This is a genomic window from Psychrobacter sp. Ps6 (assembly GCF_022129235.1).
Classification (GTDB): domain Bacteria; phylum Pseudomonadota; class Gammaproteobacteria; order Pseudomonadales; family Moraxellaceae; genus Psychrobacter.
Window position 1 is genome coordinate 173,015 of the sequence record NZ_JADQAI010000001.1, and the last position, 461,373, is coordinate 634,387.

General features: G+C 44.0%; 376 protein-coding genes, 8 tRNA genes, 1 other RNA gene and 2 riboswitches (2 of these 387 only partly in view). Of the genes, 231 read left to right on the top strand and 154 right to left on the bottom strand.

Annotated elements, in window-relative coordinates:
- A protein-coding gene (gene pnp, locus I3255_RS00745; protein ID WP_238035966.1) for a polyribonucleotide nucleotidyltransferase crosses the window boundary here: on the top strand, positions 1-332 show its final stretch. Its footprint begins 1,771 nt before the window's first position; the window shows 332 of its 2,103 coding nt (coding positions 1,772-2,103); its start codon lies off the left edge, out of view; the stop codon is at positions 330-332.
- A gap of 114 nt (positions 333-446) precedes the next feature.
- On the opposite strand, the gene I3255_RS00750 is transcribed toward pnp, so the two are convergent.
- From I3255_RS00750 to I3255_RS00765, 4 genes are all read right to left on the bottom strand, one after another.
- Positions 447-1,010 (bottom strand): hypothetical protein, encoded by a 564-nt coding sequence (locus I3255_RS00750; RefSeq protein ID WP_238035967.1) that lies wholly within the window; start codon positions 1,008-1,010, stop codon positions 447-449.
- A 28-nt stretch (positions 1,011-1,038) separates the two neighbouring features.
- Positions 1,039-1,587, bottom strand: coding sequence for a hypothetical protein (locus I3255_RS00755; RefSeq protein ID WP_238035968.1), 549 nt, complete (start codon positions 1,585-1,587; stop codon positions 1,039-1,041).
- 142 nt (positions 1,588-1,729) lie between these two features.
- Entirely contained in the window at positions 1,730-1,987 is a 258-nt protein-coding gene (locus tag I3255_RS00760; protein WP_238035969.1) for a YheV family putative metal-binding protein, read from the bottom strand.
- A complete protein-coding gene (locus tag I3255_RS00765; protein ID WP_238035970.1) occupies positions 1,988-4,189 on the bottom strand; it encodes a M3 family metallopeptidase in 2,202 nt (733 codons plus the stop codon).
- Between the two features lie 552 nt (positions 4,190-4,741).
- Between I3255_RS00765 and I3255_RS00770 the strand changes: the two genes are divergently transcribed.
- The 11 genes from I3255_RS00770 to I3255_RS00820 all read left to right on the top strand — a co-directional run bounded on the left by I3255_RS00770 (position 4,742) and on the right by I3255_RS00820 (position 20,132).
- Positions 4,742-5,854: a hypothetical protein gene (locus I3255_RS00770; RefSeq protein WP_238035972.1), complete on the top strand. Its 1,113-nt coding sequence runs from the start codon at positions 4,742-4,744 to the stop codon at positions 5,852-5,854.
- 551 nt (positions 5,855-6,405) lie between these two features.
- Positions 6,406-6,522: riboswitch (guanidine-I (ykkC/yxkD leader) on the top strand.
- Between the two features lie 46 nt (positions 6,523-6,568).
- Positions 6,569-7,333 (top strand): urea amidolyase associated protein UAAP1, encoded by a 765-nt coding sequence (locus tag I3255_RS00775; RefSeq protein WP_238035974.1) that lies wholly within the window; start codon positions 6,569-6,571, stop codon positions 7,331-7,333.
- 155 nt (positions 7,334-7,488) lie between these two features.
- Positions 7,489-8,190: an urea amidolyase associated protein UAAP2 gene (locus I3255_RS00780; RefSeq protein WP_238035976.1), complete on the top strand. Its 702-nt coding sequence runs from the start codon at positions 7,489-7,491 to the stop codon at positions 8,188-8,190.
- A gap of 54 nt (positions 8,191-8,244) precedes the next feature.
- On the top strand, positions 8,245-11,886 hold the full coding sequence (gene uca, locus I3255_RS00785) for an urea carboxylase (protein ID WP_238035979.1): 3,642 nt from the start codon (positions 8,245-8,247) through the stop codon (positions 11,884-11,886).
- Positions 11,887-11,962: 76 nt separating this feature from the next.
- Positions 11,963-13,777 carry an allophanate hydrolase gene (atzF, locus tag I3255_RS00790; RefSeq protein WP_238035980.1) on the top strand — a complete coding sequence of 605 codons (1,815 nt, stop codon included), beginning with the start codon at positions 11,963-11,965 and terminating at the stop codon, positions 13,775-13,777.
- A gap of 137 nt (positions 13,778-13,914) precedes the next feature.
- A complete protein-coding gene (locus I3255_RS00795) occupies positions 13,915-14,940 on the top strand; it encodes an ABC transporter substrate-binding protein (protein ID WP_238035981.1) in 1,026 nt (341 codons plus the stop codon).
- Between the two features lie 61 nt (positions 14,941-15,001).
- On the top strand, positions 15,002-15,943 hold the full coding sequence (locus I3255_RS00800) for an ABC transporter permease (protein WP_238035982.1): 942 nt from the start codon (positions 15,002-15,004) through the stop codon (positions 15,941-15,943).
- Positions 15,944-16,918 (top strand): ABC transporter ATP-binding protein, encoded by a 975-nt coding sequence (locus I3255_RS00805; RefSeq protein WP_238035983.1) that lies wholly within the window; start codon positions 15,944-15,946, stop codon positions 16,916-16,918.
- Between the two features lie 222 nt (positions 16,919-17,140).
- On the top strand, positions 17,141-17,896 hold the full coding sequence (locus tag I3255_RS00810) for an endonuclease/exonuclease/phosphatase family protein (protein ID WP_238035984.1): 756 nt from the start codon (positions 17,141-17,143) through the stop codon (positions 17,894-17,896).
- 167 nt (positions 17,897-18,063) lie between these two features.
- Entirely contained in the window at positions 18,064-19,095 is a 1,032-nt protein-coding gene (locus I3255_RS00815) for an NADP-dependent oxidoreductase (RefSeq protein ID WP_238035985.1), read from the top strand.
- A gap of 167 nt (positions 19,096-19,262) precedes the next feature.
- Entirely contained in the window at positions 19,263-20,132 is an 870-nt protein-coding gene (locus I3255_RS00820; protein ID WP_238035986.1) for an EcsC family protein, read from the top strand.
- A gap of 32 nt (positions 20,133-20,164) precedes the next feature.
- Here I3255_RS00820 and I3255_RS00825 read toward each other — a convergent pair whose 3' ends face one another.
- The 3 genes from I3255_RS00825 to I3255_RS00835 are packed head-to-tail and all read right to left on the bottom strand — an operon-like array spanning position 20,165 to position 23,644.
- Positions 20,165-20,782 carry an alpha-ketoglutarate-dependent dioxygenase AlkB gene (locus tag I3255_RS00825; RefSeq protein ID WP_238035987.1) on the bottom strand — a complete coding sequence of 206 codons (618 nt, stop codon included), beginning with the start codon at positions 20,780-20,782 and terminating at the stop codon, positions 20,165-20,167.
- 20 nt (positions 20,783-20,802) lie between these two features.
- Complete coding sequence (locus tag I3255_RS00830; RefSeq protein WP_238035989.1) at positions 20,803-21,693, bottom strand: alpha/beta hydrolase; 891 nt, start codon at positions 21,691-21,693, stop codon at positions 20,803-20,805.
- A 37-nt stretch (positions 21,694-21,730) separates the two neighbouring features.
- Positions 21,731-23,644 (bottom strand): ABC transporter ATP-binding protein, encoded by a 1,914-nt coding sequence (locus I3255_RS00835; protein ID WP_238035991.1) that lies wholly within the window; start codon positions 23,642-23,644, stop codon positions 21,731-21,733.
- 358 nt (positions 23,645-24,002) lie between these two features.
- On the opposite strand from I3255_RS00835, the gene I3255_RS00840 reads away from it, so the two are divergent.
- The 3 genes from I3255_RS00840 (at position 24,003) to I3255_RS00850 (ending at position 26,966) form a co-directional block, all read left to right on the top strand.
- The gene (locus tag I3255_RS00840) at positions 24,003-24,851 is read left to right on the top strand and encodes an EamA/RhaT family transporter (RefSeq protein ID WP_238035993.1); all 849 of its coding nucleotides are present in this window, start codon (positions 24,003-24,005) and stop codon (positions 24,849-24,851) included.
- A 178-nt stretch (positions 24,852-25,029) separates the two neighbouring features.
- The gene (locus tag I3255_RS00845; RefSeq protein WP_238035995.1) at positions 25,030-25,920 is read left to right on the top strand and encodes a fructose bisphosphate aldolase; all 891 of its coding nucleotides are present in this window, start codon (positions 25,030-25,032) and stop codon (positions 25,918-25,920) included.
- A gap of 161 nt (positions 25,921-26,081) precedes the next feature.
- The gene (locus I3255_RS00850) at positions 26,082-26,966 is read left to right on the top strand and encodes a hypothetical protein (RefSeq protein ID WP_238035997.1); all 885 of its coding nucleotides are present in this window, start codon (positions 26,082-26,084) and stop codon (positions 26,964-26,966) included.
- A 102-nt stretch (positions 26,967-27,068) separates the two neighbouring features.
- Here I3255_RS00850 and thiC read toward each other — a convergent pair whose 3' ends face one another.
- Positions 27,069-29,180: a phosphomethylpyrimidine synthase ThiC gene (gene thiC / locus I3255_RS00855; protein WP_238035999.1), complete on the bottom strand. Its 2,112-nt coding sequence runs from the start codon at positions 29,178-29,180 to the stop codon at positions 27,069-27,071.
- A 246-nt stretch (positions 29,181-29,426) separates the two neighbouring features.
- A riboswitch (TPP riboswitch) is annotated at positions 29,427-29,582 on the bottom strand.
- Positions 29,583-29,874: 292 nt separating this feature from the next.
- Here thiC and pstS point away from each other — a divergent pair.
- The 5 genes from pstS (at position 29,875) to phoU (ending at position 35,107) form a co-directional block, all read left to right on the top strand.
- The gene (gene pstS, locus I3255_RS00860; protein ID WP_201601696.1) at positions 29,875-31,047 is read left to right on the top strand and encodes a phosphate ABC transporter substrate-binding protein PstS; all 1,173 of its coding nucleotides are present in this window, start codon (positions 29,875-29,877) and stop codon (positions 31,045-31,047) included.
- Between the two features lie 220 nt (positions 31,048-31,267).
- Positions 31,268-32,221, top strand: a complete 954-nt coding sequence (pstC, locus tag I3255_RS00865; RefSeq protein WP_201601698.1) for a phosphate ABC transporter permease subunit PstC — start codon at positions 31,268-31,270, stop codon at positions 32,219-32,221.
- Between the two features lie 91 nt (positions 32,222-32,312).
- Positions 32,313-33,188 carry a phosphate ABC transporter permease PstA gene (gene pstA / locus I3255_RS00870; RefSeq protein WP_238036504.1) on the top strand — a complete coding sequence of 292 codons (876 nt, stop codon included), beginning with the start codon at positions 32,313-32,315 and terminating at the stop codon, positions 33,186-33,188.
- Positions 33,189-33,427: 239 nt separating this feature from the next.
- On the top strand, positions 33,428-34,186 hold the full coding sequence (gene pstB, locus I3255_RS00875) for a phosphate ABC transporter ATP-binding protein PstB (RefSeq protein WP_228153131.1): 759 nt from the start codon (positions 33,428-33,430) through the stop codon (positions 34,184-34,186).
- Between the two features lie 138 nt (positions 34,187-34,324).
- Complete coding sequence (phoU, locus tag I3255_RS00880) at positions 34,325-35,107, top strand: phosphate signaling complex protein PhoU (protein ID WP_238036001.1); 783 nt, start codon at positions 34,325-34,327, stop codon at positions 35,105-35,107.
- Between the two features lie 90 nt (positions 35,108-35,197).
- Here the strand turns inward: phoU and I3255_RS00885 are convergent, their stop codons facing one another.
- Positions 35,198-35,488 carry an oxidative damage protection protein gene (locus I3255_RS00885; RefSeq protein WP_238036003.1) on the bottom strand — a complete coding sequence of 97 codons (291 nt, stop codon included), beginning with the start codon at positions 35,486-35,488 and terminating at the stop codon, positions 35,198-35,200.
- 292 nt (positions 35,489-35,780) lie between these two features.
- Positions 35,781-37,154 carry an argininosuccinate lyase gene (gene argH / locus I3255_RS00890; protein WP_238036506.1) on the bottom strand — a complete coding sequence of 458 codons (1,374 nt, stop codon included), beginning with the start codon at positions 37,152-37,154 and terminating at the stop codon, positions 35,781-35,783.
- A gap of 239 nt (positions 37,155-37,393) precedes the next feature.
- On the opposite strand from argH, the gene I3255_RS00895 reads away from it, so the two are divergent.
- The 6 genes from I3255_RS00895 (at position 37,394) to I3255_RS00920 (ending at position 43,355) form a co-directional block, all read left to right on the top strand.
- Positions 37,394-38,419 (top strand): sensor histidine kinase, encoded by a 1,026-nt coding sequence (locus tag I3255_RS00895; protein ID WP_238036006.1) that lies wholly within the window; start codon positions 37,394-37,396, stop codon positions 38,417-38,419.
- Between the two features lie 245 nt (positions 38,420-38,664).
- Positions 38,665-39,402 (top strand): LytTR family DNA-binding domain-containing protein, encoded by a 738-nt coding sequence (locus tag I3255_RS00900; RefSeq protein ID WP_238036009.1) that lies wholly within the window; start codon positions 38,665-38,667, stop codon positions 39,400-39,402.
- A gap of 204 nt (positions 39,403-39,606) precedes the next feature.
- On the top strand, positions 39,607-40,650 hold the full coding sequence (hemC, locus tag I3255_RS00905; RefSeq protein WP_238036011.1) for a hydroxymethylbilane synthase: 1,044 nt from the start codon (positions 39,607-39,609) through the stop codon (positions 40,648-40,650).
- A 155-nt stretch (positions 40,651-40,805) separates the two neighbouring features.
- Entirely contained in the window at positions 40,806-41,717 is a 912-nt protein-coding gene (locus I3255_RS00910; protein WP_238036013.1) for a uroporphyrinogen-III synthase, read from the top strand.
- 58 nt (positions 41,718-41,775) lie between these two features.
- Complete coding sequence (locus I3255_RS00915) at positions 41,776-42,813, top strand: hypothetical protein (RefSeq protein WP_238036015.1); 1,038 nt, start codon at positions 41,776-41,778, stop codon at positions 42,811-42,813.
- Positions 42,814-42,866: 53 nt separating this feature from the next.
- Complete coding sequence (locus I3255_RS00920; RefSeq protein WP_238036018.1) at positions 42,867-43,355, top strand: acyl-CoA thioesterase; 489 nt, start codon at positions 42,867-42,869, stop codon at positions 43,353-43,355.
- Between the two features lie 104 nt (positions 43,356-43,459).
- Here I3255_RS00920 and ribBA read toward each other — a convergent pair whose 3' ends face one another.
- Together ribBA and I3255_RS00930 are read right to left on the bottom strand one after the other, a co-directional pair.
- The gene (gene ribBA, locus I3255_RS00925; protein ID WP_201601721.1) at positions 43,460-44,572 is read right to left on the bottom strand and encodes a bifunctional 3,4-dihydroxy-2-butanone-4-phosphate synthase/GTP cyclohydrolase II; all 1,113 of its coding nucleotides are present in this window, start codon (positions 44,570-44,572) and stop codon (positions 43,460-43,462) included.
- 327 nt (positions 44,573-44,899) lie between these two features.
- Positions 44,900-46,189, bottom strand: a complete 1,290-nt coding sequence (locus I3255_RS00930; RefSeq protein ID WP_238036020.1) for a replication-associated recombination protein A — start codon at positions 46,187-46,189, stop codon at positions 44,900-44,902.
- Positions 46,190-46,618: 429 nt separating this feature from the next.
- Between I3255_RS00930 and I3255_RS00935 the strand changes: the two genes are divergently transcribed.
- Together I3255_RS00935 and I3255_RS00940 are read left to right on the top strand one after the other, a co-directional pair.
- A complete protein-coding gene (locus I3255_RS00935; RefSeq protein WP_238036022.1) occupies positions 46,619-47,152 on the top strand; it encodes a type IV secretion protein Rhs in 534 nt (177 codons plus the stop codon).
- Between the two features lie 151 nt (positions 47,153-47,303).
- Entirely contained in the window at positions 47,304-48,230 is a 927-nt protein-coding gene (locus tag I3255_RS00940; protein ID WP_238036024.1) for a hypothetical protein, read from the top strand.
- Between the two features lie 131 nt (positions 48,231-48,361).
- On the opposite strand, the gene gltA is transcribed toward I3255_RS00940, so the two are convergent.
- Entirely contained in the window at positions 48,362-49,642 is a 1,281-nt protein-coding gene (gene gltA / locus I3255_RS00945) for a citrate synthase (RefSeq protein ID WP_238036026.1), read from the bottom strand.
- 1,029 nt (positions 49,643-50,671) lie between these two features.
- On the opposite strand from gltA, the gene sdhC reads away from it, so the two are divergent.
- The 12 genes from sdhC (at position 50,672) to I3255_RS01005 (ending at position 68,151) form a co-directional block, all read left to right on the top strand.
- Positions 50,672-51,058 carry a succinate dehydrogenase, cytochrome b556 subunit gene (gene sdhC / locus I3255_RS00950; protein WP_075105828.1) on the top strand — a complete coding sequence of 129 codons (387 nt, stop codon included), beginning with the start codon at positions 50,672-50,674 and terminating at the stop codon, positions 51,056-51,058.
- A gap of 20 nt (positions 51,059-51,078) precedes the next feature.
- Positions 51,079-51,465, top strand: a complete 387-nt coding sequence (gene sdhD, locus I3255_RS00955) for a succinate dehydrogenase, hydrophobic membrane anchor protein (RefSeq protein ID WP_227511562.1) — start codon at positions 51,079-51,081, stop codon at positions 51,463-51,465.
- 356 nt (positions 51,466-51,821) lie between these two features.
- Positions 51,822-53,672, top strand: coding sequence for a succinate dehydrogenase flavoprotein subunit (sdhA, locus tag I3255_RS00960; protein ID WP_238036028.1), 1,851 nt, complete (start codon positions 51,822-51,824; stop codon positions 53,670-53,672).
- A 213-nt stretch (positions 53,673-53,885) separates the two neighbouring features.
- Entirely contained in the window at positions 53,886-54,596 is a 711-nt protein-coding gene (locus I3255_RS00965) for a succinate dehydrogenase iron-sulfur subunit (RefSeq protein ID WP_058023969.1), read from the top strand.
- 941 nt (positions 54,597-55,537) lie between these two features.
- Positions 55,538-58,423 (top strand): 2-oxoglutarate dehydrogenase E1 component, encoded by a 2,886-nt coding sequence (locus I3255_RS00970; protein ID WP_238036030.1) that lies wholly within the window; start codon positions 55,538-55,540, stop codon positions 58,421-58,423.
- Between the two features lie 155 nt (positions 58,424-58,578).
- Positions 58,579-59,811, top strand: coding sequence for a 2-oxoglutarate dehydrogenase complex dihydrolipoyllysine-residue succinyltransferase (odhB, locus tag I3255_RS00975; protein WP_238036032.1), 1,233 nt, complete (start codon positions 58,579-58,581; stop codon positions 59,809-59,811).
- A 254-nt stretch (positions 59,812-60,065) separates the two neighbouring features.
- Entirely contained in the window at positions 60,066-61,520 is a 1,455-nt protein-coding gene (gene lpdA, locus I3255_RS00980) for a dihydrolipoyl dehydrogenase (RefSeq protein ID WP_238036034.1), read from the top strand.
- A gap of 158 nt (positions 61,521-61,678) precedes the next feature.
- Positions 61,679-62,845 (top strand): ADP-forming succinate--CoA ligase subunit beta, encoded by a 1,167-nt coding sequence (sucC, locus tag I3255_RS00985; protein WP_238036036.1) that lies wholly within the window; start codon positions 61,679-61,681, stop codon positions 62,843-62,845.
- 98 nt (positions 62,846-62,943) lie between these two features.
- Complete coding sequence (gene sucD / locus I3255_RS00990; protein WP_201601740.1) at positions 62,944-63,819, top strand: succinate--CoA ligase subunit alpha; 876 nt, start codon at positions 62,944-62,946, stop codon at positions 63,817-63,819.
- Between the two features lie 336 nt (positions 63,820-64,155).
- Positions 64,156-65,028: a UTP--glucose-1-phosphate uridylyltransferase gene (locus tag I3255_RS00995; protein WP_238036038.1), complete on the top strand. Its 873-nt coding sequence runs from the start codon at positions 64,156-64,158 to the stop codon at positions 65,026-65,028.
- Between the two features lie 2 nt (positions 65,029-65,030).
- Positions 65,031-66,707: a glucose-6-phosphate isomerase gene (gene pgi / locus I3255_RS01000; protein ID WP_238036040.1), complete on the top strand. Its 1,677-nt coding sequence runs from the start codon at positions 65,031-65,033 to the stop codon at positions 66,705-66,707.
- Between the two features lie 37 nt (positions 66,708-66,744).
- Positions 66,745-68,151 carry a UDP-glucose/GDP-mannose dehydrogenase family protein gene (locus I3255_RS01005; protein WP_238036041.1) on the top strand — a complete coding sequence of 469 codons (1,407 nt, stop codon included), beginning with the start codon at positions 66,745-66,747 and terminating at the stop codon, positions 68,149-68,151.
- Positions 68,152-68,216: 65 nt separating this feature from the next.
- On the opposite strand, the gene I3255_RS01010 is transcribed toward I3255_RS01005, so the two are convergent.
- On the bottom strand, positions 68,217-69,704 hold the full coding sequence (locus I3255_RS01010; protein ID WP_238036042.1) for a phosphomannomutase CpsG: 1,488 nt from the start codon (positions 69,702-69,704) through the stop codon (positions 68,217-68,219).
- Between the two features lie 244 nt (positions 69,705-69,948).
- Here I3255_RS01010 and mazG point away from each other — a divergent pair, with 244 nt between their 5' ends.
- From mazG to yjgA, 8 genes are all read left to right on the top strand, one after another.
- Complete coding sequence (gene mazG, locus I3255_RS01015) at positions 69,949-70,815, top strand: nucleoside triphosphate pyrophosphohydrolase (RefSeq protein ID WP_238036043.1); 867 nt, start codon at positions 69,949-69,951, stop codon at positions 70,813-70,815.
- A gap of 76 nt (positions 70,816-70,891) precedes the next feature.
- Positions 70,892-71,191, top strand: a complete 300-nt coding sequence (locus tag I3255_RS01020; protein WP_238036044.1) for a helix-hairpin-helix domain-containing protein — start codon at positions 70,892-70,894, stop codon at positions 71,189-71,191.
- A 165-nt stretch (positions 71,192-71,356) separates the two neighbouring features.
- On the top strand, positions 71,357-73,543 hold the full coding sequence (pcnB, locus tag I3255_RS01025; RefSeq protein WP_238036045.1) for a polynucleotide adenylyltransferase PcnB: 2,187 nt from the start codon (positions 71,357-71,359) through the stop codon (positions 73,541-73,543).
- Position 73,544: 1 nt separating this feature from the next.
- Positions 73,545-74,066 carry a 2-amino-4-hydroxy-6-hydroxymethyldihydropteridine diphosphokinase gene (gene folK / locus I3255_RS01030; RefSeq protein WP_238036046.1) on the top strand — a complete coding sequence of 174 codons (522 nt, stop codon included), beginning with the start codon at positions 73,545-73,547 and terminating at the stop codon, positions 74,064-74,066.
- Positions 74,067-74,184: 118 nt separating this feature from the next.
- Positions 74,185-74,985 (top strand): 3-methyl-2-oxobutanoate hydroxymethyltransferase, encoded by an 801-nt coding sequence (gene panB / locus I3255_RS01035; RefSeq protein WP_238036047.1) that lies wholly within the window; start codon positions 74,185-74,187, stop codon positions 74,983-74,985.
- Positions 74,986-75,034: 49 nt separating this feature from the next.
- The gene (panC, locus tag I3255_RS01040) at positions 75,035-75,937 is read left to right on the top strand and encodes a pantoate--beta-alanine ligase (protein WP_238036048.1); all 903 of its coding nucleotides are present in this window, start codon (positions 75,035-75,037) and stop codon (positions 75,935-75,937) included.
- 56 nt (positions 75,938-75,993) lie between these two features.
- Positions 75,994-76,953, top strand: coding sequence for an RNase adapter RapZ (rapZ, locus tag I3255_RS01045; protein ID WP_238036508.1), 960 nt, complete (start codon positions 75,994-75,996; stop codon positions 76,951-76,953).
- A 49-nt stretch (positions 76,954-77,002) separates the two neighbouring features.
- Positions 77,003-77,515 carry a ribosome biogenesis factor YjgA gene (gene yjgA / locus I3255_RS01050; protein ID WP_201600874.1) on the top strand — a complete coding sequence of 171 codons (513 nt, stop codon included), beginning with the start codon at positions 77,003-77,005 and terminating at the stop codon, positions 77,513-77,515.
- A gap of 128 nt (positions 77,516-77,643) precedes the next feature.
- On the opposite strand, the gene I3255_RS01055 is transcribed toward yjgA, so the two are convergent.
- Positions 77,644-78,264 carry a thiol:disulfide interchange protein DsbA/DsbL gene (locus I3255_RS01055; RefSeq protein ID WP_238036049.1) on the bottom strand — a complete coding sequence of 207 codons (621 nt, stop codon included), beginning with the start codon at positions 78,262-78,264 and terminating at the stop codon, positions 77,644-77,646.
- Positions 78,265-78,790: 526 nt separating this feature from the next.
- On the opposite strand from I3255_RS01055, the gene ubiG reads away from it, so the two are divergent.
- From ubiG to I3255_RS01075, 4 genes are all read left to right on the top strand, one after another.
- On the top strand, positions 78,791-79,633 hold the full coding sequence (ubiG, locus tag I3255_RS01060) for a bifunctional 2-polyprenyl-6-hydroxyphenol methylase/3-demethylubiquinol 3-O-methyltransferase UbiG (protein WP_238036051.1): 843 nt from the start codon (positions 78,791-78,793) through the stop codon (positions 79,631-79,633).
- Between the two features lie 83 nt (positions 79,634-79,716).
- On the top strand, positions 79,717-80,427 hold the full coding sequence (locus I3255_RS01065; protein ID WP_238036053.1) for an HAD-IA family hydrolase: 711 nt from the start codon (positions 79,717-79,719) through the stop codon (positions 80,425-80,427).
- A gap of 98 nt (positions 80,428-80,525) precedes the next feature.
- Positions 80,526-81,362, top strand: coding sequence for a YciK family oxidoreductase (locus I3255_RS01070; protein WP_238036055.1), 837 nt, complete (start codon positions 80,526-80,528; stop codon positions 81,360-81,362).
- A gap of 150 nt (positions 81,363-81,512) precedes the next feature.
- Positions 81,513-81,779: a DksA/TraR family C4-type zinc finger protein gene (locus tag I3255_RS01075; RefSeq protein WP_238036057.1), complete on the top strand. Its 267-nt coding sequence runs from the start codon at positions 81,513-81,515 to the stop codon at positions 81,777-81,779.
- A gap of 69 nt (positions 81,780-81,848) precedes the next feature.
- On the opposite strand, the gene I3255_RS01080 is transcribed toward I3255_RS01075, so the two are convergent.
- Positions 81,849-83,072: a GTP-binding protein gene (locus I3255_RS01080; RefSeq protein ID WP_238036059.1), complete on the bottom strand. Its 1,224-nt coding sequence runs from the start codon at positions 83,070-83,072 to the stop codon at positions 81,849-81,851.
- A gap of 79 nt (positions 83,073-83,151) precedes the next feature.
- Positions 83,152-83,910 carry a two-component system response regulator OmpR gene (ompR, locus tag I3255_RS01085; RefSeq protein ID WP_058023990.1) on the bottom strand — a complete coding sequence of 253 codons (759 nt, stop codon included), beginning with the start codon at positions 83,908-83,910 and terminating at the stop codon, positions 83,152-83,154.
- A 376-nt stretch (positions 83,911-84,286) separates the two neighbouring features.
- Here ompR and I3255_RS01090 point away from each other — a divergent pair, with 376 nt between their 5' ends.
- Positions 84,287-86,830: a Tex family protein gene (locus I3255_RS01090; protein ID WP_238036061.1), complete on the top strand. Its 2,544-nt coding sequence runs from the start codon at positions 84,287-84,289 to the stop codon at positions 86,828-86,830.
- A gap of 115 nt (positions 86,831-86,945) precedes the next feature.
- Here I3255_RS01090 and I3255_RS01095 read toward each other — a convergent pair whose 3' ends face one another.
- Entirely contained in the window at positions 86,946-87,434 is a 489-nt protein-coding gene (locus tag I3255_RS01095) for a hypothetical protein (RefSeq protein WP_238036063.1), read from the bottom strand.
- Positions 87,435-88,186: 752 nt separating this feature from the next.
- Positions 88,187-89,473: a saccharopine dehydrogenase NADP-binding domain-containing protein gene (locus I3255_RS01100; RefSeq protein WP_238036064.1), complete on the bottom strand. Its 1,287-nt coding sequence runs from the start codon at positions 89,471-89,473 to the stop codon at positions 88,187-88,189.
- 413 nt (positions 89,474-89,886) lie between these two features.
- Here I3255_RS01100 and I3255_RS01105 point away from each other — a divergent pair, with 413 nt between their 5' ends.
- On the top strand, positions 89,887-90,042 hold the full coding sequence (locus I3255_RS01105; RefSeq protein WP_021814049.1) for a DUF1328 domain-containing protein: 156 nt from the start codon (positions 89,887-89,889) through the stop codon (positions 90,040-90,042).
- A gap of 108 nt (positions 90,043-90,150) precedes the next feature.
- Here I3255_RS01105 and I3255_RS01110 read toward each other — a convergent pair whose 3' ends face one another.
- The 4 genes from I3255_RS01110 to I3255_RS01125 all read right to left on the bottom strand — a co-directional run bounded on the left by I3255_RS01110 (position 90,151) and on the right by I3255_RS01125 (position 93,847).
- Positions 90,151-90,444: a 4a-hydroxytetrahydrobiopterin dehydratase gene (locus tag I3255_RS01110; RefSeq protein WP_102078853.1), complete on the bottom strand. Its 294-nt coding sequence runs from the start codon at positions 90,442-90,444 to the stop codon at positions 90,151-90,153.
- Positions 90,445-90,572: 128 nt separating this feature from the next.
- Positions 90,573-90,866 carry a GNAT family N-acetyltransferase gene (locus tag I3255_RS01115; RefSeq protein WP_238036066.1) on the bottom strand — a complete coding sequence of 98 codons (294 nt, stop codon included), beginning with the start codon at positions 90,864-90,866 and terminating at the stop codon, positions 90,573-90,575.
- Positions 90,867-91,121: 255 nt separating this feature from the next.
- Positions 91,122-92,477 (bottom strand): acyl-CoA desaturase, encoded by a 1,356-nt coding sequence (locus tag I3255_RS01120; protein ID WP_238036068.1) that lies wholly within the window; start codon positions 92,475-92,477, stop codon positions 91,122-91,124.
- A gap of 161 nt (positions 92,478-92,638) precedes the next feature.
- Positions 92,639-93,847, bottom strand: a complete 1,209-nt coding sequence (locus tag I3255_RS01125) for an iron-sulfur cluster-binding domain-containing protein (RefSeq protein ID WP_238036069.1) — start codon at positions 93,845-93,847, stop codon at positions 92,639-92,641.
- 434 nt (positions 93,848-94,281) lie between these two features.
- Here I3255_RS01125 and ettA point away from each other — a divergent pair, with 434 nt between their 5' ends.
- Positions 94,282-95,943, top strand: coding sequence for an energy-dependent translational throttle protein EttA (gene ettA, locus I3255_RS01130; protein WP_238036071.1), 1,662 nt, complete (start codon positions 94,282-94,284; stop codon positions 95,941-95,943).
- Positions 95,944-96,048: 105 nt separating this feature from the next.
- Here ettA and plsB read toward each other — a convergent pair whose 3' ends face one another.
- Positions 96,049-98,853: a glycerol-3-phosphate 1-O-acyltransferase PlsB gene (plsB, locus tag I3255_RS01135; RefSeq protein WP_238036073.1), complete on the bottom strand. Its 2,805-nt coding sequence runs from the start codon at positions 98,851-98,853 to the stop codon at positions 96,049-96,051.
- A 247-nt stretch (positions 98,854-99,100) separates the two neighbouring features.
- Here plsB and ybaK point away from each other — a divergent pair, with 247 nt between their 5' ends.
- The gene (gene ybaK, locus I3255_RS01140; RefSeq protein WP_238036075.1) at positions 99,101-99,589 is read left to right on the top strand and encodes a Cys-tRNA(Pro) deacylase; all 489 of its coding nucleotides are present in this window, start codon (positions 99,101-99,103) and stop codon (positions 99,587-99,589) included.
- A gap of 88 nt (positions 99,590-99,677) precedes the next feature.
- Positions 99,678-100,052 carry a 5-carboxymethyl-2-hydroxymuconate Delta-isomerase gene (locus tag I3255_RS01145; protein ID WP_238036077.1) on the top strand — a complete coding sequence of 125 codons (375 nt, stop codon included), beginning with the start codon at positions 99,678-99,680 and terminating at the stop codon, positions 100,050-100,052.
- A 92-nt stretch (positions 100,053-100,144) separates the two neighbouring features.
- Here the strand turns inward: I3255_RS01145 and I3255_RS01150 are convergent, their stop codons facing one another.
- Together I3255_RS01150 and I3255_RS01155 are read right to left on the bottom strand one after the other, a co-directional pair.
- Positions 100,145-100,621, bottom strand: coding sequence for a hypothetical protein (locus tag I3255_RS01150; protein ID WP_238036079.1), 477 nt, complete (start codon positions 100,619-100,621; stop codon positions 100,145-100,147).
- Positions 100,622-100,735: 114 nt separating this feature from the next.
- On the bottom strand, positions 100,736-102,556 hold the full coding sequence (locus tag I3255_RS01155; RefSeq protein ID WP_238036081.1) for an acyl-CoA dehydrogenase C-terminal domain-containing protein: 1,821 nt from the start codon (positions 102,554-102,556) through the stop codon (positions 100,736-100,738).
- 393 nt (positions 102,557-102,949) lie between these two features.
- On the opposite strand from I3255_RS01155, the gene I3255_RS01160 reads away from it, so the two are divergent.
- A complete protein-coding gene (locus tag I3255_RS01160) occupies positions 102,950-104,074 on the top strand; it encodes an FUSC family protein (RefSeq protein ID WP_238036083.1) in 1,125 nt (374 codons plus the stop codon).
- 36 nt (positions 104,075-104,110) lie between these two features.
- Here the strand turns inward: I3255_RS01160 and aroE are convergent, their stop codons facing one another.
- Positions 104,111-104,974 (bottom strand): shikimate dehydrogenase, encoded by an 864-nt coding sequence (gene aroE, locus I3255_RS01165; protein ID WP_238036085.1) that lies wholly within the window; start codon positions 104,972-104,974, stop codon positions 104,111-104,113.
- A 365-nt stretch (positions 104,975-105,339) separates the two neighbouring features.
- On the opposite strand from aroE, the gene I3255_RS01170 reads away from it, so the two are divergent.
- Together I3255_RS01170 and I3255_RS01175 are read left to right on the top strand one after the other, a co-directional pair.
- The gene (locus tag I3255_RS01170; protein WP_346268615.1) at positions 105,340-106,026 is read left to right on the top strand and encodes a hypothetical protein; all 687 of its coding nucleotides are present in this window, start codon (positions 105,340-105,342) and stop codon (positions 106,024-106,026) included.
- 12 nt (positions 106,027-106,038) lie between these two features.
- A complete protein-coding gene (locus I3255_RS01175) occupies positions 106,039-107,016 on the top strand; it encodes an aminotransferase class IV (protein ID WP_238036086.1) in 978 nt (325 codons plus the stop codon).
- On the opposite strand, the gene I3255_RS01180 is transcribed toward I3255_RS01175, so the two are convergent.
- A complete protein-coding gene (locus I3255_RS01180) occupies positions 107,013-107,843 on the bottom strand; it encodes a site-specific DNA-methyltransferase (RefSeq protein ID WP_238036087.1) in 831 nt (276 codons plus the stop codon). The two genes, I3255_RS01175 and I3255_RS01180, sit on opposite strands and share 4 nt — an antisense overlap.
- 2 nt (positions 107,844-107,845) lie before the next feature.
- Positions 107,846-108,094, bottom strand: coding sequence for a hypothetical protein (locus tag I3255_RS01185; protein ID WP_238036088.1), 249 nt, complete (start codon positions 108,092-108,094; stop codon positions 107,846-107,848).
- 94 nt (positions 108,095-108,188) lie between these two features.
- Between I3255_RS01185 and I3255_RS01190 the strand changes: the two genes are divergently transcribed.
- The 5 genes from I3255_RS01190 to tmk all read left to right on the top strand — a co-directional run bounded on the left by I3255_RS01190 (position 108,189) and on the right by tmk (position 112,720).
- On the top strand, positions 108,189-108,440 hold the full coding sequence (locus I3255_RS01190) for a helix-turn-helix transcriptional regulator (RefSeq protein ID WP_238036089.1): 252 nt from the start codon (positions 108,189-108,191) through the stop codon (positions 108,438-108,440).
- Positions 108,424-109,260, top strand: a complete 837-nt coding sequence (locus I3255_RS01195) for a DNA adenine methylase (protein WP_238036090.1) — start codon at positions 108,424-108,426, stop codon at positions 109,258-109,260. The genes I3255_RS01190 and I3255_RS01195 overlap by 17 nt, the downstream gene beginning before the upstream one ends.
- Positions 109,253-110,542 (top strand): hypothetical protein, encoded by a 1,290-nt coding sequence (locus I3255_RS01200; protein ID WP_238036091.1) that lies wholly within the window; start codon positions 109,253-109,255, stop codon positions 110,540-110,542. Before I3255_RS01195 ends, I3255_RS01200 begins: the two co-directional genes overlap by 8 nt.
- A gap of 79 nt (positions 110,543-110,621) precedes the next feature.
- The gene (gene mltG, locus I3255_RS01205; RefSeq protein ID WP_238036093.1) at positions 110,622-111,902 is read left to right on the top strand and encodes an endolytic transglycosylase MltG; all 1,281 of its coding nucleotides are present in this window, start codon (positions 110,622-110,624) and stop codon (positions 111,900-111,902) included.
- 86 nt (positions 111,903-111,988) lie between these two features.
- The gene (gene tmk / locus I3255_RS01210) at positions 111,989-112,720 is read left to right on the top strand and encodes a dTMP kinase (protein ID WP_238036095.1); all 732 of its coding nucleotides are present in this window, start codon (positions 111,989-111,991) and stop codon (positions 112,718-112,720) included.
- 155 nt (positions 112,721-112,875) lie between these two features.
- Here the strand turns inward: tmk and I3255_RS01215 are convergent, their stop codons facing one another.
- The gene (locus tag I3255_RS01215) at positions 112,876-115,179 is read right to left on the bottom strand and encodes a sodium:proton antiporter (protein ID WP_238036097.1); all 2,304 of its coding nucleotides are present in this window, start codon (positions 115,177-115,179) and stop codon (positions 112,876-112,878) included.
- A 931-nt stretch (positions 115,180-116,110) separates the two neighbouring features.
- Between I3255_RS01215 and I3255_RS01220 the strand changes: the two genes are divergently transcribed.
- The 4 genes from I3255_RS01220 (at position 116,111) to purC (ending at position 120,315) form a co-directional block, all read left to right on the top strand.
- Positions 116,111-117,475, top strand: a complete 1,365-nt coding sequence (locus I3255_RS01220) for a Do family serine endopeptidase (RefSeq protein ID WP_238036514.1) — start codon at positions 116,111-116,113, stop codon at positions 117,473-117,475.
- 658 nt (positions 117,476-118,133) lie between these two features.
- A complete protein-coding gene (gene dapA / locus I3255_RS01225) occupies positions 118,134-119,039 on the top strand; it encodes a 4-hydroxy-tetrahydrodipicolinate synthase (RefSeq protein WP_238036099.1) in 906 nt (301 codons plus the stop codon).
- A 125-nt stretch (positions 119,040-119,164) separates the two neighbouring features.
- Complete coding sequence (locus I3255_RS01230; protein WP_320157872.1) at positions 119,165-119,476, top strand: hypothetical protein; 312 nt, start codon at positions 119,165-119,167, stop codon at positions 119,474-119,476.
- A 125-nt stretch (positions 119,477-119,601) separates the two neighbouring features.
- Positions 119,602-120,315: a phosphoribosylaminoimidazolesuccinocarboxamide synthase gene (gene purC, locus I3255_RS01235; protein WP_238036101.1), complete on the top strand. Its 714-nt coding sequence runs from the start codon at positions 119,602-119,604 to the stop codon at positions 120,313-120,315.
- 198 nt (positions 120,316-120,513) lie between these two features.
- On the opposite strand, the gene I3255_RS01240 is transcribed toward purC, so the two are convergent.
- Entirely contained in the window at positions 120,514-120,960 is a 447-nt protein-coding gene (locus tag I3255_RS01240) for a MerR family transcriptional regulator (RefSeq protein ID WP_102076270.1), read from the bottom strand.
- A 149-nt stretch (positions 120,961-121,109) separates the two neighbouring features.
- The gene (locus tag I3255_RS01245) at positions 121,110-121,451 is read right to left on the bottom strand and encodes a hypothetical protein (protein WP_238036103.1); all 342 of its coding nucleotides are present in this window, start codon (positions 121,449-121,451) and stop codon (positions 121,110-121,112) included.
- A 326-nt stretch (positions 121,452-121,777) separates the two neighbouring features.
- Here I3255_RS01245 and I3255_RS01250 point away from each other — a divergent pair, with 326 nt between their 5' ends.
- Together I3255_RS01250 and I3255_RS01255 are read left to right on the top strand one after the other, a co-directional pair.
- Entirely contained in the window at positions 121,778-122,410 is a 633-nt protein-coding gene (locus I3255_RS01250; RefSeq protein WP_238036105.1) for a DNA-3-methyladenine glycosylase, read from the top strand.
- A gap of 37 nt (positions 122,411-122,447) precedes the next feature.
- On the top strand, positions 122,448-122,759 hold the full coding sequence (locus I3255_RS01255; RefSeq protein WP_238036107.1) for a YqfO family protein: 312 nt from the start codon (positions 122,448-122,450) through the stop codon (positions 122,757-122,759).
- Between the two features lie 142 nt (positions 122,760-122,901).
- Here the strand turns inward: I3255_RS01255 and I3255_RS01260 are convergent, their stop codons facing one another.
- From I3255_RS01260 to I3255_RS01275, 4 genes are all read right to left on the bottom strand, one after another.
- Complete coding sequence (locus I3255_RS01260; protein ID WP_238036109.1) at positions 122,902-123,282, bottom strand: hypothetical protein; 381 nt, start codon at positions 123,280-123,282, stop codon at positions 122,902-122,904.
- A gap of 102 nt (positions 123,283-123,384) precedes the next feature.
- Positions 123,385-124,053: a hypothetical protein gene (locus tag I3255_RS01265; protein ID WP_238036111.1), complete on the bottom strand. Its 669-nt coding sequence runs from the start codon at positions 124,051-124,053 to the stop codon at positions 123,385-123,387.
- 782 nt (positions 124,054-124,835) lie between these two features.
- Positions 124,836-125,039, bottom strand: coding sequence for a CsbD family protein (locus I3255_RS01270; protein ID WP_201600796.1), 204 nt, complete (start codon positions 125,037-125,039; stop codon positions 124,836-124,838).
- 405 nt (positions 125,040-125,444) lie between these two features.
- The gene (locus I3255_RS01275) at positions 125,445-125,612 is read right to left on the bottom strand and encodes a hypothetical protein (protein WP_238036113.1); all 168 of its coding nucleotides are present in this window, start codon (positions 125,610-125,612) and stop codon (positions 125,445-125,447) included.
- Between the two features lie 251 nt (positions 125,613-125,863).
- Here I3255_RS01275 and I3255_RS01280 point away from each other — a divergent pair, with 251 nt between their 5' ends.
- Both I3255_RS01280 and I3255_RS01285 read left to right on the top strand, forming a co-directional pair.
- On the top strand, positions 125,864-126,565 hold the full coding sequence (locus I3255_RS01280) for a TetR/AcrR family transcriptional regulator (RefSeq protein ID WP_238036116.1): 702 nt from the start codon (positions 125,864-125,866) through the stop codon (positions 126,563-126,565).
- A 49-nt stretch (positions 126,566-126,614) separates the two neighbouring features.
- Positions 126,615-128,813 carry a molybdopterin oxidoreductase family protein gene (locus I3255_RS01285; RefSeq protein WP_238036118.1) on the top strand — a complete coding sequence of 733 codons (2,199 nt, stop codon included), beginning with the start codon at positions 126,615-126,617 and terminating at the stop codon, positions 128,811-128,813.
- A gap of 94 nt (positions 128,814-128,907) precedes the next feature.
- Here the strand turns inward: I3255_RS01285 and I3255_RS01290 are convergent, their stop codons facing one another.
- Positions 128,908-130,233, bottom strand: coding sequence for a D-amino acid dehydrogenase (locus I3255_RS01290; RefSeq protein WP_238036119.1), 1,326 nt, complete (start codon positions 130,231-130,233; stop codon positions 128,908-128,910).
- 85 nt (positions 130,234-130,318) lie between these two features.
- Positions 130,319-131,071: a folate-binding Fe/S cluster repair protein gene (locus tag I3255_RS01295; RefSeq protein WP_238036121.1), complete on the bottom strand. Its 753-nt coding sequence runs from the start codon at positions 131,069-131,071 to the stop codon at positions 130,319-130,321.
- A gap of 321 nt (positions 131,072-131,392) precedes the next feature.
- Here I3255_RS01295 and I3255_RS01300 point away from each other — a divergent pair, with 321 nt between their 5' ends.
- Positions 131,393-131,746, top strand: a complete 354-nt coding sequence (locus tag I3255_RS01300) for a zinc ribbon domain-containing protein YjdM (protein ID WP_275950121.1) — start codon at positions 131,393-131,395, stop codon at positions 131,744-131,746.
- A gap of 106 nt (positions 131,747-131,852) precedes the next feature.
- Positions 131,853-133,154 (top strand): glutamate-1-semialdehyde 2,1-aminomutase, encoded by a 1,302-nt coding sequence (gene hemL / locus I3255_RS01305; RefSeq protein ID WP_238036123.1) that lies wholly within the window; start codon positions 131,853-131,855, stop codon positions 133,152-133,154.
- Between the two features lie 59 nt (positions 133,155-133,213).
- Here the strand turns inward: hemL and I3255_RS01310 are convergent, their stop codons facing one another.
- On the bottom strand, positions 133,214-133,564 hold the full coding sequence (locus I3255_RS01310; RefSeq protein ID WP_238036516.1) for a DUF962 domain-containing protein: 351 nt from the start codon (positions 133,562-133,564) through the stop codon (positions 133,214-133,216).
- Positions 133,565-134,018: 454 nt separating this feature from the next.
- Here I3255_RS01310 and ppx point away from each other — a divergent pair, with 454 nt between their 5' ends.
- From ppx to tilS, 3 genes are all read left to right on the top strand, one after another.
- Positions 134,019-135,581, top strand: coding sequence for an exopolyphosphatase (gene ppx / locus I3255_RS01315; protein WP_238036125.1), 1,563 nt, complete (start codon positions 134,019-134,021; stop codon positions 135,579-135,581).
- A gap of 165 nt (positions 135,582-135,746) precedes the next feature.
- Positions 135,747-136,550, top strand: a complete 804-nt coding sequence (locus I3255_RS01320) for an acetyl-CoA carboxylase carboxyltransferase subunit alpha (protein WP_238036127.1) — start codon at positions 135,747-135,749, stop codon at positions 136,548-136,550.
- Between the two features lie 123 nt (positions 136,551-136,673).
- Positions 136,674-138,236, top strand: coding sequence for a tRNA lysidine(34) synthetase TilS (gene tilS, locus I3255_RS01325; RefSeq protein ID WP_238036129.1), 1,563 nt, complete (start codon positions 136,674-136,676; stop codon positions 138,234-138,236).
- Positions 138,237-138,251: 15 nt separating this feature from the next.
- Here tilS and I3255_RS01330 read toward each other — a convergent pair whose 3' ends face one another.
- Positions 138,252-138,761, bottom strand: coding sequence for a GNAT family N-acetyltransferase (locus tag I3255_RS01330; RefSeq protein WP_238036131.1), 510 nt, complete (start codon positions 138,759-138,761; stop codon positions 138,252-138,254).
- 219 nt (positions 138,762-138,980) lie between these two features.
- On the opposite strand from I3255_RS01330, the gene proC reads away from it, so the two are divergent.
- Positions 138,981-139,814, top strand: a complete 834-nt coding sequence (proC, locus tag I3255_RS01335) for a pyrroline-5-carboxylate reductase (protein ID WP_238036133.1) — start codon at positions 138,981-138,983, stop codon at positions 139,812-139,814.
- 141 nt (positions 139,815-139,955) lie between these two features.
- Entirely contained in the window at positions 139,956-140,525 is a 570-nt protein-coding gene (locus tag I3255_RS01340) for a YggT family protein (RefSeq protein ID WP_238036135.1), read from the top strand.
- A 139-nt stretch (positions 140,526-140,664) separates the two neighbouring features.
- Here I3255_RS01340 and I3255_RS01345 read toward each other — a convergent pair whose 3' ends face one another.
- A complete protein-coding gene (locus I3255_RS01345; RefSeq protein ID WP_238036137.1) occupies positions 140,665-141,459 on the bottom strand; it encodes a hydroxymethylpyrimidine/phosphomethylpyrimidine kinase in 795 nt (264 codons plus the stop codon).
- Between the two features lie 350 nt (positions 141,460-141,809).
- Here I3255_RS01345 and I3255_RS01350 point away from each other — a divergent pair.
- The 3 genes from I3255_RS01350 (at position 141,810) to I3255_RS01360 (ending at position 143,075) form a co-directional block, all read left to right on the top strand.
- Positions 141,810-141,899, top strand: a tRNA-Ser gene (locus tag I3255_RS01350).
- A 183-nt stretch (positions 141,900-142,082) separates the two neighbouring features.
- Positions 142,083-142,159, top strand: a tRNA-Arg gene (locus tag I3255_RS01355).
- A gap of 253 nt (positions 142,160-142,412) precedes the next feature.
- Positions 142,413-143,075 (top strand): RDD family protein, encoded by a 663-nt coding sequence (locus tag I3255_RS01360; RefSeq protein ID WP_238036138.1) that lies wholly within the window; start codon positions 142,413-142,415, stop codon positions 143,073-143,075.
- 46 nt (positions 143,076-143,121) lie between these two features.
- Here the strand turns inward: I3255_RS01360 and I3255_RS01365 are convergent, their stop codons facing one another.
- The 11 genes from I3255_RS01365 to I3255_RS01415 form a co-directional block, all read right to left on the bottom strand.
- Positions 143,122-144,099 carry a calcium/sodium antiporter gene (locus I3255_RS01365; protein WP_238036139.1) on the bottom strand — a complete coding sequence of 326 codons (978 nt, stop codon included), beginning with the start codon at positions 144,097-144,099 and terminating at the stop codon, positions 143,122-143,124.
- A gap of 188 nt (positions 144,100-144,287) precedes the next feature.
- Complete coding sequence (panD, locus tag I3255_RS01370) at positions 144,288-144,668, bottom strand: aspartate 1-decarboxylase (RefSeq protein WP_010196068.1); 381 nt, start codon at positions 144,666-144,668, stop codon at positions 144,288-144,290.
- Between the two features lie 100 nt (positions 144,669-144,768).
- Positions 144,769-145,350, bottom strand: coding sequence for an aminoacyl-tRNA hydrolase (gene pth / locus I3255_RS01375; RefSeq protein WP_238036140.1), 582 nt, complete (start codon positions 145,348-145,350; stop codon positions 144,769-144,771).
- A gap of 177 nt (positions 145,351-145,527) precedes the next feature.
- Positions 145,528-146,217 carry a 50S ribosomal protein L25/general stress protein Ctc gene (locus tag I3255_RS01380; protein WP_238036141.1) on the bottom strand — a complete coding sequence of 230 codons (690 nt, stop codon included), beginning with the start codon at positions 146,215-146,217 and terminating at the stop codon, positions 145,528-145,530.
- A 407-nt stretch (positions 146,218-146,624) separates the two neighbouring features.
- Positions 146,625-147,572, bottom strand: coding sequence for a ribose-phosphate pyrophosphokinase (locus I3255_RS01385; RefSeq protein WP_057758042.1), 948 nt, complete (start codon positions 147,570-147,572; stop codon positions 146,625-146,627).
- Positions 147,573-147,682: 110 nt separating this feature from the next.
- A tRNA-Gln gene (locus I3255_RS01390) sits at positions 147,683-147,758 on the bottom strand.
- Between the two features lie 239 nt (positions 147,759-147,997).
- Positions 147,998-148,073 (bottom strand) — tRNA-Gln (locus I3255_RS01395).
- Between the two features lie 214 nt (positions 148,074-148,287).
- Positions 148,288-148,767: a hypothetical protein gene (locus I3255_RS01400; RefSeq protein ID WP_238036142.1), complete on the bottom strand. Its 480-nt coding sequence runs from the start codon at positions 148,765-148,767 to the stop codon at positions 148,288-148,290.
- A gap of 77 nt (positions 148,768-148,844) precedes the next feature.
- The gene (gene ispE, locus I3255_RS01405; RefSeq protein WP_238036143.1) at positions 148,845-149,807 is read right to left on the bottom strand and encodes a 4-(cytidine 5'-diphospho)-2-C-methyl-D-erythritol kinase; all 963 of its coding nucleotides are present in this window, start codon (positions 149,805-149,807) and stop codon (positions 148,845-148,847) included.
- Positions 149,808-149,897: 90 nt separating this feature from the next.
- Positions 149,898-150,527: a lipoprotein insertase outer membrane protein LolB gene (lolB, locus tag I3255_RS01410; RefSeq protein WP_238036145.1), complete on the bottom strand. Its 630-nt coding sequence runs from the start codon at positions 150,525-150,527 to the stop codon at positions 149,898-149,900.
- A gap of 178 nt (positions 150,528-150,705) precedes the next feature.
- Positions 150,706-152,643 carry a tetratricopeptide repeat protein gene (locus I3255_RS01415; protein ID WP_238036147.1) on the bottom strand — a complete coding sequence of 646 codons (1,938 nt, stop codon included), beginning with the start codon at positions 152,641-152,643 and terminating at the stop codon, positions 150,706-150,708.
- 551 nt (positions 152,644-153,194) lie between these two features.
- Here I3255_RS01415 and hemA point away from each other — a divergent pair.
- From hemA to I3255_RS01435, 4 genes are all read left to right on the top strand, one after another.
- The gene (gene hemA / locus I3255_RS01420) at positions 153,195-154,586 is read left to right on the top strand and encodes a glutamyl-tRNA reductase (protein WP_238036149.1); all 1,392 of its coding nucleotides are present in this window, start codon (positions 153,195-153,197) and stop codon (positions 154,584-154,586) included.
- A 502-nt stretch (positions 154,587-155,088) separates the two neighbouring features.
- Complete coding sequence (locus I3255_RS01425; protein WP_238036151.1) at positions 155,089-156,225, top strand: aminotransferase class V-fold PLP-dependent enzyme; 1,137 nt, start codon at positions 155,089-155,091, stop codon at positions 156,223-156,225.
- Positions 156,226-156,429: 204 nt separating this feature from the next.
- Entirely contained in the window at positions 156,430-156,867 is a 438-nt protein-coding gene (locus tag I3255_RS01430; protein WP_238036153.1) for a YeeE/YedE family protein, read from the top strand.
- 98 nt (positions 156,868-156,965) lie between these two features.
- A complete protein-coding gene (locus I3255_RS01435; RefSeq protein WP_238036155.1) occupies positions 156,966-157,385 on the top strand; it encodes a DUF6691 family protein in 420 nt (139 codons plus the stop codon).
- Positions 157,386-157,481: 96 nt separating this feature from the next.
- Here the strand turns inward: I3255_RS01435 and I3255_RS01440 are convergent, their stop codons facing one another.
- Positions 157,482-159,146, bottom strand: a complete 1,665-nt coding sequence (locus I3255_RS01440; RefSeq protein WP_238036157.1) for an AMP-binding protein — start codon at positions 159,144-159,146, stop codon at positions 157,482-157,484.
- A 396-nt stretch (positions 159,147-159,542) separates the two neighbouring features.
- Between I3255_RS01440 and I3255_RS01445 the strand changes: the two genes are divergently transcribed.
- Positions 159,543-161,678 (top strand): NADPH-dependent 2,4-dienoyl-CoA reductase, encoded by a 2,136-nt coding sequence (locus tag I3255_RS01445; RefSeq protein WP_238036160.1) that lies wholly within the window; start codon positions 159,543-159,545, stop codon positions 161,676-161,678.
- A 145-nt stretch (positions 161,679-161,823) separates the two neighbouring features.
- On the opposite strand, the gene I3255_RS01450 is transcribed toward I3255_RS01445, so the two are convergent.
- The 4 genes from I3255_RS01450 to I3255_RS01465 form a co-directional block, all read right to left on the bottom strand.
- Positions 161,824-162,591, bottom strand: coding sequence for a lysozyme inhibitor LprI family protein (locus I3255_RS01450; RefSeq protein WP_238036162.1), 768 nt, complete (start codon positions 162,589-162,591; stop codon positions 161,824-161,826).
- A 109-nt stretch (positions 162,592-162,700) separates the two neighbouring features.
- The gene (locus I3255_RS01455; RefSeq protein WP_238036164.1) at positions 162,701-163,117 is read right to left on the bottom strand and encodes a VOC family protein; all 417 of its coding nucleotides are present in this window, start codon (positions 163,115-163,117) and stop codon (positions 162,701-162,703) included.
- Positions 163,118-163,326: 209 nt separating this feature from the next.
- The gene (locus tag I3255_RS01460; protein WP_238036166.1) at positions 163,327-164,331 is read right to left on the bottom strand and encodes a lipoate--protein ligase; all 1,005 of its coding nucleotides are present in this window, start codon (positions 164,329-164,331) and stop codon (positions 163,327-163,329) included.
- A gap of 273 nt (positions 164,332-164,604) precedes the next feature.
- Positions 164,605-165,018 (bottom strand): hypothetical protein, encoded by a 414-nt coding sequence (locus I3255_RS01465; protein WP_238036167.1) that lies wholly within the window; start codon positions 165,016-165,018, stop codon positions 164,605-164,607.
- Positions 165,019-165,621: 603 nt separating this feature from the next.
- Between I3255_RS01465 and I3255_RS01470 the strand changes: the two genes are divergently transcribed.
- Together I3255_RS01470 and I3255_RS01475 are read left to right on the top strand one after the other, a co-directional pair.
- On the top strand, positions 165,622-166,551 hold the full coding sequence (locus I3255_RS01470; protein WP_238036168.1) for a DMT family transporter: 930 nt from the start codon (positions 165,622-165,624) through the stop codon (positions 166,549-166,551).
- Positions 166,552-166,763: 212 nt separating this feature from the next.
- Complete coding sequence (locus I3255_RS01475) at positions 166,764-167,870, top strand: alkene reductase (RefSeq protein ID WP_238036169.1); 1,107 nt, start codon at positions 166,764-166,766, stop codon at positions 167,868-167,870.
- A 99-nt stretch (positions 167,871-167,969) separates the two neighbouring features.
- On the opposite strand, the gene I3255_RS01480 is transcribed toward I3255_RS01475, so the two are convergent.
- The gene (locus I3255_RS01480; protein ID WP_238036170.1) at positions 167,970-168,986 is read right to left on the bottom strand and encodes a pirin family protein; all 1,017 of its coding nucleotides are present in this window, start codon (positions 168,984-168,986) and stop codon (positions 167,970-167,972) included.
- A 116-nt stretch (positions 168,987-169,102) separates the two neighbouring features.
- Positions 169,103-170,386, bottom strand: a complete 1,284-nt coding sequence (locus I3255_RS01485; RefSeq protein WP_238036171.1) for an NAD(P)/FAD-dependent oxidoreductase — start codon at positions 170,384-170,386, stop codon at positions 169,103-169,105.
- A gap of 437 nt (positions 170,387-170,823) precedes the next feature.
- Between I3255_RS01485 and acs the strand changes: the two genes are divergently transcribed.
- From acs to pgsA, 3 genes are all read left to right on the top strand, one after another.
- Entirely contained in the window at positions 170,824-172,785 is a 1,962-nt protein-coding gene (gene acs, locus I3255_RS01490; RefSeq protein ID WP_238036172.1) for an acetate--CoA ligase, read from the top strand.
- Between the two features lie 283 nt (positions 172,786-173,068).
- Entirely contained in the window at positions 173,069-174,226 is a 1,158-nt protein-coding gene (locus I3255_RS01495) for an NAD(P)-binding protein (protein ID WP_238036173.1), read from the top strand.
- A 629-nt stretch (positions 174,227-174,855) separates the two neighbouring features.
- Positions 174,856-175,536 carry a CDP-diacylglycerol--glycerol-3-phosphate 3-phosphatidyltransferase gene (gene pgsA / locus I3255_RS01500; protein WP_201601155.1) on the top strand — a complete coding sequence of 227 codons (681 nt, stop codon included), beginning with the start codon at positions 174,856-174,858 and terminating at the stop codon, positions 175,534-175,536.
- A gap of 109 nt (positions 175,537-175,645) precedes the next feature.
- Here pgsA and I3255_RS01505 read toward each other — a convergent pair whose 3' ends face one another.
- Both I3255_RS01505 and I3255_RS01510 read right to left on the bottom strand, forming a co-directional pair.
- Positions 175,646-176,140 (bottom strand): pyridoxamine 5'-phosphate oxidase family protein, encoded by a 495-nt coding sequence (locus tag I3255_RS01505; protein WP_238036175.1) that lies wholly within the window; start codon positions 176,138-176,140, stop codon positions 175,646-175,648.
- 344 nt (positions 176,141-176,484) lie between these two features.
- A complete protein-coding gene (locus I3255_RS01510; RefSeq protein WP_201601151.1) occupies positions 176,485-176,979 on the bottom strand; it encodes a pyridoxamine 5'-phosphate oxidase family protein in 495 nt (164 codons plus the stop codon).
- A gap of 443 nt (positions 176,980-177,422) precedes the next feature.
- Here I3255_RS01510 and purL point away from each other — a divergent pair, with 443 nt between their 5' ends.
- Positions 177,423-181,448, top strand: coding sequence for a phosphoribosylformylglycinamidine synthase (gene purL, locus I3255_RS01515; RefSeq protein ID WP_238036177.1), 4,026 nt, complete (start codon positions 177,423-177,425; stop codon positions 181,446-181,448).
- Between the two features lie 365 nt (positions 181,449-181,813).
- On the top strand, positions 181,814-185,734 hold the full coding sequence (locus I3255_RS01520) for an NACHT domain-containing protein (RefSeq protein ID WP_238036179.1): 3,921 nt from the start codon (positions 181,814-181,816) through the stop codon (positions 185,732-185,734).
- A gap of 193 nt (positions 185,735-185,927) precedes the next feature.
- Here I3255_RS01520 and tdh read toward each other — a convergent pair whose 3' ends face one another.
- The 9 genes from tdh to I3255_RS01565 form a co-directional block, all read right to left on the bottom strand.
- Positions 185,928-186,953 (bottom strand): L-threonine 3-dehydrogenase, encoded by a 1,026-nt coding sequence (tdh, locus tag I3255_RS01525; RefSeq protein ID WP_193012263.1) that lies wholly within the window; start codon positions 186,951-186,953, stop codon positions 185,928-185,930.
- Positions 186,954-187,016: 63 nt separating this feature from the next.
- Entirely contained in the window at positions 187,017-188,207 is a 1,191-nt protein-coding gene (gene kbl / locus I3255_RS01530; protein WP_238036181.1) for a glycine C-acetyltransferase, read from the bottom strand.
- A 78-nt stretch (positions 188,208-188,285) separates the two neighbouring features.
- Positions 188,286-189,032, bottom strand: a complete 747-nt coding sequence (locus tag I3255_RS01535; RefSeq protein WP_238036183.1) for a pyridoxine 5'-phosphate synthase — start codon at positions 189,030-189,032, stop codon at positions 188,286-188,288.
- Between the two features lie 63 nt (positions 189,033-189,095).
- Positions 189,096-189,980 (bottom strand): N-acetylmuramoyl-L-alanine amidase, encoded by an 885-nt coding sequence (locus I3255_RS01540; RefSeq protein WP_238036185.1) that lies wholly within the window; start codon positions 189,978-189,980, stop codon positions 189,096-189,098.
- Between the two features lie 93 nt (positions 189,981-190,073).
- Positions 190,074-190,811, bottom strand: a complete 738-nt coding sequence (locus tag I3255_RS01545) for an MOSC domain-containing protein (protein ID WP_238036187.1) — start codon at positions 190,809-190,811, stop codon at positions 190,074-190,076.
- Between the two features lie 211 nt (positions 190,812-191,022).
- On the bottom strand, positions 191,023-191,436 hold the full coding sequence (gene rsfS, locus I3255_RS01550) for a ribosome silencing factor (RefSeq protein ID WP_238036189.1): 414 nt from the start codon (positions 191,434-191,436) through the stop codon (positions 191,023-191,025).
- 131 nt (positions 191,437-191,567) lie between these two features.
- Entirely contained in the window at positions 191,568-192,509 is a 942-nt protein-coding gene (locus I3255_RS01555; RefSeq protein WP_238036191.1) for a nicotinate-nicotinamide nucleotide adenylyltransferase, read from the bottom strand.
- Between the two features lie 368 nt (positions 192,510-192,877).
- Entirely contained in the window at positions 192,878-195,025 is a 2,148-nt protein-coding gene (gene pta / locus I3255_RS01560; RefSeq protein ID WP_238036193.1) for a phosphate acetyltransferase, read from the bottom strand.
- A 134-nt stretch (positions 195,026-195,159) separates the two neighbouring features.
- Complete coding sequence (locus I3255_RS01565; RefSeq protein WP_238036195.1) at positions 195,160-196,392, bottom strand: acetate kinase; 1,233 nt, start codon at positions 196,390-196,392, stop codon at positions 195,160-195,162.
- Between the two features lie 722 nt (positions 196,393-197,114).
- Here I3255_RS01565 and I3255_RS01570 point away from each other — a divergent pair.
- From I3255_RS01570 to I3255_RS01585, 4 genes are all read left to right on the top strand, one after another.
- Positions 197,115-197,429 carry a lipoprotein gene (locus tag I3255_RS01570; RefSeq protein ID WP_238036196.1) on the top strand — a complete coding sequence of 105 codons (315 nt, stop codon included), beginning with the start codon at positions 197,115-197,117 and terminating at the stop codon, positions 197,427-197,429.
- Between the two features lie 46 nt (positions 197,430-197,475).
- Entirely contained in the window at positions 197,476-198,852 is a 1,377-nt protein-coding gene (gene lysA / locus I3255_RS01575) for a diaminopimelate decarboxylase (protein WP_238036199.1), read from the top strand.
- A 205-nt stretch (positions 198,853-199,057) separates the two neighbouring features.
- Positions 199,058-199,945 carry a diaminopimelate epimerase gene (dapF, locus tag I3255_RS01580; RefSeq protein ID WP_058025622.1) on the top strand — a complete coding sequence of 296 codons (888 nt, stop codon included), beginning with the start codon at positions 199,058-199,060 and terminating at the stop codon, positions 199,943-199,945.
- Positions 199,946-199,976: 31 nt separating this feature from the next.
- Positions 199,977-201,017 (top strand): tyrosine recombinase XerC, encoded by a 1,041-nt coding sequence (locus tag I3255_RS01585; RefSeq protein ID WP_238036200.1) that lies wholly within the window; start codon positions 199,977-199,979, stop codon positions 201,015-201,017.
- A gap of 42 nt (positions 201,018-201,059) precedes the next feature.
- Here I3255_RS01585 and I3255_RS01590 read toward each other — a convergent pair whose 3' ends face one another.
- The gene (locus I3255_RS01590) at positions 201,060-201,959 is read right to left on the bottom strand and encodes a nitrilase-related carbon-nitrogen hydrolase (RefSeq protein ID WP_238036202.1); all 900 of its coding nucleotides are present in this window, start codon (positions 201,957-201,959) and stop codon (positions 201,060-201,062) included.
- Positions 201,960-202,246: 287 nt separating this feature from the next.
- Here I3255_RS01590 and I3255_RS01595 point away from each other — a divergent pair, with 287 nt between their 5' ends.
- Positions 202,247-203,887: an RNA polymerase factor sigma-54 gene (locus I3255_RS01595; RefSeq protein WP_238036204.1), complete on the top strand. Its 1,641-nt coding sequence runs from the start codon at positions 202,247-202,249 to the stop codon at positions 203,885-203,887.
- 359 nt (positions 203,888-204,246) lie between these two features.
- The gene (gene raiA / locus I3255_RS01600) at positions 204,247-204,627 is read left to right on the top strand and encodes a ribosome-associated translation inhibitor RaiA (RefSeq protein ID WP_238036206.1); all 381 of its coding nucleotides are present in this window, start codon (positions 204,247-204,249) and stop codon (positions 204,625-204,627) included.
- Between the two features lie 228 nt (positions 204,628-204,855).
- Here raiA and thiS read toward each other — a convergent pair whose 3' ends face one another.
- From thiS to I3255_RS01620, 4 genes are all read right to left on the bottom strand, one after another.
- The gene (thiS, locus tag I3255_RS01605) at positions 204,856-205,056 is read right to left on the bottom strand and encodes a sulfur carrier protein ThiS (RefSeq protein WP_238036208.1); all 201 of its coding nucleotides are present in this window, start codon (positions 205,054-205,056) and stop codon (positions 204,856-204,858) included.
- 144 nt (positions 205,057-205,200) lie between these two features.
- On the bottom strand, positions 205,201-205,575 hold the full coding sequence (locus tag I3255_RS01610) for a DUF423 domain-containing protein (protein ID WP_238036211.1): 375 nt from the start codon (positions 205,573-205,575) through the stop codon (positions 205,201-205,203).
- Between the two features lie 24 nt (positions 205,576-205,599).
- Positions 205,600-206,463: an RNA polymerase sigma factor RpoH gene (gene rpoH, locus I3255_RS01615; protein WP_201601468.1), complete on the bottom strand. Its 864-nt coding sequence runs from the start codon at positions 206,461-206,463 to the stop codon at positions 205,600-205,602.
- A 241-nt stretch (positions 206,464-206,704) separates the two neighbouring features.
- Positions 206,705-207,172 (bottom strand): sulfurtransferase TusA family protein, encoded by a 468-nt coding sequence (locus I3255_RS01620; RefSeq protein ID WP_238036213.1) that lies wholly within the window; start codon positions 207,170-207,172, stop codon positions 206,705-206,707.
- Positions 207,173-207,491: 319 nt separating this feature from the next.
- On the opposite strand from I3255_RS01620, the gene I3255_RS01625 reads away from it, so the two are divergent.
- Positions 207,492-209,186, top strand: coding sequence for a M48 family metalloprotease (locus I3255_RS01625; protein WP_238036216.1), 1,695 nt, complete (start codon positions 207,492-207,494; stop codon positions 209,184-209,186).
- A 103-nt stretch (positions 209,187-209,289) separates the two neighbouring features.
- Here I3255_RS01625 and I3255_RS01630 read toward each other — a convergent pair whose 3' ends face one another.
- Together I3255_RS01630 and rpsU are read right to left on the bottom strand one after the other, a co-directional pair.
- Positions 209,290-209,739, bottom strand: coding sequence for a GatB/YqeY domain-containing protein (locus I3255_RS01630; protein WP_201601395.1), 450 nt, complete (start codon positions 209,737-209,739; stop codon positions 209,290-209,292).
- Positions 209,740-209,945: 206 nt separating this feature from the next.
- Positions 209,946-210,161 carry a 30S ribosomal protein S21 gene (rpsU, locus tag I3255_RS01635; protein ID WP_010195908.1) on the bottom strand — a complete coding sequence of 72 codons (216 nt, stop codon included), beginning with the start codon at positions 210,159-210,161 and terminating at the stop codon, positions 209,946-209,948.
- Between the two features lie 372 nt (positions 210,162-210,533).
- Between rpsU and I3255_RS01640 the strand changes: the two genes are divergently transcribed.
- From I3255_RS01640 to crcB, 4 genes are all read left to right on the top strand, one after another.
- Positions 210,534-210,914 carry a hypothetical protein gene (locus I3255_RS01640; protein WP_238036217.1) on the top strand — a complete coding sequence of 127 codons (381 nt, stop codon included), beginning with the start codon at positions 210,534-210,536 and terminating at the stop codon, positions 210,912-210,914.
- 89 nt (positions 210,915-211,003) lie between these two features.
- Positions 211,004-211,501 (top strand): c-type cytochrome, encoded by a 498-nt coding sequence (locus I3255_RS01645; protein ID WP_238036218.1) that lies wholly within the window; start codon positions 211,004-211,006, stop codon positions 211,499-211,501.
- Between the two features lie 220 nt (positions 211,502-211,721).
- Positions 211,722-212,759, top strand: coding sequence for a tRNA (adenosine(37)-N6)-threonylcarbamoyltransferase complex transferase subunit TsaD (gene tsaD / locus I3255_RS01650; RefSeq protein ID WP_238036219.1), 1,038 nt, complete (start codon positions 211,722-211,724; stop codon positions 212,757-212,759).
- Positions 212,760-212,803: 44 nt separating this feature from the next.
- Positions 212,804-213,175 carry a fluoride efflux transporter CrcB gene (gene crcB, locus I3255_RS01655; protein ID WP_238036220.1) on the top strand — a complete coding sequence of 124 codons (372 nt, stop codon included), beginning with the start codon at positions 212,804-212,806 and terminating at the stop codon, positions 213,173-213,175.
- Between the two features lie 173 nt (positions 213,176-213,348).
- Here crcB and I3255_RS01660 read toward each other — a convergent pair whose 3' ends face one another.
- On the bottom strand, positions 213,349-214,068 hold the full coding sequence (locus I3255_RS01660; RefSeq protein ID WP_238036221.1) for a tetratricopeptide repeat protein: 720 nt from the start codon (positions 214,066-214,068) through the stop codon (positions 213,349-213,351).
- 48 nt (positions 214,069-214,116) lie between these two features.
- Here I3255_RS01660 and I3255_RS01665 point away from each other — a divergent pair, with 48 nt between their 5' ends.
- On the top strand, positions 214,117-214,434 hold the full coding sequence (locus I3255_RS01665; protein WP_238036222.1) for a barstar family protein: 318 nt from the start codon (positions 214,117-214,119) through the stop codon (positions 214,432-214,434).
- 154 nt (positions 214,435-214,588) lie between these two features.
- On the opposite strand, the gene I3255_RS01670 is transcribed toward I3255_RS01665, so the two are convergent.
- From I3255_RS01670 to potA, 5 genes are all read right to left on the bottom strand, one after another.
- Positions 214,589-215,017, bottom strand: coding sequence for a hypothetical protein (locus I3255_RS01670; RefSeq protein ID WP_238036223.1), 429 nt, complete (start codon positions 215,015-215,017; stop codon positions 214,589-214,591).
- A gap of 259 nt (positions 215,018-215,276) precedes the next feature.
- A complete protein-coding gene (locus tag I3255_RS01675; protein WP_238036225.1) occupies positions 215,277-216,167 on the bottom strand; it encodes a LysR family transcriptional regulator in 891 nt (296 codons plus the stop codon).
- A gap of 104 nt (positions 216,168-216,271) precedes the next feature.
- A complete protein-coding gene (gene potC / locus I3255_RS01680) occupies positions 216,272-217,060 on the bottom strand; it encodes a spermidine/putrescine ABC transporter permease PotC (RefSeq protein WP_238036227.1) in 789 nt (262 codons plus the stop codon).
- Positions 217,060-217,938, bottom strand: a complete 879-nt coding sequence (potB, locus tag I3255_RS01685) for a spermidine/putrescine ABC transporter permease PotB (RefSeq protein ID WP_238036228.1) — start codon at positions 217,936-217,938, stop codon at positions 217,060-217,062. The genes potC and potB overlap by 1 nt, the downstream gene beginning before the upstream one ends.
- Positions 217,938-219,179, bottom strand: coding sequence for a spermidine/putrescine ABC transporter ATP-binding protein PotA (gene potA / locus I3255_RS01690; protein ID WP_238036229.1), 1,242 nt, complete (start codon positions 219,177-219,179; stop codon positions 217,938-217,940). Before potA ends, potB begins: the two co-directional genes overlap by 1 nt.
- A gap of 413 nt (positions 219,180-219,592) precedes the next feature.
- Between potA and I3255_RS01695 the strand changes: the two genes are divergently transcribed.
- From I3255_RS01695 to I3255_RS01705, 3 genes are all read left to right on the top strand, one after another.
- Positions 219,593-220,231, top strand: coding sequence for a carbonic anhydrase (locus I3255_RS01695; RefSeq protein ID WP_238036230.1), 639 nt, complete (start codon positions 219,593-219,595; stop codon positions 220,229-220,231).
- 154 nt (positions 220,232-220,385) lie between these two features.
- Positions 220,386-220,949 (top strand): lactoylglutathione lyase, encoded by a 564-nt coding sequence (gene gloA / locus I3255_RS01700; RefSeq protein WP_238036231.1) that lies wholly within the window; start codon positions 220,386-220,388, stop codon positions 220,947-220,949.
- 77 nt (positions 220,950-221,026) lie between these two features.
- Complete coding sequence (locus I3255_RS01705; protein WP_238036232.1) at positions 221,027-222,004, top strand: mechanosensitive ion channel domain-containing protein; 978 nt, start codon at positions 221,027-221,029, stop codon at positions 222,002-222,004.
- 126 nt (positions 222,005-222,130) lie between these two features.
- On the opposite strand, the gene I3255_RS01710 is transcribed toward I3255_RS01705, so the two are convergent.
- The 3 genes from I3255_RS01710 to ribA form a co-directional block, all read right to left on the bottom strand.
- Positions 222,131-222,604: a cytochrome c gene (locus tag I3255_RS01710; RefSeq protein WP_238036233.1), complete on the bottom strand. Its 474-nt coding sequence runs from the start codon at positions 222,602-222,604 to the stop codon at positions 222,131-222,133.
- 378 nt (positions 222,605-222,982) lie between these two features.
- Positions 222,983-223,942, bottom strand: coding sequence for an oxygen-dependent coproporphyrinogen oxidase (hemF, locus tag I3255_RS01715; RefSeq protein WP_238036519.1), 960 nt, complete (start codon positions 223,940-223,942; stop codon positions 222,983-222,985).
- 58 nt (positions 223,943-224,000) lie between these two features.
- Positions 224,001-224,708 (bottom strand): GTP cyclohydrolase II, encoded by a 708-nt coding sequence (gene ribA, locus I3255_RS01720; RefSeq protein ID WP_238036234.1) that lies wholly within the window; start codon positions 224,706-224,708, stop codon positions 224,001-224,003.
- 542 nt (positions 224,709-225,250) lie between these two features.
- Between ribA and dxs the strand changes: the two genes are divergently transcribed.
- Both dxs and I3255_RS01730 read left to right on the top strand, forming a co-directional pair.
- A complete protein-coding gene (gene dxs / locus I3255_RS01725; protein ID WP_238036235.1) occupies positions 225,251-227,296 on the top strand; it encodes a 1-deoxy-D-xylulose-5-phosphate synthase in 2,046 nt (681 codons plus the stop codon).
- Between the two features lie 353 nt (positions 227,297-227,649).
- Positions 227,650-228,477 (top strand): inositol monophosphatase family protein, encoded by an 828-nt coding sequence (locus I3255_RS01730; RefSeq protein WP_075105898.1) that lies wholly within the window; start codon positions 227,650-227,652, stop codon positions 228,475-228,477.
- Positions 228,478-228,534: 57 nt separating this feature from the next.
- Here I3255_RS01730 and I3255_RS01735 read toward each other — a convergent pair whose 3' ends face one another.
- Both I3255_RS01735 and I3255_RS01740 read right to left on the bottom strand, forming a co-directional pair.
- The gene (locus I3255_RS01735) at positions 228,535-229,962 is read right to left on the bottom strand and encodes a wax ester/triacylglycerol synthase family O-acyltransferase (RefSeq protein WP_238036236.1); all 1,428 of its coding nucleotides are present in this window, start codon (positions 229,960-229,962) and stop codon (positions 228,535-228,537) included.
- A gap of 121 nt (positions 229,963-230,083) precedes the next feature.
- Entirely contained in the window at positions 230,084-230,866 is a 783-nt protein-coding gene (locus I3255_RS01740; RefSeq protein ID WP_238036522.1) for a thiazole synthase, read from the bottom strand.
- A gap of 384 nt (positions 230,867-231,250) precedes the next feature.
- Between I3255_RS01740 and gspE the strand changes: the two genes are divergently transcribed.
- Positions 231,251-232,804, top strand: a complete 1,554-nt coding sequence (gene gspE / locus I3255_RS01745) for a type II secretion system ATPase GspE (protein ID WP_238036238.1) — start codon at positions 231,251-231,253, stop codon at positions 232,802-232,804.
- Positions 232,805-232,964: 160 nt separating this feature from the next.
- Here gspE and I3255_RS01750 read toward each other — a convergent pair whose 3' ends face one another.
- Positions 232,965-233,441: a RidA family protein gene (locus tag I3255_RS01750; protein ID WP_238036239.1), complete on the bottom strand. Its 477-nt coding sequence runs from the start codon at positions 233,439-233,441 to the stop codon at positions 232,965-232,967.
- Between the two features lie 87 nt (positions 233,442-233,528).
- Entirely contained in the window at positions 233,529-234,257 is a 729-nt protein-coding gene (locus tag I3255_RS01755; RefSeq protein ID WP_238036240.1) for a DUF4442 domain-containing protein, read from the bottom strand.
- A 310-nt stretch (positions 234,258-234,567) separates the two neighbouring features.
- Here I3255_RS01755 and I3255_RS01760 point away from each other — a divergent pair, with 310 nt between their 5' ends.
- The 22 genes from I3255_RS01760 (at position 234,568) to I3255_RS01870 (ending at position 258,502) form a co-directional block, all read left to right on the top strand.
- On the top strand, positions 234,568-236,031 hold the full coding sequence (locus tag I3255_RS01760) for an AAA family ATPase (protein WP_238036241.1): 1,464 nt from the start codon (positions 234,568-234,570) through the stop codon (positions 236,029-236,031).
- Positions 236,032-236,043: 12 nt separating this feature from the next.
- Positions 236,044-237,564, top strand: coding sequence for an McrC family protein (locus tag I3255_RS01765; protein WP_238036242.1), 1,521 nt, complete (start codon positions 236,044-236,046; stop codon positions 237,562-237,564).
- 233 nt (positions 237,565-237,797) lie between these two features.
- Positions 237,798-237,874: transfer RNA gene (locus I3255_RS01770), tRNA-Pro, on the top strand.
- Positions 237,875-237,982: 108 nt separating this feature from the next.
- A tRNA-Arg gene (locus I3255_RS01775) sits at positions 237,983-238,059 on the top strand.
- Positions 238,060-238,101: 42 nt separating this feature from the next.
- Positions 238,102-238,177, top strand: a tRNA-His gene (locus I3255_RS01780).
- A 435-nt stretch (positions 238,178-238,612) separates the two neighbouring features.
- Entirely contained in the window at positions 238,613-239,548 is a 936-nt protein-coding gene (locus I3255_RS01785) for an AraC family transcriptional regulator (RefSeq protein WP_058025656.1), read from the top strand.
- A 290-nt stretch (positions 239,549-239,838) separates the two neighbouring features.
- On the top strand, positions 239,839-240,894 hold the full coding sequence (locus I3255_RS01790) for a hypothetical protein (RefSeq protein ID WP_238036243.1): 1,056 nt from the start codon (positions 239,839-239,841) through the stop codon (positions 240,892-240,894).
- An 84-nt stretch (positions 240,895-240,978) separates the two neighbouring features.
- Positions 240,979-242,181, top strand: a complete 1,203-nt coding sequence (gspF, locus tag I3255_RS01795) for a type II secretion system inner membrane protein GspF (RefSeq protein WP_238036244.1) — start codon at positions 240,979-240,981, stop codon at positions 242,179-242,181.
- A gap of 545 nt (positions 242,182-242,726) precedes the next feature.
- The gene (gene gspG / locus I3255_RS01800) at positions 242,727-243,167 is read left to right on the top strand and encodes a type II secretion system major pseudopilin GspG (RefSeq protein ID WP_238036525.1); all 441 of its coding nucleotides are present in this window, start codon (positions 242,727-242,729) and stop codon (positions 243,165-243,167) included.
- A 241-nt stretch (positions 243,168-243,408) separates the two neighbouring features.
- A complete protein-coding gene (locus I3255_RS01805; RefSeq protein ID WP_238036246.1) occupies positions 243,409-243,975 on the top strand; it encodes a protein-disulfide reductase DsbD N-terminal domain-containing protein in 567 nt (188 codons plus the stop codon).
- 47 nt (positions 243,976-244,022) lie between these two features.
- Positions 244,023-246,197 (top strand): protein-disulfide reductase DsbD, encoded by a 2,175-nt coding sequence (gene dsbD, locus I3255_RS01810; RefSeq protein WP_238036248.1) that lies wholly within the window; start codon positions 244,023-244,025, stop codon positions 246,195-246,197.
- Positions 246,198-246,566: 369 nt separating this feature from the next.
- Complete coding sequence (locus tag I3255_RS01815) at positions 246,567-247,979, top strand: phospholipase A (RefSeq protein WP_238036250.1); 1,413 nt, start codon at positions 246,567-246,569, stop codon at positions 247,977-247,979.
- A 40-nt stretch (positions 247,980-248,019) separates the two neighbouring features.
- Complete coding sequence (locus I3255_RS01820) at positions 248,020-248,856, top strand: ComF family protein (RefSeq protein WP_238036252.1); 837 nt, start codon at positions 248,020-248,022, stop codon at positions 248,854-248,856.
- A 270-nt stretch (positions 248,857-249,126) separates the two neighbouring features.
- Entirely contained in the window at positions 249,127-249,624 is a 498-nt protein-coding gene (locus I3255_RS01825; protein ID WP_238036253.1) for a GspH/FimT family pseudopilin, read from the top strand.
- Positions 249,624-250,190 carry a type IV pilus modification protein PilV gene (gene pilV, locus I3255_RS01830; RefSeq protein ID WP_238036254.1) on the top strand — a complete coding sequence of 189 codons (567 nt, stop codon included), beginning with the start codon at positions 249,624-249,626 and terminating at the stop codon, positions 250,188-250,190. The genes I3255_RS01825 and pilV overlap by 1 nt, the downstream gene beginning before the upstream one ends.
- Entirely contained in the window at positions 250,190-251,173 is a 984-nt protein-coding gene (locus I3255_RS01835; RefSeq protein ID WP_238036255.1) for a prepilin-type N-terminal cleavage/methylation domain-containing protein, read from the top strand. Before pilV ends, I3255_RS01835 begins: the two co-directional genes overlap by 1 nt.
- A 21-nt stretch (positions 251,174-251,194) precedes the next feature.
- Entirely contained in the window at positions 251,195-252,070 is an 876-nt protein-coding gene (locus I3255_RS01840; RefSeq protein ID WP_238036256.1) for a pilus assembly protein PilX, read from the top strand.
- Between the two features lie 32 nt (positions 252,071-252,102).
- Entirely contained in the window at positions 252,103-256,047 is a 3,945-nt protein-coding gene (locus I3255_RS01845; RefSeq protein ID WP_238036257.1) for a pilus assembly protein PilY, read from the top strand.
- Positions 256,048-256,059: 12 nt separating this feature from the next.
- Positions 256,060-256,611, top strand: a complete 552-nt coding sequence (locus I3255_RS01850; protein ID WP_238036258.1) for a prepilin-type N-terminal cleavage/methylation domain-containing protein — start codon at positions 256,060-256,062, stop codon at positions 256,609-256,611.
- The gene (locus I3255_RS01855) at positions 256,611-257,060 is read left to right on the top strand and encodes a type IV pilin protein (protein WP_238036259.1); all 450 of its coding nucleotides are present in this window, start codon (positions 256,611-256,613) and stop codon (positions 257,058-257,060) included. Before I3255_RS01850 ends, I3255_RS01855 begins: the two co-directional genes overlap by 1 nt.
- 417 nt (positions 257,061-257,477) lie before the next feature.
- Complete coding sequence (locus I3255_RS01860) at positions 257,478-257,921, top strand: pilin (RefSeq protein ID WP_238036261.1); 444 nt, start codon at positions 257,478-257,480, stop codon at positions 257,919-257,921.
- Positions 257,922-258,037: 116 nt separating this feature from the next.
- Positions 258,038-258,502 carry a pilin gene (locus I3255_RS01870; protein ID WP_275950122.1) on the top strand — a complete coding sequence of 155 codons (465 nt, stop codon included), beginning with the start codon at positions 258,038-258,040 and terminating at the stop codon, positions 258,500-258,502.
- Between the two features lie 86 nt (positions 258,503-258,588).
- On the opposite strand, the gene fdxA is transcribed toward I3255_RS01870, so the two are convergent.
- A complete protein-coding gene (gene fdxA / locus I3255_RS01875; protein WP_057758216.1) occupies positions 258,589-258,912 on the bottom strand; it encodes a ferredoxin FdxA in 324 nt (107 codons plus the stop codon).
- 97 nt (positions 258,913-259,009) lie between these two features.
- A complete protein-coding gene (gene mutS / locus I3255_RS01880; protein ID WP_238036263.1) occupies positions 259,010-262,084 on the bottom strand; it encodes a DNA mismatch repair protein MutS in 3,075 nt (1,024 codons plus the stop codon).
- A gap of 459 nt (positions 262,085-262,543) precedes the next feature.
- Between mutS and secA the strand changes: the two genes are divergently transcribed.
- The gene (secA, locus tag I3255_RS01885; RefSeq protein ID WP_238036265.1) at positions 262,544-265,336 is read left to right on the top strand and encodes a preprotein translocase subunit SecA; all 2,793 of its coding nucleotides are present in this window, start codon (positions 262,544-262,546) and stop codon (positions 265,334-265,336) included.
- A gap of 232 nt (positions 265,337-265,568) precedes the next feature.
- On the top strand, positions 265,569-266,099 hold the full coding sequence (locus tag I3255_RS01890) for a hypothetical protein (protein WP_238036267.1): 531 nt from the start codon (positions 265,569-265,571) through the stop codon (positions 266,097-266,099).
- 102 nt (positions 266,100-266,201) lie between these two features.
- On the opposite strand, the gene I3255_RS01895 is transcribed toward I3255_RS01890, so the two are convergent.
- The 5 genes from I3255_RS01895 to I3255_RS01915 all read right to left on the bottom strand — a co-directional run bounded on the left by I3255_RS01895 (position 266,202) and on the right by I3255_RS01915 (position 272,194).
- Positions 266,202-266,768: a DUF2382 domain-containing protein gene (locus I3255_RS01895; protein WP_238036269.1), complete on the bottom strand. Its 567-nt coding sequence runs from the start codon at positions 266,766-266,768 to the stop codon at positions 266,202-266,204.
- A gap of 242 nt (positions 266,769-267,010) precedes the next feature.
- Positions 267,011-267,859, bottom strand: a complete 849-nt coding sequence (locus tag I3255_RS01900) for a DUF2382 domain-containing protein (protein ID WP_238036272.1) — start codon at positions 267,857-267,859, stop codon at positions 267,011-267,013.
- 411 nt (positions 267,860-268,270) lie between these two features.
- Positions 268,271-269,452, bottom strand: coding sequence for a thiolase family protein (locus tag I3255_RS01905; protein WP_238036274.1), 1,182 nt, complete (start codon positions 269,450-269,452; stop codon positions 268,271-268,273).
- Positions 269,453-269,595: 143 nt separating this feature from the next.
- Complete coding sequence (locus I3255_RS01910; RefSeq protein WP_238036276.1) at positions 269,596-270,954, bottom strand: homoserine dehydrogenase; 1,359 nt, start codon at positions 270,952-270,954, stop codon at positions 269,596-269,598.
- 385 nt (positions 270,955-271,339) lie between these two features.
- On the bottom strand, positions 271,340-272,194 hold the full coding sequence (locus tag I3255_RS01915) for a DsbC family protein (protein ID WP_238036278.1): 855 nt from the start codon (positions 272,192-272,194) through the stop codon (positions 271,340-271,342).
- Positions 272,195-272,598: 404 nt separating this feature from the next.
- On the opposite strand from I3255_RS01915, the gene I3255_RS01920 reads away from it, so the two are divergent.
- Positions 272,599-273,528: a DUF808 domain-containing protein gene (locus I3255_RS01920; RefSeq protein WP_238036281.1), complete on the top strand. Its 930-nt coding sequence runs from the start codon at positions 272,599-272,601 to the stop codon at positions 273,526-273,528.
- A 127-nt stretch (positions 273,529-273,655) separates the two neighbouring features.
- Here I3255_RS01920 and I3255_RS01925 read toward each other — a convergent pair whose 3' ends face one another.
- A complete protein-coding gene (locus tag I3255_RS01925; protein ID WP_238036282.1) occupies positions 273,656-277,843 on the bottom strand; it encodes an Rne/Rng family ribonuclease in 4,188 nt (1,395 codons plus the stop codon).
- Between the two features lie 1,203 nt (positions 277,844-279,046).
- Between I3255_RS01925 and I3255_RS01930 the strand changes: the two genes are divergently transcribed.
- Positions 279,047-280,057: an RluA family pseudouridine synthase gene (locus tag I3255_RS01930; RefSeq protein ID WP_238036284.1), complete on the top strand. Its 1,011-nt coding sequence runs from the start codon at positions 279,047-279,049 to the stop codon at positions 280,055-280,057.
- 140 nt (positions 280,058-280,197) lie between these two features.
- Positions 280,198-280,911, top strand: coding sequence for an HAD-IA family hydrolase (locus tag I3255_RS01935; protein ID WP_238036286.1), 714 nt, complete (start codon positions 280,198-280,200; stop codon positions 280,909-280,911).
- Between the two features lie 82 nt (positions 280,912-280,993).
- Here the strand turns inward: I3255_RS01935 and yihA are convergent, their stop codons facing one another.
- Positions 280,994-281,749: a ribosome biogenesis GTP-binding protein YihA/YsxC gene (gene yihA, locus I3255_RS01940; protein WP_238036288.1), complete on the bottom strand. Its 756-nt coding sequence runs from the start codon at positions 281,747-281,749 to the stop codon at positions 280,994-280,996.
- 391 nt (positions 281,750-282,140) lie between these two features.
- Between yihA and I3255_RS01945 the strand changes: the two genes are divergently transcribed.
- The 4 genes from I3255_RS01945 to I3255_RS01960 all read left to right on the top strand — a co-directional run bounded on the left by I3255_RS01945 (position 282,141) and on the right by I3255_RS01960 (position 285,257).
- On the top strand, positions 282,141-282,476 hold the full coding sequence (locus I3255_RS01945; RefSeq protein ID WP_238036289.1) for a c-type cytochrome: 336 nt from the start codon (positions 282,141-282,143) through the stop codon (positions 282,474-282,476).
- Between the two features lie 319 nt (positions 282,477-282,795).
- Positions 282,796-283,464: a c-type cytochrome gene (locus I3255_RS01950; RefSeq protein ID WP_075107765.1), complete on the top strand. Its 669-nt coding sequence runs from the start codon at positions 282,796-282,798 to the stop codon at positions 283,462-283,464.
- Positions 283,465-283,773: 309 nt separating this feature from the next.
- Positions 283,774-284,904, top strand: a complete 1,131-nt coding sequence (locus I3255_RS01955) for a hypothetical protein (RefSeq protein ID WP_238036290.1) — start codon at positions 283,774-283,776, stop codon at positions 284,902-284,904.
- Positions 284,892-285,257: an RnfH family protein gene (locus I3255_RS01960; RefSeq protein ID WP_238036291.1), complete on the top strand. Its 366-nt coding sequence runs from the start codon at positions 284,892-284,894 to the stop codon at positions 285,255-285,257. The genes I3255_RS01955 and I3255_RS01960 overlap by 13 nt, the downstream gene beginning before the upstream one ends.
- 50 nt (positions 285,258-285,307) lie before the next feature.
- Here I3255_RS01960 and bamE read toward each other — a convergent pair whose 3' ends face one another.
- A complete protein-coding gene (gene bamE / locus I3255_RS01965; protein WP_058024230.1) occupies positions 285,308-285,727 on the bottom strand; it encodes an outer membrane protein assembly factor BamE in 420 nt (139 codons plus the stop codon).
- A gap of 327 nt (positions 285,728-286,054) precedes the next feature.
- Here bamE and fur point away from each other — a divergent pair, with 327 nt between their 5' ends.
- A complete protein-coding gene (gene fur, locus I3255_RS01970; RefSeq protein ID WP_201598980.1) occupies positions 286,055-286,489 on the top strand; it encodes a ferric iron uptake transcriptional regulator in 435 nt (144 codons plus the stop codon).
- Between the two features lie 136 nt (positions 286,490-286,625).
- Here fur and I3255_RS01975 read toward each other — a convergent pair whose 3' ends face one another.
- Both I3255_RS01975 and I3255_RS01980 read right to left on the bottom strand, forming a co-directional pair.
- A complete protein-coding gene (locus I3255_RS01975; protein ID WP_238036292.1) occupies positions 286,626-287,747 on the bottom strand; it encodes a PilT/PilU family type 4a pilus ATPase in 1,122 nt (373 codons plus the stop codon).
- Positions 287,748-287,866: 119 nt separating this feature from the next.
- Positions 287,867-288,922 carry a type IV pilus twitching motility protein PilT gene (locus I3255_RS01980; RefSeq protein ID WP_058024233.1) on the bottom strand — a complete coding sequence of 352 codons (1,056 nt, stop codon included), beginning with the start codon at positions 288,920-288,922 and terminating at the stop codon, positions 287,867-287,869.
- Positions 288,923-289,292: 370 nt separating this feature from the next.
- Between I3255_RS01980 and I3255_RS01985 the strand changes: the two genes are divergently transcribed.
- Positions 289,293-290,021 (top strand): YggS family pyridoxal phosphate-dependent enzyme, encoded by a 729-nt coding sequence (locus I3255_RS01985; protein ID WP_238036293.1) that lies wholly within the window; start codon positions 289,293-289,295, stop codon positions 290,019-290,021.
- Positions 290,022-290,087: 66 nt separating this feature from the next.
- Here the strand turns inward: I3255_RS01985 and I3255_RS01990 are convergent, their stop codons facing one another.
- Positions 290,088-291,362 carry a hemolysin family protein gene (locus I3255_RS01990; protein ID WP_201598970.1) on the bottom strand — a complete coding sequence of 425 codons (1,275 nt, stop codon included), beginning with the start codon at positions 291,360-291,362 and terminating at the stop codon, positions 290,088-290,090.
- Positions 291,363-291,582: 220 nt separating this feature from the next.
- Positions 291,583-293,274, bottom strand: coding sequence for an NAD+ synthase (locus I3255_RS01995; protein ID WP_238036294.1), 1,692 nt, complete (start codon positions 293,272-293,274; stop codon positions 291,583-291,585).
- An 825-nt stretch (positions 293,275-294,099) separates the two neighbouring features.
- On the opposite strand from I3255_RS01995, the gene I3255_RS02000 reads away from it, so the two are divergent.
- The 3 genes from I3255_RS02000 to epmA all read left to right on the top strand — a co-directional run bounded on the left by I3255_RS02000 (position 294,100) and on the right by epmA (position 297,559).
- The gene (locus I3255_RS02000; protein ID WP_238036295.1) at positions 294,100-295,257 is read left to right on the top strand and encodes an AI-2E family transporter; all 1,158 of its coding nucleotides are present in this window, start codon (positions 294,100-294,102) and stop codon (positions 295,255-295,257) included.
- 80 nt (positions 295,258-295,337) lie between these two features.
- Positions 295,338-296,456: a 4-phosphoerythronate dehydrogenase gene (locus I3255_RS02005; protein ID WP_238036530.1), complete on the top strand. Its 1,119-nt coding sequence runs from the start codon at positions 295,338-295,340 to the stop codon at positions 296,454-296,456.
- A gap of 86 nt (positions 296,457-296,542) precedes the next feature.
- Positions 296,543-297,559, top strand: a complete 1,017-nt coding sequence (epmA, locus tag I3255_RS02010; protein WP_238036296.1) for an EF-P lysine aminoacylase EpmA — start codon at positions 296,543-296,545, stop codon at positions 297,557-297,559.
- Positions 297,560-297,720: 161 nt separating this feature from the next.
- Here the strand turns inward: epmA and I3255_RS02015 are convergent, their stop codons facing one another.
- The 6 genes from I3255_RS02015 to I3255_RS02040 all read right to left on the bottom strand — a co-directional run bounded on the left by I3255_RS02015 (position 297,721) and on the right by I3255_RS02040 (position 302,882).
- Entirely contained in the window at positions 297,721-298,362 is a 642-nt protein-coding gene (locus tag I3255_RS02015; protein ID WP_238036297.1) for an NAD(P)H-binding protein, read from the bottom strand.
- A 248-nt stretch (positions 298,363-298,610) separates the two neighbouring features.
- The gene (locus I3255_RS02020) at positions 298,611-299,060 is read right to left on the bottom strand and encodes a DUF188 domain-containing protein (RefSeq protein ID WP_238036299.1); all 450 of its coding nucleotides are present in this window, start codon (positions 299,058-299,060) and stop codon (positions 298,611-298,613) included.
- The gene (locus tag I3255_RS02025) at positions 299,060-300,376 is read right to left on the bottom strand and encodes a 5-(carboxyamino)imidazole ribonucleotide synthase (RefSeq protein WP_238036300.1); all 1,317 of its coding nucleotides are present in this window, start codon (positions 300,374-300,376) and stop codon (positions 299,060-299,062) included. The genes I3255_RS02020 and I3255_RS02025 overlap by 1 nt, the downstream gene beginning before the upstream one ends.
- A gap of 197 nt (positions 300,377-300,573) precedes the next feature.
- Positions 300,574-301,125 (bottom strand): 5-(carboxyamino)imidazole ribonucleotide mutase, encoded by a 552-nt coding sequence (gene purE, locus I3255_RS02030; RefSeq protein WP_238036306.1) that lies wholly within the window; start codon positions 301,123-301,125, stop codon positions 300,574-300,576.
- Positions 301,126-301,224: 99 nt separating this feature from the next.
- The gene (locus tag I3255_RS02035; protein WP_238036308.1) at positions 301,225-302,190 is read right to left on the bottom strand and encodes a metallophosphoesterase; all 966 of its coding nucleotides are present in this window, start codon (positions 302,188-302,190) and stop codon (positions 301,225-301,227) included.
- Between the two features lie 83 nt (positions 302,191-302,273).
- Positions 302,274-302,882: a rhomboid family intramembrane serine protease gene (locus I3255_RS02040; protein ID WP_238036310.1), complete on the bottom strand. Its 609-nt coding sequence runs from the start codon at positions 302,880-302,882 to the stop codon at positions 302,274-302,276.
- 395 nt (positions 302,883-303,277) lie between these two features.
- Between I3255_RS02040 and I3255_RS02045 the strand changes: the two genes are divergently transcribed.
- Together I3255_RS02045 and I3255_RS02050 are read left to right on the top strand one after the other, a co-directional pair.
- Positions 303,278-304,903, top strand: coding sequence for a hypothetical protein (locus I3255_RS02045; RefSeq protein WP_238036312.1), 1,626 nt, complete (start codon positions 303,278-303,280; stop codon positions 304,901-304,903).
- 469 nt (positions 304,904-305,372) lie between these two features.
- Positions 305,373-306,965 (top strand): OmpA family protein, encoded by a 1,593-nt coding sequence (locus I3255_RS02050; protein WP_238036314.1) that lies wholly within the window; start codon positions 305,373-305,375, stop codon positions 306,963-306,965.
- A 104-nt stretch (positions 306,966-307,069) separates the two neighbouring features.
- Here the strand turns inward: I3255_RS02050 and nagZ are convergent, their stop codons facing one another.
- Positions 307,070-308,155 carry a beta-N-acetylhexosaminidase gene (nagZ, locus tag I3255_RS02055; protein WP_238036316.1) on the bottom strand — a complete coding sequence of 362 codons (1,086 nt, stop codon included), beginning with the start codon at positions 308,153-308,155 and terminating at the stop codon, positions 307,070-307,072.
- A 540-nt stretch (positions 308,156-308,695) separates the two neighbouring features.
- On the opposite strand from nagZ, the gene I3255_RS02060 reads away from it, so the two are divergent.
- Positions 308,696-310,906: a carboxy terminal-processing peptidase gene (locus I3255_RS02060; protein WP_238036318.1), complete on the top strand. Its 2,211-nt coding sequence runs from the start codon at positions 308,696-308,698 to the stop codon at positions 310,904-310,906.
- A gap of 502 nt (positions 310,907-311,408) precedes the next feature.
- On the opposite strand, the gene I3255_RS02065 is transcribed toward I3255_RS02060, so the two are convergent.
- A complete protein-coding gene (locus tag I3255_RS02065) occupies positions 311,409-311,894 on the bottom strand; it encodes a peptidylprolyl isomerase (RefSeq protein WP_201598934.1) in 486 nt (161 codons plus the stop codon).
- Between the two features lie 323 nt (positions 311,895-312,217).
- Here I3255_RS02065 and I3255_RS02070 point away from each other — a divergent pair, with 323 nt between their 5' ends.
- Positions 312,218-314,224, top strand: a complete 2,007-nt coding sequence (locus tag I3255_RS02070) for a M61 family peptidase (protein ID WP_238036319.1) — start codon at positions 312,218-312,220, stop codon at positions 314,222-314,224.
- Between the two features lie 165 nt (positions 314,225-314,389).
- Here the strand turns inward: I3255_RS02070 and I3255_RS02075 are convergent, their stop codons facing one another.
- The gene (locus tag I3255_RS02075; RefSeq protein ID WP_238036320.1) at positions 314,390-315,241 is read right to left on the bottom strand and encodes a DUF305 domain-containing protein; all 852 of its coding nucleotides are present in this window, start codon (positions 315,239-315,241) and stop codon (positions 314,390-314,392) included.
- Between the two features lie 182 nt (positions 315,242-315,423).
- The gene (locus I3255_RS02080) at positions 315,424-316,038 is read right to left on the bottom strand and encodes a pseudouridine synthase (RefSeq protein ID WP_238036321.1); all 615 of its coding nucleotides are present in this window, start codon (positions 316,036-316,038) and stop codon (positions 315,424-315,426) included.
- 616 nt (positions 316,039-316,654) lie between these two features.
- On the opposite strand from I3255_RS02080, the gene icd reads away from it, so the two are divergent.
- Positions 316,655-317,914 (top strand): NADP-dependent isocitrate dehydrogenase, encoded by a 1,260-nt coding sequence (icd, locus tag I3255_RS02085; RefSeq protein ID WP_238036322.1) that lies wholly within the window; start codon positions 316,655-316,657, stop codon positions 317,912-317,914.
- Positions 317,915-318,173: 259 nt separating this feature from the next.
- On the opposite strand, the gene I3255_RS02090 is transcribed toward icd, so the two are convergent.
- On the bottom strand, positions 318,174-320,393 hold the full coding sequence (locus I3255_RS02090) for an NADP-dependent isocitrate dehydrogenase (RefSeq protein WP_238036323.1): 2,220 nt from the start codon (positions 320,391-320,393) through the stop codon (positions 318,174-318,176).
- A gap of 609 nt (positions 320,394-321,002) precedes the next feature.
- On the opposite strand from I3255_RS02090, the gene I3255_RS02095 reads away from it, so the two are divergent.
- The 6 genes from I3255_RS02095 (at position 321,003) to I3255_RS02120 (ending at position 327,171) form a co-directional block, all read left to right on the top strand.
- Positions 321,003-322,349, top strand: a complete 1,347-nt coding sequence (locus I3255_RS02095; protein ID WP_238036324.1) for a GNAT family N-acetyltransferase — start codon at positions 321,003-321,005, stop codon at positions 322,347-322,349.
- Positions 322,350-322,416: 67 nt separating this feature from the next.
- Positions 322,417-322,917: a chorismate lyase gene (locus tag I3255_RS02100; RefSeq protein WP_238036325.1), complete on the top strand. Its 501-nt coding sequence runs from the start codon at positions 322,417-322,419 to the stop codon at positions 322,915-322,917.
- Positions 322,918-323,102: 185 nt separating this feature from the next.
- Positions 323,103-323,357, top strand: coding sequence for a hypothetical protein (locus I3255_RS02105; RefSeq protein WP_238036326.1), 255 nt, complete (start codon positions 323,103-323,105; stop codon positions 323,355-323,357).
- Complete coding sequence (gene glyA, locus I3255_RS02110) at positions 323,350-324,606, top strand: serine hydroxymethyltransferase (RefSeq protein ID WP_238036329.1); 1,257 nt, start codon at positions 323,350-323,352, stop codon at positions 324,604-324,606. Before I3255_RS02105 ends, glyA begins: the two co-directional genes overlap by 8 nt.
- A gap of 101 nt (positions 324,607-324,707) precedes the next feature.
- On the top strand, positions 324,708-325,166 hold the full coding sequence (locus tag I3255_RS02115; RefSeq protein ID WP_238036331.1) for a hypothetical protein: 459 nt from the start codon (positions 324,708-324,710) through the stop codon (positions 325,164-325,166).
- A gap of 451 nt (positions 325,167-325,617) precedes the next feature.
- Complete coding sequence (locus I3255_RS02120; protein ID WP_238036333.1) at positions 325,618-327,171, top strand: alanine/glycine:cation symporter family protein; 1,554 nt, start codon at positions 325,618-325,620, stop codon at positions 327,169-327,171.
- A gap of 107 nt (positions 327,172-327,278) precedes the next feature.
- Here I3255_RS02120 and gltS read toward each other — a convergent pair whose 3' ends face one another.
- From gltS to I3255_RS02140, 4 genes are all read right to left on the bottom strand, one after another.
- The gene (gene gltS, locus I3255_RS02125; RefSeq protein ID WP_238036335.1) at positions 327,279-328,553 is read right to left on the bottom strand and encodes a sodium/glutamate symporter; all 1,275 of its coding nucleotides are present in this window, start codon (positions 328,551-328,553) and stop codon (positions 327,279-327,281) included.
- Positions 328,554-328,671: 118 nt separating this feature from the next.
- Positions 328,672-329,046 carry a barstar family protein gene (locus I3255_RS02130; protein ID WP_238036337.1) on the bottom strand — a complete coding sequence of 125 codons (375 nt, stop codon included), beginning with the start codon at positions 329,044-329,046 and terminating at the stop codon, positions 328,672-328,674.
- Between the two features lie 61 nt (positions 329,047-329,107).
- Positions 329,108-329,845: a ribonuclease domain-containing protein gene (locus I3255_RS02135; protein ID WP_238036340.1), complete on the bottom strand. Its 738-nt coding sequence runs from the start codon at positions 329,843-329,845 to the stop codon at positions 329,108-329,110.
- Positions 329,846-329,997: 152 nt separating this feature from the next.
- Positions 329,998-331,299 carry a glutamate-5-semialdehyde dehydrogenase gene (locus I3255_RS02140; protein ID WP_238036342.1) on the bottom strand — a complete coding sequence of 434 codons (1,302 nt, stop codon included), beginning with the start codon at positions 331,297-331,299 and terminating at the stop codon, positions 329,998-330,000.
- Positions 331,300-331,704: 405 nt separating this feature from the next.
- Here I3255_RS02140 and I3255_RS02145 point away from each other — a divergent pair, with 405 nt between their 5' ends.
- The 11 genes from I3255_RS02145 (at position 331,705) to I3255_RS02195 (ending at position 344,110) form a co-directional block, all read left to right on the top strand.
- The gene (locus tag I3255_RS02145) at positions 331,705-332,010 is read left to right on the top strand and encodes a hypothetical protein (protein ID WP_238036344.1); all 306 of its coding nucleotides are present in this window, start codon (positions 331,705-331,707) and stop codon (positions 332,008-332,010) included.
- 380 nt (positions 332,011-332,390) lie between these two features.
- Positions 332,391-333,188, top strand: a complete 798-nt coding sequence (locus I3255_RS02150) for an ATP-binding cassette domain-containing protein (RefSeq protein ID WP_201598892.1) — start codon at positions 332,391-332,393, stop codon at positions 333,186-333,188.
- Between the two features lie 327 nt (positions 333,189-333,515).
- On the top strand, positions 333,516-334,316 hold the full coding sequence (locus tag I3255_RS02155; protein ID WP_201598889.1) for a transporter substrate-binding domain-containing protein: 801 nt from the start codon (positions 333,516-333,518) through the stop codon (positions 334,314-334,316).
- A gap of 142 nt (positions 334,317-334,458) precedes the next feature.
- Positions 334,459-335,364: a transporter substrate-binding domain-containing protein gene (locus I3255_RS02160; protein WP_238036532.1), complete on the top strand. Its 906-nt coding sequence runs from the start codon at positions 334,459-334,461 to the stop codon at positions 335,362-335,364.
- Between the two features lie 66 nt (positions 335,365-335,430).
- Positions 335,431-336,387: an ABC transporter substrate-binding protein gene (locus I3255_RS02165; protein WP_238036346.1), complete on the top strand. Its 957-nt coding sequence runs from the start codon at positions 335,431-335,433 to the stop codon at positions 336,385-336,387.
- Between the two features lie 448 nt (positions 336,388-336,835).
- Entirely contained in the window at positions 336,836-337,570 is a 735-nt protein-coding gene (locus I3255_RS02170; RefSeq protein ID WP_201598887.1) for an ABC transporter permease subunit, read from the top strand.
- Positions 337,571-337,582: 12 nt separating this feature from the next.
- On the top strand, positions 337,583-338,308 hold the full coding sequence (locus tag I3255_RS02175; protein WP_201598886.1) for an ABC transporter permease: 726 nt from the start codon (positions 337,583-337,585) through the stop codon (positions 338,306-338,308).
- Positions 338,309-338,413: 105 nt separating this feature from the next.
- The gene (locus I3255_RS02180; protein WP_238036348.1) at positions 338,414-339,130 is read left to right on the top strand and encodes a fumarylacetoacetate hydrolase family protein; all 717 of its coding nucleotides are present in this window, start codon (positions 338,414-338,416) and stop codon (positions 339,128-339,130) included.
- Positions 339,131-339,413: 283 nt separating this feature from the next.
- Positions 339,414-341,639, top strand: coding sequence for a PhoX family phosphatase (locus I3255_RS02185; RefSeq protein ID WP_238036350.1), 2,226 nt, complete (start codon positions 339,414-339,416; stop codon positions 341,637-341,639).
- Positions 341,640-341,905: 266 nt separating this feature from the next.
- A complete protein-coding gene (locus I3255_RS02190) occupies positions 341,906-343,399 on the top strand; it encodes a GPI inositol-deacylase (RefSeq protein WP_238036356.1) in 1,494 nt (497 codons plus the stop codon).
- A gap of 48 nt (positions 343,400-343,447) precedes the next feature.
- Complete coding sequence (locus I3255_RS02195) at positions 343,448-344,110, top strand: hypothetical protein (RefSeq protein WP_238036358.1); 663 nt, start codon at positions 343,448-343,450, stop codon at positions 344,108-344,110.
- Positions 344,111-344,222: 112 nt separating this feature from the next.
- Here the strand turns inward: I3255_RS02195 and I3255_RS02200 are convergent, their stop codons facing one another.
- A complete protein-coding gene (locus I3255_RS02200) occupies positions 344,223-345,203 on the bottom strand; it encodes an Hsp33 family molecular chaperone HslO (RefSeq protein ID WP_238036360.1) in 981 nt (326 codons plus the stop codon).
- Positions 345,204-345,610: 407 nt separating this feature from the next.
- Here I3255_RS02200 and I3255_RS02205 point away from each other — a divergent pair, with 407 nt between their 5' ends.
- The 13 genes from I3255_RS02205 to I3255_RS02265 all read left to right on the top strand — a co-directional run bounded on the left by I3255_RS02205 (position 345,611) and on the right by I3255_RS02265 (position 361,297).
- Positions 345,611-346,597, top strand: a complete 987-nt coding sequence (locus I3255_RS02205; RefSeq protein ID WP_238036362.1) for a glutamate/aspartate ABC transporter substrate-binding protein — start codon at positions 345,611-345,613, stop codon at positions 346,595-346,597.
- 97 nt (positions 346,598-346,694) lie between these two features.
- Positions 346,695-347,441 (top strand): amino acid ABC transporter permease, encoded by a 747-nt coding sequence (locus tag I3255_RS02210; protein ID WP_238036364.1) that lies wholly within the window; start codon positions 346,695-346,697, stop codon positions 347,439-347,441.
- A complete protein-coding gene (locus tag I3255_RS02215) occupies positions 347,438-348,106 on the top strand; it encodes an ABC transporter permease subunit (protein ID WP_238036366.1) in 669 nt (222 codons plus the stop codon). The genes I3255_RS02210 and I3255_RS02215 overlap by 4 nt, the downstream gene beginning before the upstream one ends.
- Positions 348,107-348,280: 174 nt before the next feature.
- Positions 348,281-349,012 (top strand): amino acid ABC transporter ATP-binding protein, encoded by a 732-nt coding sequence (locus I3255_RS02220; RefSeq protein WP_238036534.1) that lies wholly within the window; start codon positions 348,281-348,283, stop codon positions 349,010-349,012.
- Between the two features lie 134 nt (positions 349,013-349,146).
- The gene (locus I3255_RS02225) at positions 349,147-349,722 is read left to right on the top strand and encodes a hypothetical protein (RefSeq protein ID WP_238036368.1); all 576 of its coding nucleotides are present in this window, start codon (positions 349,147-349,149) and stop codon (positions 349,720-349,722) included.
- A 419-nt stretch (positions 349,723-350,141) separates the two neighbouring features.
- Positions 350,142-350,741 carry a DJ-1/PfpI family protein gene (locus I3255_RS02230; protein WP_238036370.1) on the top strand — a complete coding sequence of 200 codons (600 nt, stop codon included), beginning with the start codon at positions 350,142-350,144 and terminating at the stop codon, positions 350,739-350,741.
- Between the two features lie 103 nt (positions 350,742-350,844).
- Entirely contained in the window at positions 350,845-352,101 is a 1,257-nt protein-coding gene (locus I3255_RS02235; RefSeq protein WP_238036372.1) for an FAD-dependent oxidoreductase, read from the top strand.
- A gap of 308 nt (positions 352,102-352,409) precedes the next feature.
- Positions 352,410-354,188: an AMP-binding protein gene (locus tag I3255_RS02240; protein WP_238036374.1), complete on the top strand. Its 1,779-nt coding sequence runs from the start codon at positions 352,410-352,412 to the stop codon at positions 354,186-354,188.
- Positions 354,189-354,317: 129 nt separating this feature from the next.
- The gene (locus I3255_RS02245; RefSeq protein WP_238036376.1) at positions 354,318-355,928 is read left to right on the top strand and encodes a carboxyl transferase domain-containing protein; all 1,611 of its coding nucleotides are present in this window, start codon (positions 354,318-354,320) and stop codon (positions 355,926-355,928) included.
- 172 nt (positions 355,929-356,100) lie between these two features.
- Complete coding sequence (locus tag I3255_RS02250) at positions 356,101-356,919, top strand: enoyl-CoA hydratase/isomerase family protein (protein ID WP_238036378.1); 819 nt, start codon at positions 356,101-356,103, stop codon at positions 356,917-356,919.
- Between the two features lie 77 nt (positions 356,920-356,996).
- A complete protein-coding gene (locus tag I3255_RS02255) occupies positions 356,997-359,117 on the top strand; it encodes an acetyl/propionyl/methylcrotonyl-CoA carboxylase subunit alpha (protein WP_238036379.1) in 2,121 nt (706 codons plus the stop codon).
- A gap of 14 nt (positions 359,118-359,131) precedes the next feature.
- Positions 359,132-360,067: a hydroxymethylglutaryl-CoA lyase gene (locus I3255_RS02260; RefSeq protein WP_238036381.1), complete on the top strand. Its 936-nt coding sequence runs from the start codon at positions 359,132-359,134 to the stop codon at positions 360,065-360,067.
- A gap of 42 nt (positions 360,068-360,109) precedes the next feature.
- Positions 360,110-361,297 carry an isovaleryl-CoA dehydrogenase gene (locus I3255_RS02265; protein ID WP_238036383.1) on the top strand — a complete coding sequence of 396 codons (1,188 nt, stop codon included), beginning with the start codon at positions 360,110-360,112 and terminating at the stop codon, positions 361,295-361,297.
- 135 nt (positions 361,298-361,432) lie between these two features.
- On the opposite strand, the gene I3255_RS02270 is transcribed toward I3255_RS02265, so the two are convergent.
- On the bottom strand, positions 361,433-362,161 hold the full coding sequence (locus I3255_RS02270) for a pantothenate kinase (protein WP_238036386.1): 729 nt from the start codon (positions 362,159-362,161) through the stop codon (positions 361,433-361,435).
- Between the two features lie 58 nt (positions 362,162-362,219).
- Positions 362,220-363,164 carry a biotin--[acetyl-CoA-carboxylase] ligase gene (locus I3255_RS02275; RefSeq protein ID WP_238036388.1) on the bottom strand — a complete coding sequence of 315 codons (945 nt, stop codon included), beginning with the start codon at positions 363,162-363,164 and terminating at the stop codon, positions 362,220-362,222.
- A gap of 166 nt (positions 363,165-363,330) precedes the next feature.
- Here I3255_RS02275 and I3255_RS02280 point away from each other — a divergent pair, with 166 nt between their 5' ends.
- From I3255_RS02280 to I3255_RS02305, 6 genes are all read left to right on the top strand, one after another.
- Positions 363,331-364,134: a sulfite exporter TauE/SafE family protein gene (locus tag I3255_RS02280; RefSeq protein ID WP_238036535.1), complete on the top strand. Its 804-nt coding sequence runs from the start codon at positions 363,331-363,333 to the stop codon at positions 364,132-364,134.
- A 50-nt stretch (positions 364,135-364,184) separates the two neighbouring features.
- The gene (locus tag I3255_RS02285; protein WP_238036390.1) at positions 364,185-365,126 is read left to right on the top strand and encodes a hypothetical protein; all 942 of its coding nucleotides are present in this window, start codon (positions 364,185-364,187) and stop codon (positions 365,124-365,126) included.
- A gap of 66 nt (positions 365,127-365,192) precedes the next feature.
- On the top strand, positions 365,193-369,128 hold the full coding sequence (locus I3255_RS02290; protein ID WP_238036392.1) for an AAA family ATPase: 3,936 nt from the start codon (positions 365,193-365,195) through the stop codon (positions 369,126-369,128).
- 215 nt (positions 369,129-369,343) lie between these two features.
- Positions 369,344-370,360, top strand: coding sequence for a cell division protein ZipA C-terminal FtsZ-binding domain-containing protein (locus I3255_RS02295; RefSeq protein WP_238036394.1), 1,017 nt, complete (start codon positions 369,344-369,346; stop codon positions 370,358-370,360).
- Positions 370,361-370,649: 289 nt separating this feature from the next.
- Positions 370,650-372,764, top strand: coding sequence for an NAD-dependent DNA ligase LigA (gene ligA, locus I3255_RS02300; protein ID WP_238036396.1), 2,115 nt, complete (start codon positions 370,650-370,652; stop codon positions 372,762-372,764).
- A gap of 3 nt (positions 372,765-372,767) precedes the next feature.
- Positions 372,768-375,245 (top strand): tetratricopeptide repeat protein, encoded by a 2,478-nt coding sequence (locus I3255_RS02305; RefSeq protein WP_238036398.1) that lies wholly within the window; start codon positions 372,768-372,770, stop codon positions 375,243-375,245.
- 109 nt (positions 375,246-375,354) lie between these two features.
- Here I3255_RS02305 and I3255_RS02310 read toward each other — a convergent pair whose 3' ends face one another.
- The 3 genes from I3255_RS02310 to I3255_RS02320 form a co-directional block, all read right to left on the bottom strand.
- Entirely contained in the window at positions 375,355-375,921 is a 567-nt protein-coding gene (locus I3255_RS02310; protein WP_238036400.1) for a hypothetical protein, read from the bottom strand.
- A 179-nt stretch (positions 375,922-376,100) separates the two neighbouring features.
- Positions 376,101-376,511: a hypothetical protein gene (locus tag I3255_RS02315; RefSeq protein WP_238036402.1), complete on the bottom strand. Its 411-nt coding sequence runs from the start codon at positions 376,509-376,511 to the stop codon at positions 376,101-376,103.
- 349 nt (positions 376,512-376,860) lie between these two features.
- Positions 376,861-379,335: a YgiQ family radical SAM protein gene (locus I3255_RS02320; protein ID WP_238036404.1), complete on the bottom strand. Its 2,475-nt coding sequence runs from the start codon at positions 379,333-379,335 to the stop codon at positions 376,861-376,863.
- Positions 379,336-379,786: 451 nt separating this feature from the next.
- Between I3255_RS02320 and I3255_RS02325 the strand changes: the two genes are divergently transcribed.
- Both I3255_RS02325 and I3255_RS02330 read left to right on the top strand, forming a co-directional pair.
- Positions 379,787-381,166, top strand: a complete 1,380-nt coding sequence (locus tag I3255_RS02325) for an ammonium transporter (protein ID WP_238036405.1) — start codon at positions 379,787-379,789, stop codon at positions 381,164-381,166.
- 10 nt (positions 381,167-381,176) lie between these two features.
- The gene (locus tag I3255_RS02330) at positions 381,177-381,809 is read left to right on the top strand and encodes a hypothetical protein (RefSeq protein WP_238036406.1); all 633 of its coding nucleotides are present in this window, start codon (positions 381,177-381,179) and stop codon (positions 381,807-381,809) included.
- Positions 381,810-381,900: 91 nt separating this feature from the next.
- On the opposite strand, the gene I3255_RS02335 is transcribed toward I3255_RS02330, so the two are convergent.
- Together I3255_RS02335 and I3255_RS02340 are read right to left on the bottom strand one after the other, a co-directional pair.
- Entirely contained in the window at positions 381,901-382,653 is a 753-nt protein-coding gene (locus I3255_RS02335; RefSeq protein WP_238036407.1) for a hypothetical protein, read from the bottom strand.
- Between the two features lie 141 nt (positions 382,654-382,794).
- The gene (locus I3255_RS02340) at positions 382,795-383,262 is read right to left on the bottom strand and encodes an Lrp/AsnC family transcriptional regulator (RefSeq protein ID WP_238036408.1); all 468 of its coding nucleotides are present in this window, start codon (positions 383,260-383,262) and stop codon (positions 382,795-382,797) included.
- A gap of 245 nt (positions 383,263-383,507) precedes the next feature.
- Here I3255_RS02340 and rarD point away from each other — a divergent pair, with 245 nt between their 5' ends.
- The gene (gene rarD / locus I3255_RS02345; protein WP_238036409.1) at positions 383,508-384,527 is read left to right on the top strand and encodes an EamA family transporter RarD; all 1,020 of its coding nucleotides are present in this window, start codon (positions 383,508-383,510) and stop codon (positions 384,525-384,527) included.
- Between the two features lie 136 nt (positions 384,528-384,663).
- On the opposite strand, the gene smpB is transcribed toward rarD, so the two are convergent.
- The gene (gene smpB, locus I3255_RS02350) at positions 384,664-385,140 is read right to left on the bottom strand and encodes an SsrA-binding protein SmpB (protein ID WP_057758370.1); all 477 of its coding nucleotides are present in this window, start codon (positions 385,138-385,140) and stop codon (positions 384,664-384,666) included.
- A gap of 252 nt (positions 385,141-385,392) precedes the next feature.
- On the opposite strand from smpB, the gene coaD reads away from it, so the two are divergent.
- The 12 genes from coaD (at position 385,393) to I3255_RS02410 (ending at position 395,766) form a co-directional block, all read left to right on the top strand.
- Positions 385,393-385,911, top strand: a complete 519-nt coding sequence (gene coaD / locus I3255_RS02355) for a pantetheine-phosphate adenylyltransferase (RefSeq protein WP_102078894.1) — start codon at positions 385,393-385,395, stop codon at positions 385,909-385,911.
- A gap of 95 nt (positions 385,912-386,006) precedes the next feature.
- Positions 386,007-386,255 carry a YfhL family 4Fe-4S dicluster ferredoxin gene (locus I3255_RS02360; protein WP_021814308.1) on the top strand — a complete coding sequence of 83 codons (249 nt, stop codon included), beginning with the start codon at positions 386,007-386,009 and terminating at the stop codon, positions 386,253-386,255.
- A gap of 58 nt (positions 386,256-386,313) precedes the next feature.
- Entirely contained in the window at positions 386,314-387,621 is a 1,308-nt protein-coding gene (gene bioA / locus I3255_RS02365; RefSeq protein ID WP_238036410.1) for an adenosylmethionine--8-amino-7-oxononanoate transaminase, read from the top strand.
- Complete coding sequence (gene bioD / locus I3255_RS02370) at positions 387,618-388,337, top strand: dethiobiotin synthase (RefSeq protein ID WP_238036411.1); 720 nt, start codon at positions 387,618-387,620, stop codon at positions 388,335-388,337. The genes bioA and bioD overlap by 4 nt, the downstream gene beginning before the upstream one ends.
- Before the next feature lie 94 nt (positions 388,338-388,431).
- An RNA gene (gene rnpB / locus I3255_RS02375) (RNase P RNA component class A) lies at positions 388,432-388,798 on the top strand.
- A gap of 121 nt (positions 388,799-388,919) precedes the next feature.
- A tRNA-Met gene (locus I3255_RS02380) sits at positions 388,920-388,996 on the top strand.
- Positions 388,997-389,402: 406 nt separating this feature from the next.
- Positions 389,403-391,202, top strand: coding sequence for a translation elongation factor 4 (gene lepA, locus I3255_RS02385; RefSeq protein ID WP_238036412.1), 1,800 nt, complete (start codon positions 389,403-389,405; stop codon positions 391,200-391,202).
- Positions 391,203-391,307: 105 nt separating this feature from the next.
- A complete protein-coding gene (gene lepB / locus I3255_RS02390) occupies positions 391,308-392,210 on the top strand; it encodes a signal peptidase I (protein ID WP_238036413.1) in 903 nt (300 codons plus the stop codon).
- A gap of 143 nt (positions 392,211-392,353) precedes the next feature.
- On the top strand, positions 392,354-392,746 hold the full coding sequence (locus tag I3255_RS02395; RefSeq protein WP_238036414.1) for a DUF4845 domain-containing protein: 393 nt from the start codon (positions 392,354-392,356) through the stop codon (positions 392,744-392,746).
- A 103-nt stretch (positions 392,747-392,849) separates the two neighbouring features.
- Entirely contained in the window at positions 392,850-393,647 is a 798-nt protein-coding gene (gene rnc, locus I3255_RS02400; RefSeq protein ID WP_201598824.1) for a ribonuclease III, read from the top strand.
- A gap of 248 nt (positions 393,648-393,895) precedes the next feature.
- Positions 393,896-394,927, top strand: a complete 1,032-nt coding sequence (gene era, locus I3255_RS02405) for a GTPase Era (RefSeq protein ID WP_238036537.1) — start codon at positions 393,896-393,898, stop codon at positions 394,925-394,927.
- A gap of 62 nt (positions 394,928-394,989) precedes the next feature.
- On the top strand, positions 394,990-395,766 hold the full coding sequence (locus tag I3255_RS02410; RefSeq protein WP_238036415.1) for a DNA repair protein RecO C-terminal domain-containing protein: 777 nt from the start codon (positions 394,990-394,992) through the stop codon (positions 395,764-395,766).
- 40 nt (positions 395,767-395,806) lie between these two features.
- Here the strand turns inward: I3255_RS02410 and I3255_RS14825 are convergent, their stop codons facing one another.
- Positions 395,807-396,529, bottom strand: coding sequence for a GspH/FimT family pseudopilin (locus I3255_RS14825; RefSeq protein WP_269117237.1), 723 nt, complete (start codon positions 396,527-396,529; stop codon positions 395,807-395,809).
- Positions 396,530-397,114: 585 nt separating this feature from the next.
- Here I3255_RS14825 and I3255_RS02425 point away from each other — a divergent pair.
- The 3 genes from I3255_RS02425 to mscL all read left to right on the top strand — a co-directional run bounded on the left by I3255_RS02425 (position 397,115) and on the right by mscL (position 401,214).
- Complete coding sequence (locus I3255_RS02425; protein ID WP_238036416.1) at positions 397,115-398,299, top strand: OmpA family protein; 1,185 nt, start codon at positions 397,115-397,117, stop codon at positions 398,297-398,299.
- A 348-nt stretch (positions 398,300-398,647) separates the two neighbouring features.
- A complete protein-coding gene (gene typA, locus I3255_RS02430) occupies positions 398,648-400,498 on the top strand; it encodes a translational GTPase TypA (RefSeq protein ID WP_238036417.1) in 1,851 nt (616 codons plus the stop codon).
- A 272-nt stretch (positions 400,499-400,770) separates the two neighbouring features.
- Entirely contained in the window at positions 400,771-401,214 is a 444-nt protein-coding gene (mscL, locus tag I3255_RS02435) for a large conductance mechanosensitive channel protein MscL (RefSeq protein ID WP_238036418.1), read from the top strand.
- A 113-nt stretch (positions 401,215-401,327) separates the two neighbouring features.
- Here mscL and I3255_RS02440 read toward each other — a convergent pair whose 3' ends face one another.
- The 6 genes from I3255_RS02440 to cysM all read right to left on the bottom strand — a co-directional run bounded on the left by I3255_RS02440 (position 401,328) and on the right by cysM (position 409,388).
- Positions 401,328-401,768 (bottom strand): hypothetical protein, encoded by a 441-nt coding sequence (locus I3255_RS02440; RefSeq protein WP_238036419.1) that lies wholly within the window; start codon positions 401,766-401,768, stop codon positions 401,328-401,330.
- A 288-nt stretch (positions 401,769-402,056) separates the two neighbouring features.
- On the bottom strand, positions 402,057-402,986 hold the full coding sequence (gene mutM / locus I3255_RS02445; protein ID WP_238036421.1) for a bifunctional DNA-formamidopyrimidine glycosylase/DNA-(apurinic or apyrimidinic site) lyase: 930 nt from the start codon (positions 402,984-402,986) through the stop codon (positions 402,057-402,059).
- 55 nt (positions 402,987-403,041) lie between these two features.
- Positions 403,042-405,579, bottom strand: a complete 2,538-nt coding sequence (locus I3255_RS02450; protein WP_238036423.1) for a bifunctional (p)ppGpp synthetase/guanosine-3',5'-bis(diphosphate) 3'-pyrophosphohydrolase — start codon at positions 405,577-405,579, stop codon at positions 403,042-403,044.
- Between the two features lie 381 nt (positions 405,580-405,960).
- The gene (gene rlmD / locus I3255_RS02455; protein WP_238036426.1) at positions 405,961-407,517 is read right to left on the bottom strand and encodes a 23S rRNA (uracil(1939)-C(5))-methyltransferase RlmD; all 1,557 of its coding nucleotides are present in this window, start codon (positions 407,515-407,517) and stop codon (positions 405,961-405,963) included.
- Positions 407,518-407,579: 62 nt separating this feature from the next.
- Entirely contained in the window at positions 407,580-408,404 is an 825-nt protein-coding gene (locus I3255_RS02460) for a 3'-5' exonuclease (protein WP_238036428.1), read from the bottom strand.
- A gap of 24 nt (positions 408,405-408,428) precedes the next feature.
- Positions 408,429-409,388 carry a cysteine synthase CysM gene (gene cysM / locus I3255_RS02465; RefSeq protein WP_238036542.1) on the bottom strand — a complete coding sequence of 320 codons (960 nt, stop codon included), beginning with the start codon at positions 409,386-409,388 and terminating at the stop codon, positions 408,429-408,431.
- 593 nt (positions 409,389-409,981) lie between these two features.
- Here cysM and I3255_RS02470 point away from each other — a divergent pair.
- From I3255_RS02470 to tsf, 11 genes are all read left to right on the top strand, one after another.
- The gene (locus I3255_RS02470) at positions 409,982-413,479 is read left to right on the top strand and encodes an ATP-binding protein (protein WP_238036430.1); all 3,498 of its coding nucleotides are present in this window, start codon (positions 409,982-409,984) and stop codon (positions 413,477-413,479) included.
- 209 nt (positions 413,480-413,688) lie between these two features.
- Positions 413,689-414,501 (top strand): crotonase/enoyl-CoA hydratase family protein, encoded by an 813-nt coding sequence (locus I3255_RS02475; protein WP_238036432.1) that lies wholly within the window; start codon positions 413,689-413,691, stop codon positions 414,499-414,501.
- A gap of 71 nt (positions 414,502-414,572) precedes the next feature.
- A complete protein-coding gene (locus I3255_RS02480; protein WP_238036434.1) occupies positions 414,573-415,376 on the top strand; it encodes a hypothetical protein in 804 nt (267 codons plus the stop codon).
- 310 nt (positions 415,377-415,686) lie between these two features.
- Entirely contained in the window at positions 415,687-416,946 is a 1,260-nt protein-coding gene (locus I3255_RS02485; protein ID WP_238036436.1) for a multidrug effflux MFS transporter, read from the top strand.
- Positions 416,947-417,299: 353 nt separating this feature from the next.
- Entirely contained in the window at positions 417,300-418,175 is an 876-nt protein-coding gene (locus I3255_RS02490; protein WP_238036438.1) for a transporter substrate-binding domain-containing protein, read from the top strand.
- 12 nt (positions 418,176-418,187) lie between these two features.
- On the top strand, positions 418,188-420,395 hold the full coding sequence (locus tag I3255_RS02495; protein WP_238036440.1) for an ATP-binding protein: 2,208 nt from the start codon (positions 418,188-418,190) through the stop codon (positions 420,393-420,395).
- A gap of 62 nt (positions 420,396-420,457) precedes the next feature.
- The gene (locus I3255_RS02500) at positions 420,458-420,820 is read left to right on the top strand and encodes a response regulator (protein WP_058025789.1); all 363 of its coding nucleotides are present in this window, start codon (positions 420,458-420,460) and stop codon (positions 420,818-420,820) included.
- 30 nt (positions 420,821-420,850) lie between these two features.
- Positions 420,851-421,300: a chemotaxis protein CheX gene (locus I3255_RS02505; protein WP_238036442.1), complete on the top strand. Its 450-nt coding sequence runs from the start codon at positions 420,851-420,853 to the stop codon at positions 421,298-421,300.
- Positions 421,301-421,338: 38 nt separating this feature from the next.
- Positions 421,339-421,788 (top strand): chemotaxis protein CheX, encoded by a 450-nt coding sequence (locus tag I3255_RS02510; protein ID WP_238036444.1) that lies wholly within the window; start codon positions 421,339-421,341, stop codon positions 421,786-421,788.
- A gap of 411 nt (positions 421,789-422,199) precedes the next feature.
- Positions 422,200-422,985 (top strand): 30S ribosomal protein S2, encoded by a 786-nt coding sequence (rpsB, locus tag I3255_RS02515; RefSeq protein ID WP_238036445.1) that lies wholly within the window; start codon positions 422,200-422,202, stop codon positions 422,983-422,985.
- Between the two features lie 362 nt (positions 422,986-423,347).
- Entirely contained in the window at positions 423,348-424,229 is an 882-nt protein-coding gene (gene tsf / locus I3255_RS02520; RefSeq protein ID WP_238036446.1) for a translation elongation factor Ts, read from the top strand.
- A gap of 184 nt (positions 424,230-424,413) precedes the next feature.
- Here the strand turns inward: tsf and I3255_RS02525 are convergent, their stop codons facing one another.
- The 4 genes from I3255_RS02525 to hflX form a co-directional block, all read right to left on the bottom strand.
- Positions 424,414-425,223 carry a lytic transglycosylase domain-containing protein gene (locus I3255_RS02525; protein WP_238036447.1) on the bottom strand — a complete coding sequence of 270 codons (810 nt, stop codon included), beginning with the start codon at positions 425,221-425,223 and terminating at the stop codon, positions 424,414-424,416.
- 505 nt (positions 425,224-425,728) lie between these two features.
- Positions 425,729-426,418 (bottom strand): LrgB family protein, encoded by a 690-nt coding sequence (locus I3255_RS02530; RefSeq protein WP_238036448.1) that lies wholly within the window; start codon positions 426,416-426,418, stop codon positions 425,729-425,731.
- Between the two features lie 16 nt (positions 426,419-426,434).
- A complete protein-coding gene (locus tag I3255_RS02535; protein WP_238036449.1) occupies positions 426,435-426,869 on the bottom strand; it encodes a CidA/LrgA family protein in 435 nt (144 codons plus the stop codon).
- 349 nt (positions 426,870-427,218) lie between these two features.
- Entirely contained in the window at positions 427,219-428,652 is a 1,434-nt protein-coding gene (hflX, locus tag I3255_RS02540; protein ID WP_201600443.1) for a ribosome rescue GTPase HflX, read from the bottom strand.
- Positions 428,653-428,958: 306 nt separating this feature from the next.
- Here hflX and I3255_RS02545 point away from each other — a divergent pair, with 306 nt between their 5' ends.
- The gene (locus I3255_RS02545) at positions 428,959-429,759 is read left to right on the top strand and encodes a lysophospholipid acyltransferase family protein (protein ID WP_201600441.1); all 801 of its coding nucleotides are present in this window, start codon (positions 428,959-428,961) and stop codon (positions 429,757-429,759) included.
- 131 nt (positions 429,760-429,890) lie between these two features.
- On the opposite strand, the gene I3255_RS02550 is transcribed toward I3255_RS02545, so the two are convergent.
- On the bottom strand, positions 429,891-430,931 hold the full coding sequence (locus tag I3255_RS02550) for an aldo/keto reductase (protein ID WP_238036450.1): 1,041 nt from the start codon (positions 430,929-430,931) through the stop codon (positions 429,891-429,893).
- 47 nt (positions 430,932-430,978) lie between these two features.
- A complete protein-coding gene (locus tag I3255_RS02555; RefSeq protein WP_238036451.1) occupies positions 430,979-431,476 on the bottom strand; it encodes a peptidylprolyl isomerase in 498 nt (165 codons plus the stop codon).
- A gap of 161 nt (positions 431,477-431,637) precedes the next feature.
- Between I3255_RS02555 and I3255_RS02560 the strand changes: the two genes are divergently transcribed.
- Genes I3255_RS02560 through I3255_RS02570 form a run of 3 tightly spaced genes read left to right on the top strand, consistent with a single transcriptional unit; the run spans position 431,638 to position 433,907 of the window.
- Complete coding sequence (locus I3255_RS02560) at positions 431,638-432,306, top strand: cold shock and DUF1294 domain-containing protein (RefSeq protein ID WP_238036452.1); 669 nt, start codon at positions 431,638-431,640, stop codon at positions 432,304-432,306.
- A gap of 20 nt (positions 432,307-432,326) precedes the next feature.
- Positions 432,327-433,124: a hypothetical protein gene (locus I3255_RS02565; protein ID WP_238036454.1), complete on the top strand. Its 798-nt coding sequence runs from the start codon at positions 432,327-432,329 to the stop codon at positions 433,122-433,124.
- 12 nt (positions 433,125-433,136) lie between these two features.
- Complete coding sequence (locus I3255_RS02570) at positions 433,137-433,907, top strand: Hint domain-containing protein (RefSeq protein WP_238036456.1); 771 nt, start codon at positions 433,137-433,139, stop codon at positions 433,905-433,907.
- A 157-nt stretch (positions 433,908-434,064) separates the two neighbouring features.
- Here the strand turns inward: I3255_RS02570 and lspA are convergent, their stop codons facing one another.
- The 4 genes from lspA to I3255_RS02590 all read right to left on the bottom strand — a co-directional run bounded on the left by lspA (position 434,065) and on the right by I3255_RS02590 (position 440,349).
- Entirely contained in the window at positions 434,065-434,721 is a 657-nt protein-coding gene (gene lspA / locus I3255_RS02575; protein WP_238036458.1) for a signal peptidase II, read from the bottom strand.
- Positions 434,714-437,575, bottom strand: coding sequence for an isoleucine--tRNA ligase (ileS, locus tag I3255_RS02580; RefSeq protein ID WP_238036461.1), 2,862 nt, complete (start codon positions 437,573-437,575; stop codon positions 434,714-434,716). Before ileS ends, lspA begins: the two co-directional genes overlap by 8 nt.
- A gap of 450 nt (positions 437,576-438,025) precedes the next feature.
- Positions 438,026-438,574 carry a protein disulfide oxidoreductase gene (locus I3255_RS02585; RefSeq protein WP_238036463.1) on the bottom strand — a complete coding sequence of 183 codons (549 nt, stop codon included), beginning with the start codon at positions 438,572-438,574 and terminating at the stop codon, positions 438,026-438,028.
- Between the two features lie 137 nt (positions 438,575-438,711).
- Positions 438,712-440,349 (bottom strand): carbon-nitrogen hydrolase family protein, encoded by a 1,638-nt coding sequence (locus tag I3255_RS02590; RefSeq protein WP_238036465.1) that lies wholly within the window; start codon positions 440,347-440,349, stop codon positions 438,712-438,714.
- A gap of 488 nt (positions 440,350-440,837) precedes the next feature.
- On the opposite strand from I3255_RS02590, the gene I3255_RS02595 reads away from it, so the two are divergent.
- Complete coding sequence (locus I3255_RS02595) at positions 440,838-441,467, top strand: BLUF domain-containing protein (protein ID WP_238036467.1); 630 nt, start codon at positions 440,838-440,840, stop codon at positions 441,465-441,467.
- Between the two features lie 116 nt (positions 441,468-441,583).
- On the opposite strand, the gene I3255_RS02600 is transcribed toward I3255_RS02595, so the two are convergent.
- Positions 441,584-443,026, bottom strand: a complete 1,443-nt coding sequence (locus tag I3255_RS02600; RefSeq protein WP_238036468.1) for an FAD-binding oxidoreductase — start codon at positions 443,024-443,026, stop codon at positions 441,584-441,586.
- Between the two features lie 335 nt (positions 443,027-443,361).
- Between I3255_RS02600 and serA the strand changes: the two genes are divergently transcribed.
- On the top strand, positions 443,362-444,588 hold the full coding sequence (gene serA, locus I3255_RS02605) for a phosphoglycerate dehydrogenase (protein WP_238036469.1): 1,227 nt from the start codon (positions 443,362-443,364) through the stop codon (positions 444,586-444,588).
- Positions 444,589-444,677: 89 nt separating this feature from the next.
- Here the strand turns inward: serA and I3255_RS02610 are convergent, their stop codons facing one another.
- From I3255_RS02610 to I3255_RS02625, 4 genes are all read right to left on the bottom strand, one after another.
- Positions 444,678-445,751 carry a rhodanese-related sulfurtransferase gene (locus tag I3255_RS02610; protein WP_238036470.1) on the bottom strand — a complete coding sequence of 358 codons (1,074 nt, stop codon included), beginning with the start codon at positions 445,749-445,751 and terminating at the stop codon, positions 444,678-444,680.
- A 269-nt stretch (positions 445,752-446,020) separates the two neighbouring features.
- Positions 446,021-446,602 carry a tetratricopeptide repeat protein gene (locus I3255_RS02615; RefSeq protein ID WP_238036471.1) on the bottom strand — a complete coding sequence of 194 codons (582 nt, stop codon included), beginning with the start codon at positions 446,600-446,602 and terminating at the stop codon, positions 446,021-446,023.
- Between the two features lie 402 nt (positions 446,603-447,004).
- Complete coding sequence (metW, locus tag I3255_RS02620; RefSeq protein ID WP_238036472.1) at positions 447,005-447,622, bottom strand: methionine biosynthesis protein MetW; 618 nt, start codon at positions 447,620-447,622, stop codon at positions 447,005-447,007.
- Positions 447,619-448,953, bottom strand: coding sequence for a homoserine O-acetyltransferase (locus I3255_RS02625; RefSeq protein ID WP_238036543.1), 1,335 nt, complete (start codon positions 448,951-448,953; stop codon positions 447,619-447,621). The genes metW and I3255_RS02625 overlap by 4 nt, the downstream gene beginning before the upstream one ends.
- 441 nt (positions 448,954-449,394) lie before the next feature.
- Between I3255_RS02625 and hemH the strand changes: the two genes are divergently transcribed.
- The gene (gene hemH / locus I3255_RS02630; RefSeq protein ID WP_238036473.1) at positions 449,395-450,414 is read left to right on the top strand and encodes a ferrochelatase; all 1,020 of its coding nucleotides are present in this window, start codon (positions 449,395-449,397) and stop codon (positions 450,412-450,414) included.
- Positions 450,415-450,529: 115 nt separating this feature from the next.
- Here the strand turns inward: hemH and I3255_RS02635 are convergent, their stop codons facing one another.
- The 4 genes from I3255_RS02635 to I3255_RS02650 all read right to left on the bottom strand — a co-directional run bounded on the left by I3255_RS02635 (position 450,530) and on the right by I3255_RS02650 (position 455,537).
- Positions 450,530-450,880, bottom strand: coding sequence for a hypothetical protein (locus I3255_RS02635; protein WP_238036475.1), 351 nt, complete (start codon positions 450,878-450,880; stop codon positions 450,530-450,532).
- Positions 450,881-451,145: 265 nt separating this feature from the next.
- Positions 451,146-451,682 (bottom strand): hypothetical protein, encoded by a 537-nt coding sequence (locus I3255_RS02640; protein WP_238036478.1) that lies wholly within the window; start codon positions 451,680-451,682, stop codon positions 451,146-451,148.
- Between the two features lie 255 nt (positions 451,683-451,937).
- Positions 451,938-454,826 carry a DNA polymerase I gene (gene polA, locus I3255_RS02645; protein ID WP_238036546.1) on the bottom strand — a complete coding sequence of 963 codons (2,889 nt, stop codon included), beginning with the start codon at positions 454,824-454,826 and terminating at the stop codon, positions 451,938-451,940.
- 297 nt (positions 454,827-455,123) lie between these two features.
- Positions 455,124-455,537: an Ohr family peroxiredoxin gene (locus tag I3255_RS02650; protein WP_238036480.1), complete on the bottom strand. Its 414-nt coding sequence runs from the start codon at positions 455,535-455,537 to the stop codon at positions 455,124-455,126.
- Positions 455,538-455,795: 258 nt separating this feature from the next.
- On the opposite strand from I3255_RS02650, the gene I3255_RS02655 reads away from it, so the two are divergent.
- The 5 genes from I3255_RS02655 to trpE form a co-directional block, all read left to right on the top strand.
- Complete coding sequence (locus I3255_RS02655; protein WP_238036482.1) at positions 455,796-456,698, top strand: hypothetical protein; 903 nt, start codon at positions 455,796-455,798, stop codon at positions 456,696-456,698.
- A 182-nt stretch (positions 456,699-456,880) separates the two neighbouring features.
- A complete protein-coding gene (locus I3255_RS02660; protein WP_201600390.1) occupies positions 456,881-458,476 on the top strand; it encodes a peptide chain release factor 3 in 1,596 nt (531 codons plus the stop codon).
- Positions 458,477-458,693: 217 nt separating this feature from the next.
- Complete coding sequence (locus tag I3255_RS02665; protein ID WP_238036484.1) at positions 458,694-459,548, top strand: DUF3298 and DUF4163 domain-containing protein; 855 nt, start codon at positions 458,694-458,696, stop codon at positions 459,546-459,548.
- A gap of 116 nt (positions 459,549-459,664) precedes the next feature.
- Positions 459,665-460,846 (top strand): FHA domain-containing protein, encoded by a 1,182-nt coding sequence (locus I3255_RS02670; protein WP_238036486.1) that lies wholly within the window; start codon positions 459,665-459,667, stop codon positions 460,844-460,846.
- A 237-nt stretch (positions 460,847-461,083) separates the two neighbouring features.
- Positions 461,084-461,373 carry the 5' end (the start) of an anthranilate synthase component I gene (trpE, locus tag I3255_RS02675; protein WP_238036488.1) on the top strand. It continues 1,207 nt past the right edge of the window, so only the first 290 of its 1,497 coding nucleotides appear in the window; the start codon lies at positions 461,084-461,086; the stop codon falls past the right edge of the window.

Consider the following 461,373-nt stretch of genomic DNA (forward strand, 5'->3'; position numbering starts at 1 on the left):
TTATCGATATCGATGACGCTGGTACGATTCGTATCTTTGGTGAAAACAAAGCAGCGACTAAGGCCGCTATCGGTAAAATCGAAGCAATAACTGCTGAAGTTGAAGTTGGTAAAACTTATGAAGGTACGGTTGCTCGTATCGTCGACTTTGGTGCATTTGTGAATGTTTTACCAAACACTGATGGCTTAGTACATATTTCACAAATCGCAGAAGAGCGCGTAGAAAATGTATCTGATTACCTAAAAGAAGGTCAGGTCGTTAAAGTGCTTGTACAAGACGTTGACAACCGTGGCCGTATCAAACTAACTATGAAAGGTGTTGAGCAGAACTAAGGCTCAGTATTCGATATAGTTTAAGTAATAAAAAACCGCCTTGGGATGCTCTTATGAGTGCCCAAGGCGGTTTTTTTATGGGCGCAAAAAAATGATGACTGGCTAGAGAGCCATTTATAAATCAATGCTTTTGGGCATATGTATATCGATACGAAGTTTTGGTAGGTCTTGTAAATACGTGGTCAATAATGGCAACGTATCAGTCTGCCAATCTAGAGGTAGCGAATTTATACTCTCATTTGTATTAGATATAGCATCGCGCGGATTGTCAGAGATAATCGGACGAGTGAGTAGTGCAACTCTACGTATGCCTTGGTAGCGTATGAGCGGTATTAATTGCTGCTGCAGGTCGATTAAAGCCGCGATGAGCCAACGCGACCGCGCAGGATGGTATGGGTGGTTTGATACAACAAGGTTGGCGATATAACTTGGCTGATTGCCGTTACTACTGACGCCAAGACCAGCTTGCTCACGTGTACGCTTATGCAGTAAGCAGCTGCCAACACTCAGACTGCCATCACGGCACGCGCTATGATAACGATGATAGTTATCAGGAAATAATGTTTTGGCTCGTGCAAGCACAGGGTCTAGAATGACACCAGCGTTATTGACAGGTAAAACAAGCAGCTGTGCATTACTATTTAAAATAGAGGTATGTGTGAGTTGCAGAATCGCCATTATAGACCTCTTTGTGAAAATCCTGCGTTTATTGTGTCTCTGTACTAGCAGGGCTATCCGCTTCTAATTGTGCTATCTGCTGTTCAAGTAGAGCGATTTGTTCGGCTTTCATATCGGTTAGCTGTTTATTCATTGCCAGTTGCTCCGCAGCCAACTTTTCTTGTTCAGCTAAGCGTTTACGTTCGTCCTCTAAACGATCAATTTCTTCTTTAGCTAAGCTATCCGTCTTTGGCAGAGGCGCATTTAAAATAGCTTTAGGATTTGGCGTTTCAACACGCCTATCGCCGTCTGCACGGTCGCTCTCATCAGTGACACTGCTGTCAGTGAGTACAGTGTCAGGCTCATCAGTTACGATGTCTGGACTCGAAGCCGCTTGAGCGGCCTCAGTTTGCTCATTCATCGTAGGTGACTGACTGATAGGTGAAACCACCTCTGGCTCGGGTTTTGCCCAAAGTAAGTAACCAATAGCAATGAGTATCACCGCAAAAATAAGTACTATCCAAACGCGTCGGCTTGCTTGCGCAGTTTTTGCTTTAGAAGACTTGGTCGATACAGGGCGCATTTTTTTACGGTTCATATTGTGATCAATTGATGGCAAGAATATAAGTAGACCTACTATAGCAAACTCAAAATAAAAAGCCTATCTATTGATAGATAGGCTTAAATCAGTATTAAATAGTGAGTTGCTTAGGTGGTAGTCTAGAGCCGATACTGGATAACTAGGGTTTGAACTTGACTGTACCACTGGTGCCTGTTGTCATGGCATCGCGAGCAAGCTGATCCTCAAGATGGTTTTTGGCGCTGATGGCATCAGGGTCAGGGCGATGTTCCGAATGTCCACACTTTGTGCATTCGATGTATTCATCTGGCGCAGGCGTGACAATATTTACTTGTACCACAGCGTCCATTTCTTGGCATTTTGGACAGCGTACCCCTGCTAAAAATCGACGCTTAGAACTAGAGGATTGATAACGCATTTAAATGACCTCGCGAGTCGTTTGAGTGTTTGCGGCATCGATACTTTTAACATCAGTGAAACCGTTATGGCGTAGCAAGGCGTCGATATTGGCACTACGGCCACGAAAGTTTTCGAAATTGGTTTTGGCTGGAAAACTGCCACCAACAGACAAGATCGACTCGCGAAAAGCTTTGCCCGTTGCTGGGTTAAAAATACCGTCTTCTTCAAACTTACTAAACGCGTCAGCTGATAGCAGCTCAGCCCATTTATACGAGTAATAACCTGCGGCATAGCCACCTGCGAATATATGACTGAAGCCATTGGCAAAGCGGTTATAATCAGGTGTTTGCATGATAGCGATATCGCTACGCACAGTATTCAGTGTCGTCAAGATACCTTCATAATCAAGTGCTGGTGTATGGGCGTGAATCAGCAGATCAAACAGCGCGAATTCGATCTGGCGCAGCGTTTGTAGGCCGCTTTGGAAGTTTTTGACAGCCAATAGCGCATCAAGTTTGTCTTTAGGCAATGGTTCGCCAGTGTCGACATGACTACTAATAAGGGCAATGCCTTCAGCATCCCAAGCCCAGTTTTCCATGAACTGACTGGGAAGCTCGACGGCATCCCATTCGACGCCATTGACACCCGCAACATCACCGACCGTCACTTGCGTTAGTAGATGATGCAGACCGTGACCGAACTCGTGGAACAAGGTCAACACTTCGTCATGGGTCAATAAGCTTGGCTTGCCATCAAGTGCGGGCGTAAAATTGCCAACCATAAAGCAAACAGGTAGCTGCTGATGGTTTTGTTCCTCATAGCTATAACGAGACTGAAAACCACTCATCCATGCACCGCCGCGCTTACCGCTGCGCGCAAATAAGTCAAAGTAAAACCCACCAATCAAGCGATCATCAGCGTCAAACAGTTGATAAAAGCGCACATCATCGTGCCAGCGTGATACGGAATGGCCATCTGTACCCTCATAGCTTTGCTCTTGTACTGTAATACCGTATAGACGTTCGACGATGGCAAACAAACCGCTAGTCACTTTTGGCAGTGGGAAGTAAGGACGAATCTCCTCTTGCGACAAGCTAAACTCGCTTTGTTTTACTTTTTCAGCGATATAGGCGCTATCCCAAGGTTGCAATTCATCAATGCCATAATCCTGCGCACATCTCTGTAACTGTGCTAAATCTTTCTGCGCGGCTGGGGTCGCTTGGGCCGCCAAGTCACGTAAAAATGTTTCTACTTCTAAGACACTATCTGCCATCTTAGTCGATAGGGATACTTCAGCATAATTATCAAAGCCTAATAACTTGGCCTTTTGCTCACGTAAAGTGAGAATTTGGCTCATGATGTCGGCATTGTTTAGTGACTCACCTTTAGCATTGGTATGCGTATCAAATTCAGAGGCGCGCGTGACATAAGCGTGATACAGCGTTTCTCGTAAGCTGCGGTCATCAGCATGGGTCATCACCGCTAGATATACAGGAATGTTCAAGCTTGCGACATAATAAGGCGTCGGGAGCGCATCTATATCGGTTTGACTCAGGGTACCATTAGCAAGCTCACGAATCTTGTACTGTTCACCTGCATCTGCCAACAATGCCAGACCGCTCTCCGTCAAGCCTTTTAACTGACTGTCTTTTAGAGGCAATGCAAATGCTTGGGTTGCATCCAAGATATGATCTGAGAAGGTCGCAGATAAAGTGGATAGCTCGCTTTGAATAGCAGCAAATTTCTCTTGCTCCGCCTTAGGTAACGCCACCCCTGATAACTCAAAGCTACGTAGTGCCAGCTTGATAGCCCGCGCACGTGCAGGCTCAAGTGCCGCAAAAAACTCGGTATCATCAACGATCGTTTGATAGCGGGTAAAAAGTGACTGATGTTGACCAACCCGTGTTCCGTAAGCCGATAACTTGGGCAGTAGTTCGTGGTGGACATGACGAATCTCATCGTTACTCATCACGCCATTAAGATGCGATAAGATACCCCAACTACGATCTAGCGCCAGATTGATATGATCAAACTGCATCACATCTGCCAGTGCTTGCTCAGCGCTTAATTTTGCAATGTCAGTGCTATTGTCAGTCACCGCCGTCAAGTTATCTAAAAAACTATTGGCATCGTCGATAGCATTGATGACTTGGGTTTGTAATGTATTTGGCGCAGCATTGGTAAAATCAACAAGGCGCAAATCTGAAGAAGGAAGAGTCATAAAGGTATCCGATATTAATGATTATTATTAAAAAAACATTGGGCGAACGTAGCTTTTAAATCGCGCTCGATATGAGCTAAATTTGCGACGTACTACGATTCGCGCTATTTAAAATTTATATTTAGTTATATAAAAGATGGGTTCATTTAGTCAAAATACAACCTGACTACTTATAAACTAAGAGTGAATGCTCAAACTAAAAGTGAATACTCAAAGGAGACGACAAATAATATAGTAAATTGAGATAGTAGAAACCTTTAACAATATAGATTGCTCTACTTACAAAGCGCTATCATTTGCTTGCAAATTCACTCTATAGCGAATGAGGGGTAGCTGTTAGCATCAATGTAAAGGAATTCAAAAATTGTACGCTGATCAGGTGTGCATATAAATAATGGACAAAAAATATTGATAAATTACAGCATGGTTTGTTGTTTACCAACAATGATCAGAGCTGCTATGAGTAAAAGATAAGGCAAGATGCCCTAACATGGTACTCATAAAAGAATGCATAAAATCGAAAGTAAATGATAATAAAACAAGGAGTAATATATGAAAGCGACGCTTAAAAGCTTACGTGAAACCAAAGCAAATCCAGCGGTAAGTATCTTTGTTAAGACTCACCGAGCACATCCAGCCAACGAGCAAGATCCTATCGCTCTGAAAAATCAGTTGAAAGTTGTCGAAGACCGCTTAAATAAAGAATATGATAAGAGTACAGCGACGACTATTTTAGATAATATTCATGCAAAGACCAAAGAATTAAATCATAACTATAATCTTGATACTTTAGCGATATTTGCTAGTACAGATGATGTGCAAATCATCCGCATGCCAATCGATACGACCGAGCGCGTTGTGATATCAAACAGCTTTGCTACCCGTGATTTGGTGCGTGATATGGCCAGTGCAGTACACTATTATACAGTAGTCCTAACCCGTGATAATTCTCGTTTGATTGAAGCCTCAAATGACCGTGTCATCAGAGAATTTGATAAAGATGATGACATACAGAACAACATGGAAAACATCCAGTTCCCTGTTGAAAATAATGGGCTGTATACTACAGGTGACGGAGGTTCAGATCGCTCATCGAATAATGAAAGCAGCCACTTAAAAGAATACTTCAACCAAGTCGATAAAAGCGTACAAGAGCTATGGGGTGAGCATAAAATGCCACTCGTGATCGTTGGGGACGCCAAAAATATCGGTTACTATAAAGAAGTCTGTGATCGTCCAGACAACATCATTGCTACCGTGTCAAATGTTACTAATTTAGAAGATGGAAGCGCTCAACATATCGTTGATAGTGTACAAGAAGCAGTAGAAGCATATCGTACATCATTACATCATGCTGCTTTGGGCGAAATCGATAAAGCCCGCGGTGCAAATATGCTGCAAACTGACCTACAGGAAGTATACCGTAGCGCATTCCAAGGCGCTGGCGAGACCCTTTATGTACGTCGTGGCTATATCCAATCTGCCAAAATTGATGAAAAAGCGCAAACTCTAAGCCTTGTAAGTGACGCTAGCGCAGAAGGCGTGACTGATGATGCGATCGGTGAAATCATCGAGCATGTCATCCATAATGGTGGTAAAGCTGTATTTATGCCACAAGATATTATGGGCGAAGATCAACCAATTGCGTTGGTTACTCGTTACTAATTCGGTCATATACTGATGAGTATCATTTGATTAAATGAATTTATAAATCGAGTCACTGATACCTTATAACTGACATCGTATAGATATAACAAAAAGCGCTGGTTCAATAGGAACCAGTGCTTTTTTAGTGTCTGTTATTCGTATGGTACAAAATAAAAGTGAGCTTACGTAAGTTTTGTAAGGTTCAGAATAGGGCATTGTTTATCACTATGGTGCACAATGTTTCAATATAGTGCGTACCTTATTTCTTCTATAAATTCATTTATGATTAATATATGGGGTTACTATATATCATGTCGACTCTCTATTTTGAGTACTGTATAAATATCACTAATGTTTATTACAGCCTATATATATCAGTCTATGAGCGAACCAATAGGAGAGATTGTCAAATAAGAAAATGCAGCTAATGCTATCAAATTTTGGATTAATAGCGCTTATTTTTTTGAAATATAATAAACAATTGGAGAGCTATCAATTTTGCTTGGCATAAGGCTTGCACTGTAGATAATACACGGTTAACTACCGTTTATTACTAATCTGAGAGCTAAAAAAATGCTGTCTAGGGTTCCGATACAGTAGAGGAAGTACATCTACCTACACTATATGACTGGTCCGAGAGATGGCGGTTCGAAAGAACTACACGGAGGGATAAAAGCCCGGGAGACTCTAAGTGACACTGATCACTTAAGCTCATAACTGTGGAGTTTTTTTATGTCATATCCTGCAACCACTACTTCCAATACGCTGTCTTCAGATCGCTTCATCACGCTGCTACCAGGTGGTCATCATTGGTGTGGCCGCATCAACAAAAACCATGTACTCACGCTTAAATCACTGGCAGCCAATACCAATGCCAGCCTATATGTGGTCAATGCTGATGAGAAGCTTGAGCGCTTCAATATGCCAGACAGCCTAAAAGCGCAGTACACGCTGTACCTATCAGAAGGTCATGTGCTGTATTCGGATATGGGCCGAGTGCTCGCCTCTATCATTAGCGATGATCATGGCTGGAACGATGCCATTTGTGGCCCTAGCAATGCCACTACCATCCGCACCAAGTATGGCAAAAAAACCTTTCAAGATGCTCGCAATGAGCGCTATCAAAACGGCCTCGATGGACTACTGACAGAGATGTCGAAGTTTGCACTGAACGAGAGTGATCTTACCGCAACGGTAAACTTCTTTTCTAAGGTTACCCCTGATCTACAAGGGCAGCTGTCTTATATCACAACTGACAATACTGACCAGTCCATTGCCTTACGCTTTGAGATGAACTGCTTAGTATTTATCTGTAATGCTCCACACCCCCTTGATCCCTCACACATTTACGATCCAGCTGATATTGAGCTTACCATCAGTCATGCAGCCCCTATTTTGCCAAAAGGCAAATCAGATGTCTGCCGCGACTCTTGTGAGCAAAACCAGCGTGGGTTTGAAAATAATGCCCGTTATTTTGGTGACTATGAGAATGCTTAATCAGCGTTATGTTTAGTAGCCGCGTACGCTGATTCAGTAATTATAAATTCCGAATTTTTGACTGACAAAACGCCTTTATATAGATCCATTTGATTTATATCTGGACCCATCACGTTTAAAAACAGTCATGCCAACTAAGATAAGAGAGCACGCTCATGACAATAAATAATGACATCAAGAACAAAAATGAATCTAAGCAAAGTCCGGTATCAATAGCTTTAGAGTCAACCGATCTCAAGCAGATCAAACAGCGCGAGGTTTGCGCGGCTGGAGAGGGCTGGATGGCAGAGGTCAAACAAGGCCAGACATTACGGATTATAGATACCGAAGGCAATCAGGCAGTTGATACGTTATTTATCAGTTGTGCGGATACGGCCGAGCGCTATAGCGCCACGGATACGTTGGCACAAAGCCAAAAGCTATTTTTGGAAAAAGGCAGCCAGCTGTTTACCAATAAAGGGCGCGTTATTGCAACCATTACCGATGATACTTGTGGTCGCCATGACACTTTGGGCGGTGCTTGTTCATGTGAGAGTAATACCGTGCGTTACGCGCATGACACTTATCCCATGCATAGCTGCCGCAACAACTTTATGCACACCATAGCAACGCACCCAATCGCACAAAAATATGATCTGACCCTACGTAATGTTGGACCCAATATCAATTTTTTTATGAATGTACCTATCACCCCAGATGGCAGTTTGGCATTCGATGATGGTATCTCAGCACCGGGCAAATATGTCGATATCACCGCACACATGGACATGATTGTCCTCATATCAAATTGTCCTCAGCTCAACAATCCCTGCAATGGCTATAACCCCACGCCCATTGAGCTTGTGATCTATGAGTAAATCGTTTGTAGAGTGAACGACCCTGTATACGAATAGAAAATTGAGGAAACTGTGATGTTTAATAAAGTATTGATTGCCAATCGCGGTGCTATCGCTTGCCGAATTATACGCACGCTAAAAGAGATGGGTGTTGGTTCAGTCGTTGTCTATACCGATGTGGATCGTGGCTCACTACATGTCAGTCAGGCGGATGAAGCCATCAATATCGGCTCTGGACCTGCCAGTGACAGCTATCTAAATATGGACAAAGTGTTACAAGCAGCGATCGATTCAGGTGCTGAAGCGATTCATCCCGGCTATGGATTTTTGTCAGAAAACGCGACCTTCTGTGACCGCTGCAGTGATGCTGGGATCGCTTTTATTGGGCCGACATCTGAGCAGCTACTGAGCTTTGGACTCAAGCATACGGCTCGTAAGCTGGCTATTGAGAGCCAAGTGCCCTTATTACCAGGTAGCGAGCTGCTACAAGATATAGACGAGGCATTACGTGAGGCTGAGCGTATTGGTTACCCTGTGATGCTAAAAAGTACGGCAGGCGGCGGTGGTATTGGCATGCGTCTGGTATGGAATGAGACTGAGCTAAAAGATGCTTATGACTCTGTGCACCATTTGGCGCAAAGCAACTTTAGTGATGCAGGTCTTTATCTTGAAAAGTTTGTAGAACACGCCCGTCATATCGAGGTGCAAGTATTCGGTGACGGGGCAGGTAATATCATCACTTTGGGTGAGCGTGATTGCTCTATCCAAAGGCGGAATCAAAAGGTCATTGAAGAGACGCCAGCGCCGCTATTATCCGATGCACAAAGACAAAACTTACAACGGGTGGCGACCCAGTTGATGCAGCAGGTCAACTACCGCTCTGCTGGTACCGTTGAGTTTGTGATGGATGTATCGACCCAAGCGTTTTACTTTTTGGAAGTGAATACCCGCTTACAAGTTGAGCATGGGGTTACCGAAGAGATTTATCAGGTAGATTTGGTGCGCTGGATGATTGATCTGGCAGCAGGCGAGTTTGTATCGCCAGAACTACCACTACAGGCGTCAGGACATTCGATTCAGGTACGACTATATGCTGAAGATCCTATCAAAAGCTTTCAGCCGAGCACGGGTATTTTGACGGATGCCTATTTTGATACAGCAGCGCGGGTTGAGACTTGGATAGAAACGGGTAGTGAGATATCAGCCTTTTACGACCCGATGCTTGCAAAAATTATCGTCACAGCGCCTGATCGCATGCAAGCACTGACGAAGATGAGTCAATGCTTATCAGTGTCACGCATGGCAGGTCTTGAAACCAATCTCGAGTATTTGCAGCAGATCGTAGCCTCAGAAACGTTTGGTGAAGGTACGCAAACGACTCAGTTTTTGAATAGCTTTGCTTGGCTTAGCCAAAAAATTGAAGTGATACAGTCAGGCGTACAGACGGCCGTACAAGATGTGCTCGGTCGGCAGGGCTATTGGGATGTGGGCGTACCACCATCAGGGGCGATAGATGGTTTGAGTCTCAACACGGCCAACCAGCTTTTGGACAATCCATTTAACACCGCAGGTCTTGAGTGTGTGGTCACCGGACCGACCCTACGATTTCATTGTAACAGTCAAATCGCGATCACAGGCGGTGAAATGGCATGTACGCTGGATGGTGAAGTACAGCAAATGTGGCAAACCATCACAGTGAATAAAGGACAAACGCTTGTTTGCGGCAATATCACCTCAGGCTGTCGCAGTTATATCGCTATCAAAGGAGGAATAGCGGTTCCTGAATATTTGGACAGTCAGGCGACCTTTAGCTTAGGTCAGTTTGGTGGACACGCTGGTCGTAATTTGCTCATCGGCGATATGTTACCGATTAAACAGTACGACATGGCTAATGATATCAACGTATTGCCTATTGCTCAGCGACCAAAGTTCGATGGGGTGTGGCAAATCGCCGTGATGTATGGACCACACGGCGCGCCGGATTTCTTTACCGATGCTGATGTGACGCAGTTCTTTGGACATGAATGGGAGGTGCATCACAACTCTAGCCGTACCGGTATCCGCCTGGTTGGACCTAAACCTGAATGGGCGCGTGAAGATGGCGGTGAAGCGGGGTTACATCCATCAAACATCCATGACAACGCCTATGCGGTTGGAGCGATTGACTTTACTGGTGATATGCCAATTATTTTGGGTCCTGATGGGCCAAGCCTCGGCGGGTTTGTTTGCTTGAGCGTCATCGTCGCCGGTGAGCGTTGGAAAATGGGCCAGCTAAAAGCGGGTGATCGAGTACAGTTCGTCCCTATTAACTACGAGCAAGCCGCAAAGCTCCATCAACGCTATGACGATATGCTGCGTGCTGATCACTGTGATTTGGTGGATTATGATTTACCCATCACGACAGATAAGACCACATTACAGACAGCTATATTGGACACATCCCCTATCAATGGTGAGCAGCCAGCAGTGGTCTATCGTCCTGCAGGTGACAGTTATCTGCTGGTTGAATATGGTGAGCAGGTGCTTGATTTGCAATTGCGTTTTCGCGTTCAGGCATTAATGGAATGGCTACAAGCGCAGCAGATTGATGCCATCATCGATTTGACCCCGGGCATTCGCTCATTGTTGGTACACTACCACTCATTAAAATTGTCACAAACCGACCTGCTAGCGATGCTTAAAGACGCAGAAAACGCGTTACCTGATATCAAGAACATGCAAGTACCTTCTAGAATCGTCCATCTCCCCATGGCATGGGCGGACTCACAGACCAAGCTGGCAACGGAGAAATACCAGCAACTGGTCTATCCTGACGCACCTTGGTGCCCTGACAATATCGAATTTATCAGACGTATCAATGGTTTGGCTTCTGCTCAAGCAGTCAAAGACATTGTCTATGACGCCAGCTATCTCGTCATGGGACTCGGCGATGTCTATCTCGGTGCGCCTGTTGCCACGCCACTCGATCCGAGACATCGCTTAGTCACGACCAAATACAATCCAGCCAGAACGTGGACACCAGAGAACGCCGTGGGCATCGGCGGTGCTTATATGTGTATCTATGGCATGGAAGGCCCAGGCGGTTATCAGTTCGTTGGTAGAACGCTACAAATCTGGAACCGTTATCGCTCGCATCCGAGTTTTCAAGCCGAAAAACCTTGGCTATTGCGATTTTTTGATCAAATTCGCTTTTATGAAGTCAGTGAAGAAAAGTTGCTATCGATGCGTACGGCATTCAAAGCAGGTGAGCTGGCGATTGAGGTTGAGGACAGCGTGCTCAATCTCGCTGAGTACTACGCGATGCTAAACGACAACAAAGACAGTATCCAGACATTTAAAGATCAGCAGCAGGCTAACTTTGATGCTGAACGACAACGCTGGAAGCAACAAGGGCTGGATCAGTATATTGGCGACAATATTGACACAGTGGAGGTGTTATCAGATATCACCGTGCCCGAAGGCGGCATAGTCGTCAACGCGCACATGATGGGTAGCGTCTGGAAAATCTCTTGTGCGGTAGGCGATGTCATCGATGAAGGCCAGACTCTGGCGATCATAGAAGCGATGAAAATTGAGATACCGATTGTCTCACCTGTTGCCATGCAGGTCGTGAGTATCGAGATTGAGATTGGCATGACGGTGAAACCCGAGCAGCCTTTATTTGTACTGGCACCCGTTGCTGTTAACGAAGCGCAGGTAACAGACATTGCGATCTAGCAGGTTTTTTAAGGATGCATCTGGTCGATAGTCAAAAAATACCGACAATCATATTTGAGAATAAGAGAGAACACTCATGCAAAAGAATTGGACGATTAACGATTGGCAAAGCGGCTATTGCAACGGTCACATTCAGCTCAGCGACTTGCTAGAGTACGTGGCAAGCATTGACAATGATGACAATGCTTGGATTGAAATTGCAACGCTTGAGCAACTTACCACACAGATTGAAAGTATCGCAGCGCAAAACGCCAAAGACTTACCGCTATACGGCATACCGTTTGCCGTGAAAGACAACATCGATGTGGCAGGATTTCATACCACGGCAGGCTCATCATCCCCTTTGTACATGGCTGAGAGCGACGCGTATGTGATTGCCAAGCTCAAAGCTGCAGGTGCAATCGTTATCGGTAAAACCAATCTTGACCAGTTCGCGACAGGATTGGTAGGTACACGCTCCCCTTATGGGGCAGTGAGCAATAGTTTTAATTCTGAATATATTAGTGGCGGCTCAAGTTCAGGCTCTGCAGTAAGTGTTGCCAATGGCAATGTGCCTTTCGCTCTAGGTACAGATACGGCAGGCTCTGGACGTGTGCCTGCTGGGCACAACAATATAGTGGGTTTGAAGCCAACCAAAGGCTGGTTCTCCAGTACGGGTCTCATTCCCGCTTGTCGCTTGCATGACGTTATCTCTATTTTCGCGCTTGGCGTTGATGATGCGTGGCAAGTGGCTCAGATAATGAAGGGTTACGATGCCAAGGATGATTATAGCCGTGTCCATCCTGCCACTACGCCAGCTGCCTTTAGTCTTGGCAAAATCGCCATCCCTGACACTTTAGAATTCTATGGCGATACCGAGTCAGAACAGGCTTTTGAGAGAGCCATCACGCAGCTACAGACGATGGGTTATAAGGTTACACCGATAGACTTTACGGTCTTTAATGAGTTAGCCGATGCACTCTATAACGACAGCTGGGTTAGTGAGCGCACCTTTGCAATCGAGCAGCTTGTGACGCGTGATGAGCTGCTACCCATTACTCGCCAAATCATTAGTCAAGCCGATGATTATAGCGCCGTCGATGCGATGAGCGCTGAGTATACGCGCGCCGCACTCAGCCGCCAAATTCAGCAAGTGATGTCTGAATTTGATGCCTTAATGGTACCCACCGCACCGACCATCTATACCATCGATGCCGTTAATGCTGACCCGTTAACCAAGAACAGCCATATGGGCGCTTACACCAATTTTGTGAATTTGGCTGACCTATCGGCACTTGCCTTACCGAATGTGATTGCTGATGACGGATTGCCGCGCGGTGTCACTTTTATTGCGCCCGCTTGGCACGATGAAGCCCTGGCCAATTTTGGTCATCAGTGGCAAGCCGCCCTCAATATACCGATAGGAACGTCTCAGCATCATTATAAATCTGACCCAGCTCAATCTGATAAACCGCAATCGCTCATTTCACTTACTACAACACTTGATAGTGATAATAGTGTGGATCTAGCAGTGGTTGGTGCGCATTTGAGCGGTATGCCGCTTAACTATCAGCTGACCGATCGCGGCGGTGTGTTGTCCGAACAAACTCAAACGGCAGCGACCTATCAGCTGTTTGCCTTAGCAGGAGCAACACCTGCCAAACCAGGACTCATGCGCCATAGCGACGGACGCGCCATTGAGGTAGAAGTCTGGCGTATTCCTAACGCAAGGTTTGGCGAAATCGTTAACGAGGTACCTGCGCCATTAGGAATCGGCAACGTTGAGCTGGCAGACGGTCGCTGGGTGAAAAGCTTTATTTGCGAACCATATGGCTTTGAAGGCAGTACAGATGTGACGGCATTTGGTGGCTGGAGGGCGTACATCGCCAAGCAGTTTGAACCTATTGCTTAGACCAGATAGTAGATGCACAAGTTTATGCATGATCTAAAACAGCAGCGCTCGCCATATCATTTTCCCTGATGGCATAGCAAACACTTATCAGCAGACACTCTCATAATGAGACGGTCTATATTCAAGGAGTAAGACTCATGAATCGACGCTTATTTACTTTTGCCGTTCTTTCAAGCTTTATGCTATTTGGTTGTGACAATACTGCCACCGTATCTGCACCTGAAGGCGAGGCGGCATCAGAAAAAGTCACTGCCGCAAACGACGATCCGATTTCTATCGGTTACAGTGATTGGCCTGGCTGGGTGGCTTGGCAGATTGCGATTGATAAAGGCTGGTTTGATGAAGCTGGTGTGAATGTTGAGTTTAAGTGGTTTGATTACTCGGCCTCGTTATCTGCTTTTGCCTCCAACCAATTAGACGCTATTTCTGTGACCAATGGCGACAACCTTGTCAACGCAGCGAGCGGTAGTGAAGGTATCATTATCTTGGTCAACGACTATTCGGCAGGTAATGATCAGATCATTGCAAAGCCCGGTATTACGAGCATAGCGGACCTAAAAGGTCAATCGATTGGGGTTGAAAAAGGCTTGGTTGATCATCTACTGCTCAATAGTGCGCTGACTGACAACGGCCTCACGGAAGCGGACGTGACACTGGTGAACGCCACCACTAACGAGCTGCCACAAGTCTTTACCAATGACAGTATTGATGCCGTTTCTATCTGGCAGCCCAACGCTAATCAAGCGCTAAAAAACGTACCGAGCGCAAAGGCTATCTATACCTCAGCGGACAAGCCGGGGCTTATTTATGACACTTTAGCGGTCAGTCCCGCCAGTTTATCTGCGCACAAAGCTGAATACGCCAAAATTATCCAAGTGTGGGGCAAAGTTGTTAACTATATCAATGATCCTGCTACCAGAGAAGATGCGATTGGTATTATGTCCAACAAGGTCAATGTTCCTGCTGAGCAATATAAAGACTTTTTGAATGGGACGAAGCTCATGAGTTTAGAAGACAATAAAAAGGTTTTTGAAAAGTCTGATGCGCTGAGCTCTATCTATGGCTCAAGCTATCACGTCAACCAGTTCAATATCGACAATCAGATTTATGATCAACAGCTAGATATTGATAAATTGATCTATCCCAACCTAATTACTCAGTAAGGTTAAGCGATATTTAATCTAGTAGTTACTGTGTCGTCATCATCATCTTAGAGGGCAACTCATGAGTCATATCAATAAACATCTCACCAAGAAAACCAAGCTTGGGCTCAATGTGCTCTCATTTTTGATTCCAATCTTATTATGGTGTGCGGTCAGCTACCTGCCTTTTATTTGGCATCCGCAAGTTGAAATTACCGAGGCAGGTGCGAGCACTTATCTGCAAGAAGGCAGCCGCATTGATAGGTCGGTATTCTATCAAGAAGCGCAGGACGCGATGGCATCTGATACGCCGCCGCCACAAGGTAAGCTAGTCAACCCAATCTATCTGCCAGCGCCTGACGAGGTGGCCACAGCAATGTTTACCGCCTTTGTCACGCCGCCTGCGCAAGCGGATGGTCCGTGGTTACATGAGAGCCTGTGGCAAAGTATACGTACCGTATTTATTGCTTTTCTTCTCTCATCAATCGTTGGTATCCCACTAGGGCTAGTGTGTGGGTTTTCTCAAAAGATCGCTCAGATTACTCAGCCCTTTGTCGAGTTTTTTCGCTACCTGCCAGCACCTGCATTTGGCCCTTTAGCGGTCGCCATACTGGGTATTTACGATGGTCCTAAAATTGCCATCATTGTGATTGGGACTTTGTTTCAGCAGATTTTAATTATTGCTAATACCACACGTACGATGGATCTTAGCTTGATTGAAGCGGGATATACCCTTGGTACTACCAAACTCAAAAGCTTTTTTTATGTGCTACTGCCTGCTGTACTGCCTGACGTCTATCGAGACTTGCGTGTGCTATTAGGCTGGGCATGGACATATCTGATTGTCGCCGAGCTGATAGGGACGACCTCAGGTATCACATGGTTCATCGTCCAACAAGCCCGTTATCAGCAGTTTGATAATGTCTATGCAGGTATTCTTCTCATCGGGTTTATCGGGTTGGGAACAGATATATTGTTATACCAGCTTGGTAAAAAACTCTTCAAATGGAAAGCGAGTATTTAAATGATGACTAATAATCTGACCGCTTCAGGCTTGGTAAACAGTGCTTCAAGAAGCAGTGCTTCGGTAGACAAGGCTCATGCTAGCTCCCACAATACAACTGATTATTTTAAAGCGCTCTATCAGCGAGATGTGGTGTTACAGGTAGATAAGCTAACACAATCATTCGACCAAGGCGGCAGCAAAAAAGTGATCCTAAAAGATGTCAGTTTGCAGATTCATGAGCGTGAGTTTGTTTGCGTGATTGGTCCATCAGGTTGTGGCAAGTCAACATTGGGACGCATTATTGCAGGCCTAGATGCTTATCCTAGCGGCAAGGTAATCGTTGATAAAGAAGTGGTCAAAGGGCCGAGCGCTAGCCGTGGTATGGTCTTTCAGGGTTATACCTTATTTCCTTGGAAAACCGTCAAACAAAACGTTATGTTTGGTCCCATTATGGAAGGCCGTAGCAAGTCAAACGCCGAGCGTAGCGCCCGTGAATGGTTGGATATTGTGGGTCTGAGTAAATACGAAAATCACTATCCGCATCAGCTGTCAGGAGGCATGAAGCAACGTGTCGCTATTGCACGAGCGCTCATCAATGAACCCAAAGTATTAGTTATGGATGAGCCTTTCGGTGCCCTCGATCCATATACTCGCCAAAAGATGCAAAAGCATCTGCTAGATCTTTGGCGCAATATCGACATTACTATTGTGTTTATCACGCATGATATGGACGAGGCAGTGCTGCTCTCAGATCGCATTGTGGTATTAAAAGCCAATCCAGGTGAGGTGCAAGACATTATCGAAGTACCACTTGCACGGCCGCGTGACCCTGATATCGTCACGGACAGCCGATTTTTGCAATTGAAAGCTCGTATCAACAATATCGTTCACAATCCGCAGCCACAGCCGGACTTCGATCCTGCTTTGGCTGAGATGCCAGATATCCCGCGTATGGTACCTTTGGATAAAAAAGATCAGCAGATCAATCATTAATATTAACGGCTAAAAAAATCATATAGTTACTAATTATCATCGTTGTCAGTGATACCGTGCTACGGTTATGTATCCTCGTATCCTCTTTATTGTGCATGACCGCGTCATACGATATCAGTCTCATTTAGCAAGACGATTACCGATTATATTTGATTAACTGCTGCTGATAAATACGACTGCTGTTATACTCAGTAGCGTATTCATTTGCTTATCGACCTTTTTATGACTACCACCTCTTTCGTATTAACCAGCTATAACATTCACAAAGGCATGTCACCCCTAAACCGTCAGGTGAAAATGCAAGGCATTGCTCAAGCGCTAGAAGCTGTGGGTGCAGATATATTGTGTCTACAAGAAGTGCAGGGACAAAACCTCAAACGCAACATGCAATATAATGAGTACCCTAATCAGTCTCAGCATGAATGGTTTGGTGAGTTTTTAGATCTAGAAAACAGCTATGGTAAAAACTCAGAATATGAGAATGGTCATCACGGCAATGCCGTATTAAGCAGATTCCCATTAGACCCAAAACACAATGTCAATATTACCGTCAATAGGCTTGAGCAGCGCGGCGTCCTACATTGTGAGGTGCAGCCTATCGGTTGGGATCGTCCTGTTGTGGTGCTATGTGCGCATCTGAATTTATTTGAGCGCGATCGTATCAAGCAATATCAGGCCATCAGCGATTATGTAAAAAATGAGATTGCACCTGATCAACCGCTCATCTTGGCAGGCGATTTTAACGATTGGAAAAAAATGTCTTGCGACAAACTGGCTACCGAGCTTGGTATGGTAGAAGCATTTAAACATTGCCATGGCAAACTGCTACCGACGTTTCCAGCAAAACTGCCAGTGCTCAGTTTAGATCGTATCTATCTGCGTAATTTGGTCGTCAAAGACGCATGGGTACATAGTGGGAAGCCGTGGTCATCACTGTCAGACCATTTGCCAATTAGTGCAGAACTGATGCTGCCTTAATACTTTGTGATGATTTGCTCGGATGCACTGCCTTGATAATCTATCGAGACTAAAACATTTTTTTAGCAAAAATACTATCGACTAAAATCGCTCCTTATGAAATAGTCATCTAACGTAAGATAAATAGTAACCATGCCCTAATAAACAAAATATAAGGATATTCTGCAATGGCAACGCCAGCTACTAATGACAACAATCAGCAACCTCAACTCCCCATCCCCAGTACCCAGCACGCTGCGCTGATACGTGAATTCGGTGAACCTGAAGTAATGATATATCAGGATGGTGTCGATATTCCTGAATTACAGGACGATCAGGTATTGGTAAAAGTCGCCTACGCCGGTATCAACCCTGTCGATTATAAGACCCGCCAAGGCAAAGGCTGGGGCGCAGAAAATATCCAAAAACAAAAATTCGACAACGACCAGCCAGCTATTTTAGGGTTTGATGTATCAGGTACAGTGGTTAGTAGTAATAGCGATGCGTTCGCTGTTGGAGATCGCGTCGCCGCCTTGACCTTTACTGGTGGCTGTTATGCGCAGTATGTGGCGGTAGACACCAAAATGCTTGCGAAAGTGCCAGAGAATGTCACATTAGAGCAAGCAGGGGCGCTGCCTTGTATTGGACAAACGGCGATACAATTTGTAGATTTTGCTGATATTCAAGCAGGTGAGCATGTGGTCATCAATGCACCAGCAGGCGGCGTCGGTCACTTACTGATACAGCTATTAATGGACAAAGTGAGCCGTGATGATATCAAGGTCACCGTTATTTGCTCACCAGAAAAATATGCCAAGCTCGGTGAGCTTATCGATACTGACAAGCTGGCAGGTTGGATTGATTATACCAAAGATGAAGCGTTTCCTGATTTGCAAGCCGACGTGCTGCTTGACTTAGTTGGCGATGAAGCCGGTGTTCGCGCGCTGAGTGTGCTTAAATCGGGCGCGCGCGTGAATGTGTTGCCAACCATTTGGGTCGATAAGCTCAAAGAAGCTGGCAAGGAGAAAAACCTAGAAGTATCCGGGTATAAAGCGCAGCGTAGTGGTGATGATATGGCGCGTGTTTTACAGCAAGTCGCTGATGGTCAATTAACCTTAAAAATCCAAAAAATATATCCACTCTCTGAGATTGTGGCCGCTCATCATGAATTACAGAAGGGCGATGCATTCGGAAAAATCGTCCTTGCTGCTTCTGAATAAGGGGCGCTGCTCACCTGTTTTTTAAAAATTATAGGATCCTTTACGTACTTCATAAAACTCTACAAGAATGGCGTCTTTGACAACATAACAGGCCTACTCTCTAGTGTTGTCTGCTGTAGGATGATGAGAGACACATTGATAAATGAAGTAATAACAAAGGATGTTATATGACTATGAATAAAGACATTGAGAATAAAAAAACAGACGAAAAAGTCACGGACCATGTCGCTTATGAAGCGCAAGTGCGTGAAGAAATAGAAGCATGGAAAAACCCTGATAAAGGTGTTTTGGATAAAGCTTTTGCGGTACTTAATACGCCTATTGTCGCGGCAGGTGATGCATTAATGGATGTGCCGCAATTTGGCGATGCCTTAAAAAAAGCAACTGAGCAAACCATCAGTACTTTGAGTAATGCTGCCAATTGGACATTGAACATTCAAGACGTTATCGAGAGCTATCAAGAGGAGCCTGATATTGAAGGCTCGTCAATCAAGACGCTTTCTGATATTAAACATCTACCAATTGCGGTTGTCGATAAACAAGTCAAACTTCTCAAAAGTAAATATGTCGCGCTCACCAGTGCGCAAGGTGTGACGACAGGAGTGGTTGGCTGGGTAGGTATTCCTGCTGATGTTGTTGGTCTTATCACTGCCAATCTACGTGCCATTGGAGAGTATGCGACTTACTATGGCTTTGACATGAACGACAAAGGCGAGCAGTTGTTTGCCATGTCTTTATTGGCGGTGGCTACTTCTGCCTCTGCTGAAGCGCGCAAAGCAGCGTTGGATGATACCCGTGCGATGATTAAAGATCCAGAAACGCAGGCATTTAATCAGATTAATGAAGAGGTCATGTCGCGGGTACTGCGTCAAACAGCAACCAAAGTGGCCACCAATATGGTCAAAACGAAAGCCGCGCAAATCATTCCTGCGGTGGGTGCAGTAGTGGCAGGCGGTGTTAATGCCAACTATACGGCCAATGTCTGCGAAGCGGCCTACCAATGCTACCGTGAACGTTTTTTAGATCGTCTTATATAGGTAATCGTTTACTCAACATGACCATGGCAGTTTTAGCGTGCAAGCATTTGCCGAAAGGTTAGGCTAATTCGTCCAGCATCGACAGTTTTTGTTTTAGTGATAGTATGTTTCCAAAAGGTTTGTGTATTACCGTGCATGACAATTAATTGACCAGACTCAAGATAAAGCGCGACTTTATCTTGGGTTTTTTTGTGCTTAAAGACAAACTTACGCGTGGCACCAAGGGATAAAGACGCAATGATTGGTTGATGACCGAGCTCTTTTTCATCATCGGCATGATAGCCCATACCATCAGTGCCAGTTGGATAGTAGTTGAGCAAGCAGGTGTTGAAGTGAGCCGTAATACCAATGTTTACTAACGCTTGCTCAATGCGATGTTTCACGTGGAACACTATATCTGACCACGGTATTGTCTGTCGCGTGTGCCCTGAATACTGGTAATCTGCCTCTGTATCTCCCATCCAGACAATTTGGCGAGTTGTCACATGAGTTTTACCAAATAACGTTACCATATCTGATTGCCAAGGCAACTCATTTAGCAATGTATTATACAGGACACTGGCATCGTCTATGACTATGCCTAAATCGTTTACATCACCATCATAGGGCAATACATTATCTGTGGGTGCAGGCGCAAAAAGGTCAGTCATAGATCAATAGTTATCTCTCATTATTTGCTGCGTTGATAATGCTCTTGAATGATCTGAGCACACAGTTTGGGCGCTTCCATCGGCAGCAGGTGACCATAGTCTAGCAAGGAGATGATGCTGTTATCAGGCACAAACTTTTGCCATTGCTGTCGTACCTTATCATTGATAAATAAAGTAGGCTTACCGGTAATCAGCGTATAAGGACAGCGCAGTTTTTTGAGCGCGGAATCGATATGAGGCGCGCCAAAATAGTTGGCCAGCTCTTGCTCTGGAGCAAACATTAAGGTGTAGCTTCCATTTGGATTTTTGCTTAAGCTCTGTTCGGCAAAGACCTGCAAATGCTCGTCACTGATGCGTCTATAAGCACGCTGCGCACGCAAGTTTTCATAATAAGCATCGACACTCGGCCACGTAGATTGCCTATTTACTGTGCTTTTGAAAGGCTCACGGCTCAGCAAGATAGAGCGCGGTAACAGATTATACAAAGTGGCTTGGTTTTTAGTGAATGTGACAGGCTCTATCAGATAAAGCCGCGAGAACAGCTCTGGACGTTTGGCTGCTGCCATGGCTGTGGCGGTTGCACCTTGTGAATGTCCGATACCGACGACAGGCTTATCTTGTGTTTTTTCTAAAAACTCAATAAGCAGGTCAGCATCTTGCTCACGCGTCAGACGACGGCTGTGCGGTTTGTCATACCAATAGCCGCGTAGGGCAAGTGAGCTGATATCAAACTCAGTTGCCAGCTCATTTAGCAATGGCGTATAGGTACCAACGGGGAAACTATTACCACCATAAAAATGCGCGGGTGTGCGGGGATAGTTATCTGACTGAACTGACTGATTGAGCTGGCCAAGATGATAGTAACGTGCTTTTTTACCATCAAGATTGATGCTGTTTGTAAATGCTTCCATAAAATAAACACTTCCTTGTGGTTTATTTTGATGGGTCTTAGTTATCTTCACCTAAGAAACCACCGCTTTGACGTTGCCATAATTTAGCATAGACACCATCGCGTGCGAGCAGCGCCTCGTGACTGCCTTGTTCAATGATGCGCCCTTTATCCATCACTACTAAGCGATCCAGTGCCGCAATGGTCGATAAACGATGGGCAATGGCAATCACGGTTTTGCCAGTCATCATGTCGTTTAAGCTTTCAGTAATGGCAAATTCGATTTCAGAGTCAAGGGCACTCGTGGCTTCATCAAGCAGCAAAATTGGTGCGTTTTTGAGCATCACACGAGAGATGGCGATACGCTGGCGTTGACCGCCTGAGAGTTTGACGCCGCGCTCACCGACTTGGGTATCAAGGTCAGTGTTGCCTTTGTCATCGCTTAAGTCTTTGATAAAGTCCCATGCTTGGGCTTGCTTAGTGGCTTCAATAATTTCAGCATCGGTGGCATCCGGACGACCATAAGCGATGTTTTCACGGATGGTGCGGTGCAACAGTGAGGTGTCTTGGGTTACCATACCAATTTGCTGACGCAGAGACTCTTGGGTGACCTCATCAATTGCCTGTCCGTCAATACATATTTTGCCACTATCGACATCAAAGAAGCGTAGTAGTAAATTCACCAAGGTTGATTTGCCAGCGCCTGAACGTCCGACCAGACCAATTTTTTCACCTGGCTTGATGTCCAAATGAAAGTCGTCTAACAGTTTGACGCGATTGGTTGCCAATGCGGTAGCTGCGGTTTTTGCCTCATCGACACGCGCCCCTTCATCATCAGCAACGCCAGCATCATCTTCATAGCCAAAATCGACATGATCAAAGACAATATGACCGTCGGTGACCGTTAATGTTTGCGCATTAGGCTTATCGACGATTTTTTGCGGTGCTGATAGAGTACGCATGCCGTCTTGTACCGTACCGATACTCTCAAACAAACTAGTAGTCTGCCACATGATCCAGTGTGTCAAACCATTTAAACGCAGCGCCATAGCAGTCGCTGCGGCAATCGCACCGACACCAACATCGCCTTGTTGCCACAAATACACACCAATAGCTGCAGTCGAGCCAATCAAAGTCACACTGATGGCATGGTTGACGACCTCAAGATAGCTGACCCAGCGCATCTGTGCGTGTACCGTACCCAAAAACTGATTCATCGCGTATTTGGCATAACCCAGTTCGCGCTGCGAGTGGCTAAACAGCTTAACGGTCATGATATTGGCATAAGCATCGGTGATGCGCCCGGTCATCAAGGCACGGGCATCCGCTTGCACAATGGCCGTACGTTTGAGCTTTGGAATAAAGTACCACATGGCAAGCCCAAACAGCACAAACCAAACCGCAAACGGAATGAGCAGCAAGCTGTCCAGATTAAATAAAATCACCCCAGTAGTGACAAAATATACCACCACATACATCATCATATCCGTGATGGTCATCACCGTATCACGCACCGCAAGTGCAGTTTGCATCACCTTTGCTGAGACACGTCCTGAAAACTCATCTTGATAAAACTGCATGGACTGTCCGAGCATGCGGCGGTGAAAACGCCAGCGCATTTGCATCGGAAACACGCCCTGAATGACCTGAAAATGCACTAATGAGGATAGAGCGATCCAAAAGGGACTGAGGATCAAGACGGCAAACATTAGCAGCAGCATATCGCTTTTTTCTGCCCATAACGTCTGCGGGGTATAAGCACCCAGCCAATCCACCAAGTTACCGATCCATGCAAACAGCATGGCTTCATAGACCCCGACGCCAGCGGAGAGGATCATAAATAAGAACAGCCAGCCGCGCAAACCATGCGTACAGGCCCACAAAAATCTCAATAACCCCTTACGAGGTAATGGCATAGGCGTTTCAGGAAAGGCGGGGAGACGGGATTCGAAAAAGCGAAATAGAGCGTTCATAGGCGGCAATAATACGTCAAACCAGAGCGGTTTTGAGTCGTTACTTATGTTAATAAAATAGCAGGGTATTTTAGCAAAACTTGGCAATCAGGCATGCAGTAAATTGTAATTTGCCAAATATGAAACTCATTAATGCAGCGTTGATAGGCATGATAACTGTAGAGATAATGACAAATAGATTGCTGTCAAAAATATATTTTGTTACCTTCTAGATCGCAACTTCTTTAGACATTCAAATATTATCTTTACAATAATATTTCTCCAAAAATCAGCTGGATAAAAAGCGACTTGCTTAGCACTATGCTGCCAATATGTGAGTAATAAACACCTGATATCGCAATCCAAAAGGTAGAAGCTAATGATGTATTTAACCATTGCGGTGTTGTGTAGCGTCGCCGTCTCAGTACTTTTGAAAATACTACGCCAAAAGAAAATGGATATTCGTCAGACCATCGTTGCGGGTTATCCGGTCGCTTTTTTGCTGACTTGGTTTTTATTGAAGCCTGATGTCGGCGCCATACATGCGCTTGATAATGCTTGGGGTATTATCATTGCGCTTGGGATACTGTTGCCTGCGATATTTATCATTCTGGGCCGTGCCATTGAATCAGTCGGCATGGTAGCAACGGATGCGTCTCAGCGCTTATCATTGATTATCCCTATCGTCGCCGCTTTTCTATTATTTGGTGAAGTGTTGACGGGTACTCGTATACTGGGGTTGGCATTAGGGTTTTTGGCATTAGGCGCATTGGTCTATCGACCAGAGCATCAAACCATGACCACACAAGCAAAGCAGACACCATTATGGTTGTTTGGTGTGTGGGCAGGCTACGGTATCATTGATATTTTGTTCAAACAGGTTGCCAAACAAGGTGCCGCTTTTCCGTTGACACTGTTTGTGAGCTTTGGTGTGGCAGGCACACTGCTTTTTATCTATCTACTTATCAGCCAGGTGCGCTGGCAAAAGGACGCACTCATAGCAGGTTTGCTACTGGGCGCGCTCAACATGGGTAATATTTATGCTTATGTCAGGGCTCATCAAATGCTGCACGATTCACCCAGTATTGTATTCACGGGAATGAACGTGGGTGTCATTGCAGTGGCGACATTGATCGGTGTGGGTGTGTTTAAAGAACGACTCAATCGCATCAATATATTGGGGTTGTTACTCGCAGTATGCTGTGTAGGCGTCTTATTTTTAGCGTGAGATATGTTGTCCAAAGAAGAATTCAGTAGAGTTTTTAGCAATGTTGTCACGTTTTCCATATAGGCATACTTACCATCCTATGATAAGGTCATCTACAAATAGCAGACCTTATCATAGGTCATAAAAAGCTTGGTTTATAATGTTTAATTTCACTCAATAAAAATAGGATGTACTTTTAATGGAATACGATAATCAGTTACAGCGCATAAAAGACGGTTCAGGATTTATCGCCGCGCTCGACCAAAGTGGCGGCAGCACGCCAAAAGCGCTAGAGAACTATGGCGTCAGTGGCAATGAGTATGATAATGATGAAGCCATGTTTGATTTGGTGCATGAGATGCGTGCCCGTATCATGACCTGCGACTGTTTTGACAATGAGCGCGTGCTTGGTGCGATCTTATTTGAAGATACTATGGAGCGCGACGTCAATGGTAAACCTGCCGCCAATTATTTGTGGGAAGACAAGCAAATCGTCCCATTTTTAAAAGTAGATAAAGGTTTGGCAGAGCAGATGAGCGGCGTACAAGTCATGAAGCCGATGCCTAATTTAGACCTGTTGCTAGATAAAGCAAAAAACTATCCGGTATTTGGTACCAAGATGCGCTCAGTCATTTATGAACCAAACGTCGATGGTATCGAGCTGGTTGTACAGCAGCAGTTTGATGTGGCAAAGCAAATCATCTCAAAAGGCTTGATGCCAATCGTCGAGCCAGAGGTCAATATTGACAGTGCCCAAAAGCATGAATGCGAAGTACTGTTAAAAGCCGATATTCTGCGTAACCTTGAGCGTTTGGGTGACGATCAGCAAGTGATGCTCAAGCTGACATTGCCTGAAGAAGCAGGATTTTATCAGGAACTGGTTGACCATCCAAAAGTGCTCAAAGTAGTGGCGCTATCAGGTGGTTACAGCCGTACTGATGCGTGCGCGAAGCTCAAGCAAAACCCTGGTATGATTGCTAGCTTCTCGCGTGCCTTTACCGAAGGGTTAAGTAAACAGCAAAGCGATGAAGAGTTTGCTGATACTATTAATACGTCGATTGAAGAGATTTATCAGGCGTCGAAGGTTTGAGGATATTTGACTAGCCTATCTATTTTTAAGATTCTACTCCATGAACCTAGCAAACAAATGTGTCTGCTAGGTTTTTTATTTTTGTTGCTATAATATTACAATTAGAATATATTCTCGAATTAAGTTTGTTTTAAATATTTTTAATATTGGGATATATACTCATGAATATACGTTACTCAAGTTTGCTCTTAGCTTCTATATTGGCATTGTCTGGTTGCGGTAGTGATAGCGATAGCAACGCAAGCGTCAACGAACCGACCACACCTGAACAACCCAATCCAGAACAGCCATTACCTGAAGAGACAGAGAATCAAGTATTTGGTTTTGCGTTTGATGGCACGACAGATTTAAGTAATTTATATGGCACAGATGCTGTGGTACAGCGGTTAGTGGTAGACACTAGTGGTGAATATTGGTTGATCAACAATAATACAATTGATGCCAATGGCGAACAGCTTGATCCATTACCTAGCAAATCAGTCATCGGTCTCACTCATGGTAAGTTTGGTGAAGAAATGGCAGATGGTTACTATCCATCACTCTCCACAGATTTTATAACTGACTTCACGGCTTTTAACAGTATGCGGAGTGTATTTAACTTAGGTGCAAAAACGGTTAATGATGATACTCTGAAACTGATGTACCAATATAGTAGTGGAAACTCTACAACTATCAATAGCAATGCGTCATTGATAAAAAATGATATACCAATGAAAGAGTCCATTGAGCAGCAAATTGGACAGTATACAGGCACATTAATTGGTGCATCTGATGGACGTTTTGGACTTGGTTTAGGTACGCTAACAATCAATGCTAATGGCACATTTAGTATCATTGATACGAGACAGTGTATGATTCAAGGCACTCTAGATAATAGTACGGACTCTAAGTTTACTGTTGTTAATGTGACTATCGATGCTAGTTCAGAAAGATGCCCACTAGAAAATGGTGAAGCAGAAGGCATACGATTGATCGATAAGGAAGGCGGCACTATTGTATTTACTACACCAAATGACAATAATGGCTATATTTTTAATTATGCATAATTGCCGATGATTTTTTCATAAATACAGAAACATGCTTCTATAAATATAAAAAAGCCCAAACCTAACTATCAGGTTCGGGCTTTTTTATTAAAGCTAAAAAGCTTATACCTCTTTATATAACTGACGTCCTTCCTTATTATATTTTTCCATCATCTCAGCCATGCCTCGACGGACTTCCTCAGCACTGGCTTCGCCTACTTGTCCGACCAGTTCTGTAACGACTTTTTTGATCAAGTGATCGGTATCGCTTAAGTCACCTGATTGCGGAGTCACTTTTTGATTGGCTGATCCTTTGTCCAAACCTGCTGCATACTCACGCACGTTTTGAGTGATTTTCATTGAGCAAAACTTCGGACCACACATGGAGCAGAAATGCGCCGACTTGTGTGCGTCTTTTGGCAACGTTTCATCGTGATATTCGCGTGCGGTATCAGGGTCGAGCGCCAGATTGAACTGATCATCCCAGCGGAATTCAAAGCGCGCTTTGGATAGCGCATTATCACGCGCCTGTGCACCAGGATGGCCTTTGGCAAGATCAGCAGCGTGAGCGGCAATTTTATAAGTGATGATGCCGTCTTTCACATCTTTTTTGTTTGGTAGACCCAAGTGTTCTTTTGGCGTGACATAGCACAGCATCGCAGTACCAAACCAGCCAATCATCGCTGCCCCAATGGCACTGGTAATATGATCATAACCCGGTGCGATGTCAGTCGTTAATGGCCCTAAAGTATAAAACGGCGCGTCAGCACACAGCTCAAGCTGCAAGTCCATATTTTCTTTGATGCGGTTCATCGCCACGTGTCCAGGGCCTTCGACCATAACCTGTACGTCATGCTCCCATGCGACTTTGGTCAATTCACCAAGCGTACGTAGCTCACCAAACTGCGCTTCATCATTGGCATCTTGCAAGCAGCCAGGACGTAGGCCGTCACCTAGACTGAACGCCACATCGTACTGCTTCATAATCTCACAAATGTCTTCAAAATGCGTGTACAAAAAACTCTCTTTGTGATGCGCCAGACACCACTGCGCCATGATAGAGCCGCCGCGTGAGACGATACCTGTTAAGCGGTTTGCGGTGAGCGGTACATAGCGAAGCAGGACGCCTGCGTGAATGGTGAAGTAATCCACACCTTGCTCTGCTTGCTCAATCAACGTATCACGGAATATCTCCCAGGTTAGATCTTCTGCGACGCCATCGACTTTTTCTAATGCTTGATAAATCGGTACGGTACCAATTGGCACAGGCGAGTTACGGATTAGCCATTCACGAGTTTCATGAATGTGATTGCCCGTCGATAAATCCATGATGGTATCCGCGCCCCAACGTGTTGCCCATGTCATTTTGGACACCTCTTCATCGATAGAAGAACCCAGCGCTGAGTTACCGATATTGGCATTGATTTTTACCAAAAAGTTGCGCCCGATAATCATCGGCTCAGACTCAGGGTGGTTGATATTATTGGGGATAATGGCGCGACCAGCCGCCACTTCATCACGAACAAACTCAGGGGTGATAATTTTGGGCGTATTGGCACCGAAGCTCTCACCCTCATGTTGACGCATATCGGTCAGTTCATGCTGTTTTTGCGTCTCACGTATGGCGATATATTCCATCTCAGGGGTGATGATGCCGCGACGCGCGTAGTACATCTGCGTGACGTTTTTCCCGGTTTTGGCACGGCGCGGTTTGTCAATATGAGCAAACCTGAGATTTGCAGTACTGATATCGCGAGCACGTGCTTGACCGTACGAGCTAGACAGACCGCTTAGTTGCTCGGTATCACCGCGCTCAGCGATCCAGTTTTCACGCAGTTTTGGTAGACCGCGGGTCAGATCAATCTCGACATTGGGATCGGTATAGACGCCTGAAGTATCGTAGACATAAAACGGCGGATTATGCTCACCGTCTTTATCTCCAGTGCCACCAACAGGCGTATCAGCCAAGCTGATTTCACGCATCGGTACTTGGATGTCAGGTCGTGAGCCTTCGATATAGACTTTGCGCGAGGCGGGTAGGATACGGTGTAAGTCGCGCGCATCTTCTTCGAAGCGCGCATCACTGGCAGCGCGGTGGGCAGGCGTTTTTAATGCGTCTGCTTTTTTATCGGCTTTGGTGTCTGATACAGGAAGAATGTTATCGGCTGGGTTGTGCGTTTGGGCTTGTGATGCCGCTGAGGCACTGTCGAAAGAGCTGCTGTTTGAAATAGTCATATGCTGTCCTAGCGTGTTGGTTTTTGAATAAAAGCAACACCGCCAGTAGCTGCGGGGACAAGCAGTCGTCATTCAGACAAATTTATATTATCAACACCTAACAGCTAGCAAAAAATTGCCGCGGCTAATGGTCATCAAATAGTGGACGCAGCTTTCTATCTTCTCTTGTTATCTACTTATGCGACATGCATAGTTAGACAATAGCGATGATAAAAAGGTATTTCTACGCGCCCTTTGTCATCAATAACAAAGTGCTTAAGACTTCCCTGCGTCGGTACTAACCGCATCAGGTTCGGCGGGTGATCTCTCAGCGAATGTAGATAGGCGGCTACTTTTATCAATGTTTAACTATAAACGTTTAATAAAGTAGGCCAATGCTACACCGCACCCCGAGTCTGTCAGTGTTGTAAATCCCTTTCATACTAACAAAATTCTGCGTTAACGGCTAATGATATTTGAATGAAAACATCAGACTTTGAGTTTGCTGTTCGGTCTGGTGATGAGTACAGACTCTTAGTAATAATTATCAAAATTACTTGATATTACTGAGACTTAGAGTGCTTATCTGAATATTATGTAAAGCGGATGAAAGATTATAGAGGTTGTCATTAAACTGTCATAAAGATTTGGCAAGATAGCACGCATATCACAAACAATGCTTTTTTATATCGTTGTTAAACTTCAGGAGTCCTACATGCGTTATTCGTTATTAGCAGTGGCCGTCAGTTGTACATTAATGCTTACGGCGTGCAACAAGTCAACAGAGACGACAGAACCAGCTGCTGATACTAGCAGTAGTGCCGCTACCACGGCTGAAACAACCACTCAGACTCAGGCAACGCCTTCTGCTGACACCGGTTTTAAATCTGCTGAAAATATCGCAATGAATATCACGGGTGCAGGTGCGTCATTCCCGCAGCCTATCTATGCCAAATGGTCTTATGACTATAACGCTGCCACAGGCGGCCAAGTCAACTATCAGTCGATTGGCTCATCTGGCGGTATCAAACAAATCCAATCAAAAACCGTCGATTTTGGTGCTTCTGATGCGCCATTGACGCCAGAAGAGCTTGAAGAGTCTGGTCTTATTCAGTTCCCAACCGTTATCGGCGGCGTTGTGCCAATCGTTAACATCGATGGCGTTGAGCCAGGTCAGTTGAAATTAGATGGCGAAACCTTAGCAAATATCTATTTGGGTAAAATCAATAACTGGAATGATCCTGCGATCAAAGCCATGAACCCAGATTTGACCTTGCCAGATGCCGCTATCACTACAGTATTCCGCTCAGACGGTTCAGGTACGACGTTTAACTTCACAGATTATCTAGCCAAAGTATCACCAGATTGGAAAGATACCGTTGGTGTTGATAAAACCGTTAAGTGGCCAACCTCTGCGACTGGTGCAGGTGGTAAAGGTAACGAAGGCGTTTCAAGCTACGTCAACCGTATGAAAAACTCTATCGGCTATGTTGAGTATGCGTACGCCAAGCAAAACAATATGTCACACACGGCATTGAAAAACGCAGCGGGTAACGTTGTTCAGCCATCTGCTGAGACCTTTGCAGCCGCTGGTGATATCGACTGGTCACAACAAGAAGGCTTTTATAAAGTCATCACCAACTCTGAGACGGATCAAGCATGGCCTATCGCTGCTGCTACTTTCATCTTAGTTCATAAGCAACCAGAGAATCCTCAGCAAGTGGCTGGTGTGTTGAACTTCTTTGACTGGGCTTATACCCAAGGTGATGATGATGCTATGGCATTAGATTATGTCCCATTCTCTGATACAGCAGTGGCCTTATTCAAAGAGAAATGGAACGAAGTAAAAGGTAGTGATGGTCAGCCAGTTTATAAGGCTGCTCAGTAATCTCCCGATGCTAGCCATTGTTTACTAATCTCTTTAATTCTCTCTTAAGCCACTATTCTCCGGTAGTGGTTTGAGAGGTTTTATCACAGCAAATTTGACCAAAAGACTAATCGCGATATTTCACGATAACCATTAGTAATGATACAAGTTGCGTTTGCTGTCATAAAACGAAATAAACATTCTGGTTTTTTGAATTCACCCATTCAATGCTGAGACACTTATGACAGACTTAAGGTCCCAACTGGCTAAACAAAAACGTTACGACGCTTTATTTGTCAACTCTACCAAAGCGTTTGCCATACTCGTCCTCCTATCTTTAGGGGGCATTTTGGTGTCTCTTATTGTTGGGGCATGGCCGAGCATTCAAGAGTTTGGTCTGGGGTTTTATACCAGTAATAATTGGGATACGGTCGCCAATGAGTATGGTGCACTAGCGCCTATTTATGGCACCTTAGTAACGTCATTTATCGCCATCGCTATCGCTGTACCAGTCAGTTTTGGTATCGCGATATTTTTGACCGAAATGTGCCCAAAGTTCCTCAAAAAACCACTTGGTATTGCCATTGAGCTATTGGCGGGTATTCCTTCTATCATTTATGGTATGTGGGGTCTGTTCGTATTTGCGCCTTTCTTTGGTGAGCACATTCAGCCATGGTTTATTGAGCATGTTGGCCCGCTACCTATCATCGGTAAGCTGTTTACAGGCGCGCCCATGGGATTAGGGATGTTCACCGCATCGTTGGTACTTGCCATCATGATTATTCCTTTTATCGCGGCCACCATGCGTGATGTCTTCTCTGTCGTGCCAGATCTACTCAAAGAATCTGCCTACGGTATGGGTGCGACGACATGGGAAGTGATGTTCAAGATTATTCTGCCTTATACCAAAGCGGGTGTCGTTGGTGGCGTAATCTTGGGTCTTGGTCGTGCATTGGGTGAGACCATGGCAGTGACCTTCTTAATCGGTAATGCGTTCAATATCAGCCCAAGCCTATTTACCTCTGGTGTGACCATCACCTCGGCATTGGCCAACGAGTTTGCCGAAGCGTCGAGCGAGCTGCATTTGGCATCTTTACTACATCTAGGCTTAATCTTGTTTGTCATCACCTTCATTGTGCTGTCTTTGGCCAAATTAATGCTCATGCGCATGGATCACAAAGCAGGTAATCGATAAGTCTGAGAAGGACTTATGAGACCTTGATAGATATTGATAAAAGATATGGGAAATAAATAGTATGCCTGCAAACAATGTGATGAATGCGCCAATGTCTACGAAGCCAAGCAGTGCTGGGCGTTATAACAAAAGCTTGTACAACAAGCGTCGCTGGACCAACAAGCTGGGTTTGGGCTTTGCCATGTCAGCGATGGTGTTTGGTCTATTCTGGTTGTCATGGATTTTGGTGACACTATTTGTTGAAGGTTTTCAAGGCATGATGGAGTTGCCAATCTTTACCGCTGATACACCGCCGCCTATGAGCCCGGGTGGTTTACGCAATGCGATCGTCGGTTCGGTAATGCTGGCATTCTCAGGATTATTTATTGGTGCGCCTATTGGCCTGATGACTGGTATTTATTTATCTGAGTTTTCTAAAGGCAGCATGCTTGGCAAAGTGACCCGTTTTTTGAACGATATCTTGTTATCAGCACCATCAATTGTCATTGGTCTGTTTATATATGCTTTAATGGTAAAAGGCGAAAGTTTCTCTGGTTGGGCAGGCGCATTGGCATTGGCATTGATTGTTATCCCAGTCGTCGTACGTACCACTGAAAACATGCTGAATCTGGTGCCTAATAGTTTGCGTGAAGCTGCTTATGCACTTGGTACACCCAAGTGGAAAATGGTCACGCAAGTGACGGTCAAAGCTGCCAAAGCGGGATTGACGACAGGGGTGTTATTGGCATTTGCTCGAATCACTGGTGAGACAGCACCGTTGCTATTTACGGCGCTCAACAATCAGTACTTCAGTACCGACATGGGTCAGCCGATTGCTAACTTACCCAATACCATTTATCAGTTTGCGATGAGTCCTTATGATAACTGGCATACATTGGCATGGGCGGCAGCGCTTCTGATTACAGCATCTGTCTTGGTATTGAATATTCTGGCAAGATTTATTGGCAATCGAGGTCAGGTCAAATAAAGACCGATATCGCTGCATAGATACCAAGCATTTACTTATACTTATATGAAATACACTAAGCTAGGTTGGATAATATTATGAATGATGTCGCAAGCAAGGTCCGCACAGAAACGACTGCTGATCGCTTTAATAATGCAACAGACAGTCTGTTAAATAGAACCATGTCCAAAAGCTCGCAATCACAGCAACCAAATACTGCTGAGTTCAATAAGCAAAGCATTCATGATATTCCCCAAAATATGCCTAAGGCAAAAATGGAAGTTCGCGATCTCAATTTTTATTATGATGATTTTCAGGCGTTAAAAAACATCAATATTGATATCGCAGAAAAGAAAGTGACCGCCTTTATCGGTCCGTCAGGTTGTGGTAAATCGACGCTGCTACGTACCTTTAACCGCATGTATGATCTGTATCCAGGAATGCGTGCAGAGGGCGCTATCAACCTTGATGGGCGCAATATTTTGGGCAAAGACATCGATGTCAACTTGCTACGCGCGCAGGTCGGTATGGTATTTCAAAAGCCAACCCCGTTTCCCATGTCGATCTATGACAATGTTGCCTTTGGTGTCAAACTCTATGAAAAGCTTAGCAAAGACGAGCTGGATCATCGCGTGGAGTGGGCACTAAAAAAATCGGCGCTATGGCCAGAAGTGAAAGACAAACTAAAAGCATCCGGCCTGTCACTATCAGGTGGTCAGCAGCAGCGTCTGTGTATCGCTCGTAGTGTCGCGACCAAGCCTGAAGTGTTGTTGCTCGATGAGCCAACCTCTGCGCTTGACCCTATCTCGACGGGCGCTATCGAAGATCTGATAGAAGATCTCAAAAACGACTATACCATCGCCATCGTTACCCATAACATGCAGCAGGCAGCTCGTGTGTCAGACTATACCGTCTATATGTATCTAGGCGATATGATCGAGATGGGGGAGACCGATCAGATATTCACCAAACCTACCCAAACTGCGACAGAAGACTATATCACTGGTCGCTATGGCTAAGACTGATTAATTAGTACTAAAGAGCTAATACTGAGTTTGGGTCAGACATAGTGTTTTTGATAGGGTACTGTCAGCCGAGTTGTTTCACTCAACCAGCATACCGCGCTACTAAAATATAGATTTCAGGGAATACCTCTTATGCAAAGTGATAAGCATATCTCCAAAAGTTTTGACCAAGATCTTGATGAAGCCATCCGCTTGTTTTTATATATGGGTGATAGTGCTGCCAACCAAGTGGCCAAAGCGATCCATGCACTTATTGATAGAGACGAGACACTGGCGCAAGAGGTCATCGAGATGGACTTTGATATCAACCGAATGGAGGTTGAGCTCGATGAACATATTTTATTGCTGGTTGCTAAGCGTCAACCTGCCGCAGGAGATTTGCGTTTAGTCATGTCGATCAGTAAAGGCGTGGTAGATTTGGAGCGTATTGGTGATGAAGCGGTAAAAATCGCAAAAATGGCAAACAGAATCGCGGCACAAGGCAAATCGTCTTATGGCTATGCTGAGGTACAGCACTTGAGTAATCAGGTAAGACTGATGCTTAATAACGCATTAGAGGCCTTTAGTCAATCGAATGCTGAGCAAGCGTTTGAGGTCATGCGCAATGACAGTGTGGTCAATAACGAATATCAGTCTGCCATTCGCGCGTTGATGACTTATATTATGGAAGACTCAAGACAAGTCTCAAAGGTCATCAATATCATGTGGATTTTGCGCTCGCTTGAACGCATCGGTGATCATGCACAAAACGTGGCCGAGCTAGTCATCAACTATATCAGTGGTCAAGATGTACGTCATTCAGACTACGCCATGGTCGAAAAAGCGGTACAAAAAGCCAATGATCGTTTGGCTGCTCGTCAGGTTAGTACGATGTCAGTCGCTGATTTTGAATCACTAGAGAGTAATGACGACTGATAGCTCAGTCAGCACAGTCTACTTATGATAAAAAACGCGCTATAATTAGCGCGTTTTTTGTGGTTATTACCAATACATAGTAAGACAAGATTAGCTTTCTGGTGTCCAGCCTTGGGCACGCTCATAGTCTTCATTATCCAAAAACTTATCACGCTGCTCGGTCAAGAATTTTTTGGCTTCAGGATCCATCATGCTCAAATGGTTCTCATTGATGAGCATGGTTTGATGCTCTAGCCACTCTTTCCATGCCTTTTCAGATACGGTTTCTTGCAGCTCTTGGCCTTTCTTGTTAGGGAAAGGCGGATGCGGCATTTTTGGCAGTTCTTGCTTATATTTGCGGCAAAACACGGTATTGGCTTGGGGGTTAAAAGTCTCAGTCATCAGGTGTTCCTTATTTATTCTATTAAGCGGTGAATTTGAGTAATGATATGAGCCTATGATAACGGTCTTGGTCAATTTAGCAAAGGGTATCTCGTGTCTCTTATTAAACAGACATCAATCTACAAGGCGTCATCCGTACATTCTACTTTTATCGTTGCTGGTTTCATATGATGCCGAATGAACCTGCGCGAAAAAGCGCGAATAGCGAATGGTTAATAAAATAAAAACACCCGCATCAATAGCGGGTGTCAGATATAGCGCGGTCAGTTAACTTATGCTTAAAACGATATGATCAAGCAAAGGCTTTTAAACGAGCGCGGCCATTGATTACGGCTTGCTTAACTTGATTTGGCGCAGTACCGCCCAGATGGTCACGAGCTGCTAGTGAGCCTTCTAGCGTGAGATAGTCAAAGACATCCTCACCGATGGCATCACTGAATTGCTGCAATTGTGCCAAGGATAAGTCACTTAGATCCACGCCTTCTTTAATGCCGAGTGCAACCGCATTACCCACGACTTCATGCGCATCACGGAACGCAACGCCTTGACGGACCAGATAATCTGCCAAGTCAGTGGCAGTGGCATAGCCTTTCATCGTTGCAGCACGCATACTTTCTTTGTTTGGGACAATGTTAGGGAGCATATCAGCAAAGGCAAGTAGAGAGCCTGTTAGCGTGTCAACACAGTCAAACAAAGGCTCTTTATCTTCTTGGTTGTCTTTGTTGTAGGCGAGTGGCTGGCTTTTCATCAGGCTGAGTAATGTCATCAGCTGACCAAAGACACGTGCCGCTTTACCGCGTACCAGCTCAGGCACGTCAGGGTTTTTCTTTTGTGGCATGATTGATGAGCCAGTACAGAAGCGATCTGGTATCTGCACAAAGTTGAACTGCGCTGACATCCACAGAATAATCTCTTCACTCATACGTGACATGTGCATCATCAGAATAGAAGCGGCTGAGGTGAACTCAATCGCAAAGTCACGATCTGAAACCGCATCTAGCGAGTTCTGACAGATACCTTCAAAACCCAATAGCTCAGCGGTGATGGTACGATCAATCGGGAATGTCGTGCCAGCGAGTGCGGCGCTACCAAGTGGCATCTGGTTGATACGGCGACGGGCGTCAACCAAGCGCTCGGTATCGCGATACAACATCTCAAACCACGCCATTACATGGTGACCAAAGCTGACAGGCTGGGCGGTTTGTAAATGCGTAAAACCAGGCATAATAGTATCGGTATGTTGATCAGCCAGATCAAGCAAGCCACTTTGTAAGCGCACGAGCAGTTCGATAATATTATCGGTTTCTTCACGCAACCACAAACGAATGTCAGTCGCGACCTGATCGTTACGGCTACGCCCTGTATGTAGTTTTTTGCCAACTGCGCCTATAATATCAGTGAGGCGTGATTCGACATTCATGTGCACGTCTTCGAGGGCGATTGACCAGTTAAACTCACCTGCTTCGATCTCGCGTAATACTTGATGAAGACCGTCGATAATGGTGGCTACTTCATCAGCAGTCAAGATATCGCATTCTTTGAGCATCGTTGCATGGGCAATCGACCCTTGAATATCGTGACGAGCAAAACGTTGGTCGAAGCCAACAGAGGCGGTAAAGGCAGCCACGAAGCTGTCAGTCGCTTCACTGAAGCGTCCGCCCCACATCTGCTGGCCCTGAGTGCTGGCAGGGCTATTTTGTGCATCTTTGTTTGTTACTGAGACATTCGTGCTAGAATCAGCAACAGATGAACTTTTACTTGATTCGGGATTACTAAGGTTTGAAGAATTGGCGTTCATATCGGTACAAGACAAGTCAAGAGAATAAGAACTCGAGTATAGCAAATGATGAGGTTGCCTTACTAGCTAAGCGCTTAGAGTTTTTTATTCCAAAACTCATGGAGATCATGAGGCCTTGGCAGTGGCTGACATATATTGCTTTTTGGTCACTGTTTCTCACGGTGATTGAGCGTCATGGTCTGTCAAGCTGGTCTGATTTTATTATCAAGTTTTTTTCTCGAGTGCTACAGAATGCACTGACTGTTATTCCATCGCTATATTTGGTCGATTATCTACGTCCTGTTTTTAAAAATGCCAGTATACCTAGTGTAAGTGTGCGTATCGTCATGCTGATGATGTTTGCCGCTACGGTTTCTATGACTTTAGTGGTTTTAATTTTGATCAATATGGGGTTGATGGAATATAATCGTCAAGCTTTTATGACCAATCTGTTTTTCAATACCGTACTGACGGGCGGTTTTACCATTGTGTTTTTATTGTACTTTTTGCGTAGCCACCGTGAGCTTAATGCGCTCAAGCTGTCGTTTGAATACAAGTTGACCGCACAAAATGACTTAATCAAAGCGCGAACCGCCCCTCATTTTTTCTTTAATACCATTAACACACTGGTCTCACTCATTGAGTCCAATCCATCAAAAGCCTCTGCTTTATTACAAAACGTTTCGGTCTTATATCGAGCCAGTTTTAGCGGTGAACGTGAGATTAGCTTTGAAGAAGAAGTGGCGCTGTGTGAGCACTATCTAGCGATCGAGTCTAGTCGTTTGGCAGACAAACTTGAGGTCCATTGGGATTTGCCTGATGAAAATGTTATGTATGACATGGTGATTACGGCGTTAACCTTACAAAGTGTGTTGGAGAAAATGCTACTCAATGTCGTTGAGATGACCACTGAAACCATTTATTTTAATATTAAAGTCACCTGGCAGCAGCACAGAGTGACTATTCAGATCGACGTGGAACTTCCCAAAAAGACCTTAATCATTAACCATGATTTGCGTCAGCATATGAATTTTTATATTCAAGCGGATCGATTACGCGCGTACTTTGGTCAAAGTGCTGATATTCAAAGCACGGTTACCGGTAACCACATCACTACCATTATTGACTATCCCTTACAAGACGTCAGTTTATAATCTTTCCTCTTTTACCATTTTTTATGATGTTCTCAGACACTATGTTCCTATTATAAGATGTTGTGGCATATTTATTGCATTATCTTTTACATCTACATGGTTATTGCAATTTTTATCTGGCAATTATTGACAATGAGTGGTTACTATAAAAAAATATGATGCAGAAAGTCTCATCATATTGAACTGACCAGTACATTCGTCATACCGTCGAAACATATTCAGTAGAGTTTGGGGTGGGAGTTTACATGCGTATTGTAGTTTGTGATGATGAGCCGTTAGCGCGTGAGCGTTTGGTCAGAATCGTACAGGAGTCGGGTCATGAGGTGGTTGCTCAAGCGACCACAGGGGCAGAAGCTATTATCGCCGTAAAAACTCAGCAGCCTGACATTATATTATTAGACATTCGTATGCCTGAGATGGATGGGGTGCGCTGTGCCCAAGAGTTGGACAAACTTGATCATCCACCAGCCATTATATTTGTCACCGCTTACGATCATTATGCGATAGCGGCACTAAAAGCCAATGCAATCGGTTATCTGTTGAAGCCGGCAAACAAAGACGAGCTATTAGAAGCACTGAACAAAGCAAAAAACCTAAACGCGGCGCAATTAAATGAAATTCGCAAGCTTGCAAACCCAACGGCGCGTCCGATACGCGAGCATATTGCTGCTCGTACTCACCGCGGTGTAGAGCTGATTAAACTTAAAGATATTTACTATTTTGCGGCAGATCAAAAATACGTCAAAGTACGTCACAAAGATGGCATTGTATTAATTGATGAAACTCTAAAAGAGCTAGAGCGAGAGTTTGACGATCGTTTGTTCCGTGTGCATCGCAACGCCATTATCAATCTGAATTTTTTAGATTTTTTAGAAACCCTAGACGCTGGACAATATCAGATACGTTTTAAAGGAATCGATGAGACGTTAGCCGTGAGTCGTCGTCATCTGCCAGCCTTACGTGACAAAATTCAAAGCATGTAATAGGATGTTTTCGGAGCGACATAATCATCCCATATCATCAAACCCTTATTTATGCTTAAATAGGGGTATTTTTTTGCGCCAGCTTTTACTATCTCTGATGTGAGTCGATCATTTTTTGTGGCAAGTTTTCCCAATCGCTTAGCACCAACTTAGCACTGACATTGTAGCATTGAGATTATAGTATCGAATTTATTGAGGCCCTTTATGAGCAATCCGCAGCAACCTGCTTTGACTACCTTAACCATCGCCACGCGTCAGAGTCCTTTGGCTCTATGGCAAGCGGAGCATATTCGTGATCGCTTATTGGCGCTCTATCCTGAGCTAACCATTGATTTACTAAAAATTGTCACTAAGGGTGACAAGATTTTGGACACACCTTTGGCCAAAATTGGCGGTAAGGGTTTATTTGTCAAAGAGCTTGAGCAAGCATTGTATGACAAGCAAGCAGACATTGCGGTACATTCGCTAAAAGACGTACCGATGCAGCTGCCCGAAGGTTTGACGTTAGGTGTCTACTGTAAGCGTGCTTCACCAACTGATGCTTTTGTCTCAAATACTTATAATAGTATTGATGAGTTGCCGCAAGGTGCAGTCGTTGGAACCTCAAGTTTGCGTCGACAATGTCAGATCAAAGCCTACCGCCCAGATCTGCAGATCAAAACCTTGCGCGGCAATGTTGGGACGCGTTTGAGCAAATTAGATGCTGGTGAGTACGATGCCATTATCTTGGCAACCAGTGGCTTGCAGCGTATCGAATTAGATGAGCGGATACGCGGACAGCTAGATATTGATGCCTGTTTGCCTGCCGTTGGTCAAGGTGCGTTAGCTATTGAATGCCGTGAAGGTGATGACGAGGTGTTAAAACTATTAGCGCCACTGAACGATGATAAAGCGCGTATTCGCCTTATCGCTGAGCGTGCGTTGAACCGTCACTTGGAGGGTGGCTGCCAAGTCCCGATTGCAGCCTACGCAGTGTTGCAGATGGCGGATGAAACCAGTGCGAATAACGATGACAATGGTGAAAACGGCAATAACGGCAATAACGATGACGGTAATGTATTGTGGTTACGTGGCCGAGTGGGTCAAGCGGATGGTAGTAAGCTGTTAAAAGCAGAAAAGCGAATGACATTGGTTGGTACGCAAGACGAGCAAGAGTCGCAGGCAAATCAGCTCGGTATTGATGTTGCCAATATATTACTTGCTGATGGTGCAGGGGCTATCTTGTCAGCGATTTATCATGCTGAGTAGCGTATTCGCTTTGTCATACTGAGTCATTGATCCACATATCCACTGTTTGATCGATGATTCAATCAATTCTACAAGCCTTTTGTCGTGGTACATCTATGTCATCAACGTCAACTAAAGCTAGGTCTACTCATACAAATCAATCCACTGATGGGTCAGTGCCAAAAATTGTCATCAATACACGACCGATAGCACGCGCTGCGCCATTGACGAATCATTTGCAAGCAGTAGGGTTCACGGTGGTTGAGATACCGATGTTGACGTTGCAACCGCGTCCAACGACTGACAATGACCTAGCACTGATGCGTGCGTGGCTAGCAGGTGAATATAAGGCTCTGGTCATCATAAGCCCAACGGCGGCCACTTCGGGGTTGAATGTTTGGCAGTCACTTGTGCATAGTGAGCATGACGATAGTGGTGATGCGCAACCGGACAATAAAGCAGCCAATATAGCTTCTGAAGTTTTGGTAGCCCCAAGTCAAATCATTGCAGTCGGTCAAGCAACCGCTGCGGCATTGACTCAAGCCAATATAGACGCGGCAAACTATCAAGTGCGACAGCCTGAAGTTGCCAATAATGAAGGTATGCTAGCAATGCCTGAGATAAATCGTTTGCAAGCGGGTGATAAGCTGCTGATATGGCGCGGACTGGGTGGACGACGCTTACTGGTCGATACCTTACAAGCACGCGGTGTACATATCGATAGTATTGCGTGGTATGAGCGCTCGATGCCTACCGAGGCAATGACTCAGTATCAGCAGTGGCAACAAGATTTTCATTCATACCATAAAATAGCGGATACCGCGAAAAAACCTATCGTCGTCGTGAGTAGTGGCGCTGCTTTTGAGCATTGGACGAGCATCGTCCAAGGTGTAAGAGAAAAAATGTCAGAACCAAAACGTAGTAATGACACAGTGAACGATGCGAGAGATAGTTTGCCACTCACACTAGCGGACTTTTCTTATGTCGTATTGGGTGAACGCTTAGCCAATATGGTTGCAGCGCAGCGCCTGAGCTATTGGCGTGTAGAAGATTTGGCGCCAGATACCATTCTTTCAGCCATCACTTAGTTTCATAATTTCTATTTGATTTAAATATGTTTATACCTACCCATCACGGTACTGTCTTATGCCAATGAATTCTGAGTCTTTATCTAAGGATCCTTCTGCTATACAGCAGCGCCGGCAAGCAAATATCTTGCTGCTGCGGATGCAGTGGTTGGTCATTTTGCTGCTTATCGCGGCATTACTCTGGCTCTATATTAGTCAGCAGCGTTTTCAGCACAGTGTCAATGAGCGGTTGCAGAGCAATGAGCAGGTTGTCAGTCGCCTAAACGAGATGGACGATCGTTTATTTGCCATGAGCCAGCAGACATTGCCAGAGCCTAGAGTCAAAGCCAGTAGCCAAGCGCAAAACCAGCTAGATTTACTACGTATTCAAATAAAAGCCGCTGATAGATTGCTAGCAGACAACAATGATAGTGCCGCGATCGAGTTGCTGCGAGGTTTGCATTGGCAATTGGCGCAAAGCAGCAATGAGATTGCACCTGCATTGACCGTCGTAATCAAGCAAAGTTTGCTCAAAGACATCGAACGACTACAAGCGCAAAGCTCACAACCTAGCCCATGGCAAATACAAAATCTTGCGATTCAAAACATTCAAGAGTTTTTGCATAGTCATGAGCGTCTCGGCAGCTACGAGGGTGCTGATATTCAGCGCCGAGAGCTGGTTGATGCAGCGACTGAGGGTGGTCAGAAGCGAGCAGTCGCGAACCCACCTGCTCAAACGTCAGCGCGTAACGACATGACATTGACGCGTAGACAATTGACGATTCACGAAGTCATCATGACATTGAATCTGGCAAGTCAAGCGAGCAATATGCGCGAGCAGGATCAACTCATCAATTATTTGACCCAAGCGCGCAAACAGCTAAAAGCCTTACTACCTAAATCATCGACTAGCAATGGCAAAAACTCCGCGCAAGTTGGCGCCATTGGAATAGCACCAGTAGACAAAAAATCAATTGGCGCAGAAAATAATTTAGAAACCATGAACTCGCCTAGTGACATACCAGAAGTCATTGCTTGGCTTGACCAACTGATTGCCAACGCTCCTAAGCCAACACCGTTATTAACCACACAGATTTTGGATAAGCCACAACCTTAATCGATACGGTTCGAAACAGCTATATATAGACAACATGAGACACAAGGTAAGTTATGACCAATATGAGTGAAAAATCAGATTTTATGTCTGAGGTAGCAATCGATCGACCTGAAGTGCTGGCGCATTATCCGGTGATTCATTATCAGCCGATTCATTGGGGCGAGATGGATGCCTTTAATCATTTAAATAACGTGGTATATTATCGTTATTCTGAGTCAGCGCGCATTGGTTATTTGCACGCGTTAGATATGTTCGATGGCAGTATGGTCACCGTCTTGGCACAGTCGAGCTGCCAGTATTTGCATCCAGTGACCTATCCTGATACTTTGTTATTGGGCGTTCGCTGCCAGCGTCTGGGCAATACCAGTATTGCGATGGAATATAGCTACTATAGTACAGCACAAAACAAAATCGTTGCGACTGCTGATGCCGTTGTAGTACGTCTCGATAGTGATGGGAAAGGTAAGTTACCATGGACGACAGAAGAACGCGCGCGCTTACTAGCATTAGAGGCAAAATTTGGTCATACCCCTGAATTTTAGATAAAGCTTTACCTAATCAATAGTTAAAAATAAAAAGGCACGCTAATGTTATATTAGCATGCCTTTTTTTATGACTGTGTCTTAGTCAATCTTTTAAACAGGTTTTAGTTGTCTTGCGGGGCGTGCACAAAATCTACAACATTTAGGTCGAAACCTGATAACGCATAAAACTTCATGGGTGATGACAATAGACGCATATCACGAACGCCTAAATGACGTAATATCTGTGCGCCGACTCCAATACTGCGATAAGGCTGCTGGGTGATGGTCGATTGCGATTCATTATTCGCGGCTTGCTCTAATGCATCCCCTAAATCGACGGGTTGATGATTACCAACCCAGACCAAGACACCGCGCTCTGAGGCACTGATCTCTTCTAATGCTGACTGTACGCTCCAGCCGCTACGACCTGTCATGTCATTTTTGGCAGCAAATAAATCACGTAATGGGTGGAAACCATGAACACGTACGGTACTGACACCTTCGCTCACATCACCTTTGACCAATGCTAAATGAGTTTCTTCAGCACCAAACTCACGGAAGCGATGCAAAGTAAAGGTGCCGTGCTCAGTTTCGAAAGGACGGGTTTCAACTTCTTCTACGGTTTGCTCATTGGCAATACGGTAGTTGATGAGGTCAGCAATCGTGCCCATTTTGATGTTATGTTCTTTGGCAAATATCTCGAGGTCATCACGGCGCGCCATGGTGCCATCAGCGTTGATAATCTCTACAATCACTGCGGCAGGCTCTAAACCCGCCAGTCTAGATAAATCGCAACCCGCTTCTGTATGACCTGCACGGTGAAGAACGCCGCCGTTTTGTGCCATGATAGGGAAAATATGCCCAGGCTGCACGATGTCTTCTGGCTTCGCTGCCGATGAAACCGCTGCCTGAATAGTACGAGCGCGATCAGCAGCAGAGATACCAGTGGTAACGCCTTCAGCGGCCTCAATCGACACCGTAAAGTTGGTGCTAAATTTTGCCTCATTGCGATCCGACATCAGCGGTAGCGCTAATTGCTGGCAACGCGCTTGTGATAGCGTCAAGCACACCAAGCCGCGCGCGTGGGTGATCATAAAGTTAATGTCTTCAGGACGAACATGCGTCGCTGCCATGATGATATCGCCTTCGTTTTCGCGGTCTTCATCATCCATCAAGATGACCATTTTTCCGGCACGAATGTCTTCGATAATCTCAGGAATCGTATTTAAACTCATAGTAAGTCTCAATATTTTATTATTAATAAATATGTGTGATTTGGAATATAAAGTGTTGTCTGCCTATTGTAGCAGTAGTTGGTATCACGCGCTGTTGCTGTTGAGCAAATCACATGACCATCACAGTAATCAAATATAGAAGTAGTTCATGACTTTTATATATCATTCTAAATACATTTTAACGGTTTTTACCCCAGCGTGCTGACACAAAGCTGAACTATCACGCTTAGTCTTTTAAAAATAGGGTTAAATATTATTAATGGCTCATACGTGTCATTTCTAAATATTTTTTGCAAAGTTGGGTGTTATCTTTGGTCATTACTGGTTTTAGTCATTACTGGCGGTTTGGTTTTTTAACCACTCCATAAACTGTTTGCTGTGCTGCTCGCGTTGATTATCTGCAAACTCGTAAAAACTCGTACCTGCTAAATTATCTGGTAAGTAGCTCTGAGGGTAGTAATGGTTAGGATAATCGTGCGGATAAGCATACCCTTGACCGTAGCCTTGATTGCGCATCAGTTTGGTCACGCCATTGCGCAGATGTAGTGGCACAGGGGAGGCGTCTTTTTCTGCCAACGCCATCGCTGCGTTGATCGCTTTATACGTGCTGTTACTTTTGGCACTGGTGGCAAGATAGACCACGACTTGCCCTAGGATAATACGTGCTTCTGGCATACCGATAGATTGCACACTGCGCAAGGCTGCATCAGCAAGGAGTAGGGCGTTTGGATTGGCATTGCCGATATCTTCACTGGCCGAAATCACCAATCTGCGAGCAATAAAATCGGCAGGCTCACCGCCAACGAGCATCCGCGCCATCCAATAAAGCGCTGCGTCAGGATCTGAGCCACGTACTGATTTGATCATGGCTGAGATGATATCGTAATGCTGCTCGCCATCTTTGTCATAACGTACCAATGCGGTCTGCGCTACTCGGCTGACCAATTCGTCATCGATGATTATTGGTGACTGTTTGGCATCAGCCGTTTGAATCGCCAGCTCTAATAAATTTAGCGCTTTTCTCGCATCACCGTGAGCCAGTTGGCTGATAGTATCTTGTGCTTGCAAGTCGATGGTGAGTTTTTTGAGTACATGGTCTTCCGAGAGCGCCCGCCGTAATACCGCGCTGATTTGCTCAGGCGTTAACGGCTCTAAACGATACACTTGGCAACGTGACAAGAGCGCGTTATTGACACTGAATGAGGGATTTTCTGTGGTGGCGCCAATCAGCGTAATATCACCAGATTCTACCGCGCCCAATAATGCATCCTGCTGCGCTTTATTAAAACGATGAATCTCATCGATAAACACCACAGGTGACTCAAATGCCAGTGAGTCTTTACTATCCAAGACTTCGCGCAACTGCTTGACCCCAGTATTCAATGCTGAGAGTGCGTGAAAAGGTCTATTAACCGCATCAGCCAATAACATCGCAATTGTCGTCTTACCGATACCTGCTTCGCCATGCAAAATAATAGACGGCAGATGCCCTTGCTCGACCAAACGCCGTAAAGGTGCGCCAGTGGCCAAAAGATGCTCTTGACCGATAATAGTAGCGAGAGAAGCAGGGCGCATACGCTGGGCAAGAGGGGTGTCGGCATGAAAGTTAGGCGGCATAAGTTTCTCTATTGAAAAATTAAAAAACGGTCCATTGGCTACAAGGGCGGACATTGAGAGATTTTATAGTCAAATCTAAATAACGACATACTAGTCTACAGTTATCATTTCTATTGAAGTGAAAAGCGTTTGTTTGCTTGGCATGATTCTCGCAGCAACTTCGCCATGATAATTTCGCCATGACAATGAGTATTAGACATCAGTAGTCAAAGTAGGCTAATTTATAAATAGGGTACTTGCTATAAATGACACACGCTAGGCTAACGCAAAAATATGTTAATGAAAGCTAACGAAGCGTATAGCTTATGTCCTCAGCACTTTAGTTTTAATGATTCATCCATATTAACGGTTCAATGATAATGATCAGAATGGTCGATCACATAACATTTATTATCACTGGCCTAGCAAATATAAGGTATTACATTGACAATGTCTGGACAATCTCTCAAGCGTTTGTTGAATCGATATTCACGCAGCAGCGCAAAAAAACAGCAGTCGCGTTATCTGACAGTTGGTGAGATCGCGTTGGCGCGCTTGGTATTCGGTGACAGTCTCAAATTAGATGAAGTACGACTAAAAACTACCTGGTGGGTTCTCAAAAACTATGCAGTAAGTCCAAATGGTAATATTTACTTTAATCCAGCCGATTGGATCGATGATTTTAGTGCGGCTTCGCTGGGCAAGCAGAGCTGGCTCATTCACGAGCTCACTCACGTGTGGCAGCTACAGCAAGGATTGAAAGTCGTACGCGGTGCCCTTATCGATCGGCGATATGACTATGTACTAGAGACAGGCAAGTCATTTTTTGAATATGGTATCGAGCAGCAGGCGCGCATGGTTCAAGATTATTTTGTTCGTCATCAGCGTGGACAAGATTGCCAAGATTTAGAGGCCTGTATACCATTTTTGACTATAAATACCCTTACTGACATAAAAAATACTAACCACGCTTCTAGCGCTTAGTTTTGCTCTGATATAGGGTGAGCTACCAATCGATATTATGCTTCTATCATGACTGATAGGTTAGCAAGGTCTCTGACGGTAATCAAATAGCGCCGGCCCGACACTATTTTAGCTTTTTATATTTTTGCTTTATTAAAGGATACGTACTCTCATGCTTCGACTTTTGCCAGTAAAGCCTAATATTGATACTTCTGCTAGCTCAGATCTGGCTGCAGTAGCGCTAACGGGCGTACTATTTCTAACCGGCTGTCAGCAGCAAGCTGACGCACCGCCTGTACCAGATGAGACCCAGACAACTGAAAAAACAAGCGAAGAAGACAGTCAACCAATGCAGCAAAGTGATTCTGCTGCGGCACGTATAGAGCAGTTTCAACCTATTTATGTTGCGCAAGCACAAGGACTACAGCGTCGATTACAAGCGGAGTATGAGTCACTGCAAGCGGCAGATGCTTCAGATAGCGAAGAGTCGCTATTACTCAACATGCCTACGAACGATGCCAATAAAAGTACTAATAGCAATAGTGATATCGCAAATGATACCGCGCCTACAGGTAGGGCCAATCCCGAACCATTACCAGCTGATAGTCCAGTAGAAGCTAATGCTACCAGTGAGGAAGGTTCGAATGCAGAGATGAATACAAGTACCGAAGTTGGTGAGCGTGATTTGACTGTGCTAAAGCGTATCAGCCTTGAGCCGCGTAAGCCTGTAATACTGACCGAAGAGCAGATCATCGAGCGATATCAGCAAACGATGGCAGCGTTATATCAGCCTGTGACTACGCCACTCAGCGCAGAGGATTCTGATACGCTGATCAATATAGCGACCTTAGTACCTCAGCTGTTTGAACATGCAGAGATTGCAGGAAGGGTCAGTGCAAAAAGCCCCGCGCTGGCTCGGTTGATTATTCAGCACCAAGTATGGGAGCAAATAGAAGCGCAGCAAGTAGTTGATATGCAGCAAATGAAGCAACAACAGCAGCAAGAATTTGAAACGCTCATGACCAAATTCAACGATACTATTAAAGGATATGACGAGCAGATTGCTAAATATGAGCAGACTTTGAAAGAGTTTCAATAACGGTTTAAATGATACTCATAGTAATGAGTTTGCCAATAATTGGATGAAATGTATTCAATAGCATCTATCCCATAGCAACAAAAAATCCCGCACGATGGCGGGATTTTTTATTATAAAGATACTATTTTTGCTTACTTACGGTCTTCAACTTTCACAAAGTCACGGCGCGTTTCACCAGTATATAACTGACGTGGGCGACCGATCTTGTATGGTGCGCTGTGCATCTCTAACAAATGGCTGATCCAACCTGAGGTACGAGCCAATGCAAAGATTACCGTAAACATTGATGTTGGAATACCGATGGCTTTTAGGATAATACCAGAGTAGAAATCAACGTTCGGATATAGGTTACGCTCAATGAAGAACGGGTCTTCTAAAGCAATTTTTTCGAGTGCCATTGCCAATTCAAGCTTAGGATCGTTGATACCAAGTGCTTCTAATACCTCATCACAAGTCTCTTTCATGACTTTTGCACGTGGATCGAAGTTTTTGTAGACACGGTGACCAAAGCCCATTAGCTTCACTTCACGGCTTTTCACTTTTTCCATGAATTCAGGCACGTTTTCAACCGTACCGATTTCATCAAGCATCTCTAGTACAGCTTCGTTTGCGCCGCCATGTGATGGACCCCAAAGGGCTGCAATACCAGCAGCGATACAGGCATAAGGGTTTGCACCGGTAGAACCTGCTAGGCGTACTGTTGACGTAGAGGCGTTTTGCTCATGATCAGCATGCAAAGTAAAGATTTTGTCCATTGCACGAGTGATGACGTCGTTTGTCTTATAGTCTACATCAGCAGGAGTCGCAAACATCATGTACAAGAAGTTCTCAGCGTAGCTAAAATCGTTACGCGGATACATGAACGGTTCGCCTTGTGAGTATTTATAACTCATCGCCGCAAGCGTAGGCATCTTAGCAATCAAACGAATAGCTGTAATTTCACGATGCTCTTCGTTACTGAGGTCTAGGTTGTCATGATAGAACGCTGATAGCGCACCAACGACACCAACCATAATAGCCATTGGATGCGCGTCACGGCGGAAACCTTCAAAGAATTTACGCAATTGATCATGAACAGCCGTATGTTCACGAATTTTTTCAAAAAAATCGGCTTTTTGCTCAGCGTTAGGTAGGTCGCCATTCAACAACGCATACGCCACTTCTAGGTATTCAGCATGGTTTGCTAACTCGTCGATAGGATAACCGCGATGCAATAATTCGCCTTTACCACCATTGATATAAGTAATTTTTGATTCAACAGGAGCAGTTACTTTGAAACCAGGGTCATAAGACCAAAATCCTGATTCTTGCAAAGCAGCAACATCGATAACTGGGCGCCCTAGAGTACCTTCAATAATAGGAAGTTCGTATTCTTCACCATTCACGGTTAGTTTGGCATTAGTATCAGCCATAAATTGCTCTCCATTGTTTTTGATTTGTTAGAATAAAATTACTGCAGACGTACACCTCACGTCATCATTGGTCAAACGGTAGAATGTGTTTAACTCGTTTAATACGCAAGGTATATTAGCAGCAATTACTTGTGATTTGAAAAAACTTTTATTGACCATGGGTCCAATTGGCACGGCCTAGCGGTGGCTGTTCGCTGTAATTTTTGTATCAAAATATGTCTGATTGGTTATTTTGCGCCAAACTTTCTGTTTATCAAAAATATTTACAACGTCAATATTGACGTTATATTTTTGGGTTTATCGCAAAAACACAGCAGAATTTTCGTAAAAAACGAGGCTAAAAACAGACAGGGCATGAGCAGTAGACAGGTTAAGTGCCGATCATAATTGTCAGAGGTAAGCGTTTTCCACATTTAGTATTGCATATATCTATTCGTTTGTTAATTAAGTGTGTGCCTTCATTACTTCAGGGATAAATTTGTAATTATTGCCCAGTCATTTTATAATTGTAGGAATTAACTGGCACTAGCTTTGTGCGAATTGATAAGTGGTCATGATATAGTGTTGTCTAGAGCTTACTTTATACATGCTTATTTACGATTGTCTGGTGTTTTGATAAACCAAACCGAATTCTGTGGTTTAAATGTTCTTGTTAACCGCTCTATTTTTAGATGCTCAGCACCAGTATTTAGTGCTCAGCACAAGGCTTATTTTGATAGAGAAGACATATTAACGTTGTCTGGCTATTCATACGACCAATAAAAATAGACTGGTTAGTCGATCTTACTCATGTTTATTTTCTTTGTTGTATAATAGATAGGTTGTTTTGTAGGCCTGTCAGCTCGACAAGCGACACTAAACAGCTTATCAATACCTTATATACATGATTCTTTCTTCATATTTAGCACAAACTAAAAGAAGTCAGCTAGCTCTTCCTTACTTTATTCGTCTCGTGTGTTGCTCGATGCTCAACTGACACCATTTTTGTCAAGCGTTGATAGCAGATACAGGAGTATAACCGCAAAAAGGATGCCCGCTGTGAAAAGCAACCGACCTATTGATCTGCCTCTAAGCCAAGTGATTAGCGTTAATCGCTCACCGATCGCAATCGCCTCTATTTTGCATCGTATCTCTGGCATTATTTTATTCTTATTAATTCCTGTAATGCTGTGGCTATTACAGAACTCATTGGCATCGCCTGAGAGTTTTGAGACCGTATTTGACAACGTACTTGTGCGCTTTTTAGCATGGATATTTGTTGCCGCCATCGCATATCACTTCGTGATGGGTATCAAACATTTATTTGCTGATATGGGCATGAACGAAGAGCTAAAATCTGGCCGTACCGCCTCTATGGTCAGTTTTGTCATTGCAGCGATTTTAGTTGTCGCGTCATTTATATGGGTGATGTTCTAATGATTAAAAATGATTCAGGAATCAAAAGTGCTACTGGTCTGACAGGTTCAGGCTCACGCGATTGGATTATTCAGCGTATTAGTGCTGTTGTTTTAGCCGTTTATAGTGTGGTGTTGCTGGGCTTCTTTTTGACCCATGGCGATGTCACGTATCTTGAGTGGTCATCCTTCATGACTAGCCTGCCAATGCGTTTGTTCAGCTTAGTTGCTGTACTGGCATTAGCTGGCCATGCTTGGGTGGGAATGTGGACAGTATTTACTGACTATATTACGACAGGCAAACTGGGCTCAAGCGCAGCAGGTTTACGTTTAGTGCTACAGTCATTGATGATTATCGCTATTTTAGTATTTCTATTTTGGGGCATCATGATTTTTTGGGGTAACGGCTTTAGTGTCGTTGCTGTTTAGTCATTGAGTGACCAGCTTTAATATTGACATAAGTATCTATATATAAAACGGATGCGCGCAGCTGGTATGTCAGCTGATAGAGCAGTTTAAAAGTGTCCGTTGATAGCCAAAAATAGTCATAGCATTGAACCAACAGCGCCCACTATTTAGATTGTCGCTGAATGAGTAACAAGGTTGAGCAGGTTTGGTTCAGTATAACGATAGATATGCAAATTAAGTGTTCAAAGACTGTTATATCATCTTCTTTAATAAGTGCATGTGACGGCCAAATAAAAGCCTTTAAACCTGCAATAAGAAGATTTTAAAACACGCTTTTCATTTACTTATAAGCATTAACAGGCATTAGGAAAACCGTAATGGCAACTAGACAAGACAATACCATTAGTAATATTAAGACCCTAAACTACGATGCAGTTATCGTTGGTGGCGGTGGTTCAGGTATGCGCGCTTCATTGCACTTAGCGGAAGCGGGTATGAAGGTTGCAGTCCTGACCAAAGTATTCCCAACACGTTCGCACACGGTTGCCGCTCAGGGTGGTATCGGTGCAAGTTTGGGCAACATGAGCAATGACAACTGGCACTTTCACTTTTATGATACCGTTAAAGGGTCAGATTGGTTAGGTGACCAAGACGCTATCGAGTATATGTGCCGTGAAGCGCCAAAGGTAGTCTATGAGCTTGAGCACATGGGCATGCCGTTTGACCGTAACGAAGACGGTACGATTTATCAGCGTCCATTCGGCGGTCATACGTCGAACTATGGCGAAAAAGCGGTACAACGTGCTTGTGCTGCTGCTGACCGTACAGGTCACGCACTACTGCACACGTTATATCAGAAAAACCTACAGCAAGGTACTGAGTTCTTCATCGAGTGGATTGCGCTTGACTTGATCAAAGACGAAGCGGGTAACATCAACGGTGTTATCGCCCTTGAGCAAGAGACAGGTACTGTTGCGGTATTCCAAGCACCAGTAACTGTCCTAGCAACAGGTGGTGCAGGTCGTATTTTTGCCGCTTCTACCAACGCTTATATCAATACTGGTGACGGTATTGGCATGGCAGTTCGCGCTGGTATCCCACTACAGGATATGGAGTTCTGGCAATTCCATCCAACGGGCGTTCATGGTGCAGGTGTACTACTAACTGAAGGTTGCCGTGGTGAAGGCGCTATCTTGCGTAACAAAGATGGCGAAGCTTTCATGGAGCGTTATGCGCCAACCGTGAAAGACTTGGCACCACGTGATCTAGTATCGCGTTCTATGGACCAAGAAATCAAAGAAGGTCGTGGTTGTGGCCCGAATGCCGACCATATCGTCATGGATATGACGCATTTGGGTGTTGACACTATCATGAAGCGTCTACCGTCAGTATTTGAGATCGGTAAAAACTTTGCCAACGTTGACATTACTAAAGAACCTATCCCAGTGATTCCAACCATTCACTACATGATGGGTGGTATTCCAACCACTATCCATGGTCAGGTAATCGTGCCGGATCTAGAAGCGGGTACTGATGAAGACGGTTTATATGCTAATGGTAACGTCGTTAAAGGCCTATATGCTATTGGTGAATGTGCGTGCGTGAGTGTGCATGGTGCCAACCGTTTGGGTACCAACTCACTACTTGATTTGGTCGTGTTTGGTCGTGCTGCTGGTAAGCACATCGTTGATGAGTTCCATCAAAACGATCATAACTACAAACCACTTGATCCGCATGTACTTGACATCACGGTTGGTCGTTTAAACAAATTGCAGCAATCAACATCAGGCTACAATGCACAAGACGTGGCTGATGAGATTCGCGCCACCATGCAGACACATGCCAGTGTATTCCGTACGCAAGCCATGATGGATGAAGGCGTTGAGAAAATTTTAGCGCTGGGTGAGAAAGTCGAACAAATTCATTTGGGTGATAAATCACAAGTCTTCAACACTGCTCGTATCGAAGCGTTCGAAGTGGCAAACCTATACGAAGTAGCAAAAGCAACGATGATATCAGCTGCTAGTCGCCACGAAAGCCGCGGCGCGCATAGTGTCTCTGATTATGATCGTCCAGAAGATGATGACTACGCACCAAACGGTCGTAATGACCACGATTGGATGAAGCATACTTTATGGTATTCTGAAGGCAACCGTATCATTTACAAACCAGTTCGCAAAGTGCCACTGACTGTTGATTATATCGAACCAAAAGTTCGCGTCTATTAATTTTAGACTATGCGCTCGATATAAACAGAAAGCTTAAACGTTTTATCCCTTATTAATTTATTAAAAAGGTGACCGCCAGCTACATGCTCATAGGAGTGCTACTAGGCTATTAATTGATATTCGATATTTGATTATCAGTAGTGATTGATAGCCAGCACTCACATGTTGCAATCTTTGTATGCCCGCCATCACCTACGTGTGGAGTTTAGCATTATGAGCCGAGGTACTCGCACCATCGAAATCTATCGCTACGATCCTGATGTGGACGCAGCCCCACGCATGCAAACTTATACGATTGAACTACTTGATTCAGATCGTATGTTGCTTGACGTGCTATTACGCCTAAAGAAAGAAGATGAAACAATCACTTTCCGCCGCTCTTGCCGCGAAGGTATTTGTGGTTCTGATGGCATGAACATCAACGGCAAAAATGGTCTAGCATGTCTAATCAACATGAACACGCTACCAGAAAAAGTAACCGTTCGTCCGTTACCTGGTTTGCCAGTGGTTCGTGACTTGGTTGTTGATATGAACCAATTCTACGAGCAATACGAAAAAGTACATCCGTACTTAATCAATGATCAGCCAGCACCGCCAACTGAGCGTTTGCAGTCTCCTGCTGAGCGTGAAAAACTAAATGGTCTGTATGAATGTATTCTGTGTGCATGCTGCTCAACGAGCTGCCCATCTTTTTGGTGGAACCCTGATAAGTTCTTAGGTCCATCAGCATTACTACATGCGTATCGCTTTGTTGCTGATAGCCGTGATGGTGACACGCAAGCACGTTTGGCGCGTCTAGACGATCCGTTTAGTCTATTCCGTTGCCGCGGTATTATGAACTGTGTGTCAGTTTGTCCGAAAGGCTTGAACCCAACCAAGGCGATCGGTCATTTACGTAATATGTTGATTGATCAAGCTGGTTAATGGTTTGTAATTGTTTTGATTATTATTGATGGCATAAAAAAACACCACCTATTCGTAGGTGGTGTTTTTGTTAGCCAAAATCACTGATTGTTGTAGTGTTAATTTTCTGATCACTATTGTTCGAAGTAGGCTTCTGTCTGCAGCAATGAATAACCTATACCAAATAGGTAGAACAAAAAGTCTAGTAGATTGGTGAACAACAGGACGTTAGTCTATCCGTAAGTCTGTATAGACGATACGTTGGTCATATGTAAGAAAACATATTATATAAACAGTCAATCTATACAATCAGATACAAGTAAAGTTTGGTATAATTGCATCCTGAACTTGATCAAACATTGCGAAGTTTGTTTTGGGTACATTAGAAGTAGCGTCTATACGGGCTATTGCATTAATACAATAAAACGTTATGTATACAATAACGATGCTTCTATAATTGATAATAGATATTCATTATGTAAATACTTAGTATTGAACAAACAAACTATATCGCAAAAAGTGCTCATGATATTCTATACAGCAATGTATGTTTATCTGAAACGATAAGATTTGTTAGCAAATAGCGGATATTTCAGCGATAATAGCCAGTTTATAGGCTAGCTGAAAGATTAACAATTTATCATTGATGAATTGGTTATGGCTAAAAGAAGTATATATAAATTAATGTTGTGAAACGAGCCAGATCAGAAAACTGAGTGTTCACAAATAAATTTATTTTTAACATAGGTGTTGCAATAAGACTTGTTATCACTATTTAGCATTACTTGCTCTTTTAGACAATGACAGCAATATTCTATAGTGACGGCAATACTTAGGGATAAAAGTGTTTTATCGGACCGTATTCAATGGGGTATGACGAATTGTCTGAACGCCTAGCATACAACGACTGACACCATAATAAGCACGATTCCATTCATTTATCTATCAAATAGACGATTATTATGAATAGTATAACCAAAGAAAAAGCGGACCAAGGACACACTGAACTGGCCGCCGATAATGCCAGCTATATAGAAGCTCTTTATGAGCAATACCTAACTGACCCTGATAGTGTTGACACAGATTGGCAAGCGTACTTCGAACAGTACAAATCGTCAAATGATGCTCAGCATAATGCTATTAAAGATCAATTTTTGTTACTTGCTCGCAATCAAACGGCGAACAAAACTAGTAACGAAAGTACTGGGACAAGTAGTAGCAATTCAGACCACTGTACTGATCCAAAGCAAATGGGTGTACAGCAACTCATCTCAGCATACCGTCGCCGTGGTCATCGCCGCGCCAAACTAGATCCTTTGAACTTACATCCACGTGCAGAAGTGGAAGATCTGACTCTCGCTTATCACAACCTATCAGAAGCCGACCTTGATACTGTATTCCCAACCAATGATTTAGTGATCGGTAAAGACGAAGCACCATTACGTGAAATTATCGAGATCATGGAACGTGTTTACTGCCGCCATATCGGTATTGAATATATGCATGTGACCACCAGCACTGAAAAACGCTGGATGGAAGAGTATGTAGAAAGCAATTTAGGCTATATCAAGTTCGATAAAGAAAAGCGTTTGTCTATCCTTGAGCGTTTAACAGCGGCCGAAGGTCTAGAAAAATATTTAGCGCGTAAATATACAGGCGTTAAGCGTTTTGGTCTAGAAGGTGGTGAGAGCTTTATACCTGCAGTCAATGAAATCATCCAACGTGCTGGTGGCTATGGCACAAAAGAGATGGTCATTGGTATGGCTCACCGTGGACGTCTAAACTTGTTGGTCAATATTTTGGGTAAAAACCCTGCAGACTTGTTTGATGAGTTTGATGGTAAAGTGCAGCCAGAAAAAGGCTCAGGCGACGTTAAATATCACAATGGTTTTTCATCTAACGTGATGACCCCAGGTGGTGAAGCGCATTTGGCTTTAGCCTTTAACCCGTCGCATCTTGAAATCGTTGCACCAGTATTGCAAGGTTCAGTACGTGCACGCCAAGTGCGCCGTAATGATCAGCCGTCATTGGACAACACTGGTGGCAACTCAGTATTACCGATCGTTGTCCATGGTGATGCGGCTTTTGCTGGTCAGGGTGTGGTTCAAGAAACCTTCCAAATGTCACAGACTCGTGCTTATACCACTGGTGGTACTGTACATATCGTTATCAACAACCAAGTTGGCTTTACCACTAGCCGTCAAGAAGATGTTCGTTCAACTGAATATTGTACTGATGTGGCAAAAATGGTACATGCACCAATCCTACACGTGAATGGTGATGATCCTGAGTCAGTCGTTTTCGCGGCCCAATTAGCCTTAGACTATCGTCATCAGTTTGATAAAGACATCATTATTGACTTATTCTGCTACCGTCGCAACGGTCACAACGAGGCAGATGAGCCTTCAGCCACTCAGCCATTGATGTATGCGGTTATTAAGAAACTACCAACGACACGTACCCTTTATGCACAAAAGCTCATCGCAGAAGGTATCTTAAATGCTGAAGAAGAAAAACAGTATGAAGATAATTATCGTGAATCTTTAGACCGTGGCGATTACGTTGTCAGCTCACTGGTCCAAGAGCCTAACGAGCAGTTATTTGTAGATTGGAAGCCTTATCTAGGTCATGACTTGGTTGACGATTGGGATACCAGTGTTGATATCGAAAAGCTTAAAGGTTATGGACGCCGTATGGCTGAGATGCCAGAAGGCTACAAGCTACAGCGTCAGGTTCAAAAGGTTGTTGAGCAGCGTTTAGCGATGCAAACAGGCGAAGAACCTCTTAACTGGGGTGCCGCTGAGACATTAGCCTATGCGTCATTAGTTGATAACGATGATGTCTTAGTACGTATTACTGGTGAAGATGTCGGCCGTGGTACATTCTCACATCGTCATACTGAAATCTACAACGTTAATGATGGCAGCATGTATGTGCCACTTGCTCATTTGAGCGAGAACCAAGCACGTTTCGCTACTTACAACTCGTTGTTGTCAGAAGAAGCGGTATTGGCCTTTGAATATGGTTATGCTACGACAGTACCGAACGCCTTGATCGTTTGGGAAGCTCAGTTTGGTGACTTCGTTAACGGTGCACAGGTCGTGATTGACCAGTTCATCTCAAGTGGCGAAACCAAATGGCAGCGCGTGTGCGGTCTAACCATGCTATTGCCACACGGCTTTGAAGGTCAAGGCCCTGAGCATTCATCAGCACGTCTTGAGCGTTTCTTACAGTTGTGTGCTGAAGACAACATGCAGGTGATTACGCCAACCACGCCAGCGCAGATTTTCCATGCCCTACGTCGTCAGGCCGTACGTCCAATTCGTAAGCCGTTGATCGTTATGTCACCGAAGAGCTTATTGCGTCATAAGCTAGCGACTTCTAATCTAGAAGAGCTTGCTAACGGTAAGTTTGAAACGGTATTGCCAGAGATGGACGATCACAACGCAGATAAAGTGACTCGTATGGTGCTATGTGGTGGTAAGGTTTATTACGATCTACTAGAACAGCGTCGTGCACTAGGTCTCGATCATGTTGCTATCGTTCGTATCGAGCAGCTATATCCGCTACCAGAGCAACGTTTGGTCGCTGAGATCGAAAAATACAGCAACCTAGCTGAGATTGTATGGACGCAAGAAGAGCCATTGAATCAAGGCGCTTGGTATTACTTAGCACCGCATATGTTCCGTATCGTTGTACCACATCCAACCAAAGCAAAAGTTATGGAGCCCGTGGCACGTCCTGCTAGTGCAGCACCTGCAACAGGATCACCAAAACTGCATGCACAGCAGCAACAAGCATTAATTGCTGGTGGTCTTGGTATCAGTGTTGATGAGTTATCTCAGTAACAGATTATCTAATCGAAAGACTATAGAAGATAAATGAATCAGGCGATGACAGTCAGTATCTTTTAGTACAATCTAAGTAGCATCACTAGAATGCTACTGACTGCCTATCACGACTTAATAATAAGTATGAATATCCAAATCTAAGGAGTATATCGATGGCTGACATCAAAGCCCCCGTTTTTCCAGAATCGGTTGCCGATGGCACAATCGTTGAATGGCATGTCACTGAAGGTCAACAAGTTAGCCGTGACGACCTATTAGCTGAAATCGAAACTGATAAAGTGGTACTAGAAGTTGTCGCACCTGATGATGGTGTATTGACTAAAATCGTTAAGCAAGTTGACGATACTGTATTATCTGACGAGTTGATTGCACAGTTTGAAGCCGGTGCAAGTGCAGGCGATGTAGCACCAGCTGCAGAGCAGTCAGCTGCTCCAGCACGAGAAGAGCAAGCGGCTGATGGTGGCGAGCCAGTACAAGTCACTGACAAAAAAGATGAAGCAGAACACAAAGATCAAAGCCCAGCAGTCCGTAAAGCGGCAAAAGAGTCTGGCGTTGATCCTAAAGAAGTTGAAGGTAGTGGCCGCGGTGGTCGTGTCACCAAAACTGATATGGCTAACCCAACATTGAAATCAGACAGCAGCATTAAGTCTGACAACGGTCGTCCTGTGGCCGAATCAATGGGTGAGCGTACGGAAAAACGCGTACCAATGACTCGTTTACGTAAGCGTGTTGCTGAGCGTCTATTATCAGCATCACAAGATACAGCGATGTTGACGACGTTTAACGAAGTGAACATGAAGCCATTGATGGACATGCGCGCTAAGTACAAAGAGAAATTCGAAAAGCGTCATGGTGTACGTTTAGGCTTTATGTCATTGTTCGTAAAAGCAGCAACTGAAGCACTGAAACGCTTTCCAGCAGTTAATGCGTCACTAGACGGTGATGACATTGTTTATCATGGTTTTTATGATATCGGTGTAGCCGTATCTTCAGACCGCGGTCTGGTTGTTCCAGTATTACGTGATACTGATCGCATGAGCATGGCTGATGTTGAAAGCACAATCCGTGAGTTTGGCAGTAAAGCACAGCAAGGTAAACTTGGTCTAGAAGATATGACTGGTGGTACTTTCACTATCTCTAACGGTGGTGTATTTGGTTCATTGATGTCAACACCTATCTTGAACCCACCCCAAACTGCTATCCTAGGTATGCATGCGATCAATGATCGCCCAATGGCAGTTGATGGTAAAGTTGAAATCCTACCAATGATGTACCTAGCGTTATCTTATGACCATCGTATGATCGATGGTAAAGAAGCGGTACAGTTCCTAGTAACTATCAAAGAGTTGGTCGAAGACCCTGCAATGCTACTACTAGACCTGTAAGCTTCTAAGCTTGTATTGGCAACCGCTAATACAAGCTTTTTAGCTTTGGTACAGACAATAGCTCTACCTGATAAGCAGCAATTGATTTGCTGCTAATTATATTAAAAAAGAATTTAATAATGGTGACTTGCTATTGACAAGTGAGTCTATCTCACTGACATGGTGTATTAACTATTCAGTGTGGATAACGCTGATCTATCAGCGAGACAAAAACCAGTTTAAATGACACATACAATTAAAAATAGGAACGTACTATGAAAGACAATTATGATTTAGTCGTCATCGGCGGCGGTCCTGGTGGTTACGAAGCAGCTATTCGTGCAGGCCAGCTCGGTATGAGTGTTGCTTGTATCGAAAAGCGCGTTTATAAAGGTGAGCCAGCACTTGGCGGTACTTGCTTAAACGTTGGTTGTATCCCATCAAAGGCCTTGCTTGACAGCTCACATCGTTATGAAGCAACTAAGCATGACCTTGATGAGCACGGTATCAGTACTGGCGATGTTGCCATTGATATTGAGCAAATGATTGCTCGTAAAGAAGGCATCGTTAAGCAGTTGACTGGCGGTGTTGCAGCCTTGTTAAAAGGCAACGGTGTTGACTGGCTACAAGGCTGGGGTACTTTAGTTGACGGCAAAGGCGCTGACAAAAAAGTCAAATTTACTGCTCTAGAAGACGAAAGCGAAACCACGATCACTGCTAAGAATGTTATTCTTGCGGCAGGTTCTGTGCCTATCGAAATCCCTGTTGCCAAAACTGACGGCGACCGTATTGTTGATTCAACTGGCGCGCTTGATTTCACCTCAGTTCCTAAGCGTCTAGGCGTTATCGGTGCTGGTGTTATCGGTCTTGAGCTTGGTTCAGTATGGCGTCGTCTAGGTGCAGAAGTAGTGGTATATGAAGCGCTTCCTAGTTTCCTAGCTGCTGCTGACAAAGACATCTCAAAAGAAGCTGGCAAAATGCTCAAAAAGCAAGGTCTTGATATCCGCGTTGATACCAAAGTAACCAATGCTGAAGTTCAAGGTGACCAAGTTGTCGTCACTAGCGAAAGCAATGGCGAATCGAGCGAGGAGAGCTTTGATAAGCTAATCGTTTGTGTTGGTCGCCGTGCTTATTCTGAAAAGCTACTTGGTGAGGAGAGCGGTATCACGTTAACTGAACGTGGCCTTATCGATGTCAATGACCAGTGCAAAACCAACCTTGATGGCGTGTATGCTATCGGTGATTTGGTCCGTGGTCCTATGCTTGCGCATAAAGCAATGGAAGAGGGCATGATGGCGGTTGAGCGTATTCATGGCGAAAAACCTCAAGTTAACTATGACACTATCATCAATGTCATTTATACTCACCCAGAAATCGCATGGGTAGGTTTGACTGAGCAAGAAGCTGAAGAAGCTGGCTATGAAGTTAAAACAGGTTCTTTCAACTTAGCTGCTAACGGTCGTGCATTAGCGCAAAGTGAAGCGCAAGGTTCTATCAAAGTCGTTGCCGATGCTAAGACAGATCGTCTATTAGGTATGCATGCTATCTCTGCTGGTGCTGGTGATATCGTTCATCAAGGTATGATCGCGATGGAGTTTGTCTCTAGTATCGAAGACTTGCAGTTGATGACGTTTGCGCATCCAACGATTTCAGAAGCAGTGCATGAAGCTGCGCTATCTGCAGATGGCCGTGCTATTCACGCTATCCAGCGCAAAAAGCGTAAGAAATAAGTAGTTGCTTGTTTAATTATTATCGATTTACAACCTGATTGGGGTATCGCTATTTTGGTGATGCCACAATCATGAGTGCGTCAGACGTATGATTCATATGTATATGTGCGCACTTGATTTCACTTTTTATTAATTGTAAAAAATAAAGGATACAATCAATGAATTTACATGAGTATCAAGCAAAAGAGCTATTAAAAAGCTACGGATTGCCAATTCAAGAAGGCATCATCGCTCATAATGGCGACGAAGCTGCTGCAGCTTTTGATAAAACCCCAACTGACATTGCGGTAATCAAGGCGCAGGTACATGCTGGCGGCCGTGGTAAAGCGGGCGGTGTAAAGCTGGTTAAAACTCGTGCAGAAGCCAAGCAAGTTGCTGAAGAGCTGATCGGTACTAACCTAGTAACGTTCCAAACTGACGCTGATGGTCAGCCAGTCAACTTCGTATTGGTTGCAGAAGATATGTATCCAGTACAAACTGAGCTATATCTTGGCGCAGTAGTTGATCGTGCGACTCGTCGTGTAACCTTCATGGCATCTACCGAAGGCGGCGTAGATATCGAAGAAGTAGCACACAACACACCAGAAAAAATCTTCAAAGTACACGTTGACCCTTTGGTTGGTCTAATGCCTTTCCAAGCGCGCGACGTTGCGTTCAAACTTGGTCTTGAAGGCAAGCAAATCAATCAATTTGTTAAATTGATGACTGGCGCCTATAAAGCATTTGTTGAAAATGACTTTGCACTCATGGAAATCAACCCATTAGCTGTCCGTGAAAATGGCGAAATCGTTTGTGTTGATGGTAAAATCGGCATCGATTCGAACGCTCTATATCGTCTGCCAAAAATCGCAGCGCTACAAGATAAAACTCAAGAAAATGAGCGTGAGCTTAAAGCGGCTGAGTTTGACCTAAACTATGTTGCTCTAGAAGGCAACATCGGTTGTATGGTTAACGGTGCTGGTCTTGCCATGGCGACCATGGACATCATCAAACTGTATGGCGGAAAGCCTGCTAACTTCTTGGACGTTGGCGGCGGCGCAACCAAAGATCGCGTTGTTGAAGCGTTCAAGATTATCCTTGAAGACAGCAGCGTTGAAGGCGTATTGATCAACATCTTCGGCGGCATCGTACGCTGTGACATGATTGCAGAAGCGATTATCGCTGCAGTAAAAGAAGTTGATGTGCAAGTTCCTGTGGTCGTGCGTTTAGAAGGTAACAACGCTGAGAAAGGCGCGCAGATCCTAGAAGAGTCAGGTCTAAAACTGATTTCAGCTCAAGGTCTTTCTGACGCTGCGCAAAAAATTGTCGACGCTGTTAAAGCGTAATAGCCAAAGCGTAATGACGGCAGTGGCATATTGAAAGGCTAATGACAGCCGACGCATGCTGCCATCATTACAAGACAACCGAATACAAGGAAAATATAATGAGTGTATTAATCGATAAAGATACCAAAGTATTGGTACAAGGTTTCACTGGTAAAAACGGTACGTTCCATTCAGAACAAGCCATCGAATACGGCACCAAAGTAGTTGGCGGCGTAACCCCAGGTAAAGGCGGTCAAACGCACCTAGGCCTACCAGTATTTAACACCATGGCGGAAGCCATGGAAGCGACTCAAGCTGACGCTTCTGTTATCTATGTACCAGCACCATTTGTACTAGATTCTATCGTTGAAGCCATCGATGCTGGCGTTAAATTGATCGTTGTGATCACTGAAGGCGTACCAACTATCGATATGCTAAAAGCAAAACGCTATCTTGAAGAAGCTGGCGATGTACGTTTGGTTGGTCCTAACTGCCCAGGTGTTATCACGCCAGGCGAATGCAAAATCGGCATCATGCCAGGCCACATCCATCAGCCAGGTAAAGTGGGCATCATCTCACGCTCTGGTACTTTGACTTATGAGGCCGTCGCTCAGACAACTAAGCTTGGTTTTGGTCAGTCAACGTGTATCGGTATCGGTGGTGATCCTATCCCTGGTATGAACCAGATTGACGCATTGAAATTGTTCGAAGCGGATCCACAGACTGAAGCGATCATCCTAATCGGTGAGATCGGTGGTACTGCTGAAGAAGAAGCTGCTGCTTACATCAAAGACCATGTAACTAAGCCAGTTGTTGGTTATATCGCTGGTGTTACTGCTCCAGAAGGCAAGCGTATGGGTCATGCTGGCGCTATTATCTCTGGTGGTCAAGGTACTGCTGAAGAGAAGTTCAAAGCGTTTGAAGATGCTGGTATCGCGTATACACGTGACCCATCTAAGCTTGGTGAGAAGCTAAAAGAAGTTACTGGTTGGTAAATCAGTGCATAGATTGAGTCGTTAATGACCAGTCTATCTTGATATCATATGAAGGCACTCCTACAATGGGGTGTCTTTTTTATGTCTGAAAATTTTATGAAAAGCAAAATATTAGCCATTACTCATAAAGATTGTATCAGTTTTCATAAACATGTTATTTTGAATGATATAGTTCGTAATTTTTGATTCAGGGTTCTTGAACTGATAAGTTTTGTATATATGCTGAGCCGTTTGATATTAACAAGGTACACATCCAAATCGCTATGATATCTACTAAGTATTTGCTAAGTTAACATTATTATACCCAACCTATTTTCTTGAAACAGTCTTCTTATTATGAAAAAAATCACTCACGCCGTTATTCCTGTCGCAGGCTTTGGTACACGTATGCTGCCATTGTCTAAGTCTGTACCAAAAGAGTTGTTACCGCTTGGCAATCGTCCTGCCATCCATTACGTGGTCGAAGAAGCCATTGCTGCGGGTATCAAGCACATCGTCTTGGTCGGTCATGCGCAAAAAAGTGCGATTGAAAACTACTTTGATATCAATGCTGAGCTAGATCATCAATTACGTCACAAAGGTAAAGATGAGCTGGCTGATAGCTTAAACTGGCTACCAGAGGATGTAACAGTATCAATGATACGTCAAGGCAAGGCACTAGGTTTAGGTCACGCGGTATTGGCGGCGCGCCCAATTATCGGTGAACATGACTTTGCCGTATTATTGCCTGATGTCGTGCTTGATCCGTTTACTACTGACATGGCTGTTGATAATTTGGCCTTTATGCTAGATGCCTTTGCTACAGATGGTCATTCACAGATATTGGTTGATAACGTAGCAGACGAAGACGTGCATAAGTATGGTATCGCTAAACTCAGTGAGAATAGTGATATGAATGACCAAGCAGATGTGAATGCTAGCTTTAGCGTTGCAGGTTTTGTAGAAAAACCCAGTCTAGTAGAAGCACCTTCAAACCTAGCTGTCGTAGGGCGTTATGTATTTAGCAATCAAATTTTTGATTACTTAGCCAATACGCAAGCCTCAGTCGGTGGTGAGATTCAACTGACTGATGCTATTGATGCACTTATTAACGAATATGGTGTAAATGTCACAACGATGCGTGGTGCTAGTTATGATGCCGGTGACATGCGTTCGTATATGCAAGCGTTTATCTATTTTGCCGAGCAGCAATTAGCAGATGATAAATAGCGATGGATAACATAAAGGACGATAAGGCATATAGCAGTGCTCGACATTCTAAATACTGGCAGCAACTGCAGACGCTTGCAAAGCACCCATGGTCGCTTGCACAGTTATTTGCGCAAGATGACAAGCGCGCTAAACATTTCAGTGTGCAGGCTGGTGCGCTGTATATGGACTTTAGTAAGCAGCGTATCGATCAGACAGTATTGTCTAACTTACTGAGTTTGGCCGATAGTTGTGAGCTGGATGCTCGTATTGACTCGTTACTACAAGGCGCGATGGTCAATAACAGTGAAGAACGTGCGGCCTTACATACAGCACTACGTCTGCCTGAGAATGCAGAGCTACAAGTTGGTGAGCAAAATGTGGTTGCCGATGTACATCATAGTTTGGCACAGGTAGCGAGATTATCCGAACGTGTCCGTAGTGGCATATGGCGAGGGTTCTCAGGTAAGGCCATTACGGATGTGGTTAATATTGGCGTTGGCGGCTCTGATCTTGGGCCTCTTATGGCAACTGCTGCGCTTGATGAATGGGCAGACACGGACATCGATGTGCACTTCGTCTCTAATATGGACGGCACTCAGCTTGATAATCTGTTAAAACACTTAAATCCTGAGACCACTTTATTTATCATCTCTTCTAAGTCTTTTGGTACGGTTGATACTTTATCAAATGCTAAAACTGCACTGTCATGGTTGCTTGCGACGGCGACGCTGCGTGCGGGTACTGAAGACAGTGTGTTGCGTCGGCACTTTATTGGAATATCAGCCAATAGTGAAAAGATGAGCGTTTGGGGGATACATCCTGAGCATCAATTAGAGCTTTGGGAGTGGGTTGGAGGCCGTTTTTCTTTGTGGTCAGCGATTGGGCTAGCCATTGCTATTCGTGTTGGTATGAATGGGTTTAGGGAGCTATTAAGTGGTGCTCACAGTATGGATGAGCATTTTGCACAGGCGGATTTTGCAGATAACTTACCAGTATTGCTAGGGCTGCTAGCTGTATGGAACAGTACGTTTTTAAAAGTGAATGCCCATACCGTATTGCCTTATGATGGACGGCTAGGCTATCTGCCTAGCTACTTGACCCAGCTTGAAATGGAAAGTAATGGCAAGTCAGTCACTCAGCACGGCGACCATATTGATTATGATACTTGCCCAATTCTATGGGGCGAGATTGGTTCAAACGCTCAGCATGCCTTTTATCAGTTACTACATCAAGGCACACAGCAAGTCTCCTGTGATTTTATTGCTTGTGTACGCCGTTATAGTGGCGAGGTACAAAACGCCTCGTTACAACAACAACATGAGTTATCTTTAGCAAACTGCCTAGCGCAAAGTCGAGTCTTGGCATTTGGCAATGGCGCTGTCACAGATGCCTCGAATAGTGATGAAAAAACGGCATCTAGTGCGGATAAATACAAATATTACCGTGGTAATCAACCATCAACTACCTTGCTTATTGATGAGCTAACGCCTCATAGTTTGGGTGCGCTGGTTGCGCTCTATGAGCATAAGGTTTACGTGATGGCCAGTATTTGGGATATCAATCCGTTTGATCAATGGGGGGTTGAGATGGGCAAGCAAATGGCAGAGTCTGTGCATGACGCTATGCAGCAAGAGACTCACAACCAATTTGACACATCTACCGACCAATTATTACAGCATATTAAAAAACTGTCTTAGTAATACTGATCAATCAATAATGTAAAAGGGTACACTCATGGGGACTGCTACAAACGATCAACGTATGCCTTATAGTGAATTTGCATCAAGCACATTGACCAGTTCCAATGTGTGTGTGCTGGTTGGCCATAGTATCGAAGCGATTACCAGTGCAGTAGTGCTGGCAAGTTTAGGTCAACGCGTTCATCTGTATGCAGATATGGATCTATTGGCTCAGCAGATACAGCGATACAGCTTTGAGCATCATCTGCAAGCGCTATGGCAAATGTATGTACAGCAGCAAGTCATTATGAGCCAAGCATTGCCAGATAGTGCAGAGACGTTAATACAATACTATGAAACGGCAAATCATGGTGATAGCCAAGTTGTCAGTCAGAGCATTCATAGTGATGATCAAAATAAAGTGGCGCTTTACTGGTTGTTTTTAGACAGTATTAAGCCAACATGGAACGACGACAGCTGGATTAGGGCATTTAATCATAGTCACCAACAGGTATTACCTGTGATTATGAGTGGTATTGAGCAATTAGGGGCTATCTCAGCGCTATCTGAGCGTTTAAAGCGCGCTTGGGTTTATTATGTCCCGTTCGTATTTTTACAAGATGGTGATGCTTATAACTCCATGTTGAACCCTGCATTATGGCTGCTGGGTGAAAAAACAGCAGATAGCAACCAACATTTAGAGATGTTACAGCCGTTAATGCAGCATGCTCGCGCCGCTCATCATGCCGATATCGCAACGATAGAGTTTGCGCGTAGTAGTATTATGGCGATGCTCGCGACCCGAGTAAGCTTTATGAATGAAATGTCACGCTTGGCGGATAGCCAGCAGGTGGATATCAGTCAGGTGAGTCGTATTATGGGATTGGATGAGCGCGTAGGCAGTAGCTATCTACAGGCAGGGTGGGGGTTTGGCGGTAATACACTACCTACCGAGCTGGCTAAGTTACAGCAGTCGAGTAAAATACACAGTTTAGACATGCCTCTTTTACAGTCTATCGTGCATATTAACGAAGACCAAAAAGAGCTGATATTTCGCAAATTTTGGCAGTATTTTGATGGTTTCATTGATAATAAAACTGTCATGATTTGGGGCGGCAGCTATAAAGCAGGCTCAGGCCGTACCGCAGGCTCAGCCATCCATCCGTTATTAGCATTGCTCTGGTCTTATAATATCCGTACACTGGTCTATAGTGATAAGGCACAAGGTGAGCTTGCTGCACTGTACGAACAACAACCTTTACTTGAGTTAACCAGCAGTCCTTATCAAAGAATCAATGATGCTCAGGCAGTTTTTTTGATCAGTTGGTCGCCACGAGATCGATTGGATATTGATAAAATCAATCAGCAAGCCATGCCAGTATTTGATGCGCAAAATACCTTTACTCGATCGCAAATTGATCGCTTAGTAGGCGACTATGTGGGCATTGGTCGATCTAAATAATGTTATTGAAGTTCTTCATTATTAAAAAAGCTCGCTAATCATGATTAGTGAGCTTTTTTGTGACTTTATGCTAGTACTGCCCCTTTTGCCGCTAACCATTGGTAAATTTCTTGAGTTTTATCAGACAATAGTATCTGATCGCCGCGACTTTCGATATTCAATCTAATCAGTGGTTCAGTATTCGAAGCACGCAAATTAAAGCGCCATTCGCCAAAATTCAGACTCAAGCCATCAAGTAGAGATTTAGTTGGATTGTCGATACTAAATTTTTCTTCAATGGCACTGATGATCGTTGGGGCATCATGAGTCGTGAGGCGAAAATTTAACTCGCCTGAGCTGGGATAAGACTGAATATAACCTGTGACCAATTCTGATAAGGTTTTACCCGTGATAGACAATAGCTCAATGGTTAATAGCCAAGGAATCATGCCGCTATCACAATAGAAAAAGTCACGGAAGTAATGATGGGCGGACATCTCGCCACCGTAGACCGCACCTGAATGACGCATGACTTGTTTAATAAATGAGTGCCCAGATTTACTAATGACAGCCTTACCATTATGTTCTTCTATCACTGCTTCCGTGTTATATATGACGCGTGGATCATAAACAATGGACTCGTTTGGATACTTATTCAGAAAAGCTTGAGCGAGCATACCGACGATGTAGCTACCATCAATAAACGATCCATTTTCATCAAACAAAAAGCAGCGATCAAAGTCACCATCAAAGGCAATACCAAGATCCGCTTTGTTTTCTAGCACGGCTTGCTGAGTCGCCAGTCTATTGGCTTCAATCATTGGATTGGGGATACCATTGGGGAAGCTACCATCAGGCGTATGATGCAATTTGATAATTTCAATGGGTGCGTCAGCTTGCGTCAGTCTATTGATTAACAAGTCAACGACTGGACCTGCGCTGCCATTACCAGAGTTAATAATGAGCTTAAGCGGCTTTAATTTATCAACATTAATAAAAGTCATAACATGATCGATATAAGCACTTTTATCAGTCAATAATTGCAACTGTCCTGATTGATTATTAGCGGTAAATTGTCCTGATTCTGCCAATGCCTGAATCTCCGCCAAACCATCATCCGCACTGATTGGTTTTGAATGCTCTTTGACCAGTTTTAAACCATTGTAGTTGATAGGGTTGTGGCTTGCCGTGACTTCTATACCGCCCAGTGCCTGATAATAACTGGTAGCAAAGTAAACCTCTTCCGTACCACTCATGCCCAAATCTATGACGTCGACGCCTGCATCAACGATGCCTTTGATAGCGGCTTGTTTTAATTGCTCACTAGAGTGGCGAATATCACTACCAATGACGATAGCTGGTTTTAGGTCTGCCATATCATTGTTTTGGATCTGATCAGATACCTGATAGCGCTGATATAAAATCTGAGCAAAAGCCCGACCAATACGGTAGGCGATGTCTTCATCGAGATTGACGCCAAGCTCACCGCGTATATCATAAGCTTTAAACGAGTTGATGGTGATAGCATTGAATTCCGTGGCGGGCTGATAACTGGTGGTCGCAGAAGTCGACATAATGATAAAATTCCTTGCGCATGAGCAATGATAAAATAAGAAAGTAGATAGCATAATTATAAGCCAATCAGGGTTCAATGATACATTAGCTGCTCAATGAGTTAGATACATGTCGATATGTATAACGCAGGTTTATGCTGATTGATTACTAAGCCTCGTACTACACTGACGTACGAGAATGATAAACTATACGCTATACCAAGCTAAACAATGGCATGATAAATAAGATATAAGAGTATTTCCTATGAGTATTTTAGACAATAAAGTAACCATACCTAAGCCCGTGCAAGGCACACCAGAGGCTAGCGGTGAGTTTGATGATTTATTAGCGTTGATGGCTCGTCTACGAGCAGATTGTCCGTGGGATAGGAAACAGACCAACCATAGCCTTATTCCTTATGCTATTGAGGAGGCCTACGAGCTGGGTGAAGCGGTGCAAAGCGATGATGATGATGATATCAAAGGCGAGCTGGGAGATGTCCTGTTACAAGTGGTCTTTCATTGTCAGATGTACGCTGAGCAAGGGCGCTTTGATATGAGTGATGTCATTACGACCTTACAAGAGAAGTTGGTTCGCCGTCACCCGCATGTATTTGAAGCCGAAACGCTCAAGGACGATGCGGCAGTAAAAATACGCTGGGATGAAATCAAAGCGGAAGAGCAGCAGGCACGCGAGGCACGTGGTAAGTCAAAACGTCGCTTAGATCAAGTGAAAGCGGGTAGTGCCTTAATGCAGGCACAAGATGTGCAAAAAAAAGCGTCAACGCTGGGTTTTGATTGGGACGGTATCGCTGGTGCCGTCGAAAAGCTAGACGAAGAGATTGCCGAGCTAAAGCATGAGCTAACAGATAAATCTATAGTCGAGATTAAAGACAATATCAGAGAGGTCGAAAAGGAATTAGGTGATTGCATGTTTGCGCTCGTCAATGTCGCACGCAAACTGAACCTTGATGCAGAAGCCGCTACCTTAACCTGCGTGCACAAGTTTAAATCACGTTTTGGTTATATTGAGGAGCAATTAGCATTAAGCGGTAAGCGTTTGGAGGACAGCGATATAACCGAAATGGATGCATTGTGGGAAGCGGCGAAACAACATGAACGCTCATCATAAAATTTCGTCTCGCAGCTATATTTTGCCTAGCAGCTACATAGCAATGACTATTTTCGGTCTTTTATGTGCTCTGCTGATGCTTAATAATGCCCACGCTGCTCCCTGTTTTGACAATCCTCAGCGTGCTTACGCTTATCTGTTGGCACAAGAAAATGTCAAAATACAGGCACGAGATGAAGCCACCGTAAATATCAATCGTGCCAGTGAAGGCGAGCTGGTATCGCTAAATGGTATTGGCAGTAGTAAAGCACAGGCGATTATTTTATATCGTGAAATGTTCGGTGAGTTCAAAACAGTAGATGAGTTAGCAAAGGTGAAAGGTATTGGTGCAAAAACGCTTGAGAAAAATCGAAGACGCTTGAGTGTGCAGGATTAATAGCGGTATTTTACATTAATCAATCCCAATATTGACAAAATAGCATGTAAGTAAATGTCATAACACACCCAGCACGTGCAAAATTTGTTAAACTAGCGGGTACATCCGCCTGATAAACGCTGTGTTATTCAGGGTGGTTAAAGAATACCGGCGAGGAGTAGATGCATGGCCGAGCGTGCCGCCAAGCAGTTAGAACTGAACAAATCTGAATTACCCAATTCCATTACTGAAGTGATTGCCACATTGACCCGAGCTGGGTTTGATGCGTATATCGTTGGTGGTGGTGTGCGCGATACCTTATTGGGTCTGCGCCCAAAAGACTTTGACGCCGTGACTGATGCCAAGCCGCACGAGATTAAAGACGTCTTTGGCAAGCGTTGCCGTATCATCGGTCGCCGCTTCCAATTGGCACATGTATATTCAGGTCGCGAGTTAATCGAAGTGGCTACTTTCCGTGGTCCACCAACGAGCAATGCCAATACCAATCAGGATGGTATGATCCTGCGCGACAATGTGTGGGGCGATATCAAGCAAGACTTTGCCCGTCGTGATTTTTCTATCAACGCGCTTTATTATCAGCCGCTCAAAGGCATCGTCCATGATTTCTGCGGTGCGCTTGATGATATTGATAACAGAATCATTCGTCTACTGGGTCATGCGCCAGTGCGTATTGAAGAAGATCCAGTAAGATTATTACGTGCCCTTCGATTTAAAGCCAAATTGGGCTTTGAGTTTGATGATGCGTTGTCCGATCAATTCCATGATGGTAATTGGGCGCTGCTTGAGCAGATATCGCCACATCGTCTCTATGATGAAACACAGAAGATGTTTACAGGTGGCTATCTAGTGCCATTGTTGCCATTATTGTTTGAGTCTGGCGCGATTGATAGCCTCATCATTTATCCACCAGCCGAGCCAAGCGCCTTAGTTAATCAAGTGGCGATCAATACTGACAAGCGTATTGCGGCAGGCAAAAGCATCAATCCAGCGTTCTTTTATGCGGCGCTATTGTGGGAGAACTATCTGCATCAATTGGCAAAAGCTAAAAAGCGCAATATGCCGTTTGCTGAAGCACAAATGCATGCTGCGGGTAAAGTCATTGACCGCCAACGTATCAAAACCGCTATTCCAAAATTTGCTGAGCAGTTTATCCGTGATATCTGGATATTGCAGCCAAAACTGGCCGCACCGCGTAGTAAGCAAATTGTCCAGATCTCTGAGCATCCGCGCTTTCGTGCAGGTTTTGACTTTTTATTATTGCGTGAGCAATGCGGGGATGCTGAGCATCCATTGTCAGAGTCGACGAATGACATGGGCGAGTGGTGGCAGACTTATCAGACAATGTCTGAGCGAGAGCAGCAGCAAGCGATTGAAGCGTTCGACGAAAATATTCGCCGCGGTGCCTACAAAAAAGGGCAACGTAGCCGTGGACGCAATCGTCAAAAATCAGAAGAAAATATCACTGATCATTCATCATCTAATCAGAGCAGTGCGAAACAAAGCAATGCTAATGATAGTACTGAGAAAGGTAGAAAGGATCAGACAATGGTAAACGATCCATCGAATATCCCAGCACGCCGTCGTCGCGCTGTCAGCCAAACTAAAGCTGGCCGCACTGACAGCGGAAGACAAAACGTGCAGCAACAAGTAGCGCAAGACAATAACGAGCTTGCTCAGCTACAGCAGCTGTCTCTTGCTAATAACAAACAATCGGCAAGTCAACAGGCAAAGCCTAAGCCGTTATTTGTTATAGAGCACGAGAACGTAGTGCCACCATTGCAGAAGCAACTGTCATCTGATGATACATCGAAGCGCAGCAAAGCACCTGTACGAAAGCCAGCATCAACTAATCAAAATGCACCAAAACAAGTGGCTAAAGCTGAGCGCGTAGATAGTAGCACTCAGCCGTCTAATACTAACCAGTCAGAAGCTCAAGCGTCAGCTAGTCAGGCTAGACCAGCTCGCTCGATCGCAAGATCGCCTGCATTAGTCAGTATGAATAACGAGCCGATTCCGCACAAGCGTCGCCGTCGTCAGCCCACTATTGATAGTGCAAATAGTGCCGAGTTACAAAGCAAGGGTGATAAAGAGCAATCAACAGCGAAGTATGCGAGAAAAGCACCTAAGTCAGTAGCGACATCAGCTAGTTCAGCTGATACTACAGAATCTGTAGAGCGTGAAGTGACAAAGAAAGCGGCTACATCAGCAAAGGCCAAGAAATCAGTCAAAGCAACCACAGCAAAGACTGAGCAAGCTGCTAGTAATCAGATACCTGCTGTTAAAGTGACCGATGATAAAGGCCCTGTGCCATCAAAACGCCGTCGCCGTCAGCCTAGTACTGAAAGTGCCTGATATGGATAACAGTACGAATGATAGTCACTGGGTTACCTGTTATGTGGGCCTAGGTAGTAATCTATCTAATGAGTTGGGCTCGCCTACAGACCATTTGCAGCAAGCGCTTGAAAGTATGAAAAACAGTGAGAAAATACGCGACATTAGCGTGTCTTCTTTTTATGCGTCAGCGCCGATGGGTCCACAAGACCAGCCAGACTTTATTAATGCGGTTGCTGGGTTTGAGACAGTAATGACGCCTTTTGAGCTGCTTAGTTTTTGTCAGCAGTTAGAGAGCATGGCCAAGCGGGTACGTTTGCGCCGTTGGGGTGAGCGTAGTCTAGATGTCGATATTTTACTATATGGTGATATGCAGATTGCCGAACCACAACTAACGGTTCCGCACGCTGGACTATGCGAGCGTAATTTTGTATTGATACCACTACGAGAATTAGCGCCACACTTGACGATATTAGACAAACCAATAGCTGACTACCTACAAAGTGATGATTGGACAGGCTTAAAATTATTATCAAGTGACTGATCTGCAGTGGCTTACCATAACTGATTGAGTATCAGATACTTTTTATGATAGCTCACTAACGCTAGCTAAAATGATAGACATTAATAACTAAAGGCATTGCAAGTTAATTGAGGGTCATATGACAACATTATCTACGTTAAATAAATTTAAAAAAGATGGTACTAAGTTTACTTGCTTGACGTGCTATGACTCAATGTTTGCACGGATGATGGATAAAGCTGAGATCGATACGATTTTGATTGGTGATAGCTTGGGTATGGTCGTGCAAGGCCACGACTCAACGCTGCCTGTGACCGTCAATGATATGGCATATCATACAGCCAATATCGCTCGTAGTAATAAACATGCTTTGATATTGGCCGACTTGCCGTTCATGAGTTATGTGACGTTGCCAGAAGCCATTGCTAACAGTCGCCAATTGATGCAAGCAGGCGCGCATGTGATTAAGGTCGAAGGCGGTAGTGAGCTCTGTGAATTGGTGTCAACTTTAGCGCAAGCAGGAACGCCCACTTGTGTACATCTTGGTTTGACGCCGCAATCGGTCAATGTCTTTGGCGGCTATAAGATTCAAGGCCGCGGTGACGAAGCGGCTGACAAATTGCTCGCTGATGCTAAGGCAGTGGTTGATGCTGGTGCAGCGCTGTTGGTGCTAGAGTGTGTACCGGCAGCACTTGCCAAAGCAGTGACAGACGCTGTCGCTGTACCAGTCATTGGCATCGGTGCCGGCGCAGATACTGATGGTCAGGTACTGGTGATGCATGACATGTTGGGTATGGTACATGGTCGTGTGCCACGTTTTGTACATGACTTTTTGACCGATGAGCGTAACAGTACACGCAGTATTGAAGGGGCTTTTGCGTTATATCAGCAGTCAGTACGCGAGGGCAGCTTTCCAACCGAACAGCATCAATTTAACTAAGGCTTGTTTAAGCTTTTACACATAAAATATGCAAATATAAGAAAACATCATGTCTCCTATCATTCATCGTCATATCTCGTCACTACGTGCAGCGCTTCAGCCTTATCGTGGTCAGCAAAGCGACAGGCAGGATAGTCTGCAGCGTATTGCGTTAGTACCAACAATGGGTAATCTGCATGAGGGTCACCTAGAGCTGGTAAAAATTGCTAAGCAGCATGCGGATATCGTCGTTGTTAGTATTTTTGTCAATCCTACTCAGTTCGGTGTGGGTGAAGATTTTGATAGTTATCCACGTACACTAGACGAAGATGTGGCTAAGCTTGCCACTATTGGTGCAGATTATGTCTTTGCGCCAAGCGTTGATGCGATGTACCCAGTATTGCCACCACCGACTACCGTATTGGCCGGCGCTATTAGTAACCAATTATGTGGACAATCACGCCCTGGTCATTTTGACGGCGTTGGTATCGTTGTCTCTAAGCTTTTCAATATTATGCAACCAGATGTGGCGATATTTGGCCAAAAAGACTATCAGCAGCTGGCTATTATTAAGCAGTTGGTGCGTGATTTGAGCTACCCAATTGAGATTGTTGGCGCCCCTATTATTCGTGCTGATGATGGACTAGCGCTCTCCTCGCGTAATCAATACTTAACCGAATCTGAGCGACAAGTTGCGCCTATACTGCATCGAGAGCTACAAGATTTGGCAGAGCAGTTGAAAGATGGTGGCATCAGCCAGCAAGCGTTTGAGTCATTACTAGCAGATAAGCGTACACGCATTAGTGAGGCAGGTTTCACGATTGATTATCTAGAAGTAAAAACGGAAGCGCTGGATTCTGTCGTAAGTGACTCTACAACCTTCAATATAGAAAATAAAAACATTGTTATTTTGGTTGCAGCATGGCTGGGACGCGCACGTCTATTGGATAACCAGTTAGTAGTGGTGGGGTAAACACTTTGGTACATAATGTATCGGATGCACTGAACTAGAATGGGTAGATCATGAATATGAATCAGGATCAAAGCGAGAATCAAGCTGCATCGACAACGCCAAAAATATCAGCGGACAAGCTCAGTATTCTAGTGGTATCAGGCCGTTCAGGATCAGGCAAAACATCAGTGTTAAATATCCTAGAAGATTTAGGATATTACTCTATTGATAATCTACCGTTGTCTTTATTGCCGAGCGCCGCCCACAAGCTGGTAAAAGAAAGCGGTATCCATCATATTGCCATAGGTGTTGATATACGGACGCCACGAGCTGATCTATCTAACTTTGCCGCCACCTATGCTTCTTTGAAAGAAACCTATGGGGCGCAGGCAGTACAAGTCCTATATGTGACGGCGCAAGAGAATACTCTGATAGCACGTTTCAATGCGACGCGCCGTGTTCACCCCTTGATGTCTCAAGATGTTGATAGTGACAACGCAAAGCATATTGCATTTAATCTGCCTGCCGCGATTAAGAAAGAAATTGAATTATTGGAGCCAATTTCTGGTCATGCCGATATCAAGATTGATACTACCAGTCTAAATATCCATCAGTTAAAAGACAGGTTACGCGAACATATTGGCATGGACAATCAGATTGTCATTAACCTGCTGTCATTTGGTTTTAAGCACGGTAGTCCCATTGATGCTGACTTTGTATTTGATGTCAGAATTTTGCCCAATCCACATTGGAAACCTGAGCTGCGTGCCTCAACAGGGCTCGATGCTGAAGTCAGCGCATTTTTCGCTGATTATCCCGAAGTGTTTGAAATGCTCAATGACATTGATAGGTTTTTGACACGTTGGCTACCAGAGTTTTTGCACAATAACCGTCATACAGTGACGGTTGCGATTGGCTGTACTGGCGGTAAGCATCGTTCAGTATTTATCACCGATCATTTGCAGCGTCGCCTCACTGATACAATGCCAGAAGGTGTAAAGGTACTGGCAAAACATCGCGAAAAAAGTCATTGGTAGTTATATTCAGCACTATTAATTTCATTACTTATTATTTTGGAAAGCTTTTATGATTGACTGGTCAGAACAAGATATGCGCGTCTCGCGCACAGAACTCAAAAAATCTCATGAGCGCTTGCAGCAACTGTCTATACCGCTCGCTGGCCTATCAAAAAAACAGCTAAAAACGTTGCCAGCCAGTGATTATTTTATGGCGGAGCTCATGGCATTGGCCGATATTACCAGCGCCAATGCTCGTAACCGTCAGACCAAACGCGTCGGCAAGCTCATCAGTGAAGAAAATCGCCACGAGTTGGTCAAGGCATTGTTTGATGCATTTTTTCCTAAAGAGCAAGTGTCTAAAATTGAAAGTTGGTATGATCGCTTAAATATCAATGATGAGGGCACGCTCAAGCAATTTGTAAAACAATACAAAGCTTCTGAGCACAATAGCATGTATCAATTACTACTATGGATTGAGTACGCCAAACATATGCAAGACGATGAGCTAATGGCAGAATCCAAAGCAGACTTGGCAAGCTATATTCGCGAAGTGGCGATCTTGTCGCAATTGAAAAAATAGATATACGATAGTAATATCAATTAGATTTTAGAACGTAAAAAAGCCAATCAATGAATGATTGGCTTTTTAGTCTGTCATATAGACATTATCGCACGTAAATGATGCTGTTCAAGCTAACGTGATTTAAGTTATTTCTTTTCAGCACGTACTTTATCGACTAGATATTCAACAACTTTAGGCACTTTAGCATCTTCACCAGTTACCACGTATTTGCCTTGTACGACCACAGCTGGTACGCCAGAAAGCTGATAACGTTTGGCGCCTTCTTGTGAACGACCAATTTTTGTGCCAACAGCAAATGAGTTATATAGACTGTTGAACTTCTTTTCATTCACGCCTTTTGATGCGTACCATTTGCTCAATGACGATTGATCAAACAGCTTTTTGCCATCTTTATGGATTGCGTCAAATAGTGCAGAATGGGTTTTGTCTTCGAACCCTAAGAGCTGAGCCGCATAAAAACCACGAGCGTTGGCTTCCCAAACAGGGTTAAGTGCCGCTGGCGTTTTGAAGAATACGACATCTTTGTCTTTAGTCTTTGCCCATTTTTCCATATGTGGATCAAGCACATTACAGTGCGGGCAGCCATACCAGAAAAACTCACGAACAATGATAGCATCACCGCTGATGGTCTCTGGGTTGTCTATTACGCGATAATCTTTTCCAGCGACATAGTTCGCAGCTTGTGCGCCCATTGAGGCAAGTCCAATGGCCATCGCCAGACCAGTCAGTGTAATGACACGTTTCATACTTTATCCTTGAGGTGTAGGGATTTAGAGTTCGTTAAAAGGTTAGGGTATTTATGGCATTTACAACATCGATATGTGAGATATACGATTTTCAGAGTGTCTGAACGATACAGCGTCAAGTATAATCGAACAATATTGAAGTATCGACTATGATAGCGTAAAACGTGCACACTTGTGAATCGGATTCTTAACCGACAGTTATAAAGTTGTTAGCTATTATTTAAGGCGTATTGCTTGTCATTTCTGATAGTTAGCTCTTTTAAGCTTACGGCTCATCGCTATGCTTACTTTATGCTAATTATAAAGCACGCGAATAAGTATGTCTAAAGCAGCTATTCTCTATTATTTGCCATAAAATTGCAGGTAAGAAGCAGGTAAAAAGCAGGTAAGAAATGGACGTTTGCTAAGCCCATTCACAATCAGTGACGATGTACCTACGACAAATATACGGCGCTCATGCTAATATTAAGCACATAACCGTGCACTGTATACGATAACAACTATAATGACAATCAAGGAAAATGCTATGAGCTCAGCTTTATCTTCTTCGCCATCTTTGAGCAATAAAATCAACGAAAATCTCGATAACACGGCGTCTGGCACTATAAACGTGGACCCCAGCGAAGTTGAAAAATTTAACAATTTGGCGAGCGAGTGGTGGAGCAATACAGGTGCATTTGCAACGTTACATGAGATCAATCCGCTACGTTTGAATTGGATAGAAGAGAACATCAAACGTGGCTATCAAAACGATACTCGCAGTAATGATGTGACTGATAAAACCGCTGAACAAGGGCTTACTGATAAAAAAGTGCTCGATGTAGGATGCGGTGGCGGAATATTGTCAGAGTCTATGGCACGTCGCGGTGCGGATGTGACAGGAATCGATTTGGGTACTGAAAACCTCAAGGCCGCTGCGCTGCACGCTGAGCAAAGCGGATTAGAAAGCACTTTACGCTATCAGCATATTCCAGTTGAAGAGCTAGCAAAAACGCATGCAGGTCAGTTCGATGTAGTGACCTGTATGGAGATGCTTGAGCACGTGCCTGATCCTAGCTCGATTGTACAGGCTTGTTATGAACTCTTAGCGCCTGGTGGCGTTTGTGTACTATCGACAATCAACCGAAATCCTAAGTCGTACTTGTTTGCTATTGTTGGTGCAGAGTACGTGCTGCGATTGCTCGACCGCGGCACCCATGATTATGCCAAGTTTATTACTCCAGCTGAGCTAGACAAAATGGCCATCAATACAGGGTTTGTACGCCAAGATATCATCGGTTTGCATTATAATCCGCTGACTAAGCGCTATTGGCTCGCCCAAAATGTTGATGTGAACTATATGATAGCTGTCCAAAAGCCATTGGTTTAACGCGGTAGATTTGACACTGTAGACGACTTTCTTTATCCATTGTAATTTTACTAAACACGTTATCAATTTCAAGAGCATTCACTATGACCCAATTTGTAAAAGCTGTTTTATTTGACCTTGATGGGACGTTAATCGATACTGCTGCAGATTTTGTGCGTATCATTGGTAAAATGAGTCTCGAAAACGATTGGCAGGCGCCGCCTGAGGCAGAAATCCGCGAGCAAGTCTCTGCCGGCGCTTCAGCCATGGTGCAATTAATGCTCAGGCATAACGACCAACTAGAAGTCAGTGAAGAGACATTGCTTGAGTTCCGCCAGCAGTTCTTAGATGACTATGAGGCAGATATCTGTGTCGACAGCTGCTTGTTTGAGGGGCTTGAAGCTGTGTTAGTTGATTTAGAGAGCAAAGGCGTACCTTGGGGTATCGTGACCAACAAGCCTCGCTATCTGGCAGAAAAACTACTAAATAAGATGCAATTAGACGAGCGCTGTGCCGTCTTGGTATGTCCTGATGATGTGTCACGCTCAAAACCAGATCCAGAGCCAATGTATATGGCGCTAGAGAAACTGGGTATCCCTCGCGGTGCTGCTGGCTGTGTGCTCTATGTAGGCGATCATATACGCGATATCGAAGCGGGCAATGTAGCTGGCATGTCTACAATTTTGGCAGCTTACGGTTATATTCCACCTGAAGATCAAAAAACGCTAAAGAAATGGGGCGCAGATCATATTACTGACACCCCTGAGCAATTGAGCAAATTGCTGCTTTCTTCTGGCAAATTTGAGTATTTATAGACTGAGTTCTGGGTAGTAAATGGTCAGTATGAATTATCTTGAGCTCATACTGATAAGCATATATTTTAATGATTCAACGATAAGTAGTGAGCAATAGCATGAGTGACAATATCAATCAGCCAGCTAATCAGACAAACAACCAAAAAAACGTTCAAAGTCTTACTCAACCTTTGACTCATGACGATATTCGCAACTTTGTGCCACCTACTCATTGTCTAGATGGAAAAACTATCTTAGTGACAGGTGCAGGGGATGGTATTGGCCGTGTTGCAGCATTGACCTATGCTCGCTATGGCGCTACCGTTTTGTTACTAGGTCGTACCAGCAGCAAGCTCGAGTACGTCTATGACGAGATTGAGAGCCTTGGTGGTAAACAGCCTGCTATGTTGCCGATGAATCTAGAAGGGGCGACCTATGCTGAAATGCAGCAGCTAGAAAGACTGATTGATAAAGAAGTTGGTCAGCTGGATGGTATCTTGCATAACGCTGGTGTGCTTGGGCAATTGACGCCACTTGAGATGTATGACGTTGATACATTCGCTCAAGTCATGAAGGTCAACTTTACAGCGACCTTTATGCTCACTCAAGCATTGCTACCACTGCTAAAAGATGCCGATCATGGCTCTATCGTTTTTACTTCTAGTACAGTTGGCACGCATCCTCGCGCATTTTGGGGTGCTTATGCGCTATCAAAACAAGCAGTAGAGGGTATGAGTGATATCTTTACTCAAGAAACCCAAAATACCACGAATCTGCGTTTTAACTGTGTTAATCCAGGTGGTACACGTACTAATATGCGCGCCCATGCTTATCCAGGTGAAAACCCGATGAGCTTAAAAACACCTGAAGATATTATGGCCGGTTACGTCTGTCTGATGAGTGATGCAAGTATTGGCGTGCGCGGGCAGGTTGTTGAGTTACAGCCTAAAGATTAGCAGCGATATTTTTGCTTTAGGTTGTCATGTTTTATTTATGATATTGCGACGATTGTTAGGTTGCAATCAGTCGTATCTAGCCCCATCTATTTGTTATTAAAGAAATTATATACAGAATAATGACTAATAAAAAACGAATAGGATAAAATTATGGCAGGTGGCTGGTCAAGAGATGGTGCTGAGCACGAACAAATGGATGCGACGGTCAACGATGCTTTGGAGCGAGCAAGACGATCATTGCCAACAGGTGTGAGTGCAGAGTTTTGTGACGAATGCGGTAACCCTATTCCAGAAGCGCGGCGACTGGCAGTGCCTGGTATTCAGCATTGCGTCAGTTGTCAGACGGAGCTTGAACAAGAGGCAAAAGCGGCTGAGCTATTCAACCGTCGCGGTAGTAAAGACAGTCAGTTGCGCTAAAAAGGAAGAAGAGAAAAGGGCGGGCATTGCTAGATAATATAGTAATGCCCGCCCTTTTTTTGTCTATGACTATACAACCATTGCCATCAGTTTGCGATCGCAATCCTCCCAATTTATAGAAGCTGCTGACGCCTTGGCATCATGCTCAGTTTCTGTAGCTGTATCGACCGCGACATCTAATTGCAAAATAATTTCTAATCGACTATCAGTCTGTGGGTCAATAGTTCTGGTGGTTAGACTACCAGGGTTAAAATTGATCTGCATCCAGCCATCAGAAGTATGCACCACGCCTTTGATGCGTTGCCAGTTTGGCAATGCTAACAACCAATCCTGTAAATCGTCAGCGTTTAGTATATAGTGTGCAGGTAGTCTCCATCCAGCCAATTGAAAATCCTGCTGCTCTTCATGATAGCGATAGGGCAGATCACTATTAGCACTAGCCTGAGCTTCTGTCTCATCGGTAGATGAACTCGATGATGGCGCAGCTGCTAAAGAATTGGCTTGAGACTGTAAACCAATCAGCGATTTTTGAGGGTGAGCGATACTGACTTTTCGTTGATTCGAAATGATAGAGCTGGGCTTCTTCAGCTGGTCGTTCAAAGTAGACGAGTATGCATCTGCTATAAGTTTATTTGCTACAAACTTATCTGATGAATGGACATCTGATGAGTCTATTGTCTCAGATGCTGTTAGTCCTGATGCTGTCCAAATGATTTTTACGTGTGAATTTAGCTTGGCTATCCACTCCACCATCGATTGTTTTTCGCTAGTATTTAGTTGGGCGTAGCGATTAATTATCAGCACATCGGCATCACGAACATGCGCCTGAAAACCCTCATGGTCACGATATTTAGTCTGTTGCCACTGCTCGCCATTCAGTACGGTTATCACCGCATTCATCTTTAGGGCAGTTTGCCAATGCGGCGCACTGAGTTGTAGTATCAGCTCGCGTGGATGTGCCAATCCTGTAGGCTCAATTAATAGTCGCTGCGGGTGATGGTCACTAAGCAGACGACTGATCGCAATTTGTAAGGGCAGTTGACTGGTACAGCAAATACAACCGCCACTGACTTCTCGAATGGCGATATTCTTTTGCTCAAGATCATTATCTTGAGAGCTTGCCAAGAGTGCACCATCAATACCGATACGGCCAAACTCATTGATTAAGAGAGCCCAGCGTTCGTTATTAGGTTTTGTGGCAAGTAGTTGATTGATGACGGTAGTTTTGCCAGCACCTAAAAACCCTGTCACTAACGTGCAGGGTATGTTTTGAAAAATAATAGGCTTTTTCACAAGTATGCTCATCATATCGGCACGTGTTTGTGAGTAACCAAACACGGCCTATATTAAAAGAAATGCCATCAGTCAAAAGTTACTCACTCTTGACGGTTTCTACCTCAGCTTCATCAGGAACGAACACATAGCCCACACCCCAAACCGTTTGAATATAACGGGCTTGTGAAGGGTTGTCTTCAATCAAGCGACGTAAGCGTGATACCTGTACATCGATAGAGCGCTCCATCGCACCCCACTCACGACCACGAGCAAGGTTCATCAACTTGTCACGTGTGAGCGGCTCACGTGGATGCTGAACTAAAGCTTTCAATACTGAAAATTCACCTGTCGTCAAAGTGACGACGTTGCCATCACGTTTGAGCGTGCGAGTCGATAGATCTAGTGTCCATGGACCAAATTCAACTACTTCTAATTGGTGACTTGGCGCCCCTGGAAGCTCACGGTTTTGGCGACGTAGTACAGCTTTGATACGCGCCAATAGCTCTTTTGGGTTAAATGGTTTAGGCAGGTAATCATCTGCACCCGCTTCCAACCCTGCGATACGGTCAGCATCGCCACCTTTAGCGGTCAGCATGATGATTGGAATATCCGCATTGTCTTCACGTAGGCGCTTGCAGATGCTGATACCGTCTTCGCCCGGTAGCATCAAATCTAACACAACCAAAGAGAAGAGCTCACGTTGCATGAGTTTGTCCATCTGACTGCCGTCATGGGCAGTACGAACGACGAAACCATCGTCTTCTAGGAAGCGCTGTAGCAAAGAGCGCAGGCGAGCGTCGTCATCGACAACTAAAATACGCTGAGTCAAAGTATCGGGGCTGTTGTTATCAGTCATACAGGCATCCTCTTATAAAAATTATTGTTAGCAGAAATGACGAGTAAAAAGCGATGAGTAAAACACGGCCATTAATTATCGTTATTTAATGATGGGTCAAAACAAGCACGTCATAAAATCAAAAACTATTGTTCAATATATCAGCACATCTCAATATTTGTGCTATTGATACTTTAGTGTATAAGATTGCATCGCGAATTGCATCACCCATGAGAATAAATGCTGTATGCGTTTGTTTAACAAGGCTACAGAACGTTTGATATAAAACGTTTTATGCCGCAAAACAGGCGATAATTAACGAAAAGATAAAAAGGATTTTTATTCATGCAGCTTTTGCTATAATGCAAAACTACATTTCTCAACGATTGATACGTATATGAGTAGCACTGATACCTTAACGTCATCTCAAACCTCGACAAATGCACAGGTTTTGGATGCAACCACACACGCGAATATTCACGACAAGCTTGCTCGCGCGCTTGGCATTAAGACTGCTCAAGTCAATGCGTTTGTGAAGCTTTATGATGAAGGCGCAACGGTTCCTTTCATTGCGCGTTACCGCAAAGAAAAGACGCAAAACCTTGATGACGCGCAGCTGCGTGCTTTAGAAAAATCTCTCAATTATGAGCGTGACATGGCCACACGTCGCATCAAAATCACTGAGCTACTGAGCACACAGGGCAATCTGACCGATGAGCTACAGACGCGTATCGATAACGCGACGTCTAAGCTTGAGCTTGAAGACATCTATCTGCCATATCGTCCGCGTCGTCGTTCACCGGCTGCCAAAGCACGTGCTGCTGGTCTTGACGCTGCCGCCCAAGCGGTCTTGATGCAAGAAGTTACCCCGACAGAGGCGCTGGCTGATTATCAAGTTCAATCAAGTATTACTGATGATAGTGGTAATGAGATCGACGTTGATTTTAGCGATATCGAAAAACAGCTCGCTGGTGTACAAGCCATTATCGTTGATGAGTGGACACAAGCATTGGGCTTGTTGGATAACTTACGCAATGGTTTTGCCAAAACTGCCAGTATCGTATCGAGCGTTGCGAGTGAAGAAAAGCGTGAAGTCGGCGAAAAGTTCAAAGACTATTTTGAGCATAGCGAAAGCCTTGCCCGTCTGCCTAACCACCGCCTATTAGCGATGTTACGTGGTCGTCAAGAAAATGTTTTGGGTCTAAAAATTGAAGGCGAGGACGCACCCTTTATCGAAAAAATCATCAGTCATTTCGACGTCGATGCCAAAGCGCCAGCAGCACGCCGTGAGTTTTTGGCAGAGGCAGCCAGCAGCTTATGGAAAGACAAATGGCGTCCGCATATCGAGCATCGCCTATTGACTGAAAAGCGTTTGGCCGCAGAAGCAGATGCGATCGATGTATTCGCTAGCAATCTACAGCATTTGCTAATGTCTGCACCTGCAGGTCCTAAAGTGATCTTAGGTGTCGATCCTGGTATCCGTCATGGCGTAAAAATGGCCATCGTCGATGCGCAAGGTCATGTCATGTCAGATAGTGAAGAAAAACCTGTTATTGCAACGGTTTATCCATTTGCACCTGACAACAAAATGACTGAAGCCAAAAAAGTCATCGATGAGCTATTAAGCACTTATAATGTTGATTTGGTAGCAATCGGTAATGGTACGGCAAGTCGCGAAACCGATGCGATGATCAAAGAGATTCTAGCCGCAAATGATGGTCTGAAAGCCAAAGCCGTTATCGTTAACGAGTCGGGCGCTTCTGTCTACTCTGCCAGTGAGCTTGCCAGTGATGAGCTTGCTAATCTAGATGTGTCTGTGCGCGGCGCGGTTTCTATCGCACGTCGCCTGCAAGATCCATTGTCAGAGCTCGTCAAAGTCGATCCAAAAGCCATTGGCGTCGGTCAATATCAGCACGATGTCAATCAAAACCAGCTCGCAGATAGCCTTGATAAAGTCACTCAAGACAGCGTAAACGCAGTTGGTGTTGATGTAAATACGGCGAGCCCAGCTATCTTGGCTCATATCGCTGGTCTTAACCGCAACGTAGCGCAGCAAATTGTTACTTATCGCCGCGAGCACGGTGCATTTGATAGCCGAGAAGCGCTCAAGAATGTCCCACGCTTAGGCGCTAAGACATTTGAGCAAGCAGCAGGTTTCTTGCGTATTCATAATGGTAGCAATCCATTAGATGCAACCGGCGTGCATCCAGAGAGTTATGCCTTGGTTGATAACTTACTCGCACAAGCGGGGAAGCCTTTATCAGAAGTCATCGGTAACGATGGTGTACTGAATGCTATCGATACGACTGCGCTGGCTGCTAACGATGATAATGTTAGCGTAAAAGCAATTATCGAAGAGCTTGCAAAACCTGCTCGTGATCCTCGTCCTGAGTTTAAAACGGCCAACTTCCGTGATGACGTCAATAGCATCAAAGATTTGAGCGAAGGTATGCAGCTTGAAGGGGTAGTCACTAACGTAACCGCGTTTGGCTGTTTCGTTGATGTGGGTGTCCATCAGGATGGTTTGGTCCATATCTCACAGATGGCCAATGACTTTGTCGCAGATCCTATGAACCGTGTCAAACCTGGCGATATCGTATCGGTTCGTGTTATTTCTATCGATGAAAAACGTGGTCGTATTGGATTTAGTATGAAGCCTGAGTCTGACAAACCTGTCCGTACGGCTGCTAAGTCTACTACAACCAGTACAGATGATAAAAAAGTAAGCCGTCCACGCAGTAATCAGACGAATAGTGATCGTCCAAATAATAGCCGTCCCGCTGCTGATAAGCGTTCGTCTAAGCCACGCGGTAAACGTCAGGATAATACGAATAGTAACCGTAGCAAACCAATCAAAAACGATAAAGCGGAAGCACCTAGCAAAATGGGTACATTTGGCGCCTTATTACAAGAAGCTGGCGTGACTAAAACTAAGAAATAGCCAAAATTTATAGCCGTGTTCAACAAAAAAGGCAGCCAATTGGCTGCCTTTTTATATGTCACTCATTGATAGTAGTAAGCTATTAATCATACTACTCAATCAAGCGCTGTCATTATTAACGAATGGTGAAACGACGGTTTTCGTTGAATTCAACTTGACCAGGCTGAGTGGCTAAAAGCTCACCACGACGGTCTTTTTTCTTTTCTTGTAAGGTAATCTCGACTGGTTTTTTACGCATGTCAGCAGGTGTCACTTGGCTACTTTGAACATCATTTGTCATCTGTGCGCGGCGCATCATAGCGGCACGTGTTTGAGCGTCAGACATTTCGTTCTCTGCTGTAACGGTCATGTCTTCGTCCATGTTACCTTCTTCAGAATCCATATCGTCATTCATCGTGTCCATGTTGTTATCATCAACAACACCCGGCTGGGTAGCGAGAAGCTCACCATCAGGGCCTTCTATTTCAGCTTGCAAGGTATTGTCCACAGGCATGGTACGCATATCTGCTGGCATAATGTCACTAGTGTTGACAGGTGCAGCTATTGCTGCCGCTGGTAAGACAAGTGTCGCGCCCAATACTAACGGTAAAATATTCTTTTTCATTATAAAACTCCAAATTTGATAAATTAACAATGTTTAAAAACGGCTGCCTCTGTTTTAATATAGCTAATTTTGAATGTGATTGGTTTAAAATATAGTCAATTAAAAACAGCCAGATTTTGGTTTGACCTTACTATAATTTATAAAAACAAAGTACCAGTTATATAGCTGATATTTCAGTAGTAAACTCATTAAGGTTCTAACAGCTTGGTATATTCTTGTGACGTTGTGAAACCAATAAGCCTACATATTATTTAACAATTGAAGTAAGCATTCGGATTTTTTATTCAACAATGATATATTTACCAGTATCTGTCTCAATAGTAGGCTGCTGAGAATCTATATCTGGCACACGAACTACTGGAAAATTTTGAATAATATCAATTCGATCAATAATATTTTTTAGAGAAATATTTTTATTGGATGATGCTTTTCGAAGTGAACTTTGATTAAAAACTTTAAATGAATATTCTCTATGATAACCAAACCGTAATGTGTTTTATCCTAGCGTACTGGTGAGAATATGGCTGTGACATTAAGCTAGGAATGTGTAGCATAATGTATTGAAAAATCGAAAAGCTGCAACATTGATTACCGAAAAAGTACGCTATTAGTATTCGCTAACATGACAGATGATTGATATAAAATTTGCGTATTAGAAAACCGCACCTTGTTATCAAGATACGGTCATAAAAATTATCAGTATTAATATATTGCTATTTAAGCATTTCACTATTTAATCATTGTGAGCTCGGTTAACCCTCAATAACCTCAAAGCTTAAGCCTGAATGTTCTTCTAAACGGGCTATGAGCTTATCACCCATCGCAGAGGCAGGCGTCCAGAATCCGCCGCCAACGTCTTCTTTACTGACATCTTGCGCTAGACATAATGCTGCCTGCGCGAGCATACGAGAAGTGCTGCCGTAACCAGGATCTTTATCGCCGGTAACTTTGACCGTGATGGTATCGTTTTTAGCTGTCTGACCGAAATGGCGAATATCAAAGTAGCCATTTTCCTGCTCATCCTTAGAAGGGCCTGTGCCTGCTTTAGGCAGAACATGCTTGGACAATAACTCACGGCTTGGTTTAATCATCATAGCAGTGGCAAATGCTAGTAGACCCGCGCTCATCGCATAGCTTGATAACTTACCTTTGACACCATCTTTCATCCACATAGCTTCGTCATATTTAAAATCGCGGCCGTATTCATAACTGAGTAGCTGGTTACTGCGATGGACAATACGTGTGTTGATACTCGCCATTACAAAAGGTGCCAACCAACGTTTATGGGTGCTGTCGTATTCTGGTTTGCTGACATTGTCTTGACGGATATTGGGCACATCTGTGTCATCGTTTAGCAGATAAGGGTTAGCCACTTGCTTACGGCGAGCTTTATCTTCACCAGCCTCTTCAAATATAGTAGCCATCGAAGCAATCGTACCACCAGATATGCCGCCTTTTGCCGCTTTTACTCGCATGTGAATCACATTACAAGCTTCTCCGAACTTCTCTTCTGCTCTGGTCTGCGTAAAGTACACGCCCAAATCTGATGGGATAGAATCAAAGCCGCAAGAGTTGACAATCCGTGCGCCGCTTTGCTTGGCAGTATCTTGATATTTGTCCATCATGTCTTTGATAAAGATCGCTTCACCAGTAAGATCGACGTAATCCGTACCATTTTCAGCGCAAGATTTGATAAGAGGCTCGCCATATTTGAGGTAAGGGCCGACGGTCGAGATGATGACTTGTGTCTGTTTGGTCATCTCATCAAGGCTTGCAGAGTCTTTACTATTGGCAATGATAATATCTACTTTGCTCTCAAGTTTCGACTGTAGCTCATTGAGTTTTTCTTCATCGCGCCCTGCAATTGCCCAAGTGACGTTAGAGCCATCTTTATCTTTAGCATTGGATAAAAAATTGGTTAAATAGTGAGCGGTTATTTGTCCGACAAAGCTTGTTGCGCCATATAAGATGACGGCATAAGGGCGATTGTCGCTACTATCTTGTTGCGTGGGTTTTGCGGTATCCGTCTCGGTACTCATAAGTATTGTCCTTAATAGATTGGATGATAATGTGATTTTAAACTATAAACCAAGTGGTCTAAATAAGTTAGAAGTTTATGGGGTCGCTATAGTTTTCATTGCCAAATCGCTTTTTTAGAAATTTTTGATGTTATTTATATGCAACTATAAGGTAATCAATAATTTAGCAAATAAGGTGCTCTTCATCCTAAATAATAGGTTTATAGAGACAAGAAAAAATAAAAGGTATTAACACTTGCTACAAACTTTACATAATCTACTGACATCATTACTAAAATGCACGTTCTTTAAAGAGAAATATTGCTAATCTATGTTTGTAAGCAGATATGACTGGTATTAAAAAAACAAAAAGTCAAATCAATACTATATAAAGTTTACTATCTGATTTTTAAAAATTATTTGAGGAGAATATTATGTTTCGTTGGGCTATTATTTTTGCAGTAATCGCACTGTTAGCAAGTTTATTAGGATTTGGCGGCGTCGCAGGATTGTCTGCTAATCTTGCATATATTTTCTTGGCAGTCGCTGTCATTTTATTTATTGTGGCATTTGTCAGTCGCAAAATGTAAACACAGCTTATTACTATAAAAAATCCAGTATAAAAAAAGACCCTCAATTGAGGGTCTTTTTATGTTCTACTAAAGCACTTCAGTTACTTATTTAACATAAGGATAAGGCTATAGACGTTTGGGCTGAACGATATGCTCCATGCGTTTTGCAAGGCGAATGTCCAAACTAGAGATACCACCCGTATCCTGATTGGTCAGGCGTACCTCGACTATATTGTATATATTACGCCATTCCGGGTGATGTTCGAGTGCTTCAGCATGAAATGCCGCTTGGTTCATAAAACTCATGGCTTCAATAAAGTCACTGAAGTGATAGGTCTTGACGATACTATTACCATCGCGCTGCCAACCAGCAAGCTCTTCTAACTGTAGATTGATTTGTTTGTCAGATAAACTACTCATATTAATAACCTTTATTGTTATATGGATTGGTTTATTAAAAGTTATATTGGGATCGGTCTCCTAATCTAAAATAGGTTGCTAAAATTATTATTGCACACAGTCTTTTATCGTTAAGGAGTAGCAGTAAGCTAGATAAGGTCTTGGTACTCAGGATGTTTGTTGATATATGAGGCGACAAATGAGCATTGCGGCACAACCTTTTTGTCATGTTCACGGGCATAATCTAGCGCATGCTTAACTAGTGCTGAACCGACACCTTGCCCGCCTAATTGTTGCGGGACGATCGTGTGGTCATAGACGAGCGTGTCATCACGGTCTTGATAGCTAATGTAGCCAGTTTGACCATCAATAGTCGTCTCAAAACGATTTGCTACTTGGCTATGAGCAATATCTAAGTTTGGTTTGGTCGTTTGGTTGCTCATTGAACAACTCCATTTATTATTATCGAATTTTTATAGTGAACTGAGGTTATTTAACAGGCGCTAAAACCATTATGCGTGCTAATAATTCTAGCCATATATTTATCAAACACTTGTTGTTATTTTAGTATGACGCATTACCGCTTAACAATCTAGATGCTTACCACAATAGTAGACATGACAGCGGCTGTGTACATAGTTTTAGCGTTAACCAGTCTGCGTAAGAATGAGGTATTTCTAAAATACCATTTTGGCACATTACCATGCATAGGATAAGGCTTGGCGGACAACTGGTGGTAAAAACCGACCAAGGCCACCTTTGACCGCTGGTTTAGTCTCATGCTCGATACTAGTATCTGACATCGACTCATTATATGCATACCATTCTTGTTCGCTAGGTTTGCTAAAGTGGTGGATACGTCCTATTACTTGTCGCAGCTGTGTGCTAAAACGTCCAGTGTTGTAGGTCAGATTGTATTTGTGGCAGATGGCTTTTACCTGCGGAGCAATACTGGCATAGTGGCTGGCTGGCATATCAGGAAAGATATGGTGCTCAATCTGATGCGATAAATTGCCAGTCAAAATGTGAAACCACTTATTCCCTTTGATATTGCTAGAACCCAAAATCTGACGCACGTACCAGTCGCCTTTGCTCTCATCAGCATCGAGATGGGTATAGATATGTGCTTGCTCAGTGAAATGACCACAGAAAATCACCGCCCACGTCCACAGATTACGAACCGTATTGGCCGTCATATTGCCACTCAGTGTGCTTAGGGCACTACGACGGCCTAGTGTCATTGCTACTATGGCGGGTAAGGCTATATAGTCTTTACCGACTTGGCGGCCAATTTTGGCAAAGAGTGCGCGAGACTTTTGCTGCATGATTTTATGCAAGTCAGGGGAGTCGGCGTATTCATCGACACTAATCTGAATATCATGAAAGGCAACCGCCCACTCAAACCCAAAGGCCAATACCGCTGTACTAAACATATTGTAGCGATCTTCTGGCGTCCAAGGCTGCTCATCGGTCACCCGAATTAAGTGATAGCCGACATCATGGTCACGCCCAACAATATTGGTAAACGTATGGTGTAAATAGTTATGCGAGTGTTGCCACAATGGCGCAGGGCAAACAATATCCCAATCAAACTTCTGACTGTTCAGATGCGGGTGCTGCATCCAGTCATACTGACCATGCATGACATTATGCCCAAGCTCCATATTGTTGAGTATTTTGCTAAAGCTAAGCATTGACGTACCCAATAGCCAAGTACCTATCTGCGAGCGGCGTGATGACAGGCGTCCTGCGGCGGCCAGTAAACCACGGGCGACAAGCTCACTATAGACCACAGTCGCATAAATCCGCTGAATGTATTTGGCGTCATCGCTACCTAATGAGTCCATTACACCTTTATATAGCGCATTTAATTCTACTGCCAAGACATCACTTTGTGCTTTTGTTAATGGTGCATGGGCCACTGTTGGATAGCGATTTTGCTGTGATGATAGGGTTGGCTGCTCGCTATCATTTTTTGCCAACGGTGCATCGGACACTGGCGTCAAGATAGGTACGGCAGAATGTGCTGTATCAATAGGTGGTAATAAGCGCATATATAAATCCTTAACCGAAACGGCACGAATAAACAGCACTGGGTTCGGTTTTATGAGTCATCTGAGTTTTAGCATACAATATGAGTTAACATCAGTCTATTTTTTAGTTTTAAGAGGTCGATAGTCAGGGGTTAGTGGTCGTATTTTTTATTTCAGCAGGGCTAGATGTCTAACACCACGTCTGTCATAGCGATATTGATGCACGTTTGGATAGACTCGTAACCATCACTACTTATCTTGCCAGTTTGGATGTTTTTGACTACGCCGCTCATTTTATTGCAGCGGCACAACTGGCAAATTCCTTGCCTACAACCATAGGCCAGACGTATACTTGCATTTTCGGCAGCAACGAGTAATGTCGTGTCGCTATCGAACTGCCGTTGCCGTGATCGTAAATACACCGTATGCGACTCTGTCTGTAGTGCATTATCTAATAACTGATTACCGTCGCCATCAAAATCAGTCAATGCATTACCGAAATTTTCTACGATAATGTTGTCACGTAGCTGGATGTTTTGTAGCACGCTAATCTCGTTTACTGCTTTATATAAGCCAGCTGATAATGCTTGTGAACCGCAGGCAAATATCTGCGTATCTGCCAGAGGTAGATTAAGTGATAACAGACCCTCTGCACTTAAGTATCGTTCGTCAGCCAAATAAGTCGTAGGGTTATCAGTATGGATGAAATGATAGCTGAAGGTTGGATGAATATCGCTCAGCTGTTGCCACTGATGCTGAAGCTGGGGAAGTTCTGTTCGATTATAATGTAGCAACGCCACCTGATGTCCGTTTGCAAGTGCTTGCGTAATAAGTCCTAGCATAGGCGTGATACCGCTACCGCCAGCGACAAATAATAAAGGGTTCAGTTTTTGATTATCTGGCCCTCTATGATCTAAACTTGTCTTTGCCTGTGCCAAAGTAAAATCACCCAGTGGCATACTGGTATCAACGATGCTAAATAGTGGCAGTTGCTTGGTGAGGTAATTAGACACCAATCCTTGCGGTTTGATCGCGATAGTAACCGCGTGACGTTTGCTTTTTGCGGTCTCAGTAATGACGGCATCATCTTGCCACCATAGTGGTTGATTCGCCAATCCTACGATTGAATAGCTGCGCTGATGATAAACTCCATCGATAAAAACACGTAAGTCAAGATATTGACCGCCTTTCCAATCATCTGTCCCTTTAAATATCTGCTGCCTAAACGCTTGATTGGTCTCAAATTGCAGTGCGATTAAATCATCACTCATCTCGTATCGAGCGAGAAGGCGTAGCTTGGGCGTCGTCAAAGACCAAAACGGATGTAAGCGCGATCCGATAAAATCGACAAATGCACGTTGAACTATTTCAGGGCGATAGCCGTTGGCCATATCATCAGTACCTGTATAAATATTATATAAAAAATATATGAGAAATAATGACTCAGCTTATAGCTAGTCTCATTGATAAGATATGAAACCATCCTTTTTTGCGCTGTTAAGCTACTCTAACATGCTAACGGTTATTGATTAAATTTGCGAAAGTTTTGATGCTGTTTTTTGTGGTTTTTATAAAACAGCAATGAATCAGAATGTTAAACTTGTTATTTCAACAAAATATTTGTGACCGCTTTTATCCAAAAACGGCAATGCTGTATGACAAAACTCGCAAAACAAGGGGTAAAACAACCTGTTAGCTTGCAGGGTATGCGCCACAATGCGATAATGAACGATAATTTGTAACCCTGATTTTGAGGTACGGCACGCTTGGCATCATCGCTGAGTGGCATTTGCTGTTCTCTTCTATGCAGTCTATCGGAGTGTTAATGGCTCAATATATTTACACGATGAACAACGTGTCAAAACTTGTTCCGCCTAAGCGTGAAATCTTAAAAAACATCAACCTATCGTTTTTCCCTGGTGCCAAAATTGGTGTCCTCGGTATCAACGGTTCGGGTAAATCAACCTTGCTACGCATCATGGCAGGCGTTGACACTGAATATAGCGGTGAAGCACGCGCGCAAGCCGGTACCAAAGTTGGCTATCTGCCGCAGGAACCACAACTTGATGACAGTAAAGACGTGCGTGGTAATGTCGAAGACGGCATGCGCGAAGCATTAGATGCGCTTGCTCGTCTAGATGCCATCTATGCTGAATACGCAGAGCCGGATGCTGATTTTGACAAACTTGCTGAAGAGCAGGGCAAAATGGAAGACATCATCCAGTCATGGGATGCGCATAACCTAAACAACCAGTTAGAAAAAGCTGCCGATGCTCTACGTCTGCCACCATGGGATGCGGATGTGAGCAAGCTGTCAGGTGGTGAGAAACGCCGTGTGGCACTATGCCGTCTACTATTGTCACGCCCTGATATGCTATTACTTGACGAACCGACCAACCATTTGGACGCCGAGTCTGTTGCATGGCTAGAGCAGTTCCTGCAGAACTACAGCGGTACTATCGTTGCTATTACCCATGATCGCTATTTCTTGGATAATGTCGCTCAGTGGATCTTGGAGCTTGACCGTGGCCATGGCTATCCGTACGAAGGCAACTATACTGAGTGGCTAGAGCAGAAAAACAATCGTCTAGAGCAGCAGAATAAGCAAGAAGAGTCATTTGCTAAAGCGTTGAAAAAAGAGCTTGAGTGGATTCGTAAAAATCAAAAAGGCCAACAAGCCAAATCGAAATCTCGTGTACAGCGTTTTGAAGAGCTGAACTCAACAGAGTTCCAAAAACGTAACGAGACCTCTGAGATTTATATTCCACCTGGTCCACGTTTGGGTAATAAGGTGATCGAAGTCAATGACATCTCCAAATCATTTGGCGATCGTTTATTGTATGAAAACCTAAGCTTTAACGTCCCAGCGGGCGCGATCGTTGGTATCATTGGTCCAAATGGTGCGGGTAAAACCACGCTATTTAACATGATTACTGAGCGTGATACCCCAGATACTGGTTCGGTTGATTTGGGTGAAAGTGTCAAGGTTGCCTATGTCGGTCAGGTGCGTGATCACTTAGATGATAATAAAACCGTGTGGGAAGAAGTCTCTGACGGCCTTGATATCATTACCGTTGGTGATTACACCACGCCAAGCCGTGCCTATATTGGCCGCTTCAACTTCAAAGGCTCAGATCAGCAGAAACACGTCGGTCAACTATCAGGTGGTGAGCGTAACCGTCTGCAATTAGCGAAGACGCTGAAGCAAGGCGCAAACGTATTGCTCCTCGATGAACCATCAAACGATTTGGATATCGAAACTTTGCGTGCGCTAGAGGATGCGATTCAAGTATTCCCAGGCACGGTCATGGTCGTCTCGCATGATCGCTGGTTCCTTGACCGTATTGCTACTCATATCTTGGCATTCGAAGAAGAAGGTCCAGTGTGGTTCGACGGTAACTACACTGAGTTTGAAGCGTATCGTAAAAAGACAATGGGTGATGACGCCAGTCCTAAGCGTGCTAAATATAAGAAAATTACGAACTAATACCGCTGTTTGGTATATTGGAACTGCATAAAAAAGACCGCTAATCATTAGCGGTCTTTTTTTGTTTGGCTTAATTGTTTGAAAGTTATGAGAAATGACTAACGATTAACGCTTACGCCCAAATTTACGCTGCTTTTTATTACTAATCTCAGTAATCGCATGAGTGATTTCTTCTTCGTTTAAACTTGCGACTTGCTGCAAGATTTGCATCATATCAGGCGTCAGCACATATTTGGCATGACTGGCGATGTCATTGATACGGTGGTCAAAGGTGAGTATACCCGTTTCCTCATCTTTTTGTAGATAGTCAAGACGAGTCAAAGCGCTGATAAAGCTCGTGAATAATGCGCGATCAAAGAAGTCAGGAATGTCATCGGCATACAGTACAGACAAGCGTTGTCCAAGCAGGTGGCACAGGTCAACGACTTCGCTTTCGGTCAGATTACCAGAGCCCTGCTGAGCGAGTAGGGCAAGCGTCATAAAATAACGCTCAAGGCTTTGTCCAACAGGCGTGGCCAATACTTGTAGCTGTTGATAGCACTTGCTATTAGACTCAGGAACACTAAGCGTGTCATCACCCAACTCAACGATCAACCCGTGAGACAGTAAGCTATCGACCTTTTTGTTGAGCGTCTCAGCCAAACCATGCGCTGGATAGTATAAGAACAGCTCACCTTGCAAGAACGGGTATAGCTGCTCAGCAATACTATCTAAGCGACTGCGTTTGATACGGCCATTACGTGCCACGAGCGCTGATAAGAAAGACAGTAAGATAAAGACGTGTAGAATGTTATTGCGGAAGTAGCTGAGCAATGCTGCCTGCTTGCCAGCGACCTGAATGATATCGCCTAAGATGTGCGGCGTACGCTCTATCAGTTTTAGCTTGATACCGTAATCAATGATTTCTTGCGGCGTCATATCCGTGATGACAGTATCATCTGCATAAGGAAGCTGCTGCGCTAGGCCTTGGTACAAAGCGATTTGCTCACGGCAACTGTTTTCATCCAGTGCCGCTTTCGGTGCAGACAGTAGTACCAATGATAGCAGCGACACAGGCGTTATCACCGCCGCTTTATTGATGTGCTGCATGACTTTTACACCGATGTTATCGACCATGGCACTGGCTTTTTCATCGAGTGGGGAGTCGGTGCGATCGGATGGCAAGCTGTTGGCTGGAACATCGAACTTTGTCATAAAATCGCTAAGATGCAGCGGTGTACCAAAACTTAGATGTACATTACCAAAAATACGCTCAATTTTACGACCAACCTTGAGTAGCCCGATCAAAGATTCTGACTCTTTTGGTTTGCCCTTTAACTCACCAATATAAGTGCCGCCTTCCATAATACGCTCATAACCGATATAGGTTGGAATGAACACCACAGGCTTATTGGTTTGGCGTAACTGGCTATGTACAGTCATCGCCAGCATACCCATTTTGGGCGGTAGCAGGCGACCTGAGCGTGAGCGACCACCTTCAATAAAGTATTCGATCGGCGTGTTGCGCGTGATAAGGGTGTGCATATATTCACGCAGTACGGCGGTATAAAGGGCATTGCCGCGGAAGCTACGACGAATATAAAAAGCGACAGCGCCGCGCAATAGCGGCCCCAATACAGGCACATCTAAATTATCGCCTGCCGCAATGTAAGGAATACTCAAGCCGCGCTTGTAGATGACATAAGACAGCAATAGATAATCGACATGACTGCGATGGCACGGTACATAAATCAACTCGTAATCAGTTGCCAGATCGCGTACACGCTCAAAATGATGGACTTCGACACCATCATACAATTGCGTCCATAACCACGTTAAAAACTTATAAAAACCACGAATAATCGAATGAGAATAGTCATTGACCATCTCGTTGGCATAGCCTCGCGCTTGACTACGAGCGTCGCGTACGCTAGTGCCTTTTTCCGCAGCTTCCAGCTCTATTGCGTGCTTAATCGCTGGCGAGTAGACCAATTTGTCAACCAAATTGCGTCTATCTGACAAATCAGGCCCCAGCATACTGGCGCGCTGCTTATCTAAATAAACCGTCAATTGCTGCTGTAACATCCGCACGAGTTCACGATTGCCATCAGCAGCCGCCACGAGCGTATAGTTGGGTGATGTTTCAGCATCAGGTTTGACATCACTATCCGTTGTTACTGATTCAGTATCTTGTGAGTCTAAAGCAGTTGAGTTTTTAGCACCTGAATTCTCAGAAACCAAATCTTTAGAAATTGAATCAAAAACGTTAGGGCCCGCGCTTTCACCTCTGAGACTGTCATTGATGATAGTACGTAAATCTTGGGGTGGGTGGAACTGTACAAAGGTATCGCGGCCCATCACGCCAATATTAAATAACTGCTTGCTGATACTTGGATCTTGCCAATTGTCAGCGGTTAACAGTTTAAATAAAGAGTCTTCTTTTTCAGGGGCGCGTCCCCACAGGATAGATACGGGTACTAGGCGCACCTTTAGCTCTGGATATTGCAATACCGCAGAGACTAAGCGAAAAAGGCGCGGAGACAACTGATTGTCTTTGGCATGTGGGTGATTTAAAAATATGATGGCTGCATTTTCTTTGATATTGTGAGCCGCGTCATTGACCCCAACCAATGCAGGCGGCAAGTTATGCTCTTGCGTCTGCAAATCGATCAAAATACTGTTGGAGCGAGAATAATCCTGTAGCACATAAAATCTAAGTACCTGATCGTCGCTATCAAAATCAGGCAATTCACCCAGTAGTTTTGGTTTGACAGCAACGTCGAGTAGCTGCCCCGATAGTTTACGATATAGCTGATTGATCGGAGCATTGGAATATGGCTTGGTGACGATTGGACCTGCGTCAGTTTCAGAAGTGCGGTCAGTGCTGACTGGCGCTTTAAAAATCCGTTTTTTTAGGAACTTCGGTATCATAATCAGTATCAAAAATAGTCAAATATGTTGCGCTTATGATGCCATAAAAGCCACCAAAGCGATATATAGTGTCTGTATATACTGCTAATATTAATACTATTGGGTTACTCACTAGTAAGCGAGCAATGATATAAAACGGTCAAGTATTTGAAAGTTACGATATTTGGCGTAATAATATATTGACGCCATGTTTATCTAATCCGTATGACGCCCATTCTTTAGTTCTATTTTATTAAGCCGAAATATTATGACACCAGCTATCGATCTTGCCAAAAAACGCGGTCTTGATTACCGCATACACGAATATACGCATGACAGTCATGCGGCCTCTTTTGGTTTAGAAGCCGCAGAAAAGCTTGGCGTGGCAGTAACGCAAGTGTTCAAAACTTTGGTGGTGTCGACCGATACTGGCGCCCTTGCGGTTGCGATATTGCCAGTAGATAAAACCCTCAATTTTAAAAAAATGGCCAAAGCCTTATCTGCCAATAAATTGCTGTCCTGCAAAAAAGTACAAATGGCAGATCCCAAGCAAGTAGAGCGTAGTACCGGCTATGTGTTGGGCGGCGTCAGTCCATTGGGGCAAAAAAAGCGCCTAAAAACAGTCATAGATAGTAGTGCGAAAGATCAGACAACGGTCTATGTCAGTGGCGGTCGTCGCGGTTTGGAGATTGAATTGCCACCAGCGCAATTAGCCAACACACTTGATGCGCATTTTAGTGCGATTACTGATGAATAATATGCATAAAGGTTTTACGGTGGCTAAAGATACCGCGTAAACTTACCAGCCAGACCATCCATTACTTTTTATATTTAAGGACATACACATGCCGCATTTAGCCATTCAAGCCACGCCCAACGTCAGTATCCCTCACGAAGAATCATTGCTAAAGTCGCTCAATAAAGCACTATGGGACAGTGGGCTGTTTAAACAACCTGCTGAAATCAAAACACGTATCCTACCTATTGAGACGTTTTTAGTAGGCGTGGAAGATGATGAACAAGCGAATGGCTTTATCTATGCCAATCTAAAATTGATGAGCGGCCGCGATATAGAGACTCAAAACCAGCTGGCTGAGCTACTGGTCGCTACCATCGAAGAAAAGATCGGAGACGAGCAATCAGGTCGCGCGGCACTGCAAATATGCGTAGAAGTCGAAGAGATTAGTGCGGTCTATCATAAGAAGATGCTAGGTAGTTAATGTTAAACGCTTTAACCTCTTCCAAAGCGACTTATTCTAGTTTGAATGTTATAGTTTGAAGGCTGTCGTTTGAAGGCGTTAGACGTATATGGTTAAACGGGCTTGCATAAGGACTCGCTGGCATATTTTGGTAGTATCATGACCTCAACTTTATAGCCAGCAGTTTTGCCATGAGTGGCCATCAGGTTACGTGCGATACGTAATCGATAATCGCCCGTGGTTGGCAGACAACCTTGATAAATGATACCGCCTTTGGTGCCATCTTGGGTACCATCCGGCATATGCAATACACCGACATTGGCAGTCTCGGGCGTGCCTGCAAGTGGCGAAATATTGATCACGGCATATTGTGAACTGCCCGCCTGAAAGTGATACCACCGCTCATTTTCATGGGCGTTTAACTTGCCAGTGACGACGCTAGTGATGGCGCCTTTGGCAAAATGCAGAGTACTATCGCTACTTTTGGCAGCTGCACTGCTCATGCCAATACTGACAAGCGTGGTACTAATCACCAATGCTCGCATATATCGAGCAGCTAAAGACGCGTTTTTATGGTTAGGTAAAATCATTATGTGCTCCTGAATTACAGATTGCTTTTGATAGTTTTTAATCATAATACGGTCAGTTAAACACAAAAAAGCGCCTAAATGATAGGCGCTTTTTCGTGGATTATGAATACAGTGTTAGTCTAGAAAAGCAAAGTTTTCAATGTCCATATCTGTCATGCTATTGCTTGGTGCGACCATGGCTTCAGCATGTCCCGAGGTACGTGGTAGCAGCTTGTCAAAGTAGAATTCAGCTGTTTGAATTTTCGCTTTGTAGAATTCTGGTGCTTCTGTGCCGCCATTTTCAAGCTTATCATAAGCGACCGCTGCCATACGTGCCCAGTGGTAGCCCATCATAACGTAACCTGAGTACATAAGGAAGTCATCTGATGCGGCTGAGATGATTTCACGGTCTTTACGAGCCATTAGCATCAAGCGCACTGTTAATGTGTTCCACTCAGCGCACAGTTTTGTGAGTGCCCAAACGAATTTACGCATGTCTTTATCAAGGGCATACTCGCCGCACCATTTCATGATACTTGAGGTGTAGTCACGAATGATTTTACCTTTAGATTGCAAGATAACTTTACGACCTAATAGATCCAATGCCTGTACCCCAGTCGTACCTTCGTACATGGTTGCGATACGAGCATCACGAGCGATCAGCTCCATACCCCATTCTTTGATATAGCCATGACCACCATAGATTTGCTGACCGTGTTTGGCCGCTTCAATACCTAATTCAGTCAAGAAACCTTTTAGGATTGGCGTGTAGAAACCTAGCTTGTCATCCCATTTTTCGAACTCTTCATCATCACCATTGACGATACCCTGTGCCATTTTGTCGGCATAGCGCGCTGAATGATAAATCATTGAACGTCCGCCTTCAGCAAAGGCTTTTTGCGTCAATAGCATACGGCGTACGTCAGCATGATGAATGATGGCATCAGCTACTTTTTCAGGATCTTTGGTGCCAGATAGCGTACGCATAGAGCGACGTTCTTTGGCATACGGTAGCGCGTTTTGGAAAGATAGCTCAGTGTGCGCTAGACCTTGGATACCAGTACCGATACGAGCAGTGTTCATAAAGGTGAACATCGCTTTTAGGCCTTTGTGCGGTTCGCCAATTAAGTAGCCAGTAGCACCATCAAAGTTCAATACACAGGTAGAAGAGGCGCTGATACCCATTTTGTGCTCGATTGAGCCGCAGACAACGGCATTGCGCTCGCCAGATTCGCCTTCAGCATTCGGCGTGAATTTCGGTACGATAAATAGCGAAATACCGCGTGTGCCTTCTGGAGCATTTGGTAGACGTGCTAGAACAATATGAATAATATTGTCTGTTAAATCATGCTCACCGCTTGAGATAAAGATTTTGGTACCACTGATTTTATAGGTACCGTCATCCTGCGGGATGGCTTTTGATTTTACTTGGCCCAAATCCGTACCACACTGTGGCTCGGTCAAACACATCGTACCTGCCCATGTGCCTTCGACCAACTTCGGTAGATACAGGGCTTTTTGCTCATCCGTACCATATTGTAGTAGCGTATTGATACAACCGGTTGATAGGCCAGAGTACATCGCCCACGGCCAGTTAGCAGTACCGATCATTTCAGCTTTGATCAGGTTGATTGACGTCGGTAAGTTCATCCCGCCGTATTCTTCAGGATACGAGATACCTTGCCAGCCGCCTTCTACAAACTGGTTGTAAGCTTCTTTAAAGCCTTTTGGCGTAGTGACTTCGCCATTTTCAAAATGACAGCCTTCTTCATCGCCTGATTGATAGATAGGAGCGAGGACGTTTTCAGAAAAGTCAGCCATGCCTTGTAGGATCATGTCAATCGTTTCAGGATCGGCATTCTCGCCATTATCTAGGCTTTTATAATGCGTTTGGTAATCAAATACATCATTAATCAAAAATTTGATGTCACGTAAAGGTGCTTTGTAAGTTAACATAATCGCTCTCTTTGGTTAGTTCACTATCATGGACTTACGACGCAGTATTTGAGTCAAAAGTCATGTCAGCGATGTGTCATTATTTTAATTGAGATAGATACTATATCTGTTGTTATGAGTGCTAGTAATAAACAGCGAGTCCATTGTGAAGGGCTTTATGACGTCCTTGTTGAGCGTCAGCTATTATCGCGTTGATATGATTATAAATCTTATAGGTCGATAAATATACAATTGATAACTATTATTCATGAATTTTATTTTAATTAATTAATTTTAGTTTTATGAAGTGGCTGATATATGTGCTGGATGTGCTCAAAAACCATCTGCTATAGATGATTGATGATAAGCAGAAAACCGAAGAGGAATAGACATAATAAATAAGGAAGGCCATCTATGAGCGACCCAAAATCTCACAAACAATCCTCTTGGTTGACCACATTCTTGATGCGCATTAAGTTGCTCATTGACGGCGAGCTTAGGCATTTACTGACAGTCAATCGTAGTCAAAGGCCATGGCATATGCCCATTGTTGCTGCAATTGCGATCAGCTTTCCAGTATTCGTGGGCGCTTACTTTGGTGACTTATCTGCTGGAATCAAAGCGTCGCTGGGGTCAATGATTATTTTAAACCTGCCATTGGTGGGCGGGTTACCTTATCGATTGGTAACCGTAATGGCTTGGGGGTTTGCCATGATACTCAGTTTTGCGCTGGGTTTGATGGCGCAGCAATTGCCTATACTCAGGCTGCCTGTTTTTATGCTTGTCGCGCTTAGCGTGGTGATGTTGGGTCGTTATTATAAGCAGCCACCACCAGCAGGGTTGTTTGTGTTGATGGCTGGTGCAATCGCGCTGTTTATTCCTGTCCCGTTAGATCGAGTACTCTCAGCGATAGGGCTTGTGCTATTGGGTAGCGGGTCTTCGATGTTGCTGGCGCTACTGTATACACTGTTTTTGCTCGCCACACGTCCTATTGCCCCTACGCCCAGTTATCATTATGAGCCAGATATGATCAGTGATAGCCTCATTGTCGTAGGTTTCATCAGTCTGGCATTGGTGATAGCAGTTTTGTTAGACATGCCTTATCCATATTGGGTCGCCATGAGCTGCTTTATCATTATTCAAGGCATCCAGCTACGAACCATGTGGATCAAGCAATTGCATCGTATATTGGGTACGTTGGTTGGTATGGTGGTTGCAAGTTGGATGCTGTCTTGGGGGCTATCGACTTGGGGTGTCGCCGTGGCTATATTATCAATGATGTTATTGATTGAGTCGCTTGTCGACCGGCATTATGGGCTGGCGGTGATTTTTATTACGCCATTGACGATATTTATCGCGGAGTATGGCAGCACGATGCCGGTGCCGCCAGTGGCAGGAGATGTGATCCATACGCGCATGATTGATACGGCACTTGGCTGTGTGATTGGTCTCAGTGGTGGTTTGGCCATCCACTCTACACGATTGCGTGTACCACTGCGGCGTTTGGAGCATTGGCTGCTGCTGCGCTTTAGTGAATAATAAGCAGCAGTTTAATGCTGCTAATTAAGAGTTCCATTAAGTATTTTGACTCAAGGCGGCTGTCGCTTTTGCGACGTCGATCGTATGATTAGTCCAGCGCTCAAAACTCAATGCGGCTTGTCCGATGAGCATGCCGTAGCCTTCAGACGTTTGGGCATCACGCGCCGCGAAATGCTGCAAAAAGGGTAGGTCGCGCCCATACATCATGTCATAAGCGTATTGACAGTGTAGATTATCATCCAGCGGCAGTGTGTCGCCTGATAAGCCGATGGAGGTGGCATTGATAATCATATCAAAGTCGCCGCTCAAGTCGTGAGTGGCACATACCTGAATCTGCTGCGCTGCAATGACTGAGCTGGCTGCACTCAGCTCGTCTACCAAATCTGCCGCTTTACTCACTGTGCGATTGGCAATAGTCAGTGAGCCAATACCTGCTTGAATCAGCGGTAGTATGACACCGCGTGCCGCGCCGCCTGCGCCAATAAGGGCAACGCGAGCACCTTCTAGTGGCCAATCTAAGCTTGTTATGTGATTGACGAGCCCTTGTCCGTCCGTATTATCGCCGTATATGGCCTCTTTTATCGACGCGCCTTGTTGTAATAGCGCCTCATTTATCATGAGGGTATTGACCGCGCCTGCTGTTTTGGCATGCTCTGATAAGCCGCCGCGCGCCGCACAGCAGTTATAAGCGACTTGCTTAAAAGGTACGGTCACGTTAGCACCCACACCACCACCATGAAAAAACGCCTCAATGACCGCCGTAAAACTGGCAGCATCGTCAGGACAGTACTGGCGCTGGTAGCGAATATCAATACCCGCCTGTAACGCAAATTGCTCATGAATTTCAGGGGATTTGCTGTGGGCAATCGGATTGCCAATAACGATGAAATGTTGGGTCATAAAGGGTCCATTGGCTAAAAGAGGCAAGACATCATTAAAAATGCATCGCTTATGGCCATTTATCATAAGCGATAAAATGAGGATTGACAAACCAATGGCTCACTTCATAAGCCTTGTATCGGGCAGAGTTTGATGAGTGATATCTTTAACAAATATGTACTCTCTGGGAGCGTTGTGCGTAACCTAAAAGGTAGTCAAGCGCTGAGCAGTTGGGTAAACTATCGATTGTATGTTAATTAGTATAATATGCTCTAATGACTGTTAGGTTATAACTTTTATTAAATACATTTTTTATTAAAAAACCCTTTGTTATCGGTGGCTTCTGGGCCAGCTCGTTAATATTATTGTAAGATCAATCTAAAAGTGTGAGTAAATTATCCATGTGGAATCATAACCTTCAGACTCTTCTAGTCGGTACGATAATGGCAGTTAGTGTGACGCTTGGTGGCTGTGATAGCACCAAAGAGGATGCTCAAAATCCAGAGACAAACGCTGAGAGTAGCGAGCAGACTGTGACGGATACCCCTGTACAGGATAGCGCTGTAGATAATCCTGATCTAGATGGCGCGACCGCCCAACAAGGTACACCAGTAAAATACGATGTCTCGGCATGGGGCGCTGACAAGGGCGAGCCGCTTAGCACCGATGAGTTAGATGGTATCAAGTCAGCATTTGGTAAAGTAATCAGTACGGATGAAAATAGCCTAGACTATGCCAGTAATCCTGCTACCAAATATCGCTTTATGAAGACGGACGCGCCTTATCTGGATATTATCGACTCCGAAAAATATCTTGAGCTTGGCTGGTATTATGCCAATCCGACCGATTCTGATAAAGAAAAAGCGTTGAGCCAAGACCATGCTAAAAAAGCCTACCAACTGTCGCGCCGACTAATGGGTGATGAGGGTGGCAAAATGGTTGCTGAGATGCTCAGTAACCAAATCATCAAAAACAGAGTCATTGGCGGACAAAAAGTAGAGCTGGCAAAATGTGAGTTTTATAGCTGTATGCTAGTCATCAATAAATCCGCTGCCCAAATAGACAATAGCTAAGCGATGATAGATATGAGGTCACTGCCTAACCGTTGGGTCTGCCTATATCCACAAGATGATACGGCAACCAGCGAAGCAGTGACACTGTCACCAGACAACCGCGGATTGGCCTATGCGGATGGGTTTTTTACGACCATGGGTGTGATGGGCGGACTCATCCTATGGGCAGACTATCATCATCAGCGGCTCATCTCCCATGCTGACGCCTTGCAGTTAGATATAGATTGCGAGGAACTACTGGCAGTATTAAAAATGTATGCCCAGCAGCTAGAGCAGGGTATGCTCAAGCTCGTAGTGACTCGCGCCGCACAAGACATTCGCGGTTATGGCTATGTACCAAGTGAATCAGGAAGCGCTTGTGAGATATGGCTAAAACCGACTGTTATGAGAGTCTCTACTGCTGTGCAACTGTCATTACCTGATGGCAATCTAGTACCCATGCAGCCGAATGCCTCGGCGATATGCTTATCTTCACAGATTGCCTGTCTGCCGCCGCCGCTGGCAGGACTCAAAAGCCTAAGCCGTCTAGATAATGTCCTTGCCAGTGGCGAGCTACAGCGTATAAAAGCTGAACCATTGGCGTCCAACGTTGCAAGGAGCCTCAGTGAAGGGTTGCTACGTGATATGAGTGGTCACTGGGTTGAAGGTACGATGAGCAATGTGTTCTATCAGTTAGCAGATGAGCCTTTATCCGCATCTGAAACGCACTCTAGTAGATACGAAGGTGCTGATAATAATCCTGAGAATTATCTAACAACAGGTCAATGGCACACTCCCTCTATGACACAATCGGGCGTAGCTGGTGTAATGCGGCAGGTGATTATTGATGCTCTGTCCATGACAGAGTACCCAGTGGTGATACGGTCGTTATCAGATGAGGACTTGCCTAGGCTGACGGGGTTATTCTTTTGCAATGCACTGCGCGGTATCATGCCTATGAGCAGTTTGACGCTGTTGTCAGGTGATATTGTGGATTTTGAATCCGTTTAGTTGTTATTTTCTTTATTTAATAAACGATAGAAATGTTGTTTGAAAAACTCTTTTCTCCCTTCAAGTTGTAGGTCTTCATAGCGTGCTTGGCTGAGTTGTAGATATTCAGTTTCCTGTTCAATACCAATAAAACGTCTTTCTAAGATATTACCTGCGATACCTGTTGTTGAAGATCCAGCGAAAGGGTCAAGTATCAAAGCATTTTTTTTAGTAGAGGCTAAAATCATCTGTGCCAATAATGCCAAAGGTTTTTGCGTAGGGTGCTTACCACAAGATTTTTCCCACTTAGCAATTGCTGGCAAGCGCCACACATCTTTCATTTGCTTATCGTTATTAAGTCGCTTCATCAAATCATAATCGAAGTAGTGCGGCACTTTAGGATGTTTTCTCGCCCAAATAATAAATTCTGTAGAATGAGTAAAAAACCGACAAGAAAAATTAGGCGGTGGATTGGTTTTTTCCCAAGTTATAACATTGAGTATTTTAAAACCAAGCTGCGGCAAAATACGACCCAGAGTAAAAATATTGTGATGTGTACCACTGACCCATAAGGTTGCATTATCTGCCATTTTCTCTCGTACAGCAAAAAGCCATTCATAGGTGAATACATAAGCATCATTGTCACTGACAAGCTTGTCCCAATGACCTTTATTAACTGACTGTATTTTGCCATTTTTGACTGTTAAACCATCATTAGATAAGAAGTATGGAGGGTCGGCAAAGACCATATCTACGTTGTTATCTAACTGAGGAATAACTGTTAAGCAGTTGCCTTTCAGTAAGTTAAAATCTAAATTATCACTGTTAAAAAACGAATGACTTTCCATGTCTATTCCAGCATATCGGCTAAGAAGTAAAGAAGTTCGGGTAAGTTAAACTCTCCCTTTGCGAAACCATACTGCCCGCAATCGTCTGGAATAACAACAGTTTGACCAATAAACCTCTTATCTTCGCTAATGATGCGAAGCATATTTACTAATTCATCTCTCACTACTACAGAGTCTTCAGTATCTAATAATTCATTAGGTGCCGTTGAGTTGAATTCAATATTAATAGTCATATTTTCGATACTTATCATAACTTACTTTCCTCTATGATACTTATTGTATGTAGACTTATTGTATACAAAATATAGCATGAGTCAAACAAAAAAACCAATATGCGTGCCTTATATGAAAGAAAAAGTTCTATGTGATTTCGGTGAAAGAATACGCCAGTTGCGTAAAAAAAATGACTTGAGCCAAGAGCAGCTAGCCGAAAAAACCGGTTTTCATCGCACATATATAGGTATGGTTGAACGTGGTGAGCGTAATCCTGCTTTAGTAAATATCAAAGTTTTTGCAGATAGTTTTGATATCAGCTTGTCGGTATTATTTAATGATAAATCATTTGAAAAAGAGGTTAAGAGTGGCAAAGAAAAATAAATTAGTCATGCCCTTCTTGAAGTGGGTAGGTGGAAAACGCCAACTTATAACTGAGATTGAGCCGTTGCTTCCTAGCCGTATATCTACTTACTACGAGCCATTTTTGGGTGGTGGCGCAATATTTCTACACATGCAACCAAAAAAAGCAGTGATCAATGATTACAACTCTGAATTAATCAATGTTTACGAAACGATTAGAGATGATGTAGATGCTCTTATTGAACACTTAGCTATTCATGAAAATAACTCCGAGTACTTTTATCGGATAAGAGCTCTAGATAGGCAGGAAGGTTTTGTTGAGTTAACTAAGATAGAGCGTGCATCTCGTGTTATTTACCTAAATAAGACCTGTTTCAATGGACTATATAGAGTCAATAGTTCAGGTGAGTTTAATACACCTTTTGGGCGTTATAAAAACCCTAATATAATCAACGAAACTGTTCTGCAAGCGGTAAGTAATTACTTACAGAATAATGATATTGTATTGCGTAATGGAGATTTTGAGGAAGCTGTTAAGGGAGCACGTAAAGGCTCCTTTGTTTATCTTGATCCACCGTATGATCCTGTCTCGAAAAGCTCAAACTTTACAGGATACGTTCAAGGTGGTTTTGGTGATGATGAACAAGTAAGGCTTAGAGATACTTGTATCAATCTAAATAAAAGGGGTGTTAATTTCCTTTTGTCTAACTCTGCTACTGCTTTTATGAAAGAATTATACAAAGACTTTGAGATAATTGAGGTAGGCGCTAGTAGGAGTATTAACTCTGTGGGGAGTAAAAGAGGTGAGGTTAAAGAGATATTGGTAAGAAATTATGAGTAAAGGTAAGAGTATACAAAACCTAAAATGGGAAGAGATATTCAAAGATTATCCAATTATCGTTGCTGTGAAAGATGAGGGTTATTTCCGCATCACGTCATCTCAAATAAATTGTTACCATGAAGCTAGACTGATGACTAAGTTCGACTTTCAAGATCAGCTACCTAAAATATTTAAAGATAATGGTTTAGCTATTCTCCCTATAACTAGAGGCAGCTATGTTATAGGTAAGTTTAATTTATTTGAAAAAATAGTAAATACCAAAAATATAAAGACAATTGGAGCTAAAAAACCTGATTATATTGAATCTATAGATATCGAAAATATAAGTAGTGAAACTACAGCGCTTCTGTGCGCAAATATATGTGAAATACTGACTTCTTTTTTTGAAGAAGAAAATATAACCCATGTAATAGGCGGTAGGATGGGCTCTGGAGACTTCGATTTTGAAATATCTAATTTGAAAATTGAGGTTTCAAAGTCGCAAATTGAGATAGATGGAGGGTTTGAATCTGAGACTTCAATTTATCTTGTCGAAGTTAAAAACCTGATACACGATGACTTCTTAATTAGACAAGTCTATTATCCATACAGGGTCTGGACTAAAAAACTTGAAGAAAGGAGTATAAATAAGAAAGTACGTAATATATTTCTAACTTATTCTGATGGTATTTTTCACTTAAGAGAATACGTATTTAAAAATATAAACAAGCCAGATTCAATAGAAATGATTAGAGAGGGTAAATATAGTATTGTGAAGGACTCATTGAGTTTAGAACGACTTCAGAACATTGTGAACGACGCAATATTTGTAAAAGAACCTTATGTTCCTTTTCCTCAGTCTAACGATATAGATAAGACAATAAACCTCTGTGAGCTTCTTTACTATAAAAATGCTGAAATGTCTAAAGAAGAAATAGCAGAAGAGTTCCGTTTTGTACCAAGACAGGCTGATTATTATGGTAATAGCGCTAAGTATTTTGGTTTAGTGAATTATAGTAATGATAAAAAATATAGTCTTACAAGTTTAGGAAAAAATATTTTAGGAAAGCCAATAGAGCAAAGACAGTTTGATTTAGTCAGTTTGATTATGAAATATAAACCATTCAACCTCGTTATGAAAAGCTATCTTGATAATGGTAGTTGCCCTTCGGTAGACGAGGTTAAGTTGCTAATAAAAGATTGTGATTTACACGGAGTAGGAAAAGATACGACTACTTTCGGTCGGAGATGCTCTACAGTTATTAGTTGGACTAATTGGATATTAGATAGAGTAGAGATATAAAAGGTAAAAAACTTAATCAGCATTGAAAATCGTACGGTTCAGTGCTAAATTCTAGCAAACATCTGCCTCGCGAGTTGCCATGAGCAAGCCCACACCCAATACACCACCTGAACGTCCCAATGAGTCGCCATCGAACGAGCAAGATGGCACAGTCGAGGAGCGTGTAGACACCACGCTACCGGACGCACAACCAGTGGTAGATAGGGTGGAAGACACGCCAGCAACCAATGTCTCGCTGATCAGTGGCAACAGCAAACCGCGTCAATATAAAGTCAACAACCCCTCGTTTTTTATGCAGCGCGGTTATCAGGTATTGCTGGTACTAGGGCTCATTGCTGCATTCTTCTTAGTTATGGTGTATCAGACCTTATTTGGTCGTATCGAGCAGCCGCAGCAAATGGTCACGATTGAGCAAGGTCAGACGTATTATGGCCTATTGCCGCAGTGGCAAAATCAGATTCCGCTGTTCTCGGCCAGCGTAGCCAAGCTATATATCAAGTCGCAAGTCGATGCGCCTTTGCATGCAGGTATCTATCAATTACCTGAGAACCCAACCATCGCTGAGGCACTGCAAATATTAGAGCAGGGCGCAAAAGCGGCCATGGTAAAGGTGCAAATTATCGAAGGCAAAACCTCAAAAGATTTGTATCAAGCGCTGCGTGATAATGACAATATCGAAAAAGAAGTGCTGACCGCAGACAGTGATAATGCCAGCATCGCACAAGCGTTAGATTTGGCTGGTATATTGCCAGACAGCGTGACCAACAGCAGTGATCCTATCGTCAATCATAATCTTGAAGGTTGGTTTGCGCCCGATACCTATTATTATGGTGAAGGGACGAGCGACAAAAAAGTGCTCACTGATCTATATAAACGCCAGCAAAAAGCGCTGACTGATGCGTGGGAAAATCGTGCGCCTGACCTACCTTATAATAGCCCTTACGAAGCATTAGTAATGGCATCTATCATCGAAAAAGAAACCAGCGTACCAGAAGAGCGTCCGCTAGTCTCTGCCGTGTTTAGAAATCGCCTGGTTAAAAACATGCGTATGCAGACCGATCCGACCATCATTTATGGTATGGGTAGCCGTTATGATGGTAATATCCGCCGCAAAGACATCGATGAAAAAACGTCTTATAATACTTATCAGATTGATGGCTTACCGCCAACGCCAATCGCGCTACCATCTGCCGCATCTATCGAAGCAACCTTACATCCTGCCGATAGCGACGCTCTTTACTTTGTGGCAACTGGTAATGGCGGACACAAATTCACCAATAGCTTGGCTGAGCATAATCAAGCGGTAAAAGACTATCTGAGCGTCATGCGTGAGAAAAAATCTCAAACACCGCCGCAATAAAGCACCTTCTTATCTCTTATAAAACTTATCGTTTATTGAGCGCTATAATCTAACGATAGCGCTCATCAATGACATAAGGTCATATCATGTCAGTACCTATACAGACCAACGCGCCATCCGCACAGGCGAGTACAGTATCGTCCACGCTACCGGAATCGAATGCTTCGCAAACGACGAACGCATCTACTGTAGGGCGGTTTATTAGCTTTGAAGGAACGGAAGGCGTCGGGAAAACCACGGCGATTGAGCAGCTCTGCTTGCAACTAGAGAAAAATGGTATTCAATACCTTCGTACTCGCGAGCCGGGTGGTAGTCCGTTTGCTGAGCGACTGCGCGATATATTGCTAGACCCTGCAACTGAAATTGAGGATGATACAGAGCTTTTATTATTGTTTGCGGCGCGCTGTGATCATATGCAGCAAGTCATTCTACCCGCACTACAACGCGGCACATGGGTAATCTGTGATCGGTTTACGGACTCTACTATTGCGTATCAGGGTTTTGGACGCGGACATGGCGATCAAGCGATGCTGACCAAAATTGACACGCTGATCGAGCAGTTTGTGACCCAATTACCTGAGCTGACTTTATGGCTTGATTTACCTGTAGCAGAGGGCATGGCACGTGCCAATAAACGCAGCGCAGCAGATCGCTTTGAGCAGCAAGCGATGGATTTCTTTACTTGGGTACATACCGGTTTTAGTCGGCTTGCAAGCTCGCATCCTGAGCGCATACAGCGTATCGATGCGTCAGGCAGTACTGATGAAGTGAGCGCGCGGATATGGCAGGCAGTCGTAGACAGATTTGATGTTAAATAATCATATTTGAGTGAGCATTTTTATCTTGTAAGTAGATTTAATAATCAAGCAGATGTGATAAAAGTAAAAAGCCCCAGCATGTCGCTGGGGCTTTTTATTGATGACAGTTTGTTATTTAACCGATTATGACGTTAGCGAGTAAATAACGACAGAGTTTATTTATCACTATTTTTGTCATTCAGCTCACTCTGCTCGGCTTCTTTCTCAGCCGCGCTAGAAGTGTCAGTGTCAGTTTTGGCAGTCGAATGAGTAGCATTGTCTTGACCAGAATCAGGCAAACGATTGGGATCAAGCGCTCCTTTTTTGTTTTTAGGCGCGTTACCATTACCGTTGGTATTACTATTACTAGACGTTTTGGTTTTCGAGGTCGAGGTCGAGTTTGCTGACATCACACCTTTATTTGCCGTATCAGTTGAGACAGCTTTTGGTGCCACAGCTTTATCATCCGTCGCTACTGGCGCGATATTAGATGACTTATCTACGCCACTACTCACGCTCGCGGTACTTTTATCAGCGTTTTTAGCAGTGTCAGTGGTTGTCTCTGGTTCTGCTTTTTGAGTGATGTCGCTGCTCAGCTCTTTTTCTTTACGTTTTTCAGGTGCTTTTGAGCTCGATTCAAAGTTAGCATCGGCGACCATCCGCGCTTGCTCTTGCTTGGGTGTCACATCTACTGGTTTTGGCTGTACTTCATCATCCACGACCAGTGAGATAAGCTTGCGATCACGCGGCACTGTACCGTCGAACTTATCAGTAATGACGTGCAGCTTGCCTTCTTTGTCTATGGTGTACAGCGGCACAAACTGCTTGTTATCCGCTTTATACTGCTCAAAGCTATAGCTGTCAGTGATGTTGGTGATTTTGATACGGGCTTTTTTGGACAGCATACTAGCAAGCTTGGTGTACGTCACATCTTTGCCAAATAGCCACTGTGAGTGAAAATTGGACTGCTTGTCGTCGCGCTCACTTCTGACTTTTTCATCACTGAACTTAAGACGGTATAGCTTACGTTCGCCAAATTCATGACGATAATGAATCTCAGACAAGGTATTCATCTCTTTGTCCATACTCATGGCAAACAAACGACCAATACCGATAAGGTCGAGATGGTGATCAGCATGATCCGAGATGGGGTTGCCAAAATAAGTACGCAGTCCGCTCATGCGTGCGCGCGCGATATTGGTATAGTTATTATGCGCGACGATGACGTCGAAGCCTTGCTCTTTAAGAGAGGTGGCGATGAGTAGCGCAATCGGGTTTGAGCCGACGATAAGAATACCATTGGTCTCAGGCTCACGTACGCCCAGCAAGTTGCCGACCACCTTTGCACCCAGACCCTGAATCATTACCGTACCAATGATGACCATAAATACCAATGGTACAAGCAGCTCGACACCTTGAATATCATACTCTTGCAAACGAATCGCAAACAAGGATGAGATAGCAGCAGCGACGATACCGCGAGGACCAATCCAGCTGATCATCAGCTTTTCATTGGTTTTTAGGTTGGAGCCGATAGAGGACGCCCATACCGATAATGGACGCGCCACAAACATAACGATGGCAAGTAGCACCAGACCTGCAAATCCTACGCTCAATAAACTTGCCAGCTCTACACGAGCGGCCAAAATAATAAATAGCACAGAGATCAGCAGAACGGTTAAAGACTCATTGAACTCCAAAATTGTCTCGCGTGGGAATTTTGGCCAGTTTGCCAGTGCCACACCTAGTACGGTCACGGTCAATAGTCCTGATTCATGCTCTAAGTGATTTGATACCGAAAACAAGACCAAGACGAATGCGAGGGTAAAAACATTGCGCAAAAACTCAGGAACCATATGACGACGCATGAGGAAGGCAAGCAACCAAGCGCCTGCCATACCAAGTGCGGTTGCCAATACGACAATCTTGGCAAATAGTAAGATACTACTGGCTTCGCCACCTGAGATGATATATTCATAGACCAATACGACGGCGATTGCGCCGATTGGATCAATGATAATACCTTCCCATTTTAGGATGTTGGATATCGTTTTATTGGGGCGCACGCTACGCAACAGCGGCATAATGACCGTCGGACCGGTCACGCAGACCAGCGCACCGAACAGGAGTGCAATCAATGGATCGACATCGAATAGCAAATAAGTCGACAGCGCCACGATAGCGATGGTGATGAGTACACCAACCGATACCAGCATTTGCACCACGGTACCGTGCTGTTTGATCTCATCGAATTCTAGGGTTAGCGAGCCCTCAAATAGGATAATCGCGACACCTAATGAGATAAAGGGAAACATCAATTCGCCCAGTACCAAATCAGGGTCAAATACGCCTAGTACTGGTCCGACGATAATACCAATCAATAATAAAAATAAAATGGACGGTTGCTTCAAATACCAAGCCAGCCATTGGGCGGCAATGCCAATCCCAACCACGCCGGATAGCAATAGGGCGGTATCCATAAATTAATCCTTTTGTAATCTTGTCATATTTTATATCTATCAAATAGCTGCCATAAGATAGTCGCTACCGTTCACTTCATAATAAGTTGCTATCATTACTTATCTTATCTGGGTCATAGCACTGATAGCCATCATGAATCACAACATGAGCTAGATATGATATATATACTATAAAGTAGCAAAGACAAAAGCAGTCCTAGACAAATAATGTGGGTCTAGAAATGCAAAAGATGGAAAATAAGGGTGATGATAGCCAGCTTGATAAACGAGTAGTCGATAGTATTTTTACTAATTGACTTTTGTTTGTTTTGTGATTTGTTTTGCTTTGCTTGCTATCATAACATGGTTTGATTCATATACATGTATATAGCGCCTGCCACGATATCAGCGCGCAGCCACAAAATTGTACAAAGTCAGTATGAAATAACCATGCCTTGGGTTATCCTGCATTATGGAAATAATGGCAAGATAACGTTTTGTTCATCATACAGTAGCTACGTTGGTCATGCACGCCGCCAAAACGACAATAATATGGCGTTAATCAGAGACCATATATTGGTGCTAAGGGTTTATGTTCGCTAAAGCCACCCATTCTAATTTTTACTAAATAAGTATAAAAACGGGGCTGATATGATCGTTACTATATCAGCCTAGCGATAAAACATATATGAAATCGATGCATAGTACGAATACCATCGTGTAATATGAGTATAACGATGTAAGCAAATATAAGAACGCTGACCAATAACGATTGAGGTTATGTGCGTCAGGCAAGACGTTATCGAGTACCACCATCATCTAATTACCAACAATAATAATGACCATTCATATGGGGGACAATATGCCTATCAATATGTTTAAATCACGAACCACTGTCGATATACGACTTTGGTTACAGCGTAGTGCGCTGGCACTCGCTGTGAGTACGGCGATGGTGGCGAGTATTAATGTCACCACAATGAGCAATGCCCATGCGGCTGTAACCACGGCTGACTTTTCTGGCCTAGTTCAACAAGTGACGCCCGCAGTGGCACGTGTCAACGTCACCAAGACAGTCAGTGAGGCTGAGCTTGCTAAGGCGCAAACGGCTGAAGTGTTGCGGCAGTTTTTTGGCGATCGGGTGCGCATTCCTGATCGAGCAGTCACGCCAGCGATAGAGCATGCTTATGGTACGGGCTTTTTTGTCACATCTGACGGCTACATGCTGACCAACCATCACGTCATTGAGGGCGCTGACAAAATCACCGTCACACTTAACGATAGAACCGAGCTTGATGCAACTTTGATTGGTAGTGACGAGCGCTCAGATGTGGCGGTGCTAAAAGTTGAAGGCACTCAGTTCCCCGCGCTACCGATTGGCGACTCAAACAGCTTAAAAGTAGGGGAGCCCGTACTAGCCATTGGTTCACCATTTGGTTTTGATTATTCGGCTTCCGCTGGCATCGTCAGTGCCAAATCACGCAGTTTCTCACGCGAAACCAGTGTGCCGTTCATTCAAACCGACGTGGCACTGAACCCTGGTAACTCAGGTGGCCCTCTATTTAATCAGCGCGGCGAAGTGATTGGTATCAACTCGCGTATCTTTAGTGGGACGGGCGGCTACATGGGACTATCGTTCTCTATCCCGATTGACGCTGCTATGGATATCTATGAGCAATTAAAGACCAGTGGTGAAGTCGCTCGCGCATATTTGGGTATCTATCCCCAAGATATCGACCGTAATCTGGCCGAAGCTTATAAATTGGATAAACCACAAGGCGCTTTGCTGACTCGCGTTTCTCCAGACTCGCCAGCACAAAAAGCAGGTCTAAAACCTGGTGACATTATCTTGCAGTACAACAATGTACAAATCATGCGAGCATCTGACTTATTGAATCTTCTCAATCGAGCAAAGCCAAGCGATCCATTTCGCGCACAGATTCAGCGCAATGGTAAGCAAATGATCATTAGCGGTAAGCTCGCTTATGCACCTAATGATGTTAGAGCCCAAAGTGGGGATCAGCAGAGCAATGATGTACAACTGGGCTTACGCTTGCGTGATTTAACCGAGGAGGAGCAAGTAGAAGTCGCTAAGGATAGAAAAACAGGCATATTAGTGACGACTGTTGATCCGACAGGACTTGCTGCTCGCTCAGGTATTTTGGCAGGTGATGTCATTACTAACTTTCACCAAAAACCCATTAAAAACGTAAAGGACTTCTCTGGTGCGATTTCTTCTTTACCAAAGAAAGGCGTTGTGACCATAGAGGTTATCCGTCAAGGTATCCCTGCTATTATTGGTCTGCGTATTGAGTAGATAAAACCATAAAAAAGTGATTTGGAGAGCAGCATACCGAAGAATACCGAAAAGTATAATTGTTCATCATAAATATCGCTCGCCATAATACGCAAACGGATATTGTAGTAGTCTGCGAATAATATATTTGAATATTCGTCAGCAGCGGTATTGGCACGCGAGGCCTGCCTTTTCGATTATATCGTCCCACCATCGATGTGTTGACGATTCGTTAACATTAATCAAAAGACTTATCAGTGCTGATTCATTACGCTAAACTAGCTATTGAGTTTAGCGTTTGTTTATTGATAAAGCTCTGAGCTTATATTTATGATTTTTGGTAATATAAAAGTCTCTTTTTGACCTCTGATTTATGATTGCAGCCTCAATTGATTGATAGCGGTCAAATCAAAATATGCTACACTAGCAGGCGTTTTTATTATTATATTTTATGGCGCAGCAGGTATTCGCGGTCACTGGCATAGATAATGCCAATACTCACTTGAATACGCAGTAATTTATAATGTAAACGTTATGATAATAAATAAAATTTCAGCATTAACATCAAGCAAGGGTTGGCCATTAGCGTTTATCAACGCATATAATTTTTTGGCACTTGCAAACGACCTATCATGTGACAGCTTTGATAAAAGCTAGGATAATACAGTAAGGCACGGTTATGAGCACAGCATACGACGAGATCAAAACCCGATTACAAGGCTCAATGGTAGCCTTGGTAACGCCCATGCATCCTGACGGTACAGTTGATTATAAACGTCTGGCTGACCTCATAGACTGGCAGATAGAGCAGGGCACACATTGCCTCGTTGCTGTTGGTACCACTGGTGAGTCGGCAACCCTATCAATGCAGGAGCATAGCGATGTCATTCGCTATTTTATCCAGCACGTTAAAGGTCGCGTGCCAGTCATCGCAGGTACTGGCGCGAACAACACCATGGAAGCGATTAAACTGACTCAAGACGCAGCAGATGCTGGTGCAGATTGTGCGTTGTTGGTTGCTCCTTATTATAATAAGCCGCCACAAGAAGGCTTGTTTCAGCATTATCAAGCCATTGCTAAAGCCGTCAATATTCCCCAGATGCTTTATAACGTACCGGGGCGCACGGTCGTTGATATTGCACAAGACACGGTTGAGCGTTTGTGTGATATCGATAATATCGTCGCTATCAAAGATGCGACAGGCTCTGTTGGTCGCGGTGAGCAATTGATTAAAGCCGTTGGTGATAGAATGGTCGTATTGTCTGGTGATGATGGCACAGCGCTTGATCTACTAAAAGTAGGCGGTAAAGGCAATATCTCAGTGACTGCCAACGTAGCGCCAAAAGCCATGAGCGAGACTTTCGCTGCTGGCTTGCGCGGTGATTTCGCAGCCGCTGACAAAATCCACGATGTGGTCAAGCATTTACATCGTGATTTATTTATCGAATCAAGCCCTATCCCAGCGAAATACGCCCTACATAAAATGGGTATTATCGATAAAGGTATTCGCTTACCACTCGTTTGGTTGGCAGAGCAGCATCATGCGACTATTGATGAAGCGTTGGTTCGAGCAAACATACTATAACTTGATTTTCAGCGATTTAAGACTTGTTGCTCGACGATTAATATTCAAGCGAGCAATGAGTCAACTTATCATGATGAGTCAATCGCCTAAATGAGCAATAACTGCTAACTCAGAGAGACAACATGATGACAGTATCATCAAAGACGACAAAACTACTTCCTGCAATGCTGACCTTAGTTTTGGGTAGTACGTTGGTATTGAGCGGCTGCCAAGCGACCAAGAGCTTGCTTGGAAAGCGCGACAATGGCAGCTTAGACTATCAACAAAGCAAAAAGCTTGCACCGATAGAACTACCAGCTGCTCAAGAAACAGCACCTTTCGTGCCTTTGTACCCAACGCCGAATGTGGGCGCGAACACGCTTAAACTACAGAATGAGTCAGGTAATCAGTATCAGCTGCCAAAGCCTCAGCGAGCTGTTAGTAGCCCTTCAAACTAATTTATTTCTTCATTTGTACCGCCGATTTTTATGATTATTGATTAAAATAATATCGATATTGTAATAAGAGTCAGCGGTCGCTGCGCGTTTTTACCACATAAGCTTGAACGAACAGGAACTCCATAATGCAAAAGCAACAACTGCTGTATAAAGGCAAAGCCAAATCTGTCTATGAAACAGAAGACAATGATCTTCTGATTTTACACTTCCGTGATGATACCTCAGCGCTTGATGGTAAGCGTATCGAACAATTGGCGCGTAAAGGCGTGGTGAATAACCGCTTTAATGCTTTTATCATGCAAAAATTGTCTGATGCTGGCATCGAGACGCATTTTGAAAAGCAATTGTCTGACGACGAAGTATTGGTCAAGCGTTTGGACATGATTCCTGTAGAGTGCGTGGTGCGTAACTTTGCCGCTGGTAGTTTGGTACGTCGTTTGGGCTTAGAAGAAGGGCAGGCATTGACGCCGCCAACGTATGAGCTTTTTTATAAAGACGATGCGCTAGGTGATCCGATGGTCAACGAGTCGCTCTCTGTTTCTCTTGGCTGGGCGACCAAAGAACAATTGGCTAAAATGGAAGAGCTGACCTATCAAGTCAACGATGTACTCAAAGCATTGTTTGATGCAGGTGATTTGATTTTAGTTGATTTTAAACTAGAGTTTGGCGTATTCCATGACCGTATCGTATTGGGTGATGAGTTCTCACCAGATGGCTGCCGTATCTGGGATAAGAGCACCAAGAAGAAACTAGATAAAGACCGTTTCCGTCAGTCATTAGGCGATGTGATTGAAGCTTATGAAGAAGTGGCTGACCGTATCGGTGTGCCATTAAAATAAGCGTTTAATACTTAGCATAAAATAAAAAACTGAGCCTTGTGCTCAGTTTTTTTATGTCATTATATAATGGTAGTACCCTAGTGAGGACTTGAATGCTAAGCTGCGGGCTAATGTTATCAACGTTTTAAATCGCTGAAATATTCACAGTGTACTTCATGGTGTACTTAACATACATATTCTATTCATGATCGGTGCGATTCAGGTTAAGCAGAGCTGCGCCGCTATTCGCTTTTCCCATTCAGATTTAGAAATGAAGCCGATATTGTCTGACTTTATTTCTTCTAGAATAATATAATAAGCACTAAGCCGGTTAATAGTATTGATGATCTCAGTTTTTTGACGTTTCGCTTCAGTAAGTTTTTTGGAAATAGTAATTAAATCTTTATCAATATTGAGAGTGCCATTGAAATGATCATTTAGGTGTCTTTTAAATTCATTAAGAGTAAAACCGATAGCTTGTGCGCCTTTAATCATTTTAATACGCTCAATACATTCAGGATGAAATTCAGTGTATAGGCGTGATCCCGCTTGGCGTTTTCGAGATTTCAGTAACCCCATCTCATCGTAATGACGAATAGTATCTTTGGTTGTGTTAGCTTGGGCTGCTAAAGCTCCTATTAATAAGAATGATGTATCAGATTCCATACCATATACCTTAAAAATATAATTTTTATCTAGTTTTAAATAATTATACCTAAATAGAACCAGTAAGAACTGATTTCTGACATCCAACGTCATAAACTCTGTTGTGGGAACATGATCGGTGCGCTATACAGGCACCGAACTGTTGGATACTAACGGCTATTCAATAAATTATTGTCAACACTTACTATCAAACTAGTTATATCACTTCTCAACTTTGTTAACACTTTGTTTGCTTCAACTCTTTCGTTAAAGTCTTTTCTCCAAATGAAGAAATCCGAAAAGCTACCATTACCGGAGTTCATAAGACTGTAGGTGTCTCCAACGCTTTTAATGGTTGCTTTAGCGTCTTCGTTATATTTTAACGAGTACTGTATTCTATTTATAATTACATTAATTCCTCTTATATAGTTGTGTTCATCCTCCTGAAGTAAAATTTCTCTCAATTTTAAAAAATAGTGATTTAGCTCAGTTAATTTATCTATATTATTCATTTTATTTGCCTATCGAATTTCCTGAAATAACGTTAGCTATACAATTTTTTATAGGGCATACCCCAAGGAAACCAGTTATCTCACCCTTCAAACCTATTAATAGACTACTTAAAACAGACCGCTATAATAGAACCACTTATAACAGACTATAATTCCTATCCATTTATCAACAGTATCACTCTTCAGCCATAGGCTTATCATTTAGCTCGTATAAAAAATCAAACATAGCGCTAACACTGTCTTTGATACCTTATCTTACTTTTATGCTAATTTGTCAGTACTTACTCATATCAATTAGACCATAAAAATAAGAAAAGGTTTCGCTAATGTCTACTGTCTCATCAACTGTTTTAGATCCTAGCTGGTTTACGCGTCCGACCTGTGTGGTCGCTGCCGATTTGGTGGGCAAAGTCTTATGTCGACAGCTAATCGACAGCGACGGATCAGAAAAAGTTTTGCGAATGCGTATCTCAGAGACCGAAGCCTATATTGGTCAAGATGACCCCGCTTGCCATTCACATGCAGGGTCACGAACGGCGCGCACAGAGATTATGTATGAGCAAGGCGGTGTGTTCTATGTCTATTTGACATACGGTGTGCATCATATGCTAAATTTGATTAGCGGCCCTCTAGAGTCACCTGAATCGGTATTGATTCGCGCTGGGTTTTTGACGGATGATAGCGACCGTCTGATTGATGAGCAACAACTCAGCCCAAATAAGCAGCTGACTCACCCCAAGCAATTTGCAGGTCCGGGTAAGCTGACCAAGCGCTTGCAGATAACTCGCGACTTATATGGCAAGCCTATCACGCCAGACTCAGGCGTTTGGGTCGAAGATGATGGTTGCCAGCCGCCCGTGTCAGTGCGTCCGCGTATCGGTATTGATTATGCCGGTGATGCCAAAGACTGGTTGCTACGCTATATATGGACCGATCATCCTTCTTTATCTAAGAACTAGTAGATTGAGATTTAAAACTATTTTGTGAGGTAAGTTCATGTATAAGTTGACGGTTTTTATTCCTGATGAGGCGTTAGAGCAAGTAAAGGCTGCATTGTTTGCTGCTGGTGCTGGGAGTATTGGCGATTACGAGCAGTGCTGTTGGCAAGTGCAAGGAACGGGACAGTTTATGCCGTTAGCAGGTAGCGCGCCGCATATCGGTAAGCAAGATAGTTTAGAAATGGTCGATGAGTGGCGAGTAGAGATGGTCGTCGATGACGCGTTTATTACTGCTGCTGTCATCGCGTTAAAAGAGGCGCACCCGTATGAAACGCCAGCGTATGATGTGATAAAAGTCTTGGATTTTTAGTTTTATATAGAAAAATATTAGCTTATTGAGTGTAAAAGTTCTCATAAAAAAACCAAATAAGCCACTTGATGACTTATTTGGTTGTAAATTTTCTGATGTTTCAACTGAGTATTAACAGTGAATATCAGACCCTAATAATCGATTAATCCTTTTTGATCTTAATGACATTGTAGCTTGGATAGCCCAGTTCGATTTTATAATCGTCGCGACCACGCTCAGCTTTGACCTTGATTTTACGGTCGCCCTCTTTATATTTAACATCTTTGACACGGTATCCCATGCTGCTAACTTTATTGGCAGCTCGACGCTCGATAGCAGCTGAGTAGACGTTTTTATCCGCTTTTTTATGCTTGTTTTTGTGCTTTTTATGCTCTTTGTTATCTTTGTAGACGTCTCCATAGATATCGTCATATACGTTATAGCCGCCAGGTGTGGTGACACAGCCAGTAGTTACCGCTAATAAAGTGGCGACAATACTGCCGGATATTACATTCTTTAGTGTTGAAAATGATAAAGCTTTCATAAAAATGTCCTCATAATACACTATCGTTGGATAAAGATAGTTTTCTAATATTTCAGTAAAGGGGCGTGTAGAACTGCTCTACTGACAGTAGTGTCAGCGTCATCAGTCTTTTTTAACGCTAATAACGTCTAGATTTGGGTAGCTGAGCAATATCTCATACTCCTGTGAACCGCGTCTGGCCTCAATGTCAAAGACACCACGCTTGTTTTTTTCTTCAAGCTCGATATCTTCGACACGGTAACCCATAGACCTTACTTTATTGATGGCACGGCGCTTGATCGCTGGGTAACGTGATTCTCTTTTAATGCTGTCCTCTATATCACCTTTTTTATAGCGCTTGTCATTCTTATATTTGCCATTATCTTTATGCTTATCTTTTTTATAACGGTCATTGTCTTTTTGATACTTGTTATCTTCCCAGTTGTTTGACCATGATCTTTTATTTGAGCTGATGAGTTTTAGAGAAGGGTAAGTGTATGTTAGCTCATAGAGCTGATTATTCTTTTTGGCAAAAGCTATCATTGCGCGATCGCCGCGATAACTGTCAGAGCGAATGTCTATAACTTGATAGCCTTTGCGGCGTAAGTCTTGGCGTAGCTGCTGGCTGACACGGTTGAAGCTATCGTTTTGCCGATTATTATCACCACGATATATGGGCTGGTTATCATAGCCTGGACCAACGACAGCACAACCGACAGTGGTACCCAATAGGGCAACGATAAGACCAGTAGATATGGCTGTCTTAAAGGAGAACGGTTTTAGAGTTTTCATGATGCAATATCCTATAAGGTTTCAGAGAGCTTGCGATAAGAATGCTCATATGAGTCAAAGGTAGGAGGATTCTAAAATATGTTGATACAGCCATATTCAGATAGATGTTAAAAGTCACCATTACTGAAAAGTCTATTTTTAGAAATGTTTTCTTACATTATCTATCATAGGATACGAAGCTTTATATTAAGTGTCATTTGCGTTAGTAAGTTGTAATTATTGAGGATAAATAAATCGTTGTAAGCATATGCTTACATGCAATGACGTTTACGCGACTTAACATGAGAGTGAGAGTTAGGCATTATGGTTACACGGCATTAGGGAATGTGACTCAAGGATTGAGTTGACCGCATTAAGGATAATGATTCAATTATTAGCATCAGGATGATAATAGTAGTTGAAGTAAGGACACATACCCATTGCTGATAGCAGCAGTTAAGATTAGATGCTGTATGCAGTAATAAGGGCAGGATGCCCAGTATCACAATCACTGAATATTTGTGCAAGGATGCATAGAAAGCAGTCGTGATAGGTAACATGGATAGTTAACAATAAAACCGCATAACAATTTATTGCTATGCGGTTTTATCGTGTCTGGACGATGTTAATTATTATTAGCTGATATTAGCTTTTCGTTGATGCCAGATATGAAATAAGAGTTATACAATACTGCTTCTTTAATTTACGATTTGCATAATATAAAAAACCGCATAAATTTCTATGCGGTTTTTATTTTATCTGCTTTGAAAAAGACACTATTTATATTTCTCAAAGAAAATTTATTAGTAATTGTTTTCGCGGCGCCAGTCATCTACTTCGCGCTCAGCATGGTCTTGAGCATGGCCATAACGCTCTTGTACACGGCCAACCAGCTTATCACGGCTGCCTTCAACTTGATCTAAATCATCATCGGTCAGCTCGCCCCATTTTTGTTTTACTGAGCCTTTTAGCTGTTTCCATTCGCCTTTTAGAGTATTCTCGTTCATAGTTATATTCCTTTTTCTTTAATTAATATATGTAATATAGTTTTTAATTACTTTTCATAGTAGCTCTTTTTACTAGTTCTACTAATTTATTAATTTTTTTATTTTAGTAGTTCACAAGTATTGTTGGCTGTTACCAATTATCTTGTGGTATTAAATATAGGACGTTTCAATTCAGCTGTCTGTATTTGCTATGTTTATAGTGTTACTTAATTATAGTGAGCGTGCATTATGTGTTACCTGCCAGCTCGCTGTAGTAGCAAAGCGTAAATTACGTCTGTCGTGCGTAATAAAAATGCTCAAATCAATAATTGTCATTAAGTAAGAATAAGATAAAAAAACCAATATTACGTAAAATATGTGGTCTAAGAATAAAAAGCAGAAACCTAAAAATGGGTCACTGCTTTTTTATTTTGCAACATGGAATAAGAGCCAGCTTGTATATAAGCGCATTAACGTAGAGCCAGGGATTTGACCAACATCAGCCATATTTTCTTCCACGGCGGCTTTGGCTAAGCGATTGGACAAGGTGATACCACAAGGCAATATAAACGGTGAAAAAACAGGTGATGTCATGATAGCAGCCTAAAATTATTGTTTTGTGAAGCGTGCGTTCTACTATGAATTTGGCTATAGACTTATCGTTTAAATGACTATAACCTTATAGTTGAAACATAGTTAGTAAAAATTATTGTGGGTTTAAAAATGACGAGTCTAAAAATAGTGATCGATATGTGCCTATCATCACACTTTTTTAGCACAATAGCACTTTAGGTAAATTACTGGCGTGTTGACATCATCATTTATCGAGTAGGGATACCTCTGTATTGAATGCATTAGTGCAAAATGAAGCCGTACCTATAGAATCAAAACGTGAGCTGGCAAAAGCCAAGACGCGGCGTGCCTTATTAAAAAGTGCGTTACGGCTCTATAGCCTAGAAGGCGCTCGCGGTATGAGCATGAATAAAGTGGCTAAAGGGGCTGGCATTGCGCAGCCCAGTTTTTATAATCATTTTGAAAGCTTGGATGCGTTACAGAACGAGCTCAGCGCTCAGTTAAAAGACAACTATCTATCGCCGATGCGGCTGGCATGGGTCAATATGCTCAAGGACTATGACGTACTGACTAAGGATGAGTTTAATCGGCAGTGTCAGCAATGTCTGATAATGATTTTTGATTCAGCGTTTCAGAATATTGCGCTGTTTCAGCATTTGCTCGAAGATCGTCCTCGATTCACTGCCGATATAGAGAACCAATCCTCACTCAATAATGGACTGGGTAATCTAGTCAGCGAAATACAAGAGGAATGGACAGAGATATTTATTCAAGGATTGCAGCTATCCAATCGTTCTTGTGAACGCAGCGCTGTCAATCTCTGTGTGGATATGGCAGCGGCGCAAGTACATGAGCTGATATTGGGCTGTCATCAGCAGCGCTACTCGAGGGAGCAAGCGATTGCCACCTTGAATGTCAGCTTTGACGCACTGTTCGCCAATTTTTTGCAAGGAAGCAACCATAGCGAGTCATGATAAACATCATGAAAGCTAGGATTTATAAAACACAAAAGGGAGTATGACTATGGCCACTACAGCGGCTAGCGCGACGGACAACGAACAAATCCACTTTAGAACCTGTACTTTATGCGAGGCCATGTGCGGCGTCGAGATCAAGCACGACGGCGAAAAAGTCTTATCGATTAAAGGGGATAAAAACGATCCTTTTTCTCAAGGCTACATTTGCCCAAAAGCCACGGCTTTGCAGGATTTGTACGAAGACCCTGATCGTTTGCGAGGACCTGTCGAAAGAACGGCGGATGGTTGGAAATCGATCAGTTGGCCAGAGGCGTTAGATAAAGTTGCTGCAGGTATCCAGTCCGTTCAGCAAAAATATGGTCAAAACGCATTTGGGGTGTATTTGGGTAACCCGAATGTCCATAACATGGGTGGTATGTTGACCATTAAACAGTTACTGACCAGCCTAAAGACGCGTAGTCGTTTTTCTGCGACCTCAATTGACCAACTGCCACACCATATCGTCAGCATGCATCTGTTCGGTCACATGCTGCGTATACCAGTCCCCGATGTGAATCGTACGCAGTATATGCTCATCATCGGTGGCAACCCGCTGGCGTCTAATGGCAGCATCATGACTGCGCCAAACATGCGTCAAAAACTAAAAGACATCAAAGCTCGCAATGGCAAAGTGGTGGTGATCGATCCAAGGCGTACCGAAACCGCAGACATTGCCAGCGAACACCACTTTATTCGCCCAGCGACAGACGTATTGTTGCTACTGGCCATGCTCAATGAAATCTACGCCCAAGGCTACGCCAAGGTAGATAGCCGAGTGGCAGAGTTAGCACCAGAGATTGATCGTATTGAATCATTTGCAGAAGGATTCACCCCTGAGTCAGTAGCAGATATTACAGGCATTACCGCCACTGAAATCAAACGTATCGTCAAAGAGTTTTGTGAAGCTGAAAGCTCGGTTTGTTATGGTCGTATGGGTATCTCAGTGCAAGAGTTTGGCTTGCTCAGCCAGTATCTCTCTATGGTCATCAATATCGTCACAGGACGCTTAGATGAAGTAGGCGGACTCATGTTCCCGAATCCTGCTGTCGATGTGGTCAATAGCTCGGGCCCAGGTTATTTGGGCAAACGTCACAGCCGCGTGAGTAATCTGCCTGATTTTAATGGCGAATATCCAGTGGTTGCGATGGCCGATGAGATGCTGGTAGAAGGAGAAGGTCAATTAAAGGGCTTTATGACTGTCGCGGGTAACCCTGTGCTCAGCACGCCAAATGGCGAAAAATTGAATGAGGCATTATCAGGATTGGAGTTTATGGTGTCGCTTGATTACTTTGTGACCGAGACCAGTCGCCATGCCAATATCATCCTGCCGCCTGTCTCGCCACTCGAGCGCGACCATTACGACATTACGTTTAATGGTTTTGCCGTACACAATGTTGCCAAATACTCGCCCGCCTTATTTAGCAAAACAGAGAATGAAAAGCATGACTGGGAAATTTATCTAGAGCTTGCCGATCGTTTGGATAAAGACGCGCCAGAAGCAATGCAAAAAGAACGTGCCGCGACCAAAGCCTTTGGACCGAAGTTCTTACTTGAGCAAGGTCTCAAATATGGACCTTATAAAGACGTCACATTAGACACGCTAATAGATAATCCGCATGGTATCGACCTAGGACCTTTGCATCGTATGTTGCCAGAGGCTATCAAGCATGCCAATAAGCAAATCAATCTTAATGTTGATTTTTATCAGGCAGATTTGGCACGGGTCAAAGAGATGATGCAGCAGTACGATGATCAAGAGATTTTGCTCATTGGTCGTCGCCATGTGCGTAGCAACAACTCATGGCTGCACAATAGCTATCGATTGGTCAAAGGTAAATCTCGTTGTACGTTGATGCTGCATCCACAAACGGCAGTGCAGCACGGTATTACAGACGGGCAAGATGTGAGAGTGACCTCTCGAGTAGGCAGTGTGGTCATTGCAGCAGAAGTGACCGATGAGCTGATGCCAGGCGTGGTCAGCATTCCGCATGGCTTTGGTCACGGACGTAAAGGGGTTAAGCAAAAGATTGCGCAAGCGCATGCCGGTGTGAGTGTTAATGACTTAACAGACGATACCTTAATTGATCAGTTAAGTGGTAATGCCGCCGTGAATGGTGTGCCTGTGCAGTTAGAGGCGTTGGGTGCTAACGCAGACGATGTGGCTAATGCGGTATTAGAAAATTCAGCAGACAGCGCAATGGCTTAAACTCAGTTTTTATGTCAAAGCAAAAAACGGTGCTTACCTAATATAAGCGCCGTTTTTTATGGGCATAACTTTGATATATTATTTCAATATTAGGTCAATCGCTTGCTCCTACAAAGTCAAAATCAACGTTGGGCGTTTCGCCTTGTATCAATAAGCTGATGGCTTTTGCAGAGCCGCAAGCATGCGTCCAGCCTAACGTACCATGTCCTGTATTGAGCCATAGGTTGTCAAAAGTGGCTGAAGTATTGTGGCTACCATGCTTGACTTGACCACAGTGTGCACGACCAATTAAAGGTACATTGGATGGGGTCATGGGCCGCAGTCCTGTCCAATATTGCACAGAATTTGCGATGATGCCCTTTGGAAATAATTGCTGCACGCGACGAGTAATGGCCTCACAGCGTGTGGTATTCAAATTTAAATTATAGCCATTAAATTCTGCGGTGCCAGCCACTCGCAACTTATCACCCAAACGTGAAGTCACCAGCTTAAACTCATCATCAATGAGGCTCACAAAAGGCGCTAAATGCGGCGCTCGTGGATTGACCGTATAGGTGGCTGAATAGCCCTTTGCTGGAAAGATAGGCACGCGAATATCCAACGGTTTTAACAGAGGGACGCTATAGCTGCCAAGCGCAACCACATGACTATCAGCGCTAAAGGTTTGCGCGTTTTCGCTTTTTGGCCGAATGGTAATGCTATGCACATGCGGACGCGCAGAGTGAGCGTCAGTATTAAGCGCTAAAATCTCAGTATCATATAAGAACTGTACACCCGCATCGATGCAGCGCTGTGCCAAGCGCTGCGTAAACAGATGCGCATTGCCAGACTCGTCGCGGCTGGTATAGGTTGCGCCTGTGAGTTTATGTGCAATGGGATAGAGTGCTGGTTCCAAGTTAACGGCATTATTGATACCAATCACATGGCGCTCACAACCAAGCGCCTGCATACGCTCAGTGGGTTCAATCGCCGCATCAAACTCCGCTTGGCTGGTATAAAAGTGCATGATACCGCGCGTTTGCTGCTCATAATTGATACCGATATCTGCGCGTAGTTGCTGTAAGGCGTCGCGAGAATACAACCCTAAGCGCACCATTTGCACCAGATTGGCATCGGCTCTATCAGCGCGGCACTCTTGCAAAAATTGCATGGCCCATTTGAGCTGATCCTTGTCCGCACGCAGGCGAAACAGTAGCGGCGCATCCTCTTTAAACAGCCACTTGAGCGCTTTCATTGGCGTCGCAGGATTGGCCCACGGCGTGGCATGAGAGACCGATATTTGACCACCATTGGCAAAGGACGTCTGCATCCCTGCTGCCGACTCACGCTCGATCACGGTCACATCATAGCCTGCTTGACGTAGATACCATGCGGTGGTCACGCCCACCACGCCTGCTCCGAGTACCGCAATATGTGTCATGGGATTCTCTATGCTCATGTTAATCATGATGGTAGCCGTATATTAGCTTGCCATCACCGTTGCTGTGCAGCTTTCTTGATTCGAATTATTTTGGGCGCGCAACATCCACCTGTAGCGCTGCTGGCAAGTCTAGTATGCTAAGCGTACTTTCTGCCAATTGTTCAGGACGTGCCACGACAAGTGCAGTAAAGCCATTGTCATTTTCTATCGCATTCACCACTTGGATTTTATCAAGTTTGTCGCCTGCTGCTGGCACCGCGCCGCTACCTTTTACATAATGTAAAAATGCTTTTGGTGCAGATTTAAAATAAATACGGGCGATGACTTCTTGGCCCAAATAGCAGCCCTTATCGTAGTCCATGCCGCCGCGTTGATGCAGGCGCAGCTCTTGTGGCTGAAACTCGCTTTGAGTCGCCGCGACAATCCAATAATTACCAGTCGCCAGGCTGCATTCCATCCACGCCTGAGTGTCGGTGGCGGTATTGTGATCGTCCTTATGACTAAAGGTTGGTTCGTCTGCTAACACGCAAGGATAAATCGCGATCGACTCACTGGTATCAAATTTAGAAAACGCGCCAAACTTTTTTAAATGAGCTTGTAAGGCTTCTGCACAATCGCTGCTGATGACCACATCATAGTGCTTCTCGGCTTGTTTCTTAATCCAAATACCAAATTCGATCCGACCTTTTAAGTTGCAGATTGCAGCGGCTTGATAGCTAAGCCCAAGCTTGGTGACATCGCAAGTCAATTGCCCTTGCAAGAATTTTTCGGCATCCTCGCCTTGAATGGTCAACTGTGAAAACTGCGGCAATGCAGCGCTGTTTGGAGACTGAGTCATTGTTATTATCCTTCTGCTGAATGCTTAATTATTAAAAATATATAGATGAAATCGAAGCGATAAGAATTATAGGTGCACTTTATATAGGCGCTGTTGTTACTGACAAAACCTGTCAGCAAAAATGTAAATAAGGTTAAGAAGAGTACCACAAAAATGGTGTCACAAAAACGTCATCCATAAGTGGGGCGCTTAAGTGTGGGTTAAGCACTAAATTGGGCGTAGTGCGGCATTTTCAACGGTACAAATTGGTTAAAAATGGCGAGTTACGGTACAATGTCCGCTCTACAATAAACCCAACGTCTGATGACTGCCGAGGATATGATGAGCTTACCAAATTGCCCGAAATGTGATGCTGAATATACGTATGAAGATGGTGCGTTACTGGTATGTCCGATGTGCGCTCACGAGTGGACAGCAGCTGAGACAAATGCGGCGCAAGCGGAAGAGCAAGATGCTGTCATTCGTGATGCCGTTGGCAACGAGCTACAGGATGGCGATGCCGTTACGGTCATTAAAGATTTAAAGGTTAAAGGCTCTTCACTTGTCATCAAAGTCGGTACAAAGGCAAAGAGTATTCGCCTATTGCCAGACGCAACCGATGGCCACGATATTGATTGTAAACTCGATGGCTATGGCCCAATGAAACTGAAATCTTCTGTCGTCAAAAAAGCGTAAATTGTAAAAATGTCTTGAAAGATTCGATAATAAACAAATATAAGACTGACGACATTTAGAAAACACAGAACTTACAGAATACAGAACCTATAAATAGAGAATAGCTATGAGTACTAAAAACGAACAGCTCTTTGCACAAGCCCGCAAGCATATCCCAGGCGGTGTGAATTCACCCGTCCGCGCCTTTGCAGGGGTCGGTGGTACGCCAATCTTTATGCACCGCGCCAATGGTAGCAAGATTTATGACACCGAAGACAATGCTTATATCGATTATGTTGGTTCTTGGGGCCCAATGATTTTGGGTCATGCCCATCCAAAAGTCATCGACGCGGTAAAAAAAGCGGCCGATGATGGCTTGAGCTTTGGGACACCAACGCCGTTTGAAACAACGGTTGCTGACAAGATTTGTCACATCGTCCCGAGCGTTGAGATGATTCGCATGACCAGCTCGGGAACGGAGGCGACCATGAGCGCGATTCGTTTGGCACGTGGTTATACTCAACGTGACAAAATCGTCAAGTTTGAAGGCTGCTATCATGGTCATTCAGACAGCCTACTTGTCAAAGCAGGCTCAGGTATGCTCGATATCGGTGAGCCAACGTCTAAAGGCGTACCCGCCGATTTTGCGAAGCACACGATCACGATTCCTTATAATGATCCGCAAGCGATCAAAGACTGCTTTGAAAAATGGGGTGATGAGATCGCTTGCGTGATCTTAGAGCCGATTGCTGGCAACATGAATATGGTCATTCCAGCGCAAGAGTTTCACGATACACTGCGTGCCCAGTGTACTGAGCATGGTGCAGTATTGATTTTTGATGAAGTGATGACGGGCTTCCGTGTCGGTCTTGGCGGTGCGCAAGCACATTTTGGTATCACGCCTGATTTGACCTGTTTTGGTAAGATTATCGGCGCAGGCCTGCCAGTTGGTGCGTTTGGTGGTAAAGAAGAAATCATGTCTTGTATCGCACCGCTTGGTGGCGTTTATCAAGCGGGTACGCTATCAGGTAACCCACTTGCGATGCGTGCTGGTATTGCGATGTTTGAAGACTTAACAGAAGAAGGTTTTTACGAAGACTTAGCTGCCAAAGTCGATCATCTGGTCGATGGTTTCCAAGCGGCGGCGGATAAGCATGGCATCAATCTGCGCACCAATAAATTGGGCGGCATGTTTGGTATGTTCTTTGTTAAAGACGCTGATACCAAAACCCCAAGTAACTTTGATGATGTGACAGAGTGCGATATGGACGTGTTCAATACGTTCTTCCACGGTATGTTAGATCGCGGTATCTACTTGGCGCCGTCTGCGTATGAAGCAGGCTTTATGTCAATCAAGCATAGTAATGAAGATATTGATGCATCGATTAGTGCTGCTGATGAAATATTTGCAGAGATGGCAAAGGGTTAATCCACTCTAAATCTCTAAAATCTTAGATATTTAAAAGATAAACCAGCATTCATAATAAATTATGATGCTGGTTTTTTTGTGCGTTTGTCATACCTGCGATCTTTTAGGCTTAAATTTCCACGCAGTACGTCGCTATACATCCGAAAATCACTGGCAAAACTTTTTAGCGGAAATTTAAACGAGGCAGGTTTGTTTTTTTCAAAGAAAAAATGTCCGACCCAAGCACAAGCATATCCGGCAGCGATACCTTTTGCGAGAGGCTTTGCCGAGCCAGTTTTGATAGATTTTGCCAATCCTAACAAACCAAAGCTGCTACCTGCGAAATGGAGACGGCGACACGCCATATTTTGATGCTCGTCTAAATAAAAATCATAAAACGCCTGTTTGGGTGACGCTTCAGTTTTTGCCATATCCGTTCTGGTGCTGTTATGGGTATTGGCGGTTTCGATCGTATTTTTTTCAGTTGTTTGATTCATGCGGTTAGCTTCCTTGCTGGTGGGTTCATCGACTATCCATCGTCGGCAGTTTTTAGGTAAATAATTGATGGGTTTCGATGTGATTTATACCGATATAAAAGCAGTAAATAACGGTTTTTTATCACAATATTACGAGCTTTCAATGTAGCAAACCGATATAGCTAACACAAGCGTTAGATGTAGGCTTGGTCATTAGCCTTTGATAGATTCGTTTTACACTTTTGCTATGATTTTGCGGCGCTTGCGCGTATTTGGTATAAATGCTTTAATGGAAAAATGGCCCAGATTTGTGTGGCGGCTGCTTTTTCTATACCTATGATTTTATATCTATGTCGTACCTGATTTTGTTAAACTACACACTCTCTCTAACACGGTGACAACTTGTCCTATGCCTATTGACTACCTTACGAATCCGCCAATTGGCGATGATGAAATGATGGCAGCCATCGATATTGGTTCCAACAGTTTCCATTTAGCTATTGCTCGTCTTGACCACGGGGAAGTGCGCAAAGTAGTCTCTATGTCTGAAAAGGTACAGCTCGCTGCTGGACTGGATGAGCATAAAATCTTGAGCGAGACAGCTGAACAGCGTGGTCTGGATTGTTTGAGTCGGTTTGTGGCGCGTTTGGATTCTGTACCGCCAGAGCGTATTCGTGTGGTTGCGACCAATGCTTTGCGCCAAGCCAAAAATGCCAATGATTTTATTTCTCGTGCCAATAAGATTTTGCCCAAGCCCATTGAGATTATCGCGGGCCGCGAAGAGGCGCGATTGATTTATTTGGGCGTCTCGCATACTAACGAGAGTAGTGATAAACGCTTGGTTATGGATATTGGCGGCGGTTCGACAGAGTTTATTATTGGTCAAAATTTCGATCCATTGTTGACTGAAAGTTTACAAATGGGCTGTGTTTCTTTTACCCAAAAATTCTTCGCGGACGGCCTGATTACTAAAGAAGCTTTTAATAGTGCGATTTCAGGTGCACGTAAAGAAGTCTTAGCGATTAACGGTCGTTATCAAAAGACGGGCTGGAGTAGCGTAGTTGGCTCAAGCGGTACAATCAAAGCAGTGCGCAATGTCCTAGTGTCAAAAGGTTGGGCTGATGAGCAAGAACGCATTACCTATAAAGGTGTCAAAAAATTAGAGAAATTGCTGATTAAGATTGGCAATATCGATGATATCGAGTTAGAAGGCGTCAAAGAACATCGTAAAGCTGTATTTCCTGCTGGTGTGGCAGTGCTGCGCGCGGTGATGAAGGTGTTGGGCGTTGAGACCATTACCTACTCAGATGGTGCGTTACGTGAAGGCGTTATGTACGATATGCTTGGTCGTTTTGCTAGTGAAGATGTGCGTGACCGCAGTGTATTAGCATTAATCAAGCGTTATTCAGGGGACAAAAAGCAAGCCAAGCAAGTGGTGAAAACCAGCCGTCATTTATTTGAACAAGTAAAAGATAAGCTTGCGCTGTCCAATGATGATTGCGACTTGCTCAGACGTGCTGCTTTCTTGCATGAGATAGGACTGGCAATCAGTCACAGTAGCTATCATAAGCACAGTGCGTATTTGCTGGAGTATTCTGATATTCCAGGGTTTTCGCAAGTCGATCAAAAACGCATGGCACAGTTGATGCTGAACCATCGCCGCAAGCTCAAAGCCGATATGCTAGAGCAGACTTGTCAGATTGGTGGTGATCAGTTGGTTTATCTCTGCTTATTGTTGCGCCTCGCCGTACTGGCACATCATAGCCGCAGTGATTATGCGCTACCAGAGCTAGAACTAAAGGTAGTCGCTGAAAACAGCTGGCAAATCACCTTAGCGGATAGCAGTGAGCATTATGCGTTCTTGCTCGCAGATTTGCGTACCGAGATTGACCAGTTTGCCAAATGGGGCGTACAGCTTAGCGTGATGGAGGCCGAGGCGTCTGAGGTGTTACCATTGTCAGTATCGAGTTAAAGATTAACGTAACAAAAGCAGTGCTGTCGATAATGTCATGCCATATAAGATGTGCTACTATAGCCTCTACTCAGTTTACAACTGTACTTTCATTATCTGAACACCGATAACGATATTATTCTTAAACATAAATACATTAAGTATAATGATTAAAGGGAAGCGTCTATGAGCACTGTCTGGGATAGTGTGCAGCTTGCACGACATGCCAAGCGTCCATTATTTATGGACTATGTTAATCAGCTTTTTACTGAATTTGATGAGTTGCACGGCGATCGTGCTTTTGCCGATGACAAAGCCATTTTGGGCGGTCTGGCACGGTTCAATGATCAACCTGTAATGGTCATCGGTCAGCATCGTGGTCGCAGTACTCGTGAGCGTATCGAGCATAATTTTGGTATGGCCAACCCTGAAGGCTATCGCAAAGTGATTCGCTTGGTCAAAATGGCTGAGCGTTTTAATATTCCTGTGATGACCTTTGTCGATACACAAGGTGCCTATCCTGGTGTTGGCGCAGAAGAGCGCGGTCAAGCGCAAGCGATTGCAGAGAGTATCGCGGTATTCTCTAGCCTAAAAGTGCCTATCATTGTCACTATTATCGGTGAAGGCGGTTCAGGTGGTGCATTGGCTATTGGCGTTGGTGACAAAGTCAACATGCTACAAAACAGTATCTATTCGGTCATCTCTCCTGAAGGCTGTGCTTCTATCTTGTGGAAAACGGCTGAAAAAGCACCAGACGCCAGTGAAGCATTGAAGTTAAACGCCATTAATCTATATCAAATGGGTTTGATCGATGCTGTTATTGATGAGGGTGAGGGCGCACATGTGCAGCCACAACCCGTTATGGAAGCTTTAAAATCACTGATCACTGAGCAGCTTGATGAAATCAAAGATTTGGGTGCTCAAGAGCGTTGTGAGCTCCGCTACGAAAAACTAAAGACGTTTAACTCAGAAGTGATGCTGCCTGCTTAATGATAAGCTTTTCATATTAGAGACTGAGTCTTAATGCTAAAATAAAACGTGTCATTCAATGGCGCGTTTTTTTATGTCCATTAGTTTGCTCATGAATTTATCTATCTAAAACTAAGGCTGATTATGACTAGCAGTGCTATCCTCACGCATCCTATTAGACCAATCAAAGATTTGCCGATTGATGAGACATTGGCAGATGCATTATTGGATAGTATGTCGGACTATAGTGAGCAGCTGCATGGTCGTCGCCTGTGGCTGGCTTGCAGTGGTGGGCGTGATTCATTGGCGCTTGCAGCGTTATGTGTGCAGCTCTATCGGCAAGGTAGCTTGCCCTGCTTACCGCAGCTGTTACATGTTGATCATGGTTTGCAAGCCGACAGTCAGCACTGGGCGACGCATGTCGCGAATTGGGCTAAGATTCAGCAGATACCTTGTCGCATCCTAAGAGCACAAGTGACAGGTCATGATGAGCAAGCCGCGCGTCAAGCCCGCTATAACGTCATGCGCGCGCATATCAATCAAGACGATGTATTGCTATTAGGGCATCACGCCGATGACCAAGCCGAAACAGTGCTGATGCGCTTGATCCAAGGAGCTGGTGTGAATGGTCTGTCAGGCATGCAGCCATGGCGAGTACAAACCCAGCATGGGCGACGCAATGTATTATGGCGGCCTTGGCTTACGGTGCGGCGCGCCACGATTAGTAATTATGCCAAGCGCTTAGCATTGCCTTATATTGATGATCCGACTAATGACAGCGGTGATAATGTCCGTAGCGGACTGCGCCGCGATATCATGCCAGTACTGGCAACTTATAACCCAAATGTCATCGATAATATTGCCCGTAGTGCGCAGCTATTAGGCGATGCACAAGCCACTGTCAATGCTCAAGCTGAGCAAGATATGCAGCAGACGGTCAATGAAAGCCTACAGTTGCCAGCTGCACAACGCGTGCTCAATATCGATACATTGCAATCATTACCTCTATATCGCCAGCGGCAACTACTGCATCATTGGTTGGGTCAAGACGAGCCATTACCGCCTGCTAAGCAGCTCGTCGATGACGTCTGCAACCTTACTCAGCGCAGCGACCATGATCACCAAACTGAGCTGTTTTGGCAAGGTCGCACGCACTCCTATACCGTTCGCCGCTATCGTCAGCAAATCTATCGTCAAAGCAGTGAATGGTTGTCTTGGTTAGATAGACCATTGATGGAGCAAGCGCAGACATTATCGTGTTTGGATTTGACAACAAATGACTCAGTAGACGGTGATTTTTTACTACTGACTGTTCGTCGTAGTGAAGACTATATCTGGCAGTTGCAAGTATATCCAGATGCGCTGGCAAGACTGATAGAAAGTCAGATAGGTGAGACAGCACTCAATGCAGTATTAAAGATAAAGCCATTAGATCGCAAGCAGCGTGTGCAGACAGCACTGGCGACACGTCCACAGGAAGGCAAAAAACTGTATCAAACCCTTGGTATTCCATTGTGGCTGCGAGAAAGCTTGATTGTGGTCAGCGTAGCGTTTCTAGATAAAGAAAACGCTAAAAATGAGATACCCATCCTATTATTATCGCCTTTTGATAGGTGGATATTGAAAAATGACTTCTCGATCAATACCAAAAGTCTAGGTAGTGATATCGATGATGTTTTTAAGAATGTTCTAAGACAAACGGATTAGATGAACTAAAATCATTTAGATAGTTAGAGGATCGGTATTTTTTATCATTTTAATATCTATTATTTTGGTGTTTTCATATATCTCCTCGTGACGCTCTGCACTCTGCTCAAAGCCATGTTTTTTATAAAAATTAATGGCGTTGATGTTGGTGTCTAAAACCCATAGATGAAAACGAGCTGCGGCATTAGCGGCTGTTATATCTTGCAATGAGGCTTTCATAAGCGCGCTGCCCATACCTTGATGTTGATAAGTAGGTAAAATATATAGCGTAGTGATTTCATAGCGCTCATCTTGAGAATGGTAACCGATGAAACCTGCAATGGTATTACCGTCTTGTGCTACCCAAACCTCTACTTCGGGTTGACGCAATATCTGTTCCCACATGGCTGTTTTTTTAGTCAGGTTATTTATCTCATTGATATAAGAGATGGGCAAAAGGTCTAAGTAAGTATCATGCCAACTATAGACATGTACTTTTGCAATATCTGAGAAGTCTTTTCGAGTGGCCTTACGAATAAAAAACATATTTGACACCTCAAAATATTTTATAAAAACTATTTCTCAATCTAACAGCTAAACCATGTCATAGTCGACGCCAGTTACGTGTTTCAACTAGGTTTACTACCGTTGTAGACGGCAGGAATTTATCAAACGATACTAGGAGCAGTATGATAAACTGAGTGTCGTTTTATATATCAGTATGTTACGTTGAATACTTTTAAATTTTGTGACTAGGAGACAAGTATGTCGGTATTAGATAATAAGAAAATCAGTTTTATTGGTGGCGGAAACATGGCGCAAGCGCTTATTAGCGGGCTTGTGGGCTGCGGCATCGAACCAAACCTCATCACGGTCGCCGATCCTAGCAGCGATATTCGTGAGCAACTAGCGGCTAAAGGTCTAAACACCGTTGACCCAATGGCGGATGCCAAATCTGCTGTGGTCGGTGCTGATATCGTGGTATTGGCAGTAAAACCACAAATGATGAAAGTGGTGGTTGGTGCTTTTGCTGATGCATTGGACAATCAGTTGGTCATCTCGGTTGCCGCAGGTTTGTCAACCGACCTATTGTCTAGCATGCTGGGTGGCTATAGTAATATCGTGCGCGCCATGCCAAACACGCCTTCGATGATTCAGATGGGTGCAACTGGCCTCTACGGTACAGATAATATCTCAGCCGAACAAAAAGCGTTGGCAACTGCGGTGATGGAAGCGTCAGGATTGGTCATGTGGGTCGATAACGAAGAACATATGCATGCTGTTACTGCCGTGTCAGGCTCAGCGCCAGCGTACATGTTTTACTTCATCGAATCGATGGTCGACAAAGGCATTGCGCTAGGACTAGATACCGAGCAGGCGTCGGCACTGGCACTGCAAACCATGATAGGTGCGGCAAAAATGGCGATGAATAGTGAAGATGCGCCTGCTGAATTGCGCCGCAAAGTGACGTCTCCAAACGGTACCACCCAAGCAGCCGTTGAATCTATGCAAGCCAACGAGATTGGTCGCCAAATCGGTGAAGCTATGCAAGCTTGTTATGATCGTAGCCAAGCGCTTAGTGAAGAGATGAGTAAATAGTTATTAGTTAGTAATTAATAAGTAACGACCCAAAAAGTAGGTCAGGCTAAACAGCTGACCTACATTGCATGATGATTCGCATCTGATAATGACAGTTGTCATCCTAAAATCTGTCAACAATGTCCCATTGAGTAGCCCTTCATGAACAACATATTATTTCAAGTTTTTGATCTGGTCACCACATTCGCTATGATGCTGGTGTTTATTCGTTTTATGCTGCAATTTGCAGGGATGGATGCGCGCAACCCGATGATTGCACCTGCCTATAAAGCGACCCATATCGTCGATGTGTTTGGGCGTATCTTCCCAACGGTCGGACAGGGACGTATTAGCATTGCGGCTATCGTTTTGATGTTTTTGATTCGTCTGATTGACATCTCTGGAAAAGCAGCATTGACGCATCAAGGGATTGCCCCTGTGCCGCTATTTTTCACTGGTACGATCAGCCTAGTGTTAGACTTTTTACGTATGTGTCGCTATTTGGTGATTGGGTCTATTATCGTCAGCTGGATCGTGGTGTTTACCCAATCACAGCATCCTATTATTGGTATTATTATGAGCTTAGCGGAGCCGATACTAGAGCCGTTTCGTCGTATTACGCCAAACTTAGGGATGCTTGATTTGTCACCGATGGTTGCCTTCTTTGTTTTTTATCTGCTTGAGATATTCATCGGTGGATTGGCTGCGAATTTCATGCCTATGTTGGGTTAAGCAATATTTTGCAGCAATAAATAAACCATGCATATTGTCAGATCTTTGACTAAAAAGGCGCACTATAAAATATAGAGCGCCTTTTTTATGTCTGCTATTGATGAACGTTAATACTTTATGTTGTTACTTTATAAAGACATTAAGAGTGGATAAAGCGATTGGGTATCAATTGCGCTTGAGTATCTTCAGGGTGCGGGTCGTCAGCCGCGCGCAATGTCTGAGTAATCCAACTATCTGCAGATTTTACCGCATCAATCAAATCATCTCCCATTGCCAAACGCCCAGCGATAAAGCTGGCAAGCGAACATCCTGAGCCGTGGAATTCACCATCTAGGCGCGGTAAGGTGCTCTTGTGTACCATCTGGCTCTCTATATATAAATACTGCTCGATATCACCGCTGTCAAAATCATGAGAGGTTTTTACCAACACCGCATGAACGCCCTGCGCGCATAGTTTTTTCGCACCACTATGTAAATCTTGCTCGCCGCTGAGCGCGCGCAATTCATGCGTATTGGGTGTGATCAAGGTGGCATAGGGTAGCAGCTGCCTAAACGCGCGCACCAGCGTCTTCTCATCGCCCAAGCTGCCACCGCTATTAGCGACTAATACAGGGTCCAATACAAACGGGGTATCAGTGCTTATTATTTGCTCAGCAAACAACTGGGTCAGCATGGCGATATTATCAGTGGTACCGAGCATACCTGATTTGATGGCTTTAACAGGCAGATCGTCAAGCACTGCAGTGGCTTGAGCTTTCACTAACGTTGCGTTACACGCTTCAAAGCCAAATACCTGCTGTGAGCTTTGGATCGTGACTGCCGTACAAGCAATGGCAGCATGCGCACCAGATTGACCGATGGCTTCAATATCCGCTTGTAATCCAGCGCCGCCTGAAGGATCCAATCCTGAAAAACACAGTACGACAGGTCGCATAATCACTCCTTTGAGGTATTTTATAATAAGTGATAAATACTATAGCCACCTACTACCAAAAAATCTATCTCAGTCTAGTACCTATAGATTAAGTATAAAATATCAGAAAAAATGAGACTGTTCTGAGTTATCAATTTAGCAGTGGCACTTTTCTGCAATATGGCGTAATTTTAAGTATTAAAAGGCGATAAAAGTATTTATATCGATAATTATGAGAAAAGCTGGATTAAATCGGTAGACAAGGCTTGCAATTCGTTTTGGCTTTGCTATAATACTCGCCCACGGCATAAGACGTATTGTTAGCATCAATACTATGTTTATAGATTTTTTATAGATGTCTTAAATCGTTAGGTGAAGTGGGTGAGTGGCTGAAACCAGTTCCCTGCTAAGGAACCATACGTGTAAGCGTATCGAGGGTTCGAATCCCTCCTTCACCGCCATTTATTCAGTTATTATTAGAGTAGTAACGCAGCATATTGCGTTAAACATTCTTAATAATTAAATCAAAAAATATTTTGTTTTTAATTAAAAAAGATGTTGACACAAGCGATATTATCTATATAATAGCCAACCTAATTTACTGAAATTGTTTTTAACAACTCGGTAAATGATTTGCAAAGTACGCGCTTGTAGCTCAGTTGGATAGAGCACTTGGCTACGAACTAAGGGGTCGGGAGTTCGAATCTCTCCAAGCGCACCATTTGCATAATCAACTAAATCAATCGCCTGTCTTATGACAATTGGCGATTTTTTTATGTCTGCAGTTTTTGTGTTTTAGCATTGTCTTTTGCTTAGTGACTTTAAGGATTTTGGTTTTGTGATTTTATATTGGCCACATCATAGCCATCCTATGTGATTAGGATGATTAGACAGTCATCTAGGATAATGTACGATAGACCAGTCATTTACGGTACAATAGCGTTACTATTCACTGCTTGCTATGAGCTCGTACCATGTCAAAAAGTTCCTCTAAACGCCCGTCAAAGTCTATTAGCAAATCAAAGCCGCAACCCAGCGCTTTTGCACAGCAAGATCCTAATGAAGAGCCCACTATTGCCAAGCCCATGGTTCGTGTCGTGGCCATTCTGTATGATGGCATGTTGATTCTGGCTTTACTGTTTTTGGTGGGTACGATATTGACCGTAGTTGGCACGCTGCTAACGATGGAGACGGGTACCGAGTCTTCACAGGCCCAGTCGCTACCACTTTGGTATCAAAATGCCATTATGACGCCGTCGTTTGTGCTGACACTGGTGGCATTTTATGGGATATTTTGGCGTCGTGGTGGTCAGACATTGGGGATGCAGACATGGCGGCTCAAAACTATCAATGATGCTGGGCAATGGCTCACGTGGGGGCAGTCGTTCAAGCGTATCTTGGCGGCTTGTTTGATGCCGTTACTCTTCGGCATTATCGGTAGTCTTATTGATGGGTCACGCGCCGCCCTATTAGCCAGCGCGTTTCTTGGATTGGTATTCAACTATGTTTTTTGTCTGTTTAACCCTCGCGGTCTCGCAGTACAGGATATGCTATCCAACACCATTACCCTAAAAATGCCAAAAGTAGCACATGAAGGGTTATGGCGTGGCTTTAGAAATCGTAAGAAAAAGTCTTAGGATTATACAATAGCCAGCAAGGCTCAAAACATACAAAAGTGAAAAATTATATACTAACGCTTTGAATCAGCCATGCAGTATAACCGACAAAGAAAAGCACCAACGAAGCGCCTGATGGGCGACCGAACTGGCGCTTCGTGGTAAAGGCAAACACACACAGCGCAACGAGTAATATCGTCAGTAGCCCCATTGCCATCACATCGCGCGATAAAATCACGGGATCAGCAGAAATAGGGGCAATGACCGTTGCTAGGCCTACGACCGCCAAGGTATTAAAAACATTCGAACCAATGATATTACCCAATGCCATATCGTGTTCGCCTTTACGCGCTGCTGACAAGCTTGATACCAGCTCAGGTAGTGATGTACCAACCGCCACAATCGTCAAGCCAATAATGAGCTCACTGAGACCCCATAGCGTTGCTAACTCAACGGCTCCCCAGACGATCGCCCGCGAGCTGATGACCAGCATCAGCATGCCAAGTAGTAAGCTACCAAGTCCACGCGCAATGCTTAGCTCTGTCTCATCTGGATCTGCGCCATCAGCAATATCATCTTCGTGCTCATGATAGCCTTCACGGATGCTTAGCACGATCTGTAGCCCCAATACGGCAAACAATAACACCAGTAATATGAGACCATCCGCTTGGCTCAACATGCCATCACGTAGCTGCCATGCGGCGATGGCGGTGATTAGCAGTAGTAGCGGCAGGTCACGCTTTACGATGCCTTTACGGATGATAATAGGGCTAATCAGTACGGTTGCGCCGAGTACCAAAGCAATATTAATAATATTAGAGCCATAAGCATTGCCCAAAGCCAGCTCAGGGCTACCTTCTAGCGCTGCCAACACTGACACCACCATTTCAGGCGCTGACGTGCCGATACCCAATATCAAAACACCGATTAAGAAACTCGGTACACTAAACTTTTTTGCCAGTGCTGTCGCCCCATCAATAAAGACATCGGCACTCCAAACCAAAATTGCTAACCCAATCAGTATTGCAATCACTGCCAACCACATCGGTATGTTTCCTTGTATCTGATGAGAAATATGAGTTTAATAGAGAAAAATCGCGTAAAAAAAGCCGAATCTTGATTTAGATTCAGCTTTCCCTTTAGCATCGAGATTTTTAGTAATAATAGCAGTTAATTCAAAGATGTAACTTTATGTTTATCTTAAATTTACCAAAACCTCACCATCCTGTCATATTAAGCAACCTGTACAGGAATGATATTTGCTGTGTCTTTAACGGTATTGTCTTCGTTGCAATAGACCAGTTTTGGCTGATACGTCGATGCTTCAACTTCATCAAAATGCGCGTAAGCACAAATAATGACGATATCGCCCAAATCTGCCATATGAGCCGCAGCACCATTCAATGAGATAATACCAGAGCCCGCCTCAGCACGGATAGCATAGGTGCGAAAGCGCTTGCCATTGGTCACATTATAGATATCGATAGATTCGTTTTCACGTAGACCAGCTAGGTCTAGTAGATCACCATCGATACCGCATGAGCCTTCATAGTGAAGCTCAGCATGGGTAACGCGAGCACGGTGTAATTTGCATTTAAGCATATTAAGTAGCATAGGTTGCTTCCTTAGCGTAACTGATATTAAATAACTAAATCAAAAGGTTAATGGGGACAAACCTGCCAAAATAAAAGGCTATCACCATAGAGGCAATATTTTATTCAGGTAATTTAAAGCCATTGATTTGTGAACGTGCTTTTTCGATATCACCATCTAGCAATAGTGGGAGCGCGTCAAAAGCCGCACTTAACGCGCTGTCAATGGCGATTTGCTCATCGGGAGACGCTTTTGAGAGCACATGTCCACTGACTTTAGATTTGTGACCAGGATGGCCGATACCCACACGCAGACGATGAAAGTCATTACCGATATGCGGCGTAATATCACGCAGGCCATTGTGACCACCGTGACCACCGTCGGTTTTGAGCTTAATGCTACCAGCTGGAATATCGAGCTCATCATGAGCAATCAATAACTCGTCGTTTTTGATGCCATAAAAATTTACCATAGGCACGACTGACTGACCAGATTTATTCATAAACGTCAGAGGCATAAGTAAACGCACATCAGAGCCATGAATGTGCCCACGTCCTGTTACCCCATGAAATTTTTTGTCAGGGGAGAGCGTAATGTTGAACTGCTGCGCCAAATGATGGACAAACCAAAATCCGGCATTATGACGCGTAAACATATACTGCTGACCAGGATTACCAAGACCGACAATAAGCTTTATGGCCATAAAAACACCCTGCTTAAATTTGATAAATAAGGATAAGGTTTGAAATATCGATAGATAGTATATTCTCAAACCTTACTTACAAAAACAGCAGGAGATTTCAAATCACCTGCTGTCTTCTTAACTAAACGAGTCTGTCACTACATAGCGCAATATGAGTCGCTACCTAGACATAGTATACTACTCGTCGTCTTTGCTTTCTTCAGCATCAGCGTCGTCGTTTTGCTCAGTTGCTGGTACTTCATCAGCATCAACGTCGTCAGCATCTTCGTCAACTTCTTCAACCGTTGGTGGCTGCATGTTAACGATAGTACGGTCATGGCCGTCTTCTAGCTCAAGCTCATGAATCACAACGCCTTCAGGAAGTTTGATGTCTGATAGACGGAACAAATCACCGATTTCCATACCAGATACATCTACTTCTAGATATTCAGGTAACTGTGATGGTAAGCAGATAACTTCGATATCAGATACTAGGGTAGATAGTACACCAGCAGCAGCTGTACCTGGCGCTTCTTCACGACCAACAAAATGCACAGGAACGTTCATGTGGATTTTTTGACCTTTTACAACGCGCTGGAAGTCAGCATGCATTGGGAAGCCTTTAGCAGGATGACGCTGCAAGTCTTTGATAACGGCTTGATGCTCGGTACCGTCAACATTGATGGTCAAGATGTGTGAGAAAAATGCTTCAAACTCAAGTGCTTTTACTAGCTCGTTGATTTTGATAGAGATCGCTGTTGGCTCTTCATTACCACCATAGATGATAGCAGGAACTAGGTTCTGCTTACGTAGGCGGCGGCTCGCACCTTTACCTTGGGTTTCAGCAGAACGATCAGTAGCGTTTAGTTCAAAATGATTATTGCTCATGGATATAATCCTATAAAAAGAATGATGAAGTGTCTGGTCATAAAAAAGTGGATTTGCGACCAATCCACTAATACGTGATGAGAGCTAATATCTATCGTTGCGTATAAATGACACAACTATCGATGTTAGCCATTTGCTTATAACAATGATTTTTATAGTAAAAATTACCACAATAGCCATTATTATTCAGCATGATCAGCACTTTTGATAATGCTGGCCTGATTGAATAAAACAAAAGGTCAGCACAGGCGCGCATTATACGGGATTTTGTAGTAATAATAAAGACCTACGCAAAGTACCTACATAAAAATAGCGCCAAGTACTGATACTTGACGCTATTCTTTTTATTACTAAATTTTTGTTGTCACCACAATGCTATTAAAATTTATAGCAATGACTGTCTCATATTAGGCATCAAACATCGCACTAATAGATTCTTCATTATTAATACGGCGTAAGCTCTCAGCAAGCATTGGCGCGATACTGACCTGACGGATTTTGCTACAGGCTTTTGCTTCAGCTGATAATGGAATCGTATCGGTCACAACGACTTCGTCTAACGCAGATTCGCTGATGTTTTTGAGTGCATTACCTGATAGGACAGGGTGAGTGATATAAGCTAAGACGCGGCGTGCGCCATTTTCTTTTAGTGCTTCGGCGGCTTTACATAATGTACCAGCCGTATCGACCATATCATCAACGATGACGCAGTCACGGTCACGCACATCACCGATGATGTGCATCACTTGTGACTCATTGGCACGGGCACGGCGCTTATCAATAATTGCCATGTCGGTATCGCCTAACTGCTTGGCCATTGCACGGGCACGAACCACGCCGCCAACATCAGGTGAAACCACCATGATATTGTCATAATCTTGTTTTTGTAGGTCGTTTAGGAGTACTGGCGTGCCGTAGATGTTATCTACAGGGATGTCAAAGAAACCCTGAATCTGATCTGAGTGCAAATCAACAGTCATTACGCGATCGATACTGACGATGTTTAACATGTCAGCGACCACTTTAGCCGAGATAGGTACACGAGCTGAACGCGGGCGACGATCCTGACGAGCATAACCAAAATACGGCATGACAGCCGTGATACGGCCAGCACTAGAGCGACGCAAGGCGTCCGCCATCATCATGATTTCCATCAAATTGTCGTTGGTCGGTGCACAAGTAGGCTGCATGATAAACACATCTTTACCACGTACGTGTTCTTTGATTTCCACGGCAATTTCGCCATCAGAAAAACGCGTGATGTCAGCTTTACCAAGAGGTATATGAAGGTGATCGGCTACGGTTTTTGCTAATTCTGGGTGGGCATTGCCCGTAAAAATCGCCAAATAAGGCATGACAGAAGTCCTATTGATTGACTCAAGCAGCGACCGCTAAGCAGTGACAAACTGCTCAAATTAAGAAAAGAGTGGTGAAAAAGATTGAAGACTACTATTACAGTAAAAAATGGCAGGGGTAGCTGGACTCGAACCAACGGATGTCAGGATCAAAACCTGATGCCTTACCAACTTGGCTATACCCCTGTAATGTCTAGGCTATGAACAACCGAAAGCTAATAGCGACTAATAGTCATTCTTAGAATGGTGTCACGACCTGTCAGTTATCTTATAAACGATTGAGCCGTCTAAAACATAACTTTTCCCTAGCGGTGTTCATTGCGAACTATACCGAAACTGGGATAACGTTGTCAATGACAATAGCATAAGAGGTCATTTATAAACCGCTTATACTCAGTGTATTTCTAACGCTTCGTACTAAAAAATGGCAGGGGTAGCTGGACTCGAACCAACGGATGTCAGGATCAAAACCTGATGCCTTACCAACTTGGCTATACCCCTATTGTGGCGACCTATTATAAGTAAATTTTCAGATTTTGCAAGTCATTTGCGGCTTTTTCTGGGATTTATTCTTAATTTATCAAGGACGGTATGATTTCGATAGGTATATGGTGAAAGTTGGTGATAAGGATTGATATCTTACCTGTATTCTCTTGTAGGGCTATATGAGTGATCTTGAGACTAGTGTGTCTGGCACGAGATTTCCAAAATAGTCTTATATGTTCCGAGGAGTAGCGTAAGGCTCCACTGTATGCAACAGCTTGAGCAATGTAGCTAAGAACTCACTTTTCTTTATTTTTGAGGTGATAGTATTATTACCATCAAAAAATTTCCCAAAAAATATCAGATATTCATCTTCTTGGTAAACGTAAAATAGAGATTTGTTAGTAGATAAGTCGTAGAACAAAAAGTTATCTCTCTCACTACTGCTATCGTAAACGCCAGTTTCAGTTTCATAAAAAATATCGTGTAGCTTGCTTAGTGGCGTATTGATCAAGCTTTTATTTAGGTGAAATTCGCCATTAGTAATCAGCTCTATTTCTTTTTTAATATTGTTAACAAGTGGAAACGCAGAATAATTATTATCTTGATAACTGATGTTTACTGAGTTCACAATAATATCCATCACTATGAATGGCTTTTCCATTTCATGTATTTTAAAAGCAATAGTTTTTATATTTCCGAGAGTGATCATATTTTGCTCTTAAATGCTTTAGGCTTGGTAGTATTTGCGGCGCTTACCTTTTCACCTATCTATAAAAACTTGCGCAGTTACAAACTCCCCACCACATACCCCGAACAAGGCGCACCTTCAACCCACTTCGCCAATAGCTTTCTATCAGTGGCAATACTTGCATCTAGCGGTAAAAATACTGCACTACCTGAGCCAGTCATGCGTGCGGTACTCATTGCCTGCGTCTCCAACCCTTGCAAATAATTCAAAGCCTCTGCAACAGCAGGAGCGAGGCTTGTCACTACTGGCGTAAAGACATTGTGATAAGGCGTATTCAAATTTTGAACATAATCATTGGATTGATTTTTAATCGTATCAATCGATAGAGGAGTGATATCTCGCTGTAGTTTGGGGTGGGCGAATAATTTGGCAGTATTAACATGCGCATCAGGCGTTAAGACTAAATACTGCTGGTCAGGTAAATTGATGGCAGTCAACGCTTCACCAATACCCATCGCAATGGCATCTTGCCCAAAGATAAAGATTGGCACGTCTGCGCCTACCTTTGCACCAATTTTTATCAGCTCATCACAAGTAAAGTTAAACTGCCAAAGCTCATTGAGCACCAGCATAGTCGTTGCGGCGTTGGATGAGCCACCGCCCAATCCTGCGCCCATTGGCAAATGCTTGTCTAAAGTGACAGTAACTTGTGCCAACTGCTCAGGCAAAGTATCTGACTGTATAGCAAAGGCTAGCAATGCGCGCGCCGCTTTAAAGATTAAGTTGTCTTCTATATTAGTAGTTATCGCCTCGGCACCAGCTAATACCAATAGCTGATGACAGAGGGTGTTGGCATCTGCTTTATTAGCAGCCGTTTGCATCACAGCATCATCCATGAGTGAAAAATGCAAATAATCACCCCAATCAAGCAGGCGAAACACCGTTTGCAAATTATGATAGCCGTCATCACGCTTGCCTGTAATATGCAAAAATAAATTAATTTTTGCAGGGGACAAACGCGTAATAGTAGAGTCAGATGCTTCGGCTATGTTTTTAATCATGTTTTTTCATCATAAGGTACAGTCATAAACGACTATGGTAATGAGCAATACTGGCTGATTTTTCAGTGGTGATACACTAGTAATGACGGACTAGTGATTAATCGTCATCACAACTTTATTGCCTTGTGGCTGCACCGCACTGATTTTACTCGGGAGTTTGTCATTCCCTTTATAAGTAAAGCTGGCACTCCAGTCGCCATTGACTGAGCTTACCAATCGGTTTTGAGCATCTAGCTGCGGGGCGCTATCTGAAGGCGCTGGGCGACCAGAGATCCAGTAAGGCATTTGCGAGATAGGCGCTTGCCAGCCAGTGGCTTTTTTGAGCAAGGTTTCAGGGTCATCAGCAGTCAACGTGCCCGTTTTTTCGCTGACTAGCGTCGCCGTTTGTCCATTATATTCAATGTTGGTCTTACCAATACCAAGTGCACCAATCAATTCAATAGCAAAGCGATCGTTTTCTTGTCCCCATGCATAAAACGCACTACCGCCTTGGGTACCTGAGGTGTCATTAGCAGGTGTTGTCACCCCAATTTTACCCGTGATGTTAAAGCTCTCTAGCTTTTTGGGCTGATCAGCGTTTTGACCTTGCATCGTGGTTGGTTGGTTGGTCGCATTAGCTGTTTTTAGTGACTGACAGCCAGAGGTGATCACCATCGTAGTCGCTATCGCAGTAAGCAAAGCCAGTTTGTTTGGTTTATAAGACATCGTTGATGCTGACATAATGTGCTCTCAAAATGGGAAAATAGACAGGTTAACAAAGATATTAGCTTAAGGGCTATTTGTTGCTCGGTTATGCACGGCTGTTAGCTTCTTATACGTCCCTTGTAATTGATAAGTGCTGTGTAACGTGTCAAGCCTAATGGCATCATGCCGCAACAGCTATTTTGAAAAACCAATATCAATATAGCTGTATGCTGTCATTGATATTGTGTTGTCCAAAGGAGAAGCGCTGTTGCAAGTCTGCGAGTAGTGCTTCGACTTTTTCGTTATTGCCGAGACCCTGATAAGCACGCAGTAATAGAGTGCCTGAGCGCAGGGTTGGGAGCACATCGTAAGGCGTTTGTAGATAGTCGATGACTTGCTTATAATTTTCTTTGGTCAATGCATTACCCGCCAGTACATTGAGAGCTTGCAGGTGAAGGTCATTATCATAGCGCGGGTCGTCATAGCGAATTTGGATAATTGCTGTGGCGAGTGCCAGACCTTGTTCGGAGCTACGCTCGTTGGCCAATAGCAACTGTGCATAACTGAGCTGATAGGATAAATTGGTAGGATCGAGCGCCTGCAAATGGTTAAGGAGCGTACGCTTGACAACATAGTCGCTTTTGTCATCTAACAGTTGGACACGGGCAAAGAGTAACATCTCATTATCAGGATATTTACGAGCGGCCCGCGTCAATAGACGTAAGGCTTCTTCTGATTCATTTTGCTGCCACAAAATATCGGCTTGCATCACAAAGGTGTCAGGGGCGAATACCGTAAAGTCTTTGCGTAGCTTTTCTAAAGTAGTAATGGCGGCGTCGACGTCGTCATTGAGCAATTCAAATGCGACTACTTTGCGACGTGCTTCTAATACTAAGTCTTCTTGCATCACGCCATTGAGATAGTATTTGGCTTTATCAAACTGCTGCTGACGCTCAGCACTGATACCGAGATAGTAATAAGCTTGGTCAAGGTAAGCGGGGTTTTTGGCAAGCATATTGAGTAGATCATCTGCGCTCGCATATTCTTCGATATCCAAGCTCACTAGTGCTGCTAGCAAGGTAATCTCAGCATCATCGTTAAAGCGGCTGTGGGCTTCGAGCAATAGTTTCCAAGCTTGGTCGCTTTGTTTTAAGTCTAATAAGTAGCGAATCTCGTACAGGTACAAACTTTTGCTATCAGGATTGCGCAAGCGTGCTTGGCTTATATAGTTGACCACGGTTTCTGCTGTAACGATTTTGCGCAAAATATCAGCCTTTAAGGTAATAAAAGGCACATAATCAGGCTGGCGCTCTAGCGCACGGTTAATATGCACGATAGCGATTTCGGGCTCATTGAATTGGTAAAGTAAACCGGCCTTTAATACGGATAGTGAGGCATTTTGCTCGCTATCTAGTGGCTGCAAAGCGGCGAGCAGCTCGCGTTTGTCATCGTCATTGTTGGGATAAATACCGATAAGGATTTCGCTCAAATCCGCACGCGGATCGTAACGCAAGATGCGGTTTAAGGTTTCGCCAGCTAAGATATAGTCGTGTGCCCGTAGTGCCAAATGCGCCACATAAAACCAAGCAGGTACATGATCAGGATTCTGGTCTTGCCATGATTTCGCAAATGCTAATGAATCCTCAACCCTTTCATTACGCAGTGATAGAGTCAGTGCCCTCTCAAAGACCGCTGTGGCATCTTCTTTAAAAGATTGTTGCTTATAGATTGTAATCGCACGTTGTTTGTCATCACGATCCGCAGCAAATTCTGCATCTAATAGAGCATATAAACTGGGTTCATTGAGTTCAGGCTGCCATAAGCTAGCTGGCGCTAGACCATCAATGTTTTTCACGCTATCTGTCATTTGGCTGTTTTTATGAACAGTCGTGCTGATAGAGGTGCTAGAAATAACGTTGTTATTTACCCCATTATCGCTAGTAATGACTGATGCTCGTGGCGTTTTTGTGGCCAACTCTGTATCAGCATGGCTGGCATGCGCAGGTACGGCAAGGCATAAACAGACGGCCAATGACAACGCTAGCTTATAACGCTGGCACAAACGATCAATAACGACCTGCAATAAAGCGCGGAGGCTAGATTGCTCGTTATAAAGAGGTTGTGATCTAGATAATGATCCAAAAAACATCATAGATAGCCGTGTTCGCCCATGGTTTACCTACATAGCTGAGGCAATTTTATTTTAATCATTTCAAATCAAATAGTGGTAACGAGTACCCATGACAAACATTATAAGAGCAGATGAACAGTATAAACAATAGCATCCGTGTTACTCATGTCTGAGCAATCATCATTCTATTGATACGCTATGACGGATACTTGTTTTAAGCATGAGTTATTTTGCTAGGACTTTTATACAAATAGCCATGCTCATCAGAATACTGTGGAAATATAACAAGTTAAGCGACGCTAAGCGAATGATTTATGGTTGTCTTAGCGACCATTTGCCAAAACACATCCATTGATTTTATCAATCATATCGGTAGTTGATTTGTTACATTTGCGACCAGATACAGAGATATAGCTATCATAGATGGGTGAGTGTTAATTAACGCCAGCAATAATGATATAATAAGCGGTTTTTAGGGTCTTCCTTTCAGCGCTGTCGTCAAAAACTGTCTTTTAAAAATAATGAGATAGCGTGGGTGAGCAGCTGAGCGGCATGTTTATGGTCTATCAATAATGAGATTAGTGGTCATTGGGGTCAATCACAAAACTGCACCAGTCGCTCTGCGAGAGCGCTTGGCGCTGGTGGGTGACGATGTGAATGTCGCGCTTGAGCAAATAGAGTCCTTCACGGATGGCAGTGTGATTGTCTCTACTTGCAACCGTACTGAGATTTATGCACTTGTGCCGCATACTTTGACCCCGCACCACTCACACGCATCAAGTTCGGCAGTCAATGAGCAGACAGACCACGCCATCTCTCATAATGATTTTAGTAGCAGTGCTCATGTCACATCAAGCATGATCAGCGCTCATATTCTCAAGATCAAGACGTGGCTCGCTGAATTCAAACAGCTCCCACTCGCAGATATCGATCCTTATCTCTATGTGCACCGCGACACGCACGCATTGACCCACTGGCTAAGAGTCGCAGCGGGGCTGGACTCTATGATATTGGGGGAGCCGCAAATACTCGGTCAAATCAAGCGCTCTGTACATTTGGCACAAGAGCAAAAAGTATTGAGCAATCAGCTCGGTTGGATCGTTGATCAAGTGTTTGCCGCTGCCAAACGAGTACGTAATGAGACGCAAGTGGGTGCACAAGCGGTATCTCTGAGCTTTGCGGCGGCCAAATTGGTCACGCAGATATTTGATGACTTGCCCAGTCGTACGTTATTGGTCGTCGCGGCAGGTGAGATGAATCGCTTGGTTGCCACCCATATCGCTGGTCTTGGCGTCGGTCGAGTGATTATTTGCAATCGTAATCCTGAGCGTGCTGAGGCATTGGCGGCTGAGTTACGTAGTCCCAATCGTCGTATAGACGTGAGACCCTTGCAAGAGTTGTCACAAGTATTGGCAGAAGCCGATATTGTCAGCAGCTGTAGTGGCAGTATGGATTTATTGATTGATAAAACCATGACCATGCAAGCGCTTAAGCGTCGCCGTTATCAGCCAATGCTGATGATAGATTTGGCCGTACCACGTGATATTGACTCAACCATCAGCCGCATTGATGATGTTTATCTGTATTCTGTTGATGATTTGCAGCATGTGATTGCCGGTAATATTGAGCAGCGTCGGCAAGCGGCGGTCGATGCGGAACTGCTAGTCAGTCAATTGGTCGTTGAAATAGATCGCCGCTTTCAAGTTCGTCAAGTGGGTAAAGACATCCAGCAGTACCGTACCTGTACTCAAAATCAAGTAGATAAGCTGCTGCATGAGTCCATTGCCAAGCTGCAACAAGACGACGTCAGTCCAGAAGACATTCTCATTGAGCTGTCACGGCGCCTGACCCAAACATTGACACATGCACCATCCAAACTCATGCGTAAAGCCGCCCGCGAAGGTGATAGCGATTTGCTAGATTTTGTGGTGTCTGGGCTACAGGATGCCCATCGCGGACGTTAATGTTCTCATAGCGTCGATCAACGAACACTTACCAATAAAACGCTAATCGCGCAAGCCGTATCAGTGCCTGAGCGTATCGTTGTCAACCTCTGGTATCAGTGCTACTATCAAATCTTATAGATGATTTGGGTCAAGACAGTTTGGCTTAAAATAGAGTGCTGAGACTCGCTCATGTTGTGACTATAATGTGACTAGAAATAGTTTCGCCCTATATTTATAGCCCTCATTAATGTTTATTAGAATCAGTGCGTTTACATATCATGAATCTTAAGCATTGATATCAAAACAACACATGACCTCATCATCAAAGACAATAGTAGTGCTCTAACCTGCTATCTCGTCAAACTTATATTATCTTCATCATTTTTCGCTATCAGTACTCGTTGATACCAATCATCTATGGTACTTAACGATATTAGTATCTATATTATTTCTTATCCCAATATTGCGGTACGAAGAATTAAGAGACAGTCATCATCTAATCATATACTAGGAGTGTTCAATGCCTGCATTACGTCAAGATATCGATCCAAACGGCTTATTAGAGTATTCAGTGGTTTACACCGATCGCGCGCTGAACCATATGTCAAAGGCCTTTCAGCAAGTAATGAACGACTTATCTAGTGATCTAAAATCTGTCTACAACGCGGATGCCGTGGTGATTGTGCCTGGCTCTGGTACTTATGGTATGGAAGCGGTCGCTCGCCAGTTGGCAAATGACGAAGATTGCCTGATCATTCGTAATGGTTGGTTCAGCTATCGTTGGACGCAAATTTTAGAAAAAGGCAAAATTGCCAAATCCTCAACCGTGCTCACAGCCAATCGTACCGAAGATAGCGAGTCACCAAAGCCGTTTGCACCAGTCGATATCGATACGGCGGTGGCTAAGATTAAAGAAGAGCAGCCAGCAGTGGTATTTGCGCCGCACGTCGAGACCTCATCAGGTATGATTTTGTCAGATGACTATATCAAAGCGTTGAGCGCGGCTGTGCATAGCGTCGGCGGCTTACTGGTTATCGACTGTATCGCATCAGGCTGTGTCTGGTTAGACATGAAAGACTTGGGTATCGATGTACTCATTAGCGCTCCGCAAAAAGGTTGGAGCAGTACACCAGGCGCTGGTCTGGTTATGCTAAGCGATGCGGCTGTCAAAAAAGTAGACAGCACCGAGTCTGATAGCTTCAGTATCGATCTAAAGCAATGGCTAAACATCATGCGCGCCTACGAAAATGGTGGTCATGCCTATCATGCGACGATGCCCACAGACAGCTTACGCCAGTTCCGTGATGCGGTTAATGAAGCCAAAGTCATTGGTTTTGATAAGCTATGTGAGGCGCAGTGGACGCTCGGCAAGCGTATTCGTGACGTACTAGAAGCTAAAGGTATCGAGAGCGTTGCGGCTGAAGGCTTTCAAGCGCCTGGTGTTGTTGTGTCTTATACCGATCGTGATGATATCCATAAAGGTAGCGCTTTTGCGGCAGCGGGTGTACAAATCGCTGCTGGCGTACCCTTAAAAGTAGGCGAGCCTGATAGCTTCAAGACCTTCCGTTTGGGTCTGTTTGGCTTAGATAAATTAACCGACATCGATGGTACAGTCACGCGTTTTGAGTCAGCACTGGACGAAGTATTAAGCCAGTAGTCGTGATTAAGAAACCTTTTAAAATGAGACCGCTACCTTTATAAGTCGTTCTGAAGACGCTTTTATCATCATAAAATACTGAGCCGTTATTATAATCATACGCGCTCAGTATTTTTTTACCTTTTCATTATGTTTTATAATATAATGTATTTATATAAATCGAAATTAAGCAAATACCTAATACACTTGAATGAGTAGTCCGTTATGAGTATACAAATAGACTGGCAGGCATTCACACCGATCTCCTTAGTCGGTGGTCTGATGCTAGGGGTGGCGACAGTTATCTTACTGCTCGGCATTGGGCGTATAGCCGGTATCAGTGGTATTTTTTCAAGCTTGCTAAAACCCAAGCGTGTAGAGATGTGGCAGGTACTGTTTATATTGGGTTTGGTCATATCGCCGGTGCTGTACGGGCTAGCAAGACCGCTACCTGATGTAGCGATTAGCAATTCTTTGCCGCTGTTGATTACCGCAGGGCTATTGGTGGGCTTTGGCACGCGTCTGGGCTCAGGCTGCACGAGCGGACATGGTATCTGCGGTAATGCACGCCTGTCTCCACGCTCACTGGCGGCAACCGTCACCTTTATGCTGTTTGGTATTGTGACCGTATATATCGGTCGTCATGTACTAGGGCTACTATAAATGCTCAATGGCAGATTGCCATGAGATTGCTAGTAGTAGCACTAAAGCGCGCACGATATATGATAGTTAATAAAAGATAATAATAGCGAGATACGACGATGCTAAAAAATATAATCGGATTGCTGGCAGGGTTACTGTTTGGATTTGGGTTACTTGTGTCAGGTATGACCGATCCTGTAAAAGTACAAGGGTTCTTAGATGTGTTTGGCGCATGGGATATCTCCCTTGCACTGGTGATGGGTGGTGGTTTGTTTGTTGCATTTTTTGGTGTGCTGTTGGCCAAACGTCAGGAGAATAGCTGGATTGGCACGCCCATTGACATGCCAAGCAAAACCGTCATCACCAAACAACTGATTATCGGTGCCATGTTGTTTGGTATCGGCTGGGGACTGGTGGGTATTTGCCCGGGGCCAGGTATCGTCTTACTTGGGACGGGTCAGTGGCAAGCGTACGTGTTTATCCCTGCGATGATCATAGGGATGCTGGTCTATCAGTGGTTTGAGCCAAAAATTGGCTAATTAAATAATTTGAGCATTAAAAAAGGTCAGCCACGTATATGTGATTGACCTTTTTTATAGATGTTAGTTGATGACATGACTTAATGTATTTTTAGATCACTTAACACTGGCAGTGACTTTGGGCGTTTCATGTGCCAATGATTTGGCCGCTTGGCGTAGCTCAAACTTTTGAACCTTACCCGTACTGGTTTTTGGAATTTCCGCAAAGACAATATATTTCGGTACTTTAAAACCTGCTAAGTGCTGACTACAGTGCGCCATTACCGTATCGCGTTGCAAGGTGCTGCCTTCATGAATCTCGATAAAGGCGACCGGCACCTCACCCCATTTATCATGTGGCGCGGCGACGACTGCACAGCTCTCAATCGCGGGGAGCTTGTATAAGACATTTTCGACCTCGATACTAGAGATGTTCTCACCGCCTGAGATGATAATGTCTTTAAGCCTGTCCATAATTTTGATGTAGCCGTCAGGGTATTTGACACCCAAATCCCCCGTGCGGAACCAGCCATCAGCGAATGCCTCTTCGGTGGCTTTGCGGCTTTTTAGATAGCCTTTCATCACCATGTTGCCACGTAGCGCCAGCTCACCCATGTCTTCCCCATCAGCGGCAACTGGCTCAGTCGTGCCTTGTTTAAATACCTCAAATCCTGCCATCAAGTGAGAAGTCATGCCTTGGCGTGATTTCTTTTGGGCGCGGCTAGCGACATCAAGATCATTCCATGCTTCTTGCTCTGCGCAGACCGTCACTGGTCCATAGACTTCGGTGAGACCGTAGACGTGAGAGATATCAAAGCCCATCGCTTCCATTGCTGCTAGCATGGTTTCAGAGGGTGGTGCCCCAGCGACCCAGCCTTTGACGGTATGCGTAATGGCTTCTTTATACTCGGGTTTGCCACCTGCAATCATATTGTGGACGACTGGCGCAGAACAGTAATGGGTCACTTGATGCTTTGCAATCAGTTGCAATATCAAATCAGCATCAATTTTACGCAAGCACACATTGACCCCAGCACGTTCGGCGATGCTCCACGGAAAACACCAGCCATTGCAGTGAAACAGCGGCAACGTCCACAGATACATTGGGTGCTTTGGCATGTCCCAATCTAAAATGTTCGACACTGCATTGAGCGTAGCACCGCGATGGTGATAAACGACGCCTTTGGGTTTGCCTGTTGTGCCAGAGGTATAATTCAGCGCAATCGCGTCCCACTCGTCTAATGGCATTTCCCAATTATCCAGACTGTCTGAGCTGGCGACTAATGCTTCATAGCTCATCTGCCCAAACGGCTCGACATCAATAGCATTATCGGTCGCGTGAATGACAATTAGGTTTGGAAAAGTCTCATCGATAATCTCGGCGTGGTCAGCAAACTCACTGTCTAAGATAAGAACCTTTGCTTCTGAATGCTGCAAACAAAAGGTAAGTGCATTGATATCGAGACGCGTGTTTAGGGTACAGAGTACGCCGCCTGACATGGGTACGCCAAAGGCACATTCGACCATTGCAGGTGTGTTTGGCAGCATGACGGCGACTGTATCATTTTTATCAATACCCAGTTTGCGTAAGCCATCCGCCAATTGACGGCAGCGCGTATAAGTTTGTTGCCACGTCTGAGTGAGGTTGTTGTGCGCAAGATCATCGTAAATGATCGCAGTCTTATCAGGATAAACGTGAGCGCTGCGGATGATAAAGTCAATAGGAGTAAGCGGTTGATAATTGGCGGCGTTTTTGCCGAGACCAGTATGAAAATCTGTCATGATGATAATCCTTTATCGTATTTTTATAACGCGTCAATAGGGTAACGCAGCATCGTAATTTAACACAGAAAGGGGTTAGAATAGTCGATGTTTATCGATTAATGTATTATTCTGTGAGGAGTAATTTATAAAATATCCGTCTCATCATAAACAGTCGTTTTAGAAGTTTAGAGCGGTTTAATGATACTCACCTAACCATACGCCACAAGTCAACGTTATAGCCAGCGCCTTTCATTATAATTATTCATATAGTGCTCACTCATCAGTCGTTTGTCTGCATAGCTGGCGATAATAGCGGTGTGTTACGATACCAGTAACGCTAAATCCTGTAGCACCACTATTTCTACAAAGCTATTTTTAAGAAGCCGTCTCAAAACCATTCATAAGGAAAATGATATGACCGCCAGCCGTTCTGCCAATACGATCGAAACTGCCAGCACTAACGAATATTATCCGCATTTATTTGAGCCATTGGACTTGGGTTTTACCACGCTAAAAAACCGCATGGTCATGGGCTCTATGCACACAGGACTCGAAGACCGTTTTTATAATTATGGCAAGCTAGCGGCGTATTTTGCAGAGCGTGCTCGTGGCGGAGTGGCAATGATGATCACAGGTGGTATCTCACCGAACCGCGAAGGGTGGTTGTTGCCTGCTGGCGGCACGATGAATACCAAAGCTGACGTCATCAATCACCAGCGCGTCACCCGTGCTGTGCATAAGCATGACAGCAAAATCATCATGCAGATATTGCACAGTGGTCGCTATGGCTATCATCCTTTTGCGGTATCCTCCAGCCCAATCAAATCGCCAATCTCGCCGTTTAAACCGCGTAAGATGAGCATCAAAAATATCGAGCAGACGGTCAAAGACTACGCTCGTTCAGCGCGTCTTGCCAAACAAGCAGGCTATGATGGTGTCGAGATCATGGGCTCTGAAGGCTACTTACTCAATCAATTCTTATCGCGTCATGTGAATAAGCGCAAAGACAGTTATGGTGGCGATATTCAAGGTCGCATGAAGTTTGCCGTTGATGTGGTTAAAGCCGTTCGTGAAGCTGTTGGTGAAGACTTTATTATCCTATTCCGCCTGTCAGTCATCGATTTGGTCAAAGACGGTAACGTCATGGATGAAGTCATCACTGTGGCAAAAGCGCTAGAAGCAGCGGGCGTGACCATCATGAATACGGGCATCGGCTGGCATGAAGCGCGTGTCCCGACTATCGTGACTAGCGTACCACGCGCGGCCTTCGTTGATTTCACCGCTGAGATCAAAAAACATATCAGCATCCCGATGATGGCGGCCAACCGTATCAACATGCCAGACACGGCAGAAGAAATCATCGCTGCGGGTCAAGCTGACATGATTCAAATGGCGCGTCCATTCTTGGCGGATGCACACTGGGTCAATAAAGCCAAAAACGGACAGACAGATCGCATCAACACCTGTATCGCTTGTAACCAAGCGTGCCTCGATCATACCTTTGAAAACAAACGCTCGACTTGTCTCGTCAATCCGCAAGCCTGTTATGAGACTGAACTGGTTTATAAGAAAACCAAAAAACCGAAAAAAGTCGCTGTCATCGGTGGCGGTGTCGCTGGTATGTCAGCCGCTCATGTCGCGGCCTTGCGCGGTCATGAAGTGACTTTGTTTGAAGCCAAAGACGTTTTGGGTGGACAGTTTAACTACGCCAAAGTTATTCCGGGCAAAGAAGAATTCTTTGAGACCGTTCGCTACTATATCAATGAGCTTGAGCATTTAGGCGTTGAGATCAAACTCAATACTTTTGTGGATAAAGACATGCTGGAAAAAGCCAAGTTCCATCATGTCATTGTCGCAACGGGCGTCGTACCTAGAAGCCTAGCAGGTAAGCTCGAAGGGGCTGACCTGCCACAAGTGATTAGCTATGCAGAGCTACTCTCTGGCGAAAAAGCTGTGGGCAACACCGTGGCTGTCATCGGTGCTGGCGGTATCGGCTTTGATGTCAGTGAATATCTGACCGCTAATCACGGTAAGTCGCTTGATGAGATCGGCCCTGAAGGTCTAAAAGATCCAGATTATCGCCCTGAACCTCAGTCCATCAGCGAGTGGCGCGAAGAGTGGGGTGTAACCAACGATACCGACTATCAAAGTGATGGCGGACTGGTCAGACCCAAAGCGATTAAGCCTATTCGCCAAGTCTACCTCATGCAGCGTAGCAAAGGTCGTCTAGGTAGTGGTTTGAACAAAACATCAGGCTGGGTGCATCGCGCGCATATCAAATCACACGGCGTCATCCAAGTCGCTGGCGTGCAGTACGACAAAATCACTAACGAAGGTATTTGGGTCACCAACTCACAAGGTCAAAGCCAGCTACTCCGTGTTGATAGCGTCGTTGTCTGTGCCGGTCAAGAGTCCGTGGTCGAGCTAATGCCAAATGTCGGCGATGCGCCAGATGCGCAATACCATCTCATCGGCGGTGCTAAGCTCGCAGCTGAGCTAGATGCCAAACGCGCAATCCGTGATGGAGCAGAGGTTGCAGCCCAGATCTAAACTTTTCAGTATGAGTGTTAAATAATGGACGGCGAGAGGATATCTTTTGCCGTCCTTTTTTATTTAGAATGAAAATTTGCCTTATTAAACTAGATATTCAGTTCAGCTTATGTTTATTCTGAAAGAATCAAGAGATTTTGTTCACTTACTCTCGTTCTAATACAATCCCGTCAAAATACCCTCGCATACCACAATGCAGTTCTCTATACTGGTTATCAATGTCTCTCAATAACAACTGAGTCCTACCTTTATAAAATGCCGGATATAAACGTAGCTCAACAGTTTTATTTGGCTGATCATCGTTGATGACCCAATGATTCTGTGACCATATGGCTTTACTCTCTCCCAAATCGCAGGTATGAGCATTGGTAAAAATCAAAGCGCCATCAATGATGGAAAGATAAGGCTTATTAGCGATACTATGAATCGATACCGTGTTTTTTGCCTCTCCCGTATCTTCCCAGCGCTGAGTACCTGAATTATATATTGAGATTTGAGTGGTTTGAGAAAACTTACCAAAGGCACTTTTACTCGGTGAATTAGAAGGACTTAACTCATCTGAAAAATTCCGAGCCACACCGTAATTGGTTTGCTCTTCGATATACTCTTTATACTCACGTATCAGACACTCTTCACTTTTACAGGTATTACGCTGAAAATTCAGCCATGTGCGTTGATTGGCAATGAGCCTATCTTTAAAAGCTTTGCTGTCTTCGTAGTTAGGAGCAGCGTCAAGATTGCTTTTATATTTTTTTGCCATAGCTTCATCAAGAGCAGATAACTTAGTATTCATACACACTGTTTTCTCTACCCACGTAGCAGCCTTATTGCAATCAAAACTTGCTGAATTTGCATAAGTGGAAAGTAGGCAAGTGCCTAAAATACCAATTGTAGTGATGCATAACTTTTTCATATTACCCTCATTTTTCAGAGCTTGATTGTATGTTAGGAAAGCTATAACTGTGATATACGTGTCATCATCACTTTCTGCAAAAAAAATCAGCCTAGTCAGCCTCACTCACCTACCAACTGCCAATATTTTCCATCGAAATCCAAGGCTCAATAGGTTCTAAGTCTTCACCATTTTGTAGCAGCTCAATTGAGATATTATTAGGGTCTTTCACAAAAGCCATATGGCCATCTCTAGGCGGTCTTAATATCTCGATCCCTGCCTGTATAAAGGTGTCGCACTGTGCGTATATGTTGTCGACTCTAAAGGCAAAGTGCCCAAAATTATCGCCATTGGTATATTCTCTTTCATCCCAGTTGTGCGTCACCTCAATCTCCGGCGCACCCTCATGCGTTGCTAAAAAATATAAGCTGAATCTGCCTGATTCAGAGTCTCTCTTTCTTAGCAGTTGTAAGCCCATAAGGTCACAATAGAAAAACAACGTTTCTTCTAGTTTGTTGGTTCTAATCATTGCATGTAAGTACTTCATAAAAATACCTTAATATTGATTATTCATAAAAAATCGAGTAATGGCAGGGTGCTTGTTATGCATCATTAATATACAAAATCTCAGATGGCGTATGTATGATATCAATACCATTAATTACATAAAGCGCATTTGTGTCAGTAACTTTTTATCAAGCAGTGCAAGCGACATACCCTGCAATACTTGCTAGATTAAATCTGACATCGCAAAATCTAACCCTCCATCTCACCAACTAACCATCCCTCAAAATCACTAACCTGCGCCGCCAACTCAGGTTGCACTTTTGCTAGTTCATCGAGCTTATCTCTAATCTCGCTTTTATTATATTTCACACCAATCAACGTCTCTTTAAGCAAATCAATCAGCTCAACATTTAACGTATCAGAGAAGATAACAACTTCTGTAATCACGGCTTGCTTGACATCCATATGCACATCCATCATGCCCCAGTCAAAGCGCGTCTCGATATGATGAGTAAACTCAGGCGTTTTACCAAAGCGCCAATCCCAGTCCGCCATCTGCTGATAGTAAGCGTTTAGCGTCGGCTGCTTGGCAAGGCTGGCTTCATCCAACTGCTCAACTGGCGCAGTCTCTCCGTAATATTCGCAAAACGCCTCGATAATCGCATCAGACAACGTTTCATGATTGATGGCATCATTGAACTCTACCAAGTTTGCCACGCGTGCGCGTACAGACTTGATACCTTTGGCTTTGAGCTTTAGCGGATGCGGATTGAGATAGTCGCCAAGCTTTTGCATGTTGGCATTGACCAGCAATGTTCCATGATGAAAGCTGCGATCGGTAGCATGTTTAAAGGCACTGCCTGATATTTTTCGGTCGCCCACTTGCATGTCATTACGACCAGATAAGGTGGCGTCTATACCGAGCTTTTTCAGTGCATTGATGATAATAGTAAAGTTGGCCGTTTGGTCGTACGCGTGCTTGGGGGACAAAAAGGTAAAATTGGTATTGCCCAAATCATGAAATACCGCGCCGCCACCACTCTGACGCCGCGCCAAAAACACATCGTCTGCTGCCATTTTATCGGTTTTGCACTCAACCCATGGGTTTTGTGAGCGACCAATGACCACGGTCTCAGAGTTGCGCCATAAGAACAGCGTATGCGAGTCAGGAGTGAGCGTATTAAATATCCAGTCCTCGGTGGCAAGGTTAAACCAAGGATTGGTCACGGCAGACTTTAAGATGCGTAGTTTCATGATAGATACTTCTTTCAGATAGTTTTTATAGAGTGAGCGTTATAAATAGGCACTGACATTCTTACCGATGCGGCGTTGGAATTCAATGAGTCTCTGGTAGGGACGGTGGCCTGAGCTTTGAGTAAGATAACGTGATTCGGCAAATTATTTGAATAAATCTTATATTAGAGCTAAGGCTGGTAAAGATAGCTTGTTAGGTTTTGGCAACGTTTACTAAAAAGCTGAGTAAAATACTCAGCTTTATGACCTCTAAAATTTCAGAAGCATTTCGCTTTATTCAGCACAAATCTCCCATTGCGATTTGGTGCTGAGATAGCACTGCATAACCGCTTTGCCAGACTGCGCATAGGCATCACTGACGATACGCTGATTGGTTGGCAGACGATATCTGATGATCGCGGGCTCATCATTGACGGTGGTTGTCCATCCAGTCACTTCATTACGGTCATTGTAGTTTGCACTGGTAGAGGTTGCCATTTTGCCAAATCCTGGCAGGTTATATGAGACCTGTCTAAAACTATAACTCATCGCTGCACCCTCAGCGCCCTCATACTGACAGTTTAGCTTTTTTTGCAGTTTATCTTGTTTATAAACATAGCAGGTGGTCGCATCTGAGAACTGACCAACCCCGCAAAAACCTGTTGTCGCAACGGACATACTGCCTATCAACAAAGCGATTTTCTTCATAATGATTCCTCAATAAATAGTAATGACTGCTCGTCCTGTTTGCCTGTTATTTCCTGACATAGTTCACATTGACTAGCATTATAAATACTAGATAATTAGTAAACAAATATCAACTAATATATTTTTAATGCAGATTGGGGTTTGTTAGATAAATTCTGCTCTAATATTGGTATTATTAATACTATCTTTCACAGTGGCTTGCTATAAGTAGCGTTTGATATCAAAACGAGTTTGATTTTTATATCTACTAACATAACAGATTACTCAAGGGTGACTTTAGAGTCTGCGAGTATATGCATAGAGAGTCGCTAAAATAAGCTAAAGTAGGAAAACTAAAGAATAAGAGCTTCTGACGGTATAGGGCTCAACGAAATGCTATGCTCGATTTATGTGTATATAGAGCAGCGAGAAACCTGAAAGCAGCTTTAAATAAATTAAAATAATAGAAAAAAATTTACCATTATTTTTATAAAAATTACTTACCAAACCATCAAAAATTTATCGTGATATATTTTGATAGCATGATAATTTCTACCATATATCAGACACTTATGACCGACACGAGTTGGCAAATGCAGTCTACGCGCTTAATAGGATTATCCGATGACCAACCGTGATCTCATCATCTTTGTGACCCTCTCTTTTATGTGGTCACTCTCTTTTGTGTTTTATCGGATCGGCGTGCCTGAGTTCGGTTCATTAGCATTTGCCAGTCTACGAGTGATATTTGCTGGATTGGTCATGCTCGTCTTTGTATTGTTAAAAAAGAAAAATAGAGTCGGTATCAAAGCGCATTGGAAAATGCTCACGCTGGTTGGTTTGTTCTCGGCAGCGCTGCCATTTGTGCTGTTTTCTTTTTCTGCGCAATCAGTGAACGCAGGCGTACTCGCTGTACTAAACGCTTCTGTACCGATGATGAGCGGCTTTATCGCTCGTGTGTTCTTTAAAGACAGACTGTCCAAAAAACAAGCGCTTGGTTTGGTGATTGGGGTAGTTGGGGTGATTATATTGATGAGCGAAAGCTTATTTGGTGGCGGCGAGCAGGGTAAAGGCTTGGTGGAGGGATTATTACCAATGGGCTATGCCTTGTTTGCTTGTGTGGGTTATGCGCTTGGCGCGAACATCACCAAAAACTACTTATACAACGTCTCACCTGTTGCTATTACAGCAGGGTCACTCATCATCGGTAGTATCATCATGTTGCCAGTGGCCTTTACTGAGTTTCCTTATGGCAAAGAGATCAGTATAAAAGCATGGGTATCGGTCATTTGTATCGGCGTGTTTTCAACCGCCATTGCGCTTATTTTTATGAATCAGTTGATCAAAAATATCGGGCCGACGCGCGCCACGAGTATTACGTTAGTCATCCCGATTTTTGCGATTATTTTGGGTTATTTATTGCTTGGCGAGGCGCTAAATATACAGGCCATCATCGGTTCAGTCGTGATATTGTTCGGCACATATCTATCATTAGAGCTGTCTATTAAGAAGATGCTAAAGCCAAAAAGCAAGATTCAGACGAACATTATTTAAGGCTTAGTAAACAGTCTTCGTAGTAACCAGACACAAAGATTTGTATAGGTGAATATTGGTGTATCTGTTTGTAAATATTGCTTGGAATAATAAGATCTATCCCCTATAAAGATAGGCGTTAAACGTAGATTTTCTAATAACATTATAAGTATTTCTAAACAGAGTTTGATGGTTTTTACTACCGCTCAATACAATAACGAACAGGATATATCATGGCACACGATAACTTATTTAAACCCGTTAAAATGGGTACCCAAACCCTAAAAAACCGCATCATCATGGCACCGCTAACGCGTCTGCGCTCAGTTGAGCCAGGTGACGTACCAACCGCATTGGCAAGTGAATACTATTCACAGCGCGCAGGGTCTGGTTTGGTCATTACTGAGGCGACACAAATCTCGTTTCAAGCAAAAGGTTACGCTGGTGCGCCTGGTGTGCACACTCAAGATCAGACCACTGCATGGAAAACGATTGTAGACAATGTCCATGCTAAAGGTGGCAAGATCGTCGTACAGTTATGGCATACCGGTCTTGTCTCGCATGAGAGCGTACAGCCTGAACGTCGCGCACCGATTTCAGCATCAGATGTCGATGTTGGTATCCGCACCTCACTACGTGATAGCGACAACCAAGCGATCCGTGTAGATGCCACGCCGCCACGTCCAGCCACGCTTGATGAAATCAAACAAGTCATTGCTGATTTTGCGCAAGCGACCAAAAATGCCAAAGAAGTCGGCTTTGATGGGGTAGAAATCCATGGTGCTCACGGCTATCTGTTACATCAGTTCTGGGTTGAGCAAACCAACCAGCGTGATGATGAGTACGGCGGTAGCCGCGAAAATCGTGCGCGTTTGACCTTAGATGTTATCGATGCGTGTGTGGATGCTTGGGATGCAGACCATGTCGGTATCCGTATCTCACCACTTGGTACATTCAACAATGTAGAAGCAGGCTATAACGAAGACGAAAACATTTGGATGATTGAGCAAATCAATAAACGTGGTCTAATGTATTTGCATCTGTCTGAGCCAGATTGGGCAGGTGGTACGCCTTATAGCGATGAGTTCCGTCAGCGTGTCCGTGATGCATTTGATCAGACCATCATCGCGGCGGGTGGATACGATGCCGATAAAGCAGAAAAAAATATCAAGGCAGGTTATATCGACGCGGTAGCCTTTGGCCGCGATTATATCGCTAACCCTGATTTGGCTGAACGTATTCAAAAAGGCGCACCGCTCAATGAGCAGCATCCAGAGTCTTTCTATGGTGGCAGCTCTGAAGGCTATACTGACTATCCGTTTATGGATCAGGCGCAATAGTTTATTTGTCGGTTTTGCTGACTAAATAGCTAAATTATGCTTCATAAAAGCCCTCTGACTATCAATAGTCAGAGGGCTTTTTTTACGCATTCATTTTGATTAATATCCAAAATTCCCCGTTTGGTAATCACGAAAAGTTTGTCGTAGCTCATCTTGGGTATTCATCACAAAAGGGCCATGTCCTGCGACTGGTTCGCCAATAGGCTCCCCACTTAGCAACAGTAGCTTGGCCAGAGCATGTTCATCGTTATCGGTAGAATAGGTCAGCTCAATAGTATCGGTAGCAGCACCAGATAAAGGTACAGGTTGAGAGTCTATAGATGGTTCAATCGGCGCTGCAAACTGAATCAGATTACCTGCACTGATAGATGTGCCATTGACAAGTACTTGGCCTTCTTGTACGAGGAGTAAGGTGTTGTGTGTGCAGGGTACTTGTAGCGTTGTCGTACCTGCGGTATGCAGCGCGATATCCCACATATTGACTGGTGTAAAGGTCACCGCACTACCTGTGACGCCGTGCCAGTCACCCGCAATAATGGCAACTTGACCGATAACCGTTTGTTTGTCAGTATTTTGAGCAAAAGCATCTTTAGCAACAGCGTCTTGAGAGTCGGCACCGCGATTGTCCATCAATTCTATGATAGGCATCTCACCACGTTTGATAAACTGGTATTTAGGATCAGTCAGCTTGTGCGCGCTAGGCAGATTGACCCACATTTGCACCATACTAAACACACCACCGCGCTGCCCGAAACTTTCTGAATGAAACTCTTCGTGTAGAATGCCGCGACCAGCGGTCATCCATTGTACATCGCCTTCCAAAATATCCCCGCGGCCACCGATCGAATCCGCATGGCTGATCTCACCTGAGTATGCGAGGGTGACGGTCTCAAAACCTTTATGAGGATGCTTGCCAATGCCATGTGGCTGTATCTGATAATCAGGATTTGGTGCAAACGTCGTCGGCTCACCATAATCAAATAATAAAAATGGATCGGTATGACTGTAATTAAAACCTGGTTGGTCATCGACATAATTGATCAATGTTTTCACAAAAAATCCGTCACCGACCCAATGTGGTGCTTTGTCACCATGAATCTGTTTGATTGGGCGCATCGAGTACCTCGCAATTCTATCTAGCATAAATAACAGTAAGTGAATATTATATAGCAATTCTATATTAAAATGAACTTATGTCGTGTTTATTTTATACTATCAAATGCGACTGCTTCTTAAACGACTTCGCCACTGACAAAACCACTGGCCCATGCCCACTGAAAATTATAGCCGCCAAGCCAGCCGGTCACATCAAGCACCTCACCGATGAAGTACAAGCCCTCTTGCAAATTACTCTGCATAGTTTTTGAAGATACCTCATCAGTTTTTATGCCGCCGCGTGTGACCTCAGCGGTACGATAACCTTCAGTACCAGACGGCTTGAGCTGCCAGCCGTTGAGGGTAGCGCCAAGCTCACTCAGTCGCTCATCTTTGATATTGGCAAGCTCGGTATCTTTGATATCGTCCCACAGCTGGGTTTGTAGTGCTGCCAGTAGTTTTTTGGGTAGTGCATTGTCTGTGTTTTCTGCCAATACAGTACGGATCAGTTGGCGTGGGTGTGACTTTTTGCGGGTGAGCAAAATATCGGTGACGTCCACATCGGGCAGTAGGTTAATGCTGATGGTCTCTCCGCTGTGCCAATAGTTCGAGAGCTGTAGCATGGCAGGGCCAGAGAGCCCGCGATGGGTAAACAGTACAGGCAGTTTAAAAGAGATACGCTCGTTACTGGCAATGACTGGCAGGCTGATACCTGCCAAATTACGAATCAGCTCACCCGTCTTATCAGTAAAGGTAAAGGGTACGAGACTGGCATCGGTTGCTATCAGTGTGTGCCCAAACTGTTGCGCTAGCTCATAGCCGATGCCGCTTGCGCCCATCGTTGGAATAGACAGACCGCCAGTTGCCACGACTAGCGACTCACAGCTATAGCGCGTCTGTGAAGATTGACTCTCGCTGGCGACCTCTTTTTTGCCAAGTTTTTTGCTGGTCATTAGCTCAAACCGTTTGGCTTTATCATGGTCGGTCGTCTGTACATGATTGATCTGGGTGTTGAGCTTGACTTGCACACCGACAGCCGTACATTCATCAAGAAGCATAGTGAGGATATCTTGGGCAGAATCATCACAAAATAGCTGGCCGTGTTCACGTTCATGGTAGGGAATCTGATGCGCCTCTACCATGCCGATAAACTCCCAGCTTGGATATCGACTCAGTGCCGACTTACAAAAGTGAGGATTGGCACCGATGAAATGCTCAGGCTCGACGAAGTAATTGGTAAAATTACAACGACCACCACCGGACATCAAAATCTTTTTGCCCGCTTTATTGGCGTGGTCGATGACCAAAACGCGGCGACCACGGCGACCTGCGGTGAGCGCACAATACAATCCTGAAGCGCCAGCGCCGACGATGATGACGTCATAGTGAGTAGAGGGTTGTGCATTGCGGTGATTAGTCATTGCGGTCTCGTAAAACAATAATTTTAAAAAGGTGATAACAAAACCAATCGTATGTGTTAATAATACAGATCGGCGGTGTTGTCTAAAGCAGTATCGGTAGGGTAGCTATTGTCCATATTTCATTTGCGGTTACAAGGATTAAATGTGATATCCGATGAGCTGTGATATGGCATCTGCATATCAAGAGCACTCTTGATTGCAATGTTGCAATAATCCTTACTAGTAATTCTTTAATAACCGCTGCTATCAATCACCAAGTATACAGATGTACAGCGAAATTGTTATGATTGGCTGTTGATGCCTTGCAACCGACACGCTTATTTGTCAAACTATCGCTGAGTGTCACGCATTATGGAAGATGACCCTTATTGCCTACATAGGTAGTCGTTATAGACGATTATCTGTATAGGTCATAATAATTAAAAAGGACCAATACTATGACCCAGAAATCATTTCCAATCTCAGCCGAGTTTATGGCTGCTGCCAATACCACCCCTGAAAAGTATCTCGAAGACTACAACCAATCTATCGAATCAACCGAAGCAAATGATGCGTTTTGGGCGAAGCGTGCTGAGCTGATCGATTGGATAAAAAAACCGACTAAAGTCAGCAATGTCAATTATGACTTAGACAATTTTAATATTAAATGGTTTGAAGATGGTGAGCTGAATATCTCCGTCAACTGTCTAGATCGCCATCTTGAAGACAATCCCTATAAGCCTGCCATTATCTGGGAAGGGGATCATCCTTCACTACACAAGATTATTTCTTTTAAAGAATTACATGAAGCCGTTTGTCGTCTGGGCAACTCGCTACGCAAGCTTGGCGTTGGCAAAGGCGATCGTGTCACGTTATATATGCCAATGATACCAGAAGCTATGGTGTCAATGCTGGCATGTGCGCGTATTGGCGCGGTGCATTCTGTGGTATTTGGTGGGTTTTCTGCCGAGAGTCTAGGCAACCGCTTGATAGACAGCCGCTCAAAAGTCGTTATCACGGCTGATGAAGGTTTACGTGGCGGCAAACATACCCCGCTCAAAGCCAATGTCGATCACGCGCTAGAGATGGATGGGACTGACAGTGTCGAAAAAGTCATCGTCGTTCACCGCACAGGCAATTCTATACCAATGAGTGGTCGCCGCGATGTCTGGTATCACAATCTCGTTGATGGGCAATCAGAGATCTGTGAGCCTGAAGTGATGAACGCCGAAGATCCATTATTCTTGCTATATACCTCTGGTTCAACGGGCAAACCTAAAGGCGTGGTGCATACCACAGGTGGTTATATCACTTATGCGTTGTCTACCTTCCGTGATGTCTTTGATGTCAAAGAAGGTGACGTTTATTGGTGTACAGCAGATGTTGGCTGGATTACCGGTCATACCTACTCAACGTATGCACCGCTCGCTAATGGTACGACGACGGTAATGTTCGAAGGTGTACCAGAGCACCCAACATGGGCACGTATCGGCCATATTATCGACAAGCATGACGTGACTATTTTATATACCGCCCCGACCGCCATTCGAGCGATGATGAAAGAGGGTGATGCCTTTGTACGCGAGTCGGATCGCTCAAGCTTACGCTTGCTTGGTTCGGTCGGTGAGCCGATCAATCCAGAAGCGTGGGACTGGTACTATCATGTCGTTGGTGATGGTAAGTGTCCTATTGTCGATACGTGGTGGCAGACCGAGACAGGCGGTATTTTGATGGCACCTATCCCAGGTACTGTCGATCTTAAGCCGGGCGCCGCGATGACGCCACTATATGGTATTAAACCTGAAGTCGTAAATGCCGAAGGCGCAATCATAGAAGGCGCTGCCGAAGGCAACTTGGTCATCAGTAGTGGTTGGCCTGGGCAAATGCGTACAATCTACAATGACCATCCGCGCTTTTTGAAAACCTATTTTAGCGATTATCCCGGTCATTATTTCACAGGTGATGGGGCGCAGCGTGATGAAGACGGACATTATTGGATCACAGGACGTGTGGATGACGTGCTAAACGTCTCAGGGCATCGCTTGGGCACGGCGGAGATTGAGAGCGCCTTGGTTGCTCATCCGGCTACTGCCGAGGCCGCGATTGTCGGTATGCCGCATGAGATTCGCGGCACTGGTATCTGTGCCTTTATCATTCTAAAATCTGGCGAAGAAAAAACAGACGATCTAAAAGCGGAGCTAAAACGTCATGTGCGTGCTGAGATTGGGCCGATTGCGACCTTAGATGCCATTTATATGGTGGAGGCTTTACCGAAAACTCGCTCAGGAAAAATCATGCGCCGTATCTTGCGTAAGCTGGCAGAAGGTCAGTATGTCGGACTGGGTGACTTATCCACGTTGGCCGATAGCTCAGTGATTAATGATCTGGTCGAACAGGTCAAAGCTGGTCGCGGAGAGTAGGTTGATGAATGGATATGCATTGTTACTGTTAAAGAAGTAATTTAAACCTAACCTTTAACACTTACCTACCATTAGTACCTGCCATCAAAGTAGAATAAAAGCCATGTTATCGTGAATAGCATGGCTTTTTTACGTAGACGATATTGATATTGCGTCGTTTTGACGGTTCAATATCAATGGTTAATTAACATTGCTACCTACTAGTTGCCCGCCATATAACAGATCGTCTTACCATTTATAGATGGTAGCGACTCATAAATACTCTATAAGGTTTACTGTCATTATGACTGATCATACTTTGCTCTCAACGGATGAATCCTCGCCAAAAATCGCTATCATTGGTGGCGGTCTGACAGGACTGCTAACCGCGACACTACTAGAGCGTGCCTCAAATCAGACACACGGACTATCCAATACCCCGCAAATCACTATCTTTGAAAAGTCACGTAGTGTCGGCCGGTTAGCGACGCGCTATCGCACCGACAGTGACACAGGTAAAAACTGGCAATGGGCATTTGGCGCACAGTTCTTTACGGCAAAGACCGCTGGTTTTCAGCAGTTTATTGCTCCTTGGTTAGATACTGGACTGCTACAGCCATGGTGTGCCAACGTGGTCGAGTTAACGCCAGCGAATGATCATGGTCAAGCGCCCGATATCCAAAGTAAAGAGCAATGGGATACCGTGCATGCGCGCTATATCAGCACACCGAAAATGACCAGTTGGGGACGTGAGTTAGCCGCCGGGCTCAAGCACACAAACATAATATTCAAAACGCGTGTGGCTCCGCTTGATGAGCATACCACTCACTCAAATGATAAAAAAACTGAGCTATTTGATGAAACAGGGGAGAGCCTCGGATGGTTTGATTGGGTCGTTTGTACTGCACCAAACGGTCAGGCAGTAGAGCTGATGGCAGACAGTGGGTTTAGTCAGCAAGATAACATCACCCAGCCGCAGATGCAGGCCTGCTATACGTTGATGCTAGGCTGGGACAATGCCAAAGACTTACTTGAGACATTAAATTCTCAAGCAGCAGCGCAGTGGGATGTTGCTTATTTGAATAGTGAGGTACTCGATAGAATATTTATTGAACATCATAAACCTGCTCATGATGAGCTATTACCAAGCATCACCATTCATGCACGCAATGACTGGTCACAAGTCCACGTCGATGATGATTTAGAGACAGTCAAAGCCGCATTATTAATGGCAGCGCAGCAAGCCTTAAACTGGAATAAAGATAGTGCTCCAAGCCAAACAGATTGTCATCGTTGGCGCTATGCGGCTACTATAATAGATACAGATACTAAAGAGCTAGGTATTTTGGTTGATGAAACCAGACAGTGGATTGTCAGTGGCGACTGGTGCGCACGCGGCAATATTGAAAGCTGCTATCAGGTGGCGCAGCAAACCGTTGAAGCGATCTATAAGACGAGATAACAGTACTGTGATGGTCTGTCAGCATCGCTGGTTTACAACTGAAATGTAAAGATACTTTTTATTATATATGAGAGGCTATGGTATCAGCAAAAAGGCAAAAAAAGGCCCACAGAGGAGGTGCTGTGGGCTGAGGAAAACGGGCTGTGCAGATTGGTCACAAGTTCCGTGGTCGTGATTTATTATAGTTATTGGCTTTCTATACACTTATTTATTAGGGCAATAATAACCAATACAATAGGCACATATATTTGCTTACATATTTAAGTGTACAAGTGTTTTGTGACAGTTGCTATCATAACCCGACTGACTGCTATTTGGCCGTTTTGGTTACAGTATATTACGTTATAAAAACACTAAACCGTATGATCAATGCATCAAGCTTTTATTTGGCTAGTAATCTATTTAAGTAGTAAGTAATACGCCATTAAATCAATAGTAACGTCTTAGCGTTTTTTACTATTAATCTCGATAAAAGCACTCAATGTTTTCAAGAAATTATATCGATATGAAAGGAGCTATCTGATATTGATACCTTTGGTGACTCAATCGCTGCAGAGATGGCATGACGGCTTGCCGGAAAAATGCTAAGCTATCTGCCATTATTATGTCTATATTAAACTGGGTTTGCCATGACTGAGAGCACGCATTTGCATACGCAGGAACCGTCAAGTTCGCAAAATACCAAAAGTATTTTTAACTTGCCCAATAATCTTACGATTGCTCGTATCTTGATGATTCCGTTGTTTGTTGCAATTGCTTACTGGCCGCCTGCCATGGGTATAGGCTTGCCTGCAATCTCAGACAATGTCATTGCGCGAGTGGGGATGAGTGAGTTTAGCGATAGCCTATTGCGCCATTTATTATTAACCAGTGTTTTTATCATTGCGGCGATTACCGATTGGCTTGATGGATACTTCGCGCGTAAATTAAATGTCATGTCAGCGTTTGGGCGTTTTTTGGATCCTGTCGCTGACAAATTAATGGTAGCCGTCGCACTGATCGTTCTTGTGCAGTGGCATCCCAATATTATCATGGCAATCGCTGCGATCGTCATCATCTCACGTGAGATCGCTGTATCCGCATTGCGCGAGTGGATGGCAGAGCTGGGTAAGAGCACTAGCGTCGCCGTGTCCTATGTCGGTAAGTTAAAAACGACGTTTCAGATGGTGGCTATTACGGTGCTCTTATTAAATTGGGAGTCGCTTGAGACGATCGGTTATGCGCTGATGGTCGCCGCTGTTATATTGACACTTTGGTCAATGATGATTTATCTCAAAGCCGCTTGGCCGTACCTAAAGCAAAGCGGCTAATAGTGAGACAAACAATTATAACCAGCATAAAAAAACGCCAGTGGCTCATGTGACTGGCGTTTTTTATTTGTCTACTTTTACTGTTCTTACTGTTTTAACGACTGAAGCATTACAGCTCTATCGAAAAATTCTCACCCAAGCTTTTTTCAATGGCAGTATCGGTGACAGCTGCTGCCGCCATTTTGACAGCGCTCGCGATGGCATTACCATTCGCCCAATATTCAGCACCATGTGGAGTAACTTTGATTAGCTGAACGCGTGGGTCCTCTTTGCCTTTTTCAAAATACGCATTGTACATAGGCGACCACAGCTCATTGAGTTTTTCTTCATCTTCGACCAGCTCGGCTGTACCAGTGATAGAGAGATACTTTTTGCCATCTTCACTGACGTAGGCCAAGTTCACTTCTGGGTTCTTTTCAATACTGCTCACGGTTTCGCAAGGGCTGTGACCAATAAACCAAATTTCTTTTGCGCCGATACTGGTTTCAGTAGTATTCATCGGGCAAGAGTGTAGATGGTTTTCATCATTACGAGTGGTCATCATGGTGTATTTGATGTCTTTTACCATTTCTTGGATGGTGTCCATTTGTTGTTGCTTGCTCATCATAGTTATCCTTTACTATTTAAAATTTGGAGTAAAAATTATTATTCGGTGAGTATGACCTGGAGTATTAATAAGGTGGTCAATGATTCCTATTAATAGTTATCAATATAGCGATATCACCCAATAGAACGATACAGCTGGTCTGTAATACCCTGTGAAAGTTTGTAATTATCTGCGTGATTTTATTCAGTAGATGATTTATCAATCAAAAAATACTGTCTAAAAATAGCCTTACCAAAAATAAGGCAAAAAAAACGCCAATAAACCGAGGTATCTTGACGTTTTGGGCGACTCATTAACTATAGGCTTATCTGAGCTAAATCGAGTTATATGTTGCTTTTAAACTATAGCGATACTTCAAATTGCTCGCCGATGTCTTCGGCTGTTTTGCCGTCTTGTAGGGCTGCTGCTGCCATTTTGAACATGTTGATGGTAGAGCTACCACCTAACCAGCACTCAACGCCATGCGGGACTACTTTGATTAGCTGTACGTTTGGATCTTCTTTACCATGCTCAAAAAACGCATTGTAGACTGGTGACCACAGTTCTTCTAATTTGTTTTGGTCTGTTGGTAACTCAGCATTGGCGCTGACAGAAACGTAGTCTTTTTCATCTTTAGAAGCATAAGACAGACCAATTTTTTGATTGTTCTGGATGTCTTTGACCACGTCTGATGTTTTGTCGCCGATAAACCAGATCTCTTTGCCACCGATACTCGCTTCGCTGGTTGTCATTGGCCAAGCATGTACGTCACCTTTACTGTTGACGGTGCTTAACATTGCAAATTTTACATCTTTGATAACGTCTTGGATTTTGTCGATTTGTTCTTGCTTATTCATAGAGGATTTCCTTTTCTTTATAGTGATTAGATGGTTAATTGTTTGTAGTAATCATTTTTATTAAAGGTAGATGTAATTCATCTCTGAAAAAACATCGCCTTAACAACTGGAACTAGAATACCGACTTATACCACTGCATTTATATAGGTGCCCAGTAATGCGATGTGAGTGTTTGTAAGGAGTATGAGGGTTAGGTAAAAATTGTGATATCAGGCATCAAAATAATGAGGCCTAAAATGAAGTCTAAGAAGTATCGAAGTAAAACTGTAGCAGATAATGAGTCAGTTAGACTCGGCATTTAGCACATATGTGATAGTGATAGAAGACAACTTATCGGCAATTTATCTCGGTTTAGACCTGCTTATTATAGGTCTTCTTGTTATAATACCCAGACCATTTACTTAGCATGGCAGAGATGCCTTGATCTTACGGATTATGCCTTTATGATGACCATCGCCGGACAACCGTTTCTTACCGATTTTCAGACGCAGCAACTCATCAGTCAGTTCCAGCAAAAAACCGAGCTAAATGTTAGTCAAATAAGTACTCAGCAAGTCTATGTACTCTCACGTGAATTGAGCGGTGATGAGCATAAAAAAGCGCTAGATTTACTGGCGGTTGATGCATCAACAACGCTAGATGCGCCGCAAGACAATCAAAGACAAGTCATCGTTGCGCCGCGCTTTGGTACCATCTCACCATGGGCAAGTAAAGCGACCGATATCTTTAATAACTGTGAAATTAAGATCAATCGTGTTGAGCGTGTCGTTGTTTATACGTTGACCCTCGATGAAAAAACAGACGGCGACACAGGCGAAAAACTACCCGTAGACGCTGAGCAGTTGTTGTTTGACCGTATGACTCAGAGCTTGGTTTATGATTTGAGCGATGTCAGTAAATTGTTTGACGATCAAGCGCCGGCTTCACTCAATCATATCGATGTCATCGGACAAGGTCAGGCAGCGCTAGAGTCTGCCAATACCGAGTTCGGCTTTGCGTTATCCAGCGAAGATATTGACTATCTAATGAACGCCTATGTCAATGAGTTGAAACGCAATCCAACTGACGTTGAGCTGATGATGTTTGCACAGGCTAACTCAGAGCATTGCCGTCATAAGATATTTAATGCTCAGTGGACCGTTGATGGCGAAGTACAGCCAAAATCATTGTTTCAAATGATCAAAAACACGTACCAGTCTAATCCACAAGGTATTTTATCAGCGTATAAAGACAACGCCGCTGTGATGGCGGGGTCTGATGGCATGCGTTTTTATCCTATCCCAACGGATGCGATGGATGCCAACGCAATCCATCCTTATGGATTCCATCAAGAAGACATCGATATCTTGATGAAAGTTGAGACGCACAATCACCCAACGGCAATTGCTCCGTATTCAGGTGCAGCAACGGGTTCTGGCGGTGAGATACGTGACGAAGGTGCAACAGGTCGCGGCGGTAAGCCAAAAGCGGGTCTAGCAGGTTTTCATGTGTCGCACTTGCATATCCCTGAGCTTAGCGAGAAATGGGAGCAGTCAGGTCAGCTGAGCACGCAAGCCTACGGTACGCCAGATCGTATGGCAACCAGCCTTGAGATTATGACCGAAGCGCCGTTAGGTAGTGCCAATTTTTCAAATGAGTTTGGTCGTCCAAACCTATGCGGTTACTTCCGTAGTTTTCAGCTAGATACCTCTGCGGCAAAAGACGGTAGCGAGATGCGCGGCTACCATAAGCCAATCATGCTGGCAGGGGGTTACGGCAATATCAAACGCAACTTGATTGAAAAAAATACGATTAAAAAAGGTGATTTGCTCATTGTTCTGGGTGGCCCTGCGATGCAAATCGGTCTGGGCGGCGGCGCGGCCTCATCGGTCGATAGTGGCGAGCTTGATGAAGGTTTGGATTTTGCTTCAGTCCAGCGCGATAATGCTGAGATGGAGCGTCGCTGCCAAGAAGTCATCGATCGCTGCTGGGCCCTCGCTGGTGATGATGTAGACGCCAGTAATAACAGTAAAGACGGCAACCCAATTGTCTCACTACATGACGTAGGCGCAGGTGGTCTGTCTAATGCGATGCCAGAATTGGTCAATGACCATGAAATGGGCGCGCATCTGAACTTGCGTAAGATTCCATCATTGGAAGCGGGCATGTCGCCAATGGCAATCTGGTCAAATGAAGCGCAAGAGCGTTATGTGCTCGCGATTCGCCCAGAGAGCAAAGATCAGTTCGATGCCATCTGTGCCCGTGAGCGCTGTCCATATGCCATCTTGGGCGAGGCGACGGATATCCGTCAGCTCATCGTTGATGATGAGCTATTGGACGAGCAACCAGTCGATATGCCAATGCAAGTACTGCTCGGCGGTACACCAAAGATGCAGCGCAGCTTTGAGCGTTCTGATAGCACGTTGCCAGCATTAGAACTTGGTGAAGTTAATTTAGCGGAGTCTATTACCGATGTATTACGTCACCCAACCGTCGCTAGCAAGTCATTCTTGATCAGCATTGGTGACCGCTCTATCACTGGTATGGTTGTGCGTGATCAGTATGTGGGTCGCTATCAAGTGCCTGTATCAGATTGCGCGGTGACGGCTTCAGGCTTAGTGGCGCTAGATGGTCAGCCAATGAGCGGTGAAGCAATGAGTGTCGGCGAGCGTACGCCTGTTGCGCTTATTAATCCTAAAGCCTCGGCACGTCTGGCAGTGGGTGAAGCGATTACTAATATCGCGGGCGCACGTATCGCTCAGTTGTCTGATATCACCATGTCGGCGAACTGGATGGCAGCGTGCGGTGATGATGCAGAAGATGCGGCCCTCTTCGATGCGGTACACGCCGTCGGCGAAGAGCTATGCCCAGCACTCGGTATCGCTATCCCAGTTGGTAAAGACTCGCTATCGATGCGTGCCAACTGGAGTGATGAAGATGCTGATAATCAAAACCAAGATAAATCAGTCGTCTCGCCAATGAGTTTGGTCGTGACGGCGTTTGCCCCTGTCGTTGATGTGGCAAAAACGCTAACCCCTGAGCTAATCAATGGCGACAGCGCGTTTTACCGCATTGACTTGTCTAAAGGTAAACTGCGTCTAGGTGGTTCAATCCTTGCGCAAACGCTCAGCCAATTGGGTAACGACTGCCCAGATTTAGCGCAGCCAAGCGATTTGATCGACTTCTTTAACTTTATCCAAGCGGGTAATGCGCAAGGCGTCATCAGCGCTTATCACGATATCGGTGATGGTGGTTTACTAGCGACCATCGCAGAGATGCAGTTCACTAGCCGTCAAGGTATCAAGCTGTCATTAGATGATGACAACTTACTCGGTCAGCTGTTCAGTGAAGAGCTAGGCGCGGTCATCCAAGTATTGCCAGAAAATGTCGCGGCGCTCATGCAGTTGGCAGAAGAGTTTAACGTCAGCGATATGCTCAGCCTCGTTGGTCAAAGTTCTGAAGAAGACAGCCTATTAATCCAAACGCCTTTGCACATGGGTGACGATACTCTACGCTTTAGCCGTACTGAATTGCAGCAAGCGTGGACGCAGGTCAGCTATCAAATCGCGCGTCGCCGTGATAACCCAGCGTGCGTACAGCAAGAGTATGACTTGATTAGCGACGCGAGCCATAAAGGTCTCATCGCTGCGCCAAACTTCGATCTCAATCAAAAAGTGGAAGCGCCTTATGTAAACAGCCGCGCTGATGCTAATAACAGCCAACCAAGAGTCGCCATCCTGCGCGAGCAAGGCGTCAATGGTCAGACAGAAATGGCAGCAGGCTTTACCCAAGCTGGCTTTGAAGCGGTCGATGTACACATGAGCGACTTGCTCAGTGGCCGTATCAATCTACGTGACTTCGACGGTCTGGTCGCTTGTGGTGGCTTTAGTTATGGTGACGTACTCGGCGCAGGCTCTGGCTGGGCGAACTCTATCTTGTTCCATGACGAGCTACGCATGCAGTTTGTGCGCTTCTTTGCCCGTCCTGATACCTTTAGCTTGGGTGTCTGTAACGGTTGTCAGATGATGGCACAGTTAAAAGACCTCATCCCAGGTGCAGAAAACTTCCCACGCTTCGTCGCGAACAAATCGGCGCGTTTTGAAGCGCGTACGGTCAACGTAAAAGTTGAGCGTACCAAGTCGATCCTGTTCAAAGGGATGCAAGACAGCATCTTGCCAATCGCCGTGGCGCATGGTGAAGGCTATGCCACGCTGAATAATACCGAAATCGACGGTATGGCAAACCACGGTCAGCTCGCCATGCGTTATGTCGATAGCCAAGGTCATCCAACCGAGACCTATCCGCTCAATCCAAACGGCTCGCTCGGCGGGGTCACGGGTCTATGTAGCACCGACGGTCGCGTCACTATCATGATGCCGCATCCTGAGCGTAATCTAAAAGCGTATAACCACAGCTGGAAACCAGAAGAATGGGATGAGGACGGCGCGTGGATGCGTATGTTCCGTAACGCTCGTGCTTGGTTTAGATAGGCTAAGTTGGTTTAAATTATTGTTCTAGACAGCTATTTTTTAAATGAGAAGGTGAGCGTAATGCTCACCTTTTTTGTGTTTGAGATTTGGGTTTTTAAAATAAAGGAGCTATTTCCCGCCTTCCGCTTGTATCTGCCAGTCTGGGCGCGGCGCTGGCTACGGTTTGGGTCGTCGCTTGCTTCGCGTCGCCACCCCAAAACCTAGCCATCGCAACTCGCCTAAACTAGCAGGATACCGCTACAGTCGGGGCTAGCGGTAACATCATGTTCTTGCTACTATCAACTGTAGTTTGAACTCAAAATAAAAAAATTCTTTCTTTCATATGAAAGTATAATATTTTAGTCTAAATTGTGATGATTATAAGAATGTCTAAACAGAAAAACACAGCTGGCGGTAGTGCCACTGAAAGAGGAATGGATTTTCAGGCACGCGTAAGTGCTATCGTACTTACTTGCCTGATTACTGAGAAAACTTTGAGTTGGATTGAAGATAATCCGACTATTATACCTATTAACTGCCAAGCAGAAACTGGCGGTTCTGGAGATGATATTGCCTTCACCAGTTCCAATGGGAAGTTCTTTGAAGTTCAAGTTAAAAGAGGGTTTAGAAAGGGCGATGACTTATGGGATGCTTTAATAAAACTTGCCAAAGCAATTGTTTCAAATGACATTAATTATGGGATTTTAGTCGTCTGCCCTGATTCATCTGGAACGATAAGGAAGGACTTAGCTCAAGATATTATTAGAATGGGCCAAAATAGATTTGACGGAATTAAAGATATATCAATTGAGTTTAAGAGCAAACTGGAAAATGAAGGACTTAATGTTTCGAGAGTCTGTTCTTCACTATATATACAAACCGTAAATGCTATCGAAGGAAATAATGACGCTGAATCTCTAGCAAAGAATATGTTAGGTAGTGTTTCAGATGATGGAGAAAAAGCATGGCAAGTGCTGGTCGAAAACTCTAGAAGAATAATAAAAATCAAAGGAAATTCAACGCTTCAAAGTTGTCACGAGCTTTTAAAAAATAAAGGGATAACTATACAGTCAGGGGAAAAAACGAGTATTCAGCTATTCAATAAAGCACACCAGTATAACAAAAATGCTTACGCTGAGATATCAATTCTTAGTGTACCAAAACCTATTGACTTACAAAGTATATGGATTCCTTTAGAGGCAGCTATTATTAGCGATGAAGAGAATGAAAGTTTAAACTTGGATCTAACTATCGAGAGGTATCAAAGCTGGTATAAAGAAAGGCGTAATAATGACACTATCATTGATTCCTTCACATTTGGAAGATTCATAAAAAAATGTGTTGTCATAGGTGGCGCTGGTATAGGAAAAACTACGTTATTTCGTAAACTAGCCCTAGATTATAGTGACGAAGGATATTTTGTTCTATTCGTTAAGTTGTCAAAACTAACGGACATGCTATCGGATAGTAGCAAGGGTTTCGAAGAATGCTTGATAGATTGTGCGTTCGATAGAAAGATACAACCTGACAATATCAGTTCCTTGCTACAAAATGCAGTGATATTGGCTGATGGTCTAGATGAATGTTTCCAACAGCAATCAGAAATAACTCAATACTTTTCAAAGCTCTCGAAAGACTATCCAGAATCACGGATTTTGATATCAACTCGTCCAATAGGATACAAGCTAGGTTTGATAAGCGATTGGCGACGCTATGAACTTAAACCCATTGATGATAAAGGATTTGAAAGTGCAGTAAAGCAACTAACTTCAGTTATTTCTCCAGAGATAAAGATAGACGAAGCTGTTTTAAAGCAGATAGAAGCCGTCAAAATCAGTCATCTAGTCAAGAGAAACCCGCTAATTTTGAGTCTGGTTGTTATTCTTGTAAAAAGAGGTATAGAGGCAAATACTAATTATGCTTCTTTGTATAGACAGCTATTCTCTTTAATAGAAACAGAAAGTCCAAAGCGAGAGGTTTCGGTAAATTTGCCAAGTAGACAATTACGAGAGTTTTTGTATTTGTTAGGATGGATAATATTAAGAGATGGTTATAAGCCGTTACAAGAGCTGGTTCGGATATGTCATGAAGAGTGGAAAGAAGAGTTGCCACTTCGAAAGTTTGAAGCATACAAAGTGATAGATGATTGTATTGCATACTGGGTAGCGAAAGGAATTATTGAAAAAGTTAATGACTTAACAGATGAAACTGTTTTGTTCATACACAAAACGTTAGGTGAGTATGCTGCTGCCGAACATTTGAAACTTCAAAATATTATTATCCAAGAGCAGTTTATTTTAGAGGCATTTTCAAACCCTCAATATAGTGAAACGCTAACATTCCTTAGTCATTTAGGTTTAAGCTCTAAGATTTTAGCATTATGGAATGATACATATTCTGCTGATAACAAACCCAAAAATATCAATATATATGATTTCATACTGCACGCAGGTATTGATTACAAATCAGATGAAATAGATAGCTTTATAAGTTTGTGTTGGGAAATAACAGAGGATTCTCTTTCTACAAACCGTTATACGAGCGGAGCAATTTTATGTCATATTGCGACACGTACATGGGATAAAATTGAATTTAGTGTTAAAAAAAGACTAGACTCTGTTGATAACTGGGTATCTTTTATAGCATTAAATTGTAATTTAATCGCTACAAAAGAGATAACTTCGAAAGATTTATACACTTGTATTGAAAAATTAGAAGAAATTTTTGAGCCTATTAGAGTAGAAAGGTTTATTAAGAACCGAAATCTTACAAAAATACAGATAAAAAACGATTTAATAAAATTACTAATAGAGAAAACATTACAAAATAATAATGAAGAATTTTTAGAAATTATTGAAACATATATTCAAAAAGAGAACAATGGTCTTAGTGTTGGGCTAATATCAGATATTATAAAGAAATACTCTAAATATGAAAGATCAATGCCTAACTATAGCTTTTTAGAATATAGTATTTTTTCTAAAACGATGAAAAGAGAAGTAGCCCCTATCAATCAGGCTTTTAATAGTGAAGATTTTAAAAAACATGAAAAAACTAAAAATATAAATTTCTTCAACGTTATCATTGGTATTGGGAATAGTATCGATACTATAGTTTTAGATTTTAAAAAAATGATAGAATTGAGTGCTTTGATTAATTTATCTAGCATAATGGAAATGTATGTACAGGATTTTAACGTATTTTATCCTAACGTTGTAGAAAATGATAGCAGGACATTCATTTTTTCATCATTAGCTAGACTTAATAACTTAGACTACGAGGTTGTGCTGAAGCAATCAAATTCAATAGTTAGTAAAATAGGAAAGTTATCAGGTGATGAAAGTTTTATGTATCCAATACATAAGCTACCTCGAGTAGATATTGAGTTCGAAATAGTAAATTCCTTAAATATAGAGTTATTAGTTTGTATTAAAAAACTGATTTTAACTAATGAAAGGTTTTTAATAGCAAATGCTTGTCGCCTATTCCTATCATATCCTGAATCAGAAAGCTTTGAAATATACTTAGGGCTTATAAAAGATGGAGAAGGTCTATCGCTTTTATATATAGGTGCTATGAGCGAACATTATCAGAGTCTGGAAAATATCGATAAGATTCAAAACTTATTTTTAGAGAAATTGTTGAACGATAATTTAGCAAGTGGTTGTGAGTACTTATACCAATATGTTATAGAACCGTATAACGAGAGCCATATTCAAGTAATAATAAAAGGTCTTAACTCAAGAAACCCCATTATTGCAACTGGAGCAACAGAACTACTTGATAAGATACCACTTAATCTTATAAGCTTAGATGAGGTGAAAGAGCTTTACTTGTTATGGAAAGATATAGAAGAGCCATACCCAGTCAAAGGAGGGACTGTTCCACATACTCCAAGAGAAAATTTAGCGAAAATATTGATTAAATATAATTATTATGATGAAATTTTCATACAACAGATGATGTTAGATATTAGACCCGATATTAAAAAACAAGCAATACAACCTTTCATTGATTATTGTAAAGACTCAAGTCAGTTAAGACACTGGCTCATAGGCAAGGTTAAAAGCAAAGAGATAAGTGCAGACTTGCTAAAAAAATGTATTACTGAAGGCAATTTTTTAAAGGATAGTCATCTTGTCTTAGAGCTATTAGATAATGAGAGTGCCGATATTCGAGAAAATGCTTTAGAGATTTTAAACACAAAATATATTACTGAATGTAAAATGAAAGCTCATGCAGAAAGGCTATTAAGTGATGAAATTATAGAAATCAGAGAATATGCTAAAAAAATCTTAGATACATAGCTATTAACTCGTAGAAAACGTGCGTTTTTATCTAACTACCCATTGCTTAAATGCTCTCTAAGCCTCAACAATCAACTCGTCAATATTATCACTTTTTAATACCCAAAAAAAACGGCACTGAAATCAGCGCCGTTTTATAAGTCGTGATAATGTAAAAGCTAGCCACGATTCCTCAAATGCTAAATTGCCAAAATTAATCCCAGCTTAAAATCACCTTACCGCATTGCCCACTTTCCATGATATCAAAGCCTTCTTGAAAGTCATCAATGTGCATGCGATGGGTAATGATTGGTGTCAAATCAATACCGCTAATCAGCATTTGCTCCATCTGATACCATGTCTCCCACATCTCGCGCCCATAGATACCTTTTAGGGTTAACGCCTTAAAGATAATCTTGCTCCAGTCCACCGTGGTGGTGTTAGGCAAAATGCCTAAGAGCGCAATTTTAGAGCCGTTATACATATTGCTAATCATCGAGTCAAAGGCCTGAGGCGAGCCTGACATCTCAAGCCCAATGTCAAAGCCGTGCATTTTTAACGTATCGATAGCGCCTTCGATGGTTTCACCCTTGGCTGGGTTGATGGTCATCGTCGCGCCCATCTTTTTGGCAAGCTCTAAGCGATAATCACTGATATCACTGACCACAATATTACGTGCCCCAGCAAATCGGCAAATCGCCGTTGCCATTGACCCAATCAGTCCTGCACCCGTAATCAGCACATCTTCACCCAGTACAGGGAATGAAAGGGCAGTGTGAGTGGCATTGCCAAAAGGGTCCATAATGGCTGCCATCTCATCGCTGATACGCTCATCGAGTTTGATGACATTGTCGGCAGGTATCACCAAATATTCGGCAAACGCGCCATCGCGGTCGACGCCCACACCGATGGTATTTTCGCACACATGCAGCTTACCGCGGCGGCAGTTGCGGCAATGCCCGCAAGCGATATGGCCTTCGCCTGTGACGCGGTCGCCCACTTCCAGATGCTTGACGCCATCGCCCATTTCACTAATGACACCGACGTATTCATGTCCGATAATCATCGGTGTCTTGATGGTGTTTTGTGACCATTCATCCCATTTATAAATGTGTAAATCTGTCCCACAAATGGCGGTTTTTTTAATTTTTATTTTAACGTCATTGATGCCAACGGTCGGTTCTGGCACGTCTTGCATCCAGATGCCTTTTTTGTCATGGGCTTTAACCAGTGCTTTCATACTTTTCTCTTATTTAACGGTGTTGCATTTTATTGGTGAATCTAGATAAATACTGAACAACGATTAATCAATCACTTTCATTTGTTTGGCGACTTTGATAAAGGCGGCGATACACTGGTCGAGCTGCTCGCGCGTATGGGCGGCAGAGAGCTGGACACGAATGCGAGCCTCGTCTTTAGGTACGACAGGGTAGAAGAAGCCAATCACATAAATACCCTCTTCAAGCAGTGCCTCTGCCATTTGTTGTGAAACATTAGCGTCATAAAGCATCACTGCACAGATTGCCGATTCGGTGGGCTTGATATCGAAGCCGGCATCTTGCATTTGCTTGACAAAATAGGCGGTATTTTCATGCAGTTTGTCTTGTAGGGTATTGTCCTCTGCTAGCATCTCAAACGCTTTTAACCCAGCGGCTGCGATCATGGGTGGAATGGAGTTTGAAAACAGATACGGGCGTGAGCGTTGACGCAGCATCTCGATCATTTCTTTTTTACCTGTGGTAAAGCCGCCAATTGCGCCACCAAATGCCTTGCCCAAAGTTCCCGTGATCAGCTCAATATCACCGCGCAGATCAAACAATTCAGTCACGCCGCCACCCGTGCGACCGACGACGCCTGCTGAATGACACTCATCAATCATGACCATGGCATCATATTTTTGTGCCAACGCATAAATCTCATCCATCGGCGCGACATTACCATCCATTGAAAACACGGCATCGGTGACAATTAAACGAAAACGCTGTGCTTGCGCCGCTTGCAGCTGAGTCTCTAAATCCTGCATATCTGCATTGGCATAGCGATAACGCGCGGCTTTACACAGGCGCACACCATCGATGATTGAGGCATGGTTTAACGAATCAGAAATAATGGCATCTTCGCTGGTCAGCAGTGGCTCAAAGACACCGCCATTGGCATCGAAACAGGCTGCATAAAGAATCGTATCTTCGGTATTAAAAAATTGAGAAATCGCGGCCTCTAATTGCTTATGCAAATCTTGCGTACCACAAATAAAACGTACCGATGACATGCCATAACCTGAGTCTTCAATGGCTTGGGTAGCCGCCTTTTTAATCTCAGGATGGTCAGACAATCCAAGGTAATTATTGGCACAGAAGTTAAGCATCTCACGGCCATCGGCGATCGTGATGAGCGCATCTTGCGGAGAGGTGATAACGCGCTCGTTTTTATACAGCCCTGCGTCGCGGATATCGCTGATTTCTTGTTGTAGATGTTTTTGAAAGGCCTGGTACATAATGGTTCCTTTTTTACTATTATTGGCGTTTGCTTAGGGTTTGTTGATAGGACCAAATTATTTGCTTATTGATGCGAGTTAAGCACAAATCGTCAAATACTGACGCACCACATTATCCATGCCTTGCTCTAGTGATTCAATCGTAAACGCATGACCGATAGACACCTCAGCGATATCACCAAGCGCGAGCAGATCGGCTAAATTTTCTAAATTCAAATCATGACCGGCATTGACGCGAATGCCGTTGTCACTGGCAAGGGTGATACAGTCGCTAAAGCGTTGCTTGACCTCATCAAAGTCAATATTGTCATCGCTCTTACTATTACTGTAAGCGCGCGCCCATTCTTCGGTATACATCTCTATCGTTTGCACATCGCTATCGATGACGGCTTTAATCTGCTCGATATCAGGATCGATAAATACCGCGCAGCGTGTACCAAACTCTTGCAACTCATGACTCAACGCCGACAGCATGTCTTTGTGTTTGATGATATCGAAACCATGATCGGAGGTTAGCTGGTCTTCGCTATCGGGCACAAGCGTACATTGATGCGGTTTGACTTCGCGAATCAAAGATAAAAACTGCTCGTTTGGGTTGCCCTCGATATTGAACTCAATCTCTGGATAGTCTGTCAAAAACTGACTGATATCATAGACATCTTGGTATCTGATATGACGCTCATCAGGTCGTGGATGCACAGTAAAGCCTTTGACACCCAAATCAATCAGCTTCTTCACAAAGTACAGTAGATTGGGATAGTCTGTGCCGCGAGAGTTTCTGATTAAGGCGAGTTTATTTAAATTGACACTAAATAGAGTGCTCATAATATGTCCTTTTTCATTGTTGTTATGGATGGATTATTGGTTATTAATGGCTAATACCTAATTTTAGTAGAAGTCATCCCGACTAGCATACTTCATATTGAGCGCCTGTAATATCGCATAGGTTTCGCTATCCATATTACCGGTTGGCTGCTGCGGTCTGAAATGCAATTGAAACGCATAGATGACATCGCGACTGGGCTTGTCCCATTCGTCGCTATTATTAATTTGATAGCCATATTTGCGAAAGGCTTGCTTGATTTCCTGCACGCTTGGCGCGACCAAGGTACGCCGATTCATAATTTCTTGCTTGTCTGCTTCATTATACCAAGCGCCGATACCATAATCGAAGTACAGTCGCTCCCATGGAAACTTGGCACCAGGGTCGATCTTGCGCGAGGGTGCCATATCTGCATGACCGATGATGTTTTTTGGTGAGATGTCATAGCGGGCGGCGATATCTTGTACCAGCTCCGCAACTTTTTTAATCTGCCATTCATCAAACGCCACATAATGATCATAAGGATGGTAGTCCATATTGCCATTCTTTAGCGCGTCTCGATATTCAGGCTTGATCCCTGCATTGACGATTTCGATACCGATAGAGGTATCATTGAGGATAGTTCGTCCTGAAAAGCCGCCATCGCCTGCATGCCATGCGCGCTCAGACTCTGGTACGAGGTTATAGATTTTATTATCGTCCTTGTCCAAGACCAAATAGTGCGCGCTCACATTGCCCGTGGTCAATGTTTTGATTGAGCGCTCATTGTCTGAGACCGTATAGTGTAGAACGATGGTTTTGATACGCTGGCTTTTGCCAGTCGATTGATAGGTGTCGCTGTCGACGCTGTAGCTTTTGGTTGTTGCCACTGGTGAGGTCGTGGTTACGCAGCCAATCAGAGGCAGAGTTACGCAACACGCAATAGCAAGAGCAGTAATAGATTTGGTCATGAAAGGCTCATATAAAAAGAAAAACAGGACACAGCAACTGGTGTAGACAGTCTATTTTAGCACCATACTATCGTTTGTATTGATGAGCGCGCGTTAGGTACGTTTGATTTTCTTAGCCAACACTTTCTTCCAACTCGCCTCCAAACACTCAATGGCTAGCCACGGCTCAATCACCTCAGCGTCAAACTTTTCTTTTGAATTGGACAATTGCCAGAGTTTCTCTAACGTGGCAAATGGATAGGGACGTTCGACTAAGTAGACCGGCAAGTCAGCGTTAATCATGCCATCACGCACCACTTTAAAGTACCAGCCTGAAATACCTTGCTTGCTGACCCACGCCGCAATATTCGGCACTTTGGTAAACTGACCAATTTGATCGTTGATTTTGTAGCACGGGCGGCGCGGTTGGACGATACGCAGTTGCACGCTATCTTCACCGTTTATATTATCGTCGCCATACTGATAAACGTCGCCAATACAGACGGTAGACTCATCCATCTCAGGCAAGCCATTAACGGTTTCAGTGGTAAGGTTTTCACCGAGCGTGCCGACACGTACTTTTAGGTCAAACTCGGTATTGATTTTTTCATAAGTGGCCGTTGGCAGTTGATGTAAGGCTTTGAGTGGGCCGCCATGATGTTTGCGGTCGGCTTGCTCGTCGGTGGTCAGTCCCATAAAGTTGACGGCGACGGGTGCTGTAATGGGCGCTTTATCGATGGCGCTCATTTCTTCACGAGTGAACGGCATGGCTTTGCCTGCGCGGACACATACTAAGTTTGCCACATGCAAGGGTAGGTTAATCTCAGAATGTGAGCGGTGAGTAGCAGACATGGGCAATCCTTAATGATACGTGAGAGCAGGACAAAATTTGCTTAGCAATAGTGATAGGGATGATAACAATCTATCCGACAATTATCCATTCTAATGGCTGTTTATCATGACAGATAGGTCTAAATATCGGCACAAAAAAAGACCAGAATAACGATTCTGGTCTTTTTGATCTCATGCTTTTAGTATGACAAGATTATTGTACTCAATAATCTTATTTGTTCTTGTTGCGACGACCAGCGGTTTTCTTTTCACGCGGTGTGGCGACCAGCTCAGCCAACTGATCCGGTGATGACCATAGGCCTTCTAAGTCATAGAACTCACGCGCTTGCGGGGTCATGATATGAACGACAACCGCGCCCAAATCAATTAGTGTCCAATCAGAGTCGATACCGCCTTCGCGGCCAAGTGGCATAAAGCCGGCTTGTTTGGCTTCAGCGCCGACGCTGTCCGCCATCGCGCGTACATGACGCTTTGAGGTACCATCAGCGATGACGATACGCTCGGTGACGTCAGTTAAGTCTTCTACATTCATTACAGTAATGTTCTTTGCTTTCATATCATCTAGCGCGCTTTGTACAAGGTTCAAGCACACGGTTAAGCGTTCTTCGGTCATGGTGTTGGTCATAAATTTTAATCTCTTCAATCGTAACTATTAAAAATAAAGGGGCAAAACGTCAATTTGTCTGATTCGACTGATCATATGTCGTCAGTCATGTATAGAGATAGGATAGGCAAAATGACATAGATAAGGCGATTTTAACGGAATTGAGCAGCAGAATATAGCTGATGGGCGATAATATAGTGATAAACGGCAGGATTGAGCCATTTAGCTAATGAATTGGGATGAGTATTGCTCATAATATCATTTATTGGTGCGATAGATGCGATTTGCCTCTCAGTGACGGGCATTTTATTTGTTTTATTGCCCAATATTTGTAGTTGCTCGCGTATTTGCGTGCTTGATACGGCAGTGATCGGTCGCGTATCTATATAAATGCGTCCTTTCATAGCGCTTTTCAAGTCAGTGCTATTTACGTCAAGGCTATTTATTTTTGAGCTGTCGGCTTCCATGGTATTTAATAAGCATCGAGTCATTGGGGTTAATAGCTCAATCGGTGAGTTGGTTACATGTGGTTGTAAAGGTAGCGGCAGTTGCGATTGCAAGGTCGCTAAATATTGCGAGGTCGCTATACTGTTTCCAAGTGATGTTGCATTGTCAGAAACTCCATCATTAATATGATCGCTATCCTCACGATTAAACACCCACAGATTGACATAGTCCGTCAGTTGTAACCCGTCCTTCCATTTATCCAAACTGCGTGCGCTGTCCATACCCATGATAAATATCAAACAGTCATTAGGGTATTGCTGCCTAAGTGTGCGTACACTATCAATCGTATAGACAGGCGGCGCTTGCCATATCTCAAGCTCATTGATTTGTATCGGTGTGTCTTGCGTCGCGAGTTGCAACATGGCCAAGCGATGAGCGGGATCTGTGCTTTGCGTTTTGAATGGCGAGCACGCATTGGGTAATAAAGATACATGTAAGGGACGGTTTTGCTGCGTTGCGATTGGTAATAAGTCCTGATAGACGTGTAGAGCCACTTCTAGGTGACCATTATGTATCGGATCAAATGAGCCGCCAAGATAGGCGCGGATGGCAGGGGCAGTTGTTTTTTTTTGAGGGTTATTGCTCATATTTGGCATAAATAAATGCGTAAAAAGAGATGAAGTATCTGTTGGTATCAATACACCTTACTCTTTTATCCGCTAACCTTTTTATATTAACTGAATCATAGCGCTATTGTAGAGTGCATGTGAGCATCTGTCATCACTATCTATCACCACCTATAGTCAGTGAAAATTAATACCGCTACATTATGCACTGTTAAATCAATTTTTTTGCTTGCTGGGCCTGCGCAAACAGAGGCTGCAAAAATTGATATTAGCAGTACTGTATCGTTTTTGAGATACTTTAACTATACCACCACAGCACCAATAAAAAACCGACCATCATGACGATAGTCGGCGATATAAAGGACTTTAATTAGCAAGTATGATAGCGATTAAATCAGATCGCTATACGCTTGGATGGCGGTTAGCGCGATGGTATAGACGATATCATCAACGAGCGCGCCACGTGACAAGTCATTGACTGGCTTATTTAATCCTTGCAGCATCGGTCCAACGCTGATGACATTGGCGCTACGCTGCACTGCTTTATATGTGGTGTTACCAGTATTGAGATCAGGGAAAATAAAGACGTTGGCTTGACCTGCGACAGGAGAGTCAGGCGCTTTTTGTTTACCCACACTCATGACCGATGCGGCATCATATTGTAGTGGGCCATCGACTTTGAGGTTCGGCGCACGCTCACGGACGATTTGGGTGGCACGAGCGACTTTTTCGACATCCGCGCCTGCGCCTGATGAGCCCGTAGAATAGCTGATCATCGCGACTTTTGGATCGATACCGAAGGCCGCAGCAGACTGTGCCGATTGGATGGCAATTTCAGCCAACTCTTCAGCATTCGGATCAGGATTAATCGCACAGTCACCATAGACAACCACTTGCTCAGGCAACAGCATAAAGAACACGGATGATACGAGCGAGTACTGCGGCGCGGTTTTGATTAATTGAAACGCTGGGCGTACGGTATTGGCAGTGGTATGAATCGCACCTGAGACCAGACCATCGACCTCATCTAGCTGCAGCATGATGGTGCCAAGATACACCGTATCTTTTAGATATTCAGCGGCGACGTCTGCACCAGTTTTACCTTTGCGGCGCTCCACGACAGCAGCGATATATTTGCTCATATCAAGCGTGTCGGGGTCGATGATTTCTAGACCTTCTGGCAACGTCAAATCGCGATTTTTGGCGACTTGCTCGACATCGCTACGCTTGGCGAGCAGTACGCAGTTGGCAATACCGCGGCTCTGACAGATACAGGCCGCTTCGACCGTACGTGGTTCAGAACCTTCTGGCAATACGATACGTTTTTTGGCGTGCTGTGATTTTTTAACCAACTGATGGCGAAACGCAGATGGGGACAAGCGCGGTTCATGATTACGGCTAAAGTATTCTTTAATCCAGCTCAAATCTAAATGAGCAGCGACATAACGCGCCACTTCTTCCGCACGCTCAGTGTCATCGCTTGGAATCTCAGAACTCATATGCATCAAGCTCTGCACCGTTTGATAGCTGTCGCTCTCGACGCTCATGACAGGGATGCCGGTTTTGAGCGCTGACTGCCAGAGCTCAGTGACTGTTTTGCTTGGGGTGATACCGCCAGTGAGTACCAGACCTGCCAGTGGAATTCCATTAATACAGGCCAACCCAGCAGCCAGCAATAAATCATCGCGGTCACCAGGCACCACCATTAATGTACCGCGCTTAAAGACTTCGTTGACGCGTGCTACTGAGCGCGCCGTCAGACTGATGCGATTGATGCGACGTGTTTTTGCTTCACCGACATTGAGCCAAGTAGCATCCAGCTCTGTGGCAATATCCCATGTGCGCGGCACTGATAACGAATCGCTAAAGGGTACGACACCGATGAGGCGAAACGCGTCAGTATTGAACGAAGGCGATAGGCGCTGCACTTCTTGCAAAAAGGTTGGATCTAAGCTAACAACCGCCTCACCCGGAGCGACTGGTTGATTCTCAAAGGTATTAGGTACGTCCTGTACACGCATTAATATCACGCCAAGCGTACGCGCATCCATGACACCGCCGAACTCGCGAGCATGCACATCCAATTTGTCTGCTAAATAGGCAGGCTTGCTGATATCAGCCGTACTGACAAATATAATCTTGGCATCCAAAGCATGGGCAAGCGCACGGTTGATTTGTGAGGCGTAAGAGGTCTCAGTAGTCGGTACCAGACCTTCACAGATGATGACGTCAGGACCATCATTGATCGTGTGATAATTGGCAATCACTTCTTCCATCAAAACATCAAGATTGCCATCGCCCAGCATCCGCTCGACGTACTGACGGCTGATCGATTTGGGCGGCTTTAGTCCAAAGGCATGCATGGTCAATGCGCTTGAGCTGTCCAAGCTGTGCTGTTTATCTAGTGTATCGTCTTGCAAAAATGGCTTCATAAAGCCTGCTTTAATACCGTTATAATCAAAGGCGCGAATCAGGCCAAGCGCGGCTGATGTTACACCGATACCGCGGCTAATGGGAACAAGTAAAATGGTCTGCATAGTGTATCCTACGGTTTATTTTATTATTAAGTTCAATTCACCCTTGGCAGAATGAGCAATATATTGAGTATTTACGTCATAGCTTTATAGCAAATATTAATTATATAGATATGGCGTATCAAACACTTTCACGCTTATATTAAATTCAATGCCTGACGAGTCTCTTGAGCAATACGGTATTCTTCGTCGGTTGGAACGACCCATAGCTCGATACTGCTGTCATCTGCGTGGAAGCTGCCTTCTTTACCACGAGCCAAACTGGCATTTTTGTCAGCATCTATTTTGATACCGAAATGACGCATCACTGTCAAAATTTTGGTACGTGTAATGTCGGAGTTCTCACCGATACCGCCAGTAAAGACAATACCAGTAAACTCTGGTAACGCACAGCTAAGACTGGCCAGATATTTACCAGCACGATAGCAGAACATCTCGATAGCGAGCTGTGCATCTTCGTGACCTTCACTGGCTGCTTGCTCGATGGTACGCAAGTCGTTAGACAGTCCTGAGATACCGAGTAGACCGCTATCATTATTAAGCATTTTGTCAGTCTCTTCTAAGCTCATATCGAGTTGGCGTTTTAGATGCATGTGCAGGCTTGGATCCACATCACCACTGCGCGTACCCATCATAAGGCCCTCAAGCGGAGTCAAACCCATACTGGTATCGAGACTTTTGCCATCATATACTGCCGCGATTGAACAACCATTACCCAAATGCGCGGTCAACCAACCATGTGGGCCTTTTGCCTCAGTGATTTGGCTGACACGCTCTGAGACATAGGCGTGAGACGTACCATGAAAACCATAGCGACGGATTTTATGCTCTTCGTATAGGTATTTTGGTAGCGCATAGCGAAAAGCAACCGGCGGCATGGTCTGGTGAAAAGCGGTGTCAAATACTACCACTTGTGGCATATCAGGGTAGATCGCCTGAACCGCTTCGATACCTAGGGCGTTTGCAGGGTTGTGTAGCGGAGCTAGTATTTTGAGACGCTTCACTTCTGCCAATGCATGCTCGTCAACGCGAACGGCTTTAGAATATTCGCGACCACCATGTACCACACGATGACCGACGGCGATGAAGTGGTACTGCTCTAGTAGCTCAAGAATTTTTTGTAGTGCCAGCTTATGGCGACCACCAGGGATAGAGATTTCAAGCTTTTCACCGTTTAAGGTCGTGTGTTTGATACGAGCCGTATCAAGACCTAAGTTTTCGGCAAGACCGGTGATACGAGTAGAGTTGTCATCGCTAATCAACGCGTATTTGATGGAGGACGAGCCGCAGTTTAAAACCAAAGTTGGGCTGGTCAGGGTTGATGTTTCAGAGTTCTTATCATCAAAAGTGGTCGTTAGGCTGGCGCTCATACTCTATCCTTAGATTGGTTTTTATAGGTGGGTTTTTATAGGTAGAAAATCATCATATCGTCAGATTACTATGATAAAAATGACACTGACATCGCATCGTGTTCATATTAATTCGATGATAGATTGATCGTGTTTAACACAAAATTAGCCATATCCATGCTGATCTATCAAACAAGTATATGATCGATCTTAGTCATACTGAGGCTAATGGTTGTATCTTATTACTATATAGCAGTATCGCCGAATCGCAGGCCTGCGCCTCATCATAGCCGTAAGGTCGCGGTATAATGTAACATATTTTTGTATCTATACCGCGATAACGGTAAGGTTTAAAATCAGTGTGTATCAAGCGTTCAAAATATTGGTACATCTGTTATAGCTAGTGGCTCCTAGGTACTTTAGTTATTGATTGTGGGCTGTTATAGAGCTGCCTTATGAATATCAAAAATTGTAAGAAATATTGTCCAAATACCTATCAGACATGTTTTTATGCACAAATTATCAAGCGATATCGTCAGTAAATTATGATGAAAGCATCAAACCGATCCCCACTATGAGCCAAATTTATTGGCCAATGCTGTTCAGTATGCGTACAGCTTTGTGTCATAATGCTATGATTAAAACTTTGATATTGGCTATGCTTTGGCTGCCTTTTTCGCTCTTTGCTTATTACGATTCTTCATCGCACTTACACCGCTACACGCTCACAGGTTATCCACTCTATGTCTACTATACTTCACTCATCAGAAACTGGGCATATCGCCTTATGGAGACTTGCCAGTCGCCGCGCCATTACTGCCTTAGTCATTGGCAGTGCGATGATGGTAGGGTTGTCAGGCTGCGGGCAAAAAGGCGCTTTGTACTTACCAGAGTCCAGTAGCCAAACGGTAGAGGGTAGTCCATCTGTACTAAATAGTACGAGCCATCCACAAGATGCCGCTTTTGCGGGTATTGATGATGATACCTATCAAAAAAATGACTATCTAGATGAACAGCAAATACTGCCTGAGCCGAGTACGGATCCTAACGATTATTAACTTTCATTCTTACCCTTGTTACCCTGATTATATTAGAGATGTTTATATGAGTCATTCTGAACTACCTGCTGACGTAACCGATTTTGCCGCTGGCGAGTCTGTCACTATTCAAACTGAGCAGGGTCTATATGTTGATCCTAAAGCGTTGAGCGCTCATCTGCCCGCGCTAAGCTATCGCGACGATGCACTATATATGGAGCAGGTCAGTGTTGATGCGTTGGCAAAACAATATGGTACGCCATGCTATGTCTACTCAAAGCAGGCGATACTAGATGTCTATAAAGCATATACCGATAGCTTCGCCAGTCTCAATCATCAGGTATGCTATGCGGTAAAAGCAAACTCGAATCTTGCAGTGCTTGGCGTGCTTGCTCAGGCAGGCGCTGGGTTTGATATCGTCTCTCGTGGTGAGCTGATGCGCGTATTGGCTGCAGGCGGCGAGGCAGCGCGCGTTGTCTTCTCAGGTGTTGGCAAAACATATAGTGATATCGAGTATGCACTGACCCAAGGTATCGGCTGCTTTAACGTCGAGTCCATCAGTGAGCTGACCTTGATCAATGAGGTGGCGACAGCACTTAATAAGCGTGCGCCAATCTCATTACGCGTCAATCCCGATGTCGATGCCAAGACGCATCCGTATATCTCAACGGGTCTTAAAGACAACAAGTTCGGTATTACTCATGAGAACGCACTGGCTGTCTATCAGCAAGCGGCGGATTTATCGCATATCGATATCGTTGGTATTGATTGTCATATTGGCTCGCAGCTGACTGAAGTCGCGCCATTTGTCGCCGCATTAGACAAAGTCATTGAGCTGATACATAGCCTACGCGATCATGGCATTGAGCTGCGTCATATTGATTTGGGTGGCGGTCTAGGCGTGCGTTATATTGATGAGACGCCTGTGTCTATCGATGAGTTTGCCGAGGCTTTACTACCAAAGCTTAGCGAGCTTGGTTTGACCGTATTCTTCGAGCCAGGTCGTAGTATCGTTGCCAATGCTGGTGTGCTATTGACGCAAGTCGATGTACTCAAGCCGACTGAGCATAAGAACTTTGCGATCGTCGATGCTGCGATGAACGACTTGATTCGTCCTGCTTTATATCAAGCTGAAATGGCCGTGATTCCAAGTACATTGCCGAGCGATGGCATTGATACAAATGGTACAAAGCCGTGGGACATCGTTGGCGCGATTTGTGAGACAGGGGATTTCTTGGCAAAAGACCGCTTACTATCACTATCTGAAGGCGATGTGCTGGCTATGACTGGCGCGGGTGCTTATGGCTTTACCATGAGTAGTAATTACAACTCGCGTCCGCGTGCCAGCGAAGTGATGGTAGCAGGTAATAACCATCAGCTCATCCGCAAACGCGAAACGGTTGAAGCATTGTATGCTGACGAAATACTGTGGCAAGATAAATAAAAGCGCCAACACTGAAACTGTTTTTGAATAATAAATAAAACCCACTGTGATGATAACGGTGGGTTTTTTATGGCAAACTCGAATGGTGTATATCGAGTTTGAAGTATAACGATAAGTTGGTATTTGATAGCGGTGATAATTATGATTGTATCTGACAGCGTGCTAATATAAGCCATACATAAAAATAGGATAGGACATCAAAGATATGCTAATAGAGTTTACTAAAATGCATGGGTTGGGTAATGATTTCATGGTCATTGATTTAGTGACCCAGCGCTTAGATTTGACCAAGGAATTGGTAGAGTTATTGGGAGATCGTCACCTAGGTATTGGCTTTGATCAATTACTTGTGGTCGAGCCACCGATGCGCCCCGATGTTGATTTTAGTTACCGTATTTTTAACACGGATGGCACCGAGGTGGAGCAATGCGGCAATGGTGCGCGCTGTTTCGCCCGTTTTGTCCAAGCGCGCAAGCTGTCATTTAAGCAGCGTCTACGGGTTGAGACGGCGAGTGGCATTATCTCTTTGACCACTGATCGGTTTGGTTGGGTAGAAGTCGACATGGGCAAGCCTAAGTTTGAGCCAAATGAGATACCCTTTAGCCCAAGAGCCACGACCAAAATCCAAAACACTTATCACCTCGACGTAAATGGCACGCCTGTGCAGCTATATGTTGCCAATATGGGCAACCCACATGCTGTTATCAAAGTCGATGACGTACTGGACGCCGAAGTTGAGACGTTGGGTAAAGCCATTGAATCTCATCCCGCATTTCCAGATCGCGTCAATGTGGGCTTTATGCAAGTGATGAACCAGCGTCATATTCGTCTACGTGTGTATGAGCGCGGCGTGGGCGAGACGCAAGCTTGCGGCACGGGCGCCTGTGCAGCAGTTGCAGTCGGTATAAGAGAGGGCTGGCTCGACGAAGGCGAAGAAGTGCGAGCGCAGCTCTATGGTGGCAGCATGATCATCAAGTGGCAGCCGGGCTATTCAGTTATGATGACAGGTCCGACTGCTTTTGTTTATGAAGGGGTCTTTAGTCCAGATGGTTTGATGGCGCAAGCAGGTATTAAGCCAAGTTCTGAAGGCTGATATCTGTCGTTAAACAAATGATATCAATAACATGGGTGCTTCTGATATGGTTATGTCCACTCATCAAGATGGTCAGACAATACAAACGGCATCTTGGCTATCAGCCGAGCTGGCAGCAAGTATAGAGTCAGATGCCGCACTGCGAGCATTATTAGCCCCTGTCCATCGTTGGCTCAATACGCTGTCTGTGCGCAACCATTCGCTGCATACGCTGACTGCTTATTTTTCTGGCTTAAACCAATTAGCATTGTTCTTGCGCGGTAAGCGTCTGACGTGGACGCGCTGTGATAAGCGCCAATTGGCTCAGCATATTAGTCAGCGCCTCGATGAAGACAAGCTTGCGCTTGCTAGCGTTCAGCAAGAGCTGTCAGCGATTCGGCATTTTTATGGTTGGCTCATAGAGGAGGATTTGGCGCGTATCAATCCAACGACTGGCTATCAGCTCAAGCGTAGCCCTAGACCATTACCTTCGATTGCTGATGTGGACTTATTGACGCAATTATTGGATCAACAAATCCCTGATACACCAGAGCAGGCGCGCTTGTGGTTGCGTGATAAAGCCATGTTTGAGCTGCTCTATAGTAGTGGTCTACGTGTTGGCGAGTTGGTCGCACTCGATATGGCTGATGTGGACTTGTCTGATTTTCGGGTGCGCGTTACTGGTAAGGGTAATAAAACACGCTTAGTACCATTAGGCGCAAAGGCAGCAGAGGCGATAACGCGCTATCTTCCGCATCGCAATCTATGGGTTGAGCAGATGGATAATGCCTTGTTCATTAGCGAAAAACTCGGCACCAGACTATCGACGCGAGCAGTACAGCAGCGTTTAAAAGTTGCTGCTACTCGCGCAGGTATTGCACAAAACATGTATCCACATCTACTGCGTCATTGCTTTGCCTCACACATGCTGTCAGGTAGTGGTGACTTGCGTGCTGTGCAGGAGATGTTAGGGCATAGCGATATCAGCACCACCCAGGTTTACACCCATGTTGATTTTGCCAAATTAACACAAGTTTATGATCGCGCCCATCCACGAGCCACCCATACTCAAAATGATGAAAACCCTACCTAATTAAGTAATCTACGGTTTAAGCAATCCACGTTATTTCCTAAACTACGCCAAACGATGACAATCAAAGATAGGTAGTTTCTGTCGACCTTGCACTTGAGCTTGCTTGTCTAATGACGCCATGACGACGGCGTATCCTTTATCTGTGTCAGATGTCGTAGACAGATTTAGCTCACTGCTATCATGGCTCGCAATAACGCTGCCGTCAAAAGCGGTAATGGCGGTATGTCCCCACGTCTGGCGAGTATTGCCGTCTTTATATGCATGATCGCCGCCCTGTGCTGCCCCAATCACCATACACTGACTGTCTAAAGCACGTGCCTGTAACAATAGCGACCAATGCGCTTGTCCAGTCAGATAAGTAAAAGCAGACGGTGCGCTTAATATATCAGCGCCTGCTTGACGTAAGCGCTGCGCTAGAGCAGGAAAGCGCAAATCAAAACAGACCATCATACCCAGCTGATAGACAGCGTCGCCGGACTCAAGAGGTACAACCACGGTCTGCGTGCCCGGCTCAAACGTCGCTGCTTCATTGTAGCTGCCTTGCTTGTCGGCCACGGTCGCGGTGAACAGATGAATCTTGTCGTATCGTGCCACTCGCGTCCCATCTGGTGCAAACAACTGACTAACTTGGCGTAGCCGACCATCAGGGACGACCATGCCATCAGGCCGATAAGGGCAAGGTAGTGAGCCTGCCAGTAGATAGACACCGTGGGTGCGAGCATATTCTGCCATCGTCGCTGATAGCGCGTCAAAACGCTCTGCAGTCGCAAACTGTTGGCCCATGCTACAGCAGTTTTCAGGTACGACAACGAGTTCAGCACCCTGCGATTTGGCATCAATGATCGCCGCTTTTATATTCGCTAAATTGCTATCGATATCTTGCTGGCTGTTCATTTGAATGGCAGCTGTGGTAAATTGAGAGATACTTACTTGGTCATGCATGACAATATTCTCCATAAATATTGAGAATTGATGGTCGCTCATTACGTTATTTTTATAATAAAATTTTGACGATCGTGAACAGGCCATTCATATTTATTGGTTGGCTATTGGGACAAAAGTGATAGGTTTATATAAGAAACATACCAATCGTATCTGGGTAGAATATAAATTATCGTAGCAAAATTGTCACAAAAAATGCTATCGTCATGTCCTGATCAGGTTATGTCACGGCCTCAATTGGCAAAATAAATATAATATCACCAAAACTGGAGTGTAATAAGCCGCCCATGAGTATGTCATTCGGATTGGCGAGCACGCTAAGCACCTCACAAAAACTGACACCGCAAATGCAGCAAGCCATTAAATTGCTGCAGCTCTCTAGTCTTGAGCTCGCACAAGAGGTTCAGGCCAAACTGGATAGTAATCCGCTGCTTGAACGTATCGAAGAGGATGATGACGAGTACGAGAATAACCGTGACGATAAAGTAGATGAGCTAAGCGAGTCATTAACACTTGATAGCTGGAACCAAAGCAGCAGTGACGCATCTAGCGTAGGATCTGATAACCATACAGACTATGGTGACGATAGCACTGACAGTTGGGAGAAACTGCAGCAATCTAGTATTGATGATGGGGCGATGGATAGTGACAGCAGTTTTGACACTGATAGCTTTGATACTAGCAGCTTTGATAAAGATAATTACGCTTCGACATCAACAGGTTCAGGCAATAATAGAGGCGATGAGGATTTTGATAGTTATCAGGGCGGTACTTCGTCGACTATTCAAGATCACGTACGCTGGCAGCTCAACTTTAAGCGCTTGTCAGAAGCAGACACCCTGATTGCAGAGTATTTGATGGACTCTATGGATGACATGGGATTCATACGAATTGATATCGATGAGTTGCTACAGAGCTTTGATACCATGGCCAACTTTTATCAGTGGGATGAACGCGTTGAGTACGACGAGGTCATGGCCGTATTGCGTATGATCCAATCTTGCGATCCGATTGGCGTTGGCGCACGTCATTTGAGTGAGTGTCTAGCGATTCAGTTGTCCAAGCTAGACGCCAATACTGCATATCTCAAAGAAGCAAAAGCGCTGCTAACGGCGGGCGAGCATTTAGTCAGTAACAATATCAAAGCGCTTACTGAACGGACAGGCCTTGCCCCTGAGAAAATCACCCCTGCGCTTACCTTACTGCGCACCTTAAATCCTTCACCCGGATTACTCTTTCAGATAAACCAGCCTGATTATGCCCAACAGCCCGACAGTTACGATATTCCAGATGTGTTAGTCACACCCATTAGAAGCCGTAAAGCCACTGCTGAGGCACTAGAAGACGGTTGGCATGTACGCCTCAACCCTGACACCTTGCCGAAGCTGCGGGTCAACCAAGAATATGCCAATTTAGTCAAACGCGGTGATGACAGCCCAGACAACCAATATCTACGCGAAAACCTCACCGATGCGCGCCTCTTTATCCGCAGTATCGAAGAGCGCAACCAAAACCTATTAAAAGTAGCAACCAGTATTGTGCGTTATCAGCAGGAGTTTTTGCAGCACGGTGCGACGGCCATGCAACCACTTATTCTAAAGGCAATCGCAGAAGAAGTGGATCTACACGAGTCCACCGTCTCACGTCTCACTACCAGTAAGACGATTTTGACACCGCAAGGACTATTTTCACTAAAGCACTTTTTTTCTTCACACGTCAGCAGTTCGGATGGCGATATCTCATCAACGGCCATTAGTGCCATGATTAAAAAGCTAATCGCTGATGAAGATCCCAAAAAACCGCTATCGGATAGCCGTATTCAAAAAGAATTATTGGCAGACGGTATCGATATTGCCAGAAGAACTGTTGCCAAATATCGTGAAGCTATGAATATAGGTTCATCCACTCAGCGCAAACAGAAGTATTAATCGTTTAAATACAATCATCTGCAACAATTTTGAGTAATCATTGATTTTACTGTGGCAAGATATAAAAAATAAAATTTTTTGATTATATAGAAACATGATAGAAACAACAGGTATTGTTACAATTAATTACAATTCAACGTCTTGCTACTATTTCTCTTTCATGACAAATTAGAGTCATACCAACAACGAAATCTAAGTGCCAATCTATAGTATTTACTTATAATGAATAAAGGAGACGATAAAAGGATACGTCGAAATGTTACTAGAGGCATTAGATAAATTATTGGTAAGGCAGGATGATAAGAGCAGGAATGCGACTTCATCTGTTGAATGTAAGTTACAAATACAAGGACAATAATATGAATGTTTCTATCAGTGGTCACCATATCAGTGTTACCAAAGCTATGGACACAGCAGTTCGTGAAAAGCTTGAAAAAGTAGAGCGACACTTTGATCAGATACAGAGTATTAAAGTGATATTATCGTTAGACAATAGTGGCGCAAATGATGGCGGTAAAAAAAGCCATAAAGCTGAAGCAATTATGCGCGTCTCAGGTCAAGAAATGTTTGTCCAAGCATTAGAAGATGATATGTATAAAGCCATTAACGAGATGGCAGACAAACTTGATAGACAAGTACGTAAGTACAAAACCCGTCAAGAGCGCAAAAAGACTCAGGGTGCTGGGCGTGATGAGCGCTATCAAGACACCACTCCTGCTGAGGTAGTACCAGCAGCTTAATGATACGTTTAAATAACGTTGATTAAGTGGGAAATCAGATCATCAGGAGCGTCTGAACAAGCTAAAAAATAAAAAATTTGATAAACAGCTATTTCATTCATTGATAATCTACAAAAGAAAAAAGACCTCGAACGTTTGATACGTTGAGGTCTTTTTTAGTACTTCTCTGATGATGTAGTTAAGACTTCATAATTAATAAAAACTAATGACAAACTGAAATATAAAAAGTTAGCCTCCGCCCACAGCCTGTACGACTTCTATATTCATACCTTCTACAATACGCAATTGAGCCAGCTCACTTTTTGGTATCAGGTCACCATCTACTTCGACGGCATAGCGTCCTTGACTGAGTCCAAGTTCATTGATGACTAATTGTACTGTCTGATGAGTGGTTTGTAAGTTTTTACCGTTAACACTAATGGTGCTCATATAAAATCCTCCTTAATAATTTGAAATTCCTTATATTAGCCGTCCTCTTGTATTAATCGCAATATAGGTGCTTTGAATCTTATGGGCGACTATTTTTATCTATACTAATATCAATCAATTTTCGGTAGGTATGAGTAGAATAGATTAATCTATTGAGCTCTCAAGTCGAAATGTAGAGAGAGCAAGCCACAACCAACCTGCAATCATAAGAACCCCACCAATAGGGGTAATCGCGCCGAACCAGCGCGATGCCCCAAGCGTCATAGCATACAGACTACCGGCAAATATGATAATACCGATTTGCAATAACCAAGCCGTAGTTTGAGTGGTATATTTTAAGCGTATCAGTAAGCCCACGACTAATAAACCCAGCGCATGTATGAACAAATACAGCGTCGCGGTATGCCACCATTCAAACTGTTGTGCGCTGACAATATTCTCTAAACCATGAGCACCAAATGCGCCCAAAGCGACAGCAATAGCCATATTAATTGCGGCAATACCGATCCAGTTTAGCATGGCAAAACTCGTATTTTTTTAGAGCTACTGAATGTCATCTGGCAAGATCACGCTATCAATGGTCATGGCATCACGAATTTTGTCCATCGCGTTTTTTTCGATCTGACGGACACGTTCAGCGGAGATAGAGTAAACCGCTGCCAGCTCGTGCAAAGTGGATTTTTGCTCAGAGAGCCAACGCTGCTCAACGATATCGCGTGAACGGTCGTCTAATGTCCCCATAGCAGCAATCAACGCTGACGAGTTGTTTTCTTCCCAATCTTCTTCTTCCAATTGCTCAGCAGGATCAATGCCATCTTCCAAAAACAGCTGCGGTGCATAGCGTCCATCATCATCGTCACTTGACTGTGCTTCAAATGAAGCATCATAAGAGGTCAGACGTGACTCCATCTCTAATACTTGCTTGCGCGTAACATTCAAGTCTTTGGCAATTGCGTCTGCTTCTTCTAACGTGAGCTGATTATTGGTTTTCTTTAAGCTACGTAAGTTAAAAAATAACTTGCGATGTGCTTTGGTGGTCGCAACTTTTACGATGCGCCAGTTACGGATGACAAATTCGTGAATTTCAGCTTTGATCCAATGTACGGCAAAAGACACCAAGCGCACACCTTTATTGGGATCAAAACGTTTGACTGCTTTCATCAATCCAAGATTACCTTCTTGGATTAAATCAGCTTGTGGCAGTCCATAACCTGAATAGCTACGTGCAATATGAATGACAAAACGCAGATGTGACATTACGAGCAGACGTGCTGCTTCGACATCGCCTTCATCATAATAGCGATGGGCGAGTTCTTGCTCTTGTACAGTAGTCAAGATAGGGATTTGATGAACAGTATTGATATACGCACCCAAATTTACCCCTGGCGCTGACAAATGGGTTGGCATTGCTGGCACCAAATCACGCGTACTGGTATTGCCTAACGTACTGGCGTCATAAGGTGGGCGCTGTGCAGCTGCCTTTAGTGCAGCATCGCGCGCATCGTTTTTTATAGGAGCTGTGCTGTCTTTTTTATTCGCATTCGCAGCATCAGAAGTAGTAGTAGCCATATTCTTGACCTTGGTTAAATAGTTAAGCAAATAGTCAGATAAAAATCTCTATAGTTGTAATTGTAAAGGACAGCAGCGTTTAGTTGCTATCAGTTTTGGTAATGATGAAGTGATATATTGTAGCGAAACGCTGCAATGATGTGCTATTGCCTGACAAATTAGTAACTTCGTTGACGATTAACGCTAAGTAGTCGCTCGTTTGTGTTTGCTGACTCTGACGACAAAACGCTGTGATATCAGCTTGTGAGTTGGGATCCGTCGCGACCACATATAATGATTCACCAGCGGCTACATCACGTAACGCAACTTTGGTTTTCAGCAGTGGCATTGGACATGCAAGCCCGCGACCATCGACAAAACGCTTGATATTTAGTAAAGGTTGCTTTTTATCTATTTTGGTCTCAGTGTCAACATCTGAGCCACCATTCTCTACTGGCAACAAGTCTAACAGATGATGGATCTCTTGCTGTTCTGGATCGGATAGGTTCGCTGATAAGTAAATAGAGTGTGATGCACGTTTAATTGGTAATTGGCTATCAGCGGACATAATACAAACCTTACAAGTATCAATATTTCGGTTTCTTTATCAAAAAGGCTCTAACAATTATTTTTGAATATCGTCAATATATTTACGGAAACCATGAGCTTACTATTATTGTGTTTAAACATTATACCAAATAGCCGATGTATAATTGCATTTGAATATAATCAACGTCATGTTCGGTTCATTAGAATCACACAGTCATGTTGCACAATCGTGACGGGTGGCTGAGTGATTGGTAGTTAAGCACATAGTAGAATTGACCTTGTATAAACAAGCTCGTATAGTCGAAAAGACGTCGTCAACAATCTGATAGGATAACAATTTGTACCACGCTAATAGACCGCCACGACTTACTAAAGCCACCAGCCATTCGTTAAATAAGCTAACGGAAAGCTCGCTATCTAAACTATTTGGGCAAACAGATAGCCGCAACTCTGTGGTTTTATCTTTCTCAAATAGTATCAAAATCGGACTGTCAGTGACACTGCTGGTAATCGCTACAAGTGCTCATAGCAAGGATGGTGATGATAGCCAAGCTATGCCATTTGCCAATCATTCATGGCAAACGGTAGAGTCACAATCGTTAGAGCTACCCAATTTGCGCGGGCAAGGACTGAGTTTTGCTGAGCAGTATCAAAATAAAATGTTGGGTGAGTGGTCATTACAGAATATTAATGGTCGGGTCAAAATGGAGCACGACCCTTGGGTGCAAGAAACGGTAAAAGACATGACGTGGCGATTGAATGCCCAAGCCCGTCAGCAAGCACCACTTGGCTTAGTTATCCTCGATAATCCTAGCATCAATGCTTTTGCCGCACCTGGCGGAGTCATCGGGATCAATACAGGGACGATATTGGCTGCCAAAAGTATGGATGAGCTGGCAAGCGTCATCGCCCATGAAGTCGCGCACATCAGTCAACGTCACTATGAGCACAGCGCAGACGAGCGCAAAAAAGCCTTACTAATGCAAGTAGGCGGTATGTTGGCTGCGATTGCCGCATCAGCAGTCGATGGTGATGCGGCGGCGGCTGTAATGGCGGGCAGCCAGACAGCTTCTATGAATAGTAGCATGGCTTTTAGCCGTAATAACGAGCGCGAGGCTGACCGAGTAGGGATGCAAATCATGACTCAGGCAGGCTATGACCCTCGGGCAATGCCACGGTTTTTTGCCACGATGAATCAACAAAGCCAGCTCAATCAGGTCCAAAATCGCTTTTTACCAAGCTTTGTGCGCTCGCATCCGCTCAGTGATGAGCGACTAAGTGAATCGCAGAGCCGTGCTGGGCAGTATCCTACCCTGTCATTGAGCCAGCAGCAGCGCCATCAAGCCTTGTTTGATTTGCTCTATTGGCGTGTACAAATTACTGGCAAACATACTTCTGAAGTGACGCTTACAACCGCTGCTAAAAATAGTTTGGGTGCCAAACTTGCCTTAGTGAGCTGGTATGGAGAACAGCAGCGCATCAAAGAGGCTAATGAGGTATTGGCTGAAATAAGTAAACTACCAAATACGCAGCGTCAAAGCCTAGAACCTTTACTATCGATTACTCATAGTCAGCTTTTAAGTGAACAAGGCAAATGGCAACAAGCTGCAGATATTTTAGAGAGTCAGCAGCGTCTGTATCCAGAGCGCCGTGACTTACGCCTATATTTGGCGGAAGCACTAACCAATAGCAATCAGCCATCAAGGGCACAAGCACTGCTAAAACCACTCACAGAGCAACAACCAAGCGATCGCTATGCATGGCAAAGTCTGCAGCTTGCTAATGAAAAGCTCGCTAAAACTGCAACGTCACCGCAACTGGCTAATATTGCAACGATCAACGCATTGCGTTATCGCAGTTATGATCAACTTTGGAATGGGCGCTATGAGAGTGCGTTGACATCACTGACACAGGCCAAGCAATTGACTGAAAACCTGCAAGCCACAGCACAAAGCAATAGTGCGCGCCCATTGCTAGCCAATATCAATGCAGAAATCAAAGCAATAAAAACCGCCAAAGACTTTGAGCCTTAGGCGGTTTTTAAATAATCAGTTTTTCGTACAACAACGGGTGCGCTTGACGACATCATTTTCAGTAATAGCAGCTCATATACCGTTTGCTACCTAAAATGAAAAATTAGCCTTGTAGCGCGTCTTTAACCATTTTAGAGATCAATGCAGGATCAGCACGACCAGCGGTCTTGTTTTTCAGTACACCCATCACGCTGCCCATATCACGCATAGAAGTGGCACCTTGCTCTGCGATTTCAGCGTTGACCAATGCCATAATTTCATCATGACTCATTTGCTGCGGCATAAACTCATTGATAATATCAATTTCAAACTGCTCTTTGGTCGCCAAATCATCACGGCCATTTTCAGTAAAAATAGTGAGCGACTCTTGACGTTGTTTGAGCTGCTTTTGTAGCACTTCTAATACTTGCGCGTCATCAAGCTCTGTTTGACGATCGATCTCAATTTGTTTGACCACTGACTGTACGTTGCGCAGTATTTTGACACGTTCAAGCTCACGAGCTTTCATTGAAACTTTGATGTTGTCTGATAACGTCTGTTTAAGTTGGCTCACTGCTATTATCCTTATTCGTTTATTAAATGCTATTTGTTAGGTACTATTTAATGAGTTTTTTTTGGGTAAAACCTGCTGAGAGCGGGCTTTTATAAAAAAATGCGTCAGCAGTAACAACGAAAATTGTAGCATAAAAAACGCCACTGATATCGATGGATAACAGTGGCGTTAGTGTAGCACTTGTACTTAACTAATCAGATCGTTGATTAGTACATACGAGTGGTACGAATAGTTTCGCGTTGTAACTTCTTCTTATAACGCTTTACGGCAGCAGCTTTTTTGCGCTTACGTACTTGCGTTGGTTTTTCATAAAACTCACGCTTACGTACGTCTGATAATACACCAGCTTTTTCACAAGCGCGCTTGAAACGACGGATAGCGATATCAACTGGTTCGTTTTCTTTAACCTTAACTGCAGGCATGAAGACTCCTCGATTAGGATGAGATATAAGGGCATTAGTTTGGCTGTGTATTAGTATTTAGCCGTAATATCTCAAGATTACTGGCATCAGCTCAAACTAGGACAATTCTCACGCATTAGCGTAAGGGCAGGTATTTTAATAAAAAATATCAACAAAGTCAATGATTTTAACGGTTTATTGTCTATTTATACTTTGTTTAAAAAGTATTCAGGCTGAGCTGTTAGGTTTTGGAACGAGTTAAAACAAAAAGTTTAGTGTCAATAAAAAGTCCCTACGGTCTATAACGGTTTAATGGGAGTTTATGCTATGATATTTCCCATATTGTAGTAAGCATATAAACCGTTTTGTGCGTATTTTATTGAGGATGTTGGAATGAAAAAAACAGTATTGAACACGGTGTTGAGCACGGCTTTTATCGTAGCTTTGGGTGCGGGCGTGAGTGCTTGTAGCGGCGGCGAAGAACATGAAGAAGTATTGGCGATCGATATGGTAGATGAAGCGGCTGAGCTGGCACGCGCAAACGCGCCTGAAGCAGAAGACATGGAGTTTCCGGAGACTTCTGCAACTGCAGTGGCAGACAATGCGACGGCAGCTGATGAAGCAGGTGCGACTGAATCTGAAGCGATGAGTGTTGAGCAAGAAATAACAGGCGATACCGAAGCGGATAGTGCTGATACCGCGGCTGCGCCTGCTGCCACTGAAAGCGCCGATATGGCAACACCTGCAGATGCTGCTGCAACACCTGCTGAATAAGCCTTTAATTAGACTTGTAATATAATATTTAGAGTCTATGAACTGCTATAAAAAACTTGGCCACAGACGTATCAAATAAAGGTAAGGTCATGATTGATATACAGCAGCACATAAAGAAACTGAGCTTATCTGTCATCAGTCTGAGTGTGTTATTAGTATTGAGCGCTTGTAGTGGTGATAATGCGACTACGGAAGCGTCTACCGCAGCCAACGAACCTGCTGCGACGAGTGTTGAAGAAACAGTTGCAACAGAATCTGAAGCTACGGTGCCTAAACCTATGGTTGAACCTGAGTCTACTGATATGGTGGTTGAAGAAGAAACTGCCACTGAGCCTGAAATGCTCGCTGCAGATACTGGTGCTAAACTTTACGAGTCAAACTGTAAAGTTTGCCATACAGCAGGTTTATTGAATGCACCGAAGTATGGTGACACAGCCGCTTGGGCGACTCGTTTGACCAAAGATAAAGAAACGCTATATATGCATTCCGCTAAGGGCTTTAATAAAATGCCAGCACAAGCGGTAGATGGTGTCAGTGAGGCACAAGTTAAAGCCGCTGTTGATTATATGCTCGCGTCAGTAAGCTGATACGGTATATATAGACGATATCAGTCATTGAAATTTGTTAAACTGACCGTCATTGTGACTGACAATGGCGGTTTTTTATGCACGTTTTTTATTACTGTCGATTTTAACAATATGACTGACTGTACAAAGCGGATTTGATTCGCTATTCAAAATTTTAAAGTGATGTACAATAAAAACGCGGCAAAAAATAGTCCGAAAACAAAAGCATAAAGGCAAAAGTATGAAGGTATTGGGTTTAGAGACGTCTTGTGATGAAACGGGGCTTGCGATCTTTGATAGCGAGCAGATCAATAGTGACAATCAAGGCTTGGTTGGGCAAGTACTGTACTCACAGATTGAGCTACATGCGCTCTATGGCGGCGTTGTACCTGAGCTTGCCAGCCGCGATCATATTCGTAAGCTTGTGCCCTTACTCAACGAGCTGCTTGAGCAGTGTGACATGAAGAAAAGCGAGATCGATGCGATTGCCTATACCAAAGGGCCAGGGCTGATCGGTGCATTGATGACAGGCGCATTATTTGGCCGCAGTCTGGCATATGGTTTGGATATTCCCGCCATTGGTATTCATCATATGGAAGGTCACTTGCTCGCGCCGCTTATGGGTGCCAATCCACCCGCCTTTCCATTTGTCTCGCTGTTAGTCTCTGGCGGTCACACGTTACTCATTGCCGCTCATGGTGTGGGGCAGTATGAAATATTGGGCGAGTCGATCGATGACGCGGCGGGCGAGTGCTTTGATAAAGCGGCTAAGATGCTGGGCTTGCCTTATCCCGGCGGCCCTAATATTGCCAAACTGGCAGAAGCTGGTAACCCTGATGCTTACGCACTGCCAAGACCGATGCTTCATCGAGGTTTGGACTTTTCATTTAGTGGTATGAAAACAGCGGTACATAACTTGATCAAAGACACTGAGGGTTCTGATAGCGATCCGCAAGTTCGCGCGGATATCGCCGCGAGCTTCCAGCATGCGGTGGTCGATACCTTAGTGAAAAAATGTGTCAAAGCACTCAAGCAAGCAGGTATGAGCCGTCTGGTCATTGCAGGCGGCGTCAGTGCCAATACGCATCTGCGCGAGATGCTAGAGGCAGAGCTGGCTAAGATCAATGCGACGGTCCACTATGCACCGCCCGCGCTGTGTACAGACAATGGTGCGATGATTGCTTATGCAGGGTTTGAGCGCTTGCAGGCAGGACAGTCTGATGACTTGGCCGTTAGCTGTATTCCGCGCTGGCCAATGACAGAGTTACCAGCCGTATAATTGAGCTTTTTGTCCAACAAACCTATTTGAACTAAGGACAGTCTATGCAGTGGCTTGCTATTGGTCTGGGAGCAGCATTTGGTGCTTGCCTGCGAGCGTGGCTCTCGCGTTTCAATGCTTTAAATAGTTGGGTACCACTTGGGACTCTGAGTGCTAACATACTGGGCGGGCTTCTAATTGGGCTTGCGCTGGTGTGGTTTGAGCGTATGGGAAGCAATCTATCTGATCATGTGCGTGTCTTTGTGATTACTGGCTTTTTGGGTGGGTTAACTACCTTTAGTACGTTCAGTGCAGAAGTATTTGGCTTTATTCATGATGGGCGGCTGCTGGCAGGCTTAGCGCTCATCGGCTTGCATGTTGGACTGACATTATTAGCAACTGCGCTTGGCTTTTATTTCTTTAAGGTCGTACTTTGAGATTTTATCGATGTCACCTGCTTAATTAGTGGTCTGATTTAAGTAGTTACCAAAATACAGTCTGTTTTAAATGGTCTATTAATAGGTTTGGAGGCTGAAATAACTGGTTCCATTGGGATACGCCCTTTTCACCGCAGTGATAAAATAAGTTTGTCAGTTTCAAATATTTAAACTCAATTATACTTTGTTAAGCGATCATAGTCAGTGCAACTAGACTCAATACCATTACTACAAGCTTTATTAAACCACTCTTTTGCCTTAGATAAATCTTTTCGAACGCCTCTACCCTCTTCATACATAATACCTAAGCTATTCTGAGCTAAAGAATTATCTTGTTTCTGGTTTGCTGATTTGAAGTACCACTCGAATGCTCTTTCATAATTTTGGCTGACTCCCACCCCATTCTCATACATATCTCCAATATTATTTTGTGCTCTAGAATACTCTTGATCGCTGGCTCTTAGATACCATTCAAGGGCTTTACTATAATCTTGTACTACGCCTCGTCCATGGTGATGCATTAGTCCAACTATAAATTGTGCTTCTACCATTCCCTGATCAGCCGCATTCTGATACCAATTTAGCGCCTTTGTATAATCTTGATTGACGCCTAAACCATCATAGTAAAGCTCAGCTAAGTTATATTGAGCAGAGGCTAACCCTTTTTCAGCAGCTCCCTGATATAATTTGAAAGCCTCATCATAGCTTTGCGGGACGCCCTGACCATACTCATATAATGAGCCGAGATTATTTTGAGCTTCTATGTTTTCCCATTCGACTGACGTTTTAGTAGTTATAGAGCTGCATGCCAAAATAGACATAGATGTACTTGCCATAAAAATAAGTAGGGTTAATTTGTAAATCCCTTTGTATACTAGATGCTCTATCTTCATGAGGTATCTCGGTTAGGTCAAACTATACTTAAAAAATGGTGATAATATATGGAAATGGTTATAGATTTTAAAGATGTTGATACAGTTGATAAAATGCATAAAGAATTGAAGCAAGCTTTTGGCTTTCCAGATTTTTATGGAGCAAATTTCAATGCTCTGATTGATTGTTTGGGTGATATACGTTATCCAGAATACGGCATGTCAGAGGTCACTATAGGAGAAAATGAAATATTGAGTCTAACGATTAAAAACTTTCCTTATAATGATGAGTTGATTATTAATAATTTTTTTTATGCTATTAAATGCGTAAACGATAAATCTATTCTCAATGAAGAAAGCCCTTCTATACATTTGATACTAATTTAGGTCAACTAATAAGTGACCTCTATTGTTAATCTCATAGAAACTAACTTAAAAGATTTTAATCGTACCTCTTGATTATGATGAACTACTCCAACGATTTCATAGTCATTAAGTTTATATCTAACAATAGCAGTTTGATATCTGTATAGCGCACCGATCACGAATTGATGATAGCTAAAGCTTTTTCACTTTCAGGTTCTAGTGCTAGCAGCTTAGCAGCATAATACTTTTTTTGATCTTCAGTCAGGACAATTTCAGGTGGTTCGCCTAAATCTATAATAGCATTCAGTATAGAAGTATCCTTTGAATCTAATTCATGAGCTTTGATAAAATAAAACAAGGCAGATAGTCTAGCGCCATCTACGTAATGTAGATAAACCATGCACAAGTCACCTAATTGACCATACCAAAAAGATGTATGTTTTTTCTTTGCAATCTCATCTAAAAGGGTTATCAGATAAACCCCATAATCATCAGCATTGTATATCATGAATGTTGTTAAACCATCTTGATCTTCATCTAATGCCGTAATGTAATCTAGAATTTTATTGTGTGGTAGAAAACGTGATAATTTATACTTTTCCATCTTAATTTCCAGTAATTCCATTACAAGCAATATCACTTATACTGAATAAAAATAATACTCTAAAATGATCTAAAAGCTCACCACATGTATACCATGAAGTACACTGTGAATATGCCAGCGAGTTGAAACGTTGATACCATTACCCTACAGTCAAACATTCAAGTCCTCACTAGGGAGCCATCATTTTCCCCAACGCCTATCATAACGTGATAAAGCGGACGGTATTCTATAACCAAGCAATGCAATGAACAGTGGAGTATTAAACTGGCTTCATAATCCCTTCCAGTAAATTGGCAAATCCCTGCATATAAGCAATATCTTGACTAGAAGTACGCGTCGCGGCGTATAGCTGACAATGTACGCCATCACCTAATGGTCGTGAGACGACCCACCCTTTTTTCTCATACTCAGCAACGACCCAGTCGGGCAGTGCTGCCACACCGCGTTCGCTCGCGACCAGCTGAATCAGCATCGCGGTCAGTTCTGTCGTACGAATACTCTCAAAGCTTACTTGTGCTGGTGTCATAAAATTGGCAATGATATCGAGGCGTTTTGCCTCTACGGGATAGGCAATCAATGTCTCATTAATCAAATCATTTGGTTCAATAAATTCCTGTGCTGCCAAATCATGTGTTGGCGACAACACCAAGCGACTCTCATACTCAAACAATGGCTGATAGCTGATACCGTCGAGCGGCAAATCACTGGTAGTAATGAGCAGATCAATATCACCTTCCATCAAGAGATGATGCGGCTCAGGCTCAAACCCTGTGGCAAAATCCAACTCAACATCTGACCATTCACGGCGATAGTAATTGAGTATCGGCATAAGCCAATCAAAACAACTATGGCACTCTGATGCCAGTCGCAATCGTCCTGCTTGACCGTGCGCTAAGCGTTTAAGATTGGATTTAGTACGGGTCACTTGCGGTAAGATACTGTCTGCCAATGCCAATACTGCTTTACCCGCAGGCGTGAAGCTGAGCGGACGAGTTCGACGATTGACTAAGCTGATGTCGTAATAGTTCTCAAGCTCTTTTAATTGGTGTGAAACGGCAGAGGCGGTGACGTGTAGCTCATCCGCCGCTGCTGCAAGTGAACCATGCGCCCGTAGCGCGGTTAATGTATTAAGATGACGAAGCTCAAGCATGGTATAACCTAACCGCTAAGGTGAGAAAAATTCATTATAGTCAATATGGAGCTGACTTTCACTCATAGCCTGCGATTAGTGATAAGTCAATAAGCAATCCACGTTTAGCGCTTGCGTAACAACAACTGTGAGATGATGACCAATACTAGCGAGGCAACTAGCAATAACGTACCTATCGCATTGACTTCAGGTTTGAGACCGACGCGCACCATAGAATAAATACGTAGCGGCAAAATCTCATAACTGGGCCCTGTGACAAAGGTCGATACCACCACATCATCTAGCGATAAAGTAAAAGCAAGCAACCAACCCGCCATGACCGCTGGCAAAATAACAGGAATCAGCACTGTGCGCACCATGGTTGATTCGTTAGCACCCAAATCACGCGCTGCTTCCATCAAGCGCTCATCCAAGCTGCTCAAACGCGCAAAGACAGTAATCACGACAAAGGGTAGGCAAAAGGTAATGTGTGCCAATAGCAATGAGACAAACCCTAGCTGCAAACCAATTAATAGGAACAGCGCCAATAACGAGATTGCGAGTACAATCTCAGGCGACATCATCAGCACAAATAGCAGACCATTTAGTAAGCCTTTGCCGCGAAAATTATAACGATGCAGTGCTAGCGCTGTAAGCGTCCCTATAAGAGTCGAAACAGTAGCCGCGACCAACCCCAAGACAATAGAATGCCAAAACGCATCGAGCATCGCTTGGTTGTTAAATAATGACTCGTACCATTTTAAGCTAAAGCCGCCCCAGTTGTAGCCGATTTTTGACTTGTTAAATGACATCACCACCAAAACAATAATGGGTAGATATAACAAAGTATAAATGAGACCGAGATAGCCTTTGGCAGCGATACTGCCAATCTTGAGCGTACGTGAATAAGACATTAGGCCACCTCGTTAAAGTCAGTCTTGCCAATGCGGCGACTACTGGCACGGTAAGCTAGTAATAGTACCGCCATTGACACTGTCAATAACACGCTAGCAGCAGCACCAAACGGCCAGTCACGTGCGTCTAGAAATTGGTTTTTGATGATGTTACCGACCAATAAATTGCGAGAGCCGCCCAAAATATCCGCCACATAAAACATACCCATCGCAGGCAGTAGCACGAGCAGTACTCCAGAGATAATCCCCGGCGTCGTTAACGGTAAGACCACATGCCAAAAGGTTTGTGTTTTCGATGCGCCCAAATCTTGTGAGGCCAATAGCATGTCATTGCGCAAATCGGTAAACACCGCATATAGGGGTAATACCATAAAGGGGAACAGCAAATAAGTTAGGCCAGCAATCACCGCGCCTTGCGTATATAAAATATCGATAGGAGCATCAATGGCACCGATTGCCAGCAGTGACTTATTAATCAAGCCATTATTCGCAAAGAGCAGCTTTAGCGCATAAGTACGCACCAAAGAGTTGGTCCAAAAGGGCAGGATCAACAGCAGCATGAGTAACGGTTGCCATCGCACTTTTACCTTGGACACGAGCCACGCAAAAGGATATCCCAGCAGTAGACAGATAACCGTAGTGATACCTGCCATCCATAATGAATGAACAAATACCTCAAAATACAACGGATCAACCATGCGCACATAGCTGTCAATACTGACAGGCAAGCTAATAAAGGCGCTGCTATCACGGGTTAAAAAACTGACAGCAATGACCAATATGTTTGGTAATAGCGCAAATATCAGTAGCCAACCCCAGATCAGCCAGAGCGTTGCCGTACGAAACGGACTTTTGCTGCCTAAGTGGTTGCGGGCCATCAGCTACCATCCTTTTGTGCGATCGCATTGTTTGTATCGTTAGTATCTTCTGGCAACACCCACTCCCAGCCATCGACCCATGAGACTTTGACGCCTTCGTTGAGTTTATAATCAAAGCTTGGGTCATCTTCATCAAAAAATTCAGAAGCCTTGATGATATGGCCATTCGCCAACTCGATAATCGAGTCTAACGTACTGCCTTTATAATTACTCTCGATGACCCGTCCCAACAGTCCACTATGCTCGTTATCTTTTGGATCATATATTCGTAAGTCTTCAGGACGAAGTAGTAAATTAACGATGTCGCCCACTTGAACATCATTGGCAAAATCGGGTCGGCGCAAGTTACGTAGCGTTGTTGGTCCTTCTTGCGCTTGAGCCTCACAAACTTCGACTTCGATGCGTCCATTAGTCACTTTGCCATCGCGATCGGGAAGGTCTGGATAGACACCCTTGACTTCAGCTCTGAACAGATTGGTCTCACCGATAAACTTAGCAGTAAACAAGTTGGCAGGGGTCTCGTAAATCTCGATAGGCGTACCGATTTGCTGGAATGTACCGTCTTTCATCACCGCGATACGATCTGACATCGACAGCGCTTCTTCTTGATCATGCGTGACAAAGACAAAGGTAATGCCTAGCTCACGTTGCAGACGCTTGAGTTCAGACTGCATTTGCAAGCGTAGCTTATGATCGAGCGCGGATAGTGGCTCATCGAGTAGTAATAGCTTGGGGCGATTGATCACCGCACGGGCGATCGCCACGCGCTGCTGCTGCCCACCAGATAAATCTTGCGGTTTGCGATTGGCTAAATGCTCCAACTGCACCATGGCTAGCATCTCGCTCACACGCGCTTGAATCTCGTCTTTCGGGACTTTTTTTAACTTTAATCCATAAGCGACATTTTGGGCGACGCTCATATGTGGAAACAACGCGTACTGCTGAAAGACGGTATTGACCGGACGTTTATCAGCGGATAAACCTGCCATCTGTACGCCATCTAGATAGATTGTCCCCGCATTGGGTTGCTCAAAACCTGCAATCAAGCGCAGCAATGTCGTTTTACCACAGCCTGAGGGTCCAAGCAGGGTCAAAAATTCGCCGTGCTTGATATCAAGGTTGATGTCTTTTAAAACCTCGGTTTGATCGTAGGTTTTTTTGATACCATTTAATTGCAGCAACGTCTTGTCATCCTGAGGTGACGCAGAGGTTTTGTGCGTGTTTGGCGATGGGTCGGTCATAATATCTATTCCTAAGCGTCCAATATGTCAGTACAGCCATTAAGGGAGATGGCTGTCATCAAAAGTATTGGTACGAGCGTAAGCACGATTTGATTACTGTCTGATAGCTGCCTGATTGCTGCGTATTATAACAAACCCGTGATATAAATCAGTGCAAGTTCGTTATAAGTTACGCGAGTCGTACCGTCATAGCAGCGCTAGATACAGCTATATTTTTACAGCTATAGGTTGGTGTATAACGACATTTAAACAAAATTTTTTACCGTTTTTTGGCCTCTATTCCTATACAATCACGGTATGGCTGACAAACATAATGAGTCTGCTAGGTTAGTACCTGCTCGCTGCTCGATGTCTGCATACATGTGTGAAAAGCCGTTTATAACTCTCATATTATTGATAATAAAGGATCTCTCATGCCTACTGATATACGTCCAACAACAGGTCAAGAAGCCCTTGAGCTTTTAAAAGAAGGTAACGCCCGTTACGTTGATAGCCTGACCAGTACTGATGAATATATGCAGCGTCGCCCAGAATTGGTCAAGGATCAAAATCCATTGGCTATTATTTTGGGCTGCTCGGACGCACGAGTACCCGTTGAGATTGTCTTTGATCAAGGCTTGGGGGATTTGTTTGTCATACGTGTGGCCGGCAATGTAGTGGCGCCATCACAGATTGGCTCGATTGAGTTTGCGGCCGAAGCCTTCGGTACACAGTTAGTGGTTGTCCTTGGACATTCAAAATGTGGTGCTGTCACAGCCTGCGTCGAGACCCTGATTAATCCTGAACAGAACTATTCACCTAATTTGCAATCGATCGTTGATCGCATTCGTCCAAGTGTCTATAACTTGCATGAGCTGGCAACAGCCAATGGCCAAGATGTCGATGCCGATGAGCTGGTTGATCGCTCTATCCGTGCCAACGTGCGTATGTCAGTGAGTCAGCTCAGACATGGATCGCGTGCACTAGAGGATTTGACTAACAGTGGTCAGCTACTCGTTGTCGGTGCTGAGTATGACCTAGAGACAGGTAAGGTAAAGTTCTTAGACGGCTAATATATCTGTAAATATGAACATACTTTGCTCATATTCTTACAAAACCCTATCAATTATTTTGCCATTTTTTATTATGATGAAAGAACCAAGCGAATTGCGACCATCGTGATTCGCTTATTTATAACTGCATTTTCTAAATTATATTGGGATAATTATGTCTACTCCATCTAATAATAATAACGCAACCATCGCACAGCCTGCTAGCAGCATCAGTGCAGATGGTGTGCAGTCGATTTCAGCACAAACAACAGGCTTTACTTTCAACCACACCATGCTACGCGTCAAAGATCCTGCCAAGTCATTGGCATTTTATACAGGCGTGTTGGGTATGACATTGCTTGCGGTCAAAAAATTCCCAGATATGGAATTTGATCTATATTTCTTGGCAAAGCTGACTGAGAGTGAGCGTGAGAACCTGCCTGCTGGTGATGATTTAGAAATCTTTGCATTTCGACAGCGCGGTATTTTGGAGCTGACCCATAATTACGGCACCGAGACAAAAGCGGACTTTAGCTATCATGATGGCAACCAAGAACCTCAAGGCTTTGGGCATATCTGCTTTAGCGTACCGAACTTGGATGAGGCCATTGCTTGGTTTGATAAGAACGATGTTGAGTTCAAAAAACGTCCAGAAGATGGCAGCATGAAAAACATTGCCTTTATCAAGGACGTTGATGGCTACTGGATTGAAATTGTACAAGCTGATTTGATGTCATAACTGGCGAAGAAGCAGTGAGATATTCATTTATTTATCCCCTTAAACGCGCGCTAAGACAGCAATAGGAGTACCCCTTTATGCCCACCCCCGACGTGAGTCGCATATCGAATACGTTAACCGATGGTGTAACCATCTATCAACAAGTGGTCTATACCACGCAAGACTTGGCAAGTGGCTTTATTGAGCGCATTCCATATTTTGTGGCGGCGCTTATTGTGTTGGGGATTTTTTGGCTATTGTCGATTATTTTCAAAAAAGTCGTGCATAAAACCTTGGGCGCGCGCGTGCGCCATCAAAACTTGGTGAAAGTGTTTCAACGGATAGGTGGGGCACTCATTCTGTTTATTGGCTTTATGATCGCCATGGTTGTTGCTATCCCTGGATTTACACCAGCCAAATTAATCGGCGCGCTAGGTATTGGTTCGGTTGCGATTGGTTTTGCTTTTAAAGATATTTTTCAAAACCTACTCTCTGGCATTTTATTGCTGATCTCAGAGCCGTTTCGTATTGGCGATCAAATCGTCTCAGGGGACTACGAAGGAACGGTAGAAGATATCAAAATCCGTGCAACGACCATCAAGACCTATGATGGCAGGCAAGTGGTTATTCCAAACTCGGAGCTGTATACCTCAGCATTGACAGTCAATACCGCTTATAAACAGCGCCGCTTGCAAGTGGCAGTGGGCATTGGTTATGAAGACGATATCGAAACAGCAAAAGCTGAGATTCTACAAGCTTTGGATAAAGTTGAAAGCGTATCGAAGAAAGCGACACCAAGCGTGATTGCTACAGGGTTTGGCGGCTCGTCCATAGATCTGATGGTACGCTGGTTTATTGAAGATGGCACACAAGCCAACAAGGTTACCTCAATTCATCAGGTGATTGTGGAAATTAAAAACGCCCTTGATGCGGCAGATATCAATATTCCATTCCCAATACGTACGATAGATCTAAGCGATCCTTCGGTAAAATCTATTGTTAAGCAAATAAATAAGCAGCAAAATGAGGACGTTAATGATGATGCTAATAATGCCAAAAAAATAGAGACAGAGTAATTTACTCAGAGCGTTATTTCAAAGAGCTGCCTTGAAGTGATATTTTTTAAGCAATAAAAAACCGCCATATCATTGAATATGGCGGTTTTTTTGTCTTTCTACAAACTACTAGGCTAGTATAAAGCGTTAGTCATTCTTTGCTCTAAATTCGGTATGGCACGATTTACAGCTTGCGCCCACTTCACCAAAGGCAGGCTGGACGTCTTCGACACTAGTAGCCGACTGTGCAGCAGCATTCAGCTCAGCAGTCACTTTTTGAAAGTTGTCCGCTTCAGCACTGAAACCGTCAGCATTTGACCAAACAGCTTCAGCGGCATTACCCATGGCTTCTTGGTTTTCAAAATGACTCCAAGGGCTTGAGGCGTCTTCTGCCAAGAATGCCGCTTGTTCTTTGAAAACCGCTGCATCAAAGGTATCTGGTGATTTGACCATATCACCCATGATGCCCATCGCATCGCCCCAGCTTTTCATACTGTCTTGGCGCGCTTTGATATCAGGGTCGTCGCCTGCACCGCTACACGCTGTCAAACCCAGCGCCGCTGTCATTAAGGTGATGCTAAAAAAAGACTTCAAAGATTTTTTGGTATAAACCTGTGCCATATGACTTACTCCTTTAAACTTGGCTAATCGCAGGCGCTACTATAAACGCGCACTTTGCCTCAAATATTATTATAAAAATACTGCCGAAAATTCTTTTACGTACAGTAGCCGCCAAAGAACTTCTCTTATTGTAGCGGTTATCTACAAAATGGTAATGAGATAGTTGTTATATCCTCGTAATCATTCAGGTGATTAAAAAGAGTTTATGGCGTTAATAACACGATTATTGTTCATTTTATTTAAATGTCATATCAGTAATGTCATATCAATGCAGTGACATTCAGTATCAGTCATCATATGAATGCAAAAAGGCCAGCTATCGTAGCTGACCTTTTAAATCATTTATCAAAAACTTGAACGACAAGTTATCTGCAAAATCTATAGTGCCAACCAATCGCGTGGTTTTAGATAATAGTCAGTTAGCTCAAATTCAGGTGTGCCCTCAGTCGGCTCAAAACGATAATGCCAGCTAGCAAGTGGCGGCATACTGACTAGGATAGACTCTATACGTCCGTTACTTTGTAAGCCGAACAGAGTCCCACGATCGTAGACCAGATTGTATTCAACATAGCGGCCACGGCGATAGAGCTGAAACTCACGCTGTGCTTCGGTATAAGGCATATTTTTACGCTGCTCAAAAATCGGCATGATACCGTCAAGGTAACCATTGCCAACGGCTTTCATAAAGTTAAAGCAAGTCTCAAAGTCCCAGCCGCGACTCTCTGTACTGACGTCGTCATAAAACAAACCGCCGATCCCACGCTGCTCGTCGCGATGACGCAGATGGAAATACTCATCGCACCACTGTTTAAAGTCAGCATAAATATTGTCTCCAAAAGGCGCGCACAGATCGTGACAGACTTGATGCCAGTGCACACAATCAGCAAGTACGGGATAGAATGGCGTCAGATCAAAGCCGCCGCCAAACCACCAAATAGGCGCTTCGCCTTCCGCTTCTGCGACAAATAAACGCACATTGGCATGGCTGGTCGGCACGTTTGGATTTTTGGGATGGACAACTAGCGACACGCCCATGGCCTGAGCTTTACGCCCAGCGATATTTGGGTGACGGGCCGTCGCTGAGGCAGGCAGGTTATGGACATGAATATGGCTAAACATGACGCCCGCTTTTTCGATGACCTCGCCATCTGCCAATACACATGACCGACCACCGCCGCCTTCAGGACGTTCCCAGTCATCGGGAACGAAGGTCGCGTGCTCATTGTTATTAGTGCTGCCATCGCGCTCTTGTGCTTCTAGCGATGCACAGATGCGTGCCTGTAAATCAACCAAAAATTCGCGCACGCGCATTATGTCATTATTGGTTGGCGTCGTCACTGACGCTACGGTTGACAAGTCTGTTTCGTTATTTGTATTTGTAATACTCATAAGATATCTATTTATTCAGGTGTATGGCGGTATTAAGATCTGTATCGAGAGAAGCGTCTATATCAAGATTGATATTTTTATCAAACAAGTGGCCCATACGATCGCGTTTGGTTGCTAGATATTCAGCGTTCATATCGTTCACACCAACGAGCATGGGCACACGTTCGACAACGTCAATCCCGTGCTCAGTCAGATAAGCAACTTTGTTTGGATTGTTGGTGATGAGCCTGACAGCATCGACACCGATATGGGCGAGCATCGGACCACACATATCATAGATACGCGCATCAGCAGGCAAGCCCAACATGAGATTGGCATCCAGCGTATCATGTCCCTGATCTTGTAGGGCATAAGCGCGAATCTTGTTAGTCAAACCGATACCACGACCTTCTTGACGCAAGTATAAAATAGCACCGCAACCGGACTCTTGGATGGCTTGCATAGCAGTATTGAGCTGCGGACCGCAGTCACACTTCAATGAGCTAAATGCATCGCCTGTTAGGCACTCAGAATGAATCCGAACCAGTGGGACTGGTCTTTGCGACAATGTGTCGTCTGAGCTAGGTACTGTCATTGTGCCTGTCGTTTGATCAACCACAGACAGACCGACGGTCAGCATGACATGCTCTTGGCCTTCATCGTTTTCAAAAATATGAATATCAAACTCGCCGTGACGAGTGGGTAATTTGGCACTAGTGATAAATTGATATGACATTACTGTCCTGCATAAGCCTAAAGTCGTGGCGGTGAAGGGTTTGTGATAATGCTATTAAACCCGCGATGAAATCCTAGCCTAAATGGTAAGGCCAAGATGATAGCAGTATAACCCTTTCATAAAGAACGCGTGCTTATTGTATTTATTATAAAAACACACAAAGTTCACAGACGACGCACGATGATTAAAGCGACAATTAAAAAAAAATGCTATTATGCCATACTATTTTGGTGGATACAGTGACAAGTCTTTATCCTTACATTACTATGTCGTCACTAACATCCGATATTGATGCAAAATAATAGGGCATAATGTTAAGCCTCATTGTTGAAGCATGCAGTCATGCAGTATTGAAACATAGTCTATTGTAGTAGTGTGCCCACGTTATACATAACAAAACTATAGAAATGCAAAAGTTGCATGAATAATTATATGGTCGATTACATCAATAATGATGTAGATATTATTGACGTCTCTCAGTTGTAGCTATTGCTATATTGAAGACACGTCTTGTCAGCAGATTGGTAGGTATCGTACGGTTTATGCAGCAGTCACTTCATTCCCCAAAGTCTCAGTCCTCATCTGCATCAGTATCTGATTCTGCCGCCCAGCTATCGAGCTTACAGCAGACATATACTGTGATTCCTCGCGTGCGTCCGCATACGCCATTGCTTGATGCCATTGACACACCTTCTGATATGAATACGCTTTCAACCACTCAGCTGATTACGCTGGCTGATGAACTGCGTCTTTTTTTGTTGTATTCAGCCGGTCAAAGCGGTGGACATTTTGGCGCCAATTTAGGTGTGATTGAGCTGACGATTGTATTGCATTATTTGCTAGATACACCGCAAGATCAGATTGTATGGGATGTGGGTCATCAGGCCTATGCGCATAAAGTCCTGACTGGTCGCCGTGAGCAGCTGGCAACGATCAGATCAAAAGATGGTTTGACTGCATTCCCAGAGCGTGCAGAATCTATCTACGATACATTTGGCGTTGGGCATTCATCAACCTCTATCTCAGCGGGTTTGGGCATGAGCTTGGCGCTACGCTATCAAGGCCGCGCACAAACCGTTGCCTGTATCATTGGTGATGGTGCGATGACTGGCGGCATGGCTTTTGAGGCCATGAATGATGCAGTCCAACAAGATGCCGATCTACTAGTCATTTTAAACGACAATGATATGTCGATTTCTTGTTCTATTGGTGGTTTTTCGCGACATTTAGCGATGCTTTGGGAGTCGGGCTACCAAGTCGATATCTCTGAGTCAGGCAAGCCTGTGCTCTGCCAGCGTCCTGATATGCAAGCATTTGATCGCCGTAAACGTCATACCGAGCAGCGTGCTGTACCGCAATTAGAAGATAATTTGTTTAAAGCGATTGGCTTTACCTATTTTGGTCCGTTTGATGGGCACAATATTCCTGAGCTTCTGCGTGTGTTGTCAATTGCCAAGCAAGTCAAAGGTCCGGTCTTAGTACATATCTATACCACCAAAGGCAAAGGCTTTGCACCAGCAGAACTAGATCCGGTCGGCTATCACGCGATTAGTAAGCTACCAGCAGAGATTCAGAATGAATCCATAGAGTCAACAAAGCAGAATACAAAACCTGCGCTAAAATACTCGCAAGTGTTCGGCAAGTTCTTATGTGATAAAGCGGCCGAAGACGATAAGTTGCTAGCGATCACACCTGCTATGGAAGAAGGCTCAGGGATGATTGACTTTGCTCGTCATTTTCCAACACGCTTTTTTGATGTGGCTATTGCTGAACAGCATGCGGTCACGCTGGCGGCCGGCATGGCGACGCAAGGTGTCAAACCTATTGTGGCGATTTACTCGACGTTCTTACAGCGTGGTTACGATCAGCTAATTCATGACGTGGCGCTACAGGATCTCGATGTCATGTTTGCCATTGATCGAGCGGGTCTCGTTGGTGAAGATGGTGCCACGCATGCAGGCGTGTTTGATTTTAGCTTTTTACGTTGTATCCCGAATATAGTGATTGCAGCGCCAAAAGATGAAAACGAATGCTACCATTTGCTCAATACCTGCTATGAGTATAAAGGGACAAGCGCCGTACGCTATCCGCGTGGCACCGGTACAGGTGCAGCTATCGAGCAGCCAGCACAGAATTACAAAGTCGGTGAAGCCGTTATTGAGTCAGTATTGGGCAGCAATGATGCGCCTTATAAGCTAGCAATATTGGCTTTTGGTACGATGGTGGCGACCGCTCAGCAAGCCGCCGAGAGCTTAACCAGTGTTGATTCTGAGCTAGAGTGTCAGGTACATGTGGTCAATATGCGCTGGGTGAAACCGCTAGATACCGTAATGCTTGAGAGCTTACTGGCGCAAGGCGTGACGCATATCGCAACTCTAGAAGAGCATATGATCATGGGCGGTGCAGGTAGTGCGGTCAATGAGTACTTGCTTAATGAGTCGGCTGCTTTTAAACGTCAGCGTCCAGCTATTGGCAACATAGGCATTGCTGATCGCTTTATCGCGCATGGCTCACAAGTAGAGCAGTGGGCTGATTGTGGTTTGGATGTCGAAGGCGTAATTAAACAGCTTAAGCAACTGCTGTCATAATTTTTATTTTTAGATTTATAATGTTATTTAAGAATTATTGCTCTAAAAACATATTAATTAAAACCGATATAAGCTCTTTGAGTGGAGCAAACGCCTGCTAGCCGTAGGCGCTGACTTTTTTACAACTTGCGCAGTTTGTATGACCACCAAAATACTGGCTTGGTCAGCGTGACGGTTTTTTCGTTTTTATCGAACAATTTTAGTATAATGCGGTTGTCGTTTATAAATTTTTATTTATAGAAGACACGTTTTTAATCGCATAGATGTGGTGTGATGCGGCGGCTGTTTGGCATGTTGTGGGCACAGAGTTGGTCTTATTTTTTATATTCATTCATCAAGCAAATAGGTTATTTATGGAACCCATGGTCGTCATCGCAGCGCGTACTGCTGAAAAAGTTGGTAAAGAGATTTTATATGCGCATCAAAACCGTCACAAAATCGAGTTAGATATCGAGTCTAAAGGGCTTGATGGTCTGGTTACCCGCATCGATCGCTTTAGCGAAGAGCTCACGATTGAGACGCTAAAAGCTAGCTATCCGAATCATTCGTTTTTGGGTGAAGAGTTTGGTATGCAAGAAGGTCGCGGCGAAGATGCCGACTGGTGCTGGATTATCGATCCGCTAGATGGCACTAAGAACTTTGTCCACGGCGTACCGCAGTTCTGCGTATCTATTGCTGTACAGCACAAAGGCGTGACTCAGCACGGCGTCATTTATGATCCAGTCCGTGATGAGATGTTCTCTGCTAGCCGTGGTAAAGGCGCACGTTTGAACCAGCGCCGTATCAATGTCAGCGAACGCAAAACCATCGATGGCGGGTTTTTTACCACAGGTCATCCGCTTGAGCGTAAGCGCAATGGTGAAGTGATCTCTTATGCCAAGCAGCACTTTGAGAGCTTACAAAAGATCTCTGAAGCTGGTGGTCAGGTACGTCGTCTGGGTTCAGCGGCGCTTGATTTGTGTTATGTTGCTGCTGGTCGCTTTGATGGCTATTTTGAGATGTCGATCAAGCCTTGGGATATCGCAGCAGGTGAGCTTATCGTCACCGAAGCACGCGGCGTTGTGGTCGATCATACTGGCGCGCACAACTCTATGACTTCAGGTTCTATATTTGCTTGTAACGTCAAACTGCTCAAGCCATTGATGCAAACCGTCGTACCAATCTGGGGCGATGTGATCTAATCACAAAATAAGCAGGCTTAAATGCCGAGCGACTTAAATATTAAAAAGCTGGTTCCGTTATGGAGCCAGCTTTTTTGTTTTCTTAACAGGCTTGTCTTCAACGGTAATACCTTTAAACGCCAACTCTTTACTGACAGTCTCTAGCAACTGTAGCTCTTCTTCTATCAGCATGAGCATGTCTTGGACACGTGGTAATGCTTTACTGCAAGCAGTGATGCCAAACTCAATTCTATCTAAATAACTGGCCAAAGTAATATTCATGGCTTGACCATTGAATACGATAGAAGCGGGATACAGTGATTGTAAACGTGCACCATTCCAATATAGCGGCTTCTCAGAACCAGGAACGTGAGAAATAATAAGGTTAAAGGCCTGCTTTTTTGGAAATACGCCAGTCGCCAAGTTGATACCTTGCCATGCATAGGCGATGACACTGTAATTAATGACTTGCGCTTGATTCATGCGGCGAAAGCGACGTTTGCCATTATTCATACTGCGATGGATAAGCTCTATCCTGCGTAATGGGTTGTCTAAATGTGTGCCCAAATTCGCCAGTACAAATGATAGCTGATTGCCCGATATACTATCATCAGTACGCAGTGACATCGGTACAAACGCAATCAACGGCTTGCTGGGTAGCGCATCCATCGAGATCAAATAACGACGAATAGCGCCAGCACAGACAGCTAATACCACGTCATTTCTACTGATTTTTAGTCTTTCGGCAATTTTATTAAAGCGTTGTATGTCGTAAGACTGCGCCGAGATACGACGTGATGCAGATATGCGCCTGTTCAAAATACTCATCGGCGCATCAAACGTACCGACATAGCCTTCATCACCATGATTTTTCAGATTGTCTATCAGTTCTGTAAATACCGGTTTGATGGTAGATATCTGCTCTTTCATGATGCGCCTGATAGATCTTTCGGCAGGCAAAATAGCATTCACTTGATTACGGTGACGCGCCATCAGTGACCATACTGGTAGCGAGACGGGTTCGGTAGGGGATTGTGATAAGGATTTTTTTACCAAACGCATGGCAGCGATACCATCAACGAGCGAGTGATGAATCTTAAAATACCAAGCAAAACGTTCAGGTCCACCTTCTACTTCCGGCTCAATCCCTTCTATGACGTGGCATTCCCAGAGAGGCATCGCACGATCTAACAGTCGCCCATGCTCTCTTGAAACATACATCAAAAGCTCACGGATACGTCCAGGACTTGGTAGTGCCACATGATGAAAATGATGCTCAACATCAAAATCTTTGTCTTTTTTCCAAAACACCAAATGCTCTAGCACCTGATTGAACGGAAAGCTCGGCGGTACATCGGATTCTTGCATTTGTTTTACCAGCTGATAGACAAAGTCGCTATCAGCGCCTTCGGGTAATTCAAATAAAAACAATCCGCCAACGTGCATTGGCTGTTTACGCGACTCAAGAAGTAAGAACAACTGGTCGACTGCTGTGAGAAGTCGCATAATAAATCCTTTTATGACGATAATGAATAAAAAATTATAGCTGACAGGTGGCTGATTAAATCAGATTTCTGTCTTATTATTTTATAATCGGTTTTTTGTTAGGGCTGACCCGAGCAAGCGCTTACTGGAAAAAATATCCTGTCTGCGGTGAGCTAGCAGTTGCCATCTTACGCATCGGCATACGACCAGCCAAAAATGCGGCGCGGCCTGCCCATACGGCATGCTTCATGGCATGTGCCATCATCACAGGGTTTTGCGCATTCGCGATCGCTGAGTTCATCAGAACGCCATCACAGCCAAGCTCCATGGCAATCGCAGCATCAGATGCTGTACCAACACCCGCGTCAACCAATACAGGCACTTTGGCGTTTTCGATGATGAGGCTGAGGGTATGGCGATTGAGTAAGCCAAGCCCAGAACCAATCAAGCTCCCAAGTGGCATGATGGCGACACAGCCCATGCTTTCTAGCTCTTGGGCAACGATAGGATCATCTGAGCTATAGACCATGACTTCAAAGCCATCATCAACCAGTACTTGAGCCGCTTTTAAGGTCTCAGTGATATTAGGATAAAGGGTTTTTTCATCACCCAATACTTCAAGCTTAACCAAATTGTGCCCGTCCAATAGCTCGCGAGCAAGCTTGCACGTACGAATGGCGGTTTCGGCATCGAAGCAGCCAGCCGTGTTCGGCAAAATCGTGTATTTGTCAGGAGAGATGACATCAAGCAAATTTGGCTCGTCGCTATTTTGTCCAATATTGGTACGGCGAATAGCGACGGTCACGATTTCTGCTGCCGAAGCGGCAATGGCTTCGCCAGTCTCGCTCATGTCTTTGTATTTGCCCGTACCGACCAGCAGGCGAGAGGAAAAGGTACGACTACCAACGGTAAAAGTATCTTGCAAAAGTGGTGTCGGGTGAGTAGCAGTGCTAACGTTCTCTGACATAACTAAAAATCCTAATAGCGAGCGGGCAAGGTGGACAGAAAAAATATAACGAGATTTCTAAGTAATATTAAAAAAGTGCAGTAGACAATAATAGCGCACTGTTAGCAAAATAAAAAATCGCATGATAAGTTGGCTATATATACCGTAAAAATAGGCGAGTGGCGATACGTAGAAAACGCCGACCACATAAAATAATACGCGTCTAAAACAAAATGTTATTATAACAAACTCATGCAATCTTACTTGCAATCTTTTTGGGCTTGGTCAGTCAAGCTCAGTGTATTTACAGTGCTTTGGTGTGATTGTCTATTTGACACTATCTCTATTTATTAGGTTGTCTTTATGATGCAGTTGCCGTACAGCTTTGCGAAACGCCATCAGATTTTGGCCATACTTGCCATTGACCCTGAGTTGCCACCAACTTTGGTATTGACGAAAGCCACGCCATTATCCGCAATCAATCAAGCGGTGCGGTTTTTACAGCAGCAAGGTAGTCGCGGCGTACCAACTTACGAAAGTGTCAGCTCGGATGATTTTGAAAAACGTATGAACGCGGCTTACGCTGGTAATACCGGAGAGTCGCAGCATATCGCTGCTGGTCTTGAGGATCATCCGGATCTTGATAGCTTAGCAGATAGCGTCCCTGAGACTGAAGACTTGATGGATCAGCAAGATGATGCGCCCATTATTCGTCTGATCAATGCGCTGTTGTCAGAAGCCATTCGCCTAAACGCCTCAGATATTCATATCGAAACTTTTGAAAAACGCTTGGTGGTTCGCTTTCGTGTCGATGGTGAGCTTAAAGAAATTATCACACCAAAACGCCAGCTCGCGCCATTATTAGTCTCGCGTATCAAAGTCATGGCCAAGCTGGATATCGCAGAAAAGCGTGTACCGCAAGATGGGCGTATTAGCTTACGACTGGCAGGGCGAGAAGTTGATGTACGTGTATCGACACTGCCGTCGAGCTTTGGCGAGCGCGTGGTGATGCGTCTACTAGACAAGCAAGCGGGACGTCTTAACATGACGTATTTGGGGCTATCTGATAATGACTATACCGAGCTGAAGCGCTTGATTCATCGTCCGCATGGGATTATTTTGGTCACAGGGCCGACGGGTTCGGGTAAGACCACCACGCTATATTCGGCACTGACTGATTTAAATGACCAAACGCGCAATATTTTGACCGCCGAAGATCCAATTGAGTTTCAGCTTGATGGTATCGGGCAGACACAGGTCAATAATAAGGTAGATATGACCTTTGCCAAAAGTTTGCGCGCGATGTTGCGTCAAGATCCAGATGTGGTGATGGTGGGTGAGATTCGCGATTTAGAGACGGCAGAGATCGCTGTACAGGCGTCTTTGACAGGGCATTTGGTCTTATCAACGCTGCATACCAACACCGCAATTGGCGCAGTCACTCGCTTACAAGATATGGGTGTTGAGCCATTTTTATTATCGTCGTCACTGATCGGCGTGGTAGCACAGCGCTTAGTGCGTACTTTATGCTCACATTGTCATGGCTGGCAGGCAGCGGATACCGAACAAGCCAAACTTTTTACCGAAATTGGTATTGAGAAAGTATTGGACAGCGATATCGAAAATGTCGCAAGTAATGCGATTCGTCTACCCAAGCCAGTTGGCTGCGATAAATGCAATCAGTCAGGGTTTAAAGGACGTACGGCGATATATGAAGTCGTACCAGTTGATGATACGCTGCGCCGCATGATTCATAGTAATACCGCTGAGTATGAGTTAGAAGCGTATGCTCGCCAGCAGACACCATCGATTCGTGCGGATGGTCTACGTAAAGTGATAGAAGGGCGGACGACATTAGAAGAGGTACTGCGAGTGACGAAAGAAAGTGCCCTAACGGATGATGCGATACTGGTATAAATGCTTAGCTATGAATGATGAGAAACAGTATTTGGAGAATAGTGTCTGGAGGACCGTATTTAAGGAGCAATGTCTGAAAAGTAGAAAAAGATAACTGAGCGAAATAGCCAGTTATCTGATCTTTTTTCTGCAATTAACAGGATAACGTTTTCAACTGCTATTACTTGGCAGCGATGCACTCAATCTCAACGCTCGCTCCTGCGGCCAACTCCGATACGCCAAACGCTGAGCGTGCAGGATAAGGTCTAGACAGTTCTGCCTTATAGACTTTGTTAAAATCATCAAAGTCATCCATATCAGTCAGCATAGCCATGCATTTGACGATATCAGATTTTCGGTAGCCGTATTTTAGTAGCGCGCTATGGATATTATCTAGTGTTTGTTTGGTTTCAGCGTCGATACCGCCTTTGACCAATTTGCCGTCTTTAATACCAATTTGTCCTGACATATATAATGTATTGCCAACACGTACGGCTTCTGAAAAAGGATAGTGGCCGCCATCACCCAAAAAAGTCGGGCTAGATTTAGTATTAGCGGCAGGAGCTGTCGCCGGACTGGCGTTAGCACCAACAGTCAAGCCTAATGAGCACATAGCAACCAGTGGTACGATAGATAAATAGGTGCTAAGTTTGGACATCCTTGTCTCCTTACTGAGTTGATTGATCATAAACATGCTAGATGCGCCACAAAATGCAGATAGCATATGTTATGTCGGTTTAATCGATTATTTGTTATTAATAGTCTCATTGTCTGCAGAGAGTGCGTCGTCTTGCTCGTTGTCTGCGGTAGTATCCGTATTATCTTCTGAGACATTTTCGCTTGCTTTGCCTTGGCGGCGCGCCTCTAGTTCAGATTTTGGAATCCAAGCCCAAGTCATCTCTACTACAATCGGGTCACGGTCACTATCAGATTCACGGTCATCAATGACGCAAGGGATAACCATTTCACCTTTTGGCGTATTTAAAATCTGCAAGCGCTGCTCATCAGATAGACTGGCTATGGCCGCAATTTGACCTTTTTTGATCGGACGATAAAAATTAACGGAATAGGATTTAATCAGCAGTACGCGATCAGAGGGCAAGTTTAACCCCAAAATGAAGCCTGTTGCCGTTTCAGCCAGTAAAGTGATGGCTACTGCATGGATTGAGCCAATATGATTCTGTACCCCTTTGACATTGTTTAGACTGACGATGACTTGATTGGGCTCAACCATTTCATAGTACACGCCTGTTGTCCCTACGTAGGGTACAACTTTGCCAAAGGCCTTTGAGAGAATGCTTGAGCGCGCACTGGCAGGTAGATATTTGGTCACAGATAACAGTTTGGTGAATTGATTGCTGATTGGTTTTAGCGTGCTGCTGGGTTTTTCGATGGATGATCTTGTGCTGTCAGAGACTTTGGCTGGTTTTTTATTGGTCAGCTTGACGGGCAGTTTTTTTAATAATCCTGACATACAAAATTCCTTAACGTAGATAAATCGAATGTTGTTTTGTGATAGTGGCAAACAGTAACTGTTAGTAAAGCCATTACAAACACTATGGTACATTAACCGCTGCTTTCCTACTATTATTAGCATGAACTGCTGCGCTTATAAAACAGCAGTCATCTATATTGTGTTGCTAGGATATAGTCTTAAATAATTAAAATAGCTCAATGGTGGTGCACGGATCTGCCTAGTAGACAATCTCTTGCGAGACCACCGCGCTATAATAGCGTGATGTTGGTACGTCTTATTTTATAAATTTTCAATACTGGATGATGCTATGTCTGATATGTCTACTCACGAGCCGACCAATATTATTTATACTGGCGTCGCGGGTACTGGCAAAACCTATCGATTGCTCCAAATCGCGAAGCAATATACCGATTATCTGCCTGAGACAAATAATGAAGCGTTACTTGGGCAGCTGTTGCAAAGCTTAAGCTGGCGTGAAGTACTGTGTTTGATATTCTTAGACTTACGGGCTGAACAACAGGATTTGGTCAAGGTGCGAGAGCTTGTTGACCATCCTTTTTTTATTACTAAAGCGGCACAAAACTCACGTGAGAAAAACCTAGAGAGCACTGCTTGGTTAGAGCTTCGCAGACATAGTCCTATAGATTCTAAAACCGTCAGTTTTGATAATCGTGCCAGCCAAGCGTACTTTGATAAAGATAACAGCGGCGCATGGTATTTACTGCCTGAGAGTATGGTATTGCTAACAGAGTTGTCACAGCAATTGGCGGAGTTTCAGCAGGCACAGTGTGATAACCAGTCCAATCAAAACCAAAATTCTGGTCAGCAGCGTTTTAGTATGGTTAGCTTTCATCAAGCTTATGGTTATGAAGAGTTTGTAGAGGGTATTCGTCCTGTTATGAGCGGCTCTATTCACGCAAACAACAGTCACTCGAGTAATACCCAGATGAGCTACGCCGTTCAAGATGGGGCCTTTTTAAAGCTATGTCAGCGTGCCGCGCGTGACCCTCAGCATCGTTACGCGATGTTGATTGATGAGATCAATCGTGCCAATGTGTCACGAGTCTTTGGCGAGCTGCTCAGTTTGATCGAGCCAGACAAGCGTGCTGGCAAACCAAATGCGATGATGGTTCATTTGGCGTATTCTGGGCGTGCGTTTAGTGTGCCTGCCAATGTTGATATCTATGCCACTATGAATACCCAAGATCACTCGCTTACGCCGCTTGATATGGCATTACGTCGACGTTTCCGCTTTATTGATTGTCCACCGCAGCCTGAATTATTACCGATAATTGGCGGTATGAGTGACGCGACTAATCGTGCACAAGCAGACACGGTAGATTTAAGCAAATTGCTAATAGGCTTAAACATGCGTATCACACAGACGCTAGGAGCCGAGGCGCAGTTGGGGCATGCTTTTTTATTTTCAGTCGATCATTTAGAGCAATTACAAATGGTGTTGGTCGAACAGATCATTCCGCAGTTGGCGCAAGCTGCGGGCGGTCAAGTGGCTATATTGCAGTATATTTTTAGAGATGAGCAGCAGCCGTTACGCACCCAGTTTATCCACGACAGCCAAACAATGATAAATAATGATTTGTATGATCCGATGAGTAAGAATCATGCAACGACGCAACATCAAATGTTTGCAGGGCAGGGCGCTTTTCTTGGTCAATCGATGAACGTAGGTGGCTATATGATGAATCCCGATCTTATTGCTAGGACTGGTGAGTTTGGCAAGCCCGCTATCTATCAGCGTTTGTACGAGTAAGGTGGCTGTTTAGTGAGAACTCATAATCAGTACTATGCGCAAGAAAACTATATTAAGGCAGATAGTTTTTATGCTCGTATACCTAACAGTAAGGCTCTTGTAGCAAATGTTGTCACGGTATTTGAACACCAACGCCTCACAGCGCACGATTTCCCGCATGTCTCTGACTTTCATTGGCTAATGGCGCAAGAGTTTGCCGTGTTTTCCATCAAGCGCAAGCAAGGACAGTGGCAGCTCAAGGTTGGGCATTATATAGGAATTATCCTCTTGCCTAGTGGTATGACACTTGAGCTATTGCCAAAACTGGATCAATCCACTCAATATAATAATATTGCTCAAACTCGCCACTGGGTACAAGGCATGTTATCCGACTTGACCCGTCTTGATGCGCGGCAAAATCGTAAGCTGCCTAACATGAAAAACCTAGGGCAATTTAGTGATCACTCAATGCCATTACCTGTAGAGGCTCCGCCGTTGTCAGAGTGGTTATTAGAGCAGTTTTTGCAGCGCTTGGTTCGTTATCAGCCAACCCAGCACTATCAGGCTCAGATCAATAACCAATCATCGCTACAAGGGCGCCTGCTCATCAAAGAGCAGCTACGACATAACAGCATGCAGCCGCATAAGTTTGTCTGTGAGCGTAGTGTGATGAGCCAAGATATGTTGGCCAATCGCTTGATCAAGAGCGCATTGGTATGGCTTATGCCATTACTGCCTAGATCTATATGTACACCGCTCTTACGGCCATGGCAGCCGTTATCTGGGCTAAACCAGCGTGAACGACAGCGGCTAGCGTCAATATATGCTCAAGCAAAGCAGCAGTTAAGCGTTCTGCCATTACAAAAACAGCAACTGCAAGCCGCGCAGCAGTTGGTAGACCTAGCTTATTGGCTGTTACAGCAGTCAAAGGCATCGACAGGTTATGGTATTGACCCCACTCGACCAAACTTATCTCAGCCAAGATTGTGTCTATTGATCGATATGAATCAGGCGTTTGAACAGTGGGCGAGTCAGCGTATCGCGTCGATGTTTCAGCAAGTGAGTAGCAATTATCGTCCTTTTTACCAAACCCAAAGTGTCTGGCTCAATGATAGTGAGGGTCAGGCATGCGTATCGATACGACCAGATTTGCTGATATACAAAACGGCTGATAATGATAATAACCAAAATCAGAGTGACACCGCGGTTAGTAAAGAGACGGTAAACGGTTGCTATAGCCATGTCATCGATATCAAATGGAAATATCTGCCTCATGCTGGTGCTATTACTGCCAGTGATGCCTATCAGTTGACCAGCTATGCACAGGCCTATCAAGCAGGGCAAGGCTGGATGGTATACCCTGTATTAAGAGACAAGAGAAGACCAGTTGCGCTTAAGCAGCAGATTTATCGTGACAATGGTGAGAATAAAAGTAATCTTAGCGATGGTACTAAAAGTAACCACTCAAACCATGCGGATTTATGGCTGATACCGTTCGATGTGCTGACAGGTATGGTCAACGGTGATTTGCCTGCGAATTTGAATGAAGTATAGTGATTCCATCAATCATAAGAATCATAATTAACGAAGGTTTTTGAAGCGACTATTTTTATAAAAATGCCTTTTTTGAAAGAATTTAGAGATTATTTCAAATTAATCGAAAATAGGTGTTGACACAATCGCCTTTACCCCTTAATATGTGCACCTCGATAGCGAGGAACATTAACAAGTTAGCGGCATTGCCAATAACGAGTTAATCAACAAACTATCGTGATAATAGAGAATTTCGGAGTGTGGCGCAGTTTGGTAGCGCATCTGGTTTGGGACCAGAGGGTCGTAGGTTCGAATCCTATCACTCCGACCATCTATTTTAAGAGCCTTACAGGCTTTTTTTTATGTATAATGATTTAGTTTCTGATATAGTAAAAGTTATATTATAAACTGAATGATAGGGTATAAAAGTCCTCTAAGAGCGCCTGTAGCTCAGCTGGATAGAGCATCTCCCTTCTAAGGAGGTGGCCGCAGGTTCGAATCCTGCCAGGCGCGCCATTTAGCCTGCAAATCTTGCCTATTCTTTTGGCAATAGTTATGGCGGTTGTAGCTCAGTTGGTAGAGCCCCGGGTTGTGATCTCGGTTGTCGTGGGTTCGAGTCCCATCAGTCGCCCCATTTTATTTTGCATTATCTGCATATAAATCCTATCTTTATACTAAATCTTATCTAATAAATAGCACTCGCCACTGTTGGCGTTTTTTTTGTGTCTGCTTGATTTCTATTTCCCTGTATTATCCTATAATATTAAACGGTTAAAGCTTTCTGAACTTTTAATTGTTTAGTGATTTACTGACTTCTTATTCATATCAATTTTGCGATAGGTTTTTCTTCAAAAACCTAAACTGACTGTGTCTGCTCTACTATTGGTTAGTACTGCTTATGAGTAAATAGACATCATGTTTTAAATCGGGCATTATGCTTAGGTCTTGATGCATCCTGCTGATGAAAACATCGTATTGGCTACACAGAAAAAACTTAAAGCATTTTGGATACACCCCCGCCTTTTTAAGATTTGTTGTTATTGACTCTGTATTATTGAGGAACTGATTGATGGACGCATTGAGCGTATTGCTACAGAATGTGCACTTATTTGAGACCAAGTATTATCGTTTGAATGGTGCTGGCAATTGGTCTTATTCTATGAGTAGAAAAGACACCATTTTATTTTACTTGGTGATGTCGGGTGGTTTTTGTATAGACGTTGGCAATGGCCTACGCGAAGCTCGCGCTGGTGATATGATTATGATCCCGAACGCGCATAAGCACGTGAGTTATGCACTCAATCATCATGGTGACGTGGCTGAACCCCTCGATGAGTTACTGACCAACTGTCAAGATCGCACGCTTGAGATCGATGGTAATGGCGATCCTAATTCCTCATTAATTTTGATTGAGTGTAAATACGACAAAGAGATGATTAGTCCTCTACTATCTGTGCTACCACCGATATTGCCTGAGCTCAATGATGCTGCTGATGGTCGGTTTGAGGTGATTGATGTGGAGATCAAGCTTTTGACCTTGGAATCTGAGCGCGAACGCATGGGCAAAACAGCTGTGATCAATCACTGGGCAAGCATCATGATGATTGAATGTTTGCGCGTTTATATTGAAAGCTTACCTGAGGCGACTGAGAATTGGCTAAAGGCCATGAAAGATCCATTTTTGACCAAGGCGCTTGCAGCGATGCATGAAGCGCCAAGTCAAAGCTGGACCATTCATAAGCTTGCAGAGGTAGCAGGTATGTCGCGCTCGAGCTTTGCCCAGCGCTTTAAAGATACGGTAGGGATGCCGCCCCTCACTTATTTGATTGATTACCGCTTGCGTTTGGCAGCACGCTATTTGCGCTTACAGCAAAATAGTATCAGCCGTATCAGTGATATGGTGGGCTATGCGTCAGACTCGACTTTTAGTCAGGCGTTCAAGCGCGTTTATGGTGTCTCACCAAAAGCGTACCGTCAACAGTATCAACAACAAAAGCTTGCGTAAGTTATTTTTTGACGTCCTCAGAGTTCATTTATTAAAAGCGTTAAGGCGATCAAGGTATCCTTAGCGCTTTTTTTGATTGATATAGATATAGTATTTGCATAGATAGAATACTTGGCAGTCAACTGGCGCTATTTTGGCTAGGCGAGGCTGACAATACGCTTGTGTTCAGGTACTATGGAATAATGAGTCGTCGAGATGTGAGCGCTTATATTTGATGCATAATATGTGACTGTATACCAGTGATATAAAAGGATCGAGACGATGTTTATTTTTGCTGCTGATGGTATGTTATGACTGAACCGACCGCAAAGCCAAGTACAGAAGCCAATAGTCACCAAGGTACTACTGCAACTGCTAAAAAAGAACAGAAATCTGATAAAGCTAATGCGCAAGATAACGTGCATACTGGCAAAACGGTGTCAGCTAATACGGCTGAGATGCCTGATAAAGCGACATTATTAACCCTATTTACTTTGTCAGATACCAAAGAGAGTATTGATGAAGTAGGCGCTAGCGAGCAGCTTAACACCGATACATCAACCACACAGCCTACCGCCAACGAGTCAAGCGTAGCCGCGCAGCGTGTGGCTCTTTATCATGCCCAGCATGAACGCACTCGACTGCTATATATGGCATCTGCCAATACGCGCCCCACGTATTTAGTACAAACCCTCAAATCACAATTTGCAGAATATCAGCAGTATTTGCTTGCTCAGCAGCTCGATAAGCGTGGTTTGATGGATACGGAAATGCTTGAACGACTCTGGCAGCAGCTGCACGTGGTCGATGATATTATTGCAGATATCGTCCATCATATGCCCGCTCAGCAGCCAGCAGGTTGGCAGCTTACCACGCAGGATGGGCGCAACCCGCTGTGCTTTGCTACTGTCGGCAAGCTAAAACATGGCAAGCCAATCCGCGATCAAGGCAGTCTCAACAGCTACGTGCTTGGTCATTTTGGTGTGAGCAGCTTTACCTATGATCGCGGTTATTATATCGGTCATGTGGTTGGGTATTTATTCAGCTGTTATTTCTGCGCGCACTTATCTATCAGTTATGGTGTGGCAGCGCTCGGTCAGCAAGTCGTTGCTGATTATGACTATGCTAGCCTTGAGACGCCGCACATGGTCAGGCTGTTACAAGGTCTGGATGGGTATTGTAAAAAACGTGTTTATCAGCTGGCAGTGATTTGTGCGCGCTTGAGTGTGTTTGCGAGTGATAAACGCATTGAGAGAATGCTGATTGCTGAGGTCAATGATTTTGATAAAAAATTACAGCAGCAGCATTTGGATGTCTTACTATTACAAGGCTTGATGCCTGACAGTAATGACTCAACGCCGCTTTGATAGATACTTTTTATAGACATTGTCCTTTTGGTTAAGCCATAAATCCAAACCACTACCTGTGACTTTTTTAGGATATCTGCCGCTATGCCCGCTTATCATTTTAAAGCGCTTGACGATCAAGGTAGTGTCCAAAAAGGCTTACTAGAAGGGGATTCTGCCCGGCAAGTTCGGCAGCAGTTGCGTGATAAGCAGTGGACACCAGTCGAAGTCAGTGCGGTCAATGACAGACAAAGTCAAAACAAAAGCCGCTATAAAAAACCATCTGCTTATGAGCTTGCATTACTCACACGCCAGTTATCTGTACTACTAGCGGCTGGTATCCCACTTGAAGAAACCTTGGCTGCTGTTGCTAAACAATCGCCAAAGACGCATATCAAATCTCTGATGCTGGCGGTACGCTCACATGTCCTCGAAGGCTTAAGCTTAGCGCGAGCATTACAACAAGCGGCGAGCTTCCCGCCCTTATACATCGCGACGATTGCCGCAGGCGAAAAATCTGGTCACTTGGATTTAATCCTTAATCAGCTAGCCGACTACACCGAAAACCGCTTTGCCCTCCAAAAGAAAATCCAAGGGGCGATGGTCTATCCGATTGTACTGATGGTCATGGCTATTGGCGTCATCATGGGGCTGATGAGTTTTGTGGTGCCCAAAATTGTCAAAGTCTTTGAGCAGTCTGAACAGGCCCTGCCATTAATTACTCAAGTCGTTCTGACGTTATCAAATATTATTACGCAGTGGTGGTGGCTAATGCTACTGGTATTGGCAGGTACTGCGTTTTTGTTTTATCGTTTTGCCCAAACGCAGGCTGGGAAATTGGCAATAGATAGTGTGGTGCTCAGGCTACCGATATTAGCCAGATTGTCTAAGGGATTGAATGCGGCGCGTTTTGCTAGCACGCTTGCGATCTTGGTGCGCTCAGGGGTGCCGTTGATTGAGGCACTACATATTGGTGCGGCAGTGACGACCAATTTGCACATCAAGCAAACGATTGTGACTGCTGCTGATAGGGTCACAGAAGGCTCAAGTTTGTCCAGCCAACTCGAAAAATCCACTTACTTTCCACCGATGATGGTACAAATGATCAAAAGCGGTGAGAATTCAGGCGAGCTTGAAAACATGCTCAGTCGTGCCGCCACAATGCAAGAAGCGGAGGCAACCAATTTTATTAGCACCTTACTATCATTACTTGAGCCTTTGATGCTGGTCTTGATGGGCGTGGTGGTGATGATTATCGTGATGGCAGTGATGCTACCAATCGTCAACATGAATGACTTGGCAGGCTAGTCAAGAGTTAACTAGCTGACAAACAGTCGATGTATTCTTCTCAAACTATTAACTGCCTATATTTTATCCTCTCTTAATTACCTATCTTGCTAAACCCTACGTTAGCTTTCTTAAGATTTGCTTACTGTTGTATATTGTTGACCAAGCAAAATTTTTGCTATGGTAAATATAAGCACCACGTTATAGTGAAAGCGGGTTAAAACGATAGTGATAAATATCGATGATTATTTGGTAACGGTTACTTGCTGCTGACGATTATGATTACTCAGTATTGACTGTAATGACAATCTGAGCACAGCGCTGGATAAAAATAAAACCATGGTTTATAGTGACAATGATTTAGGGTTTTATTGATAAGCCCCTAGATGCATGAGTGCTACTAGAACGCCACTTTTACTATTTACATAACTGTGATGACCAAAGCGATGACTATGACTGACACCCTTCAAGTAAATATTAGCCCAAAAAGTGCCAATACCAAAAATGACAATAATAATATTCAAGTCCATGGTGGCATTATAAATGACCATCAGAGAGTCCATTCAATGGCACATCGCAGCTTGATAGGTAAGTCTGGACAATCGGGATTTACGCTTATTGAGATTATGGTCGTTATCGTCATTTTGGCTATTCTTGCAGGCTTGGTCGTCCCAAAAGTAGTCGGACAAAGTGACAAAGCGCGTGTCAAAACTACTGAAACTGCGCTCGCTACTGTCTCCAACGCGTTAGATATGTATAAAGTCGACAATTCACGCTATCCGACGACAGCGCAAGGGTTAGAAGCGCTTACTACACCGCCTGCGGATGCAAAAAACTATCCTGAAGGTGGCTATATTAAAGGTGGCTATCCAACGGATGGTTGGGAAAATGAGATGCAATATGTTGCGCCAGGTAGTGAAGGGCGACCTTATGACTTGTTTTCCTTAGGTGCAGATGGACAGCAAGGTGGTGAAGGTCAGGATGCGGATCTTTATGCTCAGCTATAAGATTTAGCCTTGTCGGCATCTAGAAAGCCTATACCAATAAAATATCGTTAAATGCACTTGCTATCGTGCAATTAACGACCTATCAATATCAACCAATAACTTTTTATTGGTTGATATTTTTTATCGATACGTAAAATAAATACCATCTGATATGAACCTTGTATTGAGGGTCAATAGTTTTATCAGTAGGTGTATATCCGTACTGCCAGTCACTGGAAGCTAACATCAAAGGTAATAACTTATGTCAATAAAAATACCAACACTACAATCAGTCGCTATCAATAAACGCGCTACTAAGTTCTATGCGCTTGCGTTTACTGTTGCAACCACCTCATTGATGACAGCTTTATCCATGACATCAATTAGCGCACAGGCGGCAGGATTGAACGAATTATTTAATAGCAGTAGCGCATCCCAATCAAAATTTTTACCAGTGGATGAAGCTTTCCAAGTGACTAGCAGCACCAAAGCCACATCTAAGGGCACGCGTTTATCCATCACGTTTGATATCACGCCAGGACATTATGTCTATAAAGATCAGCTCGCGTTAAGCTTTCCAAAAGGGATAAGCGCAACGCCGTTTACCTTTAATCAGACACCAGTGTCCATTGATGATCCAACCTTTGGTAAAGTTCCAGTATTTACGCAAAGGAGTGTTGTTGCCACCACGATGCTGACGACCAATAATGGTAAAGGCGCAAAAAATGCCCCGATTATCATTGGTTGGCAAGGCTGTGCAAAAGCTGGGCTATGCTACCCACCCGAAAAGATCAAAACTAAGGTAAATATTGCTGCGACACGTAGATAAATATTGAGAAGTTTGATTCAAATATTGGTAATAACAGGTAGCTATTCATGCTCATGAAGACATCACAACAATCGCCATCATTGACTACAAATACACATGCAAAAAAATCGTATGTCTTAGCATGTGCGATTGCTAGCGGCTCGCTATTGACAGGATTGTTAGCGACGTCAACGACGGCGCAAGCGGCAGGATTGGGTGATCTATTTGGCAGCAGTCAAAATACAGCGCAATCGAAATTTTTGCCAGTAGATGAAGCCTTTCAGGTTAGTAGCAGTAGTGCCTCTACCAAGTCAGGTACGCGCCTGTCTATTAATTTTGATATCACACCTGAACATTATGTCTATAAGAATCAAATCAAATTAACGCTACCTGCGGGTGTGACGGCAGCACCTTTTACCTTTAACCAAAAGCCATATTCAATCGACGATCCGACATTTGGTAAAGTATTGGTGTTTGATCAAGCCAATATGGTCGCAACTACCACATTGACCAGTAACAACGGAAAAAGCATCGATGATGCAGCGATTGTCATTGGTTGGCAAGGTTGCGCCAAAGCGGGATTATGCTATCCCCCTGAAAAAATCAAAACCATGGTCAATATCGCAGTAGCATCGTCACAGAGCGCGACAAGTAATGCCAACACTGAGGCAGAAAGTGCGTCTATTAACGAGACGGCCGCGAGCGACAATCTGACTGATGCGACGATATCTGCTGGGGATACTGAGACGACATCCACAACAACTGGTGCCAGTAGCACCGCGGCGCAATCAGAACAAGCGCCGATGGATGATGAGGTTATTGATTATGATCTAATCGATGACAGTGCTTTGGAGTATGACTCTTTAGATGGTAGCACTGCAACGACTACGATTTCTGGAGCAAACGCTAATGTATCAAGTGACGCGACCAATAGCGAGAATGTAAATGCTAACAACCTTGTCGATGGTGATCCCTTTGGTTTAGCATCTCATCCTTGGCTCGCACTGGTCTTACTGTTTTTAGCAGGTCTAGGTTTGGCATTGACGCCGTGTGTCCTACCGATGCTGCCCATCGTTGCCAATATTGTGGCCCGCGAGCAAAACCCAACGGTCAAACGCGGCGTCATCTTAACCACCAGTTACGCGATTGGTGTGGCGACTGCCTATGGTATTTTGGGTGCTGTCATTGCGGTATTTGGCGAGTCATTAGGTATTATTGGCTGGTTACAAAATCCTATTATTTTGATTAGCTTTGCGATTGTTTTCGTCTTGTTAGCGCTATATATGCTGGATGCTTTTACCATACGTTTACCGCAAGCACTCAGCCGAAAAATGCAGGGACTTAGCCAAGCAGGTGATAGCAAGCTTGGTAGCACAGGTGGTAGTTTGATCGCTGGATTTTTATCTGCATTAGTCGTATCGCCTTGCGTCTCTGCGCCATTATTCGGTGCGCTATTAGCAGTCTCTACCATTGGTAGTCCACTCTTGGGTTTCGCCGCCTTATTTATGCTAGGTTTTGGTTTGTCAGCACCGCTTATTTTAATTGGTGCCACTCAGGGCAAAATCATGCCAAAAGCAGGAGAGTGGATGAACTGGGTCAAGCAGGGCTTTGCGCTGCTATTATTCGCGGTGGCATTGCTATTAGTTGAGCGTGTGTTTATATCGCCAGTGATGCTTATGGTCTGGGCATTATGGTTTATGGTGGTGGCGACATGGGCGTGGAGCTGGATCGGCAGAAGACGCATGTTAACCCAAGCCATGAGTCTAATCGCTGGTATCTGGGCTGCTTGTTTGATCGTGGGTGCAGCATTAGGGAATGATGATAGCTTGCATCCATTAGCCTCGCTAAGCGCTACGCCGACCATGGTTCAGTCAGCGACTGGTCAGCCGGTGGGTAACGATAGTGCAGCGACAGATAAAACGATCACCACGCTTGCTGAGCTAGATACGATTGTTGCGGCAAATCCTAATGTCCTTGTTGATTTGACAGCAGATTGGTGTGTTGAGTGCCGTATCATGGATAAAAACTTATTTCATAATCGCCCAGCACAGATGCAAGACTGGCAGTTGGTGAGACTTGATATCACGGATACTACGGAAGACTCCAAAGCCATTTTGTCACGCTACAAGCTGTTTGGCCCGCCCGCATTACTTTATTATCAAGGTGGTCAATTGGTTAACCAGCAAGTGGGCGAAATCGGTCGCGTGGAGTTTGAGCAAACCTTAACGACGCTAAACAACTGATGGCTCACAACCCGTACTTAATAACCTGAGTAAGTCTTTTGCTAAGGCTTAATAATGAAAAAAAGCCAGCGTATGCCAATAATGGTACGCTGGCTTTTTTAATGCTATTAAATTATTTTTATAATATCTTCTAAACGTTTGGTTTCACACATAATATGTCTCTTTAGCCAGATTTAATATATCGATAACGCTAGTATAGTGATTATATTTTCATTACAATAAAGTAACAATACTGAAGGGGTATATCAGTTTGTCATAACTGCTTCTGATGTTCTCATTTTTTCTAGTTTTTTAGCGGCGACGCTAACAGTTATATTAATTAACTCACATACTCTGCTGGCGATAATGCTGGTTAGATAAAGGACATTTATGTTTGCCCACATCACCACTCAGCGTCAATTACAACGTACTCATGTAATCAGTCGTAACGCCAGTAGTCGCACGATACATACTCATTTGAGTATTGCGGTTGCTATCGCGTTGAGTTGTACGGCGGTACAAGTACAAGCAGCTGACAATAGTCAAACTTATAACGAACTACCAGTACCAGAAGCGGCGTTTGAATATGAAACCGTTGAGATGCCTCAGGGCGTAACCACACAGAGCGATAAAGTAATCAGCAAAGAATTTATTGCTCAACAAGCGAAGCTGTTTTCTGAATGTACGCAAGTGCAGAGTAGTGCCGCTCGTTTGGCTTGTTTTGACAAGGTAGCTGAACAAGGCAAAACACCAAGCTATACCACGACCAAGCAGCCAGTTGATTTGGCAAAAACATTTAAGACGACTATTTCGGGTAACCCACAAGTCGTTTTTGTGGAAGAGAACTCGACCAATACTTTCAGTGATGAGAGCGCAACTGCTAATCAACAGTCTACTACCAATAGTTTGGATACGGTCGCAGACAGTCAGCAAGAAGCACAAGTTCTAGAAAGCGTGGGTGTCACTCAAGCAGATATTGAAAAGTATACACCACTCAGTTTGGCATATGATCTCGATCAAAACAGTGAGCGCGGTACTTGGACGGTAAGACCATACCGTCCGACTTATCTGCTCCCATTATTTTATACTTTTGATCCTAATTTAAGTCCAAGCACCCCTTCTCAAGAAATTGAACCTTTTGACTCTAATGACATACGTGAGACAGAGCTAAAATTCCAGTTATCTCTAAAGAGTAAAGTCGCAGAGGATCTATTCGATACCAGTGCGGATCTGTGGTTTGGTTATACCCAAGAGTCACATTGGCAGGTTTATAACGAAGACAATTCACGACCATTTCGTGCTACCGACTATCAACCTGAAATATTTTTGACCCAGCCTGTGACGGCAGACCTACCTTTCGGTGGACGTCTACGTATGTTAGGGGCGGGCGCTGTGCACCATTCTAATGGACAAGATGATCCGTTATCACGTTCGTGGAACCGTGCCTATTTGATGGCAGGGGCAGAGTGGGGCAAGTTGTCAGTCATACCGCGTCTATGGGCTCGAGTAAATGGTGATAGCAGTAGCGACGATGACAACCCAGATATCGAAGATTACATGGGTTATGGCGATATCAAGTTCTTATATGATTTGCCTGCCGAGCAAAGCATCAGCGGTACTTTGCGCTACAATCCAAGCACCAATAAAGGCGCTGCCCAAATCGACTATATCTATCCATTGTCAGAAAACGTCAATGGCATGGTGCAGCTATTCCAAGGTTATGGTGAGTCCATTGTCGATTATAATCATGAGAATACCTCTATTGGTTTCGGTATTGTACTGAATGATTGGAAAGGCCTCTAATATAAGCGAGTCTTACCATATTTATGATAATCAATAGTCTATGCACCGCTTAACGCCTTATCAAACTGGACTGTGGCTGGCAGAGTATTTAAATGTACGCTGCCAGCTATGCCGTATTTATCGAAGTACAGCACAATCTCAGCTATTGATGCAGCACTCACACGCTAATAGTAATGACGCATCGAGCGAAAATTCTGAATTTTCCCTTTCAAGCAATCAATCCTCGTTTGCTCATATTTATCATCAAATCAATCACCGCTTAAGTAGTGGGTTACTCTGCACTTATTGCCATAATAGTATCGCATGGCTACCACAGCCTTTTGATGTTGACATTGCTGCTGGTAGATCCTTATCTATCCAAGCATCTACCTATTATGAGTATCCAATCCGTCAAGCGATTCGGGCGTTTAAGCATCATGAAGACATGACAAAATTGCCATTGTTGTTACATGCATTACGTCAGCTACCACGGCCACATGGCTGTCATCGTAACAATAGTGTGATTGTTGCCATGCCAACGACCAATCAACGGCTAGTGAAACGAGGGTTCGATCCTGTCAGTATTTTATCATCACAACTGTCAAAGCATTGGCAAATACCTTTATGGCATGGTGTTGAGCGTATTGATGATACGGTCAGTCAGCAAGGGCTCACACGCGCTGAACGTCTAAGCAACCTAGACAATGCGTTTGCGCTAACTGAAAAACCTTTGGCAAAACGCTTACTATTGTTCGATGATGTGTCTACGACAGGCGCAAGCTTGCAAGCACTGGCACGTGCATTCATCTCATCTGAGCCAACAGCGATCATAAATGTCCAAAGCCCTGATAACTATGACATCTCTGCCTATGCCTTAGCTCATGGCAGCCAATCATAAATTTTTTTCCTATCTGTTTGAAATCATTAATATATTGCTAATATATCATTGTAACGCTATATTATTAGATACGTATATATCTACTGAACTATCAAATGTGCCTTATTTCTCATTTATATATAACATGAGCAGAATGTTGTGGAACAAAAATTGCATGTTATTAGTTAAGTTAACTATAAAATTATTAGCAAAACTAACACTAGATTTTAGTTATTTTAAAATAAAAACTGATAAGAGACAGACATTAGCAGTGCTAAATAGGGATTTGATGTGAACGCATCTATGAATAGTCTACCGACCTCGCTAAGAACAGCCAGTTTAGGGTTTACCTTGATTGAGCTGATGGTAACGATTGCTGTATTAGCCATTATTGTGAGTATTGCTGCACCAAATATTAGCACACAGCTGGCCAATCAGCGTGTTAAGTCGACGGCTGCTACCCTTGAAAATGCTTTAAAAGAAGCAAAAGTCGAAAGTGTTATTCGTCGTCAAGATATTCGAGTTGTATATAATAATACTGCCAAAACCATTGTCTTGCAGAACACTAGTGGCACTGTGTTGGAGACTTATAATGTTAATTCTACAAGCACAGTATCTATCAATCCCAATACAGTAACTGCGGTGACTTTTCAACCAAATAAAGTGACATCTAACGTTGGCAAAGTCACTTATACTATTTGTGATAGCAGCGCAGTAGTAACACCACGACAAATTGAAGTTAACACAGTAGCAAGCATTAGTAACAAGAAATTAGGAGGTACTTGCTAATGAAAGACATCAATAACCAGTATGGTGTGGGCTTAGTAGAGGTGCTAGTGGCACTGTTACTATTAGCAGTTGCAGTGCTTGGGTTTTCAGCTATGCAAATGACTGCTGTAAAAGCTACTGATGAAAGCCTCATGCGTACGCGAGCATTAACTATTATGAGAGGAGGCGCGGAAGCAATACGTGCGAACTCAGGTGGAATAAGCGCTTTCAAAATTGCTGTAAATGGCAGTACTGATTCTATAACGATAGATGGTGTCACAATCACAAAAGATAGTTGTGTAAAAAATACAGCTGGAGCACCTGCTGCCACAGATAGCTGTACTATTGAGCAGCTAGGGGCACGTGATGGCTTGTTGATGAAATCATATGCGGTGCAAAATGATATTAAGTTGGGCTTAGTGCCTAACGGCTGTCCTGGTACATCAGGTAATCAAGAACGCCAATGTTTTGTAGCTAGCTGGGGTGATACTACTGTAACTCTAAGCGATAGTGATGCGAATGCCTGTGCCAATGCAAATGGCACTTATAAAAATGGTGCAGAGTGCTTTATTATGGAGGCCTACTGATGCCAAACCTTAAAAGTTATGAGTATAGTAATTGCGATCAGTCTGGTTTTACCTTAATAGAGTTGATGATTTCATTAGTCATAGGTTTGATTATCTCAGCCGCTGTTATACAGATATACGTAATTAGTGTTAAGACGAGTAGTGTGCAATCTAGTGGTAGCGAGTTGCAAGACGCTAGCGTGTTTGGGCTACAGCAATTAGAAAAAAAAGTTCGCTTGGCTAATTTAGGAAACCCTATTAATAGAATAGATGGAACGACTGCAAAAGGTGGTATCGTCTTAACAGGTGCCAACCTTGGGGTTGCTACCACGCCTTACACCGATACTGGTTATTTGACAAGGCGCGCAGGTGATCCTACTAGCGGTACAAATGGATGGACAGGCGTTTCAAATACTACTGTTCCTAGTGATCAACTGACAATCCAATATACTAATATAACAGGTAGCCCGTTCAGTGATTGTGAGGGCTCGGCAGTTGAGGTAAATGATATCGCTATCGAGCGTTACTTTTTGCGACCTGCTACGAATGATAGCAGTAGTAGCGCTATTAAAAACCTAGTACTGGCGTGCGATGCTGGAAGGGTGGATTTTGCAGCAGGCAAGATTAGAACGATAAGTGGTACAGATCCGCGTAATTTTGGTCAAGCTGGTCAAGAGTTTATTACTAATGTGGATCAGTTCAAGATCTTGTTAGGTGCCCAGTATGATTCGGGTAGTAATGCAGGTCAAATCATGTATTTACCAAGCAGTGCCTATTTATCGATAACTACTAATAAACCAGCAATAACGGCAGTAAAAATAGGTTTAATCGTTCATGGTAGTACTCCTATATTAGGTAGTGATGATCAAACCTCTTTCATGTTGTTAGGTCAAAGTAATGTACTGAAGACAGACACTGCGCGCCAGAAGCAAGTACGTACGACTTATGAGACAACAACCTTCTTACGCAATGCTCGTGTAGTCAACGTAAAAACCAGCCTATAAACTCTGGTAAGGAGAGTAAGAATGACGATCCATCGCTATTCACCAAATTCAACTATAAAAGACGTCAAAATGACTCTTGGATATCGGAGTGCTGAGCGAGGCGCAACGTTGATAGTAGTACTACTATTTTTAGTGTTGATTATGCTAGCTGGTGCTATAGCGGTGAGACAGAGTAATACTGATCTTAAGATTGCTACAAGCGATCAGATCAACACAGTATTATTGCAGTCTTCAGACAGTGCCAATCAAAAGCTCGAAATGATGCTGAATGGTAGCTCAACATCCACTGAATATCTTGATGTAACGAGTGCGGCAGGCGTGTTTGGTCATTTCTTACTAAATCCTGAAAATTCGACTAATGAATTTATTTACTGCTTTAATCCGCGCACCAAAAAATATTTGGCATCTAATGCTACCGTCATGGTGAAAGGCACGACCGCCAATCCAACAGCTTATTGGAGTGGTTTGAATAATGGTATATGTGATTACAATAGCGCTGATGGCTATACCAGTGCTAGACAAACGGTGGTTACGCAAATGAGCGTGACTGTTGCACCTGTCGACCCAAATGCAGAAAGGTTTGGACATGTGGTTATCGGTAAAGAGATTGAGGATAGGACCAGTAAAAAATTTACGTTCGATATCAGATCTGCTTCAGCGTTACCGTCTTACAGCGAACCTAAAGCTAATGGTGATAATTGTTTTGCACAGACTAGTATTAAAGCCAATGTGATTGGTAGCAAGAAATCGTTAAGCGACTGTATGCTCGCCGCCAACACTCCAAGTAAAATGCTATATGAGCAAGCGGATGTCGAAAACATCTCTTCGTCTACGAAGTGTATCCCGTTTGGTAGAGGCACATTAAATGCAGAATGCGTCCTCAAAACTACGCCATAAATAGTTTACTTATTATACAAAGGATAGAGGTTATGAAACGACTAAATACTATATCGCCCATGAGTGGCAAAGTTGCGTTACCTTTGAAGCATCTAGTCGTTGCCATGGCTGCTATGGTCGCCCTACCAGTCGCACAAGCTGATGTCGCGGGTAAAAAAATTGGCGATTTAGAGATATACAAGGCGGCTGAAGGTGGTAAGACGACTATTACCATGATGTTAGACACGTCCGGTAGCATGAGTATTTATCAAGTCAGCTATGCTTGTGATCTGCCTGCAGGTACTAGTTACATTCGAGGTTCGGAAAATTCTTCAACTAATCCAAGTTATGCGAGAAATTATTGCGATACTAATAAGTATTTTTTTCGTCAGGATAGAGACTATACTAACGTATGGTATCGCTGTGGCGGCGAAGATGGTTCAGGGTCTAACGATTATAGTTTTAATGATTGTGGGACAAGAATAAATTACGTTCCAGCAATTAGTGGCTTTGAATATGTGACCTCTGGCTCTAATAATAGATATTTTTATAAAAGAGCAAGGACCTATGATCGCTTGACACGTCTCAAGGATGCCATTTTTACTTTGATGGACAATACTCAATTAGACCCCAAAAAAGTCGCTATTGGTATTGGTCAATTTTCTACACAAAGTAATAGTAACAATCAGTTTACAGGTGCTGATGGTCGAAGTGGCAAAATACTAGTGCCAGCAGCACTATTGGACGATACCCAACGTAGTCTTATTAAGAAAGAAGTCGCAGGTTTAGTAGGATCTAATGGTACTCCTACCGCCAATGCTTATGCAGAGGCAGGTGCTTATATGCTAGGTACTAATACGCGCTATGTGAATGGAAATGGTATTTATAGTGGTTTTAATGACTCCGTTAAGGACTCTAAAAGTAATGGCAACAATGGCAACTATATTAGCCCACTATCGTCACCTTCTTCTTGCGATGGACGAGGGATATATTTTTTAACCGATGGTAACCCAAATAGCTCACCTGATCCTGCAAGAATAATGCGCACAGTACTGAATAATAATAATTTCTCAATACCGTCAGACTCATTACCTGATGGTAGCGAAGGCAATAATGGTATGCCTGCAGTAGGAGCGTTTGCAAGAGCCTTACGCGATCCTACCATTAATCCATTAGGTACTGATAGAGAAATCTATACGGCAGTCGTTGGTTTCGGATCAAGTTTTGACGTCGACAGGGTAGCGGATGCGAGAAAAGATCCAACAGATCGAATTATTCGCAATCTTCCTTATACCAATCCAAAAACAGGTATCACTGCCAATCGAGATTTTTATAATTGCACAAAATTCACAGATATCGATGCAAGAAATGCCTGTAATTGGGGCGAAAAGACAACTGCAGCATTGCCAGGGGTTGGTGGATTTGGTGAGGGTGGTTTCTTTTCGGCGCAGTCTACTGAGGATATTGTTAATAGTATTACCACTTTCGTTAGCGATTTGAATCAAACTCTACCTTCTACGCCATCAGGGACTATTATTATCCCAGACGATCCGTATCGTGCCGATAGTCAGCTCGCTGTCGCCTACTATCCCACTATACAACCCAAAGTTGCTGAAAACTCAGTGATTTGGGAAGGTAACCTAAAGAAATATAGTTTAAACGAAGGCACGCTATATGGTAAGAGTAATACTAAGCTCTTCAAAAATATAGCAGGGGAGTTGAACCCAGCAGCACAGGATTTATGGTCAGATCAAAATTATGCTGGCGCCAATGATAAAGTAGAGTCGGGTGGATTTTACTCACAACTGAGCACACCAGCGACGGGTGTTGCCTCTGTTAGGACTTTATATGTAGAAGATTGGGAAAACAATGCTAGTAAAAAGCCAGTATTAAAAAAGGTGAGTGTCAATGCTGCAGGTAAAGTGTTGGTAAATAATGCTGCCTTAACAAATACATCTTTTGTGGATACAGCAACCTATAATGAAGCGACGTTGAGAAAACTACTAAACTTTTTAGGTTTTGCCAACCTTCCAGCGACAACGGTCAACGTGAAGGATATGACGTTGACGAGCGCCAATGCAACTCAGCCTATCAAGGTACTAGGAGCGACGATACACTCGACTCCTGCTTCAGTATCATACTCAGCAAACTTAGATGAAGATGGGAGAGTTAACACTACTCGTGATGATTATGTACTATTTGGTTCATCGGAAGGTGGTCTGCATTTGGTTAATGCTGACAATGCCAGTACTAGCGGGAATGGTGGTAAAGAGAAGTTTGTCATTATTCCAAGAGAGATGCTGATAGATCCTGAAAAATCAGCAGCATTAATCAAAGATGCGACCAAGACTAGTACTGGTTCACCTAATTTTGGTGTGGATGCCCCTTGGATGGTGAGTGCTGACTACAAGTATGACTTTACAAATAAAAGAGTTAATATTGATACCACTGATGGAAAAGGCATCTATGCTTATGGTGGTCTGCGTATGGGTGGTGAGGCATTATATGGCCTGAACCTTATTAATAACGAAAGTCCAAGTATGATGTTTGCGATTACGCCAGCGACTTCAGGTTTTAGTCGTATGGGTCAAATTTGGGAAAAGCCTACTAAAGCTAAGATAAAAATGAGCACAGCTGCTAGTGATAAAGGAACAGATGTTCTAGTATTCGGTGGTGGTTATGATATGTGTTATGAATATGAAGGCTTTCAGCTAGGAGTGACTAACTCAGAACTAAAAGAATGCTCAGGTAAAACTTCTGTCAAAGGTAACGCAGTATATATTATTAATGCCAAAACAGGTGCTTTGATCTGGTCAGCGTCTAGTGATTCAGGCGCAACGAAAACAGTAACCACTATGAAAAACAGTATCGTTGCTGGCGTGACTACGCTAGATCGTGACAATGATGGCTTTATGGATCATATCTATTTTGCAGATTTAGGTGGTCAAGTCTTCCGTGCTGACTTTACCAATGCAGGATTTGTAAAGCCTTCTACGACAGCCACAGCATCATCGCCTGAGACCTCTTTTACTAACACTCGAGTTACTCGAGTTCTTCAAAGTGCTTATACTGGCTCTGATACCAAGTACAATCATCGTTTCTATGAGCGCCCAGTCGTCAGTTTTTACCGAAACCCCGTTAGCAGCAGTTTATTTGCACTCGTAAATGTCATATCAGGTGATCGTAGCTCGCCTTTATCTAAGATACGTGATCTTAGTAAGTCTGATAGACTCTACGGCATAATGGATACCGATGTCACAAAGGCGGACAATATCTTTTACGCGAGCAACTTCACGACAGCAAGTAATACCAACGGTCAAAAAATAGCTGATTTGACAGCCAATAATTCAGCAAGTAGTAATTTAGTCGAGTTGCCTAGTGCCATCGGAACTTTAAGCGCTACGGGTTACACAGTAGCGCAAAAAAATACTGCTATCTCAGTGCTACAAGGCACAACAAAGAATGGCTGGTATATTCCGTTAACGAACTTTGACGGTTATGGTAATGTCAGATATACCAAAGGTGTCGGTAAGTCTGAAGTGATCGATAGCTTCTTATATACGACTGCCTATAATCCAGATATGAATTATGGAACGGTAGATTCTTGTTCTGCTAAGATTACTGGTGGCTCAGAAAGGCAGCTATATTGTTTGCCTTATGGTATTTGCACTGATGATGCATCTAAAAATGGCCTAGGCGGATTTGTCAGAGCAGGTAAAGGTATTCAAGAGCTTACTTTAGGGCCGCGAAGCTCGACACTGTCCAATCAGCGTTTGCTTATCGGAACCAGAACTCTGGCAGAACGTGCAAATGATCGAGTAAATTTCGGTTCTGATACGGATAAGGGCGTTTTTGATCTCATCTCAAAGCCTTATGGTTTGAGTCAGAACCAGAACCTGTCAGCTACTGATCTTCTTCCAGGAAGTGGTACTGCTCCTGACTTGATATTCAATGATCGATTTACTCTTCAGCCAAAAACATGGTATGAAGTAGACTGATGAGACAGCAATATGAAGAAAGAAGTGTTTAGGCAACAGACAGGCTTTACGCTAATTGAGCTAATGGTTGTGGTCTTTATCATCGCTATTCTGGCTGCGATAGCTATTCCGTCGTACAGACAGTATGTTGTTCGCAATTCAGAGCACCAAGCACAAGCACGTCTGCAGCAGCTTGAGATAGAACTTAATCGTTGGCGTGCTACTGCTTTGACTTACAAAGGATTTCAACCTAGAAAGACAGCCAGTGATGGTACAGTCAGTAACGGTTATGATGACGCACCTACTAATCAAACTATATATGTGCCAGCGGGTAGCAGTAATGGTAATTACAATTATAAGATTAGTCTAGTTGATGCTAGTACGAACGGTACTCTAGCGCCTGCCACTACTAGCTTTTCTACCGCGGGAAACTCATGGCGTATGCTTGCTGAGCCCAATTCTAGCCTTATAAGCTCTGACGCGCACCTCTTTATACTTAATAGTACGGGGTTACGGTGCCAGAGCAAAGATAGAACGGTAACGGTAACTTCTACTGACTGCGGTGTGGGAAAGGAGAGTTGGTAATGTCTACAATTACTAAAGTGTTTAAACAGCAACACGGCTTTACCCTGATTGAAATGATGATCGTCGTCGCCATTATTGGCGTACTCGCTGCTATCGCTTACCCAAGCTATCAACAGTATGTCATTAAGACAAAACGTACTGATATGATGAGTGAGATGCACAATATTGCTTCGGAAATCGAGAGTCGAAAATTAGCCCAAGGAAGTTATAGTGCCATCAGTACAGGTGTCATAACAGATTTTGCTACAGCATATCCAAGACAGGGAACTAAATTGTATGATGTCACTATCACAAATCCACTTGTCACTAAATGGACAATTACTGCTACGCCAAAGTCCAATACCCAAATGGCAGGAGATGGTGATTTGACTCTTAACTATCAAGGTATTAAATGTAGAGGTAATAGTACTAATAAAAAATGTGGCACAGATAAAGAATGGAGCGATTGATAGTAATAGCTTAAATTGCATATGCTGACAAAAAACGTCAGTTACATTTATCTCTCTCCTTTACAACTTACATGAACTGACAATTTTAAGCAATAAACTGGTAATAATATCAATTAATCCAATATTGTCTGCTATGTTACTCATCAAAAGTACCAAATAAGTATGTCTAATAGCTAGGATAAGTCATAAACTAAGTGTCATATGGTGACAAACATTAGTGGTAATACTAGTTCGAAGAAATGAACGAATATTTTAAGCAGTTATGAGAAGTTGGCATGCTACCTGCAACGATACTAGTAAGACAGTAGCTAGATGGAATATTTAATTTAAGCTGTCAATTATATATAATCAGTGGCGATGATAGCTAGGTCAAGTCCAGCCCTATATTGCCATTACCTTATCGTAAAAGGAGTTCTTATGAACGCTCAAAAAGGTTTTACCCTAATCGAACTAATGATCGTTGTCGCTATTATCGGTATCCTAGCTGCGATCGCTATTCCTGCTTATCAGAACTATATTGCAAGAGCGCAAGCTGCTGAAGCCTCTACGCTTATGGATGGTGCGAAGTCAGATATTAATTCTAACTTACAAAATAACTCTTGTACTAAAGTTTCAGGTACAGCTGATACAGTTACTGGCAAATACGGTGTTTTGACAGTGAGTGGTACACCACCTACAACCATCAACCCTGCACCAACGGCTACTACAGGTTGTACGCTTAGCTATCTATTTAATACAACTGGTGTATCTAGCCAAGTCGCTGGTAAACAGATTGATGCTACTGTAAATAATAACGGTACATTAACTAAAGCTGCGTCGACCACCTTAGATGCTGATATCTTACCTAAGTCTTTAACCTAATATCACTATCAAATGTGATAAAAAGCCAAGCAATCTGCTTGGCTTTTTGCTTTCAGTAATGAGAATATGACATTATATGGACAGCAATAAACCACTTCTTGCAGGTAGTATATCTCATGCCCTTGACAATAAAGCATTTACCAAAATCCCAATCTGCTTTCACCTTTATCGAGCTAATTATCGTCACTGCTATTGTAAGTGTTTTGGCTGCTATAGCCGTTCCTGTCTACCAAGAATATATTGTAAAGACTCAAACATCTGAAGCCTTTCGCTTAGCCTATGGTCTAAAAAATGGTATTGCTACGAACGTTCAAGAAGGTACTTGTTTTGCTGATCGCGCTACAATTGCATCAATGAAAGAAGGAGTAGATAAAATGAGCGGAAAGTATGGTAAGGCGATAGTTACTTCTGCCGTAAATGGTTTACCTCCTTGTGGCATAACGTATACGTTCAAAAGCAATGGTGTGTCTAGCAGGATAAAAGGGAAAACCATCGTAATGACAGTAAGTAAAGATGGCGTCTTATCCAAAGATGGCAAGACCGAAGTAGACGATAAGTATCTCCCGCAGGCCATTCAATAAAAAACCACCTGGCAGCCCTTTTTAATTAATGGCAATTAGGTGGTTTTTTATTGACTCAAGATATTGAAGTATTATTAAAAAGCTAATTATTTCTCTAAATATTGAATCTTACCTTCCACGCCATCCCATTTTTCAGCTTCTGGCATTTGACCTTTCATCTCGGTGATGTTTGGCCATTTTTGTGCCAGTTCTTCGTTTAGCTGAGTGAACATCTCTTGTCCTTTAGGCACTTCATCTTCCGAGAAGATCGCATTGGCCGGACATTCAGGCTCGCATAGTGCGCAATCGATACACTCATCAGGATCGATGACAAGGAAGTTTGGGCCTTCATAAAAGCAGTCCACAGGACAGACTTCTACACAGTCGGTGTATTTGCAAAGAATGCAGTTATCTGTAACGACAAAGGTCATAGTAATGTCTACCTGTTATTGATTTGGCTTTTGGCTAAATAGAATAGTCGAAAATAAAGCGTATTTTAGCGCTTTTACTACTATTTGACAATTCCCTTTAATGACTAATGATTTTCTTCAAATGATAGATTAAATCATGCGCTTGTTTTGGGGTCAGGCTATCAGGATCAATGGCGCTTAGTTCGTCTTCTATGCTAAATAACTGATTTTGCTTTATATTATTTACTATATTTGGTGATTGTATCGCGTAACTACTTTGTGGTTCTAGAACAACATCGTTGTTAGACTCCCGCTGTTTATCCGTTACTGACTTAGCTAATTCATTTTTATCATCAATAGTTTTTTCATTTCCTGCTTTTAGATTATCTGTTAAGTAACGTTTGGCGTCATTTAATACTTGAGTGGGGATCCCCGCCATCTTCGCGACATGCAATCCAAAGCTTGAACTTGCTGCGCCCTCACAGATCTGATGAAGGAGAAGTAACTGACCATCGATTTCACTGGCGGCGACATGGACGTTACGAATCTCGTCACTTGTCTGTCCCAATTGCGTCAGTTCAAAATAATGAGTGGCAAATAACGTCAGGCAGCCAATATCGACTAGACGGTTGACACAAGCGTGAGCGATTGCCAAACCATCAGTGGTGGCGGTACCGCGTCCGACCTCATCCATTAACACCAGTGATTTATTGGTTGCTTGGTTTAAAATATTGGCCGTCTCGATCATCTCAACCATGAAGGTAGATTTGCCACCAGCCAAATCATCCGCGGAGCCGATACGGGTAAATATCCGATCTATGTCACCAATATGTGCATGCTCGGCGGGTACAAAACTCCCGCAATGAGCAAGCAAAACAATCAGCGCTGTTTGACGCATATAGGTAGACTTACCGCCCATATTAGGGCCAGTGATGAGGAGTAATCTTTCAGGATGTCCTTCATCAGTATTGGCACTACCCAGCACGCAGTCGTTCGCGACAAAATGGTTTGTACTTGATGTAGCACCGTTCCAATTGTTCGCGTTCGCTTGTTTTAAGGCCGCTTCGACCACGACATGACGACCTTGGCGGATATCAATATGGGTCTGATTTTTGGCTATAGATTTATTTTGATTTTCTGAAACTCCTCCCATAATTGGGCGTTGCCAATGATAAGTGGTCGCAAGCTGTGCCCAATTGCTGAGGACATCGATTTGGGCAATGGCAGCACTCAGTTGTTGTAGCTCAGCCAAGTTCTCGTTTAGTTGGTTGAGCAACGCTTGGTACAGCGCTTTCTCGCGAGCCAATGCCAGAGACTGCGCGCTCAGATATTCCGTCTCGACTTCTTTTAGCTCATCAGTAATAAAGCGCTCGCTACTTTTGAGCGTTTGCCGACGGATAAAATGGGCAGGAGCATTTTTTGCTTGCATCTTCGGCAACTCAAAGTAAAAGCCACTGACTTTATTAAAGCCTACTTTTAGACTAGGGAGTTGGTTATCCTGACGCGCTCGCTCTACCATTTCGTCCAATGTCACTTGAATATTGTCATGGAGATGAGTGAGGCGGTCGAACTCGTTATCATAACCCGCTGCTAGCATTCCGCCATCACGGATATGTGCAGGTGGCTCAATGACAATAGCGCGCTCGATTAACTCAGCGACAGATTGAACGGCTGGCAGTTGAGCGGGCAATTGCTGCATCAACATTGGTAATAGGCCAGCGTCTTCATGGCTGATACCTGACGCTGTCAGCAGAGTGGTAAGCTGGGCGCTGCTAGCGATACCATCGGCAAGCTTGCGTAAATCACGAGGTTTGGCACTCATTAGCCCGATGCGACTGCTGATTCGCTCAATATCGCCAATGGTATTCAGCGTATCGCGTAAATTTGTAACCAGTGAGCTATTTTCTGAATTTTGATTTGAATTACCATCTGCATTCAATAGGGACGTTATCGCGTCTAGACGCATATCGATGCGCGAATGCTGACGCAGTGGACGCTTCATTTGCTGTACGAGAAGTCGCTTGCCCATTGGCGTTTGACAATGGTTAAGGACGGATATTAGGGAAGTACCACTACTACTGACTGGACTAAATAACTCAAGGTTTTGCTGGCTATTGGCATCGATAATCAAATAATCGTCACTGTATTCAACGATCAGCTGATTGACTTGTGGCACATGGCGCTGCTGAGTTTGCCGTGCATAATGAATAAGCGCAGCACAGCTAGTTTGTGCCAGCAGGTTATCTGCGATACCTAAACCATCAAGACGTTGTACTTCAAACTGCTGACAAAGCGTGTCGCTGGCGTGCGTACGGTGAAAGTCATTGGCAGCGACTTCTATAATAGGGCAGTCTAGATGTTGCCGTAACCACAGCATCCACTCTGCATCAGTGCCATCAATGCTATCGCTGAATGCTTCACTAATGATACATTCACTAGGCGCAAAACGAGCAAGTACCGTCAGCATTTGAGTTTGCAATCCATCTATATCGTTTTTATCTGCTATTAGCGTCTGGGTAGTCAATGTACCTGCAGCTAGATCCATTTGGCTAACGGCTGCTTGTAACGTCTGGCTATTATCTTGCGTTTTTAAATGAGCAATATCGATGGAGACGACAGTCGGTGTATGGTTTGGTGCAATGAGTGCATCATCAGTAATAGTACCGGCTGTCAGCGTTTTGACCACTTCACGGCGCATGATGCTACCGGCCGCCGATTTGCTTTTGTCTTTTTTTTGCTTGTCGCCCATCGTAGGGACGTTGGCCTTATTGTTAGCGCTGCCAGCATTGGTCGTTGTCGATTCGTCAATTTGTTCACAGACGACGACCGTTTGCCCAGCCGCGATTAGGCGAGCCATATAGCTATCGGCTGCATGAAAAGGAACGCCCGCCATCGCTATCGTGTTGCCCGCTTTATCCGTACCACGACGCGTTAGAGTGATGTCTAATATTTGCGCCGCCCGCTTAGCATCATCAAAGAACAGCTCATAAAAGTCACCCATCCGGTACAGCAGCAATGCTTGTGGATAGTTGGCTTTCATGGTTAGATATTGCACCATCATTGGCGTATGATCCGCTAGGTTATAGACGGTATCGCCGATGTTTAAACAGTCAGATGTATTTTGTTTTGATAAGGTACTATCTAATTGAGTAGAAATAGATGAATGATTTTGGACGGACGGCTTTACAGTCATGCAGAGTCTCTTATTGTGTCTCGATAGGTTTTTATTAAACAGTATTTGCGGCAGCTGGTTTCGGATTAGTGCCAGTTTTATAGATTGTTTTGGTACGATAGAGTTGATATAACAAATGTGCCTGGTAAGTACCGAAGAAGGACATAGCCACTAGATTTAGGCTAGATTATATCGATAGCGCCATATGACAGTTACCTCATAGCCATCACATACAAGTGCTAAAAAAGCTAAGAAATTTAATAAAGTAAGCGTCATTTTAACACGTCTAGCTCGGTTTTTGCCTTGGCAAATATCTACTCGCTGCCCTTGTATCCATCAGCGCCATAACCATATATAATGACGGCACACTTAATTGGGCGATACTAAATTAGGTAGTACTTAGTCGGGTAATGATAAGGCCACGAGCTAAGCTTTGGCTAATGCGCACTAATTATCGAATATTCCATAGGTCAAAAAATTATGTTATCAAAGATTGTAGGCAGTGTGGTTGGCACCAAAAATGACCGCGAACTAAAACGCATGCGTAAAGTGGTCAGCAAGATCAACGCACGAGAGGCTGAGATACAAGCCCTGTCTGATGAGCAACTACAACAAAAAACCGAAGAGTTCAAAGCACGTCATCAAAAAGGTGAAAGCTTGGATGCGTTATTACCAGAGGCGTTCGCCGTCTGCCGCGAGGCCTCATTGCGTGTCAATGGTATGCGTCACTATGATGTGCAGCTGATTGGTGGTATCACCTTGCACGAAGGCAAAATCGCTGAGATGAAAACCGGTGAAGGTAAAACCCTAATGGGAACCTTGGCGATGTATCTCAATGCCATCAGTGGTAAAGGCGTGCATTTGGTCACGGTCAACGACTATCTAGCTGCCCGTGATGCGGAGTTGAACCGTCCGTTGTTTGGCTTTTTAGGTATGACGGTTGGGGTTATTTACTCACAGCAGCCGCCATTAGAAAAAATTGCAGCGTATCAAGCAGATATCACTTATGGTACCAACAATGAGTACGGTTTTGACTATCTGCGTGACAACATGGTCTTTAGTTTAAAAGAGAAAAAACAGCGTCCGCTGAATTTCTGTATTATCGATGAAATTGACTCGATTCTGATTGATGAAGCTCGTACGCCATTGATTATCTCCGGTCAAGCCGAAGATTCATCACGCATGTACGCGCTGATTAATACGATTATTCCTGTGCTGATCCGTTCAAAAGACGAAGAGGCAAACAAGAATAACGAAGAAGAAGATTTCTGGATTGATGAAAAAAATCGCCAGATTGAGATTAGTGAAAAAGGTTACGAAAAAATTGAGCGCTTCTTAATCGAAGTGGGCGAGCTGGGTGAAAACGAAAGCTTATATAGTCCAAGCCGTTTGCCGTTATTGGCTCACGTTCAAGCAGCCATTCGTGCGCATCATGTGTTTGTCAAAAACGTTCACTATATCGTCGATGAAGGCGAAGTGGTCATCGTTGATGAAAACACGGGCCGTACCATGCCTGGTCGCCGCTGGTCTGAAGGGCTGCATCAAGCAGTAGAAGCCAAAGAAAACGTTGAAATCCAAGCAGAAAACCAAACGCTTGCGACCACGACATTTCAGAACTATTTCCGTCTGTATGACAAGCTCTCTGGTATGACGGGTACGGCTGATACTGAAGCGGCAGAATTTAAATCTACTTACGATCTAGATGTCATCGTTATTCCAACGCATGAGCCGATTGCTCGTATCGATATGGATGATCAGATTTTCTTAACCAAGTTAGGCAAATACAAAGGCATCATCCGAGAAATTAAAGAGATTCAAGCCAAAGGTGCGCCAGTATTGGTCGGTACGGCAACGATTGAAGCCAGTGAAGAGTTGTCTTATTTGCTCGATCAAGAAGGCGTTAAGCATAACGTCCTAAATGCCAAGCAGCATGAGCGTGAAGCTGAGATTATCGCACAGGCTGGTAGCCCAAAATCAGTGACGATCGCCACCAACATGGCGGGTCGTGGTACCGATATTATTCTTGGTGGTAACTGGCAGTCGTTTATCGAAGATATTGATGGCGTTAGTGCTGAGGAGATGCAGCGTCTAAAAGCCCAGTGGCAAGTCAAGCATGATCAAGTTGTTGCAGCTGGCGGTCTACATATCATTGGCTCTGAGCGTCATGAATCACGCCGTATCGATAACCAGTTACGTGGTCGTGCTGGTCGTCAGGGTGATCCTGGTATGTCACGCTTTTTCTTATCGCTCGAAGATGATTTGATGCGTATCTTCGCAGGTGATCGCGTGGTCAATATGATGCGTGCCATGGGTCTCAAAGAAGACGAAGCCATCGAGCATAAGATGGTCTCAAAATCGATCGAAAACGCGCAAGGTAAAGTAGAGAGCCGTGATTTTGATGCGCGTAAGAACCTATTGAAATACGATGACGTTGCCAATGAGCAGCGTAAGGTTATCTATGGTCAGCGTGATGATTTGCTTGCCGAAATGGACTTATTAGAAGCCATCGAAGTGATGCATCATGAAGTGTATAACGCCATGATCAACCAGTTCATTCCACCTGGTTCTATTGATGATCAATGGAACATTGACGGATTAGAAGATGAGCTTGAGGACGAGTTTAAAATCACGATGCCGATCAACGATTGGCTAGATGAAGACCGCCGACTGGATGAAGAAGGACTGCGTGCTAAAATTATTCAAACAGCTATAGACCGTTATCATAGCCGCCGTGAGCAAATGGGTGAGCAAGACGCCGCCCAGCTTGAGCGTCACTTTATGCTACAGAGTCTAGACAAGCACTGGAAAGAGCATTTGACACAGATGGATCAGCTGCGTAAAGGTATCCATCTACGCGGCTATGCGCAGAAAAACCCTGAGCAAGAATACAAGCGTGAATCGTTTGAGCTATTCCAAATGATGCTTGGGGCGATAAAGTCCGAAACGGTACAAGATTTATCACGTGTTCATATCCCAACCAAAGAAGAGCTGGAGGCGTTGGAAGCTCAGCAACGTGAGAATGCTGCGCATATGCAAATGCAGTTTGAACATGATGACGTAGATAATCTAGATAGCAACGTAAACAGTGCAGCCGCTCAGCCGCAGCCACAAAATCGCAGCCTTAATGGTACGGCAGCAGCTGGCGCTGCTATGGCAGCCAGTGGTAGCAATGCCAATGAGCCAAACCCGTACGCTGGTATGAATATCAGCCGTAATGCCCCTTGTCCTTGTGGTTCAGGGCTCAAGTACAAACAGTGCCACGGCAAAATCTAATTCCTACTGTCTTTTAATCATTAGCAACTATGATTAAAGTCTGTAGACTTTTAAATAGTAAGCCCTTATCTTAACCAGATAAGGGCTTTTTTATATCTTATAAAGGCTGCTTGTTCTATAATTTACCGTTCTATAGCAGATGAACACTTTGTATTGATCGCTTACAAATTCAGCATAGGCGTGAATTTATGGACACGCTATAGTGTGTAGCATATCTATTTGGGAGAGCGTTATGAGTTTAGAATTATTAAAAAAATTGCGTACCTCAGTCGCATTGACGGGGTTGCTCGCTGGTGCATTAACGATCAGTGCCTGTCAGCAACAATCAGAGCCAGAGTCAAGTATGGAAGATGGTGTCAATGCTGAAGAATCTGTACCAATGTCAGCTGAGCCTGCTGAACCAAGTGATGTCGTTGTAAATACTGAAGATGCCTCACTCAATGAAGTAGAGGGTGATACGGTCGCGTCGGTAAACAGCGGTGTGACGCAGGTATCATATCTGTGTTCACCTGAGCTAAAAGTTGAAGCAACTTATAAAGAAGAAGCTAACCAAGTCGTCGTCGCGACTGATATGGGTACAGTGACATTGAATCAGACCAATGAAGGCAGTAACCCAGAAGTGTTCGAAGTTGCCACAAGTATAGATGGCGGTCAAGGGTTTACTCAGTGGCGTGTGGCGCATGAAGAACGTGAAACTGGTGTCATGCGTACGGCGGGTGCGGATGAGTCAACCGTGAATACGTTTGAATGTAATAAAGTATAAAATTTTGACTGCTACGTATCACAGAAAAAGCAACGCTAGTTTGGCGTTGCTTTTTTTGTCAATAATTTATCTATGCTAATGCTTAAAGCACCAGTATCTCATCTATTTTGATTGAGTAGTATTAGTCTCGTGTGCCAAATACCCTTCTTCAGTCACATCTAACTCTTCATGCTTAAGCTCTACTGAGATACTATCGGTATGGATATGTGTGCTCTTATTGACCTCAATTTCTTGGACGGCATAGGTGTCTTTGGTAATGGTCGCTACTTGGCGCGATAGAACGATTTCAATCGGATCATTGCCAATCTCTATTTGTTTACCATTGACGGTCACCACGGCTTTACTATCAAGTGAGGGCTCAACATGACGCAATATGTCTTTTTCGTCGTAATGGCCAGACAGCAAATCTTGACTCTCTGCATCATGGTATTCAGTACGAATCGTGATGTACTCTTCTACTAATTCAATAGGGACGTCGATAGTTTTGGTACGGGCATGCTTAGTGACAGTCACTTTACCAACGTCTAAACGCTCCTTATTGATGACAGGACGCTCTTCTAATAGCTCTAAATGTCCAACGTTGACGATATTGGAGTTTTCATCATTTAATGTGTTTTTTTGGTTTTCCAAATCGTCTTGGTATAAGTTTTTTGTATGGTCAGTAGTCATTGTTATTTCCTTATAATTATAAAATGATAGATTGGGCAAAATGGAATGTTAATAAGTGATATTAAATTCATTACTATCATCAATCATTACTATAATGAATCATGTCCCCATATTATTGATATAAAAAAGACCAGAGACATGCTCTGGTCTTAATCTGCTAAAACAAAATGCTTAGCTACCTATTACTATCGCATCTCATGATGACATCACAATGTCATTAAAAAACGCAAAGTATCAGTGTATTACATACCACGAGCATGGCGTACGTCTTCAGCAGTGATGTCATCACGGGTTACTAAATTACCTTCACGGTTAACCACCTTACCAGTGTCATCAACATACAATCCTTCACGCTGAATAATTTCAACGAGAGTTTCGGTATAACGATCAGCAGGATTGCCAACATTGACTTCTTCAGACACATAAGTGTCTTTACCGACGCGAGCACGTTCTGCTTCTAGTTCAACTTCGACTCTTTGGTCCACGTCCCCGTCACCGATACGGCGATCTGTTGCACGATCTACACTCGTACGCTGAATATTGGCACGTTCTTCTGCTAGATCGACGTCAACATTGCGTCTTTCAGTGACCACATGCTTACCAGCCTGTACTAATCCAGCGACAATACGATCTTTATTTACTGCCAAGCGATCTTCTAAAAGCTCTAGTGTGTTTGGCGCATCATAAGAATGGTCTGCGATATCTACGCGCTCTTCAGCTGGAAGGGTGTCAGCAGCAAAAGCTTGACGGTCTCTTTCGTACTGTTCTTTGTAGCTATATTGATAGTCATGGTCATATACTTCCATGGCTTCTACCTGTGACTTAGTCAAACTATCAAAAAAGATGTCATCGCCTACAATACGAGCTAAGCCCGCTGGTACTAACACTTCTTTTGAGCTAAACCAACCACCTACATCAACGATTAAATAACGAATGCGACCAGTGGTATCTTCTACCAATGCACCTTCGATTTTACCGATTTTTTCTTCGTTGACGCCGTAGGCTTTTTTGTCTGTTGGATCGTAATAGTCATCACCGATTAGATCACGGTGAGTGGCCTGAATATCTTTTAAACGGATTAGCTGGCTCATTATTATCTTCCTTTTTATGAGTTAGTATTTTTTATAAATTAATAATTATTTTTAGATTCTTAAAAAGTTTACATCAATAGCTAAGTAAAAGGGGAGGTACCCAAATAGACTCTACATTAACTTGTAGATATCCTAACATTAGGATTTTGGATGAAATACATGAGCAAGGTAGCAAAGTGTGCGCTTGCGGTAATTGCATGTAATAGGCTGTAAGTGGCACAACGAAGTTAGGGGTACAAGTTAACGAGTCTTAACACAAAGACATGTTTGAAGTTAACGTTGAATCAATAGACACAAAAAAACCGCAAAGCAATGAGCAATGCGGTTTTGAACAAAAGATAAATACCAATAAATGCGTGAAGTCAAATGCTACGTGCTATCTGAGCAACGACACGCTAGTATTACTTTTACTTAAGGAAGCTCAATAGCAACGGCAACTGCTTCGCCGCCACCGATACAAAGTGTCGCAACGCCTTTTTTGCCGCCGGTACGCTTGAGAGAGTTGATGAGCGTCACTAGGATTCGCGCACCTGAACAGCCTACTGGATGACCAAGCGCACAAGCGCCACCTTCAACGTTTACTTTTGCGTGGTCGATGTTTAGCTCGTCCATAGCAGCCATAGTGACCATCGCGAAGGCTTCGTTAATTTCCCATAGATCTACATCAGCGACTGACCAGCCAGCATTTGCTAGTACTTTTTCGATGGCACCGATCGGAGCGATGGTAAATTCGCTTGGGTGACGAGAGTTCGAAGCAGTGGCAACGATGCGAGCTTGATAATCCAGACCTTCAGCCTTTGCTTGTGACTCTTTCATGACGACGACAGCAGCAGCACCGTCTGAGATTGAGCTGGCATTGGCTGCAGTGATTGTACCGTCTTTTGCAAATGCTGGGCGTAAGCTTGGGATACGATTAGCATTCGCTAGGCCTGGTTGCTCATCAGTATCGACCGTTTGCTCGCCTTTACGAGTTTCAAACGTCACAGGCTCAATTTCATCTTTGAAGTGATTGTCTTTGATAGCGGTTAGTGCACGATTGAGTGATTCGATGGCAAACTCATCCATCTTTTCACGTGTATAGCCTTTTTCATCCGCCATTTCTTGAGCGAACATACCCATGAGCTTACCAGTCTCAGCATCTTCTAGACCGTCTAAGAACATATGATCTTTGACTTCTTTGTGACCCATACGGTAGCCACCACGCGACCCTGGCATCAGATACGGTGCATTGGTCATTGACTCCATACCACCAGCCACAGCAACATTGAAGCTACCAGCTTTGATGCCATCATGTGCTTGCATGACAGCTTTTAGACCTGAGCCGCATAGCTTGTTAATGGTGACCGCGCCAGTCGCGTCAGACAATCCAGCTTTACGCATGGCTTGACGGGCAGGACCTTGACCCAAACCTGCAGTCAAGATACAACCCATGATTACTTCATCAATATTATCGACACTAACGCCTGAGCGTTCGACAGCGGCTTTGATTGCAGCAGCGCCCAAATCGCTAGCACTCATGTCTTTTAGTACGCCTTGGAAACCACCCATTGGTGTACGTGCGCCGCTTAAGATTACAATTGCATCATTTGACATCGTTATTATTCCTTATTTACGTATTTTAAATGAAAGTGCCTCATAGAGAGGCAAGGGCTGGTTCGCTGTTACCCTTTATCAATTAGCATTTGCCTAGCTCACTGATAAAGGGGGTGATAAGCGTGGCTTGCTAAAATTATGTTTTAAGCCAGCTCATCTAAGCGAATGCGTACTACTTTATCAGTAATAGTATCTAATTTTTCAATTTTTTCGATAGCGAGATTCATCTGACTCTCAACCACAGGTAGGGTTAAGATAATGACAGGTACTTGACCAACTTTATGTGCAGGTTTCTGTAGAATGGCATCGATATTGATACCTGCATCGCTTAGGATGCGAGTGATGTCCGCTAAAACACCTGGGCTATCATAAGCGTGTACACGTAAGTAGTAACCAGTAATCATCTGCTCAGCACGTAATATTGGTGTGTCTGAGAGTTGCTCAGGGATAAATGCTAAGTGCGGTACATGGTGCCCATGATTGTTTTTCTCGCTGCTGTTTTGCTCGTCGCCACTTTTGCTACCTAATACACGGACGAGATCCATGACGTCGGCCATCACTGCCGAAGCAGTAGCACCAGCACCAGCGCCATCACCGCAGTAGAGCGTTTGCCCAAGTGGATGTGAGTTGACCAGTACCGCGTTTTTTACGCCGTTGACATTGGCAAGCAACGCATCTTGTGGAATAAGCGTTGGATGTACACGTAACTCGACGCCAGCGTCCTCACTGTTGCCTTGACCATCACGGCGTACCGCAAATCCTAAATGTTTGATACGGTAGCCAAGCTCTTCAGCGTAATTGACGTCTTGTAGTGTGATACCAGTGATGCCTTCACAGTAGACTTTGTCAAACTGTAGCGGGATACCAAATGCAATAGAGGCGAGTAGGGCTAGTTTGTGCGCCGCATCAATGCCTTCCACATCAAAAGTTGGATCTGCTTCTGCATAACCCAGCTCTTGCGCCTCCTCTAGTACGTCGGCAAATGGGCGACCTTTGTCGCGCATTTCAGTCATGATAAAGTTGCCAGTACCGTTGATGATACCTGCGAGCCAATCAATTTTATTGGCAGCAAGGGCTTCGCGCATTACTTTGATGATTGGAATACCGCCTGCTACTGCTGCTTCATAAGCAACATGAACATTATTCTCTTCAGCGAATGCAAAAATCTCATTGCCGTGTTCAGCCAATAGCGCTTTATTTGCAGTCACGACATGCTTACCGTTTTTGATAGCCTGCATGATGACGTCTTTAGCTAAGGTCGTACCACCAATCACTTCGATAACGATATCGACATTGTCGCTTGCCGCAATTGCCATCAAGTCACTGTTTTGTGTGATGCTGGTATCAATATCATCACGCTGACGGCGCGTACCCACTTCGGTAATAATAATGTCGCGTCCGCTACGGCGTTTTAGCTCATCTAAATTGTCATTGATTAGGTTGATCACACCTGTTCCGACGGTGCCTAAACCAAGTATCGCTAGTTTGATGGAATTGCTCACAGTATCCTCAAGAGGTTAAATATAATGAAGCGGCATCACGCTGGGGCAATATCAAATGAGTCTGCGGCATGACACCGGCAGTCTATAGGCATTTTCTAGTGCTACTTTGCATACATACTTCATTATAGTTGAATAAAAAATGCTCAGATAAAAGGGTATTGCTAATTTTGCATCGCGCTTTATCGTATCATACCGACAAGCAGTTGTGACGTCTACACAATGTCGATAAGGTTATATAGGGTATAGATTATAGAATAACTATCGTGCTCATCTGTACTTGGCATACTAAGGTATTACTCAAGCGGTGCTGTCTTACATTTAAATCCATTCACATAAACTATAAATATTAGAATATATCAAAAATGTCACATTTTAGGACTAACTATCAGTTTGCACCGACAGCTTGCGCCAATTGTGCTGCAGGTAAGTAGCCACCTACTTGCTCACCTGCTTCAGTAAAGATGGCAGGGGTACCACGCACACCTAGTCTTGATCCTAAAGCCATATGCGCTTGCACAGGGGTAGCACAGCTAGGTGCTTGCACGTTGGCACCCATTTTTGCTTGATCCATCGCTGCGTTGCGATCCTGACTGCACCAAATCGCTTCCATTTTTGGCACAGACTCCTGACTGCGTGGCCATGCCAAGTAACGCACTTCGATACCGCGCGCATTGATGTCATCCATCTCTTCATGCAGTTTACGGCAGTAGCCACAGTCGGCATCAGTAAAGGCGTAGACGACCGCTTTGGTCTCACCTTTTGCTGGATAAATAATCATCTCTTTTTTATCGACTGCTTTTAATGCTTCTTGCGCGGTACTAGCCGCCAAAGCAGCACTGATATCCACTGGCGCAGCACCGCCAACGGCAACGATCTGTCCTTGAATAATATGCTTACCCGACTTATCAGTAAAGAAAGAGGGTAGCCCTTCAGCAGTCACCCAATAAATACCATTCATATCTGTTGGTACCGCTGAGACGATGGTTTCTTCGATACCAGAGGCCTTTAGGTTTGCTTGTAATGCGCTAACCACTGCAGAGTCGTTATCAGCTGACACTTTGGCTGGCGCATCCTTGGTCTGCGCCGCGTTGACAACACTGGTGTTACTGGTTGCATCCGCTGCATTGTTTGAGCAGCCAGCAGCAATACCTACTAACAAGGCACTCATCACAAAACGAGATAGGATAGTACGAGAGAAAAAATTATTCGTCGTGGTATTTTTGCTAATAGATGACGGCATATGGATTTCCTATAGGCATCGCGCCTAGACATGAGTTCGTTATATACAAAGCGTTGTGGACTACAATATATAGTAAAGTGTCTGAGTAGTATTTAAAGGGTTAATTTTACAGAAGTTTTTATAAATTATTGATAATAAAGATAAGCGGTAAAGTCGCTATATTACCATATTTATGGATAATGACAGCTCAAATGCATCGTCTAATAAATGCAAATAATCCCAACTTTTAAGAATAGCTGACAACACAAATTCAAAAAATAAGATACATTTGTACTATGTAATATATAGGCGTGCCCTTGTAATCTACTGCTAACAGCATTGTTTTTATAAGAATTTTAATAAAATACTTTGTTTTAATGATTTCAGCACGACTTACTTCAACAAATTTGCTTTAAGGAGCACACATGGCAGGTGCCAGTTTATTAACCTTACTTGATGATATCAGTGTGATATTGGATGACGTCTCCGTCATGACCAAACTCGCTGCCAAAAAAACCGCTGGCGTGTTAGGCGATGATTTGGCCTTGAATGCTGAACAAGTTACTGGTGTCAAAGCCAACCGCGAACTACCTGTTGTCTGGGCAGTAGCCAAGGGCTCACTGATCAATAAGCTCATTTTGGTACCAGCAGCGTTATTGATTAGTGCGATTTATCCACCGCTTGTCACGTTTCTATTAATGTGTGGCGGTCTGTTTCTAGTTTATGAAGGGGCAGAAAAAGTTATACATCGGTTTTGGCCACATGCATTGCCACATGATGAAGAACAAAATGCCCGTCGAAAAGCCAATGCGGATGAAACAGTAGATTTGGTTGCTTTTGAAAAAGAAAAAATCAAAGGCGCGATACGTACAGATTTTATTTTGTCAGCTGAGATTATCGTGATTGCGCTAGGCGCAACGGCAAGTGCTACTTTGCTAGAACGCAGTTTAGTGCTGTCTATTTTAGCGATTGGTATTACGTTTGGTATTTATGGTTTGGTCGCTGGTATTGTCAAAATAGATGATGTGGGCCTACATTTGATGGAGCAAGAAGGCACGTTCAAACAAAAAGTAGGTAAGGTGATGTTTGCGGCTGCGCCGAAGCTTATGAAGTTTTTATCCATCGCAGGGACATTGGCTATGTTCTTGGTGGGTGGTGGTATCTTGGTGCATGGTATTGGCTTTTTGCATCATGGCGTAGAAGATATCGCGCATCTCACTGGTATTTTTGAAGGGGTAACAACTACCGTATTAAATGGTGTTATTGGTTTTATTATCGGTGCGGCAGTTGTGGCATTGCTTACCATTATTGATAAAGTTCGCGGCAAAGATAATAAGGCTTCTTCTACTCATTAAACTGGCCTATATTGTTATCTGAATATCAAACTTTTTTCTAAATGAATAATTAAGCTTTGTCCTACCAAAATAAAAAGCCCCAAAGCTATTAGTAGCTTTGGGGCTTTTATATCTCTGCTTCTATATATTAGCTTTCGCTATCGGTATCATCAGACGCAAGCTTCTCAGCTTGGGTCGGTTTTTTATGATCCGTTTTAGGCTTGCGACTGCGTGCCTTTGGAACCTTTGGCGTCGTCAAATTAAACATGCCTGTCTGTGGCAGCAATTGCTCAGCCACATTCTCGATCATGTTTTTATAGCTGGCGATGGTGGTCTTAGACTTAGCTGTCTGACTGTCATCTTTAGCAGATTCTTCTACTTTAGATTCGGTCATTTGCTCAGACTCTTCTGCATCCGACTTTTCTACATCCGCCTGTGTTGCATCAGTTTCCGTCGTATTGACTCCTTGTGCCTCACTAGCTTGAGCTTCTGCACTATTAGCAGCTGATTGCGCTTGCTCGACTTCTAGCAGTTTTTCGCTATCAGAGCTGACATGGTCTGTCTGCGCTTGATTTGCCAGTGCTGTCGCTTCAACGTTATGTGCATCCACTTCGCTATTATTTTGTTTAGTGTTTACTAGCGATGCTTCATTGCTCGAAGTCTGCTCTGTAGGAACACTCAACACAGCTGGCTCTTGGTAGTCAGGATGCTGACCGCGTGGATCATTGCTGGCACGTTTGCCAATAGCGCGTGGTTCAACGGCGGTTTTGCCTTGAGCTGCTGCAAATTGACTGACTGCTTGAGTCATCGCTGCGAAGCGTGCCAAGTAATCTGCTGCTAATGGCTGGTAGCCATAGTTGCTAAAGTCAAAGCGCTGACTGGCCATATCGTTACTATGGCTGTCATCAACAGTGCTCTCGACATTGGCGCTATTATTGGCAGATTGCGCTTGCTCGTTATACAAGGCAATTGTCTCAATAAAGCAGCTGATAACGCCGTTTTCTGCTAAGCGAGTTTGCGCGTCTGGCAGCGTCGCACGAATAAACTCACCAACGGTGCCACGGATCACGGCTGTACTTACAGTAGTAGCTTCGACTTGAGGTGTTGTTTTCGTTGCTTTTGCTTGCTGAGCACGTACCACACGTGGGTCGTTGCTAGCTTGACCAAACTTCTCAGCAGTCACGTAACGTTCGCTAAACAGTGATTCATGTGTTAGCTCAAGTGCTGAGTTACTCATGCCTTTATCATTCGCACCACTGTCATCAGCTGGAACATTTTTAGCATCTTCAGCTTTACTGACATTAGCAGTGCTCTCAGCTTTCTGATGCTCGGGCTTGGCTTTGACATGCTCTGCTTCAACCGTTTTTGGACTCATTGACTGACTGTCTATGTCGGCAGCAGAGGCTGGTTGGCCGCTAGTAGAGGCTGGTTGCGCTTGTTCTGACTGATTTTTATCGTCAGTGCTCTGCTTACGGTCAGGTGCATTGTTTTGCACTTTAGCGTTAGTCGTCGCCTCTTGATTGTCGTGAGTCTGATTCTCAGATGTCTCTACCGTACCCTTCTTATTGTCACCTTTCTGCTCAGTATTTTTCTCACTGTTGCTAGGCTTATTGGCAGTTTGCTGAGTAGCGTGCTCTTTTGTGCTCTCACTCTTTGCCGTGCCATTTGTTGAGCGGTGTTTATCGCTAGATTGAGGCTTAGCAGGCGTGGACTTGCTATCATCTAAAGATAAGTGCACAACTTCTGACGCCTTTAGCTTAGTCGGTGCTTCATTGACTTGTAGCACGACTTCATTAGGGTCCTGACTACGACGTGTGCCAGATTGGTTTTTACCATTGGCGTCGTCATTATTTTTACCATTTTGCTGCTTGTTTTGCTTAACATCGTCAGCCGTTAGCGTCTCACCGCGCTCTAGCTTTCCGCGTGAGCCGCGTTGGCTATGCGATTTACGCTTAGCACGGACTTGCTCATCAGCTTTTTGGCCAGTTTCGTTGTCAGTTTCATTACGATCATTTGTTTTTTGGTTATTGTCTTGACGATTGCTGCTGTCTTGACGGTTATTACGATTGCGATCGTTCGCACGTCTGTTTTCCTGTTGGCGCTTATCTTGCTGTTGTTGGCCTTGCGTGTCAGACGACTTCACATCAGTGCTGTTGTCCGTGCTGCTATCGGCATTGTTAGTCGTCTCATCATTCGCCTCTTTTCTTTGACGCGGCTTTGAGTTTCTTGACTTACGTGGTTTGCGTCTTCTTCTATCTTCGTTGTTGCTGTCATCAGTATCGCTATCATTACGACGCGCCTGTTGACGATTAGCGTTGTTATCTGATGGTTGGCTGTCGTTTTTCTGATGATTGTTTTGTTGAGTTGGCTGCTCACTATTTGAAGCGGCACTATTCAATGCATTGCTATCCACTTGGCCAAATGAGCCTAAGCTTTGTGCGCCAGTATTTACCAAGGCCTCGATCGCTTCAGCAGCATCGTGACTACTGACACTAGGTGTGGTGGTGGCTTGCGGTGCTTGCGCAAACAGATTTGATAACCAAGCGACTGCTTTTGGTTGAGCAGTGGCTTCAATATTTTGAGTCTGCGCTACGACTGGTGCTGCAACGTTTTGAGGTTGACTGGCTTGTGGTGCGCGCGCTGGCGCAGCGTCATTAGCATTTTTGTGATTACGGCGATCATTGCTATGATTTACGGTATCGTTCTGTGTAGCTGCGCTCTGCTTGTTGTTATCATTTGATGGTTTACGAGGCTGGCGAGTAGGCTGCTGCTCAGGGCGCTCTTTTTCAGCCGTTTGCCAGTCGACATTGTAGCCAAGGTCACTGTGCTCTTGTTGCTGGGTATCAGTGATACGCTCGTAGCTCGATGGAGCAAAGCCATCGCGATTAAAGTGCAGCTTAAAGTTCGGTGATTCTAAATGCGCATGTGGCAAAATCGTGATACGCGTGCCACTGTCTTGCTCAAGATAAACCAAGCTATCGCGTTTCTCATTCAACAAGAACGCTGCGATATCCGTTGGAACTTCCGCTTGTACTTCACCTTGGCGTTCTTTGAGCGCAATTTGTTCAATTTGACGCATGATGGATAGCGACAATGAACGCAGATCGCGAATCATACCGTTACCATGGCAACGCGGGCAGATATAGCCTGTTGATTCTTCTAGAGACGGGCGTAGACGCTGACGGCTCATTTCCATCAGACCAAATTTAGAGATATCGCCAAACTGGACGCGAGCACGATCATATTTGGTCGCATCGATTAGACGCTTTTCTACTTCCTTTTGATGCTTATTGTCATTCATGTCAATGAAGTCAATAACGATCAAACCGCCCATATCACGTAGTCGAAGTTGACGAGCAATCTCATCAGCGGCTTCTAAGTTAGTGTGATAAGCGGTCTCAGCGACGTCTGAACCTTTAGTCGACTTAGCAGAGTTGATATCGATAGAGACCAGGGCTTCTGTTTGGTCGATGACGATTGAGCCACCTGATGGTAGGCGCACTTCGCGCTGATAGGCCGTTTCAATTTGTTTTTCGATATTAAAGCGCGAGAACATGGGCTCGTAATCGGTATATTTGCGTAGCTTTTCGGCTTGTTTTGGCATTACTGCATCAATAAAGCCTGCTGCTTCGATATAAGCGTTTTCGTTATCGATCCAAATCTCAGCAATATCATCACGCAAATAGTCACGGACAGCACGTGTAACGACGCCTGCTTCTTGATGGACGAGGCGTGGTGACGGGTATTTTTGGTTTTGTTCTTGGATGGCCTGCCAGATATTGAGCAAATGGTTAAGGTCATGCTGTAAGTCTTCTTGCGTCTTGCCAATACCCGCTGTACGAATGATAACGCTCATGCCTTTTGGCAAATCAAGATTGCTCAGCATACGTTTCATGTCTTCGCGCAGCTTACCTGAGATTTGACGTGAGATACCACCGCCACGAGGATTATTTGGCATGAGTACCAGATAGCGACCAGCTAAAGAGACATACGTCGATAGGGCAGCGCCTTTATTACCACGCTCTTCTTTTTCGACTTGGACGATTAGCTCGTCGCCTTCTTTAATCAGTTTTTTGATGTTTTCATCACGTGGGTTACCGCTTAGATATTCAGCAGAGATTTCACGAATCGGCAAAAAGCCTTGGCGCTGAGAGCCATATTCGACAAATACCGCTTCAAGCGATGGCTCAACACGGGTTACATGGCCTTTATAAATGTTAGATTTTTTTTGCTCGCGGGTACGATTTTCTAAGTCGAAATCGTATAGATGATTGCCTGTACATAAGGCGACACGAATCTCTTCGTTTTGAGTTGCGTTGATCAAAATGCGTTTCATATTTATATCCTATGAGTACGCATAACAACGATGAGACAGTCTTTAAAAGATAGTGGCAAGTGTGGCTAACATGACATTAGCATTTGTAGATATCAGTGAACAGTAGAACGTAAATCGTGGGATTCGTAAAGCACGTGGGCTTTTTCAATGGCTTCTTTTTTACCTGAAGTGATGAGCGGTGCTCACATTAATATAAATAATATAGGGTGTAAGGCTATGATACTTATATTCTATTATCAATAAACTTGGTACATATATGAATATGTCAGCGAATAAAAACTCTCTTAATGTCAGTACGTTCTATTGGTAGTGATGTTGGCGCACGTTGTAAGCGTGGGCGACGGTCAGTTACGGGTCTAAAAAATACTGATATTAAAAAGGCATATTGCGATAGCCATTCATCCTTCAAAGTCTAACAATAATATCGCGGTCATGATTGCTACTATATATCGTAGCGTCATCAGTCAGCGGTTATCTATTCAGGCAAAGCGATTGGTTACTCTTTATTTATCGTTCTTTATATATCGTCAATAATATCTTGGGTGTCTCAAGGTCAGGTATCACAGCTTTGGTTATCAGCGGGGCGTACTTGGCAAACAGAGTAATGGACCAGCTTGTCAGCATGGCATCGTATTTACCTCTTTATCGTCATCTGTTTGACCACCAATACTCAGGCAGCTATCGAGTTATTTTTCGATCCTAACGCTAAACGACCCATACTTGCTCAACTATGCTGTCATAAAGGACCATCAGATAAGTAATTATTAAATAATAAATAGTTATCAAAAAAAGTCGTTGTCATGCAGTTAGTGAGTCAATGTGGTGTTGTCATCCGTTAATAAATAGACTAATCGTCAAAGTTATTAACGCGATGGTATTTAGTGTCACTATTTGTTTTATGGTACCGAGTAAAATTCGATACAGTGTTTTAATTTATAGGGCTATGTTTGGTAACGAATACCTTTAAATGCTAACGCCTTTAAACGACTGGCCCTACAATCAGATGAAACGTTTCATAGCAGCAGGGTAAATAGCATAGACCTCTTTACTAGCAATCAGTAAGCACTGGAAAGCAATAAAACAGTAACCAGCTATCTGAAACAACAATGATTATTGCTGTCGCCTCTGCTTAATTGTCGCTCAACATGCTAAACTATAACAAATCTTTGTGTAAATACCTAACTAAAAATGACAAACTCAAAAATGACTGACGACGCTCCTACCCATGAAGCCCCTGCTATTTTCAATAGCAAAACACGCCCACAAAGCGCTGACGATGAGATTAGTAACTTCGGCAAGGTAAACTACCTTGAAGTGACGCGACATCAACATGACCAGCGTTTGGATAACTTTTTGCTGAACCGTTTAAAGGGTTTGCCAAAATCGCACATCTACAAGATGATTCGCTCAGATGAAGTGCGCGTCAACAATAAACGCTGCAAGGCACATGACAGAGTGCAGCGTGAAGACGTTGTACGTATCGCACCTGTGGAGTTGGCAACACGTGACAAACCTATCATCAGTACTGAGTTTGCCAAAAGCTTGCTGGCACGTGTGGTCTATGAAGATGAAGGTCTGCTAGTACTAAATAAGCCTTCTGGTATTGCGGTGCATGGCGGTAGTGGCTTGGACTTCGGCGTCATCGAAGCCATGCGTGAAGTGACGGGTAAAAAGTATCTAGAACTGATACATCGCATCGACAAAGATACGTCAGGTCTATTGATGATTTCCAAAAAACGCTCAACGCTTAAAGTATTGCAGCAGCATTTGGTAGACAAGACTATTCAAAAGCACTATCTATGTCTGGCGAAAGGACAGCCTGCGCTTAATGAGCAACGTATCAATGCGCCGTTGCTACGTTATACGCTTGCTAGTGGCGAGCGCCGTGTCAAAGTAGACGCACAAGACCTACAAGCGAAAGAAAGCCAAACCGATATCATCGTTCATGATCGTTTTATGATTAATGGTCAGCCAGTAAGCCTCATCGAAGCCAAGCCACTAACTGGCCGCACGCATCAAATCCGTGTGCATTTGGCTCACATCGGTCATGCTATCTTGGGTGATGATAAGTATAACGTGCATGATAAATCAGGCGTTCATCGTCTGTGTCTGCACGCGTGGCGCTTAGATATTCCGGGTTATGACGCTATTACCGCACCATTGCCAGACGACATGGCCGATTGGCTTCCAGAGACAACCAAATTGCCTGAATAAGTCTAAATATAATCATTTTGGTCTAAAAATTTAGACCTTTATAGAAACATGAAAACGTCACGATATCTTATTTTTATGAATAAGCCACCGTGACGTTTTCGTATCTGTTATTTACTATTGTTATTCGTTAAGGTGAATCCATGACTGCATCATTTACCACTGATACGCCAGAATTTACTCAACACTCTCAGCTCGCAGATGAGCATCGTCTATCTGATAAGACACTAGTCATTTTTGACTGGGACGGCACGCTAATGGATTCTATCGGCTTAATTGTGGATTCCATGCACGTGGCTGGAGAAGCACATGGATTTGAGACGACCGATAAAGCGGTAAAAGATATCATTGGTCTAAGCTTAATGAATGGTATCGAGATTTTATATCCTCATGCAAATGAGTCGCAGACGCTCGCCATTCAGCAGACTTATGCAGAGTACTATATTGCTAATAGCCACTGTACGCCGCTCTTTGAGCCGATAGAGGATATGTTGCAGACTCTACAGGAACAGGGCAAAAAGCTCGCTGTTGCAACTGGTAAAAAAAGAAAAGGGCTAGATCGTGTATTAGATGCCTCTGAGAGCCGCGATTATTTTGTCATGACACGCTGTGCTGATGAGTCAGGCTCAAAACCTGATCCGCAGATGTTGACTGATATCTTGAATTACACGCAGCAGCAAATATCTGATGCCGTGTTCATCGGTGACAGTATCTATGATATTCAAATGGCAACAGCATTGGGTATGACCAGTATCGCGGTCAACTATGGCACGGCAACAAGTACAGAGCTTGCCGCTCAGCAGCCGACATATCAGGTTGATACGCCGCAAGCATTGGCTAAGCTATTATGTGCTTAAATAAAAGCCTTTTTAGCTTATATAAAAAAGGGGTTAATCGTTAATATCGACAAACCCCTTTTTTTATTTGAGACTATAATTTCTATTTACTTTTTTCTTGACCGCTTTCTTTTTCAATGGCGTCTTCTAACTCATCGCCTTCTAATAATGCAAAAGAAGATTCAATGATTTTGTCATTATCCAGTTGATAGTCGTACCATCTACCCATGACACCAGCCAGTTCATCAAGACCTTCTTTTCTCAAGGCTGAAAATAACTGGATGGTACAGTTTAAGCCGAGTTTTTTGAGTCTTTTGCGGGTATTGAGTAGGGCGTTTTTAGACGCACCATACTTAAGCTTATCCGCTTTAGTCAGCAGGATGTGTACGGGTAGGTCACCATCTTTTGCCCAATGCAGCATCTGCTCATCAAAAAACTTGAGTGGGTGACGAATGTCCGTCATAAGCACTAGGCCGGCAAGGCTTGAGCGCGATACTAGATACTCTTCTAGCTCGACCTGCCATTCTTTTTTCATCTCAAGTGGTACAGCAGCATAGCCGTAACCTGGCAAATCAACCAGTCGTCTATCAGGGTTACCAATACTAAAAAAGTTAATCATTTGCGTGCGTCCAGGCGTCTTGGACGAGCGTGCAAGCTGGCGCTGATTGGTCAAAGCGTTGATGGCTGAGGATTTACCAGCGTTCGAGCGTCCTGCAAAGGCAACTTCTAATCCCATATCAGGTGGGCAAAGCTTAAAGGTGGGCGCTGAGGTCATAAATTCAGTCTGCTGAATTTTCTGACGGGATTTGGTGTTGAACAGCGCATGTTCGGCAGCAACATCGGTAAACGGGGTATTCATAAATGGCTCATTAATCTTAAAAAATTAGATACGGGTATAAAATTCTAGTTAGCTGGTGGTTGGCTTAAACCATGACTTCAATTTAGCAAATATGCAAAAAGTGGTCAGAAGCTCTTCTTTATCAGCGCTTATACCTTATAAAGTTAGCGATTTGATATTATCCGCTATTCTATACTATTACCTGTCTTACTTATTGAAATAACTGCGATTAGCATCATATAAATAGTAGGATAACATTAAAGTTAATTGTTGATTAGAATAAGTGTTTAGTGTTAACAAAGCTGAATATAATTTATCTATGTTTGCATGACATATATTGTTACAATATTTAATGAAAGACATTTAGTAGAACGATTGATGAGACACGTGAAATCTCACGAGGAGGTGCTCTATGTTTTCAATCAATAGAATTCTTAGCAAGGGCTATCATGCTTTAACAGTTGGCAGTGCTGCTTTATTGCTAAGTGGCATCATGATCAGTAGCGCAGGTGCGGCTGATATTGCTACGACTTATAATAACTCATGTGCAGCCTGTCATGATAGTGGCGCACTAAATGCTATCAAAAAAGGTGACAGTGCCAAATGGCAGAAACTTATTGAGCAAAAAGGCATGCCGACACTCATTAAATCTGTTAAAAGTGGCATGATTCAGATGCCAGCAGGCGGTCTCTGTGACACCTGTAGCGATGATGACTATCGCAATCTTATCGAGTATATGAGCAAGTAGTCCATCTAGAAATGAAGCTTGAAGCGATAAAATAGAGCGCTGGGTTTATAACCTGAATGCGCTTTTTATTTTTGCCCTGTACTTTAAGCTATGCGCATTAGAAAACTGATGAATACTATGATTAAGTAGGCAAATGATACAAAGTCTTGCTATAATAATCGAAAATAAACCCTGATGTTAGTAAGTACTTTCAGACTGCTTGTGTCCAAGACCTCAAAATATATGCCACGCCTATGATTAAAGAGGCGGCTATATCAGGTATCTTATCAGTGCAATCACTCTAAATAATGCTTACGCCGAGCTAGTAGGATTTGTATCAATGAAAAAGTTAATCGCTGCTGCCAGCTTATGCGTTGCAAGTTTCAGCGTACAAGCTGCTATTATTGTTCCTGAGTATGACGTCGATGCAGGTCAGAAAATTGCAGAAACCGTCTGTGCTGCTTGTCATGGTCTTAATGGGGTCAGTATTGTTCCTGCGCAGCCAAACCTTGGCGGCCAAAACGTAAAGTATCTTTATAAACAGTTAGTTAACTTTAAAGCAGGCTATCGCAAAAACGGTATCATGCAGTCACAAGTTGCTAACTTGTCTCAGCAAGATCTAGCCAACGTGGCAGGTTACTACTCTAGCCAAGCACCTTGGGGTGTTGGATACGGCAACCCTGCAACGAACCAAGAAGCCACCAAATTATTCTTGGGTGGCGATAAGTCACGCGGTGTGATTGGTTGTGCTGGTTGTCATGGTCCCGACGCTGCAGGTAACCCTTGGGCGGCGTTTCCAAAATTAGGCGGACAGCATGCTCAATACATTGCCACTCAGCTAAAACTATTCCGCGCTGCTGGACGTGCTGATGATATCGATAGCGATGATCAAAAACGAGTCAATGATGCTGCAAAAGAAGGTGAGATGGGCATGATGCAAACTGTTGCATCGAAACTATCAGACCGTGACATTCGTATTTTGTCAGACTATGTGAGTGCTATTCACTAATTAAACGGCACTGATGATCAATGTCTGATACGCACGTTGTAGATAGAATTACTGAGCACCTTGCACATATTGATCATGTCTGAACTACTAAACCCCGATTTCGGGGTTTTTTTATAACTGTTTGTCCCTTATATTGAAAAGACAATGTACAGCTGAATTCCTTCACAGAGGCAACTCATTGCTCTGTATAATTATAAATTACCGTTATTCACTTTATACCATACTCAAAAATGCGATTAGCTGTATCGAACTCGTTTTACTTGCTACTGTCGTCCTTGTGAATGGTATTAGATCGTTTGGATTGAGATTATGATGATCCGTTATGCTTCTTATTTTATCGCGGTATTGTTACCGTTATTATTATTTCGCTGGTTCGCCCCTGCGTCAATCGGTGAGATCGATTTTTGGTTATTATGGCTGTTAGCAATGGTGTTAGTCGCGTTGCCAGTCGTTTATGCTGAGATAGCTTTGGCTTATCGTAGTGTCGAGGGACCTTTGGCTGGTATGCAAAAGCTCACTCGCGAATCAGATGCAAGCCCAATATGGCGTAGCTTTGGTTGGCTGGCTGCACTGGTCTCTATTGTGATTGCAGCATTGATCATATCAGGTGCCAGTACAGGGATATTAACCGCCTTGACTGAGCTTAATAGTACCCCTGATGTGCCAAGTTTTGCGGTTGCCGCAGGGTTGATGGTTATCACTGTGCTATTAAGTCTGCTTGGGACCGCGCCTTTGCCTATTGGCCTCGGATTGATGGTCGTTGGATTAATACTGGGCATAGCAAATGGTGTGCCTAATATTAGTTTTGCTATGACGGATATCAGCTTGGTTGAATGGGCGCGGGCAGTGGCGCTAGCATTGGTCAGTGTTGGTGCGGGTACAGGATTATACTGGTTCGGGCAAAACTTGGTCAGTAAGCAGACGATCACCGCCGTGGAAGCAAACAGCCAACAAGCACAAAATAAGGCCGCTCGTGATTATCGTGCCACTAAGTTGGTATTACCGATTTGGATTTTGCAGTTATTAGTAGGGGTCGTCGCGTTATTTATTAGTGGTATATCGTTACCACCGATTGGACAACTACTCTATTGGGCCGGCGTACTATTCGTAGTCAGCTATTTGCTGCATTACAGTACTCAGCAGTTAACGCATAAGTTTGGGCTATTAGTCAGCTTGATAATAACTTTTGTTTTAGCGTTGCTACTGGTGGTTGCGATTCCGACGACTTGGCTGGTAGGCATTCTAGTTATAGTGAGTAGTGTAGCTGTACTACTATTATCAGTATTTGCAGGATGGCAGATGAAGATCAGTCATTTGCGCAAATCATTGAACTTTAGCAGCGAAGCATTCTACAACTTATGGCGAGTCGCGATACGTCTCGTCGTACCGCTGGCATTGCTATTGGCATTAATAGGTTGGGTGATACAGTGGTTGAGCTAACAGGTGATGGCAGTAAGCATAGCAACGCGCTGCAATCGGAGTTAATGACAGTCTATCTGGCGTATGCGGAAGATGAGCAGCGCCAGCACTATCTGGCTTTGCAGGTTACCCAAGGTACTAGTTTGCATGAGGCACTAGGTCAAGCTGGCTGGCTTGAAAAATTTGCAGAGCTGGCAAAATGGTGTGAGCAAGTAGTAGACATTACAACGCCAGCGGCTAAACGTTGGCATGTGGGCATCTATGCACAAAAACAGCCGCTGAATTATCTATTGCAGCCTTTTGACCGTATCGAGGTATATCGCAGTTTAAGCGCTGATCCAATGTCTCAGCGCAAAAATAAATCTCGCGGTTAAGTTATTATTTATTTTAACTGTTAGTCATTCGAGCTGATAAGTCGTACTGCTTACGATGCTGGTAAGCTCTCGATACCTTCGATGCGAGTGACTAAACCATTATCATCAAAGTAGACGACTAAGTGTTGGCTTGCATTTTTGACATCAGCAATGCCTTTACGGCGGCCTTCAGTGCCTGCTTGGTAATCGTAAATGTAATCCCAGCGCTTAGGCTCAAGGGTATCTCTAATAGCAGGACTGCCAAGGATATAAAGTACTTGGTTCTGATTCATCCCTACTTTTAGTTTTTGTGCTTGGGTTTGAGTAATCGCTGTGCCTTGAGGCAAATCAATCTTATAAACGCTCAATAGTGAGCAGCCAGACATAGCGACAGTAGCGCTCAGCATACTGGTGATGACAATGTTACGTAGCACACTGGCATGGCTTAACGGACGAAAATTTAATGTCTTTATCATGGTAAGATGACTCATAAGAAATGAATTAGGCGCGATCAGAGTTAGAAGGTATCAGTCTGACCGACAATCTTGGACAAATGATACGTCATTTACTTGCAATTGCCTACCACTTACGACATTATTTACCAAACACCACCTGAATGGTTTTATTATTTATATTTTAAATTCATAGGCTTGCACTGCGGTTATTCAGGGAATTATAAAGCAGTCCGTCACCTCATTAGCACTGTTTTGAGGGTGTTAAAACCACTTACATTTAATGAAGAATAATCATCAACGATTATTTATCTCATATTTTTTAGTTTTTCATTTGCTAAGACTGTCACAGTCAGAAGGGATATTATGGCTTCTTTTACCAATCAAGATTTACGTAGAGCAGGATTGAAGGTTACGTTACCTCGTATCAAGATTTTAGAGCTGCTAGAAAGCGCCGAGCTACACCATATGAGTGCAGAAGAAGTATACAAAGCGCTCATCGAACAAGGTGAAGATGTTGGTCTTGCCACAGTCTATCGCGTACTCACCCAATTTGAGCAGGCAGGTATTGTAGAACGTCACAACTTCGAAAATAATCTGTCAGTGTTTGAAATCACCCAAGAAGAGCATCACGACCATCTGGTCTGTGATGTTTGTGGCAAAATCATTGAGTTTCATAATGAGATGATCGAGGAAGAGCAGCTGAAAGTCGCAGAAAAGCATGGCTTTAAACTATCAGGTCATTCGTTGGTCTTATATGGTATTTGTGCTGACCAAGCTTGTAGAGACAGTGCCAAGTAAAGACCTTGGTTATCACTTAAAGTTTTATTTTCATACATGACTCTAATATTTCTTATATTAAAAAGCCCTCACTATCAATAATGAGGGCTTTTTTGAGTTTAATTTTTCAGTATGTACAGATGTTGCTCTCAATAGCTTAGCTGATGTCTAACGATAAACTATCAGCACCTTCATCTAAATTAGCCTTACCGTTTTTGCTACTGAGCTTAATTTTCAGACGTAAGTCGTTAGGGGAGTCAGCATGCAAAATTGCTTCTTTATAAGTGATTTCTCCTTGTTCATACAAATCAAAAAGCGCTTGATCAAAGGTTTGCATACCGCTGTCTCGCGAGCGTGTCATGACATCTTTGATTTCATGCACCTCACCTTTACGGATATAGTCGCTAATCAGCTGTGAGTTTAACAAAATCTCAATAGCAGCACGGCGTCCTTTGCCATCAGGGGTTGGAATGAGTTGCTGGGCGATAATGGCCTGCAAGTTCAGTGACAAATCCATAAATAACTGGCTATGACGACTGGTTTCAAAGAAATGAATAATGCGGTCAATTGCTTGGTTGGCATTATTGGCATGCAAGGTTGCAAATACCAAATGCCCTGTCTCAGCGTACTGGATCGCGTAGCTCATGACCTCGCGGTTACGAATCTCACCAATCAAGATGACATCTGGTGCTTGGCGCAGCGTGTTTTTTAGTCCTGCTTCAAATGAATGAGTGTCGATACCGACTTCACGCTGAGTGATGATACAACCACGATGTTTATGGACAAACTCGATAGGGTCTTCTATGGTAATGATATGCCCATGAGAGTTTTGGTTACGATGTCCAATCATAGCCGCGAGCGTAGAAGATTTGCCTGTGCCAGTCGCGCCGACCAGCAAGATAATGCCGCGCTTTTTCATGGCCAGTTCTTTGAGTGCTGGCGGTAAGCGTAGTTCCTCAACAGTGGGGATTTTATTCTCAATTTTCCGTAAAATCATTCCTGCCATATCGCGCTGTATGAATGCACTGACCCGAAAGCGTGCTTGCTGTGCTTCATCAGATATAGCAAATTGACACTCGTTCGTCTCTTTAAATTCTTTTTGCTGGCTAGGGGTCATCACCCCTTTGACTAACATCATGGTTTGATCGGCGGTCAAAGGGGTTTTACCGACAGGTAAAATTTTTCCATTTACTTTCATGGAAGGTGCTACATCAGCAGTAATAAAAAGGTCAGAGCCATTTTTATTAATCATCAACTGCAATAATTTATCAATGTCCATATCGTACCTGCATTCGATGTAAGTCGATTAAAAGTTATTTAGAGTAATGTATTAAAGGTCATTTATAGAGACCAATAACAATCTAGCACCATTCACGCTTTCGTGTGATTTGGCTGAGACTATAAAAATGCCTCAGGTTGCTTGGCATAAGGACGAGCCACATCTTTACTGATGGTGCCTTTGCCTACCAAGTTTTTTAGCGTCTGATCGAGTGTAATCATGCCTTCGCCTGCACCCGTTTGAATGGCAGAATACATCTGAGCAATTTTGTTTTCACGTATTAAGTTCCGGATAGCGGGTGTACCCAACATGATTTCATGAGCTGCCACACGTCCACCAGCTTGACGACGTAGCAGTGTTTGAGAAATAACCGCTTGTAGTGACTCCGATAGCATGGCACGAATCATGTCTTTTTCGGCGGCGGGAAACACATCGATGACACGGTCAATTGTTTTAGCGGCTGAGCTAGTATGCAGAGTGCCGAACACCAAATGTCCTGTTTCTGCTGCCGTCAATGCCAAACGAATGGTTTCGAGGTCACGTAACTCACCAACCAAGATGACATCTGGATCTTCTCGCAATGCTGAACGTAATGCAGGCTCAAAGCCCAAGGTATCACGGTGTACTTCACGCTGGTTAATCAGGCTTTTTTTCGATTCATGAACAAATTCAATCGGATCTTCAATCGTTAAAATGTGCTCTTTACGGCTTTCGTTAATATAATCAATCATGGCCGCTAGCGTTGTTGATTTTCCCGAACCAGTTGGGCCGGTAACCAATACCACGCCACGTTTGAAGTCTGAGACACGTTTGAACACGTCGCCCATCCCTAAGTCTTCCATGGTCAATACTTTAGAAGGGATGGTACGGAATACCGCGCCTGCGCCGCGATTTTGATTGAATGCATTGACTCGAAAACGTGCCAAGTTTGGAATCTCAAAAGAAAAATCTGTCTCAAAAAACTCTTCAAAATCAGCGCGCTGCTTGTCATTCATAATGTCATAAATGAGCTGATGAACCACTTGGTGCGTCATCGCAGGCATATTGATGCGTGTCATCTCACCATCGGTACGAATCATCGCAGGCATGCCAGCTGAAATATGTAAATCCGATGCTTTATGTTTGACCGTAAAACGTAGCAAGTCTTCGATACTTAAGGTGTTTTTTTCAGCCATAATCCGATATTCCTATCAATTAGTCAGGGTAAGACAAAAGAGCATAAAGGCACGTGGTAAACTATCCATCAATCGCTTTGTTCAAGCGTAAAATATGGAAGAGTGAACCAGCATGCAGTCTTTACCACCGCTATCATATTCAGTAGCATATGTTAAAGCATGTAACAATATCATAACAAGACTGTGAGTATTTAACCATCTACTCCTTTAAGAAAATATGAAATTCATCATTTTTCAGCCAATTTCATACATGAACGATGGGTTATTTTTTATTAAAAATATTCAAATCAAGCAGCCATTCTTAGCCATAAGCTTTTTATAAAACCTATTAAAAATTAAGTGAACTTTGAGAGCCCTATATATGATTGATATGAAAGAGACAAATCAAAGTATTGATAATCAGGCGCTTGTCGCTAATTGGCAGCAAGTCAAAGAGCAAATGACCAAGGCCTATGAACAGGCATCTGAGCGAGATAGTAGATCTGCCAATACTACAATTTTGCTAGCCGTGTCAAAAACCAAGCCTGCCAATATGATTGCTACTTTGGCGAATGAAGGACAGCAGCATTTTGGCGAGAACTATCTACAAGAAGCCATCGAAAAAATAAATACGCTAAAATCGAATCCTGAATGCGCGGATATCGTCTGGCATTATATCGGTAGTATTCAGCGTAATAAAACACGCGATATTGCCGAGCATTTTGATTGGGTGCAAACCCTTGAGCGCGATATCATTGCCAAACGTTTAAACGACCAACGCTCAGATGAGCTCCCAGCATTGAACGTACTGATTCAGGTAAATATTGACAACGAAGACAGCAAGTCAGGTTGCTTACCAGCAGAACTGCCAGCATTGATCACAGCGATTAAAGGCTATGAGCGCTTGCAACTGCGCGGGTTGATGATTATCCCTGCCAAAGCAGATACAGATGCCTTTGCCCGAACCAAGGCATTGTTTGACGATATCAAAGCCAGCCATCCAGAGTTGAATGCTTGGGATACGCTTAGTATGGGGATGAGTGGTGATATGGCAGAGGCGATAGAAAACGGCTCTACCATGGTACGTGTTGGTACGGCTATCTTTGGTGCGCGAGACTAGTTTTGTGCGCAAGGCTAAAATGCTGCGTTCTAGGCCAATTGAATAAATGATTAATTGGCCAATCAATCAAACCGTATCTTCTCGTTTGGTCACTAGCATTTGAGTGATTTTCAGATTATCGGTGGCAATGATTTCAAACCGATAATTGGCATACTCGATCGTATCGGTCTTCTTAGGAATTTTGCGAAGCATATACATCATAAAGCCGCTGATGGTCTCATAGTTCTCACTGCGTGGTAAGTCGACGATATCTAATGCACGAATGACATCTTCAATAGGGGTCATACCATCGATCAACCATGAGTTATCTGTACGCTGGACAATAGGTTGTTCCTCAAGCGTTACCAGCTCACCCATCACGATACTCATGACGTCTTTGAGCGTGATAACCCCAACCACGAGCCCATACTCATTTACAATTACCGCAAAGTCTGCACCAGTAGACTTAAACATCTCGAGCACTTCAAACAAAGACAACGTATCAGGCACAAAGAGCGCAGGCTTTAGCAGGGATTTGTTTGTCAGGCTAACCTCTTGCTGGTTTAGAACCAACGCCAAAAAACTGCGAGACTCTACGTAGCCAACGATATGTTCCAAATCATCATCATGGCAGACCAAAAACTTATTATGCGGCTGCTCGATCATGACTTCTACGACGGCTTCGGTACTGGTTTTGGTATCGAAATAAACGATATTTTCGCGTGGGTTCATCACCGAGGTGACGGTACGCTCTTGCATATCAAAGATATTTTCTATCAGATGATGCTCTTGTTTTTTGATCACACCCGCTTCAGCACCCGCATCCATGACGGCATAGATATCCTCTGGGGTCATATCGTCTTGGCGTATGGTCGAGATACCAAAAAACTTAAAGAGAATATTTGCAGCACCATCGAACACCCATATGATCGGCTTTAATACAAAAATTAATAGCATCATAGGGCGTACCAGTCGCACCGCTATCATCTCAGCATTCGACATCGCCAAACGTCTGGGCATGAGATCGGCAAGTAGCGAAAACAAGCTGGTGATGAGTACAAATGATATGACCGATGCGATCGCTTCACTATTGAATAACTGCTCTAGATAAGGACTGATGGCTGATTCACCCACGGCACCAGCCGAAATAGCAACCGCATTTAGTACTATTTGTACCACGGTGATAAAACTACCAGGATGCTCCTGCATATTAAGGACATCAAGTGCGCGAACATCGCCTTCTTTTGCCATAATTTGCAGTTTGATTTTACGCCCTGCGGCAATAGCAATTTCAGCGGCAGAGACAAAGGTACTCAAGGCAAGTAGAAGGAGAAGAAAAACACTAGCAGTTAGCAAGCTCATGACATACTCGAAAAAGAAGTAAAGGTAATTAAGTCAAAAATATTGGGTAGGTTTATGTGGAAAAAATAGGAATATCTATAAATTGTTTGGTGAATAAAAACCAAAAAAGCTGGGCAAGCACCCAGCTAATAGGAAAAATTTGACGTTTTATCAAACGATCTGACTTGCACCTTTCAACTCATAAATTCGTAAATCATATAAGCTGAAAGGCAAGTGCGATTTAGCCTTTAATCGACCACTTATTGACCAATGGATAGCGGCGTTCACGTCCAAAAGCTTTGTGGCTGATCTTTGTACCGATTGGCGATTGCAAGCGCTTATATTCGCTATTGTCTACCATCTTGATGACTTTTGCGACCATCTCAGCATCAAAGCCTTTATCGATAATTTCCTGATAGCCCATATCTTCATCGATATAAGACATCAAGATACCGTCCAATACATCATAATCAGGCAAGCTGTCTTGATCTTTTTGATCTGGACGTAGCTCAGCTGACGGTGGACGAGTAATAACGCGCTCAGGGATGACAGGCGTGTCTTCTAGGCGATTGCGGTAGCTTGCCAATTTATAGACTTGTGATTTATACACGTCTTTTAGTACGTCAAAACCGCCAGCCATATCGCCATACAGGGTCGAGTAACCAACCGCTAATTCTGATTTGTTACCTGTCGTGATGACCAAATGACCAAACTTGTTGGACAGTGCCATCAATACAACACCGCGAGCACGGGCTTGGATGTTTTCTTCAGTCGTATCAGCTGGTGACTTGTTAAATAGAGGCGCTAACGTATGACGGATACCTTCGACGGCGTCGAAAATAGGACACACGGTATAAGAGACATTTAAGCGACGTGCCTGAGCCTGTGCATCTTCTAGACTGATCTGAGAGGTATATTCGTAAGGCATCATGACGGCATAGACCTTGTCAGCGCCCAACGCATCAACAGCGATACAGAGTGTCAGTGCTGAGTCAATACCACCTGACAGACCCACGATAATGCCAGAGAATCCTGAGTGATTGACATAGTCGCGTAGACCGACGACCAATGCCTGATACATCTCTGACTCACGGCTTAGGGTCAACGGCGCTTTGGCTTGGGTATTGAATTTAGCCGTTTTGACATCTAAAGTGGCCAATAATAACTGGTTCATAAAGCGCGGTGCTTCATGGGCCACGCTGCCATCGGCTTGTACGGCCATAGAGCCGCCATCAAACACAAGGTCATCTTGACCACCAACTGCATTGACATAGACGATAGGCAAGTTGTTTTCACGGCTGCGCTTGGCAAGCATCGCTTTACGGTTGTCTTGCTTTTCAATCTCAAAAGGCGAGGCGTTTAAACTAACAATGAGGTCAGCACCTTGTTTTTTGAGTTCGGCAATCGGGTTTTTGTCCCATAAATCTTCACAGATGAGCAGACCAATCGTAATGCCTTTATAGTCAAATAAGACTTGATTACGACCTTTATCAAAATAACGGCGCTCATCAAATACACCATAGTTTGGCAACATCTGCTTGTGATAGAAGCCCTTTTGATGACCGTTATGTAAGATAGCAGCGGAGTTAAAAGTACCGTGATGATCGACATGCGGATAGCCGACAATCATGACGATATCGTCGATGTCACTCAAGGTAGATAAAGCGCTTTTGACACGGCCTGATAAGCTTGGGCGTAGCAATAAATCTTGCGGAGGGTAGCCTAGTAGCGCCAGCTCTGGAAATACGATAACGTCAGCACCTTGTTCGCGTGCTTGTAATGCAAGCGTGCGCATTTTTTCAACGTTGGTTGCGATATCGCCTACCAAAAAATGTGACTGCGCTAAAGCAAAAGTGACCGTATCTTGTGGTTTGTTGGTCTTGCTGGCTTCATGTGAGGGGTTAAGATTGGGATTATCAGTGTCTTTTGACATTGTTATTGTTCCTATCGAGATATTATTAAAATTTGGTGAGTCTGTATTGATTTAAAATACAATCAAAGTAAGTCCGAAATTCATTCAAAACTGCGCGCTTGCTTATCAAGCTCGAATGTTGAGTTAATATAACAAGCCTAAATCCTACATAAGCGCTTAGACAATGCTTAAAAGCATGATTGCTTATGCCTCCTATCCCAAATGCTCGTGCCATCCTAAAATGAGATCTTATGATAGTCTAGAAGAAGACGATACAAGAGGGTCTGGAATCTGCTTTGATAGATGCGATGTTTATGCAACGACAAAAATAAAAGCGTACAAATGCACTTAACTATATTGAAAAGCTTAAAATAATTGCTTTAGTATAACATCAATTGTCGTGACAAATAGAACGCACCAGTGAATTCCCTGATAAGATCGCAGTTTAATAGCTGAACATAAAAGCAGCTGCGATGGCACTGTTTTTCACAGTAAATCCATGCATTATGCGCTAGTCATTCTGGTCATCATCTAGTAAGCTTGCATAGACAAAGTTGTAAGTAAAGATTACAACATAGCGTTATATAATTATCATAATCTATTGCATAATGGAGCGTAATAGCTGCGTTTTGCGCGATGTTATTTATCAGAGTGATAGTTTGTAAACACGCAGTATTGTCATGTGATTTAATGGGTTTGACACCGTTTTTTCTTTATATACTTATAATCTACCATCCTCGCTAATGGATACAGTTTGTGGACAGCGTCTATAAGCTGATGTTCATCACACATTTATAAACTTGCCAGCAAAACTATCGTTTGCTGTCCGCTCTTGGTTTATACGCTATGATTGAAAATTGGACAAAAGAATTTATTATCCAGCGCTTGCTTGCGATTACTTTGCTGGTTGCGCTGTTCGTATTATGCTTTCAAGTGGTACAGTTTTTTATTGTACCGGCATTGTGGGCGGCGATTTTGGCGTATGTGACATTCCCTATTTATGAGTTTTTTCACGAAAAAGTTAAGCTAAGCCCAGATTTTAGCGCTGCCATTATGACCGTGAGCATCTCCTTGATAATAGGTGTACCATTGGTTATTGGTGTGTTTATTTTGCAGCAAGAAGCGTTGAGCCTAATCAGTAATTTGGTCTATCGTATTAAAGTGGGCTATCTAGATGTGCCTGACTCATTCAAAGAATTACCAATTATCGGTCAGCAAATCAAAGACGTACTGTGGCGAATCAATAAAAACCCAGAAGGCACGCTAGAAGCCTTTCGTCTTTGGGTTCAGTCGCACTTGTATTATGGCAAGGTAGCATTTGATGTGGTGTTCAGTGGTCTGGCCAAGCTTGGTATGGCGCTGATGACACTATTCTTTTTTTATCGTGATGGCACCAGTCTGGTTCGCCAGATTCGTCAAGCGCTGCGGAACATCATTGGAAATCGCATCGATGGTTACATCGATTCTGTGGGTACAACCACACGTGCGGTAGTGTATGGCATCGGGCTGACGGCATTGGCTCAAGCGCTATTGGCAGGTATCGGCTATTACTTCGCTGGTGCGCCAAGTCCTATCTTATTGACCATTGTCACATTTATTATTGCGTTGATTCCCTTTGGTACGCCATTCGTTTGGGGCGGTGTGTCTATTTGGCTACTGAGTCAGGGACATACTGCAGAAGGGATTGGTTTGGCACTATGGGGCGTGTTTGTTATTAGCTGGGTGGATAATCTCATTCGTCCTATTGTTATTAGTGGTGCGACCAAAATCCCGTTTATTATTATTTTTATCGGTGTATTGGGCGGTCTGACTGCGTTTGGTTTTGTTGGATTGTTCATCGGCCCTGTGGTATTGGCTATCGGTCTTGCCGTATGGCGCGAGTGGATATCGCAGCATAAGAATGAGATATTTGCGCCGCAAGAAATCACGCTCTCTGACCCAAACGCTATAGCGCCAATACATAATCCAGAACAAGACACAGTTGGTGGAAACGAGTCTATATAGAAAACCCTTATCGATAGAGAAAATTACCAATGACAAATAATAATAGTATCGCAGATGCTATGGACAATAAAATAGACCAGATGGCTAAAGGCATCACGATCGTTGCGGATAGCAATATCGCTAGCCTAAATGATTTTTTTAATGAGGTTACATTAGGTCAGTTGTCTGAGCAGACAGTCAATATTATTACTGTCGCTGATCGTGATATTGATGCGAAGCTGCTGTCTGAAGTACAGCCAGATATTTTGTTAATACGCTCGGTCACACAAGTCAATGAGGCGCTACTGGCTGATAATCATAGTGTGCAATTTGTTGGCTCAGCGACTATCGGTACAGATCATGTCGACCAAGACTATTTAGCGATGCGCAACATTACTTTTGCCAATGCCGCTGGTTGTAGCAAGCACTCTGTGGCTCAGTATGTACTGACGGCTATCTTGACCATACGTCCAAACTACTGGCAGCAGCCCGTGACACTCGGTATTATCGGCCTTGGTAATATTGGCGGTACGCTTGCTCAGTATGCCAATGATCTGGGCTGGCAGGTACTTGGATACGATCCATTATTACCAAGCTCTACTATTAATAATGCCAGCCTTGAACAAGTGCTCTCTCAAAGTAATGTCGTCAGTCTGCATGTGCCTTTGACAAGTGAGAAAGTTGCCAGTAATTCTAAAGGCAGTGACTATCCAACGCGTCATCTCATCAATGCAGATACATTGGCCATGATGCCTGCTGATACCATATTGATTAATAGCGCGCGCGGCCCTGTGATTCATGAAAATGATCTCAAGAATGATATTGCTCATACTGGACGGCAAGTGGTTTTGGATGTGTTTGAGCATGAGCCAAGGGTTGCTGATAGCCTCCTGTCTAAGCTCACAATCGCCACACCGCATATCGCTGGCTACACATTAGAGGGCAAGCTACGTGGTACACAAATCATCTATGATGCCTTGTGTGAGAAGCTAGCGATCATACCTGCCCAGTCGATGTCCAACCTGCTACCGCTCAACCTGTTTTTGTGGTCTGAGCTAAAAGCACACCCAGACAGATTGCCAAAATTTTATGACATTATGCAAGATGATGCCTCGTTGCGAAGCAAAATATCTGGTGAAAGTTCTGACAAACAAGTGAATGGCGCTGACTTTGACGGTTTGAGACGTGATTACCACTTGCGCCGTGAGTGGCAATCCTAATCTAGCAATTTAAAAATACTATTCTTAAAAACATAAATAATCTACGTCATTGAAGCATTATTATTTATGAATCACGGTAGACAGTCATGAGCCAATCAAGCAGTACATCTAGTCATAAACCTAACTACACACCCACCATGACACTGGCAATGGCACAGCAACGCGCCAAGTTTATCGGTGATATTCGGCAGTTTTTTATCAGTCGTCAGGTACTTGAAGTGCAGACGCCGCTTTTGTCGCAAGCGGGGAACACCGACACCTTTTTGCAGTCAGTGGCAGCGCACGTGACCTATCAAGATCGTCCTCGTACCTATTATTTGCATACGTCTCCTGAGTTTGCGATGAAGCGTTTACTGGCGAGCTGGCAAGTGCCTATTTATCAAATTTGTCCTGTGTTTCGGGATAATGAGATAGGCGTGCGTCATAATATCGAATTTACAATGTTAGAGTGGTACCAGCCCAATTATAGTCTCGATGATATGGCAGATGAGCTTAATGAGTTGCTTACGGTGCTGTATGGTCATCCAATGGTGATGAGCCATTATCGCTATGTCGATGCTTTTATGGATTTTGTTGGTATACATCCACTGACAGCGAGCCTATCTGCGCTCCAAGCTGTAGCAGAAGATATGGGTTTGATAGGATTTGATTTTAATGATGCTGATGATAGCGAAGAAAACCGTCGTCAGAACTGGTTAGATTTACTATTTAGTCATGCAGTAGAGCCAAATTTGGGACATGATTTGCCGACACTGATCATAGAATATCCACCTGCGACAGCCGCATTGGCAAAGACGGCGCTAGATAAAGAAGGCAATACAATAGCGAAACGTTTTGAGCTGTATATCAATGGGATTGAGATTGCCAACGCTTATGATGAGCTGGCAGATGGCCCAGCATTGCGAGCACGTTTTGAGCAAGACAATCAATTACGTCAGCGTCATCATCTGCCGCAAATGCCCATTGATGAGCATTTAATTGCTGCATCTGATGACTTGATTCCTTGTAGTGGTATTGCGGTCGGTGTTGATAGATTGCTTATGGTCATAACGGGCGCAAAGAGTTTAGAGGAAGTGATTGCTTTTCCCAGTGGTCAAGCATAATAAGATAGATAGCTTTTATTCATAGCAGCAAGAAAAAAGGTCGTCACCAATTTACCAATTGAATATTGGTGAATCGATAACGACCTTTTTTATGATCTGATCCAGTGATTTGACGTACGTAGTTACATCTCAGTAGTCAAACTCACCTAAACAGTGATAGTTTATACTGTAGCAATGGCTTCATTGATGTCGATATCACCATTGTGCAAGTTGAATACTTTTCCAATAGTATTATCTGCGGTTAAGACAGCCGCCAGCGTCGTTGCGACATCTTTAATAGCATTTTCACCAGAGCTGGTATCATTGATAATTATTTTGCCTGTGCCATCACGCTCTTTCAATGCACCTGGCTGTACGATTGTATAGTCAAGTGAGCTGTTATTCACTAACCAATAATCAGCATAGTGCTTAGAGATATAGTAGTCTTTTAGATCCGCAATATTAGGGTTGTTGTCCCATTTCTCAGTCTCTAGCGAGAATACAGAGCTGAGCATAATATAGCGTTTGATACCTTTGTCTTGCGCTGCTTGCATAGTCTTTACTGCACCATGTAAGTCGACTTCTAGTACATTTTTACCACCAGATCCTGCGACAAAATAGACAGCGTCAATATATTGGTCTAGTTGCTTTTCGATAGACTCTTTGCTGGCAGTAATATCAAGATCTAACTGGCTATAGCTATCATTATCAAACAGTTTTTCTTCTTGGCGAGTCGTACCAATTACTTGGTGTTCGTCAGCTAATAATTGCTTAACCAAGTTACTACCGACACGACCACTTGCACCAACGACTAAAATTTTCATAATCATTCCTATTTTTATTTAAATTCTATTATTTGAGGCATTTAATAAATATATTTATCTCAAAAACTGAATGTATTTTAACAAAGATAGGCAACACGCTTCGTTATAAAGCGTGCTGATTGAATAGGTTTTGGTTATAGAGTGTATACGGTTTGCAAGGAAGTAAACATTACCTAGAGGGCGTCACTTAGAAGACATCATCTAATAGTTGGTAAGCAGGTCAGTGTCAGACGGAATGATAAAGCCTACTAACGAACCAAGCGATTGAGACCGTCGGCAAAGGCTTTTTTATCGCGGTCGCCGTAGGGTTTTTGCCCGCTCATCTCTTGCAGCTCTAGGACACCCGTGCCGCGCATGGTGTCCATAAAATCGCGCATATTGAGCTTTTGCTTGATATTATTCTTGTCATAGACCACGCCGCGGGTTGTCAGTACTAGGCCGCCTTTATCCAAAATATCATTGGCTAAAGGTATATCGCTCGTAATCGCCAAGTCGCCTGCCTGTATCTGCTCGACGATATAATCATCGGCCTTGTCGAAGCCTGATGGTACAACCGTCATGACGAGCAGAGGAGATTTGCGTAGTTTGATTGGCTGGTTGGCGACGAATATCGCGACTGTCTTTGTTCGTTCAGCCGTTTTGATAATCAAATCTTTGGCAATCAATGGTACGGAGTCGGCATCCACCCAAATTTGCATTATTTTTTGGCCTTCTCTGTCTTTGGCGACAATTCTGCTTCAACACCGTTATCTTCTAAGTCGTCGCTTTTAGCTGTGGCATCTGCAGTGTTAGATTGGGTATCGATACTTCCATACTCTTTGTCCAAACCTACTTTATTTGGTAGTACGGCAACCAACTTTGCCATGGCTGATTCTAAGTCAGTCACATCATTGGGCATCAAGGTAATATGAGCAATTTTACGATCGTCACGCTCAGCCTTGTGGTAGCTATGATAGTGAGCGCCATCAATATTGAGCACGGCACTGATATCAGGATATTGGCCGAGTACGTTGACCATAATCGCTGGATGGACATTATCTGTATCACCGAGTGGTAAGTTGACCACAGCGCGGATATGATTTTCGAACTGGCTAGTAACCGCGCCTTCGATGCTCCAGTGGCCAGAGTTATGCACACGTGGTGCGATTTCATTAGCCAGTATCGTGGTATGACCGCGAGCATCTTTGGTGACAAACAGTTCAAGTGCCATTACACCCACATAGTCTAGATGGTTCATGATTTTTGTGATGGCATCAGTTGCTTGCTGGAGCAGGTGGCTTGTACCGACCGCAGGAGCTTGAGTTTTTGCCAAAATACCGTGATGATGATGGTTTTCAACCAAATCATAACAGCGTACCTGACCGTTTTGCGCTCTTGCTGCAATGATAGAGACTTCACGATTAAAATTAATGAAACCTTCAGCAATGAGTGGCGCAGGCGTTGGCGTGAGCGAACCTTTACCACTGACGGCGTCTTTTAGCTCAAGCCAAGCTGCTTTAATGTCATTGTCTTGTTTGATCACGAATTGACCTTTACCATCATAACCACCGCGACTGGTCTTCAACACGATAGGCAAGCCCAACGCTTCACAAGCTTGTTTGAGCTCAGCCTCAGAATTAACTTCCATAAATGGCACGGTAGCAATATCGAGCGCATTGAACATCTGCTTTTCTTTTAGACGGTCTTGGGCGATATCAAGCGCAATCAGTGGTGGGAACATACCTTGCTTACTGCCAGACTTTGACAAGCTCGTTAATTGCTCGACCGTAGACGTTGGTGTATTCTCGAATTCTAACGTAAAGACATCAGCGGCTGCGATAAAGTCTGCTAATTGATCGCTATGAAACACGCGACCATATAGGCTGGCAGGGCATTCTGGATTGTCTTCTAAAAACACGCATTGGTAACCGAGTGGCATGGCGGCTTCGGCAAGCATCATACCAAGCTGACCACCGCCTAAAATACCGATGGTACGAATGGTTTGGGTAACAGGATAAGCGTTTGCTGTAGTCATGAAAGGCTCTTTGAATAAAAGTGAATGAGGTCTATGTTGTATTAAAATTTAAAACGCAATGGGCGAAAATAGGAAAAGGTGCACTATAGGCACCTTATATCTAGTATGATTTACTTAAAAATAAAACGTGATAGCTTTTATTTTTAGGCCATCACTATTACAGATTCTGCAAAAAATACTGGTCACTCTATATTTATTTAAGAATTGATAATACCGGGTGTTGGGCTAGCAAGAATGGTCTCAGTCTGAGACTGGCGCATCTGATCGAGCTTAGTAGCGATCGTATCATCATGCAATGCTAATACTTGAATTGCAAGTAGGGCAGCGTTATGAGCACCAGCGGTACCAATCGCCAATGTCCCAACAGCAACCCCTTTCGGCATTTGCACGATAGACAACAGACTGTCCCAACCACTTAGCATAGAGGATTTTACAGGGACGCCAAATACAGGTAGCGGGGTTTGGCTCGCACACATACCAGGTAGATGAGCAGCACCGCCTGCACCAGCGATAATCACTTGTAGACCATTGTCTTTTGCACTTTTGGCATAATCAAATAGTCTATCAGGGGTACGGTGGGCAGAAACCACTTCACACTCAAAGGCAACATCAAAGTCTGCTAGCAATTGTGCAGCGGCACTCATGGTCGCCCAATCAGATTGCGAACCCATGATAATGCCGACTTTTGGTTGACCAGCAGGGGAGGTAATTGGACCGTTCTGGTTAGCCGCAGTATTGGTGGTGCTCATGATTGGATATCCTCAAAAAGACCATCATACAAAAATTTTGCTACACTCGTAAAGCCAAGTTTGACTTTTAATAATGATATGGTGTTAATAGCATTTATATCACTGGTTTATCTCTATTCTTTTGTCGTGATAATGCTGCACAAAGCGACAAGCTGTCAGTGGTAATGGCTGTCCGGTATCAAGCTGATAGCAAGTCAAGTAGCCACTATCTACCGCTGCCGAATAATCAGTACAGGCGACTTGTGGACTGAGTGGCTCAGGTGTGCCAGTGAGCCAATAGTGACCGACAAATACAGGTTTATGTGTTTGTAGCGCAAAGTCGATATTTTCAGCCAGTGCATCAGGCGGTATTTGAGCCAGTGCGGAGGACGGTGCACGAGCGACTTCGCGAAGCGTGCGTGTATTTAACTCATCAAGCCACCAACGCACCCGCACTCGTCTGCGTTCAGTGCCTTCTTTATCTACCATGATGATGCCATCAGGCAACCCTGTCTCAACCCCTTTTAATACTCGTTCTAAAGCATCAAAGGCGATGCTATCTTCTTTAGCCGTCGCGATTAGACCTTCAGAGGTTAGGCAGTTATTATCCGTTAACAGTGGCTTTAGAACCGCCATGCTATCTATATCCCAACAAGCATGCACAAAACACGCATAATCTGTCTCAATCCACAGAGGTATCTCATATAAGCGCTGTAACCAGTATTCGTGCTGCTCTGAGCCGAACGGTATCTCCGCCAAGAATGCTTCATGTTGGCGTTTATGTACCGCATTATGTGAGCGTAGATACTGGCTAGAATCCTCAGGATCAAGCGTAGCATAAGCCAAGGCATTATATTCATGATTGCCCATCACCGCATCGGCCACGTCCGCATCTAACATCGCAAAGACAATCTCTAACGTGGCCAGCTGCTGCGACCCACGGTCAATCAAATCGCCAATGAATAACGCCCGATGACCTGCCGGTGGCACAAAATGCTGACCGTTATACTCGTAGCCTAATTGGTTTAATAAACCAACGAGCTTGTCTGCATAACCATGAATATCACCGATAATATCTATAATCATAATGAAGTATTAAATCTCAAACGTAAAAGTAAGCAACTTGCTTAATTGTCCTGATTCAAAGAATCTCTATTTAAGAAAACAGTTTAAAAACCAGGCGACAATAAAGCATTTATAAAATGGGGTAGTACTTTAGGTTCTAAAATAATCGTAGCAATGACGCCAAATGCGCCGCCCCACATATGTGCCATATGATTGATATTTGAGCCACCGCGTTTGTCCGCGTAAATACTATAAAACACGTAAGCGACGGCAAACAGTATCGCAGGAATAGGAATAATGGCAAATAAGTAAATTCGCTCCCACGGTGCTAGCAAAATAAAGGCAAATAAGACCGCTGACACACCGCCCGATGCCCCAAGACTTAAGTAACTGGCATTGTTTTTATTTTTAAGATAGCTTGGAACCATGGCAACAACAATAGCCAACACATAAAAAACCACAAAACCATAGCCGAACAAAAATGAACGATATAGCCCTTCAATAGCTCGGCCAAAGAAGTATAACGTAAACATGTTGAATAGCAGATGCATACTGTCAGCATGAATAAAGCCATGCGTAACAAAACGATCCCATTGTCCGTTATTTACGGCGGGTGGATAAAAGATAAGACGGTTGAGCAATTTCTTGTTTTGCCATGCTAATAAGCTGACAATAACAGTAATGATGATAATAAGGGTCGTATGGTTTAACAAAGGAAAATCCTTAGGCCGCGCCTGATAGGTGACAATGCAATAAATGGCAATGCGATAAATGACAATGTTCAAAGCCTAAGCGTTAGGGCTGAGTAAAAACAAATATGACCATTAATTAATATATTGATACTAATTTCGAGTTGCTCGTAATGTAATTAGTTAATACTAACAGCAGTTATGCTGATACAAATATCTATTATGTGACAAAACGATGCATTTTTATGCTTTTATAGTGAGTAGTGTAGCAGTGTATCATGTGAGATAAGTGAAACCGCTATATAGACGTCGATGCTGCTAAGAAACGCTGGACAGTTTTAGGGCAAGTAGCCATATATACAACGAACAATAAGTGCTTAATTTTTGCAGATTTAAAAAGTCGAGAGAGGCAGTGATCCATGAGTATTATCGATCAATTAGAACAGACCGTCACCCCCGCTATATTGGGCGAGCATAATCGCAGTGATAGCGTGGCTTATATCAGCTTACTTGAGCAGTTTTATGCCATTTTAGCCACGCGCTTAGCGGTGCCACAGGTCTACTCGCAACTACTTCGTAACGATCAGGTGATGGCTAATGACAGTATTGCCGAGCGGCCTTTATTTGAGCAGCTATGGCAAGACCAAATACTACAAAAAACGATTATCCAAGAGCTGTCAGCCGCGCATCATATCGATGAGTCGATCACTGCCCAACTGCTGATTAATGCAACATCCTTAGCCTATCGTGAGCTAAAAGTTTTGGCTAATGGACAGTTTTTGCCAGCATTTTTGCAGGGAGAGCAATCGACGCTGCGCCCATATTTACCTATATGGTCGACGTCCGTTATCTCTGCTACTCAAGGCGCTGGACACGAATCAACATCCAACTTTGTTGCAGATAATGGTATCGCGCCATTGAATGATACCGTACCAAATAAACTTAATAAGCCTGATCTAAGCACCAGCGCAATCGCTGCAACGACAGCCGCTACAGCCGCTTATGTGGAAAACGCCAATATAAGTGCTACTGACGGATTAAATGACGATGAGCATCTTGGTGACAGTAATGACGCTATTCATGCCAGTCCAGCAGCTCATCACTTGGCAGAAAATAGCAACATCAAGCGAGAGCACGTGCGCACTCGCAATCAGCGAAACGACCTCCTAGTACGGGTGTTTTTATTAATAGTAGCGCTTGCTGCGATGGCACTGGCTGCTTGGGCATTATTAATAAAACCCAAAAGTGACATACCAGTAGAACCTGTTGCTGTCGCGCCTGTGGTCACTCCAGCTCCGCCACCAGCACCAACGATGACGCCCATCGAGTTCATCGTTGGCGTAGATGATAGTGGCAACCTCTATACTTGTAGCGCGACGATCGGTGATGCAGCGCTACAAGGCTCGTTACAACAGGCACTCAATACGAGCTTTGGTGAGCAGGCGAGTATATGTGAATTGACCGTGAAGGATGGAATAGCAACCACTATCGCAAATATGTCTGCGGAGATATTGCCTAATGTCCTGACCATGCTCAGATCGACACCGTTCGCCCGTCTACATTTACAAAACGATCGTCTGACAGTAGAGGCGCCGGATGACATGCTACTACAACAATTGGTCACAAATGTACGTAGTTTAGCACCAACCATGGCAGTCGATAGTACTGCGCCATTGCCACTGCCTAACAACAGTAATGGTGATACGACATATGGTATGGCAGGCACTAATGGAGTAAACAATCAATTCGGCGATGGAGCAGACGTTAATAACCAATATAGCAATGACGGTATGAGCAATGGTACTGGAGAATATCAAGCCGCTGATGATGATACAGGCGATCGCGTGATACCCGCGCCACTACCTAACAATAATGATGGATTTAATAACAGTCCCAACAACGTACCCGCCAATGTTCCAAGTAACATTCCTAGCAACGTCCCTTCCAGTAATAGAACAAGCAGACCGCCAGGCCCTATTTCTGAGTCAGAAGTAGATGACATGGCGAGTAGTGTCATCGTTGCCGAACCAGCACAAGTCAGGTAGTAAGTCGTATAAAGTACATTCAAATCGACTCAGTTTGAGTGTACTTTTAGAACTTTTAGAAATAGTTCAAAAATTAGGCAAGGGAGCGGTATGAATTTGTCATACCGCTTTTTTGATTTTAACGGGTCTTAGCTTACGTACTTGAGGTATGAGTATCAAAAATGGTGCTACTTCACAAAAGCAGCGGGTTTGCGTAGCTGAGTATCAAACTTCTATTAACTTGTACTCAAATGCCTTTATAGCCATATATGTATAGTTACGAGTACCAACTGAAACATTACTTAACGTATCATTTGCACAACAACGTATCGACTGTGAAAACACCTTCAACGATTCTATAATATCCAAAACCAATTATAGTGGTCTGATAAATCTGACTTGATAGAGTAAACAGCCGCCACGTTATTAGATGATTTTATGCTTTATATAATCGAACAATATAAATAAAAATTAAGGGGAGAGTTGTATTATGGATATTATCAGTCATTTGACACGCACAGTCAGCCCAGCCGTATTAGCAGACGATCATAGTCCTGCTAAGCAAAATCTACTTGAGCAATTTTATGCAATTTTTGCGGCTCGCCTCGCGAATAATGATACCTATAGCCGTTTTGCTAATGAAAATATCGCTCGTGATGATAGCGCTTTTTATGATCGTGTGTGGACAGAAGGGGCTCACCGTGACCAAATCTCTCGTGAGCTCGCTAATGCACATGGTGTCGATGAGACAGCCTCTCGTGGTCTGATTGCTATGGCAGCGCCGCTTGCTTTTCATGAAATTAAAAGCTTGGCTGGAACCACCCCTGTACCGCAATTTCTCAATGACAATCTCAGCAGTTATCAGCATCATATTCCTGCATGGGCGGCGGCGGTCTTACCAGCGAGTGCCATTGCAGCCACTCCTGCTGCGGCACCCATATCCGATACGGCCAGTACCGTACCACTACAGAAAGAAGAAGAGCCACAAGGCAGCTTTATGAAAGCCCTATTACCGATTATTGGTCTGATTATTCTGGGTGCATTGGCTTGGGCCTTATTAAGAGGCTGTCAAGAGAACCCTGAGCCTGTTGCTACGCCGATGGCTACCGCGCAGCAAGACGAGCAAAGTAATGAGCAAGCAGTAGTGGCAACTGACATCGAGCCTGCCTCACTCCGTATCGCCACTGGCGAAAATGGTGAGCTATACGCTTGCCGCATGAGCGTGGGCAACGAGACGCTACAGACCAATGTGATGAATGCGCTAACTGGCGCATTTGGTGATGAAGCCAATAAGTGCCGCGCTGATGTTGATGATAATTTTGCCATAGATATGCCAGCCGCTGCGCAGCTTACGACGATATTGCCTATCGTCAAAAATGTACCGAATGCTAGCATGGTGATTAAAGGCGATACCATCACGGTCAATGCACCTGATAAAGCTATATTAGATAAGCTGGTATCTGATTTACAAGCCGCTGCACCAGCGATGAGGGTAGAAGCTGAAGGTCCATTAGATCTGCAAGGTGAGATTGACGAGAGTGTGGCTGCTGCAGATGCTGCTATGACCAATCTCGGTGACAATCCAGACCCACGTGATGTCGCGCGCGCTCTAAGCCTTCAAGTTATTAACTTTCAAGTGGATGAAGCCGTTATCCCTGATGTCAATAAAGCCATTCTTGATCGTGCTGCAAAAATCATCAACGAAGTGCCTGATATGAACCTGATGATTATCGGTCATACAGATAGCCAAGCATCGGATGCTTATAACATGGAGTTGTCTCGTGAGCGTGCTGAGTCAGTAAAAGAATATCTGGTGGCTCAAGGTGTTGATGCGAGCAAACTTAGTACAAAAGGTATGGGTGAGACAGATCCTATCGCGGATAACTCAACTGAGCAGGGTCGTTTCCGTAACCGCCGGATTGAGTTTATGGTTAATGACAAAATGGTCGATCCAAATAATGGCATGATTATCAACAGTGACTCGCTTGACCCAGACTTGAATCCGCTAGACAACGATAATGATGATTTGTTACCCGATGGCGATGATGCGACTCAAGGTACTGCAGCAGATCCAACGAATTAATCAAAAAATATCTAATTTGACAGTAATCAAGTCTAAAAAACCGCGTCTTAACGATGCGGTTTTTTATTTGCCAAATTTTTCAGCTATTCTGTATGAATACGAAGCTACTTATAGTCAGTAGGGTCTTTTGATTCATTGGCAGGTTCATCAACTTGTGTATCAGACTCAACGTTAAAAAAGGTCTGAGAGACATTGTTTTTTGCTTGTTGCCAATAATCAAACTGCTGGCAAGTAGACTCAAGATCACCTTGCCACTTTGGTATATTACCGCACATGGTTTTGATGCGCTTCTGGTTAGGATAGGGTAGATCTTGTGCTGCTGCTGCCGCTTCATGAGCAGCAACGCGATCGTTACACACCAATGCAATATCGCAACCAGCTTCAATGGCAGCTTTTACGCGAGCACTGACATCGCCAGCGGCCTTTGCACCTGCCATCGATAAATCATCAGAAAAAAGCACACCATTGAACGCTAGCTGATCACGAATAACGTCTTTTAGCCAAATTTTGGAAAATCCTGCAGGTTTGTTATCTACTTGCGAAAAAATCACATGCGCTGGCATCAAAGCATCAAGCAGTGACAGCGTTTGCGCAAAAGGTTGCATGTCACTATTGATGATCTCGTCCAAACTACGTGTATCGATGGCCTCTGATACATGAGAGTCAGGAGCGATAGCGCCATGACCAGGGAAATGCTTGCCAGTAGTGGCCATACCAGCCGCTTTCATGCCACGCATAAATTGCGTGGCTAGGGCAACGATCGCTTGTGGCTCCTGATGAAAGCTACGGTCACCGATAACTTGGCTGATGCCATCTCTATCCAGCACGGGCGCAAAGCTCAAATCAATACCTACCGCCAGTACTTCGGCTGCCATCAGATAGCCGCAGTCATATGCGCAGCTGAGCGCACGACTTGGGTCGTGATTGAATAACTCACCAAGCCTGCCCATAGCAGGTAGCGGTGTAAACCCCTCACGCAGCCGTGCGACTCGCCCGCCTTCTTGATCGACACCGATCAATATATCCTGATTGTGATACCGGATATCGTCACACAATGCGCGTACTTGGGCCGCATCGGCGACGTTTCGCCCAAACAGTATGACCCCGCCGACCTGTGCTTGTTTGATCAAGCTGACGTCTTCTGCGGTCAGTGCGGTATTATCGATATCAATCATTAAAACGCCGTACATTGCGTCATCCTTATTTTTTTGTGTATTGTTATATTATGGGGTTGACCGATCATTGATGTCCAATCGCTTAGCAGTCATTACTCATGTACTTTATTATGACAGTTATTATCAATTGAGCCTAATGTGGCAGATTATTGGTATCAAATCAATTTGTGGATAGTCGGCGAATTAATGCTAATAGCCTTCAGTCGCTATGTGTGATAAAAGTGATAGAAAGTTTGGTATGTGCAGGCGTTGCGTGTAAGATTGCTTATACAGTTTGAGACAGTTCAGTATTTATGCACATGATAATATTGATTTTTGACTATATATCAGGATTCGATAATAAGCGTCAGAATCTGTATTCAGAATCCATATATAAAAAGGCGACGGAATAATAAAGCTATAGCGTTGTAAGCTCATAGCAATGAGCAGGCTAACGCAGAGTAAGACAGATATTGAGCAAAAACAGACGACAGTCATGGGCAATAACACATTCAGCAGTTTTTAATTTTTATAACACCAATAATATCACTAACTTCAAATAACTAGGTACATATGATGAAAAAACAACCAGCACAGTGGTTACTCAGTGCAGCGTCAGTGGGCATCGCCGGTATTATCCTGACACAAAGCTACGGTACTGCCGTAGCAGAAACCAATACGGGAAGTTTTGTTCAGACACCTGAGCAAAAGGTCACTACTCGCCAAGTCGCCGCTTTGCTGGATCGCAGTCATTACCTTAATCAGCCATTAGATAGCAAAACGGGTAGCGAAATCTTATCAATGTATATTGATAGTCTTGATCCAAATCATACCTTGTTTTTGCAGTCTGATGTTGATGAGCTGAAGAAAAAGCATGCCGATGATTTTGGCGCTCGACTCAAGCAAGGCGACCTATCGGCAGGGGTAGAAGTTTTTGATCGTTATCGCAAACGCTCAAATGAATATTTTGCCATGGCAACCAAGATGCTAAAAAAAGATATTGATTTGACCGGTGACGACACCATCATTCTTGATCGTGAAAAGCTCGGCCATTTCAAAACCAAAAAAGAGCAGCGTGACTATTGGGAACGTCAGCTAAAGTTTCAGCTGATGAGTATCACGCTGGGACAAGAGGACGAAAAAGCCAAAGAAAAAGTATTTTTAAGCAATCCAGATATCACTCGTGGACAAGACTTGGTACGCAACGATGAACGTACGCCAAATGAGATTTTGCAAAATCGTTTGTTGCGGCAGCAAGAGCAGTTTAAGCGTCTCAAAGATGATGAAATCATGGAGACTATCCTAAATACGGCAATGCTGACCTATGATCCGCATAGTAACTATTATGCGCCGATTCAAGCAACTGAACTACAGATTCAATCTAGTCTACAGTTAGAAGGCATCGGTGTTTCTATTCGTCCTGATCGTAAAAATCCAGATTACACCCGCATTGTGACCTTGGTAGATGGTGGTCCAGCGGCCAAATCAGGTCAAATCAAGCCCAATGACTTGATTGTTGGTATCGCAAAAGATGGCGAGACCATGACAGACGTGGTTGGCTGGTCGACGCGTGAGATTGTCAGCTTGATTCGCGGTAAGCGTGGCACGTCGGTAACACTTAAGCTACGTCAGCCTAATACACCAGATGCCAGTGCCCGTACGGTCACCGTCGTGCGTGATATTATCCAGCAAGAAGAGTCAGGCGTGACTCAGCGCGTGGTAGAGGTACAACGTCCTAATATCGACAAAACACCAAAACGTATTGGCGTACTTGAGATACCGAGCTTTTATCTAAACTATCGTGCGCGCCGTAATGGTGAGGACTACCGTAGTGTCAGTATCGATACCGAAAAAGCATTAAAGGAATTGAATAAAGAAAATATCGATGGTCTGGTTGTCGACTTACGTAATAACCCTGGTGGCTCATTGGATGAGGTTGCCAAAATGCTAGGGCTCTTTATCAAGAGTGGACCACTGGTACAAATTCGTGATAATCGCGGCAATATTCAAGTGTACCGTGATGACGATGGTGGCGAGCAGCTTTATGATGGCAAGATGGTGGTTATTACCAACCTAGCATCGGCCTCAGCCAGCGAAATCTTTGCCGCGGCCATTCAAGATTATGGTCGTGGATTGGTGGTGGGTAGTACGACCACAGGTAAAGGCTCTGCGCAGATTCAACTTGATAGCTTGGCGCTAGGTTCTGCAACCTTGACTCAGCGTAAGTTCTATCGTATCACAGGTGGTAGTACGCAGAATAAAGGCGTGGTACCTGATGTTGAATTGGTCAATATCTATGATGATGCGACCTTTGGCGAACGCGCGCAGAAAAAAGCCTTGCCTTGGGATACCATCAGAACGGCGCCTTATAAGCCTGAAGGGAAGTTCACTAGCGATACACTAGCGACGCTCAATCAGCAGTCTAAGATGCGCCAAGAGAAGAACCCGCAGTTTACTTATTTGTCGACGCTCAATGATATTCGTAATATGGATGATGAGAAAAAACCGGTTCGTTTAGATATTAACAGCCGCCGAGCCAAAATGCAGCTGATTGAAAAGCGTTCGTTAGAAGCCGAAAATAGACGTCTTATCGCTACTGGTGAACGCCCCTATTCTAATTGGAATACGTATCAGGCCGCGATGGATGCAAAGTTTGAAGAGCGTAGCCGTATGAAAGCTGCTGAGCGCCCAGAGTTGCCAGAAGATGAGGCGTTTATTAATGAAGCCGCTTATCTGATGCTGAGTGCAGAACCCAAAAAATTGCTCAGCCCTGAAGAGAAGCTATAAATTATCAAGTACCCACTATGCCCATGTAAGCATATGCTTACATGGATTGACGCTTGAACCACTTACCAATCATAGGTCAATCTGCGACTATAACTGTACGGTACGATTGAACGAAACGGTTCATTGATACTAGGGATTGGTATCTTAAAGGTCGCATCAGGGATAAGTGGTTTGCTGATTAGGGATGATAAGGCTGGATGCCTGTCAGTTATGAGATACCCCGGGATTAGGTATCACGTAACGCTAACATGGATGGTTGGTAATAAAAGCCGCATGACGCTTGTCGTTATGCGGCTTTGTTATGTCTGGAATTTGGTAATATATTTTATCGGATATTTATAAGTAATCTATAAATTGCCTTTTCTCTATTGATTTAACCTATGACTTACTATAAAAATTCCATAAAAAAAGACCAGTAGACATTGCCACTGGCCTTCTTGATTAGTCGATTCATTCTTTAATCATTCATCGTCTAATCATTTTCACTATACTCTAGAAGAGATTAGTGCTCAACGCCACCTGCGCCATGTACATGGCCGTGGTTTAGTTCGTCTTCAGTTGCTGCACGTACTTCCTGGATTTCAACGTCAAATGTCAAACGCTTACCAGCCAATGGATGGTTTGCATCAACGGTTACTTCTTGATCGTTTACGTCAGTTACCGTCACTAGCATAACTTGGCCACCAGCTTCTGATTGGAACTGCATACCAGGCTGGATATCATCAACGCCTTGGAAGTTTTCGCGTGGTACGTGCTGTACCGCTTGCTCTTGGTACTCGCCGTAGCCATCAGCAGGTTCAACTACTGCGTTGACTTTTTCGCCAGCAGATTTGCCTTCTAGTTGTGATTCTAGGCCTGGGATGATGTTGCTGTGACCATGTAGATAAGCAAGTGGCTGACCTTCTGGAGACTGGTCAAGGATATTGCCTTCGTCGTCTTTTAATGTGTAATTGAATTTGACGGCAGTGTCTTTTGCGATAGTAGTCATAAAATATCCTAAATATATCTATGTAAAAAATTAAATACGGTTGCAATAAACCTAAAAAAGCCAATCAGCAAGCCAAGTAGCCACAGTATTAGTCAATTATCATCAGTTTATTAAAGTAACTTTAGCAGTTAGCATCTTTAATTGAGATGGCGTATATAAGTTTCAAGGCAAAAAACATAAAAAATGCCAATTAATGCCACAATTTACAATAATAACTGCTATTTTCTATAGTTAATCGATAACTACTGGCCACTCAGGGTTTGGGAGTTGCGTTTTTTGGGAAGGACTCCTAACATAACAATAAAATAAGGATGAGAGATACTATGACTGCATTTGCCGATAATACTAATAACCAGCTAACGAGCGACGATTCAATCAGCCATGATGATATCAATAATATGGCTGATATCAGCTACCAGTTCGATTTTGCCCGTTTTTCTGAGCATTTGGTTGATGTGTCATTAACCTTTACAGCAACCTCAGCCGCGCCTCAACTTTGGCTACCAGCATGGATACCAGGCAGTTATCTGATGCGTGAGTTTGCTCGCAACATCACCGCTGTGCATTATCGAATAACAGACAGCCAAATCAAAGAAGGTGACGAGCTTTCTGAAACTTATCGTGCACAAAAGGTAGATAAACATACGTGGCAGCTGCCAACGGTTCAGACAGGGCAGAGGGTAGATGTTGAGTATGAAGTCTACTGTTATGACCTATCGGTACGTACCGCTTATGTCGATCAGCAGCGTCTATATGGTAATTTTACATCGCTCGCACTCGCGGTCGATGGGCAAGAGCAGATTCCTGTACAAGTCAGCTTGATTGTCCCAGAGTCGTTTTTGATAGATAAAGATGAGAGTAATGTGCTGTTGGCATGTGGCTTGGCATCTACGCATCTGCGTGTTGATGGTCAGAGCGAAGATAAACGGCACTGTTATCAATTACAGGCAGACAGTTATCATGAGCTGATTGATTATCCTTTTGAGATTGCAGCACAGAATAAATTTGATTTTATTATTCAAGACAATCAGCATCAGACACTTCATCACAGTTTTTATCTCTCAGGCAAGCATAGCGCTAACATGGGTAGACTACAGCAAGACGTCACTCAAATTTGCCAAACCTATCTAGATTGGTTGGGAGATGCACCATTCAACGAGTACACCTTTATGACGTTTGCCAGTGGTCAGGACTATGGCGGGCTGGAGCATATCAACTCCACTAGTCTGATTACCCCGCGCCGTGACTTACCAAATGCTGATGAGCCAAAAATACCAAGCACTGATTATCAGCGGTTTTTGGGCTTATGCAGTCATGAGTATTTTCACTCGTGGTGGGTCAAAACCGTGCGTCCCGATGTCATGATCAATGTTGACTTACGCCGTGAAGCGTTCACTCCGATGCTTTGGGTATTTGAAGGATTTACGTCTTATATCGATGATTTTATGCTGCAAGCATCTGGCGTGATCGATAAGTCAAACTATCTCAGGTTACTAGCGGAACAAATCAATCGCTATTATCAAACGCCTGGACGCGATAACCAAAGTGTCGCCGAGTCGAGTTTTGATGCTTGGATTAAATTGTACCGAACGGATGAAAACACCGGTAATGCAGGTATCAGCTATTACAATAAAGGCGCATTGGTGGCGCTGTGTCTGGATTTAATGTTGCTAAAAAATACCAATAATCGCTATCGGTTGTTTGATGTAATCAAAGCGTTCTACACGCAAGCAAAGCAAAATGACAGCAAGCGCATCGGCATCAATAGCGCGGATATGGGCGACGTGATTGGGCAGTTTATGCCGATAGCGGAATGGGAAGATTTTGAACGCCGTTACGTCAACGGCGTAGAGGAGCTGCCGATTGAGGCGTTGCTGCTCGCAAACGGTGTCAAAATGCAGGTCAATACTAAAGAAACCGCTGATAAGCATGTCCCATGGGGGATGCGCTGCAATGAGACACCCGCTGGACTCAAAATCAATCGCGTGAACCGCAGTAGTGTTGCTGCCAAAGCAGGTATCTCAGCCCATGACGTCATTATCGCGATTGATGGCATCAAGGCGGATAGTAAGCAGCTAGCATCGCTGAGTAATGCAGAGCATCTCGTTGAGTGTCATTTGTTTCGTCGTGATGAGTTGATGTGTGTGCAAGTGCAACCTAGTGAGCTGCAACAGCAAGACAGTGAGGAAGTTATCGGAAAAGCGTTCCCTCATAAAGTCAGCCTACACATAGTAAAAGGCGATAAAGCGCTAGAGGACAATGGTGATAAAACGCAAGAAGAGGCAAATTGGGAGACATGGCTTGATGTCATGAAGCGTCAGCCAGAATAGCGGCAGTGGGTTGTACAGGCAAAAAAGTAAAACCCCTTGATAAGCAAACATGTTTATCAAGGGGCTCACATCATAGTTGATAGGTTTTTTGATGTTCTCAATCAATATTTAGCAGAAAATAACCATACAAATAGCCGATTTCACATTTTTATACTGAATTGATTGCTACTGCTCTTTGCTTTTATTATCAGAGTTCTCACTGGCAGACTTCTCGTTTACAGTAGTGTCGCCATTAGGCTCGACAGCCTCAGCGTTATCGTTTTCAACATCGCTCGTCGCTTCAAGCGCGGCAATCCAGTTTTGCATGAGCTCAATCTCTACTTGCTGAGTATCGATGATATGCTGTGCCAGTTGACGCATTTCTTCATCAGTACCATATTCGAGCTCGATTTTTGCCATATCTACGGCGCCAATATGGTGCGGTAGCATGCCACGTGCAAATGCCATATCCGGCATAGGATCAGCAATACCCAATGTCATCTCACCATGCATGTTTTCCATACCCTTAGCGTAGGCCTGTTGCATAGCAGCGGTATTGGGCTTAGGTTTGGCTGCGTCAGGATGGCTAGCAAGCCATTTGTTTAGGATATCAATCTCAGCTTGCTGCGCTGTAATGATGTCTTGGGCAAGCTGGCGCATGGCATCATCTGTACCGTATTTTAGCTGAATTTTTGCCATATCTATCGCGCCGCGATGATGCCCAAGCATGCCTTTGGCAAACGCAGTATCAGGATCGTTATAACTCATACCGATCATCATCTCGTCATGCATACTGGTCATGGACTTTGTGTAGTCTTTGAGCATATCCGTCATCTGAGCATCATCTGTGACGTTTTCGCTATCTACCGATGTATCGTGGCTCATATTCTCATGCTCAGCATGAGTCATGTCAGTCATTGGCGGGGTGGCTTCTTCTACAGGCGCTGATTGACTATCTGCTGCTGGCTGACACGCACTTAATAGCAGTGCAGCAGACATGCCAGTGGCCAACAGAACAAAACGATGAGAAGCAATCATGATATATCCCTACTATAAGAAGACCAAATGATAAATAAATGAGGTCTATTTTACATAACTAATGACGTGCTGAATCTTAACAGATAAACCTTACCCATTCGAGACGCTACGTTTAACAAGACGTAATATATTTACTTTAAATGAAAATATATGTCGGTAGCTAAGCGTTTAGACGTAACAAACTAATAGCTAATACCCAATTGCTGATAGTGCTCACTAGTTAAGTGAATACGCACAAACTCGCCAACTGCTATGTCACCCAATTCAAACCCTGCCACCGACCAACGTATCAAACGCAGACAGGGCAGACCAACATGCGCGGTCATGCGTCTGACTTGACGGTTTTTGCCTTCATAAATTGTCAGCATCAACCATGAGTCCGGTACACTTTTACGCTCACGTATCGGCGGATGACGTTGCCAGAGAGCCATCGGTAGCTCATCTTCACTGACGTGTTTGACTTCAGCAGGCAGAGTTTTGCCATCTTTGAGAGTCACGCCACGTTTAAGCTGACCAAGTTGCTCAGCAGTAGGAATGCCCTCAACCTGTACCAAATAAGTCTTACCTTGCTTACGTCCAGCATTGGCTTTTGGCGGATGGGTAATCGCTTTATTGACTCGGCCATCATCGGTCAAAACAAGTAGCCCTTCGGACGTTGCATCAAGCCTACCAGCAACTCGCAAAGACTTATCAGTAAAGTACTGCGATAGGGTGGCGTGGTCATTGTTGCTATCGTCTCTGAACTGACTTTGCACCCCATAAGGCTTATTGAACAAGATGAGACTAGAAGTCGGCATAAAGTGATATTTCCTGAAAGTAAATGAGTGATTAGCAGTCTTAGCGTATGTTTGATCAAGCAAAGTCAGTACTAAAAAATAAGAACAGAGATATCGTGTTTGACGTACGCTGTGCGATGTATGTTGCTACAAAAGTAGGACAGCAACCGCGCAAATTTACTGCTACTCTAAATCCATATTTTTGTAGGGGTGTTTATATTTTTGATAGTAATAAATCTATTATCTGTAAGATGAAATGATGGTTCAGCCCTTTATCTTACTACTATTATTAAGACAATATATTATAACTCTTCAGAGATCATAATATTATAGATCCTATATTTTATTAATAATTTTTAAATTTTATATGTAATATTTCTTATTGATTTAGCCAATAATCTAGATTTAATAATGAGCAGTTTCTATACACAGTTTTAGATTGTATTTACATCAATTCGTACGTTTTTAATTTGAAGCTATTTTTTAGTATCGTTCAATCCAATGCTGCAAGTGTCTCACACATCGGATTCTGTTTAGCCAATAAGCGTCTAAAACGCGACCATTATAATAGAAAAGCTAGCATAACAAAGTGTTCAGTTCGCTTGCGACGTATAACTACCACTAAGGAGTTTTATCCATGTCATATGATAAGGTCATCGTACCAAGAGACGGCGAAAAAGTAACCGTAAATGCTGATTTGTCGCTAAATGTGCCCAATCATCCGATTATCCCGTTCATTGAAGGCGACGGCATTGGGGTGGATATCACACCTGTCATGATAAAGGTGGTCGATGCGGCGGTCGATAAAGCCTACCACGGTAAAAAATCAATTATCTGGATGGAAGCTTACTTGGGCGAAAAAGCAGCCAAAATATATGACGGTGAATATTTACCAAGTGAGACATTAGAGATTTTAAAAGACTATGTCATCAGTATCAAGGGACCGTTGACCACGCCAGTGGGTGGTGGCTTTAGTTCGTTGAATGTGGCTGTACGTCAAAATCTTGATCTGTATGTCTGTCAGCGCCCAGTACGCTGGTTTAAAGGCGTACCAAGCCCAGTACAGCATCCTGAGCTGACCAATATGGTGATCTTCCGTGAAAACACAGAAGATATCTACACAGGTATCGAGTGGAAAGCAGGCAGTGATGATGCCAAAAAAGTCATCAATTTCTTAAGAGAGGAGATGGGTGTGACCAGCATTCGCTTCCCTGAAGACTGCGGCATCGGTATCAAGCCTGTCTCAAAAGAAGGCTCGCAGCGCCTAGTACGTAAAGCCATTCAGCATGCTATCGATAATGACTTGCCAAATGTGACCCTCGTGCATAAAGGCAATATCATGAAATTTACGGAAGGCGCGTTTAAAGATTGGGGATACGAGTTGGCAGCAGAGCGTTTTGATGCTGAGCCATTGGATGGTGGTCCATGGATGACGATGAAAAATCCCAAAACGGGTAATGACATCATCATCAAAGATGTGATCGCTGATGCTTTCTTGCAGCAGATTCTGATGCGTCCAGCAGATTACTCCGTAGTGGCAACACTCAACCTAAACGGTGACTATATCTCTGACGCGCTAGCGGCGGAAGTAGGCGGTATCGGTATTGCCCCAGGTGCCAACAAAGGCGGCGCAATCGCTGTCTATGAAGCGACGCACGGTACTGCGCCTAAGTATGCTGGTCAGAATAAAGTAAACCCAGGCTCATTGATATTGTCTGCGGAAATGATGCTGCGTGATATGGGTTGGTGTGAGGCGGCGGATCTCGTCATCAGTGGCATTCAAGGCGCGATCGCAAATAAGACGGTCACTTATGACTTTGAGCGTCTGATGCCAGATGCTATTTTGCTCAGTACTTCTGAGTTTGGTAAAGCCATTATCAAGCACATGGATGCGTAATCGCATCAGTGCCTAAAACGTTAAACTCTATTAGATTTATTCAAGGCCATTTACTGATGTAGGTGGTTTTTTTATGCATTTGAAATGAATAGATAGAGGCAAGTTGTTTATTATCATTTTGAGATAGGCACAAAAAAACACCTCAACGTTCTAAGACGGCTGAGGTGTTTTGTTTGCTAAGACTTAAACCTACCTAACCGATCTAGGTATAAAAACCAGAGCGATTAGGATTAATGGTTCAAGAGCAATTGCTTATTACTTATAGCGATGCCAAGGCTTCGTTAAACAAAGTGCTTGGACGCATGGCTTTTTTAGCCAACTCTTCATCAGCATAGTAGTAGCCTTTGATGTCTACTGGCTTGCCTTGAGCGTCGTTAAGCTCTTTGACAATCGCATCTTCGTTTTCTTTTAGCTTTTGTGCAAATGGCGTGAATTGCGCTTTTAACTCACTATCTTGATCTTGCGCGGCCAGCTCTTCAGCCCAATATAGCGCTAGATAGAAGTGACTGCCACGGTTGTCGAGCTCACCTGTTTTGCGTGATGGCGACTTGTCATTCAGCAGCAGTTTTTCTGTCGCTGTATCTAGCGTGTCCGCCAAGACTTGAGCTTTAGCATTGTTGTCGTTGCTTGCCAAATGCTCCAAAGAGACATTCAAGGCCAAAAACTCACCGAGTGAATCCCAACGTAGATGGTTTTCTTCGGTTAGCTGCTCAACATGCTTTGGTGCAGAACCGCCAGCACCCGTCTCAAACAAGCCGCCGCCTTTCATGAGTGGCACAACCGATAGCATCTTAGCACTGGTACCAAGCTCTAGGATTGGGAATAAGTCGGTTAAGTAATCACGTAAGATGTTACCAGTCGCAGAGATCGTATCAAGGCCACGAGCGACGCGCTCTAGGGTATAACGCATGGCGCGAACCTGAGACATGATTTCGATGTGTAAACCGTCAGTATCATGATCTTTTAGATACATTTTAACTTTTTTGATGAGCTCGTTCTCATGTGGACGGTATGGGTCGAGCCAAAAGATAACAGGCGTATTTGATTCACGGGCACGGCGTACGGCAAGTTTCACCCAATCTTGGATAGGCTCATCTTTAACCTGACACATGCGCCAGATATCACCTTTTTCAACACGTTTTTCGAGCAATACTTCATCGGTATCCACGTCGACGATACGAGCAATACCAGCATCACTCGATTCAAAAGTCTTATCGTGTGAGCCGTACTCTTCTGCTTTTTGTGCCATTAGGCCGACGTTTGGTACGGTACCCATGGTGGTTGGATCAAAGTTACCATGCCACTTGCAGAAGTTGATCATTTCTTGGTAAATACGAGCAAAGGTAGACTCTGGCATGACTGCTTTACAATCATACATTTTGCCATCAGCGCCCCACATTTTACCACCTGAACGAATCATCGCTGGCATAGAGGCATCGACGATGACATCGCTTGGTGAATGGAAGTTGGTGATACCTTTGGCCGAATCAACCATGGCCAGACGTGGACGATGCTCCTGACAAGCATGCAGATCACGCTCAATTTCTTCACGCGTTGAGGTTGGCAAAGTAGCAATCTTGTCGTATAGATCGGCCATACCGTTGTTGACGTTGATACCAAGCTCATCAAAGAGTTCGCCATGTTTTTCAAACGCTTCTTTGTAGTAAATTCGAACCGCATGACCAAACACGATGGGGTGTGAGACTTTCATCATGGTGGCTTTGACGTGCAATGAGAACAAGATGCCCGCTTCGCGGCAATCTTCCATTTCACGCTCATAGAATTCAAGCAAGGCTTTTTTGCTCATGACCATCAGGTCGATGACTTCTTTATCCAGCAAAGCAATTTTAGGTTTTAGTACTTTTTGGGTGCCATCGTCAAGTAGCAAGTCCATGCGTACGGTACGAGCTTTATCTAACGTCATAGATTGCTCGCCATCATAGAAATCGCCGCCATGCATGTGTGATACGTGCGTGCTTGACCATTGCTTCCATTCACCCATTGAGTGTGGATGTTTGCGAGCATAGTTTTTGACGGCTTTTGGTGCACGGCGATCCGAGTTACCTTCACGTAGTACTGGGTTGACGGCACTGCCTAAGCTCTTACCATAGCGCTTACGTAGCTCTTTTTCTTCATCCGTCTGTGGATCTTCTGGGAAGTTAGGAATAGCATAGCCTTTACCTTGTAGCTCTTTGATAGCGGCTTTTAACTGCTGGACAGAGGCACTGATATTTGGCAGTTTGATGATGTTGGTATTTGGGTCTTGAGTCAGGCGACCAAGTTCTGCTAAGTTATCAGGAACACGCTGTTCTTCCGTCAAGTATTCAGGAAATTCGGCCAATATACGTGCTGCAACAGAGATGTCACTGGTTTCAACTTCGACACCTGCGGTCTTAGTGAACGCTTCTACAATAGGTAAAAAAGACAGCGTCGCAAGCGCTGGGGCTTCGTCAGTTTTGGTATAAATAATTTTTGACATTTTATTTAGTTCTTCCTTTAGTTGTCGTTAATAATAAAGCTCAAATATAGTGTTGAATATGAGTCAATGATACTATGCAATGCTCAATGATATCGTTCGAACAAGTACGTCGTATGTAGCTGCTTAGCAATATTTAAGTTAGCAATATTCAAGTTTGATAAAACATTTTCTTTTACTGATGTTCACTACGAGGGTATTCTCAGACGGCACGTTGACTGCTTGACGAAACCGCCAGAAAGCAAGTCGCTGACGATATATTATAATAAATCCACTATAAATTCGAGAGGATGTCAATCACGTACCATGAACTAAGTATACTGTTTTCGCTCATATCTTAGGGTTTCAAATTATACTAAGCTGGTAGTGACGTTATTTTAACAGTCATCTGTTGCGATATCATCTTTTCGGTACAATGAATATGTTTCATCGGTTTCTGTCATGCTCTAGATAGCCAAACAAGCATAATCCTAAAAACCACCAATGTCACTATTGGTGGTTTTTTATTGTGACTCAAAAAACTTTGCAAATTGTGACAGCAAAATAGCAAAAATTTGCTAGGCTAGGTCATCAATAGATAGATTATCTATACAAAATATAGTGACGGTTAATATGAGTTTAGAGTATGCGCTGATTAATGATACCAGTTGGCAGAGCCAGACCGATTGGCAAACGCCAGACACGCCTTTTATGTCATTTGCTTTTTGGCAGGCGCTTGCCGATACGGGCGCGATTGGAGAGCAGGCAGGGTGGCTACCGATATTTATTTTGGTACATCGTGTCGACGATGCGGCTGAGGATGCCGCATTGCAACCAGTCGCGGTAATGCCAGTATTTATAAAAGGCCATCATCGCGGTGAGTTTGTATTTGATCATTCATGGGCAGAGGCATATGCGCGCTACGGACTCGACTACTATCCAAGATTGGTCACCAGCGTGCCATATACACCGATTACCGGTCAGCGTCTTTGGTTGGCAAAAGGCGAGCGCTTAAATGAGGATATCTTCAAAACAGCCATCGCGGGTATCGATGATATCGCTCAGCAAGTCGGCGCCTCAAGCTGGCATGGGCTATTTGTCACACCTAATCTAGCCTCTATTGCCACCACATCAATGCCTACGGAGATTGATATAGAGCGTGCGCTAGCGGCCCAAGAGAGCGGCGTAGAGTCCGCGCCTATCGAAATGCCGATATTCGAGCGTCAAGGCTGTCAGTTCTTATGGCAAAATAAAGACCTGCTCAATAACAGCCAACCATTTGCGAATTTTGATGCGTTTTTAATGACATTAAAAGCCAAAAAGCGCAAAACCATACGAGCGGAGCGTCGTAAAGTGGCTGAGCAAGGCATTAGCTGCCAGCGAAAAATCGGTGATGATATTAGCGATGCAGACTGGAAGGCATTTTATCACTGTTATGTGATGACCTATGCCGTGCGCGGACAGCAGCCTTATCTGACGCTCGACTTTTTTATGGCATTGGCAGCAAGTATGTCTGAAAATATTATGCTCGCGCAAGCACTTGATGCCGATGGTGAGATTATCGCCAGTAGCCTGTTCTTATATGACACACCTGATAGTAATAGCGACAACGACAGTGTTGATAGCGATGTTAATAACGATGTTGATAATAATGCAACCTTGTACGGTCGATACTGGGGTGCGCTTGGTGAGTATGATAGCTTGCACTTCGAGCTGTGCTATTATCAAGGCATTGAGTTCGCCATTGAGCAGGGGCTAGCGTCCTTTGATCCAGGTACGCAAGGCGAGCATAAATTGGTTCGCGGGTTTATCCCAACGACGACGCACTCGCTCCACCGCATTTATGATCCGCGTTTTGTCCCTGCGATTGGCGATTTTTGTGCCAGAGATCGGATGCATATGGCACAATATCGCCAGCAAGCCCATGAGGCACTACCATTTAACGCAGACAATATGCCAGCCTTTGATACGCTTCATTGATATACACCGTTAATTAATAATAGCCTTCAGGCATTTACTTTACACATTTCACGATTAGCCGTTAACTATGTCCAGTAACTCTCTTACTCCTACCACGTCTCTACCTCCTGCTGAACTAGTATCGTGGCTCAATGCCGAAGGGTCGCTCACAGCCATGCTAGAAGAGAAGGCGGGGCAGCCGTTACGAGTGGAGCGTAGCTTTGAGGGCTATCGGCTGTTGACGCTGCAACAAAAGCGACAATTGGGTCTACAAGGCTCAGCGCTAAATCGTCCACTGCTGGCGTGGATACGTGAAGTACTGTTATACGGCAATGACAAGCAGCCATGGGTCGGTGCGCAAAGCATCTTTCCGCTATCAAGCCTAAAAGGTAACGCGCGACGCTTGCAGCAGCTAAAAGGTATGCCCATCGGTTATGTATTATTTAAACGTCGCCGTACACTGCCAAACCAGCGATTTGTGCGACAAACAAGCGACGGCTGGCAACGGCAAACGCGCTATGACTGGTATGGCCGCTCATTACTTATCAGCGAAACCTTTTTGCCTGCGTTTTTGTCCAGTGGTACTTAAAAACATTTTATTTTTATATAAACACAAAAAGGATTAGGGTTAAGAATTTGCATTGAGTAAATCCTTTATTTAAATGGCTATTTATCTGTGTTATATCGCCATTTAATTTGCTCATCTTAAGGTGGGCTTTTTTGCGCTCATCGTACAAATTTTCATGTTACACTTACGCTTTCGTGATGATATCGATGCAAATGTATATCGATTTTATTGACGGATCGGTCAAGTTAATGGCAAGCCAATTGCCTGTGTTTATTCTTATTTCAATTTTTGCTAATAGACTCATTCACAATAGTGGTCATACCATAAAACAGCGTGCAGAGGTATCGATCGTACTTCAAGCGACGTTGACGCAGTGGTCGTTTGGTTGTGAGCAGGCTATCAGCTTCTTTCCAAAGAAATTTTTCAATGACAGTCACTACTTAGGACATTACTATGTTTAAAGATATTTCTATCAAAGAGTTTGATCCCGTACTTGCTGAAGCGATGGCCGCAGAAAGCGTTCGTCAAGAAAATCACATCGAGTTGATTGCCTCTGAAAACTACTGCTCACAAGCAGTGATGGAAGCGCAAGGCACTGATTTGACCAACAAATACGCTGAAGGCTATCCTGGTAAGCGTTATTACGGTGGCTGTGAGCATGTAGATGTCATTGAACAATTGGCCATTGACCGTGCAAAAGAGCTGTTTGGTGCTGAGTATGTCAACGTCCAGCCACATTCAGGCAGCCAAGCAAACTCTGCTGTATTTTTAGCATTGCTAGAAGCCAATGACACGGTACTGGGCATGAGTCTAGACGCAGGTGGTCACTTGACGCATGGCGCACACATTAACTTCTCAGGTCTGAACTACAATGCCGTACAGTATGGATTGGTCGATGGCACTGGTCTTATTGACTATGATCAAGTAGAAGCGCTAGCACGTGAGCACAAGCCAAAAATGATCATCGCGGGTTTCTCAGCCTATTCACAAGTGGTCGATTGGCAGCGTTTCCGTGACATCGCTGACGAAGTAGGCGCGTATTTACTAGTAGATATGGCGCACGTTGCTGGTCTTGTTGCGGGCGGCGTCTATCCAAGCCCAATACCTTTTGCAGATGTAGCTACCACCACCACGCACAAAACCCTACGTGGCCCGCGTTCAGGTATGATCTTGTCGCGTGATGAAAAGCTTGCCAAAAAGCTAAACTCTGCCGTATTCCCAGGCAACCAAGGTGGCCCGTTGATGCACGTCATCGCGGCAAAAGCGGTTTGCTTTAAAGAAGCGTTAGAAGACAACTTCAAAACCTATCAGCAGCAAGTCGTGAAAAACGCACAAGCGATGGCAAAAGTCATCCAAGAGCGTGGCTACGAAATCATCTCTGGTGGTACTGAAAACCATCTCATGCTGATCAGCCTAGTGAAGCAAGAAATGACCGGTAAAGAAGCCGACAAATGGCTTGGTGATGCACATATCACTGTGAACAAAAACGCTGTGCCAAACGATCCAAAATCACCGTTTGTCACCTCTGGTATTCGTATCGGTACACCAGCCATTACTACTCGCGGCTTCAACGAAGCGCAAGCAGCTGATTTGGCAGGTTGGATCTGTGACGTACTAGACAGCCGCGGTGATGAAGCAGTTGCAGCAGAAGTACGCGGTAAGGTAGAAGTAATCTGTAAAGAGCTACCAGTATACGAAAAAAACCAGTAAGTATTAACTGACTCTTTTTGAGAGTTGTATAATAAAAAACCGCTTAGTGATCTAACTGAGCGGTTTTTTGTTTGTTTTATTAAAACCATAAGGAGAACACGATGTCTATTTCTACATCTATGTCATTTTGTTTTTATAGTGTTCGTGAGGAAAATTTAGCAAGCATGCTCAATGGCGGTATTACACTGGATGAGCTAAGAGAAAATCGCGACAACCAGTATTTGGGTGTCAGAGAAGCATCTTTTGAACACTATACGGAAGAGTTGATTGAGCTGTTGGGAGAGGGACATTACGCCTTGTGCGATCTGTTATTTTTGGCAGACAACAGTACGCCTCTGCATGAGCAGCATGATGGACTATTATATGATGTGGCAGTCGTGCCGAAGGTTGCCGAAGCATTTGCTGCGACAGACTCAAAAAAATTGGTACATGATATCGGTCACCATGAAGCAGAGAGCCAAGAAGGTTTGAATACGTTTCTTGAGAATTTAAATCACGTTCACGAGTTATTTAAGTTTGCAGAAGAGAACAAGCTCAATGTGATTGGGTTTACACTCTAAAAATTAGAGGTTAGGGATTCAAAAGCGTTCAGCATCTGATAGCTGATACAGTGCTGTGCATGTCTGAATAGATACGCATGTGATAAAAAGCCGCTTAACACTGTTTAGGCGGTTTTTTGCGTTATGACTGTTAAATCATTTGAGTAGGTGTCTATGTCCCTTGCCTATATTCTAAGTGCTTTCTCTACACTCTAAGATAATAACGACATACTTTGATAGCTGTTATAAGGGTAACTGAGTTCGAATGTTAGCTTTAAAAGATGGTTTGACTTTTGACTAACGAAAGCTTATAAATGTTTTGTTTATTATTTGTTATTGTTATATAGTCAGTGTTAACAGTTTCTTACTAAGAAGAATACAAATTGTTAATAAACAATTGCTTGTTTAGTATTGGTTTTAATAAGATTATTTAAAAATTCACCAGTAAGTGGTTTTTATGACAAGGATGCTTATGAAAAAACAATCGTTAATCGCTATGGTGCTACTATTCAGCGCCACTCTCTCGCAAGCAGCTGAATCAGGTTTAGAAGCTGAGCAGTCAGCTCTAGCCGCATTTGGTGCAGGTCTCGACAGTTTTATGTCCAGTGCATTTGGATGGTTCGTCGATCTCATCTTCTTTTCAGTGCCACTCGGCGAAACAAGCTTTCCGCTTATTGCGGGCTGGTTATTAGTTGCAGCTCTCATATTTACGGCCTACTTTGGCCTTATTCAGTTTCGTCAAATAGGGTTGTCTCTGGATATTGTTAGAGGCAAATATACCGATCCTAATCCCGCTGTTAAAGAAGAAGGTGAGGTTAGCCACTTTCAGGCGTTAGCCACTGCTTTATCAGGTACGGTTGGTCTGGGTAATATTGCAGGTGTGGGTGCAGCACTCGCTATTGGTGGACCTGGTGCTACTTTTTGGATGATTGTTGTTGGTCTGTTCGGTATGGCTTCTAAGTTTGTAGAGTGTACGTTAGGTGTCAAATACCGTACGATACTACCCTCTGGTGTGGTCTCAGGTGGACCTATGTACTACCTAAGCCGCGGTATGGCTGAACGTGGTATGGGTGGATTAGGTAAGGTCTTAGCCGTTGGTTTTGCACTCATGTGTATATTGGCGGCTTTTGGCGCTGGTAACATGTTCCAGGGTAACCAAGCCTTTGCGGTCATGAGCTCTACTTTTAGCATTCCTGCTGATTACAGTTTATTCTTCGGTATTGGCTTAGCTGTTTTAGTCGGTTCAGTCATTCTTGGCGGTATGCCTCGCATCGCAACCGTTACTGAAAAAGTCGTGCCTTTTATGGCTTTGTTGTATATCACCATGAGTGTGATCGTACTGGTTGCCAACTTTAATCATATCGGCGCGGCATTTGGAGAGATCTTCACGGGTGCTTTCACGGGTGCTGGCGTAGCTGGTGGGTTTATTGGGGCGTTAATCCAAGGCTTGAAACGTGCGACCTTCTCTAACGAAGCAGGTATTGGTTCGGCCGCTATTGCCCACTCAGCGGTAAAAACAAATGAGCCTGCTACTGAAGGTCTAGTCGCTTTATTAGAGCCATTTATCGATACCGTTATCATTTGTACTATGACAGCGCTGGTTATTACGATATCTGGTGTGAATACCGTAGCAAACTTACAAACGCAAGCGCTCACTGGTGTGGATCTAACCCGTGCGGCCTTTATGGAAACAGCTCCAATCTTCCAGTACTTCTTAGCCGTCGCTGTGGTATTGTTCGCTTTTTCAACCATGATTTCATGGTCATACTACGGTCTAAAAGCTTGGACGTATCTTTTCGGTGAAGGTAAAGTTGGCGAAGTAATATATAAACTCATCTTTCTTATCTTCGTCATTATCGGTACCATCATACAGTTCAGCTTTGTTATCGACTTCTCAGATGCCGCCATCTTCGCGATGTCTATCTTTAACATCATTGGTTTGTACTTCTTAATGCCAGTGGTGAAAAAAGAAGTCAATTCCTTTATTGCTCGTGTGAAAAGTGGTGAAATTAAAAAGTATAAATAATGGGTTTGATTGAACACGCTGTTATAACACAAAAAAACCGCTTAGCATTGGCTAGGCGGTTTTTTGTTTTTCCATTGAATCAAGCTTTACCCTATGACAGCAGCAGCTTACATAAACGGCAACTTGGTAAATATTTGCAATACCGTCGCATTGACGATATCAACGAAGAATGCACCAACCATTGGCACGATTAAGAACGCTTTTGGCGAGGGTAGATAGCGATCAGTGACTGCTTGCATATTAGCAATCGCTGTTGGGGTCGCACCCATACCAAAACCGCAATGACCTGCTGACAGTACTGCCGCGTCATAGTCTTTACCCATGACTTTAAAGGTAATAAGGTAGACGTAGATAATCATGATGATGGTCTGTACGATCAATATGACCAATACAGGGCCTGCCAAATCCGTCAATTGCCATAGCTTCAATGACAGCAAGGCCATCGCCAAAAATAGACTCAAAGACGCATTACCAAGTACGTCAATCGAGCGATCAAACATCTCAAAATTAAACACCATCGTTAACACATTGCGAATGATGACGCCACCTGCCAGTGCCCAGACGAACGTCGGCAACTCGAACCATGTGCCCTCAGCTACGAGCGTCATTCCGTCAGCAAAAGCCAACGCCCCTGCAAATAGCGCCAACGTCTCGATAGTAGAGGATGCTGTGATAAAGCGCATGCTATCGGGTCTCTCAAAGATATCTTTATTGCTACCTGCAGTCTCCTCGTCATGTTTGGTGCTATATAGTGACTGAGCGCTGGCAACTTTTTCAATATCACTAGGATTTGGATCGGCTGGTGTCGGTTTTAGACCCAGTCGGTTAATCAAGCGCCGTGCCACAGGACCACCAACGATACCACCTGCGACCAAACCATAGGTCGCAACAGCGATACCAAGTGTCGTTGCACCGACCACACCGTAGTCTTGTTCTAAAGTAATACCCCAAGCACCTGCCGTACCATGACCACCCGTCAGCGCAATAGAGCCTGTCACAAGACCGAGCAGCGGATCAAGCCCCAGCGCACTTGCCATGGCCACGCCAACGACATCTTGTAAGACAATAAATACGGACACAACGATCGTAAAAACCAACAACGGTGTACCACCCGCTTTTAGGCGACTAAAATCAGCACTCAGACCGATAGAAGCAAAGAACATCAGCATGGTGGCGGTCTGCAATCCTTGATGAAAGTTGAAGCTATATCCCCAAACCATATTGAGAATATAGACAGCAACCGCTGCGACCAAACCACCAGCAACGGGTTCTGGAATGTTAAAGTCTTCTAAAAATTTAATCCTTTTGACCAAAAAACGCCCCAGTAGTAGCACCAAGGTCGCGAGTATCAGTGTGTAATAACCGTTTAAGGTAATCTCCATAGGTTAATCCTTTATATAAAATAAATTAACCTGAATTCGGGATAAATATGGCTTTATCTCGAATTCAGGTTTCTATGATGACGAATGATTATCGGTGACTAATTTTTTAACAACGAAACTAGACTTCATCCTCAGATGGCACAATAACCCACAGTTGTGGTTTGCCAAAATCTCTATAAGCATCCTCAATGATGCTTTTAAAGACATTGAAGTCTTCGGTGTTTATCCTTTTTACCACCGTCAAATCAAGCGTTAGATGCACCACCTCGCTATCTGTCAAGCAGTCCCATGCGCTGTCCCAGTTGTGCGAAAAGTAACTGGGAAAATCACAGGCGTGAGCCAGACTCGTCAGTAGCGTGGTTTTATCGAGGGTGTCACCCACGGGTATGGTAACAGCCGTAGGAGGAATATCCGCCACTAGTGCTGTACCGTTTTGGTTAATGTGGTCTTGATTAACATAGTGGATGGCTTGGCTCACATTCTTCTGATTCATAGCTTGTTGATCCATGGCTTCTTGAGCTATAGCTTCTTGATTCATATTTGCTTGTTCCATGTTAGGGCACTTGCAGTCTTTGAAAACTATCATAATGATCGACGGTTAAGTAATAGACGGTGGGCGGATAACCGCCTGTGACGATACGACGCGCGCCGCGATGGGAGATACCAGGGGTGGGTACTGTGTATTCGCGGTAGTAGCCTTGCGATTGTGCTGGCAGTCTACCTTCACGGTTGTAAAACGTCGTGCCGTCCTTGTTGGGATAAGGATATGGCCCACCTTGTTGAATCAGCGCAATCGTTTTATCGATCTGTGCATCGCCCGTAATGCTAGTGGTCGCTGTGTCAGTCGTGGCGACTTGACTGGTATTGTCAGACGTATACTGAGATAACGTCGAGCTAAAATCGCCAAAGAAATAGATAGTGACAGCAATAATGGCGATGAGGCTAAATAGGGTAGAACCTAGGCTTCTTTTATTTGAAGTATTAGTTTGACGGCTGCGGTTTGAGTTGCGACTACTGTGGTGAGTATTTCGTTTGGCATTATTAGGTACATATTTAGAGGTATCTGACGCAGTGTCTTGTTCAAGGCTTAATGAAGATGAGGTGACTTCGGTGGCGCGTAATTGGTTTTTGTCATTGCGTTTGCTATTGAAATAAACGCTTTGTCCAACACTAATAGGCTGAGACAATCGCACTTTACTCACGTGAAAAAACACATCCTCATCTTGATCATCGACATCGATAAAGCCATAGCCTTTTTCTTGATTCCAGTGTTTGATCTTGCCACTTTGCATGATTGCATCGCTCCTTATTATGTAGACGTATGTGATTAGCATACTTGTTATTCAAATGCCTATGATTAAAATATCTATTATCCAAATGAAAAAACGCCAGCAAAATTGCTGACGTTCCTGATTAATCATTTCGATAGTCGATACGTACCAAATTAAGCACGAGTTTCGCCATGACCATAGACGATCCATTTTTGTGAGGTCAGACCTTCGAGTCCGACAGGGCCGCGCGCATGAATTTTGTCCGTTGAAATACCAATCTCAGCGCCAAGTCCGTATTCAAAGCCATCAGCAAAACGGCTAGAGGCATTAATCATCACGCTCGCTGAGTCCACTTCGCGGATGAAGCGCTGTGACTTGGTATAGTTATCCGTAATGATGACGTCAGTATGATGGCTGCCGTGGGTATTGATATGTTCAATCGCTTCATCGATACCGTCGACGACTTTTACCGCAAGGATAGGTGCTAAGTATTCAGTATCCCAGTCTTCGTCAGTCGCGGCAGATAAATGACCGTTTAGGGTAATCACATCGGCTAAGATGCTTTGGGCGTTATCGTCCACACGTAGCTGCATCGCGTCATCGGCTTCAATGATGGCGGTGGCAATCTTGGGCAGCAAGTCTTTGGCGATAGGCGCATCGACCAGTAGCGTCTCCATCGTATTACAAGTACCGTAGCGATGCGTTTTGGCATTGACACTGACTTTGATCGCAATCTCAGGATCTGCATCGCTATCGATAAAGGTATGACAGTTGCCATCTAGATGCTTAATCACAGGGACCTTGGCATCGTTACTGATACGTGCAATCAGACCTTTACCGCCACGTGGCACGATAACATCAACATATTCAGTCATGGTGATCAGCTCACCAACGGCGGCGCGATCGGTCGTTTGTAGTACCTGCACGCTATGCTCAGAGAGATCCGTCTGACTTAGGCCTTTTATGATGCATTTGGCAATGGCTTGATTGGACTCAAACGCTTCAGAACCACCGCGTAAAATAATGGCATTACCTGATTTGAGTGCTAGCGAAGCAGCTTCTAATGTTACGTTAGGACGCGATTCATAAATCATACCAACGACGCCCAGTGGGACACGCATTTTACCCAAATGAATACCCGATGGCTGATAAGTCATATCAGTCACTTCACCGATTGGGTCAGGGAGGCCAGCCACGTCTTTAAGACCTTGGAGCATCCCGTTAAATCGTGCGTCGTTTAACTCCAAGCGATCAAGGAGCGCGCTATCGAGGTCATTTTTGTGACCGTTGTCCATATCGATTTTATTGGCTGCCAAAATGTCTTGTTTGGCATTGACTAGCTCATCATGAATGGCCATGAGTGCTGAGTTTTTGTCGCCTGTATTGGCAGCAGCGAGTGCGCGTGACGCCGCTCTGGCTTGCTTGCCAACAGACTGCATGTAGGTAGTAATATCTGTCGTATTTGCTTGACTCATCAATTATTCTCCTTATGTGGTATTAGTGTTATACAAATAAAAGCGCCTAAAAAGGCGAAAATTTAGCAAAAAAAGAGGTTTTGAATGCCTATTTAAATAGCGATAGGTCATTATGCTATTTAACATAGAGGAGATTGCGGCGATAGTAAAGATGATTTTGTGAACAGAATCTGCTTTACAAAACGCTGATGAAGCTTTATCTCATACAGTCTCATAGATTTTACCCTAAGTTTATTGATGGCTATCTGTTATCAATCGCACACTCTATCTTTACGTGTCTTTAACAGAACTGTGCTGTAAATACTAAGGTAGCCGTAGCACATCATCAGTATAGTAGGCATTAACAAAACAGCGTTGTCAGTAGATAATGCTGCATCACGAAATAATAAGTAATGGAGAGTGAAGATGGCTACTAAAAGCAATATGTACAAAAACTGGATGACGGTTGGGCTGGTTGCAGGCGTGCTTGCGCTCAGTGCGTGTAGTAAAGACGAGACACCGATGGAAACGCAAGCGGACACGACAGCCGATGCCCAAACCAGCGTTGAAGAGAATGCAACCGCGACTGCAAGCAGCTCTGACGATATCGCCGTTGCTAGCGCCGATGACGGCATGGCTGTCAGTACAGGGAATGATGTGGCAGTGGCGACAGCAGATGATGCAGAAGTGCTGGATGGTACGGAAGATTCAGAGCATGTCTCAACGTACTAAGTTTTATGGCGCGCTAAACGCTATGATAGTGCGTTGGTTGATATAGCATTATCAGATAAAACAACGTCCGGTACGCGAAAGTGATAAAATAAAGCCCAGAGCGATAAATGCAGTCTGGGCTTTTTTGGGTCAGCTGTTTGTAGCGACGCTATTATTGATGAGTAGCGACTAGTATCGACTAACTGACTGGTTAAACACAAGATTTGCCTTTTTGCTGTGGAATAAGAGACAATATGGCATTTTTTCTTTGCCTACTCAGGCATAGCATTATCACGATAATGCTATAGATGCTGATACTATATAGCTCTTATTTATAATATATAGCTCTTATTTATTTTTATTCGTGTTTTCACTCATATTTATTGGAAGTCTGCTGAACCATGCTTGATACTGCAAAAAACCCGACTCGGCCTATCGCCTTAGACTTACAAGACATCCATAAAAGCTATGGCTCATTAGAAGTACTCAAAGGGGTATCTCTCACTGCCTATGACGGTGATGTTATCTCTATTTTGGGCTCATCGGGCTCAGGTAAATCGACATTGCTGCGCTGCATTAATTTGCTTGAAAACCCAAATCAAGGTCGTATCTTGATCGGCAATGAAGAGCTCATGCTAAAACCTGCCAAGTCAGGGGAGTTGCAAGCAGCAGATGTTAAGCAGCTAGAGAGCTTGCGCGCTCGCGTCGGGTTCGTCTTCCAAAACTTTAACTTGTGGCCGCATAAGACGATTTTACAAAATATCATTGAAGGGCCAACGCAGGTTCTCAAGATCAAAAAAGCCCAAGCGATTAGCGATGCCGAAAAACTGCTAGACAAAGTAGGGCTACTCGATAAAAAAGACGCTTATCCAGCGAACCTGTCTGGCGGTCAGCGTCAGCGCGTGGCCATCGCTCGCGCACTTGCCATGCAGCCGCAAGTGCTTTTGTTTGATGAGCCAACCTCGGCGCTAGACCCTGAGTTGGTCAACGAAGTACTGGCTGTGATGCGAGAGCTGGCGGAAGAAGGGCGTACCATGCTTATCGTTACTCATGAAATGCGCTTTGCCCGTGAAGTATCAAGCAAAGTGGTCTTCTTGCACCAAGGGGTGGTTGAAGAAATTGGCACACCTGAGCAAGTCTTTGACAATCCCACCTCTGAGCGCGTCAAAGATTTTATGGCCTCGCACCGTCCGCACTAATCCTGTTCAAACCAGAAATAAGATGGTGGTAGAGCGCTACCGGCTCTACCGCCATTGAATCCCATCAAATATAAAAATCACTATACCGTAACTATTGTTTATCCTTTATTACTCGATAGTCACTGCAAGTATGCAAAACGTTTGTTTTTGATTTTTTACTCAGGTATTATCAAAAGGTTTATAGTCGGTCGATTTTAACGGCTGTCCATTATTCTGCTATCTATATTGCTTGTCTGTCAGGGACGTCAGAGAACAAAGTATCAGAACCCGAAGTCAAAAAATCCTGTCAAAAATTTATGTCAACACCCATCAGAATTTAAGGAACGTATGATGTCGAATTCTCGCCTACTATGGTCATCAATGACCGTCACTGCAGCATTGATGCTGAGTGCTTGTAGTCAACCTGCCAATGAAACTACTGATGCCAACGCTGACGCACCTGCCGCAGAAACGACTGGCAAAACCATCCGCATTGCAACCGAAGGTGCTTACCCTCCGTTTAACTATACCAATGCTGATGGTAGCTTGGCTGGTTTTGACATCGATGTTGCCAATGCTTTGTGTGACCAGATGCAAGCCAAGTGTGAAATCGTTGCTCAGGATTGGGACGGTATTATCCCAGGTCTATTGGCACAAAAATATGATGCCGTTATCGCAGGTATGTCTATCACGGCTGAGCGTCAAGAAAAAGTGGATTTCAGCGAACCGTATTTTGCCAATACGATGGTATGGCTCACCAACACTGATGGCAGCTTTGATCCAATGGCGATCCAAAACGTCACGCTTGGTGGACAGCGTTCTACCACGCCAGGCGCTTATCTACAAGATAACTACGAAGGCAAAGATGGCAATACCGTTCAGCTATATGACAACTATGACAATGCCTACTTGGATCTGAAGTCTGGTCGTAGCGATGCAGTATTGGCCGAAAAAGTCTCTGCCAAATCATGGCTCGCTGACAATAAAGAAGGTTTCGGTATCGTTGGTGATGAGATTGATAACGATGACAATATTGCTATTGCCGTGCGTAAAGGGGATGGACTCAAAGCGGAGTTTGATAAAGCATTGAGCGAAATCCGTAGCAACGGTGAGCTTGCCCGTCTTGAGCAGCAAAACTTTGGTCAATAATGACTCACTGAAGATTTAGGCTTAACAAAAGCGAGGCTTATCAATATCAAGTAAGCATCGCGCTGTTAAGCCTAAATCAGTAAGTAGTGGTTAACGATATGGCTGGTAAATACATTAAGGAATAATAGGTATGACAATTTCAATGACATCACTAATGACCTCATCAATGAACAAAAAAGCCTTGTGGCTGGCACCGCTCAGCGCAGCGATGCTAATGCTGGCAGGTTGTAATAATAGCTCAGCACCCGCAGAGAATGCTGAAGCTGATACCGCGACTGAAGCACCTATGAATATCAAAATCGCGACAGAATCAAGCTATAAGCCATTTAGTTACACCGATGCTGATGGCAAACTGATCGGCTATGAGATTGAGTTGGTTGACGCATTATGTGCACAAATGAAAGCAGAATGTGAAGTCATCTCTCAAGATTGGGATGGTCTAATTCCGGGGCTGAATGCACAGAAATTTGATGCTGCCATCGCTGGTATGTCTATCACCCCTGAACGTAAAGAAGTGGTCGATTTCAGTGACCCTTACTTCCATAGTGGTATCATCCTCATTGGTAAAAAAGGCGATGATCTGAGTGTCGATTCGCTAAAAGGTCAGCCAATCGCTTCACAGCGCTCTACCGTAGCCTCACAATATCTACAGGACGAGCACGCGGATGCTGATATCAAGCTATATGACACTCAAGACAATGCCTATTTAGATCTAACCTCAGGTCGTGTGCGCGGTATGATGTCTGATAAAGTCACTGGCACTGATTGGCTAAAAACAGAAGCGGGTAGCGGCTACGAGATCAAAGGTCAAGAAATCAGCAGCGACGACGATGCAATGGGTATTGCATTCCGTAAAGGCGATCCATTGGTTGCCAAATTCAATGCGGCATTGGCTGAGCTAAAAGACAACGGCACTTATGATCAAATCACAGGCAGTTACTTTGGTACCAGCTCGACCGCTGCGGCACAAAAAGCAGTCGTGACTGATGGTGTTGATGAAGTCATAGTCGTTGAAGAAGACGCACCAGCTGAAGCAGCAACGAACTAAGACGATGTCTTCTGCATAGACCGTTATTCAAAAGTGTTGTTTACCCAAGAAAACCCAAGGATGATCATGAGCAATCACTGTGTTCCAGCCTGTGCTACGACTGGCAAATCTATTATTAGCGCTATGACGTGCAGCCGTCTATCTGTGCCATTGCTCGCACTGGCGACTATTTTTACCGTCGCTGGCTGTAGCAATAGCCAAGAGGATGCGGCCGATACCAATTCTGACGCGACTGAGGCAACAGCAGCAAAGAATGACGTACTGCGTATCGGTACGGAAGGGGCGTATGCTCCTTTTAACTATACCAATGCGGATGGGACACTGGGTGGTTTTGACGTTGAGATAGCCAATGCCATCTGTGCCGATATGCAGGTGACTTGTGAGATTATGGCGCAAGATTGGGACGGTATTATTCCTGGTCTAAAAGCCGGTAAGTATGATGCAATCGTGGCAGCGATGTCTGTTACTCCAGAGCGTGCAGAGCAGGTTAGCTTCACTGATCCATACTTTAGCAATACCTTGGTTTTTTTGGCCAAAAAAGACAGCAGTTTTGACCCTAGTAACCAAAGCGATATCGACGCTCATTCGATTGCCGCGCAGCGTTCGACCATCTCATCACAGTGGTTCGAAGACAAGTATCCAAAAGCCGACATGAAGCTTTATGATACGTTGAGCAATGCGTTTTTGGATCTAGGATCAAACCGCGTCGATGCAATGATCTCTGATAAGTTGCCTGCGATAGAGTGGCTGAGCTCTCCTGCTGGTAGCAAATATGCACTCAAAGGTGAAGAGGTTGATATCAATGATAACTTTGCGATAGCAGTACGCCCAGGCGATCCGCTACAAGCAAAGATCAATCAATCTTTAGCCAATATTAAAGCCAATGGTACTTACGATAAAATCAATCAAAAGTACTTTGCGGTGCCATCATCTGCAACGAGTACAGTTGATGAGGACGCAAATACAGGCGAAGAGACAGATGCAGATATTAGCGAGCAACCAGCGACGGAAAACGCTAGTTAATAGCTAACAGTAGTTAAAGATAGCAGTCAAAAAATATTGTTTTGATTAATAAAAGGATATTACCATCATGGTGATGTCCTTTTTTATTATTCCATAAACGTATCGTATGGTCATGGCATAGTCATCGTTATTCACCATTCGCTTTACTCAAATTTAGTCAGTTCGTTTCAAGCGTATTTGCCCAAGTGTCTGTTTAAGTACGGTTTAGACACAGCTTTTACGCGTCAGGATTAACATCACGGCGAGCGAATATGATAAAATCAGCGCTCATTTCTACTGTGTCAATTATCGCAGCGCCAACCGTATTCCTTTGACGTCATTTTTTGGCGCCGACCATCCTTATTGATTTGGTATAAAATACGGTATATAGCCGCGTTCAGCTATTGATGCTGATTCTTTTAACTCATATTTTGCAAATTGCTAATATAAAGAGACTGAGTGGATAATCGTGTTTGACTTACAAGGATTTGGTGCGCTTTTATTAAGCGGCGCTACCGTCACTATACAGCTTGCCATGACCAGTTTAATTATTGGTCTGGCCTTAGGCTTGCTTGGCGCAACCGCAAAGATGTCCAATATCTGGTTGCTGCGTAAGCTTGCGACTGTCTATACTGCGACGATGCGCGGTATTCCTGAGCTGCTATTGGTGCTATTCATTTATTATGGCGGCTCTATCTTATTGATGAGCATCCTCAAAAAGTTCGGCTACAACGACTATGTCGAGATTAGCGCTTTTTGGGGCGGTGTCATGGCGCTGTCTATCGCTTTTGGGGCGTATGCGACTGAGATTTTTCGCATGTCGATTCAAGAGATTCCGATAGGGCAACGAGAAGCGTCGCAAGCGATTGGTATGCGTCCTTTTCAGACCTTTTATCGCATAACCTTGCCGCAAGTATGGCAGATTGCACTACCTGGTCTGGGTAATTTGTTTTTGGTATTGCTCAAAGATACCGCGCTGGTGTCGGTCGTGGGTCTCAAGGACATCATGTATCAGTCGTCGCGTGCGGCGCAGTCAACACAGCAGCCGTTTACCTTTTATATGGCAGCCGCGATTATTTATTTGGGTCTGACCATGTTGATTACTGGCTTTATGATGTGGCTTGAATGGCGTGCTAATCCAGCGGCACGCTATGCCAAAAAGATAAGCCGTCAGTCGACTCACCGTCAATCGACCATAGGATAGAGGAGAGAGACTATGGATTGGAATTGGCAGGTCATTTTTGACCATATCCCTGACTTACTAGGCGGCGCGGTATTGACCGTACAGCTGGTGGTCATCTCATGTGTTATTGGGTTGTTTTTTGGTTTGATCTTAGCGCTATTACGGCTGTCTAAGAATTGGTTGGTACAGATACTCCCGTTTCTCTATATCTTCTTTTTTCGCGGTACGCCGCTGCTGGTGCAGATATTCCTGATTTACTACGGTTTGGGTCAGTTTGAAGCGGTACGTGATTCATTCTTATGGGAGCCTGTGCTCAGTCAAGCATACTGGTGCGCCATTATCGCCTTTACGCTTAATACCAGTGCATATTTGGCAGAGATTATACGCGGTGCGATTCAAAACATCCCAATCGGTGAGCTTGAGGCGGCTGATGCGCTTGGTATGTCAAAATGGCAGAAGCTAACACGCGTGACCTTGCCGCGTGCGTTTGGTATTGTGATACCCGCCTACAGCAACGAAGTGATCTTTATGCTAAAGGGCAGTGCGCTCGCATCCACCATTGCATTGATGGATATCACTGGTGTTGCTCGTACGATTAGTGCGCGTACCTATACCTTGATGGAGCTGTTCTTTGCTGCTGGTATTGTTTATCTATTGCTGTCATGGGTTATCTTATTTAGCTTTAGAATGTTTGAAAGACGCATGAACCGACATGCCAGCTATGTGCCACCAGATGTCGTGACCAATACGATTCCGTAGTGAGTTGCTAGTCATGAATGGTCGTCAAGATGACAATAAAGGTGACAGTAGACAATATAGTAGGGATTGCTGAAAAATATTTATCATTTATAGGGAGAGTCTAGTATGAGCCAATCGCCACATGTGTCATTAGCAAATGCCATTGCCGCTGGTGTCAATGAAGAACAGAGCATTGATAATCACAATGAGCGCTTACGTGCTTCTATCGGTAAAGTTGTCTGTGTGGGTCGTAACTATGCGGCGCATGCTGAAGAGCTTGGCAATGAAGTGCCATCGTCGCCCATACTGTTTATGAAACCAGCGTCTTCAGTGGTCTCTATTCGTAGTGATGTGGTGCGCCCCAATCCAGAGGTATTTGGTGAGACGCATTACGAGGCTGAGCTATGTATTCAGCTATCAGCTGACCTGTCGATGGCAACGATTGAAGAGGCGCAGCAGGCGATTGGCGGGGTGACGTTGGGGCTGGATTTGACCTTGCGTGATTTGCAGAGCACCCTTAAAGAAAAAGGTCATCCATGGGAGCGTGCTAAGTGTTTTGATGGGGCATGCGTACTTGCTGATTGGATCGACCCGCAAGCGTTTGGCAATCTTCAGAACGTACATTATCAGCTCACCATCAATGATAAGCTGGCGCAAGACGGCGATAGTGCTTTGATGTTGTTCCCTGTCTATGAGCTGCTGGTCAACATCAGCCATGCTTTTAGCTTACAGGCAGGTGATGTGATCATGACTGGCACACCAAGCGGTGTGGGTGTACTACAAGCAGGCGATAAGCTTAAACTAACATTGGGTGCTCATGAATGGGTAACACAAGTGCAGTAAGATTGCTAAATGAACCAGTACTAGTCGTCATAAATATCAAAAAGCCCTGAGCTGTTGCTTGGGGCTTTTATTTTTTAGATTTTGTATGTTTTTTCAAAATTTTTTAATCTTTACATCTCTCAATAATTGTTTGTACAGTTATTTGTCATGAGTTTGTCATCTATCGTTCAGCGTGCTGTCATAAAGAGTCAGTAGACTTAAGCGGAATTCGTATTTTTGTGGTTGTAATGTGACGCCGCGACCCACTCTCCGCCAATCTAGCCCAATAGCAAGGTGACTGATAATGACATTATTGAATAAAGAACTAGAGCTCGCTCACGAAATCGTTGAAGATTCAAATCCTACTAATAATACTGATTTTCAGACGGTTATCAATCGCCGTTTGAATCGCCGTAGTATTCTAAAAGGTGGTACAGGGTTGACGGCAGCAGCGTTTTTTGGCGCGCTACCTTTGATTGGTTGTAGTGATGATGATGACAATATCAGCAGTCCTATCGTCGAAAATGGCGATGCTGCTGCTATTCCGGCGCAGGGTGATTTGAAGCGTCCTGAAACCTTAAAATTTAAGGCCGTAGCGCACTCGACTGCTGAGACGATGACGGTGGCAGAAGGTTACAAGGCAGAGATGATATTGCCGCTTGGTACACCGCTGATGCCTGGCCTTGCAGATTGGAAGGACAATCGTGAAAATTCAGCCGAGTCGTTTGAATGGCGCATGGGTGACAACCACGATGGCATGTGGTTCTTTGGCAAAAAAGGTAATGCGTACGATGCCAAAGCCTCAGAGAATGGCCTACTGGTTATGAACCACGAATACGTGAATAGTGAGGAGCTAAGCCCGTTTGGGTATTATGTCATCGAAGATAAAGATGCTGCGCCTTTATTTCAACGCCGCCGCCTGGCCAGCGATATACGCCGTGAAGTCAACTGCCATGGCGTGGCAGTGGTTGAGATGAAGCGCCGCGCAAATGGCATGGGCTATGAGATGGTGCCAAACTCCAAATACAATCGACGTATCACTAGTAGTACGACCGCACAGTTAGCAGGCCCTGTGGCAGGCTCTGATTTGGTCAAAACCAAGTTTGACCCAACGGGTTTTCAGACGCGCGGCATTAATAATAACTGCGGTGCAGGCTTGTCACCTTGGGGTACCTACCTGACCACAGAAGAGAACTTCTTGGGTGTGTTTGCGCGCGGACAAGATGCCAGTCAGTTAAGCGCCAGTGATAATTATGGTCGCGAGCGTTACGGCGCACCAGAGAACTCTCCAGGCTCTAGATATCTATGGCACACGCCTGACGCCAAAGATGCCATCATCACAGACGAGTTTTCACGTTGGGATATGACCGCTGTTGGTGCTAGTGCTGCTGCTGATTATCGTAATGGCTTCAATACCTTTGGCTATATCACTGAGATTGACCCGTTTGACCAAAACTCTACGCCGCAAAAACGTACCGCCATGGGTCGATTTGCCCATGAAAACTGTGCCTATGCACCCGTTAAGCAAGGCAAACCTGTGGTATTTTATATGGGTGATGACGCCCGAGGTGAGTATATTTATAAGTTCGTATCCAAAGCAATGTGGTCAAATGCGGATATCGGTGGCGGGCTAAAAGCTGGTGACAAATACCTGAATGATGGCACGCTATATGTTGCCATATTTAATGAAGATGGCAGCGGTGAGTGGAAAGCACTTGTTCAAGGTCAGAATGGACTAGATGCGTTCAATAGTGCGTTACCATTTAATAGCCAAGATGAAGTGTTGGTTTATGCTCGCGCTGCTGGCGATGCCGCTGGCGCCACCAAGATGGATCGACCAGAATGGGTATCGGTCAGTCCTATGACGGGCGATGTCTATGTGACATTGACCAACAACTCCAATCGCGGCGTCAAAGAGAGTCAACCGCTATCTGCTGCCAACCCGCGCAGCTACAATGTCAATGGCAAACCAAGTGGTAATGACAACGGTCATATCATTCGCTGGGCAGAGACGGGCGGCGATCATGCCGCAACCAGTTTTGAGTGGGATATCTATCTGTTTGGTGCACCAAGTAACTTGTCCGCAGAGAATTTATCGCAGTTAAGCGCTAGTAATGATTTGTCTTCTCCGGATGGTTTGTATTTTGATCCACGTGGTGTGTTATGGATTCAGACGGATGACGGTGCGTATACCGATACTACTAGCTGTATGCTGCTTGCGGCATTACCGGGCAAAGTCAGCGATGGTACGACCATCACGACGTCAGCAGGACAGCAAACGCGCATTGGTATGCCTGCTAGTAACGACAATATTAAACGCTTCTTTGTCGGCCCTGAAGGCTGCGAAGTGACCGGTATTACCATGACACCAGACTTCAAAACACTGTTTATCAACATTCAGCATCCAGGTAATACATGGGGTGCGGTCGCTGACGGTAGTACTCCGCGCTCAGCAACGGTCATGATTACCAAAGAAGACGGCGATGTCATCTTGGCGGAATCATTTGAGTCAGCAGCCAGCACGGTATAGCTCAGTAAGCGCTAGATGACGAATCAGTAGAAAGTAAAAATAGTAGAAATGAGTATTCACTAAATAAAAATCCCAAGTTTCGGCTTGGGATTTTTTTCTTTTGATGCATATATTAGTTAATGCTTTAACAATAATAAAGATACCGTTCATCATCCATACATCTCTTTTGGTCACAAACAAACGCTAAAACTAAATCATTCACTTCTATTTGCGACTGTTAAAGGATAGTATAGAAAAACTCCCTTTTCGCTAAACGTGCCAATACTATGAGCAGTCAAAATTTGTTTTATAACAACCGTGTTAGTGACAGTAGCGCTCAGAATGATAGCAGTTATACGCGTAATCGCCATGAGCTTGATGCGCATTTTGTCTCAGCTGATAGCGTACCACGGCATGGTGATTTGTATGAGCAGATAGACCAACTCGAAGCCATCGATATGGATGAGCTGGTCAAATTATTGGCAGACATAGAAGACAGTGAGGAAACGATAAAACCCCCTGTCTCTTTGGCGGACTTTTTTGAAGGGTTGGCGCAGCTTGCGACCATGGGAGTGGTTGAGGTGACTGAGATTGTGGAGTCCATCCACCGTGAAGTCATCTTGCGTCCCTTGGGCCGGTTCAATGATAAGCATCTCAATAAATGGCAGCGCGGTTTCACTGGGCGCATCTATGGCACGATACGCCATATCATGCTGATGGTCGGTAACAATCTGGCCTCTGTACTACGAATATACAAAAACTTCATCGTGCAAAAAACGGCTCAGCCACTACCTGATTCACTAAAAAAGCTGGTCAATGTCATCAATGGTGTTATGGGTGATCATCTGGTCAACAATCAAAATGCGCTCGCAATTCCGATGATGTTATACACTAAAGATGGTAAACCCCAAAGTGAGCAGCTATCAGGGCGGATTGCTATTTTGTGCCATGGCTTGTGCATGAGTCACTTAAGCTGGCAGTCACAAGAAGGCAATGATCTGGGCGAGGCGATTCATATCAGCCAGCCTGACACCACCGTTCTGTACTTAGATTACAATACAGGTCGACGTATTTCTCACAGCGGTCGTAAATTCTCTCAGCTGCTACAGGACTTGGTCGATAATAACCCAAATATTACTCAGATAGACTTGGTTGGTCATAGTATGGGCGGCTTGGTCGCGCGTAGTGCGCTGTTTTATGGTGAGCAAGAGCGCCTAGATTGGATAAAGCGCGTGGGCAATCTCATCACCCTAGGTTCACCGCATCATGGAGCGGTGCTCGAGCGTATCGGTAATTACGTGCAAGACATCATCGCCAAGCTGCCATTTGCAGGCTCGCTTGCCAAACTTGGTGATATGCGCAGTGCGGGTATTATTGATCTGCGTCATGGCAGTATTCGTGATGCTGATTGGAAAGCCTTAGAGGGACGCAGTGTATTACCACAAGACTTCCGTCATCCTGCGCGCTTGCCAATTGGTATCAAAACGTACTTTGTCGCCAGTGCTTTGCTCGAGACGCATTACGAATCCAAAATGACGGATTTGCTAGGGGACAGTTTGGTATCGGTCGCATCAGCGCTAGGTGAAGATGATGCCGAGCATGCGTTGTTTGTGCCAGATGGTCATAAAGCAGTGTTTTATGGCGTCAATCACATGAATTTAATCCATAGCAGGCGAGTGCGCGAGCAAGTCGTTGAATGGCTGCTCGATAATGGTCGAATCGACTATGCTAGACGTCCGCGCATACACTCTTACCCTAGAAGTTTGTCTGTGGCGGTGTAGAGAACAGTGGGTATCATTTTGAATTATCTGCGTTATGTGTACTGCGCAATGACGTTTTTATCATTTCAGAAAGTGCTACTGAGAAATTTGTCTTTGCTATTAGGCGGCGCACTCATAGTTACTAGCTGTGCCAAGCCGAATGTACACGACCCTAATGCTCAAATTGAAGTAAATGTAGAGGGTGACAAATATGTCATTCCTTTAAACCATATTGTCAGACCAGACACAGGGAGTTATGCCAGTTTTGAGACGGATATGGGTCATGGTTATTTCTTTTGGCCAAGTGGTCGAGGCCTAAACAACAATGACAAAGATCCAAACATTTTGGAACATGACGACGATATCATAAAATTTAACTGGACAGCGATAGGTTCAGGAATTGTAGGCAACGATATGCCTACGAGAGTTAAAATTATAAAGGAGTCAAATCATAGAGATATTACTCAGGATAAATTCAATTTAGAAGCCTATGCCGATAGTAGTAATGATTCAACCTTATATTATACAGGATATGTTTATCCAAATTCGCTGGCCACTTTTCGATGTTGGATAGCGGAAAATGAAGATCAGAACAGTCTTTGTCAAATGGAGTACCTACATCCTATTTATAACAATAATATCCTGATTCACTTTGACGCAAAAAACCTTTCAAACTGGCAGGCAATCAATACAATGGCGATTGATTATATGAAAAAATGGCATCAAGATTGAAGATCGTTCAATGTCAAAGTAGTGATTTGTTTTTCAAAATTGCAAATAAAAAAACCCTCAAGTATGACACTTGAGGGTTTTTTTATGAGGGTTGATGCTTAGTGATAAAAAACTAATCAGTAAATACCGCTGCTACATCATCTTTGTTGAATTTATAGACTTCCCCGCAGAACCCGCAGTCCATCTCAAACGTACCGCCTTGTTCTTCGACGATGTCTAACGCTTCTGCTTCACCGATTTGCTCAATTGCCATCTCACACTTCTCGCGTGAGCACGTGCAACCAAATGATAGAGGCGCAGGCTCAGGGGCGACGATGTTTTCTTCATGATACAAGCGATACAGAATCTCGTTGGCATCTAGCGTCGTCAGCTCTTCTGCCTTAACCGTACGCGTCAACACGCTTAGACGTGTCCATAAATCATCATCGATACCCGCATCTTCGTTCTGCTCAACTTCAGACGTTTCTTCAGCAGTACGCGGTAGCATTTGTACCAGGATACCACCCGCTTGCAGGCCGTCAGATGCCAAATTAATCAACGTCGGAATCTGCGCTGATTGCTTTTGATAATGTGCTAAGCAGTCTGCCAAGTTGTCATGGCTACGCTCAACGATGCCTTGGTATGGCTCACCGCCGTCAGGCTGAATATTGATAAACAACACCCCTTGTCCCATAGCACCCAGCTCAGCAAAGGCTTCTTTGGCATAAACCATATTGTCCCACGCATGTACTTGCTCATCCGTCTCACCTTTCCAGCTAGCAAGTGCACGAATGATACCATCTTGGTCACATTCTGCCATCGCCCAGTTTAGTAAGCTGTCACTGTCTGATGATTGCAACTGAATAGACAGGCGACCGTTGATTTTGACCGTACTGATCAGCAAACTCGCGGCCGTCAGCATCTCACCCAATAAACGTTTAATGGCTTCGGGATAGGGCTTTTGGGCAATTGTACTGGCGTAGCTGCGTGATAGGCGTACCACATCACCGCGCACAGGCGAATCTTCAACAAAAAAACGTTGGCGTATGTCGTTGTTGCTATGAGTGCCAGCAGTTTGGCTGTCCATATTCGGGACTTGAGTATCTTGTGTCATAAGTCATTTGTAGTATTAAGAAGTTGTTAGCTTTATGGGGACTATGGCCGATTTATCAATCGTAGCAACCACAATATTATGATCACAATGTTTTCTTGATTACATGTACCAATGAGGGACAAATCTAGATATGAATAAGTCAGCTATCTGTCCATTTCTATAGTGATGCAGTAATTGGGTACCAGCGGTTTTTGGGTAAAAAATAAATATATTCCAAAATATCATTTCCTTTAAAAAAAATTTACCATCTAACACAAATTTGTTGTACAGTAACATTGAGTTGCATTGTGACAAACAACAGCAACAACCGTACGGATGCGGAGCAATGAGGTCGGTCAATCAGACTCGTGTCTTCAAAGCACTCATTCAATCTTGTGATAAAAGCTTGTGATAAAAGGATGTATTCCATGACCCACTTATTTTCTAAACCGTTGACTTTGGCGGCCTTTATGGCATTGGGCTCAGTTGGCTGTAACAACAGTAGCCAGACCACAGCCGAAGCGCCAGCTGCAGATGATGCCACCACGACAGAAGCTGCTGCCACGGATACCAACGGCACGCTACAAAAAATCAAAGACTCTGGCACCATCGTTGTCGGTCACCGTGACTCCTCTATTCCATTTTCTTATATTGCTGATGATCCGAACCAGCCTATCGGCTATGCACACGATTTAGAAATGAAAGTCGTCGAAGCAGTGAAGCAAAAGCTAAACATGCCAGACCTCAACGTCCGTTATAACTTGATTACCTCACAAACGCGTATCCCATTGGTACAAAACGGCACGGTAGATTTTGAGTGTGGCTCAACCACCAACAACGAAGAGCGCCAAAAACAAGTCGCCTTCTCTAATGGTTTCTTTGAGATTGGTACGCGTCTGTTGACCAAAAAAGACTCTGGTATTCAGAATTTTGAAGACCTAAAAGGTAAAACCCTAGTCACCACGGCAGGTACGACCTCAGAGCGTTATATCCGTCAGTACAATGATGACAACAAAATGGATATGAACATCATCTCAGCAAAAGACCACGGCGAAGCCTTCTTGATGTTAGAAAATGGTCGTGCTGATGCCTTTATGATGGATGATGTATTGCTCGCGGGCGAAAAAGCCAAAGCAAAAAATCCTGATGAATGGGTTATCGTGGGTGAGCCACAATCGTTTGAGATTTATGGCTGTATGATGCGTAAAGACGATCCTGAATTTAAAGCTGTGGTCGATGAAGCGCTGGCCAATGTCTTTAGCTCAGGCGAAATCAATAGTATCTATGACAAATGGTTCTTGAACCCAATCCCGCCAAAGAACGTCAATCTAAACTTTGAGATGTCAGATAACTTAAAGGCCTTGATTGCCAATCCACATGACAGCGCTCAGCCTAAAGAAGCAGCAGCGCAGTAACGCTCATTGTCCCTCAATATAGCTTGCCTATACGTTCAGATAACCAGTAATTTTATTTGACGTATAGGCTTATCAATCGTTGCTCGGAGAGACAACCATGAATTATAGCTGGAACTGGGGTGTGCTCTTTGAGCAAACTGGTATCGGTAACGAGCTTTATATCCATTGGATGATTACAGGTCTTGGCTGGCTGCTATTGATTGGTAGTATCGCCTGGGCCATTGCGATGGTCGTGGGTACCATCTTTGGTATCATGCGCACCTTACCTAATAAGACTGCTCGTACGATTGGTACGGCTTATGTGACATTCTTTCGCAATATTCCACTGCTAGTACAATTGTTCTTTTGGTTTTACATCGCACCCGGCTGGCTGACGCCCACGATACAAGAATGGTGGTATAAGGACTTGTCTCCGAATACCTCAGCCATGCTGTCAGCGAGTATCGGTCTTGGCTTATTTACCGCTGCTCGTATTGTTGAGCAAGTACGGACGGGTATCGAGTCGCTACCTGATGGGCAGACCAATGCCGCATATGCATTGGGTTTTAGTATTTCGCAAGTTTATAAAGAAGTGCTACTGCCGCAAGCCTTTCGTATTATCTTGCCGCCGCTTAGCTCGGAGCTGACCAACTGTTTCAAAAACGCCTCTGTGGCTTCCTTGGTTGGGGTAATGGAGCTGATTAGTCAAACAAAAACCATCAGTGAATATACGCAGAATAGTATCGAGATATATACTTACGCGACGATTGTCTATTTGGTTTTCAATTTATCTTTGATCGCTATTATGGGACTCATTGAACGTAAATTGCGTGTACCTGGGCTTATTGCGGGAGGTCAGAAATGAATATGACCGAATTGGCAACAGCCTATCCTGGTTTGATGGGCGGCATGATAACCACCTTAAAAGTGCTGTTTTTGGCAATCATTGGTGGTATCAGCTTAGGCACCATATTGGCATTGATGCGCTTGTCAGGTATTAAAGCGCTTGAGATTCCAGCAAAGCTATATGTCAATTACTTTCGCTCCGTGCCGCTGCTATTGGTGTTACTGTGGTTCTACTTTGCCGTACCGATGATTTATCTTTGGGTAGCGGGTAAATATTTGCAACTCGATGCTGCGTTTGCCTCTTGTGTGGTCGCCTTTATGATGTTTGAGGCGGCTTACTTCTCAGAAGTGGTGCGTGCAGGTATCCAATCGATTGGTAGCGGGCAGGTCAATGCTGCTAAAGCGCTCGGCATGACTTATGGGCAGACCATGCGTCTGGTCATCTTGCCGCAGGCCTTTCGCAAAATGCTACCGCTGATTTTGCAGCAGTGTATTATCTTGTTCCAAGATACGACATTGGTATTTGCGATTGGTTTGACCGACTTTTTCCGCGCAGCCTACGTCCGTGGTGAGCTTATGGGATTACTCACACCTTATATCTTAGGTGCTGGCGCTGTCTACTTTGTGATTAGCTTAAGTGCATCGATTGGTGTGCAACAACTACAAAAACGCTTGCGGTTTTAATAGATATCTCGCTTAGGGTTTTGAGCGTTAAGATTGTGGTTTGGTGTTTTGATTTAATTTTTAAACGACGGTTACCGATAATAATGTGGTTAGGAGCCAGTGATGAGCAATGCTGATACATACATAAATTCCTTTGGTGGACTGGTTACTAACAATGGCCATGCGACTGATGAGATGGTCATTCAAATATCAAATGTCAGCAAGTGGTATGGAGACTTTCAGGTACTAACTGACTGTACTGCGCACGTGCATAAAGGGGATGTGGTCGTGGTTTGTGGCCCTTCAGGTAGTGGTAAATCGACGTTGATTAAGACAGTCAATGGACTTGAGCCTTTTCAAAAAGGTGAGATTATGGTCAATGGTATCTCTGTCGGTGATTCAAAAACAAATCTGCCTAAATTACGTAGCCGTGTCGGCATGGTGTTTCAGCATTTTGAATTGTTTCCGCATTTGACCATCATTGATAATCTGACAGTGGCACAGATCAAAGTATTGGGCCGTAAAGAGAGTGAAGCCAAGCAAAAGGCGATGGCGTATCTAGACCGCGTCGGTCTGACGGTACAAGCGGCTAAATATCCAGCGGAGCTATCGGGCGGTCAGCAGCAGCGCGTCGCGATTGCTCGTGCACTGGCTATGGACCCTGTGGCAATGCTGTTTGATGAGCCAACCTCTGCGCTCGATCCTGAGATGATTCAAGAGGTGCTCGATGTCATGGTCGAGCTGACTCGTGATGGCATGACCATGATGTGTGTGACCCACGAAATGGGCTTTGCCAGTCAGGTCGCCAACCGTATTATCTTTATGGATGAAGGGCATATCGTCGAAAACTGTAGCAAAGATGAGTTCTTTGAAGGCGCAAAAAGTGATCGTGCGCAGATGTTCTTATCGAAAATTTTGAATCATTAACCAAACTTTGATTTGCGACTATTGCTAACACTGCTTTCTATAAGAAAATATTTCCTCAAAAGTATTTTTTATCCACTGTACTAAAAAGTTAAGATGTTAGGTAAAGACACCCACGCTATATAGATATGTTTAATATGAAAGAAATTAGATCGGTAGTAGGCTTCTTTAGTGATTTGGCCGATAAGCTAAAGGACTTAGTTAGCGTAACTGAACCAAGCAATTATAAGACCTTATTAGACGTTTCTGCTAAACTTTATGACGATGAGGTCTCACGTTATAGATTTCTTGAAGAAAAATCCTCAAGGATTTTGACTTTGATTTCATTCTTGTTACCATCTACTTCGACAATTTTATATTGGATTTACTCTAATAGTAGTAATCTATTTAATCCATATGTGGTTTTATCAATTTTTTTAGCGTTGTGTTCAATTCTAACATCTTTGTTCTTCGTTCTCGCGACGTACTCAATGTCAGAACGACCTGTACTAGAAATCTCTGATGGAAATATCGAAGAGGCAGGTAATAAGAATTTCAATACTATCTATCTTAATTTTCTACAAGCTTATCGACGTTCTATAAGTCAGTACAGATTAGTTAACGGTAAAAAAGCAAAGAGTTTAGATTATGCTTATAAATTCCTAATTGCTTATTTCGCTGCTTCTTTTATTATGGCTGTTTTCCTAGCGATCAGCTTTATTTTCACTAATTAAATTACAGGAAGTAAAATGTCTAATAAATACGAACCCGAACGTGATATTGATACTGTCCCTGTAAGCTCTGTCAAGGGTGACAATCAGCCCGTACGACAAGAGGCTTCACATAATAAATCGACAGTTGTAACAACTTTTGTAATGGAACATCTCACAGTTAAGCAATCCGATAGGAAAAGTAATGATAAGGATGATTAGTCATAAGAAAAATACGTTCATCTAGATTTGAACTCTTAGAATTCGAAAGAGCTATCAGACGTAGGCCTGATAGCTCTTTTTTCGCAAAAAGAAAGCTTCATTACTTATAATCATACAAAGAGTAACCTCAAGTGACGCTTGTCGCACAAACCAAGTTAAGACTGGAGGCTTGTCATATTATTTAACGATATTAACCTAACCAAACCTAATTAGGATGAACTATGACGTTAAAGCGAACCGTTGGCATACTGCTATTTAATGAAGTAGAGGTATTAGATTTTGCTGGGCCTTTTGAGGTGTTCTCACTGGCTGAGAATAAATCAAATAATAAGCACTTTAATGTGATCACTATTGCTGAGCACCCAGCGCCGATCTCTGCTAGAAATGGCCTGAAGGCGATTCCTGATTATAGTTTTGCCAATCATCCAGATATCGATGTACTCGTCATCCCTGGGGGTTATGGTGCCGAAAAAGTAGAGATACACAATCAGATAGTGCTCGATTGGATTATCGCGCAAGCAAGCGTCGCTGAGCTGACGCTGTCGGTATGTACAGGCGCGCTGCTGCTAGCAAAAGTAGGGTTGCTCGCTGGTCGAGCGGCAACCACACATTGGATGGATTTGGACAACTTAGCCTCGTACCCAGATGTGGAGGTGATCGCTCATACCCGTTATGTTGATGCTAGTGATGATATGCGTAATATCGTTACATCAGCAGGGATAAGCGCGGGTATCCATGCCAGTCTGTACTGTATCGAAAAGCTCGTAGATAACCAAACCAAGCACGCAACCGCCCATCGTATGGAATTCGACATTGATTAAGCAAGTTACTGGATAGATGAGTGAGTGCATGTCTGTTTACTGATACAATAGCGGTCATTGTTATCGATAATTAAAACGATCTCTTATTTATAGTGGAGCTACTATGAGCGCAGAAAACCAATCTATAACACCAGCAACCTCATCAAAAAATGGCGTCGTCATCATTGGCGCAGGTCTGGCAGGCTGGCATGTGATTGATGCGATTCGTGCAAAAGATTCAGAGATTCCGATCACCTTGATCACCTCCGATAGTGGCGACCGTTATCACAAGCCGATGCTCACCATGGCGATCAGCCAAAACAAGCGCGCATCAGACTTGGTACGGGCATCTGGTAGCGATGCGGCAAAAACCGCAGGCGTGACGTTGCTTGCCGACACACAGGTTACAGACATTGATACGGCCACCCAGCAGTTACAGCTTATCTCTGCTAATAGGCCAGATCCAGCCCACACGGATTATGCGACGATCAGCTATGGTAAGTTGGTACTGGCGATGGGTGCGCATCCTATTTTCCCTAAAAGCTTACCAGAGGATTTGGTTTGGCATGTCAATCACATTGAGCAATTCGGTCAGCTACAAGAGAAGCTGGCAACCGGTAGTCAGCACGTTGCCATCGTTGGTGCTGGTATGGTGGGGACAGAAATCGCGGAAGATTTGCTAAAAGCGGGTCATCAAGTGACCTTGATTGATTTGAATGATGCGCCACTATCACAAATGCTCCCAGCCAAAGCGACGGCACGTATCGCCAAAGCGATTGAATCACAAGGTATCCAGTTTTTGGGCGGCTCTCAAGTGTCTGCTGTCACCCGCGTAAGTGGCAATGACGACAGCAGCGATAGCAAAAAGCTAAGAGTAGACTACGCACCGCTTGCCTCAACTGAAGATAATACCGATGCAGAGCAACCTGAGCCATTGATTGTCGATCATGTGATTGCCAGTACAGGTCTGACCGTCGACGGGCAATTACCAGCGGCAGCGGGCGTTGAGTTTGACCGTCGTACCGGTATCGTGGTTGATGAATCGACATTGCGCACCGACACTGCACACATCTATGCCATTGGTGATTGCATGTCGATCAATGGGGTTGCGTGTCGCTATGTAGCACCATTACGCGCACAGGCTGCGACCATCGCTGATGATATTTTAGGCCATGAGCACAGCGGTTATGACCATAAGCCACCGATGATTCGTCTAAAGAACAAAGCGATTTCGGTGATGGTAACGGGTGTGCCAAATGCGGCTGGTAATTGGCAAGTGAAGACGGAAAGCGATGATGAACTCATCATGGATTTGCTGGATGATAATGATGCGGTGAGTGCAACCGTGACGATCAAAGCGCCTGCCATTACTAAAGCATAACGATAGACTCTGCTGAAAAGTAAGCGTAAAAGACAGCGCTAATGATTGAGCCAGCCCATTATTGATGATGCGGCTGGCTTTTTTGTGTCAAATATTTGCCATGATTTTATGTTACCTTTTACTAAGCATGAATATAGAGTATTCAATTAAATGATACATACCGTATTGATATTGTTGACATGCTTTCATTTATAGCGTTATAGTAGCTAAATGCTATATCAGACCGAATCAAGGAAGAAGGTTTGCTTGTCAGCGATTAATCAGCACTATCTATAAATACTATAAAAAGTAAAACGAAAGGACTCGTTATGACTCAAAATTCTAATTTCGATGCGACTCACGTTGATTTCGATGCTATTTTAGATAATATCCCTAGTATCAATATGGGCGCACGATCAGCAAATGCGCCGCTCACTCAAAGTTATGATAAAGGTCCTGATGTACCGCTGATTGAAGCGACCATCGGTGACTTTTTTGATGCTATCGTGTCCAAATATCCCGAGCGTGAAGCGCTGGTCGTCTGTCATCAAAACATCCGCTGGACATACCGCGAGCTACAGAAGCAGGTCAATCAGCTAGCCAGCAGTATGATTGAGATGGGGCTTGAGATTGGCGATCGTATCGGTATCTGGTCACACAACAATGCTGAATGGCTACTGATGCAATTGGCGACTGCAAAAGTCGGCGTTATCCTCGTCAATATCAATCCTGCCTACCGTACCTTTGAGCTGCAATATGCCTTGAACAAACTCGGCTGCTCAGCGCTGGTGCTTATGCGCCATTTTAAAACCAGTGACTACGCCAGCCTGATTCGTGAGCTCTGTCCTGAGATTTATCATAAAGATTACACCCAGCTTGATTTGGTTGAGATTCCAACGATCGAGCGTATCATTTGGATTGATGAGCCAGAGTCGGACGAGACCTTTGGCTTTATGCAAAAATTCTCTGCATGGATGGCGGAAGGCGATGCCAACGATCCCCGTGTTTCCGAGCGTCAAGCTCAACTCAAAAATACCGATGCCATCAACGTGCAGTTCACTAGTGGCACGACAGGTACACCAAAAGGCGCAACGCTCAGCCATCGCAATATTTTAAATAACGGTTACTTCATCGGTGAGGCCATGAATCTCACGGAAGCCGATAGACTATGCATCCCAGTACCGCTGTATCATTGCTTTGGTATGGTGCTTGGTAATCTCGCAATTTTGACGCACGGCGGTTGTATCGTATATCCAAACGATGGTTTTGAGCCATTAACGGTATTAAAAGCCGTCGAAGAAGAGAAATGTACAGGTCTACATGGCGTACCCACGATGTTTATCGCCGAGCTTGATCATCCTGAATTTGAAAATTTTGATTTGTCTACCCTGCGTACGGGCATCATGGCAGGTTCTAGTTGCCCGATTGAAGTCATGCGCCGTGTCATCGACAAGATGCACATGAGTGAAGTTACTATCGCTTATGGTATGACAGAGACCAGTCCAGTGTCTTGCCAGACCAATGAGCACACGCCACTTGATAAGCAAGTCTCGACCGTCGGACTGGTGCAACCAGCGCTTGAGGTCAAGGTTATTGATACTGAGACGGGTGAGATTGTGCCTATAGGGGAGACTGGCGAGCTACTCACGCGTGGCTATTCAGTGATGAAAGGCTATTGGGGTAGCCGTTTTAAAACGCGCGAAGCCATTCAAGATGGCTGGATGCATACGGGTGATTTGGCCACGATGGATGAAGACGGCTACGTAAAAATCGTCGGTCGTAGTAAAGACATGGTGATTCGCGGTGGCGAAAACATCTATCCGGTAGAAATCGAAAACTATCTTTACCGTCATCCAAAAATTCGCGATGTGCAAATCGTCGGCATACCTGATGAGCGTTATGGCGAAGTGCTCGCAGCGTGGATAATTCCTAAAGAGCCGGGCTGCTTGACGGAAGAAGAAGTCCGTGAATTCTGCAGTGAGCATATCGCTCATTATAAAGTGCCTGCTTACTATCGCTTTGTCACTGAGTATCCAATGACCATCACGGGCAAGATTCAAAAGTATAAAATTATTGAGCAAATGAAAGAAGAGTTGGGTTTATCGTAAGCTAACTTATCAGCTCTAAAACACTAAAGATGAACTATGTGAGTCATACTTAAAAAATAGCAGTGAGCATCATTCATATAAAAAGCTACTCGCATTTACGTATCTATGTATCAAAGAAAAAGGGATATCATGAGCGCTATCATAACCAGTAAACTGAGTCCAAACTCAAGCGACTTTCAGCAAAACAGTGCAGCGATGCAAGAGATTGTCGATGACCTGTATGTGCACCTGCGTAAAGTCGCCCAAGGCGGCTCAGAGCGCGCACGTGCCAAGCATCTAGCACGCGGCAAGCTGCTACCACGTGAGCGTGTCGAGCGTTTGCTTGATGTGGGTACGCCATTTTTGGAAGTGGCGCCGATGGCAGCGCATGACATGTATGGCGAAGAGATTCCAGCGGCTGGCGTGATTGCCGGTATCGGTCGTATCAATGGTATTGAATGTATGATCGTTTGTAATGATGCCACGGTAAAAGGCGGCACGTACTACCCAATGACGGTCAAAAAACATCTACGTGCGCAAGAAATTGCACAAGAAAATCATTTGCCGTGCGTTTATTTGGTCGATTCAGGTGGTGCCAACTTACCGAACCAAGATGACGTGTTCCCTGATAAAGAGCATTTTGGCCGTATCTTTTTTAACCAAGCCAATCTGAGTGCGGCAGGTATACCGCAAATCGCGGTGGTCATGGGTAGCTGTACGGCTGGCGGCGCGTATGTGCCTGCGATGAGCGATGAATCTATTATTGTCAAAGAGCAAGGCACCATCTTTTTGGGTGGTCCGCCGCTCGTCAAAGCAGCAACGGGTGAAGAGGTGACCGCAGAGGATTTGGGCGGCGGCGATGTCCATACGCGGCTCTCAGGCGTGGTCGATCACTTAGCGCAAAACGACACGCATGCGTTATCCATCGCCCGTAATATCGTCAGTCATCTCAATCGCCCTGCTAAAAATATTCCCAATCAAATTGCTCCTAAGCCACCACGTTATGATGCCAAAGAGCTGTACGGCGTGATTCCAACGGACAAGCGCAAGCCATTTGATATCAAAGAAATCATCGCGCGTATCGTTGATGACAGTGCCTTTGATGAATTCAAAGCACGTTTTGGCACGACGTTGGTTTGTGGGTTTGCCCATATCGAAGGGATGCCCGTCGGTATTATCGCTAATAACGGCATTCTGTTTAGTGAGTCAGCGCAAAAAGGCACGCACTTCATCGAGCTATGCTGTAAGCGCAAAATTCCATTGGTATTTTTGCAGAATATCACAGGCTTTATGGTTGGGCGTAAATACGAAAACGAAGGCATTGCCCGCCACGGTGCCAAGATGGTGATGGCAGTTGCTAATGCCAAAGTACCGAAATTTACCGTCATCGTTGGTGGCTCGTTCGGCGCGGGTAACTACGGCATGTGTGGCCGCGCTTATAGCCCGCGTTTCTTATGGATGTGGCCAAATGCGCGTATCTCTGTCATGGGCGGTGAGCAAGCAGCCTCAGTACTGGCAACGGTCAAGCGTGATAACTTTGATCGCAAGGGGGAGGCGTGGAGTGAGGAAGACGAAGCGGCTTTTAAAGCGCCTATTCGTGAGATGTATGAAGCGCAAGGCCATCCGTATTATGCCACCGCGCGCCTGTGGGATGATGGCGTGATTGACCCTGCTGATACCCGTCATGTATTGGCATTGGGACTGAGCGCTGCCTATAACGCTCCGATTGAAGAGACGGCTTTCGGTGTCTTTAGAATGTAAGCGTTCCAATGTCTGCTCATAATGAGAGAGTGGTGCGACAATTTTTTAAATACGATTCTACCGCGACATCGGGTTTTGACATCTTACTTTCTTATATGAACATTATGATGGATGACCCAAACGTTGGGCTAAGTATTTACACAGATATACGAATAGGAAGATAGAGAAAGTTATGAAAGAAGCAAAATCAAAAAATAGTAATGATTATAAAAGCCTGTTGGTCAGCGTTGAGCAGCATGTGGCTACGGTGACATTGAATCGTCCTGAGATACGTAATGCCTTTAATGATGAAATGATAGCCGAGTTAACCGATGCCTTTACCAAGCTCGGCACTGATGACAATGTACGTGTTGTGGTGCTCGCTGCTGCTGGCAAAGCGTTTTGTGCGGGTGCTGATCTTAATTGGATGCGCGCCATGGCGGACTATAGCTATGAGGAGAATTTAGCGGATGCGGATAAATTGGCGCAAATGCTCAAGACGATTTATGAATGCCCTAAGCCTACGATTGCAGCAATCCAAGGTGATGTTTATGCCGGTGGTATGGGGTTAGTTGCCGTTTGTGATGTGGCCATCGCTGTGAAGATTGCTAATTTTTGTCTCAGCGAAGTGCGTTTGGGATTGGCGCCTGCGACCATCAGTCCTTATGTCGTCCGAGCGATGGGCGCTAGAGCTGCGCAGCGTTACTTCTTAAGTGCTGAGGTGTTTGATGCCAAAAAAGCACGTCAGCTTGGTTTTATCCATGAGCGCGTGAGCGAAGAGTGGTTAGATGATGAAGTAGCGACACTTTGTGCCAAAATGGTCAAAAATAGCCCGGATGCAGTCAAAACCTGCAAGCAGCTATTACACGATGTCGCTGGCGCGCCCATTACTGATGAGCTGATTGCCGACACGGTCAAAGGAATTGCTGATATTCGCTCATCAACACAAGGCCGCGAGGGCGTGCAAGCCTTTTTGCAAAAGCGTAAGCCTGATTGGCTAACGGCAGACTAACTAGCAGCAGAATAATGATAGATAAATGGGCAAACAGACAAGACGTCAAATAACAACGACAAGATACAGGGATAGTTATGTTTTCTAAAATTCTAATCGCCAACCGTGGTGAAATTGCTTGCCGAGTGGCCGCGACTGCCAAACGTCTTGGCGTCAGTACCGTCGCTGTTTATTCTGATGCTGACCGCGAGGCCAAGCACGTGGCTGTCTGTGATGAGGCAGTTTATTTGGGCGGTTCGGCACCAAAAGACAGCTATCTCAAAGGTGATGCCATTATTGCTATTGCTAAGCAAGCAGGCGCTGAGGCCATTCATCCAGGCTATGGATTCTTAAGTGAAAACGCCAATTTTGCACAGTCTTGCCAAGATGCTGGCTTGGTCTTTATCGGACCGTCTGCTGATGCGATTCGCGCCATGGGCGGCAAGTCTGAGTCCAAGCGCTTGATGGAGGCCGCTGGTGTGCCGCTGATACCCGGCTATCACGGTGACAATCAAGATGCACAGTTTTTGCAGCAGCAAGCAGATGCTATTGGTTATCCAGTATTGATCAAAGCGAGTGCAGGCGGCGGCGGTAAAGGCATGCGTATCGTTGAGCAAAGCAGTGACTTTATTGACTTGCTTGACTCGTGTCGCCGTGAAGCGATTACCAGTTTTGGCAATGATCAAGTGTTGATCGAGAAATATGCGCTAAAACCACGTCATATCGAAATCCAAGTATTTGGTGATACGCATGGCAATTATGTGCATTTGTTTGAGCGTGATTGCTCGGTACAGCGTCGCCATCAAAAAGTATTAGAAGAAGCGCCGGCACCAGGTGTCGATACGGCCATGCGTCAAGCGATGGGCACAGCCGCAATCGAAGCAGCACGTGCGGTTGATTACGTTGGCGCAGGCACAGTTGAGTTCATCGTTGAGCAGCGCGAAGGCACGATGAACTTCTACTTCATGGAGATGAACACGCGCTTGCAAGTTGAGCATCCCGTTAGTGAAGCCATTACTGGTGTGGATTTGGTCGAGTGGCAGCTATTGGTCGCTGCGGGTCAGTCATTGCCAAAAACACAAGATGATTTGGCTATCAACGGTCATGCAATTGAAGCGCGTATCTGTGCTGAAAACCCTGACAACAACTTCTTGCCAGCGACAGGGACATTATTCACTTATCAAAAGCCTGAGCATAGCACCTTTGTCATTGATAAAAACGGCGCTGATGTGCGTATCGATGATGGCGTACGTGAGGGTGATGTGATCAGCCCTTTTTATGATTCTATGATTGCCAAGCTTATCGTCCATGCGCCCACACGCGAGCAAGCACTGGCAAGACTCGATCGAGCATTGGAGCAGACGCGTATCGTCGGTCTGCCAAATAATGTGGCATTTTTGCGTTATATTTTAAATACCGATTCATTCAGCACAGCCAATCTCGATACGGCGCTGATAGAGCGCGAGCAGGATAAGCTGTTTGATCAGCATCCGCTTGGATTATCCACGCTTGTGGTAACAGCTATCGCGCAGCAGCTAGCGAGTGAGGCTGTATCACAAAAGACAGACAATGACCCCTTTAGTAAGCCGACAGGGTTCCGTGCTTATAGCGATTATACTCGCTCCTTTAGCTTGGTGTATGATGAGCAGTCCTATTATGCCCGTATCAGCAATTGGCACAATGCGAGTGGCGCTGATCGTAAAAAGGGCTGCGAAAATCTCAGTAGCTTTGCGCTTGTCATTGGCAAAGAAATCGCGAATGCGCAGGATGATCGCAATATCAATGTAGCCGCTCAGACCGAAACGGTTTATGAAGGTCAGATCAGCTATGATAGCAGTGACGCGCACAATCATACCTTATGGTTAGAGGATACACGTATCAGTGCCCAGAGCTGGGTCAATAATGAGACAGTTTATGTGTTCACAAATAGCGGACGCGATGAAATCACTTTAATTGACATCATGGCACATGTGGGCGAAGACACAGCAGCGGTTGGCAGTTTGAAGTCGCCGATGCCAGGTCAAGTGGTTGCCTTTAAAGTTGCGGTAGGCGACACGGTCAAAAAAGGTGAGCCGCTTGCGGTCATTGAGGCCATGAAAATCGAACATACCATTACCGCACCGACGGATGGTGTGGTAGCAGAGTTATTATTTGCAGCAGGTGATTTGGTTGCTGATGGTGATGAGCTATTGCGCATCGATAGTGAAAGCAGTCAGTAAAAAGGACTATAAAAATGAGTATCTCGTATCCAAACCATTCGTATCCAAGCCATGTCACCATCGTCGATGTCAGTCCGCGTGATGGATTGCAAAACGAATCTATGACGGTGCCGACTGAGGTTAAGCAAACGCTTATCAATGATTTAATTGATGCAGGGATTAAAAAGCTTGAGGCGACCAGTTTTGTCTCGCCTAAGTGGGTACCACAAATGGGTGATAACAGCGCGTTACTGGATGCGCTAGCACCGACGCGGCAGACGGACGTTTGCTACTCGGTACTCGTGCCCAATATGCGCGGCTTTGACAATGCGATTGCATACCGTCCTGATGAAATCGTTATTTTTGGCTCAGCCAGCGAAACCTTTTGCCAAAAAAATATCAACTGCAGTATCGATGAGAGTATTGAGCGTTTCGCGCCCGTTGCCGCGGCAGCAAAAGCGCAAGGTATTAAAGTGCGAGGCGTTATCTCTTGTACCGTTGGTTGTCCTTATGAAGGGGAGATTGACCCCAGCCAAGTCGCTTATGTAACCAAGCGATTGATTGAGATCGGTTCAGAGCAGATCGGTATTGCTGATACCATTGGTGTGGGTACACCCCTCAAAGTACAGCGCACCCTACAAGCAGCGCTTGAATATGCTGATATCACGATGTTATCAGGTCACTTTCATGATACTTATGGCCAAGCACTCAGCAATACCTTAGCGGCATTACAAATGGGTGTCAGCGAATTTGATACCTCGGTGGCGGGCCTTGGTGGTTGTCCGTATGCCAAAGGCGCAACGGGTAATGTCGCAACCGAAGATGTGGTGTATATGTTGCATGGTATGGGTATCAGCACGGGTATCGACTTGGATAAGTTGGTTGTAGCAGGCGAACGTATTAGTGCGTTTTTAAAACGTCCAAATGGCTCAAATGTGGCACGTGCCTTAATCAATAAGCGTCAGTCTTAAAAAATTATCGTAAAAATTAAATACTAAAAACAAGGAATGGTTATGAGTTTACCTGGATTGAATTTTCAGCTTGGCGAAGATATTGACGCCCTACGTGATGTCGTGCAGCAGTTTGCGGCAAATGAAATCGCCCCACGTGCTGCCGAGATTGACAGTAGTGACGAGTTCCCCATGGATCTGTGGCAAAAGATGGGTGACCTCGGTCTACATGGTATTACCGTTCCTGAAGAGTACGGTGGCTCTAACATGGGTTATGTCGCCCATATGGTCGCGATGGAAGAGATCAGCCGTGCTTCAGCATCAGTAGCGCTTAGCTATGGTGCACACTCTAATCTATGTATCAACCAAATTAAACGCAACGGCTCTGAGGAACAAAAGCAAAAATATCTGCCGAAGCTTATCAGCGGTGAGTTCATCGGTGCCTTAGCAATGAGTGAGACAGGCGCTGGCTCAGATGTCGTCAGCATGAAGCTCAAAGCCGAAGAAAAAAACGGCAGCTACGTGCTGAACGGTAGCAAGATGTGGATCACGAATGGCCCTGATGCGGACGTGATGGTGGTCTATGCCAAGACCAATCCTGAGATGGGCGCTAAAGGTATGACCGCCTTTATCGTTGAAAAAGGTATGAAAGGGTTTGGTACTGCGCAAAAGCTAGACAAGCTTGGCATGCGTGGTAGCCATACGGGTGAGATGACTTTTAACAATGTGACCGTACCAAGCGATAATATCTTGGGTGGCCTAAACGAAGGTGTGAAAGTACTCATGAGCGGGCTAGATTATGAGCGTGCGGTATTGGCGGCAGGTCCTATCGGTATCATGCAAGCGGTGATGGACAATGTCGTGCCTTATATCCATGATCGTAAGCAGTTTGGTCAAGCCATTGGTGAGTTTCAGTTGATCCAAGGCAAAGTCGCCGACATGTATACCATTCTGCAAGCAGGTCGCAGCTTCTTATACACCGTGGGTAAAAACCTCGATATGCTAGACGCGCGCGGCGCTGGTCATAGTCGAGAAGTGCGCAAAGACTGTGCTAGTGTAATCTTATGGTGCGCCGAAAAAGCCACATGGATGGCGGGTGAGGGTATCCAAATATTTGGCGGTAATGGTTATACCAACGAATATCCGCTTGGTCGCTACTGGCGCGATGCTAAGCTGTATGAGATTGGCGCAGGTACTAGCGAGATTCGTCGTATGCTGGTCGGTCGTGAGCTGTTTAACGAGACCAAATAAAAAAAGATTAAAGCAGTAGCTAGCAAAGCTCTGACCTTACAAAAGAGAAAAGCACATATAAAAAAAGCAGCACGCTTTAAACGTGCTGCTTTTTTTGTCAGTGTGACATTATGATATTGAGTTATCTATGTCGGATTATGACTTATTACGATAATCAAAATACCGTGCCAGACCGTTTAATAATAAATCATCACGTAAGCGTACGGGGCGATTGACATGCTGCGAGATAGTGGCTGCATCGCCGCCCGTCATGATCACTTCAAAGTTGGGGTGGCGACGGCTAATCTCATTGACCGCACCAACGATAGAGAGCAAGATGCCACGATGCACGGCGTCTTGGGTGGTCATGCCTTGGCCAACGCTATCAAACGTGCCATTAGAGATTGTGATTTGTTTAGTCCCAGAAAACAGAGACTCGCGTTGCAAGTAGATACTGGGGAAGATATAACCACCCAAATGCTCAGCGTGATCAATTAAATCAATCGTCACCGCCGTACCGCAGCCGATCACGCATTGGCGTTTTTTCTTATCGACGGCTCCTAGCATTTGTAGCCAGCGGTCACAGCCGAGCTGCTGGTCATTGTAAGCACTTTTCATCAGTGGATGCGCAGCATCAACATGGACAAACTCAAATGGAATGTTCAGACGACTGAGCGTCTCTGACACTTGGGCATTCAGCTTATCGCCCAGTACGGATGAGATACCAATAAAATCGGGCGCATAACGCTCAAAGCGGTCAGTCAGACCCATGAGTAATTCAGCGGGTGCTTGCAGATGCTGCTTGGCATCATGTGAGACTATCTGCCCGATATCGTCGGTCAGCCAGTATTTTAGGCGGGTATTGCCAAGATCAAGCCAGAGCATAAAAATCCCTTTATATAGCGCTCGTTAATGATGGTGCTCGTCAGTTTGGTGGTTAAGCCTAATAAATAACGTCAATGCGTCCAGTAAAAAGCGTAGAAATCTTACCGTTATCTTGCTGCAATTGCAAACACCCATGAGTATCCACGCCGCAAGCTAACCCTGTCATCACTTGCTTTTTATTATTGTAGTCTTGGGTAACGCGCAATCGCAGACCCGCTAGTGCGTCCATCGCAGCAAACTGCTGTAAGAATCCATCTAAATAGTACGTATGACCTGTTGGTTTTTCTATACCCAAATGCTCAAAGCGTGTCATCGCTGCCATGAGTGCCGTCGTCATTTGCTGATACAGCGTTTGTAAGTCTGGCAGGCTCGTGGCAGCTGCCACTTCTGGATATAGCAACCCATGGATGTCTTGTAAACTGATCGCTTGATAACTCATTCCCTCAGACGTTTGAGCGGTGAGCTTTGGTGCGGCTTGCACATTTAAACCAATACCCAGTACTACACCAACCAGCTTGCCAGATTTGGTCACGGGTTCTATCAAGATACCAGCGAGTTTTTGAAAGGGTAGTGTTTGCTGATGTGCCTCACCGCTATCCAATGACGCACGCTTAACATCTTGAGATGGATAAAACCCTAAGTCATTGGCCCATTTCACCCCAATTGGTGTCAATCCTTGCGCTAGTAAATGTTCATTTAAAGTTTGGATGACAGGCATTTTTGCCAGCTCAAGGCCAATAATTAAAGACAATAAACCACTAACTGGCATATGCACGGGGTGATATAGCGACAGATAGACATTGCCGCGCGGCGACTGCCACGAGCGCCCATGTTGTCCACGTCCCGCGCTTTGGGTCTCTGCGGTCAAGACGTGTATGGTAGCAGCATCTAGCGTGCCATCTTGCAATGCTGCGATCAGCTCGCTATTGGTTGAGGCGCTACTGGCAACGTGACGGTGGTTGAGATCGGATAAATAGCTGGAAAAACTGGTGAGTGTTGGCATAGGTTTAGTCGATGTGGTTAAGAGAAACTTTGATATACTAGGCGGTTGTCAAAGACAGCATAAAGGTCACGTTAAGATTTGGCAAATACAGTTGAGTGCACAAAGAAACCAGTAAGTATGAAATAAAATTAATACTAGACCAGTATTATAAAAGGTTTGTTCTATGATGTTATATGTGTGGTTTGTGATTGCAGGGGCGTTTGCAGGTGTTAGCGCAGGGTTATTTGGCGTGGGCGGCGGCATGATTATCGTTCCCGCACTGGTGTGGATTTTTACCGCTTATGACTTTTCGCCAGAAGTAGTGACACATTTAGCCATTGGTACGTCTCTTGCGACCATCGTGATCACTTCGATCAGCTCACTGACGGCTCATAATAAACGCGGCGGTGTCCGCTGGGAAGTATGGCGCAAGATGGCGCTTGGGTTAGTCATCGGTAGCGTTGTGGGCGCAGGCGTGGCAGATATGATTGATGGTCAGGCGCTACAAGCCATCATCGGTGTTGGCGCGCTACTGGTTGCGCTAAAAATGCTGTTCTTTTCTAATAAAGAGAAAGTAGGTAAACCGTTGCCGCCTGCTGGGGTGCAGTTTGGCGCAGGTACGGGCATTGGTATGGCGTCGTCTATCTTCGGTATTGGCGGTGGTAGTCTGACCGTACCGTTTTTGAACTGGGCGGGATTGCCGATGAAACAATCGGTCGGTACGTCAGCGGCGTGTGGTCTTCCTATTGCTCTAGCTGGCGCGGCTGGGTTTGCCTGGTTTGGTCAAGATGTGGTTAATCTGCCCGAGGGCACCATCGGGTTTGTCCACGTCACCGGATTCTTATTTATTTCGGTGGCAAGCTTTGCGATGGCAAAAGTCGGTGCCAAGCTCGCCCATGTATTGCCTGCTCTGATGCTCAAGCGCGCGTTTGGCGTGCTACTGATATTTGCAGGAGGGCAGTTGTTATTAAGTGGACTGGGTGTGTTGTAGCAATCTCAAATCTTTGTCGTAAAAAATGTAAACCATGAGACATTCTTAGTATGAAAGCAGCAGAAAAATATCGCCGTGTTTTTGGCTCAATAAGTCATTTAAAAGATCAGCTATCATGGACGATTGGTCTTACGAATATGGTAGAGTTTTTGGCGTGGGAGCCGCAACGTATTTTAGGTATTACTAAAAAGCAATACGTACGCCAAATCATTGAATGGGTCGCTCACCCAGATATGAAGGACAAAAATATAGAAGAGATTGAGCAGTCAGTCATCAAAAAGCTCAATACAAAAATGCATGAGTCTGAGCAGCTAGAGACGTATTCAACGCAAACGACGGGCATCTGTAATGCGAGAGAAGCTGTGCGCCGTGTAAAATTCTTTTCTGAGGATTATCTAAATAAAGAGTTCGATATTTTTTTGAGTTTATGTAGTGATGTCTACTTAGACTCATTTTATCAGCAATTCATCACCTTTGAGCCAAGTGGATTATGGTCGACACATGGTAATAGCGGTATATTTGAATTCAGTGCAGAGCTAAAAGCAATGTACATGGACAACTTGGCCTACAACCATCAGGCGAACGTGTTGATAGCGAATGAGTTAAAACTCGCTGGCCGGAAAAACCCAGACCAAATCCTAAAGTACTGCGTGATGTATGAGCATTTGCTCGAAAAAGGCTTTATCGATAAAGGGGCTAAGTTTTTGTTGTTATTCATCGGTGGTAATGCGCTAAAGCATAACAAGCAAACACTCGTAGATCGGGAGCTGGCACTGTGTCACAAACGACCCAAGAAATATCAGCATCTCTTAAGACCAGAGCTGTTAGAAATCGTCGATCATCTACAAGTGGCCAGCATCACATGGTCAGCATTGATTGAGTTCAATCAGCGCTACTTAGCAGAAAACGAGGTCAGCCAAGTCGAACAAAAACTGCTGCAAGGGTTTCACCAGAGCCTGAAGGCAAAATCGTTTATGCACTTAGACGTTTAACCCTAAAAACTCACAACAATTTCAGGTAGAATAGCCGCCTGTTTTCGCTATATCAACTGACTATTCATGCGTTTAAAATCCCTAAAATTGGCAGGCTTCAAATCTTTTGCCAACCCAACGACCTTTACTTTTCGTCATGGCATCACTGCCATCGTCGGGCCAAACGGCTGCGGCAAATCCAATGTGATTGATGCCATCCGCTGGGTGCTGGGTGAGACCTCCGCCAAGCAGTTACGCGGCGGGGCGATGAGTGATGTCATCTTTGCCGGTACACAAGATAAAACGGCCAAGAGTGTTGCCAGCGTTGAGCTGACTTTTGAGCACACTCAAGATGAGCAGACGGGCATTCGCCACGAGTTTAACTTGTACCAAGAGCTGTCCGTTCGCCGTCAGGTAAATAAAGAAGGGCGCTCGGATTATTTTATCAATGGTACGCGCTGTCGCCGCCGCGATGTGGTCGATGTATTCTTGGGAACAGGGCTGGGTGCGCGCAGTTATGCGGTCATTGAGCAAGGCATGATTGGGCGGATTGTTGAGTCTAGCCCTGTACAGCTGCGTGAGTTTATTGAAGAGGCAGCTGGGGTCTCGCGCTATCAGGCGCGCCGCGAAGAGACGCAAAAGAAGCTTGAGAAAACAAGAGACAATCTAGCACGTCTGCACGACATGCAAGGCGAACTACTGCGGCAACAAAAAACACTGTCTAAACAAGCAGCAAGCGCGCAGCGTTACGAGGAAATCTCTCTCAGCTTGGCTGATATCGAGCAGCAGCTCGCTATTCAGCAGCTGTATCAAGCCAAGCATAATCAGCAGCAGCAAAAAATCATACATGAGCGCAGTGCTGCCGAAGTGTCAACATTGCAAGCCGACTATGACACGTTAAAAGCTCAGCAAGACAAGCTCACCGCTCGTATCAACCAAGAGCAGTGGCTCAAAGATGATGCCCAAAGCGCGCACTATCAGCAGCAGCTGGGCTACCAAACTGCCGAGCATCAATTGAGCGATGCCACTGCACAGCTGGCAGCCATTGAGCAGCAACTGTCTCACTTAGCGCAGCAGCGCGAGCAATCACTCGCTGATATTGAGCGGCTTAACGCTGAACAAGCTGAGCAGCAGCAAGCGCTAGAAGCGTTACGCCCACAGCTTGCTGAGCTGACTCACAAGCGCGATGACTACAAGCGTAATGAGCAACCATTGCAGCGCGCGTGGCACGACGCACAAAACCAGCTATCACGCTTGCAAGACAAGGCTCGAACGCTTGAGCAGCAGCAAGCGATTAATATCCAAGCACAAAAGCGACACCAGCAAAGCTATGATAAGTGGCAACGCCGCGAGCAAAATTGGCAAAACCTCTGGCAGCAATTGCAGCAGTCTATAGCGCCATCTACCAGTGCTAGTGCTGTTAGTGCCAGTGCTGATGCAAGTCAAACGCTAGCGCAGCAAGTCACTGAACTGAGCACAACGCTACAGCAGATTGAGCGTCAACGAGAGGGCGTGGACGAACGTCTGTCTGATATACAACCGCAAGCGCATCATTTGCAGCAGCGACTGAACACGCAGCAACGTGAGCTGAGCGATGATGAAAAGCGTCATGCACTACTGGCAGGCGAATACGACACGCTGCATCAGATATTGCATCCGAAACCTATAACGAACTCTCAAGACAAAGCAGCTGTAACAAATAATACCGATAGCGGCGTTGTAAATACACAGCAATTGGCTATTACGACGCTGCGTGAGCAGATTGAGCTGAGCGCGAAGGGTCAAGCGCACGCACAGCTGCTCGATAGTGTCTTGGCGTTATGGCTAGATAGCCATGTGCTGGTTGCTAACCAACGAGCTAACCAACAAGCTAATCAAATCAAGCAATCAGGCGTTAATAACGCTAATGGCGTTTCTCAAAAAGCCGATAGCTTATGGCAAGTAATTGAACATGACATTACTGATTTACTGACTTATCAAACCGCACAAAACACGCCAGCCAGTACAAAGGAAAAAACACTAACAACGGGTCATAGCCTATGGTTGCCTGCGAAACAAAACGATAGCAGTGATCATGCCTTTATTAGCGACTTACCAGATAGCTTAACTGACAAAGTATGGCCATTATCACATCTGATTGCTCAGCCTGCGCTTACGCTTTGGCAGCAGTGTTATCTATACACAGCGCAGTTTGAATCTGATAGCGAACATGATATTAACGTGTTTGCCGATGTCTTAAAATCATTACCGCCATCCGCGCTTCTGCTGACTGCCGATGGCTGGGTCATCAGTCGTCAAGGCACGCTTAATTTGAGTAAGCTCGCTGGCGCGCAAGACGATCAAAGCGAGGGTAGCAGTCAGTTTCTCACCCAGCGTTTGGCGCAGCGCACACGTTTGCAAACGCTAGAAGACTTGCTCGATGAGTTTGAGAGCAAAATCCACGATCGGCAAAAATCCATTGCAAAAGACCAGCGCGATTATGATGCACTGATGATTAGTCTAGAAGAAACACGCGCACAAGCTGAGCAATTAACCCGTGATAAGCATCAATACCAGCAACAACTGACCACACAGCGCGCTAATGCGGAGCGCTTGCAAGCAGATAGCCAACGCCTAAATGCTGACAAAGTGACGCTTGAGCAGGAAAAACAAGAACTTGCGCATGAGGCGCAGACACTTATTCATGAGCAGCAGAATATCGAACGCGAGATTGCCACGTTCACGCCGCAAATAGCAGAGGCACGAGCGACCAATCAGCAATTACAATCTGAGCGCAGCGAGCTAAACCGCACACGTCAAGCCGATGATGAGGCTTGGCAGGCACTGCAGCTACGTATTCAGCAGTACGAGATGCGCCTAGAGCATAGTGTTAGCAGTATGGCTCGTGCAACCGAGCAATATGATAAGTCATTAGAGAATGAGCAGAGTCTACAGACGCGTCATAAGCAGCAGCAAGCTAAACTGCCCGATCTGCAAGCCGCACTGCATAGCGCACAGACAACGCGTGATGAGCAGCAAGCGTTATTGAGTGAGCGTGATACTGCGCTCACGGCACTAAAGCAAGCGTATGCTGAGCAGCAGACGGCATTTGATACATTGCAAAATACCTTGCAAACGCAGCAAAGCGAGCTTGCACAGCACGCAACTGAGTTGGCACTGAGTGCCGCGCGTTTGGAGGATGCCAGTTCACATACACAAAGCGCTCTAGATGCTTATATTCGAGTGAGTGAGAAATACAAAGCGCAAGCAGAACAGCCTCAACAAACCATAAGTGTCTCAAACTTGCTGGCAGATTTTATCGCTCATGATCGCCGTGTGCGCCCAGACAAAATTGCTGAGCTGGAGTCCGAGCGCGCCAAGCTTGCGCAGCAATTAAGTAAGATTGGTGCTGTCAATCTGGCTGCCGTCGCAGAGTTGGCCGAGGTCAATGAGCGCTTGGAGCCACTCGCGCAGCAGACTACCGATATTGCCGCCAGTATGCAGACGTTGACTGAAGCGATTGCTTCGATCGATGAGACAACCAAGACGCTATTTATGCAGACGCTCGATGCAGTCAACAATGAGCTGGCCAATTTGTTTGCTAAAGTGTTTGGTGGCGGACAAGCCAGTCTGACGTTGAACACAGATGAGATGCCAGCCAACACGCCAAAGTCAGAGCAATGGCGGGCAGGGCTTACTTTGATGGCGCAGCCAAAGGGCAAGCGCAATAGTCGCTTAGCCGTACTCTCTGGCGGTGAAAAAACGCTGACCGCGCTTAGCCTGATTTTTGCGATATTTAAGCAGCATCCTGCGCCGTTTTGTGTACTTGATGAGGTCGATGCGCCGCTTGATGATGCCAATGTCGCGCGCTTTACTAGCCTGATTCATGAGCTGGCAGATGATTTGCAGTTTATCTTTATCAGTCATAACAAACTGACGATGCAGATCGCTGATGAGCTAAAAGGTATCACCATGCCAAGCGCCGGTATTTCTACCCTAGTCAGTGTGTCGCTCGATGAAGCCGCGCGTTATGTAGAGAGCTAAGACTAAAAAAGCCAAAACTAAAAGCGCTATGAGAATCAAAGCGATGCAAATATAATCAATCCATTGGCATAAATACAAATATGCTTGACCTCAGTCCAGCATACTGGTTATAAAGTACACAATGTGGTGACGACATGGGTCAGCCATGCTAGAATATTGCCATTTATGCTCGTTTGTGTATTCCCTTTTGTTATATATACTAGGATGTATTTATCATGACCGCTATTCAGTTTATATTGATTGCCATTGCCGCGTTTATCGTGCTCGCAGGGCTGTTTATGGTCATTCGCAGTTTTAAGCGCCGTAATGGTGCCGAAGCTGCTGCGGTCAATTATGATAAAAACGGTATTCCCATCATACCGCGTCATGAGCGCAATATCGTTGATCAGCCAGACTTTGATGATACCGTTGCTGGCGAGACGAGCATTGGCCCTGACCGCACTTATCTGAATGCTGTCGTTGAAGAAGAGCCATTGACGCAGACTCATACCAATGTCGATGCCCAGCTGACTGCTGAGCGCGACACTATGGCAGATGAAGATCATGACGTCATCGACAATGAGGACTATGCGCGCTGGCAAGAAGAGCAACGTCGCGCTGATAACGCTGAGTTTGTAGAAGCGGCTGATCAGATGCATATCGAGCAAGAGCCTGATGCGTTCTCTAGCCTCATGTCGGCAACAGATAGCTTGATGCCATCGATTGATACGGCAGAAGAGCCAAGCTTCGACAACAACAGCCCGATACTGGATCAGCATTTATCAGAGTCAGGCGATGACGCGCAAAACGGCCCCTTGATCAATGCCAAAGACAACATCAACATCACTATCTTGCCGCACCAATATCGCGATCGTCCAACCGCGATTATCCGTGGTCGTGACTTGCTAGCATTGATTGATAAATATGGTCTACGCTATGGCGCGATGAATATGTTCCATCGTTATGAGCAAAAAGACGGCACGGGTATGCTGTGGTTTAGCATGATGGGTATCACCGACAGTGGTATCGCGCCATTTGATCCGCATAGTGTCGCGACCAACACTTACAATGGTGTGGTCATGTTTTTGTCATTGCCACATCCACAAGCCGTGCGCAGCTTCGATAGCATGATGAGCATTGCTTATATGATGGCAAGCGATCTTGATGCGATTATGCTCGATGAAGAGAACCAACCAATCACGCCTGAATACAAGCAGCAGCTACGCAATCAAGTCCGTGACTATGAAGGCTAAAAGCTCAAAGACTTAAAAGCTAACAGCTAACAGCTAATGAGTATCAGAAATCATGTAAAGGGCAAATAGCGACTCACGTTATTTGCCTTTTTTAATGGGCTATAGTTTCTGCAAAAATCTAGAGTCGGTTCAAGATAATTTAGATACGAGGAAGGTGAGTGAAAGTACTACACATAGTAGACGGAGCGAGCCTAACACAGTAGCTGATTTATATAGGATTGACTATATCCGAGCCTCCTACAAACTTGTTATCATATCGGCATCTTGAATGACAAAAAAGACACCGACTATGACTGACGCTACCTCACCAAATAATTCTAAAAACCTATCTGCTCAAGTACAAAGTGCAACATCTAACATGGCCAGTTCGACCGATGATAGTACCAAAAACAGCACAGAGATCATCTCGCAAATGCGCACGCTTATCGAGTCGATAAAAACGCACAATTATGCTTACTATGTGCTGGATAATCCGATCTTAGAAGACAGTGAGTACGATCAACTGCGCCGCTCGTTGCTTGAACTCGAAGAAGCGTATCCAGACCTGATACAACCTGACAGTCCGATCAATCAAGTCGGCGATATGCCGCTCTCTGCCTTTACCCAAGTTACGCATGATATTCCGATGCTATCGCTCGGCAATGTCTTTGAATACGATGATTTGCGTGACTTTATGCGCCGTGTTAACGACCGCCTTAGCGTCTCACAGCAAAACCCTGAGTATGAGATGGAGCTAAAGCTGGATGGATTAGCCGTTTCATTAAAATATGAACACGGCAAATTTGTCCAAGCGGTCACGCGCGGTGATGGGCAGACGGGTGAGGACATTACCCAAAATGCCAAAACCATTCGTAATCTACCACTATGGATCGCCGATGCCGCTGATATCGAGCTGTTAGAAGTACGCGGCGAAGTACTGATGCCAAAAGCAGGGTTTGAACGTCTCAATCGATTGGCGGAAGAAAGCGAAGGTAAAACCTTTGCCAATCCACGCAATGCCGCTGCTGGTAGTTTGCGTCAGCTGGATCCCGCCATAGCAGCCAGTCGTCCACTGGCATTCTATGGCTATTCGGTCAATCAGGGTTTGCCTGAAAATATCAATACCCAATCAGGGGCGCTGGCGTGGCTCACCGAGCTTGGCTTCACGGTCAGCGCTGTAGAAGTGGTCGCCAATCCACGCGCCGCCCAGACGTATTATGAATCCGTGATAGAGGGTCGTGGCGATCTACCGTTTGAGATTGACGGTATGGTGATTAAGGTCAACAGCCTCGCTCTACAGCAGCAGTTAGGCTTTTTATCGCGTGAGCCGCGCTGGGCGACCGCCTATAAATTCCCTGCCGAAACCGTCATGACGCGTCTAAACGATATCGAATGGCAAGTTGGACGGACAGGGCAAATCACGCCAGTTGGCAAGCTCGAACCCGTCAAAGTCGGCGGCGTCACCGTCAGCAATGTCACCTTGCATAACTTTGGTGAGATTCAACGCTTGGATGTGCGCGCAGGCGATATGGTCAGCGTACACCGTGCAGGTGATGTCATCCCCAAAGTCACTCGTGTCTGGCACGATCAGCGCTCAGCCGATAGCACGCCAGTAACCTTACCTTCAGCTTGTCCTGTCTGTGACTCGCCTGTTGTCTTGCCAGAAGATGAAGCGTTGGCACGCTGTACGGGTGGGCTATTTTGCCCAGCGCAGCAGACTGAGGCGCTCATTCATTTTGTCTCGCGTCGTGCGATGGATATCGATGGGCTTGGCGCGAGTTGGCTCATTAGCTTCTTTGAACATGGTTTGGTCAAAACGGTTGCTGATATCTATCAGTTGCACAACCATGCGGATGAGATGGTCACCTTTGAAAAACTGGGTGAAAAATCGGTCCAGAATATCATTAATGCTATTGAAGCCAGCAAGCATACGACATTGGCTCGCTTTATCTATGCACTAGGTATTCGCGGTGTGGGTGAAGGCACAGCACAGAACTTTGCGCAGCAATTTGGTGATCTTGACGCATTAATGGCTGCCGATATTGAGACCTTGATAAAAACGCCAGATGTCGGCGAAATCACTGCCGAGCTGACCCATAAGTTCTTCCGCGCGCCGCACAATATCGAAGTGATTAATTCGTTGCTTGAAGCAGGCGTGCATTGGGATAAAGTCGAGCAAGTCGCATCCGAAGGGCTGCCGCTCGATGGGCAAACGTGGGTCATCACGGGCGCGCTCGATAGCATGGCGCGCGATGAAGCAAAAGCCAAACTACAAGCACTCGGTGCAAAAGTCTCAGGCAGCATCTCGGCAAAAACTACGGCGCTACTGGCAGGCGAAAAGGCTGGCTCTAAACTGACCAAAGCGGAAAAACTGGGTGTTAAAGTGGTGGGTGAAGATGAGTTTTTGGCGTTGGTTAAGGAGTAGGGTATGAGTATTGATGACATGGAAGGTCTGGACGAAGCGACTCGCAAAGAGATTGAAGAGTTGCAGAAAGTGACGCGAGAGAAAGATGGGGATGAAGCTTTTGCAGAGGCTCAAGCTACTATTGGAGGATTCTTGATAAAAAAGAAGAAACCTGAAAAAGCTATAGAAGCTTGGTCTAAGGTTGAGCGTTCAGATAACTCAAACTTGTATGCTAAGTTACAAATTAATATTGGAATAGCTTTTAGAGAATGTGGAAATATTGAAAATGCTTTAAAGTCATGGCGTAATGTAACTCGCTTAGATGATCAGGAAGTTTATGCACACGCGCAGTTTTACATTGGACTTGCATTAAAAGAAAATGGTGATGATAGAGAAGCTATACAAGCTTGGAATAATATAAAACATACGGATCATCTGGAGCTGTATGCTAAAGCAAAGCTTAATATTGGACTTGCATTAATTGAGCAACAAGATAATGAAAATGCTGTAATAGCTTGGGAAAAAATAAAGCATTCTGATAACCCAGCATTATATGCTAGTGCACAAATTAATATTGGTAACGTCTTAAAGAGAAATCAAGATAATCAAGGTGCCTTGCAGGCATTCTACAATGTCAAACGAGAAAGTGATCCAATAGCATTTGCTCACGCACAATTTAATATAGGTGCTATATTACAAGAATTGGGAGACAATAATAAAGCAATAGAAATATGGGAAAAAATTATACCTTTAGATGATCCAGAAGTGCATGCCAAAGCGCAATTTAACATAGGCATTACTTCATACAATAATGGTGACAAAGAATTTGCCTTAGCAATATTGGAAAGTATCAATCGTGAAGATAATTCTAATGCATATGCAAAAGCTCAATATGTAATTGCTAAAATACTAAAAGAGAGAAATAATTATGGAGATGCGCTTAAAGCCCTATGTAGTATAGAGCAATCTGATGATCCAGAAACCTATGCTCATGCAGAACTCGTTATTAATTCTTTATTAGATGAAGTAGGAAATCACACAAGTTCACTAGAAGCATTGCGTAGAATTAAACATCAAGATAGTTCTGCAGCTTATTCCTTAGCACAATGGTTGATTGGATCTGATTTTGAGAGAAATGGGAATATAGAAGAAGCTATCAAGAGGTGGAGTATTATAAATTATTTAGATAATCCACAAGTATATGCATTTTCTCAATACCAGACTGGACTATTATTAATTCGTGATCATATATCAAAAAAATACAAAGATGCTGAACAAGCTTTTACTAATTCTGAATCAACCTATCCTTATGAGTCATATTGCTACAGAAAAATATGTGAGTTATTAACAACTCCAGAGACGAATAATTTTGGTCTAATTTCATTAAATTTATTAGACACAGTATTAAACATAGTTAATATTTTAACTTTAGACTTTGATAGTCACGCTGATGAAGAAAAGCCTTTTGAAAGAAAGCTTGCTCATTATACTTCGACATATACTTGCAACTTGCTATTGGGTAATGAGCAGAAGGAGATAGCTCCGAGCTTGTTCAGACTGAATACAATTAATAATGTTAATGATCCTAGTGAAGGTCAATTACTTATTAGAAAGCTGAAAGGTATAAAAGATAATAATTTTACTGCATTAGATTTCAATGAAGAATTCCACGCTTTTATAAGCTGTTTCACTTTCAACCATGACAGTCTTAATCAGTTTAGACTTTATGGTAAGCAAGATAACAAAGAAGCTTCTGGAATGAGCTTGGTGTTTAAAAAAGAATTTTTCCAGTCTCAGAACTTCGTAGGAGGACTATCTCATTTATCAGTTGAGAACACTTCAAAAATTATTAAAAATATTTCAATTATAAATGATACGAAACTAGATAACACAAAGGTGCAAGCATCTGAAGATAATAAGATAGTTAAATACTCAGTGATGAGGTGCGTTTATTTAGACCCAGCATCAGAGTATTTTCATTTAGCACAACGAAATCGTTTAACGTTTTTTCGTGAATTTGGTGAGAAAAGAATAATAAAAAACGGTACAGAGCAGTCTCAAGCTGAATATGAGTGGGGTCTTTATAGAGACTATATGGCAATAATAACTAGCAAATTTGAAACTGCTTATAACAGCCTAAAGACTATCTATACAGAAGTAGAAACAGAAATTAGAAATCTAAAGCTTACACTTACTAGCTCAATATATAAAGAGTTAATCATATTACTAGACGAGATACTTTTGCCTTTAAAATATCTCATCAAACATTCAGCATTTCGTGAGGAGCAAGAATGTAGGATGATTTATATCACTTCAGTTGATAGGCCTGAAGTGACAATGGAGTATGGTAGTTTTCTATATGTCGAGTATGAACCTAGCGTTAAAGATCATCTCGATAAAATTTATATAGCTCCTGCTGCGCTTCATCATAAACGTTACTTCGACCACATTCTAAAAGATGTTGATGTACCAGTTGAGGTATCAGGTAATGTATTTCGATAGTTGTTGCCAGTTACTTTCTTATTAAAAATCATAAATAATATGGATGCTGACTCATTGTCTATGGCTGTTTATTCTTCTATAGGTCATCATCCATATATATGTCAACTTTCTACTCCACTATCTCACTATGCGCTTTTGCATCACCTTTCTTACCATCAGGTTTAATCACAATAGGTAATACCAACCCTTTGGCAAAGTCATCAGACAGCACATAATCATAGCGACTGGCAGCGACATCGGGCGTGGTGTGAATGACCAGTGTCATCTCGTTGCCATCGGTCAGCTCATGTGAGACATAGGTTTCGCTCAGCTGATCCAAGGCTTTGGATAGCGCTTCGTTACTTGCCATACTGATAGTGAGATTGTGCTGCGCCGTGGCAAGATCGACATCGAAGTACTCTGCATAATCACGGACGTTTTGACTATCAATCGCAAACGGATACTTATAATTGGTGGGATCGGCAGGCTTTGTCCCGCTATCGACTAACGACCAGTCTATCTGATCGGCTGCGGGTGTTGACGAGTCTGATGCGGTCGCCGCTGTTTCGGAGGCTTGGTTGGGGGTTTCGGTGCTATTATCACAGCCTGTTAGCGTCCACATGCTAGCAGTTGCGATTACTATCATCGTTATCAGACGCGTCGCCATCGGGTTATCCTTTTTATTATTGATCATCATTAATATGTGCTAACGGCTATTTTGACAGCTTTCTTGATGGTTCTCTAGCGAAATGAGATAAACAAGTCATGGTTATAAAAATATCAGATAGACAGGATTTATAAAAAGCACGCATAAAAAAACAGCCACTCTAGGGTGACTGTTTTATTTTTTATAGATTTCTGCTTATCTTTGATTGATTAGAGTTGGCAGTTTACTTTATATTCCTGACCGCTCGCCCATTTCATCGCAAAAATACCTTTGTCTCCTTTCATATGCCATGCATAGACTGCTTTTGGATTTGAGTCGTTGACATAGCTTGCGACGTCACCTTTTACATCACCGTTTAAGACGAGCTTTTGCTCTGTCCATTTTACTTTAGGTAAGGTGGCATTGAGCATGACTTGTTTTTTGTTAATAGACTGCTTTGCCATGATGGTGCTGCCATCGGTACAGGTATACGGGGCGGCTGCCATGCGATCATAAGCGGCAGTGACTTTTTCTGGTGCAGGGGTATCAGTCGTCTCTGGCGTGGTAGGGGCAGTAGTCGCACAAGCGCTCAGTAAGGCAAGCGCAGGTAAGGCAGTTGCAATTTTAGTGATGGTATTCATCGTTCTCTCCAAAGTATTACTGGTGTCATTTACTTGTTCTTAGTAATGCGTTTAGCATATGAGGCTTATAGTAGCGAAAACGAAGTATTGCCGTGTTAGAAATTGTTCATTACCTATTAGCTTCGTTACCCAATCGCTGACTAATGTAACTTACCATCGCCAACACATTGAAAGATAAACGATAATCATTTGAATTTTATACATCAATAAGTCAGATAAAAAAGCACCTATCAACTGAGCGCTGATAGGTGCTTTTTTTTATGGGTTTAATACGGCCTACGTTTAGACCGTATTTTTATACTATTTTATATCGTCAAAGCGATGCTTTACACAGTAGCTTCTCAACACGCTATTTGGTTTTACGCGGTGGCAGACCTGTATGCTGAGTCTGGAAGTTGCCTTTGCTGACTCTTTTCTTGGTATTTTTGCTGCCAGTATTTTTACCCGCTGCGCCTTTAGCTGTTGCATTAGGGTTTGACGAGTTGTTGCTACGTTTCACTGAATCATTGCCAAGGCGGCTGTTCTTTTTGCGTGCTGACTGGTAGCTGTCTTGCGCCGCGTCACGCCCTTCCAAACTAGCATTGAAAGGTGGAATCAAACAACCGCGGTTTTTACCGATCAAGTCACTACGGCCCATGTCTTGTAACGCTTTACGCAATAGTACCCAGTTTTTTGGATCATGATAGCGCAGGAATGCTTTATGTAGTTTGCGCTGCTTGCCAGATTTGACAATATCCATGTCACCTTCACTACGGCTGATCTTATGTAGTGGGTCTTTGTGCGTGTGATACATGGTGGTCGCAGTCGCCATCGGGCTTGGATAGAATGCCTGTACTTGATCAGCGCGATAGCCATGACTTTTTAGCCACAGCGCAAGGTTCATCATATCTTCATCTTTCGTACCCGGATGGGCGGCGATGAAGTAAGGAATCAGATATTGCTCTTTGCCCGCTTCTTGACTGTACTGTTCAAACATCGCTTTGAATTGATCGTAGCTGCCCATGCCCGGCTTCATCATTTTTGACAGCACGCCTTCTTCAGAGTGCTCAGGGGCAATCTTGAGGTAACCGCCGACATGATGGCTGACCAGTTCTTTGACGTATTCAGGATCTTTTACCGCCAAGTCATAACGCAGACCAGACGCGATAAGGATTTTTTTCACGCCTTTAATATCACGAGCTTTACGATATAACTTAGTTAAGTTGCTGTGATCAGTCAGCAAGTTTTCGCAGACATCAGGATAGACACAAGAGGGCTTACGGCAGTTCTTTTCAATGGTCTCGTCTTTACAGCTCAGACGATACATATTGGCCGTTGGTCCACCAAGGTCAGAGATCACGCCAGTGTAGTTAGGTGCGGTATCGCGAATCGCTTCTACTTCGCGCAAGATTGATTCTTCTGAGCGGTTTTGGATAATACGGCCTTCGTGCTCAGTGATCGAGCAGAACGTACAACCACCAAAACAGCCACGCATGATATTGACCGAAAACTTAATCATGTCATAAGCAGGGATACGCGCATCGCCATAGCTTGGGTGCGGCAGGCGCGCATACGGCAAGTCAAACACATAGTCCATCTCTTCGGTTGAGAGTGGAATCGGTGGCGGATTGAGCCAGACGTCGATTGAGGTATGCGAGTTACCTGCACCGCTGCTATGACGCTGCACGAGCGCGCGAGCGTTACCTGGATTGGTCTCTAAATGCAAGATACGGTTGGCGTGGGCATAGAGTACAGGGTCAGATTTGACATGCTCATAATCAGGCAGACGAATCACCGTTTGCTCACGTGGCGGCATCTTGATTTTATGCTTACGGGCAGTTTTTGGCTTATTAAACGCATTATCAAAGCCGCGCATCTGTACCACTTGGGTATCAGTGTCTACTTGGTCGGCATTAATGACTTTGTCAGTGACTGGCTCAGCGACAAAACCCTGATACTGTGATGACATGGATGACGGCATTGCTTGCCCGACAGGCGAGTCCGATGGTTTGTTCTGCTCAATTGAGCAGCTATCAACGTCTTCAGTCATGACATAAGGGTTGATGATCGGATCGACACGGCCAACGGTATCGACATCGTTACTCGCGACTTCAGTCATATCCGCTTGCCAATGACGGCGAGTCGGAGTCAATAAGTAAGCCGTACCACGCAATTTACTCATTTGCTCAAAGCTATAGCCTTTTGACAGACCATGTACCACATCGACGATGGCACGCTCAGCATTACCATAGAGTAAGACATCCGCACGCGCATCCAGCAGGATACTACGGCGCACTTTGTCTGACCAATAATCATAATGGGCGATACGGCGTAAGCTACCCTCGATACCGCCCAAGATAATCGGCACATCAGGATAGGCTTCACGGCAGCGCTGGCTATAGACGATAGCCGCGCGGTCAGGGCGTTTGTTGGCCACGTTGCCAGGAGAGTAGGCATCATCACTACGGATTTTACGATCGGCTGTATAGCGGTTGATCATGCTGTCCATGTTGCCAGCGGTCACGCCGTACGCATAGACAGGCTTACCAAGCTCCATAAAGGCGTCTTTGCTCTTCCAATCTGGCTGCGCGATGATACCGACGCGAAAACCCTGTGACTCAAGCAGTCGACCGATAATCGCCATACCAAAGCTTGGGTGATCGACATAAGCATCACCTGAGATGATGATGACGTCACACGCATCCCAGCCCAGATCGTCCATTTCCTTACGGCTCATTGGCAGGTAAGGCGCAGGCTCGTAGCAGCTCGCCCAGTGTTTGTCATAATCATAAAGTGGCTTGGTGCCTTGTTTAAAGGCAGTGCGGGCGATGGTATCGGCAGACATGGGCGGACCTGTTAATTAGAAAAATGGCACTAAAAATACAACCCTTATACATCACTGATGATAAAGGCTGATTTAAAAGCGCTCATTTTAACATGAATCACCTTCACTATGCGACCTATTATATGAGTGGTGATTGCCGATAAGTTATTGATAGCGTGAGATAAACTTCTTATGCAAAGTAAGCTGCTAGCCTAGCAGAATAATGGTAAAAATGGTTTCAGCAGAACTGTCATATCGTCGCAAGTATGGTTGTTAAAGTACAGTTATCAAAGTATGGGTTTGGCCAGTACTGATCATTTGTTTTCTCATGTTTGTTAGCCGTTCTAATTTTCATCCATAGCTTTTGGCATAGCTTTTGCTCCAACCCCGTTAGGGCTTATTTGTGTGCATTCGTGAGTGAAAATGGTGCACCGATAAAAATTGAACGGATAGATAAGTGTTTGGAGATAAAATGAGAACATCATCTGTTGGGCTGGATGTATTGGAGAAGCTACTCAAGTCATCACTAGGTAAGATATTAGCGCTCAGTACGCTACTGTTTGGCACGATAGCTAGTGCACAAGCTGCGGAAGCAGACACATTGACGGTGGCGCAGCTACTCGAATATCAAAACATTGCTTGGATTATTTGGGGCGGGGTATTGGTGTTCTTTATGCAGGCAGGTTTTGCACTACTAGAGAGCGGCTCCGTGCGTGCCAAGAACGCGGTAAACGTGATGATGAAGAATTACACCGACATGTGTATCGGTGGTCTGGCATTTTATTTGGTGGGCTTTGGGTTGATGATGGGTACTAACCATTCGGGGTTTGTCGGGACTGATCATTTTATGCCAGTCAATCTGTCTAATATGGACTGGGCGCTGATGTTCTTTCAGATGATGTTTGCAGCGACAGCGGTGACCATCGCTAGTGGTGCCATGGCAGAGCGTGTCTCGTTTATCGGCTATGCAATCGCTGCCTGTTTGATCTGCCTATTTATCTATCCTGTGTTTGCCAGTTGGGTATGGGGTGGGTATTTCGGCGGGTCTGGTTGGCTAGCTGAGCTTGGCTTTATCGATTTTGCTGGGTCGACCGTCGTGCATTCTATCGGGGGGTGGTTGGCACTGGCAGGCATCTTAATCATTGGGCCAAGGCTGGGTCGATTTGCGCCTGATGGTACGCCAAGACTCATCGCAGGTCACAACATGACGCTATTGGCGCTTGGCGGGTTTATATTATGGTTTGGTTGGTTCGGCTTCAATGCTGGATCGACGTTATCTATCACGGGCAATATCGGTCTAATCGCCGTCAATACTTTTATCGCTGCGGTCAGTGCGGTGGTGAGCTACATGCTGATTGCTCGGATAATGAGCAAAGCCATTTTGCTGAGCGATAGTGTCAATGCCAGTTTGATTGGTCTGGTATCCATCACGGCAGGCTGTGCCACCACCACGCCTGTTTTTGCCGTTGTCATCGGTGCAGTCGCCTCCGTGGTCTATATTTTATCCACACAAGCATTATTGAAGCTCAAAATAGATGACGTGGTATCAGCGGTGGCAGTGCATGGATTCGGCGGTGCATGGGGCACACTCGCGGCTGGACTGTTTTATACAGGGGACTTATTTAATTTATCACGGCTGGGCGTACAAGCGCTAGGCGTGGGTGTGGCGTTAGCTTGGGGATTAGGGTTAGGTCTGGTGATGTATAAGCTGATTGATATGAGCTTTGGATTAAAAGCCAGCCGCTTACATGAGCAGCGTGGTCTTGATTATACTGAGCATGCAGAGCTTGGGTATCCTGAGTTTCAAAAGCAAATGTTCGATACTAAAAGTTTAACAGAGCGGCATTTATAGGAGAGAGCTGATGAATATTGATACTCAATCCGTCGATCAAACCGTGTCCGCAATGGCAGAGGTACTGTCAGGGTACTTACATCCTGAAGAGGTGCGCCTGCTCAAGAGGCAGTGGCAACAGTACTCAACAGTCTCTGTCAAAATGATGCAGCAATGCATCTTGGATGCGACAAGGCGATATCCTGAACTACAAAATCACAAATCTAAAATTCGTAAAGGCTTTTGGGCTACGTTGCAAGCGGACAGTCAGCAGGCAGTGGAGTCCGACAGTCACAATGGCCATAACGAGACAATCAATGTACCCGTACCTATCTCTGAGTCCGTTCTTGCATTTTATACCGTGATAGAAGCGCTGCGCAGTCAGCTAACGGCAGCAGACAGTCGCAGCTTTTTTCATAGTATGCACCAAAATGTTTCGCAAGAACGCACCTTCAAAGGGCATCACATCAATATCAATCAGTTTTTGGAAGGTAATCGTTCACCTGTACCGGACAATGAGCACCTTTTAAATCATTTGATGCAGCTTGCTTATGTCTGTTTGTGTGATGTTACTGGTCCCGTGGAGGCTGATGAGATACTGTTTCAAGCAGCCCAAACGGCCAAGCAGAGTTATCCAAAAGCCGTCGTCGAAAAATTATTTTAGCGTATCAAGTGAGCACGTTACGAGCAAGTACGGATATCGCTTTGTAACGTGCCTTATGGTTTCAGGTGAGCAGTGCGTTGGCTGATAGCTTTTAATTATCTAATAGCTGAAGCGGGAAAGTCACCACGTCAAAAGCAAGGGCAAAGGGAAGTAGCACCAGTTTTTGCGCACTATTTGGTCCATGACGTTTTGTGTTTTTTTGCTGGGTTTGAGTATAAAAGCTTACTGTATAAGGCTTGGTTAAAGCGCGATAATTTGACTGAATCAAGCTCAAGTTACTCACTTGCGGATATATGGCGCCTTTAACGGGGACATTAAAACAAAAGCGCTGGGCATCAATACGTTGGTCACTGGCTGAGGTGCATTCCCGGCCATTATTTTGTAAAAAGAACTGATAATCTGAGCGTCCAAACTCGTCTTTTAGTTTGGCGTAAGACAGCCTCATTTCTCCTTGGAAATATCCATCGTTATTGGGTACATAAAAATTCATGTCATTGTCAACGTGGATGTTTTTTTGCGTCAGATTGCTGAGTAAATTAATCATCTCAGTCCCACCTTGGGTGAGTACGTAGCTGTTTTTTTCACCAACGATAACCATTGTTGCATTTGGCGTTTTGGGTAATGCCTGCGCAGGACGACCAAAGGCAATAATTTGGTCTTCTGATAATGTTTGTTTAGTAGTGAGGACATGGTTATTACTTTCTAGCAACGAGCTGGTCGCACAGCCTGACATTGCAAGCATTGAAGCCAGTATGGTTCCTGTTATCAATGCTTTTGGGCTTATTTGATTTAGAGTGCTGTACCTGCTGTTTGTTTTATGAGGGTAGTCTGGTTGAGAGGTCATGCTCAGGCTTCCTTGTCTACTACAGTGAATAAAAATTGCTAATATTATCCAACTTATGTTAGTTTTTTACAAGTTTTGAATGCAGTTTAAACACTAATTATTAATAAAAAAGCTGATACTTACTCATACAGATAGATATATTTAGTCTAAGGTAATCTTGGTTCCACTCTTGGTAAAGTTCATCACAAACTGACTTTTAAAGTTGCGTACATTATTTTCGTAAGTCAGCAAGCTACGGGTGAACTGGTGGTAGTCGCTCATATTTTTGGCATTGACCATCAGCATAAAATCAAAATCGCCAGATACTTCATAACAGCTCATCACTTGCGATTGTACGTCCATCAAGCGCTCAAATCGATGCTGCATCGACGTATTAGAGCGCTCCATTTCTATCATTACCACTGCGGTCAGACCATAGCCCACTTTATTGGGATTAACGATGGCGACTTGCTTTGTAATCACGCCGCTGTCTATCAATGCTTGAATACGGCGCTGAGCTGTCGCAATAGACACGTGCGCTCGTTCTGCAACAGTTTTAAGCGGTAATGTCGCATCGTCTTGTAACAGATTTAAAATGGCTTTATCAGTGCTGTCTAGAATATGGCTCATAATAATGTACCTTCATGAATTGTTATTGCTAGGTTATTGATTATAAATATTATCACTAATAATTTAAATTTAAGAAAATAGTTATTTATATGACATTATTTTGATAAATTTATCCATAAATAAGTTTTTATAGAAATAATATATCAAAGCACCCTAGTAAAATAGTCCGTACCAATCAGAGCTGCTTTAAAAAAAAGAGCTAGCAATTGTTTTTTTATCATCTATTAATAGCTAGGGTGCTTATCATGTCTATCTCAATGCTCTCCAATGTATTCGCTAATGCGCTAGCAACCACTGCTTCACGTTTGCCATTGCCTGCGATTTGGACGACTGGTAACGCGCAGCAACGGACGTTGATGTTGGGAGTATCATTTGCCATCTTATCCAATATCTTGTTTGGCGTGCTCTATGCATACAGCAGCTTTCTGACGCCTTTGTCAGGCACGCAAGTGTTTATCTGGCGGATGCTAGCAATGTGGGCTGTGCTGGTCGGTTACTTATTGGTGAGCGGTAGACTGAGTAGGCATATTGATAAGTTGTGTGCGCTGCGTTCGGTCAAACAGTGGGCGTGGCTGCTACTACCCACACCGATATTTTTGAGTCAGCTTTGGCTATTTATGTGGGCACCAGTCAATGAGCAGGGCGTCCAAACTGCCATGGGGTATTTTTTGTTCCCACTCATGATGGTGGTGTTCGGTTGTCTGCTGTTTGGCGAAAAGCTCAGCCGTCTACAATGGTTGGCGGTTACATTTGCGGCGGTAGGGGTGTTTAGTGAAATCATTCGTACGCAGAGTGTTTCTTGGGCGACATTGTGGGTGTGTGGTACTTATCCGATATATTATATCGTGCGTAGATTCCAAGGCATTGACGCCATTACAGGTATGCTAGTCGATCTGACCTTGTTTGCCCCATTTGCGCTTGGTTACTTGTACTTTTTTGCACCTAGCAATTTGGCGATGGTAGCAGGGTCTGGATTTTTGATCATGATGTTAGTTGGTCTTGGCGTTTTGAGTATCCTAGCAATGAAAACCAATATTGATGCCAGCCAAATGCTTCCAGTCAATGTCTATGGCATGATGAGTTATATAGAACCTGCTTTGCTATTTATATTGGCGGTGACGGTGCTCGGTAATCCGTTTGAATCAGCGATGATTTATAGCTATGGGTTGATCTGGTTAGGTATTGCTTGTTTGATTGCTCATGGTATAAAGCAGCTTCGCGCTCGTAAAAGTGTGCCATTGGCGATCAAAGGACAGGCCGCGTAATTAGCTAGTATGGTAGTTAATGAGTATTGTCAGTCACGAGTGTCAACAGTTAATAGTTATAAGCATTAATAAGGTACAAAAAAGACGGCTCAATATTTACTGAGCCGTCCTTTTTGACATATAGACTAAATAACGCTTAATCTAAGTGCTGTTTGAAACCACGCTGCTTATCACGTTCCCAGTCACGATCTTTTAGTGTCTTACGTTTGTCATGCTGCTTTTTACCCAGTGCTAGACCAATTTGGCACTTCACTAGCGAGTTTTTCCAGTAGCAAGACAGCGGTACGCAGGCATAACCTTTTTGATTGATTGCTCCAGACAGTTTCTCGATTTCACGGCGATTGAGCAGCAGCTTACGTGTACGAATACTGTCTGGACTAACGTGCGTTGAGCTCGACAGTAATGGCTGAATGTGCGCACCAAACAAGAAGGCTTCGTTATTGCGAAATATAACGTACGCTTCAGTGATGGTCATTTTTCCTGCACGGATAGCTTTCACTTCCCAGCCTTGTAGCGCCAATCCCGCTTCAAAGGTTTCTTCGATAAAATATTCATGACGCGCTTTTTTATTGGCGCAAATCTGATTATCAGGTTTTTTTGATTTTTTTGACATAATTTCTCCATAAGGATTGCCTAAAAACACAGGCGCCTTATTTGACCAGTCCTACTAATTCCTCATCTTAACCCATTCAATGCTATTGAATTTTATTTGGATTATAAGTCAGATGAGTCGAACCGCCTATTGTATCAAAGCCTCTGGTGAAAAGGTAAATCGGCTGTTAGGACAAATGTAGCAGATAAGTATTAAGTTTGAGCAAAATTTGCTAGCATATGGCCTAATATTACCGATTATATCAGTCATGCTATGAGCCACTCTATTTCTCCCAATTCCTCAAAGCTACATACCAAAATCTTATACCCTGGTACCTTTGATCCTATTACCAATGGTCATGTAGATTTGGTCACACGCGCCGTCAAGCTATTTGATGAAGTCGTTATCGCGGTTGCCTCAGGCCATCACAAAAAACCCTTGTTCAATTTTGAAGAGCGTGTTGCTTTGGTCGAAACCGTGTTTGCAGACTTACCGCAAGTATCTGTCATTGGTTTTGAAGGGCTGCTTGTTGACTTTATGCGTGAAAAAAACGCCACTGCAGTTTTGCGTGGCTTACGTGCAATGTCAGATTTTGAGTACGAGTTTCAGCTAGCCAATATGAATCGTGAGCTTGATGAAAACTTTGAGGCGGTGTTTCTGACCCCATCTCAAAACTACTCCTTTATATCATCTACCATGATTCGCGAAATCGCCAAGCTTGGCGGTGACGTCAATAAATTCGTTCCACCCTGTGTTTTGCAAGCATTCGACAAAAAGTTAAATATTAAATAAAAGATGTTGCATCAAAGATATGCTGCTAGCACTTGCTAAAACAGTAAGGAGCAGCCATATATGACTGATATAAGCAAAAATATAAGGAACAGTTCATGGCACTATTAATCACTGATGAGTGCATCAACTGTGATGTGTGCGAGCCTGCTTGCCCCAATGAAGCCATCTCAGAAGGGGATGATATCTATGTCATCGACCCTGATCTATGTACAGAATGTGTCGGACATTTTGACGAGCCACAATGCGTTGTGATTTGTCCAGTTGACTGTATTCCTCACGATCCCAATCATGTCGAGACTGAAAGCGACCTGCTATCTAAATACAAACGTATTACGGGTCAATAGAGTACTTATAAGTGATTGATGACGTTTGGGTTTACAACGTGTTAGGGACAATGTAACGATGATAGACTCCATTCAAGTAGTGAGCGACTTTGATCAGCAACACCTATGGCACCCGTATGCCAGCCTGCCACCTACTTATCCTAATATCGTAATTGATCGTGCTGAAGGTGTTTATATCTTCACTGAAGACGGCACGCGCCTGATCGATGGCATGTCTTCATGGTGGGCGAGCGTTCATGGCTATAATCATCCAAAACTGAATGAAGCGCTTATTAAGCAATTGGGTAAAATGGCGCATGTCATGTTTGGTGGTTTGACTCATCAGCCAGCTATAAATTTAGGCAAAAAATTGCTCGACATTGTGCCTACTGGTTTAGACGCTATTTTTTATGCAGATAGTGGCAGTATTGCGGTAGAAGTGGCACTGAAAATGGCGCTGCAGTATCAAGTAGCTGCCAAGCGTCCAACCAAGCAACAGTTTGCCTCAACCCATTCAGGGTATTACGGAGACACGTGGCATGCTATGAGTGTCTGTGATCCTGTTAATGGTATGCACAGCCTATATGGCAAGCAATTACCGATGCAGCATTTCGTCCCTGCGCCGCCACTTGGCTTTGATCGCGCTTTGACAGTAGATGAGCGTGAATCGTTGGCTCAGTTTTTTGTAAAGTATGGCGAGCAGCTGGCGGGGTTTATCATTGAGCCGATTATTCAGGGCGCAGGCGGGATGCGTTTTTATAGTCCTGAATACCTACAATTGCTTCGTCAACTGTGCGATGAGCATGATGTACTATTGATTGCGGATGAAATCGCCACTGGGTTTGGTCGTAGTGGTAAGCTATTTGCGTGTGAGCACGCTGATATCTGTCCTGACATCATGACTATTGGCAAAGCGCTGACAGGCGGCTATATGACTTTTGCCGCAACGCTATGTACTCGCAATATCGCCGATACCATTCATAATAGCGATTATCCAGCCCTCATGCATGGTCCAACCTTTATGGGCAACCCACTTGCTTGTGCCGTCGCCTATGCGTCAATTGATTTGATACTGTCTTATGATATCGAAACACGTACCACCGATATGCAGCGTACGATGGAGCAAGTCCTTACGCCAGCTGCGCAGTTGGCAGGTGTTGCCGAGGTACGTTGTTTGGGTGCAGTGGCGGTGATTGAGTTAAATGACGCCGTTGATATGCCCACTTTTCAATCTTTATTGATTGATAACGGTATCTGGGTCAGACCGTTTGGGAAGCTGGTGTATATTATGCCACCCTACGTGATTACTGATGATGAGCTGACGACCTTATGCCAAGCGCTACTAAAAGTGGTCCGTACGTATTTACAAAACCGAGATCAACCATGAGTGTATTATTTATCTCCGGCATCGATACCGATATCGGCAAAACCTATGCTACTGGCTTACTTGCCAAAGCACTTATGCAAAAAGGTGTGAACGTTATCACGCAAAAGTTGGTGCAAACAGGCGTTTCCATAAATCCAAATGATGGCACATTGAACATCGCGGACGATATCGTGACCCACCGCCAACTGATGGGGATGCCATTACAGCCATACGATTTAGATTTTACCACTTGTCCTTATCGCTATGAGAAACCTGCGTCACCGCATCTATCCGCAACACTGGCCAACCAACCTCTCAATATTGAAGCGATTACTGAAGCCACGAAAGCATTGCAAGCTGATTACGATGTGGTATTGCTCGAAGGAGCAGGCGGGTTGTTAGTTCCCATTACCACTGTATTATTGACCTTGGATTATATCGCTGAGCAAGGTTATCCTATTGTCTTGGTCACTTCTGGTCGGTTGGGCAGCATTAACCATACGTTACTCAGTTTGGAGGCGATAAAATCGCGCGGCTTAATGATACATAGTGTGATTTACAATCATATCCATGATGATGCTGAGCAAACGGATACTGAGATCGCCAACAGTACTATTGAGTTCCTGCAAGCATATTTGTCTCGTCACTACCCCAAAGCGCATTGGCTGGTTTTGTCCAAACAATCAAATGAACATTCAGGCAATATCGACATACCTTTGCCAACAGCGTTTATCTAAGTTTTTAAGGTGTTTTTGCGGTAGTCACAATCATTCTAAAAATAAGCAGAAAAGACATTCCCATACAGGCGTTAGTTTTGTTATACTAGCGCGCTTGGTAGACTAGGCGATCGCCGCTGCACACTGGCAACAGATGAGCAGGGGAGGAAAGTCCGGGCTACATAGGGCAGCGTGCCAGCTAACGGCTGGGCAGAGTAATCTGACGACCAGTGCAGCAGAGAGTAGACCGCCTTTAGTATCTTAGGGTATTATCGGTAAGGGTGAAAGGGTGCGGTAAGAGCGCACCGCGTGAATGGCAACATCTCACGGCATGGTAAACTCCACGCGTAGCAAGACCAAATAGGCATCGGCATGGCGCGGCCCGCGTTCGATGCGGGTAGGTTGCTTGAGCGTATTAGCGATGATACGCCTAGAGGAATGATCGTCCACGACAGAACCCGGCTTATCGGTTTACCAAACCTTTTTTATCGTTTGTCGTAGTAATATTTGCAGTTAATTTGAGTGACATTCATTTTTTTGCAAAAAATGCCCATTAGGGGTTGACGTCAGTCAGCAGCTTGGGCATAATGTGCAGCCTAAAACGGCGATGTAGCTCAGCTGGTTAGAGCGCACGATTCATAATCGTGAGGTCGAGAGTTCAAGTCTCTCCATCGCCACCATATATAGCAGTACTAAAAAAAGCCAATCTCTCTGGGATTGGCTTTTTTTTGCCTAAAATAATCTGTCATTTACAAGGTTTGTAGGTGCTATTGCTTAGTCAAATATTCCCTGTTAGATGTCCGTCAGTCTCGCTTACTTGATAAATACTTTCTCTGCTACTAAAATCGCCTTACTTTGCAGTAGAAAACTGCTAGAATACTCTTTGGTATGTGCGTACAAGAGCACAGCAGAGCTACCGTACTAAGTACTGAGCTTTAGGCGACGTTATCCATTCTAAGGATTACGATCGATACAATAGCTGATCTGTAGCATACGCTTTGACAAAGCATACCTATCTTATCAAGTGTACTTGACCATATTTATCTCTTATCTTTATTCTATCACCTTTAATTTAGTAGGCGCTTTGTGACTGCATTAGCCAATATTCGTAACTTTTCAATCATTGCCCACATTGATCATGGTAAGTCGACCCTTGCCGATCGTTTTATTCAGATGTGCGGTGCCTTGCAAGATCGCGAGATGCAGGCGCAGGTGCTCGACTCGATGGACATTGAGCGTGAGCGCGGTATCACTATCAAAGCACAATCGGTAACGCTGTTTTATGATCACCCAAATGGTGAGCGTTATCAGCTGAACTTTATTGATACACCGGGTCACGTTGATTTCTCGTATGAAGTATCGCGCTCGTTAGCCGCTTGTGAAGGCGCGCTATTGGTCGTTGATGCTGCTCAAGGCGTGGAAGCTCAGTCGGTTGCCAATTGCTATACGGCAGTGGACCAAGGTTTAGAAGTGATGGCAGTCCTTAATAAAATTGATTTGCCACAAGTCGAGCCTGAGCGCGTTATTCAAGAAATTGAGGATATTATCGGTATTGATGCAGTAGATGCGCCGCGTGTATCAGCGAAATCTGGTCTAGGTGTCGACAAGTTGTTGGAAGCCTTAGTCGAGTTTATTCCTGCACCGACTGGCGACCGTGAAGCACCCCTACAAGCGTTGATTATTGACTCGTGGTTTGATAGCTATTTGGGTGTGGTCTCGCTCGTTCGTGTACGCCAAGGAACCGTGAAAAAAGGCGATAAGATTTATATCAAATCAACTGGCGATGCTCATCCAGTAAGCTCTATCGGTGTATTTACGCCAAAACCTGTCGATACTGGTATCTTAGAAGCAGGTGAAGTAGGCTTTATTATCGCGGGTATTAAAGACATTGCTGGTGCGCCAGTTGGTGATACGATTACCCATGCAAAGACTCCTGACGTCGATCGTATCCCAGGTTTCAAACAAATCACGCCACAAGTATATGCAGGCATGTTCCCAGTAGACTCTAGTGACTTTGAAAAATTCCGTGAAGCGTTGCAGAAGCTACAAATCAATGATGCCTCGTTATTCTTTGAGCCTGATACCTCAGACGCGTTAGGCTTTGGCTTTCGTTGTGGTTTCTTAGGCATGCTACACATGGAAATTATCCAAGAGCGCCTAGAGCGTGAGTATGACTTGGATTTGATTACCACCGCCCCGTCAGTGATCTATGAAATTGAAAAGAAAGGCGGCGACATCATCTATGTTGATAACCCATCAAGACTGCCTGAGCCCAATAACATCGAAGAGTTCCGTGAGCCAATTGCGCGCTGTCAGATTTTGGTACCGCAAGACTACTTGGGTAACGTCATGACACTATGTATTGAGCGTCGCGGCGTGCAGGTTGATATGCGCTTTATGGGTAAGCAGGTTCAGGTTATCTTTGATATTCCGATGGGTGAAGTGGTCATGGATTTCTTTGACCGTCTAAAGTCAGTCTCGCGTGGTTTTGCATCACTGGACTATAGTTTTGATCGTTATCAAGTTGATAAATTGGTTAAAGTAGACGTATTAATCAACGGTGATAAAGTTGACGCCTTGGCGATGATTGTACACCAAGATCAAGCACGTTTCCGCGGTAATCAGATAGTGACCAAGATGAAAGAATTGATTCCACGTCAGATGTTTGATGTGGCGATTCAAGCAGCAATTGGTAGTCAGATTATTGGTCGTAGTACGGTAAAAGCCATGCGTAAAGACGTATTGGCCAAATGTTATGGCGGTGATGTGTCGCGTAAGAAAAAGCTATTATCTAAGCAAAAAGCGGGCAAAAAACGTATGAAGCAAGTAGGTAACGTGGAGATTCCACAAGAAGCCTTCTTAGCTGTCTTGCAAGTTGATAGTTAATAGACAGTTCTATCTCAGATAGTTTTTGTACATAGCAGCAGTTGAATATCGTTAATTTTATCGTCAAAGCAGCTAGACAAGCAGCATGTTAATAGGCAATTTGGTATGGATTTTGATTTCAATTTAATTTTAGTGCCGTTGACTATAGGCTTAGGAATTGTCTGGCTGTTAGATAAGCTTGCATTTAAACAGCGTAAAACTCGCGGACGAGGCAAAGAGAGCCTACTGGTACGCTGGGCTTATGACTTTTTTCCTGTGTTGGCAGTAGTATTAATAGTACGCTCATTTTTAATTGAGCCTTTTAATATTCCATCATCCTCTATGGTGCCAACGTTGTATACGGGTGATTTCATTGCGGTCAATAAGTATGCGTATGGCGTCCGTCTACCGCTAACGTATAATAAAGTACTGGATACAGGTGAACCTGAGCACGGCGATGTAGTGGTATTCCGTTATCCTGAAAATCCAAGCATCTACTACATCAAGCGCTTGATTGGGTTGCCTGGCGATACCGTCAGCTATAATCAAGGTACAATCTCTATTAATGATGTACCAGTGGAGACGACGCCTATCGATTTTTCGGCAAGTGCAGAATTGACATCACAACTTTATTTGCCAGGACAAGTTGGTCCAGGTCAGGTGCTCACAGAAGAGAGTGCTGCTGCAATGGGTCAGGAGGAAGAGGACGCAGCACAGTATTTCCAAGAGACACAAGGTGAAAACACACACCTTGTTCGCTATTTAGATGGCATGAATAGCTCACAGTATGCTCCCTTCCTGCAGCAACAATCACCAGAAGTTGTGAGCTCAGAAGGCACAGAGTGGCGTATTAAAGTGCCAGAGGGTCAGTATTTTGTCATGGGTGATAACCGTGATCGCAGTGCAGATGGTCGCTTTTGGGGTTTTGTTCCTGATGAAAACTTAGCGGGTAAAGCTGTCTATATATGGATGCATAAGCCACCTGGACTAAATCTACCAACCTTTGAACGCAATGGTACTATTGATTAGTATTGTGAGTACTCTATTGGTTGATTTATCGATAATAGTTTTATGCTAATATCGTTACGATTCAATAAATAGCGTTCTACTATCTGATTTATAGGTACAGAACGTTATCAAAAATAGTCATCAATCAATCGAGGATTTCCATCATGCAGCAGTTATCTGGTCTTACCACGCAGCGCGGTGCTAGTGTGACAAACATCGTTCTCATTATTATGATGTTGGGTATCGCGGTTAAACTGCTAGTGGCTATTGTCCCTGCTCAAATTGGTGACTATCAACTGACTAAGCTCTTGAGTGCAGAGCTTAAAGTAGCCAATAACAACAACGAGACAGCCAAGCAGTTCGTTGAGCGTGTTAACAAACAGCTATCTATCAATGCTGACTATGACACCAATGCAGAAGATGTATTCACTTTTACCAATAAAAAAACGGGCCAATTGGCCATTCATAAAGAATATGCAGTAACCAATACGTTCTTTAGCAATGTCGATATCGTGAATCGTTTCGAAGGAGACATCGATATGGCTACAGCAGAATAAATAATCATAATATGGGACAGCGCTTTAGTCTCCTCAACAAAATCAAATATATACTTTTATTAAACTAAATCTGTAAAACAGAAGGGATAACCACAAGCCACGCATGAAACCAACTTCGCAACATTCCCAAGCGGTTCTTACTCCTAAAAAAAATAGCACGTCTGTCGACACGCTTGTTGTTAGCTCAGAATTTACTCAGCGCTTAGCAGTCTTAACGCGCAAGTTAGGCTATGTGTTTAATGATTTGAGCCTGCCAAAGCTTGCATTGACGCACCGCTCATTTGACAGCAAAAAAAATTATGAGCGTCTAGAGTTTTTAGGTGATGCGCTTTTGGGTATGATTGTGGGTGAGGCTTTATACCATCGTTATCCTAATCAAAACGAAGGGCGTCTAACCCGTATGCGTGCAACTTTGGTGCGCCAAGAGTCACTGGTTATTATTGCGCAAAATCTGGAGCTGTCTAATCATCTTATATTAGGCGTGGGTGAGCGTAAGGGTGGCGGCCGTAATCGTGCTTCTATATTGGCGGATGCGGTAGAGTCTTTGATTGGTGCCATCTATTTGGACAGTCAAGACATGGATATTACTCGTCATTGCGTACTTTCTTGGTATGGAGACTTGATTGACAACGTTAATGATCAAAAAGCACTAAAAGATGCGAAGAGCCGTTTGCAAGAGTGGTTACAGTCTAAGCAATTTGATTTGCCAAACTACGAGCTTATGGAAACACGTGGCAACGCTCCCCATCAAATCTTCGTGGTACGTTGTCACGTGAATATTCAAAACTGCCCTGATATTACTGAATCTGGTGAAAGCCGCCGTATCGCTGAGCAAAAAGCAGCAGAACTTATGATCAATCAGCTGCACAAACTTCCAGGATCCGCTAAAAAACGCTCTTAGCGAATATTTGCAGGCGATTACAGGCATATTTTTGAGTCAACAATGTCGCTTTTAAGTGATGAGACCTTGAGCGTGGTAGGCTTAATTTACCTTACATACTACTTATTTTAAATATTACCAGCCGATATCCAATAGTAACTGCACCGACAAACTATTAAGTCATATCTAGCTGGATATAAACCCTATAGGATTAACTTATGAGCAATCACACTGATGTGCCATCGAATAATGAAGATAGTACTCAAAATATGATTGAAAATACAGATGTCGATACGAATGCTGATAGCGTAGGAGAAATCACAATCGACAACGATATGGCGATTGAAGAGTTTTTTGCGCCAAATACGAATGCTCGTATGGCTGACGACTTCAGAGCTGGTTATGTTGCTATTGTTGGACGTCCAAATGTAGGTAAATCAACGTTGATGAACCACTTATTGGGTCAAAAGCTGTCTATTACTTCGCGTAAGCCGCAAACGACACGCCACCGTATTCATGGTATTTTGTCTAATCATGAGATGCAGGCAGTGTTTGTGGATACGCCAGGTATTCATCGCAATGAAGTACGCGCTATTAATGAGCGTATGAACAAAGCGGCAGTATCTGCTCTAGTAGATGTTGACCTAGTATTGTTCGTTGTTGACTCAGACCAATGGCGTGATGATGATCTATTGACGTTGCAAAAGCTTGGTGATACCAATTTGACTGTTGTATTGGTCATTAATAAGTCAGATACCTTAAAAGATAAAGGCAGTGTATTGCCACTTATTGAAACCTTTAATGAAAGTTTTGACTTTGCTGATATCGTTCCAGTATCGGCGCTCAAAAACCAAAACTTAGATCGTTTGCAAGAAGTGATTGCCTCACATTTACCTGTTGCTGCACCTATTTATGATACAGAGCAAATCACTGACCGTTCAGAGCGATTTTTAGCCAGTGAAATCATTCGTGAAAAAATCATGCGTAGTGCTGGTGATGAAGTGCCATACGACTTGACCGTACAGATTGATGCATTTAAAGATGAGCCTGCGCATACAGATCCAAAAACGGGGCGTCCACGTAAAGCATGCACCTTTATTGATGCAACTATCTATGTTGAGCGCAGTGGCCAAAAAGCCATTGTCATTGGTGATAAGGGTCAACGCATCAAGCAAGTCGGTATGGATGCTCGTAAAGATATGGAGCAGCTGTTTGACAAAAAAATCATGCTAACGCTATGGGTCAAAGTTAAACGTGGCTGGTCTGATGACGAACGTGCATTAACCAGTTTGGGATATTGATAGCAATCAAGGATAGTGCGGTAATATTGCTATCCATATGCTAAATGCTGAGGTAATAAACGATGCGTAACGAAGCGTTAATTGGCTATTTATTACATCAGCGTCCTTATCAAGAAAAGCGTGCGTTGTATTATCTTTTTTCTCAGCAGCATGGTGTGATACATGGTGTTGGGAAAAAAGGTGCACCGTTATTTATGCCTTTACAGCTATTTGCCACTGGCAAACGCGATCTAAAAACATTCACTCAAATCCAGATTACTTCGCAAACCACTCTCCAAACAAGTAACGAGCAAAAAGAGAGTGCCCCTGCCGCATTGTCTACTGTGCCTTACAGTAATATCAATGGACAACACCAATATGCGGCGTTGTACCTTAATGAGATATTGTGGCGATTGTTACCGACCGAAGATCCAATGCCAGTATTGTGGCAACATTATCAGGACAGTCTACAGCAGCTGAAGCAACCTTTAGATAACACTGAGCTTCGTTTATGTTTACGCCAATTTGAGCAGCACCTATTCAATGAGTTAGGGTTTACCTTAACGCTAACGCATGACAACATCGAAGATACGATCGAACCTGATTGTGTGTATCGCTTTTTACCTGATGTAGGGCTAATACCAATCATGCAGAATGCTACAGAGTCTGAGCATTTGAATAGTACTACCGGACAAACTATACTTAAGGGTGTCGATATTATTGAGATGGCCTACCTAGGTATTACTAAAGCAACGCTAAATAATTGTTCAAAGCTGCATCGTCATCTGATAGATCATTTACTTGATTATCAACCATTACAAAGTCGGCTGCTATGGCAACAGCAGCAGCGTTATCAATAAAAAGATTATCATTATCAAATCTATTTACTGCTTAGCACAGCTAGCAGTCAGTAGGATGATCTGCGTTGGGTTTGTATCTAACAATACCGGCTTGGTTGAATGATATTTGGTACATCGATTCATTATAAGGAGATGTGGGACAGTACTTGATATGGCCAAAGTGACCTCGAGGCTTGCCACTATCACCCCAAAATTTGATGTAATGGCGACCTGCTCCGACTCTGAGCTTCAGTGTACTATATTTTAAATTAAAAGATTGATTAAGTAGTAGAGCATCAGCATTTGCATCGAAGTTTTTGTTACCGTTTTTGTCCACGAATAATATAAGCATGTTATCACTATTTCGATCGCACTGTTTACCGTCATTTGATAAACAAACCAATATGTCCTGTCTGGTGATATAACTTTCAGCTTTTGCCAAAGCGAGGGTGTTTTCTAATTGTGTTTTGACACGTTTGGCTTCCATGCGCGTTAACTGTGTCAATATGCTAGGCATTGCAATCACTACTATGATAGCCAACACCGCTATGGTAACAATCAGTTCAACGAGAGTGAAGCCATTCCTACCTTTATCTCCTAAAACACACAAATTTATTGCAGATTTTCTATTACGTATAGTTAGTTGATGCTGTGTAGTGTTCAACTTATTTGTTCGAAATACCCGCCTAGCATGATTAATTGTTCTTTTCGTCAAAGTAGATACAGGTAAAAACACTCTTAGTAATCTATGATAATTTGATGATATCTTACAAAGCGATTTCATAGGTTGCTACATCCTATAGCTTCAGATTTTCCTAATAGAATAATCATGTTTATTTGCAACAGTTATTCAGTCTATTGTGGAGAGAGCAGTGCTTGATAAAGACTAATATTTTGGTTTGTTGATAATATACAAAACTATCACTTATCTATAATTCGCTTCCGATATGAAATAATGTTGACTGTCGTAATATAAACGGAATATATGTCTAGTGTCAAAAAATGTTTCAATTAGTGAATAATGTGCATTAGGAATAGAGAAAAATTATTAATTGTAATAAAATATGTTCAAACGACAGGCAGCATTCAATCTACTATCTGTCGCGAACTGACATACAAAAGATAAAAAGCGTAAGGTGTGTTAGTTCTAGGTAACTTAGAATGGCTATTGTGTTTTAGTTACAACATTATCGTGTAATAATGTGTAGCTCGTTAACGAAAAAAGTTGTAAACTGAATTGATAATCGCTAAGCTACGTTTTAATTGGTTTTGCTTTGTAACCTAAATGCGTAAAAGACGTCTGATTTAGAGCGTCTTGAGAGTCAGTTTTGCTTAATGCATCACTAAAATTATCCTTTGGAGGAAGTCCATGAAACTGAATAAAATTGCTCTAGCACTGTTCGCTGTAACAGCTGCACCTCTAGCAGCCAATGCTGGTGTTACTATTAGCCCGTTATTACTAGGTTATCATTACAGCGAAGGTGCTGACGATGATCAAGCTGAATTACTAGGCGACTATAGTGGTAATGGCGATAGCTATTATAAAGAAGATGGTTTATACACAGGTGCAGCTTTAGGTATCGAACTTACTCCTTCTACTCAGTTCCAAGTAGAGTATGGTGTATCAGATACTGATGCTATCAACCAAGACGGTTCTGATAACTTTGACGCAGAACAAGAAATGATCTCTGGTAACTTCTTGATCGGTACCGAAGAGTTCACTGGTTATACTGATAGCGCTCTTAAGCCATATGTATTGGTTGGTGCTGGCCAATCTAAACTTGAGATTAAAGACTCTTCAGGTGACAAAGTTAGTGGCACTAAAGACACTATCGGTAACCTAGGCCTAGGTGCTATGTATCGTATCAACGATGCCCTAAGCCTACGTGGTGAAGCTCGTGCGATTCATAACTTTGACAACAACTGGTGGGAAGGCATGGCCTTGGCCGGTCTAGAGGTTGTACTTGGTGGCCATCTAGCACCTACAGTAGCTGTACCGCCAATGGAAGAGCCAATGGTTGACAACACTCCAGTAGTTGTTGTTGAAGCTGACCTTGATTCTGACGGCGATGGCGTACCTGATAGCATGGATGCATGCCCAGGCACTCCAATGAATGTAGTGGTTGATGAGCGCGGTTGCCCAGTACCAGTAGATATTACTGATGAGCTGAAAATGGAACTACGTGTATTCTTTGATAACGATAAATCAGCTATCAAAAACCAATACAAGCCAGAAATCGCTAAAGTAGCAGAGAAAATGCGTGAGTATCCAAACTCTACAGCTCGTGTAGAAGGTCATGCATCTAAAACTGGTCCTTCAGCACGTTACAACCAACGTCTATCTGAAGCTCGTGCCGTTGCTGTTAAGTCTATGCTAACTAACGAATTCGGTATTGCTCCAAACCGTCTATCAACTGTTGGTTATGGTTACGACCAACCAATCGCATCAAACGATACTGAAGAAGGTCGTGCTATGAACCGTCGTGTTTATGCCATCATCACTGGTGACAAAACTATGACTGTTGAACAAACTAAAGATATGGTTGTTCAGTAAGTATTAGATAATTAATCGTATAGTTAGATATATGGTTACAAAAAAAGCCACCCAATTGGGTGGCTTTTTTTATTTATGTATTGAGAAAAGTAAGTTATTTCATAAATTTATGAATCAATAATGTTATACTAGCCACCCAAACATTCTGTAAATTGACAGAATGTACATTAGCATAGCTATCTGTACGATGAATTTATCGGCATAGATATTTGATTATATTGAGATTTTCTGAGCGATAGCATTTATTGTGTATCATCTAGAATTCAATATCTATCTGATTGATGATAAGAGTTTATCCAGCGGCGCTTATTGCTACTGCATTTTTTTAAGACGACACGAGCATTTTATATGGCGAACGATATCAAACACCTGCGTAACATTGCAATTATTGCCCACGTTGACCACGGTAAAACAACTTTGGTTGATAAATTATTACATCAATCTGGTACTTTTGGCGATCGTGCAAACATTGCTGAACGTGCGATGGATTCAGGTGATATTGAGCAAGAACGTGGTATTACTATTTTGGCTAAAAATACAGCCATTCGTTGGACAGATCAGACTTCAGAAACTGAATACCGTATCAACATCGTCGACACTCCAGGTCACGCCGATTTCGGTGGTGAAGTTGAGCGTGTAATGTCGATGGTTGATTGCGTACTTTTGGTTGTTGATGCTGTCGATGGCCCAATGCCTCAGACTCGTTTCGTAACGCAAAAAGCATTTGAACAAGGTCTAAAGCCGATTGTTGTTATCAATAAAATTGACCGTCCTGGCTCACGCCCTGATTGGGTAATGGATCAAATTTTTGATTTGTTCGATAATCTAGGTGCAACTGATGAGCAGCTTGATTTTCCAGTAGTTTATGCATCAGCGTTAAATGGTATTGCAGGTCTAGAAGCAGACGATTTAGCTGATGACATGACGCCGCTATTTAAAACTATCGTTGATGTTGTACAGGCGCCGCAAGTTGATGCAGACGCACCATTCCGTATGCAAATCTCAAGTCTTGATTACAACAGCTTCGTTGGTGTTATCGGTATTGGTCGTATCCAGCGCGGTAAGGTTAAAACCAATACACCAGTTACTGTCATTGACAAGCATGGTAAGACACGTAACGGTCGTATTTTAAAAATCATGGGCTACCATGGCCTTGATCGTATTGACGTTGAAGATGCACAGGCTGGTGATATCGTTTGTATCACGGGTATCGATGCGCTTAATATCTCAGATACGATTTGTGATCCTAGTAATGTTGAAGCATTACCAGCATTAACAGTTGATCAGCCTACCGTATCAATGAATTTCCAAGTAAATAACTCACCATTTGCTGGTCGTGAGGGTAAGTTTGTCACGTCACGTAATATTCGTGAGCGTCTTGAGCGTGAGTTGATTCATAACGTTGCACTACGTGTAGAAGATACTGAATCTCCAGATAAGTTCAAAGTATCAGGTCGTGGTGAGCTTCATTTATCTGTACTTATTGAAAACATGCGCCGTGAAGGCTTCGAGATGGGTGTTTCAGGCCCAGAAGTTATCGTAAAAGAAGTTGATGGCAAGCTACAAGAGCCGTATGAAAACGTTGTCTTCGATATCGAAGAAGAGCATCAGGGTTCTATCATGGAGCAGGTTGGTCTACGCAAAGGCGAAATGACCAATATGGAGCTTGATGGTAAAGGCCGTATGCGTATTGAAGCAACAGTACCAGCTCGTGGTTTGATCGGTTTCCGTTCTGAGTTTTTAACACTAACCTCAGGTAGTGGTATCATGACGTCAAGCTTTTCGCATTACGGTCCACAAAAGATCGGTGATGTGGGTGGTCGTTCAAACGGCGTATTGGTTTCTATGGCAAATGGTACCTGCCTAGGCTTTGCACTGTTTAACCTACAAAAACGTGGTAAGTTATTTGCTGAGCCACAGCTTGAAGTTTATGAGGGTATGATTATTGGTCTTAACTCTCGTAACGATGATATGACGGTTAACCCAACAACCGGTAAGCAGCTTACCAACGTACGTGCTAGTGGTACTGATGAAGCGTTGACGTTGACGCCAGCAGTTAAGTTCACGCTTGAGCAAGCGCTTGAGTTTATTCAAGATGATGAGCTAGTTGAAGTAACACCAAAAGCAGTACGTATCCGTAAACGCTATCTGACTGAAAGTGAGCGTAAGCGTCACGGCCGTAGTAAGAAAAACGCATAATATCGACAGTATAAACTACTCAATTTTTTAGAGCGTTGATTTTCAACACTAAAGTTTAATGTCTTTTAGACATCGAAGTAGTTAAAGAATTAGCAGTATAGGGTGAGCTATAGTGGTTCACTTTATACTGCTTTTTTTTGTTGTAATTTTGAAAAAATACATACAAAATGAACATTAGTTTTGATGTGTTCAGTGATTAACGTTAGAGTGAAGTATGATACTGATTATATAAAATATCTATACGCCTATAGATAATTCTTGAGGAGAATACGATGAGTATGGTTTCAGAATTTAAAGAGTTTGCTCTAAAAGGCAATGTGATGGATTTAGCAGTTGGTGTCATCATTGGTGGGGCTTTTGCTACCATCACTAAATCATTGGTAGATGATATCATTATGCCAATTGTCGCTTTCATTGCAGGGGGTGAGATTAACTTTAAAAATATGCTTTTAGTATTGGGTGATGTGCCTAATGGGGTTGCTATGACCTACGATGCACTCAAAGAAGCTGGCGTTCCTGTATTGGCATATGGTAGCTTCATCACTGTACTCATTAATTTTCTAATTTTAGCTTTTATTATTTTTATGATGGTTAGAGTAGTAAATAAAATGCGTCGTACGGAAGCTGTAGAGGAAGCTGTAGTAGAGCCATCAGAAGAAGTACAGTTACTGCGTGAAATCAGTGCTAAATTAAGTAATACTCATATTGTAAAATAATAATGTACAGTTTAGTGGTAATAAAAAAGGCTAACGTAAAGTTAGCCTTTTCTATTGTCTATTCGCAAAGTCATATTTTTTGATTCATGCTAAAAACGATCAAACACAGTAGCTTATGGCGTGACAACCACGTAATCGTTAGTATTAATCAAAATCTCCGATGGTTGGTCAACGACAATACGCACAGTATTATTGTCAATAACTTGTGATTTATAATAGTTGTCTTCAGCAACTGTACAGCCTAAACATCTTCCCATAGCATCCCAAGGCTCAACAAATAATTTTTGCTGAGCTTGATCGGCATTTCCACCGATAAGAGAGAAGGGCAGGCTCACGATATAGGCGGCGGTACCAGCCACAGCATTGACCAATTGCAATGGTTTACCAACAATCGTATCTACTACCATCGTCTCATACGAAGGGCCAAAGTCAGTTTCGTCTATTTCTATGGCTGCAAAAGTAGGTTGCATACTAGCAGCCATTAACGCTAAGGAAGTAAAGACAGGCAACAACTTCTGCTTAACTGCGCGTTTGTTTTTGGCTTTAACCGTCATAACGATATCCTAAAATTCACAATGAGTATGATTAATGGCTGCTGCTGTCTCCACATAGGAATATCGCGGCAACGACAGGTAAGGTAAGTATTACAGAAGAATAAATAGTGCGCGCTATTTGTGTAAGCGCTAGCACTATTAAAGCAAGATGTAGACCAATAAGCAACAAGAATACATGGGATATTCTTATGTGAGTAAAAAATATATCACGCTAGATTATATTTATTTTGAGATAGTGGTGGACTTATTTTTGTTTAAGACAACATTGCATATGACCAATAATTAAGCTCAAGCTAGTGGCTGACAATTCGGACAGTAAACACTGGCTCTACCGTTGAGCTTGATATTCTCTAGTACGGTATTGCAGTGTGGACAATGCTCTCCTTGTCTCCCATAAACATTTAAGGTTTGCTGAAAATAACCGGTCTGACCACTAGCTACTGTGAAGTCTCGTAACGTTGAGCCACCAAGTTTGATAGCCTTTTTTAATATATCTTTAATATGATCAACTAAAATTATCAGCTGCTCAAGTGATAGCTGATTGGCTGGAGTGGCAGGGTGAATACCTGATAGGTAGAGGCTTTCCGTCGCATAAATATTACCGACACCTACCACGACTTTTTGTTCCATAATGACAGATTTAATAGCTCGTACGATAGACTGTGCTCGTTTGTTCGTGGGGCTTTTATGAGAACTTGTATCGTTATGGTCTTTATCAGATAAGTCAGTACGCTGAATAATGTTATATAAATACTCTGCGGTAAAATCTTCTGAGAGTGGCTCAGGGCCTAAGTGGTTCAGTAATTTGCTACCGTAATCTTTATACCATAATACTGAGCCAAATCGTCTTGGATCGTAATAATGTAGCTGAGATTTAGCGTTTTCAGAATCCTTAAATACTACTATCAGATGATCATGTTTACGTTTTTCAGTGCCATAGCTGTGCTGCTGTAAACTACCTGACATGCCTAAATGAATCAAAAGCTTAAGTGGTGCTACAGAGGCATCATTATCGTTAGAAACTATAGGCAAAAAGTTAAGAACAAGATATTTTGCTCGGCGTTCAACGCTATCCAACGTGTAGTCAACCAAACTGCTCAAGTCATCTGGCATCGCCCAACGTAGCTTTGGTTGAAAGACTTTTATGTCAATCACCTGCTGTCCTAATAATGGTGCAAGGCTAGTCTTGGTGGTCTCTACTTCTGGCAATTCGGGCATGATGTTTTATGACAACTCTATTTTTTAGTGAATAATTGGTAGCTTAGCATTTCAACTAAGCCACAGCGCGACGAGCATGTAAGATACCGTGCTGTTGTTCTAGTTTGGCGAGTAGTTTAGATAAGTGCGCCAGCCCTGAAACTTCGATATGAAATTTCAAAAAGGCGATATTGTCATCGTTGCTAAGCGTTTCAACTTTGCGGATATTGACGTTCTCTTTATCAATAATCTGTGTCAAATCACGCAACAGGCCGCGTCTGTCATACGCCTCTACGTGGATATCAACTGGCTGATAACGACCAGATTGTACTTGCCAAGCCGCCTCTATTTTGCGCTCAGGATCACGCTCGACCAAACGCAGATACTCAGGGCAACCACGGTTATGAACGCTGACACCTCGCGATAAGGTGATGTATCCAGCAATTGGCTCACCATGTACAGGGTGGCAGCAGCCTGCTAAATTGATTTCAATATTATCCAGACCATCGATACGGATTTTGTAGGCATCAAGCTTGCTTGCATCTCTAGTATCGATGTGCGGTGCAAAGTTCTCTGGTGGTATCTCAGGCTCCAGATGTAGCTGCCGAGAAATATGGCTGGTGAGCTGATTGAGACCGATATCACCTGTGACGAGCCCCACGATAATATCATCGGTCGTATTGACGTGGAAATGCTGAATATAATCATTTAAGTCAATGCTATTGGGATGCACAGATAGGCGCTCAAGCTCTTTGCTGAGCATCTGACGACCTATCTCAATATTCTTATCACGGTCTTGTTTGTTGAACCATTGACGCAGTTTTGAGCGTGCGCGGTTGGTGTGAATATAACCTAGTGAGGCGACTAGCCAATCACGATTGGGCTCACGCGATGCCTTGGTGATGATCTCAACTTGTTCCCCTGTTTTTAGCTGATAAGTCAATGGCACATAGCGCTGATTGACTCGGGCTGCCTGTGCACGGTTACCAACTTGGGTATGCACATAATAGGCAAAGTCGAGAACGGTTGCACCTTTTGGTAGCTCAGTGATGTCACCGTCACGGCTGAAGATATAAATACGCTCGAGCTCATCAAAATCAACGAGTTGCTCTTCTTCGTCAAACTCCATGTCATCTAGCTCTTCACCTGTCATGACAGCTGAGCGTGGCTGATTACGGGTCTCATTGTTAATCGATAGTAGCTGACGTAGCGAGCTGATTCTTTGATTTAAGTAGTTGTCTTTTTTATTCTTCAGGCCTTCTTTGTAGTTGACATGTGCGCACATGCCAAGCTCTGCTTCAAAGTGCATTTCTTGAGTACGAATCTGCACTTCAAGCGATTTGTTTTCGGCAATGACGGCGGTATGTAGTGAGCGGTAGCCGTTTGACTTTGGGTTGGTAATATAATCGTCAAATTGCTCAGGAATATAACGCCACAAACCATGTACCAAGCCTAAGACGTGATAACAGTCTGAAGGATTATTGACCAATACTCGTAATGCACGAATATCATAAAGCTGGTCAAAGGATAAGCCTTTGAGCTTCATTTTGCGGTAAATAGAATAGATGTGCTTAACACGTCCGGATACTTCGCCCTCAATGCCAGCATTCGCTAATGCCTCATTGAGCTTGTCTTCTACACGCTGAATATAAGACTCGCGTTCGCTACGTTTTTCGGACAGTAGCTTGGCAATCTCTTTGTACCTATCGGGCGCAAGATAGCGAAACGCCAAATCTTCAAGCTCCCATTTAAGCTGCGCGATACCTAGGCGATGCGCTAATGGGGCATAAATAGTCATGACCTCACGCGCGACACGAGTTTGACGCTCGGGTCTAGAGAACGTCAACTCACGCATGGCAAAGGTACGCTCTGCCAATTTAATGAGTACCACACGCACGTCGTTGGTAACAGAGATGAGCATGCTATAAATATTTGATAGCTGGTCACGCTGATTATTGACGAAATGATCTTCTAAGCGTTTATTGCTCTCAATAATCTCTGAGAGTTTCCCCATTGCTAACGTGTCTTTGACAAGAGTCAAGATATCCGCACCAAAATTTTTCTCAACTTCAGCAAGACTAATGATGGATTTGCGTGCACTGCGATATAGCATGGCAGCAACAAGCGCGTCTTCATCTTGATAGAGATAGGTCAATATGTCTGTCATGCCAATACCAGTGACGTAAGCACCTGAGCGCTCAGACTCGCTAGTATTCATGTGACTACGGATAAACTCACAGGCAGCACTCAGATGAGGTACAGACTCTTGTCCGATACGCTTCGCCACATTGTCGAGCCAAGTGGGTACATCAATATTGGCTTGATCTAAATCAATTGATTCGAGCTCTTCGTCTGAGAGCGTATAGGTATTGTCCAGATACTCGTTTTCAAGCGCGGGGTCGAGGCCATCATAAGTATGTGCCGCTGATCGATCGAAAGTCGTATGTAGCTTGTGAGTTGACAGCTGGTATTTGATATCGAGGGGAATTTGGGCGTAACTATTGGCAGACTGGTGGGAGCGTTGGCTCGCCACCAATTGCGCCGCAAGTGCTGCACTATCGGCCTGCGTGGTTTGTCCATCCACCAGCGGTAATCCTTCACGAATTTTTACCATAGCCGACTCCTCTTAGCTATTTTGAATTGATTATAACCTCATCTACTATGCACACACTCTGAATGAACGATTCATAAAGTGACAGCTATAAATCAATACAACTGCTAAAAAGCTGATTTTTAGCAGCTATAAAATGCGCGTAAAATATATAAAGCTATGAGTGCAAGTACTTCTTATACCCTTATTTATAACATAAGAAGATTGTTTAGTATTATCTCACTTTGAAGTGACAAATCAAGCGAGGCTCTGTAATGACTATGGTTGATTGCGTGAAATAGCCGCGACTTATTGGCAAAAACTCATCCACATTTTGGGTTGAGCCATGCTGCTATGAAACGGCTATTTTGGATGCTCTCATTAATCGCATCATAAGGGTCAAAATTAAACCGCGACTTTTTCAAAGCGAGCGATAGATTCAACATGACCCGTATGACAGAACATATCCATGACGCCAGCATGAGTCAGACGATAGCCTTGCTCTAACAATGCTTTTGTATCACGAGCGAGGGTTGCTGGGTTACAAGAGACATAAACAATGCGCTCAGCATTGAACTTTGGCAAATACTGCATAATCTCCCAAGCGCCAGAGCGTGGTGGATCGATTAATAACGCGTCAAAACCTTGATTGGCCCATGGCTTGTCCGTACAGTCTTTTGTCAAATCTTGGCTATAAAACTCAGTATTGTTGATACCGTTGCGGCGTGCATTGTCAGCAGCACGCTCAGTCATGGCCTCGCTACCTTCGACACCAACTACTGAACCGGTCTCACCAACGAGACGCGCGAGTGGCAAGCTAAAGTTACCCAGACCGCTGAATAAATCCAATACTCGCTCACCTGCTTTTAAGTCTAACAAGTCGCAAGCCAGCTTGGTCATTTGGCGGTTCACAGACAGATTGACTTGGGTAAAGTCAGTAGGAATAAACTCAAACGTCAAGTCATACTCTGGCAGTTGATAATACAAACGACCAAATTGTTCGCTCAAATCATCAGCATCTGTCAAAGCAATACGCTGGATGCTATCAGCGCCTTTCGACTGTAGATATAGCTGCCAATTGCGCGCCGCAAAAAAACTTTTTAATTTGTCTATATCGGCATCTGACAGCGGTTCTAAGTGACGCACGATAAGCGCAACGGGTTGGTTGCCATCAGGAAGCTCTGGTAATTCCTCACCCATCGCAAGCTCAAGCTGGGCAATCTTGTCACGGCTCTCTAGCGTGCTGATAAGCGTTTTTAGATTTTCGATCTCAAAACCAATACGTGGGTCTAAAATATGACACTCATTGAGCTCTGCCAAAAAGTTACTTGAGCGTTCACGAAAGCCAACAAGCGCGGTTTCTTTTTTGACGACATAACGTACGCCCAATCGGGCTTTGGTACGGTAGCCGAGGCGATCGCCGATGACAGGCGCGAGCCAATTGTCAGGCTCTGCATTGGCTTGATGCATTAGCATCTCAGCAAGTACGGACTGCTTAAAGTTTATCTGTGCCTCTGGCTCCCAGTGCTGCAAGTTGCAGCCGCCGCAGACGCCAAAGTGTGGGCAAGGCGGTACAGCACGTTCAGGATTTGGATTAGCAGTGATGTTGATTGCATCGCCTTCCTCAAAACTGGCACGGCTATTGGTTATTTTGACCAAGGCGCTTTCACCTGGCAACGCAAAACTGACAAAGACGGTTTTGCCATGCTTATCTTCAGCGTGGCCGTCATCAACCCCGAAACCATTGCCATAGATGGCAACACCGCGACCATCATGCGACAATCTATCAACGGTAAAAGGAATCGGCTCTGCATCTTTTAGACGACGACGTGTCTTTGATGATGGTTTAGATTTTTTCTTGCTAGGAGGAATAGCAATCTTTTGGGTATCACTGGTTTGAGTAACATTGTTCTGCGATGTTGCATCAGTTGCTGTCGACGTTTTGGAATCGGTGGGTTGCATAAACCTGCCTTAATAATAAATAACTATAAGAGGAGAATAACAAACTGCTAATAATACGGTTTCTATAATTTGGGTGCCGATGACCAGTCAGCGATGAACTCTTGATGTCTTGGGCTACCATCGGCTTGGGTATATTTTGCTAAATAGTCGTAGCTCTGCTGTTGCCAAGCATCAAAGTCTGATGAGGACAGCTTTCCTGTCAGACGTAGCCAACGAAGATAGATGAGCCAAGTGTTCATCACATCAGACTCACAATAGATGGAGAGTGTCTGCCAATCACCGTTACTGACGAGCGCGCCCACCATGCTACCATCAACGTCAGTTTTGCCCGGTAATCCGTATAAGCTTGCGACCACATCCATAGCCTCGCGGCGACTGGCACCGTACTGACTAAATCTGTCCATCAAATCAAGGTGACGTGTATGGAAGCGATTGACGTAGTTATCAAAGCGCATATTTTTGATACGTTCGCCTTCTTCAAACAGCCATGGCGCTGACAAATCATACTGCATAGCGCGATATATCAGTACGGGTATATCAAAGCCTGAGCCATTCCAACTGATGAGTTGTGGCAAGGTTGCAAGATCATTGAATGCCCGAAAAAACTTGGCAAGAATGTCTTTTTCGCTAAACTTATCTGCGGTCAACGAAAATAGCGATAACTTGCCATCTTTGATATATAAAGCGGAAATACAGACAATGCGCTGCAATGGCAAGCGCATAAAATCATGTCCTGCCTCTTGCGTACGTATCGCCGTCAGCGCGCTCAACGTATCTGCATCATTAAGATCGGCCAATTGTGGATAGATACGGCGAGCCGCATCGATATCGGCGACCGTCTCAATATCAAAAACTAGTATAGGGTCGGACGGTAGAGCTTGTGACATAAAGAATCCTGCATTGTTATAAGCTTACTGTGCTGCGTTATCTGCATCATTATCGATATGACTGTCATCAACATTGTATAAACCTGTCGATAAATAACGGTCTCCACGATCACAGACGATAAAGGCGATAACGGCATCAGGATTATTTTTGGCGACTTGCGTTGCTGCCCATGCCGCTGCACCTGAGGACACTCCAGCAAAAATACCTTCAGTTTTTGCCAGTTTGCGCATGTAGACTTCAGCGATACGCTGATCGACATCCATGATCTCATCGACCAAATCTGCGTCAAAAATACCCGGCATATATGCGGCAGGCCAACGGCGAATACCAGCAATAGAAGCGTCTTCATCAGGTTGCAAACCAATGATTTTGACGTCTGGATTTTGTTCTTTCAAATAACGTGAGACACCAGTGATGGTACCAGTGGTGCCCATGGAGCTAATAAAATGGGTGATTTTACCGCAAGTTTGCGCCCACAGCTCAGGCCCTGTAGTCAGGTAATGTGCTTGGCTATTGTCAGGATTATTAAACTGATCCAAGACGATGCCTTTACCATCGGCTTGCATCTGCAATGCCAAATCACGTGCCGCTTCCATGCCTTCATCAACTTCAATCAACGTCGCGCCATAAGCAATCATGGCATCTTTACGTTCTTGAGTAGAGTTGGTTGGCATCAGTAATGTCATTGGATAGCCGCGCATCGCCGCGACCATGGCTAATGCAATGCCAGTATTGCCGCTAGTGGCTTCAATCAATGTGTCGCCGGGTTTGATATCACCGCGCTGTTCTGCTTGATAAATCATATTAAAAGCAGGGCGATCTTTTACAGAGCCAGCTGGGTTATTGCCTTCTAATTTGGCCAATAACGTCGCGCCATTTTCGATACGCTCTTGTTCAGGTAGGCGCTGTAATTTAACCAGTGGCGTTTGACCGACACAATCGGCAAGCGTGGTCACTTGAGTGATAAAGTTGGCATTTGACATGGCCGTCGCGGACATAAGGTATCCTTATTGATTTTTTAAAATATGTACTTGGGTGATCGCTTTGATTGGATCACTGTTTTTTATTGTTTGATCATAATTTGAGACAGCCGTTTTGTATATTGGTTTATGGTGATAAGCAAACCAAAAGTTGGCGGCATTAGAGCACGCTCTCATTCATCATGAGGGTGAGCGGTCTATTGTGGCAAATAAAAAGTTGCGTCATTATATCATTTTGTTGCTAGCTGCGCTTATTGCATAAAAGAATAATGGTCACTGGATTAGCCTATGACTGGTCATTTTTTGAATGAGGCATCAATATATTTAGTAGTGTGGCGACGCTGTTTTTTGATAAAGTCAGTTTTTGATAGAGCAAGCCAACATTTAGCACGTCTTATCAAGGGTCTGTTGGTCAAAGTGACTATTTGACTGATCTCTAATGTTTAACCGCCATTTATAGAATCCTGTTAAGATAATCTTGAGCCATAAAAGGCGTATCATTAAAAGACAAGCTAGCAAGCTTAAGCATTTTTTATAGTAGCGTAGAGACCGTAACAAAATCCACAGACAGCATTTTCGTAGAGAGTAGAGCGAGCATGGCATATAAAAAACGTTTTAATACCAGCAGTGCCTATGGGCAGCTGATCATACTGGTGTTTTTACCCATCTGCGTGTTGGCTGCGGTGGGCGGTATTTTGGTATTTCACGAAACCATGCGAGCGAGCGATTCTGAGCAAGAAGTGTTGGCCGAAGCGGTGCTGATTCGTTATACACCCGCCATTGCAGAGCTGATTCCTGATTTATTAGAGCAAGAACGTCAGCAAATAGGTAGCGGTGCTGCTGATGCGTCGCAAACGGCGATGACGACGCTCGAAAGCATACAGGATAAACTCGGGCGTATGCAGTCTGAGCAGCACGTACAGCGTATTGCTATTATCAATGAAGGCAATCAAGTATTGGCTACGGTAGGCTATGGTCTGAACGAGAAATGGCCGCTAATCAGTGACTCAGCAAAGTTTTTATCGCAAAAACCAACGCCTATAGGCACGGCATATGGCAGCGTGTTGGGTAAGTTTGAAGGGCAGACGTTGTGGCTACTGGTCGATATGGATAACGAACCTCTTTATATCGCCCGTTATCGGATTGCGATGGCGCTGGTAATTACCGGCTTGTTCACTATTTTAATATTATTACTCAGCTTAAATATTTACTCAAAACGTTGGATTGCACCTATCTATGAGCTGCGTTTGCAATTACAACGTACCCATGTTGATAACTTATATCAGCCTGTACCAGTAGAGTCGGACGGTGAGCTTAATTTATTACAGCAAGATTTGGTCAAGACATTCCGTCGCCTCCATAGAAGTTTTCAAGAGCTTAAAGATCATGCCGAGCAAACCGAAGACGATCTGCGTTTGGCATTTGATGAGATGGAAATGCAAAACATCTCTATTCGAAATGCGCGTGATGCCGCTATCTCGACCAGCCAAGCCAAATCAGCATTTTTGGCCAATATCAGTCACGAACTGCGCACGCCGTTGAACAGTATCGATGGTTTTATTAACTTATTAGCGCGTCACGGTGAGCTCAATCCTGAACAGGATTTATATGTGCAGACCATCCGCAAGTCTTCGGCACACCTGCTTGCTTTGGTCAATGACGTTCTAGATTTTTCTAAGATTGAGGCGGGCAAGCTGGTGCTTGATCGTCATGAGTTTGATCTGTATGACACCATTTATGACGTGGTCGATATGCTCTCTCCTGTCTCTGCGGAGAAAGGTCTGCGTATGGCTGTCTTGTTCTATAACGATGTGCCAATGCGTATCAATGGCGATGCGCTGCGCCTCAAGCAAGTATTGACCAATATTGTGGGAAATGCCATCAAGTTCACAGATAGTGGCGATGTGGTCGTACGGGTCAGCTTGGACGATCACCGTGATAACTATTTGATGATCAGTGTACAAGACAGTGGTAAAGGCATTTCGCTTGCTGATCAAAAAATGCTGTTTCAGAGCTTTAGCCAAGGTGATCCATCAATCACGCGCCAATATGGTGGTACGGGGTTGGGTCTGGTTATCTCCAAGCAATTAACGCGTCTGATGGGTGGCGATATTGGCTTTCATGACAATGCTCAAGAGAACATCGCCAATCAAGGCGCGACGTTTTGGTTTCGCATGCCAGCACATGTCGATGTGTTAGAAGCACCAACTGGTCAGACCATTGAGCTACCGATATTGGCACCGCTTGCGAGCGAAACTGATGAATTTAACGTATTGGTTTGGATCAGTCATACCGCCTCAATACAAGTGCTGAAGGCCAGCTTGCAGTACTTGCCGATTAAACTTACCCAAGCCAATTCATTACCAGGGGTGCTTGAGTCACTCAAAGAGCATGGCAACTTTTGGGATTGGGTCATCGTCGATGATGACACGCAAGACGATATGATGGCGTTACTCAAGCAAATCCGCCTCCATTATCAAGGCAAGCTTGCCGTATTTGGCTATCAAGTGGCGGCTGACCAAGCGCTGCTTAACCGCTATCAAGCCAATATCTTGTATGAGCCGTTAGACAAAAGACAGCTATATGCGATGCTTGATACACAAAACCGTAGTATGCCAAAGAGCTTACAAGAACCGCGCTGGAAAGGCGTAACCGTATTAGCAGTCGATGATCATCTGCCAAACTTATTGGTGCTCGATGCATTACTGAGCGAGCTTGGCATTCAGGTAATGACAGCGAGTAGTGGCTTTGATGCGATAGAGATTATCAGCAAACAACAAACCAAAAACATCAAATCTGCTAAAAACGATAAGCAGAGTCTGTCGAATAAAACGCAACTCTCAAAAGCCGAAACACGTGATGAGGTCAATAAAAAATCAAGCAATACATTCTATGCTGAAGATGTGGGTGTCGACGATAAAATCGCTGCCCAAGACAAAAATCATATCGATTTGATATTCATGGATATCCAAATGCCGCGCATGTCAGGTCATGAAGCGGCTAAGCAAATTCGCAATATTGAGGCTACGGACAGTCGTATTCCTATTATCGCCTTGACAGCACATGGCCTAGCTGATGAGCGTGATAAACTTATCGCCAGTGGTATCAACGACTACGTTGGCAAACCAATCAGCCAACCTCAGTTATTGCAAGTACTACAAAAGTGGCTAGGCCGAAAAAGTACCACGCCGCAACTAACGGCATTGCCTGATACTGATTTGCAAGCTTCTAACTTACAGGATTCTAATTTGCAAGATTCTAATTTGCAAAGCATCGATTCACAAAATACTGACTCTGAAAATTTAAATCTCACAGAACAATCCACGCCGCTTTCAGATCAAAAGACCGCTATTTACCCGATGGTCAAAGACAATGAAAGCGTTCGTGATAGGACTGAAATCACAGAACCGCCAAAAGTCACTCGACCATTATCACTGAAAAAAATCCGTGATGACTACTTGCGTGACAGTCAGCCCCGTGACGATTATAGACGAGAGACCACCCGCGAGAACCAGCCTCGCTATGAGAGCCTACGTTTACATAAGCAAGGGCAAGAATCATTATTGCATCCACCAAAAGAACCGATAGATAATTCTGCTGAAGACATAACAGCGAATATGGATAAAAGGCTATATGAGCAAGCGGATCACAACCTTCATCAAAAAAACCTCAGTACAACGGATACGTCTGATATTTTAGACTGGCAAGATGCGCTTACTCGCTCAGCAAACAAACCTGATTTGGCAGCCAAGCTCATCATTATGATGCTTGATACGATTAACGAGGAAAAGCAAGCACTGACTCAAGCATGGGAAGCTCGTGATCGCAACTTGTTAGCACAAATCGCCCATCGCATATTGGGTGGCAGTCGTTATACAGGAGTGCCGCAGCTACGTCAGGCCAGCCAAGACTTAGAGGACAAGTGCTTATTGAATGTACAGCATACAACACCGGTACAATTTGCGATGATTGAGCCGTATTATGAGGCACTACTTACCGCACTGAATAATTTACAAAACGTGGATTTATCGGCTTACCCTCAGCTTAACTATCATCGTTTGAGCGAAAATGACATGACGTGGAAAATGATTTAGAGCAGGCAATCGGACCGTTATTATGCGATGTAATAAGTGAATTGCATACGATACCGATCACTAGCAGCCAGATAATGTGCGAATATTAAAAGGCAGACGCTTGATACAGTATCGTAGCAGTCAGTTATTGCTACGGTAGAGTAGGGTTAAGCCTGCTAATATTGTGACCATCATTACTATATTTATTTTATTCATTAATAAGGATTATTATGAACGTGGTCGCCAGTTACCAGTATGAAACATTACAAGTGCGTGTCGTAGATAATATATTAACAGTCACCTTAAATCGTCCGAATAAAAAAAATGCCATGAGCTTTCAAGTCATAAATGAACTGATTACCGTGGCAGAGCGCATTGGCAAAGACAAAACGATACGCGCGGTTATTTTAAATGGTGCCGAAGGCACATTCTGTGCAGGTATTGATTTAGGGGATTTAAACCATCCAAAAAACCAAGCTTTTGCCATTTGGGAGCTGATTAAGCCTTGGCAAAGCTCATTCCAACGTGTCTGCTTGGTGTGGCGTGATCTGCCAGTACCTGTCATCGCGGTACTAGAAGGCTACTGTATTGGCGCTGGATTGCAATTGGCATTGGCCTGTGATGTGCGTATTAGCCATCCAGATTGCCAGCTGTCTATTATGGAAGCCAAATGGGGTTTGGTACCGGACATGGGATTGACACAGTCAGCATTTGGGGTGGTACGAGAAGACGTTCTCAAAGAGCTTGCCATGACTGCACGCATCATCAATGCCAATGATGGCAAAGAATTAGGATTAATCAGTCATTGTAGTGAGACGCCGCTTGAGCAAGCACAACAGCTGGCAGCTGAGTTTGCTGAGCGCTCTCCTGACGCTGTGCTAGCGAGCAAACGCGTAATCAATGCGATGTATGAGCAGCCTGCGACTACCTTATATAAAGAAAAAATCTGGCAAATTAAGATGATGATTGGTCGTAATCGTAAACTTGCTCTTAGAAAAGCAAAGCAAGCCAGCACCGTATTTAGTAAACGCCAGTTTCGCTAACATTCTTTTGGTTCTAGAAGTACGCTCCATTCAGAACTTAATAAGACTTAACTGTACGAACTAGGATGATTATGACGATGCTAAGGTTCATAGGCATTTTTGTTTTGAATACTATAGGAATCTTAGTAATCGGATGTACCGAGCCAGAAGATCCAAATGAGCCAGTTACCGCTTATATACCCGCAGAAATATCAGACAAAGTGTATGTCACTACTTTTCCTAGATGTAACTATAATGATGCTGGCAATTTAGATGAGTTCTCAACGAAAAGCTTGGTATTAAACTTTCAAGCTGAGACTTTATCAGGAAACTTATCCGGTGAGTTTCATTGTCCCTCTGAGGACTTAGGGAAGGTGTTTAGAGTAGAAGTAGATCCCTTGTATGAACTTAATGGCAAAATTGTCACTGGTAAGGAATATTTTTACTATACTTTTCCTCCAGAGTCGCTACTAGAAAAAACGTCAAACATCGAGCGATTTTATGCTGATTCTAGTCAAGAAATGCTAGTGATAGATGGTATGTCAAATCAGACCAGTCCATTACAACTGATATTTGCTAAGTATCCTAATGAAAAACTTGGTCCTTTTCATAATTATTATGATCTGTATACCATATTGGATAAGGATTTTTTACTACAGTACAAAGTTAGAATAATGAATGATGCTTATAACCAAAGATTTAATCTGAGCGGCTACGATACACAATTTGCGCAGGCGTTTAAAGATGTAATAGCAGTTGATGGCCGTATATTAGAGCATCCAGAGATTATCCAAGGGTTTGTTGATAATAATGAGCACGTTATTAATTTTTTTAAAGACCATAGACAGATAATGACTCAAGCAGAATTTGACGAAATTAATAATTCAGAAAAGTAAATTTAAGCTAGAGGTTAAAGGGTTTATTCAGAACGATTCTGCTCTCAACATCTTTAATTTTAGTCACTTTTATAGCCACATTTGGATCAAAAATATACCAAACATATTTTGACAGATTACGTTGATTGTTTTTAGTTGTTAAGGCTTGTTTCATTAGTTCCCTATGACTATTGAAATACAAGTGGACAGCACGATATAACACTGTCCGCTTGCACAGATTTAGATAAAGATGCACTATTGTCGTTAAAAATATCTATTTTATGCATCTTACAAGCGCTTAAGTAATCATCACTATATAAATGGTCTAACTATGTCTGCCCCAAAATCCTCTCTCCCAAATAAACCTATTGCCTCCGAACGAGTACGTTCTGCTGATCTGCCTGTTGCATGGATTATGATGCTAGGATTAATGGTTGCGGTAGGACCATTATCCATTGATATGTATTTGCCTGCGCTACCATCAATGGCAGATGATTTTGGCGTGTCTACGGCATTTATGGCCAACTCTGTGCCAGCGTATTTTTTGGGTTTGGTATTCGGGCAGTTATTTTATGGCCCCTTTAGTGACCGTGTCGGCCGTGTTAAGCCTTTATACATAGGCATGACTCTATATGTGATTGCGTCCATTCTTTGTGCGACCACTGACAATGAATATATATTATTTGTAGGGCGAACGATGCAGGCATTGGGCGCTTGTGTAGGGGCAGTGGTGACGCGAGCTGCTATTCGAGATCGCCTAACAGCCAAGCAAACCGCAAAAGCTTTTTCGATTATGATTTTAGTCATGGGCTTAGCACCCATATTAGCGCCGTCGCTTGGTGCACTGTTTTTGCAGTTTTTTGATTGGCATTCCATTTTCTGGTTTTTGGCCGCCTTTGGTGCTCTAAATTTATTGCTTACCAAGTTTTTCTTTTTTGAAACATTGACCGAAGAAAATCGTAATGTGCGTCCTGCAAAAGAGGTGCTCAGTCAGTATTGGGATTTATTAAAAGATCCAACCTTCAACTATCCTGCGATTGGTGGTGGGTTGTTGATGGGGGCGATGTTCGTCTATATCAGCTCAGCCTCTGAGCTTATCATGGATACCTATGGTGTATCGGCGACACATTTTGGTTGGTTATTTGGGATGAATGCGGCGGGCTTTGTAGGTTTGACTCAGTTGAACCAATGGCTCACCAATCGCTTTCGTATTTTAAGTATTCTGCGCTTTGGTGCGATGATGCAGGTTATCTCTGCAGGTGTACTGTTTGTGATAGGTCTGTTTTTGGGTACTGATGCTTGGTTACCACTGGTACTGGCTTGTATTTTCTTTTGTATTGCAGGTTTGGGTCTGAGTCAGCCTAATGCATCGGCCATTGCACTGGCCTTTCAGAAACGCCGCGCGGGCATGGCAAGTGCATTGCAAGGATCGCTTATGTTTTCAGTCGGTATCTTTGGTGGACTTTTATTGAATCTATTCCCCGTCAACCCAGTGCTTAAAATCGGTATTGCGATGTTTGCGCTAATGAGTATTGGTACCTTTTTGATTTGGCAGATAGACCGTAACCTAAATCTTGACGATGCAGAGTAAATACAAGGTCTTATCGTAAATCAAGTACTTGTAAAAAGCATCCATACGTTTAGAGCGTATGGGTGCTTTTTTATGTCTGCTATTGATTTGTATATAAGATTTTCTTTTTAATATAGCTTTTTCTTCAAGTTCTATAAATATTAATAATATATATATTGTATAGATATATATGAATTATTATGTATATATAACTAATTGTACATAATTGTCAAACATTATTATTGCAATTGTAAAGTTAGGTAAGTATTATCTAACGTAACTTTCTGTAAGTAAATATTATAGTAATATTGCCTAACCTCTCTAGATTGTCATTCATTAAAATGTACAACAACGTTAAGTTTCAAGGATAGATTATGATGCAGTTATATCGAGCGTTACCCATTTTGCTGAGCGTTGGCCTGTTCGGCTGTGGCAACTCTCCCACTCAAGAAAGCGCCAGTACAGCCAGTACAGCAGCAACAGAAAATAAAGACAGTTTTGTTAGCAAATTGCCTGATAATGCGCCTGTTTTTAAGGTTGCTACTACAGGCGTAACACCACCGTTTTCATTCCAAGATGACTATGGCAATATGCAAGGCATTGATGTTGATGCTATCCGAGCAATTGGTGAAGAACAAGGTTTTAAGGTTGAGTTTTATAAAGAGCCATGGGTCAACCTCTTTGATACTGTAGAGTCTGGTTCTAGAGATATGGCTCTGGCGGGAATATCTTATAAGCCAGAAAGAGATGCTAAATATGGGTTATCTGACTCTTATTTCTTTAACCCTGCTGCGATAATGTACAAGAATCCCGATTTGAAAATTCAATCATTAAATGACATTAAAGGACTCAAAGTTGGCGGGATGGAAGGCGGTAAATCAATTGGTCAGGTTATTGATGCAGGTGGATACTCCGAGTTAATTTCTGATAAAACCCCATTCTTATTGTATGAAAAACTCGTGCAAGGCCAGGTAGACGCTATAGTTAACGATTCTATTATTTGGCGATATATTGATAAAAACCACCCAGAAAGTAAAGTGACTATTGTCCCTTATGAAAGTGAGAGTGATCCTGCCGCCCAACAGGTAGTACTAATGGCAAAAGGCAATACTAAGCTGATTGCTACAGTTAATGAGGGTATTGCAAAGCTAAAGGCGGAAGGTAAGTTTAAAGAAATCGAAGCTCGCTGGCTTGGTGAGACAGAAAGTCCAACAGCTAGTACTTCTGCCACCACTGAACAAGCAAACTAAGGGACGATTGATATGGCTACAATAAATAATGGAGATAACAAACGTTATCGCGGCTTGATTATTTCGATTGCACTGTTTTTGTCTTTGATCGGTGCTTTGCTTGCATTTACTTTCTATACCTCAAGCTTGCTTGAAAGAAATACCGTATTGATTGATCAGACCAACCAAGTAGCAAACAGCGCACAGTCAGTAATTAAAGATTTGTTCGATTTGGATAGCAGTTACGGTGAAGATACCAACTCGCCGCACATTCAGCGCGTATTAGAGCGTTTGGAACAGAATACAGCACTGATTAACAATACGTTGACCGCTATCGGAGAAGGCGGCACGATTACCGACGATGCTGATGGTAAGACGTATAAACTACCGAGCGTTAGTGGTAGTGCACAAGAAAGTGTACAAGCGGCAAACCAGCAATGGCAGCTACTTGAGCCTAGAATTGAAACTTACTTAAAAGATGCCGATAACGTACTGGTCGATTCATCAGATGACTTGACTCAGGCGGTAGAGCAGGCGAAAACCTCAAGTTTGCTAATGAACGAATCATTAGATGATTTGACCAACGAAGTATTTGATGACGCAGAACGCCAAGCCAATACCATTCGTCTGATTCAGGCACTTGGGGTTATTGCGATCTTTGCCTACTTCTTGATCTTCGTATTCTTCTTTGTACGCCGTTTACGTGAGACGGATGCTGAGGCATTTGCTGCTCGTCGCGAAACGCAAGAGATTATGGAAACGGTTAATACGGGTCTATTCCTACTGGACAAAGACCTAAATATTGGTCAGCAGCACTCGCGCGCGCTTAACAGTATTGTCGGTTCTGATAGGCTAGCAGGAGAGAACTTTACCAACGTCTTGCGTGGTCGTATCTCTGACAAAGATCTTAAGACCACTCAGCAGTTCATTGAGCAGCTCTATAATCCTCGAGTTAAAGAAAAACTGGTAGATTCTCTAAATCCTTTGCACAAAGTGATGCTACATAACAGCTCTGATGATAAAGGACTTAACAATCGCTTCTTAGACTTTAAATTCTCACGTGTTTATGAAGATAAAGATATTGCACGTATCTTGGTTAACGTCAACGATGTGTCAGATGCTGTTTACTTAGAACAGCGTTTAGAAAAAGAGCGTTCGCAGAATGATATGCAGATTGAGATGTTAACCACTATCTTGAATGTAAATCCAAAAATCATTAATGAGTTCATTAGCAACACCCAAGCGCATATTGAGCGTATGAACAACATCTTGAAAAATCCTGGTAGCTCACAATACGAGCTAGAAGGGAAGCTAAAAGCTATCTATCGTGAAATGCATAGCTTGAAAGGTGAGGCTTCTGCGTTAAAATTGCATAGCTTTACCAAAATTGCCTCAGAGGCAGAAGATAAGCTGCATGCCTTGCAAAACCAAGGTCAGCTATCGGGTAATGATTTCTTACAGTTGGCGGTACACTTAGATGACTTATTGAGTCTATCAAATACCATTGCGACCTTGGGTGAACGCATTAACCGCTCAGCACCACCTAAAGCGGCGACAGCAAAAACAACCATAGCGTCTAGTGATGATATCTTGAACAGTAGTGTGTCGAAAGCGCCGATTGCAAATCATCAGTCAGTTAATAGTATCGATACTGATGGTGGTCTAGATATTGATTTAGATGGTGAAAACGATGATCGATTGTCTTTTTATAATGAGTTTGCAAAAGAGATTGCCGCTAGACAAGGCAAGCAAGTACAGCTAAAAAGCAATACGCTAACGCAAACGGATATACCGGCGCATCTTGCTAAGCCAATCAAAGAAATTAGTATCCAGTTACTACGAAACGCCGTCGTGCATGGTATCGAAGAACCAAGTGCTCGTCATTCTGCTGGTAAGACTGAAGTTGGAACGATTGACTTAGAAGTACAAGACAATGGCTCAGATGTCACACTGGTTGTACAAGATGATGGTCAAGGTATCGACTATGACAGTATCCGTAATAAACTGAGCAAAGAAGGTCGCTTTAGTGAGGAAGAAGCAAGTCAACTCAGTCAAGGCGATTTACTCAAACAGTTATTTTCTTCTGGGTTCTCAACCAAAGAGCATGCAGATGAAGATGGCGGACGCGGCGTTGGACTTGATATTATCAAAGCACAAGTAAAAGACTACAATGGTAAGCTGAACGTAAATAGTGTGCTGGGTCAGATGACGCGGTTCGTCATTACGTTACCAAAAGCTTAATTAAAAACAGTAAACATATTGTCAGGGACGACAAGCACTTCATTAAAGGTAATAGATAAATTATGCATAAATTAATGATTGTTGATGATTCGAATATTATTAGAAACCGTATTCAGCGCGCATATGATTCAGGAAAGTTTATGCTGGTTGCTACCGCAACCAGTGGTGTTCAAGCCATTGAAAAATTTAACATTCATCGTCCTAACGTGATCACGATGGACTTGACCATGCCACAAATGGACGGTCTTGAATGTATCGAAAAAATCATTGCGATTGATCCTGATGTACGTATTTTGGTGGTGTCAGCATTGTCTGATAAGGCCACTGGTATCGAAGCCTTATCATTGGGTGCCAGCGGTTTCTTATGTAAGCCCTTCTCAGAAGAGGAGCTCGTAGAGTCTTTATATGAGCTGATGCAAGACTAATACCATTCATCGACTAAAGCAGATGTCATTATGAAAGAACAAAAGCTACAGATTTTTTTGAGCATTATTAGTAACTATTTTAATCAGTTTGGCGGAGAAGAGCTGGTTGCTGATACGCCTTACTTGCTAGAAAATAAACAGCCAAAAGTCCATGACTATACCGGTGTTATCGGTATATCAGGCGCGCAGAAAGGTGTTGTGTATTTTTCGGCAACCCGTGACTTACTGTCGTCAATATTGGACAGCATGGGTGAAACCGATAAGAGTGAGGAAAACTACATCGATTTGGCTGGTGAAGTTGCCAATACAATCGCGGGTAATGCACGCAAAGAGTTTGGTGCAGAGTTTCATATCTCTGTACCCTTCGTATTCAAAGGCGCACCGCAAAGTATTGTATTGCCAAACGATGAGCGTTCTTTTATCATTCCCATCACTTGGCACTCACAAGTTGGCGAGATTGTGGTTTGTTTGCAGGACTAATGCTGCTGTCACGTAATACAGATGGATATTAATATATTATGTTTAAAGTAGAAAAGTTGGGTGTGTTTCTAAGCTCGATCAATGCATTTTTTGCACAGATCGACGGCTCAGAAGTATCTATCGATACCCCTTATTTGAACAACAATAAAACGGCAGTTGGTTTTGATTATAGTGGTGTCATTAAGATATCAGGGCCTCTTGAAGGTTGCGTCTATGTCAGTGCACCAAGCGTAATGTTGCGAGAAGTGATAAATGTGATGGGCGAGCCTGACTCTTCGATCACGATGATGAAAGACTTGCTGGGTGAAATGGCCAATACTATCTCTGGTAATGCGCGTACAGAATTTGGTTCTGAATTCATTATCTCTACGCCGCAGATTGTTGAAAGCGCACCAAGTGTGTCTTACTTACCTAGAGATCGCCAAAGCTATATCACGCCATTTACATGGCGCGGTTACAAGGCTGTGATTGGTATCTGTATTGCATAATCTAATATGAAACCAGTGATATAAAGTCTAAAGCCAGAAATAAAAAAGCGATACGAATGTGTCGCTTTTTTTATCTTTCTATCCATAATTTTTGCTTTCTATCTTATTGATACGCTACCAACAAACTGCTGGAGATTCAAAGGCGTTGTGTGATAAAATACAGCGCAGCTATTTTTATAAATAACTTTATAGTTTAGATTTGAAATTTTTTTAAATCCAACCATAGCTTCTTTTTTAAACCAACCAATGACACACACATCATGGCAAAAAATTGCTGGGTGTTTGGCGACTTGATTAATTTGTGATCCGTTAGTGCTGTACTAATGACAACTAACCGATAGCAGATGCGTGTCGCTAAATAGGCTGTTTTTGTGATGTGGAGGCATAACCCAACCAATAGGATATATTCTCATGGCTACAAAGAATCCAACCAAAATCGAAATGCGCGACTTACTACAAGCTGGCGCTCACTTTGGTCACCAAACACGTTTTTGGAACCCAAAAATGGGTCCATACATCTTTGGTGCACGTAACAAGATCCATATCATCAACCTAGAGCACACCGTAAAAGCGTTCAACGAAGCGTTGACTTACGTAAACGGCCTAGCTGCTAAGAAAAACAAAGTACTATTTGTTGGTACTAAACGTGCAGCAAGTGGTATCGTACGTGAGCAAGCGGCTCGTGCTGGCATGCCATACGTTGACCATCGCTGGTTAGGTGGTATGTTGACTAACTGGAAAACACTACGCCAGTCAATCAACCGTCTAAAAGAGCTTGAAAAGCAATCAGAAGACGGTACTTTTGCTAAGTTAACTAAGCGTGAAGCGCTAGAGCGTACTCGCGATATGGAAAAACTTGAGCGTTCACTAGGCGGTATCAAAGACATGGGCGGCCTACCTGATGCTATCTTCGTTGTAGACGTAGATCACGAAGCAATTGCTATTAAAGAAGCTAAAAACCTAGGTATCCCGGTTATCGGTATCGTTGATACTAACTCAAGCCCAGACAACGTTGACTACATCATCCCAGCTAATGATGATGCTATCCGTGCTGTGACCTTGTATGTAACTTCTATGGCTGATGCTATCATCGCTGGTAAAGAATACGCACAAACTCAAGCTGGCGGCAAAGCTGAGCAAGCACCTGCTACTGAAGAAGCACCAGCTGCAGAAGAAGCGGCAACTTCAGCTGAGTAAACAGCTGAGTTAAAAAGTTTAACTTTGTAAGGGTGTCTTGATAGTGTGACTATCAGCATCCATATAATGTTGTGAACAGCGTATAAGCTCATAATAGGCATGATGTAGTTTTACTCGTCATGCCTTGTTATTGAATAGAGCATTATTAATGAGGCCGTTATACATAACCGAGTAGCTAATGGGCGAGTATTATCGCTCGTACTGGCTATAGCGCTATGTTTTTAAGATGTTATCTTTTTGACATCATTGATGGCTATATTAGTAATGACTCAAAATGAGCTGTCTTGCTAGATTTAAAGCAACATTAAGATATCGAATAGACATTAATTCCTCTTATACATAACTATACTAAGGTGACTCTTATGACAGAAGTAAAAGTATCTGCCAAAATGGTAAAAGAATTGCGTGACCGTACTGGTCTTGGCATGATGGAATGTAAAAAAGCGTTAGAAGAATCAAATGGTGATGTTGAAGTTGCCATTGATAACCTACGCAAATCTGGTCAAGCAAAAGCAGCTAAAAAAGCAGGTAACATCGCAGCTGATGGCGCTATCATCATTGCTCAAGACGAAAACAGAGCATTCTTATTAGAAGTTAACTGCCAAACTGACTTCGTTGCAAAAGACGATAGCTTCACTGCTTTTGCAGAAAAAGTGGCTAACATTGCACTAGAAAACAACGTCACTGACGTTGCTGCTATCTCTGAATTGCCTTATGGCGATGGTCAGACTGTTGAAGAAGCACGTGTATCTTTAGTACAAAAAATCGGTGAGAACATTCAGGTTCGCCGTGTTGAAGTACTTGAAGGCGCTAACATCGCTGCATACCGTCATGGTCTACGTATTGGTGTAGTGGTTTCTTATGAAGGTGGCGACGCTGACACTGGTAAAAACCTTGCAATGCACATTGCAGCGTTCAACCCTGTTGCTGTAGATGACGAAGACGTGGCTGCTGACGTATTGGCACGCGAAAAAGACATCATCGAAGCCAAAGCAAAAGAGTCTGGCAAGCCTGACAACATCGTTGAAAAAATGATCGAAGGTGGTCTACGTAAGTACCTAGACGAAGTAACTTTGCTACGTCAGCCATACGTTATGGACAACGACAAAAAAGTTGGTGATGTCCTAAAAGCTGAAGGCGTAAAAGTACTTGGTTTCAAACGTCTAGAAGTTGGTGAAGGCATCGAGAAGAAGCAAGAAGACTTCGCTGCTGAAGTTGCTGCAACTCAGGCTGCTAATAAGTAAGAGCTAAGTCATATTGGAAAATACTGTGAGTGCTGGTTCAGCGCTCATAGTTTGGCTTTATTATTGATGACCTATCACGATATAAAGCGTCCAGACATAAAAAAGCCCGTTAAGAAATTAACGGGCTTTTTTATGTCTGGCTTTTTAGGTCGCCAGTCTATTTCATTTCTAGCTTAGCTCTGGCTTAGCGCAAAGCATCATAAGCTGAGTTAGCATAGCTAGCACTATTCACATTATTGCTAGTACCGTAACTGACGTTGCGTAACCCACTGTTAATGGTGCTACTTGTTTGATTGCTGGCACTCATACTAGCGCCAGATAGCCCAGCATCATTCTTATACAAGCTATGATAACGGCTCATGACTCTTTGTACATAGTTACGGGTTTCTTTAAAAGGAGGAATACCGCCATATTTGTCGACATTGCCTTCACCCGCATTGTAGCCAGCTACTGCATGCTCCACATTGTTATTAAAACGGCGCATGAGCCAAGCGATATATTTGGCTGAGCCTTCAATATTGTCTGCAGGGTTCCAAGGGTTACTCACATTAAAGCGACGAGCCGTCGCTGGCATTAGCTGCATGAGGCCTTGCGCACCGACTGGTGAACGAGCATTGGGATTGAAAGCGGATTCGGTATGCATCATTGCTTTCATAAGGGCAGGATCTACGCCATTACGTTCAGCAGAGGCGCGAATGTAGCTGTCGTAAGCGTTGCGGCTACCACTATTGCTAGCGGCACTGCTACCATAGTCATTGCTACTATTACTGCCGTCATACATTTTCGAGTCTTTGTAATAAGTGACTTTAACTTTTTTAGTGAATTTATCAAAATTGCCACTAGGATTGACGTTGGTCAGTAGTACTTGTCCACCTTTGTCTTTATAGATATACATATTGCCAGCGTTGGCAGCAGTAGAAAAAGTAGAGAGGGCAATCGCACTTAATAAAATAGGAGACAAACAGCGAGTAATCAGAGTAGCAGTATTTATCATAGTGTTATCACTTTTTATCGAATAATAGCAAATTGTTTTGCCTATAGACGCGTTATTTTACGCGCTTAAGCGGTCATCGGGGTTGCAGGATTTTATAGCTCGTCATCGATATAGCGACCTAGCAAATACCACGTCTAACAAGAACCACTTGCAATAGATACAAAAAATAATAGTTGCTTACTATAACATATAATAACTTTTTACCGCATCAGATTGACAAAATAAGTTGTAAAATCAAATTTTTATCGTTAAACAAACTTAAATAAATCAAAGTGCTATATTTTTGAAGATTGTTAAATATCTGTTTATATTGGATTATAGGCAAGCACTTTTTTGATGCATACCTTATTTTAATTCTCTAAAATGCAAAGGTGATGACAATGGTTGGATGAGCCAAATGTCATGTCTATTAGTCTCGTTACTGAGTAAGCAATAACAATAAAAATAATGATTGAAATGATGAAACAGTGCTCAGTCATCTGTCAAAGCGGTAAGCAAAATCAGTCTAGATACCGACAGCACTGATAAAGATAGGTACCCAAACTGCAGTAACCAACCCGTTCACTGCCAAGCCAAATGCTGCATAACGTCCCGCTGTGTGACTGATTTGCCACGCTTCTACTGTACCAAATGCGTGAGCAGCCAGTCCAAGTGCAAGACCTTTAGCTCGATCATCATTGATACCGCGAAACAAAAAACGGGCGACAGCGCCGCCAATGAGACCTGAGACGATGATGATCAGGTTCGCCAGTGCTAATGGCGCATTGATTAAGTCTGCAACACTGAGGCCAATGGGAGTAGTCACAGAACGGGTAGCAAAAGCAAGTATGCTGTCGTGACTCAATGAAAATAGATAAGCCAATGACATGGGCAGTAGGGCGCCAATGACACTAGCAATAGCAACGATCAAAGAGAGCTTTTTGACAGGCAGTCCTTTAAAGTTCATTGCGGCTAGTGGTACCGCCAAAAGTACTGTGACATATCCTAATAGATGATCGAATATAGGCTTTGCCGCGCTGTAGTAGTTGTCATAATCCCATTGCAATAAAAATAAGAAGACCAGTACCAAAACGAGCGCGGTAATTACCATTGGTAACCATGATAATTTACGCGCTAACACACGTGCAATGACGTGTGCCACCAAGGTTAGGAGTACGGCTGCTAAGGTCGCCATAAATACGCTGTCAAAAGTCATAATATCTCTCCGCAGCTCACGGCTGTTCCTTTTGCTGATTAGTCGTGCCGCTGTCGGCATTGGCATCTTGATTCAACCAGCGATTGGCCAGTAGCGCGAGTCCCCACATCGGTATGAGCGTGCTTACTATCATTGTGACCATCACGCCCAACAGCTCATCTCCTAGCGCGAATAGCAGTAAGCCTGCACCCGCTGAGACGGGCAGAAATGCAAAACCACTATCGACGAGGAGGGTGTTACTGGCTTGAGTGAGCCAGTTAGGCAACCCTTTGAGCAATCGCCATATCATCAAGATAACAAACATTGCCACCAAGCCGACAATATTGGCGGCTTTTTCGATACCTGCCAACTGACAAAGAACCACAGCCGTCTCTCGGACAACGATAACCATAATCAACGTTAAAATTAACGAAATCCATAGCGGGAGATGGGAGGAGTGGGCAGGCTTCATAAGCAGTGTGGCCAAGTCAGATATAGGTGATGAGTTTATAAAAACGAGCGGGCGATGGTATCAATAATATAACGTGAAAAATAATATTATGAACGCTGATACTAGACAGTAGTGACATTTCAACTTTTGAGTGGCGAGTATTACCTATCAATATTTGTTGAATGTATAACCGTTGATTATATAGAGAATAAGCTTACTAATAAAGCTTGTAGACACATTCAAAAAAATAGACGATATCGATTGATACCGTCTATGCTATTTTAACCTACTGTATAAAAGATTGCTGTCTAACAGTATGAATCAAAGGTTTACTTATCTATTGACGTCAACAATCGTTTTTCAGCAGCGACTATTTTTCAGAATCAGCGGTTTGTGAATTGAGCGCATTAAATTCGTCAAATGCTCTTTCTTCTTCTGCTGTCATCGTCGGCTCTTCAACTTCATGTTCGTCGGGCTGCTCAAATTCCTCAAGTACTGGCATCAGCAATGTTGCTTGTGCAAGCGGTAATACATCGGTGGGCTTGAGATTGGCTTGTCCGAGTAGTTGTCTTAGTCTATCGCTTGGCAAGCGAATCGTCAAGCACTCATGGCCGCTATCATCATAGCTTTCTTCTTCAATAACACCAAGCTCGTACAAGGTATTTTTTAACTGTCCTGCATGATAGGGTAGCGTCAAATCAAAAGTGGTCAATGTGCCAGTTAGTAGCTGCTGCACGGCTAATGACAACTCTTCTATGCCTAAGTTCTCTCTAGAAGACACATAGACACGATTAGGTTGACCTTCGCTAGCATAACCAATACGTGCAGGCTCGTCAGTCAAATCAATCTTATTATAAACATTGAGTACCGGCACATCGTTATCAATCTCAGCCAGTACCTCTTTGACCGCCTGAATTTGCTCATGCATATCTTCACTAGAAGAATCGATGACGTGTAATAATAAGTCCGCCTCTAGCGTCTCTTCTAGCGTTGCATGAAAGGATTCAACCAATTCATGCGGCAGATGACGGACAAAACCTACCGTATCAACCAATACCACACGACCAACGCCTTGCCAGTCTAAGCGGCGTAGCGTTGGATCGAGTGTCGCAAATAGCTTATCAGCTGCGTAGATATTTTCATCGACTAAGCGATTAAATAAAGTGGATTTGCCCGCATTGGTATAACCAACCAATGATATGGTTGGTACGTCCGATTTTTGGCGACGGGCTCGGCCTTGCGCACGAGTTTGTCTGACCTTCTCAATTCTACTTTTGAGCTGCATGACGCGCACTTGTAGCAAGCGACGATCGGTCTCAAGCTGGGTTTCGCCGGGTCCACGTAGACCAATACCCCCTTTTTGACGTTCCAAATGCGTCCAACCACGGACCAAACGTGTCGATAAATGGTTCAGCTGAGCCAGCTCTACTTGTAGTTTACCTTCGTAAGTACGAGCACGCTGCGCGAAAATGTCTAAAATCAAACCAGTACGATCCAGTACACGGCACTTCACCAGCGCTTCGATGTTACGCTCTTGTGATGGCGATAAATTATGATTGAACAGTACGATATCTGCATCATGCTCGCGCACCAGTTCTGCAATTTCTTCTGCTTTACCGCTACCAACGAAATATCTGGCATCAGGGCGTGCACGTGAGCCTGTGACCAGTGCCAAGCGATCAGCACCTGCTGAATCTGCTAGTAGTTCAAACTCGCCTAGATCGTCAGGATCTTGAATTTGGCGAATGTCTAAATGTACAATAATGGCGCGCTCGCCACCTTCATGTCTTTCAAAATAATCCAAAGAGTATCACCTATTTAATAAAGTAAATATATCGCTATTATCAGTTCAGTATACTTTGATATAGCGTTCATATGATTGTTTATATGTGGGCTTATCACTTGATATTAAAGGGTATGAGCATAATTAGCGATAGATTTATGTTACAGCGCTGACTGAGATTAATTTTTTATAAATCTGCTTTATTGCCCGTTTGTATAAAAGTCAGCACTCACTGAGTGAACACCCTATCACTGAGCGTATGAACTTTGTTATACTGGGCTCGTTTTTTGACTATTAAACACCCGTTATTTAATCATGAGGGCGAAGATGAGCCAAGCTAAATCAAGCTTTTCACTCAGACAGCAGCTAGGACGCGGCAAGCAAATCGCTGGTATGACCACGACTATGGTCGGCGGCATACGCGCGGCAAAGCGCATCGGTGCATTCAAACAGCCACCGCGCGAAAAACTGCCACGTTATATTCAGACGTTTTGTCGCAAGATGGCAGGCTCATTTGGGGTAAAGGTCGTTGAAGTCGAACCAGTAGAGCAACATCACGGCTTGTGGGTGTCAAACCATGTGTCATGGATGGATATTCCTGTCGTTGGTACCGTGAGTCCAGCGTTCTTTTTATCCAAAGCTGAGATTGGTGAGTGGCCTGTATTTGGTAAGCTCGCGCATGCGGCAGGCACGCTGTTCATCGAGCGCGGCTCCGGTGATGCAGGTTCGGTATCCTCACAAATAGCTGATTTCTTAGCCAAAGGTTTTTCGGTGATTTTCTTCCCTGAGGCGACCACCACTAGTGGCAAAAAAATCAAGCGTATTCATGGGACGTTGCTCCAGTCAGCGATAGATGCCGATGTGCCTGTTAGACCCATTGTTATCGCTTATGTCGATAAAGACGGCACACTTAGTGACGCGCTGCCATATTATGGCAAGATGACGATGAAGGACAGCATGAAAAAAGTGCTCGATAGCAAAGATGTCACCGCGTATGTATTGCCACTGGCACCGCTAGATCCAAAAGGCTGTACCAAAAGCGAGCTGACTAATTTGTTGCAAGCACGTATGCAAGAAGGATTGGCAGAGTTACATTCACGAGTACTTCGTGTACCCGTTGAAGATTGATTATTTATAGTTAAGCCAGCTTAGTGAATAAAAAGGCGAAAACCGCGAGTTATATGACTGCGGTTTGCGCCTTTTTTGTGTCTACAATAAATGCGGGTGCATCAATTTATAGATAGCTGATCTAGAACTAACTAAGGTGACGGATTTGGATGCTGCGCGTGTACCGCTTCAATGGCTTCGAGTACATCTGATGTTAGCTCCACGTTGACACTATCAATATTTGATTTGAGTTGGTCGATCGTTGTAGCACCAATGATGTTGCTGGTGACAAAGTGACGCGAGTTAACAAAGGCCAGTGACATTTGCGCCATATCCAGTCCAGCATCAGTAGCGATCTTGGCGTATTGCTCGGTCGCTGATACAGCTTGCTCGTTGGTATAACGGCTGAAGCGATCATACATCGTTAGACGGGCGCCAGCAGGGCGTTTGCCATCGAGGTATTTACCAGACAACACACCAAAACCAAGCGGTGAATAAGCGAGTAGACCAACGTTTTCACGGTGTGCCATCTCAGCCATACCCACTTCGTATAGACGGTTCAACAGACTGTATGGGTTTTGCACCGTGATAGGCGCGATCAAGCCGTTTTTGTCCGCTTCCCATAGATAGCGCATGAGTCCCCACGCGGTATCGTTCGATAAGCCATAAGCACGGATGCGACCTTTTTTGATCTCATCGTTCAATGCTTGAATGGTTTCTAAAAATGGGGTTAAATCCTCTAATGACTGCGTTGCCATGTCTTGTGTGTAACCACGCTGACCGAAAAAATTCGTGTGACGTTCAGGCCAATGTAGCTGATAGATGTCGATATAATCGGTTTGTAGACGTTCAAGGTTGCCATCAATCGCGCTACTGATATGCTCAGCGTTGAAGCGCGTTTGACCATCGCGCAAAAAATCCATCGGTGAGATTTTGCTGGCAAGAATCACTTTGTCACGCTGTTTGGTTTTATCAAACCAAGTACCCATGAACCGTTCAGTAGCGCCTTGTTTGTCCTTATCTGGTGGTGATGGATACATCTCGGCAGTATCCCAAAAATTCACCCCTTCACTAAGGGCGAGATCCATTTGTTCATGTGCTTGCGCTTCTGTATTTTGCTGACCCCATGTCATCGTACCCAGACAGATCTTAGATACTTTTTCATCGAGCTGCGGTAGCGTTGTGTATTGCATTCGAGTGTCCTTTTTCGTTTTTTATGATTGTTTGTGCGTTTGGGCAACTACATGAGTTGTATGCCAGTGACGCCAGGCGGTGTGACTTTAAATATTTTTACTTTGAATAACACGTCTTGTCCCGCCAGTGGATGATTGAAATCTACTTCCACTTGATCCTCATCGATGGCACTGATGATACCAGGCAGCGTGTTTTTGCCTTTGTCCTCAAACTCAACCATCATACCGACTTCTGGATTGTCCGCGACGAGCGCAAACTGAGGGCGGCTAAAGTGTTGGATGTTTTCAGGATTCCAGTCGCCAAAAGCTTGTTCTGGCTCAAGGTGTGCAGTACGAGTGTCACCGGCGCGTAGGTTCATCAGCACCTGCTCAAAACCTGGGAGTAAGCTCTCATCACCGATAGTCAAAGAGACGGGCGCCTCACGACTAAATGTTGAGTCAATGATAGTACCGTTTTCTAGTGATACTTCAAAATGCAGCTTTACAAGGCTGCCATGAGTGATACGGGTGTCTTCGTTTGGATTAATAAATTGAGATTGGGTCATAATGAAAAGCCATCATTTGCTGGAATAAAAGAATAAAGAATCTGGATGCCATATTATAGTGTAAGAAATGATAAGTCATCTGCGACCAGATGTAAGCGTCAATAATGTAACGCATATGGTGTACTATAACTGGCAATTCTAAAAGATATGAGGTGTCGGTGGTGAATAAACAACAAGGCACTGTCAAAAAATGGCAGGACGATAAAGGGTTTGGCTTCATTGAAACTGAGACAGGTGAATCTGTTTTCTTTCATGTGAGTGAGTTTAGAGCGCAGCGCCGTCCTGATATTGGCGAGCAAGTCGTTTTTAGTATTGGACAAGACGATCAAGGGCGCAGGCAGGCCAAACAAGTACAAGAACTTGGTTTTGTACAGCAAAAAATGGCACAAAAAAATCAGCAAATCCGTCAGCGCAACCAAAAACGCAGCCATCAAGCGGAGTTTGAAGTAGGACAAAAGAAACGCTCGTTCCTTGGACTGGCTTTTTATGGTGTCTTAATTTTATTAGCAGCGACAGATAAACTGAGTTGGCTAGTGATCGGTTGGTATATAGTATTAGGAATTATCACTTATGGGATTTATGCCAAAGACAAGCGGGCGGCGCAAAATAACGGCTGGCGTACGCCTGAGTCAACCTTGCATATACTAAGCGCGCTTGGCGGTTGGGTAGGGGCGTTGCTCGCACAAACGTATCTACGGCACAAATCACAAAAGTCTGAGTTTCGCGTTACCTATTATTTGACCGTTGTCATTAACATGGCAGGGTTACTGTTTTTATTGGCAGGTGGCGGGCTAGAGACATTGACTGATTTATTATCAGAGTTTCTATAAATGAGAACTAAGACACAAATATGGATAATGTGATTATGAATAAGTCAGGCTTCGTTGGTGGCACATTGGTGCATACCGATAAAGGATTAATACCGATACAAGACATTAAAGTCGGCGATATGGTTTTATCTAGAGATCAACACAACGTGGAAGGTGAGCTAGTCTATAAGCCAGTACTTCGTACTATAGTCACAGAAGATGTGCCTGTATTTTTTGCTACCTTTACACCAGAGTCTGTAGACGACTTACCATTCGAACAGCAAAATAACTTTGATCTATACATTGATGTGCTTTGTACGGACAGTCATCCAGTGTGGATACAAAATAAGGGATGGGTCAAAGCCAGTGACATAGAAATGGGAGATATGGCAACATTACAAAATGGTGAGCCTGCTTTCTGTGAGATCGGAAATTCTGGAGAAATCTTAGAGCCTATTTTTAAAACAGAGAACATTGAAGTAGGTTTTATACCAAATTTGTCTAGTCAAACTAATGATGGCAGGTTTATTAACTTATTAACTGGTAAATCATTATCACATGGTGGATATGATCCAGTTTTTAAGAAACTTTTCATAGAAGATTCGGGATGGAAACAACGACTATTAGAGCAAACCCCTGTAGAGCTAAGAGACACTGCCGAGTTTTATAATTTCCGTACAGGCTTTTGGCAAGAGGGTGCAGGTATCGACTGGGCAGAGGGGGAAGGGCCAGTTACCACTACGGTATATAACATTGAGGTAGCAAATACTCATACTTACTTTATAGGCGAGCAAGGTTTGTGGGTATATGACAGCATGCTCGATATTGAATCATCTTAGCGAGTTAACAATATGGATAAAGAGTTTTCAGGTTTCACTGCTGGCACATTAGTACATACAGAAAAAGGTTTAGTACCGATAGAACAATTAAAAATTGGTGATAAAGTATTATCCAAACTTGCTGATGGCTCAGGTGAACTGATATATAAATCAGTAAAGAATACTAGAGTTACTGAAAGTGTGTTGGTGAAGTTGTTAGAATTATCGATTGCAATTGATTCTTCATTACCCATGCAAGAACAAATTGAACTTCAGAGGTTGGTTGATGATCAACCTTCGACTCGATTATTGATAACAGAGAATCATCCATTATGGATTGAAAGCTCAAAGTGGACTCAAGCGAAAAAAGTAAGGTCTCAAGATGTTTTAATTAACAAAGACTTGATTAAGTACTCGGCTGAGTCTGGTAATAATCCCTATGATACTACATCACTAAGAAAAATTTATAGAACAGATAGATCTAATATTGGTTTTGTACCAAATTTCGATGAAGACAGTCCTGCTCAATACGGCAGCCTGATTGATTTAACCACAGGCGAAGAGATCAAATATGGCGTCACTTATCAAGCAGTGACAGACAAATTATATGAGTACGATAAGGAGTGGAAGCAACGCCTCTTAGAACAAACACCTAAAGATGAACGTGAACATGCTGAGTTCTTTGGATTCCGTCAAGGCGAGTGGAAAGATCCTGATACTATAGATTGGGAAGAGGGCGAAGGTTCTCTTACTATGACGGTATATAATATCGAGGTCGAAGACACACACTTACTTTGTCGATGAGGCTGGTATTTGGGTGCATGAATAGAGATTGTGCAGATAGGTCAAATTAACATATATATTCAATCGTCAGAAATAGTAAATAAAAAAGGTAGGTTACGACTGCGTAACCCACCTTTTTTTATTTATAAATTGAATTAACATCTCTATCTATAGACGGTTATGACCGTGGCATTTCACGCTTTTTTTCCAAAAACAGCATATCGATGACAATCAGTACAACCCCGAGAGAAATCCCAATATCTGCGATGTTAAAAATCGGATAATGCCAAGCATCAGCATAGTGCACATGGATAAAGTCAATCACATGACCATGTAACAAACGGTCGATTAGATTACCAAGCGCACCGCCCAATACCATGGCAAGTCCAAGCGAAAGTAGTGTTGCTTTACGTGGCGCTTTGAGCAGATAGATGATCAAAAACAGCGACATGAGTAATGCCAACCCTGAAAAGAACCACTTCTGCCAACCGCCAGCATCTGCCAAAAAGCTAAATGCCGCGCCGTAATTATAAGCCAATGTCCAATTAAGAAATGGCTCGATCACTGGCACTGGATCATGAAAGGTCAGCTTGGTTTCTGCCAGCCACTTGGTCCACTGATCTATGACAATGATAATCAGCGCCAGCGCATACCATATAAAAGCGCGACTACCATTGCCCACCATTTTTGGTGTCCTATTTGTTGACTTGGTCAGTCGACTTCTAGGTGTGGTCGAGCTACCTGTAGTCGCATGAGCAGGCTGAGGCGATTTATCGACTTCAGCTTGCGACGGCTTATTGTGCTGGCTGTCAGATGAGTCTGTTGGGTTAGGCATAATGGCGCACCTCGCCATCGCCACTGACATTGGTCACGCAGCGACCGCAAATTTCAGGGTGGGCGCTATCTGTGCCGATGTCATCACGAATGTGCCAGCAGCGTACGCACTTAGTACCAGTGGCAGCGCTAACTTGTACCACTAGATCTACAGCCTCTTCTGTATTCGTTTCGGTTGCTTCATCTACCTGTACACTGCTATCAGTAGGTGCTTCGCTCATTGGCTTTAGTTCTGCGTTACTAGTGATGAGTACAAAGCGCAGTTCTTCATCAAGCTTGGCTAGACTTTCATACATGGCACCGTCAGCGTATAGGCTCACATCGGCAGACAAGTTGGCATTGATGATTTTTTCGCCACGTGCGGTTTCGATATGCTTGTTTACCATGTCTTTGGCAAACATAATACGCTGCCAGTCATCATTGCTGATGGCGCTTAGTTCAAATGCTGGGAACTCATACCATTCCTGAGTGAATACATAGCCACCTTTATCAGCCTCACGTTGGTTCAGTACTTCCCAAGCCTCTTGCGCCGTGAATGACAAGATCGGTGTGATCCAGCGGATCAAGGCATGGGCGATGTGATAGATAGCCGTTTGCGCAGAACGACGCGGCTGGCCATCCGCCTGCGTGGTGTACTGACGATCTTTAATGATATCTAAATAGAAGCTACCCAAGTCCTGCGAACAAAACGCCGTCACGTGCTGGGTGACTTGGTGAAAGTCCATCGCATCATAAGCGCTCATGATTTGTGCTTGTACGGTTTGTGCGCGTTCAATGATGAATTTATCAAGGCTGACCAATTCATTGATATCAATGCTGTCAGTCGCTGGATCAAAGTCATCGGTATTGGCAAGCAAGAAGCGTAAGGTATTACGGATACGGCGATATTGATCTATCGCTCCTTTAAATGATGCTTTACCAGCGCTCATCTCATAACGATAATCGCTAGACGCAATCCACAGACGCAGCATATCCGCGCCCGTTTTGTTGATCTCTTCTTGCGGTGTGATGATATTGCCAAGTGACTTACTCATCTTACGACCGTTTTCGTCGACCACAAAACCATGGGTCAATACCTGCTTAAACGGTGGGCGCTCATACATGGCTTCCGACGTCAATAATGACGTCTGGAACCAGCCACGATGCTGATCAGAACCTTCTAAATACATGTCAGCTGGATTGGTCAATTCATCGCGTTGCTCAAGTACGGCAAAATGCGTTGTGCCTGAGTCAAACCAAACGTCCAATGTGTCCGTTGCTTTGTCATAGTCAGCGGCTTCACTACCCAAGAAATCTTCACAGCTGGCATCAAACCATGCTTCAACACCGCCCTCATTGATTTTTTGCGCGGCAGTTTCCATCAGTTCAAGCGTGTTTGGATGCAACTCGCCCGTTTCTTTGTGCGTAAAGAAAGTAATTGGCACGCCCCACGTACGTTGACGTGAGATACACCAGTCAGGGCGACCTGTCATCATGGCTTCGATGCGGTTTTGTCCCCACGCTGGTGTCCAGTTGACTGTAGGGATATCGGCAAGCGCGCGAGCACGTAAGCCTTTGGTTTCCATATTGATAAACCACTGCGGCGTGGCACGGAAAATAATCGGTGACTTGTGACGCCAGCAATGCGGATAGCTATGCTCAATTTTGGTATGGCTGATTAAGTGACCGTTCTCATGTAAGGCAGCGATGATTTTTGGATTGGCTTTATAGATGTGCTCACCAGCAAATACCGCAGCACTGTCTAAATAAACGCCCGTACCGCTGACTGGGTTTTCCACTGGTAAATTGTATTTTAGACCCACGATATAATCGTCTAGACCATGACCAGGTGCAGTATGTACCAGACCAGTACCACTATCGGTAGTGACGTGATCGCCCAAGATGAGCGGTACTTGACGGTCTTCAATCAGTGGATGCTGAGCGTTCAATCCTTCAAGCTCACTGCCTGATACGGTCGCTAAGATGCCATTATTTTCTAATTTCAGCTCACTCAACGCCGTCTCTACAAGATCAGCTGCTAATAGGAGGTTGCCTTTTTCGGTCGCAACCACGCTATAGTTATGCTCAGGATGTACTGAGATAGCTTGGTTAGCAGGTAGTGTCCACGGCGTAGTCGTCCAGATAACGGCAGCGATATTATCTGCGATATCTGATAATGCGGTCAATTTATCTGTACCAAGTACATCAAAGCTGACATAGATCGCGTCAGAGACTTTGTCTTGATACTCTACTTCAGCTTCTGCGAGAGCTGAGCTACAGTCCAAGCACCAATTTACTGGCTTCATGCCACGAGTCACATGACCATTGTCATAGATTTTGGCAAGCGCGCGTACGATATTGGCTTCTTGATGGAAGTTCATGGTCAGATAAGGATTGTCCCAATCACCGAATACGCCTAGACGCTTAAAGTCTGCCTTTTGCAGTTCAATCTGCGTGCTGGCATATTCACGGCATAGACCACGGAATTCGGTTGCAGACACTTTTTGACCCACTTTACCGACCTTGGCTTCGACTTTTTGTTCGATTGGCAGACCATGACAATCCCAACCAGGGACATAAGGCGCATCAAATCCTGATAAGGTTTTTGATTTTACAATAATATCTTTTAGTACTTTATTGACTGCGTGACCCAAGTGAATCTGACCGTTGGCGTATGGAGGGCCATCGTGCAAAATATACTTAGTCGCACCAGCACGCGCCTGACGAATTTTACCGTACACGTCATCTGCTTCCCAAGCAGCCAACCAATCTGGCTCGCGCTTGGCAAGGTTTGCGCGCATCGCAAATGGCGTATCCGCAAGGTTCAGCGTGTCTTTATAATCTTGGCTTGGTGTGTCAGTGCTTTTATCAGTCATAGAAGGTATCTTTTTAAAAGGTAGGTTTGTGTGTCGGTTCAAAACCGGTTACAAGGCTCGATGTTCAATGTATTTCAATATAGTACTGAGGGTTACGCTGTGTTGATAATACTTAATTACTAATAGTAGGTATATTGCTCATGATAATCGGTTTATCAACCGTCATGTCAATAAATACTCATTGTCGCTCATTAGCCCGCAAATAGTTACGTCAATAATAAATGGTAACGAGACGATTGCAACAGAAAATATGCTAGTAAAAATAATTCAAGAAAATATTTAGATCGGCAGCTATTATATGACAAAAAGGGTAGGGTAAAAAGAGCTGTGCGAGGTCAGCCCAATTTTGTCCAATATCAATCGTTTATCTACGTCATATATCTTCAGCGAAGATATAGCTTTAAACCCTTCGAATAATGATTTATTGAAGCATGAAGTACGACTCAAGTGCTAAAAAACCGATGCTAACCATAAGCGGAGCTTGAGTGACCATAATGGTTGAATCCCTGTTAGCCCTTGTGTCATCTCGCCATTCTCTAATACCACATAGGACGGTGTGACTTGCCCTTGCCAATCCGCAAAGATATTGCCTTCTTGATCATTTATCGCTGTAAAGCTATATTGATGCTCATTGAGATAGCTATATAACTCTTGATCGGAGCCTGATTGTACGGCGATAGTGACAACAGGATAGTTATCTGCCGCTAGCTTATTGATGGTAGGTGAGGTAAAACTACAGACTGAACACCACGTACCCCAAAAATATACCAGCGTTGGCTGTTTATGACTCAGCTCGGCTAAATCAACTGTTTGCCCTTGATAGTCTGTTAATTGCAGTTGCGGGTTGGCTGGCATGACAGGTTGTCGCCACCAATTGACCGCGCTATAGATCACGACAAACATCAGAGCGTATAGCGTAACCGTTTTAAGTAGCGAAATTATCTTCTGCTTTGGCTGTTTTTTTGATTTTATGTCTTTTTGATCCAGATCAGTCGTCATTGCGTTGGCTTTTTAGTTGAGATATTTTTATTGAGCAAAAATTTAACAGGTATCAGATAAAAATAAAACGGCTGAGATTCAGCCGTTTTATTAATGAAGTTTACTCTTAAGTCATTATATCAAGCGCGCACAACTAACTATGGCTTTTGCGCGCGATTCTGTAATGGGTCACCAATAAGCACACTGCCTGAGTTTTCACGGCGTTCTTCGTCACTTAATTTGCTTGCAGGAATTTTGGATTTACGCTTCCATTTTAAGCTAAATAAATCATTGCGGCGGTCAATCAAGTTATGTACTGAGCCTTCGTGACGAACGTGAGTCAGCTTGTCTAAGTTCACATCTGAGAAGAATACCATTTCGGTATTGGCAGTGGTTTCTGCCATAATCGCATCATGTGGGAAGGCAAAGTCTGACGGTGAAAAAATCGACGACTGCGCGTACTGAATATCTAAACTTTCGACTTGTGGCAAGTTACCTACTGAGCCGCAGATCATCACATAGCATTCGTTTTCAATGGCACGTGCTTGGGCACAGTGACGCACACGCAAATAGCCATTTTTGGTATCTGTCCAGAAAGGCACGAACAAAATATCCATGTCATCAAGTGCTAATAGGCGAGCAAGTTCAGGGAACTCAACATCATAGCAGACCAAGATACCGATACGACCAGCATCAGTATCAAATACTTTGACCTCGTCACCACCTTCGATGACCCAAGCGCTACGCTCATGCGGGGTGATGTGGATTTTACGTTGCTCTTCAACCGTACCATCACGGCGACACAAGTAGCTGACATTGTATAAAGTATCGTCTTCGTCTAAGAATGGCATAGAACCTGTAATGACGTTGACGTTATAACTGACGGCCAAATGCGAAATCTCATTTTTGAACCATTCGGTATAACCTGCCAAAAAGCGAATGGCGATATTTTGATCGGTTTCTTCGCATAGACCCATTAACGGTGCATTAAAAAACTCTGGCAAACAGGCAAAGTCTGAATTGTAGTCGGCCATGATATCAACGAAAAACTCGACCTGCTGTAGTAGCTCTTCAGGAGACTCGACTTCGCGCATTTGCCACTGAATTCCACCAATACGCACCTCAGATTTGCGCGTATTGGGCTTATAGTCTTTTGGCTCATAATAGATATTTGACCACTCAAGCAAGGTGGCAAACCCTTTAGATTGTTTGTCATCTGGTAGATAAGCAGTCAAGATACGCTTGACGATAAACCCGTTCGATAACTGAAAAGACAAAGCGGGGTCATGGATTTCGCGGCTTTCAACGGCATCAATGTACTCGCCTGGACTCAAGTCTTGATGGTTATGATAGTTGGGAATGCGGCCACCAGCCAAAATAGCGCGGTAGTTTAACTGACGGCAAAGCTCTTTGCGGGCATCATAAAGACGACGACCGAGACGATAACCACGATATTCGGGGTCAATCAGTGCATCTAGACCATAGATAGCATCGCCTTCAGGGTTGTCCCTAATGATTTCTTTTTGCCCAATCAAATCATCATAAGTATGCGGGTTGGAAAATTTGGCATAATCAACACGCATAGAAAGCACAATACCAATCAATTGATCATGGTCAAACATCGCAATTTGACCTTCAGGAAACGCATCAATCAAGGTGTGAATAGTCGTCTTAGACCAAGCACCACCTAAGTTTGCATAGACACGGTCCATTAGTGCCTTTAATTGGGGGTAGTCTTTTTTCTTGATCTCAGCGATTGTGAGGTGAAGGTCATCTAATTTTTCAATTTTGCTCATAATATTCCTGTATTAAATCTCTACTAAATGTGATGATATTTGATACGACAGTATTAAAGAGGTGAGTGACGCAAGTTTTTGCACAAAAAAGCAATAAAAATATTCCAATATGAGAATATTGCCGTTACAATAATTATTGTCGTGTTTACAATAGGTTATGGTGAGATTCTATCTCATTTCGAACACGAGTTTTGATGTTTATTGTGGTCGATATAATGCTAGCACTTATTAAGTTACTTGGAAGAGCTGGATAAGTGGTTTCTCATCTATTAAGTTGGATTAACCTTATATTTTCTTGTATCGACCTTATATACTGTCAGCGCCCTTTAGTTTGTTTATCATCATAGCAAGCTGTATGAGTAATAACAGTCTCACGTAGTAACTATTTGCTACGTTTTTGTGAGTCAATATCTTCGTTTACTTCAGGCATAGTGTCGTTTTGCTTGTCATATTTAGCCGTATTTGTTCGGCTGTAGGATCGTTTTATTATGCCCTCAACTCGTAGCAATAGAATCAAGCAATGGAATGACATAGAAGCGTCATCATTGGTTCAGCTGGTCTATGTCAGTACGTTGACCATTGCGTCACGTCTAAACACCTCTATATTTGAGGATGTAGAGGCCCATGCTCGCGATTATAATGAGCAGCACGGCATTACCGGTACATTATGTTATGGCAATGGTCAGTTTTTGCAGTGTATCGAAGGCGAACAGAGACATGTATTTGCGCTACAGAAGCGTATTTTCGCTGATAATCGTCACAAAAACGTTGAAGTATTATTATTGCAAGAGATTGATCATCGTAGTTTTACTGATTGGCGCATGCGTCTGCTGTTTTTGGAGCGCTGGCTATGGTCACCTGCAACCAAAGAGCAAGCAGCGCAGCTTTCACCATTTTTACCATTTGCACCGCACGGCTGGTCACCTGATCGTACTGAGCAATTTTTGCAAATTATCAAAAATTTCGATACCCCGCCACATATCAAAGCAGCGGGCATTACTTACAATGCGCTAGGCAATATGTTCCGCCATATCGCGGCACCGCATCAAGCATTTTTGATTATTCAAGGGTTTTTGAGTGTCTTGCTGGTTGTGGCGCTGGTACTGTTATATCTATAAATCATGTTTTTTTAAATGTAAATTTGGGTTTTCCAAATATAAAGTTGCAAACATAAAAAAGACGCTAAACTTTGAGTTTAGCGTCTTTTTTTTGAGATAAATCGTTAGCCTACCAATCACATATCAAAAATCTTGCCACGATTCATGATGTTGTTTGGATCAAACACCTTTTTGACCTCACGCAGATAATTGATCTCAGTCTCGCTACGGCTGTATTGCAGATACGGCTTCTTCGTCATACCCACCCCATGTTCAGCAGACACTGATCCGCCGTATCTCTGTACCGTCTCAAACACATGCTTATTCACTACCTGACACTCGGCAAAGAAATCATCTTTACTCATGTTTTCAGGCTTTAAGATATTAAGATGTAGATTACCGTCACCGATATGACCAAACCAGCACACCTCAAAGTCAGGGTAATTGCTGCTAACAATCGCATCAATCTCTGCGATAAAGTCGGGCACATGACTGATCAGGACAGATACATCGTTCTTATAAGGGGTAAACACAGAGATGGTCTCTGAGATGTATTCGCGCAGTTTCCACAGCTCAGCCGCTTGCGATAGGCTCTGACTCATCACCCCATCAACCACCCAGCCCTCTTCCATACAATGCTCAAAGATGGCCATGGCCTTTTCCATGATTGGCTCGTAGGGCGCTTCAAACTCTAATAGCGTATAAAACTTAGTGCGTGACTCAAACGGCTCTTGTACTTGACCATGGGCCATCAGCTTATCAATCGCCACCTCATCAAAGAATTCAAAGGCGGTCAAATCAATCTGGGCTTGAAAGGCAGAGAGCACATTCATGACATCACTGAAGTTATCCATACCCAGCACCATGACATTTAAGTCTTGTGGCTGACGCTCAAGTTTGATTTGCGCGTGAGTGACGAGACCAAGCGTACCTTCAGCACCGATAAAGAGTTGACGCAAGTCATAACCCGTGGCGTTCTTTACCATGCCGCGATTCAGCTGCAAGATGTCGCCTTTGCCTGTGACGACCGTTAGTCCCATGATCCATTGACGGGTCATGCCATAGCGGATGACTTTGATGCCACCGGCATTGGTACCAATGTTACCACCCATTTGACTAGAGCCTGCAGAAGCAAAGTCGACAGGATAGTAGAGGTCTTTTGATTCGGCAAACTGTTGCAGCTGTTCGGTAATGACGCCGGCTTCAATCTCGACGATGCGGTCGGCTGGATAAAACTGGCCAATCTGGTTCATTTTATCCATGCTGACGACAATCTCGCCGTTGGCAGCAACCGCACCAGCAGAGAGTCCGGTACGACCACCACTAGGCGTTAGGACGACATTGTGCTCATTAGCAAGCAGGACAATCGCTTGAACTTGCTCAGTAGTCTTTGGAAAGACGATGGCTGCTGCTGCTGGGGCGAAATGTTTGGTCCAGTCTTTGCCCCAATGCTCTAAGCTCTCTGCGTCGGTTTTGATTTGGCTTGAGTCAAATTGATGGGTATCAGTCAGCGTGCTTAGGATCGTTTGCACAGCGTTGGTATGGGCTTGGGAGGTGGACTGTTCGGTAGTTAGCGTCATGGTCAAATCTCAATATTAGCGTAAGCACGATGTTGGGACTGTTTATTATATAGCGAAATGACTATAAATTCAGTGAGGAGTCGGCCCGTGATGGCAATAAGTGGGTGATAGTTTCTAAATAAAAAATGAGATAAATCATAAAAAGTGGTTTGTTTGATTTCAAACCGAATGATTCACTATAGCATAAAAATTTTTCAGGCTTGATAATCAATAATTCATCTAATCTGCTAACATCGGCGTCAAATTTTGTGTAAGATATCGGGACTGTTTTCGTTTCATCCATCACAGATTATCCAACAGGTAATCTTATAAAACAATTATAGGACAGTTCTCATATGGCGTTATCACTACAAAAAGACAAAATCCGGTTTTTATTGCTTGAAGGTCTACATGACAATGCCCTAAAAGTATTGGAAGGCGCTGGTTATCACAACATCGAGAATATCAGTCACGCGTTAGACAAAGAAGAGCTGATCGAAAAGATCAAAGATGCTCACTTTATTGGTATTCGTTCGCGTACTCAATTGACGCGCGATGTACTTGAGCATGCAAACAAACTTATCGGCATTGGTTGCTTTTGTATTGGTACCAACCAAGTCGATCTAGATGCCGCTCGTGACTTAGGTATTCCTGTCTTTAACGCGCCATTCTCGAACACCCGTTCAGTGGCTGAGCTGGTATTAGCCGAAGCCATCATGCTATACCGCGGTATCCCTGAAAAGAACGCAACTGTACATCGCGGCGGCTGGGGTAAGTCTGCGACTAACTCACATGAAGTGCGTGGCAAGACCATCGGTATCGTCGGTTACGGTTCTATCGGCTCGCAGCTGTCTGTGCTAGCAGAAAGCTTCGGTATGAAAGTAATCTATCACGATGCCGTGACCAAATTGCCACTAGGAAATGCGGTACAAGTTGGCAGTCTAGAAGAGTTACTATCAACCGCTGATATCGTGACGTTGCATGTACCTGATGTACCAAGCACCCGCTATATGATGAAAGCTGAGCAGTTCGCTCAGATGAAAGAAGGCAGCTACTTTATCAATGCGGCTCGCGGTACGTGTGTTGAGATTGATGATCTAGCGGCAGCGCTTGAGTCTGGTAAAATTTTGGGCGCGGCGGTTGATGTATTCCCGAAAGAGCCAAAGTCAGCTGACGAAGAGTTTGAATCACCACTACGTAAGTTTGATAATGTGATTTTGACGCCGCATATTGGTGGATCAACGCAAGAAGCACAGGCTAATATCGGCCTAGAAGTCGCTGATAAGTTCGTCAGATATTCTGACCAAGGTGATACAGCGACGGCGGTGAACTTCCCAGAAGTCTCTATCCCGTTCAAAGAAAACTCGCATCGTCTGCTACATATCCACAAAAACGTACCAGGCGTACTGTCTCAGATCAACCGTCTGTTTGCCGAAGCAGGTATCAACATTCTAGCGCAGAGCCTCATGACAGAAGGGGATGTGGGTTATCTCGTGATGGATGTCGATTATAACGATTCGACCGCTGCACTTGATCAATTAAAAGATGTAGAAGAGACCATCCGCGTACGTATTTTGTTTTAATTGATACGAATAGCTGATATAAAAAAGAGAGGCTCTATTGATTAGAGCCTCTCTTTTTTTACTTCTTTTTTATTGTACTAATGCTAAGCTTAGTTTGCTTTATCTTTATTGCCTTCATCTGCTAGACGACGTGCTTCAGTTTTGGCCGCTTTGCGTTTTTCTATGACATCCATCACATCACTACCAATATGAGCTTCACCGCGTTTTTTCGCTAGCTGCATTTGATGTTCACGCTCACGGAAACGCGCTTTTTGCTCATCAGTCGCTTTATCGATACAGTGTGGGCAGGATTCACCTTTGACATAGGCTGGGCTTTGCATATCATCGCTAGTGATCGGCATACGGCAAGCAAAACACTGCTCATAATTACCTTTTTCTAAGTTATGATTGACCGATACGCGGTTGTCAAAAACAAAGCAATCACCTTGCCACATAGAGTCGCTGGCTGGGATTTCTTCTAGGTATTTTAGGATGCCACCTTCTAAATGATAAACTTCTTCAAACCCTTGCTCGCGTAGATAGGCAGTCGACTTCTCGCAGCGGATACCACCCGTACAGAACATGGCGACTTTTTTATGCTTGGCTGGATCGAGCTCTTTTGATACGTATTCTGGAAACTCGCGAAAGGTCTCAGTGTTTGGATTGACGGCATTTTGGAATGTACCGATTTGCACTTCGTAATCATTACGCGTATCGATGAGAGTAACTTCAGGATCTGAGATCAATGCGTTCCATTCGCTAGGCTTTACATAGCGACCGACCGATTGTAATGGATCAATGTTTTCTACGCCCATGGTAACGATTTCTTTTTTTAGCTTTACTTTGGTACGATAGAACGGCTGTACATTGGTATAAGACTCTTTAAAGGTAAAGGTACCAATGGCTTCGATATTACGCAGGTAATCAAGTACGGTATCGATACCTTGACGCGTACCAGAAATCGTACCGTTAATGCCTTCGCTTGCAAGCAACAAGGTGCCTTTGACATCGTTATCTAACATCGCATTTAAAATCGGCTCACGATACTGCTCAAAGTCAGTAAAGCGCGTGAATTTATAAAGTGCAGCGACAACGATATTGTTAGTGACGCTATCGTAGGCGGGGGCTGATTGATTGTCAGTTATCACGGTTTCTTTGATATTACTATCTTGAGTGGTGCTCATGTCTTTCTCCTGCTGGCTAGGTCGCAAACCTAGTGCGTTGGGTTTAAAGTATCTTTTCAGTTTAAAGCATTAACAAAATTGTGGGATTGATAAATGCGCGCGTAGTGTAGCAAATTTTGGCAGGGTTTTGAATAGCTTAAAAGATGTCGCTTGAGACTAGAGAAAAAATCAGCGATTTGTTTACACGATAAAAAACAAAAAAGCCCAGTAAAATACTGAGCCTTTCTATATTCACTGCGTAAGTATTATTCACTGCGTAAGCGTTTGGTTTACTTGCTCTGGAACCAAGTATCTGCTTTGTTGCGGGCACTAGCGATATCTGCACTGGATAAGTTCAATGCCAATTGACCGATTTTACCACGTGCCTTGTTACGAACTTTTTCATCGAGCATGCCATCACGGGCAGCTAAGTCATACCACTTATAGGCATCAACCAGATTTTTTTGTTTTTCATCTAACAATGCAAGTGTGTAACTGGCACGGTTGTCGCCACGCATCGCAGCTTTTTCTAGCCAAAGACGTGCTTGCTGCAAGTTAGGTTGTACGCCTTCACCGCGTAAGTACATGATAGCAAGGTTCAACTGAGCAGGGGCAACCCCTTGTTGAGCAGCTTTGGTGTACCACTGGATGGCTTGTTGGGTATTTTGTGCAATACCTTCGCCTTTTTGCAAGCGCTTGGCTAGATAAAACTGAGCATGGTCGTTACCTTGGGCAGCACGACTAGACAGCTCGCTCACAGGCATCAGCTCAAAACGTGAGGTATCAAGCGGTACGTTTGATATTAACTCAGCATTGGCCAAACCAGCATAAGAAAATAATGCAGTAAACAACGCAGCTCTTAATAATTTCATAGCAGCTCCAAAATTAGGCAGTTAATAAGCAAAAGAATTGTACCGCCAAACATTGTCTTGCTAAAGACAGTTAGACGGCGATAACAATTAGGTGACATCCTGCGATATGAACTTACCTAATCATCAGCAATAGAGTTTTCAGTTCTGTATTATCGATTTGGCCCTAACTGATTAGACAGACGGTCGTAATAGTGGGGTGACTGACAACATTTTGCTAGCTTAACACCCAAACTTACGAAACTCAAATACTAATTACAAGATTTAATAGCTGCTTATACCTGATTGTCCTCAGTAAAATCATAGAGTTACTATAAGATAATCATTAGTTAACAATTTGCTAAGATAAATGGTTCGTCAATAACGGTCATTTTGTCCTTTTAAGCAAAAATCAAATATCTGACATTACTTCGTTTTTTTCTTGGTCACTCGATAGATAGCAACATCTGCGAGTAAATTGGGTGCTTGCCTAATCAATGCCGTCATCAGTGGGGAATGACCTTTATCAGAGTCGCTTACCGCAAAGCGATTAACGATATGAATATCATGCTGCGCACACAGTTGCTCAAAGTCTTTAAACGTACATAGATGAATATTAGGGGTGTTGTACCATTCATAAGGCAGGGCCTCAGATACAGGCATCATCCCTTTGAGTCCTAAATGAAGACGGTTTTGCCAATGGGCAAAGTTAGGGAAGGTGATGATTGCCTCTCGGGCGACGCGCAGCATATCGAGCAGCAGCACATCAGGCGCTTTTACTGCTTGTAGCGCGCGTGCCATAACCACGGTATCAAAGCTGTTATCGGCAAAGCGTGCTAAGCCATCGTTGAGGTCTTGCTCAACAATCGATAAGCCGTTACCAATGGCTTCGTTGATTTTATCTTCATCAATCTCAAGTCCGTATCCGGTAACGCCTAACTTCTGCTGTAAGTGCGCAAGTAGCTCGCCATTACCGCAGCCCAAATCAAGTACATGTGCTTGTGGCGAGATCCAGCGTTCTGCCAGTTGGTGATCCATTCTCATGAGCGCTCTCCTGTGGCTGGGCGATGATGGGTAATAAATGGCGCTGTCAAAAATCCTTCCACTGCACCCATGTAGCGAGGAATATCAAACAAGAAAGAGTCATGTCCGTGTGGCGCATCAATATTAATATAGCTAACAGGTTTACCATTAGCCATCAGTGCATCGACAATCTCTTGCGAGCGCTCTGGTGCAAAGCGCCAATCGGTGGTAAATGACACTACCAAGTACTGACATTGTGTATGGGCGAATGCAGCTTTGAGCGCAGCAAGCTCTTGCTGACGATCAGACTCAATGTCTTCAATCGTCGCTACCGCGTCTTCTAACTCATTTTGCGCATTGGCTTTGCTAGACTCGACTGATGCTGCTATAGAATTTTCTAATGGCACGGCCGGCTCTGTAGTATCTTTTGCTACCGCTGATGAGTAGTCACGCGTCGGGTCGAAATAATCTAGCGCCTTGGTCATGAGTAGATAAGTATTGGCATCAAAGTTTTCACTAAAGCGCTCACCTTGATAACGCAGATAGCTCTCAACCTGAAACTCGACATCGTAGCCATACATAAACTTGCCAGATTTTAAATCACGGCCAAACTTGGCTTTCATCGCGTCATCAGTCAAATAAGTGATATGACCGACCATCCGTGCCAAGATGAGGCCGCGACGAGGGTAGGTACCAGCTTGTATGTAGCGTCCATCCTTAAAATCAGGATCGGATAATATAGACTGGCGTGCGACTTCGTTAAAAGCAATATTCTGAGCAGACAGCTTCGGTGTACTGGCAATCACCACACAGCGTTTTAGCCTATCTGGATAATCTACAGACCATTGTAGTGCTTGCATACCGCCCATTGAGCCGCCAACAATGGCATGCCATACGTCGATGCCCAGACGATCTGAAAGCATGGCTTGGGTTTTTACCCAGTCTTTAATTGTGATGAGCGGAAAGTCAGGGCCATAGACTTGTGGATCATCGCTGTTATTTGCATCAACGCTATCAGGGTTAATAGTGGTAGGCCCTGTTGAGCCAAAACAGCTACCGATATTGTTGACGCACACCACGTAAAAGCGATTGGTATCGATGGCTTTGTTGGGACCAATCATATTGTCCCACCAGCCCGCTTTTTTGTCATCAACGCTATGAAAGCCAGCTGCATGATGGTTGCCCGATAACGCATGACAAATCAAAATCGCATTTGATTTATCACTATTGAGCGTGCCGTAAGTCTCTACCATCAAGTCAAACGAGGGCAGAGTACGGTTACATTCTAAGGTCAATGGCTCAGCAAAATGGAATTTTTGTGGCGTAACCACACCCACAGATCCAGCAGCAATATTGGCTGAGCTATTTACGTGAGTTTGAGAATTAGGGGACTGGTCACTGGTATTATCAGAGCGTGCGTTCAAAGCTACCTCGCAAGACAACAATCATCAATAAAATAAGAGCAAAATAGGAAGGTGTTGACAGACTACTTCACTTACCCGGTTTTTATAAACTGGGCTTGCCTATTGTATGGTGATGCGCGTAGGAGTACAACCGCCGAGCAGGTCTTTTAAACGTAGTTTTTATGGAGCCAAATCTCAAAGGTGAGATAGTAGGCGACTGGCAACTGCGTATCAAATTGTACAAGTATGCTTTTGCCATACGTGATTCATGGATAAAATGCTACACTAATGCGGTGTTTATTCAATGATGTCTTAACAATCCTGCATCTTACACTGCACCTCACGTTGCGACATCCTCCTAATAACTTACTGCTGATAAATAGTGCTGCTATGAAACCTGAATTGCCTCCACGTATTGCTGTCCTGTTAGTCAACCTTGGTACGCCAGATGAGCCAACGGCACCCGCCGTACGTCGCTATCTCAAACAGTTTTTGTCAGATCCGCGAGTGATCGAGATTCCCAAGTTTTTGTGGGCCATTATCTTGAATTTGTTTGTTCTGCCAAGCCGTCCTAAGCGCGTGGCAAAGGCTTACGCCAGCATCTGGGAAGGGGATTCGCCGATTCGTAAAATACTAAAAAGCCAAGTTGAGCTATTAGAGCCGCGTCTGGCAAATAGCGTAGCACCCTTTCGCGTCTCTGTGCATCCTGCGATGAGCTATGGAAATCCTGGATTGCCTGATGTCATGGATGCGTTGCGCGGAGAAGGCGTGGATCACTTTGTTATCTTACCTTTATTCCCCCAGTATTCAGCTTCTTCAGGTGGTGCGGTATATGATGCGCTGACAAAATGGACACTTAAGCAACGTAACTTGCCAAATTATACCATTGTCAAAGACTACTTTGCGCATCCACTATATATTCAGGCATTGGCTAACTCGATACGCCGTTTCCAAGAAAAGCATGGCAAGCCTGAAAAATTAATGTTTAGCTTTCACGGTATCCCGCAGCCCTATGCGGATAAAGGCGACCCGTATCCTAAGCGTTGTAAGTGTACCGCTGCGCAAGTGGCACATGCACTTGGCCTAAAAGACGACGAGTGGATCATCAGTTTCCAGTCGCGCTTTGGTAAGCAAGAATGGGTAAAGCCATATACTGATGTGGTACTGGAAGATTGGGGTAAATCTGGTGTGCGCTCAGTACAAGTGATTAGTCCTGCATTCTCAGCGGATTGTCTCGAGACGCTAGAGGAACTGGCTATTGAAAACCGTGATAATTTTCTGGAAGCAGGCGGGCAAGAGTATCACTATATTCCAGCACTTAACCTTGATGAGATGCATATTGAGCTACTTGAAGCATTGAGCTTGCCTCTTGTAAAAGGCTGGGCGGGTACGCTTGATGGTTGGGTGTAATCAGCTGAAAATATCTATCACTGTTAGTTAAATGACAAGTCATAAAAAAGCACGCTTAACGATATCAAGCGTGCTTTTTTGCTCTGAAGGGTTATATCAACCGCGATGCTACTTTCTAAAAATCATCGTCATTGCTGCGTTCTGCGGCATCTCTATCAGCAATATCCATTGTATCTGGATAATCATTGTCATCAAGATTGTCTTGAACCAAAACTTCGTCCACACGCGACTCATCAAGGTTTTGACGATGCATAGGTGTTAGTCCTTGGGTGGCATCACTACCGACTTCTGAATTATCAAACCCTGCACTGTTGTCAATCACATCATCGTTGTCGATTGTATGCAGCATCGGATTGTCTAAATCGACCAACTGGTTGTTTTGGTTGTCGGTGCTGTCATTATTGTCGCGGCGATTGCCATCGATATGATCCATCTCTTCTGGTAGTGGATTCTTTGTGTTTTCCATCAGTCATTCCTTATTGTAATTATTAGCAGTAAAGTCATTGTAAAGGCTTATAAAGTCGCTGCTTATAGCGACATTGATAATCTGTCCATAAGTTTGTATGGTTATTGGGATTTTCACTAGTGGTAAGGTGTGACAGGATGTTCAAAAAATGTAAGGCGATTGTCAAAATGCAAAACGGCTACTCATATTGAGTAGCCGTAAATTCTTGTGAAGTTGCTTAGAAGACTTTTTCCACTAGGGCATTAATAATATCGTAATTATAATTTTAATTATCAGCGTGTTTGAGCTCATAATTTAACTTCTTCGCCAGACATGATTCATAATCAGCCAGTTTGAATCGCCATAAATACGTCAAAGCAATACCATAGATGACGGTCTCAGCCAATTCTTCGACAACTTCACCAAAGGTGTGCGGGAATATAATGGCGTTCTCTCCCATATATTGGATGATTACTAGTACAGTGACAGTGAGGTAGAGCGAGACAGGCACATTCTTTAGTACTGCCCATAGGTAATGCCTTGAATAGGCCAATAAACCAAGCGCGACGAGATAGATAACGGTCAGTACACTGTCTTCCCACCAGTCATAAGATTGATTTAAAAACGAGAAATCGCTCGGAACCAACAAATCTGGTAGATAGTTTAGCTCGCGACGAATGACGGTAAAAAATACAAGCACGGCTGCCAACCAAAAGGCCTGAATGTGTTTGATATGACTTTGTATCATGTACTGTGTGCAACGCAGCAAACAGACAAATAGCAAAATCATACCAGGGATTTCAATAATGCCATCTGAACTCAAAATAATTGGCTCCTGGGTATCAAAAAAATGTGTCAAAAACAAAAAAGTGAGCCCGTAGGCTCACTCTAAACCGAAAAAAATCTAACGAAATATGCATAATTTACTATGACGCTATTATAACCCAATATGGTGATAATAACGTCATAGAATATAACCAAGTAGTCATAAGTGGTTGTTTATATAGATGATACAGTGGGTTTCAAAACTCACCATATCTTTAAGTTCGCTAACGTTCTGAGTTGACCAAATCAATGATTAATGTGCTTCATCCCAGTTTTGACCACTATCGGTTTCAACCAGTAGTGGAACAGTAAAGTTGACATGCCAGCCTTTATCCACTGCCGTAGTCGTCAAAACATCCTGCATCGCATCGGTAATCAATTGGCTAACCGCGTCTACTTTATCAGCATCCACTTCAAATACCAGTTCATCATGAACTTGCAGCAGCATTTTGGCTTGATCTTTCGGCAATACCTTATCGACAGCAATCATGGCAAGCTTAATCAAGTCAGCAGCGGAACCCTGTAGAGGCGCGTTAATTGCCGCACGCTCAGCGCCTTGCTTGACCATACGATTGCTATGATTAATATCAGGGGTATAGAGCTTACGGCCTAGTATTGTCTCGACATAGCCTTGCTCGTACGCGCTGGCACGAGTATTGACCATATAGTTTTTGACACCCGGATAGCGCTCAAAGTACATATCGATATAATCTTGCGCCTCGCCGCGACTCATTTGCAGCTGCTTGGCAAGTCCAAAGGCACTCATCCCGTATAGCAGACCAAAATTAATGGCCTTGGCATTACGGCGTTCAGTTGGGGTCACGTCTGCAACATCCTTGCCAAGCACTTCAGCGGCAGTCGCAGCATGAATATCTAACCCTTCGTTAAAGGCATGCGTCAAGTGCTTATCGCCTGAGAAATGCGCCATGAGACGAAGCTCGATTTGTGAATAATCGGCCGCTAAGATCACGCGACCTTCTGGTGCAATAAAGGCTTGGCGAATCAGGCGACCAGTTGCCGTACGAATCGGAATGTTTTGTAAGTTAGGATCTGTTGATGACAGGCGACCAGTGCTGGTTAGTGCTTGATGGTAGCTGGTATGCACGCGATCCGTCTCACTATCTGCGACATTATCTAAGGCGTCGGTATAGGTGCTTTTGAGCTTAGATAAACCGCGATACTCTAGCGTAATATCGACTAAGGGATGATCGATTTTTGATAAGACCGCCTCACCAGTCGAGTATTGACCAGACTTGGTTTTTTTACCGCCAGCAACGCCGAGCTTGTCAAACAGCATCTCACCAAGCTGCTTTGGTGAGCCTAAGTTAAATTCTTCCCCTGCGACTTCATAAGCGCGTTTTTCTAGTGCGATAATTTCTTCATCAAAGCGTTTTGACAGCTCGTTTAAAAATGAGCGTTTGATGAGAATACCGTTTGCTTCCATTTGACAAAGGATCTCTGCCGTTGGAATTTCTAGCTCGTGGAGTAATTTGGCATTATTAGCATCGTTAGCCAGCTCAACGCTGAATACGTCAAATAACTGATAAGTAATATCAGCATCTTCACACGCGTAGTCGCTAGCAATATCGATAGCTACTTGGTCAAAGGTAACTTGCTTCGCGCCTTTGCCTGCGACTTCCTCAAAGCTGATGGTTTGTGTTTGCAGATAATGGCGTGCTAAGTCGTCCATACCGTGACGAGTCGCTGCCGCATTGATGACGTAGCTGGCAAGCATGGTATCCATCGCCCAGTTATTTGGCTGCTCATGTATGGCGCCAACTAAGTCAATATCATAGTGAGCGAGGATGTGCGCGTCATACTTCAGATGCTGTCCGATTTTACCGATATTTGGATTCTCTAACACAGGCTTTAAACGTGCCAATACAGTATCGCGGTCGAGTTGTTTTGCTATCAGCTCATCACCTTCTAAGCTGTGGGTGAGCGGAATATAATAGGCCTCGTGCGCTTGCACCGCAAAAGATAGACCAACGATTTGCGCCTCGCGCCAATGAACGCTGGTGGTTTCGGTATCGATGACAAAGTGCGGCGCCGCCTCTAGTAATTTGACCAAGCTATCAAACGCAGGCTCATCGAGCACAGTATGCCACGCTTTATCTTGATGATTACTGCCCGTCATATTATCAATATTGGCAGATTGCAGCGATTTGGCAACTTGCGCTTGTGACTCAGCATTGGCTTGGCTATCAGCAACGCTTTGTGAGCCATTAGCCGGATGGTTTGGGTGATCAAGAGATGCCAGCTCATTTCTAAACTCAAGCTCGGTATATAATTCGCGCAGCTCATCTATATGTGCACAAGGATCCGTATTGATTTTTAAATCGTTCCAGTCTTGGCCGATTTCCAAATTCGTTACGATGGTAGCAAGCTTTCTATTAAAAGGAATATCATCGGCGTGTTCGATCAAGCCCTTAGCCCCGCGACCTTTGATAAAGCCAATATGCTTGAGCATGTTTTCGATATCACCGTACTCAACCAGCAAGTCTTTGGCAGTCTTTTTACCGATACCCGGTACACCTTTGATACCGTCAGAGGCATCACCCATTAACGTCAAAAAATCGATCATTTGGTTTGGATTAATACCGAACTTATCGATCACCGCTGGTGTATCCGTGACTTTACCAGTAAAGCTGTCTTCTAAGATGACGCAATCGTTGACCAACTGCATCATGTCTTTATCGCCGGTTGAGATGACGACATGGTGACCTTGCTCGACAGCGCGATGGGCAAGTGTACCGATGATATCATCGGCCTCTGCACCCTCAATACGTAATAGCGGAATACCTAAGGCGCTAACCAAACGATGAATATAAGGAATTTGCTCTACCAACTCTATATCGATGGGCGGACGAGCTGCTTTATAGTCAGACGACATATGATGGCGAAAAGTCGGTGACTTGGTATCGAAGCAGACGGCCATATGAGTAGGGTGATAACGACGCATGAGTTTGAGTAATGCGTTCAATGTGCCGCGTATCGCATTGGTAATCAGGCCCTGCGAGTTTTGCATGGTTTTTGGGAGGGCATGATAGGTGCGAAACAAATAATAAGAGCCGTCAACCAAGATAAACGGGGGCTGATCTTTGTCTACGTGACTGGTATCCATCAGCGCGACATTAGGCATATCGTCAAAATTCGGTAAGGTTTTAGGATCGAGTGCTTGATGGGAGTTGTGGTCGTTATCGGCGGTATTGTCAGCTATATTATCAGTCATAAAGGTCACTTATCAGCTATTAGATAAAAATATGCCCTTATTATAACGATAAAAACAGTGCGTGCCGAACTGCTTAACCGTTACGAGATGTTCTAGCGGTTTTATTTTTTCACCAAAATTTCAAACAAAAAAAGAACCCAGACCAGCTGAGTTCTTCTATAATTAATATATTCTTAATTAATCATTGATAATGAGTCTCATAATGCGTTATTTTACTTCTGAAGAGACTTCAACATCGATGTTGCCGCGTGTGGCTTTAGAATATGGACACACCTCATGCGCTTTTTCAACCAACTTTTGAATGTCGTCAGCTGATAGGTCAGTATTATCGGCGATTACATGGATTTTTACTGAGAGTTTGTACTCGTGGTTGTCACCTTGCAATAGGTCGACAGACGTTTCAGTGGTTGAGCCAAAGCGTGCGTCTTCCATCTTTTTGACTACGCCAAGGGCGCTATCAAAGCAAGCACCATAGCCCATAGCCAGCAATTGCTCAGGGTTATTGCCTTTTTGATTGCCACCTGGTGGTGCCATGTTGATCTCAAGGTCGCTATCGCTCAAGGTTGCCGTACCCATACGACCGCCAGTAACAGTAGATTTAGTAGAATATAAAGTTTTCATAACACATCCTTTGTTGTGGTTTTTAGGTTTGACTAGTGAATCTAAATATGCAACTTAGGATAACAAATCATCAGCCCAGCTCAGTAAGTCGGTAGTAAATATTTACGACAAGTTTGTAAATATGACTTTCGGAGCTATCTACAATAACAGTAGATGCTGATGCTCATAAACAAAATGACCGAAGCCAGCCATTTGGTGGGTCATACTAATATCATCAAATTGGATGATAAAAAATCTAAATCATAAGGACATTGTTCGATGAATAGAGTGGTTGCGATATCTGGTGTTTTCTTCTGGTCAATGCTTGCTTTGATAGGCTGCGAAGTAGATGACGGCAGTTATGGTTCTGATAGCGATAATATTACGCTGACGAGCTTTGCTAACAGTTACGATAGTAAGGCCAACGATACCGCCATTGCGCGCATCGATGAGACTTATCGCACAGGCGCACGCAACATCAAAACTACCAATCTCATTAACAGTTATAGCAATCAGAGTCTAAATGATTTGGACAGAACGGTACTGGCAGATAACTTCGAAGGTCGACTCGAAAACAAAGACATTGAAGTTAATGGTCGCACAGTCAAACGTCCTATTTACGAAAAAAACAGTAATAACAAACTAGGCTACGAAACCACCTATCAAACATTGGACTTGTCGGGCTTAACGACCCGCAGTTATAGCGCGGGCACGAATATCGAAGACCGCCGTGGTATTCTTACTGATTTGAGCAACTACTCCAATATTCCCTCTAATGTTGCGTTTCCTGAAGGCTCCGTTTGTTACATTCCAGTGGTGACAAGCGAGCGCTCATTTTTAGCTTTCAATGACAAAAATAAGACAGGCTATTCGTCATTGGAAAAATGGATCGAAGCTGCCAAACAACGCTTTAGTGATGATAGAGATCATAGAACCTCTCAGTTTGGTGTTGGTATAGCAAATAAGCAAAAAGCGGCGCAAGTGATGTTCTTTGAATATAAAAATCAACCTGCCTATGAATATAGTGGCGTTGAATATGGGAAGGATATCTATGAGGCAAATTATGTTGCCAAAGGTAGCACCGATCCGAATATAGATAGCCGCTTTGGCGTGGTAGATTGTACGCTTGTTAATGAGATCGCAGGAGACTTCTTAGCTGAGCAAATCAAGCGCTATTATTAAAATCAAGCAAGCCCTACGCTGACGGTTAAAAATTTTGTTAACACGCTTTGTCTGACTGATAGAGCGTGTTTTTTTATACGCTAATTCTGCACCCTAACGCTAAATCGGCTACAATACGCTCATTATTGATTTTATTTATTTAGATTAACTTCTAAATGACACAACTGTTGAAGCTGAAAATTATGAGCGTAGATCCAAAAAAATTAACCAAAGAAGTGGCCAAGCGTCGCACCTTTGCCATTATCTCGCATCCCGATGCCGGTAAGACCACCATGACCGAAAAGCTGCTGTTATGGGGACAAGCGATTCAGGTAGTGGGCGAAGTAAAAGGCCGTAAGACCGATCGTCATGCAACCTCAGATTGGATGAGTATGGAGCAAGAGCGTGGTATCTCAATCACCACGTCTGTCATGCAGTTCCCGTACAAAGACCACATGGTCAACCTACTAGATACCCCAGGTCACGCCGACTTTAGTGAAGATACCTATCGTACCTTGACCGCAGTGGATAGCGCATTGATGATGGTTGATGGGGCCAAAGGTGTCGAAGAACGAACCATCAAGCTGATGGAAGTTTGTCGCATGCGCGATACGCCAATCATTTCTTTCGTCAACAAGCTCGATCGCCAGATTCGTGAGCCGCTTGAGCTACTAAGTGAAATCGAAGCGGTACTAAAGATTAAATGCGTGCCAGTCACGTGGCCAATTGGTATGGGACAGGACTTTGTTGGGGTGTATCACCTTGCAGAAAACAAAACCTACTTATATGAGAAAGGCAATGGCGGCAAGATGACCGTTTCTGAGACCCGTGAAGGTTACGATTATCCTGATATCCGCGAGCGTCTCGGGCAGTTGATGTTTGATGCCTTTGAGGAGTCACTTGAGCTGGTACAGATGGCGCTAGAAGAGTTCAGTGTTGACGCGTTTTTAGCGGGCGAGATGACGCCAGTATTGTTCGGTACAGCGCTTGGTAACTTTGGTGTCAACATGGTACTCGATACCTTGGTCAAATACGCGCCGCCACCAAAAGCCCATCCAACGACTGAGCGTAAAGTATCAGCAACCGAGACCGATTTCACAGGTTTTGTTTTTAAGATTCAAGCCAATATGGATCCGCGTCACCGTGACCGTATTGCGTTCTTGCGCGTGTGCTCTGGCAAGTACGAGAAAGGCATGAAAATGAAGCACGTGCGTCTGGGTAAAGACGTGCGTATTGCTGATGCGCTGACCTTTTTGGCAGGCGACCGCGAGGCGCTAGAAGAAGCCTATCCGGGTGATATTATTGGTTTGCATAACCACGGAACGATTTCTATCGGTGATAGTTTCACTGAAGGCGAGGAGTTGAGCTTTACCGGTATTCCTCATTTTGCCCCTGAATTGTTTCGCCGTGTGGTGCTAAAAGATCCGCTTAAATCAAAAGCCCTGCAAAAAGGTCTTCAACAGTTAAGCGAAGAGGGTGCCACGCAGGTATTTATGCCGCAGATTAACAATGACTTGGTCTTGGGTGCGGTTGGTGTACTACAGTTTGAAGTGGTCGCGCATCGTCTCAAAGAAGAGTACAAAGTGCAATGTACCTTTGAGCCAGTATCGATTGCCACCGTGCGCTGGATTCACTGTGATGATGAAGTGGCATTGGCGAAGTTCAAGAAAAAAGCCCATGACCAATTATCATTAGATGGTGGTGGTTATCTGACTTACCTTGCGCCATCACGTGTCAACTTACAGTTGATGCAAGATCGTTATCCCGAAATTACCTTTAGCAGCACGCGTGAGCATTAAAACGACTATTATCAAACCAACCGTATCACTGTATTGTTCATTGATTAAGACACGCTAGCCGTGTCTTTTTTATTGTCCGTTATTTATGTGGCAAATGAGTCAAGAGAGGTTTTGAGTGAGTAGCAACACTTCAAAAACACAAACAGTGTTCCTACAATACAGCGTCATTGTTACGGTAGAATGTTATGCAACACTTTATATTTATAAAAAGGGATGTATGAAAGCTATGGTTCAATCTCATCTTAATAGGTTCACGCTGACGCATATCTCTTCAGGCAGGGTAGGGCGTGTACGGCGAATTGGTCTCTTAGCAAGCGGTTTACTGATGGGTGCCGCTAGTCTGTCCGCAAATGCAGGTAGCCTGATCAGCTCAACAGAATATCTTGATTATCAGTTACCAGAAAAAATTCAAAAGATGTGCACTGAGCGTGATAATTGCCCAGAAATTGAGGTTAAATATCTTAAGACCAATCATGGCTGGATAGATAAGGCAGTCAATGCACGTATCGATAATTTGGTAGTGAATAGCAAGCCAACTGAATCTGCACCTATTAAGACAAAAAGCAGTCAGGCAGATGTGACTGCTGCGATTAATGACTTTGCGACATCGCAGTTTCAAGATATGCCTGAAGAGGTTTCTTGGGCTTATAGCTTGATGGTGACGCCTGATTACTTGGGTCATGTGAATAACTTTGAGCTGTTTGAAATCAACTCCTATGTCTTTACCGGTGGTGCACATGGCATGCCTTATAGCGAGTATCTGACGTTTGATCTGACCACCAAAAAACAAGTCACTCTTGATGACATGCTGATCAAAGGCAAAAAGCCTCGTTTTGAAGCAATCGCGCATGAGGCGTACAAAGCATGGGTTAAAACGGTCGCTGATGATGTCAGTAGCTATGAGAAAAGCTGGCCGTTTATGCTGAGCGACAATGTGACCTTGACAGAGACAGGGATTAACATTCGTTATCAGCACTATTCTATCGGCCCATATGCCTACGGTATGCCTGTATTGAGCATCCCGTATAGTCAGCTTGATAAAGTCATCAAGCCTCACTTTATACCAAAATAGATCAAACACATGACCACTGATTATGCTCTCTATCATAGAGTGGTCAGTGAATAAAAATTGACAGTAATTTGCTTAAAATCGTTTGAAAATTAATAGAAAAAATAAGGAGTGATAGCATGACGAACAATACAGATAGCGTAAGCACGACAGCAGAGATGGATACTTGGCAATTAAATGCGATAACAGAGGCGCTGGGTGATCTGACGCTGACAGTCAATGACAGCTTGTCTATAGGTCGTGGCAGTGATAATGACGTGGTACTAGGCAGTAAGCAAGTATCTCGCAATCATGCCATTCTAAGCATACTTGATGGTCAGTTATACGTAAAAGATTTGGACTCTTCTAACGGTACCTTTATCAACGATCAACGTATCGCGGGCAACGAATCAAGCCTTCTACAGGCTGAGGATACGCTTGGATTTGCAAGCTTTAGCTTTCAGGTACAAGCGCCTGTCGCTGCTAAAGCAGATGAGACACTAGAGCCAGTCACAACAGAAGCTGCAGTAAGTAATGTCAGTGATGAGACTGCCCCAGCAGAAGCCACTGAGAATTTGCACGACGAATATATCATCGAAGAGCATATCGTCAGCGAGCCAATCGTAAAGCAAACGAATACTGAAGAGATTTTACCCGCTGCAGAGGATGCAGAGAATCCATCTGTTGTAATTGACAGAGCGGAAGTAACTGAACCAGCGCCTCAAGAGTCTCAAGAGCCAGTAGTCAAAGAGACAGGTATCGACGATGTCTTGTCGGCCGCAGAAAGTGCTACGCCTGCATCGATTGAAACAGCACCAGCAGAGTCAGAGCTAGTATCTGAGACGTCTGTATCAGCAACGACTGAGTCAACAGTAACGGAACCAGAAGCTGTGACCACTACAGAGCCGTTGACCCCAACAGTATCTACTGATGATGCACCATCAGTATCGCAGCCAACGGTAAGTGAAAAACCAGTAGCAAATGAAGAGCCCGTAGTAAGTGAAGAACCAGTAGTAAGTGAAGAACCAGTAGTAAGTGAAGAGCACGACAAAACGACAAAGACTGAATTACAAGAAGAAGCCGATCCTGAGGTTTTGAAAGCCAAGCAAGCAGCGACCGCGCAATTTTCGGGTACGGCCAACTTAGGGCAGGCTCATGATCTTGGCACTGAAGGCAATAATGCCAAGGATCAAGAAATCAGTAATCCAGCTCATACAGGACAAGTAGAGAAAAAAGCTAGCGGTGGTTGGTTTATATGGGTATTTGCTGCCATTTTGATTATTGGCTTGGCATTATGGCTATTTAACATGGGCGTTATGTAGTTACATCTATCCATAGTTTGAATACGATCGTTTATCCATAGCTATCCTGCTTGGTAAGCAGTCCGTTACCTCAGTTAGTTTATGAGGGTTGAGGCCTGAACCCAACTGCTGTATAAGTCGTCATTCAAGCAAACTGCTTTTTATAGCGCCAACATTCAAATACGGTGTTGGCGCTATATTTTATGGTTCAGTCCACTGTTTTATTTTTTGCCATTATTCTGCTAAGAGAACGTTACTATGATGACTTTCCAAGAATATCAAGCGTTTAAAGATCGGGGTTTTAGTCATGCACCCTTAGTAAAAAAACGTTTGATGGATGCACAGACACCAGTGTCTGTATTTTCCAAAGTACGTGATTTAAACGGCTCTGCCTATTTGTTTGAGTCTGTGGTAGGTGGTGAGCGCTGGGCAAGATACTCGATGATCGGTTTGGGTAGTGATCTTATTTTACAGTACGCTGATGGCAATATGACCACCAAGCGGAACGATCATATCGATACAGAAGCAGTAGAGAATCCTTTTGATTA

Excerpts from the sequence above, each read along its gene's own strand:
- I3255_RS02475 (WP_238036432.1), top strand. The coding sequence starts at position 413,689 with ATGAACGTGGTCGCCAGTTACCAGTATGAAACATTACAAGTGCGTGTC.
- I3255_RS02650 (WP_238036480.1), bottom strand. The coding sequence starts at position 455,537 with ATGAAAACTTTATATTCTACTAAATCTACTGTTACTGGCGGTCGTATG.
- I3255_RS02140 (WP_238036342.1), bottom strand. The coding sequence starts at position 331,299 with ATGAGTCAAGCAAATACGACAGATATTACTACCTACATGCAGTCTGTT.
- I3255_RS01620 (WP_238036213.1), bottom strand. The coding sequence starts at position 207,172 with ATGTCCGCTGATAGCCAATTACCAATTAAACGTGCATCACACTCTATT.
- I3255_RS01440 (WP_238036157.1), bottom strand. The coding sequence starts at position 159,146 with ATGACAGATTTTCATACTGGTCTCGGCAAAAACGCCGCCAATTATCAA.
- I3255_RS02035 (WP_238036308.1), bottom strand. The coding sequence starts at position 302,190 with ATGATTATAGATATTATCGGTGATATTCATGGTTATGCAGACAAGCTC.
- I3255_RS02600 (WP_238036468.1), bottom strand. The coding sequence starts at position 443,026 with ATGACGCTAACTACCGAACAGTCCACCTCCCAAGCCCATACCAACGCT.
- I3255_RS01115 (WP_238036066.1), bottom strand. The coding sequence starts at position 90,866 with ATGAGCAACCAAACGACCAAACCAAACTTAGATATTGCTCATAGCCAA.
- lpdA (WP_238036034.1), top strand. The coding sequence starts at position 60,066 with ATGAAAGACAATTATGATTTAGTCGTCATCGGCGGCGGTCCTGGTGGT.
- I3255_RS01695 (WP_238036230.1), top strand. The coding sequence starts at position 219,593 with ATGCCTACTGATATACGTCCAACAACAGGTCAAGAAGCCCTTGAGCTT.
- I3255_RS01125 (WP_238036069.1), bottom strand. The coding sequence starts at position 93,847 with ATGGCCAACGGCTATCGCCCTGAAATAGTTCAACGTGCATTTGTCGAT.
- I3255_RS02210 (WP_238036364.1), top strand. The coding sequence starts at position 346,695 with ATGAATTATAGCTGGAACTGGGGTGTGCTCTTTGAGCAAACTGGTATC.
- pstB (WP_228153131.1), top strand. The coding sequence starts at position 33,428 with ATGCCTAAGGCAAAAATGGAAGTTCGCGATCTCAATTTTTATTATGAT.
- epmA (WP_238036296.1), top strand. The coding sequence starts at position 296,543 with ATGAGCCAATCAAGCAGTACATCTAGTCATAAACCTAACTACACACCC.
- I3255_RS02500 (WP_058025789.1), top strand. The coding sequence starts at position 420,458 with ATGCATAAATTAATGATTGTTGATGATTCGAATATTATTAGAAACCGT.
- gspE (WP_238036238.1), top strand. The coding sequence starts at position 231,251 with ATGATGCAGTTGCCGTACAGCTTTGCGAAACGCCATCAGATTTTGGCC.
- I3255_RS00965 (WP_058023969.1), top strand. The coding sequence starts at position 53,886 with ATGAGCCGAGGTACTCGCACCATCGAAATCTATCGCTACGATCCTGAT.
- metW (WP_238036472.1), bottom strand. The coding sequence starts at position 447,622 with ATGAGAATGGATCACCAACTGGCAGAACGCTGGATCTCGCCACAAGCA.
- I3255_RS02070 (WP_238036319.1), top strand. The coding sequence starts at position 312,218 with ATGACTGCATTTGCCGATAATACTAATAACCAGCTAACGAGCGACGAT.
- I3255_RS02280 (WP_238036535.1), top strand. The coding sequence starts at position 363,331 with ATGTTATATGTGTGGTTTGTGATTGCAGGGGCGTTTGCAGGTGTTAGC.
- I3255_RS01890 (WP_238036267.1), top strand. The coding sequence starts at position 265,569 with ATGAGTTTAGAATTATTAAAAAAATTGCGTACCTCAGTCGCATTGACG.
- I3255_RS02175 (WP_201598886.1), top strand. The coding sequence starts at position 337,583 with ATGGATTGGAATTGGCAGGTCATTTTTGACCATATCCCTGACTTACTA.
- purE (WP_238036306.1), bottom strand. The coding sequence starts at position 301,125 with ATGAGCACCACCAATACTGCGGCTAACCAGAACGGTCCAATTACCTCC.
- I3255_RS01240 (WP_102076270.1), bottom strand. The coding sequence starts at position 120,960 with ATGGAATCTGATACATCATTCTTATTAATAGGAGCTTTAGCAGCCCAA.
- tilS (WP_238036129.1), top strand. The coding sequence starts at position 136,674 with ATGACTAGCAGTGCTATCCTCACGCATCCTATTAGACCAATCAAAGAT.
- I3255_RS01820 (WP_238036252.1), top strand. The coding sequence starts at position 248,020 with ATGCACCGCTTAACGCCTTATCAAACTGGACTGTGGCTGGCAGAGTAT.
- yjgA (WP_201600874.1), top strand. The coding sequence starts at position 77,003 with ATGATTGACTGGTCAGAACAAGATATGCGCGTCTCGCGCACAGAACTC.
- rapZ (WP_238036508.1), top strand. The coding sequence starts at position 75,994 with ATGAATCAGGATCAAAGCGAGAATCAAGCTGCATCGACAACGCCAAAA.
- I3255_RS02450 (WP_238036423.1), bottom strand. The coding sequence starts at position 405,579 with ATGGTAAAAATTCGTGAAGGATTACCGCTGGTGGATGGACAAACCACG.
- I3255_RS01460 (WP_238036166.1), bottom strand. The coding sequence starts at position 164,331 with ATGAAACTACGCATCTTAAAGTCTGCCGTGACCAATCCTTGGTTTAAC.
- I3255_RS01215 (WP_238036097.1), bottom strand. The coding sequence starts at position 115,179 with ATGGATACCGCCCTATTGCTATCCGGCGTGGTTGGGATTGGCATTGCC.
- I3255_RS02240 (WP_238036374.1), top strand. The coding sequence starts at position 352,410 with ATGACTCAAAATTCTAATTTCGATGCGACTCACGTTGATTTCGATGCT.
- I3255_RS01415 (WP_238036147.1), bottom strand. The coding sequence starts at position 152,643 with ATGATGTTTTTTGGATCATTATCTAGATCACAACCTCTTTATAACGAG.
- I3255_RS02075 (WP_238036320.1), bottom strand. The coding sequence starts at position 315,241 with ATGATTGCTTCTCATCGTTTTGTTCTGTTGGCCACTGGCATGTCTGCT.
- I3255_RS02045 (WP_238036312.1), top strand. The coding sequence starts at position 303,278 with ATGAGTATTATCGATCAATTAGAACAGACCGTCACCCCCGCTATATTG.
- I3255_RS01265 (WP_238036111.1), bottom strand. The coding sequence starts at position 124,053 with ATGAAAACTCTAAAACCGTTCTCCTTTAAGACAGCCATATCTACTGGT.
- I3255_RS01075 (WP_238036057.1), top strand. The coding sequence starts at position 81,513 with ATGGCAGGTGGCTGGTCAAGAGATGGTGCTGAGCACGAACAAATGGAT.
- I3255_RS01345 (WP_238036137.1), bottom strand. The coding sequence starts at position 141,459 with ATGCGACCTGTCGTACTGTGTTTTTCAGGATTGGATCCTTCAGGCGGC.
- I3255_RS02000 (WP_238036295.1), top strand. The coding sequence starts at position 294,100 with ATGATTGAAAATTGGACAAAAGAATTTATTATCCAGCGCTTGCTTGCG.
- mazG (WP_238036043.1), top strand. The coding sequence starts at position 69,949 with ATGAGTATTTTAGACAATAAAGTAACCATACCTAAGCCCGTGCAAGGC.
- I3255_RS02535 (WP_238036449.1), bottom strand. The coding sequence starts at position 426,869 with ATGAAGCCTGCCCACTCCTCCCATCTCCCGCTATGGATTTCGTTAATT.
- I3255_RS02235 (WP_238036372.1), top strand. The coding sequence starts at position 350,845 with ATGAGCGCAGAAAACCAATCTATAACACCAGCAACCTCATCAAAAAAT.
- I3255_RS01005 (WP_238036041.1), top strand. The coding sequence starts at position 66,745 with ATGGGGACTGCTACAAACGATCAACGTATGCCTTATAGTGAATTTGCA.
- I3255_RS01095 (WP_238036063.1), bottom strand. The coding sequence starts at position 87,434 with ATGAAAAAGAATATTTTACCGTTAGTATTGGGCGCGACACTTGTCTTA.
- I3255_RS00970 (WP_238036030.1), top strand. The coding sequence starts at position 55,538 with ATGAATAGTATAACCAAAGAAAAAGCGGACCAAGGACACACTGAACTG.
- I3255_RS00795 (WP_238035981.1), top strand. The coding sequence starts at position 13,915 with ATGAATCGACGCTTATTTACTTTTGCCGTTCTTTCAAGCTTTATGCTA.
- I3255_RS02495 (WP_238036440.1), top strand. The coding sequence starts at position 418,188 with ATGGCTACAATAAATAATGGAGATAACAAACGTTATCGCGGCTTGATT.
- I3255_RS01190 (WP_238036089.1), top strand. The coding sequence starts at position 108,189 with ATGAAAGAAAAAGTTCTATGTGATTTCGGTGAAAGAATACGCCAGTTG.
- ppx (WP_238036125.1), top strand. The coding sequence starts at position 134,019 with ATGCCTATTGACTACCTTACGAATCCGCCAATTGGCGATGATGAAATG.
- I3255_RS02080 (WP_238036321.1), bottom strand. The coding sequence starts at position 316,038 with ATGCCGACTTCTAGTCTCATCTTGTTCAATAAGCCTTATGGGGTGCAA.
- sdhA (WP_238036028.1), top strand. The coding sequence starts at position 51,822 with ATGGCAACTAGACAAGACAATACCATTAGTAATATTAAGACCCTAAAC.
- I3255_RS02315 (WP_238036402.1), bottom strand. The coding sequence starts at position 376,511 with ATGAATACCATCACTAAAATTGCAACTGCCTTACCTGCGCTTGCCTTA.
- I3255_RS02410 (WP_238036415.1), top strand. The coding sequence starts at position 394,990 with ATGCGTAACGAAGCGTTAATTGGCTATTTATTACATCAGCGTCCTTAT.
- I3255_RS01270 (WP_201600796.1), bottom strand. The coding sequence starts at position 125,039 with ATGAACGAGAATACTCTAAAAGGCGAATGGAAACAGCTAAAAGGCTCA.
- ubiG (WP_238036051.1), top strand. The coding sequence starts at position 78,791 with ATGAGCTCAGCTTTATCTTCTTCGCCATCTTTGAGCAATAAAATCAAC.
- I3255_RS01250 (WP_238036105.1), top strand. The coding sequence starts at position 121,778 with ATGTCTACTGTCTCATCAACTGTTTTAGATCCTAGCTGGTTTACGCGT.
- I3255_RS02565 (WP_238036454.1), top strand. The coding sequence starts at position 432,327 with ATGGATAATGTGATTATGAATAAGTCAGGCTTCGTTGGTGGCACATTG.
- ybaK (WP_238036075.1), top strand. The coding sequence starts at position 99,101 with ATGACACCAGCTATCGATCTTGCCAAAAAACGCGGTCTTGATTACCGC.
- I3255_RS01070 (WP_238036055.1), top strand. The coding sequence starts at position 80,526 with ATGAGTGACAATATCAATCAGCCAGCTAATCAGACAAACAACCAAAAA.
- I3255_RS01590 (WP_238036202.1), bottom strand. The coding sequence starts at position 201,959 with ATGCATGACCAAGTAAGTATCTCTCAATTTACCACAGCTGCCATTCAA.
- hemH (WP_238036473.1), top strand. The coding sequence starts at position 449,395 with ATGAAACCTGAATTGCCTCCACGTATTGCTGTCCTGTTAGTCAACCTT.
- I3255_RS01750 (WP_238036239.1), bottom strand. The coding sequence starts at position 233,441 with ATGTCCAAACTTAGCACCTATTTATCTATCGTACCACTGGTTGCTATG.
- gspG (WP_238036525.1), top strand. The coding sequence starts at position 242,727 with ATGGCACATCGCAGCTTGATAGGTAAGTCTGGACAATCGGGATTTACG.
- hemC (WP_238036011.1), top strand. The coding sequence starts at position 39,607 with ATGAGCAATCCGCAGCAACCTGCTTTGACTACCTTAACCATCGCCACG.
- I3255_RS01850 (WP_238036258.1), top strand. The coding sequence starts at position 256,060 with ATGAAGAAAGAAGTGTTTAGGCAACAGACAGGCTTTACGCTAATTGAG.
- I3255_RS01360 (WP_238036138.1), top strand. The coding sequence starts at position 142,413 with ATGTCAAAAAGTTCCTCTAAACGCCCGTCAAAGTCTATTAGCAAATCA.
- I3255_RS01245 (WP_238036103.1), bottom strand. The coding sequence starts at position 121,451 with ATGAATAATATAGATAAATTAACTGAGCTAAATCACTATTTTTTAAAA.
- dxs (WP_238036235.1), top strand. The coding sequence starts at position 225,251 with ATGCAGCAGTCACTTCATTCCCCAAAGTCTCAGTCCTCATCTGCATCA.
- mutM (WP_238036421.1), bottom strand. The coding sequence starts at position 402,986 with ATGCCCGAATTGCCAGAAGTAGAGACCACCAAGACTAGCCTTGCACCA.
- argH (WP_238036506.1), bottom strand. The coding sequence starts at position 37,154 with ATGTGGGGCGGACGCTTCAGTGAAGCGACTGACAGCTTCGTGGCTGCC.
- I3255_RS01425 (WP_238036151.1), top strand. The coding sequence starts at position 155,089 with ATGCCTGCATTACGTCAAGATATCGATCCAAACGGCTTATTAGAGTAT.
- I3255_RS01860 (WP_238036261.1), top strand. The coding sequence starts at position 257,478 with ATGAACGCTCAAAAAGGTTTTACCCTAATCGAACTAATGATCGTTGTC.
- I3255_RS01465 (WP_238036167.1), bottom strand. The coding sequence starts at position 165,018 with ATGAAGAAAATCGCTTTGTTGATAGGCAGTATGTCCGTTGCGACAACA.
- I3255_RS01385 (WP_057758042.1), bottom strand. The coding sequence starts at position 147,572 with ATGCCTTATTTGGCGATTTTTACGGGCAATGCCCACCCAGAATTAGCA.
- I3255_RS01805 (WP_238036246.1), top strand. The coding sequence starts at position 243,409 with ATGTCAATAAAAATACCAACACTACAATCAGTCGCTATCAATAAACGC.
- I3255_RS01470 (WP_238036168.1), top strand. The coding sequence starts at position 165,622 with ATGACCAACCGTGATCTCATCATCTTTGTGACCCTCTCTTTTATGTGG.
- ileS (WP_238036461.1), bottom strand. The coding sequence starts at position 437,575 with ATGACTGATAAAAGCACTGACACACCAAGCCAAGATTATAAAGACACG.
- hemL (WP_238036123.1), top strand. The coding sequence starts at position 131,853 with ATGAGTACTAAAAACGAACAGCTCTTTGCACAAGCCCGCAAGCATATC.
- I3255_RS00800 (WP_238035982.1), top strand. The coding sequence starts at position 15,002 with ATGAGTCATATCAATAAACATCTCACCAAGAAAACCAAGCTTGGGCTC.
- I3255_RS02395 (WP_238036414.1), top strand. The coding sequence starts at position 392,354 with ATGCAGCAGTTATCTGGTCTTACCACGCAGCGCGGTGCTAGTGTGACA.
- dapF (WP_058025622.1), top strand. The coding sequence starts at position 199,058 with ATGCTAATAGAGTTTACTAAAATGCATGGGTTGGGTAATGATTTCATG.
- I3255_RS01260 (WP_238036109.1), bottom strand. The coding sequence starts at position 123,282 with ATGAAAGCTTTATCATTTTCAACACTAAAGAATGTAATATCCGGCAGT.
- I3255_RS02065 (WP_201598934.1), bottom strand. The coding sequence starts at position 311,894 with ATGACTACTATCGCAAAAGACACTGCCGTCAAATTCAATTACACATTA.
- dsbD (WP_238036248.1), top strand. The coding sequence starts at position 244,023 with ATGCTCATGAAGACATCACAACAATCGCCATCATTGACTACAAATACA.
- I3255_RS01020 (WP_238036044.1), top strand. The coding sequence starts at position 70,892 with ATGCTTAATAATGCCCACGCTGCTCCCTGTTTTGACAATCCTCAGCGT.
- mutS (WP_238036263.1), bottom strand. The coding sequence starts at position 262,084 with ATGACTGTAAAGCCGTCCGTCCAAAATCATTCATCTATTTCTACTCAA.
- lysA (WP_238036199.1), top strand. The coding sequence starts at position 197,476 with ATGAGTCATTCTGAACTACCTGCTGACGTAACCGATTTTGCCGCTGGC.
- I3255_RS02310 (WP_238036400.1), bottom strand. The coding sequence starts at position 375,921 with ATGATGATCAATAATAAAAAGGATAACCCGATGGCGACGCGTCTGATA.
- I3255_RS01815 (WP_238036250.1), top strand. The coding sequence starts at position 246,567 with ATGTTTGCCCACATCACCACTCAGCGTCAATTACAACGTACTCATGTA.
- odhB (WP_238036032.1), top strand. The coding sequence starts at position 58,579 with ATGGCTGACATCAAAGCCCCCGTTTTTCCAGAATCGGTTGCCGATGGC.
- I3255_RS00840 (WP_238035993.1), top strand. The coding sequence starts at position 24,003 with ATGATGTATTTAACCATTGCGGTGTTGTGTAGCGTCGCCGTCTCAGTA.
- I3255_RS01735 (WP_238036236.1), bottom strand. The coding sequence starts at position 229,962 with ATGCGACTTCTCACAGCAGTCGACCAGTTGTTCTTACTTCTTGAGTCG.
- I3255_RS02505 (WP_238036442.1), top strand. The coding sequence starts at position 420,851 with ATGAAAGAACAAAAGCTACAGATTTTTTTGAGCATTATTAGTAACTAT.
- I3255_RS01010 (WP_238036042.1), bottom strand. The coding sequence starts at position 69,704 with ATGTCGACTTCTGCGACCACCAGTTATCAGCCCGCCACGGAATTCAAT.
- tsaD (WP_238036219.1), top strand. The coding sequence starts at position 211,722 with ATGAAGGTATTGGGTTTAGAGACGTCTTGTGATGAAACGGGGCTTGCG.
- gltS (WP_238036335.1), bottom strand. The coding sequence starts at position 328,553 with ATGGAGATTACCTTAAACGGTTATTACACACTGATACTCGCGACCTTG.
- I3255_RS01915 (WP_238036278.1), bottom strand. The coding sequence starts at position 272,194 with ATGCCGTCATCTATTAGCAAAAATACCACGACGAATAATTTTTTCTCT.
- I3255_RS02325 (WP_238036405.1), top strand. The coding sequence starts at position 379,787 with ATGAGAACATCATCTGTTGGGCTGGATGTATTGGAGAAGCTACTCAAG.
- I3255_RS01870 (WP_275950122.1), top strand. The coding sequence starts at position 258,038 with ATGCCCTTGACAATAAAGCATTTACCAAAATCCCAATCTGCTTTCACC.
- I3255_RS01610 (WP_238036211.1), bottom strand. The coding sequence starts at position 205,575 with ATGCTAAACTGGATCGGTATTGCCGCAATTAATATGGCTATTGCTGTC.
- gspF (WP_238036244.1), top strand. The coding sequence starts at position 240,979 with ATGCCCGCTTATCATTTTAAAGCGCTTGACGATCAAGGTAGTGTCCAA.
- I3255_RS00845 (WP_238035995.1), top strand. The coding sequence starts at position 25,030 with ATGGAATACGATAATCAGTTACAGCGCATAAAAGACGGTTCAGGATTT.
- I3255_RS00750 (WP_238035967.1), bottom strand. The coding sequence starts at position 1,010 with ATGGCGATTCTGCAACTCACACATACCTCTATTTTAAATAGTAATGCA.
- I3255_RS00995 (WP_238036038.1), top strand. The coding sequence starts at position 64,156 with ATGAAAAAAATCACTCACGCCGTTATTCCTGTCGCAGGCTTTGGTACA.
- I3255_RS02615 (WP_238036471.1), bottom strand. The coding sequence starts at position 446,602 with ATGAAATTATTAAGAGCTGCGTTGTTTACTGCATTATTTTCTTATGCT.
- I3255_RS02665 (WP_238036484.1), top strand. The coding sequence starts at position 458,694 with ATGAAAGCTATGGTTCAATCTCATCTTAATAGGTTCACGCTGACGCAT.
- I3255_RS01475 (WP_238036169.1), top strand. The coding sequence starts at position 166,764 with ATGGCACACGATAACTTATTTAAACCCGTTAAAATGGGTACCCAAACC.
- I3255_RS01950 (WP_075107765.1), top strand. The coding sequence starts at position 282,796 with ATGAAAAAGTTAATCGCTGCTGCCAGCTTATGCGTTGCAAGTTTCAGC.
- smpB (WP_057758370.1), bottom strand. The coding sequence starts at position 385,140 with ATGTCAAAAAAATCAAAAAAACCTGATAATCAGATTTGCGCCAATAAA.
- I3255_RS01785 (WP_058025656.1), top strand. The coding sequence starts at position 238,613 with ATGGACGCATTGAGCGTATTGCTACAGAATGTGCACTTATTTGAGACC.
- I3255_RS00825 (WP_238035987.1), bottom strand. The coding sequence starts at position 20,782 with ATGACTGACCTTTTTGCGCCTGCACCCACAGATAATGTATTGCCCTAT.
- I3255_RS02145 (WP_238036344.1), top strand. The coding sequence starts at position 331,705 with ATGGCTACTAAAAGCAATATGTACAAAAACTGGATGACGGTTGGGCTG.
- I3255_RS01930 (WP_238036284.1), top strand. The coding sequence starts at position 279,047 with ATGACTGACGACGCTCCTACCCATGAAGCCCCTGCTATTTTCAATAGC.
- pstA (WP_238036504.1), top strand. The coding sequence starts at position 32,313 with ATGTCTACGAAGCCAAGCAGTGCTGGGCGTTATAACAAAAGCTTGTAC.
- I3255_RS02115 (WP_238036331.1), top strand. The coding sequence starts at position 324,708 with ATGTCTATTTCTACATCTATGTCATTTTGTTTTTATAGTGTTCGTGAG.
- polA (WP_238036546.1), bottom strand. The coding sequence starts at position 454,826 with ATGCCTAATGTCGCGCTGATGGATACCAGTCACGTAGACAAAGATCAG.
- I3255_RS02005 (WP_238036530.1), top strand. The coding sequence starts at position 295,338 with ATGGCTAAAGGCATCACGATCGTTGCGGATAGCAATATCGCTAGCCTA.
- I3255_RS01445 (WP_238036160.1), top strand. The coding sequence starts at position 159,543 with ATGACCGCCAGCCGTTCTGCCAATACGATCGAAACTGCCAGCACTAAC.
- I3255_RS01845 (WP_238036257.1), top strand. The coding sequence starts at position 252,103 with ATGAAACGACTAAATACTATATCGCCCATGAGTGGCAAAGTTGCGTTA.
- I3255_RS01895 (WP_238036269.1), bottom strand. The coding sequence starts at position 266,768 with ATGACTACTGACCATACAAAAAACTTATACCAAGACGATTTGGAAAAC.
- I3255_RS02470 (WP_238036430.1), top strand. The coding sequence starts at position 409,982 with ATGGCATATAAAAAACGTTTTAATACCAGCAGTGCCTATGGGCAGCTG.
- tdh (WP_193012263.1), bottom strand. The coding sequence starts at position 186,953 with ATGAAAGCACTGGTTAAAGCCCATGACAAAAAAGGCATCTGGATGCAA.
- I3255_RS01320 (WP_238036127.1), top strand. The coding sequence starts at position 135,747 with ATGAGCACTGTCTGGGATAGTGTGCAGCTTGCACGACATGCCAAGCGT.
- I3255_RS01450 (WP_238036162.1), bottom strand. The coding sequence starts at position 162,591 with ATGAAAAAGTTATGCATCACTACAATTGGTATTTTAGGCACTTGCCTA.
- tsf (WP_238036446.1), top strand. The coding sequence starts at position 423,348 with ATGACAGAAGTAAAAGTATCTGCCAAAATGGTAAAAGAATTGCGTGAC.
- I3255_RS02095 (WP_238036324.1), top strand. The coding sequence starts at position 321,003 with ATGAGTTTAGAGTATGCGCTGATTAATGATACCAGTTGGCAGAGCCAG.
- I3255_RS00835 (WP_238035991.1), bottom strand. The coding sequence starts at position 23,644 with ATGAACGCTCTATTTCGCTTTTTCGAATCCCGTCTCCCCGCCTTTCCT.
- I3255_RS01855 (WP_238036259.1), top strand. The coding sequence starts at position 256,611 with ATGTCTACAATTACTAAAGTGTTTAAACAGCAACACGGCTTTACCCTG.
- I3255_RS02320 (WP_238036404.1), bottom strand. The coding sequence starts at position 379,335 with ATGTCTGCCGATACCATCGCCCGCACTGCCTTTAAACAAGGCACCAAG.
- I3255_RS00850 (WP_238035997.1), top strand. The coding sequence starts at position 26,082 with ATGAATATACGTTACTCAAGTTTGCTCTTAGCTTCTATATTGGCATTG.
- I3255_RS00885 (WP_238036003.1), bottom strand. The coding sequence starts at position 35,488 with ATGACTGAGACTTTTAACCCCCAAGCCAATACCGTGTTTTGCCGCAAA.
- I3255_RS01145 (WP_238036077.1), top strand. The coding sequence starts at position 99,678 with ATGCCGCATTTAGCCATTCAAGCCACGCCCAACGTCAGTATCCCTCAC.
- I3255_RS02050 (WP_238036314.1), top strand. The coding sequence starts at position 305,373 with ATGGATATTATCAGTCATTTGACACGCACAGTCAGCCCAGCCGTATTA.
- I3255_RS02245 (WP_238036376.1), top strand. The coding sequence starts at position 354,318 with ATGAGCGCTATCATAACCAGTAAACTGAGTCCAAACTCAAGCGACTTT.
- I3255_RS02655 (WP_238036482.1), top strand. The coding sequence starts at position 455,796 with ATGAATAGAGTGGTTGCGATATCTGGTGTTTTCTTCTGGTCAATGCTT.
- sdhC (WP_075105828.1), top strand. The coding sequence starts at position 50,672 with ATGCCCGCTGTGAAAAGCAACCGACCTATTGATCTGCCTCTAAGCCAA.
- I3255_RS02660 (WP_201600390.1), top strand. The coding sequence starts at position 456,881 with ATGAGCGTAGATCCAAAAAAATTAACCAAAGAAGTGGCCAAGCGTCGC.
- I3255_RS01400 (WP_238036142.1), bottom strand. The coding sequence starts at position 148,767 with ATGATCACTCTCGGAAATATAAAAACTATTGCTTTTAAAATACATGAA.
- I3255_RS02150 (WP_201598892.1), top strand. The coding sequence starts at position 332,391 with ATGCTTGATACTGCAAAAAACCCGACTCGGCCTATCGCCTTAGACTTA.
- I3255_RS02205 (WP_238036362.1), top strand. The coding sequence starts at position 345,611 with ATGACCCACTTATTTTCTAAACCGTTGACTTTGGCGGCCTTTATGGCA.
- I3255_RS01295 (WP_238036121.1), bottom strand. The coding sequence starts at position 131,071 with ATGACTCAGTCTCCAAACAGCGCTGCATTGCCGCAGTTTTCACAGTTG.
- I3255_RS01150 (WP_238036079.1), bottom strand. The coding sequence starts at position 100,621 with ATGATTTTACCTAACCATAAAAACGCGTCTTTAGCTGCTCGATATATG.
- pcnB (WP_238036045.1), top strand. The coding sequence starts at position 71,357 with ATGGCCGAGCGTGCCGCCAAGCAGTTAGAACTGAACAAATCTGAATTA.
- I3255_RS02025 (WP_238036300.1), bottom strand. The coding sequence starts at position 300,376 with ATGACTACAGCAAACGCTTATCCTGTTACCCAAACCATTCGTACCATC.
- yihA (WP_238036288.1), bottom strand. The coding sequence starts at position 281,749 with ATGAATACCCCGTTTACCGATGTTGCTGCCGAACATGCGCTGTTCAAC.
- ribBA (WP_201601721.1), bottom strand. The coding sequence starts at position 44,572 with ATGAGTTTAAATACGATTCCTGAGATTATCGAAGACATTCGTGCCGGA.
- I3255_RS00895 (WP_238036006.1), top strand. The coding sequence starts at position 37,394 with ATGAGGCCTTGGCAGTGGCTGACATATATTGCTTTTTGGTCACTGTTT.
- uca (WP_238035979.1), top strand. The coding sequence starts at position 8,245 with ATGTTTAATAAAGTATTGATTGCCAATCGCGGTGCTATCGCTTGCCGA.
- I3255_RS02340 (WP_238036408.1), bottom strand. The coding sequence starts at position 383,262 with ATGAGCCATATTCTAGACAGCACTGATAAAGCCATTTTAAATCTGTTA.
- rsfS (WP_238036189.1), bottom strand. The coding sequence starts at position 191,436 with ATGACCAACACCATGACCGAAGAACGCTTAACCGTGTGCTTGAACCTT.
- I3255_RS01730 (WP_075105898.1), top strand. The coding sequence starts at position 227,650 with ATGGAACCCATGGTCGTCATCGCAGCGCGTACTGCTGAAAAAGTTGGT.
- I3255_RS01505 (WP_238036175.1), bottom strand. The coding sequence starts at position 176,140 with ATGAGCAAGCAACAACAAATGGACACCATCCAAGAAATGGTAAAAGAC.
- I3255_RS01665 (WP_238036222.1), top strand. The coding sequence starts at position 214,117 with ATGGAAATGGTTATAGATTTTAAAGATGTTGATACAGTTGATAAAATG.
- I3255_RS02155 (WP_201598889.1), top strand. The coding sequence starts at position 333,516 with ATGATGTCGAATTCTCGCCTACTATGGTCATCAATGACCGTCACTGCA.
- I3255_RS01670 (WP_238036223.1), bottom strand. The coding sequence starts at position 215,017 with ATGGAAAAGTATAAATTATCACGTTTTCTACCACACAATAAAATTCTA.
- I3255_RS01760 (WP_238036241.1), top strand. The coding sequence starts at position 234,568 with ATGTCTGATATGTCTACTCACGAGCCGACCAATATTATTTATACTGGC.
- coaD (WP_102078894.1), top strand. The coding sequence starts at position 385,393 with ATGAGCCACTCTATTTCTCCCAATTCCTCAAAGCTACATACCAAAATC.
- I3255_RS02670 (WP_238036486.1), top strand. The coding sequence starts at position 459,665 with ATGACGAACAATACAGATAGCGTAAGCACGACAGCAGAGATGGATACT.
- I3255_RS02590 (WP_238036465.1), bottom strand. The coding sequence starts at position 440,349 with ATGAGCAAAATTGAAAAATTAGATGACCTTCACCTCACAATCGCTGAG.
- hemA (WP_238036149.1), top strand. The coding sequence starts at position 153,195 with ATGAGATTAGTGGTCATTGGGGTCAATCACAAAACTGCACCAGTCGCT.
- I3255_RS02020 (WP_238036299.1), bottom strand. The coding sequence starts at position 299,060 with ATGCAAATTTGGGTGGATGCCGACTCCGTACCATTGATTGCCAAAGAT.
- I3255_RS02335 (WP_238036407.1), bottom strand. The coding sequence starts at position 382,653 with ATGACCTCTCAACCAGACTACCCTCATAAAACAAACAGCAGGTACAGC.
- I3255_RS01340 (WP_238036135.1), top strand. The coding sequence starts at position 139,956 with ATGAACAACATATTATTTCAAGTTTTTGATCTGGTCACCACATTCGCT.
- I3255_RS02225 (WP_238036368.1), top strand. The coding sequence starts at position 349,147 with ATGAAAGAAATTAGATCGGTAGTAGGCTTCTTTAGTGATTTGGCCGAT.
- I3255_RS02545 (WP_201600441.1), top strand. The coding sequence starts at position 428,959 with ATGAGCCAAGCTAAATCAAGCTTTTCACTCAGACAGCAGCTAGGACGC.
- I3255_RS00915 (WP_238036015.1), top strand. The coding sequence starts at position 41,776 with ATGCCAATGAATTCTGAGTCTTTATCTAAGGATCCTTCTGCTATACAG.
- I3255_RS02120 (WP_238036333.1), top strand. The coding sequence starts at position 325,618 with ATGAAAAAACAATCGTTAATCGCTATGGTGCTACTATTCAGCGCCACT.
- panD (WP_010196068.1), bottom strand. The coding sequence starts at position 144,668 with ATGCTACTTAATATGCTTAAATGCAAATTACACCGTGCTCGCGTTACC.
- tmk (WP_238036095.1), top strand. The coding sequence starts at position 111,989 with ATGTCAGTACCTATACAGACCAACGCGCCATCCGCACAGGCGAGTACA.
- I3255_RS01480 (WP_238036170.1), bottom strand. The coding sequence starts at position 168,986 with ATGCGCCCAATCAAACAGATTCATGGTGACAAAGCACCACATTGGGTC.
- I3255_RS00820 (WP_238035986.1), top strand. The coding sequence starts at position 19,263 with ATGACTATGAATAAAGACATTGAGAATAAAAAAACAGACGAAAAAGTC.
- I3255_RS00755 (WP_238035968.1), bottom strand. The coding sequence starts at position 1,587 with ATGAACCGTAAAAAAATGCGCCCTGTATCGACCAAGTCTTCTAAAGCA.
- I3255_RS01220 (WP_238036514.1), top strand. The coding sequence starts at position 116,111 with ATGGTGGCGAGTATTAATGTCACCACAATGAGCAATGCCCATGCGGCT.
- rpoH (WP_201601468.1), bottom strand. The coding sequence starts at position 206,463 with ATGCCAACCCATTTGTCAGCGCCAGGGGTAAATTTGGGTGCGTATATC.
- I3255_RS01300 (WP_275950121.1), top strand. The coding sequence starts at position 131,393 with ATGAGCTTACCAAATTGCCCGAAATGTGATGCTGAATATACGTATGAA.
- pilV (WP_238036254.1), top strand. The coding sequence starts at position 249,624 with ATGAAAGACATCAATAACCAGTATGGTGTGGGCTTAGTAGAGGTGCTA.
- lolB (WP_238036145.1), bottom strand. The coding sequence starts at position 150,527 with ATGTCAGCATCAACGATGTCTTATAAACCAAACAAACTGGCTTTGCTT.
- I3255_RS01090 (WP_238036061.1), top strand. The coding sequence starts at position 84,287 with ATGAGTAGCACTGATACCTTAACGTCATCTCAAACCTCGACAAATGCA.
- I3255_RS02230 (WP_238036370.1), top strand. The coding sequence starts at position 350,142 with ATGACGTTAAAGCGAACCGTTGGCATACTGCTATTTAATGAAGTAGAG.
- I3255_RS02485 (WP_238036436.1), top strand. The coding sequence starts at position 415,687 with ATGTCTGCCCCAAAATCCTCTCTCCCAAATAAACCTATTGCCTCCGAA.
- atzF (WP_238035980.1), top strand. The coding sequence starts at position 11,963 with ATGCAAAAGAATTGGACGATTAACGATTGGCAAAGCGGCTATTGCAAC.
- I3255_RS00935 (WP_238036022.1), top strand. The coding sequence starts at position 46,619 with ATGTCTGGACAATCTCTCAAGCGTTTGTTGAATCGATATTCACGCAGC.
- cysM (WP_238036542.1), bottom strand. The coding sequence starts at position 409,388 with ATGTCAAATGCCAACTTTATCACTCAAGTGACCACGCTTGCCGATTGT.
- I3255_RS00760 (WP_238035969.1), bottom strand. The coding sequence starts at position 1,987 with ATGCGTTATCAATCCTCTAGTTCTAAGCGTCGATTTTTAGCAGGGGTA.
- I3255_RS01985 (WP_238036293.1), top strand. The coding sequence starts at position 289,293 with ATGAAAGAGACAAATCAAAGTATTGATAATCAGGCGCTTGTCGCTAAT.
- I3255_RS02290 (WP_238036392.1), top strand. The coding sequence starts at position 365,193 with ATGCGTTTAAAATCCCTAAAATTGGCAGGCTTCAAATCTTTTGCCAAC.
- I3255_RS01835 (WP_238036255.1), top strand. The coding sequence starts at position 250,190 with ATGCCAAACCTTAAAAGTTATGAGTATAGTAATTGCGATCAGTCTGGT.
- I3255_RS01955 (WP_238036290.1), top strand. The coding sequence starts at position 283,774 with ATGATGATCCGTTATGCTTCTTATTTTATCGCGGTATTGTTACCGTTA.
- I3255_RS01155 (WP_238036081.1), bottom strand. The coding sequence starts at position 102,556 with ATGTTAACTTACAAAGCACCTTTACGTGACATCAAATTTTTGATTAAT.
- I3255_RS01160 (WP_238036083.1), top strand. The coding sequence starts at position 102,950 with ATGAGCGACCCAAAATCTCACAAACAATCCTCTTGGTTGACCACATTC.
- I3255_RS01430 (WP_238036153.1), top strand. The coding sequence starts at position 156,430 with ATGAGTATACAAATAGACTGGCAGGCATTCACACCGATCTCCTTAGTC.
- I3255_RS02530 (WP_238036448.1), bottom strand. The coding sequence starts at position 426,418 with ATGACTTTTGACAGCGTATTTATGGCGACCTTAGCAGCCGTACTCCTA.
- I3255_RS01435 (WP_238036155.1), top strand. The coding sequence starts at position 156,966 with ATGCTAAAAAATATAATCGGATTGCTGGCAGGGTTACTGTTTGGATTT.
- phoU (WP_238036001.1), top strand. The coding sequence starts at position 34,325 with ATGCAAAGTGATAAGCATATCTCCAAAAGTTTTGACCAAGATCTTGAT.
- aroE (WP_238036085.1), bottom strand. The coding sequence starts at position 104,974 with ATGACCCAACATTTCATCGTTATTGGCAATCCGATTGCCCACAGCAAA.
- thiS (WP_238036208.1), bottom strand. The coding sequence starts at position 205,056 with ATGAGCACCATTAGTGTTAACGGTAAAAACTTACAAACCACTCATCAG.
- I3255_RS01455 (WP_238036164.1), bottom strand. The coding sequence starts at position 163,117 with ATGAAGTACTTACATGCAATGATTAGAACCAACAAACTAGAAGAAACG.
- I3255_RS02185 (WP_238036350.1), top strand. The coding sequence starts at position 339,414 with ATGACATTATTGAATAAAGAACTAGAGCTCGCTCACGAAATCGTTGAA.
- I3255_RS00780 (WP_238035976.1), top strand. The coding sequence starts at position 7,489 with ATGACAATAAATAATGACATCAAGAACAAAAATGAATCTAAGCAAAGT.
- I3255_RS01945 (WP_238036289.1), top strand. The coding sequence starts at position 282,141 with ATGTTTTCAATCAATAGAATTCTTAGCAAGGGCTATCATGCTTTAACA.
- I3255_RS02595 (WP_238036467.1), top strand. The coding sequence starts at position 440,838 with ATGCCCTCAACTCGTAGCAATAGAATCAAGCAATGGAATGACATAGAA.
- I3255_RS01310 (WP_238036516.1), bottom strand. The coding sequence starts at position 133,564 with ATGGCAAAAACTGAAGCGTCACCCAAACAGGCGTTTTATGATTTTTAT.
- I3255_RS00765 (WP_238035970.1), bottom strand. The coding sequence starts at position 4,189 with ATGACTCTTCCTTCTTCAGATTTGCGCCTTGTTGATTTTACCAATGCT.
- I3255_RS02015 (WP_238036297.1), bottom strand. The coding sequence starts at position 298,362 with ATGAAAATTTTAGTCGTTGGTGCAAGTGGTCGTGTCGGTAGTAACTTG.
- I3255_RS01705 (WP_238036232.1), top strand. The coding sequence starts at position 221,027 with ATGCCCACCCCCGACGTGAGTCGCATATCGAATACGTTAACCGATGGT.
- I3255_RS01485 (WP_238036171.1), bottom strand. The coding sequence starts at position 170,386 with ATGACTAATCACCGCAATGCACAACCCTCTACTCACTATGACGTCATC.
- I3255_RS02330 (WP_238036406.1), top strand. The coding sequence starts at position 381,177 with ATGAATATTGATACTCAATCCGTCGATCAAACCGTGTCCGCAATGGCA.
- I3255_RS00830 (WP_238035989.1), bottom strand. The coding sequence starts at position 21,693 with ATGGAAGCATTTACAAACAGCATCAATCTTGATGGTAAAAAAGCACGT.
- I3255_RS02265 (WP_238036383.1), top strand. The coding sequence starts at position 360,110 with ATGAGTTTACCTGGATTGAATTTTCAGCTTGGCGAAGATATTGACGCC.
- I3255_RS01200 (WP_238036091.1), top strand. The coding sequence starts at position 109,253 with ATGAGTAAAGGTAAGAGTATACAAAACCTAAAATGGGAAGAGATATTC.
- I3255_RS01380 (WP_238036141.1), bottom strand. The coding sequence starts at position 146,217 with ATGAGCAATAATCATTTTGAACTAAACGCTACTGATCGTTCTGCTGAA.
- I3255_RS02635 (WP_238036475.1), bottom strand. The coding sequence starts at position 450,880 with ATGGAAAACACAAAGAATCCACTACCAGAAGAGATGGATCATATCGAT.
- I3255_RS14825 (WP_269117237.1), bottom strand. The coding sequence starts at position 396,529 with ATGAAATCGCTTTGTAAGATATCATCAAATTATCATAGATTACTAAGA.
- mscL (WP_238036418.1), top strand. The coding sequence starts at position 400,771 with ATGAGTATGGTTTCAGAATTTAAAGAGTTTGCTCTAAAAGGCAATGTG.
- rpsU (WP_010195908.1), bottom strand. The coding sequence starts at position 210,161 with ATGCCTGCAGTTAAGGTTAAAGAAAACGAACCAGTTGATATCGCTATC.
- I3255_RS02090 (WP_238036323.1), bottom strand. The coding sequence starts at position 320,393 with ATGTCAAAAATTATTTATACCAAAACTGACGAAGCCCCAGCGCTTGCG.
- I3255_RS02195 (WP_238036358.1), top strand. The coding sequence starts at position 343,448 with ATGACGTTTTTATCATTTCAGAAAGTGCTACTGAGAAATTTGTCTTTG.
- I3255_RS01230 (WP_320157872.1), top strand. The coding sequence starts at position 119,165 with ATGACAGTATCATCAAAGACGACAAAACTACTTCCTGCAATGCTGACC.
- ispE (WP_238036143.1), bottom strand. The coding sequence starts at position 149,807 with ATGATTAAAAACATAGCCGAAGCATCTGACTCTACTATTACGCGTTTG.
- I3255_RS00805 (WP_238035983.1), top strand. The coding sequence starts at position 15,944 with ATGATGACTAATAATCTGACCGCTTCAGGCTTGGTAAACAGTGCTTCA.
- I3255_RS02165 (WP_238036346.1), top strand. The coding sequence starts at position 335,431 with ATGAGCAATCACTGTGTTCCAGCCTGTGCTACGACTGGCAAATCTATT.
- I3255_RS01995 (WP_238036294.1), bottom strand. The coding sequence starts at position 293,274 with ATGTCAAAAGACACTGATAATCCCAATCTTAACCCCTCACATGAAGCC.
- I3255_RS02285 (WP_238036390.1), top strand. The coding sequence starts at position 364,185 with ATGAAAGCAGCAGAAAAATATCGCCGTGTTTTTGGCTCAATAAGTCAT.
- I3255_RS01905 (WP_238036274.1), bottom strand. The coding sequence starts at position 269,452 with ATGTCAAATGATGCAATTGTAATCTTAAGCGGCGCACGTACACCAATG.
- gloA (WP_238036231.1), top strand. The coding sequence starts at position 220,386 with ATGTCTACTCCATCTAATAATAATAACGCAACCATCGCACAGCCTGCT.
- I3255_RS02555 (WP_238036451.1), bottom strand. The coding sequence starts at position 431,476 with ATGACCCAATCTCAATTTATTAATCCAAACGAAGACACCCGTATCACT.
- I3255_RS01935 (WP_238036286.1), top strand. The coding sequence starts at position 280,198 with ATGACTGCATCATTTACCACTGATACGCCAGAATTTACTCAACACTCT.
- I3255_RS02190 (WP_238036356.1), top strand. The coding sequence starts at position 341,906 with ATGAGCAGTCAAAATTTGTTTTATAACAACCGTGTTAGTGACAGTAGC.
- I3255_RS01185 (WP_238036088.1), bottom strand. The coding sequence starts at position 108,094 with ATGATAAGTATCGAAAATATGACTATTAATATTGAATTCAACTCAACG.
- rlmD (WP_238036426.1), bottom strand. The coding sequence starts at position 407,517 with ATGCAACCCACCGATTCCAAAACGTCGACAGCAACTGATGCAACATCG.
- I3255_RS02160 (WP_238036532.1), top strand. The coding sequence starts at position 334,459 with ATGACATCACTAATGACCTCATCAATGAACAAAAAAGCCTTGTGGCTG.
- I3255_RS01980 (WP_058024233.1), bottom strand. The coding sequence starts at position 288,922 with ATGGCTGAAAAAAACACCTTAAGTATCGAAGACTTGCTACGTTTTACG.
- I3255_RS02525 (WP_238036447.1), bottom strand. The coding sequence starts at position 425,223 with ATGATAAATACTGCTACTCTGATTACTCGCTGTTTGTCTCCTATTTTA.
- rpsB (WP_238036445.1), top strand. The coding sequence starts at position 422,200 with ATGGCTACAAAGAATCCAACCAAAATCGAAATGCGCGACTTACTACAA.
- ribA (WP_238036234.1), bottom strand. The coding sequence starts at position 224,708 with ATGTCATATCAATTTATCACTAGTGCCAAATTACCCACTCGTCACGGC.
- I3255_RS02135 (WP_238036340.1), bottom strand. The coding sequence starts at position 329,845 with ATGCAAAGTGGCAAGATCAAACACTGGAATCAAGAAAAAGGCTATGGC.
- I3255_RS01255 (WP_238036107.1), top strand. The coding sequence starts at position 122,448 with ATGTATAAGTTGACGGTTTTTATTCCTGATGAGGCGTTAGAGCAAGTA.
- I3255_RS02105 (WP_238036326.1), top strand. The coding sequence starts at position 323,103 with ATGCAAATGTATATCGATTTTATTGACGGATCGGTCAAGTTAATGGCA.
- dapA (WP_238036099.1), top strand. The coding sequence starts at position 118,134 with ATGAGCACAGCATACGACGAGATCAAAACCCGATTACAAGGCTCAATG.
- bamE (WP_058024230.1), bottom strand. The coding sequence starts at position 285,727 with ATGAGTCATCTTACCATGATAAAGACATTAAATTTTCGTCCGTTAAGC.
- plsB (WP_238036073.1), bottom strand. The coding sequence starts at position 98,853 with ATGATACCGAAGTTCCTAAAAAAACGGATTTTTAAAGCGCCAGTCAGC.
- glyA (WP_238036329.1), top strand. The coding sequence starts at position 323,350 with ATGTTTAAAGATATTTCTATCAAAGAGTTTGATCCCGTACTTGCTGAA.
- folK (WP_238036046.1), top strand. The coding sequence starts at position 73,545 with ATGGATAACAGTACGAATGATAGTCACTGGGTTACCTGTTATGTGGGC.
- I3255_RS02130 (WP_238036337.1), bottom strand. The coding sequence starts at position 329,046 with ATGAATCAGAAGAATGTGAGCCAAGCCATCCACTATGTTAATCAAGAC.
- I3255_RS01065 (WP_238036053.1), top strand. The coding sequence starts at position 79,717 with ATGACCCAATTTGTAAAAGCTGTTTTATTTGACCTTGATGGGACGTTA.
- pth (WP_238036140.1), bottom strand. The coding sequence starts at position 145,350 with ATGGCCATAAAGCTTATTGTCGGTCTTGGTAATCCTGGTCAGCAGTAT.
- I3255_RS01285 (WP_238036118.1), top strand. The coding sequence starts at position 126,615 with ATGGCCACTACAGCGGCTAGCGCGACGGACAACGAACAAATCCACTTT.
- lspA (WP_238036458.1), bottom strand. The coding sequence starts at position 434,721 with ATGCCTAACCCAACAGACTCATCTGACAGCCAGCACAATAAGCCGTCG.
- I3255_RS01180 (WP_238036087.1), bottom strand. The coding sequence starts at position 107,843 with ATGGAAAGTCATTCGTTTTTTAACAGTGATAATTTAGATTTTAACTTA.
- potA (WP_238036229.1), bottom strand. The coding sequence starts at position 219,179 with ATGACCGACCCATCGCCAAACACGCACAAAACCTCTGCGTCACCTCAG.
- proC (WP_238036133.1), top strand. The coding sequence starts at position 138,981 with ATGTCGGTATTAGATAATAAGAAAATCAGTTTTATTGGTGGCGGAAAC.
- I3255_RS01660 (WP_238036221.1), bottom strand. The coding sequence starts at position 214,068 with ATGAAGATAGAGCATCTAGTATACAAAGGGATTTACAAATTAACCCTA.
- icd (WP_238036322.1), top strand. The coding sequence starts at position 316,655 with ATGTCATATGATAAGGTCATCGTACCAAGAGACGGCGAAAAAGTAACC.
- I3255_RS02570 (WP_238036456.1), top strand. The coding sequence starts at position 433,137 with ATGGATAAAGAGTTTTCAGGTTTCACTGCTGGCACATTAGTACATACA.
- sucC (WP_238036036.1), top strand. The coding sequence starts at position 61,679 with ATGAATTTACATGAGTATCAAGCAAAAGAGCTATTAAAAAGCTACGGA.
- typA (WP_238036417.1), top strand. The coding sequence starts at position 398,648 with ATGGCGAACGATATCAAACACCTGCGTAACATTGCAATTATTGCCCAC.
- fur (WP_201598980.1), top strand. The coding sequence starts at position 286,055 with ATGGCTTCTTTTACCAATCAAGATTTACGTAGAGCAGGATTGAAGGTT.
- potB (WP_238036228.1), bottom strand. The coding sequence starts at position 217,938 with ATGGCCCGCAACCACTTAGGCAGCAAAAGTCCGTTTCGTACGGCAACG.
- I3255_RS02100 (WP_238036325.1), top strand. The coding sequence starts at position 322,417 with ATGTCCAGTAACTCTCTTACTCCTACCACGTCTCTACCTCCTGCTGAA.
- era (WP_238036537.1), top strand. The coding sequence starts at position 393,896 with ATGATTGAAAATACAGATGTCGATACGAATGCTGATAGCGTAGGAGAA.
- I3255_RS02260 (WP_238036381.1), top strand. The coding sequence starts at position 359,132 with ATGAGTATCTCGTATCCAAACCATTCGTATCCAAGCCATGTCACCATC.
- purC (WP_238036101.1), top strand. The coding sequence starts at position 119,602 with ATGCAAAAGCAACAACTGCTGTATAAAGGCAAAGCCAAATCTGTCTAT.
- I3255_RS01520 (WP_238036179.1), top strand. The coding sequence starts at position 181,814 with ATGTCTAAACAGAAAAACACAGCTGGCGGTAGTGCCACTGAAAGAGGA.
- acs (WP_238036172.1), top strand. The coding sequence starts at position 170,824 with ATGACCCAGAAATCATTTCCAATCTCAGCCGAGTTTATGGCTGCTGCC.
- I3255_RS01100 (WP_238036064.1), bottom strand. The coding sequence starts at position 89,473 with ATGAGTACCGAGACGGATACCGCAAAACCCACGCAACAAGATAGTAGC.
- I3255_RS02585 (WP_238036463.1), bottom strand. The coding sequence starts at position 438,574 with ATGACGACTGATCTGGATCAAAAAGACATAAAATCAAAAAAACAGCCA.
- I3255_RS01840 (WP_238036256.1), top strand. The coding sequence starts at position 251,195 with ATGACGATCCATCGCTATTCACCAAATTCAACTATAAAAGACGTCAAA.
- I3255_RS01990 (WP_201598970.1), bottom strand. The coding sequence starts at position 291,362 with ATGAGCTTGCTAACTGCTAGTGTTTTTCTTCTCCTTCTACTTGCCTTG.
- potC (WP_238036227.1), bottom strand. The coding sequence starts at position 217,060 with ATGTCTTATTCACGTACGCTCAAGATTGGCAGTATCGCTGCCAAAGGC.
- I3255_RS00810 (WP_238035984.1), top strand. The coding sequence starts at position 17,141 with ATGACTACCACCTCTTTCGTATTAACCAGCTATAACATTCACAAAGGC.
- raiA (WP_238036206.1), top strand. The coding sequence starts at position 204,247 with ATGAATGTTTCTATCAGTGGTCACCATATCAGTGTTACCAAAGCTATG.
- I3255_RS01975 (WP_238036292.1), bottom strand. The coding sequence starts at position 287,747 with ATGGACATTGATAAATTATTGCAGTTGATGATTAATAAAAATGGCTCT.
- I3255_RS02250 (WP_238036378.1), top strand. The coding sequence starts at position 356,101 with ATGAAAGAAGCAAAATCAAAAAATAGTAATGATTATAAAAGCCTGTTG.
- I3255_RS00770 (WP_238035972.1), top strand. The coding sequence starts at position 4,742 with ATGAAAGCGACGCTTAAAAGCTTACGTGAAACCAAAGCAAATCCAGCG.
- I3255_RS01585 (WP_238036200.1), top strand. The coding sequence starts at position 199,977 with ATGGGTGCTTCTGATATGGTTATGTCCACTCATCAAGATGGTCAGACA.
- I3255_RS01535 (WP_238036183.1), bottom strand. The coding sequence starts at position 189,032 with ATGAGCACTCTATTTAGTGTCAATTTAAATAAACTCGCCTTAATCAGA.
- I3255_RS01540 (WP_238036185.1), bottom strand. The coding sequence starts at position 189,980 with ATGACCAAATCTATTACTGCTCTTGCTATTGCGTGTTGCGTAACTCTG.
- I3255_RS02425 (WP_238036416.1), top strand. The coding sequence starts at position 397,115 with ATGAAACTGAATAAAATTGCTCTAGCACTGTTCGCTGTAACAGCTGCA.
- I3255_RS01755 (WP_238036240.1), bottom strand. The coding sequence starts at position 234,257 with ATGTCAGGATTATTAAAAAAACTGCCCGTCAAGCTGACCAATAAAAAA.
- I3255_RS02200 (WP_238036360.1), bottom strand. The coding sequence starts at position 345,203 with ATGACACAAGATACTCAAGTCCCGAATATGGACAGCCAAACTGCTGGC.
- pstC (WP_201601698.1), top strand. The coding sequence starts at position 31,268 with ATGACAGACTTAAGGTCCCAACTGGCTAAACAAAAACGTTACGACGCT.
- lepB (WP_238036413.1), top strand. The coding sequence starts at position 391,308 with ATGGATTTTGATTTCAATTTAATTTTAGTGCCGTTGACTATAGGCTTA.
- bioD (WP_238036411.1), top strand. The coding sequence starts at position 387,618 with ATGAGTGTATTATTTATCTCCGGCATCGATACCGATATCGGCAAAACC.
- I3255_RS01495 (WP_238036173.1), top strand. The coding sequence starts at position 173,069 with ATGACTGATCATACTTTGCTCTCAACGGATGAATCCTCGCCAAAAATC.
- pta (WP_238036193.1), bottom strand. The coding sequence starts at position 195,025 with ATGCAGACCATTTTACTTGTTCCCATTAGCCGCGGTATCGGTGTAACA.
- I3255_RS01275 (WP_238036113.1), bottom strand. The coding sequence starts at position 125,612 with ATGACATCACCTGTTTTTTCACCGTTTATATTGCCTTGTGGTATCACC.
- I3255_RS01710 (WP_238036233.1), bottom strand. The coding sequence starts at position 222,604 with ATGGCACAGGTTTATACCAAAAAATCTTTGAAGTCTTTTTTTAGCATC.
- nagZ (WP_238036316.1), bottom strand. The coding sequence starts at position 308,155 with ATGTACGGCGTTTTAATGATTGATATCGATAATACCGCACTGACCGCA.
- I3255_RS01645 (WP_238036218.1), top strand. The coding sequence starts at position 211,004 with ATGATTGATATACAGCAGCACATAAAGAAACTGAGCTTATCTGTCATC.
- rnc (WP_201598824.1), top strand. The coding sequence starts at position 392,850 with ATGAAACCAACTTCGCAACATTCCCAAGCGGTTCTTACTCCTAAAAAA.
- I3255_RS01510 (WP_201601151.1), bottom strand. The coding sequence starts at position 176,979 with ATGAATAAGCAAGAACAAATCGACAAAATCCAAGACGTTATCAAAGAT.
- I3255_RS00815 (WP_238035985.1), top strand. The coding sequence starts at position 18,064 with ATGGCAACGCCAGCTACTAATGACAACAATCAGCAACCTCAACTCCCC.
- I3255_RS02440 (WP_238036419.1), bottom strand. The coding sequence starts at position 401,768 with ATGACGGTTAAAGCCAAAAACAAACGCGCAGTTAAGCAGAAGTTGTTG.
- ligA (WP_238036396.1), top strand. The coding sequence starts at position 370,650 with ATGACTGACGCTACCTCACCAAATAATTCTAAAAACCTATCTGCTCAA.
- I3255_RS01925 (WP_238036282.1), bottom strand. The coding sequence starts at position 277,843 with ATGAAACGCATTTTGATCAACGCAACTCAAAACGAAGAGATTCGTGTC.
- I3255_RS01365 (WP_238036139.1), bottom strand. The coding sequence starts at position 144,099 with ATGTGGTTGGCAGTGATTGCAATACTGATTGGGTTAGCAATTTTGGTT.
- I3255_RS01545 (WP_238036187.1), bottom strand. The coding sequence starts at position 190,811 with ATGTCTGCTACTCACCGCTCACATTCTGAGATTAACCTACCCTTGCAT.
- I3255_RS01565 (WP_238036195.1), bottom strand. The coding sequence starts at position 196,392 with ATGAGCGCCAGCCTAACGACCACTTTTGATGATAAGAACTCTGAAACA.
- I3255_RS02480 (WP_238036434.1), top strand. The coding sequence starts at position 414,573 with ATGACGATGCTAAGGTTCATAGGCATTTTTGTTTTGAATACTATAGGA.
- I3255_RS02490 (WP_238036438.1), top strand. The coding sequence starts at position 417,300 with ATGATGCAGTTATATCGAGCGTTACCCATTTTGCTGAGCGTTGGCCTG.
- I3255_RS01675 (WP_238036225.1), bottom strand. The coding sequence starts at position 216,167 with ATGCTTGAGCTTCGTCATCTTAATACATTAACCGCGCTACGGGCGCAT.
- sucD (WP_201601740.1), top strand. The coding sequence starts at position 62,944 with ATGAGTGTATTAATCGATAAAGATACCAAAGTATTGGTACAAGGTTTC.
- I3255_RS01790 (WP_238036243.1), top strand. The coding sequence starts at position 239,839 with ATGACTGAACCGACCGCAAAGCCAAGTACAGAAGCCAATAGTCACCAA.
- kbl (WP_238036181.1), bottom strand. The coding sequence starts at position 188,207 with ATGTACCAGGCCTTTCAAAAACATCTACAACAAGAAATCAGCGATATC.
- pgi (WP_238036040.1), top strand. The coding sequence starts at position 65,031 with ATGGATAACATAAAGGACGATAAGGCATATAGCAGTGCTCGACATTCT.
- I3255_RS02510 (WP_238036444.1), top strand. The coding sequence starts at position 421,339 with ATGTTTAAAGTAGAAAAGTTGGGTGTGTTTCTAAGCTCGATCAATGCA.
- panC (WP_238036048.1), top strand. The coding sequence starts at position 75,035 with ATGTCTCCTATCATTCATCGTCATATCTCGTCACTACGTGCAGCGCTT.
- ompR (WP_058023990.1), bottom strand. The coding sequence starts at position 83,910 with ATGACTGATAACAACAGCCCCGATACTTTGACTCAGCGTATTTTAGTT.
- I3255_RS02270 (WP_238036386.1), bottom strand. The coding sequence starts at position 362,161 with ATGCTCTGGCTTGATCTTGGCAATACCCGCCTAAAATACTGGCTGACC.
- I3255_RS02305 (WP_238036398.1), top strand. The coding sequence starts at position 372,768 with ATGAGTATTGATGACATGGAAGGTCTGGACGAAGCGACTCGCAAAGAG.
- I3255_RS00940 (WP_238036024.1), top strand. The coding sequence starts at position 47,304 with ATGCTTCGACTTTTGCCAGTAAAGCCTAATATTGATACTTCTGCTAGC.
- pgsA (WP_201601155.1), top strand. The coding sequence starts at position 174,856 with ATGACTGAGAGCACGCATTTGCATACGCAGGAACCGTCAAGTTCGCAA.
- I3255_RS01055 (WP_238036049.1), bottom strand. The coding sequence starts at position 78,264 with ATGAAACGTGTCATTACACTGACTGGTCTGGCGATGGCCATTGGACTT.
- I3255_RS01105 (WP_021814049.1), top strand. The coding sequence starts at position 89,887 with ATGTTTCGTTGGGCTATTATTTTTGCAGTAATCGCACTGTTAGCAAGT.
- I3255_RS01330 (WP_238036131.1), bottom strand. The coding sequence starts at position 138,761 with ATGTTTTTTATTCGTAAGGCCACTCGAAAAGACTTCTCAGATATTGCA.
- I3255_RS02295 (WP_238036394.1), top strand. The coding sequence starts at position 369,344 with ATGACCGCTATTCAGTTTATATTGATTGCCATTGCCGCGTTTATCGTG.
- I3255_RS02255 (WP_238036379.1), top strand. The coding sequence starts at position 356,997 with ATGTTTTCTAAAATTCTAATCGCCAACCGTGGTGAAATTGCTTGCCGA.
- panB (WP_238036047.1), top strand. The coding sequence starts at position 74,185 with ATGACAACATTATCTACGTTAAATAAATTTAAAAAAGATGGTACTAAG.
- I3255_RS01555 (WP_238036191.1), bottom strand. The coding sequence starts at position 192,509 with ATGAGCAATAACCCTCAAAAAAAAACAACTGCCCCTGCCATCCGCGCC.
- I3255_RS01570 (WP_238036196.1), top strand. The coding sequence starts at position 197,115 with ATGTCTACTATACTTCACTCATCAGAAACTGGGCATATCGCCTTATGG.
- fdxA (WP_057758216.1), bottom strand. The coding sequence starts at position 258,912 with ATGACCTTTGTCGTTACAGATAACTGCATTCTTTGCAAATACACCGAC.
- I3255_RS02275 (WP_238036388.1), bottom strand. The coding sequence starts at position 363,164 with ATGCCAACACTCACCAGTTTTTCCAGCTATTTATCCGATCTCAACCAC.
- I3255_RS02220 (WP_238036534.1), top strand. The coding sequence starts at position 348,281 with ATGGTCATTCAAATATCAAATGTCAGCAAGTGGTATGGAGACTTTCAG.
- bioA (WP_238036410.1), top strand. The coding sequence starts at position 386,314 with ATGATAGACTCCATTCAAGTAGTGAGCGACTTTGATCAGCAACACCTA.
- I3255_RS01120 (WP_238036068.1), bottom strand. The coding sequence starts at position 92,477 with ATGCGCTTATTACCACCTATTGATACAGCACATTCTGCCGTACCTATC.
- secA (WP_238036265.1), top strand. The coding sequence starts at position 262,544 with ATGTTATCAAAGATTGTAGGCAGTGTGGTTGGCACCAAAAATGACCGC.
- I3255_RS01110 (WP_102078853.1), bottom strand. The coding sequence starts at position 90,444 with ATGAGTAGTTTATCTGACAAACAAATCAATCTACAGTTAGAAGAGCTT.
- I3255_RS01595 (WP_238036204.1), top strand. The coding sequence starts at position 202,247 with ATGAGTATGTCATTCGGATTGGCGAGCACGCTAAGCACCTCACAAAAA.
- pstS (WP_201601696.1), top strand. The coding sequence starts at position 29,875 with ATGCGTTATTCGTTATTAGCAGTGGCCGTCAGTTGTACATTAATGCTT.
- I3255_RS01290 (WP_238036119.1), bottom strand. The coding sequence starts at position 130,233 with ATGACACATATTGCGGTACTCGGAGCAGGCGTGGTGGGCGTGACCACC.
- ettA (WP_238036071.1), top strand. The coding sequence starts at position 94,282 with ATGGCTCAATATATTTACACGATGAACAACGTGTCAAAACTTGTTCCG.
- gltA (WP_238036026.1), bottom strand. The coding sequence starts at position 49,642 with ATGGCTGATACTAATGCCAAACTAACCGTGAATGGTGAAGAATACGAA.
- I3255_RS02360 (WP_021814308.1), top strand. The coding sequence starts at position 386,007 with ATGGCACTATTAATCACTGATGAGTGCATCAACTGTGATGTGTGCGAG.
- I3255_RS01920 (WP_238036281.1), top strand. The coding sequence starts at position 272,599 with ATGGCAGGTGCCAGTTTATTAACCTTACTTGATGATATCAGTGTGATA.
- I3255_RS00920 (WP_238036018.1), top strand. The coding sequence starts at position 42,867 with ATGACCAATATGAGTGAAAAATCAGATTTTATGTCTGAGGTAGCAATC.
- I3255_RS02460 (WP_238036428.1), bottom strand. The coding sequence starts at position 408,404 with ATGTCACAAGCTCTACCGTCCGACCCTATACTAGTTTTTGATATTGAG.
- serA (WP_238036469.1), top strand. The coding sequence starts at position 443,362 with ATGGCGTTATCACTACAAAAAGACAAAATCCGGTTTTTATTGCTTGAA.
- I3255_RS02180 (WP_238036348.1), top strand. The coding sequence starts at position 338,414 with ATGAGCCAATCGCCACATGTGTCATTAGCAAATGCCATTGCCGCTGGT.
- I3255_RS00930 (WP_238036020.1), bottom strand. The coding sequence starts at position 46,189 with ATGCCGCCTAACTTTCATGCCGACACCCCTCTTGCCCAGCGTATGCGC.
- thiC (WP_238035999.1), bottom strand. The coding sequence starts at position 29,180 with ATGACTATTTCAAACAGCAGCTCTTTCGACAGTGCCTCAGCGGCATCA.
- I3255_RS00775 (WP_238035974.1), top strand. The coding sequence starts at position 6,569 with ATGTCATATCCTGCAACCACTACTTCCAATACGCTGTCTTCAGATCGC.
- I3255_RS01175 (WP_238036086.1), top strand. The coding sequence starts at position 106,039 with ATGAGGTCACTGCCTAACCGTTGGGTCTGCCTATATCCACAAGATGAT.
- mltG (WP_238036093.1), top strand. The coding sequence starts at position 110,622 with ATGAGCAAGCCCACACCCAATACACCACCTGAACGTCCCAATGAGTCG.
- I3255_RS02060 (WP_238036318.1), top strand. The coding sequence starts at position 308,696 with ATGAAAAAACAACCAGCACAGTGGTTACTCAGTGCAGCGTCAGTGGGC.
- purL (WP_238036177.1), top strand. The coding sequence starts at position 177,423 with ATGATGACCATCGCCGGACAACCGTTTCTTACCGATTTTCAGACGCAG.
- I3255_RS00900 (WP_238036009.1), top strand. The coding sequence starts at position 38,665 with ATGCGTATTGTAGTTTGTGATGATGAGCCGTTAGCGCGTGAGCGTTTG.
- I3255_RS01640 (WP_238036217.1), top strand. The coding sequence starts at position 210,534 with ATGAAAAAAACAGTATTGAACACGGTGTTGAGCACGGCTTTTATCGTA.
- I3255_RS02215 (WP_238036366.1), top strand. The coding sequence starts at position 347,438 with ATGAATATGACCGAATTGGCAACAGCCTATCCTGGTTTGATGGGCGGC.
- crcB (WP_238036220.1), top strand. The coding sequence starts at position 212,804 with ATGCAGTGGCTTGCTATTGGTCTGGGAGCAGCATTTGGTGCTTGCCTG.
- rarD (WP_238036409.1), top strand. The coding sequence starts at position 383,508 with ATGTCTATCTCAATGCTCTCCAATGTATTCGCTAATGCGCTAGCAACC.
- I3255_RS02610 (WP_238036470.1), bottom strand. The coding sequence starts at position 445,751 with ATGAGCACCACTCAAGATAGTAATATCAAAGAAACCGTGATAACTGAC.
- I3255_RS02550 (WP_238036450.1), bottom strand. The coding sequence starts at position 430,931 with ATGCAATACACAACGCTACCGCAGCTCGATGAAAAAGTATCTAAGATC.
- I3255_RS01900 (WP_238036272.1), bottom strand. The coding sequence starts at position 267,859 with ATGAGCCAGCTAATCCGTTTAAAAGATATTCAGGCCACTCACCGTGAT.